The sequence below is a fragment of the Variovorax paradoxus genome (genome assembly GCF_902712855.1).
Classification (GTDB): Bacteria; Pseudomonadota; Gammaproteobacteria; order Burkholderiales; family Burkholderiaceae_C; genus Variovorax; species Variovorax paradoxus_Q.
In genome coordinates this window covers 2,984,304-3,442,772 of record NZ_LR743507.1, presented here as the reverse complement: position 1 = coordinate 3,442,772, position 458,469 = coordinate 2,984,304, and the positions used below count along the sequence as shown (strand labels likewise).

Annotated in this window: 397 protein-coding genes, 6 tRNA genes, 2 pseudogenes and 1 riboswitch (2 of these 406 running past the window's edge); of the genes and pseudogenes, 164 read left to right on the top strand and 241 right to left on the bottom strand. The window is 68.0% G+C overall.

Going from position 1 to position 458,469, the window contains the following annotated elements; genetic code table 11:
- Together mgrA and AACL56_RS15670 are read left to right on the top strand one after the other, a co-directional pair.
- On the top strand, positions 1-877 hold the 3' portion of the coding sequence (gene mgrA / locus AACL56_RS15675) for an L-glyceraldehyde 3-phosphate reductase (protein ID WP_339090730.1). The gene continues 164 nt to the left of window position 1, outside the view; only the last 877 of its 1,041 coding nucleotides appear in the window; the start codon falls outside the window, past its left edge; its stop codon occupies positions 875-877.
- 115 nt (positions 878-992) lie between these two features.
- Positions 993-1,190 carry a hypothetical protein gene (locus AACL56_RS15670; RefSeq protein ID WP_339090729.1) on the top strand — a complete coding sequence of 66 codons (198 nt, stop codon included), beginning with the start codon at positions 993-995 and terminating at the stop codon, positions 1,188-1,190.
- Between the two features lie 206 nt (positions 1,191-1,396).
- Here the strand turns inward: AACL56_RS15670 and AACL56_RS15665 are convergent, their stop codons facing one another.
- Positions 1,397-3,034 (bottom strand): hypothetical protein, encoded by a 1,638-nt coding sequence (locus AACL56_RS15665; protein ID WP_339090728.1) that lies wholly within the window; start codon positions 3,032-3,034, stop codon positions 1,397-1,399.
- A gap of 537 nt (positions 3,035-3,571) precedes the next feature.
- Between AACL56_RS15665 and AACL56_RS15660 the strand changes: the two genes are divergently transcribed.
- Positions 3,572-4,708, top strand: a complete 1,137-nt coding sequence (locus AACL56_RS15660) for a GGDEF domain-containing protein (protein WP_339090727.1) — start codon at positions 3,572-3,574, stop codon at positions 4,706-4,708.
- A 7-nt stretch (positions 4,709-4,715) separates the two neighbouring features.
- On the opposite strand, the gene AACL56_RS15655 is transcribed toward AACL56_RS15660, so the two are convergent.
- Genes AACL56_RS15655 through AACL56_RS15645 form a run of 3 tightly spaced genes read right to left on the bottom strand, consistent with a single transcriptional unit; the run spans position 4,716 to position 10,493 of the window.
- A complete protein-coding gene (locus AACL56_RS15655; protein WP_339090726.1) occupies positions 4,716-6,695 on the bottom strand; it encodes an esterase/lipase family protein in 1,980 nt (659 codons plus the stop codon).
- Entirely contained in the window at positions 6,692-7,729 is a 1,038-nt protein-coding gene (locus tag AACL56_RS15650; protein ID WP_339090725.1) for a DUF4105 domain-containing protein, read from the bottom strand. Before AACL56_RS15650 ends, AACL56_RS15655 begins: the two co-directional genes overlap by 4 nt.
- A gap of 55 nt (positions 7,730-7,784) precedes the next feature.
- The gene (locus AACL56_RS15645; protein ID WP_339092884.1) at positions 7,785-10,493 is read right to left on the bottom strand and encodes a bifunctional acetate--CoA ligase family protein/GNAT family N-acetyltransferase; all 2,709 of its coding nucleotides are present in this window, start codon (positions 10,491-10,493) and stop codon (positions 7,785-7,787) included.
- Between the two features lie 90 nt (positions 10,494-10,583).
- Between AACL56_RS15645 and AACL56_RS15640 the strand changes: the two genes are divergently transcribed.
- The gene (locus AACL56_RS15640) at positions 10,584-11,078 is read left to right on the top strand and encodes a low molecular weight phosphatase family protein (protein WP_339090724.1); all 495 of its coding nucleotides are present in this window, start codon (positions 10,584-10,586) and stop codon (positions 11,076-11,078) included.
- A gap of 6 nt (positions 11,079-11,084) precedes the next feature.
- On the opposite strand, the gene AACL56_RS15635 is transcribed toward AACL56_RS15640, so the two are convergent.
- Genes AACL56_RS15635 through AACL56_RS15620 form a run of 4 tightly spaced genes read right to left on the bottom strand, consistent with a single transcriptional unit; the run spans position 11,085 to position 14,973 of the window.
- Positions 11,085-12,197 (bottom strand): alginate O-acetyltransferase AlgX-related protein, encoded by a 1,113-nt coding sequence (locus tag AACL56_RS15635; RefSeq protein ID WP_339090723.1) that lies wholly within the window; start codon positions 12,195-12,197, stop codon positions 11,085-11,087.
- A gap of 2 nt (positions 12,198-12,199) precedes the next feature.
- Positions 12,200-13,597 (bottom strand): MBOAT family O-acyltransferase, encoded by a 1,398-nt coding sequence (locus tag AACL56_RS15630; protein WP_339090722.1) that lies wholly within the window; start codon positions 13,595-13,597, stop codon positions 12,200-12,202.
- A 6-nt stretch (positions 13,598-13,603) separates the two neighbouring features.
- Entirely contained in the window at positions 13,604-14,293 is a 690-nt protein-coding gene (locus tag AACL56_RS15625) for a cell division protein FtsQ (RefSeq protein WP_339090721.1), read from the bottom strand.
- The gene (locus AACL56_RS15620; RefSeq protein ID WP_339090720.1) at positions 14,290-14,973 is read right to left on the bottom strand and encodes an SGNH/GDSL hydrolase family protein; all 684 of its coding nucleotides are present in this window, start codon (positions 14,971-14,973) and stop codon (positions 14,290-14,292) included. Before AACL56_RS15620 ends, AACL56_RS15625 begins: the two co-directional genes overlap by 4 nt.
- A gap of 248 nt (positions 14,974-15,221) precedes the next feature.
- Between AACL56_RS15620 and AACL56_RS15615 the strand changes: the two genes are divergently transcribed.
- The 8 genes from AACL56_RS15615 to AACL56_RS15580 are packed head-to-tail and all read left to right on the top strand — an operon-like array spanning position 15,222 to position 24,968.
- The gene (locus AACL56_RS15615) at positions 15,222-16,457 is read left to right on the top strand and encodes an acyl-CoA dehydrogenase family protein (protein WP_339090719.1); all 1,236 of its coding nucleotides are present in this window, start codon (positions 15,222-15,224) and stop codon (positions 16,455-16,457) included.
- 43 nt (positions 16,458-16,500) lie between these two features.
- Positions 16,501-17,532: an ABC transporter substrate-binding protein gene (locus AACL56_RS15610; protein ID WP_339090718.1), complete on the top strand. Its 1,032-nt coding sequence runs from the start codon at positions 16,501-16,503 to the stop codon at positions 17,530-17,532.
- A 2-nt stretch (positions 17,533-17,534) separates the two neighbouring features.
- Entirely contained in the window at positions 17,535-18,323 is a 789-nt protein-coding gene (locus tag AACL56_RS15605) for an ABC transporter ATP-binding protein (RefSeq protein WP_339090717.1), read from the top strand.
- On the top strand, positions 18,320-19,213 hold the full coding sequence (locus AACL56_RS15600; protein ID WP_339090716.1) for an ABC transporter permease: 894 nt from the start codon (positions 18,320-18,322) through the stop codon (positions 19,211-19,213). Before AACL56_RS15605 ends, AACL56_RS15600 begins: the two co-directional genes overlap by 4 nt.
- The gene (locus tag AACL56_RS15595) at positions 19,200-20,897 is read left to right on the top strand and encodes an amidohydrolase (protein WP_339090715.1); all 1,698 of its coding nucleotides are present in this window, start codon (positions 19,200-19,202) and stop codon (positions 20,895-20,897) included. Before AACL56_RS15600 ends, AACL56_RS15595 begins: the two co-directional genes overlap by 14 nt.
- Entirely contained in the window at positions 20,894-22,048 is a 1,155-nt protein-coding gene (locus tag AACL56_RS15590; RefSeq protein ID WP_339090714.1) for an ABC transporter ATP-binding protein, read from the top strand. The genes AACL56_RS15595 and AACL56_RS15590 overlap by 4 nt, the downstream gene beginning before the upstream one ends.
- A complete protein-coding gene (locus AACL56_RS15585) occupies positions 22,045-23,814 on the top strand; it encodes an ABC transporter permease subunit (RefSeq protein ID WP_339090712.1) in 1,770 nt (589 codons plus the stop codon). Before AACL56_RS15590 ends, AACL56_RS15585 begins: the two co-directional genes overlap by 4 nt.
- A 56-nt stretch (positions 23,815-23,870) precedes the next feature.
- Positions 23,871-24,968: an extracellular solute-binding protein gene (locus tag AACL56_RS15580; RefSeq protein ID WP_339090711.1), complete on the top strand. Its 1,098-nt coding sequence runs from the start codon at positions 23,871-23,873 to the stop codon at positions 24,966-24,968.
- Between the two features lie 39 nt (positions 24,969-25,007).
- Here AACL56_RS15580 and AACL56_RS15575 read toward each other — a convergent pair whose 3' ends face one another.
- Both AACL56_RS15575 and AACL56_RS15570 read right to left on the bottom strand, forming a co-directional pair.
- Positions 25,008-25,643, bottom strand: coding sequence for a flavodoxin family protein (locus AACL56_RS15575; protein ID WP_339090710.1), 636 nt, complete (start codon positions 25,641-25,643; stop codon positions 25,008-25,010).
- The gene (locus tag AACL56_RS15570) at positions 25,640-26,116 is read right to left on the bottom strand and encodes an ester cyclase (protein ID WP_339090709.1); all 477 of its coding nucleotides are present in this window, start codon (positions 26,114-26,116) and stop codon (positions 25,640-25,642) included. The genes AACL56_RS15575 and AACL56_RS15570 overlap by 4 nt, the downstream gene beginning before the upstream one ends.
- A gap of 67 nt (positions 26,117-26,183) precedes the next feature.
- Here AACL56_RS15570 and AACL56_RS15565 point away from each other — a divergent pair, with 67 nt between their 5' ends.
- Positions 26,184-27,134 (top strand): LysR family transcriptional regulator, encoded by a 951-nt coding sequence (locus AACL56_RS15565; RefSeq protein WP_339090708.1) that lies wholly within the window; start codon positions 26,184-26,186, stop codon positions 27,132-27,134.
- On the opposite strand, the gene AACL56_RS15560 is transcribed toward AACL56_RS15565, so the two are convergent.
- The 6 genes from AACL56_RS15560 to AACL56_RS15535 form a co-directional block, all read right to left on the bottom strand.
- The gene (locus tag AACL56_RS15560) at positions 27,121-27,327 is read right to left on the bottom strand and encodes a dodecin (protein WP_339090707.1); all 207 of its coding nucleotides are present in this window, start codon (positions 27,325-27,327) and stop codon (positions 27,121-27,123) included. The two genes, AACL56_RS15565 and AACL56_RS15560, sit on opposite strands and share 14 nt — an antisense overlap.
- Positions 27,328-27,391: 64 nt before the next feature.
- Complete coding sequence (locus AACL56_RS15555; RefSeq protein ID WP_339090706.1) at positions 27,392-28,573, bottom strand: c-type cytochrome; 1,182 nt, start codon at positions 28,571-28,573, stop codon at positions 27,392-27,394.
- Between the two features lies 1 nt (position 28,574).
- Entirely contained in the window at positions 28,575-29,375 is an 801-nt protein-coding gene (locus tag AACL56_RS15550; RefSeq protein WP_339090705.1) for an ABC transporter ATP-binding protein, read from the bottom strand.
- A complete protein-coding gene (locus AACL56_RS15545; RefSeq protein WP_339090704.1) occupies positions 29,369-30,466 on the bottom strand; it encodes an ABC transporter permease in 1,098 nt (365 codons plus the stop codon). The genes AACL56_RS15550 and AACL56_RS15545 overlap by 7 nt, the downstream gene beginning before the upstream one ends.
- Positions 30,463-31,479, bottom strand: a complete 1,017-nt coding sequence (locus AACL56_RS15540) for an ABC transporter substrate-binding protein (protein ID WP_339090703.1) — start codon at positions 31,477-31,479, stop codon at positions 30,463-30,465. The genes AACL56_RS15545 and AACL56_RS15540 overlap by 4 nt, the downstream gene beginning before the upstream one ends.
- 75 nt (positions 31,480-31,554) lie before the next feature.
- The gene (locus AACL56_RS15535; protein WP_339090702.1) at positions 31,555-32,505 is read right to left on the bottom strand and encodes a LysR family transcriptional regulator; all 951 of its coding nucleotides are present in this window, start codon (positions 32,503-32,505) and stop codon (positions 31,555-31,557) included.
- Positions 32,506-32,628: 123 nt separating this feature from the next.
- On the opposite strand from AACL56_RS15535, the gene AACL56_RS15530 reads away from it, so the two are divergent.
- From AACL56_RS15530 to AACL56_RS15520, 3 genes are all read left to right on the top strand, one after another.
- Positions 32,629-33,771 carry a DSD1 family PLP-dependent enzyme gene (locus tag AACL56_RS15530; protein ID WP_339090701.1) on the top strand — a complete coding sequence of 381 codons (1,143 nt, stop codon included), beginning with the start codon at positions 32,629-32,631 and terminating at the stop codon, positions 33,769-33,771.
- Between the two features lie 408 nt (positions 33,772-34,179).
- Complete coding sequence (locus AACL56_RS15525; RefSeq protein WP_339090700.1) at positions 34,180-35,097, top strand: MBL fold metallo-hydrolase; 918 nt, start codon at positions 34,180-34,182, stop codon at positions 35,095-35,097.
- 146 nt (positions 35,098-35,243) lie between these two features.
- Positions 35,244-36,239, top strand: coding sequence for an acyltransferase family protein (locus AACL56_RS15520; protein ID WP_339090699.1), 996 nt, complete (start codon positions 35,244-35,246; stop codon positions 36,237-36,239).
- Positions 36,240-36,280: 41 nt separating this feature from the next.
- On the opposite strand, the gene AACL56_RS15515 is transcribed toward AACL56_RS15520, so the two are convergent.
- The 19 genes from AACL56_RS15515 to AACL56_RS15425 form a co-directional block, all read right to left on the bottom strand.
- A complete protein-coding gene (locus tag AACL56_RS15515; protein ID WP_339090698.1) occupies positions 36,281-39,115 on the bottom strand; it encodes an ATP-binding protein in 2,835 nt (944 codons plus the stop codon).
- A gap of 207 nt (positions 39,116-39,322) precedes the next feature.
- Positions 39,323-40,828, bottom strand: a complete 1,506-nt coding sequence (locus tag AACL56_RS15510) for a mannose-1-phosphate guanylyltransferase/mannose-6-phosphate isomerase (RefSeq protein ID WP_339090697.1) — start codon at positions 40,826-40,828, stop codon at positions 39,323-39,325.
- A 64-nt stretch (positions 40,829-40,892) separates the two neighbouring features.
- Entirely contained in the window at positions 40,893-41,669 is a 777-nt protein-coding gene (locus tag AACL56_RS15505) for a LuxR C-terminal-related transcriptional regulator (protein WP_339090696.1), read from the bottom strand.
- Positions 41,662-42,828, bottom strand: a complete 1,167-nt coding sequence (gene galE / locus AACL56_RS15500; protein WP_339090695.1) for a UDP-glucose 4-epimerase GalE — start codon at positions 42,826-42,828, stop codon at positions 41,662-41,664. The genes AACL56_RS15505 and galE overlap by 8 nt, the downstream gene beginning before the upstream one ends.
- Positions 42,829-42,852: 24 nt before the next feature.
- Complete coding sequence (locus AACL56_RS15495; protein WP_339090694.1) at positions 42,853-44,100, bottom strand: glycosyltransferase WbuB; 1,248 nt, start codon at positions 44,098-44,100, stop codon at positions 42,853-42,855.
- Positions 44,097-45,368 (bottom strand): lipopolysaccharide biosynthesis protein, encoded by a 1,272-nt coding sequence (locus AACL56_RS15490; RefSeq protein WP_339090693.1) that lies wholly within the window; start codon positions 45,366-45,368, stop codon positions 44,097-44,099. Before AACL56_RS15490 ends, AACL56_RS15495 begins: the two co-directional genes overlap by 4 nt.
- A gap of 47 nt (positions 45,369-45,415) precedes the next feature.
- Positions 45,416-46,351: a hypothetical protein gene (locus AACL56_RS15485; protein ID WP_339090692.1), complete on the bottom strand. Its 936-nt coding sequence runs from the start codon at positions 46,349-46,351 to the stop codon at positions 45,416-45,418.
- Positions 46,352-46,399: 48 nt separating this feature from the next.
- Complete coding sequence (locus AACL56_RS15480; protein ID WP_339090691.1) at positions 46,400-47,368, bottom strand: hypothetical protein; 969 nt, start codon at positions 47,366-47,368, stop codon at positions 46,400-46,402.
- Positions 47,365-48,450: a glycosyltransferase gene (locus AACL56_RS15475; protein WP_339090690.1), complete on the bottom strand. Its 1,086-nt coding sequence runs from the start codon at positions 48,448-48,450 to the stop codon at positions 47,365-47,367. Before AACL56_RS15475 ends, AACL56_RS15480 begins: the two co-directional genes overlap by 4 nt.
- Before the next feature lie 13 nt (positions 48,451-48,463).
- Positions 48,464-49,780 carry a hypothetical protein gene (locus AACL56_RS15470; RefSeq protein WP_339090689.1) on the bottom strand — a complete coding sequence of 439 codons (1,317 nt, stop codon included), beginning with the start codon at positions 49,778-49,780 and terminating at the stop codon, positions 48,464-48,466.
- A gap of 36 nt (positions 49,781-49,816) precedes the next feature.
- A complete protein-coding gene (locus tag AACL56_RS15465) occupies positions 49,817-50,812 on the bottom strand; it encodes a GDP-L-fucose synthase (protein ID WP_339090688.1) in 996 nt (331 codons plus the stop codon).
- A gap of 76 nt (positions 50,813-50,888) precedes the next feature.
- On the bottom strand, positions 50,889-51,605 hold the full coding sequence (locus AACL56_RS15460) for a sugar transferase (RefSeq protein ID WP_339090687.1): 717 nt from the start codon (positions 51,603-51,605) through the stop codon (positions 50,889-50,891).
- The gene (locus tag AACL56_RS15455) at positions 51,602-53,938 is read right to left on the bottom strand and encodes a polysaccharide biosynthesis tyrosine autokinase (protein ID WP_339090686.1); all 2,337 of its coding nucleotides are present in this window, start codon (positions 53,936-53,938) and stop codon (positions 51,602-51,604) included. Before AACL56_RS15455 ends, AACL56_RS15460 begins: the two co-directional genes overlap by 4 nt.
- 34 nt (positions 53,939-53,972) lie before the next feature.
- The gene (locus AACL56_RS15450) at positions 53,973-55,190 is read right to left on the bottom strand and encodes a polysaccharide biosynthesis/export family protein (RefSeq protein ID WP_339090685.1); all 1,218 of its coding nucleotides are present in this window, start codon (positions 55,188-55,190) and stop codon (positions 53,973-53,975) included.
- 89 nt (positions 55,191-55,279) lie between these two features.
- Positions 55,280-56,206: a hypothetical protein gene (locus AACL56_RS15445; RefSeq protein ID WP_339090684.1), complete on the bottom strand. Its 927-nt coding sequence runs from the start codon at positions 56,204-56,206 to the stop codon at positions 55,280-55,282.
- Positions 56,199-57,017 carry a serine aminopeptidase domain-containing protein gene (locus AACL56_RS15440; RefSeq protein ID WP_339090683.1) on the bottom strand — a complete coding sequence of 273 codons (819 nt, stop codon included), beginning with the start codon at positions 57,015-57,017 and terminating at the stop codon, positions 56,199-56,201. The genes AACL56_RS15445 and AACL56_RS15440 overlap by 8 nt, the downstream gene beginning before the upstream one ends.
- A complete protein-coding gene (locus AACL56_RS15435) occupies positions 57,014-57,727 on the bottom strand; it encodes a 4'-phosphopantetheinyl transferase family protein (protein ID WP_339090682.1) in 714 nt (237 codons plus the stop codon). Before AACL56_RS15435 ends, AACL56_RS15440 begins: the two co-directional genes overlap by 4 nt.
- A 2-nt stretch (positions 57,728-57,729) precedes the next feature.
- A complete protein-coding gene (locus tag AACL56_RS15430) occupies positions 57,730-62,724 on the bottom strand; it encodes an amino acid adenylation domain-containing protein (protein WP_339090681.1) in 4,995 nt (1,664 codons plus the stop codon).
- Positions 62,721-70,133 carry an amino acid adenylation domain-containing protein gene (locus AACL56_RS15425; protein ID WP_425337019.1) on the bottom strand — a complete coding sequence of 2,471 codons (7,413 nt, stop codon included), beginning with the start codon at positions 70,131-70,133 and terminating at the stop codon, positions 62,721-62,723. The genes AACL56_RS15430 and AACL56_RS15425 overlap by 4 nt, the downstream gene beginning before the upstream one ends.
- Positions 70,134-70,689: 556 nt before the next feature.
- Here AACL56_RS15425 and AACL56_RS15420 point away from each other — a divergent pair.
- The 5 genes from AACL56_RS15420 to AACL56_RS15400 all read left to right on the top strand — a co-directional run bounded on the left by AACL56_RS15420 (position 70,690) and on the right by AACL56_RS15400 (position 76,643).
- Entirely contained in the window at positions 70,690-71,577 is an 888-nt protein-coding gene (locus AACL56_RS15420; protein WP_339090679.1) for a class I SAM-dependent methyltransferase, read from the top strand.
- 118 nt (positions 71,578-71,695) lie between these two features.
- Entirely contained in the window at positions 71,696-72,454 is a 759-nt protein-coding gene (locus AACL56_RS15415) for a peptidoglycan DD-metalloendopeptidase family protein (protein ID WP_339090678.1), read from the top strand.
- Between the two features lie 111 nt (positions 72,455-72,565).
- The gene (locus AACL56_RS15410; RefSeq protein ID WP_339090677.1) at positions 72,566-72,763 is read left to right on the top strand and encodes a hypothetical protein; all 198 of its coding nucleotides are present in this window, start codon (positions 72,566-72,568) and stop codon (positions 72,761-72,763) included.
- 119 nt (positions 72,764-72,882) lie between these two features.
- Positions 72,883-74,016, top strand: a complete 1,134-nt coding sequence (locus tag AACL56_RS15405) for a metallophosphoesterase family protein (protein ID WP_339090676.1) — start codon at positions 72,883-72,885, stop codon at positions 74,014-74,016.
- The gene (locus AACL56_RS15400) at positions 74,013-76,643 is read left to right on the top strand and encodes an AAA family ATPase (protein ID WP_339092883.1); all 2,631 of its coding nucleotides are present in this window, start codon (positions 74,013-74,015) and stop codon (positions 76,641-76,643) included. Before AACL56_RS15405 ends, AACL56_RS15400 begins: the two co-directional genes overlap by 4 nt.
- Before the next feature lie 122 nt (positions 76,644-76,765).
- Here AACL56_RS15400 and AACL56_RS15395 read toward each other — a convergent pair whose 3' ends face one another.
- The 6 genes from AACL56_RS15395 to mltG form a co-directional block, all read right to left on the bottom strand.
- Positions 76,766-77,446 (bottom strand): ankyrin repeat domain-containing protein, encoded by a 681-nt coding sequence (locus tag AACL56_RS15395; protein ID WP_339090675.1) that lies wholly within the window; start codon positions 77,444-77,446, stop codon positions 76,766-76,768.
- A complete protein-coding gene (locus AACL56_RS15390; protein ID WP_339090674.1) occupies positions 77,443-78,249 on the bottom strand; it encodes a TatD family hydrolase in 807 nt (268 codons plus the stop codon). Before AACL56_RS15390 ends, AACL56_RS15395 begins: the two co-directional genes overlap by 4 nt.
- An 82-nt stretch (positions 78,250-78,331) precedes the next feature.
- Positions 78,332-78,724 (bottom strand): PilZ domain-containing protein, encoded by a 393-nt coding sequence (locus AACL56_RS15385; RefSeq protein ID WP_339090673.1) that lies wholly within the window; start codon positions 78,722-78,724, stop codon positions 78,332-78,334.
- Positions 78,721-79,734: a DNA polymerase III subunit delta' gene (locus AACL56_RS15380; protein WP_339090672.1), complete on the bottom strand. Its 1,014-nt coding sequence runs from the start codon at positions 79,732-79,734 to the stop codon at positions 78,721-78,723. Before AACL56_RS15380 ends, AACL56_RS15385 begins: the two co-directional genes overlap by 4 nt.
- Positions 79,731-80,393: a dTMP kinase gene (gene tmk / locus AACL56_RS15375; protein ID WP_339090671.1), complete on the bottom strand. Its 663-nt coding sequence runs from the start codon at positions 80,391-80,393 to the stop codon at positions 79,731-79,733. The genes AACL56_RS15380 and tmk overlap by 4 nt, the downstream gene beginning before the upstream one ends.
- Positions 80,390-81,412, bottom strand: coding sequence for an endolytic transglycosylase MltG (gene mltG / locus AACL56_RS15370; RefSeq protein WP_339090670.1), 1,023 nt, complete (start codon positions 81,410-81,412; stop codon positions 80,390-80,392). Before mltG ends, tmk begins: the two co-directional genes overlap by 4 nt.
- A gap of 99 nt (positions 81,413-81,511) precedes the next feature.
- On the opposite strand from mltG, the gene AACL56_RS15365 reads away from it, so the two are divergent.
- Positions 81,512-82,456 carry a YgfZ/GcvT domain-containing protein gene (locus AACL56_RS15365; RefSeq protein ID WP_339090669.1) on the top strand — a complete coding sequence of 315 codons (945 nt, stop codon included), beginning with the start codon at positions 81,512-81,514 and terminating at the stop codon, positions 82,454-82,456.
- A 148-nt stretch (positions 82,457-82,604) separates the two neighbouring features.
- The gene (locus AACL56_RS15360; protein ID WP_339090668.1) at positions 82,605-83,516 is read left to right on the top strand and encodes a hypothetical protein; all 912 of its coding nucleotides are present in this window, start codon (positions 82,605-82,607) and stop codon (positions 83,514-83,516) included.
- Positions 83,517-83,526: 10 nt separating this feature from the next.
- Here AACL56_RS15360 and AACL56_RS15355 read toward each other — a convergent pair whose 3' ends face one another.
- Both AACL56_RS15355 and AACL56_RS15350 read right to left on the bottom strand, forming a co-directional pair.
- The gene (locus tag AACL56_RS15355; protein ID WP_339090667.1) at positions 83,527-84,390 is read right to left on the bottom strand and encodes a YbgC/FadM family acyl-CoA thioesterase; all 864 of its coding nucleotides are present in this window, start codon (positions 84,388-84,390) and stop codon (positions 83,527-83,529) included.
- Positions 84,391-84,472: 82 nt separating this feature from the next.
- Entirely contained in the window at positions 84,473-85,387 is a 915-nt protein-coding gene (locus tag AACL56_RS15350) for an alpha/beta hydrolase (protein WP_339090666.1), read from the bottom strand.
- A gap of 132 nt (positions 85,388-85,519) precedes the next feature.
- Here AACL56_RS15350 and AACL56_RS15345 point away from each other — a divergent pair, with 132 nt between their 5' ends.
- The 7 genes from AACL56_RS15345 (at position 85,520) to AACL56_RS15315 (ending at position 94,547) form a co-directional block, all read left to right on the top strand.
- Complete coding sequence (locus tag AACL56_RS15345; RefSeq protein WP_339090665.1) at positions 85,520-86,656, top strand: iron-containing alcohol dehydrogenase; 1,137 nt, start codon at positions 85,520-85,522, stop codon at positions 86,654-86,656.
- Between the two features lie 141 nt (positions 86,657-86,797).
- Positions 86,798-89,143, top strand: coding sequence for a type VI secretion system Vgr family protein (locus tag AACL56_RS15340; RefSeq protein ID WP_339090664.1), 2,346 nt, complete (start codon positions 86,798-86,800; stop codon positions 89,141-89,143).
- 12 nt (positions 89,144-89,155) lie between these two features.
- Positions 89,156-89,587 (top strand): hypothetical protein, encoded by a 432-nt coding sequence (locus AACL56_RS15335; RefSeq protein WP_339090663.1) that lies wholly within the window; start codon positions 89,156-89,158, stop codon positions 89,585-89,587.
- A gap of 13 nt (positions 89,588-89,600) precedes the next feature.
- Entirely contained in the window at positions 89,601-92,279 is a 2,679-nt protein-coding gene (locus AACL56_RS15330; RefSeq protein ID WP_339090662.1) for a DUF2169 domain-containing protein, read from the top strand.
- Complete coding sequence (locus AACL56_RS15325; RefSeq protein ID WP_339090661.1) at positions 92,276-93,409, top strand: pentapeptide repeat-containing protein; 1,134 nt, start codon at positions 92,276-92,278, stop codon at positions 93,407-93,409. Before AACL56_RS15330 ends, AACL56_RS15325 begins: the two co-directional genes overlap by 4 nt.
- Positions 93,406-94,125, top strand: a complete 720-nt coding sequence (locus AACL56_RS15320; protein WP_339090660.1) for a DUF3540 domain-containing protein — start codon at positions 93,406-93,408, stop codon at positions 94,123-94,125. Before AACL56_RS15325 ends, AACL56_RS15320 begins: the two co-directional genes overlap by 4 nt.
- Before the next feature lie 35 nt (positions 94,126-94,160).
- Positions 94,161-94,547, top strand: a complete 387-nt coding sequence (locus AACL56_RS15315; protein ID WP_339090658.1) for a DUF4150 domain-containing protein — start codon at positions 94,161-94,163, stop codon at positions 94,545-94,547.
- A gap of 30 nt (positions 94,548-94,577) precedes the next feature.
- On the opposite strand, the gene AACL56_RS15310 is transcribed toward AACL56_RS15315, so the two are convergent.
- The 8 genes from AACL56_RS15310 to AACL56_RS15275 form a co-directional block, all read right to left on the bottom strand.
- Complete coding sequence (locus AACL56_RS15310; protein WP_339090657.1) at positions 94,578-96,098, bottom strand: methyl-accepting chemotaxis protein; 1,521 nt, start codon at positions 96,096-96,098, stop codon at positions 94,578-94,580.
- 83 nt (positions 96,099-96,181) lie between these two features.
- On the bottom strand, positions 96,182-96,481 hold the full coding sequence (locus AACL56_RS15305; protein ID WP_339090656.1) for a YciI family protein: 300 nt from the start codon (positions 96,479-96,481) through the stop codon (positions 96,182-96,184).
- Between the two features lie 109 nt (positions 96,482-96,590).
- Positions 96,591-98,069, bottom strand: coding sequence for a tannase/feruloyl esterase family alpha/beta hydrolase (locus AACL56_RS15300; RefSeq protein WP_339090655.1), 1,479 nt, complete (start codon positions 98,067-98,069; stop codon positions 96,591-96,593).
- Between the two features lie 266 nt (positions 98,070-98,335).
- Entirely contained in the window at positions 98,336-99,409 is a 1,074-nt protein-coding gene (locus AACL56_RS15295; RefSeq protein ID WP_339090653.1) for a phospholipase, read from the bottom strand.
- Positions 99,410-99,443: 34 nt separating this feature from the next.
- Positions 99,444-101,819: a Tex family protein gene (locus tag AACL56_RS15290; RefSeq protein WP_339090652.1), complete on the bottom strand. Its 2,376-nt coding sequence runs from the start codon at positions 101,817-101,819 to the stop codon at positions 99,444-99,446.
- 78 nt (positions 101,820-101,897) lie between these two features.
- Positions 101,898-102,893, bottom strand: a complete 996-nt coding sequence (locus tag AACL56_RS15285; protein WP_339090651.1) for a sensor histidine kinase — start codon at positions 102,891-102,893, stop codon at positions 101,898-101,900.
- Between the two features lie 8 nt (positions 102,894-102,901).
- On the bottom strand, positions 102,902-103,696 hold the full coding sequence (locus AACL56_RS15280) for a LuxR C-terminal-related transcriptional regulator (RefSeq protein WP_339090650.1): 795 nt from the start codon (positions 103,694-103,696) through the stop codon (positions 102,902-102,904).
- Positions 103,669-104,079 (bottom strand): hypothetical protein, encoded by a 411-nt coding sequence (locus AACL56_RS15275; protein ID WP_339090649.1) that lies wholly within the window; start codon positions 104,077-104,079, stop codon positions 103,669-103,671. Before AACL56_RS15275 ends, AACL56_RS15280 begins: the two co-directional genes overlap by 28 nt.
- Here AACL56_RS15275 and AACL56_RS15270 point away from each other — a divergent pair.
- The 8 genes from AACL56_RS15270 to AACL56_RS15235 all read left to right on the top strand — a co-directional run bounded on the left by AACL56_RS15270 (position 104,078) and on the right by AACL56_RS15235 (position 109,760).
- A complete protein-coding gene (locus AACL56_RS15270) occupies positions 104,078-104,767 on the top strand; it encodes a hypothetical protein (RefSeq protein ID WP_339090648.1) in 690 nt (229 codons plus the stop codon). The two genes, AACL56_RS15275 and AACL56_RS15270, sit on opposite strands and share 2 nt — an antisense overlap.
- Before the next feature lie 74 nt (positions 104,768-104,841).
- Positions 104,842-105,885 carry a hypothetical protein gene (locus tag AACL56_RS15265; RefSeq protein ID WP_339090647.1) on the top strand — a complete coding sequence of 348 codons (1,044 nt, stop codon included), beginning with the start codon at positions 104,842-104,844 and terminating at the stop codon, positions 105,883-105,885.
- A 16-nt stretch (positions 105,886-105,901) separates the two neighbouring features.
- Positions 105,902-106,234: a hypothetical protein gene (locus AACL56_RS15260; RefSeq protein WP_339090646.1), complete on the top strand. Its 333-nt coding sequence runs from the start codon at positions 105,902-105,904 to the stop codon at positions 106,232-106,234.
- Between the two features lie 63 nt (positions 106,235-106,297).
- Entirely contained in the window at positions 106,298-106,804 is a 507-nt protein-coding gene (locus AACL56_RS15255; protein WP_339090645.1) for a hypothetical protein, read from the top strand.
- 57 nt (positions 106,805-106,861) lie between these two features.
- Positions 106,862-107,227: a GIY-YIG nuclease family protein gene (locus AACL56_RS15250; RefSeq protein ID WP_339090644.1), complete on the top strand. Its 366-nt coding sequence runs from the start codon at positions 106,862-106,864 to the stop codon at positions 107,225-107,227.
- The gene (locus tag AACL56_RS15245; protein ID WP_339090643.1) at positions 107,224-107,706 is read left to right on the top strand and encodes a MarR family winged helix-turn-helix transcriptional regulator; all 483 of its coding nucleotides are present in this window, start codon (positions 107,224-107,226) and stop codon (positions 107,704-107,706) included. The genes AACL56_RS15250 and AACL56_RS15245 overlap by 4 nt, the downstream gene beginning before the upstream one ends.
- A 45-nt stretch (positions 107,707-107,751) precedes the next feature.
- A complete protein-coding gene (locus AACL56_RS15240) occupies positions 107,752-108,345 on the top strand; it encodes a DUF2239 family protein (protein ID WP_339090642.1) in 594 nt (197 codons plus the stop codon).
- Entirely contained in the window at positions 108,342-109,760 is a 1,419-nt protein-coding gene (locus AACL56_RS15235) for an MATE family efflux transporter (RefSeq protein ID WP_339090641.1), read from the top strand. Before AACL56_RS15240 ends, AACL56_RS15235 begins: the two co-directional genes overlap by 4 nt.
- A gap of 19 nt (positions 109,761-109,779) precedes the next feature.
- Here AACL56_RS15235 and AACL56_RS15230 read toward each other — a convergent pair whose 3' ends face one another.
- The 7 genes from AACL56_RS15230 to AACL56_RS15200 all read right to left on the bottom strand — a co-directional run bounded on the left by AACL56_RS15230 (position 109,780) and on the right by AACL56_RS15200 (position 117,783).
- Positions 109,780-110,256, bottom strand: a complete 477-nt coding sequence (locus AACL56_RS15230) for a VOC family protein (RefSeq protein WP_339090640.1) — start codon at positions 110,254-110,256, stop codon at positions 109,780-109,782.
- A gap of 239 nt (positions 110,257-110,495) precedes the next feature.
- Entirely contained in the window at positions 110,496-111,521 is a 1,026-nt protein-coding gene (locus AACL56_RS15225) for a FecR family protein (protein ID WP_339090639.1), read from the bottom strand.
- A gap of 304 nt (positions 111,522-111,825) precedes the next feature.
- Positions 111,826-112,647 carry an amidohydrolase family protein gene (locus AACL56_RS15220; protein WP_339090638.1) on the bottom strand — a complete coding sequence of 274 codons (822 nt, stop codon included), beginning with the start codon at positions 112,645-112,647 and terminating at the stop codon, positions 111,826-111,828.
- A gap of 26 nt (positions 112,648-112,673) precedes the next feature.
- Positions 112,674-113,675, bottom strand: a complete 1,002-nt coding sequence (locus AACL56_RS15215; RefSeq protein ID WP_339090637.1) for an NAD(P)-dependent oxidoreductase — start codon at positions 113,673-113,675, stop codon at positions 112,674-112,676.
- Positions 113,672-114,751, bottom strand: a complete 1,080-nt coding sequence (locus tag AACL56_RS15210) for a LacI family DNA-binding transcriptional regulator (RefSeq protein WP_339090636.1) — start codon at positions 114,749-114,751, stop codon at positions 113,672-113,674. The genes AACL56_RS15215 and AACL56_RS15210 overlap by 4 nt, the downstream gene beginning before the upstream one ends.
- Before the next feature lie 42 nt (positions 114,752-114,793).
- Positions 114,794-116,698, bottom strand: a complete 1,905-nt coding sequence (locus AACL56_RS15205; RefSeq protein ID WP_425337061.1) for a TRAP transporter large permease subunit — start codon at positions 116,696-116,698, stop codon at positions 114,794-114,796.
- A gap of 38 nt (positions 116,699-116,736) precedes the next feature.
- Positions 116,737-117,783 carry a TRAP transporter substrate-binding protein gene (locus AACL56_RS15200; RefSeq protein ID WP_339090635.1) on the bottom strand — a complete coding sequence of 349 codons (1,047 nt, stop codon included), beginning with the start codon at positions 117,781-117,783 and terminating at the stop codon, positions 116,737-116,739.
- Between the two features lie 179 nt (positions 117,784-117,962).
- On the opposite strand from AACL56_RS15200, the gene AACL56_RS15195 reads away from it, so the two are divergent.
- A complete protein-coding gene (locus AACL56_RS15195; RefSeq protein ID WP_339090634.1) occupies positions 117,963-118,478 on the top strand; it encodes an HD domain-containing protein in 516 nt (171 codons plus the stop codon).
- Between the two features lie 13 nt (positions 118,479-118,491).
- Here AACL56_RS15195 and AACL56_RS15190 read toward each other — a convergent pair whose 3' ends face one another.
- The 10 genes from AACL56_RS15190 to AACL56_RS15145 form a co-directional block, all read right to left on the bottom strand.
- A complete protein-coding gene (locus AACL56_RS15190; protein WP_425337018.1) occupies positions 118,492-119,979 on the bottom strand; it encodes a flavin-containing monooxygenase in 1,488 nt (495 codons plus the stop codon).
- Between the two features lie 9 nt (positions 119,980-119,988).
- On the bottom strand, positions 119,989-121,590 hold the full coding sequence (locus tag AACL56_RS15185) for an MFS transporter (protein WP_339090633.1): 1,602 nt from the start codon (positions 121,588-121,590) through the stop codon (positions 119,989-119,991).
- A gap of 158 nt (positions 121,591-121,748) precedes the next feature.
- Positions 121,749-122,384 carry a PqiC family protein gene (locus tag AACL56_RS15180; protein WP_339090632.1) on the bottom strand — a complete coding sequence of 212 codons (636 nt, stop codon included), beginning with the start codon at positions 122,382-122,384 and terminating at the stop codon, positions 121,749-121,751.
- Positions 122,381-124,054 carry an intermembrane transport protein PqiB gene (locus tag AACL56_RS15175; protein WP_339090631.1) on the bottom strand — a complete coding sequence of 558 codons (1,674 nt, stop codon included), beginning with the start codon at positions 124,052-124,054 and terminating at the stop codon, positions 122,381-122,383. The genes AACL56_RS15180 and AACL56_RS15175 overlap by 4 nt, the downstream gene beginning before the upstream one ends.
- Positions 124,051-124,779: a paraquat-inducible protein A gene (locus tag AACL56_RS15170; RefSeq protein ID WP_339090630.1), complete on the bottom strand. Its 729-nt coding sequence runs from the start codon at positions 124,777-124,779 to the stop codon at positions 124,051-124,053. Before AACL56_RS15170 ends, AACL56_RS15175 begins: the two co-directional genes overlap by 4 nt.
- Positions 124,776-125,450, bottom strand: coding sequence for a paraquat-inducible protein A (locus AACL56_RS15165; RefSeq protein ID WP_339090629.1), 675 nt, complete (start codon positions 125,448-125,450; stop codon positions 124,776-124,778). Before AACL56_RS15165 ends, AACL56_RS15170 begins: the two co-directional genes overlap by 4 nt.
- Before the next feature lie 20 nt (positions 125,451-125,470).
- Entirely contained in the window at positions 125,471-126,937 is a 1,467-nt protein-coding gene (locus AACL56_RS15160; RefSeq protein WP_339090628.1) for an MFS transporter, read from the bottom strand.
- Entirely contained in the window at positions 126,937-128,160 is a 1,224-nt protein-coding gene (locus tag AACL56_RS15155; RefSeq protein ID WP_339090627.1) for a multidrug effflux MFS transporter, read from the bottom strand. The genes AACL56_RS15160 and AACL56_RS15155 overlap by 1 nt, the downstream gene beginning before the upstream one ends.
- A 146-nt stretch (positions 128,161-128,306) precedes the next feature.
- Positions 128,307-129,140, bottom strand: coding sequence for a CmcJ/NvfI family oxidoreductase (locus AACL56_RS15150; RefSeq protein ID WP_339092880.1), 834 nt, complete (start codon positions 129,138-129,140; stop codon positions 128,307-128,309).
- Between the two features lie 17 nt (positions 129,141-129,157).
- Positions 129,158-129,961 (bottom strand): SDR family NAD(P)-dependent oxidoreductase, encoded by an 804-nt coding sequence (locus AACL56_RS15145; protein WP_339090626.1) that lies wholly within the window; start codon positions 129,959-129,961, stop codon positions 129,158-129,160.
- A gap of 199 nt (positions 129,962-130,160) precedes the next feature.
- Here AACL56_RS15145 and AACL56_RS15140 point away from each other — a divergent pair, with 199 nt between their 5' ends.
- The 4 genes from AACL56_RS15140 to AACL56_RS15125 all read left to right on the top strand — a co-directional run bounded on the left by AACL56_RS15140 (position 130,161) and on the right by AACL56_RS15125 (position 134,155).
- Complete coding sequence (locus tag AACL56_RS15140; protein ID WP_339090625.1) at positions 130,161-132,020, top strand: M48 family metallopeptidase; 1,860 nt, start codon at positions 130,161-130,163, stop codon at positions 132,018-132,020.
- Positions 132,021-132,114: 94 nt separating this feature from the next.
- Positions 132,115-133,413, top strand: a complete 1,299-nt coding sequence (locus tag AACL56_RS15135; RefSeq protein WP_339090624.1) for an MFS transporter — start codon at positions 132,115-132,117, stop codon at positions 133,411-133,413.
- Between the two features lie 22 nt (positions 133,414-133,435).
- Entirely contained in the window at positions 133,436-133,801 is a 366-nt protein-coding gene (locus tag AACL56_RS15130) for a VOC family protein (protein ID WP_339090623.1), read from the top strand.
- A gap of 192 nt (positions 133,802-133,993) precedes the next feature.
- Positions 133,994-134,155 carry an HHHH-motif protein gene (locus tag AACL56_RS15125; protein WP_339090622.1) on the top strand — a complete coding sequence of 54 codons (162 nt, stop codon included), beginning with the start codon at positions 133,994-133,996 and terminating at the stop codon, positions 134,153-134,155.
- Positions 134,156-134,196: 41 nt separating this feature from the next.
- Here AACL56_RS15125 and AACL56_RS15120 read toward each other — a convergent pair.
- From AACL56_RS15120 to AACL56_RS15110, 3 genes are all read right to left on the bottom strand, one after another.
- Positions 134,197-135,467 (bottom strand): IS3 family transposase gene (locus AACL56_RS15120; RefSeq protein WP_339088234.1). Its coding sequence is split into 2 segments (ribosomal slippage): positions 134,197-135,105 and positions 135,108-135,467, totalling 1,269 coding nucleotides; the frame shifts between segments, so codons are not numbered across the junction.
- Between the two features lie 87 nt (positions 135,468-135,554).
- On the bottom strand, positions 135,555-136,175 hold the full coding sequence (locus AACL56_RS15115; protein ID WP_339090621.1) for a pyridoxamine 5'-phosphate oxidase family protein: 621 nt from the start codon (positions 136,173-136,175) through the stop codon (positions 135,555-135,557).
- A gap of 38 nt (positions 136,176-136,213) precedes the next feature.
- Positions 136,214-137,386: an MFS transporter gene (locus AACL56_RS15110; RefSeq protein WP_339090620.1), complete on the bottom strand. Its 1,173-nt coding sequence runs from the start codon at positions 137,384-137,386 to the stop codon at positions 136,214-136,216.
- 80 nt (positions 137,387-137,466) lie between these two features.
- Between AACL56_RS15110 and AACL56_RS15105 the strand changes: the two genes are divergently transcribed.
- Entirely contained in the window at positions 137,467-138,354 is an 888-nt protein-coding gene (locus tag AACL56_RS15105) for a LysR substrate-binding domain-containing protein (protein WP_339090619.1), read from the top strand.
- A gap of 19 nt (positions 138,355-138,373) precedes the next feature.
- Here AACL56_RS15105 and AACL56_RS15100 read toward each other — a convergent pair whose 3' ends face one another.
- Positions 138,374-139,231: an NmrA family NAD(P)-binding protein gene (locus tag AACL56_RS15100; RefSeq protein ID WP_339090618.1), complete on the bottom strand. Its 858-nt coding sequence runs from the start codon at positions 139,229-139,231 to the stop codon at positions 138,374-138,376.
- A gap of 128 nt (positions 139,232-139,359) precedes the next feature.
- On the opposite strand from AACL56_RS15100, the gene AACL56_RS15095 reads away from it, so the two are divergent.
- Positions 139,360-140,298 carry a LysR family transcriptional regulator gene (locus AACL56_RS15095; protein WP_339090617.1) on the top strand — a complete coding sequence of 313 codons (939 nt, stop codon included), beginning with the start codon at positions 139,360-139,362 and terminating at the stop codon, positions 140,296-140,298.
- 103 nt (positions 140,299-140,401) lie between these two features.
- Positions 140,402-141,622: an MFS transporter gene (locus AACL56_RS15090; protein ID WP_339090616.1), complete on the top strand. Its 1,221-nt coding sequence runs from the start codon at positions 140,402-140,404 to the stop codon at positions 141,620-141,622.
- A gap of 33 nt (positions 141,623-141,655) precedes the next feature.
- On the opposite strand, the gene AACL56_RS15085 is transcribed toward AACL56_RS15090, so the two are convergent.
- The 4 genes from AACL56_RS15085 to AACL56_RS15070 all read right to left on the bottom strand — a co-directional run bounded on the left by AACL56_RS15085 (position 141,656) and on the right by AACL56_RS15070 (position 147,278).
- A complete protein-coding gene (locus AACL56_RS15085) occupies positions 141,656-142,192 on the bottom strand; it encodes a methylated-DNA--[protein]-cysteine S-methyltransferase (RefSeq protein WP_339090615.1) in 537 nt (178 codons plus the stop codon).
- Entirely contained in the window at positions 142,189-143,409 is a 1,221-nt protein-coding gene (locus tag AACL56_RS15080; RefSeq protein ID WP_339090614.1) for a YbfB/YjiJ family MFS transporter, read from the bottom strand. Before AACL56_RS15080 ends, AACL56_RS15085 begins: the two co-directional genes overlap by 4 nt.
- A gap of 75 nt (positions 143,410-143,484) precedes the next feature.
- The gene (locus AACL56_RS15075) at positions 143,485-146,559 is read right to left on the bottom strand and encodes an FAD-binding and (Fe-S)-binding domain-containing protein (RefSeq protein ID WP_339090613.1); all 3,075 of its coding nucleotides are present in this window, start codon (positions 146,557-146,559) and stop codon (positions 143,485-143,487) included.
- Positions 146,560-146,585: 26 nt separating this feature from the next.
- Complete coding sequence (locus tag AACL56_RS15070) at positions 146,586-147,278, bottom strand: GntR family transcriptional regulator (protein ID WP_339090612.1); 693 nt, start codon at positions 147,276-147,278, stop codon at positions 146,586-146,588.
- Between the two features lie 121 nt (positions 147,279-147,399).
- Between AACL56_RS15070 and AACL56_RS15065 the strand changes: the two genes are divergently transcribed.
- From AACL56_RS15065 to AACL56_RS15055, 3 genes are all read left to right on the top strand, one after another.
- The gene (locus AACL56_RS15065) at positions 147,400-148,641 is read left to right on the top strand and encodes a pyridoxal-phosphate-dependent aminotransferase family protein (RefSeq protein WP_339090611.1); all 1,242 of its coding nucleotides are present in this window, start codon (positions 147,400-147,402) and stop codon (positions 148,639-148,641) included.
- A gap of 123 nt (positions 148,642-148,764) precedes the next feature.
- Positions 148,765-149,742 carry a tripartite tricarboxylate transporter substrate binding protein gene (locus tag AACL56_RS15060; RefSeq protein WP_339090610.1) on the top strand — a complete coding sequence of 326 codons (978 nt, stop codon included), beginning with the start codon at positions 148,765-148,767 and terminating at the stop codon, positions 149,740-149,742.
- A gap of 31 nt (positions 149,743-149,773) precedes the next feature.
- Entirely contained in the window at positions 149,774-150,544 is a 771-nt protein-coding gene (locus AACL56_RS15055) for a fumarylacetoacetate hydrolase family protein (protein ID WP_339090609.1), read from the top strand.
- On the opposite strand, the gene AACL56_RS15050 is transcribed toward AACL56_RS15055, so the two are convergent.
- On the bottom strand, positions 150,493-151,455 hold the full coding sequence (locus AACL56_RS15050; protein ID WP_339090608.1) for a LysR substrate-binding domain-containing protein: 963 nt from the start codon (positions 151,453-151,455) through the stop codon (positions 150,493-150,495). The genes AACL56_RS15055 and AACL56_RS15050 overlap by 52 nt on opposite strands.
- 96 nt (positions 151,456-151,551) lie before the next feature.
- On the opposite strand from AACL56_RS15050, the gene AACL56_RS15045 reads away from it, so the two are divergent.
- The gene (locus tag AACL56_RS15045) at positions 151,552-152,742 is read left to right on the top strand and encodes an MFS transporter (RefSeq protein WP_339090607.1); all 1,191 of its coding nucleotides are present in this window, start codon (positions 151,552-151,554) and stop codon (positions 152,740-152,742) included.
- A 79-nt stretch (positions 152,743-152,821) separates the two neighbouring features.
- Here the strand turns inward: AACL56_RS15045 and AACL56_RS15040 are convergent, their stop codons facing one another.
- Positions 152,822-155,638 (bottom strand): diguanylate cyclase domain-containing protein, encoded by a 2,817-nt coding sequence (locus AACL56_RS15040; RefSeq protein WP_339090606.1) that lies wholly within the window; start codon positions 155,636-155,638, stop codon positions 152,822-152,824.
- A gap of 164 nt (positions 155,639-155,802) precedes the next feature.
- The gene (locus tag AACL56_RS15035; RefSeq protein ID WP_339090605.1) at positions 155,803-157,236 is read right to left on the bottom strand and encodes a PLP-dependent aminotransferase family protein; all 1,434 of its coding nucleotides are present in this window, start codon (positions 157,234-157,236) and stop codon (positions 155,803-155,805) included.
- A gap of 105 nt (positions 157,237-157,341) precedes the next feature.
- Here AACL56_RS15035 and AACL56_RS15030 point away from each other — a divergent pair, with 105 nt between their 5' ends.
- Positions 157,342-157,782, top strand: a complete 441-nt coding sequence (locus tag AACL56_RS15030; protein WP_339090604.1) for a carboxymuconolactone decarboxylase family protein — start codon at positions 157,342-157,344, stop codon at positions 157,780-157,782.
- On the opposite strand, the gene AACL56_RS15025 is transcribed toward AACL56_RS15030, so the two are convergent.
- Complete coding sequence (locus AACL56_RS15025) at positions 157,730-158,488, bottom strand: FMN-dependent NADH-azoreductase (RefSeq protein WP_339090603.1); 759 nt, start codon at positions 158,486-158,488, stop codon at positions 157,730-157,732. The two genes, AACL56_RS15030 and AACL56_RS15025, sit on opposite strands and share 53 nt — an antisense overlap.
- Before the next feature lie 117 nt (positions 158,489-158,605).
- Here AACL56_RS15025 and AACL56_RS15020 point away from each other — a divergent pair, with 117 nt between their 5' ends.
- Together AACL56_RS15020 and AACL56_RS15015 are read left to right on the top strand one after the other, a co-directional pair.
- Positions 158,606-159,556, top strand: coding sequence for a LysR substrate-binding domain-containing protein (locus AACL56_RS15020; RefSeq protein ID WP_339090602.1), 951 nt, complete (start codon positions 158,606-158,608; stop codon positions 159,554-159,556).
- 184 nt (positions 159,557-159,740) lie between these two features.
- Complete coding sequence (locus AACL56_RS15015) at positions 159,741-161,213, top strand: serine hydrolase (protein WP_339090601.1); 1,473 nt, start codon at positions 159,741-159,743, stop codon at positions 161,211-161,213.
- 169 nt (positions 161,214-161,382) lie between these two features.
- Here AACL56_RS15015 and AACL56_RS15010 read toward each other — a convergent pair whose 3' ends face one another.
- Together AACL56_RS15010 and AACL56_RS15005 are read right to left on the bottom strand one after the other, a co-directional pair.
- Positions 161,383-161,583, bottom strand: a complete 201-nt coding sequence (locus AACL56_RS15010) for a hypothetical protein (protein ID WP_339090600.1) — start codon at positions 161,581-161,583, stop codon at positions 161,383-161,385.
- A 184-nt stretch (positions 161,584-161,767) separates the two neighbouring features.
- Entirely contained in the window at positions 161,768-162,676 is a 909-nt protein-coding gene (locus tag AACL56_RS15005; RefSeq protein WP_339090599.1) for a LysR substrate-binding domain-containing protein, read from the bottom strand.
- Positions 162,677-162,813: 137 nt separating this feature from the next.
- Here AACL56_RS15005 and AACL56_RS15000 point away from each other — a divergent pair, with 137 nt between their 5' ends.
- Positions 162,814-163,482, top strand: coding sequence for an FMN-dependent NADH-azoreductase (locus AACL56_RS15000; protein ID WP_339090598.1), 669 nt, complete (start codon positions 162,814-162,816; stop codon positions 163,480-163,482).
- Positions 163,483-163,506: 24 nt separating this feature from the next.
- Here AACL56_RS15000 and AACL56_RS14995 read toward each other — a convergent pair whose 3' ends face one another.
- From AACL56_RS14995 to AACL56_RS14905, 19 genes are all read right to left on the bottom strand, one after another.
- Positions 163,507-164,412: an SDR family oxidoreductase gene (locus AACL56_RS14995; protein ID WP_339090597.1), complete on the bottom strand. Its 906-nt coding sequence runs from the start codon at positions 164,410-164,412 to the stop codon at positions 163,507-163,509.
- A 108-nt stretch (positions 164,413-164,520) separates the two neighbouring features.
- Positions 164,521-165,459 carry a glutathione S-transferase family protein gene (locus tag AACL56_RS14990; RefSeq protein ID WP_339090596.1) on the bottom strand — a complete coding sequence of 313 codons (939 nt, stop codon included), beginning with the start codon at positions 165,457-165,459 and terminating at the stop codon, positions 164,521-164,523.
- A 44-nt stretch (positions 165,460-165,503) separates the two neighbouring features.
- Positions 165,504-166,520 (bottom strand): NADP-dependent oxidoreductase, encoded by a 1,017-nt coding sequence (locus AACL56_RS14985; protein ID WP_339090595.1) that lies wholly within the window; start codon positions 166,518-166,520, stop codon positions 165,504-165,506.
- Between the two features lie 32 nt (positions 166,521-166,552).
- Positions 166,553-167,032 carry a PaaI family thioesterase gene (locus tag AACL56_RS14980; RefSeq protein WP_339090594.1) on the bottom strand — a complete coding sequence of 160 codons (480 nt, stop codon included), beginning with the start codon at positions 167,030-167,032 and terminating at the stop codon, positions 166,553-166,555.
- A 112-nt stretch (positions 167,033-167,144) separates the two neighbouring features.
- Complete coding sequence (locus AACL56_RS14975) at positions 167,145-167,942, bottom strand: SDR family oxidoreductase (protein WP_339090593.1); 798 nt, start codon at positions 167,940-167,942, stop codon at positions 167,145-167,147.
- 135 nt (positions 167,943-168,077) lie between these two features.
- Positions 168,078-168,380: a Dabb family protein gene (locus AACL56_RS14970; RefSeq protein ID WP_339090592.1), complete on the bottom strand. Its 303-nt coding sequence runs from the start codon at positions 168,378-168,380 to the stop codon at positions 168,078-168,080.
- Between the two features lie 14 nt (positions 168,381-168,394).
- Entirely contained in the window at positions 168,395-168,661 is a 267-nt protein-coding gene (locus AACL56_RS14965) for a hypothetical protein (RefSeq protein ID WP_339090591.1), read from the bottom strand.
- Positions 168,661-170,514 (bottom strand): acyl-CoA dehydrogenase, encoded by a 1,854-nt coding sequence (locus AACL56_RS14960; RefSeq protein ID WP_339090590.1) that lies wholly within the window; start codon positions 170,512-170,514, stop codon positions 168,661-168,663. The genes AACL56_RS14965 and AACL56_RS14960 overlap by 1 nt, the downstream gene beginning before the upstream one ends.
- 171 nt (positions 170,515-170,685) lie before the next feature.
- Complete coding sequence (locus AACL56_RS14955; RefSeq protein WP_339090589.1) at positions 170,686-171,861, bottom strand: acetyl-CoA C-acyltransferase; 1,176 nt, start codon at positions 171,859-171,861, stop codon at positions 170,686-170,688.
- A gap of 40 nt (positions 171,862-171,901) precedes the next feature.
- Complete coding sequence (locus AACL56_RS14950; protein ID WP_339090588.1) at positions 171,902-173,377, bottom strand: M20 family peptidase; 1,476 nt, start codon at positions 173,375-173,377, stop codon at positions 171,902-171,904.
- A gap of 27 nt (positions 173,378-173,404) precedes the next feature.
- Complete coding sequence (locus AACL56_RS14945; protein ID WP_339090587.1) at positions 173,405-175,510, bottom strand: 3-hydroxyacyl-CoA dehydrogenase NAD-binding domain-containing protein; 2,106 nt, start codon at positions 175,508-175,510, stop codon at positions 173,405-173,407.
- 235 nt (positions 175,511-175,745) lie between these two features.
- Positions 175,746-176,441: an ABC transporter ATP-binding protein gene (locus tag AACL56_RS14940; RefSeq protein ID WP_339090586.1), complete on the bottom strand. Its 696-nt coding sequence runs from the start codon at positions 176,439-176,441 to the stop codon at positions 175,746-175,748.
- 85 nt (positions 176,442-176,526) lie between these two features.
- On the bottom strand, positions 176,527-177,297 hold the full coding sequence (locus tag AACL56_RS14935) for an ABC transporter ATP-binding protein (RefSeq protein ID WP_339090585.1): 771 nt from the start codon (positions 177,295-177,297) through the stop codon (positions 176,527-176,529).
- Positions 177,294-178,631, bottom strand: a complete 1,338-nt coding sequence (locus tag AACL56_RS14930) for a branched-chain amino acid ABC transporter permease (RefSeq protein WP_339090584.1) — start codon at positions 178,629-178,631, stop codon at positions 177,294-177,296. The genes AACL56_RS14935 and AACL56_RS14930 overlap by 4 nt, the downstream gene beginning before the upstream one ends.
- A 4-nt stretch (positions 178,632-178,635) precedes the next feature.
- Positions 178,636-179,589, bottom strand: a complete 954-nt coding sequence (locus AACL56_RS14925; RefSeq protein ID WP_339090583.1) for a branched-chain amino acid ABC transporter permease — start codon at positions 179,587-179,589, stop codon at positions 178,636-178,638.
- 192 nt (positions 179,590-179,781) lie between these two features.
- The gene (locus AACL56_RS14920; protein WP_339090582.1) at positions 179,782-181,014 is read right to left on the bottom strand and encodes a branched-chain amino acid ABC transporter substrate-binding protein; all 1,233 of its coding nucleotides are present in this window, start codon (positions 181,012-181,014) and stop codon (positions 179,782-179,784) included.
- A 218-nt stretch (positions 181,015-181,232) separates the two neighbouring features.
- Positions 181,233-182,462 carry a branched-chain amino acid ABC transporter substrate-binding protein gene (locus AACL56_RS14915; protein ID WP_339090581.1) on the bottom strand — a complete coding sequence of 410 codons (1,230 nt, stop codon included), beginning with the start codon at positions 182,460-182,462 and terminating at the stop codon, positions 181,233-181,235.
- Between the two features lie 247 nt (positions 182,463-182,709).
- On the bottom strand, positions 182,710-184,353 hold the full coding sequence (locus tag AACL56_RS14910; RefSeq protein WP_339090580.1) for a 3-(methylthio)propionyl-CoA ligase: 1,644 nt from the start codon (positions 184,351-184,353) through the stop codon (positions 182,710-182,712).
- Between the two features lie 113 nt (positions 184,354-184,466).
- Positions 184,467-186,305, bottom strand: coding sequence for a carboxylesterase/lipase family protein (locus AACL56_RS14905; protein WP_339090579.1), 1,839 nt, complete (start codon positions 186,303-186,305; stop codon positions 184,467-184,469).
- Positions 186,306-186,441: 136 nt separating this feature from the next.
- Here AACL56_RS14905 and AACL56_RS14900 point away from each other — a divergent pair, with 136 nt between their 5' ends.
- The 6 genes from AACL56_RS14900 to AACL56_RS14875 all read left to right on the top strand — a co-directional run bounded on the left by AACL56_RS14900 (position 186,442) and on the right by AACL56_RS14875 (position 191,268).
- Positions 186,442-187,542 (top strand): AraC family transcriptional regulator, encoded by a 1,101-nt coding sequence (locus AACL56_RS14900; RefSeq protein ID WP_425337017.1) that lies wholly within the window; start codon positions 186,442-186,444, stop codon positions 187,540-187,542.
- Positions 187,543-187,628: 86 nt separating this feature from the next.
- Positions 187,629-189,122 (top strand): protein adenylyltransferase SelO, encoded by a 1,494-nt coding sequence (locus AACL56_RS14895; protein ID WP_339090578.1) that lies wholly within the window; start codon positions 187,629-187,631, stop codon positions 189,120-189,122.
- Entirely contained in the window at positions 189,119-189,529 is a 411-nt protein-coding gene (gene msrB / locus AACL56_RS14890) for a peptide-methionine (R)-S-oxide reductase MsrB (protein ID WP_339090577.1), read from the top strand. The genes AACL56_RS14895 and msrB overlap by 4 nt, the downstream gene beginning before the upstream one ends.
- Positions 189,526-190,068, top strand: coding sequence for a septation protein A (locus AACL56_RS14885; protein ID WP_339090576.1), 543 nt, complete (start codon positions 189,526-189,528; stop codon positions 190,066-190,068). Before msrB ends, AACL56_RS14885 begins: the two co-directional genes overlap by 4 nt.
- 11 nt (positions 190,069-190,079) lie before the next feature.
- Positions 190,080-190,355, top strand: coding sequence for a BolA family protein (locus AACL56_RS14880; RefSeq protein WP_339090575.1), 276 nt, complete (start codon positions 190,080-190,082; stop codon positions 190,353-190,355).
- 127 nt (positions 190,356-190,482) lie between these two features.
- Positions 190,483-191,268 (top strand): peptidylprolyl isomerase, encoded by a 786-nt coding sequence (locus AACL56_RS14875; RefSeq protein ID WP_339090574.1) that lies wholly within the window; start codon positions 190,483-190,485, stop codon positions 191,266-191,268.
- Between the two features lie 87 nt (positions 191,269-191,355).
- Here AACL56_RS14875 and AACL56_RS14870 read toward each other — a convergent pair whose 3' ends face one another.
- Complete coding sequence (locus tag AACL56_RS14870) at positions 191,356-191,667, bottom strand: hypothetical protein (protein ID WP_339090573.1); 312 nt, start codon at positions 191,665-191,667, stop codon at positions 191,356-191,358.
- Positions 191,668-191,674: 7 nt separating this feature from the next.
- Complete coding sequence (gene purL / locus AACL56_RS14865) at positions 191,675-195,652, bottom strand: phosphoribosylformylglycinamidine synthase (protein ID WP_339090572.1); 3,978 nt, start codon at positions 195,650-195,652, stop codon at positions 191,675-191,677.
- A gap of 236 nt (positions 195,653-195,888) precedes the next feature.
- On the opposite strand from purL, the gene map reads away from it, so the two are divergent.
- From map to AACL56_RS14810, 11 genes are all read left to right on the top strand, one after another.
- Complete coding sequence (gene map, locus AACL56_RS14860) at positions 195,889-196,713, top strand: type I methionyl aminopeptidase (RefSeq protein ID WP_339090571.1); 825 nt, start codon at positions 195,889-195,891, stop codon at positions 196,711-196,713.
- A 22-nt stretch (positions 196,714-196,735) separates the two neighbouring features.
- Complete coding sequence (locus AACL56_RS14855) at positions 196,736-199,342, top strand: [protein-PII] uridylyltransferase (RefSeq protein WP_339090570.1); 2,607 nt, start codon at positions 196,736-196,738, stop codon at positions 199,340-199,342.
- Positions 199,343-199,445: 103 nt separating this feature from the next.
- Positions 199,446-200,480 carry a sensor domain-containing diguanylate cyclase gene (locus tag AACL56_RS14850; RefSeq protein WP_339090569.1) on the top strand — a complete coding sequence of 345 codons (1,035 nt, stop codon included), beginning with the start codon at positions 199,446-199,448 and terminating at the stop codon, positions 200,478-200,480.
- On the top strand, positions 200,481-202,568 hold the full coding sequence (locus tag AACL56_RS14845) for a sensor domain-containing diguanylate cyclase (protein WP_339090568.1): 2,088 nt from the start codon (positions 200,481-200,483) through the stop codon (positions 202,566-202,568). It abuts the gene before it with no gap.
- A 204-nt stretch (positions 202,569-202,772) separates the two neighbouring features.
- Positions 202,773-203,246 (top strand): cellulose biosynthesis protein BcsD, encoded by a 474-nt coding sequence (gene bcsD, locus AACL56_RS14840; RefSeq protein ID WP_339090567.1) that lies wholly within the window; start codon positions 202,773-202,775, stop codon positions 203,244-203,246.
- Complete coding sequence (locus AACL56_RS14835; protein ID WP_339090566.1) at positions 203,243-203,776, top strand: hypothetical protein; 534 nt, start codon at positions 203,243-203,245, stop codon at positions 203,774-203,776. Before bcsD ends, AACL56_RS14835 begins: the two co-directional genes overlap by 4 nt.
- A gap of 2 nt (positions 203,777-203,778) precedes the next feature.
- On the top strand, positions 203,779-204,591 hold the full coding sequence (gene bcsQ / locus AACL56_RS14830) for a cellulose biosynthesis protein BcsQ (protein WP_339090565.1): 813 nt from the start codon (positions 203,779-203,781) through the stop codon (positions 204,589-204,591).
- Positions 204,588-206,756 carry a UDP-forming cellulose synthase catalytic subunit gene (gene bcsA / locus AACL56_RS14825; RefSeq protein ID WP_339090564.1) on the top strand — a complete coding sequence of 723 codons (2,169 nt, stop codon included), beginning with the start codon at positions 204,588-204,590 and terminating at the stop codon, positions 206,754-206,756. Before bcsQ ends, bcsA begins: the two co-directional genes overlap by 4 nt.
- Entirely contained in the window at positions 206,753-209,200 is a 2,448-nt protein-coding gene (gene bcsB, locus AACL56_RS14820) for a cellulose biosynthesis cyclic di-GMP-binding regulatory protein BcsB (protein WP_339090563.1), read from the top strand. The genes bcsA and bcsB overlap by 4 nt, the downstream gene beginning before the upstream one ends.
- Positions 209,201-209,225: 25 nt before the next feature.
- The gene (bcsZ, locus tag AACL56_RS14815) at positions 209,226-210,551 is read left to right on the top strand and encodes a cellulose synthase complex periplasmic endoglucanase BcsZ (RefSeq protein WP_339090562.1); all 1,326 of its coding nucleotides are present in this window, start codon (positions 209,226-209,228) and stop codon (positions 210,549-210,551) included.
- Positions 210,527-214,945 carry a cellulose biosynthesis protein BcsC gene (locus AACL56_RS14810; protein ID WP_339090561.1) on the top strand — a complete coding sequence of 1,473 codons (4,419 nt, stop codon included), beginning with the start codon at positions 210,527-210,529 and terminating at the stop codon, positions 214,943-214,945. Before bcsZ ends, AACL56_RS14810 begins: the two co-directional genes overlap by 25 nt.
- Positions 214,946-214,999: 54 nt before the next feature.
- Here AACL56_RS14810 and AACL56_RS14805 read toward each other — a convergent pair whose 3' ends face one another.
- Positions 215,000-216,370, bottom strand: coding sequence for a putative bifunctional diguanylate cyclase/phosphodiesterase (locus tag AACL56_RS14805; protein ID WP_339090560.1), 1,371 nt, complete (start codon positions 216,368-216,370; stop codon positions 215,000-215,002).
- Between the two features lie 246 nt (positions 216,371-216,616).
- A complete protein-coding gene (locus AACL56_RS14800) occupies positions 216,617-216,859 on the bottom strand; it encodes a hypothetical protein (RefSeq protein ID WP_339090559.1) in 243 nt (80 codons plus the stop codon).
- 179 nt (positions 216,860-217,038) lie between these two features.
- Between AACL56_RS14800 and AACL56_RS14795 the strand changes: the two genes are divergently transcribed.
- Genes AACL56_RS14795 through AACL56_RS14785 form a run of 3 tightly spaced genes read left to right on the top strand, consistent with a single transcriptional unit; the run spans position 217,039 to position 219,802 of the window.
- Positions 217,039-217,722, top strand: a complete 684-nt coding sequence (locus tag AACL56_RS14795) for an HAD family hydrolase (RefSeq protein ID WP_339090558.1) — start codon at positions 217,039-217,041, stop codon at positions 217,720-217,722.
- A complete protein-coding gene (gene pgm, locus AACL56_RS14790) occupies positions 217,719-219,383 on the top strand; it encodes a phosphoglucomutase (alpha-D-glucose-1,6-bisphosphate-dependent) (RefSeq protein ID WP_339090557.1) in 1,665 nt (554 codons plus the stop codon). The genes AACL56_RS14795 and pgm overlap by 4 nt, the downstream gene beginning before the upstream one ends.
- Positions 219,384-219,394: 11 nt before the next feature.
- Entirely contained in the window at positions 219,395-219,802 is a 408-nt protein-coding gene (locus AACL56_RS14785) for a PPC domain-containing DNA-binding protein (RefSeq protein WP_339090556.1), read from the top strand.
- 3 nt (positions 219,803-219,805) lie between these two features.
- Here the strand turns inward: AACL56_RS14785 and AACL56_RS14780 are convergent, their stop codons facing one another.
- From AACL56_RS14780 to AACL56_RS14765, 4 genes are all read right to left on the bottom strand, one after another.
- Complete coding sequence (locus AACL56_RS14780) at positions 219,806-221,167, bottom strand: homoserine dehydrogenase (RefSeq protein ID WP_339090555.1); 1,362 nt, start codon at positions 221,165-221,167, stop codon at positions 219,806-219,808.
- A 273-nt stretch (positions 221,168-221,440) separates the two neighbouring features.
- Positions 221,441-222,496, bottom strand: a complete 1,056-nt coding sequence (locus AACL56_RS14775) for an amino acid ABC transporter permease (RefSeq protein ID WP_339090554.1) — start codon at positions 222,494-222,496, stop codon at positions 221,441-221,443.
- The gene (locus AACL56_RS14770) at positions 222,493-223,500 is read right to left on the bottom strand and encodes an amino acid ABC transporter permease (protein ID WP_339090553.1); all 1,008 of its coding nucleotides are present in this window, start codon (positions 223,498-223,500) and stop codon (positions 222,493-222,495) included. Before AACL56_RS14770 ends, AACL56_RS14775 begins: the two co-directional genes overlap by 4 nt.
- Before the next feature lie 132 nt (positions 223,501-223,632).
- Positions 223,633-224,676 (bottom strand): amino acid ABC transporter substrate-binding protein, encoded by a 1,044-nt coding sequence (locus AACL56_RS14765; RefSeq protein ID WP_339092878.1) that lies wholly within the window; start codon positions 224,674-224,676, stop codon positions 223,633-223,635.
- A 177-nt stretch (positions 224,677-224,853) separates the two neighbouring features.
- On the opposite strand from AACL56_RS14765, the gene AACL56_RS14760 reads away from it, so the two are divergent.
- Complete coding sequence (locus AACL56_RS14760; protein ID WP_339090552.1) at positions 224,854-225,249, top strand: DoxX family protein; 396 nt, start codon at positions 224,854-224,856, stop codon at positions 225,247-225,249.
- 9 nt (positions 225,250-225,258) lie between these two features.
- Here the strand turns inward: AACL56_RS14760 and def are convergent, their stop codons facing one another.
- From def to smc, 5 genes are all read right to left on the bottom strand, one after another.
- On the bottom strand, positions 225,259-225,798 hold the full coding sequence (gene def / locus AACL56_RS14755) for a peptide deformylase (RefSeq protein WP_339090551.1): 540 nt from the start codon (positions 225,796-225,798) through the stop codon (positions 225,259-225,261).
- Positions 225,799-225,842: 44 nt separating this feature from the next.
- Entirely contained in the window at positions 225,843-226,268 is a 426-nt protein-coding gene (locus AACL56_RS14750; protein WP_339090550.1) for a hypothetical protein, read from the bottom strand.
- A 111-nt stretch (positions 226,269-226,379) separates the two neighbouring features.
- Complete coding sequence (gene ligA, locus AACL56_RS14745; protein ID WP_339090549.1) at positions 226,380-228,476, bottom strand: NAD-dependent DNA ligase LigA; 2,097 nt, start codon at positions 228,474-228,476, stop codon at positions 226,380-226,382.
- A gap of 22 nt (positions 228,477-228,498) precedes the next feature.
- On the bottom strand, positions 228,499-229,602 hold the full coding sequence (locus AACL56_RS14740; RefSeq protein WP_339090548.1) for a cell division protein ZipA C-terminal FtsZ-binding domain-containing protein: 1,104 nt from the start codon (positions 229,600-229,602) through the stop codon (positions 228,499-228,501).
- Between the two features lie 13 nt (positions 229,603-229,615).
- On the bottom strand, positions 229,616-233,131 hold the full coding sequence (smc, locus tag AACL56_RS14735) for a chromosome segregation protein SMC (protein WP_339090547.1): 3,516 nt from the start codon (positions 233,129-233,131) through the stop codon (positions 229,616-229,618).
- Positions 233,132-233,245: 114 nt separating this feature from the next.
- Between smc and AACL56_RS14730 the strand changes: the two genes are divergently transcribed.
- From AACL56_RS14730 to AACL56_RS14715, 4 genes are all read left to right on the top strand, one after another.
- Positions 233,246-234,004 (top strand): hypothetical protein, encoded by a 759-nt coding sequence (locus tag AACL56_RS14730; RefSeq protein ID WP_339090546.1) that lies wholly within the window; start codon positions 233,246-233,248, stop codon positions 234,002-234,004.
- Between the two features lie 69 nt (positions 234,005-234,073).
- Positions 234,074-234,397: a helix-turn-helix domain-containing protein gene (locus AACL56_RS14725; protein WP_339090545.1), complete on the top strand. Its 324-nt coding sequence runs from the start codon at positions 234,074-234,076 to the stop codon at positions 234,395-234,397.
- Entirely contained in the window at positions 234,394-235,686 is a 1,293-nt protein-coding gene (locus AACL56_RS14720; RefSeq protein ID WP_339090544.1) for a type II toxin-antitoxin system HipA family toxin, read from the top strand. Before AACL56_RS14725 ends, AACL56_RS14720 begins: the two co-directional genes overlap by 4 nt.
- A 72-nt stretch (positions 235,687-235,758) precedes the next feature.
- Positions 235,759-236,451 carry a mobilization protein gene (locus AACL56_RS14715; protein ID WP_339090543.1) on the top strand — a complete coding sequence of 231 codons (693 nt, stop codon included), beginning with the start codon at positions 235,759-235,761 and terminating at the stop codon, positions 236,449-236,451.
- Positions 236,452-236,521: 70 nt separating this feature from the next.
- Here the strand turns inward: AACL56_RS14715 and fabG are convergent, their stop codons facing one another.
- The 10 genes from fabG to AACL56_RS14665 form a co-directional block, all read right to left on the bottom strand.
- Positions 236,522-237,253, bottom strand: coding sequence for a 3-oxoacyl-ACP reductase FabG (gene fabG / locus AACL56_RS14710; RefSeq protein WP_339090542.1), 732 nt, complete (start codon positions 237,251-237,253; stop codon positions 236,522-236,524).
- The gene (locus AACL56_RS14705; RefSeq protein WP_339090541.1) at positions 237,250-237,723 is read right to left on the bottom strand and encodes a hydroxymyristoyl-ACP dehydratase; all 474 of its coding nucleotides are present in this window, start codon (positions 237,721-237,723) and stop codon (positions 237,250-237,252) included. The genes fabG and AACL56_RS14705 overlap by 4 nt, the downstream gene beginning before the upstream one ends.
- Before the next feature lie 49 nt (positions 237,724-237,772).
- Positions 237,773-238,549, bottom strand: a complete 777-nt coding sequence (locus tag AACL56_RS14700; protein WP_339090540.1) for a class I SAM-dependent methyltransferase — start codon at positions 238,547-238,549, stop codon at positions 237,773-237,775.
- Entirely contained in the window at positions 238,546-239,391 is an 846-nt protein-coding gene (locus AACL56_RS14695) for a polysaccharide deacetylase family protein (protein ID WP_339090539.1), read from the bottom strand. The genes AACL56_RS14700 and AACL56_RS14695 overlap by 4 nt, the downstream gene beginning before the upstream one ends.
- Positions 239,391-241,802 (bottom strand): MMPL family transporter, encoded by a 2,412-nt coding sequence (locus AACL56_RS14690; RefSeq protein ID WP_339090538.1) that lies wholly within the window; start codon positions 241,800-241,802, stop codon positions 239,391-239,393. Before AACL56_RS14690 ends, AACL56_RS14695 begins: the two co-directional genes overlap by 1 nt.
- Positions 241,799-242,455, bottom strand: a complete 657-nt coding sequence (locus AACL56_RS14685) for a LolA-related protein (RefSeq protein WP_339090537.1) — start codon at positions 242,453-242,455, stop codon at positions 241,799-241,801. Before AACL56_RS14685 ends, AACL56_RS14690 begins: the two co-directional genes overlap by 4 nt.
- On the bottom strand, positions 242,427-243,437 hold the full coding sequence (locus tag AACL56_RS14680; protein ID WP_339090536.1) for an acyl-CoA synthetase: 1,011 nt from the start codon (positions 243,435-243,437) through the stop codon (positions 242,427-242,429). The genes AACL56_RS14685 and AACL56_RS14680 overlap by 29 nt, the downstream gene beginning before the upstream one ends.
- Entirely contained in the window at positions 243,437-245,164 is a 1,728-nt protein-coding gene (locus AACL56_RS14675) for an AMP-binding protein (RefSeq protein WP_339090535.1), read from the bottom strand. The genes AACL56_RS14680 and AACL56_RS14675 overlap by 1 nt, the downstream gene beginning before the upstream one ends.
- A 16-nt stretch (positions 245,165-245,180) precedes the next feature.
- A complete protein-coding gene (locus AACL56_RS14670) occupies positions 245,181-245,759 on the bottom strand; it encodes a hypothetical protein (protein WP_339090534.1) in 579 nt (192 codons plus the stop codon).
- 71 nt (positions 245,760-245,830) lie between these two features.
- The gene (locus AACL56_RS14665; RefSeq protein WP_108134658.1) at positions 245,831-246,142 is read right to left on the bottom strand and encodes a phosphopantetheine-binding protein; all 312 of its coding nucleotides are present in this window, start codon (positions 246,140-246,142) and stop codon (positions 245,831-245,833) included.
- Positions 246,143-246,242: 100 nt separating this feature from the next.
- On the opposite strand from AACL56_RS14665, the gene AACL56_RS14660 reads away from it, so the two are divergent.
- Positions 246,243-247,760 carry a helicase HerA-like domain-containing protein gene (locus AACL56_RS14660; protein ID WP_339090533.1) on the top strand — a complete coding sequence of 506 codons (1,518 nt, stop codon included), beginning with the start codon at positions 246,243-246,245 and terminating at the stop codon, positions 247,758-247,760.
- Positions 247,761-247,791: 31 nt separating this feature from the next.
- Here the strand turns inward: AACL56_RS14660 and AACL56_RS14655 are convergent, their stop codons facing one another.
- Positions 247,792-248,433: a DUF1109 domain-containing protein gene (locus AACL56_RS14655; RefSeq protein ID WP_339090532.1), complete on the bottom strand. Its 642-nt coding sequence runs from the start codon at positions 248,431-248,433 to the stop codon at positions 247,792-247,794.
- Positions 248,430-249,020 (bottom strand): sigma-70 family RNA polymerase sigma factor, encoded by a 591-nt coding sequence (locus AACL56_RS14650; RefSeq protein ID WP_339090531.1) that lies wholly within the window; start codon positions 249,018-249,020, stop codon positions 248,430-248,432. Before AACL56_RS14650 ends, AACL56_RS14655 begins: the two co-directional genes overlap by 4 nt.
- 463 nt (positions 249,021-249,483) lie before the next feature.
- Here AACL56_RS14650 and AACL56_RS14645 point away from each other — a divergent pair, with 463 nt between their 5' ends.
- From AACL56_RS14645 to AACL56_RS14585, 13 genes are all read left to right on the top strand, one after another.
- On the top strand, positions 249,484-250,845 hold the full coding sequence (locus AACL56_RS14645) for a GTP cyclohydrolase II (protein WP_339090530.1): 1,362 nt from the start codon (positions 249,484-249,486) through the stop codon (positions 250,843-250,845).
- Complete coding sequence (locus tag AACL56_RS14640; protein WP_339090529.1) at positions 250,842-252,251, top strand: URC4/urg3 family protein; 1,410 nt, start codon at positions 250,842-250,844, stop codon at positions 252,249-252,251. The genes AACL56_RS14645 and AACL56_RS14640 overlap by 4 nt, the downstream gene beginning before the upstream one ends.
- A 38-nt stretch (positions 252,252-252,289) precedes the next feature.
- Positions 252,290-252,919: a uracil phosphoribosyltransferase gene (gene upp, locus AACL56_RS14635; protein WP_093240978.1), complete on the top strand. Its 630-nt coding sequence runs from the start codon at positions 252,290-252,292 to the stop codon at positions 252,917-252,919.
- 206 nt (positions 252,920-253,125) lie between these two features.
- The gene (locus AACL56_RS14630) at positions 253,126-254,127 is read left to right on the top strand and encodes a BMP family protein (RefSeq protein WP_339090528.1); all 1,002 of its coding nucleotides are present in this window, start codon (positions 253,126-253,128) and stop codon (positions 254,125-254,127) included.
- 153 nt (positions 254,128-254,280) lie between these two features.
- Positions 254,281-256,989 (top strand): polysaccharide deacetylase family protein, encoded by a 2,709-nt coding sequence (locus AACL56_RS14625; protein WP_339090527.1) that lies wholly within the window; start codon positions 254,281-254,283, stop codon positions 256,987-256,989.
- Between the two features lie 2 nt (positions 256,990-256,991).
- Positions 256,992-257,954, top strand: coding sequence for a 5'-methylthioadenosine/S-adenosylhomocysteine nucleosidase (locus AACL56_RS14620; protein ID WP_425337016.1), 963 nt, complete (start codon positions 256,992-256,994; stop codon positions 257,952-257,954).
- Entirely contained in the window at positions 257,951-258,700 is a 750-nt protein-coding gene (locus AACL56_RS14615) for an alpha/beta hydrolase (protein WP_339090526.1), read from the top strand. Before AACL56_RS14620 ends, AACL56_RS14615 begins: the two co-directional genes overlap by 4 nt.
- A complete protein-coding gene (locus AACL56_RS14610) occupies positions 258,697-260,292 on the top strand; it encodes an ABC transporter ATP-binding protein (protein WP_339090525.1) in 1,596 nt (531 codons plus the stop codon). Before AACL56_RS14615 ends, AACL56_RS14610 begins: the two co-directional genes overlap by 4 nt.
- Positions 260,292-261,356 carry an ABC transporter permease gene (locus tag AACL56_RS14605; protein WP_339092876.1) on the top strand — a complete coding sequence of 355 codons (1,065 nt, stop codon included), beginning with the start codon at positions 260,292-260,294 and terminating at the stop codon, positions 261,354-261,356. The genes AACL56_RS14610 and AACL56_RS14605 overlap by 1 nt, the downstream gene beginning before the upstream one ends.
- Before the next feature lie 133 nt (positions 261,357-261,489).
- Positions 261,490-262,413 (top strand): ABC transporter permease, encoded by a 924-nt coding sequence (locus AACL56_RS14600; RefSeq protein WP_339090524.1) that lies wholly within the window; start codon positions 261,490-261,492, stop codon positions 262,411-262,413.
- A gap of 1 nt (position 262,414) precedes the next feature.
- Positions 262,415-262,867 carry a hypothetical protein gene (locus AACL56_RS14595; RefSeq protein ID WP_339090523.1) on the top strand — a complete coding sequence of 151 codons (453 nt, stop codon included), beginning with the start codon at positions 262,415-262,417 and terminating at the stop codon, positions 262,865-262,867.
- A gap of 47 nt (positions 262,868-262,914) precedes the next feature.
- Positions 262,915-263,370: a hypothetical protein gene (locus AACL56_RS14590; protein WP_339090522.1), complete on the top strand. Its 456-nt coding sequence runs from the start codon at positions 262,915-262,917 to the stop codon at positions 263,368-263,370.
- 60 nt (positions 263,371-263,430) lie between these two features.
- Complete coding sequence (locus AACL56_RS14585) at positions 263,431-264,717, top strand: amidohydrolase family protein (RefSeq protein ID WP_339090521.1); 1,287 nt, start codon at positions 263,431-263,433, stop codon at positions 264,715-264,717.
- Between the two features lies 1 nt (position 264,718).
- Here the strand turns inward: AACL56_RS14585 and AACL56_RS14580 are convergent, their stop codons facing one another.
- Positions 264,719-265,534: an IclR family transcriptional regulator gene (locus AACL56_RS14580; protein WP_339090520.1), complete on the bottom strand. Its 816-nt coding sequence runs from the start codon at positions 265,532-265,534 to the stop codon at positions 264,719-264,721.
- A gap of 172 nt (positions 265,535-265,706) precedes the next feature.
- Here AACL56_RS14580 and AACL56_RS14575 point away from each other — a divergent pair, with 172 nt between their 5' ends.
- From AACL56_RS14575 to AACL56_RS14530, 10 genes are all read left to right on the top strand, one after another.
- A complete protein-coding gene (locus AACL56_RS14575) occupies positions 265,707-266,993 on the top strand; it encodes a 3-isopropylmalate dehydratase large subunit (protein WP_339090519.1) in 1,287 nt (428 codons plus the stop codon).
- Positions 266,990-267,526 carry a 3-isopropylmalate dehydratase gene (locus tag AACL56_RS14570; protein ID WP_339090518.1) on the top strand — a complete coding sequence of 179 codons (537 nt, stop codon included), beginning with the start codon at positions 266,990-266,992 and terminating at the stop codon, positions 267,524-267,526. The genes AACL56_RS14575 and AACL56_RS14570 overlap by 4 nt, the downstream gene beginning before the upstream one ends.
- A 16-nt stretch (positions 267,527-267,542) precedes the next feature.
- The gene (locus AACL56_RS14565; protein WP_339090517.1) at positions 267,543-268,406 is read left to right on the top strand and encodes a branched-chain amino acid ABC transporter permease; all 864 of its coding nucleotides are present in this window, start codon (positions 267,543-267,545) and stop codon (positions 268,404-268,406) included.
- Between the two features lie 13 nt (positions 268,407-268,419).
- The gene (locus AACL56_RS14560; protein ID WP_339090516.1) at positions 268,420-269,394 is read left to right on the top strand and encodes a branched-chain amino acid ABC transporter permease; all 975 of its coding nucleotides are present in this window, start codon (positions 268,420-268,422) and stop codon (positions 269,392-269,394) included.
- The gene (locus AACL56_RS14555; protein WP_339090515.1) at positions 269,391-270,236 is read left to right on the top strand and encodes an ABC transporter ATP-binding protein; all 846 of its coding nucleotides are present in this window, start codon (positions 269,391-269,393) and stop codon (positions 270,234-270,236) included. Before AACL56_RS14560 ends, AACL56_RS14555 begins: the two co-directional genes overlap by 4 nt.
- Positions 270,220-270,963, top strand: coding sequence for an ABC transporter ATP-binding protein (locus AACL56_RS14550; protein WP_339090514.1), 744 nt, complete (start codon positions 270,220-270,222; stop codon positions 270,961-270,963). Before AACL56_RS14555 ends, AACL56_RS14550 begins: the two co-directional genes overlap by 17 nt.
- Positions 270,964-271,008: 45 nt before the next feature.
- The gene (locus AACL56_RS14545) at positions 271,009-272,223 is read left to right on the top strand and encodes an ABC transporter substrate-binding protein (RefSeq protein ID WP_339090513.1); all 1,215 of its coding nucleotides are present in this window, start codon (positions 271,009-271,011) and stop codon (positions 272,221-272,223) included.
- Between the two features lie 30 nt (positions 272,224-272,253).
- Positions 272,254-273,150, top strand: a complete 897-nt coding sequence (locus AACL56_RS14540; protein ID WP_339090512.1) for an isocitrate lyase/PEP mutase family protein — start codon at positions 272,254-272,256, stop codon at positions 273,148-273,150.
- 128 nt (positions 273,151-273,278) lie between these two features.
- Positions 273,279-274,166: an alpha/beta hydrolase gene (locus AACL56_RS14535; protein ID WP_339090511.1), complete on the top strand. Its 888-nt coding sequence runs from the start codon at positions 273,279-273,281 to the stop codon at positions 274,164-274,166.
- An 18-nt stretch (positions 274,167-274,184) separates the two neighbouring features.
- A complete protein-coding gene (locus tag AACL56_RS14530) occupies positions 274,185-275,405 on the top strand; it encodes an immunity 26/phosphotriesterase HocA family protein (RefSeq protein ID WP_339090510.1) in 1,221 nt (406 codons plus the stop codon).
- On the opposite strand, the gene AACL56_RS14525 is transcribed toward AACL56_RS14530, so the two are convergent.
- A complete protein-coding gene (locus AACL56_RS14525; protein ID WP_339090509.1) occupies positions 275,402-276,244 on the bottom strand; it encodes an NAD-dependent protein deacetylase in 843 nt (280 codons plus the stop codon). The genes AACL56_RS14530 and AACL56_RS14525 overlap by 4 nt on opposite strands.
- A gap of 69 nt (positions 276,245-276,313) precedes the next feature.
- On the opposite strand from AACL56_RS14525, the gene AACL56_RS14520 reads away from it, so the two are divergent.
- Entirely contained in the window at positions 276,314-277,300 is a 987-nt protein-coding gene (locus tag AACL56_RS14520) for a Bug family tripartite tricarboxylate transporter substrate binding protein (RefSeq protein WP_339090508.1), read from the top strand.
- A 26-nt stretch (positions 277,301-277,326) separates the two neighbouring features.
- On the opposite strand, the gene AACL56_RS14515 is transcribed toward AACL56_RS14520, so the two are convergent.
- The 21 genes from AACL56_RS14515 to icd all read right to left on the bottom strand — a co-directional run bounded on the left by AACL56_RS14515 (position 277,327) and on the right by icd (position 305,008).
- Positions 277,327-277,758: a DUF3574 domain-containing protein gene (locus AACL56_RS14515; RefSeq protein WP_339090507.1), complete on the bottom strand. Its 432-nt coding sequence runs from the start codon at positions 277,756-277,758 to the stop codon at positions 277,327-277,329.
- 14 nt (positions 277,759-277,772) lie between these two features.
- Positions 277,773-279,212, bottom strand: coding sequence for an exodeoxyribonuclease I (sbcB, locus tag AACL56_RS14510; RefSeq protein WP_339090506.1), 1,440 nt, complete (start codon positions 279,210-279,212; stop codon positions 277,773-277,775).
- Positions 279,213-280,658 (bottom strand): cardiolipin synthase, encoded by a 1,446-nt coding sequence (gene cls, locus AACL56_RS14505; protein ID WP_339090505.1) that lies wholly within the window; start codon positions 280,656-280,658, stop codon positions 279,213-279,215.
- 185 nt (positions 280,659-280,843) lie between these two features.
- Positions 280,844-283,165 carry an ATP-dependent Clp protease ATP-binding subunit ClpA gene (gene clpA, locus AACL56_RS14500; RefSeq protein WP_339090504.1) on the bottom strand — a complete coding sequence of 774 codons (2,322 nt, stop codon included), beginning with the start codon at positions 283,163-283,165 and terminating at the stop codon, positions 280,844-280,846.
- A 67-nt stretch (positions 283,166-283,232) separates the two neighbouring features.
- Positions 283,233-283,592 carry an ATP-dependent Clp protease adapter ClpS gene (gene clpS / locus AACL56_RS14495; protein ID WP_042674481.1) on the bottom strand — a complete coding sequence of 120 codons (360 nt, stop codon included), beginning with the start codon at positions 283,590-283,592 and terminating at the stop codon, positions 283,233-283,235.
- A 137-nt stretch (positions 283,593-283,729) separates the two neighbouring features.
- Positions 283,730-284,320, bottom strand: a complete 591-nt coding sequence (locus AACL56_RS14490; protein ID WP_339090503.1) for a hypothetical protein — start codon at positions 284,318-284,320, stop codon at positions 283,730-283,732.
- The gene (locus tag AACL56_RS14485) at positions 284,320-285,396 is read right to left on the bottom strand and encodes an ImpA family type VI secretion system protein (protein ID WP_339090502.1); all 1,077 of its coding nucleotides are present in this window, start codon (positions 285,394-285,396) and stop codon (positions 284,320-284,322) included. The genes AACL56_RS14490 and AACL56_RS14485 overlap by 1 nt, the downstream gene beginning before the upstream one ends.
- On the bottom strand, positions 285,381-286,535 hold the full coding sequence (tssG, locus tag AACL56_RS14480) for a type VI secretion system baseplate subunit TssG (RefSeq protein WP_339090501.1): 1,155 nt from the start codon (positions 286,533-286,535) through the stop codon (positions 285,381-285,383). Before tssG ends, AACL56_RS14485 begins: the two co-directional genes overlap by 16 nt.
- A 29-nt stretch (positions 286,536-286,564) precedes the next feature.
- The gene (locus AACL56_RS14475; RefSeq protein ID WP_339090500.1) at positions 286,565-287,650 is read right to left on the bottom strand and encodes a TagK domain-containing protein; all 1,086 of its coding nucleotides are present in this window, start codon (positions 287,648-287,650) and stop codon (positions 286,565-286,567) included.
- A complete protein-coding gene (gene tagF / locus AACL56_RS14470) occupies positions 287,647-288,384 on the bottom strand; it encodes a type VI secretion system-associated protein TagF (protein WP_339090499.1) in 738 nt (245 codons plus the stop codon). The genes AACL56_RS14475 and tagF overlap by 4 nt, the downstream gene beginning before the upstream one ends.
- A complete protein-coding gene (gene tssM / locus AACL56_RS14465; RefSeq protein WP_339090498.1) occupies positions 288,381-292,403 on the bottom strand; it encodes a type VI secretion system membrane subunit TssM in 4,023 nt (1,340 codons plus the stop codon). The genes tagF and tssM overlap by 4 nt, the downstream gene beginning before the upstream one ends.
- Before the next feature lie 19 nt (positions 292,404-292,422).
- Positions 292,423-293,763 carry a type VI secretion system protein TssL, long form gene (gene tssL / locus AACL56_RS14460; RefSeq protein WP_339090497.1) on the bottom strand — a complete coding sequence of 447 codons (1,341 nt, stop codon included), beginning with the start codon at positions 293,761-293,763 and terminating at the stop codon, positions 292,423-292,425.
- A 50-nt stretch (positions 293,764-293,813) separates the two neighbouring features.
- A complete protein-coding gene (locus AACL56_RS14455) occupies positions 293,814-294,470 on the bottom strand; it encodes a hypothetical protein (protein ID WP_339090496.1) in 657 nt (218 codons plus the stop codon).
- Between the two features lie 16 nt (positions 294,471-294,486).
- On the bottom strand, positions 294,487-295,842 hold the full coding sequence (tssK, locus tag AACL56_RS14450; RefSeq protein ID WP_339090495.1) for a type VI secretion system baseplate subunit TssK: 1,356 nt from the start codon (positions 295,840-295,842) through the stop codon (positions 294,487-294,489).
- A 33-nt stretch (positions 295,843-295,875) separates the two neighbouring features.
- Positions 295,876-296,472 carry a type VI secretion system lipoprotein TssJ gene (gene tssJ, locus AACL56_RS14445; RefSeq protein WP_339090494.1) on the bottom strand — a complete coding sequence of 199 codons (597 nt, stop codon included), beginning with the start codon at positions 296,470-296,472 and terminating at the stop codon, positions 295,876-295,878.
- Between the two features lie 81 nt (positions 296,473-296,553).
- On the bottom strand, positions 296,554-297,039 hold the full coding sequence (locus AACL56_RS14440; RefSeq protein WP_339090493.1) for an Hcp family type VI secretion system effector: 486 nt from the start codon (positions 297,037-297,039) through the stop codon (positions 296,554-296,556).
- A 126-nt stretch (positions 297,040-297,165) separates the two neighbouring features.
- Positions 297,166-298,668, bottom strand: coding sequence for a type VI secretion system contractile sheath large subunit (tssC, locus tag AACL56_RS14435; protein WP_339090492.1), 1,503 nt, complete (start codon positions 298,666-298,668; stop codon positions 297,166-297,168).
- Positions 298,669-298,689: 21 nt separating this feature from the next.
- Entirely contained in the window at positions 298,690-299,229 is a 540-nt protein-coding gene (gene tssB / locus AACL56_RS14430) for a type VI secretion system contractile sheath small subunit (RefSeq protein WP_339090491.1), read from the bottom strand.
- 75 nt (positions 299,230-299,304) lie between these two features.
- Positions 299,305-302,019, bottom strand: coding sequence for a type VI secretion system ATPase TssH (gene tssH / locus AACL56_RS14425; protein WP_339090490.1), 2,715 nt, complete (start codon positions 302,017-302,019; stop codon positions 299,305-299,307).
- Positions 302,020-302,339: 320 nt separating this feature from the next.
- Positions 302,340-303,610, bottom strand: a protein-coding gene (locus tag AACL56_RS14420; RefSeq protein WP_339090489.1) for an IS3 family transposase whose coding sequence is annotated in 2 segments (ribosomal slippage) — positions 302,340-303,248 and positions 303,251-303,610 — 1,269 coding nt in all. Because the reading frame shifts where the segments join, the coding sequence is not laid out codon by codon here.
- 138 nt (positions 303,611-303,748) lie between these two features.
- Complete coding sequence (icd, locus tag AACL56_RS14415; protein ID WP_339090488.1) at positions 303,749-305,008, bottom strand: NADP-dependent isocitrate dehydrogenase; 1,260 nt, start codon at positions 305,006-305,008, stop codon at positions 303,749-303,751.
- Positions 305,009-305,227: 219 nt separating this feature from the next.
- Between icd and AACL56_RS14410 the strand changes: the two genes are divergently transcribed.
- The 3 genes from AACL56_RS14410 (at position 305,228) to AACL56_RS14400 (ending at position 306,468) form a co-directional block, all read left to right on the top strand.
- Positions 305,228-305,551, top strand: coding sequence for a cell envelope biogenesis protein TolA (locus AACL56_RS14410; protein WP_339090487.1), 324 nt, complete (start codon positions 305,228-305,230; stop codon positions 305,549-305,551).
- 155 nt (positions 305,552-305,706) lie between these two features.
- The gene (locus AACL56_RS14405) at positions 305,707-305,904 is read left to right on the top strand and encodes a hypothetical protein (RefSeq protein WP_339090486.1); all 198 of its coding nucleotides are present in this window, start codon (positions 305,707-305,709) and stop codon (positions 305,902-305,904) included.
- A gap of 99 nt (positions 305,905-306,003) precedes the next feature.
- On the top strand, positions 306,004-306,468 hold the full coding sequence (locus tag AACL56_RS14400; protein ID WP_339090485.1) for a DUF192 domain-containing protein: 465 nt from the start codon (positions 306,004-306,006) through the stop codon (positions 306,466-306,468).
- Between the two features lie 79 nt (positions 306,469-306,547).
- Here the strand turns inward: AACL56_RS14400 and AACL56_RS14395 are convergent, their stop codons facing one another.
- Entirely contained in the window at positions 306,548-307,129 is a 582-nt protein-coding gene (locus tag AACL56_RS14395) for a superoxide dismutase (RefSeq protein ID WP_339090484.1), read from the bottom strand.
- A gap of 49 nt (positions 307,130-307,178) precedes the next feature.
- Entirely contained in the window at positions 307,179-308,489 is a 1,311-nt protein-coding gene (gene xseA / locus AACL56_RS14390; protein WP_339090483.1) for an exodeoxyribonuclease VII large subunit, read from the bottom strand.
- Positions 308,490-308,808: 319 nt separating this feature from the next.
- Between xseA and AACL56_RS14385 the strand changes: the two genes are divergently transcribed.
- From AACL56_RS14385 to adk, 6 genes are all read left to right on the top strand, one after another.
- The gene (locus tag AACL56_RS14385) at positions 308,809-309,441 is read left to right on the top strand and encodes a MotA/TolQ/ExbB proton channel family protein (protein ID WP_056518718.1); all 633 of its coding nucleotides are present in this window, start codon (positions 308,809-308,811) and stop codon (positions 309,439-309,441) included.
- A 100-nt stretch (positions 309,442-309,541) separates the two neighbouring features.
- Positions 309,542-309,967 carry an ExbD/TolR family protein gene (locus AACL56_RS14380; RefSeq protein ID WP_371270115.1) on the top strand — a complete coding sequence of 142 codons (426 nt, stop codon included), beginning with the start codon at positions 309,542-309,544 and terminating at the stop codon, positions 309,965-309,967.
- On the top strand, positions 309,968-310,993 hold the full coding sequence (gene lpxK, locus AACL56_RS14375) for a tetraacyldisaccharide 4'-kinase (RefSeq protein WP_339090481.1): 1,026 nt from the start codon (positions 309,968-309,970) through the stop codon (positions 310,991-310,993).
- Positions 310,974-311,156 (top strand): Trm112 family protein, encoded by a 183-nt coding sequence (locus tag AACL56_RS14370; protein ID WP_007836935.1) that lies wholly within the window; start codon positions 310,974-310,976, stop codon positions 311,154-311,156. The genes lpxK and AACL56_RS14370 overlap by 20 nt, the downstream gene beginning before the upstream one ends.
- On the top strand, positions 311,153-311,926 hold the full coding sequence (gene kdsB / locus AACL56_RS14365; protein ID WP_339090480.1) for a 3-deoxy-manno-octulosonate cytidylyltransferase: 774 nt from the start codon (positions 311,153-311,155) through the stop codon (positions 311,924-311,926). The genes AACL56_RS14370 and kdsB overlap by 4 nt, the downstream gene beginning before the upstream one ends.
- Before the next feature lie 136 nt (positions 311,927-312,062).
- Complete coding sequence (gene adk, locus AACL56_RS14360) at positions 312,063-312,719, top strand: adenylate kinase (protein WP_339090479.1); 657 nt, start codon at positions 312,063-312,065, stop codon at positions 312,717-312,719.
- A gap of 45 nt (positions 312,720-312,764) precedes the next feature.
- Here the strand turns inward: adk and AACL56_RS14355 are convergent, their stop codons facing one another.
- The gene (locus AACL56_RS14355) at positions 312,765-313,736 is read right to left on the bottom strand and encodes an asparaginase (protein ID WP_339090478.1); all 972 of its coding nucleotides are present in this window, start codon (positions 313,734-313,736) and stop codon (positions 312,765-312,767) included.
- A 73-nt stretch (positions 313,737-313,809) separates the two neighbouring features.
- On the opposite strand from AACL56_RS14355, the gene lexA reads away from it, so the two are divergent.
- The 9 genes from lexA to AACL56_RS14310 all read left to right on the top strand — a co-directional run bounded on the left by lexA (position 313,810) and on the right by AACL56_RS14310 (position 322,964).
- Positions 313,810-314,493: a transcriptional repressor LexA gene (gene lexA, locus AACL56_RS14350; protein ID WP_339090477.1), complete on the top strand. Its 684-nt coding sequence runs from the start codon at positions 313,810-313,812 to the stop codon at positions 314,491-314,493.
- A gap of 136 nt (positions 314,494-314,629) precedes the next feature.
- Positions 314,630-315,010 carry a hypothetical protein gene (locus tag AACL56_RS14345; protein ID WP_339090476.1) on the top strand — a complete coding sequence of 127 codons (381 nt, stop codon included), beginning with the start codon at positions 314,630-314,632 and terminating at the stop codon, positions 315,008-315,010.
- A gap of 100 nt (positions 315,011-315,110) precedes the next feature.
- Positions 315,111-316,118 (top strand): D-2-hydroxyacid dehydrogenase family protein, encoded by a 1,008-nt coding sequence (locus AACL56_RS14340; RefSeq protein WP_339090475.1) that lies wholly within the window; start codon positions 315,111-315,113, stop codon positions 316,116-316,118.
- A complete protein-coding gene (locus tag AACL56_RS14335) occupies positions 316,115-317,284 on the top strand; it encodes an MFS transporter (RefSeq protein WP_339090474.1) in 1,170 nt (389 codons plus the stop codon). Before AACL56_RS14340 ends, AACL56_RS14335 begins: the two co-directional genes overlap by 4 nt.
- A 159-nt stretch (positions 317,285-317,443) precedes the next feature.
- Positions 317,444-318,964 carry a 3-hydroxyacyl-CoA dehydrogenase gene (locus AACL56_RS14330; protein ID WP_339090473.1) on the top strand — a complete coding sequence of 507 codons (1,521 nt, stop codon included), beginning with the start codon at positions 317,444-317,446 and terminating at the stop codon, positions 318,962-318,964.
- 7 nt (positions 318,965-318,971) lie between these two features.
- A complete protein-coding gene (locus tag AACL56_RS14325) occupies positions 318,972-319,751 on the top strand; it encodes an oxepin-CoA hydrolase, alternative type (RefSeq protein WP_339090472.1) in 780 nt (259 codons plus the stop codon).
- Positions 319,752-319,812: 61 nt separating this feature from the next.
- Positions 319,813-320,532, top strand: coding sequence for a Crp/Fnr family transcriptional regulator (locus tag AACL56_RS14320; protein WP_339090471.1), 720 nt, complete (start codon positions 319,813-319,815; stop codon positions 320,530-320,532).
- Between the two features lie 25 nt (positions 320,533-320,557).
- Positions 320,558-321,664: a phosphotransferase gene (locus tag AACL56_RS14315; RefSeq protein ID WP_339090470.1), complete on the top strand. Its 1,107-nt coding sequence runs from the start codon at positions 320,558-320,560 to the stop codon at positions 321,662-321,664.
- Between the two features lie 28 nt (positions 321,665-321,692).
- The gene (locus AACL56_RS14310) at positions 321,693-322,964 is read left to right on the top strand and encodes an acyl-CoA dehydrogenase family protein (protein ID WP_339090469.1); all 1,272 of its coding nucleotides are present in this window, start codon (positions 321,693-321,695) and stop codon (positions 322,962-322,964) included.
- Positions 322,965-323,051: 87 nt separating this feature from the next.
- On the opposite strand, the gene AACL56_RS14305 is transcribed toward AACL56_RS14310, so the two are convergent.
- From AACL56_RS14305 to AACL56_RS14285, 5 genes are all read right to left on the bottom strand, one after another.
- Entirely contained in the window at positions 323,052-323,537 is a 486-nt protein-coding gene (locus AACL56_RS14305; RefSeq protein ID WP_339090468.1) for a GNAT family N-acetyltransferase, read from the bottom strand.
- Positions 323,534-324,871, bottom strand: coding sequence for a phosphoglucosamine mutase (gene glmM, locus AACL56_RS14300; RefSeq protein WP_339090467.1), 1,338 nt, complete (start codon positions 324,869-324,871; stop codon positions 323,534-323,536). The genes AACL56_RS14305 and glmM overlap by 4 nt, the downstream gene beginning before the upstream one ends.
- Positions 324,868-325,683 (bottom strand): dihydropteroate synthase, encoded by an 816-nt coding sequence (folP, locus tag AACL56_RS14295; RefSeq protein WP_339092875.1) that lies wholly within the window; start codon positions 325,681-325,683, stop codon positions 324,868-324,870. The genes glmM and folP overlap by 4 nt, the downstream gene beginning before the upstream one ends.
- Before the next feature lie 125 nt (positions 325,684-325,808).
- A complete protein-coding gene (gene ftsH, locus AACL56_RS14290; protein ID WP_339090466.1) occupies positions 325,809-327,728 on the bottom strand; it encodes an ATP-dependent zinc metalloprotease FtsH in 1,920 nt (639 codons plus the stop codon).
- Between the two features lie 176 nt (positions 327,729-327,904).
- The gene (locus tag AACL56_RS14285) at positions 327,905-328,573 is read right to left on the bottom strand and encodes an RlmE family RNA methyltransferase (RefSeq protein ID WP_339090465.1); all 669 of its coding nucleotides are present in this window, start codon (positions 328,571-328,573) and stop codon (positions 327,905-327,907) included.
- Positions 328,574-328,606: 33 nt separating this feature from the next.
- Between AACL56_RS14285 and AACL56_RS14280 the strand changes: the two genes are divergently transcribed.
- Together AACL56_RS14280 and AACL56_RS14275 are read left to right on the top strand one after the other, a co-directional pair.
- Positions 328,607-329,086 carry a YhbY family RNA-binding protein gene (locus AACL56_RS14280; protein WP_339090464.1) on the top strand — a complete coding sequence of 160 codons (480 nt, stop codon included), beginning with the start codon at positions 328,607-328,609 and terminating at the stop codon, positions 329,084-329,086.
- Between the two features lie 2 nt (positions 329,087-329,088).
- Positions 329,089-329,847 carry a glycosyltransferase gene (locus AACL56_RS14275; RefSeq protein WP_425337015.1) on the top strand — a complete coding sequence of 253 codons (759 nt, stop codon included), beginning with the start codon at positions 329,089-329,091 and terminating at the stop codon, positions 329,845-329,847.
- 41 nt (positions 329,848-329,888) lie between these two features.
- On the opposite strand, the gene AACL56_RS14270 is transcribed toward AACL56_RS14275, so the two are convergent.
- The 5 genes from AACL56_RS14270 to carA all read right to left on the bottom strand — a co-directional run bounded on the left by AACL56_RS14270 (position 329,889) and on the right by carA (position 336,170).
- Positions 329,889-330,305, bottom strand: coding sequence for a DUF4149 domain-containing protein (locus AACL56_RS14270; RefSeq protein WP_339090462.1), 417 nt, complete (start codon positions 330,303-330,305; stop codon positions 329,889-329,891).
- Between the two features lie 10 nt (positions 330,306-330,315).
- The gene (gene greA, locus AACL56_RS14265; protein ID WP_007836973.1) at positions 330,316-330,792 is read right to left on the bottom strand and encodes a transcription elongation factor GreA; all 477 of its coding nucleotides are present in this window, start codon (positions 330,790-330,792) and stop codon (positions 330,316-330,318) included.
- Positions 330,793-330,857: 65 nt separating this feature from the next.
- The gene (locus tag AACL56_RS14260) at positions 330,858-331,727 is read right to left on the bottom strand and encodes a Kdo hydroxylase family protein (protein ID WP_339090461.1); all 870 of its coding nucleotides are present in this window, start codon (positions 331,725-331,727) and stop codon (positions 330,858-330,860) included.
- An 8-nt stretch (positions 331,728-331,735) separates the two neighbouring features.
- Positions 331,736-334,984 (bottom strand): carbamoyl-phosphate synthase large subunit, encoded by a 3,249-nt coding sequence (carB, locus tag AACL56_RS14255; RefSeq protein WP_339090460.1) that lies wholly within the window; start codon positions 334,982-334,984, stop codon positions 331,736-331,738.
- Positions 334,977-336,170: a glutamine-hydrolyzing carbamoyl-phosphate synthase small subunit gene (gene carA, locus AACL56_RS14250; RefSeq protein WP_339090459.1), complete on the bottom strand. Its 1,194-nt coding sequence runs from the start codon at positions 336,168-336,170 to the stop codon at positions 334,977-334,979. Before carA ends, carB begins: the two co-directional genes overlap by 8 nt.
- Positions 336,171-336,360: 190 nt before the next feature.
- Here carA and AACL56_RS14245 point away from each other — a divergent pair, with 190 nt between their 5' ends.
- Positions 336,361-336,807, top strand: coding sequence for a hypothetical protein (locus tag AACL56_RS14245; RefSeq protein WP_339090458.1), 447 nt, complete (start codon positions 336,361-336,363; stop codon positions 336,805-336,807).
- Here AACL56_RS14245 and AACL56_RS14240 read toward each other — a convergent pair.
- The 16 genes from AACL56_RS14240 to rpsB form a co-directional block, all read right to left on the bottom strand.
- Positions 336,795-337,577, bottom strand: a complete 783-nt coding sequence (locus tag AACL56_RS14240; RefSeq protein WP_339090457.1) for a TrmH family RNA methyltransferase — start codon at positions 337,575-337,577, stop codon at positions 336,795-336,797. The two genes, AACL56_RS14245 and AACL56_RS14240, sit on opposite strands and share 13 nt — an antisense overlap.
- Before the next feature lie 6 nt (positions 337,578-337,583).
- Positions 337,584-338,306 (bottom strand): ribonuclease HII, encoded by a 723-nt coding sequence (gene rnhB, locus AACL56_RS14235; RefSeq protein ID WP_339090456.1) that lies wholly within the window; start codon positions 338,304-338,306, stop codon positions 337,584-337,586.
- A complete protein-coding gene (gene lpxB, locus AACL56_RS14230) occupies positions 338,278-339,426 on the bottom strand; it encodes a lipid-A-disaccharide synthase (RefSeq protein ID WP_339092874.1) in 1,149 nt (382 codons plus the stop codon). The genes rnhB and lpxB overlap by 29 nt, the downstream gene beginning before the upstream one ends.
- A 10-nt stretch (positions 339,427-339,436) precedes the next feature.
- Positions 339,437-340,225, bottom strand: a complete 789-nt coding sequence (lpxA, locus tag AACL56_RS14225; protein WP_339090455.1) for an acyl-ACP--UDP-N-acetylglucosamine O-acyltransferase — start codon at positions 340,223-340,225, stop codon at positions 339,437-339,439.
- Positions 340,226-340,248: 23 nt separating this feature from the next.
- Positions 340,249-340,707 (bottom strand): 3-hydroxyacyl-ACP dehydratase FabZ, encoded by a 459-nt coding sequence (gene fabZ / locus AACL56_RS14220; protein WP_007836981.1) that lies wholly within the window; start codon positions 340,705-340,707, stop codon positions 340,249-340,251.
- Between the two features lie 23 nt (positions 340,708-340,730).
- Positions 340,731-341,708 carry a UDP-3-O-(3-hydroxymyristoyl)glucosamine N-acyltransferase gene (gene lpxD, locus AACL56_RS14215; RefSeq protein ID WP_339090454.1) on the bottom strand — a complete coding sequence of 326 codons (978 nt, stop codon included), beginning with the start codon at positions 341,706-341,708 and terminating at the stop codon, positions 340,731-340,733.
- Between the two features lie 14 nt (positions 341,709-341,722).
- A complete protein-coding gene (locus AACL56_RS14210; protein ID WP_339090453.1) occupies positions 341,723-342,274 on the bottom strand; it encodes an OmpH family outer membrane protein in 552 nt (183 codons plus the stop codon).
- The gene (gene bamA / locus AACL56_RS14205; RefSeq protein WP_339090452.1) at positions 342,275-344,710 is read right to left on the bottom strand and encodes an outer membrane protein assembly factor BamA; all 2,436 of its coding nucleotides are present in this window, start codon (positions 344,708-344,710) and stop codon (positions 342,275-342,277) included.
- 38 nt (positions 344,711-344,748) lie between these two features.
- On the bottom strand, positions 344,749-346,122 hold the full coding sequence (gene rseP / locus AACL56_RS14200; protein ID WP_339090451.1) for an RIP metalloprotease RseP: 1,374 nt from the start codon (positions 346,120-346,122) through the stop codon (positions 344,749-344,751).
- Positions 346,123-346,154: 32 nt separating this feature from the next.
- Positions 346,155-347,342 carry a 1-deoxy-D-xylulose-5-phosphate reductoisomerase gene (gene ispC, locus AACL56_RS14195; protein ID WP_339090450.1) on the bottom strand — a complete coding sequence of 396 codons (1,188 nt, stop codon included), beginning with the start codon at positions 347,340-347,342 and terminating at the stop codon, positions 346,155-346,157.
- Positions 347,339-348,184, bottom strand: a complete 846-nt coding sequence (locus AACL56_RS14190) for a phosphatidate cytidylyltransferase (protein ID WP_339090449.1) — start codon at positions 348,182-348,184, stop codon at positions 347,339-347,341. The genes ispC and AACL56_RS14190 overlap by 4 nt, the downstream gene beginning before the upstream one ends.
- A gap of 19 nt (positions 348,185-348,203) precedes the next feature.
- Positions 348,204-348,932, bottom strand: coding sequence for a polyprenyl diphosphate synthase (gene uppS, locus AACL56_RS14185; RefSeq protein ID WP_339090448.1), 729 nt, complete (start codon positions 348,930-348,932; stop codon positions 348,204-348,206).
- Positions 348,933-348,940: 8 nt separating this feature from the next.
- Complete coding sequence (gene frr / locus AACL56_RS14180; protein ID WP_339090447.1) at positions 348,941-349,501, bottom strand: ribosome recycling factor; 561 nt, start codon at positions 349,499-349,501, stop codon at positions 348,941-348,943.
- Between the two features lie 12 nt (positions 349,502-349,513).
- Entirely contained in the window at positions 349,514-350,236 is a 723-nt protein-coding gene (gene pyrH / locus AACL56_RS14175) for a UMP kinase (RefSeq protein WP_339090446.1), read from the bottom strand.
- 96 nt (positions 350,237-350,332) lie between these two features.
- Complete coding sequence (tsf, locus tag AACL56_RS14170) at positions 350,333-351,256, bottom strand: translation elongation factor Ts (RefSeq protein ID WP_339090445.1); 924 nt, start codon at positions 351,254-351,256, stop codon at positions 350,333-350,335.
- A gap of 81 nt (positions 351,257-351,337) precedes the next feature.
- A complete protein-coding gene (rpsB, locus tag AACL56_RS14165; protein ID WP_339090444.1) occupies positions 351,338-352,090 on the bottom strand; it encodes a 30S ribosomal protein S2 in 753 nt (250 codons plus the stop codon).
- 207 nt (positions 352,091-352,297) lie between these two features.
- Between rpsB and AACL56_RS14160 the strand changes: the two genes are divergently transcribed.
- Together AACL56_RS14160 and AACL56_RS14155 are read left to right on the top strand one after the other, a co-directional pair.
- A complete protein-coding gene (locus AACL56_RS14160; protein WP_339090443.1) occupies positions 352,298-353,623 on the top strand; it encodes an amidase in 1,326 nt (441 codons plus the stop codon).
- A 54-nt stretch (positions 353,624-353,677) separates the two neighbouring features.
- Positions 353,678-354,931: a D-amino acid dehydrogenase gene (locus tag AACL56_RS14155; RefSeq protein WP_339090442.1), complete on the top strand. Its 1,254-nt coding sequence runs from the start codon at positions 353,678-353,680 to the stop codon at positions 354,929-354,931.
- Here the strand turns inward: AACL56_RS14155 and AACL56_RS14150 are convergent.
- Positions 354,921-355,343, bottom strand: a complete 423-nt coding sequence (locus AACL56_RS14150; RefSeq protein WP_339090441.1) for a hypothetical protein — start codon at positions 355,341-355,343, stop codon at positions 354,921-354,923. The genes AACL56_RS14155 and AACL56_RS14150 overlap by 11 nt on opposite strands.
- A gap of 46 nt (positions 355,344-355,389) precedes the next feature.
- Between AACL56_RS14150 and AACL56_RS14145 the strand changes: the two genes are divergently transcribed.
- Positions 355,390-356,859, top strand: coding sequence for an NAD(P)H-hydrate dehydratase (locus AACL56_RS14145; RefSeq protein WP_339090440.1), 1,470 nt, complete (start codon positions 355,390-355,392; stop codon positions 356,857-356,859).
- An 8-nt stretch (positions 356,860-356,867) separates the two neighbouring features.
- On the opposite strand, the gene AACL56_RS14140 is transcribed toward AACL56_RS14145, so the two are convergent.
- Both AACL56_RS14140 and rnr read right to left on the bottom strand, forming a co-directional pair.
- Complete coding sequence (locus tag AACL56_RS14140) at positions 356,868-357,632, bottom strand: SDR family oxidoreductase (protein WP_339090439.1); 765 nt, start codon at positions 357,630-357,632, stop codon at positions 356,868-356,870.
- A gap of 59 nt (positions 357,633-357,691) precedes the next feature.
- Complete coding sequence (rnr, locus tag AACL56_RS14135; protein ID WP_339090438.1) at positions 357,692-360,007, bottom strand: ribonuclease R; 2,316 nt, start codon at positions 360,005-360,007, stop codon at positions 357,692-357,694.
- A 27-nt stretch (positions 360,008-360,034) separates the two neighbouring features.
- Between rnr and AACL56_RS14130 the strand changes: the two genes are divergently transcribed.
- Together AACL56_RS14130 and AACL56_RS14125 are read left to right on the top strand one after the other, a co-directional pair.
- Positions 360,035-360,119 (top strand) — tRNA-Leu (locus tag AACL56_RS14130).
- Positions 360,120-360,349: 230 nt separating this feature from the next.
- Positions 360,350-360,434 (top strand) — tRNA-Leu (locus tag AACL56_RS14125).
- A gap of 81 nt (positions 360,435-360,515) precedes the next feature.
- Here the strand turns inward: AACL56_RS14125 and rimO are convergent.
- Together rimO and phaR are read right to left on the bottom strand one after the other, a co-directional pair.
- Entirely contained in the window at positions 360,516-361,922 is a 1,407-nt protein-coding gene (gene rimO, locus AACL56_RS14120) for a 30S ribosomal protein S12 methylthiotransferase RimO (RefSeq protein ID WP_339090437.1), read from the bottom strand.
- A gap of 99 nt (positions 361,923-362,021) precedes the next feature.
- On the bottom strand, positions 362,022-362,582 hold the full coding sequence (gene phaR, locus AACL56_RS14115; protein WP_339090436.1) for a polyhydroxyalkanoate synthesis repressor PhaR: 561 nt from the start codon (positions 362,580-362,582) through the stop codon (positions 362,022-362,024).
- Positions 362,583-362,821: 239 nt separating this feature from the next.
- Here phaR and AACL56_RS14110 point away from each other — a divergent pair, with 239 nt between their 5' ends.
- Positions 362,822-363,013 carry a hypothetical protein gene (locus AACL56_RS14110; protein WP_339090435.1) on the top strand — a complete coding sequence of 64 codons (192 nt, stop codon included), beginning with the start codon at positions 362,822-362,824 and terminating at the stop codon, positions 363,011-363,013.
- 180 nt (positions 363,014-363,193) lie between these two features.
- Here AACL56_RS14110 and AACL56_RS14105 read toward each other — a convergent pair.
- The 3 genes from AACL56_RS14105 to AACL56_RS14095 form a co-directional block, all read right to left on the bottom strand.
- Positions 363,194-363,270 (bottom strand) — tRNA-Val (locus AACL56_RS14105).
- A 48-nt stretch (positions 363,271-363,318) separates the two neighbouring features.
- A complete protein-coding gene (locus AACL56_RS14100; protein ID WP_425337060.1) occupies positions 363,319-365,508 on the bottom strand; it encodes a RelA/SpoT family protein in 2,190 nt (729 codons plus the stop codon).
- Positions 365,509-365,573: 65 nt separating this feature from the next.
- A complete protein-coding gene (locus AACL56_RS14095; protein ID WP_339090434.1) occupies positions 365,574-366,524 on the bottom strand; it encodes an alpha/beta hydrolase in 951 nt (316 codons plus the stop codon).
- A gap of 68 nt (positions 366,525-366,592) precedes the next feature.
- On the opposite strand from AACL56_RS14095, the gene AACL56_RS14090 reads away from it, so the two are divergent.
- Positions 366,593-367,363 (top strand): 3-hydroxybutyrate dehydrogenase, encoded by a 771-nt coding sequence (locus AACL56_RS14090; RefSeq protein WP_339090433.1) that lies wholly within the window; start codon positions 366,593-366,595, stop codon positions 367,361-367,363.
- A 93-nt stretch (positions 367,364-367,456) separates the two neighbouring features.
- On the opposite strand, the gene AACL56_RS14085 is transcribed toward AACL56_RS14090, so the two are convergent.
- Positions 367,457-368,161 (bottom strand): SIMPL domain-containing protein, encoded by a 705-nt coding sequence (locus AACL56_RS14085; RefSeq protein ID WP_339090432.1) that lies wholly within the window; start codon positions 368,159-368,161, stop codon positions 367,457-367,459.
- 199 nt (positions 368,162-368,360) lie between these two features.
- Here AACL56_RS14085 and AACL56_RS14080 point away from each other — a divergent pair, with 199 nt between their 5' ends.
- The 3 genes from AACL56_RS14080 to AACL56_RS14070 all read left to right on the top strand — a co-directional run bounded on the left by AACL56_RS14080 (position 368,361) and on the right by AACL56_RS14070 (position 370,990).
- The gene (locus AACL56_RS14080) at positions 368,361-368,579 is read left to right on the top strand and encodes a hypothetical protein (RefSeq protein WP_339090431.1); all 219 of its coding nucleotides are present in this window, start codon (positions 368,361-368,363) and stop codon (positions 368,577-368,579) included.
- A 189-nt stretch (positions 368,580-368,768) separates the two neighbouring features.
- Positions 368,769-369,500: a two-component system response regulator OmpR gene (gene ompR, locus AACL56_RS14075; RefSeq protein WP_007837017.1), complete on the top strand. Its 732-nt coding sequence runs from the start codon at positions 368,769-368,771 to the stop codon at positions 369,498-369,500.
- A 74-nt stretch (positions 369,501-369,574) separates the two neighbouring features.
- A complete protein-coding gene (locus tag AACL56_RS14070; protein ID WP_339090430.1) occupies positions 369,575-370,990 on the top strand; it encodes a sensor histidine kinase in 1,416 nt (471 codons plus the stop codon).
- Positions 370,991-371,008: 18 nt separating this feature from the next.
- On the opposite strand, the gene ispF is transcribed toward AACL56_RS14070, so the two are convergent.
- Both ispF and ispD read right to left on the bottom strand, forming a co-directional pair.
- Positions 371,009-371,500: a 2-C-methyl-D-erythritol 2,4-cyclodiphosphate synthase gene (gene ispF / locus AACL56_RS14065; RefSeq protein WP_339090429.1), complete on the bottom strand. Its 492-nt coding sequence runs from the start codon at positions 371,498-371,500 to the stop codon at positions 371,009-371,011.
- Entirely contained in the window at positions 371,497-372,219 is a 723-nt protein-coding gene (ispD, locus tag AACL56_RS14060; protein ID WP_339090428.1) for a 2-C-methyl-D-erythritol 4-phosphate cytidylyltransferase, read from the bottom strand. Before ispD ends, ispF begins: the two co-directional genes overlap by 4 nt.
- Positions 372,220-372,336: 117 nt before the next feature.
- Between ispD and mfd the strand changes: the two genes are divergently transcribed.
- The 3 genes from mfd to AACL56_RS14045 are packed head-to-tail and all read left to right on the top strand — an operon-like array spanning position 372,337 to position 377,602.
- A complete protein-coding gene (mfd, locus tag AACL56_RS14055) occupies positions 372,337-375,819 on the top strand; it encodes a transcription-repair coupling factor (RefSeq protein ID WP_339090427.1) in 3,483 nt (1,160 codons plus the stop codon).
- Complete coding sequence (gene serB / locus AACL56_RS14050; protein WP_339090426.1) at positions 375,816-376,526, top strand: phosphoserine phosphatase SerB; 711 nt, start codon at positions 375,816-375,818, stop codon at positions 376,524-376,526. Before mfd ends, serB begins: the two co-directional genes overlap by 4 nt.
- Positions 376,523-377,602 (top strand): Ldh family oxidoreductase, encoded by a 1,080-nt coding sequence (locus AACL56_RS14045; protein ID WP_339090425.1) that lies wholly within the window; start codon positions 376,523-376,525, stop codon positions 377,600-377,602. The genes serB and AACL56_RS14045 overlap by 4 nt, the downstream gene beginning before the upstream one ends.
- A gap of 6 nt (positions 377,603-377,608) precedes the next feature.
- Here AACL56_RS14045 and AACL56_RS14040 read toward each other — a convergent pair whose 3' ends face one another.
- Positions 377,609-377,944, bottom strand: a complete 336-nt coding sequence (locus AACL56_RS14040) for a DUF6172 family protein (RefSeq protein WP_339090424.1) — start codon at positions 377,942-377,944, stop codon at positions 377,609-377,611.
- Positions 377,945-378,013: 69 nt separating this feature from the next.
- On the opposite strand from AACL56_RS14040, the gene AACL56_RS14035 reads away from it, so the two are divergent.
- The gene (locus AACL56_RS14035; protein WP_339090423.1) at positions 378,014-378,241 is read left to right on the top strand and encodes a hypothetical protein; all 228 of its coding nucleotides are present in this window, start codon (positions 378,014-378,016) and stop codon (positions 378,239-378,241) included.
- Between the two features lie 9 nt (positions 378,242-378,250).
- Here the strand turns inward: AACL56_RS14035 and AACL56_RS14030 are convergent, their stop codons facing one another.
- The gene (locus tag AACL56_RS14030) at positions 378,251-379,438 is read right to left on the bottom strand and encodes a PLP-dependent aminotransferase family protein (protein ID WP_339090422.1); all 1,188 of its coding nucleotides are present in this window, start codon (positions 379,436-379,438) and stop codon (positions 378,251-378,253) included.
- Between the two features lie 140 nt (positions 379,439-379,578).
- On the opposite strand from AACL56_RS14030, the gene AACL56_RS14025 reads away from it, so the two are divergent.
- The 3 genes from AACL56_RS14025 to AACL56_RS14015 all read left to right on the top strand — a co-directional run bounded on the left by AACL56_RS14025 (position 379,579) and on the right by AACL56_RS14015 (position 381,382).
- Positions 379,579-379,875: a helix-turn-helix domain-containing protein gene (locus AACL56_RS14025; RefSeq protein ID WP_339090421.1), complete on the top strand. Its 297-nt coding sequence runs from the start codon at positions 379,579-379,581 to the stop codon at positions 379,873-379,875.
- Positions 379,872-380,519: an endonuclease III gene (gene nth / locus AACL56_RS14020; protein ID WP_339090420.1), complete on the top strand. Its 648-nt coding sequence runs from the start codon at positions 379,872-379,874 to the stop codon at positions 380,517-380,519. Before AACL56_RS14025 ends, nth begins: the two co-directional genes overlap by 4 nt.
- A 557-nt stretch (positions 380,520-381,076) precedes the next feature.
- Positions 381,077-381,382 carry an Ivy family c-type lysozyme inhibitor gene (locus tag AACL56_RS14015; RefSeq protein ID WP_339090419.1) on the top strand — a complete coding sequence of 102 codons (306 nt, stop codon included), beginning with the start codon at positions 381,077-381,079 and terminating at the stop codon, positions 381,380-381,382.
- Between the two features lie 49 nt (positions 381,383-381,431).
- Here AACL56_RS14015 and AACL56_RS14010 read toward each other — a convergent pair whose 3' ends face one another.
- Entirely contained in the window at positions 381,432-382,994 is a 1,563-nt protein-coding gene (locus tag AACL56_RS14010; RefSeq protein ID WP_339090418.1) for a methyl-accepting chemotaxis protein, read from the bottom strand.
- Positions 382,995-383,127: 133 nt separating this feature from the next.
- Between AACL56_RS14010 and AACL56_RS14005 the strand changes: the two genes are divergently transcribed.
- A complete protein-coding gene (locus AACL56_RS14005; RefSeq protein WP_339090417.1) occupies positions 383,128-385,869 on the top strand; it encodes a LuxR C-terminal-related transcriptional regulator in 2,742 nt (913 codons plus the stop codon).
- A gap of 9 nt (positions 385,870-385,878) precedes the next feature.
- Here the strand turns inward: AACL56_RS14005 and AACL56_RS14000 are convergent, their stop codons facing one another.
- From AACL56_RS14000 to AACL56_RS13985, 4 genes are read right to left on the bottom strand one after another with little or no spacing between them, the layout of a single operon-like run.
- A complete protein-coding gene (locus AACL56_RS14000) occupies positions 385,879-386,442 on the bottom strand; it encodes a histidine phosphatase family protein (RefSeq protein WP_339090416.1) in 564 nt (187 codons plus the stop codon).
- Positions 386,439-387,233 (bottom strand): adenosylcobinamide-GDP ribazoletransferase, encoded by a 795-nt coding sequence (locus tag AACL56_RS13995; RefSeq protein WP_339090415.1) that lies wholly within the window; start codon positions 387,231-387,233, stop codon positions 386,439-386,441. The genes AACL56_RS14000 and AACL56_RS13995 overlap by 4 nt, the downstream gene beginning before the upstream one ends.
- A gap of 6 nt (positions 387,234-387,239) precedes the next feature.
- Entirely contained in the window at positions 387,240-388,289 is a 1,050-nt protein-coding gene (cobT, locus tag AACL56_RS13990) for a nicotinate-nucleotide--dimethylbenzimidazole phosphoribosyltransferase (protein ID WP_339090414.1), read from the bottom strand.
- Positions 388,286-389,764 (bottom strand): cobyric acid synthase, encoded by a 1,479-nt coding sequence (locus AACL56_RS13985; protein WP_425337014.1) that lies wholly within the window; start codon positions 389,762-389,764, stop codon positions 388,286-388,288. Before AACL56_RS13985 ends, cobT begins: the two co-directional genes overlap by 4 nt.
- 69 nt (positions 389,765-389,833) lie before the next feature.
- On the opposite strand from AACL56_RS13985, the gene AACL56_RS13980 reads away from it, so the two are divergent.
- Positions 389,834-390,136 carry a hypothetical protein gene (locus AACL56_RS13980; RefSeq protein WP_339090412.1) on the top strand — a complete coding sequence of 101 codons (303 nt, stop codon included), beginning with the start codon at positions 389,834-389,836 and terminating at the stop codon, positions 390,134-390,136.
- Between the two features lie 86 nt (positions 390,137-390,222).
- On the opposite strand, the gene AACL56_RS13975 is transcribed toward AACL56_RS13980, so the two are convergent.
- The 4 genes and pseudogenes from AACL56_RS13975 to AACL56_RS13960 form a co-directional block, all read right to left on the bottom strand.
- Positions 390,223-391,716, bottom strand: coding sequence for an efflux transporter outer membrane subunit (locus AACL56_RS13975; protein WP_339090411.1), 1,494 nt, complete (start codon positions 391,714-391,716; stop codon positions 390,223-390,225).
- 18 nt (positions 391,717-391,734) lie between these two features.
- A pseudogene (locus AACL56_RS13970) lies at positions 391,735-395,006 on the bottom strand (efflux RND transporter permease subunit).
- A gap of 167 nt (positions 395,007-395,173) precedes the next feature.
- A complete protein-coding gene (locus AACL56_RS13965; RefSeq protein ID WP_339090410.1) occupies positions 395,174-396,421 on the bottom strand; it encodes an efflux RND transporter periplasmic adaptor subunit in 1,248 nt (415 codons plus the stop codon).
- Between the two features lie 142 nt (positions 396,422-396,563).
- On the bottom strand, positions 396,564-397,448 hold the full coding sequence (locus AACL56_RS13960; RefSeq protein ID WP_339090409.1) for an alpha/beta hydrolase: 885 nt from the start codon (positions 397,446-397,448) through the stop codon (positions 396,564-396,566).
- A 184-nt stretch (positions 397,449-397,632) separates the two neighbouring features.
- Between AACL56_RS13960 and AACL56_RS13955 the strand changes: the two genes are divergently transcribed.
- Entirely contained in the window at positions 397,633-398,547 is a 915-nt protein-coding gene (locus tag AACL56_RS13955; RefSeq protein ID WP_339090408.1) for a LysR family transcriptional regulator, read from the top strand.
- A 208-nt stretch (positions 398,548-398,755) separates the two neighbouring features.
- The gene (locus AACL56_RS13950) at positions 398,756-399,529 is read left to right on the top strand and encodes a flagellar brake protein (protein WP_339090407.1); all 774 of its coding nucleotides are present in this window, start codon (positions 398,756-398,758) and stop codon (positions 399,527-399,529) included.
- Positions 399,530-399,547: 18 nt separating this feature from the next.
- Here AACL56_RS13950 and AACL56_RS13945 read toward each other — a convergent pair whose 3' ends face one another.
- The 18 genes from AACL56_RS13945 to AACL56_RS13860 form a co-directional block, all read right to left on the bottom strand.
- Positions 399,548-400,012 carry an OsmC family protein gene (locus tag AACL56_RS13945; protein ID WP_339090406.1) on the bottom strand — a complete coding sequence of 155 codons (465 nt, stop codon included), beginning with the start codon at positions 400,010-400,012 and terminating at the stop codon, positions 399,548-399,550.
- A gap of 42 nt (positions 400,013-400,054) precedes the next feature.
- Positions 400,055-400,405: a hypothetical protein gene (locus AACL56_RS13940; RefSeq protein WP_339090405.1), complete on the bottom strand. Its 351-nt coding sequence runs from the start codon at positions 400,403-400,405 to the stop codon at positions 400,055-400,057.
- A 101-nt stretch (positions 400,406-400,506) separates the two neighbouring features.
- Positions 400,507-401,058, bottom strand: coding sequence for a GNAT family N-acetyltransferase (locus AACL56_RS13935; RefSeq protein ID WP_339090404.1), 552 nt, complete (start codon positions 401,056-401,058; stop codon positions 400,507-400,509).
- A gap of 35 nt (positions 401,059-401,093) precedes the next feature.
- A complete protein-coding gene (locus AACL56_RS13930) occupies positions 401,094-401,822 on the bottom strand; it encodes an LrgB family protein (protein WP_339090403.1) in 729 nt (242 codons plus the stop codon).
- Complete coding sequence (locus AACL56_RS13925; RefSeq protein WP_339090402.1) at positions 401,819-402,172, bottom strand: CidA/LrgA family protein; 354 nt, start codon at positions 402,170-402,172, stop codon at positions 401,819-401,821. The genes AACL56_RS13930 and AACL56_RS13925 overlap by 4 nt, the downstream gene beginning before the upstream one ends.
- A gap of 19 nt (positions 402,173-402,191) precedes the next feature.
- Positions 402,192-403,196, bottom strand: coding sequence for an aminotransferase class I/II-fold pyridoxal phosphate-dependent enzyme (locus AACL56_RS13920; RefSeq protein ID WP_339090401.1), 1,005 nt, complete (start codon positions 403,194-403,196; stop codon positions 402,192-402,194).
- On the bottom strand, positions 403,193-404,167 hold the full coding sequence (cbiB, locus tag AACL56_RS13915; protein ID WP_339090400.1) for an adenosylcobinamide-phosphate synthase CbiB: 975 nt from the start codon (positions 404,165-404,167) through the stop codon (positions 403,193-403,195). The genes AACL56_RS13920 and cbiB overlap by 4 nt, the downstream gene beginning before the upstream one ends.
- A gap of 34 nt (positions 404,168-404,201) precedes the next feature.
- Complete coding sequence (gene cobN, locus AACL56_RS13910; RefSeq protein ID WP_339090399.1) at positions 404,202-408,215, bottom strand: cobaltochelatase subunit CobN; 4,014 nt, start codon at positions 408,213-408,215, stop codon at positions 404,202-404,204.
- The gene (locus AACL56_RS13905; protein ID WP_339090398.1) at positions 408,212-408,580 is read right to left on the bottom strand and encodes a DUF2149 domain-containing protein; all 369 of its coding nucleotides are present in this window, start codon (positions 408,578-408,580) and stop codon (positions 408,212-408,214) included. Before AACL56_RS13905 ends, cobN begins: the two co-directional genes overlap by 4 nt.
- Positions 408,581-408,653: 73 nt before the next feature.
- The gene (locus AACL56_RS13900) at positions 408,654-409,127 is read right to left on the bottom strand and encodes a MotA/TolQ/ExbB proton channel family protein (protein WP_339090397.1); all 474 of its coding nucleotides are present in this window, start codon (positions 409,125-409,127) and stop codon (positions 408,654-408,656) included.
- A complete protein-coding gene (bluB, locus tag AACL56_RS13895) occupies positions 409,127-409,807 on the bottom strand; it encodes a 5,6-dimethylbenzimidazole synthase (protein WP_339090396.1) in 681 nt (226 codons plus the stop codon). Before bluB ends, AACL56_RS13900 begins: the two co-directional genes overlap by 1 nt.
- 5 nt (positions 409,808-409,812) lie before the next feature.
- Positions 409,813-410,382, bottom strand: coding sequence for a cob(I)yrinic acid a,c-diamide adenosyltransferase (gene cobO / locus AACL56_RS13890; RefSeq protein ID WP_339090395.1), 570 nt, complete (start codon positions 410,380-410,382; stop codon positions 409,813-409,815).
- A 21-nt stretch (positions 410,383-410,403) separates the two neighbouring features.
- Positions 410,404-411,186, bottom strand: a complete 783-nt coding sequence (locus AACL56_RS13885; protein ID WP_339090394.1) for an ABC transporter ATP-binding protein — start codon at positions 411,184-411,186, stop codon at positions 410,404-410,406.
- The gene (locus AACL56_RS13880; protein WP_339090393.1) at positions 411,183-412,208 is read right to left on the bottom strand and encodes a FecCD family ABC transporter permease; all 1,026 of its coding nucleotides are present in this window, start codon (positions 412,206-412,208) and stop codon (positions 411,183-411,185) included. The genes AACL56_RS13885 and AACL56_RS13880 overlap by 4 nt, the downstream gene beginning before the upstream one ends.
- Entirely contained in the window at positions 412,205-413,071 is an 867-nt protein-coding gene (locus AACL56_RS13875) for a helical backbone metal receptor (protein WP_339092872.1), read from the bottom strand. Before AACL56_RS13875 ends, AACL56_RS13880 begins: the two co-directional genes overlap by 4 nt.
- A gap of 26 nt (positions 413,072-413,097) precedes the next feature.
- Positions 413,098-413,694, bottom strand: coding sequence for a bifunctional adenosylcobinamide kinase/adenosylcobinamide-phosphate guanylyltransferase (locus AACL56_RS13870; protein WP_339090392.1), 597 nt, complete (start codon positions 413,692-413,694; stop codon positions 413,098-413,100).
- On the bottom strand, positions 413,678-415,099 hold the full coding sequence (locus tag AACL56_RS13865; RefSeq protein WP_339090391.1) for a cobyrinate a,c-diamide synthase: 1,422 nt from the start codon (positions 415,097-415,099) through the stop codon (positions 413,678-413,680). Before AACL56_RS13865 ends, AACL56_RS13870 begins: the two co-directional genes overlap by 17 nt.
- The gene (locus AACL56_RS13860) at positions 415,084-417,000 is read right to left on the bottom strand and encodes a TonB-dependent receptor domain-containing protein (RefSeq protein WP_339090390.1); all 1,917 of its coding nucleotides are present in this window, start codon (positions 416,998-417,000) and stop codon (positions 415,084-415,086) included. The genes AACL56_RS13865 and AACL56_RS13860 overlap by 16 nt, the downstream gene beginning before the upstream one ends.
- A 98-nt stretch (positions 417,001-417,098) precedes the next feature.
- A riboswitch (cobalamin riboswitch) is annotated at positions 417,099-417,355 on the bottom strand.
- A 171-nt stretch (positions 417,356-417,526) separates the two neighbouring features.
- Here AACL56_RS13860 and AACL56_RS13855 point away from each other — a divergent pair.
- The 5 genes from AACL56_RS13855 to AACL56_RS13835 all read left to right on the top strand — a co-directional run bounded on the left by AACL56_RS13855 (position 417,527) and on the right by AACL56_RS13835 (position 421,512).
- Positions 417,527-419,248, top strand: a complete 1,722-nt coding sequence (locus tag AACL56_RS13855; RefSeq protein WP_339090389.1) for a ClcB-like voltage-gated chloride channel protein — start codon at positions 417,527-417,529, stop codon at positions 419,246-419,248.
- Positions 419,249-419,324: 76 nt separating this feature from the next.
- Entirely contained in the window at positions 419,325-419,549 is a 225-nt protein-coding gene (locus tag AACL56_RS13850) for a DUF904 domain-containing protein (RefSeq protein WP_339090388.1), read from the top strand.
- Positions 419,546-419,881 (top strand): cell division protein ZapA, encoded by a 336-nt coding sequence (locus tag AACL56_RS13845; RefSeq protein WP_339090387.1) that lies wholly within the window; start codon positions 419,546-419,548, stop codon positions 419,879-419,881. The genes AACL56_RS13850 and AACL56_RS13845 overlap by 4 nt, the downstream gene beginning before the upstream one ends.
- Positions 419,882-420,178: 297 nt before the next feature.
- Complete coding sequence (locus AACL56_RS13840; protein ID WP_339092871.1) at positions 420,179-421,000, top strand: sulfite exporter TauE/SafE family protein; 822 nt, start codon at positions 420,179-420,181, stop codon at positions 420,998-421,000.
- Positions 421,001-421,086: 86 nt separating this feature from the next.
- Complete coding sequence (locus AACL56_RS13835) at positions 421,087-421,512, top strand: universal stress protein (protein WP_339090386.1); 426 nt, start codon at positions 421,087-421,089, stop codon at positions 421,510-421,512.
- A gap of 6 nt (positions 421,513-421,518) precedes the next feature.
- Here the strand turns inward: AACL56_RS13835 and AACL56_RS13830 are convergent, their stop codons facing one another.
- Positions 421,519-422,487: a helix-turn-helix domain-containing protein gene (locus AACL56_RS13830; protein WP_339090385.1), complete on the bottom strand. Its 969-nt coding sequence runs from the start codon at positions 422,485-422,487 to the stop codon at positions 421,519-421,521.
- A gap of 183 nt (positions 422,488-422,670) precedes the next feature.
- Here AACL56_RS13830 and AACL56_RS13825 point away from each other — a divergent pair, with 183 nt between their 5' ends.
- Together AACL56_RS13825 and AACL56_RS13820 are read left to right on the top strand one after the other, a co-directional pair.
- Positions 422,671-423,678: a carbon-nitrogen hydrolase family protein gene (locus AACL56_RS13825; protein WP_339090384.1), complete on the top strand. Its 1,008-nt coding sequence runs from the start codon at positions 422,671-422,673 to the stop codon at positions 423,676-423,678.
- A 28-nt stretch (positions 423,679-423,706) separates the two neighbouring features.
- A complete protein-coding gene (locus AACL56_RS13820) occupies positions 423,707-424,762 on the top strand; it encodes a phenylacetaldoxime dehydratase family protein (protein ID WP_339090383.1) in 1,056 nt (351 codons plus the stop codon).
- An 88-nt stretch (positions 424,763-424,850) separates the two neighbouring features.
- Here AACL56_RS13820 and AACL56_RS13815 read toward each other — a convergent pair whose 3' ends face one another.
- The 8 genes from AACL56_RS13815 to AACL56_RS13780 form a co-directional block, all read right to left on the bottom strand.
- On the bottom strand, positions 424,851-426,389 hold the full coding sequence (locus tag AACL56_RS13815; RefSeq protein WP_339090382.1) for a malonate--CoA ligase: 1,539 nt from the start codon (positions 426,387-426,389) through the stop codon (positions 424,851-424,853).
- A gap of 30 nt (positions 426,390-426,419) precedes the next feature.
- Positions 426,420-427,220 carry an enoyl-CoA hydratase/isomerase family protein gene (locus tag AACL56_RS13810; RefSeq protein ID WP_339090381.1) on the bottom strand — a complete coding sequence of 267 codons (801 nt, stop codon included), beginning with the start codon at positions 427,218-427,220 and terminating at the stop codon, positions 426,420-426,422.
- Complete coding sequence (locus tag AACL56_RS13805; RefSeq protein WP_339090380.1) at positions 427,217-428,203, bottom strand: Bug family tripartite tricarboxylate transporter substrate binding protein; 987 nt, start codon at positions 428,201-428,203, stop codon at positions 427,217-427,219. The genes AACL56_RS13810 and AACL56_RS13805 overlap by 4 nt, the downstream gene beginning before the upstream one ends.
- A 94-nt stretch (positions 428,204-428,297) precedes the next feature.
- On the bottom strand, positions 428,298-429,764 hold the full coding sequence (locus AACL56_RS13800; RefSeq protein WP_339090379.1) for a malonyl-CoA decarboxylase: 1,467 nt from the start codon (positions 429,762-429,764) through the stop codon (positions 428,298-428,300).
- A 49-nt stretch (positions 429,765-429,813) separates the two neighbouring features.
- Complete coding sequence (locus AACL56_RS13795; protein ID WP_339090378.1) at positions 429,814-430,482, bottom strand: GntR family transcriptional regulator; 669 nt, start codon at positions 430,480-430,482, stop codon at positions 429,814-429,816.
- A 115-nt stretch (positions 430,483-430,597) separates the two neighbouring features.
- A complete protein-coding gene (lgt, locus tag AACL56_RS13790) occupies positions 430,598-431,428 on the bottom strand; it encodes a prolipoprotein diacylglyceryl transferase (RefSeq protein WP_339090377.1) in 831 nt (276 codons plus the stop codon).
- 273 nt (positions 431,429-431,701) lie between these two features.
- Complete coding sequence (locus AACL56_RS13785) at positions 431,702-432,247, bottom strand: hypothetical protein (protein WP_339090376.1); 546 nt, start codon at positions 432,245-432,247, stop codon at positions 431,702-431,704.
- Positions 432,244-433,218, bottom strand: a complete 975-nt coding sequence (locus tag AACL56_RS13780) for a LysR family transcriptional regulator (RefSeq protein ID WP_339090375.1) — start codon at positions 433,216-433,218, stop codon at positions 432,244-432,246. Before AACL56_RS13780 ends, AACL56_RS13785 begins: the two co-directional genes overlap by 4 nt.
- Positions 433,219-433,337: 119 nt before the next feature.
- Between AACL56_RS13780 and ilvD the strand changes: the two genes are divergently transcribed.
- Positions 433,338-435,032 (top strand): dihydroxy-acid dehydratase, encoded by a 1,695-nt coding sequence (ilvD, locus tag AACL56_RS13775; protein ID WP_339090374.1) that lies wholly within the window; start codon positions 433,338-433,340, stop codon positions 435,030-435,032.
- 31 nt (positions 435,033-435,063) lie between these two features.
- Here ilvD and AACL56_RS13770 read toward each other — a convergent pair whose 3' ends face one another.
- Positions 435,064-436,830: an SMI1/KNR4 family protein gene (locus tag AACL56_RS13770; RefSeq protein WP_339090373.1), complete on the bottom strand. Its 1,767-nt coding sequence runs from the start codon at positions 436,828-436,830 to the stop codon at positions 435,064-435,066.
- Positions 436,831-436,972: 142 nt separating this feature from the next.
- Positions 436,973-437,227: a TIGR04438 family Trp-rich protein gene (locus tag AACL56_RS13765; protein WP_339090372.1), complete on the bottom strand. Its 255-nt coding sequence runs from the start codon at positions 437,225-437,227 to the stop codon at positions 436,973-436,975.
- 106 nt (positions 437,228-437,333) lie between these two features.
- Between AACL56_RS13765 and AACL56_RS13760 the strand changes: the two genes are divergently transcribed.
- Entirely contained in the window at positions 437,334-437,648 is a 315-nt protein-coding gene (locus AACL56_RS13760) for a c-type cytochrome (RefSeq protein ID WP_339090371.1), read from the top strand.
- Positions 437,649-437,675: 27 nt separating this feature from the next.
- On the opposite strand, the gene AACL56_RS13755 is transcribed toward AACL56_RS13760, so the two are convergent.
- Both AACL56_RS13755 and acs read right to left on the bottom strand, forming a co-directional pair.
- A complete protein-coding gene (locus AACL56_RS13755; protein ID WP_339090370.1) occupies positions 437,676-438,176 on the bottom strand; it encodes a LapA family protein in 501 nt (166 codons plus the stop codon).
- A gap of 149 nt (positions 438,177-438,325) precedes the next feature.
- Positions 438,326-440,323, bottom strand: coding sequence for an acetate--CoA ligase (gene acs / locus AACL56_RS13750; RefSeq protein WP_339090369.1), 1,998 nt, complete (start codon positions 440,321-440,323; stop codon positions 438,326-438,328).
- 146 nt (positions 440,324-440,469) lie between these two features.
- Here acs and AACL56_RS13745 point away from each other — a divergent pair, with 146 nt between their 5' ends.
- Positions 440,470-441,105, top strand: a complete 636-nt coding sequence (locus AACL56_RS13745) for a YqhA family protein (protein ID WP_339090368.1) — start codon at positions 440,470-440,472, stop codon at positions 441,103-441,105.
- A 22-nt stretch (positions 441,106-441,127) separates the two neighbouring features.
- Here AACL56_RS13745 and AACL56_RS13740 read toward each other — a convergent pair whose 3' ends face one another.
- Positions 441,128-442,048: a LysR family transcriptional regulator gene (locus AACL56_RS13740; protein ID WP_339090367.1), complete on the bottom strand. Its 921-nt coding sequence runs from the start codon at positions 442,046-442,048 to the stop codon at positions 441,128-441,130.
- A 123-nt stretch (positions 442,049-442,171) separates the two neighbouring features.
- Between AACL56_RS13740 and AACL56_RS13735 the strand changes: the two genes are divergently transcribed.
- The gene (locus AACL56_RS13735; RefSeq protein ID WP_339090366.1) at positions 442,172-442,789 is read left to right on the top strand and encodes an NAD(P)-dependent oxidoreductase; all 618 of its coding nucleotides are present in this window, start codon (positions 442,172-442,174) and stop codon (positions 442,787-442,789) included.
- Between the two features lie 68 nt (positions 442,790-442,857).
- On the opposite strand, the gene fumC is transcribed toward AACL56_RS13735, so the two are convergent.
- Positions 442,858-444,255: a class II fumarate hydratase gene (gene fumC, locus AACL56_RS13730; protein ID WP_339090365.1), complete on the bottom strand. Its 1,398-nt coding sequence runs from the start codon at positions 444,253-444,255 to the stop codon at positions 442,858-442,860.
- Between the two features lie 551 nt (positions 444,256-444,806).
- On the opposite strand from fumC, the gene proV reads away from it, so the two are divergent.
- From proV to AACL56_RS13695, 7 genes are all read left to right on the top strand, one after another.
- Positions 444,807-446,087, top strand: coding sequence for a glycine betaine/L-proline ABC transporter ATP-binding protein ProV (proV, locus tag AACL56_RS13725; protein ID WP_339090364.1), 1,281 nt, complete (start codon positions 444,807-444,809; stop codon positions 446,085-446,087).
- Between the two features lie 23 nt (positions 446,088-446,110).
- Positions 446,111-447,298, top strand: coding sequence for a glycine betaine/L-proline ABC transporter permease ProW (proW, locus tag AACL56_RS13720; RefSeq protein WP_339090363.1), 1,188 nt, complete (start codon positions 446,111-446,113; stop codon positions 447,296-447,298).
- 17 nt (positions 447,299-447,315) lie between these two features.
- Positions 447,316-448,338 carry a glycine betaine ABC transporter substrate-binding protein gene (gene proX / locus AACL56_RS13715; RefSeq protein ID WP_425337013.1) on the top strand — a complete coding sequence of 341 codons (1,023 nt, stop codon included), beginning with the start codon at positions 447,316-447,318 and terminating at the stop codon, positions 448,336-448,338.
- Positions 448,339-448,429: 91 nt separating this feature from the next.
- Positions 448,430-449,983 carry a fumarate hydratase gene (locus AACL56_RS13710; RefSeq protein WP_339090362.1) on the top strand — a complete coding sequence of 518 codons (1,554 nt, stop codon included), beginning with the start codon at positions 448,430-448,432 and terminating at the stop codon, positions 449,981-449,983.
- Complete coding sequence (murI, locus tag AACL56_RS13705; RefSeq protein WP_339090361.1) at positions 449,980-450,768, top strand: glutamate racemase; 789 nt, start codon at positions 449,980-449,982, stop codon at positions 450,766-450,768. Before AACL56_RS13710 ends, murI begins: the two co-directional genes overlap by 4 nt.
- A gap of 9 nt (positions 450,769-450,777) precedes the next feature.
- Positions 450,778-451,587, top strand: a complete 810-nt coding sequence (locus AACL56_RS13700) for a hypothetical protein (RefSeq protein WP_339090360.1) — start codon at positions 450,778-450,780, stop codon at positions 451,585-451,587.
- 88 nt (positions 451,588-451,675) lie between these two features.
- Entirely contained in the window at positions 451,676-452,656 is a 981-nt protein-coding gene (locus AACL56_RS13695) for a hypothetical protein (protein WP_339090359.1), read from the top strand.
- Here the strand turns inward: AACL56_RS13695 and AACL56_RS13690 are convergent.
- The 8 genes and pseudogenes from AACL56_RS13690 to clpP all read right to left on the bottom strand — a co-directional run.
- A pseudogene (locus AACL56_RS13690) lies at positions 452,616-452,987 on the bottom strand (MFS transporter); the annotation flags it as partial. The gene AACL56_RS13695 and the pseudogene AACL56_RS13690 overlap by 41 nt on opposite strands.
- A gap of 29 nt (positions 452,988-453,016) precedes the next feature.
- On the bottom strand, positions 453,017-453,652 hold the full coding sequence (locus AACL56_RS13685; protein WP_339090358.1) for a DUF6806 family protein: 636 nt from the start codon (positions 453,650-453,652) through the stop codon (positions 453,017-453,019).
- 20 nt (positions 453,653-453,672) lie between these two features.
- Positions 453,673-453,764 (bottom strand) — tRNA-Leu (locus tag AACL56_RS13680).
- A gap of 100 nt (positions 453,765-453,864) precedes the next feature.
- Positions 453,865-453,938: transfer RNA gene (locus AACL56_RS13675), tRNA-Cys, on the bottom strand.
- 61 nt (positions 453,939-453,999) lie between these two features.
- Positions 454,000-454,075 (bottom strand) — tRNA-Gly (locus tag AACL56_RS13670).
- A 63-nt stretch (positions 454,076-454,138) separates the two neighbouring features.
- Positions 454,139-456,580, bottom strand: coding sequence for an endopeptidase La (gene lon, locus AACL56_RS13665; protein ID WP_339090357.1), 2,442 nt, complete (start codon positions 456,578-456,580; stop codon positions 454,139-454,141).
- A gap of 23 nt (positions 456,581-456,603) precedes the next feature.
- Complete coding sequence (gene clpX / locus AACL56_RS13660) at positions 456,604-457,869, bottom strand: ATP-dependent Clp protease ATP-binding subunit ClpX (RefSeq protein WP_339090356.1); 1,266 nt, start codon at positions 457,867-457,869, stop codon at positions 456,604-456,606.
- Between the two features lie 128 nt (positions 457,870-457,997).
- Positions 457,998-458,469, bottom strand: the 3' portion of a protein-coding gene (gene clpP / locus AACL56_RS13655) for an ATP-dependent Clp endopeptidase proteolytic subunit ClpP (protein WP_339090355.1). The gene runs 137 nt beyond the window's last position; 472 of the gene's 609 nt are visible here — the last part of the coding sequence; its start codon lies beyond the right edge, outside the window; its stop codon occupies positions 457,998-458,000.

Genomic DNA, 458,469 nt, shown 5'->3' with positions numbered 1-458,469 from the left:
GGGCATCAACCACTTCGACCTGGCCAACAACTACGGCCCGCCGTACGGCAGCGCCGAGACCAACTTCGGACGCCTGCTGCGCGAGGACTTCAAGGCCTACCGCGACGAGCTCATCATCTCGAGCAAGGCGGGATGGGACATGTGGCCCGGCCCGTACGGCAAGGGCGGCGGCTCGCGCAAGTACGTGCTGGCGAGCCTCGACCAGAGCCTGCAGCGCCTGGGCCTGGACTACGTCGACATCTTCTACTCGCACCGCTTCGATCCCGACACGCCGCTCGAGGAGACCGCCTCCGCGCTGGCGCAGGCCGTGCAGCAGGGCAAGGCACTGTACATCGGCATCTCGTCGTACTCCGCCGGCAAGACGCGCGAGATGGCCGCGCTGCTGCGCGAGTGGAAGGTGCCTCTGCTGATCCACCAGCCGGCGTACAACCTGTTCAACCGCTGGGTCGAGAAGGACCTGCTGAACGCCACCGACGAACTCGGCGCGGGGGTCATCGCCTTCACGCCGCTCGCGCAGGGCCTGCTGACCAACAAGTACCTGAAGGGCATTCCGGACGACGCGCGCATCAACCGGCCCGGCGGCGGTTCGCTCAAGCAGGAGCATCTGTCCGAAGCCAACATCGAACGCGCCCGCGCGCTCGACAAGATAGCGCAGCGCCGGGGCCAGTCGCTGGCGCAGCTCGCGCTGACCTGGACCTTGCGCGACCCCCGCGTGAGCTCCGCGCTCATCGGCGCCAGCCGTCCCGAGCAGATCGTCGACAACGTCGCGGCGCTCGCCCATGCACCGCTGAGCGCCGAGGAACTGGCGGAGATCGACAGGTACGCTGTGGAAGGCGGCGTCAACCTCTGGGAGAAGCCGTCGACCGACTTCGCCTGACCGGCGGCGCGCGATGCCCGCTGCATCGCGAACCGCATCAGGTAACTTGGAATGCGTCTTTGGGAAAGCGGCGGCGCTGCGCAGAATCGGGCGAAGCGTTCAAACGATTCCTGCCATGCCACTGCGTACCCATCCCGTCTCTCCCGCCGCCCAGGTGCGTCAAGTTCTCGATCTGACGGCCAAGGCCTGGCGCATTCCGCCGGCCTCGCCGCGCGCCGTGGCACGGCGCGCGCCGTACGGCCATGTGCCGATGCGCGCCATGCGCAGGCTGCACGCGGCGGCCGTGCTGGCCTTGCTTCCGCATTCGTGGTGAGCCGCCGACAAAACCGGGAAGAGGCAGGGCGAACAGCAGCAGGTTGACACCGATTCGAGGTGGGTCGGCATCGGGTCGCTTTTGCGGCGACCCGATGGTTGGCCTTTCAGGCGGGCTTTCGGGCCCGCTTTTTTTGCGTATCGCGAAAGCCTTCCCGATTGCTTCGCGGATGAGCCGATGAAGGACCTGGCCCCGACCCGGACCGTCTAACGCTGAGCGAACGCGCCGAGCAGGTAGTCCGTCACCTCGTCCGAGAACCTGCCGTGGTGCGTGCCGACGAGCACGCCGTCGGGGTTCTCCGGGTCGGGGCGCACGGTGGGCATGCCGTGGGCGAACAGGGCCTGCGCGCAACCGACCCAGTCGCCGCCCGCGGCCGGCTCGTTGAGCGATGCCCACGACAGCGTACCGATGACGTTGTCGCCGAAGCCATGCATCGCGCGCCAGTCGGCACCGTGTGCCAGCAAGAAGCCGGCGAGCGCGGCGTTTCCGTTGAACACGGCATGGTTCAGCGCCGAGCCGTCCCAGTCGCCGCCGCGCACTTCGATGGGCCAGCCGAGCGAGGCCATGACCTGCACCGCGTCGTTGCAGCCCTGGGCGGCGAGCTCGGGCAGCAGCCGCAGCTGCGTTTCGCCGAGCGTGCTGATCAGGCCGGGGTGGTTGGCCAGAACCTGCCGCGCCGCGGCCTCGTCGCCGCGTGCACAGGCTGCAATGAAGGCTTCGTCGGCCGCAAGCGGTGCATCGCCGCCGCCTGCGGCTTCCAGCAGCCGCGCCACGTCGGTCAGTCCGAAGCGCAGGGCCACGGTGTGCGCGCGCGTGCCGTCGCGCGTGGTGGCCTTGGGATCGGCGCCCGCGGCCAGCAGCGCCTCGATGTGTGCAGGCGAGCGGCGGCGGCGAATTGCCCACAGCAGCGGCGAACCCCATTCGGCCGAGGGCTCGCCCAGCGGCTTTTCGCTGGCGTCGCCGCCGTGCGCGAGCAGCAACCGCAGCGTGTCGACGGCGTCGAGGTCGAGCACGCGGTACATCGCGTTCGAGCCGGTGACGCGCGCGCCGGCTTCCAGCAGCAGCCGCGTGCATGGCAGGCTGTCCAGCGCGTGATAGAGCGACTCGCCGTCGTCGGGGTTCGCGCCCGCATCGAGCAACAGGCGGGTGAGCGCCGCATCGTGGTTGCGTCCGGCGGCGCCGTAGAGTGCGGAGAGGCGCTCGGTTTCGGAAGGCTGCTCGAGCGAGGCCGGCGGCCATCGGTTGCCGGCCGATTGATCGGGGGAGGCCCCGGCGTCGAGCAGCAGCTTCGCGCAGGCGCGCAGGCCGTCGCGGAAGGCCGGCAACTGCATCAGGCCGGAGTGCGTGACGGCCACCAGAGGCGGCAACGCCAGCGGGCCGCCGGCGCGGTGCACCCAGGCCGGGTCTTGCGCGATGGCTTGGCGCACCGCGGCCTCGTTGCCGACCGCGCAGGCCAGCCACGCGTCGTCGCCGGGCAGGGCGGGGTTTTCCTCGAGCAGGCGGGCGGCCACCGAGGGCCGCGCGCCGTTCGGCCCGCCGGCGATGTCGCCCGCGTACACGAGCCGCAGCCAGTGGAGCAGGGCCTTGGCCGGGTCTTCCGCCTGCGCCCTGCGCGCGAGCACAAAACCCTGCAGGTCGGCCCAGGATGCGAAGCCGTACTCGCGCGCGATGCACGACTGCGCGTCGTGCAGGCGCAGGCCCAGGGCGGCGATGGCGGTGTCGGACTTGCCCGCCGCCACAGGCAGGGCCTCGCGGAAACGGGTGATGGCTTCGGGATCGTCGTGCCGGTAGAGAGCGAGCAGCTCCTTGGCTTGCTTCTTCAGGTGGTCAGGGGGCGTGTTCACACTATTTCTGGCGTCGCGAAGGCTTGTCACGGCGGGCCAATCAAGGCGCGCGACGCCGCATGTGCGTATGCCCATGCAAGGAGCGCAACGCCGAGTGGCCCGCCGTGACAGGCCTTCCCTTCGGGTTGGCCGGCAAAGGGGCCGTCTGCGGCGTTGCCCGCGCTTGCAAGGCATCAGCCTTGCTGCGCACGCGCGCCTTGCAGCCAGCCCCTTTGCCGGCCAACGCGACGCCAGAAATAGTGTGAACACGCCCTGGATCGGGCCGGGCGGGAATGCGCTTCATGAAACCTCCGTGCATCGGACGCCGACGACCCGCAACTCCGGCTGCACAAAAGGCTGTTCGACCAGCGAAGGATGAACGCAAGTGGGTTCAACCCTTCCCGCGGGCCCGGGCGCGGCTTGCAACCGCGGCGCGCATCTTAGCGCAGCCCGTCGGGCGCGGCCCGGTTCTGCGGCGTGCGATGGACCGGCATCGGGCTGTCGCAAAATCACGCGCAGAAACGCGTGCCTGCGTTCAGCGACCACCCCATCGAACGCATGCCCTTTCTCGATCCCCCGACATTGCTGCTCGCCAACCTGCTTGTCGGCTTGACCCTCGTGCTGGTCTTCATGAGCACGCGCGTGGGCCTGGGCAGCGGGGCGCGCGGCATGCGCTCGTGGCTGGCGGGCGACGTGGTGCTGCTCACGGGGCAGGCCGTGATCGCGATCGACGCGGTCGACTTCGGCCGGCTGCTCGACATTCCGCCGCTGACGCTGTCGAGCGGACTGGTCACGGCCGGCATCGCGCTGCACCTGGTGGGTATCCACCGGCACGCGCGGCCCGCACAGAAGGGCGCAGCGCCACATGCCGTCGCCCTCGGGCTCGGCGTGTTCGTGGCCGCGGCCAGCGTGCTCATGAGCGAGCCGGCCCATCGCGTGATGCTGCTGCATGTGGTGCTGGTCGCGATGCTGGCGGCGACGATCGCTCGGGAGCTGGTCGCGGTGCGCCGGTTCTTCGGCGTGCGCATCCTGATCACGGCGATGGGTTTCGCGATCGTCGCCAACGTGCTGCTGCTGCTCGGTGCGGCGGCGCGGCCCGAGGACGTGCTGAAGGGCGCCATGCCGGGCCTGCTGATCAACATGGTGATGACCATGGTGACCACCTCGGCCTTCGTGCTGTGGCTGCAGGAGGAGCTGCGCGAGACCTTGCGCCGCGCCGCCCACACCGACCTTCTGACGGGCGTGCTCAACCGCTACGGCGTGCTGCCGCAGCTGCGGCGCGAGCTGGCGCGCTCGGCGCGGCACGGCACGCCGCTGTCGGTGGCGCTGTGCGACATCGATCACTTCAAGAACATCAACGACACGCGCGGGCACGCGGCCGGCGACGGCGTGCTGCAGGCCTTTTCGGGCGCGCTGCTGCGCCATGCGCGCGCAACCGACCTGGTGGCGCGCTGGGGCGGCGAGGAATTCCTGCTGGTGCTGCCCGACACCGACGCGGCACACGCGCTGGCGGCGCTCCAGCGCATGCAGGGCCGCATGGCGCAGGAGGCCGAGGCCGCGGGCGGCGTGACCTTCAGCGCGGGCATCGCCAGCACGACGGACGGCGCAGCGGCGGACGTCGACGCTCTGCTGGCGCGCGCCGACCGCAGGCTGTATGCCGCGAAGGCGACGCGCAACACGGTGGTCGCGCACTGAGGGCGAACTAGCGTGCCTGCGCCGCAGGCGCGCCCAGTTGCTCCTTGAGGATGCGCCGGATCTCCAGTATGGCCAGCGGGTTCTCCTGCACGCTGTGCTGAGACGGAATCACCAGCTCCGACGCCGCGCCGTCCAGGTGCGCGCTGGCGTAGGGCACGATGCCGTCGCTCGACAACGCCTGCGCCAGGCCCGGCGTGTCGTTGCCGATGATGGAGTGGAAGCGCACGCGCGGATTCATCGGCAGGCCGGACGACAGCCGCACGAACGGGTCGCGGTCGCTCAGGTTGTCGATGCTGTTGGGGATGCGGAAGGCGCCCCGGTCCTGGCGGGCTGGCGCGATGCGGATCAGCTCGCGCGAGATGTCGTTGAGCTGCCCGAGCATGGTCACCGGCAGCGTGATCAGGTTGGACACCCAGCGGGAGACTCGGTTGTTGGCGAACGACGTGCCGCGGTGCGGCGCGGCGATGAAGATGGCGTCGCTCACCTGCGGCAACGGTTCGAAGCGCAGGTACGGCGAGAGCTTCGCTTCCATGCGCTGCTGCTGGGCGCCCTGCATGGGGTAGCTGTCGAGCAGGGCGTCCCAGAGCTTGTCTTCCGAAGAGGACACCATCAGCCGCGACAGCACGCCGCCCATGCTGTGGCCGATCAACGTGATGTCATTCGAGGCCGTGGCCTTGCCCGTCGGGTCGAAGTGCGCCAGCGTCTGCAGCAGCGCCTGGCGGATGGCCTGGTTGTTCAGCGGCAGCGGCGCATTGGTCGGATAGTAGACCTGCCAGATCTGGTAGCGCCGGCGCAGCGTCTCGTCGCCCAGCACTTCGTTGGCCACGTTGATCCAGGCTTCCGGGCTGCTGGCCAGGCCATGCAGCATGACGATGGTGCGGCGGTCCGGGTCGTAGGGCTGCATCAGGTAGATGCGCGGCTGCGTGAGGCCGTCGGCGCTGCCGAACAGGCTGCGCAGCGCCTGCAGCGCGAAGTCGGAGCGCGCCAGCCACAGGCCGTAGCCCGAGGTGAAGTTGGCGGCCAGCGGCACATCCTGCCCGGCCAACTGCACGGTGGCGGTGCGGTACGGGTCGTAGGCGGCGATGCGCACCGACCGCGTCCCGAGGATCTCGCCGAGGTTCTTTCCGTCGAACAGCAGCAGCGCGGTGATGGCCGGGAACGGCGTTTCGCGGTAGGGCAGTGCCGGGTCCTGCGCCTGGTCGTAGGCGCGCTTGCTCGCCGAGGCCACCAGTTCGGCACCGAAGCCGTCGCGCCGGTAGGTGTTGCGCAGGCCCGAGAAAGTCAGAGAGGCGGCGGGAATCAGCTCGTCGGGCAGCGCGGCGTTGGCAGGCAGGCGCAGCGCGGTCACGTCGCTGCCAATGTGCCAGTCGCCGACCTGCGGTACCTCGGGCGGCTGCGGCGGCCGCTGCACCCGGGTGCCGGGCTGCGGCGCGTCCGTGGATTCCGGTGCGCCGCTGCGCCGGTAGGTGCGGAACAAGCCCGTGATGGCCTGCTGCACCGCGTAGTTGTAGTAGTCGCGCACCTGCGTCTGGCGGTCCTCGAAGGCGCGGTCGCGCGGCTTGCGGGCCGTGAAGAACAGGTAGGCGTAGGCATGGCGCGCGGTTTCGAGCCAGGCGTCGATGGCGGTGGCCGCGGATGCGGCCTCGTCGCCCGGCGACGCCGCCACGCCCTTGTCGGCCGCCAGCGCCACCTGCAGCCAGACCTCGGAAAGCGCCGACAGGCGCTGCTCGTCGGTGATGCCCGGCGAATCGGCCAGTGCGTTGCGGCAGGCGGGGCCGGTCTTGCGGCACAGGTCGGGGCCGGAGCCGATCACGCGCAGCACTTCCTGTGCGGATGTGCTGAGCCTGCCGGTGGTGAGCACGTCGCCGCGGCGCTGCGCGAGGTACTCGGCCGGCGAGATGGAGCCGACCTTCACGCCCGCGCAGCCCGCGAGCAGCGCCGCGGCGCACAGTCCTGCCGCAAGCGCGGCGAGGCGAGTGCGCGTCATGGCGTGGCCTTCACAGCTTTCACGACCGCGACGCCCGGCATGCCGCTGCGGATGGCCTGCGAGAAATCCGCGCCCGACGCCTTGTCGGTGGCGATGGCCCGGTCGGTGATGCGGCCCGCGGCGCGAAGCGCTTCCATGCTGTAGCCCGGCGCGAGGCCGCCCACGTCGAACAGGTATTCGGGCAGGTAGCCCGAGGCGAGCAGCCGCCAGTCCATCGGCAGGCCCGGCACGATGCGCCTGGCCAGCGCGTACACGATGGTGGTGCAGTTGGCGGTCAGCGTGTTGTAGAAGCTCGGCGCCTGCGCCAGCGAGGCGCCTTCGCCGAGGTAGGCCATGAACAGAGAGCGCATTTCGGCCTGCGGCAGTTGCACGCGGTACATGTAGACGTCCTCGCCGCGCACATTGGTGCGCACGCGCAGGATGTCGTGTTCGTCGGCCGCGATGAGGCTGGTCTCGAACTGCTTGAAGAAGCCGCCGATGGACGAGAAGCTCTCGCCGCGTTCCTTGCGGATCTCGATCGAGAAAGTGACGAACCGGCCGTCGTCGAAGCCGAAGGACACCAGCGTGTGCGCGATGGCCGGGCCGGTCCAGTACGACAGCGCCACGTCCACGCTGCGCAGGCGGTCGAGGTCGTAGCGGCGCGTTTCCCAGCGCTGCATGTAGTCGGTGTCGGTGCGCCAGTCGAAATTGCGCACGTTGTCCATGGTGACGACGCTGCCTTCGACGCGGCCCGTGACCTGCCTGGCCACGTCGTCGGCCCACACGCGGTCCTGCGACGGAAGAATGGTGCCCCACCAGCCCAGCAGCAGCGCGAAGCTCACCGCGTACGAGAGCAGGGCGCGCGCCGCCCGTCCGCGCCACGCCAGCGCGATCGCCACGAGGCCGAAGCCCGCCCACAGCACGCCGGCGCCGATCTTCACGGCAGGCGGGCCGGGCAGCTGGTACCAGAGTGCGAGGCAGGCCCATGCCGAGGTCAGGAGCACGGCGAGCGACAGCAGGAAGCGGCCGATGTGACGCAGGAGCGTTCGGATCATGGAAGCGGAAAACGGAAGCTGGAACCCGGCTAGCTTACGACGGGCATGTCTTCGGCTAAAGCATGTAGCTCACGAGCTTGAAATCGGGGTCCTCCGGGAACGACTTCACCGTGAACCCCAGCCGGCGCACCAGCTTCAGCATGTCGGGGTTGTTGGCCAGCACCAGCCCGTCCATCTCGGCGAGGCCCTTGTCGCGCGCCACGTCGATGATGCTTTCCATCAGGCGCGAGCCGATGCCCTTGCCACTGAACTCGTCGGCCACCACCAGCGAGAACTCGCAGCTGGTCTGGTCGGGGTTGGTGATGTAGCGCGACACGCCCACGATGCGCTCGCTTTCCAGGATCGTCCCGTCGGGCGACGCGCTCCGGTCGAGCACCACGGCCACCAGCGCCATTTCGCGGTCGTAGTCGATCAGCGTGAAGCGCGAGAGCATCGAAGGCGGCAACTCGTGGAAGCGCGAGACGAAGCGGAACCAGCGGCTTTCGGGCGACAGGCCCTGAACGAGCGACTGCAGCATCTGCGCATCGTTCGGATGCACCGGCCGCACGATGTACGTGCCGCCGCCCGTGCCCGGCAGCGGCCACTCGCGCCGGTAGCGCGCGGGGTACGGCATGATGGCGAGGTGCTGGTAGCCGTTGCCTGCATGGCCCGTGTTGCCCGCGACACCCTGCGAGCTGCTCTCGATCACGATGCGCGCATCGACCGAGATCGCACCCGACTCGTCCACGATGATGGGGTTGATGTCCATCTCGCGCAGCTCGGGCAGCTCGCACACCATCTCCGATACGCGCAGCAGCACGTCCTCGAGCGCTTCCATGTCCACCGCGCTGGCGCCGCGCCACTCGCCCAGCGTCTCGGCGACGCGCGAACGCTCGATGAGCCGGCGCGCCAGGAACTGGTTGAGCGGCGGCAGCTCCATGGCCCGGTCGTTCAGCAGCTCGATCATGGTGCCGCCGGCGCCGAACACGATGACCGGCCCGAAAGGCTCGTCGGTCACCATGCCCACGTAGATCTCGCGGCCGCGCCGCGCGCGCACCATCTTCTGCACAGTGATGCCGTTGATGCGCGCCTCGGGCGCGAGCCGGGACACGCGCTCCATCATCTCGAGGTAGGTGTCGCGCGCGGCGGTGCCATTGAGCACGTTGAGGGCCACGCCCTCGACGTCGGACTTGTGCGGGATGTCGGGCGAGTCGATCTTGAGCGCCACCGGAAAGCCGAGCTGCGTGGCGATCATCATGGCCTCGTTCGCACTGCGTGCGAGCAGCGTGCGCGTGATCGGAATGTGGAACGACGACAGCAGCGACTTCGACTCCATCTCCGTCAGCACCTTGCGGCGTTCGGCCAGCACGCTCTCGATCAGCAGGCGCGCGCCGTCGATGTCGGGCTTGGCCAGCGCCGACAGCGGCGGCGGCGTCTGCTGCAGCAGCTGCTGGTTCTGGTAGAAGGCCGCGATGTTGCCGAAGGCGCCCACGGCGGCTTCGGGCGTGCGAAAGCTCGGGATGGTCGCGTCGGCCAGCACGGAGCGCGCCTTGCCCACCGACGAGTCGCCCATCCAGCAGGCCAGCAGCGGCTTGTTCATCGGGCGCGGAATGTCGGCCAGCGCCTTGGCGGTGGCGGCCGCGTCGGCGCCGGGCTTGGGCGAGAAGATGGCGAGCACGCCGTCGACCTCGCTGTCGGCCGAGGCGGCATCGATGGCCGCGCGGTAGTGCGCGGGCTGGGCGTCTTCCGACAGGTCGATCAGGTCGGCGAGCGACGCCAGCGGCGGCAGCCCGGGCAACAGCACCTTCTGCGACGGCGCGGACAGTTTGCCGAGGTCGAGCCCGATCTCGTTGATCCAGTCGGCCGCCAGCACGCCGGGCCCGCCGCCGTTCGTGACCACGGCCAGTCGCCTGCCCACCGGCCGGTAGCGCGAGGCCAGGCACTTGGCCGCCGAGAACAGCTCGACGAAGGAGCGCACGCGCACTGCGCCCGCGCGGCGCAAGGCGGAGTCGAAGACGTCGTCGCTGCCGACGATGGCGGCACTGTGCGTCTGCGCGGCCTCGTTGCCCGCCGGCTTGCGGCCGGCCTTGAGCACCACCACCGGCTTGGCATGCGAAGCCGAGCGCAGCGCGCTCATGAAGCGGCGCGCATCGGCGATGCCTTCGAGGTACACGATGATGCTGTGGGTGGCCTGGTCGTTGGCCAGGAAGTCGAGCACCTGCGGAATGTCGACCGAGGTGTGAGGGCCGAGCGAGACGACGCTCGAGAAGCCCACGCCGTTCTGCCGCGCCCAGTCGAGCATCGACGCCGTGAGCGCGCCGGACTGCGACACCAGCGCGAGCGGCCCGGACCTGGCGAGCGGACCCGCCACGCCGGCGTTCAGGTGCAGCAGTGGGCGCTGGAAGCCCAGCGAATTCGGGCCGAGCAGATGAACGCCTTCGCGCCTGGCGATCTTGCGCCACTGCGCGGCCTGTTCGGCGCCGATGCCGCTCGAGATGACCACCGCCGCGGTGCAGCCGATGCGGCCCGCGATCTCCAGCGCCGCTGCCACGTCGCGCGGCGCGAGCGCGATCAGCGCCAGGTCGGCATGGGTCTGCGAGAGCTCCTCGAGCGTGCCCTTGGTGCGCACGTCGAGAAAGCGCAGCGTGCCGTCGAAACGGTCGGCACGGAAGGCTTCGCGCAGCGTGCGTCCCGCCGGCGGCTGGCCGCCGGGGTCGTCCGCATGGCCCACGAAGGCCACGACGGAGGAGGGCGCGAAGAGCGGATTGAGGAAGTGCTTGTCCATCATCCCCCGAGTCTGCCCTGATCGAGGGCCGCCGTGCAAAGGGCCGGGTGTCATGACGGATGCGCAAGCCTTGGCTATAGTGAAGACTCCATGCAAAAACGTATCGGCGTGATCTTCGTCTCCCGACGAAATTCATTGCGCAGCATCCTGGCCGAAGCGTGCCTCACGCACCTGGACCCCAAGCGGTTCTCGGCATCTTCCTGCGGTCAGCCCGGCAAGGTCGGCCGCGAATTCCATCCCGCCGCCATCGGTGCTTTGGTGAGCGCGAGCATGCCCGTTCCGACGCACGCGCCCCGCAGCTGGGACGACGTGGCGCGATCGGTCGGCACGCCGGCCGAGTTCGTCATCACGCTCGACAAGGACACCGAGGGGCGCCAGCCGCGCTGGCCCGGCCAGCCCGACGGCGCCTTGTGGGACTACCCCGACGTGGCCGGCGGCGACGACCCCGAGAAGGTCGCGCACGACGCGATCCAGATGCTGTTCTCGCTGCGGCGCCGGCTGGAGCTTCTGATCAGCCTGCCGCTGCACGGCGGCGACCGTGCAGCGGTGCGTTCCGACGTGCGAGACCTCGGCTACATGCGCTGAAGCGCGTCAGCGGCCCGGCAGCGGTGCGCGCAGCCAGGCTTTCTCGGCATCGCCGATGGGCTGCGTCAGCGCGCGTTCAGGCACTTCCCACACGATGGTGCGCGGCGGGTTCTTCGCGAACGATTCACTCGCGAAGTAGCCGCGCGCGGCGCCCGCGAAATCGCCGCCGTCCATGGCGAAGTCCGCCACCAGCGACTGGCTTTCCAATTGCAGGAACGGCCGGAAATTGCTGCGCCGCGAAAACGATGTGCCCAGCAACACGGTCGACGGCAATGCCGCGCTGCCGAACAGGTCGGTGCTGTCGCTGCGCGTTTCCACGACCGATTGCGTGTCCGTGTCCGGCGCGGGCTTGAGCGCAGGCGGCAGGCCGTCGATGCCGGCAAGGCGCACGAGGTCGCCCCATGACGAATGCGACTGGCGCGAGACGATCACCGAGGGAACCGGGTCGCCCTCGAGCGCGTGCATGTCCTTCAGGCGGCGTGCCACGGCCTGCGCGGCGAGCATGCTGCCGTGCTCGCTCCAGTGCGTGTCGGTGCGCAGGAAGGGCGACGGCCCGCCTGCCGGCACGGACAGCGCCGTCGTGAGGTCGAGCGCAGGCACGCCCCCGGCTTCGAGCCGTGCGGTCCAGTCGCGCGCCCGGGTCGCGAGTTCGCCGGGGCGTCGCAGCGACGCGAGGTGCGCGGCTTCGATGCGGCTCTTGTCGGGCACGACGACCACCAGCAGCGCGATGTGCCGCTCGGCCAGTCCGCGCGCGACCTGCCGGACCGCATCCGCACGGGCGTTCGCGTGGGCGTTGCCTTGGGGGTGCACCTGCAGCTCTTCGTCGAGAAAGAGCCAGTTGGCCTCGCCGCGCTTCACTTCGGGGCCGAGGTCGCGCAGCGCCAGCCAGCCGGCATCGCGCTGCCAGCGCGCGAGTGTCTCGGTGACCGGCGTCGTGACCAGCGATTTCGTGAGGTCGCGCCGCGCCGCCGCGTCGTGCAGCAAGGAGATGTTCGCGCGGTCCAGCACGCCGCCGACGTTCGGAAGCGTCGCGATGAAGGCGCTGCCGATGGCCGCCAGGAACGCGGCCGAGGTGGCCCGGCGCAGGCGTGCTCTGAGGCGTCGGGTGGAGCGGGCCATCTTCAGAACTGGAAGTAGAGGAAAGGCACCGTGCCGCGACTGGCGACCAGCGCCATCGACAGCAGGAACCCCGCAATGGGCGCGATGCCGGCCGCCAGCGCGAAAGCGGTGCCTGCATGGCGGCGGTGCGCCATCGCCGCCGGCGCGATCGCCCACGCAATGCCGAGCAGGTACGCCAGCACCACCGGTGCACGCAGCGTGTTCGACAGCGCGTCACCGAGCGCAAGGCCGTGCAGGCCGAACTGGCCGCCCAGCATGGCGCCGGCCGTTGCGAGATCGGGCGAGCGGAAGAGGGTCCAGCCCAGCATCACGAACAGCAGCGTGGCCGCATGGGCGAGCGGCGCGGGCAGGCGAGGGCCGCGCTGGCGCCACAGGTGCACCACGCTCAGCGCCGCACCGTGCGCCAGCCCCCAGTAGAGGAAGTTCCAGCTGTCCGCGCCATGCCAGAGTCCGCCGATGCCCATGGTCAGCATCAGGTTGGCCACCGTGCGGCCGTTGCCGCGCCTGCTGCCGCCGAGCGGCACGTAGAGGTAATCGCGCAGCCACGAAGACAGCGAGATGTGCCAGCGCCGCCAGAACTCCGCGACGTTGCGCGCCAGGTAGGGCGCGTTGAAGTTCTCGGGAAAGCGGAATCCCAGCATCGCCCCGATGCCGATCGCCATCGCGCTGTAGCCCGCGAAGTCGAAGAACAGTTGCAGCGAGTAGGCCAGGCAGCCGAGCCAGGCGTCGGCGAAGCTGGGGTCGGCCGATGCGAAGACCTGGTCGGCCACCGGTGCGAGCGTGTCGGCCACCAGCACCTTCATGGCCATGCCGATCATGAAGCGGCGGGCGCCGCGGGAGAAGCCCGACCATCGCATCGACCGGTGCGCGAGGCGCTGCCGGATCCAGTCGTACCGGATGATCGGCCCCGCCACCAGGTGGCCGAACATCGCGAGGTAGGTGGCGAAGTCGACCGGGCGGCGCTCGGCCCGGAACCTGCCGCGATGGATGTCGACGAAGTACGAGATCGCCTGCAGCACGGTGAACGACAGCCCGATGGGCAGCGCGATGCGCTGCCAGGCGAGCGGCATCGCGCCCGCGTGGACGATGGCCGCGCTGAAGGTCTCCACCACGATGTTGGCGTACTTGAACCATGCGAGCACGCCGAGGTTGGCGGCGATCAGCACCACCAGCACCGCCTTGCGCCGCCGCGGCGGCGCATGCTCGACCATCAGTCCGCCAGCCCATGCCAGTGCCGTGAGCGCGATGAAGAGCAGCAGGAAGAGCGGGCTCCACCAGCCGTAGAACAGCCAGCTGGCCGCCAGCAGCAGCGCGTTCTTCGCCCGCGCCGGCGTTGCCGCGTACAGCAGCAGGAACAACGGCAGGAAGACCGCGAGGAATTCGAGCGAAGCGAAGACCACGGGCCGTCAGCGTGCGATGCGGTCCTGCAGGCCGATCAGCCGGCTGGCGTTCCTGCCGGCGGGAACGAGGAACACGCTGTAGCGCTGGCCCGCCTGCAGCGAGCCGAGGTCGACCGTGCCTTCCACCGGCTGGCCGTTGCACGACGCCTCGACCACCAGCCTGACCGGGTTGATCGCGCGGCGGGCGCTGGCCGCGGCGGCCTGCTTCTCGAAGATGGCGACCTTGGCCGGGCTGGAAGCCAGCGATGCGGCCGTGCAGCGCGCATCGGCGTTGTAGAACGCGAGCGAGGCGCGCAGCGGGTCGAAGGCCGGCGGCTCCTCGGTGAAGCTGGTGCCCGCAAGGTTGCCGCTCCCGTCGGTCCATACCACGGCCGAAGCCGAGCCGCCGGCCTTCACGCGCAGCGAGATCGGCAGCGTGCGGCTGCCCGACTGCCACTGGCCGGTGACGGGCGCGTCGGAACGCGCGGGCTGGTAGTCGGTGACGGGGGCGGCAGGCGCGACCACGATGCTGGCCTTGGCGCCACCGCTGTTGCTGCCGCTTTGCACCGTCAGCGGCTGCGCGCTGGCGTTGACGAAGCGCACCAGCGCCAGGTCCTGCGCCGGCCCGGTGTCGTACAGCTTGGGCGCGGCAACGGTGGCCACCGGCACGAGCGTATACAGCGCCGCAAGCAGCGGCAGGCGGATCGCGCGGTTCATTGGCGTGCGGCGCCGGCGGCGTTCGGGTTGGTGGCGGCCGGCAGCGGCAGCTTCGCCACCGCCTTGGCGATCCCGTCGCCCCAGGCGCGGTAGCCGTTCGAGCTGAAATGCTGCCCGTCGATGGTCGGCCACTGGCCGCGGCGGGACATCTCGAGGGAATCGATGTAGGTGCAGGGTTCGACGTTGGTCGCCAGGAAGCGGCTGACCAGCTCCACGCGGGCGTAGGTCTTGCCGTACTTGCCGCCTTCCTGGCCCCAGGCCGGGCCGACCCAGGCGCAGCGGGTGCCGGTTGCCGCGATCGCGCCGGTGAGCGAGCCCACCTGCTGCCACACCCAGTTCATCGGGAAATCGGGCTGCTTGTAGGCGGCCATGGTGTCGCCGAGCACCACCAGCACCAGGTCGGGGCGCTCCTGCCGGATGAGCTGCGCCACGGCCGTGGTCTTGCCGGTGCTGCTTTCCACCGGCGGACGGTTGCCGATGCGCTCGGCGCCGCCGCAGGTGCCGACCTTGGACACCGTCCAGTCGTAGGGCAACACGCCGCAGACCCCGATCGAATGCACCGTCGCGCCCTGGCGCAGCAGGTTGTCGTGCAGCGACGAGATCAGGTAGTTGGATTGTGCGAGGTGGCTGTCCCCGATGACGAGGATGGAAAGTCCGGCCATGGCCGCTGCGAGTGACACCGATATCCCTTTGGTTTGCGAGGCCGGGGAAATGTACCAGCCCCGGAGGTCCGATGCAGTCGCGGCAGCGCTTGCGCCCCGCCGTGCACCCGGGTTGCGGCTGCCCGAAAGCGGCCGTGCGCTCCGAACGATCTCCGCATGTACTCATGCGCTTTTCTTCGTTCCGGACGAGGACTTCCGTTTCTAGACTCCGTCGCTTCTCCTTCGAGCGGTGTTCCTCGCTCCCTTGGCGGCTCGCCGGAATTCCCGTGGTTTCTTCTCCCTCATCCCCGTCTTTCTCCCTGTCCACCGCTTCGTTCGCGGACCCGTTCGCCGAGGAATTCGGCGAATTCACCTCCGCCGTGAACACGCTTGCCGATGCGCTTGCGGCCACCGCGGCGCAGCGCGACCGTGCCGGCGGCACCGCCCTGGCCGAGCGCCGGTTGCTGCGCGAAAGCGGGCTGCTGGCGCTGGCCATTCCGCGCGCCTTCGGCGGGCTGGAGGCCGGCTGGCCGCTGATCTTCCGCGCCATCCGCCGTCTCGCGCAGGCCGACAGCTCGCTGGCGCACCTGTTCGGCTTCCAGCACCTGCAGGTGGCGAGCGTGCTGCTCTTCGGCTCGGCGGCGCAACAGGCGCGCTACCTCGGCAGCGCGGTCGAGCACCGCTGGTTCTGGGGCAACGCGGTGAACGCGCGCGACACCCGGCTTGCCGCCGTGCGCACCGCCGACGGCCTGGAGATCGACGGCACGAAGGCGTTCTGCTCGGGCGCCACCGATTCCGACGTGCTCAATATCTCGGTCGTGCTCGGCCGGGACCCCACCGACCGGGTGTTCGCCGTGGTGCCGACTTCGCGCGCCGGCATCCGCGTGCACGACGACTGGGACAACATGGGTCAGCGCCAGACCGACAGCGGCAGCGTGTCGTTCGAGCGCGTGCGCATCGCGCACGACGAGGTGCTCGGTCCGCCCGGCGTGGCCTCGAGCCCGCGCGCCACGCTGCGCAACCTCATCGGCCAGGTCGTGCTGACCGAGATCTACCTGGGCAACGCCCTCGGCGCCTTGCGCGCAGCCATCGACTACCTGCGCACGCAGACCCAGCCCTGGCCGATGGCCGGCGTGGAGCGCTCGCAGGACGACCGGCTGCTGCAGTTGCGCGCCGGCGAGATGTGGTCGGCGCTGCAGGCCGCCACGGCGCTGTCGAACCATGCCAACGCCCGGTTCCAGCAGGCCTGGGACCGCGGCGCGGCGCTCACGGCGGAAGAACGTGCCGCGCTGGCCATCGACGTGGCCTCGGCCCGGACGCAGGCCGCGCGCACCGCGCTGCACGTGACCTCGCAGATCTTCGAGCTGGTCGGCGCACGCGCGACCGCCTCGCGCCACGGCTTCGACCGCTACTGGCGCAACGTGCGCGTGCACACGCTGCACGACCCGCTCGACTACCGGCACCAGGGCATCGGCGCCTGGCTGCTGGCGGGCGACGTGCCCAACCCCCATGGCTACGGCTGACCCGTCTTCCTTCGTTTCTCTCCTTGCCTTTCCGGATGCCCGCATGACCACTTCGCAATTTCCCCGCCACCTCGATCGCCGCCAGTTCGGCCTCGGCCTCGCCGGCCTGGCGCTGTCCGCCTCCGCCGCGCCGTCCTGGGCCCAGCAGCCGGGCGTCGAGAAGATCGTGGTTGCCGAGAGCCAGGGCTTCAGCTGGGCGATCCCGTACCTCGTCACCGGCAAGAACTACTGGAAGAACCACGGCATCGAGGCCACGACGCTCCAGTTCACCTCGGGCCGGCTGGCCTTCGATGCGGCGGTGGCCGGCAAGGCGCAGTTCGCCACCTCCACCGACAGCGTGGTGGGACTGGCGGGCGCCAACGGGGTGCCCGCCGTGATCGTCGCAGAGTTCTCGCGGCTGTCGAGCGGCATGGTGGTGGCGGCGCGCACCGACCGCGGCATCCGCAGCGGCGCGCAGCTCAAGGGCAAGCGCGTGGCCACGACCATCGGCACCAGCGGCCACTACTTCCTGAGCCGTTTCCTCTCGCTGCACGGCCTGGCGTTGAAGGACGTCACGCTCGTCAACCTGCGCGGGCCGGACGCCGTCACCGCTGCCGTCAAGGGCGACATCGACGCCTTCGCCTGGGGATGGGACGCGGGGCAGAAAGCAGTGGCCGACAGCGGCGGCAAGGTGCAGGTACTCGACGACACCGGCCTGGAGAAGGTCTTCCTGAGCCACTACGTGCTCACCGCCAGCGAGTCGCTGGTGCAGGGCAAGCCCAGGCTGGTCGAGGCGGCCGTTCGCAGCCTGCTGGACGCCGAGAAGTTCTATCGCGCACAGGCGGCCGACGCCGTTGCGCTGGTCGCCGAGCGCACCAAGGCCACGGTGGAAACCACCAAGGCCGGGCTCGACACCGTCTCCATCGGCGTGCGGCTGGACAACCGCCTGCTCGACGACCTCGTGCTCAACGCGCAATGGGCGGTCGAGGCCGGGCTGGCCACGCCGCCGAAGGAAGACCTGCGCGCGCTGTACCGCAAGCTCATCTACGCCGACGCACTGAAGGCGGCCGCGCCCGACCGCGTCACGCTGGCCTGACGATGAACGCGCCAGCGACTGCCGCGCCGCCCGCCGTGCGGGTGCGCGATGCCTCGAAGCTCTATGCGTCCTCGGGCGGCGAGCTCAACTGGGCCATGACCGGCGTCGACCTCGACATCGGCGATGGCGAGTTCGTCTGCGCCATCGGCCCCAGCGGCTGCGGCAAGACCACGCTGCTGAACACCATCGCGGGCTTCATCCAGCCCACCACCGGCACGGTGACGGCCGGTGGCCGGCGCGTGAGCGGGCCGGGCGCCGACCGGGGCGTGGTGTTCCAGGAGTACGCGCTGTTCCCGTGGCTCACGGCGCGCAGCAACATCGAGTTCGGGCTGAAGATGCAGGGACTCGACGCGAAGGCACGCCGCCGGCGCGCCGACGAGCTGCTTGCGCTCACGGGGCTGTCGCATGCGGCCACGCGCTATCCGGTCGAGCTCTCGGGCGGCATGCGCCAGCGCATTGCGGTGGCCCGCGCGCTGGCCACGCAGCCGAAGGTGCTGCTGATGGACGAGCCCTTCGCCGCCATCGACGCACTGACCCGCACCAGCCTGCAGCGCGAGCTGCTGCGCATCTGGCAGGAGCTGAAGCTGTCGGTGTTCTTCATCACCCACAACATCGAGGAGGCCGTGTTCCTCGCACAGCGCGTGGTGGTGATGAGCGCGCATCCGGGCCGCATCCGCGAGATCGTCGACATCGACCTGCCGTACCCGCGCGACCGCGCCGACCCGGCGTTCGGCGAGCTGTATGCGCGCATCGGTGCGGCATTCGCGCAGACCGACGAGGCTTCCGCATGAGCGCCGCCCTGGACGACCTTCGCCGGCTCGACGCCGCACCGCGGCCGGACGCTGCCCTCGACCGCCGCCAGGCCATCGAGCAGGACTTTCGCCGCGAGCAGCAGGCGCAGCGCCGGCGCGGCCGGCAGCGCCAGCTGCTGCTGGGCGTGGCCGGCGTCATCGCCTTCCTGCTGGCCTGGGAGATCGCGCCGCGCGTGGTGCCCGGCGTCAACCCCAAGATGTTCCCGCCGCCGTCCCAGGTGGCCGGCGTGCTGGTGGACATGACATTCCGCACCGGCGAGATCTGGCCGCACGTGGGCGCGAGCCTGCTGCGCGCGCTCTGGGGTTTCCTGCTGGGAGCGACCTTCGGCGTGGCGGCGGGCGTGCTGACCGGTCGCAACGCCACGCTGCGGCAGATCACCGACCCGGTGCTGCACGGCCTGCGCGCCATTCCGGCCATCGCCATCGTGCCGCTGGCCATCGTGTGGTTCGGGCTCGGCGACCTGTCGAAGGTGATGCTGATCGCCTGGGGGGCGTTCTTTCCGGTCTGGGTCAACACCTTCATCGGCGTGCGCGACATTCCGGTGGTCTACCTGCGCTCGGCCGCGGCGCTGGGTGCGAGCCCGTTCGCGACCATGGTGCAGGTGGCGCTGCCCGCCGCGCTGCCCTTCGTGTTCGCGGGCCTGAGGCAGGCCACGGCGGTGTCCTTCGTGGTGCTGGTGGCCGCCGAACTGGTGGGTGCGGAGCAGGGCCTGGGCTTCCTGATCTCGTTCGCGCACCTGGTGTTCCGCGTCGACATCATGTTCGTCGGCCTGCTGTACCTCGGCGCCATCGGCTTCCTGGCCGACCAGCTGTTCGCATGGCTGCTGCACCGCTTCTTCCCATGGTATGGCGCCGATGCAAGACGCTGAGCTGATCTTCGAGAACGGCCAGGTGCTGACCATGGTGCCGGGCGCGCCGCCCGCGCAGGCCGTGGCGCTCGCGCAGGGCCGTGTGCTGGCCACCGGCAGCAATGCCGGGGTGGCGCGCACGCGCGGACCCGGCACGCAGGTGGTCGACCTGGCGGGCCGCACGCTGGTGCCGGGCCTCATCGACGCGCACGCGCACATGGAGCGCGAAGGCCTGAAGACGCTGCGCCCCAGCCTGGCGCATGCAAGGAACATCGCCGACGTGCTCGCCGTCGTCGCGGCCGAGGCGGCGCGCCTGCCGCGTGGCGCGTGGATCGTCACCATGCCCGTGGGCCAGCCGCCGTTCTATTTCGGCGGGCCGTCGAACCTCGCCGAGGGCCGCATGCCCGACCGCCACGAGCTCGACGCGGTCGCGCCCGACCACCTCGTGTACATCCCGGGCCTGTTCGGCAACTGGGGCGTGCCGCCGGGGCACAGCGCGCTCAACAGCCGCGCGCTGGCGCTGCACCGCATCGACGACACCACCTGCCCGGACTGCAGCGGCCTGCAGATCGAGCTGGGTCCGGACGGGCAACCCAACGGCGTGATCGTCGAGACCAACAAGCGCCCGCTGGTGGAGTTCTCGGTGCTCACACAGGTGCCGGCCTTCGGCTTCGACGACCGGCTCGAGGGCCTGCGCCGCTCGCTGCCGCTGTACCACGCCTGCGGCACCACCAGCATCTACGAAGGCCATGGCTCGTCGCCAGAGACCATCGCCGTGTACCGCCGTCTGTGGGAAGAGGGCGGCCTCACCATGCGCACGCGCCTGTGCGTGAGCCCGACCTGGTCGAACGTGACCGAAGCGCGGCTGGCCATGCGCGACTGGCTTTCCCATGCGCGCGGGCGCGGCACCGGCGACACGATGCTCTCGGTCAGCGGCGTCTACATCGGCCTGGGCGGCGACAAGGCCGCGGCCAGCGCGGTGCGCCGGGCGCTGCCCAACACCGGCTGGATGGGCTTCGTCGAGTGGGCCAACCGCATCGAGGACTTCAGCGACTACGCCTGGCTCGCCGCCGAGCACGACCTGCGCGTGCACAGCGTGGTGGTCGACCGGCTGGCCGAAGTGCTCGACGTGTTCGAGGCCATCGACGCGCGCTTTCCGCTGGCAGGACGGCGCTGGGTGGTGGAGCACGTGGGCCACGTCACCGCGCAGGACATCGCGCGCGTGAAGCGGCTGGGCCTGATGGTCACGAGCATCCCGTTCTACATGCTGTGGAAGAACGGTGCCGCACGGCTGGCCGACGAAGCGCGGCACGGCAGCTTCCTGCCGCAGCGGGACCTGCTCGAGGCCGGCCTGCCGCTGGCCGCCGGCAGCGACAATATTCCCGTGAGCCTGTTCACGGCCGTGTGGGCCTCCGTGGCTCGGCAGGAGCGCACCACCGGCCGCGTCATCGGCCCTGCGCAGTCGCTCGACCGGCTGCAGGCGTTGCAGACCGTCACCCGCAACGGCGCGTTCCTGAGCTTCGAGGAAGACCGCAAGGGCACGCTGGCGCCGGGCCACTGGGCCGACATTGCGGTGCTGAACGCCGACCCGCTCGGCGTGCCGGTCGACGAACTCGCGCACATCCGCGCCGAGCTGACGCTGGTCGGCGGGCGCGTGGTGCACGGCCAACCCCCGACAGACCGCATTTCCCTACCTTCTTCATGAGTTCCATCGGCACCGACATTCCCCTGGCCGGGCTCGCACTGCGCGCTCCGGCGTCCGTGCGCGCGGCATCGTCCTCGTCCATCGGCAGCCGCATCGACATCCGCGGCCTGAGCCGCCGCTTCGGCCGCTTCACCGCGGTGGACAACGTCGACCTGCAGATCGAGCCGGGCGAGTTCGTGACCCTGCTGGGCCCGAGCGGCAGCGGCAAGACCACGCTGCTGGGCGCCATCGCGGGCTTCGCGGCGGTGGACGAGGGCGACATCCTGGTCGACGGCCGTTCGGTGCGCCGCGTGCCGCCGCACAAGCGCGGCTTCGGCATGGTGTTCCAGCACTACGCGCTGTTCCCGCACATGACGGTCGAGCAGAACGTCGGCTTTCCGCTGCGCATGGCCGGGCTGGGCCGCGCCGAGAGTGCGCGCCGCATCGGCGAGACGCTGGAGCTGCTGCACCTGGGCGAGTTCGCGCAGCGGCTGCCCGCGCAACTGAGCGGCGGCCAGCAGCAGCGCGTGGCCATCGCGCGCGCCATCGTGCGCCGGCCGCCCGTGGTGCTGATGGACGAACCGCTGAGCGCGCTCGACCGCCGGCTGCGCGAGGCCATCCAGATCGAGATCCGCGAGCTGCACCGCACGCTGGGCACCACCATCGTCTTCGTCACGCACGACCAGGGCGAAGCGCTGGCACTGAGCGACCGCATCGCGGTGCTCGACAAGGGGCGCATCGTGCAGGTGGGCTCGCCGGGCGCGCTCTACCGCCAGCCCGGCAACGAGTTCGTGGCGCGTTTCGTGGGCGAGTCGAACCTGCTCGACGCGCGCGTGCTGCGCTCGCACGGCGACACGGTCGTCCTGCAGGCCGACGGCACGCACAGCTTCGAGGCCCGCCATGTCGGTGCCTCGCTGGCCGCGGGCCGGCAGGTCAAGGTGCTGGTGCGTCCGGAGCGCATCGCACGCGTGGCGCCCGGCACCGCGGGCGCGCTCGCGGCGACCGTCGAGTCGACCGTGTTTCTCGGCGAAATCCTGCGCGTCGATGCCGTGCTGCCCGGTGGCGCCAGGGTGCAGATGCGCTGCCTCGACCCGCGCGACGGGCGGCTGCCGGCCATCGGCGAGACCGTGCACCTCGCCTGGCAGGCGGGCGACGCCTGGGTGCTGGCGTGAGGGCAGCAGCCACCGTTGAAGCGCCGCGCCGGGCACGCATCGACCTGCGCGATCCGGCGTGGCTGCTGGCGCCGGTGCTGGCGTTCTTCGCCTTCTTCTACGTGGTGCCGCTGGCCGACCTGCTGCACCTGAGCGTGGCGGGCGATGCCGGGCTGTCGTATTACGCGCGGGTGTTCGAAGTGCCGCTGTACCGGGAGTCGCTGGTGCGCACCTTCGGCATCGCGGCGGCGGTGGCTGCGCTGTGCGCGCTGTTCGGCTATCCGACCGCGCTGCTCATCCATCGCGCGCGCGGCACATGGAAATTGGTGCTGACGGCGGCGGTGGTGCTGCCGTACTTCATCTCGGTGCTGATCCGCACCTATTCGTGGATGGTGCTGCTCGGGCGCAACGGCCCCATCAACAAGCTGCTGCTGTCGCTCGGCGTCGTCGATGCGCCGCTGCCGCTCATCTTCAACCGCGCCTCGGTGCTCATTTCCATCGGCGCGGTGCTGCTGCCGCTGATGGTGCTCACCGTGGGCGGCAGCCTGGCGCGCATCGATCCGCTGGTGCAGCGCGCCGCCACGGCCAGCGGGGCAGGGCCGCTGGCCGTCTTCTGGCGCGTGCTGTTCCCGAAGACGCTGCCGGGCCTGCTGGCAGGCCTGCTGCTGGTGTTCATCTCGGCGCTGGGCTTCTTCATCACGCCGTCGCTGCTGGGCGGTCCGGCCGACCAGATGTTCGCGATGCACATCACGCAGCAGGCGGACTTCCTGGCCAGCGGCGGTTTCCTGCAGTCGCTGGCCGCCGTGCTGCTGGCGGTGACATTGCTGGTGGTGGCGGTGGCGGCGCGCTTCCTGGGGCTGGAGTTCATCTGGGGCGGGCAGCGGGCAGGCAGGCCGCTGCGCGACGCGGCGCCGGGCCGGCTCGCCCCGTGGCGCCGCGCGGTGCTCGGCCGGGCTGCGGACTTTGTCGGCTGGCCGCTGCTGCGCGCGCTCGGCGCGGTGCCGGCATGGCTGGGTGCGCTGGTGTCGGGTGCGCTCGCCGCGGTTGCGTTCCTGGCCTTGCTGCTGCCCATCGCCATCGCGGCGCTCATCTCGTTCAGCGATTCGGCCTACATGCGCTTTCCACCGCCGGCGTATTCGCTGCGCTGGTACGAGAAGTTCCTGGCCGACCCGGCCTGGATGGCTTCGCTCGGCACCTCGGTGGCGGTCGGGCTGCTGGCCGCGGCCCTCTCGGTGGTGCTCGGCACGGCCGCCGCCTTCGGCCTCGTGCGGTCTTCGCTGCGCGGCAAGTCGGCATGGATGACCTTCCTCGTGAGCCCGCTGATCGTGCCCGGCGTGGTGCTGGGCTTGTCGCTCTACAGCCTGTTCCTGCGTGCCGATCTCGCGGGCAGCATCTTCGGGCTGGCGGCGGCGCATGCGGTCGGCGGCATTCCGCTGGTGCTGGTGATCGTCGCGGCCAGCCTGCAGGCGGTGGACACGCGGCAGGAGCAGGCCGCCGCGGTGCACGGCGCATCGCCGCTGCGCGTGTTCCGGTTCGTCACGCTGCCGGCCATCCGGCCGGGCGTGCTGGCGGCGTCGTTCTTCGCCTTCCTGCATTCCTTCGACGACCTCGTGCTGTCGATGTTCCTGAGCGGTGCCCGCATGACCACGCTGCCGCTGCGGCTGTGGGGCAACGTCAACTACAAGCTCGACCCCGTGCCCGCCGTAGTCGCCACCTTCGAGGTCGGGCTGATCGTGGCCGGCCTGTTCCTCGCGCGCTCGGCGTGGGCCGCGCGCCAGCCGCACTGACCCGTTGGCGGTCACGTTTCCTGTTTCCCTTGTCATCGAAGAAAGAAAGCATCCGAATGAAGCAACACACTTCCTCCCGCCCGCTGCAGACGCTGGTTGCGCTGGCGATCGCGCTCGGCAGCGCCTGCGGCGCGGGCGCGGCCTGGAGCCAGTCGAAGGAGGTCGTCACGCAGGACCCGGGCGGCACCTATGGCGAGAACCTGCGCCGGCTCGTGTACGACCCCTTCACCAAGGAAACCGGCATCAAGGTGCTCACCGTGCAGGAGGCGCGCGGCGGCCCGCGCGTCAAGGCGCAGGTGGAGGCGAAGCGCACCGAGTGGGACCTGAGCTTCATCTTCGACCAGGAGGTACGCCAGCTCGACCCCTACCTGGCCGAGATCGACTACCGGAAGCTCTCGCCCGAGGCGCAGAAGACCGTCGCCTCGCTGCCCAAGGAGGCGGTGCGCCCCAAGGGCGTGGCGCTGCAGGTGATCGGCGTGGCACTGGTCTACAACAAGGAGGCGTTCCCGTCGAAGAAATACCCGAAGACCTGGGCCGACTTCTGGAACGTGAAGGACTTTCCGGGCAAGCGCTGCCTGCCGCAGTGGTCGCGCTTCGTGTTCGAGTCGGCGCTGCTGGCCGACGGCGTGCCGGCCGACAAGCTCTATCCGATCGACTTCGACCGCGCGCTGCGCAAGATCGCGGAGATCAAGCCGCACGTGGTCAAGTGGTGGCTGACCAACTCGCAGGCGCCGCAGCTGCTGCTCGACGGCGAGGCTTCTGCCTGCCTGTCGTACACCGGCCCGGTTGCGCGGCTGAAGAAGGAAGACGCCAACGCGCCGCTCGAGCTGACCTGGGACCAGGCCTTCACCTACTACGACTTCTTCTCCATCCCGAAGGACGCACCGCACCACGACGCCGCGCTCAAGCTGCTGTCGTACCGCCTCGATGCGGCGCGCGCCGCCCGCGTGGCCGAGGCCACCAGCGTGGCGCTGCCGTCGCCGCGCGTCTACGAGGCGGCCGACCCGAAGCTGCGCGACTACTGGACCAACGCGCCCGAAGTCGAGAAGAAGGCCATCAAGTGGAACGCCGACTTCTGGGGCGCCAAGGCACCGGACGGCACCACGAACGAGGAGTATGCGCAGCAGAAGCTCAACCAGCTGCTGGCCCGCTGAGCTCGCGCTCAGCGCGTTCCGCTCGGGCAGGCAGGCAGATCAGGCGGGCGCCGCCACGGCTTCCGGCTGACTGACTGCCGCGTACCGGCGCACCTGCTGCGCCAGGTAGCGCCCGTACTTGCCGGCCGACAGCGCATCGGCCGGGTCCAGCGCCGGCGGGCTGCCCGGTGGACCGCCGTTTTGCGCCATCAGGCCCATGAAGGAGGCCAGGCGGTTGGTGCCGTCGGTCTGGTGCGGCAGCTCGTTCCAGTTGAGCCACGTCATGCCGTGCTGCGCCGCCAGCAGGTTGAAGTAGGCGAGCGTGTGCAGTTTGTCGCCGCTCGGGCTGCCGCTGATGGTGAACCCGCCCGCGAACTTGCCGACCCAGCCGCGGCCGTACCAGATGCCCGCCGTGGCATCGGCAAAGGCTTTGAACGGTGCGGCCGCGCCGCCCATGAAGGTGGGCGAGCCGAACACGATGGCGTCGGATGCGCTCAATGCCTCGAGCACCGCGTCATCCTGCCAGCGGCCCTTGTCGATCTGCTCGCCGGTGATGCGCAGCAGCTTCACCTGCACGTCGGTTACCGAGGCCGCGCCTTCGCCGATGGCCTGTGCCAGCAGGTCGGTGGTGCCGGTGCCCGAAAAGAAGACGACAGAGAGCGTCGACACGGTGGATGCGGCAGTGGTGCGGCTCATGCTGCGGCTCCGCGGGCCGGGCTGGCGCCCACCTGGTTGAACCAGCCGAACCAGTCTTCCAGGTGCCAGGTGTGCGTGAGGCGTCCGTCGGCGATGCGGTGGAATTCGTGGATGGCGATTTCGAACGGCTTGCCGCTGGGCGCCACCCCGAACCATTCGCCGGTGTGCACGCCCGTGATGGTGGCGCGCACCGCCGCACGGCCCGGCACGCCGATCAATTCGTGCACGGTGATGCGCAGGTCCGAAAAGGCGGCCCGGAAGGCCACCACCATCGGCTTGATGCCTTCGCGGCCGGGCCCCTGGCCGGGCGCGAGCGGCACGTCGTCCCAATCTTCGGCGAGCACCTCGTCGAGCAGGTCGGTGTCGCCTTCGCTGAAGGCGCGGTACAGGGTTTCGACGGCGTGCCGTTCTACGGCGGAAAGGCCGGCGACGAGCGCCGGCACGGCGTTGGTTTCAGTGGTGTGTGAGTTCATGCCGCCAGCGTAAGAATTCGGCGGCCATAAGTAAAATCGATTGACGGTATGTGAGAGCATTCGTCCCATGGATTTACATGGCATCGACCTCAACCTGCTCGTCGCCTTCGACGCGTTGCTCGCCGAGCGCAGCGTGACCCGCGCGGGCGCCCGCATCTACCGTTCGCAACCGGCGGTGAGCGCCGCGCTGGCCAGGCTGCGCCTGCTGCTGAAAGACGAGCTGTTCGTACGCGGCCCCAACGGGCTGCAGCCCACGCCGCGCGCGCTCGACATCGGCGAGCCGCTGAGCCAGGCGCTGGCCGAGATCCAGCGCATCCTGCAGTTCACCCAAGCCTTCGATCCGGGTTCGTCGCCGGCCACCTTCACCATCGCGCTGTCGGAGCATCCGGCGTTCGTGCTGCTGCCGCGGCTCATCGCCTTCCTGGCCGAGGCCGCGCCGCAGGTGGACCTGCGCGTGCGCAGCTTCACCGCGCGCGACGACGCGGTGGCGCTGCTCGATGCGGGGGAGGTCGACCTGGCGGTCGGCGTGCCGCCCACGTCGCCGTCGGGGCGCATCCTGACGCAGCCGCTGTTCGAGGAACGCTTCGTGTGCGTGATGCGCAAGGGCCATCCGGCCGCCAAGGTGCCGCTGACGCTCGATGCCTTCGTCGAGCTCACGCACCTGCTGGTGTCGCCCGAGAACGAGCGCTTCGGGCTGGTCGATGCGCAGCTTGCGCAGCAGGGGCTTCAGCGACGGCTCGGGCTCACGTTGCCGCACATGTACGCGGCGCCCATGCTGGTCGCGCACTCCGACATGGTCGCGACGCTGATGCACGGCGCGGTGCTGGCATCGGGCTACGGGGGCGAGCTGTGCGTGCAGCCGCCGCCGCTGGCGCTGGCCCCGGTGCCCTTCGTGATGGCCTGGCACCGGCGCAACGACGCACACCCGGCGCAGCGCTGGCTGCGCGACAGCGTGGCCGGCTTGCCGGGGTTGGGCCTGGGGCACCTTGCCCCACCCGTTCCACTCACTCCAGCGTGAACCCGATCTTCAGCGACACCTGCCAGTGCGCCACCTTGCCCTCGACCACATGGCCGCGCGTTTCCGTCACGGTGAACCACTGGATGTTGCGCACCGTTTCGTGCGCCTTGGCGATGGCGGTCTGCACGGCGTCTTCGATGCCGGTGGGCGACGAGCCGGTGAGTTCGAGGGTCTTGTAGACGTGGTTGGACATGGGAGCGTCTCCTTCAGGGGGGTGAAAAAAAGGCGGCAGGCAAAAACATCGTAGTCCTGTTGCGCTAATGGACGAAGCCGCCCTTGACGAAGCGCACCGGCTCGGCGTCCATGCGGGCGATGAGGGCACCGAGTCCGTCGGGCTGCAGGGGCAGGGGTTTTGAATCCACGCGCGCGGGCGCGTCGGTACGGCACAGCAGGTCGTCGTCGCTCCATTCGTTCTTGCCGGGCTCGCCGCGCGCGCGCAGCCAGCCATCGCGGTCGACGATGAGCTGCGTGCCCGCGAGCTGGTCGGTCGCGGCGATGAGCGAGAAGGCCGACCATGCGGCGGGCGCGTCGGCCACGCAATCACCGGTTTGAGCATTGCCGGCGTGGGCATCGCCAGCCTGCGCGTTCGGCTTCAGAAACACCGTGACCATGCGCGGGTCTTCGAGCAGGGGTTGCCCGCCACCGGCCGCCACGATGCGCAGGCGCTGACCGCGCCAGCTGCTCAGCATGCGCCGCGGCTTGCCCTTGCATTGCACGGCCACGTCGGGCGGCGCGATGGGCTGCGTCCACAGGCCGGCCGCGCGCAGGCTTTCTCCGGCGCCCTGGGCCTTCATGAAATCGATGAGCGCCCAGGCGTCTTCGTCGCGCAGCGCGGGACCGAAGCCGGGCATGGTGACGGCGCCGCGCCGGTCGCGCACGCCGTTCAGCACGTGCCACAGCACGTCGCCATCGGCGCGCCGCCACAGCAGCGGACCGGCAAGGTTGGGCGGCCACACGGGCTGCGCGGCGGCCAGCGGGCCCTGGCCCTTGCCGTCGGTGCCGTGGCAGGCCACGCACTGGGCGGCATACAGCACGCGGCCCCGGTCGATGCTGGCGGCGGTGAAGCCCGTGGGCGATTGCTGGAAGCTGGTCGGGTAGGCCGGCGCCAGCACCACGTTGGCCTCGGGCCAGGGCGCCAGCACCACCAGCAGCATGGTCAGCGCCACCAGCCACAGCCGGCGGCGGCGCCACAGCAGGGCCAGCAGCAGCACCACGAATGCCACGGCAAGCACCACCACCGTCAGCCCGAGGCGCCTCGCCTGGCCCAGGTCGATCAGCAGGTTCTCGCCCGACAGCCGGTGGTCCCACGGCCACGCCGGCTGGCCATGCACCTGCACCACCAGCCCCAGCGCATCGAGCACGCGCAGCAGTTGCAGTTGCGCCCCCTGCAGCAGGCCGATCAGCAGGTTGAGCCAGTCGGCCTCGGGAACGCCGCCCATGTCACCAGGTGGCGTCGAGCCCGAGGTGCTTGAGCGCTTCGTGCCGCAGCGCGGCCAGCCGTGCGTCGCCGCGGTGGCGCGGGTAGGGCAGGTCGACCGCGATCTCCGCCGCGATGCGCGCCGGCCGGTCGCTCAGCACTATCACGCGATTGGCGAGGAACAGCGCCTCCTCCACGTCGTGCGTCACCAGCAGCGCCGAGAAGCCCGCGCGCTGCCAGAGGTTGACCAGCTCGCTCTGCATGGCGATGCGCGTGAGCGAGTCGAGCTTGCCCAGCGGCTCGTCGAGCACCAGCAGTTGCGGGTCGTTCACCAACGCGCGCGCCAGCGCCACGCGCTGCGCCATGCCGCCCGAGAGATGGTGCGGAAAGGCCTTGGCGAACTCGGTGAGGCCCACGATCCTGAGCGCTTCGTCGACGCGCGCACGCTGCTCCCGGAGCACGCCGCGCGCCTGCAGGCCGAGCGCCACGTTGTCCCACACGCTGCGCCACGGATAGAGCGTCGGGTCCTGGAACACGACGATGCGCGACGGGTCGGGCCTCGTGATGGGTTCGCCGTTCTGCACGATCGTGCCGGTGGTGGCGGGCTCGAGGCCGGCCACGAGGCGCAGCAGCGTCGACTTGCCGCAGCCGCTCGGCCCCAGCAGCGCCACGAACTCGCCGGGGCGCACCTGCAGGTCGACGCCGTCGAGCACCTGCAGCACGCCGCCGGACACCTCGAACCAGTGGCTCACGCCGCGGATGTCGATCTGCGCGCCCGCGGTGGCCTTCGGCGGCGAGCCGGAAGAGAGAGCGGCGTTCACCATTTGACGGTTCCCTTCTGCCACGACAGCACGCGGTCGCGGACCTTGAACAGCAGCGTGATGAGTCCCGAGCACAGCGCAGCCATGACGAACAGCGCCGCATACATGTTGGCGTAAGCAGCCCAGCCCTGTGCCCACTGCAGGTACCAGCCCAGGCCGGCCTTCACGCCCATCATCTCCGCGGTGATCAGCACCGAGAACGACGCGCCCAGGCCCATGAACAGGCCGACGAACACCTGCGGCAGGGCGGCGGGAATGGCCACGCGCAGCACCAGGAAGCGCTCCGACGCGCCGAGCGTGCGCGCCACGTCGTAGTAGCTCTTGTGCACCGAAGCCACGCCCGACCAGGTCAGCACCGCCACCGGGAAGAAGGTGGCCAGCCCGACGAGAAACACCGCCGCCACATAGCTCGACGGCGCGAAGAAGAAGGCCAGCGGCAGCAGCGCAGACGCGGGCACCGGCCCCAGGAAGCGCAGCAGCGGATGCACCCAGTACCCCGCGATGCGCGACCAGCCGATCGATACGCCCGTGAGGAAGCCCGCGAGCGCGCCGAGCACGAAACCGTTGGCCAGCAGGCGCAGCGAATACGCGGTCGAGAGGCCCAGCCGCTGCCAGTCTTCGTGCACCACGTCGATCAGGCTCTGCGGCGGCGCGAAGAAGGGCGAGGGCAGCACGCCGAGCTTGGCGGTGGCGGCCTCCCACACCGCGAACACCACGGCGAGCGCCACCAGCCACTGTCCTGCGGGCCGCAGCGCATGCGACAGCCTGCCGGCGCGGGTGCCGAGCAGCCCGAGCGCGAACAACAGTGCGGCAACCGCCAGCGTGGCGATGCCGAACTCTTCAGTGAAGGCCCAGTCGCTGAAGCCGGCCGACTTGTTGGGCCACAGCAGCGTGAGCAGGCCCAGCCCGAGCCAGGCGGCGGATGCGAGCAGGCCCGCGGGCCAGACGCCCGAGGGAACGGCAGCGTGCAGCGCGGGCGCGACCGGGGCGGCAGTCTGCGGCGCCGGCGCGCGCGGCCTGGGCGCGGGTGCGGGCAGGGGTGCTTCGGCATGACGCGCTCCCAGGGCGTCTAGTACCTGTCCGGCGGTCGTCATGCCAGCACGTCCAGCGACACGTGGTTGGCGAACCGGGCCACGTCTGTGCTCTTCTTCAGGATGCCCGCATTGCGGAAGTCGGAGGCGAAGACCTCGACCTCGTTGCGCAGCGCCCTGCCGGCGGGGTGGTGCTTGTAGGTGAGTTCGCCCAGCAAGCGCTGGAGGTCCTCGAGCGGCACCTTGGGTGCGTATTTCGAATAGATCTTCGCGGCCTCGTTCGGGTTTTCCGACACGTAGTCCGACGCCTGTGCCAGCGCGCGCACGACCGCAGCGGCGCGCGGCTTGTCGTTGCGCGCCAGCTCGCCGCGCGCACCGACGATGCAGCACAGCCGCTCGGCGTATTCGCCCTTGGCGCTGTTCGCGAGTTCGGTGAACACGCCGGGGTTGCGCTTCTCGATCAGGAACACGTTCGGGTCGCCGTCGGCAATCACCTGGATCTCGCCTTTCTTCACCGCCACGTCGAGCAGGTCGGCGGGGTACACGCGCCAGTCGACATCCTTGTCGATGTCGATGCCCTTCTTCGCGAGGTGGATCGCATAGAACTGCCTGGCCGGGCTGTTCTGGTCGGACACGCCGATGGTCTTGCCCTTCAGGCTGGCCACGTCGGACGTGACGCCCGACGCCTTCGCGCCGATCAGCCGGAGGCAGCCGCCATGCACGCTGCCGACCACCTTCACGTCGAAGCCCGCTTCCAGCGGCTTCACCCAGCGATGGATGAGCCCCACGCCCACGTCGGCCTTGGCGGTCGCCAGCGCCTCGAGCATCTGGTCGGACGAGCCTGCCCAGTTGAGCAGTTCGACGTCGAGGCCGTTCTTCTCGAAGAAGCCGCGTTCCAGCGCCACCGGCACGGGCGCCAGGCAGAAGCCCGCCTGGCTCCAGGCGAAGGTGAGCTTGCGGGGTTGCGACCATGCCGACGCGCCAAGGAGCGCGGCAGAGCCGACCACCGCGGCAGCGGCGCCGGCCTGCAGCACGCTGCGGCGCGACGGCGGCAAATGATCGAGCGGAACGTTCATCGGGCTTCTCCACCGGAGTATTGGAAGCACCGAGTGTTGGCGCGCGGTGCGTGCGCGGCCAACGAATGAATGCGGCTATGGATATGCGCGCGGCTGCTTTTCCGTGAACGGTCCGAAGCTCTCGACGAGGAACTCGACGATGGCCTGCACGCGTGCGGTGCGGCCCTTGCGGCTGGGCACCAGCAGCGTGACAGGTGCGCTGTCGAACAGCCAGCCGGGCAAGACGCGCACCAGCGTTCCGCGTGCCACCGCCTCGGCCGCGTCCCATTCGGAGCGCAGCACCAGGCCCATGCCGTTCTCGGCCCATTGCCGCGCGACGGCGCCATCGTTGGTCACGTAGGCGGGCGAGATGCGCAGGGTCTCGCGTGCGGCCGCGCGCGCGCCGGGGCCGGCGCTGGCCTTTGCCCTCGCCGGGCGAAGGTGCCACAGCGTCACGTCTTCGTCGTTCTCCCGGATGCAGATGCAGTCGTGCGCCATCACGTCGCGCGGCACGCGGGGGGTGCCGCGCAGCCGCAGGTAGTCAGGGCTGGCGCACAGCCAGCGCTCGTTGGCGCTGAGCGTGCGCGCGACCCAGGACGAGTCGCGCACCGTGCCGATGTGGATCACCGCGTCGGCGTCGTGCCTGTCGGGCCAGGGCGTTTCGCGCAGGTCGAGCTGCATGTGCAGGCCCGGATGCAGCCGCGCGAAGCGCGCCAGCATCGGCGCGATGTACTGCCGGCCGTAGCCGAAGGGCGCCGCGATGCGCAGCGTGCCGGTCAGCCGCCGGTCGTCGCGCTGCATCGACTCGCGCAGCCCTTCGATCTGTCCGAGCAGCGCGGCCGCCTCGCGCGCGAAACGTTCACCCTCGGGCGTGAGGCTGAGCCGGCGCGCGGTGCGCGTGGCCAGCGAAAGCCCGAGCGCGGTCTCGAGCTTGCGCAGCCGCATCGAGAGCGCTGGCGGCGTCACGTCGAGCGCACGCGCCGCGGCGCTCAGCGAAGGCTCGCGCAGCAGGGCGGCCGCGAGCCGCATGTCCTCGATCTGGATCATTAATCTCTGCTTAACGATTGATGTGCCTGCATTGAAGCACAGGCAGGGTCATGAGACGTACAGTCCGCTGCCATGCACGCTCCCGATACCAAGGGCGAAACCCCTCCTGGAAGAGACCACGACATGAACGACGCCGACACCCTTGCCACCCTCGACACCCCCGCCGCGCTCGTGGAACGAGCGCGCATGCAACGCAACATCGCACGCATGCAGCAGCGCATGGACGCGCTCGGCGTACGCTTCCGCCCGCACGTGAAGACGAGCAAGTGCATCGAGGTGGCCCGTGCGCAACGCGACGCCGGCGCGCAGGGCATCACGGTGTCCACGCTGAAGGAGGCCGAGCAGTTCTTCGCGCAGGGCTTCACCGACATCCTCTATGCGGTCGGCATGGCGCCGCACCGGCTGCAGCATGCGATGGAACTGCGCCGGCGCGGCTGCGCGCTGGGCATCGTCACCGACGGGGTCGAGGCGGCGCGCGCGATCGCCGGGTTCGGCAAGCTCCACGGCGAAGCCTTCGAGGTGCTGATCGAGATCGACACTGACGGCCACCGCTCCGGCATTCGCCCGGAAGAGGACGCGCTGCTCGACGTGGCGCGCGTGCTGCATGAAGGCGGCATGCGCCTGCGCGGCGTGATGACGCACGCGGGCTCCAGCTACGAACTCGACACGCCCGACGCCTTGCGCGCCATGGCCGAGCAGGAGCGCGCCGGCTGCGTGCGCGCGGCGCAGCGCCTGCGCGACGCAGGCCTGCCGTGCGACGTGGTCAGCGTCGGCTCCACGCCCACGGCGCTGATGGCCCAGGCGCTCGACGGCGTGACCGAGGTGCGCGCCGGCGTGTACGTGTTCTTCGACCTGGTGATGCGCAACGTCGGCGTTTGCAGCGAGGACGAGATCGCGCTGAGCGTGCTCACCACGGTCATCGGCCACCAGGCCGAGAAGGGCTGGGCGATCGTCGACGCGGGCTGGATGGCGATGAGCCGCGACCGCGGCACGCAGAAGCAGAAGCGCGACTTCGGCTACGGCCAGGCCTGCACCGCAGACGGCACCGTGCTCGAGGGCTACGTGCTCGGTGGAGCGAACCAGGAGCACGGCATCCTGTCACGCGAGGGTGCGGCGGAGACGGACATCGTTGCGCGCTTTCCCATCGGCACGCGGCTGCGGATCCTGCCCAACCATGCCTGCGCCACCGGCGCGCAGTTTCCGCAGTACCACGCGGTGTCGGAACAAGGCCGGCTGGAAACCTGGGACCGCTTTCACGGCTGGTGACGCAGGCCCCGCGCCGTGCGTGCGCGGGCATCAAACGGCGACGGCCGGGATGCGCGAGCACCCCGGCCGTCTGACCATGTGGCGAGCCGAACCTTGGAGAAGAAGCACGCCCCGTGGCTGACGGGACTATAGACCTCGGCCGCGCGCCTGGGCAGGTCCCCGATGCCGCCTCGCGTGCCGGCAAGCCTTTCGTGCGCCGGTGACCGGACGCACGTTTGGTGCGTATAGGGCACCACGGTGATCCCGTTCGCGTGCCTACCGCTTCACGGACCCCGTCCCTACGATGAACGGCATGCGGCTTTCCGCCGCGATCCGGGCCCGACAACCGCGCGTGTTGAACGGCCTCCGCTGCCAGCCGCATGGCTGGCTTCGCCCGGGCAATCGGGCCGTTTTTCTGGAGATTCCACGATGTTTTCCGTCAACAACAACAACCTTCCGCCCGGCTGCCAGCCCAGCGAGATCGTTCCGTCCCGCTATGCGGTGGAGGTCGGCGATATCGACGCGCTGGTGGTCAGCGACGGGGTGCTGCCGCTGCCCACGAAGACATTGGCCACCAATGCCGATCCCGTCGACCTGGCGAACTGGCTGGACCACATGTTCATGCCGCCGGATGCCTTCGACTGGCCGCTGAACGTGATGGTCGCCCGCAGCGGCGAGCAGACCATCCTGATCGACGCCGGGCTGGGCGGCCAGTTCTCGGGCTTTCCGCGCGCCGGCCAGTTCCCGCAGCGGCTCGCGTCGGCGGGCATCGAGATCGAGTCGGTGACCGACGTGATCATCACGCACATGCACATGGACCACGTGGGCGGGTTGCTCGTCGAAGGGGTGAAGCAACGCCTGCGTCCGGACGTGCGCATCCACGTGTCGGCCGCCGAAGTCGCGTTCTGGACGGCGCCCGACTTCACCCAGACGGTGATGCCGAATCCGGTGCCGGAGGTGCTCCGCTCGACGGCCAGGAGCTTCTACGAGGTGTACCGCGACAAGCTGCGCATCTTCGAGGACAAATGCGAGGTCGCGCCCGGCGTGCACGTGCGCCTGACGGGCGGCCACACGCCGGGCCACAGCGTGGTCGACCTGGTGTCGCGCGGCGAGCGCCTCACCTTCGCCGGCGACGCCATCTTCCCCGTCGGCTTCGACCATCCCGACTGGCACAACGGCTTCGAACACGACCCCGAAGAGGCGGCCCGGGTTCGCATGGACCTCTTCCGCGAACTCGCGGAGAACGGCGGGCTCCTCGTGGCCGCCCATCTGCCGTTCCCGTCCGTCGGCCACGTGGCGGCCGATGGCGATGTCTTTCGCTGGGTTCCGGTGATCTGGGACTTCTGACGGCCCGGCCGCGCGCACGGCACCGCGAAGGGGACCGGCTGTACCGCCAAGGGTGCGGACCGGGATGTGCCGGCGTGCGGCAGGCCCTAAGATGTCGCCCCTTTCGTTACGGGGCGACGCAGCCTCACTCTCCGCCTCGCCTGCCCATGAAAAACAACCCGGCGCTCGATGGAATCCGGGCGCTGTCCATCCTTGCCGTCCTCTTCTTCCATTGCCAGGTGCCCGGGGCAGGGGGAGGATTCATCGGCCTGGACATGTTCTTCGTGCTGTCCGGCTACCTCATCACCGCGCTGCTCGCGGCGGAGCATCGTGCAGGCGGCATCGCAACCGGCCGCTTCTATGCGCGGCGGGCATTGAGGCTCTACCCGAGCCTGCTGCTGCTGATCGCGGCCTACGCGGTGCTGGCGCCGGTGTTCTGGCCGGCCGACGACCGGTGGCTCTCCGTCGGGCTCGCCGCCTTCTACATGTACGACTACGGGCTGGCCTTCGGCAAGCTGTCGTACACCATCGGCCATACCTGGTCGCTCGGCGTGGAGGAGAAGTTCTATCTGCTGTGGCCGCTGCTGCTTCCGCTGGTGCTGCGCACCCGGCGGCCGGCTGCGTGGCTGCTGGCCGCGTTCATCGTGGCGACGGCCTGGCGCTACTTCGTGGCCTTCAGGTGGGACTGGGCGCAGGCCTATTTCCGCTTCGACACGCGCATGAGCGGCATCCTGCTGGGAGCGATTGCCGCATTGACGCGGTTCACGCCGGGCAGGCTCGCGATCCTGGTGGCGTGCATCGCGCTGGCCGTCGGCCTCGCGTTGCCTTCGCTGCCGACCAGCAACCAGATCGACGCCGTCACGCTGCGCATGACCCTGGCGGAACTCGCGGCCTTCGTGCTCGTGTGCCATGCGGCGGCAAACCACAGGAGCGTCTTTCTCTCATGGCGGCCGGTCGCCTACATCGGCAGGCTGTCGTACGGCATCTATCTCTGGCACTTTCCCTTCGCGCTGCTGGTGCGCGATTCGCAGCCGACTTGGATCACGCTGGGCTCGACGATCCTGTTCTCGTTCACCATGGCGGCGATCTGCCTGCATCTGGTGGACGTGCCGATCAGGCGGTGGCGCGAAAGGTCGTGGCTGCGGCCCGCGAAGGCTGCCTGAGCTGGCCGGATCCGTGCGGCCCCCGATGGTCCGCACGCGGCTCAACGCCGCATCAGGCGTTCGTGCAGGCTTCGCGCTTCGGTCAGAGCCGTGTTCGCGACGTCCGCCGGTGCATGGCCGATGCTGTCGCCGAGCAATTCGGCGGCCTTCGCGGCGTGCTGCTCGCGGCCCGAGCCCGCCCAGAGCCTGGCCTGGCTGAGTGCCGCGCGCAGTTCCCATGCGACGGCCCCGCGCTGCCTCGCGACGTCGATGGCGCGCTGGTAGGCCTTGGAGGCCTCGGTCGCATTCCCGTGACGCTCGTGGCGCAGGCCGGCCGCACGCCAGACCTCGGGTTCGCACCACAGTCCTTCGCCGCGCTCGATGCGCATGAACAGCGCATCGTCGAGCCACTCGGGACAGAAGGTCACGAGCATTTCCTTGCGCGGCGCGTCGTATCCGGGAAGCTGCGCGGCGACAGCGAGAACGTGCTGCGCAGGTTCGCGCTCCGTATGCGCCTGAAGGCCCTGAACGAACCACTCGGCATAGCGATGCCAGCCGATCAGCCCCCTGCGCTGCGCCTCGTTCAGCATGAGCTGGGTCCACCGCCCGGCGAGTTCGAATTCGCCCGACCACAGAGCGACCGGGCAGGCGCCGTACAACGCGGAGCAGAGCGAGACGGCATTGCCGAGCTCCTCGGCGCGCGTCACGGCGTCGGTGGCCATGCGAAGGGCGGCCGTGGTCTCGCCCTGGATCCAGAGCGTGCGGCAGAGCAGCGCCTTGGCGGCAACGGTGGAGTCCGAGCCGATGTTGGCATGCGTGCGGCCCGCGGCCCGAGAGACTGCGATGGCTGCTTCGCTGTGCTGTCGCGAGGCTTCGAAGCGGCCGCAGAAGTGGTTCGCCATCGCGCTCACGCGGTGCGCAAGGATCTCCGCGGCGGGGTTCGACCACGACGCGACGACGTCCTGCAGCGTCTGCGAATGGTGCAGGGCGGCCAGGTATTCGCCGCGGAACATGTCGTGCGTGCAGCGCCCCCATCGTGCCTGCAGCTCGAGTGCCGGCACGCCGACCGCCAGTGCGCCGGCGAGCGCGCGGTCGCAGGCGACGCCGAGTTCCTCGACGTTGCCGCCCGTGTGCAGGAGCGCGCCGACCAGCACCGTGTGCAGCTGCGCCACCGCTTCCAGGTCGGGCGCCTGCTGCTGCTCGACCAGCGCGATCGCGGCGACGATGCCGTCGCGGTATTCCTCCACCTCCGACACCTGGTACCACAGGGAAGCCGATGCGGCGATGAGCGCCGCCGCGGCGCTGGCATCTGCCAGCTCCGTCAGGCAGGCCTGCAGCGCGAAGCGGACGTCGTTCAGCCGATAGGCATAGCGGGCGGCCCAGGCCTGCTCGGTCAGCGTGGGCAGCTCGCCGGTTGCCGTCTTCATGAGATCGAGCATCAGCCGCACGTGGTGCCGAAGGGCGGATGCGCGCTCGCCAGCCTGCTCAAGCAACAAGGCGGCGTAGCTTCTCGTGGTGTCGAGCATGCGGTACGGCGCCACCGGGTCGGTGCTGTCGAAGAACACGAGCGACTTGTTGGCCAGCGAGATCAGCGCGTTGAACGCGAGTTCGCCGTCCATGTCCGAGCTGACGCCGAGCGCGGAATCGACGTCGAAGCGCCCGCGGAACACCGACAGCCGCCGGAACATGCGCAGCTCGTCCTCGTCCAGCAGCGCGACGCTCCAGTCCAGCGCCGCGGCCAGCGTGCGATGGCGCAGGTGCAGCGAGCGCTTGCCGATCGCATACAGGCGCATGTGGTCGTTGAGCAGCAGCGCGAGGTCGTTCACCGACTGCACGCCCAGACGCGCCGCGACCAGCTCGATGGCCAGCGGAATGCCGTCGACCTGCTGCGCGATCCTGGCCAGCAGCGGGCCGTGAGATTCCGTGAACATGCCTGCGCCGGCGTCGCGGGCGCGCGCCACCAGCAGCTTCACGGCGGGCCAGTCCATCGCTTCTTCGAGCGTGAGTTGCTCCGCGTCGGGGAACGCGAGCGCAGGCAGCCGCAGGACGAATTCGCCCGTCACCCGAAGCACCTCGCGGCTGGTCGCGAGCACGCGCAGCCGCGGCAGTGCCGTCAGCAGGCTGGCGATCGGCTGGGGCAGCACGTCCAGCATGTGCTCGCAGTTGTCGACGAGCAGCAGCACGTCCTGCCCGAGCAGGCATCGGGTGATCGCATGCAGCGTGTCGGGCATGTCGGCGGCCACGCCCACGGCGCGCGCGAGCGTGCCGACCACGTGGTCCTGCGAGATCAGCGGCGCGAGGTCGACGAACGCGACCTGCACGCCCTGTGCGCGATGAAGGCACTCCGCCGCGCGGATCGCCACGCTGGTCTTGCCGATACCACCGGGGCCGGCGATGGTCACCAGCCGATGGTCCTCGAGCAGCGAGAGGACGCGGTCGACCTCGGCGTCGCGCCCGACCAGCTGTGTCAGGCGCGCGGGCGGCCTGATGAACTGCGGGACCCGGGCGTCGGCAGCCGGCGTCGCCGGCATCGATGCGTCGACCGCCTCATGCCGCACGCGCGCGTTGAAGCGGTAGCCCCGCAGCGGGATGTTGGAGATCCATTCCTTGCAGCCTTCCTCGGGCGCCGGCTCGCCCAGCGCCTTGCGCAGCAGCGACATGTGCACCCGCACGCTGGCTTCCTCGACCAGGACCCCGGCCCATACGGATGCGAGGAGTTCGTCCTTGCCGAGGCATTCGCCGGCGCGCTTGACCAGCTGCAGCAGCAGGTCGAAGGAACGCCCTCCCAGCTTCACGACCTGACCGGCGCGTTCGAGCCTGCGCTGCGTTTCCCACAGCTTGAAGGAGCCGAAGTACCAGTGCACTTCGGCGGGCGCGGGAGGCTCGTGTTCCTGCATGGTCTGTGCGGCTCGGGCTGCCGTCAGCCCGCGCGCGCGAAGCTGCGCGGCGGATGCAGGACGAAGGCGAGTGGGTGCATGAGGGGGCAAAGGGAAACCCCCGAGTATCCGGGCAACGGCTGCCGCTGGCCACGGCGGGCGGCCATTTCCCCCCGGGGGCGCGCTGTCAACGGGCCTGGCGCGGACCGCGGCGCCTCGTGGGTTTCGCTAGTGCTTTACGCGCGCATGCAGCACCGCGGTCGAGCCCGATCCCGCGGAGGTCGCCACCGGCGGCGCCACGCCGTCGGCCGAGGCGGGCGCCACCGGCGCGCACCGGCCGTAGGTGTCGTCGAAGCGGACGATGTCGTCCTCGCCCAGGTAGCTGCCGGTCTGCACCTCGATCACCTCGAGGTCGGTCTTGCCCGGATTCTCCAGACGGTGGATGGCGCCCGAGGGGAGATAGATGGACTCGTTCTCGCGCACGAGAGTGTCCACACCGTCGCAGGTCGCCTTGGCGATGCCCTTGACCACGATCCAGTGCTCGGCGCGATGGTGGTGCATCTGCAGCGATAGCTTGGCGCCGGGCTTGACGGTAAGGCGCTTGACCTGGAAGCGCTCGCCGTTGTCCACGCTGTCGTAGGCGCCCCAGGGCCGCACCACGCGCCGGTGTTCGGTGGCCTCGGCGCAGCCCTGCAGCGAGAGCTTGCGCACCACGTCGGCCACCTGCTCTGCGTAGCCGGCGCCGGCCACCAGCACGGCGTCGGGCGTGTCCACGATGATCAGGCCCTCGGTGCCCAGCGCCACCACCTGCCGGTGCGGCGCATGGATGAAGGTGTTGCGTGCGTTGAGCGCGCTCGCCTTGCCGCTCAGGCGGTTGCCGGCGTCGTCCGCGGGATGCAGGGTGGCCACGGCGTTCCAGCTGCCGACGTCGCTCCATATGCCCTCGAACTTCACCACCGCGATGTCCTTGTGCTTCTCGAGCACGGCGTAGTCGACGCTGTCGCTGCGGCAGGCCTCGAAGGCCTTGCGGTCCAGCCGCAGGAAGCTGCCGTCGGTCGAGGCCGCGGCGGTGGCGCGCTCGCAGGCCAGCAGAATGTCCGGCGCATGTCCGCGCAGTGCCGCGATGAGCGTGCGCGCGCGCACCAGGAAGATGCCGGCGTTCCAGCTGTAGCCGCCATGCAGAAGCAGCGTGCGGGCCACCTCGGCATTGGGCTTCTCGACGAAGCGCACCACGGCCTGGCTGTGGCCGTCGTCCGACGCCTCTCCGGCCTCGATGTAGCCGTAAGCCGTGCTCGGAAAGCTCGGCACCACGCCGAAGGTGACAATCTTGCCGGCCTGTGCGGCGGCCACGCCGGCGCGCACCGTGCGTTCGAACAGCGCCGCATCGGGAATGTGGTGGTCCGACGGCGCGAACAACAGCAGGTCGTCGGGCGCGGCCAGCAGGGCTGCGCAGGCCATGGCCGCGGCGGTGTTGCGCGCGACCGGCTCGAGCACCTGGCGACCGCCGGTGCGAGCGGCGTCCGCCGTTTCCTTCACCAGGAAGCGGTGCTCTTCCGACGCGATGCAGGTGATGTCGCGGTTCAGCACCGACAGCCGCTCGAGCGTGAGATGCAGCAGGCTCTTGCCACCGATCAGCGGCGCAAACTGCTTGGGAAGCGCCTTGCGCGAAAGCGGCCACAGGCGGGTGCCGCTGCCGCCGCAGAGAACCACGGGATGGATGGGAGTGGTGTTCATGATGGTCTGATGGGTGTTCGGAGGGAGCGCTGGGCGCTGTCTTGCGGTCGGGTCGCGGGGCGGCTCAGATGAGGCCCGAATACGCCGCGTAGCTCACGGCCTGCGCGCGCGAGTGCACGTGCAATTTCTTGTAGATGTTCTTGATGTGGGCATTGACGGTCTGCCCCGAGATGCCCAGCTTCACGCCGATCTCCTCGGTGACATGGCCGCGCGCCACGCAGCGCAGGATTTCGCATTCGCGCGCCGTCAGCGTGGCCTCGCGCTGCGGCGGCTCCGCCGAGGGCGGTGCGCCGGCGGGGCGGTGGCTCAGGCGCGCCAGCAGCCGCCGCGCAAGACGCGGCGTGATGGCCGCACCGCCGTTGACCACCTGCAGCACCGCCTGCGCGAAGCTCTGCAGCCAGGCGTCCTTCAGCAGGTAGCCGGTGGCGCCGAGCTCGAAGGCCTGCAGCACGTGGGCCTCGTCCTCCAGCGCGGTGATGACCACGATCTCGCCGGCGGGATGCAGCTTGCGCGCCTCGCGGATCAGGTCGAAGCCGTTGCCGTCGCCCAGGCGCAGGTCGACCATGAGCACGTCGAAGGGCTGCGTGGCGATCAGCCGTCGCCCGTCGCGCAGGCTGCCGGCCTGGCCTTCGAGCTGGATGCGCAGGTCCGACAGCAGCTCCTGCGCGATCACGCGGCGCATGAACTCGTCGTCGTCCACCAGCAGCACGCGAACGGGTGCGTCTTCCTGCCCGGTCAGGAAGCCCGGCCACAGGGGCGCGGTCGGCGGCAGGATGCCCGGCGGATAGCCGGAGCGGCTGTCGGCCTGCTCGCCGAAGGAACGGGTAGCGTTGTCAGCCATTGGTGTGTCCCAGGTTGGAGGTATGAAAACGCGGCTTGTCCGCGGCGAAGACCGGAAGCACCCCCGCCTCGGGCGACCATGCGGGGTCGAGGTGCGGCGGCACCGGGTCGTCGAAGCCGTGCGGGTTCGTCGATTGCCAGCGCCAGCTGTCGGCGCACATCTGGTCGAGGTCGCGACGCGCGCGCCAGCCGAGCACGTCGCATGCTCCCCGGGCATCGGCCCAATAGGCGGGCACATCGCCGGGGCGGCGCGGACCCGTGCGCACCGCGATGCGGCGGCCGCTCGCACGCTCGAAGGCGGCGATCACCTCCAGTACCGACGCGCCGCGCCCGGTGCCCAGGTTGCTCATCAGGATGCCGGGGCTGTGCGCGGCATGGCGCAGCGCGGCGACGTGGCCTTCGGCCACGTCCATCACATGCACGTAGTCGCGCACGCCGGTGCCGTCGACGGTGTCGTAGTCGGTGCCGTGCACCACGAGGTAGGCGCGTTCGCCCACGGCCACCTGCGAGATGTACGGCATCAGGTTGTTGGGCGGGCCGTGCGGGCGCTCGCCGAGCAGGCCGCTCTCGTGCGCGCCCACCGGATTGAAGTAGCGCAGGCAGGCGATGCCCCAGCGCGGGTCGGCGTGGGCCAGGTCGCACAGGACGGTCTCGACCATCGACTTGGTGCGGCCGTACGGATTGACGGCAGCGCAAGGCGCGGTCTCTGGAATGGGGGAAAGCTGCGCGTCGCCATAGACCGTGGCCGACGACGAGAACACCAGCGTGCGCACGCCGGCGCGTGCCATCGCCTTGACCAGTGCCAGCGTGCCGGCAAGGTTGACGTCGTAGTAGCTCACCGGGTCGGCCACCGATTCGCCGACCGCCTTCAGGCCCGCCAGGTGCACGACGGCGCCGATCGCGTGCTCGGCGAAGACGCGGTCGAGCACCGCCGCGTCGCGCACGTCGCCGCGCACCAGGACCGGCTCCACGCCCGTGATGCACGCCACCCGGTGCAGCGAGCGCGCATCGCTGTTGACGAGCGAGTCGAGCACGACCGGCAGGTAGCCCGCCTCGATGAGCGCCACGCAGGTGTGGCTGCCGATGAATCCCGCGCCGCCCGTCACGAGCACGCGGGGCCGGAGTGGGGGCGGGGCGGTCGTTCTGGCGTTCGGCTTCATGTGCGGCTCCGTGAACTGCCCCGGTCAGCGGGCGATGCAGCGCTGCAGTTCCTCTTCGAGGCGCTGCAGGATGACGTTGCGGTCCAGCTCGGCCTCGGCGAAGCGCCGGCCGGCCGCACCCAGCAGCTCGCGTGTCGACGGCGACATCGAGAGCTGCTCGATGGCGTCTGCCAATGCGGCCGCGTCGCCGGGCTCGACCACCACGCCGCGTCCCTGCACGGCCTCGCCGAGGGCGGTGGCGGCATGCGCGGTGACGATCACCGAGCGGCCGCTGGCGAACATGCCGCCGAGCTTCGACGGCATGACGAGGTCGGCGGCATCGGCGCGCTGGGGCAGCACGTGGATGTCGGCCATGCCCAGCAGCTCGCTGAGCCTCTCGGCCGGCTGCAGGTCGAGGAAGTGGGCGTTGGGCAGCCCTGCACAGGCGTCCATCAGCGATGCGCGGCTCGGTCCGTTGCCGCAGAACACGAAGTGGATGTCGTGCGAGCACACCAGCAGGCCTGCCGCCTCGGCCAGCAGCTCGATGCCCTGCTTGCTGCCGAGGCTGCCGGCGTAGAGCACCACCACCGCCTTGGCGGGGATGTTCAGCTCGGCACGGTAGCCTTGCGTCGGCACCGCTTCGCCCATGTGCGGGCGCACGACCGGCTGGATCGCCTGGATGTCGACCCAGTTCGGGAACATCACCAGCCGCTGCTCGTCCACGCCTTTTTCGCGGGCCCTGGCGCACATGGTCGAGGAGATGCTCGAGACGCGGTCGAAGCGGCGCATCAGCCAGCGCTCGGCGACCTGCGCGAAGCGGCGCACGCGCTCGCCGCGCAGCCAGCCTAGGTCGAAGGCGGCATCGACCTCGTAGTCCTGGATGTGCAGCCAGGAGCGGATGCCCAGCAGCTTCGAGAAGCACAGCGCGGCCGGCGCGCAGGACACCGGCGGCTCGACCACGAACACCACGTCCGGCTTCCAGCGCACCTGCGCCAGCAGCACCGGGATGCTCGACAGCGTGAACGACAGCAGGTGCGCGATGCGTCCCAGGGCGCGCGGCCTGGCGGGGATCCAGGTCGGGCAGCGGAAGATCCTGATGCCGTTCCAGTTGCTCGTGCGCCAGGCCCGGGCCGAATGGCCTTCGAACACCGACCACTGCGGAAAGAAGGGCGGCGACGCGATCACACGCACCTCGTGCCCGCGTGCATGCAGCCACTCGGCCATCTCGCCCGAGTACTTGCCGATGCCTGCGAGCTCGGGCATGAAGTTCATCGAGTACACGAGGATCTTCATGGCGCGCTCCGGCGCGCGAGCAGGCGCACGATGGGGAAGAAACCGAACTGCAGCCGCATGCGCGTCTCGTACAGCGCGAGGTCGGACACGCAGGCAATGAAGAAGACGTAGTGCGGCTTGTCCGGAAAGACGGCCACCACCGCCGCGTAGGACGCGAGGCGCAGCGCCACCTCCAGCAGGGCCCAGCGGCCGAGCGACCCCATCGACGTCTTCAGCGACAGCACCATCTCGTGGTGGATCGTGTAGGTGCGCAGCAGGAAGTAGGGCGCAATGCACAGGAAGATGGCGCGAGCCTCGTTGCCGAGCTTGAGCAGCGGCGCGGCCACCGAGATGACGACCGCCAGCCCCACGAAGAGCCCGCACCCCAGCAGGAACGAATGCCGCGCGAGCCGCAGCTTTGCTGCGGTGAAGTTCTCCGGGCTGGTCTCCAGCATGGCGGGCGTCTTGGTGACGAGGTAGGCCTGCACGAACTGCGATGGCGCCTCCGCCAGGAGGAAGGCCAGCTTGAAGGCGCCCACATAGCTCAGCGGCATGAAGTACGCGACGATCAGCAGGTCGGACTTGCGCAGCAGGAAGGTGAGCAGCGAATACACGGTCGCGCTGGCCTGCGAGACGAGGCTGAGCGCATGCCGTCCGGGCGGCGGTGCCGCGCCGTTGCCCGGCAGGCCGATGGCGGCGCAGACCACCACCACCGCGAACAGGTTGATGAGCAGCAGGTGCGCCACGCCCAGGTCGAAGTGCAGCGCGGCGCAGATGCCCACGCCGGCGACCAGGATGGTCGAGCGCACGCCGGCCTCGAGGTTGAGCAGCCCCGCATGGCCAAGGCCGCGGCTGAACGACAGGCGCAGGCTGTTGAAGGCGAACACCGCGAGCGTGGCAACCAGCAGCACGAAGGGCGCGTCGCCCACCGGCATGCGCTGGATCGCAAGGATCACGGTGACCAGCACCGTGGCCAGCGGCAGCCCGATGGCCAGCGTGCGCACCACGTCGCCGCGCGTCACGCGCGGTGCCGTGCCCGGTTGCGCGGGCGCGGCGTTGCGCGAGAACAGCAGCGAGCTGCCCAGCGTGCCGAGCACCAGCGCCACCTCCAGCACCGACTGGTAGATGGAGTACTCGCCGAAGCGGGCCGGCGAAATGGCCGCCGCCATCAGGAAGATGGCCAGGAAACCCGACAGGTACACGTACAGCCGCGACGCGAGCGCACCCAGGCCCGAGAGCCAGGCGATGCGCGCGCCGGGCAGCGTGAGGGATGGGCTGGAGGGTTTCATGGCATCGGCCGCTGTGGTGTGGTTGCGTGTTGCGCTTGCCGGGCTGCCTACTTGCTTGCCGACGCGTGCGGAACGCGGCGCGCATCGAACAGGCGGCGCAGCAGGTTGCCGGCGCGGAACGCCCGGTTCTTGGCCGTGCGCGCCATCTGCATGGCATAGGTCACGGCCGCCACGGTGCGCATGTGGCCGTGCAGCGCGTAGGGCATGGCCATCTTGGCGCTGCCCTGGAAGTGCAGCGCCACCACGCGGGTCAGGCCGCTGTCGGCGGTGTTGCTGAGCCAGGCCTTGCCTTCGCCGAAGGTGACGCGCTTGGCGCCGCCGAGCACCTTGAACTCGCGCAGCTGGTGGTTGTGCGTGCCGTTGATGTTGTGGTCGATGACCATGCCCTCGTGCACGCGGTTGATCGGGGCGTCGTTGCCGGTGGCGCGCGCCCAGAGATAGAGCAGCGTCATGTCCGAAACGCCGCCGCGCACCCCGCGCGCGGCGAAGCGCGCCGCGATCTCGCGCAGCTTGCGGCGGCCCGAGGGCGTGGCGTAGCTGTCGAGCACGTAGGCCACGAAGCGCCGCAGACCGTTGGCGGTCCAGTAGCTCACGTGCGGCGAGATCTGGCAGGGGTTCCAGCCGTCCGCGCTCTGCATGCTGGAGCCCGAGAAATCGGACTTGCCCACGAGCCGGGCGACATGCCCGCCGACACCGTCGAACAGCAGCACGTCGCTGTCGATCAGCACGAAAGCGCCGACATCCGGGTTGGATTCCAGAAACTGCGCGAGGAGAAAGTAACGCCGGAAGCAGATCTTCTCGAACTCCGGCGTGTTGCTCGACAGGTGCACGTACGAGCGGCAGAAGCGCTCGTAAGCCGGGCCGGCGTCGGTCTCGGCGAGCACGAGGAGCGGCTCGCCCGCCCGCGCTGCCGATTCGCGGCACGCGGCGAGCGTCTTGTTCTGGCGGTCTTCCACGACGATGAAGGGCAGGGTGGGGTTCATGACGTTGGGTTGAGGTTGGGAAAACATGACGGCGCGGGGCGGGGCCGGTCAGGGCTTGCGCGAGGTGACGCTCTTCACCAGCGCGACGTGCGCGGGAACGAAGCGGCCTGCGGCATCGATGGGCATGTCCAGCGTGAAGAGGCCACGGGCGCTGGCCGTGTCGGAGATCCAGGTGCGCAGCTGCGAGGCCGACCAGCGCGCCGGTGTCGGGCTGCCCCATGAGGCGGCGAGCGGGGTCAGCACATGCAGCACCAGTTCCGACTGCCCCTTCGACAGGTGCTCCGGCGGTTCCATGTATTCGCCGGCCATCAGGTTCTGGCAGGGGGCCGACTTGAGGGCGAAGCGCTGCGCGCCTTCGCCGGCGTTGAACGCCAGCCAGCGGTTGCCGCCGCCGGCGCGCGAGGCGCTGCACAGCATGTCCCAGCCCGCCGGCGTGATGCCATGGGTGTTGTAGGTGCCGTCGAACCACCAGCCGCTGACGAGCGCGCCGTAGCGTTCGGACCAGTCGCGGATCACGCTCGACCACGCCGCGATGAAGCGCGCGGGCGGCGGCTGCTGTTCGTTCACGTCGCCCAGGCAGCTCATGAGCGCACGGTCTTCCTGCGGCGCTCGGAACGGCAGGTAGAGGATCAGCGCGATGCCGCGGCTGCGCAGCGCCTGGCCGATCTCCAGCGGCAGGTCGCGCGGCGGGCGGTTCTTTGCGCTGCCGGGGCACAAAACCTCGAGCGCGGAGTTGGGCGCGATGTATTGCCCGCTGTTCTGCCCGACCGTCAGGATCAGGTGCGACGCGCGCATGTCCGCCAGCGCCGACGCGAAGGCCTCGACGTCGAAGCGCTTGATCTCGTTGACGTTCTGCTTGTCGGGCAGGTAGTGCACCATCACGCCGAAGCCCGGCATCGGCGGTGCGTCTGCCACGGTGGCCGGTTGTGCATGACCGGCCAGCGGTGCGGCCGCGAGCAGCAGTGCAGCAATGAAGCGCCGGATGACGCAGCGGGGGGCGGTGGCGAAGGACATCATGGCGTCACCCGTTCGAAAGACAGCGTGCCGCGCTTGAGCATCAGGTAGCGCCCCGCGATCGCCGAAGGCGCGCAGGCGGCGGCATGCGTCCATGACGGCTGTGTGCGTTCGTGCAGCGCCAGGTACTTGGCGAGCCGGTACGGATCGCTGCCAGCGCTGCCCACGAAGAAGCCGTAGCCGGCGAACAGTTCGCGGTGCACCGGGATGTCCGACAGCAGCAGCGGAACGCCCAGCGTGGCAGCCTCTGCCGCCGAGAGGTTGAAGCCCTCGAAGGTCGACAGAGAGATGAACGCCGTGGCGCCCGTGTACAGCCGCAGCAGCTCCTCGCGCGACACCAGGCCGCGGTGCCGCACGAAGCCGCGCACCTCGGGCGCCAGCGCCGAGACCATGCGCTCCACCTCGGCCGCGCCGTTGCCGGTGATGTCGAGGAAGTCGACCAGCCCGGCGCGCTTCATGCGCTCGAACAGCGCCAGGATGCCGCCGAAGTTCTTGTGCGGGTAGTAGTGGTAGGCCGCGATCAGGTAGCGCTCGGGCGGCGCGCCGTTCGAAGACGGTTCTGCCGCGGCGACCCGCGGCGCGTCCACCGGGTTGAAGATGACCGCCGAGTGCTCGCAACGGCCGAAATGGCGCTCGAAGTCCTGCTGGCTGCTGCGGCTGATGAAGACCACGTCCGCTTCGCTGCGCGCCGCGCGCCACAGGTTCCAGTCGAGGAACAGCCGCTTCGTGCGCTTGAAGTACTGCGGGTATGCCTTGTACTGCAGGTCGTGCACCACCACGATCGCGTCGCGGTGCCGCCCGAGCAGCGTGAACGGCAGGAAGTAGTTGGGGAACACCGAGAACAGCTGCTCGCCGGTCAGCAGCATGCGCAGGCGATGGAAGTTGTAGAGCAGCGTGTCGAGCACGAAGCGGCTGATCTTCAGCCGCTCGGCCAGCGCATACAGGCGCGGATGCCGTTCGCTGACGGATTCCACCCGGTCGTCGCGCGACAGGCGCATGTGGCGCAGCAGCACGTCCGACATGTTGAGCACGCCGCCGGCGCCCTTGTTGAGGCGGATGGTGTCGTAGTAGAGGTAGGTGGCCATGGCGCTCTGTTCCTTACGCACTCGGAAGGCCCTGGCGCACGATCCGCCGCTGGGGACGGCGGGCGCGGGCACTCAGGGCACCGGCGATCACGGCGGCGATCACGCCGGAGGCGGCGAACGGCCCCCAGCCCAGGATCGGGCCGCGCATGAAAGGCACGTAGGCGGCCAGCAGCACCAGCGCCGACAGGTAGCCGCTCGACAGCGCGCGGTTCGGATCGACGGCGCGGTCGACGATGCGAAAGCCCGCCGAAATCGCGATGCCCAGCAGGGCCGGCCCGGCGAAGCCGAAGTCGAAGTACGCCGTGGTGAAGGGCGGCAGCGACAGGTTGCTCTGCGAGAAGTTGCCCAGGATGGCCGACCAGCCGAGCGGGTCGAAGTCAGGGAACATCTTCAGGTCGCGCGGCAGGAAGAACGAGAACGCCGAGAGCAGGTAGCGGCCCCAGCCCAGGTCCGGGATCGGCGCGCGCTCGAGAATGCCGGCGACCACGAACATCGCGTCGAAGTCCGGGCTGAAGGGAAAGGTCGTGAGCTCCTCGCCCCACATGCTGCCGCGCGAGATGAGGTTGAACACCGGACCCAGCCCCGCGATGGCGCCGAAGATCACGGCGCCCAGCAGCCAGCGGCGGTGGCGGCCCAGCGCATGGATGAGCAGCGGCAGGAGCCCGATCAGCAGCACCTGGCGGGCCGTGTTGACCGGGTTGGCCGCGATCATCGCCAGCGCGAACGCCAGCGCCGCCGCGCACCAGGACCACGCCGTGCGCCGGCGCACCGCGTGGATGGCGAGCGCCACGAAGCACATCAGCACCACCAGCTTGGGCAGCGTCGAATAGACGATGAAGTCCAGCGGCATGTTTTCCTCATCGCCCGAGAGGCCGCGTGCCATGAAGTTGAGGTCGGGCCGGATGAACAGCGCGGCGAAGGCGGCCAGCGAGCAGCTCAGCAGAAGCAACAGCGGATGGGCGACGCCGGCCAGCTGCCGGTCGTGGCGTCCGGGCTGGTGCGCCGGCCCGTCGGGCACGCCCAGCCGCGCGGCCTCCACGCCGGCCATGTACAGGACGAGCAGCACCAGCGCCTGCGTATGCGCCGAGGTGCTCATGAGTCCGGCTTCCCAGAAATCGACGTCGTGCGAGATCTGCATCGCCGGCGCCAGCGAGAAGTACGTCAGGATCGTCGCGTAGTGAATCAGCAGGAACACGCTGCCGCCGGACGAGCCCAGCAGCGCGAGCTGGACCAGCGACAGCGCGAACACCGCCACATAGCCCCACACCGGGTCGACCAGGCCGCACAGCAGCGCGCAGACGATGCCGGACCAGAAGGAGAGGGTTCGCATGGTGGGCCCTGGAGGGTGTGGGGTGGGTCGTTGCGCTCAGGCGTGTGCGTGGGCGTGCATCGGGTCGGATTCCTCGACCGGACGGATCGCCGTCTGGTAGTCGGCGTAGGTGCGGCGCAGTCCCTCGGCCAGCGGCACCGTGGCGTGCCAGCCGAGGTTGTCGGCGCGCGATACGTCGAGCAGCTTGCGCGGCGCGCCGTCGGGCTGCGCGAGGTCGTAGCGGATGCTGCCGGTGTAGCCGACCACGTCGCGGATCAGTTCGGTGAGTTCGGCGATCGACACATCCTCGCCGGTGCCGAGGTTGATGTGGCCGCGCATCGCATCGGTCTGCTGGTCGTAGTCGGCGCGCGACAGCTTCATGACCTCGAGGCAGCCTTCGACCATGTCGTCGACGTAGAGGAACTCACGCCGTGCCCGACCACTGCCCCAGATCAGAACGCTGGGCGCGTTGCTGATCTTGGCCAGGTGAAAGCGCTGGATCAGCGCCGGCACCACGTGGCTGTTCTCGAGGTGGTAGTTGTCACCAGGGCCGTACAGGTTGGTCGGCATGACGCTGCGGTAGTCGATGCCGTGGGTCGCGCCGTACTGGCGGTTGTAGCTCTCGCACAGCTTGAGGCCCGCGATCTTGGCGATCGCATAGGGCTCGTTGGTGGGTTCGAGCTTGCCGTTGAGCAGGTATTCCTCGCGGATCGGCTGCTCGGCCAGCCGCGGATAGATGCAACTGGAGCCCAGGAACAGCAGCCGCTTCACGCCCGCCAGGAAGGCCTGGTGCGTGACGTTGGTGGCGATCATCAGGTTCTCGTAGATGAATTGCGCCGGATACGTCATGTTGGCGTGGATGCCGCCGACCTTGGCTGCGGCGAGGTAGACCTGGTCGATCTGCTCTGCCGCGAAGAAGCGGGCCACGGCCGCCTGGTCGAGGAGGTCGAGTTCGGAGCGGGTTCGTGTCACGACCTCATGGCCCATTTCGCGCAGGCGCCTTGCGGTCGCCTGACCCACCATTCCGCGATGACCAGCAACAAAGACTCGCATATGTGCTTTCGGTGAAGAAGTTGAAGTTCCAGGGAGACGAAATCGAAATCGGAGCCACGTGCGGCTGGCGGTGCGCCTAGCGCGACCCGCGCGCCCCGGTCACCACGCCGAAGGTCTTCAGCAGGATCACGAGGTCGCGCCACAGCGACAGGTGCGCCACGTACTCGGCGTCCATCGCCGCGCGGCGGCGGTAGCTGATCTCGTTGCGGCCGCTGATCTGCCACAGGCCGGTGATGCCGGGGCGCACCGCGCAGTAGTGGTCCCAGTAGTCGCCGTACAGGTGCTTCTGCGTGAACATGCAGGGGCGCGGGCCGACCATGCTCATGTCGCCCTTGAGCACGTTCCAGAACTGGGGGAACTCGTCGATGCTGTACTTGCGCAGGATGGCGCCGAAGCGGGTGATGCGCGGGTCGTGCACCAGCTTCTGGTACATGGCCCACTCGCGGCGCGCGGCCTCGTTCTCGCGCAGGTGTCGCGCCAGCACCGCCTCGGAGTCGGCCACCATCGAGCGGAACTTGTAGAACTTGAAGACCTTGCCGTCCTTGCCGAAACGCGGCTGCATGTAGATGGCCGGCCCGCCGGAGGTGTAGAGCACGCCGAGCCAGATGAGCGCGTAGGCCCAGCCGAAGAACAGGAAGAACGAACCGGCCATCAGGATGTCGGCTGCGCGCTTGGCGCAGCGCAGCCAGAGCGCGCCGCCGATCGGCCCGTAGACGGGCGTGTTGGCCGCCGCGCCGGCGCCCGTGCCGTCGGCGGCGCGCCGGGTGGTGGAGGTGGACTGCAGCGTGTTCATGATCCTGCGTGCTCCGGTTCGATGCGCTTCGGCATCACGGTGTCGGCGGTGGAGGTGTCCAGTGCGTAGGCGGGCTCGCGCCGCGCGGCCGGCGCGCCGGCGCCGTAGTAGCCATAGCCGTAGTTGCGGTTCTGGCGCTGCGTGGTGTCGACCGCGTTGAACACGACGCCGTGGAAGGCCGCGCCCACGTGGGCCAGGCGCTTGCCGCTTTCCACCAGCTCGCCCATCTCGCTCATGTCGGCACGCGCGACGAGCAGCAGCGTGCCCATGCTCGGCGCCATCGCGGCGGTCTCGGAGGCCAGCAGGGCGGGCGGCGCGTCGACCACCACCACGTCGTATCGCGAGGACAGCGTGGCCAGCGTGTGGGCGAACGAGTCGCTGGTCATGAGACCGGCGGGGTCGGGATGCAGCGTGCCCGCGCTCATCACGTCGAGGTTCAGCAGAACGTGGTGATGGATGCCCTGCTCCAGCGGCACGTCGCCGGTGATGACGTCCGACAGGCCGTCCTTGCGCTGCAGGCCGAACTCCTCGCTCAGGGTGCCGCGGCGCAGGTCGCCGTCGATCAGCAGCACGCGCTTGCCGGAGGTGGCCAGCAGCGTGGCGAAGTTCGACGACACGAAGGTCTTGCCCGCGCCGGCGGTGGCGCTGGAGATCATGATCCGGTTGTTGGGTGCGCCCAGCATCACGAACTTCAGCGCGGTGCGCAGGCGGCGCAGGCCTTCCAGCGCCGGGTCTTCCACGTGCAGCGCGGCCAGCACCTTCACGCCGGGCTTGCCCGCGCGCACCGCGCGGTCGAGCACGCGCTGCTGGGTGCTCAGCGGAATCGAGCTGTACACGCTCAGGCCGGTGACGGCCTCGATGTCCTGGGGGTTTTCGATGGAGCGCTTGAGGTTCTTGCGTGCCAGCGCCGCGGCGCCACCGAGGAACAGCCCGCCGGCCAGCGCCAGCGCCACCACGATCAGCGGCTTCGGACGCACCGGCTTCTCGGCCACCAGCGCCTGGTCGAGCACGCGCACGTTGGCGACCTTGCCCTCCTTGGCCAGGCGCATCTGCAGCGAGCTGTTCAGCAGCGATGCGTACAGGTCGGTGTTGACCTTGATGTCGCGCTGCATGCGCAGCGAGTTCTGCTGCAGCATGGGCATGCGGCGGATGCGCCCGTCGACCGAGCCCAGTTCCTTCTTGAGCGAGGCGATCTGCGTGTCGAGCGTCTGCACCATCGGGTGCGCGGAGGTGAAGCGGCCCACCAGGTCCAGCCGCTTCTGCTTCGCGTCGAGCAGCTTGGCCTGCAGGTCCACGTTCTGCGCGAGGGCATTGCGGGCCTCGTCGTCCAGGCTGATGGTGCCGTTCTGGTTGCGGTACTGGTTGTAGCTGTCTTCCGACTGCTCCAGCTGCGCCTTGAACCTGGGCAGCTCGGTGCCCAGGAACGCCAGTGCGCGCTCGGCCTGCACCGTCTTCTGGTCGATGTTCTGCCGCACGTAAAGGCGCGAGATCTCGTTGAGCATGTCGGCCAGCTGGCCGCGGTCCTCGGCCTGCAGGCTGACGTCGATCACGCCCGACTGCTTGCCTTTCTCGACCACGCGCAGGTCCTTCTGCAGGTTCAGCAGGGTGAGCTGCTTGGACTTGCGCTCCAGCTCGAAGGCGGCGCCGGGCTCGGCGTCGAAGGAGCCCACCAGCAGGTGCACGGTGCCGCCGGGCACGGCGGCGTCCAGCGGCACGCCGACGGTGCCCTTCAGCGGTGTCTCGAGGTCGGGGTTGGTCAGCGTGTAGTTGCCGCCGTCCCCCGCGACCAGCGTGAACTTCTTGCCCTCGAAGGCGGCCGGCACGTCCATCTGGGCGACGGCGATGCGCTCGGTGCCCGAGACATAGTTGCCCATGCCGAAGATGCCGGGGGTCGACAGGCGGTTCGAATGGCGCGCGAGGAACTCGCCCACCACCGGGATGTAGCGCGGCTTCGCGCTGATGTAGAGGCGGGTGTTCTCCATCGCCTGGCCGAGCACCATGCGCGAGCGCAGGATCTCGGTCTCGCCGGTGGTCGGCGTCTTCACGTTGATGCCGCCGCCGCCGTTCGCGTCGCCAGGGAAGTTGCCGCTGGAGCGTTCCGAGTCTTCCACCTGGATCAGGATGTTGGCCTCGTACACGCGCGGGCCGAAGAGGGCATAGCCCACCCCGATCAGCAGCGCCAGCACGGTGATGGTGGCGATCAGCCAGCGGCTGTCGATCAGGATGTCGATGCATTCCCGCAGCCGCGATTCCCGGGGCCAGGCGGTCGTCTCGAGCACCGTGACGGGTGTGGCCGCGGGGCCCGGGAGCGAGGGTTGCCAACGCGCGTTCATGGGGTTCACCTTTTCGTGTGGAGGGGTGGAGAACTCACCGGCGCGCGGTGTCGCGGGAGAGGTTGACGACCTGTGCCGACGGCAGGATCAGGCTGATCACGCGGTTCCACGTGGCCAGCGGCACGCGGTCCACGTAGACCACGTCGCGCGGCATCAGCTCGAAGCGGTCGGCCAGCGCGAGCGCTGCAGGGTTCTTCGCGTTGAGGTTGAAGATCTGCTGCACGTCGAGGTTGTCGGGCGAGTTGCGCACCACGTAGATCTGCGCCGGATCGGCCGCAAGCAGGTCGGGTCCGCCGACGTCGCCGAGCGCCTCGTTCAGGCTCAGGCGGCCGTTCATGCGCATCTGCAGCGGCGAGGGCGAACGCACCTCGCCCATCACGTACACCCGGCTGTCCTCGCGGGTGCCGACGTTCACCACGTCGCCGTTGCGCAGCGGGATGCTGTTGCCGTCCATGCCCGCGGCCTGGAGCGCCGTCATGTCCACCACGGTGGAGACGCCGCCGCGCGTGAGCGTGATGCGGGCGCGGTCACCCGCCGTGGTGAAGCTGCCGGCGCGGCTGATGGCCTCCGACAGCGTCATCGGCACGTCGGTGAAGATCTGCAGGCCGGGCGTGCGGACCTCGCCCTGCACGTAGGCGCGCTGGCTGCGGAACGACTGGATGCGCACCGTGACCTGCGGCTCCTTGATGAACTTCTGGATGCGGCTGGCGATCAGCTCCGACGCTCCGGCTTCGGTCAGGCCCTGCACCTTGGTGCGGCCGATGTACGGGAAGCTGATCTCGCCGTTGGCGCCGACGATGAAGCCCGGCGCCACGCTCACGCCCGTCGGGTCGGACTGCTGCGCGATGACCGCGCCGGCGTTCGGCAGCAGCTCGGGATGGTCGTACACGATGATGCCGACCACGTCCCCCGGCCCGATGGTGTAGACCGGCGATTTGGCGAACAGCCGCTTCACGTTCTCGGGCACGGTCGTCGGCCTGGCGGCCATCTGCGAGCGGATCAGGTCGGGCGTGATCGGGATGATCCTGTTGCTCTCGGCCGAGGCCGTGCTGTCGCCGGTGGTGCTGGTGAAGCCCAGCGGGCCCACGCTGCCGAATCCCGGTGCGCAGCCTGACAGCGCGATCATCCCGAGCGACAGCAGCAGGGCCAGGCCCAGCCATCGCAGCCGGCTGTCGATCCGGGCCTTGGCCCTGGCGCTGACTGTGAGGGGGCGCTTGGCGCATGTCTGCGTCGCTGGATCGGGGCGTTGCATGGTGATCTCCTTGACGGCCGGTTGACGGTGGGGTGAGCGGGAAGAAAAAAAAGGCTGAAGACGGAAGGGCTTCAAATGGATGCCGCGTTTCAGGGCGCGGCCCAGGTGGTGGGCATGGCGTGTTCGGTGCCGGCGTGCGGACGGCTCTGGCTGCGCCGCTCGGTGCTGGCACCGAAACAGCGGTCGGTGACCCAGTCGCCGACCGACTTCAGGAAGAGCTGCTGGCCGCGCTCGGTGCACACGGTGTGGTCGACCTCGGCCATGAACTCGTACTGCAGGCCCTGCGTGTAGGACTCGCGGCCGAGGGCGCCGAGCTGGTCGCGGCCGCGGTCGCACACGTGCAGCGAGCCCGAATACAGCAGCTGCACCGCCACCTTGCGCTCGACCAGCCCGCGCAGGGTGGTGCTGAACCATGCGGCGTTGTCGTCGGGCGTGCGCTTCTCTGCGAAGAAGCCCGGCAGCGGCGTGGTCGAGTGGCTGCGCAGGAAGTGGCGCTGCAGCCAGCGCTTGGCCTTGCCCGGAAACGACGGGTGCGCGGGTGCCGCCAGCGCGCGGCGCAGGTTGCGTTCCCAGCGGGCGCGCCGCTCGGGAAAGGCGAAGCCGTCGAACAGCGACACCGCCACCACGCGCGGGTCGGCCGCGGCCGCCGCCATGCTGTGCTCGACACCCGAGCACATGCCGACGATGGCGAACTGGCGCACGCCCAGCATGCGCTCGGCGACGTCCATGGCGGCCTGCAGGCTGTGCACCGCGCGGGTCAGCAGTTCGGGCGAGGTGTCGAGCGCGTCGCTGTCGCCGACGCCGCCGAGATCGAAGCGCAGGCTGCTCACGCCACGCGCGGCGAGCATGTGCGCCAGCTTGACGTTGATGCGGCGCGGCCCCACGCGATGGTTGGCACCCATGTTGAACATGAGGCAGGCCACGCCGGCCGGTGCCTGCTGCACCGGCGCGGTGAGCATGCCCATCAGCGCGTCGGCGGGGCCGAAGCGCACCGGTGTCTGTGTCGTTTCATTCATGAATGGCTCCCTGCAGTCGGTTGAGCGCATCGGCCGGAACCATCGCGCTGTTCGGGTAGGGGTCGGAGGTCCAGTCGAGCTGGTGCTTGAAGTAGCCCAGGCGCACCGGCATGTGGCGCGACTGCTGGTCGGCCGCCCATTGCGCGGTGCGCTCCTCGTCGGGACTGGCCAGCACCAGCGTGTCGTGCAGCGCGGTCAGAGGCAGCGACTCGGGTACCAGCGCCGACAGTTGCGCGCGCAGCGCGGGCGACAGCGAGGTGCCCAGCGCCTCGGTGGGCAGCGCGTCGGGTTCCTGCGCCAGGCTGCGGCGCCAGGCCACGTCCGGGATGCAGAAGGTGGTGTCGATCGCGGTCACGTGGTCCTCGCGCAGCAGCCGCGCATAGCGCCGCCCGTCGATCACCGGCTCCCACAGCACCAGGCGCACCGGGTCGCAGCGCCCGCTGCGCGCCGCCAGCACGGCCAGGGTGGCGCCGAGCCGCGCGCCGATCCACACGATCGAGGCGCCCGGCGCGCGCCGGCGCAGTTCCTCGTGCGCGCAGCACAGGTCGCGGCGCCAGCCGTCGAACTCGCCCTCGCTCTCGTCGCCGGGCGAGTCGCCCGAGCCGTAGAAGTCGAAGCGCAGCGTGGCGATGCCCGTTCGCGACAGGCGCTCGGCCAGCACCTTGAAGAAGCGGTGCGTGCGCAGGCCTTCCTGCCCGAAGGGCGGGCAGATCAGCACGGCGGTGTTCTCGGCGCGGTCCGCCTCGGCGGGATGGAACACACCGAAGACCCGGCGCGACGCGGGGCCGAACATGAGCGGAAGGGACGTCATGCGTGAACCTCCGCCAGCCGGCTCGAATTCCCGGTGCGAGCCTCGGTCTGGCGCCACTCGGCGAGCGAGCCGACGCAGTCCATGCGCGCGGGTGCCGGGCCGAGCACCAGCCACAGGATGCGGCCGGCCACCGACAGCTCGACGCTGCGGCTGTCCGGCACCAGGCCCACCTCGAAGCTCTGCGGCGAGAGCAGCAGGCCCACGCCGATGGCCTTCAGGCAGGCTTCCTTGCGGGTCCAGCAGGTCAGGAAGGCCTTGTCGCGTTCCTGCGCGGGCAGGGCGGCCAGCGCCTCCTGTTCGCGCCGCGTGAAGTGCTCGGCGGCGAGCACCGCCGCGTCGGGCACGGGGCGCAGCAGTTCGACATCGGCGCCCAGCGGGCCGCGCCCGCCGACGGCGATCAGCGCCAGGCCCTGGCTGTGGCTCAGCGAGAACTGGGTGCGCGTATGGCCCGACAGCGATGGCTTGCCGAACGAGCCCGTGGCCAGCTGCAGGGCCGCGTGGTGCAGGCCGGTGTATTCGGCCAGCGCCTGCCGCAGCGCGATGTGCGAAGCCACGTAGCGCTGCCGGTCGGCCGGAAACCGGAATTTCGCGGCGCGCGTGCACTCTTCGTCCGACAGCAACTGCGCGGGAAGCAGTTCGGTGAAGCTGTCCAGGTCGACGTACCGGCACAGCGGCGCGTCGATGGACAGGGCGTAGGCGGAGCTGTTCATGTTCACCCCTTGCGCAGCCAGCTGCCGAAGGCGCGGCTGAGCAGCCCGCCGCGCTGCGCGTTGGCGGCGGTGCCGGCGGCCAGCTCGGCGAGGTCGGAGGGCACGCCTTCCGGCGCGGTGCGCGGCGACGACGCGATCTGCCCGAGGTTCTCGAACAGGTAACGGCGCGGTTCCACGCGGTGGCCCAGCATCTGGGCCGCCTGCTGCACCGCACGCAGCACCAGCAGCGAGTCGCCGCCGAGGTCGAAGAAGTTGTCGCTGGCGCGGATGTCGTCGACGTCGATGCCGATCACGCCGGCCCAGATCTGCGCGAGCTGCGCGTGCTCGGGGTTGAGCAGCGGCTGCTTCGCCCGGGTCTCGTCGCCGGCAGCGGCCGCCGGCGTGCCCTTGCCCGGCTCTTCCGCTGCGAGCTTGCGCAGGTAGGCGGCGCTGGTGGAGCCTTCGGTGTCCGCGATGTCGGCCAGCGTGGCGTTCGGTTCGTCGGCCACGCGGCGCAGCACCTCGAGGTAGCGCTCGCGCAGCTGCGCACCGGTCTCGCGCAGGTACACGTCGGCGTTGTAGATCAGCGCGCCTTCCAGGCCGTGCGGCTTGTCCATCAGCCAGACGCCGATGTCGTCGGTGGCGCCGTGCTGCATCACGTGCATCTGGCGGGTCTGCAGGCTGCCCACCGAGCGCGCGCGCTCGCGGGCGTCCTGGAACGAGAACATCGACTGGTACGGGCCCGAGGTCTTGATCTGGCTCGCATAGCCGGGCTCGGCCATCAGGCGCTCGAAGGGCACCTGCTGGTTGTTCATCATCGACAGCAGCTCCTGCTTCACGTAGCGCATGAACTCGGGCAGCGGCAGCGAGAGGTCGACCGCCAGCGACACCGGCAGCACGTTGTTGAAGAAGCCCATGACGTCTTCGGTCTCGGCCTGCTGGCGCCCGCGCACCGGGTTTGCGATGACGATGAAGTCGCTGCCGATCACGCGCGCCATGGTCAGCGCGTAGACGCCGAAGGTCAGCATGCTGAGCGTCACGTCCATGTCTCGGGCGATCTCGCGCAGGCGCTGCGTGCTCTGCAGGTCGATGTTGATCCAGTGCGCGCCGCCCTGGCCGCTCTTGCCGGCGCGGCGCGGCATGTCGGTGCGGGGCGGGCGTGCCGCTCTGGCGCCTTCGAGGCGCCGGCGCCAGAACTCCAGCTGCTCCTCGCAGGCGGGCTCGGTCATCCACTTCTGCAGCCACTCGGCGTAGTCGCCGTGTGTGGTCGTGAGTGCCGGCAGGTTGTGCGGACGGCCGCGCTCCGCGGCGTCGTAGAGTGCGCCGAGCTCGTTCTGCAGCAGGTCGAACGACCAGCCGTCCCAGATCAGGTGGTGCGGCACGAACAGGAAGACATGCTCGTTGTCGTCGATCTGGAACAGCGTGGCGTTGGCCATCGGCGCCTTGTGGATGTCGATCGGCCGGTCCGCCATCTCCTGCATGCGCTCGGCAAGCTCGGCGTCGCGCTGGTCGGCCGGCAGTGCGCGCAGGTCGACCATCGGCAGTGCGAATTCCACAGACTCCGCGATCAGTTGCACGGGTTGCCCGGTCTGCGGGTCGGTGCCGATGCGGGTGCGCAGCGAGGGCTGCCGGCGGATCATCTCGCGCAGCACGCCCTCGAAGCGCTGTGCGTCGAGAGGGCCCAGCAGCCGCTGGGCGGAGGGCGCGTTGTAGACCGAGCGGCCGGGGTGCAGCTCTTCCATGAAGCGGATGCGCTCCTGCGCCATGGTCAGCGGTGCGCTGCGGCGTTCGGCGCGCAGCGCGATCGGCGCCTGCAGGCCGACGCCCGCACCCTGCAACGCCTGGATGGCCGCGGCCAGCTTCTCGGCGTTGGGTGCCTCGAACAGGGTGCGCAAGGGCAGCGTCACCTGGAACTCGCGGCTGAGCAGCGTGGTGAGCCGCGCGGCCAGCAACGAATGGCCGCCCATGGTGAAGAAGTCGTCGTGCATGTCGAGGCCGGGCAGGCTGAGCACCTTCTCCATCGCCGCCAGCACCTTGCGCTCATGCTCGTTGCGCGGACCGGCGCCGCGGCGCACCTCGTCGCGCGCCGCTGCCTGCGGCGGCGGCAGCGAGACGCGGTCCACCTTGCCGTTCTGCAGCGTGGGCAGCGCGTCGAGCGTCACCACGTGCTGCGGCAGCATGAAGGCCGGCAGGTGCTTGCGCAGGTGCACCATCAGCGCGTCGAGGTCGAATGCCGCGCCCGGGGTCAGGCCAAGGTAGGCCACGAGGCGCACGTCGCCGGGGTTGTCCTCGCGGGCCACCACCACGCTGCGCGACACGCCGGGCACTTCGCAGCAGCGCACCTCGATCTCGCCGGGCTCGATGCGGTAGCCGCGCACCTTCACCTGGAAGTCGAGCCGGCCCATGTGGTCGAGCAGCCCGTCGTTGCGCCAGCGGCCGCGGTCGCCGGAGCGGTACATCGTCTTCGGCACGCCGAAGACGCGCACGGTGACGAAGCGCTCGGCGGTCAGCTCGTCGCGGTCGAGGTAGCCGAGCGACACGCCTTCGCCGGCGATGCAGATCTCGCCGGGCACGCCGATGGGGCAGGGCTGCAGGTCGGCGTCGAGGATCCAGATCTCGGTGTTGTCCACCGGCTTGCCGATCGACACGCCGCGCGCGGCGATCTCCTCGGGGCGAACATGCCACGCGGTGGAATACACGGTGGTCTCGGTCGGGCCGTAGCCGTTCCACAGGCCTTCCATGCGCTCGCACAGCGCCAGGGCCAGGCTGGGGCGCAGTGCCTCGCCGCCGGTCCAGCCGCGGAAGCCCGGTGCGCCCTTCCATTGCGCGTCGAGCAGCACCTGCCACATGCCGGGCGTGGCCTGCAGCAGCGTGATCTGTTCCTCGTCGAGCAGGCGCGACAGGCGGTTGCCGTCCATGGCCACGTCGCGTTGCACCATCACCAGCTCGGCGCCGGCGGCCAGCGGCAGCAGCAGGTCGGGCACGGCCATGTCGAACGACAGGGTGGTCACCGCGGCGATGCGGTCGGCCGGGCTGATGCCCGATTCGCGCTGCATCCACTGCAGCAGGTGGGCCACGCCGCGGTGGTGCGCGATGACACCCTTCGGCAGGCCGGTCGAGCCCGAGGTGTAGATGACGTAGGAGGCGTCCTCCGGGCCCGGGTCGTCGGCGCTCGGCGGCAGCGGCTCGCCCGGCAGTTGCCGCCAGGCGGTGTCGCGGTCGATCTCGAAGATGCGCTGGCCCGCGTCGGCCCGCCAGTCGCGCGGTGTCGCGGCGATGTCCGACGTGGTCACCATCAGGCTGAGCTTGGCGTCGCTGGCGTAGTGGTCGAGCCGTGCCTGCGGAAAAGCCGGGTCGAGCGGCACGTACGAAGCGCCGGCCTTCAGGATGCCCAGCATCGAGACCACCATTTCCAGGCTGCGCTGCAGGCTCAGCCCGACGCGCTGGCCGCGGCCCACGCCCCGCTCGCGCAGCGCGCGCGCCATGCGGTTCGACAGCGCGTCGAGCTCTCTGTAGCTGCAGGTGCGGGCGCCGTCGCGCACCGCCGGGTGGTCGGGTTGCTGCGGCACGCGGGCCAGGAAGCCGGCATGCGCCAGCGGCGCGCCGACCAGCGGCACGCGTGCCGGCTGCAACGCGATCAGCGCATGTGCGGCTTCGCTGGAAAGCACCTCGAGGCGCCCGACGGTTTCGTCGGGCTTGTGCGCTGCCGATTGCAGCACGCACTCGAACATGTCGAGCCAGCGCTGCACGCTGACGTCGTCGAACAGGTCGGTGTTGTATTGCGCCTCGATCATCAGGCCGCCGTCGAGCGGGCGCAGGTTCAGGAAGAGCTCGAAGTTCTCGTACTGGCGCGCGATCGTGTCCTGCAGCACCTCGATGCCGGTGAAGGCCTGTGCGCTGCCGGCCACGTCGGGGTCGACGTTGAAGGCCACGCTCACCAGCGGCAGCCGGCTCGGATCGCGCTCCAGCGACAACTGGCCGAGCAGCGCGCCGTAGGTCAGGGCCTGGTGGTCGAAGGCGTCGAGCACCGCGGTGCTGCATTCGTCCATCAGCGCGTCGAAGCGCATGCCGGTGCTGGCCGACAGGCGCAGCGGCAGCAGGTTGACGCAGTGGCCGACCAGGCCGGGCATGTCGTGCGCGAGCTGGCCCGATGCCGGGATGCCGACCACGATGTCCTCGTGTCCGGTGAGCCGGTGCAGCGTGGCGACGAAGCCGCTGAGCAGGCCGGTGAACAGACTCACGCCGGCCTTGGTGCTGGTGGTGCGCACCGCGCTCACCAGGCGCTTGTCGAGCAGGCGTTCGGCGCGGCGCGAGTTGAAGGTGCGCGCGGCCGGGCGCGGGCGGTCCAGCGGCAGGTCGAGCACCGGCAGCGTGCCGCCCGAGAAGCGGCCCAGCCAGTAGTCGATGTGCGCCTGCATGTCGGGATGGGCGGCATCGGCGGCTTCCTGCGCGGCGAAGTCGGCGAACGAGGGCGCCGGCTTGAGCTTCAGGCCCACGCCGGTCTGCTCGGCGTACAGGTGGCCCAGTTGCTCGGTAATGACCGCCCACGACCAGCCGTCGCACACGACGTGGTGCGCCGACATCACGAGTTCGTGCTCCTCCTCGCCGAGGCGGTAGAGCACCGCGCGGAAGAGCGGGCCGTGCTCGAGCGAGAAGGGCGTGCAGACCGCGTCCTTGTGCGCGGCGCGCAGTGCATGCGCGCGGGCATCGGGATCGAGGCCGCCCAGGTCTTCCTGCAGCAGATGGTTGTCGCCGGGCTGGCTCACCAGCATGCAGGTGCCGTCCGGCGAGATGGTGGCGCGCAGCGCCTGGTGACGCTCCAGCAGCAGGGCCATGGCGCCGGCCAGGGCCTGGCGGTCCAGCGGGCCGTGCATGCGCAGCACCACCGATTCGTTGTAGGCCAGGGAAGCCTCGGTGCTCAGCGTGGCGCCGAGCCAGACTTCACGTTGCGATTCCGTCGTCGGAATGATGCACTCGATGGCGCCACCGCTGGCGGTGGGCTTGAGAACGGCGTTCATGCTGCGGCCTTTCCATTGATGAGGTGATGTGGGGTGCTGGCCGTGTCGGGCACGTACCAGAAGGGCTGTCCGTCGACGTCGCGTGCCAGCACCGAGCCTTCCTCGGCCGGCTTGCGCAGGTCGAAGCCGGTGACGACCGCGGCGCGGCGCGGCAGGAAGCCGGATTCCTGCATCTCGGCGACGGACTCCTTGAAGGCGCGCTGGATGAAGGCGATGTCCTCGGCGCTGTGCGCGCTGGTGAGGAAGCAGGGGAAGTTGTCCAGGATGTGGACCCCGCGGCTGCGCATCATGGCGAACAGCAGGTCCTGCAGCGGGTGGTCCTCGAGCCAGCTCACGCGCCACAGCGACGCGAAGTGCCGGATCTCGATGGGCGCGCCCACCTCCTTGCACCAGCCCGAGAGTTCCGCGGCCATCGCGGCCGTGTTGCCGGTGAGCCCGGCCTGCAGCGCGGGGCCGGCTTCCTTCAGGTGAAGCAGCGAGGCCCTGGCCGCGGCCAGCGCGAGCGGGTGGCGCACGAAAGTGCCGGCGAAGTAGGTCACGCCCACGCCCGGGATCGAGTCGTCGCCGTACTGCCAGGGGCCGCCGTCGAGCGCGTCCATGAACTCGCGCTTGCCTGCGATCACGCCCACCGGAAAGCCGCCGCCGATGACCTTGCCGTAGGTGGCCAGGTCGGCGCGCACGCCGAACAGCTCCTGCGCGCCGCCGAGGCCGACGCGGAAGCCGGTGATGACCTCGTCGAAGATCATCGCGCAGCCGTTCTGCTCGGTGATGGCGCGAACCTCGTGCAGGAATTCGCGCGGCTGGAAGTCGGGCCGGCGGCTCTGCACCGGCTCGGCCAGCACCGCGGCCAGGTCCTGCGCGTTGTCGCGGATGAAGGCCAGCGCCTCCGGCGTGCCGTAGTCGAGCACGCGGATGTCGCCGAACATGCCGCTCATGACGCCGGGCGCCGCCGACAGGCCCTTGCCGCCCTTGCCGGCGCGCACCAGCACTTCGTCGAAGGTGCCGTGGTAGGAGCCGGTGAACACCACCACCGTGCTGCGCCCGGTCACGGTGCGCGCGATGCGCAGCGCGGCCATCACCGCTTCGGAGCCGGTGTTGCACAGGCCCGCGCGGTCGTGGCCGGTGAGCTCGCAGATCAGCGACGTGACCTCGGCCGCCAGCGGATGCTGCGGGCCGATCTCGTAGCCCTCGTCGAGCTGCTTGCGCACCGCGTCCTGCACGAAGTCGGGCTGCCAGCCGAACATGTTCATGCCGAAGCCGTTGAGCGCGTCGACGTATTCGTTGCCGTCGAGGTCCCACATCTTCGAACCCTTGGAGCGCTCGATGACGATCTGGTAGGTGATCTCCTTGGTGATCGGGCGGAAGCCGTTGACCACGCGCGGGTCGGCCATGTGGGCGCGGTTGGCCTCGGTGAACTGCTTGCTCTTCTGCGTGCGCTCGACATAGCGGCGCATGAAAGCCGCTAGGCGCGCCTTCTGCCGGCCGCTGGGCTCGGCCGTGCGCTGCGTGTGGATGCGCGCGATGGCGCCGAAGGCCTTGGCGACGTCGTAGCGCACCGGCTGGTTGGCAGCGCCGGGTTCGTCGCCGGCCGGCGTTGCAGAAACCGCGGTTGCGGCTGGTGCCGCAGGTTCGGGCGCGGGCTGGGCCGACGTCGCGGCAGCCACGGGCGCCACGGCTGGCACGGCCTGCAGCGTCATGACCGGCGTGGCCTGCGCGGCGCCCGACAGCAGCGCCAGCTGCTGGCGCATCAATTCCATCTGCTGCGAAATCAGTTGTGGAAGCTGGTCGCCGCCGGCAATGAGACCTTGCATCGGCACATAGGGGGGCGTGGCCACGGGCTGGTAGGCAACGACGGATTGCACCGACGGTGCGGCAACTGACGCGGCAATGGGCGCGGCGACGGCCACCGGTGCGGCATCCACAGCCGCTGCAGGTGCGGGCGCCGCAGCCTCGGGCGGCAGGCTCGCCTGCAGGAAGGCCGACAGCGCATCGAAGTTGCGGTAGTTCTCCATCAGCTGGCGGAAGCTGAGGTTGACCTTGAAGTGCTTCTTGATCTGCGTGGCGGCCTGCGTCAGCGTGAGCGAGTCGAGGCCCAGCTCGCCGAAGGGCGCGTGGCCTTCGGCCTGTGCCATGTCGAGGCCGGAGATGTCCTCGAACAGGGTGCGCAGGCGCGCATCCACGTTCGAGGCGGGACGAGGAAGAGGCGAGGGCGTTGCTGCGGTCACGGTCGGCTCCAGGACGATGGTGGTAACAAGAAGGGAGGCCGGGGCCGCTGCGTGCGCAGCCTCGGTGGCGATGGGCGGGGCGGCGGCGATGTCGACCCAGAAGCGCTTGCGCTCGAATGGCGTGGTGGGCAGGGGCAGGCGCTGCGCGCCGGTGCGCGAGACGAGCCGCGAGAGTTCGACGTCGGCGCCGCAGGTCCAGAGGCGGCCCAGCGCCAGGTGCAGGGTGCGCGCCTCGTCCGCCGGATCGCCCTGCAGCAGCGACACCACGTTGCCCGCGCCATGCTGGCGCACCAGGGTCGCGAGCATGTTGCGGGGCCCCGCTTCGACGAACAGCGGATGCGCCACCTGGTCCATCGCGCAGCGCACGGCCGGCGAGAAATGCACCGTGCCGCGCAGGTGCTGCGCCCAGTAGGTCGCGCTGGTGGCCTCGGCCGCCTCGAGCAGGCGGCCGGTCATGGTCGAGAAGATGGGCGTCTGCGGCGCGTGCAGTTCGACCTGCCGCACCAGCTGCGCGAAGGGCTCGACGGCGCCGTCCATCATGGCCGAGTGGAAGGCGTGGGAGGTCTGCAGCGCGCGGGCCGCAATGCCATCGGCCTCGAGCGAGGCCTGCAGCGCGGCGATGGCATCGAAGGGGCCGGCGGCCACGCAGGCGGTGGGGCCGTTTTCCGCGGCCAGCGAAAGGTCCGGGCCGAGCCGGTCGAGCAGTTCGGCCGCGCCCAGGCGTACCGAGAGCATGGCACCGGCCGGTTGGGCCTGCATGAGCGCGCCCCGGCGGGCTACGAGCCTGGCAGCGTCCTCGAGGCGCATCACGCCGGCCAGCACCGCGGCAACGAACTCCCCGACGCTGTGGCCGATGAGCGCATGCGGGCGCGCACCGAGCGACAGCACCCGGCGCGCCAGCGCGTACTCGAGCGCGAAGATGGCCGGCTGCGTGGCGGCGGTGGGGGACAGCGACTGCGGATCGTCCGAGAACATGCGTGCGCGAAGGTCGAAGTCGAGCGTGTCTTCGAAGGCATTCATGCAGTCGTCGAAGGCCGCCGCGAATACCGGGTCGGCAGCGTGCAGGTGCTTGCCCATGCCCGCGTACTGCGCGCCCTGGCCGGGAAACATCAGCACCATCTGCGGTGCGCGCGCGGCGGTGCGGCCGCTGGCGCGCCACGGCGAATCGGCATTGCGCAGGGCGGAAGCCGCGTCGGCCGCGCCGCCCGCGACCACCACGCGGCGAAAGGCATGCGCCTTGCGGCCGACGGCCAGCGTATGGGCCACGTCGGCCAGCGGCAGGCCGGGTTGGGCTTGGAGGTGTGCCGCGAGCTGCTCACAGGCGACGGCGAGTGCGGCCTCGGAGCGGGCCGACAGCGACAGCACCTGTTCGCCGGCCGCGATGGGCGAGGCCGGCCGAGGCGGTGCTTCCTCGACGATGACATGCGCGTTGGTGCCGCCCACGCCGAAGGAGCTGACCCCCGCGCGGCGCGGCAGGTGGGCGCGCGGCCAGGGTTGCAGTTCGCTGTTGACGTGGAAAGGCGTGCGCGCGAAGTCGATCGACGGGTTCGGCGCGCTGAAGTGCACGGTCGGCGGAATCACCTCGTGGTGCAGCGCCAGCGCCGTCTTGATGAGCCCGGCCGCGCCCGCGGCGGTGACCATGTGGCCCACGTTGCTCTTGAGCGAGCCGAGCGTGCAGTAGTCGAGCGCGTCGGTGTGCTCCGCGTAGGCCACGGCCAGGGCCTCGACCTCGATCGGGTCGCCCATCGGCGTGGCCGTGCCGTGCGCTTCGACGTAGGAGATGCTGCGCGCATCGACATCGGCCGCGGCCAGCGCGGCGCGGATCACCGCGGCCTGGCCGTCGACGCTGGGCGCGGTGAAGCTGGCCTTGCTGCCGCCGTCGTTGTTCACGCGGGCGCTGCGCAGCACGGCGTAGATGGTGTCGCCGTCGGCCTGTGCATCGGCCAGGCGCTTGAGCAGCACCACGGCGGCACCGTCGCTGAACACCGTGCCCTGCGCCTTCGCGTCGAAGCTGCGCGTGCGGCCGTCGGGCGAGAGCATCGAGCCCTCGTTGTAGAGATAGCCGCTGCGCGGCGGGCAGGTGACCGAGGCGCCACCAGCCAGGGCCATGTAGCACTGGCCGGTGCGCAGCGCATGGAAGGCGTGGGCCACGGCCACCAGCGAGGTCGAGCAGGCGGTGTGCACGCTGACGGCCGGCCCGGTCAGGTTGAGCCGGTTGGCCACGCGCGTGGTGATGTAGTCCTTCTCGTTGGCCAGCATGACCTGGAACTCGCCGACCGGCTCCACCAGGTCGGGCCGGGTGCTGACGTGGCGCTGGAAGTAGGTGGCGTTGTACATGCCGGCGTACACGCCGACCGGACCCGGCGCGGCGTCGGGCACGTAGCCGCCGCGCTCGAGGCACTCCCAGCAGATCTCGAGGAACACCCGCTGCTGCGGGTCCATCAGCTGCGCTTCCTTCGGGCCGATGCCGAAGAAGGCGGCGTCGAAGTCCTCGATGCCGTCGATCACGCCCCGTGCACGCACGTACGACGGGTCGCTGCGCAAGGCCTGGCTGATGCCCGCGTCGAGCGTTGCGTCGTCGAAGAAGGTGATGGTGTCGCGGCCGGCGACGAGGTTGTTCCAGAACTGCTCGACGTCGGCGGCACCCGGAAAGCGGCCGGCGGTGGCGACGAGTGCGATGGCGTCGTCGTCGGTGCCGGCGCCCCTGGCGAAGGCCGATGAAGGGGCCGCCGCGGCCGTTCGTGCTTGGAGCCCGGTCGCGGCGGCCGTGGCGGACTTGTCACCCGCCGGCTGCATCCGCGCACCCATTGCTTTTGGCGTGGGGTTGCGGAAAAAAAGATTGGTCGACAGCGGCAGCCCGGTGCCGCGCTGCAGCTCGGCGAGCACCTGCAGCACCAGAAGAGAATCGCCGCCGAGGTCGAAGAAGTTGTCGTTGCGTCCGACCTTGTCGATGCGCAGCGCACGCGCGAAGGCGTCGCACACCTGCTGCTCGATGGCGTCGTGTGCTTCCTCGAAGGGCTGCGCCAGGTCGGGCCGCTCGCCGGCAGGTTCGGGCAGCGCCTTGCGGTCGAGCTTGCCGTTGGACGTGACCGGCAGCGCGGCAAGCCACACCTGCGCGGTCGGCACCAGGGCGGCGGGCAGGCGCGCCGCGAGGTGCGCGCGCAGTTCGTCCCAGGCGACCTGCTGCGTGCGCGCGACGAGGTAGGCCACCAGGCGCAGCTGGCCGCCGGCGTCGGGCCGCGCGACCACGGCGCATGACTGCACCGCCGGGTGCGCCAGGACAGCCGCCTCAACCTCTCCGGTCTCGATGCGATGGCCGTGGATCTTGACCTGCCCGTCGCGGCGGCCGATGAACTCGAGCGTGCCGTCGGGCAGCCAGCGTACGAGGTCGCCGGTGCGGTAGAGCCGGTCGTCCGGACCGCCGAAAGGGTCGGCCACGAAGCGTTCGGCACTGAGCGCGGGCTGGCGCAGATAGCCGCGCGCCAGGCCGTGGCCGCCGATGCAGAGTTCGCCGACGAAGCCGGCCGGCAGCAGCGCCATCGACGGGCTCAGCACGCGCAGCACGGTGTCCTTGATGGGCCGGCCTAGCGGCACCGACCGCAGGTCGTCCGGCAGGGCAGAAGGGATGCGGTGCGTGGCCGCGAAGGTGGTGCACTCGGTCGGGCCGTAGCCGTTGCTCAGCACGAGCTGCGGCAGCGCGGCCTGCGCACGGCGAACGTGCGGCACCGACAGCGCCTCGCCGCCGGTGAAAAGGTGGCGCAGGCCCGCGAGGTGGGCCGGATCGTCGTCGATCACCGCGTTGAAGAGCGCAGCCGTGAGCCAGGCGGTGTGCACGTCGTGCCGCGCGATGGTGCGTGCCAGGCCGGCGCCGGTGGGCACGCGCTCGTCGTGGATCACGCAGCAGCCGCCGTTGAGCAGAGGGCCCCAGATCTCGAGCGTGGCGGCATCGAAGGCCAGCGGTGCCGCGTGCAGCACGGCGCGGCCCGCGGCGAGATCGACATAGTCGACGCCGACCACCAGCCGCAGTATCGAGCGGTGGCAGATCTCGATGCCCTTGGGCGTGCCCGTGGAGCCCGAGGTGTACATCACGTAGGCCACCGATTCGCCGTCGATGGCCGGACGATTCCAAGAACCGCGATCTGGCTTGTCGGCGTACTCGTCGAGGAGCACAACCGCGTGTGCGGCGGGCACGAGATGGTGGTGCGCCTGGGTCGTCAGCACATGGTGCGCGGCCGTTTCGCCGAGCATGTGGGCGATGCGATCGACCGGGAAGTCGGTCGGCACCGGCACGTAGGCCGCGCCGGCCTTGAGGATTCCGAGCAGCGCGACGATGGCGCCCATCGAGCGGTCGAGCAGCATGCCCACGCTGTCGCCGCCGCGCACGCCCAGGCGCTGCAGCCGGTGCGCGAGTTCGTCGGAGCGCCGGTCGAGCTCCGCGTAGCTCATGCGCAGGTCGCCTTCGGCGAGCGCGATCGCCTCGGGCGCGCTTTGCGCTTGCTGGCCGAACACGCCCGTGACCGTGAGCGAGCGGTCGAGCGGCGACATGGCCGTGTTCCATTGAGCAAGCTGGATTTTGCTGTCGGCAAGCGGCAGGGTACGGATGTCTCCCAGCGCGGCGCCGGGGCGAGCGAGCAGGTCGGCCGCGGTGTCGGCAATGGCGGCAAGGAGCGACTGCGAGGCGGCGGCATCGAGCAGGCCGACTGCACTATCTATATGCAGGCGTGCGCTGGCAGCGTCGAAACGGAGGCGAAGCGAGGCGTCGGCGGCTTCGGCCTCGGCGGCGGCGATGTCGTCGCGCAGCCAGAGGGCGTCGGTCCGTTGGGCGATCCGTGTCGTGCCGGGCGCCGCGCGGCGAGCCTGATCGAGTTCGGCGAGCCAGTCGCCGGCGGGGCGGGTGGCGTCGTAGGCGGCGGTGGTCGAGCAGCGTTGCGTGCGGCCGCCCTCGGCGGCAGCGACTTCCTCCAGCACTGGCCAGAGGGTGCCCAGCCAGCGCGACTGCAGCAGCAGCCACGCGCCTGCGTAGGGAGTGTCGGGCAGCAGGGCGGCACTGGAACCGCCAGTCGTCCAAACCGAGCTCGCGTGCCTGGCATGGGGTGCATCCGGGTTGGTGCGGGGCACGAACAGGTCCCCGAGGAGCAGATTCGGAGCTGTTTCGTGCAACGGCAAAACAGTTTGAATTTCCATGTAAATACCCGGAAACGAAATACGATGGAATTAATTGAATGGGCGAAAAGATCGCTCAATTAATTGGCGTCAGTTAAAGGTGTTCGTCGTTTTTCTTGGCTCGATCCTAGGAGGTTTGAAGCGGTCGGAGTGAGGACTTAAGGCCTAGGTTACATTCAGACAAGGTTATTTCGAAAACGTACTACCCGAATTGTCCAGTTCAAGGTAACTGATGCGCGATCGGGCGGGTCGAGGCGGACGAACGGACCGGTGCAAGGCATCGGATTGCCGTCTCGAACCGGGGTACTCATGGGGATGCGCGCAGGGGAGATCGCAGAAATCCGCAGGCGCCGGATGGTTTGCATGCATAACCGAATCGGCGTACGCGTTTCGCTCGGAGCGATGCGGAAAACGCACCGGCGCGACTCGCGCATCAGGAAACATCGGACAGTTTTAGGCTGTTATTAAATTGCCGACTATGTAACCGGATAAAAAATAGCTGTACAAAACCTGAAAATCGCAAAAACTTCGGAAATCTCTGGTTTACCCGAAATAGATCTTCAAGAGGGGCAAAAGAATGTTCAGCGACATCCTATTACCAGGTGTAGTTCTTACTCCCCGCAGTCTCTACTTCGAGTCGGAAATACCGAATATTTCCGCGGGACTGGAAGCCAATGCGACCTATTTCGGCAATGCCGGCTGGGCCCAGGAGTACCTGGACTTCTGCCACCGCGACGAGCACTTCCGCAGCCGCTGGCTGGCGGCCGGTGGCGACTGGACCGGCAAGGTTGTCATCGACCTGGGATGCGGCCCCGGCAACGTGTTCGCCACGCTGGGCGGCAAGCCCGAGTTGCTGGTGGGTGTCGATGTGGCCGCGGGTTCGCTGGAACTGGCTTCGCGGCTGGGCTACACGGCGGTACTGGCCGATGCCGCGCACACGCCGTTCCGCTCGGGCGTGGCGGACATCGTGGTGATCAATGCCTCGCTGCACCATTGCGACGACATGGACGCCGTGCTGCGCGAGGGCGCGCGGCTGGTGAAGGCCGACGGCGTGCTCATCACCGACCACGATCCGCAGCTCACGGCCTGGGACTACAAAGGGCTCGCCAGATTCCTGTGGGACGCGCGGCTGTGGGTCTACCGCATGACGCGCCACGGCTTTCACAAGTCGGGCAGCCAGCAGTCGTGGGGGCTGCGGACCGAGGTGCATCACCGGCCCGGCGACGGCGTCACGAAGGAGTTCTTCGAGCGCACGCTGGAGCCGCTGGGCTTCGAGGTTGCCGTGTACCCGCACAACCACCAGGTCGGGGCCGACGCGCTGAGAGGCGACCTCGGGCCCGCGCAGTGGAAGTACCGCATGGGCAACGTACTGTCGGGCCGGGACCCGGCGGCACCCGCGAGTGCGTTGTCGCTGATGTGCATCGCGCGGCGCGTGCACGAGGAAAGGACCACCCTGATCATGTGAGCCGTCCGGCAATACCGAAACAGGGAGACAAGGCGACTGCTGGTAGCCTCTGCGGATTCTTCGAACGCGCCCCCGCAGGCGGGCGCGCTATCCAGGCAATCCAGGAAGGACTCCCGTAGTGGTCGTGACAGTCAGGACATCAGGCAGGACAGGCTTTGGTTGGTGCGCGGGCATCGCGCTCGCAGCGACATTGATGGTGGCGGGGTGCTCGACCTCGCCGAAGGCGCCGGTGGCGGGCCCCGGCGAGTACGTCGTGCAGCCTGGCGACACGCTGTATCGCATCGCATCGAAGAGCGGGCGCTCCACCGCCGACATCGCGCGCTGGAACAACCTGCAGGACCCGGACAAGCTCGAGGCGGGGCAGGTGCTTCGCGTGGTGCCTCTAGGCGGCGCGCCGGTGGCGTCGTCCGGCAGTGCGGGCGAGCCATCTCCGCCTGCGCGAAGCGCCGGTGCCGAGCGCTCGAGGCCACCGAAGACGCGCGAACCCGAACCGCCCATGCCGCCGGCATCGCGCCGCAGCGACTGGGGCTGGCCAGCGCCGGGCCAGGTGATCGCGGGCTTCAACGGCGGCAGCAACAAGGGGCTGGACATCGCCGCCAGGCCGGGCGACGCGGTGCTCTCCATCGGCGCCGGCAAGGTCGCGGTGACCGAGATGCTGCGCGGCTACGGCAGCGTGGTCATGATCGATCACGGCGGCTCGTACATGTCGGTCTACACCAACCTGCGCACGGTGCAGGTCAAGCAGGGCCAGCGCGTGGAGCGCGGCCAGAAGATCGCCGACATCGGCGGCGACGAGGACGGCCGCAGCAAGCTGCACTTCGAGATCCGCTACCGCGGGAATGCGGTCGATCCGCGCCAGTACCTGACCGCGCGCTGACTTTTTCGCTTCGGCGTTGCCATATCTGGCGAAAGGCATCCCCCAAATTGGTGATATCGGAACAAGCCCGAAATGCGCAGACTCGCGCCTCACTCTTCGAAGGGGGCGTTCATGGAACTCGTGCATTGGGTGTTTGTTGTGGTCGGCATCGTGCTTGCGCTGCTGACGCAATGGTTTCTGCTGGCGCAGATCAGCCGTGACAGGCAGCCGATGCGCGACCAGATCGCCGAGCAGGTCACGCAATCGGCCGCACTGGTCCAGGAGTGCGCCTCGGGCTTCAGCCACACGGTGCAGACGCCTCGCACCTGAACGGGCCTGCGCGGCCCGGCATCGAAGGCCCGGATGCCTTCGATGCCCTCCCTGCCTCTATAAGATGCTCGCTCTTTTGGAATACGTGAAGACGCGAGAGGCAAAGGGGAGGGCCGCGCATGATTTCTTTGCTCCACACCGCGGACTGGCAGATCGGCCGCGTGTTCTCGCAGTTCGAGCCTGACGACGCCGCGGCGTTGTTCGAGGCGCGCTTCAAGGCCGTCGAACGGCTGGCGGGCATTGCGGACGAACGCAATGTCGACGCCGTGCTGGTGGCAGGCGACGTGTTCGACCTGCAGACCGTGTCGGACAAGACCATCCGGCGCATGTTCAATGCGATGCAGCGCTTTTCGGGCCCCTGGTTGCTGATTCCGGGAAACCACGACTCGGCGCTGAGCGAGTCCGTCTGGAGCCGTGCGCAGCGGCTGGGCGCGATCCCGCCGAATGTCGTCTGCTGCCTCGAGCCGAAACCGCATCTCGTCGATGGAAAGTTCGTGCTGCTGCCGGCGCCGCTGACACAGCGCCACACCTACGGCGATCTCACCGAGTGGTTTTCGGGCGCGGCCGACGACAGCGGCCTGCCGCGCATCGGGCTGGCGCACGGCTGCGTGCAGGGCATCCTGTCGGAGGACATCGACTCGGCCAATCCGATCGCGGCAGGGCGGGCAGGGGAGGCCGGGCTGAGCTATCTCGCGCTCGGCGACTGGCACGGCACCCGGCAGATCGACGAGCGTACCTGGTATGCCGGCACGCCCGAGACCGACAGGTTCAGGGCCAACGAATCGGGGCAGGCGCTGCTGGTATCGATTGCGGGCGCCGGCGCGCAGCCGGACGTCGAGCCGGTGCGTACCGGGCAGTTCAGGTGGCAGCAGCTCGAGCCTCGGCTTTCGGTGCCGTCGGACGTCGACCGGCTCGTGGAAAGCCTGGCGCTCATCGACGGCAACGACGTGCTGCAACTGCGCGCCCACGGCAGCTGCGATCTTGGCGCGCATCGCCGGCTCGGCGTGGCGCTCGATGCTGCGCGTGCACGCGCCCGCGCGCTGGTGTGGGACGGCGAGGCGTTGCGGCTCGAGCCGACCGAGGACGACATCCAGGCGCTGCATGCCGATGGTTTCGTCGGCGAAGCGCTGCAGGAACTGCGCGCACAACAAGGCGAGGCCGATGCGGAACTGGCCCGCGATGCACTGCTGACCCTGGCCCGTGTGCTCGATGCGCAAGGCCCGAACGGTGCGCGCACGGGGGGCGCCGCATGAAGCTGCAGCGTCTTCGCATCGAGAACTTCAAGCTGTTCCGTGCGCCTTTGGAAATCGACGGCTTCACCGACGGCCTGAACCTGTTCACGGCCCCCAACGAGTCCGGCAAATCGACCGTCGCCGAAGCCATTCGCGCGGCATTCTTCGAACGGCATCGCTCGAGCGCGGTCGAGCACCTGCGGCCGTGGGGCGAAAGCTCGGCCACGCCGACCGTCGAACTCGAATTCGAACTCGACGGCAAGTCCTGCCGGCTCACCAAGGCCTTCCTGGGCAAGAAGCGCTGCGAGCTCGTGATCGACGGCAGGCCGATGGACGGTGCCGTGGCGGAAGACCATCTCGCAAGCCTGCTGGGATTCCGCTTTCCAGGCAAGGGCGCGAGCACGCCGGAACACATGGGCATCCCAGGCCTGCTGTGGATCAGGCAGGGCACGTCGCACGACATTTCGCATGCTGTCGGCTTTGCCAGCGACCACCTGCGCAATGCGCTCGGGGAGTCGCTCGGCGAACTGGCGTCGAGCCAGGGCGACGCGGTGCTGAAGGCCGTGGAAAGCGAACGCAACGAACTGCTCACGCCGGCAAGCGGTGCGCCGCGCGGTGCCTATGCGGATGCACTCAAGCTGCGCTCGGAACTCGAATCCGAACTGGCGCGCCTGCTGGCCGACATCGAGGCCTATCGGTCGGGCGTCGACCGGCTTTCGGGACTGCGGCGCGAGCATCAACGCGACGACGCGGCGCGGCCATGGGTGGCGCTGCGCGAACAGCTCGCCGCGGCGCAGCAACGGCTGAACGATGGCAAGGGGCTGGCCGAACGCAAGGCCGCGCAGGACGTGGCGCTCAAGCAGATCGTTGCGCAGGTTGTCTCGTGGCGCACGCAGCTTCAGTCCATGGAGCGCGAGGAGGCGACCGTCGTTCAGCGCGAGAAGAACCTGCAGGCAGTCAGGGAAGGCCTGGACAAGGCGCTCGGCGAGCTGCAGGCCTGGGAACCGCGCCATGCGGCTGCGGCGCAGGCCGATGCACGTGCGCGAGAAACCTTGCGCCTGGCGCGCCAGGCGGCCTCGCGGTCTGCACAGGAGAAGGCCGTCGACAGCCTTGCAGAGCAGCTCGCCGGGCTTGTGCAGAACCTCGGCAAGGCAAGGAGCGAACAGGAAAAGGTTGCTCGTCTGCAGGCCGATGCGCGCTCGCTGACGGTGTCCGAGAGCGAGCTCAAGCGCCTCCATCGCAGCGCCGACGCGCTGCGGGCAGCGCAGGCGCGGCTCGACGCGGTCTCGACCGCATTGGCCTTCGATCTGCAGCCCGGTGCGCGTGTGCGTGTCGGCGGTGCCGAGATTGCCGGGACGACGCGGCAGACCGTCATTGCGCGCACCGAGATCGACATCGAGGGCGTTGGCCGCATCACGGTGTTGCCGGGCGGCACCGACCTTGAAAGTCTCGGCGTCGAACACGACCGGGCGCACCAAGAACTGGTCTCGCTGTTGCAGGCCTTGCGCGCCGACAGCGTCGCGGCTGTCGAGGAGCGCGTTCGCCTGCATGCCTTGCGCAACGGGGAGGTCCGTGCGGCGGAAGCCGTTCTGTCGGCGCTCGCGCCCAAGGGGCTGGACACGCTCGCCGCCGACGTCGGGCTGCGCGAAGCCCGTCTGGCAGAGGCGAAGCAGATGCTGCTCGCGATGGCGTCGACATCGGATGCGCATGTGCCGTCGGTCCTGCAGGCCGAGTCGGAGGAGGGCGCTGCCCGCACGGCGCTGGAGGCGGCCTCTTCGGCGCTCAACGAGGCGAAGCTGCAGACCGGCCATGCGCGAGAACAGGTCAAGGCCGCAGAAGACGAACTGGCGGCGGTCAAGTCCACGCTCGCGGATCCGCTGCGGGCCGGCCGCAAGCGCGAGGCCGGCGAGGCATTGACCGATGCGCTGGCACAGCAATCGGCCATCGAGCAAAGGGCCGCCGGGTTGGCGGAACAGTTGCGCACGGTCAACCTGCCGGTCCTGGCGCAGGACGTGGAGCGGCTCGAGCGCAGCGCCCGGCAGGCCGAGGCATCTCACAGCCAGCGGGCCGGCGAGATCACGCGGCTCGAAGTCGAACTCGAGACCAAGGGTGCGCTGGGCCAGGAAGAAATTGCGTCGGAGAAGCGGCGTGAACTCGAGCACGCCGCGCGGCGCAGCGCCGAACTCGACCGCCGTGCCAAGGCACTCGACCACCTGCTGAAGCTGTTGCGCGAGAAACGCTCGGCATTGGCGCGCCGTCTGCGCGCGCCCTTGCAGAAGCACCTCGATCACTATCTGCAGATTCTTTTTCCGGGCGCGCAGGTCGAGGTGGGTGAAGACCTGTCACCGAGCCGAATCACCCGGCAAGGCGTGCGCGGCGTCCAGAGCGGGACGTTCGAGGAGCTCAGCGTCGGCGCGCGGGAACAGATGGGGGTCGTTGCGCGACTGGCATATGCCGATCTGCTGAAGGAAGCGAGGAAGCCCACGCTGCTCATCCTCGACGACGCCCTGGTGCACACCGACGAGGAACGGCTCGGTCAGATGAAGCGCGTGCTGTACGACGCGGCGACGCGGCACCAGATCCTGATCTTCAGTTGCCATCCGGAAGCCTGGCGAGACCTGGGCGTGGTGGCGCGGAGCATTTCGTAGCAATGGGCCTTGCCGTCACGGAGGGCCTGTTCCGGGATCGCGATCGCTATTGCAGCAGCAATCTTCTATTTGACATAACACTCATTGTGAGCCTTGCCGGGTTCATTCGAATCAGATGATGTTCACCATTTGCCATCCTTCGGAACGGCCTTTGGCGCATTGGCCCGTGCCGCCACTGCGGTCGTGATCAGAGACGCTGCTTCCGGGCGGTTCGCCTTGTTCGCGAAGTCGACAGCCGTCATGCCCAACTGGTTCTTCATCGTCGTATCCGCGCCTTCGGCCAGCAGCAGCTTCACGGCTTCGCTCGAGCTGTACATCGCGGCCATCATCAGCGGCGTGGTGCCATTAGGCGACTGCGCATCGATGAACGCGTACTTGTCGAGCAGCACCTTCATGATGGTCAGTTGACCGCTGGTGGCGGCGTAGTGCAGCGGCGTCCAGCCTGTCTTGTTCACGGCTGCATCGCGCTTGAGCAACTGATTGACCAGGTCCTGCTGTCCCTTGATGGCCGCAAGCATCAGCGGTGTTTCGTCCTTGGCATTGGCGATGTCCACGTCCGTCTGCGGCGACTCGATCAACACCTGGATGACCTTCGGCGATGGCTCGCGCAAGGCAATCAGCAAGCCCGTCTGGCCATGTTCGTCGCGGGTATTCGGGTCGAAACCACGCTGAAGCAGCGTGCGCACGCCACTGGCGTTGTCGCCGCGCACGGCCCGGAAAAAGTCCTCGAACGAACCGGCGTGTGCCGCAAAAGATGCAGCAATGACAATGAGATATATCGACTTCTTGAAGTAGTTTTTCATGATTTGACTTCCCTGAACAGCGTTTCGAAGTTGTCGCTCGTGGCCTTGGCCACGGCATCCACGGGCATCTTGCGCAGTTCGGCGATCTGTTGCGCCACGAAGGGCACGTACGAGGGGTTGTTGGTCTTGCCGCGGTACGGCACCGGAGCGAGGTACGGGCTGTCGGTCTCGATCAGCATGCGGTCCAACGGCACGAAGGCGGCCACGTCGCGCAGCTCCTGCGCCTTCTTGAACGTCAGGATGCCCGAGAACGAAATGTAGAAGCCCAGGTCGAGCGCCGCACGCGCCACTTCGGCGGTTTCGGTGAAGCAGTGGAACACGCCGCCGGCCGCGCCGGGGGAGGCGTCCTCGCCCTCCTCCTTCAGGATCGCCAGCGTGTCCGCCGACGCTTCGCGCGTGTGGATGATCAGCGGCTTGCGCGTCTGTTGCGCCGCACGGATGTGCACCCGGAACCGGTCGCGTTGCCATTCCATGTCCGCAATGCTGCGACCGCCCTTGCGTTCTTCCATCTGGTAGTAGTCGAGGCCGGTTTCGCCGATCGCCACGACACGCGGCCGTGCGGCGAGCCGGACCAGCTCGTCGACGCTGGGTTCGGCGATGTCCTCGTTGTCGGGGTGCACGCCCACGCTGGCCCAGAAGTTGTCGTAGCTGGCGGCAAGCGCCTGCACGTCGTCGAATTCCTCGAGCTTGGTGCAGATGCAAAGGGCCCGATCGACCTGCGCGGCGGCCATGGCGGCGCGGATCTGCGGCATCTGGTCCGCGAATTCGGGAAACGTGAGGTGGCAGTGGGAGTCTGTGAACATCGGAAATGGCGAGCTTCGACGCTCGCTCCTTTGGGAGATGGCGCCGTGTGCAGAGTTCCGCGTCACCAGGACGGCGGAAGACTCAGATGGTCTGGGTGGGCCTGTCGGAGGCCATCGAGCCGCCCAGTGCAGCCTCGATGCGAGCCTTCAGCTGGCGCGATTTCTCATCCGACGGAAAGCGGATGCCCACGCCGGGCGCCCGGTTGCCGGCGGCGCGCGGCGGGGTGATCCAGGCGACCTTGCCGGCCACCGGGTAGCGCTGAGGGTCTTCGGGCAGCGTCAGCAGGACGTAGACGTCATCGCCGAGCCGGTATTCCCGCGTGGTCGGAATGAAGATGCCGCCTTCCGCGAACAGCGGGATGTACGCTGCGTACAAGGCCCCTTTTTCCTTGATGGCGAGCTGTATGACGCTCGGGCGTGCAGGCGTGGCCGGGGCGGCGGGAGCAGCGGATGCGGGGGCGGCGGGTTGGTTCATGGGCGACGAGCGGCAGAGTTTAGGGTGGTTCGCGCTTCGCTCACAAGCGCTTCCAGCATCAGGCCCGCGTTGAACGGATGTTCGGCGGTTCTCGCGGCACTCGCGAGCGACTTCGACCAGCGCGCCAGCGCCAGCCGCGACGGTGCGGAAGGCAGATCGGCGGGCTCGAAAAACCGGGGTTCGGCACCGTTGCCGACAGCCATCAAGTCGTGGCAGAGCTTCTGCAGCACGCTCACGGCCTGCGCGGGTGCGTGGTCGGCCAGGGCACCCACCTCGCCGCGCGTCATGGCCTTGGGCAGCAAGGCCCACGCCTTGGGCGACTGTCCGGACCGCGCGAGGCGCAAGGCATCGCTGGGCCGGCCGCCCGCAGCGCGCAACAGTGCGGCAGCATCGGCGGCTGGCACGTCCTGCGCAACCAGCCAGGCTTCGGCCTCTGCAGTCTCCGGCCACGGCAGCGTGAAACCCAGGCAGCGGCTTCGGATGGTCGGCAACAGTTGCCACGCCGCCTCGCTGGCCAGCACGAAGCGCACATCGCCGACCGGCTCCTCGAGCGTCTTCAGCAGCGCGTTGGCGGTGATCGTGTTCATGCGCTCGGCCGGGTACACCAGCACCACCTTGCCGCGGCCGCGCGCGCTGGTGCGCTGGGCGAAGCCGACTGCGTCGCGCATCGCCTCGACCCGGATCTCCCGGCTGGGCTTGCGCTTCTTGTCGTCGATATCGGACTGGGCTTTTTCGTCGAGTGGCCAGCCGAGTTCCTGCATGGCGACTTCGGGCATCAGCACGCACAGGTCGGCATGGGTGCGGACTTCGATCGCATGGCAGCTCGCGCAATGGCCGCAGGCCGCGCCTTCAGGCGTTGGCTGTTCGCACAACCAGGCGGACGCCAGCGCCAATGCCAGCTCGTACTGTCCGATGCCCGACGGCCCCTGGAGCAGCCATGCGTGGCCGCGCTGGCGCAACAGTTCTGTCAACGGCCGGCGCAGCCAGGGCGAAAGCTGGGGCGCGCTCATCGGGCACCTCCGGCAGCGATCCCGCGCGCCACAAGGGCTGCCTCGACCTGTTGCCAGACCTGGTCGCGCGCCTGGCTGGCGTCGATGCGCACGAAACGCCGGGCATCCGCCTCCGCACGGGCCGCATAGCCCTGGGCGACGCGCTTGAAGAACTCGACCGGCTGGGCCTCGAACTTGTCGGGCACGCGTGCGCCGGCCAGCCGCTGGGCGGCAATCTCGGGCGCCAGGTCGAACCACAGCGTCACGTCGGGCTGCAGCAGCGTCGAAGCAGGGCGCCCCGCCCTGCCCGCCTGAACCCATTGCTCGAGCGTCGACAGCACGGCACCGTCGAAGCCGCGGCCCGCGCCCTGGTAGGCGAAGGTGGCGTCGGTGAAGCGATCGCACAGCACCACGTCGCCACGTGCCAGCGCCGGCTCGATGACCTGCACCACATGGTCGCGCCGGGCCGCGAACACCAGCAGCGATTCGGTCAGCGGGTCCATCGGCTGTTCGAGGATCAACCCGCGCAGCGTCTCGGCCAGCGCCGTGCCGCCGGGTTCGCGCGTGCGCACCACGGCGCGGCCGCGGGCCTTGAACAGCGCCTCCAGCGCGTCGAGATGGCTCGACTTGCCGGCACCGTCGATGCCTTCCAGCGTCAGGAACAGGCCGTTGTCACTCATTGGGTCGCCTTGGTTCTGGTGTCTCCACCGCCGCGCTGATAACGGTTGACCGCGCGGTTGTGGTCGTCGAGCGAGTTGCTGAACTGGCTGGTGCCGTCGCCGCGCGAGACGAAGTACAGCGATTTGCTCTGCGCCGGCTGCACCGCGGCCAGCAGTGCGGCCTTGCCGGGCATGGCGATCGGCGTGGGCGGCAGGCCGCCGCGGGTGTAGGTGTTCCAGGGCGTGTCGGTTTGGAGGTCCTTCTTGCGCAGGTTGCCGTCGAAGGCCGTGCCCATGCCGTAGATCACCGTCGGATCGGTCTGCAGCGGCATTCCGATGCGCAAGCGGTTGGTGAACACCGCTGCGATTTCCGCGCGGTCGTTGGCCTTTCCTGTCTCCTTTTCGACAATGCTCGCCAGGATGAGCGCCTCGTCGGCCGACTTCAGCGGCAGGTCGGACGCGCGGGCGGCCCAGGCGGCCTCGAGCTTCTTGTCCATGGCCCGCATCGCCCGCTGCAGCAGCGCGACGTCGGTCGAGCCTTTCGAATAGGTGTAGGTGTCCGGGAAGAAGCGTCCTTCCGGGTGCAGGCCCGGCTTGCCCAGCTTGGCCATGAGCGCATCGTCGGTCATGCCGACGCTGTCGGGCTTGAGCTGGTCGGCCTTGGCAAGGGCCGCGCGCACCTGGCGGATGTTCCAGCCCTCGACCAGCACCAGGCTGCGCGTGGCTTCCTCGCCACGCACCAGGATGTTCAGCAGCAACTTCGGCGTGACGCCGCGCTCCAGCTCGTAGCTGCCGGCACGCATCTGGCGGTCCTGGCCCGAGACGCGGAACCACAGGTAGAGCAGCTGCGGCGGCACGTCGACACCGGTGTCGGCCACGGCCTGCGCAATGCCTCTCGGGGTGGTGCCCGGCTCGACGGACAGGTCGACGCTCGGCGCGGGCAGCTTGAGCGGCTGGTGCACCCACCAGAGACCGCCGGCGCCGAGCGCGAGCGCAACCAGGGCGGCGAGCAGGAAGAGCGTGAGGAAGAAGCTGCGCACGAGTCCGAAGAGGGAGATGAAAAAACAGCGGCCCTGCGGGCTGCAAGGGAGGAGTCCCTGCCGCCCCGAAGGGACAGGCCCGGCCATGATAATTCAGCGATGACCACTGTCGTTCTCAATGGCGTGACCGCCGCCTCCCTGACGGGCCCGTCGGGCCACCTCGGCGTGATCCGCGCCGAAGGCCCCGACGCCGCGAGCTTCCTGCACGGCCAGCTCACCCAGGACTTTTCGCTGCTCGGCAGCGCCGACGCGCGGCTGGCCGCGCTGTGCACCGCCAAGGGCCGTGTGATCGCGAGTTTCATCGGCATCAAGCCGCAACCCGAGCTGATTCTCCTGGTCTGCAGCCGCGACATCCTGGCAGCGACGCTCAAGCGCCTGCAGATGTACGTGCTGCGCGCCAAGGTCGAGCTGTCGGACGCCACCGAACAGTTCGCGGTGTACGGCCTGGCCGGTACCGCCCTCACCGCCAACGGCCTCGATGCGGACACCCCGCCGGGCAAGCGCACCGGTGTGGGCGACGGCGTGAGCGTGGTGTCGCTCTATCCGGCCGATGGCATCCCGCGCGCGCTGTGGATCGCCCCGGCCGACCAGCCGGCTCCCACGGGCACGGCGCTCGACGACAGCCTCTGGCAGTGGAGCGAGGTGCGCAGCGGCATCGTCACGCTGACCACGCCCGTCATCGACGCCTTCGTGCCGCAGATGATCAACTACGAATCGGTGGGCGGCGTCAACTTCAAGAAGGGCTGCTACCCCGGGCAGGAAGTGGTGGCGCGCAGCCAGTTCCGCGGTACGCTGAAGCGCCGCACCTACCTCGTGAAGGCCGATGCCCCCGTTGCCGTCGGGCAGGAGGTCTTCGCCTCAGGCGACGCCGAGCAACCCGTGGGCACCGTGGCGCAGGCCGCTTCCGCGCCCGATGGCGGCTGGGCCGCGCTCATCTCGATGCAGATCTCCGCACTGGAAGGCGGCGGCCTGCATGCCGGCGCGGTCGACGGGCCTGCGCTCAAGCTCGAACCGCTGCCCTACCCGCTGCTCGAAGACATCTGAGCTGAACCCCATCCCCGAAGACGCCCGGCAGCCGGGCGTTCGGCGCTATCGAACAGATAGCGCCGTTTTTTTTGCGCGTCGTTTAACCCTGCCGCCGTTGCTGCGCCGTAGAAGCCTGCACCGATCAACTCCCGGCAAGGAAGACACCATGAAGCGCAGACTCATTTCAACCGCCCTGGCTCTGGGCGCCGTGGCCTCCTCGCTGGCCCTGCCCGCCCAGGCCCAGAGCCAGCCGCCCGCACGCGTCGGCTCCCTGATGCAGATCAGCGTGGTCGACCGGGGGACCGGCGCCGAACTGCCGGTCTACCGCCATCGCGGCGAATACTGGGTGGCCGGCCGTCCCGGCGCGCGCTATGCCATTCGTGCGCGCAACGCGATGGGCGAACGCATCATGGCCGTGATGTCGGTGGACGGCGTGAACGTCGTCACCGGCGAAACCGCCGGGGTCGGGCAGAACGGCTACGTGTTCGGCGCGCGCGAACGCAGCGACATCACGGGCTGGCGCAAGAGCGATTCGCAGATCGCAGCCTTCGAGTTCGCCGCTGCCGGCAATTCGTACGCGAGCCGCACCGGCCGCCCGGACGATGTGGGCGTGATCGGCGTCGCGATGTTCCGCGAACGCATGCCCGAGCCGCCACCGCCGCCGGTCACCCCCTATCCGCGACGCGACGAATTCGGCGATCGGGAACGTCGCAGCGAGTCCTCGTCGCTCGGCGATGCGCGGGCCAAGGCAGCGCCTGGCGCTGCGGCCGACAAGAGCGTGGCGGCCGAATCCGCTGCGTCCCCTTCGGGCAGCATGGCTCGCCAGTCCGCGCCCAGCCCGAGCCTTGGCACGGCCCATGGCCGCCGAGAAACTTCCTATGTGGGCAAGACCACCTTCGAGCGCGCGCAGTCGTCGCCCGACGAGGTGATCCGCATCCGCTACGACAGCCGAGAGAACCTCGTGGCGGCGGGCGTGATCCCGGTTCCGCCGCCGCCGCGCTGGCCGCGTCCCGCCGGTCCGTCGCCGTTCCCGGGATCGGAACCGGGCTATGTGCCCGACCCGCCGCCGCGCTACTGAATCGGGCGCGTCAGGGCTTCAGGGTCCGCCGCATCTCGATGTGCGGGATGCCGGCTTCCTCGAAGCCTTCACCGTGCGCGGCATAGCCGAGCCGCGCATAGAAGCGCTCGGCGCTGCGCTGCGCGTTGAGCGCCACTTCGCGGTCGCCGCGCGCCTTGGCGGCGTCCTCGAGCACACGGACGACCGCGGCGCCATGTCCGCCGCTGCGCAGGTTGCGATGCACCGCCATGCGGCCGATGTGCGACATGCCGTCCTCGGCATGCAGCAGGCGCCCGGTCGCGATGACCTGGCCCAGCCGGTTGCGCGCCACGGCGTGCAGCACGACGGCGTCGTGCGCGTCCCACTCCAGCGATTCGGGAATGTTCTGCTCTTCGATGAACACCGCCCGGCGCAGCGCTCCGGCGCCTTCGCCCAGCGTGGCCCAGTCGCCGGTCTCGACGCTGCGCATCGGCTCGCCGGCCTCGTAGCCCTCGAGCACCTCGCGCAGCACCTGCGGCACCGGCTTCGATGTCTGCGTGGCCGGATCGGCAAACACGTACACCAGCTCGCAACCCACCAGGAACTGGTCCTGCCGGAACAGGCCGCCTTCGAACACCATCGACGACGTGCCGATGCGCGCGCAGCGCATGCCCACGTCGAGCATGTCGTCCATGCGCGCCGAAGCGCGGAAATCGATCGTCGCCTTGCGCACGTACAGGTCGCCGCCCAGCGCGTGCATCGCCTCTTCATAGGGCAGTGCCAGCGCGCGCCAGTAGTCCGCAATCGCCGTGTCGAAATACATCAGGTAGTGCGCGTTGAACACGATCTTCTGCATGTCGACCTCGGCCCAGCGCACGCGCAGCCGATGAAAAAAGCGGAAGTCACTGCGTTGCATTCTTGTCTCCGTAAAGGTTGGAAGTTCTGAGGATCGGAAATCGCTCGGCGGCCGGCATGTGCGGCCACGCGAAGGGGTCAGGTCACGGCTGCAAGGCTTCGCGCAGCGCCTTCGCCGCATCGTCCTGCGCCTGCAGCGCCTCGGGAATGGCGCGGCCCATCTTGATGAACTCGTGGATCACGCCGCGATAGATCTCCAGGTCGACCGGCACGCCCGCGGCACGCAGCTTGTCGGCGTAGGCAATGCCTTCGTCGACCACCGGATCGCACTCGGCCAGGCAGATCCATGCGGGCGCCACGCCGTCGACATCGTCGGCCAGCAGCGGCGCGAAGCGCCAGTCGTCGCGGTCGGCCGGCGTGCGGACGTACTGCGCGAAGAAGAAGTCGATCATCGCCTTCGTCAACAGCGGCCCATCGACGTGGCGCAGGTGCGAGGCCGTGTCCTGGTGTGCAGTCGTGCCGGGGTAGATCAGCATCTGCAACGCCAGCGGCAGGCCTGCGTCGCGCGCGAGGACGGCGCAGACGGCGGCGAGCGTGCCGCCGGCGCTGTCGCCGCCCACGGCCATGCGCGACGGGTCGAAGCCCAGGCTTGCGCCCTGCCTCGCGATGAATTCGAACGCGTCCCATGCGTCGTTCGACGCGGTCGGGAACTTGTGCGCCGGCGCGAGCCGGTAGTCGACCGACACCACCGCACAGCCGCTCCTGCTGCTCAGCACGCGGCACAGCGTGTCGTGCGTGCGGATGTTGCCCACCGTGAAGCCGCCGCCGTGAAAGTACACGAGCACCGGCAGCACTTCGGCCGACGGTGCGTACAGCCGCGCGGGCATCGCGAAGCCGTCGCGCGCGGCAATGCTGAAGTCCTCGATGCGGGCCAACTCGGGCTTGGGCACTTCGAGCACGCCTGCGCCTTTCTCGTAGGAGGCCTTGGCCTCGTCGGGCGTCATCCGGTCCAGCGGCGGATGGCCGGCACGCGCCATGCGTTCGACGACGCTTGCCATCTTCGGGGTCAGCCGCGAGGCGTGAGGTGTTCCGGGCGCGACACCGGCAAGGGTTTCTTTCGTGTGCAAGACTGGTCGCTCTTGTTAGATTTGGCTGGTCGGCAATCGTACTGCCCCGAGCACCCCACACCCATGGCCCTCATCCAATACCTCACCCAGATCCAGTTCGAATTCGGCGCGATCAAGCTGCTGTCCAGCGAGTGCGCGCGCATCGGCATCCATCGTCCGCTGATCGTCACCGATGCCGGCGTGCGCGCGGCCGGTGTGCTGCAGAAGGCGCTCGATGCCATCGCCGATCTCGAGGTGTCGGTGTTCGACCAGACGCCCTCCAACCCCACCGAAGCCTCGGTGCGCGCGGCCGTCGAGCTGTATCGCTCCGGACGCTGCGACGGCCTCATCGCCGTGGGCGGTGGCTCGGCCATCGACTGCGCCAAGGGCGTGGCCATCGCGGCCACGCACGAGGGGCCGCTCAAGACCTACGCCACCATCGAAGGCGGCTCGCCGAAGATCACCGAACGCGTGGTGCCGCTCATTGCGGTGCCCACCACCAGCGGCACCGGCAGCGAGGTCGCGCGCGGTGCGATCGTCATCGTGGACGACCATCGCAAGCTGGGCTTCCACAGCTGGTTCCTGATGCCCAAGGCCGCGATCTGCGACCCCGAGCTCACGCTCGGCCTGCCGCCCAGGCTCACGGCCGCCACCGGCATGGACGCCATCGCGCATTGCATGGAAACCTTCATGTCGGCCGCGTTCAATCCGCCGGCCGACGGCATCGGCCTCGACGGACTCGAGCGCGCGTGGGGCCACATCGAGCGAGCCACCAAGGACGGCAGCGACCGCGAGGCGCGCCTCAATCTCATGAGCGCATCGATGCAGGGCGCCATGGCCTTCCAGAAGGGCTTGGGCTGCGTGCACTCGCTGAGCCACAGCCTGGGCGGTGTCGATCCGCGGCTGCACCACGGCACGCTCAACGCCCTCTTCCTGCCTGCCGTCATTCACTTCAATGCGGGTGCCGAATCGGTGCAGAAGGAGCAGCGGCTGCAGCGCATGGCGCAGGCGATGCATCTCGATTCGGCCGGCGACCTGGGCGATGCCATCCGCGACATGAACGCGCGCCTCGGCTTGCCCAAGGGCCTGGGCGAAGTGGGCGTCACGCCCGAGATGTTCGACAGGATCATCGACGGCGCCATGGCCGACCACTGCCACAAGACCAACCCGCGTCTGGCCTCGCGCGACGACTACAAGGCGATGCTCGAAGCCTCGATGTGAGGCACTGTCGACGTGCATTCGGCGCTCTTGTAAGCGCTTTTTCTACAGACTTCGCGTCATTCGTATGACATGAGGAATTTCTAGACTGGCCTCAGAAGGCTTCGCAACCGCGAAAGCACAGAGAGGTCAGGGAAGTTCCGCATGCCACGTACCGTCCAAGTCCACACCGTCCTGAGCGCCGAGCAGCTCAAGTTCCGCGCGATGCGGGGACGCGAAGGGCTCTCGCAGCTCTTCGAGTTCGAGGTGGACATGGTCAGCACGAGCTTCAGCCTCGACCTGAAGCAGCTGCTCGGCACTTCGCTCACGCTCGAACTGGCCGACGAAGGCGCGCCGCGATTTCTCAACGGCACCGTGGTGCGCTTCGAGCTGGTCGGCCGCGCCAACGAAACCGGCCGCCACTACATCTACCGCGCGCTGGTGCAGCCGTGGCTCTGGTATCTCACGCGCACCACCGATTGCCGCATCTTCCAGAACAAGAGCGTGCCCGAGGTGCTCGACGAGGTGCTGGGCAAGTACGGCTTCCAGTTCGAGAAGCGCCTCACCGGCAGCTACCCCACGTGGGAGTACTGCGTGCAGTACCAGGAGAGCGACTTCGCCTTCGTGAGCCGCCTCATGGAACACGAGGGCATCGCCTATCACTTCGAGCACGCCAACGGCACGCACCTGCTGGTGCTGGCTGACGACAGTGGCAGCTACACCCCCCTGCCCGGCCATGCCAGCATTCCCTACCGTCCGCGCGACCGCGTGCTGAACGCGCTCGAGCCCTGCATCGACCAGTGGCGCGTGACCGAGCAGATCACCTCGGGCCGCGTGATGCTCGACGACTTCGACTTCAAGAAGTCGCGCGCCTCGTTGCAGAGCGTGCAGCAGGACCCCAAGCCGCACGACCATTCGACCTACGAGGTGTACGAGTGGCTCGGCGGCTACACCGAGCACCAGCAGGGCGACAGCTATGCGCGCATCCGTCTGCAGGAGCTGCAGAGCGCGCACGAGCTGGCGGCGGGCCACACCAACGTGGTCGGCATGGCGCCGGGCTACCTGTTCCAGATGACGCACTGCCCGCGCGAATCGGACAACCGCGAGTACCTGGTCACCGAGACCCGCTACGACCTCCAGGAGCCCGAGTACTCCACCGGTGGCAGCAGCGAATCGGTGTGCGAGTTCGATTTCAGCGTGCTGCCGTCGAGCGTGCCCTACCGGCCCGCGCGCAGGACGCCGCGCCCGCGCACCAATGGCCCGCAGACCGCCACGGTGGTCGGCCCCGAAGAGATCTGGACCGACCGCTTCGGCCGCGTGAAGCTGCAGTTCCGCTGGGACCGCTACGGCCAGTCGGACGAGAACAGCTCGTGCTGGGTGCGCGTGTCGAGCAACTGGGCCGGCGCCAACTACGGCACGATGCACATGCCCCGCGTGGGCCAGGAGGTCATCGTCGACTTCATCGGCGGCGAACCCGACCGGCCCATCATCACCGGCCGCGTCTACAACAGCGACCAGATGCCGCCATGGGAGCTGCCGGCCAACGCCACGGCCAGCGGCATCCTCACGCGCTCCAGCACGGGCGGCGCGGCCAACCAGGCGAACATGCTGCGCTTCGAGGACCGCACCGGCGCCGAGCAGATCCTGCTGCACGCCGAGCGCAACCTCGACGTCGAAGTGGAAGCCGACGAAACCCACACCACCGACGGCACCCGCACCACGCTCATCAAGGACCACGAGTCGGCCACCTACCAGAACGGCGAGACGCGCGACATCACCGCCGGTGCCAAGGAAACCATCACCGGCGGCGACACCCGCGACGTGACCGGCGGCTTCACCGAGACGGTGACGGGCGGCGTGAACCAGACCATCTCGGGCGGCAAGACGCGCATGCTCAGCGGCGGGCTGCACGACACCATCACCGGCGGCGTGAGGCTGGCGATCACGGGCGGATTCAACGGCACCATCGACGGCCAGGAGATCCGCTTCGTCAGCGGCGGGCGCAACGACACCATCAACACCTCGAACGACGTGCTGGTGAACGGCCCCTCGACCACCACGGTGACGGGCCCGACGGTGCACACCTCGCCCGACGTCACCTTCAACACCACCAACCACATCCACAACACGACGCAGCACGTCATCAACACCACCATCTACAACACCACGTCGAACACGTACAACAACATCACGAACGACTACACCAACAACTCCGTCACCTACAACAACAACTACGCCAAGAGCGGCGACTGGCGGTTGTTCCGCGCGGGTGGCGTGGGTTTCCGCATCAGCCTGGTGGGCACTTCGCTGGACGTGTGGGGCGCGCGGCTGCAGTACTACGCGGCGCTCAATGCGCAGATCGCCACGGTCAAGATCGACACGGCCTTGTTCTCCATGAAGAACAAGCCGCTCGAAGTCAGCACCAAGGGCCTGGCCATCGCGAACAAGGGCATGCTCATCGCTACTGGCGGGCTGGCGGCCAAGTTCAAGGCGCTGACACTGGTGGCCTGAGAAACGAGATCGATGGAAATACTGTTGTGGATCGTGTTCGCGGTGCTGATGGGCTCGATGCTCGTGGTGGCCCTGTCGGTGGTGATCGTGGCCTCGCGCGAGAACCGCATCTATTCGGCCGAGGCGAAGACATGGCAACGCCTGGCGCAGACCGGCATCCCGGCCGAGGCCGAAGTCCAGTCGCTCAAACGCTCCGAGCATGAGTTGTCGCGCGGTGGTACGCAGGGCCAGACGGTGTATGCCTGCGAGCTCGCGCTGAACGTGTTCGACGGCGACGGCGGCTCGCGTCCCGCCGTGCTGCGCACGCTGATCGACGAAGGACTGGTGCCGCAGTTCGCCCTGGTGGGCAAGCGGGTGCACCTGCTGCGCGACCCGGGCGACGCGTCGGTGCTCGCGATCGATCGGGCGCGCACGCCGCTCGAGATTCCTCGCGCCGGCAGCTGAGCGCCCTTTCCTCGTGAAAACAGTCAAACCCCTTCGGCTGAGCGTGATCACGCGGCCGTTCCTGCGCTCCGGCCACCAGCGGCTGGGCCTCACGGTGATGGGCATGCTGTCGATGGACGACGGCGAAGGCCTCGGCGCCGGCGTGCTGCTGCCCGAAACCGAATTCTGGAACACCGTGTCGGAAGAACTCGGCACCACCGGTGTGCTCGACCTGGGCATGCCCAAGCCCTGCGCGGAGTTCCTGGCCACCGGCCACGCATACACCCGCCACCAGCAGGAAAAGACGGCCTGTGCCGTCGAGGTGCGCGTGGGCGCGCTGGCCAAGCAGCTCATCGTGTTCGGCGACCGCCACTGGATCGACGGCCGGGCCACCGCGCCGCAGCCCTTCGAGTCGATGCGGCTCGACTGGAGCCGTGCCTACGGTGGTCCCGGCTTCGCCGACAACCCGCTGGGCATCGGCCACGCGCCCGAGCTGGTTGCCGACGGCTCACTCGTGCAGCGCCTGCCCAACGTCGAGCATCCGCACCGGCGCATCGATCATCCCTCGCGGCAGCCCGCGCCCGCCTGCTTGGGCGCGATGGACGTGAGCTGGCCCGCGCGCATGCAGCTGATCGGACGGCACTACGACGGCCACTGGCGCGAGAACCTGTATCCGGGCTTCTCGCAGGACATGGACTGGCGCCTCTTCAACGCCGCCCTGCCCGATCAGCGCTGGAGCGACAGCGACCGCATCCCGGGCGGCACGCCTTACGAGATCTGGAACATGCACCCGTCGCAGCCCGTGCAGCGCGGCCTGTTGCCGGACTGGCGCGCGCGGGGCTTCATCGCGCGCAAGACCGCATCGGGCCTCGCCGAGCCGGAGCGTTTCGAGGAAGTCGACCTGCGGCTGACCACAGCATGGTTCTTCCCGCACCTGTCGCAGGTGGCGCTGATCTTCCACGGCGAAACCGCCATCGCCGAGGACGACGCCGCAGACGTCACGCACGTGATGCCGGCGATCGAGGCTGCGTCCGAAGCGCCGCGGCCGCTCGAACACTATTTCGCCATCCTGCAACGCCGCAGCAACCCCGAGACCGGCGGGCTCCACATGTTTCGCGACGACGAGCTGTTGCCGTCCGCCGCCGTCGGCCCCTGGATCGACCAGACCGGCGGCGACGAGGAATCCCCTCTGCTGCGCAACATGCGCGAGCGTGGCCGCACCGTGCGCGAAGACCTGACCCGGCAGGCGCTGGACATCGGCCACAAGCCGCGCCACTTCAAGGAACAGGCCATGCCCGCGCCGTTCACGAAGATGCCGAGCCTGGCAGAGCTGCCCGAGTTCATCGAGCAGACCAAGGTCTACGAGCTCGAGCAGCAGCGCAGGCTGGACCAGGGGCGCCGCGAGCTGGCGCAACTGGGCGAGGCCAACGCCGCCGAGTCGCGCAAGGTGGGCTTCGACACCGGCGAGCTCGTCCGGACCGCCACGCAGAGCCAGGCCAAGGGCCCGCCCGCCTTCGACGCACGCACCGTGGTGCAGGGCATGCTCGGCATCGCCGGTGCCACCGGCACCGCGCCGATGTCGGCGGCGCAGCAGGCGGAACTTGCACAGACCGCCGAAAAAGGCCGCCGCGGCCTGATCGACATGTACCGGCTTGCGGCCCAGCACCAATCGGCCGCCGACACGATGAACACCGAGCAGACGAACGAAGCGCGCCACCGCGTGCGGCAGGCCATGGAAAGCTCGCGCGACCTGTCGGGCCTGGACCTGACGGGCGCCGACCTGTCGGCCATGGACCTGCGCGGTGCCCGCCTGCACCGCACGCTGCTCGAGAGCGCGAACCTGGCCGGTGCCCTGCTCGACGGCGCCGACGCCACCGAGGCGGTGCTGGTGCGCGCGAACCTGCAGGGCGCATCGCTGGCGGGCTGCGTGCTCGATCGCGCCAACCTGAGCCTGGCGCAATGCACGCGCACATCGTTCGCGGGAGCGAAGTTCCACGAGACCGTGGCCGAGAAGACGCGCTTCGACGACTGCGATTTCACTCAGGCCCGGCTCGAGCACCTGAACCTGATGGGCATGCATTTCGAACGCTGCCGCTTCGACGGGGCACGCCTCGACTACGTCACCGTGCTCGAGCAGAGCCGCCTGCACGATTGCAGCTTCCATGCAGCCCGGCTGCACAAGTTCGGCCTGATCTCGTGCGTGGTCTCGCAGCTGGACTTTTCGCACGCCAGCCTCGAAGCCTGCGCCTGGGTGCACACCGGCGGGGACGACGGCATCGTGTTCAGCGGCGCCACGCTGCGGACCACCTGCTTCGTCGGCACCAGCACGCTGCGCACGGCCGGCTTCGAGGATGCAACCCTGGTGCAGTGCAGCCTGCGCGAGATGCCGCTGGAGCACGCGCGCTTCGCGCGGGCCACGCTCGACACCTGCGACCTGTCCTCCTGCTGCCTTGCCGGCGCCAACCTGAGCGCCATCGACGCGCCCGAGAGCCTGTTCATCCGCGCGGATTTCACCCACGCGTCGCTGCGCGGCGCCAACCTCATGCATGCCAGTCTCCAGAAGGCGACGCTGGTCGGAACCGACCTGCGCGACGCCAACCTGTTCCGCGCCGACGTCTCGCAGGCGCTGATCGACACCGTCACCGAAACCCGCGGCGCCTACCTCGAGCAGGCCAAGACCGTCCCGCGCCGCGCGGCGGACCCGGTCCGATGACGCCGGGCGAGCTGGTACGGAAGATCCGCGGCGGCGAGCACATCCAGGGCCAGGACTTCAGGGGCATGGTCATGGACGGCCTCGACCTGAGCGGCGGCGCATTCGGCGAATGCGACTTCTCGGGCGCCAGCCTGGGCGGCGCGCGGCTGACCGAGTCGATGTTCGACACCTGCCGATTCGACGAAGCCACGCTCGACGGTGCCGAACTGCAGCGCGCGGCCTTCCACAAGTGCACGCTGTCCGGCGCCAACCTTCGGCAGGCAGCGATGACGCGCACCGTCTTCAGCGAATCGCAGCTGCAGGGCGCGCAGCTGAGCGGCGCCAGGCTCGACCTGGCGGCCTTTCATCAAAGCGCGCTGGACCGGGCCTACTTCGGCGGTGCCGATCTCACGAAGGCGGTGTTCGGCGAATCCTGCCTCGCCGAGGCGCGCTTCGACGAAGTGGCGCTGCACACCACCGTGTTCTATCGCGCTGCCCTGCGCGGCACCGGCTTCAGGGGCGCCAGCTTTCACAACGTGATCTTCAGCGAGGCCGAACTGGCGGGCCAGGACTTCTCCGCGCAGGACTTCCACCTGTGCCAGTTCATCGACGCCGACCTCACGGGCTGCAGTTTCGAGCGCGCGCGGCTGAGCCAGTGCAACTTCAAGGGCGCCAGGCTCCAGCGCGCGGTGCTGGCCAACGTGCATGCGCCGCAGTGCCTGTTCCCCGAAGCCGACTTGCGCCAAGCCGACGCCCGCGCTGGGCATTTTGCGCAGAGCCTGTGGGTCGATGCACAGCTGGCCGATGCCGACCTGTCCGGCGCGCAGCTCACGCAGTGCGTCTTTCATCGCGCGCGCTGCAACCGCACCTCGTTCGCGCGCAGCGAACTGGTGTACGCCGATTTTTCCTACGCGGACCTCGGCGGCGCCGACATGCGCGGCGCCACCTTCCAGCGCACGCAGCTGCACCGCGCCATGCAGGACGGAACGCGCTGGAGCGACCGCATCGGCGTGCTCGAGAACGACCCCGCGCTGTTCGAGGCCGAGCGCCGCGCGGTGGCGCGCGGCTCCCGGCCGCAACGCGCGGGGCGGGATGCCTTCGGCCGCCCGCTTCGCACCCCCGCCCTACCTTCGGAGGACACCGGTCCATGACCCGCCATGCCATCCGCGAGCAGCGTCCGCTGCCGCCCGTCGACGACCACGAAGGCGAGATGCAGGCCTTGCTGCGAAAGCCGCTGCCCGCCTCGATCGCCAGCCCGCCGCCCTGGACCGGCAGCGCCCTCGGCAGCATCGTGCGCGTGCTGGAAGACGGCCGCTGCATCGTCGAGCCTCAGGATGGCGGCGAGCGCTGGCAATGCCCGCGCGCGGCGAGCTGTCTGCTGTCGCCAGGCGTGGGCGACACCGTGCTCGTGGCCGGACCGCAGCGCGACCACGTGTACCTGATCGCGGTCATCACGCAGGCCGACACGGGCAGCGCGGAGCTGGTCGTGGACGGCGACGTCACGCTGCGCTCGCGCCATGGCAGCGTCGCGCTGCAGGCGCAGACCCGGCTCGCCATGGCAGCACCGGCGCTGTCCCTGCACGCGCAGAAGGCGCTACTCGACGTCGGCGACATGGACTACCGGGGCGCCGAAGTCCGCGTCACCACGCTGGTCGCACGCTTCGTCGGTCGCACCTGCGAGGCGGTGCTCGACCGCCTCAGCGTGCTCACGCGCTCCAGCTTCCGGCTGACCGAGGAGGTCGAGCAGGTGCGCGCCGGGCAGATCGACTACCAGGCCACCGAGACGATGCGCCTGCACGCGAAGAACACGCTCGTGACCAGCAAGGCGCTGGTCAAGGTCGATGCCGACCAGATCCACATGGGCTGAAGCCGGCCCGACGCAACCAGGAAGGAACCAGCCGCATGTTCGCCAACAGCCAGATGATGGGCGTCGACCTCGCGTTTCCCGACGTCTGCAAGACCCCGCCCGCCATTCCCATTCCCTACCCCAATTTCGCGCTCGGCCCCACGGCGATTCCCAACGCCTGGAACATCCTCTACGGCGGCACGCCGGCGCACAACATGGCCACCACCACGCCCATCACCAACGGCGACAACGCGGGGGTGCTCATGGGTGTGGTGTCGCAGACCGTGATGGGTCCGTCGCGCCACATCACCGGCGCCTTCACCGTGCTGCTCAAGGGCACGCCCTGCACGCGCATGACCAGCCTGTCGCTGCAGAACCGCTGCAACATCGTCGGCATGCGGATCGTGCCGAGCCAGTTCAAGGTGCTGGTGCTGGCGGCGTGAAGCCAGGAGGGCTTCGGCCCAGGACCTCGGTCAGACCTTGAACACGCTCACGGCCTGAACCAGGCTGCCCGCCTGCTCCTGCAGCGAGCCGGCGGCCGCTGCGGCCTGCTCCACCAGGGCAGCGTTCTGCTGCGTGGCCTGGTCCATCTGCGAGATGGCCTGGTTGATCTGCTCGATGCCCGAGGTCTGCTCCTGGCTTGCCGCCATGATCTCGCCCATGATGTCCGTCACACGGCGCACGCTGGCGACGATCTCCTCCATCGTGCGGCCCGCCTCGGCCACCTGGTCGCTGCCCGCGCCCACCTTGTCCACCGAGTCGTCGATCAGCAGCTTGATTTCCTTGGCCGCGCCCGCCGAGCGTTGCGCGAGGTTGCGCACTTCCGAGGCCACCACCGCGAAACCACGGCCCTGCTCGCCGGCGCGCGCGGCTTCCACCGCCGCATTCAGCGCCAGGATGTTGGTCTGGAACGCGATGCCGTCGATCACCCCGATGATGTCCACGATCTTCCTGGACGACGCATTGATCGAGCCCATGGTGTCCACCACCTGCCCGACGACGCTGCCGCCGCGCACTGCCACTTCGGAGGCCGACACGGCCAGCTGGTTGGCCTGGCGCGCGTTGTCGGCGTTCTGCTTCACGGTGCTGGTGAGTTCTTCCATCGACGCGGCGGTCTGCTCGAGCGAGCTGGCCTGCTCCTCGGTGCGCGAAGAGAGATCGAGGTTGCCCGAGGCGATCTGGCCACTCGCGGTGGCGATGGTGTCGGTGGAGCCGCGAATCTCGCTCACCGTGCCGGCCAGGCTCTGCTGCATCTGCTGCATGGCGTGAAGCAGGCTGGCGCTGTCGCCCGGCTGCAGTTGCACCTGCACGCCGAGGTCGCCCGCGCCGATGCGGCGCACCACCTCGGCGGCGTAGTCGGGCTCGCCGCCCAGCTGGCGGTACAGGTTGCGCGCCATGGCCCAGGCCATGCCGCCCACCACCACCATCAGCGCGCCGCCGATCGCCAGCAGGATGACGGTGTTGCGCCAGAAGGCCGTGTCGATGTCGTCGATGTAGTCGCCGAAGCCGACGATCCAGTCCCAGGGCTCGAACTTGACGATGGCGTAGAGCTTTTCCACTTCCTGCTTGGCGCCGGGACGGGTGCCGTAGGCCGTGAGCGTGGCCACGGTGTGGCCCGCCAGCGCGGCGCGGTAGCGCTCGCCGGCTTCCTTGCCGCCCTTGGCGTCCACGATGCCCACGCGCTTGGGGTTCGGATGCACGTAGTTCACGTCGTTCGTGTAGCCGCGAACGAAGAAGTAGAGCTCGTCCTTGCGCAGGCTGCCGATGAGCTTCTTCGCCTCCTTCTGCGCCTGGTCTCGGGTGAGCTCGCCGGCCTTTTCCTGCTCGTGCAGGCGTTCGAGCGAGGCATTTGCGAGCACCACCAGCGTGGAGAGCTGCGCGGTGCGTTCCTTCATCATCGCCTGGCGCAGGGTCGACAGCGAAACGGAGGCGAGCACGACCATCCCGATCAGGGCGGCGGTACACAGGAGAAGGATGCGGGTTCGTAGCTTCATGGACAGCGGTGACAGCAAGAGTTGGGGACTTCTGTCTTATCGGCAGCACCGCGGGAATCTTGAGCCCTGAGGGCCTTCCCGACTCAGCGCTCGCTGAACCAGTGCTCGGCGAAGCCCTGGCGCTTCACCGGGTCGAACTCGCTGAACCTGAAGCTGGCGAGTGCTTCGGTGCTGAACGGGTCTTCGGCGAAGAATGCCTGCAACGCCTCCAGCGAGGCCGCGCGCGCCAGCATGAAACCGCCGGTCGCCGGCACCTTCGGTCCGGAACACAGCAGCAGGCCGGCTTCGTAGCCCAGCTGAAGGTAGGCGCGATGGGCGGGCACCGACGACTGGATGCGTTCCAGCGGCACGAGGTAGTTGATCTCGACGATGAAGTGCTTCAAGGACGCGTGGCCTGCAAGGCTTCCGGATGGGCGACGCGTACGTCAAGCAACCGTCATGCCAACGCGCCGCTGCGGTCGCGGTCGTTCGACTGCAGCAGCACCGAAGCGATCAAGGCGTGGCGACGCACTGCCAGGCGCTCAGGGCCTGGGTGGCGGGAATCTCGCCCGAAGCGTTGCGCGCGAGCAAAGGCGCGCCGCCCCGCGCCTGGTCGTCGTGCACCCAGCGGTCGAGGTCGGACAGCGCATTCCAGTTCAGCTGCAGGGGCGTGAGGCCCAGCCTCTTGAGCAGCGAATCGGTGTTGTAGAAGCCGTGGCTGTAGTTCTCGACGAAATAGGCGCGCACGGCGTTGCGGACATCGGCCTGCGTGACCTTCCCGCCAGCCGGCAGCTCGTTCAGCTTCCTGACGAACTCGCCGGCCTGCGTGCAGGGCACCATGAAGTCGGAGGTGCCCTGGTAGATGATGATCTTCTTGCCCTTCCCGCCTTCCTTGCGCTGCCGCGCTGCCGCGTCGAAGAACCTGGCGAGGTCGCCGGGCGTGACGTTCCAGACCGGCGCCAGCTCGTCGAGCAGCCGGGCGTAGCCGTCATGGTCCGCGCCCGATTCGACCGCGACATCCGCCAGGTGCCTCGAGGTCGCGCCCAGGCCGTCGCTCAGGGTCTGCGGCGAGACGTCCTGGCCCAGGAGGCTGGTCAGCATGGCCGCTGCGCCGCTCCAGTTGACCACCCAGTCGTTGACCACCGCCGGAACCTGCAGCGTCTTGAGCAGGTTGGTCTCGTCGACGGGCGGCGCGCCCGCGACGATGCCATCGTAGGCGTCGGGCCAGTTGGCCATGGCCTTCAGCGCCTGCCTGCCGCCGGTGGAAATGCCGACGAAATAGGTGTCGGTGGGCGTCGTCCCGGTCAGCTTCTTCAGCAGGTACATCCCGACGTCGAGCGACTTCTTGATCGAGTCCTGCCCGAAGTTCCTCACCATTTCCTGCCTGGCGACGTCGGCAAGCTGCCTGCCGGGCCGCACGAAGTCGGGATCGAAGGCCCCGTTCGAGCCGTCGGCCCCGGCGTCGCTCAGGACCACGGCGTAGTTCGACAGGGCCGGCCCCTGCAGCGACGGTGAGTACTGGAGATTGGTCTGCATGCCCGTCTGCACCACGTCGGCCTTCCAGGCGAAGCCGCCGCCGCCGAGCTGCACGAACTTCCCGTTCCACAGGGCGGGAATGTAGATCTGGTAGTTGATGTCGCGGACACGGAAGCTCGGGTCCTTCACCGCCGGATCGATGCCCCCGGGCGAAGTCGGCTGGATCGTTCCCTTGACCAGGCAGTAAGCCGGCAGCGCAAGCCAGACCTGCTCGACCGAGGTGATCCTGAAGCCGCCGGTTCTCGGGGAGGGAAACCGGGCGCTGCGGAAATCGTTCAGGACGGCGTCGCCGTACTGCGAGCCGTCGAGCTGGTTGGAACAGGTCCGCACGAGGGTGTTGGAGATGTCGGTGGCCGCATGGGCCCACGACATGATTCCTCCGAGAGCGAGAGCTGCAAGGACCGGGCGGATCGGCCGCCGTCCGTTCAGGAAGCCGGGATGGTTGGTCTTGTTCAAGATTTGTCTCCAGCGTTGTCGATCGGAATTCCACGAGATCCACCCCCTTTTTTCCCCGGGGTGGAACCATGCCTTCTTCGGGAGGCCTTGAAATTCTGGATCGCGCCGGAGCGCGCCGCGCTATCCGTGCAGCGCCATCCGGATGACCTTCGGGGCAGCCGGTGAAGCGGTCGCCACCCCACCGTCACCTCCCGCCGTGCGGGTGAGCCTGCCCCACCTGGCCGCGTGCTTCACGGTTTGCCGCCGCGCCCACGCATGCCTGCGATTCACAGCGGCAACACGTCCGCAGTGCGGCCGGCGCCGAGCCAGGCCTCGAATTCGTCCGACAGGCGCTGCGCCTCGCGCGTGGCCTTGCCCCAGGCCGCGATGCGCGCCTGCGCGTCGTTGGCGAAATGGATGAAATCCTTGCGGTCGGGCAGCTTGCCGTTGGGCAGCGAACGCACCCAACCGGGATCGGGCGCGACCACCACCATGCGGTCGAGGAAGCCGCTGGCCTTGTGACGCCAGCGCAGGCCCTTGTCGAGCCAGCCCGGCACCACGGCCTGCTGGAAATGCGGGTAGAGCACGATGCCCTGGTCGGCGGGCTGGTAGTCCAGGTGCAGGTGGTAGTCGGTGATGCCGCCGTCCCAGTAGGCGCCGCGCGGCGCGCCGGGAATGTCGTGCACCGCCGCCAGCAGGAACGGGATGGAGCACGACGCCTGCAGCACCATGTTGAAGTTGGCCTCGCTCAGCGCGTGCTGGCGCGTGCGGAAGTCGCGCGTGCCGAAAGGCAAGGCCGCCCCGGGCGTGGAGAACACGCAGCGCTCCAGCCAGGCGCCCAGGCTCTTGCGGTGCAGGCTGTTGGTCGCGAAGGCGCCGAGGTAACCCACCGGCGTGCGCGCCCTGCCCTCGCGCCCGAGGATGTGGCGCCCGCGCGAGGTCACCACGTGCAGGCGGTAGCGCGGATGCGCCAGCACCTCGCCGATGCGCCCGCCGTAGAACGCATCGAGGCTTTCGGCGAAGCGCTCGCTGAGCTGGCGCGGGCTGAGCCGCTTCTGGCCGGGCGGCACCTCGAACTGCTGGTGCACGTAGTCGTGCTCGAAGCGCGCGAAGGCCGCGTCAGGGTTCGACAGGCAGGCCGTCGACAGCCGCCAGGCGCCGATCGACGCGCCCACCAGGTGGACCTGCTGGCTCGACTGCGGCAGCCAGCGGCCGAAGATGAAGCGGTCGAGCGGTCCGAGGATCAGCCCCTTGGGACCGCCGGCCGCGCCGGGCACTGTGCGCACGTCCTGCGGGCGCAGGCCGTGCTGTTCGATGTGCTTGCGGGCCGCGGGGCCGGCATAGATGCGCAGGGCTTTCATGCCGCGAGCCTCAAGCAGGAAATGTGCGTGCAGCCTACTTGCGCAGGCCCTGCAGCTTGGCGAAGGCATTGGCCATCTGGCCGGCCGGCTGCGGTGTGCTGTCGCGGCGGCCGTGCTGCTGCTGGCCGCGGCCTGCGCCTTCGAAGCGGTTGTCGCGCGGGCCGTCGCGCCGCGCGGGTGCGGCATCGAGCTTCATCGACAGGCCAATGCGCTTGCGTGCCACGTCCACTTCCATCACCTTGACCTTGACGATGTCGCCGGTCTTGACGACTTCGCGCGCGTCGTTCACGAACTTGTGGCTCAACTGGCTCACGTGGACCAGCCCGTCCTGGTGCACGCCAAGGTCGACGAAGGCGCCGAACTGCGCCACGTTGCTCACCGTGCCCTCGAGGATCATGCCCTCGACCAGATCGGCGATGTCGTCCACGCCGTCGTTGAAGCGAGCCACCTTGAAGTCGGGGCGCGGGTCGCGGCCGGGCTTTTCCAGTTCGCCCAGGATGTCCTTGACCGTGATGACGCCGAACTTCTCGTTGGCGAACAGCTCGGGCTTGAGGGTCTTGAGCATCTCGGCGCGGCCCATCAGCTCGGCGATGGGCTTGCCGGTCTTCACGATGATCTGCTCGACCAGCGGATAGGTTTCGGGGTGCACGCCGGTGACGTCGAGCGGGTCGGCACCGCCGCGGATGCGCAGGAAACCCGCGCTCTGCTCGAACGCCTTGGGGCCGAAGCCGGTCACGTCGAGCAGCTGCTTGCGGGTCGAGAACGCGCCGTTGGCTTCGCGCCAGCGCACCACGGCCTTGGCCACGCTGCCGGACAGGCCCGACACGCGCGACAGCAGCGGCACGCTCGCCGTGTTGAGGTCGACGCCCACCGAGTTCACGCAGTCTTCGACCACGGCCTGCAGCGTGCGCGCGAGCTCGCTCTGGTTGACGTCGTGCTGGTACTGGCCCACGCCGATGCTCTTCGGGTCGATCTTGACGAGCTCGGCCAGCGGGTCCTGCAGGCGGCGCGCAATGGACGCAGCGCCGCGCAGGCTCACGTCGACGTCGGGCATTTCCTGCGAGGCGAACTCGCTGGCGGAGTACACCGAGGCGCCGGCCTCGCTCACCACCACCTTGTCGACCTTGATTTCCGGTGCGCCGGCCTGCGCGGCCATCTTGGCCAGCAGCTTGATGAGGTCGGCGGCCAGCTTGTCGGTCTCGCGGCTGGCAGTGCCGTTGCCGATGGCGATCAGGTTCACGCCGTGCTTGGCGCACAGCTTGCCCAGGGTGTGCAGCGAGCCTTCCCAGTCCTTGCGCGGCTCGTGCGGGAAAACGGTCGCAGTCTCGACCAGCTTGCCGGTCGAATCGACCACCGCCACCTTGACGCCGGTGCGGATGCCCGGGTCAAGGCCCATCACGACGCGCGGGCCGGCCGGCGCGGCCAGCAGCAGGTCGCGCAGGTTGTCCGCGAACACCTTGATGGCGACCTTCTCGGCTTCTTCGCGCAGGCGGGTGAACAGGTCGCGCTCGGTCGACAGCGCCAGCTTCACGCGCCAGGTCCATGCCACGCACTTGCGCAGCAGGTCGTCCGAGGGGCGTGCCGCGTGGCTCCAGCCCAGGTGCAGCGCGATGCGGCCTTCGGCAACGCTGGGTTTGCCCGGCTCGGGCTCGACCGGCAGCACCAGCTTGGCGTCGAGGATGTCGAGCGCGCGGCCGCGGAACACGGCCAGCGCGCGGTGCGACGGTACCCGTCCGATCGGCTCGTCGTATTCGAAATAGTCGCGGAACTTGGCCACGTCGGCGTTGTTCTCGTCCTTGCCTGCCATCAGGCTGGACTTGAGCAGGCCTTCGTTCCAGAGCCATTCGCGCAGGCCCTGCACCAATGCGGCGTCCTCGGCCCAGCGCTCCGAGAGGATGTCGCGCACGCCGTCGAGCACGAGCGGCACGGTGGAGAAATCGGGACCCGGCTTGCCGTCGTCCAGCGTGGTGGCAGGCTGCAGGAAGGCCTTGGCTTCCACGGCGGGGTCGAGCGTGGGGTCGGCCAGCAGCTTGTCGGCCAGCGGCTCGATGCCGAATTCGCGGGCGATCTGGCCCTTGGTGCGGCGCTTCTGCTTGAAAGGCAGGTACAGGTCTTCGAGCTCCTGCTTGGTGGGCGCGAATTCGATCGCGGCGCGCAGTTCGGGAGTGAGCTTGCCCTGCTCGTCGATGGCCTTGAGCACCGCGCCGCGGCGGTCCTCGAGTTCGCGCAGGTAGGAAAGGCGGGCTTCCAGTTCGCGCAGCTGCACGTCGTCGAGGCCGTCGGTGACTTCCTTGCGGTAGCGGGCGATGAATGGAACCGTGGCGCCTCCGTCGAGCAGTTCGACGGCGGCCTTCACCTGGTTCTCGCCGACCTTGATCTCGGCGGCGAGCTGGCGAATGATTTTCTGCATGCTTGAGCGCGTCCCTGGCAAAGCGCGGGAGTTTGCCATAGGCGCAGACGGTGCCGCCCGGGCGCCCGGCGCGCGGTGTTACAGCATGCTTTCGGCCTGTGGCCGGGTGCTTTGCGGCTCGTCGGCCGCGGCCTTGCACGGCACCACGAGACGCACGCAGAGACCGTACGGCGCGATGCCCATGATGTCCAGCTCGCCGCCGATGGCCTCGGCGCGCGAGTGCATGCTTCGCAAGCCCTTTCCGAGGTTCGTGGGCGCCGGCAGCTCGGGCGAGCCTGCAGCCTGCGGCTGCAGGCCGCGGCCGTTGTCGCGCACCTCGATCGACAGCGCCCTGCCCCTGTCCTGCGCCGCGACGCGCAGTTCGACGCGGCTGGCGCGCGAGTGGCGCAGCGCATTCGACAGCGCCTCCTGCGCCACCCGGCAGACCTGCGTGGCCGTCTCGGGCGGCAGGTCGAGCGCCTGGGCCTCGGCGGAGATGTTCCATTCGAGGGCGATGCCCATGCGCTCGAAAGCCGGGCGCAGTCGATAGCGCAGGTGGCCCAGCCGCTCCAGCACGGTGGCATGGGTCTGGTCGTCCAGGCCGTCGACCGTGAGCTGCAGTTCGAGCAGGCAGGCCTGCAGCGCCATCGCGAGGCTGTCGGGGCCGCTCGCCTTGGGGTCCTGGCTTGCCAGCAGCGCCACCAGCCGGGACCCCACGCCGTCGTGCAGGTCGTTGGCGATGCGCCGGCGTTCGTTCATCACGGCCTGCACCTGCCGCAGCCGCGCCGCGCGGCGCTGTGCGACGTACCAGATGCCGAGGATCGTGCCGAGCACCAGCACGTTGAACACCTGGAGGGCCCAGAAAGTGAACGGCATGTCATCCGCCATGAAGGAGATGGCCGAGGTGGCGCGAAGCACCTGCGCCGCCACCGGCGTCAGGTGCAGCGCCCCCGCGAGCACGGCCCACATGAGCACGCGCCGGCGCGAGATGCGCGCGCGCAGCCACATCAGCAGCATGCCCCAGGTTCCGATCGACAACCACACGAACTGGTCTTCCAGGAAGTGCGGAATCTGAAGGACCTGCGGCGCGAGCATGAGACGGCCTATAGAAGACCCCGGTGCGAGGCGAAGCTCACCGCCTGCGCACGTGTATGGGCGTGCAGTTTCCTGTAAATGTTCTTGACGTGGGCATTGACCGTCTGGGCGCTGATGGTGAGCTGCAGAGCGATCTCCTCTGTAACGTACCCTGTCGCTACAAGTCGCAACACTTCACGCTCCCGCGCCGACAAGGTCGCCTTGCTCTCGGGCGGCCGCACCGGGTTGACGTTGGTGCGCTTGTGGTCGAGGTGCACGAGCAGGCGTCGCGCCAGCCGCGGCGTGATGGCCGCTCCGCCGTTGACCACCTGCAGAACGGCCTGCGCATAGCTCTGGAACCACGCATTCTTGACCAGGTAGCCGGAGGCGCCGAGCTCGAAGGCATGCAGGACCTGGGGTTCGTCCTCGAGCGCGGAGATGACGATGATCTCGGCGGCGCTGCGGTGGCGCTTCGCTTCCTCGATCAGCTCGAACCCGCTGCCGTCGCCGAGGCGGATGTCGACCATCAACACGTCGAACTCGTGCTGCATCAGCAGCCGCCGGCCTTCGCGCAGGGTGCCGGCCTGCCCTTCGAGCTGGATGCGCAGGTCGCCGAGGAGCTCCTGGGCGATGACGCGGCGCACAAACGGGTCGTCGTCTACCAAGAGAACGCGTACTGGTTTGGTTTGCTGTCCGGTGAGGAAATCCGGCCAGGGCAGCGTGTCGGCGGAGGGTGACAACAGCCCCCCGAATTGACCAGGGTTCGAGTACTTCCTAGCCCCAGTACCAACTTCTGTCAACGAAATGTCGAGTTCGCTTTCCATTCCAACCCCTTTGTGACAATTAAAACCCCGTGTTCGTGTCCAAAAGTTAATTCATTTCTACTCAGATTTTGAGTTTCAGCTTTTTTGATTACTTCGGTTGCATTTTGTTGCTGATGGGCTTTACTGTCCAACAAAAGTGCTAGTTTCTGCATATTTCCTCGGATGGTGAAGCGGTTTCTTGTGAGCACACGCAACCTGCCCCGGCATGCCTTTCGCCATAGCCTCGCACTACCTAGAGCAGGGCATTTTTCATTGCCGGCCCGACGCAGAAACTGCACCCCGGTCGTCGCAGAAACATCCGATTCGGCGTCACAGACCGCGAACTGATGGCCGGAGGGGCCGGCGATCAGATGTGTTCCACAAATCCATAGAGGCAGCATCATGAAGAAGACTCTCATCGCGATCGCAGTGGTTCTGGTTGGCGGCGTTGCTTCGGCAACGGGCAGCTCCGCCATCGCAGCCACCTCCACCACGACCGGCTCTTCGAGCTCGGCGGGCTCTTCGGCCGCCAGTTCCGGAACGGGCAGTGCACTGAGCTACAACGCCGCGAACTCCGGTTCGTCGGCCAACGCCAGTGCCTCAGGCAGCGCATTCGCCGTTCCGGGCTTCGCCATCGGCGGCGCCTCGGCGAACGGTTCCGCCACCTCCACGGGACGCGTGACCAGCATGGCCCTGACCACCGGCAACGGTGCCGCAACAGGCGGTGCCAATGCCCAGGCCAATGCGACCTCGTCCGGCAATGCCAACTACTCCGCGGGTGGAATGACCCACGTGAGCGGCAGCGCAGGCGGCGCCGCATCCTCGAGCACCAACAACACGGCCGCCACGGCGGCAGGTCCTGGCGGCGGTCTCGCCGTGGTGACCCGCACGTCGACCACGACCTCGGGCTACAACGCCTCGTCGGGCGCCGTCAACGGCCCGATCAACGGCACCTCGACCTCTGCAACCGCAGGTTCGAACGGCGGCTCGTTCGGCGTGAGCAACTTCGCCTTCGGCAATGCAGGCGGCTTCACCAACGGTGGCGGCACCGGTGGCTCCGCCGCTTCCAGCGCGACCGCATCGGCTCCCTGAGCCTCGCACGCATCGGTTGCTGCATTCATGGGGAGGGGCACCCGCCCCTCCCCGGTCATCAAAGGAGACGAAAAATGAAGAAGCTGCTTTTTTGCGTAGTGCTGACCGCCTCCGTGGCGGCAATGGCCCAGACAACCAACAACGGCGGTGCGAACAACGGCTCCAGCAGTTCGGCGACCACGTCGGCCCAGGGCAACACCCAGGCCGTGACCTTCTCGAGCCCGGCCAACGTGACCACCACGATGACCAGCAACCAGAACGTCAACAACACGGGCGCTACCACCAACACGGTGGATTACGCGGGCAGCTACACGATCAAGAACGTGCCGTCCGTCAACGGACCGAACCTGACGACCAGCAACGACACCTGCATGGGCAGCACGAGCGCTAGCGCGAACGGCCCCGGTGTCGGCCTCAGCTTCGGCACCACCTGGACGGACGAGCACTGCAAGCGGCTCAAGATGAGCCGCGAACTCTGGAACAAGGGCATGAAGGCCGCCTCGCTGGCCATGGACTGCATGGACCCCGCAGCGCAGGCCGCGCTCGAGATGACCGGCACCAAGTGCCCGCAGTCGATGAACGCCGACGAACGCGTGAATGCCTACGGCCCGCAGGCTTCGTCGATCGGTGCTGCACCGCGCCCGGTGGCGGTTGCAGCGCCCGTGGCACCGCCACCCGCACCGGCACCTGCGCCGGTCCAGCCCGTGGCGGCCATCGCACCGCCGGTGCCCAGCCCCGTTCCGACGCCGCAGCCGGCGGCAGCGGCGCCCCTGCCACCGGCGGCTCCTTTGCCGGCGCCGGCAGCGCCGATGGTCAAGGCGGAACCTGCACCGCAACCCGCGCCGCAAGTTGCGGCACAACAGCCCGCGCCTGAACCCGTTGCCGCGGTGCCCGGGCTACCGGCAGCACGCGCCTCCGCAGCAGTGCCGGCGGCGACGACGCAGCCGGTTGCCGCCGTGGCGGTGCAGCAGCCGGCCACGGTCGAGGTGACGCCTGTCGCGAGTGCCACGGTGACGCCGATCGACCCGGCCGACGTTTCCGCCATCCGCGCGGCACGTCTGATGGGCGAACCCGGCGACGTCGCGGTGGCGCGCCGTTCGACGGAATTCCCGCAGTGAGCACCGGGAGTCCGAAATGACCAGGACCCTGCTCCTCTGGACGGCAGCCTGCGGCCTCGCAGCGGCAATGGCTGCCGCCGCCGCGCCGCCGCCGAACAACCTGCTGCGCATCGAGCGCGTGAACATGGGCAGCGGCGTGCAGAACGCCAGGGGCACGGACAACGCCGAACCCGTCGGCGATCTGGGCGTCTGGCACGTGCCGCAGTACATGCCGGGTTTCCCGACGGCAGCCACCATCTGGCCCCGCGTGGTGATCGTGCCGTGCAGCACCGACCTGTGCGCCGGCTACGAGGTCACGCCGGAACTCGGCCGCGGCGAATACCTGTTCTTTGCACCGGCAAGGAAATAACGGCTTCGCGCTTTCTCCAACGCAACGCGCGCCAAAGGGCGCGCGTTGCCGTACCCTTCGCGCATGACATCGATCGCGCGCTTCCTGCGCGCCCTCCTCCGCGCTCTCGGCATCGCACTGGTCGTTCCACTGCTGCTGTTCGAGGAATGGGGGTGGGAGCCGCTGGCGGCACTGGTGGCACGACTGGCCCGCCTGCCGTTCTGGGCCGCGCTCGAAGACAGGCTGCGCCGCCTGCCGCCCTGGGGCGCGCTGCTGGCCTTCTTCATTCCGGTCGTCCTTCTGCTGCCGGTGAAGGTGCTGGCGCTCTTTCTTTTCAGCCGCGGCCACGCCGCCACCGCGATCACCGTGCTGGTACTGGCCAAGCTGGCGGGCACTGCCATCGTGGCGCGGATCTTCCAGCTGGTCGAAGGGCCGCTGATGCGCATTCCGTGGTTTGCCCGCTGGTATCCGCGATGGAAGGCCTGGAAAGACCACGTGTTCCATCTCGTGCGGCAGACGCGGCCTTGGCGGATGGCCCGTGCGATCAATCGCCTCGTGTCCCGGGGCTGGCGCCGGCTGCGGGAAAGCTGATCTCTTTTTACCCGGGTCTTATTGCCAATCATATTTCACCCGGGTAATATCTGGGCGATGAACCTGTCACCTGAAACCAAGCGTGCCCTGAGCCGGCAATACAAGGACAGCGTACGCCCCGCCGGCGTGTTCGCCATCCGCAACCGATCGAACGCGCGCGTCTACGTCGCCGGCAGCCTCGACGTGGAAGGCGCCATAAACCGCGCACGCTTCGAGCTCAACCTGCGCTCGCACCGCAACAAGGCCCTGCTGCAGGACTGGCTGGCGCTTGGGCCCGAGCAATTTGGCTTCGAGGTGGTCGACCGCGTCAAGGAACGCGAGAACGACCCGGGCTTCGACCGTGCGGCAGAGCTCGAGAAGCTGCTGGCGCTGTGGCAGGAAGAGCTGCAGTGCTTCGGCGAGCACGGCTACAACACGCCATGAGCGCCGCGGTTCCGGGGGCGCTCGACTTCTGCCTGGCGCTGACCCACGCCCAAGCCGGCCTCGCACGGCGGCTCGATGACGACCTCGGCGCATTCCACGGGTTGAACTTCGGCGACTTCACCCTCCTCTACCTTCTCATGCGCTCGGACCACGGCCGCCTGCCCATGCCGGGCCTTGCGCACAGCCTCGGCTTGCCCGTGTCCGCGCTCATCCGCAAGATGGTCCTGCTCGAAAAGACCGGCCTCGCCGAACGCGTCGCCGGCCCCGACACCGATGCGCGGCGCCATGCGGCGCTGCGTCCCGGCGGAAGACGGCTCGTGCAGGATGCCGTCGCGACCGTCGAAGCCCATTGCAAGGAAGCCCTGCGACCCGTCGAACCCGAGTGCCTGCGTGCAGCGCACACCGCGCTTGTTGCAATGAGTGCAATGAGCGGTGACAACCCTCCGCACGGCCGAGCGCCCGCGTGCGCCAGCGGGTAGATTACGCACCTCGTTTGCCCCGGTCTCCGGGAGACACATAACCGAATGTCACCAGACAACCCATCAACCACCCTGACCGTCTTCTTTGGTTTCCAGCGCGTTGCGCACGGCACGAAGGCCGAAGTGATCGACCAACTGCGCCGCCGCGACGACCCTGGCCCGTACCTGGTGTTCGACGACCAGACCGGAGCCCAATTCGACCTCGATCCGCGCGACCTGCATGCGCTGCCGCCGTCGGCGAGCGGCGCACGCGACAGCCATGATCCGCGCGAGCACCGCGACGAAGCGCCTCGCGGCGTCGGCCGGCCCAAGCTCGGCGTGGTCGCGCGCGAAGTCACGCTGCTGCCGCGCCACTGGGACTGGCTCGGCCGCCAGCCCGGCGGCGCCTCGGTTGCGCTGCGCAAGCTGGTCGACGACGCACGCCATGTGCACGCCGACCGCGACACCGCACGTGCCGCGCGCGAAGCCACCTACCGCTTCATGACCGCCATCGCCGGCAATCTGCCTGGCTTCGAGGAAGCCACGCGCGCCTTGTTCGCCGGCGAGGAACAGCGCTTCGGCCACCTGATCGAACCCTGGCCCGCGGACCTGCGCACCCACCTGAAGACACTCTCCGCCGCCAGCTGGAACCCCCAATGAGAACAACGACAGAGACATCCGCCGGCAGTGGCCAGAGCGGCCTGCATGGCGTGCCCGTGGCGCCCGTCAACACGCCGCGGCCGCTGTGGAAGGTGTTCCTTTTCTTCCTCGCGCCGATGCTGCTGAGCAACATCCTGCAGTCGCTGTCGGGCACGCTGAACAACATCTACGTCGGGCAGATGCTCGGCGTGAGCGCGCTGGCCGCGGTGTCGAGCTTCTTTCCGGTGATGTTCTTCTTCATCGCCTTCATCATCGGACTGGGCGCTGGCGCGTCGGTGCTCATCGGCCAAGCCTGGGGCGCGCGCGACGTCGCCAAGGTCAAGGCGGTGGCCGGCACCACGCTCACCGTGGGCATCCTCATGGGGCTGCTGATCGCGGTGTTCGGCGGCATCTTCACGACGCCCATGCTGGCCTCGCTGGGCACGCCGCCCGACGTGCTGGCCGACTCCACGCGCTACGCCCGCATCATGCTGATCGCGATGCCGGGGTTGTTCGTGTTCCTGATGTCGACCGCCATGCTGCGCGGCGTGGGCGACACCATCACGCCGCTGTTCACGCTGGTCATCTCCACGCTGGTGGGGCTGGTGGTGACGCCCGCACTCATCCGCGGCTGGGCCGGCCTGCCGCAGCTCGGGGTGGCCAGTGGTGCATGGGCCACCGTGCTTGCGTTCGTGATCGCCACCTTGTGGCTGGGCTTCAGGCTGCGCCAGCGCAAGAGCCCGCTGGCGCCCGACGCGGAGTTCCTGCGCAACCTGCGCATCCAGCCGCAGCTCTTGAAGGCCGTGCTGAAGATCGGCGTGCCCACGGGCGTGCAGATGATCGTGGTGGCGCTGGCCGAAGTGGTGCTGCTGTCGCTGGTCAACCGCTACGGCTCCAACGCCACCGCGGCCTACGGCGCAGTGAACCAGGTGGTGGCCTACGTGCAGTTCCCGGCCATCTCGATCGCCATCACCACGTCGATCCTGGGCGCGCAGGCCATCGGCGCGGGCCGCTCCGACCGGCTGGGCGCCATCGCGAAGACCGCGCTGCTGATGAATCTCGTGCTGACCGGCGGCCTGGTGCTGCTGGGCTACCTGTTCTCACGGCATCTCATGGGCTTCTTCATCACCAGCGCGCCGGTCATCGAGATCGCGCAGACGCTGCTGCACATCATGCTGTGGAGCCTGGTGATGTTCGGCATGGCTTCGGCGCTGTCGGGGATCATGCGCGCCAGCGGCTCGGTGCTGGTGCCCACCCTGATCTCCATCGTGTGCATCCTGGGCGTGGAAGTACCGGTGGCGTATCTGATGAGCCACCGCATGGGCCTCGACGGCATCTGGATCGCCTACCCGGCCACCTTCGGCGCGATGCTGCTGCTGCAGACCGCGTACTACCAGCTGGTGTGGCGCAAGAAGTCGATCCACCGGCTGGTGTAGCCGCCTTGCCTTCGGCGGCTCAGCCGCCGTCGAAGGCCTTCTTCACCTCGGCGATGTCGATCTTGACCATCTTCATCATCGCCTGCATTGCGCGGGCGGCCTTGGCGGCGTCCTTGTCCTGGAACATGCGGATGACCGGCGTGGGCGCAACCTGCCACGACACGCCGAAGCGATCGGTGAGCCAGCCGCACTGCACCGGCTGGCCGCCGCCTTCGAGCAGCTTCTCCCAGTAGTTGTCGACCTCGGCCTGCGTCTCGCATTTGACGTACATCGAGATGGCCGGGGTGAACTTGTACTCCGGCCCCCCGTTGAGCACCATGAACTCCTGGCCCTCGAGCTCGAAGGTCGCGGTGAGCAACTTGCCTTTCTTATCGTGGTTGACGTCGCCCCAGAGCAGCGTGCCGATGACGCGGGAGTTCGCGAAGATGGCGCTGTAGAACTTCAGCGCATCTTCGCCGTTGCCGTCGAACCAGAGGCAGGGAACGATCTTCTGCATGGGAGTCTCCTTTTGCTTTGACGATGAACCTGAGAGTTCAGTATCGAAGCGTCCCGCGGCACTTGTCAACCGTGCCCTGTGCCGACAGGCATCGTGCGCAGCCGCCAGTGTCACCAGCGCCAGGTGGCCGTGGCCACTGCGTTGCGAGGGTCGCCGTGGCCGCAGCTCGCGATGGAGCCGGGCGCGAACCTCGTATGCCGCCCGAGATTTCTTGCTCCGCTGCGCTCGGGGCAGCCTGCTCAGGGCGCGGACACCACCTCGGCCACCGGTCCCGCATGCCTGAGCCGGACCGGCAAGGCGCTGGACAAGGCGCGCCGCAATGTGCGCGCATCGCGTGGGTCGAAGGTGCCGGTCAGGCGCAGCGCGGCCACGGCCGGGTCGTGCACCACGAGTCCGGTGCTGCCGTAGCGTTCGAGCTCGGCCAGCGCGTGCGACAGCGGCGTGTCGACGAAGCTCAGCCGGTGCGACTGCCACGGGGCGATGCCCTCGCCCGGCACGCCGGACACAGCAGCCAGCACGCCCAGCGCGTCGCTCTCCACCTGCTGGCCGGCCGCGAGGAACACGGCGTGCTCACCGCCGCCGCTGCGCATCACACGCACCTTGCCCTCCTCCACCGACACCCGCGCCCCTTCGGCACCCCAGATGTCCGGCGTGTGCCGCACCGCGAAGCGCGCGCCGGACACGCGCACCTGCAGCGGTCCGGCCAGCACGTCGAAAGGCCGTGCCGCATCGGCGCGCACGAGGAAAACAGCCTGTCCGTCGATCAGCGTCACCTCGCGACGGTCTCGGAACAGGCGCACCTCCATGCGGGTGGCGGTGTCGAGCCGCAGCCGCGTGCCATCGGGCAGCGGCACATCGAGCTGCTGACCGCGCCGGGTGGCGAAGGCCTGCTCGAACACGGGCTGCGCCTGCAACTGCCGCCAGCCGAGATAGCCCGCACCCACCGTCATGCCGGCGGCGGCGAAGGCCATCGCCGGCTTCAGGAGGCTCCGGCGCGTGGGCATGGCCGCGGCCTTCTGGTCTGCCAGGCCGCGGCGCCAGCCGGCCACGGTCTCCGGCGAGATCGCGTCGAGCGCCTCCCAGCGCGCCTCCCATTGCCCATAGGCCACGCCGTGCCGCGGGTCGGCGTCGAGCCAGGCCTGAAAGTCGTGCTCGTCCGGTGCGCGCCAGTCCTCGCGGTGGCGGCGCACGAACCATTCGAGCACGTCCTGGCGAAGGCGCGATGCGTCCGGGTCCGGTGTCTGTGGCGGCGACGGTGGTGGCATGGGGGAACGCGGGTTCTTGCTGGCTGTTCATCGGGGTCCGGCTCCGCGGTCGGTCCGCTCCAGTCAGGTCCCGCAGGCGTCGATCGCGACGCGCAGTTGCACCTCGAGCGTTCGCACCGGGATGCCCATGCGCCGGGCCGCCTCTGCCTACGACAGCACGTTGAGCTTGAAGCGCACGAACGCAGCGCGGTGGCAGCCTGTCGATGGCGGCTGACCTGAATCGATTCCGACAACAGGAAGCGGCGATTATCGGCGCATGCCGCCCTGCGGGCACCGCCGCCGTGCCCGATGCACAGCGTGGGCGCTAGAAGCCGTAGAGCGCAGCCGGGTTGTCGACCAGGATGCGGCGCCGCGTGTCGTCGCTGCCGGCCCATGAAAACAGCAGGTCGTACAGCGGTGCGCTCTCGGGCCGCGGGCTGCGGCCCGGGTGCGGCCAGTTGCTGGCCCACAGGCATCGTTCGGGGAAGGTTTCTGCCAGGGTGCGCGCCAGCAGGCTTACGTCGTCGTAGCCGGGGGCACCGGTCTTCGAGGTCTCGTAGGGCGCCGAAAGCTTGATCCACACGCGCCCCGAATCGATCACGCGCAGCAGCGACTGGAACGACGGATGGCTCGGAGCCACCGGCTCGAGGAACTTGCCGTTGTGATCGAGCACCAGGCGGCACGGCAGGCGCTTGAGCACATCTTCGTGTTCGGGCATGGTGCGGCCGTCGAGCTGCAGGTTGACCATCCAGTCGGCGTTGGCCATGCGTGCGGCCATGCCCGGCAGCGAGGCCCAGCTCAGCACGCCGCCGATCATCATGTAGCGCACGCCGCGCATGCCGCCTGCGTGCAGGCGCGCGATCTCGGCGTCGGGGGCATCGGGCGCCAGCAGCGCGATGCCGCGCGCCGAATCGCCGAACTGGGCCAGCGCGTCGAGCGTGCAGCTGTTGTCGAAGCCGTAGCCGGTCGGCTGCACCACCACCGCGCGGTCGATGCCCAGCGGCAGCTGCACCTGCTCGCGATAGGCCGACACCGGCGAATGCGGCGGCACCCAGGCCACGCCCGGAATCAGCGGAAAGCGGTCTTCGTAGATGTGGACGTGGCAGTCGCAGGCGCCGGCGTAGCGCGTGTTGCGGGTGGGTTCCATGGGTGCTTCGAGGAGAGTGGAAAGGATCAGGCCTGCACGCGGAACGCCTGCTGCCATCGGTAGGCCTCGGCCGCATTCACCGCACCCCTGGGCGCCCTGCCCTGGAAGATCTCGGCCAGTTGTGCGACGGTTTCCATCGCCTGGTGCTCGACGGCCGGCGGCGTCAGCCCGCCGATGTGCGGCGTGGCGATCACGCGCGGATGCGCGGCCACGTGCGGCGACGGCATCTGGTCGGGCGCGCGCCCCACGTCGAGCGCACAGCCCGCGATGAGGCCGGCGTCGAGCGCGGCGAGCAGCGCCTGTTCGTCGACCAGGTTGCCGCGCGCGGCGTTGATGAAGAAGGCATGCCGATGCATCGCCGCGAACGCGCGGGCATCCATGAGGTTCTCGGTAGCCTCGGTGGCGGCAGCGAGGCACACCACGAAGTCGGAGCGCTCCAGCAGTGCGTCGAAGCTCACCTGCTCCATCCCGGCACCTTCGATACGGGCGAACGGGTCGTGCACCACGACGCGCATGCCCAGCGCCTGCGCCACCTCGCAGAGGTAGCGGCCGATCTGGCCATAGCCGATCACGCCCAGCGTGCTGCCGCGCAGTTCGCGTCCCATGGCGGGCACCACCGGCCGGCCCGCGTGGTAGTCCTCGGCGGATGCGCTGATGTGCCGGCCCAGGCCGATCATCGCGCCCACGATCCATTCCGACACCGAGGCGATGAAGCCGGCGCTGGCCTGCGTCACCAGCACGCCGTGCCGGCTGGCAGATGGCACGTCGATGTTGCGGATGTCGATGGCGCAGCGCACGAAGGCCTTGAGCCGCGGCAACGCCGCGAAAAGCGCCTCGTCGCCCACGGTCTGTCGGTACGAAATGATGGCATCGCAGTCGTGCGCCAGCGCGGCCAGTTCACGCGACGACAGGTCCGTATCGCCCGGGTTGAAGCGCACCTGCGCGATGGCCCGCAGCGCGGCCGTGGCGCGGTCGCCGAAGTAGTGGCCCAGCTTGCTCTGCGGGTGACTGACGAAAACCGTGGTCATGAAGAAAGGCTCTTGCTTGCTTGCTCTGATGAAGACCGGCCGCGCGGCGGCGCGACGGAATCGCGCGCCACCAGCGTGGGCGCGAAGACGAATTCCCCGGTCGGCAGCGACGGGTCGGACAGCCGGCTCATCACCCGCTCGACCATCACCTGCGCCATCTCTGGCACCGGCACCCGCACCGAGGTCATGGCCGGGTGCATCAGCGTGGAGAGGAACACGTTGTCGATGCCGACGACCGACACGTCCTGCGGTACTGCCAGCCCCGCATCGCGAAAGCCCGCCATCAGGCCGAAGGCCAGCAGGTCGTTCACGCCGATGACGCCGGTCGGACGATCCGCGGCGCGGGCCAGCTCGCCTGCCTGCATGCGGCCGAGCTCGCTCATCATCGAGTCGCCGTACTCGTCCACCGGCAGGCCCTCGATGACCTGCGCGCTGCCTTCGAGGCCCGCGCTCTTCGCGGCGGCGAGGAAGCCGGCGATCTTCTCGCTGCGGCTCATGGTCCGGCCCGACGGTGTGACGAACGCCAGCCGGCGATGGCCGCTGTCGATCAGGTGCTGCGTGGCGATGCGCGACGACTCGAAGCTGTCGACCGTCACGTGGTCGATCACCGAAGCCGCGGCCGGCGTGGCGCGCCGGTCGTAGCTCACCACCACCAGACCGCGCTCGGCGGCGGTCTCCACGTGCTGCTCGTCGACCAGCGACGAGATGATGATCACGCCGCGAACGCCGTGGGCCATCAGGTCCTCGAAGAAGTGCGCTTCCTTGGCGGCGTCGCGGTAGGTGTTTCCGATCATGATGCGGAAGCCATAGCGCTCCTGCGCCAGCGTCTCGACTTCGCGGGCGATGAAGCCGTACATGGGGTTGGCCATGGAGGGCACCAGCAGCCCGATGAGCGGCGTGTGCCCCGTCTTCAACTGCCGCGCCGAGGTGTTGGGCCGGTACTTGAGCTCGCGGATGGCCGTCTCGACGCGCGCCAGCGTCTCCTTGGCCATGCGGTCGCTGCGCCCGTTCAACACGTTCGACACGGTGCTGGTCGACACCCCCGCCCGCTGGGCGACATCGCTGATTCTGCTCACGGCATCCTTCCTGTGATCTATGTTCCTGGCTAGGTGCAGCCGCTACATCCCCATGCGCGTCGGCAGCCACGTGGAGAAGGCCGGCACCAGGACCAGCACCACGAGGGTAACGAACAGCACGGCGAGGTATTTCAACATCGGCCGTGCCACGTCCTTCACCTGGGTGCCGGTGATCGCGCAGGTGGCGAACAGGCCCAGCCCCACCGGCGGCGCAAACAGCCCGAAGCCCATGGCAATGACCATCACCGTGCCGAAGTGCAACGGATTGACGCCCAGCTGCGACGCGATCGGTGTCAGCAGCGGGCCGAAGATGATGAGCGCCGGCGCGCCTTCCAGGATGGCGCCGAACACGATCATGATGAGCACCGACAGCATCACGAACATCATGCTGCCGTACGAATGCGCGAAGCCGATCATGAACTCCGACAGGTACTGCGGGATCTGCTGGATCGTGAGCGCGAACGACAGGCTCGACGCCGCCGCCACGATGAACAGGATGCCGCCGGCCATCGACGCCGATCGCACGAAAAGGCGTGCCACCGACTTCACCGTGAGCTCCCGGAACGCCAGCCAGCCCACCACCAGTGCATAGACCACCGCGAACGACGACACCTCGGTGGACGTGGCAACCCCCGACGTCACGCCCTTGCCGATCATGGCCACCATCACCAGCGCCACCAGCGCGCCGCCGAGCAGCCGGAACATGGGCGTGCGCACGTCGAAGGCCTCGTCCGGGTTGATGCGCGTGCCGACATAGATCGTCACCGCCGCCAGCGACACGGCCAGCACCACTGCCGGCACCAGGCCCGCCATGAACAGCCCGGCGATCGAGATGTTGGCCACGAAGCCCATGATGATCATGTTGATGCACGGCGGAATGGTCTCGGCCATCACCGCGGTGCAGGCCAGCAGGCCGGCGGTCTCGTTCGGGTCCTGCTTCGTCTTGCGCACCGCCGGCATGATGATGCCGCCCACTGCCGCGATGTCCGCCAGCTTGGAGCCCGACACGCCCGAGAAGAACGCGGTGGCCGTGATGGTGATGAGGCCGAGCCCGCCGCGCAGCCGGCCGAACATGCGCAGCAGCAGTTCGATGAGGCGCGACGACATGCCGTTGGCTTCCATCAGCAGGCCCGCCAGCACGAAGAACGGGATCGCCAGCAGCACGTAGTGGTCGGTGCCCGCCATCACCTGCTGCGAGTACACCAGCATCGGCAGCGACGGATCGGCCATGAAGAACACCAGCGACGACAGCGCGAGCACGAAGGCGATCGGCATGCCCAGCGCCATGCCGCCGAGGAAGCCCCCGGTGAGCAGCGCCCAGGGCGGGATGGCGTGGTCGCTCATGAGCATGTTCCAGCCCACCACGGCCGCGGTCAGCGCGAGCACCGCGGCCAGCGTGCCCCACACCATGCGCCGCGGTCCGTTCACGGCGTTGGCCAGGCCGAAGAGCGTCATGAACAGGCTGCCGATGGCCACCGGGTACACGTAGATCCACTGCGGCAGGCCGATGGACGTGGTCATGTTGTAAGAGTCGGCCAGCAGTTCGCACGACGACGCGAACAGGCTCGCCGACACGCCCACGATGATCCAGCTGCCGAGCTGGATCAGCGCCGGCTGCCAGCTCGCCGGCAGCATGCCCCGGAACAGGTCCACGCCCACGTGCTGGCTGCGTGCCAGCACCGTGGCCGCACCGAAGAACACCTGGATCACCATGAGCGCGCGCGCCACCTCCTCCGCCCAGTCGAAGGGGTCGTGCAGGAAGTAGCGGAACACCACCGAGATGAACACCACCACCACGTCGATGGCCAGCACCACGCCGGCGACGTACTCGGTCGTGCGCATCAGCCAGGCGAGCCAGCGGCCCGCGGCGTGGGTCGAATCGAAACCCGTGGCGGCACCGGCGGCATGCCCTGCCGGCGCATGCGGAACGGTCTGGACGGGTTGCATCGGCAGCGCAATGCCCGGAATGCTCGACATGGCCGCTCTCAGGCCCGCGCGGCGTTGATGGCGGCGAACAGCGGCCCGGTCTCCGGATACTGCTTCGCAAAGCCGGCCCAGAGCTTGGCCTCCATCTCCTTGCGGACCTGGTCGCGCTCGTTCTTCGCCATCGGCGTGAAGGTGATGCCGAGCTTCTTCAGCTCTTCCATCACCTGCTGCGTGCGCTCGTTGCCGATCTGGCGCTGCTGCAGCGTGGAATCGGCGGCGGCCTGCAGGAACGCCGGGCGCAGCGCGGCGGGCACGCGGTCCATCGCGCGCTTGCCGGCCACGCAGACCATGGGGCTGAACAGGTGCTCGGTCATCCAGCAGTGCTTGACCACCTCGTTGAGCTTGTTGGCCAGCACCGTGCCCGCGTCGTGCTCGAAGCCGTCGACCACGCCGGTCTGCGCCGCCATGTAGAGCTCGCCGAACGAGATGGGCGTGGGGATCGCGCCCATGATCTTGAAGGTCTCGATGAAGGCCGGCGTGGGCAGCACGCGCAGCTTGACGTTCTTCACGTCGGCCAGGCCCTTCACCGGCTGCTTGGTGTAGACGTTGCGCGCGCCGTAGTGCGCGCCCCAGGTGATGATCTGGCAGCCGGTGCTCTTCACCAGCATGTCGTTGAGCTTCTGGCCCACGCCCGCTTCCACCGCGCGCGACACGTGCTCGTAGCTGTCGAACAGGTAGCCCAGGTCGAGCATGCCGAGCTGCGGCGTGACCGTGGCCCAGATCGACGAGCCGGTGAGCATCATGTCGATCGAGCCCACCTTCACCTGCTGCACCACGTCGCTTTCCTTGCCGAGCTGGTTGTTCGGGAAGTAGTCGATGCGGATCTGGTCGCCCACCGCCTTCTTCAGGTTGGCCTGCATCAGCTGCGCCCACGCGAAGTGCGACGAGTTCAGGTCGGCCACATGGGAAGACGACAGCCGCAGCGCCACCGTCTTCTGCTGCGCGAAGGCATGGCGCGAGAAGCCCGCCGTGGCCGCGGCGAGCGACAGGGCGGACGATGACTGGACGAACCGGCGGCGCGAAAACGAAATCGAAGGCGAGGTCATTTCTTGTCTCCTGGAAGTGGTCGGGTCATGGCCCGTTCTTGTGGATGCGACTTGGTGGAACGATTTACTGTATCGATACACAAGACCACCGGCAATGCAGTTCCGATAGGTGTTTTCCTTCGTAAACAGGCTGAAGCCCCCTGGCTGCAAGGGCAGAATGGAAAAAACACAGGACCCGCATGACTCCACCGACACTCGGCGACGCGCGCAGCTACGCCATCGAGATGCATGGCGACCAGAAATACGGCCCGCACCCCTACGTCCATCACCTGGACGCGGTGGTCGCCCTGCTCCAGCCCTACGGCCCGACGGCGCAGGTCATCGGCTACCTGCACGATGTGGTCGAGGATACCGACGCCACCGTGTCGGACGTCCAGGAGCGTTTCGGCGACCTCGTGGCGCGCTGCGTGGCCCTGCTCACCGATGCGCCCGGCGCCAGCCGCAAGGAGCGCAAGGCCAAAACCTATGCGGCGCTCGCACAGGTCACGGGGGACGAGGAACTGGCGCTGGTGGTGAAGGCCGCCGACCGCCTGGCCAACGTGCGCGCCTGCGTGGCCGACGGCCACCGTGCGCTGTGGGACACCTACTTCGGCGAGCAGCCGACCTTCCGCGCGGCCGCCTTCCGGGCAGGCCAATGCGATCCGCTCTGGACGGAACTGGACACCCTGCTCTCGCCTTCGCACGCGCCGGCCTGAGCCGCGGGCGGCATCAGGCGGTGTGCGTGTTCAGCGGATTGCGCGAGAACTTCATCACCCCATCGTCCACCGACCCGAAACGCAGGCTCAGCAGGTCGCGCATGTAGTTCTGGTGCGCGCGCCACGGCGAGCGCGTCCCCTGCTTCGGGAACCGCGCGATCGCGCGCTGCACGTAGCCCGAACTGAAGTCGAGCCACGGCTGCGGCTTCAGGGCGGGGTCGTTGTTGCGCGGTGTGCACTGGGTCCAGCCGCCGCGCTCCATGTGGTTGAGCAGGCGGCAGACGTACGCCGCGGTCAGGTCGCTCCGGAGCGTCCATGAGGCGTTGGTGTAGCCGAAGGTCGAGGCCAGGTTGGGCACGTCGCTGAACATCATCCCCTTGTAGTTGAAGATGCCGGCCGGGTCCACGGGAACGCCGTCCACGTCGAGCTGCACCCCGCCGAGCACCTGCAGCTCGAGCCCGGTGGCCGTCACGACCAGGTCGGCCTCAAGCTCGCGGCCCGACTTCAGCCGGATGCCGCGCGGCGTGAAGGTGTCGACAAGGTCGGTGGCCATCGAGGCGCGGCCCGCCTTCAGCGCGGCGAACAGGTCGCCGTCGGGCACCAGGCACACCCGCTGGTCCCAGGGGTTATAGCGCGGCGTGAAATGCGTGGCCACGTCGTAGTCCGCGCCCAGCGCCTGCCGCACCCCGCCCACGATCAGCCGCTTCACGCGGTCCGGCCGGCTGCGCGCGAGCTTGAAGAAGAAGATGCCCAGCAGCACGTTCTTCCAGCGCGTGAGCCCGTAGGCGAGCTTCGCAGGCAGCAGGCGCCGCAATCCGCTGGCGATCGGGTCTTCGGCCGGGCGCGCCACCACGTAGGTCGGCGAGCGCTGCAGCAGCGTGACGTGCGCGGCGGTTCGGGCCAGCGCCGGCACCAGCGTCATCGCGGTGGCGCCGCTGCCGATCACCACCACGCGCTGGCCGCTCACGTCGAGCTCTTCGGGCCAGTGCTGCGGATGCACGATGCGGCCGGTGTAGCTGGCGATGCCCGCGAACTCGGGCGTGTAGCCCGCGTCGTAGCGGAAGTAGCCGCTGCACAGGAAAAGGAAGTTGCAGCGCAGCCGCACCGGCTGGCGGTCGCGGCCGTGCTCGGCTTCGACGGTCCAGCAGGCGTCGGGCGTCGACCACGAGGCGCGCAGCACGCGGTGGCCATAGCGGATCTTGGAATCGATGCCGTGCTGCGCGGCGGTCTCGCGCAGGTAGTGGAGGATGGTGGGCCCGTCGGCGATCGACACGGGTTGCGTCCACGGGCGGAACGCGTAGCCCAGCGTGTACATGTCGGAATCCGAGCGCACGCCCGGGTAGCGGAACAGGTCCCACGTGCCGCCGCTCCGGTCGCGGCCCTCGAAGATGACGAAGCTGCGGCGAGGACAGCTCGCCTTCAGGCGACAGGCGGCGCCGATGCCGGAGAGGCCGGCGCCCACGATCAGCACATCGACGTGTTGTTCTTGCTGCATCGACATATCGTCTCCTTATGTCTTGCCCGGCCCTCCCGCCGCAGGGCGGCCACGGATCATCCACCACGCGCTGGCCGCGCTCAGCAAGGCCAGCCCAGAGCCCAGCAGCATCACCCAGCGGAAGCCGGCCACGAACGACTCGGCCACCGCGCGCTTCACCGCCGCCGCGGTGGCGGCGTCCACGCCCGGCGGCACCGCGGCGCCTGCCAGCTTGCTGCGCTCGCCTTCCAGGAAGGCCGTCAGCTCCGGAGAAGCACCCATGCCGCGCAGGTGTTCCGCCAGCGCAGCGTCGAAGGCCCAGGCCATGATCGCGCCGAACACCGCAATCGCCAAGACCGCTGCCGCGCGCGACACCGCGTTGTTCACGCCCGAGGCCACGCCTGCCAGGTCGGGGCCCACCGCATTCATGACCGTGGTGGTGAGCGGCGCGATGGTCACTGCCATGCCGAAACCCAGCACGGCCACGGCGGGCAGGAAGCCGCTCCAGTAGCTGGCCCCGACGCCCGGCACCGCGAACAGCGCGAAGCCCACCGCAGCGATCGACGGCCCCACCACCAGCGGAATGCGCGGCCCGAAGCGGTCGACCAGCTGGCCCGCCCAGCCCGACAGCGCGAACAGGATCAGTACGAACGGCAGCAGCGCCGCGCCCGCCACCATGGCCGAGTAGCCCTGCACCTGGATCAGGTTGAGCGGAAAGAAGTACAGGCTGCCGCCGAGCGCGGCATAAAGGAGCAGCGTCAGCAGGTTGGCGCCGCTGAAGTTGCCGATGCGCAGCAGCGCCAGCGGCAGCATCGGCGCGCGCACCTTGCGCTCGGCCGCGACGAAGCCCAGGCAGCCGGCCACGCCGATGGCCAGCGCCGCGATCACGGCTGGCGAACTCCACCTCTGCGTGGGCGCCTCGATGAAGGCGTAGACGATGCCGCCGAGCCCGGCGGTCGCCAGCAGCGCGCCCCACAGGTCGAGCCCGCCGCTGGCCGAGGCGCCGCGGCTCTCGGGCACGTGGCGCCAGACGATCCACAGCACGCCGAGCGCCATCGGGATGTTGATGAGGAAGGCCCAGGTCCAGGAGAAGTGATCCACCAGGAAGCCGCCGAGCACCGGCCCCACCGCCGCCGTGATCCCGCTGAAGCCCGACCAGGTGCCGATGGCCCTGCCGCGCTCCTTCTCGGGAAACGAGGCACTGATGAGCGCCAGGCTGCCCGGCACCAGCAACGCGCCGCCGACGCCCTGCACCGCGCGCGCCGCGATCAGCTGCTCCACCGTGCCTGCGAGCGCGCAGCCGATCGAGGACAGCGCGAAGAGACCGACACCGATCGCGAAGATGCGCCGCCGTCCGAAATGATCGCCCAGCGCGCCACCCACCAGCAGCAGCGCGGCCAGCAGCAAGGCATACGACTCGACCACCCATTGCGCCTGGAACGCCGTCGCCCTGAGCTCGGCCTGGATGGCCGGCAGCGCCACGTTGACCACCGTGCCGTCGATGAAGGCCATGCTCGAACCCACGATGGCGGCGGCCAGCACCCATGGCTTGGAGACCTCGGGGCAGGCACCCTCCTGCGGCCCGGCACTGTGCAGGATCAGCGTGTCGTCGCAGGGCGCCTTGCCGATCTGTGCCATGGGGTCTCCGTTGTGTGCGCTCTATCGGATGCCGGCCTCGCGCCCTGCTTCCGTGAAGCGCGCTCGGGACGGGGACTGCTGGCGCACGATACGCCACATATCGCCCGGCGCCACCTGCGCGCCGCCCTGCCCTGTCCCGAAGGGAGAGGGCCAGCTCGTCAGGCCGGACATGCGGTTGCCTGCGGGTTCGCGCGGGCCGCGTCCACACTGCGTGCCATGGCCGCCGCCGCATTGGCCGTGACGCGCTGCGCACCGCGCGCCAGCGCATCCATGCCGCTGCCGACGGCCTCGCCCAGGCTCAGCTGGCACGCCATCGTGCGGGCTTCGTCGGAGCGCCGCAGCGTCCAGCTGAAGTTGGCATCGACACGCCCGCCGTCCACTGCATCGAATTGCCGCAACTGCACCGCGATGCGCCACACCGGCTGCGAGTTCTGCCGCCCGCCCTTGGTCACGTCGAGCGCGCCGAGCCGGCCGGCGATGCCGGCGGAAAGCGCGTCGCGCAGTTCGTTCTCGAACGACGAGGCCCACCGGTGCTGCTCGAGCACTTGGACCTGCACGCTGCCGTTGGGCTGGCGCACCACCATCTGCGGACGCGCGAAGCGCTCCGGCACGGCAACCGGCGCCAGTTCGATGTACAGCGGTAGCGCGCTGCCGCCGGGCGTGGCGGGCGCGGCATCGGCGGCCACCGGGCTGGCGAGCGTGTAGTAGTTGTCGGGCTTGCTGGCACAGCCGGCAAGCAGGGCCAGCGCCCCGGAAAGCACGGCCACGGCGATTGCAGATTGCTTCTTCTTCATTTCTTGTCGTCCGGTTTGCCGCGCAGCAGCGACTCGGGATGCCGCTCCAGGTAGTCGCTCAGCACGCGCACCGAGCCCGCGGCGCGCGTGAGCTCCTGCAGCGTCTGGCGCATGTCCTGCTGCAGCGGGGAGTCGTCGGCCAGCGTGCGCTCGGCGGTGTTCACGGTCTTGCGCACATCCTTCATGGCCGCTGCCAGTTCGGGCGTGACGTCGCTGTTGATGCGGTTGACCGTCTGCTCGGCGGCCGTCAGCGTCTTGTTCAGCGTGGCCAGTGTGGTGCGCAGGTCGGCCGCGATCTGCTCGTAGGGCACCTTGTTGAGCTTGGTCGCGATTTCCTGCACCTGCGACTGGATCTCGTCGAGGCTGTTGGGCACGGTCGGCAGCTCGATCGGATTCTTCGTCACGTCGATCTTCGCGCCCGGCGCCTTCGGGAAGAAGTCGAGCGCCACGTAGACCTGGCCCGTCAGCAGGTTGCCGTTGCGCAGCTGGGCGCGCAGCCCCTTTTCGGTGAGGAAGCGCAGCCGCTCCTGCTGGGTCGCGCGCGATTCGGTGGTCTCGGCGTTGCCGTTGCTCTCGCGGCGGCGCAGCCGGTCGGGGTACACCTGCACCAGCACCGGCATGCGGAACTCGCGCTCGGCGCGGTCGAACTCCACGCCGATGGACTTGACCTCGCCGATCACCACGCCGCGGAAGTCGACCGGCGCGCCCGGCGTCAGTCCGCGCAGCGACTGGTTGAAGTACATCAGCAGCGTCTGCGAAGGCCCGTCGGGCTCCTTCATGGCGGTCGCCTCGTCCTGCGCCAGGGTGAACGAGGCGTTCTCCTTGGCGACCGGCCCCATGGTGTCGTCGGGCGCCTTGAACGCGATGCCGCCCAGCAGGATGGTGGCCAGCGATTGCGTGCGCAGCGTGAAGCCGCTGGCGCTGAGCTGTGCGTCGATGCCGCTGGCCTGCCAGAAGCGCGTGTTCATGCCCACGAACTTGTCGTAGGGCGCGTTGACGAAGACGCGCATCGTCACGCCGCGGCCGTCGCCGTCGAGCTCGTAGGCCGCGACCTGGCCGACCTTGACGCGGCGGAAGTACACGGGCGAACCCACGTCGAGCGAGCCGACATCGGTGGCGCGCAGCAGGAACTGCTTGCCCGAGTCGTCGCGCGTGACCGTGGGCGGGGTCTCGAGGCCGGTGAACTCGCCCGAGGTTTCCTTCGAGACGCCAGGGTCGGCGCCGATGTAGGCGCCCGACAACAGCGTGTTGAGACCCGAGATGCCGGAGGTGTCCAGCCGCGGGCGCACGACCCAGAAACGCGAGTCGGAAGCCGTGAAGCTCTCGGCATCCTTGTTGAACTGCACCAGCACGCGCACGTGCGAGCGGTCGCGCGCCAGACGGAGGTGGGTCACGAGGCCGATCTGCACGTCCTTGTACTTCACGGCGGTCTTGCCGGCCTCCAGCCCTTCCGCGGTCTTGAAGGTCAGCACGACCTCCGGCCCGCGCTCCAGGATGATGCGCGCCACCAGCGTGATGCCGACCAGCGCGGCCACGATGGGAATGAGCCAGATCAGCGAGGGCAGCCACTCGCGCCGGCGCACCACGCTCGGCCGGGGCAACGCGGCGTGCTGCTGCGGCGGCGGCGCGGGTGCCGGCGTCGGGTCCTGGGGATGCTCTTCGTCACTCATGCTGGTTTCTCGTCCCTGTTTTCATGTCCGTGCTGATTTTCCTGTTCCTGCGCAAGCGCCTGCGCCTCCTTGCTGTCCCAGGAGAGCTTCGGGTCGAAGCTCAACGAGGCCAGCATGGTCAGTACCACCACCGCGCCGAAGGCCGCGATGCCGACGCCCGCCGTGATCACCGCGAAGCCCTGGATCTGCACCAGCCCGGTCAGCAGCGACACCACGAACACGTCGAGCATCGACCAGCGGCCGATGATCTCGATGATGTGATAGAGGCTCGCGCGCTCCCGCTGCCGCCAGGTGCTGCCGCGCTGCGCCAGCACCACGAGCAGGAACAGCACCGCGAGCTTGAACAGCGGCACCAGGAAGCTCGCGATGAAGACGATGGCCGCCAGGCCCCACGCGCCCGACACCCAGAAATAAATCACCCCGCTCAGGATGGTGTCGTACTGCGCGCCGAACAGCGTGCGCGTGATCATCACCGGCAGCATGTTGGCCGGGATGTACATCATGCAGGCCGCGATCAGGAAGGCCCAGGTGCGCTTCAGGCTCTGCGGCTTGCGCACATGCAGCCGCGTGCCGCAGCGGGCGCAGGCGTCGCCGTCCTGCGCGCCCTTCCAGACGGCCGCGCAATGCCTGCAGGCCATCAGGCCGAGCGAAGCCGAGGTGGGAACCGGCGGGGCGTCGTCGTCCTCGTGACGGGCGTGCGGGCGCACGTAGTCGAGCAGTTTCATGCAGAGGCCCTGTCGGCACTGCCGTCGCCGCCGCTGCCGCTGCTGTCGCCGTCGTCGGCTTGCCCGGCCGGGCGAAACTTCATCTCCCAGAACGCGCCCGGGTTGAACGACAGCACCGCCGTCAGCAGCACCGTGAGCGCCACGAAGGCCCACAGCGCCGGCCCCGGCACCACGGTGGCCATGCTGCTGAGCTTCACGATGGCCACCAGCACGCCCAGCAGGAACACCTCGATCATTCCCCAGGGCCGCAGCGACTGCATGGCGCGCACCAGCAGCGCGAAACCCACCGGGCGGTGCTCGCGGCTCAGCGGCACCAGCAGGTAGGCCAGGATGCACAGCTGCAGCAACGGAAAAAGGATGGTCGTGGCGAGCACCAGCAAGGCCACCGCCGACATGCCTTCGGCGCTCAGCGCCATCACCGCGCCGACGAGCGTGGTCTGGCTAGTGAGGCCGCGCAGTTCGATCTCGACGATGGGAAACAGGTTCGCGATGGCGAACATGATCAGGCTGGCCACCGTCAGCGGAAGGATGCGGCGCTCCTGCTCGCCCGGGTGCCGGCCGAGTTCCGTGCCGCAGCGCGGGCAGCGCGCCACATCGCGCGGGTGCAACGGCGCGCGGGCATAGACCGCGTCGCATCCCGGGCAGACCACGGTGTCAGGTACTTCCTTCATAGGTGAGCACCCTAACCGATTCAGCCCGCGTGATTTGTCGTCTTAAGGCGCAGCGTGCTGAAAACCGCCGCCACCGCGGCGAAGCTGGCAGCCAGCACCAGCGCGACCACCGGCCCGTGCCCGCCGTGCGGACTCCACAGGCTGAAGACACCCGCCAGCACCACGGCGCCGAGCGTCTGGCCGGTGAGCCGGGCGGTGCCCAGCATGCCGCTGGCCGCACCACTGCGGTGCGCGGGCGGCGATGTCACGATGGTGTGGTTGTTGGGCGACTGGAACAGTCCGAAGCCCAGCCCGCACAGCGCCATGCGCCAGGCGATGTCGGCATTGCCCGGATGCGCCGGCAGCGCCGCCAGCAGCGCCAGGCCGGCGGCCAGCAGGCCCAGGCCGATGCCGCCCAGCAGCCCGTCGGGGTAGCGGCCGATGAGCTTGCCGGCAATGGGCGCCATCACCACGATCGCCAGCGGCCAGGCCGTGATGAGCAGCCCAGCCTCGATGTGGCTGCGGCCGTACACCTCGAGCAGCAGGAAAGGCAGCGCGATGTAGGCCAGCATCTGCGCGCAGAACGCGGCCACCGAGGTGCCCATCGACAGCGCGAACACCGGGATGCGCAGCAGGTCGATCGGGAACAGCGGCACCGCCTGCCTGCGCTGGCGGCGCAGGTAGACGAAGCCCACCGCCACGCCGGCCAGCAGGATGCCCCAGGCCGAGGCCTGCGAGCCGCCCGCGCCCTGCACTGCCCCTTCGCGCACGCCGAGCCGGTCGACGCCCAGGAACACCAGCGAAAACATCAGCACGTTCAGCGCCACGTCGACCGGCGAGAAGCGCAGGCCCGCCGCCGGCGCCACCCGGTTGAACGGCAGCGCCTTCATCCCCAGCGCGAAGGTGACGATGCCCAGCGGCACGTTGATGGCGAACAGCCACGGCCACGACGCCACCGAAAGAATGGCCGCGGCCACCGACGGCCCCGCCACGGACGACGTGGCCACCACCAGCGAGTTGATCGCCATCCCCTTGCCCAGTTGCGAGGACGGATAGGTGAGCCGCACCAGCGCCGCGTTGACACTCATGATGCCGGCCGCGCCCAGGCCCTGGAATGCGCGCGCCGCGATCAGCGTGCCGAGCGAATTCGCGAAGGTGGCGGCCAGCGACGACAGCGTGAACACGGCCATTCCCACCAGGTACACGCGCCGGTAGCCCACCAGGTCGCCCAGCGAGGCGAGCGGCAGCAGCATCACGAGCGTGGCGATCTGGTAGGCGTTGACCACCCAGATCGACTGCGACGGGCTGGCCTGCAGCTCGCGCGCGATGCCCGGCAGCGCCAGGTTGACGATGGTGCCGTCGAGCACGGCCACGATCAGCCCGAGGATGATGACCAGCATTGCCCAGGCCCGCTCCGGCTGGGCCAGTCCGTCGATGTGCCGGGGAGCGTCCTTGTGCTTGTTTTCTTCGGCGGCCTCGAGCGTGGCGCCTGCGCGTGCGGTGTTCATCAGGCTTGCTGCGCCCTTCCTGCATTCCGTGTGGGTTCGGAGCGCACGCCGCCCAGCGTGAGCCAGGTCAGCACGAGCGCAATGAGTGCGCCGGCGGCCATGCCGGCCACCATGGGCAGCGGCCGGCCATCGGTAAAGAAGCCCACCACCGCCATGGCCAGCGCGCCGGTGAGCATCTGCAGCGTGCCCAGCAGCGCCGAGGCGGTGCCCGCGATGGCGCCGTGCATCTCGAGCGCCAGCACGCCGGTGGTCGGAATCACCAGGCCCATGAAGCCCGAGGCGATGAAGTACAGGACGATCAGCACCCAGATGCTGTCGCCGCCCATGGCGAAGTAGACGAACATCGCGACCATCGCCACGCCGCAGCACACCACGCCGAACTTGACCAGGTTGACCAGCCCGTAGCGTTCGCCCAGCGTGCCGGTGAGCTGCGAGGCCACGATGAACGCGGCCGCGTTCACGCCGAAGGCCACGCTGTACATGGCGGGCGACAGGCCGTAGTGGTCGATCATCACGAACGACGAGTTCGCCAGGTAGGTGAAGAACCCCGCCATCGCGAAGCTGCCGATGAACACCAGCCCGAGGTAGTGCGAGTCGCGCAGCAGCAGCCAGTAGGCCGCCAGCGCGCTGCCCAGGCTGCTCTCGACACGCTCGGAGGCCGGGCGCGTCTCGTCGAGCAGCTTGAGCATCATGGCCAGGCCCGCCACCGCGGCGATGGTCACGGCCCAGAACACGCCGCGCCATCCGGCGAAGGCGATGACCGCGCTGCCCGCCAGCGGCGCGAGGATCGGCGACACGCTGAACACGAGGATCAGCAGCGACATCAATCGTGCGGCGTCGGTGCCGGTGTGCAGGTCGCGCACCACCGCTCGCGGAATCGCCATGCCGGCCGCGGCGCCCAGCCCCTGGACGAAGCGCAGCACGATCAGGGTCTGGATGTCCGTCGCCATCGCGCAGCCCACGCTGGCGAGCGCGAACAGCACGAGACCCGCATACAGCGGCGGCTTGCGCCCGACCATGTCCGACACCGGACCGTAGAGCAGCTGCCCTGCGCCCAGCGACAGGAAGAACGCCGTGAGGCTCAGCTGCACGGCGCCGATGTCCGCGCGCAGGCTCTGCCCGATGGCCGGCAGCGCCGGCAGGTACATGTCGATGGCGAAAGGCCCGATGGCCGAGAGCAGGCCCAGCAGCAGGGCCATCTTGAAGAAGGGGGAAGAGCGCATTGCCCCGATTGTCGCCAAGGGCGGCGATCGGTGCCGGCGTGGGGTCGGGCCGCGGCGCGGCGGCCCGCTCGCTAATTCTGTCGAAAGAATCGCGCCGTTCGATGCGTCAGCATGTCGTCGCCATGGACGACATCCATCTCACCCGTCTACCTGCCGGCCGGCCAGAAGACCAGCGCGCGCAGTTCGATGCTGCGGCGCGCCGGCGCCTCGCGCGAACCGGTCGGGTCCTCGAAGGCGGTGTGTGCGGTGAACTGCGCCACGTCCTCGCGGGAGTCGTGGATCTTCAGCAGCAGCGCCTCGTCGGGCCGCAGCCGCGGAAACCAGTACCAGCGATGGTTCGGGTTGTAGAGAAACGAATAGATCTCGCCCACCTTGTCCGGGTAGACCAGGTCGCTCGGCACCAGGTCCTGCGGCGCGATGGAGCGTGCGTCGCACAGCGCGAGCGGCAGGCGTTCTACCGTGGCGAGCGGCCGCCACAGGTTGACGATGGCGAACCGGTGCTTCAGCCGCTGCTCGGCCTCGTCGGGCGGCAGGTGGGCGCGCACGCGGCGCGGCGCCGACACCGCGGTCTGGTCGTTGTGCACGCGGCGCACCGGTTCGCGCAGCTCGGCGGTACGGCGCGAGCCCTGCGCGCTGTCGCGCAGCGTGTGGTCGAACACCACGATCTTCTCGGCCCCGGTCACGTCGCGCAGCAAGGCTTCCGATTCGCGGTAGTAGATGTCGCGGATGGTGCCCTCGTGCGAGAAGTCGGCGACGGCACTGCGGTGCGATACCTGCGTGAAGCCGCTGCGGTCGAGCGAGAGCTCGTTGAGCGCCACCAGCGGGCGGCCGTCGCGGATGGCCACGCGGCGCGCCTCGAGTTCGCCCGTCACCCACGGCGTGCCGGGCGGCGGCTCGAAGGTGTAGCTCACGGGCCTGCCCTGCCCTGCCTTCAGGTAATTGAGCTCTGCCTCCACCGAAGGCAGCGTCGCGGCCAGCATCTGGCCATTCGATCCGGTCAAAACGGCTCCTTGAAAGGCCGCAGGTCGAGCTCTTGCGTCCACGCGCTGCGGTGTTGTACATGCAGTTGCCAATAACTCTCGGCGATCGCGTCGAGCTGCAGCAGCCCGTCGTCGCCCGCCTGTTCCACGCGTTGCGGCGCGCCGGTGCGAAGCCGCTCGCCGTCGATGCCGCCGTCGATCACCACGTGCGCCACGTGCACGCCCTGCGGGCCGAACTCGCGCGCCAGGCTCTGGCTCAGCGAGCGCAAGGCGGCCTTGGCCGCGGCAAAGGCCGCGAACGGCGGCTTGCCCCGCAGTGCCGCGGTGGCGCCCGTGAACAGCAAGGTGCCGCGTGCGTGCGCGCCGTCGGCCGCGAAGGGATTGGCCAGCAGGCCGCGCAACGCCTCGTGGCCGAAGATGAAGCCGCCGAGCGCGCTGGTGCGCCAGGCCTGCGTGAACTGCTCGACCGACAATTCGAGCGTGGGCGCGCGCACGGCGCTCGCGGCGTTGAAGATGGCCACGGTGAGCGGGCCCAGCGCACGCACCTTCTGCGCGATGCCATGGATCTCGGCCTCGCTGGCCACGTCGCCCGCGAAGGCATGCGCGCGACCGCCCGCGGCCTCGATCTCCGCTGCGACGGCGGCCAGTTGCGCCGGCGTGCGCCCGGTGAGCGCGACGGCGAAGCCCTCGGACGCGAAACGCCGGGCGAGTGCCGCGCCGAGTCCGGCACTGGCGCCGACGCCGGCGATCCACGCGACCGGCGAAGGCGAGGAAGTGGAAGGGGCGGCTTCAGCGGCGGCGGTGTTGGAGGTGACGGCCATAGGTGTTCACGAAGGCTATACCTGCGCCCCGCCGCGTGGAACGATGCGAAAGCGATAACCTTATTCGGCGGCAGGTCGGTGCCCCGCTTCGCTTGACGGCATGGCGTGCTTCACTCCAGGTGCCGCGCCCGCTACGCTATCGGCTTCCCGGACCGCCCGACAACAACTCATAGCAGCCGCTATCCTGGAGAAGCAACACATGGCCATCGCACGCACCACGGTCCATCGCGACCTCTTGCGCGTCTTCGTTCTCACGCTCGTCTCGCTGTTCGCGATTCCGGCCGCGACCCTCGCCTTCACCGAATACGCATTGCGCTCTCAGGACGCGGCCTTCATGCAGTCCGTGGAAAAACGCATCGCGTCCAGCACGCGCATGTCCGCCGAGGACAAGGCCGGCGCCACCGAGTTCTACCGCAGCCATCCGCTCTCGACCGCCTGCGACGCCACCGCGCCGGAAGACAAGGATTTTCACGACAAGGTGTGCAGCCCTTACTCGATGCAGTGGCAGTTCCACTGGGCCGACCGCGCGGCGTTCTACACCATCGGCCTGGGCGCGGCGCTGCTCGCTGCAGCCTTGGTGCTGGGCGCGCTGGCCTTCGCCAACCGTGGCCTGCGATACGCCAGCTTCGTCGCGGGCTGGCGGCTCATGACGGTGTCGAGCGCGGTCGAGGTGGTGCTGCAGAGCGCGATGCTGGTGTGGCTGTCGTTCTGGCTCACCGCGTATTTCTGGCAGAGCTACTACGTCAAGCTCATTGCGCTGGCCGGCATCGCGGCCGCAGCAGCGGTGTTCTACGCTGTCTACACGCTGTTCAAGAAGCTGCCCTCGGGCAGCGAGATCGAGGGCGAACTCATCGCGCAGGCCGACGCGCCGCGCCTGTGGGAGCGCGTGCGCCAGCTGGCCGGCCGCGTGAAGACCGCGCCGCCCGACCAGATCGTGGCCGGCATCGACACCAACTTCTTCGTGACCGAAGCGCCCTGCGAGGTGCGCGGCCAGTCGCTGCGCGGCCGCACGCTGTTCGTGAGCATCCCGCTGCTGCGCGTGCTCGACCAGACCGAGGCCGATGCGGTGCTCGCGCACGAACTGGCCCACCTGGGCGGCGGCGACACGCGCAGCAGCGCGGCGCTCGGGCCGAAACTGCTTCAGTTCGACCAGTACACCTGGAAGATGCGCAGCGCCGGCCTCACAATCGTCGCGCACTACCTGCTGCGGCTGTACCGCATGATCTTCGCCTTCGCGCTGGCACGCGACAGCCGCGAGCGCGAATACAAGGCCGACCGCGTGGCCGCCGGGCTCACCGCGCCGCATGCCATCGTGCAGTCGCTGATCAAGATCTCGGCTTACGCGAGCTACCGCAACGACGTCGAGCGCCAGCTGTTCGCGCAGAACCGCGAGCACGACGGTGCGCTCGGCATCGCCGGCTTCGTGGCGGACGGCCTGCCGCCCTATGCGCGCTCCGACGCCTTCATCGAGGCAATGAAGACCGCCGACGTGCCGCATCCCTACGACACGCATCCGCCGCTGCTGGAGCGCATGCGCAACGTGGGCCACCACGTGGACGAGTCCGCCTACGGCGCCATCGTGGCCACCGCGCCGCAGGCTTCGTGGGCCGACGAGATCGAGACTGCCGGCGCCATCGAGGCGCGCCTGTGGAGCGACTACGAGCAGCGCTTCGTGCAGAACCACGAGCTGAGCCTGGCCTATCGCTACGAACCCGCGACAGAGGAAGAGCGCGCCGTGGTGCTGCGGCACTTCCCGCCGGTCGGCTTCGCACTGAAGAACGGCAACCGCATCGACGTGAGCTACGAAGGCCTGCACCCGAGCGCGGACGGCGGCTCCACCATCGCGTGGGACGAGGTCAAGGGCCTCACCTACAAGGACAGCAGCTTCGGCGACACGCTCGTGGTGACGCACCACGACAAGGGCATGCTCGGCGCGCGCACCACCAAGGTGAAGCTGGCCGGCCTCGGCAAGCAGAAGGAAAACTTCAAGGCCGCGGCCGGGCACTACTGGCAACGCCACCAGATCATGAGGGCGCAGCAACAGCAAGCACAGAACTGACGACCACGGCGGCCAGGGCCCGCCGGCGTACCTTGCGTACCCAACGCCCTGCTCCCGACGCTCCATAAAACCATCCAACACCGGAGACAAAACGATGAATCCCGTCGAACAGAGAACCATCTCGAAGATCAGCTGGCGGCTGCTGCCGCTGCTGATGGTCAGCTACTTCATCGCCTACCTCGACCGCGTGAACCTCGGCTTTGCCGGTTCCGCGATGTCCAAGGACCTGGGCTTCTCCGCCGCGGTGTTCGGCAGCGCGGCCGGCATCTTCTTCCTCGCGTACTTCCTGTTCGAGGTGCCGAGCAACATGGCGCTCGAGCGCTTCGGCGCGCGCCGCTGGATCGCACGCATCATGTTCAGCTGGGGCATCCTGTCCGCCGCGCAGGCGTGGGTGGGCGGCTCGACCAGCTTCAACATGGTGCGCTTCCTGCTCGGCATCGCCGAGGCGGGCTTCTTCCCGGGCGTCATCTTCTACATCACGCTGTGGTTTCCGGCGGCCTACCGCGCACGCATCGTGGGCTGGTTCATGTTCGCGATCCCCATCTCGACCGTGATCGGCTCGCCGATCTCGGGCTACATCCTCAACATGAACGGCATGGGCGGCATGCACGGCTGGCAGTGGCTGTTCATCCTCGAGGCGATTCCCTCGCTGATCCTGACCTTCTTCGTGCTGATGTACCTGCCCGACGGCCCCAAGGACGCCAGGTGGCTCACGACCGAGGAACGCGACTGGCTGCAGGCCACGCTCGACTCGGAGCGCCGCAACCGCGAGTCGATCAACAGCATCTCGTGGAAGCAGTCGCTGCTGAACCCGCGCGTGATCGGGCTGGGCTTCGTCTACATGGGCATCACCGTGCCGCTGTACGGCCTGAGCTTCTTCCTGCCGCAGATCATCAAGGGCTTCGGCGGCCTGAGCAATGTGGAGATCGGCTTCATCAACGCCTTCCCGTACCTGGTGGGCGCCATCGCCATGCTGTTCTGGACGCGGGCCTCGGACGCGCGCAAGGAGCGCAAGTGGTTCCTGCTGATTCCGCTGGCCTGCATCTTCCTCGGCCTGGTGCTCGCGGCCGAAACCAGCGCGCCCGTTCCCAAGATGGCCGCCGTGACGCTCGCCGCCTTCGGCATCTTCAGCGCCCTGCCCACCTTCTGGACGCTGCCCACCGCCATCCTGAGCGGCACGGCGGCGGCGGCCGGCATCGCGTGGATCAACTCCATCGGCAATCTGGGCGGCTACATCGGCCCGACGATCTTCGGCGCGCTGAAGGACCGCATGGGCAACGACATCTATGCCGTGATCTTCCTGGCGCTGCTGTCGGCCGTGGCGTTCGCGCTGGTGCTCATCATCGGGCACGATGCCCGCACCGAACAGGCAGCCGCACCCGGCCGCGCCTGACCCGCACGAACCCCGCTTGCCCATGACCAGTCCGCGCCTCCAGACCCTCATCCTCTACGCCCGGAACATGCGAGCCACGGCCGAGTTCTATTGCATGCACTTCGGATTCGCGTCGAGCCTGGAGGTCGTCGAGGGGTTGATCGAACTGCGCGCGACGAAAGGCGGCGCTGGCCTGCTGATCCACCAGGCCGCGAAGAGCGTGAAGCTCGGCCAGGCGGGCGTGAAGCTGATGTTCGACGTGGAGGACATCGAAGGCTTCAAGCAGAAGGCGGCAGCGAAGGGGCTGGCGTTCGGGGCGACGCACCAGGCGAACGGCTATGCGTTCGCCAATGCGAAGGACCCGGACGGCAACCCGGTGGCCATATCGAGCCGCGGCTTCCGGGCGTGACGCGGCTTTCCTTTCCTTGCCGCCGGAGTCGCCCGGCCTGCCGAGGAAATTTCGTCACCGCCGCAAGCCCGCGAACTTTTTCTTGCATTTGACACAACCGCCGTCATCGGAACGCGTCCCTGGGCCGTTGGACGGGGGCGCCATTGAACGACGCATTCCTCTTCTTCGATGCCATTGCTTAGAAAGAACCACATGAAGACCAAGCAGCTCATCCTCTCCAGCGTTCTCGCTTTCGCCGGCCTCGCAATGCTCGCCCCCAGCATTGCTTCCGCCGCTCCGCGCCACCCGCAGAAGCACAAGGTGTGCAAGTGGGACGCGCGTCACCACCACCGCGTGTGCCACTGGGTGCGTTGATCGCCCCATCGGCAGTGACCCGTCCTGCCATAGGTTGACACCTATGAAGGACACACAGCCGGCTTGATCCAGCCGGCAACGGACGCCCGATGAACCTCATCGGGCGTTTTCAATTTTAGGGACAGGTGCGGTCTCTCTTGGTTGTAGATCTGCACGGCCTGCTGGACCATCCGGCTGGCCTGGGTCAGATCGGCAGGCCGGTGCAGCAGGAACTCCATCTTCAAGATCCCGTTGACGCGCTCGGCCAGCGCGTTCTGATAGCAGTCGTAGCCGTCCGTCATCGAGCAGGCGATGCCGTGGCGGCGGTGGATTTCCTGATAGTCGTTCGAGCAGTACTGGATGCCCCTGTCCGAGTGATGCACCAGCATTTGCCCAGTCTTGCGGCCCTTGAGCGCCACCTTCAGCGCCCGGCTGACCTGCTCGGTGTGCAGGCTGTCGTGCACGTGATGGCCCACGATCTTGCGCGACCACGCATCCGTCACCAGGCTGAGATAGACGAATCCTTGATCGGTCGGCAGGTAGGTGATGTCAGCCACCCAGACCTGCTCGCTGCCGGTGGGGCGCACCTGATCCGGCCCCTGCTTGAGCAGGTTGGGATGACGGCGCAACCGGTGATGGCTGTCGGTGGTCTTGTGATACGCCCGCCTGGGCTGAACCAGCATGTGGGCCTCGCGCAGCACGTCCAGCAACGCATCGCGCCCCAGGCTCGCGTTGGCCTGGTGCAGCGGCTGCTTGAGAAGATGGTGCAGCTTGCGCGCGCCCAGCCGCGGCTGGCGCAGGCGCACGGAACGCACAAGCTCGATCACTGTGTCAGAACGGGCACGGCATTGCTGCTGGTGCTGCAGTTGTTGGTAGTAAGCCTGGCGGCTGACGCCCCAATGGCGGCAAGCCCTCAACACGCTCAGCCCCGGGACGAGCTTTTGCGAGAGGACTTGCCCGAAGGCTTTTTTACGACACGCACCCCATAGTCCTTCTTCAGGACATCGAGCACGGCCTCGAACAACTGAGCCTTCTCATTGGCCTCGCGAAGCTGGACTTCGAGAGCCTTGATCCTCTGCTCAGGAGTCAGCGGCGCAGCGGATGGCGATGCGGAATTCTTGATCGGTACTGGCATGGGAAGCCGACATGATGCCGAACCCCAGCTCTGGCGGCCATGCTTGCGCAGCCACACCAACACCGTCGAGCGACCCTGGATGCCGTAGCGCTCCTGGGCCTGCTTGTACGTGAGCTCGCCTTTTTCTACCTGATCGACCACCGACAGCTTAAAAGCCAGCGTGTAGTCGCTCTGCGTGCGTTTGATACCTGATTCCATTGACTCGCCTTTTCTGAGAGGAAAAGGTGTCAACCCAGGTCAGGACGGGTCACAGTCCATTGAAAAAGCCCGCGCCAGCGGGCTTTTTCAATACAGCGTCGCACGCTGCCTGGCCGGCAGTTCCCTGTCGTATGTCGCCCCGTCGAACGCCGATCCGGTCAGCGCCGACAGGATGGCGCCCGGCGTGGGCACCGCGCGCACCGCGTCCGGCGGCAGCGGCGCCCACAGCCTGGAGCGCTGGATCGCGCGGGCGCACTGGAAGAACACCTTTTCCACACGGATGCGGATCACGCACTGCGGCGGCTTGCCGTCCATCGCGAAACGCGCCAGCAGCGCGGGATCGACCGTGATGCCGGCCTTGCCGTTCACGCGCAGCGTCTCGCCCACGCCGGGAATCAGGAACAGCAGCGCCACGCGCGGGTCGGCCACGATATTGCGCAGGCTGTCGATGCGGTTGTTGCCGCGGCGTTCAGGCATCAGCAGGGTCTTGTCGTCCTGCACCGCGACGAAGCCCGGCGGATCGCCGCGCGGGGACACGTCGAGCCCGCCGGGCCCCAGGGTGGCGAGCGCCGCGAAAGGCGATGCGGCAATCAGCGCCTGGTAGGACGGGTGCAGGTACGACACCTCCTTCTTCAGCGCGGCCTCGCCGGGCTGGCCGAACAGGGCCTCGAGCTGCTCGATGTTCTCGATGGCATGTGCCGTGGTCATTCGATGGGTCCTTTGAAACAGGAAATGCAGCGGGCAGTTCAACGGGCCGCGCGCGCGGCTTCGGTGGCAGGCGCCGAATTCCAGCCGCAGGCCAGCGCCATCGCGGCCAGCAGCAGCGCGGCCGTGCCGTAGATCCACGGCGGCGACGCCACGGGCAGCAGCAGCCCGGCGATGAGCGGCCCGGTGCCGGCGCCGATGTCGCGCCACACCGAGCGCGCCGCCAGCGCCTGCACCCGCTCGGGGCCGGGCGTGCGACGCACCACGATGGGTGGCAGCAGCGGCAGCTGCAGGGCCCGCAGCACCACGATCAGCGCCGCGCAGCTCCACAGCCACCCCAGGCCGAAACCCACGAGCGCGATGGCCGTGACCAGCGACAGGCTCACCAGCAGGCGCTCGGCACCGAAGCGCTCCGCCATGTGGCCGCCGACCGGGCTCAGGAGGATCTCCGCAAGGTAGCGCAGCGCCATCAGCACGCCGGCCACGATCACCGCGCCGCCGGGCATCAGGTCCTTGCCGAGATAGGACAGGCCCACGATGAAGAGCCCGTCGAGCGCCAGCCCCTCCATGAACGACCAGCCGTCCAGGCTGTTGGGCCACTTGAACCGGCGCGCGGGCTTGCCTGCCGGATGCGGTGCGGCAGGCAGCCGCCGTGTGACGAACCACGCTGACAGAGAGACCACCGCCAGGATGCCGAAGATGGCGCGCGGCCCGCTCCAGTGCGCCAGCAGCGCGCCCAGCGGCAGCGCCAGCACCGGCCCCAGGGCGATGAAGGCGCGCGAGCGGCCGTTGCGCCGCGCGGCGCCGATCGGGTCGGCCGTGGCCAGCGCCTGCGTCGACAGGTTCAGTGCCGCGAAGCACAGGCCCCACACGAGGCGCAGCGGCAGCAAGGCCCAGAAACCGGAGAGCGTTGCGTAGCCCAGCCCGCAGGCGGCCGCCGCCAGCACGGCCATCGTGCAGGTCGGCCGGTCGCCATGGCGCGCATAGAAGCGCGCGACGTAGCCGTAGCCCGCGATGCGCACCAGCCGGTTGGCCGCCAGCAGCATGCCCGCCTCGGCCAGCGTCACGCCGAACTGGCTCGCATACATCGGCAGCAGCAGGTAGAGCACCACGTCGGCCGGCAGCGAGAGGCCGAGGGCCATCGCCGCATGGCGCGAGTTCAGGTCGGTGGCCGTGAGGCCGGGTGCGGATGCGGCGGGTGCGTTGAAGGACATCGAGCCCTGATGGTGCGCCGCGCCCTGCCCCGCCGACAAACGACATTAACGTGCGTCATGCGTGAGAAAATCGCACGCATATGTCGTTCCGCGAGCCTCCCCTGAACGCCGTGCGCGCCTTTGCCGCTGCGGCCCGCCACCTGAGCTTCACGCGCGCGGCGCTCGAACTGCACGTGACCCACAGCGCGGTGAGCCGGCAGATCAAGAGCCTCGAGGAATTCCTCGGCGTGGTGCTGTTCGAGCGGCGCGTGAGGCAGGTGGCACTCACCGCCGAGGGACAGCAGTTCCATGCCGAAGTCGAACCCGCCCTCGCGCAGATCAACGCCGCCGCGCGCGCACTGCAGGCCCATGGCCCGGCCCGCGCGGTGCGGATCAACGTCCGACCGTCGTTCGCGGTGCGCTGGCTCATTCCGCGGCTGCCCTCCTTCGTCGAGCGCTTTCCGGACATCGAGCCGCAGGTCGTCACCAGCACCGTGATGCCCGAGCAGGCGGTCGACAGCTTCGACATCGCCGTGCGCCGGGGCCTCGAAGGCTGGCCGCCGTCCATCAAGGTGCGGCCGTTCCTGAAGGACGAGGTGCTGGTGGTCGGTGCACCGGCGCTCTTCAAGGCGCACCCGCTGCCCGACCTGCGCGCGCTCGCTGCGCACGTGCTGCTGTCGGCCAGGACGCGCAAGGACGACTGGGATGCCTGGAAGAAGCAGTTCGGCGCACCACGCACCCGCCCGGCCGGCCGGCTGCAGTTCGACCACCTGCATTTCGTCCTGCAGGCCGCGATCGACGGCCTGGGCATCGCGCTCGCGCCGACGTCGCTGGTGGCGCACGACCTGGCCTCCGGGCGGCTGCAGTCGCCGATGCCGGAGATGCGCATGACGCTCCAGCGCTACTACTATGGCCTCGCGCCGGACGCCGCCCCGGAGGCGGCGTACGTGGCCGAGTGGTTCGAGCAGATGCGGTCCGAGGCGGTCTAGCACCGGCTCGTCCGGCGGGTCAGCCGAGCAGCGAGCGGATCACCGCAGCCACGCCTACCGAGCCCTTGCGCACGCTATCGTCCGCGCCTTCGAAGCGGATCCATCCTTCGTTGAAACCGTCGAGCATCTGGATGCGCGGCACCGGGTCGCGCATGCCCTGCGCGCGGAAGACCGCGCCCCAGGTCTCGCGCGGCACCGCCTCGGCGCGCACCGGCCGGCCCAGCACCTGCGCGAGTGCATCGGCCACCGCGTGCTGTGTCAACCGCTGCGGTCCTTCGAGCTCGACGATGCGCGGCACATCGCCCGGCTGCATCAGCAACTCGGCCGCGACGCGCCCCACGTCGGCCGTCGCCACCATCGGAATGGCGCGATCGAGCGGCTGAAGGTAGCTCGACAGCACACCCTGCTCGCGCGCCTGCGCGATGTCCCAGCGCAGGTTCTCGAGGAACCACGCCGGCCGCAGGAAGGTGACCGGGATCGGCAGCGTGCGAAGCGCTTCTTCCATCAGCGTGCGCTGGCTCAGCAGGTTGGGCTGCGCGGCCTGCGCGCCGACCGTCGACAGGCACACCACGCGCGGCGGACGGGTCGCGTCGAGTGCCTCGCGCACCGCGGCGTTCTCCGCCCTGGCTTCCGGGAAGCCCGGTTCGGGATCGAAGTTGGACGGTGGCAGCACGAAGACGCCCTTCGTGCCTGCGAAGGCACGCGACAGCGCCTGCGCGTCGTTCATGCCGGCAACGGCAACGTCGCAGCCGAGCCCGGCCCAGGCGTGGCCCTTGCCGGCGTCGCGCACGACCGCGCGAACCGGTTGGCCTGCCGACAGCAAGGCGCGCGCGGCGGCGCCCCCGACCTGTCCCGTGATTCCTGTGATGGCGTACATGAGGTTTTCCTTTTTCCTATCGATGCGGGATGCAACGCAGCGAATCGTAGGAACCGGTCATCTTTGAGTAAAGCGACCTCGAGGCATATCATTCATGACGGCAGATCACGAATTCAAACGAACGAAAAATGACACTCGACGGGCGCCTTCTCTCCAACGTCAGCGTGATGGCCGCCGTGGTCGAAGGCGGCAGCTTTGCGAGCGCGGCCAACGCACTCGGCCTGACGCCTTCCGGCGTGAGCCGCGCCATCGCCCGGCTCGAGGGCCGCATCGGCGTGCGGCTCTTCGACCGCACCACGCGCTCGCTCAGCCTCACCGACGAGGGACGGCTGCTCTACGCCAACATCAACCCGCTGGTGCTCGGCATCGAGGACGCGGTGACCCTCGCCGCGGGCTCGTCCGGCGCGGTGCGCGGACGGCTGCGCGTGAACACCGACGCCTTCAGCTCGCGCCTGCTGCTGGCGCCGCACCTGCCGCGCTTCCTGGCGCAGCATCCCGACCTCACCCTGGAACTGATCGCACGCGAACAACTCGGCGACCTCGTGGCCGAGGGCTTCGACATCGCGGTGCGCTTCGGCGAGCCACCATCGTCGTCCCTGGTGGCGCGCAAGCTGACCGACTCGCGCGTGGTCACCGTGGCCTCTCCGGCGTACATCGCACGGCACGGGCGGCCCGCGAAGCCGGCAGACCTTGCCGGCCACGCCTGCCTGCAGGTGCGCAACGCCGCCACGGGCCAGCCCTTCGCCTGGGAATTCCAGCGCGGGCGCAAGCTGGTGAAGGTTCCGACCGCCGGCCGCCTACTGCTGAGCGATCCCGGCACCATCCTCGAGACCACGCTGGCGGGCATCTGCGTGGCGCAGATCAAGGCGGTCGGCATCCAGCCGCAGCTCGACAGCGGCGCGCTGGTCGACCTGTTTCCCGACTGGCCCGACGAGCGGCTGCCGCTCTACGCGCTGTATCCGTCGCGGCACCTGCCGGCCGCGAAGGTGCGCGCGTTCATCGACTTCGTGATGGGCGTGGTCGCGCCGGCCGCCATGCCTGCAGCGAAGCCGGGGACGCGCCGCTGAGGGGTTGCGCACCGCGGATGCTTGCGGGTCCGGAAACGGCCGGCGCGCCCCGGCACTCGCTCGCAAGATCGGGCTTTCGCCAGACGTCCGCAGGCACCACCGCATGTCCGAAGTGCTTCCCCGCCCTTTCCTGTACCTCGCCGGGTCCAACCTCGCGGCGCAGTCCGCCGAACAGCTGAGCCTCGCGGCCGTGCCGCTGGTCGCGGTGCTCGCGCTCGGCGCCGGTCCCGGCGAGATCGGCTTTCTCGCGGCGGTGCAGACACTGCCCTTCCTGCTCGTCTCGATACCGATGGGCCTGCTGGCAGACCGCATGTCGCGCCGGCGCCTGATGGTGTGGGCCGAGTGGCTGCGTGCCGTCTCGTTGCTGGTGCTGCTCGGCCTGGTGATGGCCTCGAGACTCGGCATCGGTTGGCTCGCGGTGCTGGGGTTTCTCGGTGCGGTCGGGACCGTGGGCTTCAGCGTGGCGGCGCCGGCGCTGGTGCCGTCGCTCGTGCCGCGCGAGGCATTGGGCCGGGCCAACGGCCTGCTCGAACTTGCACGCAGCGCCGCGTTCACCGCCGGCCCCGCGCTGGCGGGCGCGCTGGTCGCATGGGCGGGTGCAGCGGCGGCGTTCGTGCTGGCCGCTGTGCTCTCGACCGCGGCGGTGGGCCTGTTGCTGAGATTGGCCGAGGCGCCGCGCGCGCCCGCCTCGCGCCGGCATCCGCTGCTCGAGGTGCGAGACGGCGCACGCTTCGTCTGGCACAGCGAACTGCTGCGGCCGATGCTGATGACCGGCGCAGTCTTCAACATCGCGTGGTTCGTGCTGCAGGCCGGCTATGTGCCGTATGCGGTGCGCGTGCTCGGCCTCGGCGCGCAGGCGGTCGGCTTCACGCTCGCGACCTACGGCGCGGGCATGGTCGCCGGCGCGCTGCTGACCTCGCGCGTGGTGGCGCGCCTGCCGTTCGGCCGCGCGATCCAGGTCGGCCCAGCGGTGGCCGTGCTTGCCGCGGCCGTGATGGCCGCCACGCTCGCGGTGCCGGCCGCCTGGCTGGCCGCGCTGTCGTTCTTCCTGTTCGGTGCGGGGCCGATGGTCTGGGTCATCACCTCGACCACGCTGCGCCAGAGCGTCACGGAAGCGGCCATGCTCGGGCGCGTGTCGGCGGTGTTCCTCACGATCAACGCGGGTGCGCGGCCCATCGGCGCAGCGCTCGGCGGCGCGGTGGGTGCGGCCTGGGGCGAGCCGGCCTGCCTGCTGCTCGCGCTGGCAGGCTTCGCGCTGCAGACCGCGCTCATCTTCGCCTCGCGCATCGCCACGCTGCACCGGCTGCCCGCGGTGCCGGGCTGAGAGGCCGCATCGGGCGCCGATGCCGCCGACACGCTAGAACAACGAGGCCATGCCGTTCGGCCGCGCGTCCTCGATGGCGAGCATGCGCAGCTTGGTGAGTGCGCCGCCGCCTGCCGAGAAGCCGCCGGGCTTGTTGCCGGCCGCAAGCACGCGGTGGCATGGCACCACCGGCGCGAAAGGGTTGTGGCCCATCGCCTGACCCACGGCGCGCGCGAGGCCCTTGTCGCCGAGTTCTTGCGCGATCTCGCCGTAGGTGCGGGTCTGCCCCGGGGGAATGCGCCGTGCGATGGCGTAGACGCGCTGGTGGAATTCCGACACGCCCCGCATGTCGAGCACGATGTGCGCCAGATCGTCGTGCCCGCCCTGCAGCAGCCCCTGGATGGCCGCGATCGCATGCTGCGCCATCTCGTCGGGCAGGCTTTCGCGCAGCGCCGGAAAGCGCCGCGCCATGCGAGCGCGCGTGGCGGCTTCGCCGTCGTCGGTGGGCAACTGCACGCCGGCCAGCCCTTGCGGACCCCACGCCAGCGCACACATGCCGATGGCCGTGTCGAACAACGCGAAGCCGCTCATGCCGACGCCTGCAGGGGCCGCTGCCGCCAGGCAAGCGCAGCACCGAGCCACAGTGCGATCGCCGAGGCCACCAGGCCGCGCGCCAGGCCGCCCGCGCCGTCCGAGATCCAGCCCGTGACGGTCGGCCCGACGATCTGCCCGAGCGCGAAGACGATGGTGAACATGCTGATGCCCTGCGCCCAGCGCGCCGGCGGCAGGTTGTGGCGCACCAGCGCGGTGGTCGAGGCCACCACCGACAGGAACACGCCGCCGAACAGCACGCCCGACACCAGCGCCACGGGTGCCGAAGGGCTCAGCACCGGCAGCAGCGTGGCCACGCCCAGCAGCCCGTCGAGCAGCGCCTGCGGCTGGCCGCCGCGGTAGCGGTCGAGCAGGCCGGCCCACAGCCGCGACGAAGCCACGCACGCGATGCCCAGCAGGGCGTAGAACAGCGTGACGAAACCGGCGCTGGCGTCCTGCTCTCGCAGCAGCGCGATCACGAAAGTCATGTAGCCGATATAGCCCATGCCGAACAACGCATAGCCCGCGAGCGCCCAGCCGAATCGGCGCAACGCGACCGGCGGCGTGCCGGCGGCTGCCGCCGGTTGCGCGGCCTGGGCCGGCCGCTCGGGCATGGCACGGCCGGCCCAGGCCAGCAGCAGCGTGGCCGCCGCGCTCGCGACCGCCAGCGCCCACCAGGCCCAGGCCCAGCCGTGTGGCACGTCGGCCGCCAGGCGCAGCACCTGCGGCACGAGCAGCGCCGACAACGTGATGCCGAAGCCCGTGCCGCCGTAGTAGATGCCAAGCAGCAGCCCGCTGCGCGAAGCGCCGCCCTCGCCGAGCCGCGCGGCCAGCAGCCCGCCCGCCACGAACACCCACGCGCTGGCCACGCCGGCGAGCAGACGCTGCAGCAGCAGTGCAGGCGCCGCCGTCACGAAGCCGCTGCCCGCCATGAAGACGCTCGCCAGCACGGCGCCCCACACCAGCAGCCGCGTGACGCCGAAGCGCCGCATCAGTGCGGGCGTGATCAAGGCGCCGATGAGGTAGCCGACTGCGTTCGCGGTGTTCATGCCGCCGGCCAGCGCATAGCTCCAGCCCAGGTCCTCGCGCATCGGCGGCAGCAGCAGCCCATAGGCGAATCGCGTGATGCCGAGCGACACGGCCGCGCCCATCGAGAGCGCGAAGGCAAGGCGCAGCACGGGCTGCGAGGGAGCGGCGGAAGTGAGCGTGGTCGACATGGGATCGGTCGGCCTATTCTGCGGCAGCCCGGCCGATCCTGCAGGTCACGGCGACGGCCCGCGCCGTCGCGCGCATCAGGCCGCGCCGACCGGGTCCGTGTGCAGCAGGTGGCGCTCCAGCAGCACCGCCACGTGCACCGCCTCGCGCTGCGCGCCGTCTTCGATCTGGTGCCGGCAGCTGGTGCCGTCGGCCACCACGACGGCGTTCGGCTGCTTGCGGATGGCCGGCAGCAGGCTGGCCTCGGCCATCTGCATCGACACCGCATGGTGGCTCGCCTCGTAGCCGAAGCTGCCGGCCATGCCGCAGCACGAGCTTTCGATGAGCTCGGGCTGTGCGCCCGGGATGAGCCTGAGCACCTCCATCACCGGGCTCACCGCGCCGAAGGCCTTCTGGTGGCAGTGGCCGTGCAGCAGGATCGGCACCCCAGCCGGCCTCAGCGCGATCTCGAAGCGCCCCTGCTTCGCTTCGCGTGCAATGAACTCCTCGAACAGCAACGCGTGCTTCGCCACCATCTCGGCCTTCTCGCCGAAGCCCATCACCAGCGCCTCGTCGCGCAGCGTGAGCAGGCACGAGGGCTCCAGGCCAACGATGGGCACGCCGGCACGCGCCAGCGGCACCAGCGCGTCGATCAGCGCCTCGGCCTTCTTCTTCGCCTCGTCGACCATGCCGCTCGCCAGGAAGGTGCGGCCGCAGCAGTGGTGCCCGCCGCGCTTCTCGACCGTGTGCAGCACGTAGCCCGCGGCCTGAAGCACGCGCGCCGCGGCAAAGGCGTTCTCGCTTTCGAAGGTGCCGTTGAAGGTGTCGACGAACAGCACTGCCGCCTTGCCGCCGCGACGTGCGATGGCCAGCGCCACGTCGCGCTCGACGAACAGGCCCGGTTCGTTGGCCTTGCCGCGCCAGAAGGTGTCGCGGCGCCATGCCGGCAGCGATCGCTTCGCGGAAAATCCCAGCAGCTTCTCGCCGAGCCATGCCGCACCCGGCACGCTGTTGCGCAGGTTCAGCAGCCACGGCATGCGGCTGGCCTTGTGCGCGTAGTCGGGCAGGTTGGCCACCAGCCGGTCTTTCAGCGTGTGGCCGTGGCGCTTCTTGTAGTGGTCGAGAAACTCGACCTTCATCTTCGCCATGTCCACGCCCGTGGGGCAGTCGCGCTTGCAGCCCTTGCAGCCGACGCACAGGTCCATGGTGTCGTGCATGGCCTCGCTGGTGAAAGCGTCGGGTCCGAGCTGGCCGGACAGCGCCAGCCGCAGCGTGTTGGCGCGGCCGCGCGTGAGGTGCTCTTCGTCGCGCGTCACGCGGTAGCTCGGGCACATCGTGCCGGCGTCGAACTTGCGGCAATGGCCGTTGTTGTTGCACATCTCCACCGCCTTGGCCAGGCCGCCGGTGCTGTCGCCGCCGGTGCCCGGCGCGGTGGTCACCTCGGTCACGGGGTCGGCGTCGACGTTCCAGGCCGACCAGTCGAGCACCGGCTTGAGTTCGATGCGGCGGTACGGCCGGGGCGCGGTGGGCGGCGCGAAGCGGAACAGCGCGCCGTCGTCCATGCGCGGCGGATCGATGATCTTGCCGGGGTTGAACAGGCCGATCGGGTCGAGCTTGCGCTTGATCGAGCGGAAGGCCTCGTTGAGTGCCGGGCCGAACTGCCATTCGATCCACTCGCCGCGGCACAGGCCGTCGCCGTGCTCGCCGCTGAAGGCGCCCTTGTACTTGCGCACCAGCGCGCCGGCCTCTTCCGCGATGGCGCGCATCTTCGAGGCGCCGTCCACGCGCATGTCCAGGATCGGCCGCACATGCAGCGTGCCGACCGACGCGTGCGCGTACCAGGTGCCGCGGCTGCCGTGCCGGGCGAACACCTCGGTCAGCGCATCGGTGTACTCGGCCAGGTGCTCGAGCGGCACGGCGCAGTCCTCGATGAAGCTCACCGGCTTGCCGTCGCCCTTCAGGCTCATCATGATGTTGAGGCCCGCCTTGCGCACCTCCCACAGGTTCTTCTGGCGCGCGTCGTCGGGCATCTCGACCACGCTGCCCGGCAGGCCGAGGTCGCCCATCAGCTCGACGAGCCGCTTGAGCTGCGGCAGCAGCGAAGCCTTGTCCGCGCCCGAGAACTCCACCAGCAGGATGGCGGCCGGCTTGCCGATGAGCGCGGTTTCCACCGTCGGCCTGAAGGCGGGGTTGGCCAGGCTCAGCTCGATCATGGTGCGGTCGACCAGCTCCACCGCCGTGGGCCCGAGCTTCACGATGTGCTGGGCCGAATCCATGGCCGCATGGAAGGTCGGGAAGTTCACGATGCCCAGCACCTTGGCGCGCGGCAGCGGCGCCAGCTTGAGCTTGAGGCTGCGCGTGTAGGCCAGCGTGCCTTCCGACCCGATGAGCAGGTGAGCGAGGTTCACGCTGCCGTCCGCGGTGTAGGGCCGCTCGCTCTGGTTGTCGAAGATGTCGAGGTTGTAGCCCGCCACGCGGCGCATCACCTTGGGCCAGTGCTCGGCGATCTGCTCGCGGTGCTGCCGCGCGAGGCTGCGCACGAACTGCGCGATGCCGGCCGCGCGCACGCCCAGCGTGCCGACGGGGCCGAAGTCGACCAGTTCGCCGTTCGACAGCCATGCGCTCGCGCCAAGCACGTTGTGCACCATGTTGCCGTAGGCAATGGAGCGCGAGCCGCAGGAGTTGTTGCCCGCCATGCCGCCGAGCGTGGCCTGCGCGCTGGTCGACACGTCCACCGGATACCAGAGCCCGTGCGGCTTGAGCTGCGCGTTGAGGTGGTCGAGCACCAGGCCGGGCTCGACGGTGGCGGTGCCCTCCTCCACGTCCACGTCGAGCACGCGCCGGAAATGCTTGCTGTTGTCGATCACCAGCGCCGCGCCCGTGGTCTGGCCGCACTGGCTGGTGCCGCCGCCGCGCGCGAGCACCGGCACCTTCAGGTCGCGGGCGATGTCGATGGCGGTGGCGATGTCGCGCTCGTTCGTGGGCACGAAGGCGCCCACCGGCGTGATCTGGTAGATCGACGCGTCGGTGGCGTAGCGACCGCGCGAGCCGTCGTCGAACAGCACCTCGCCCTGCGTGTCGGCGCGCAGCCGCCGCGCGAGCAGCTCGCAGGTGTCGTTGGGCGGAAGAACTGTTCCGGCTGGCTGCATGTGGCTGGCGGGATCGATGCGCATGGTGGGGCTCTGTTTTTCCTGAAGGATCAGTTCGACCGGGCCGAGGGGTAGATCTCGCCGGCGCGCAGCAGCTCGAGCACCGTGTCGCGCTTGCGCAGCACATGCGCCACCAGCACGCGGCGCATGGCGGCGGCGTCACGCGTGGCCAGCGCTTCGATCATCTGCTCGTGCTCTTCCACCGCGTGCTTCCACTTCGCCTCGTTCTGGTTGGTGCGAAAGCGCAGCGACTGCACGCGGGCATTGATGGAGCGGTATGTGTTCGACAGCACCGGGTTGGCGGCGGCATCGTTGATGGCAGTGTGGATGCGCGCGTTCAACCGGTAGTAGCCCGAGAGATCGCGCCGCGAGAAGCAGGCCATCATTTCGTAGTGCAGCGCGCGGACCTCGGCCAGTTCCTCGTCGGTGATGCGCCTGGCCGCCAGCTCGCCCGACATGCCCTCGAGCATGGCCAGCACCTCGAAGGTGTCGACCACGTCGGCCTCGGTGAGCTTCACCGCCACCGCCCCGCGGTTGGGCAGCAGGTCGACCAGCCCTTCGGCGGCCAGCAGCTTGATGGCCTCGCGCAGCGGTGTGCGCGACACCCGCAGCTGCAGGCACAGCTCGCGCTCGTTGAGCTTGGCGCCGGGCGCGATGTGGCCCTCCACCAGCATGGTGCGAAGGCGCGCGGCGACCTGGTCGTGCAACGCGAGCCTGGAAATTTCGATGATGTCAGCGGTCATGGTTTGTCCCTTGAATGCATTTTGAATGCAAAAAATGATGCTCACAACGTCAGAGAATCAGGGTTAACCATCAAACAAAAATGCATTTTGAATGCAAAACTGAACAGCGAAAGGACAGTCCATGCTGCAACTCGACATCCATCCCACCGGCCGCCACTTTCTCCAGATTCCCGGCCCGAGCCCGGTGCCTGACCGCATCCTGCGGGCCATGAGCCTGCCCACCATCGACCACCGCGGCCCCGAGTTCGGCACGCTCGGCCTGAAGGTGCTCGGCGGCATCAGGCAGGTGTTCAAGACGAAGCACCCCGTCGCGATCTACCCCGCGTCCGGCACCGGCGCCTGGGAAGCCGCACTCGCCAACACGCTGAGCCCGGGCGACCACGTGCTGATGTACGAGACCGGCCACTTCGCCTCGCTGTGGCAGAAGATGGCCACGCGGCTGGGCGTGTCCACCGAATTCCTGGCATGGTCGGGCAGCGACGCGCAACTGCCCAACGCGCCGAGCTGGCGACGCGGCGTGCAGGCCGACCTCATCGAGGCCCGCCTGCGCAAGGACACCGAGAAGAAGATCAAGGCCGTGTGCGTGGTGCACAACGAGACCTCCACCGGCGTCACCTCCGACATCGCCTCCGTGCGCAAGGCCATCGATGCGGCCGGCCACCCCGCCCTGCTGATGGTCGACAGCATCTCGGGGCTGGCGAGCGCCGATTTCCGCCACGACGAATGGGGCGTGGACGTGACCGTCAGCGGCTCGCAGAAGGGGCTGATGCTGCCCCCGGGCATGAGTTTCAACGCACTCTCGCCGCGCGCGCTCGAGGCCTCGAAGAGCGCGAAGCTGCCCAAGGCTTTCTGGGCCTGGGACGAGATCGTCGAGATGAACAAGGACGGCTACTGGCCCTACACGCCCAACACCAACCTGCTGTACGGGCTGTCCGAGGCGCTCGACATGCTGCTCGGCGAAGGACTCGACAACGTGTTCGCGCGCCACCAGCGCTGGGCCGCGGGCGTGCGCGCGGCAGTCAACGCGTGGGGCCTTCCCATTCAATGCGCGGACCCCGCCGTGTACTCGCCGGCGCTCACCGGCGTGATCACGCCCGAGGGCGTCGATGCCGACGCGCTGCGCCGGCTCATCCACCAGCGCTTCGACCTTTCGCTGGGCACCGGCCTGGGCAAGCTCAAGGGCCGCATGTTCCGCATGGGCCACCTGGGCGACAGCAACGACCTCACGCTGGTGGCCATGGTCGCGGGTGTCGAGATGGGCATGAAGCTCGCGGGCATCAAGCTGGCCGGCAGCGGCGTGCACGCGGCCATGGACCACTTCGCGAGCCACCCGGCACAGGGCGCGCTGCAGCAGGCCGCATAGGCACGCAGCACGGCCGGCATTGCGCCGGCCCCAGCGCCTGCCGGCGTCGCTCCTGCAAACAGCGCCCGCAAGCAACGCCCGCCGGCGCGCATCGGATTCCTACTCACGACGGAGACAAAGAAGATGCAAAGACGTTCCCTGATCCAGGCCGCGGGCGCCGCGGCCGCCACGCTGGGCGTGCCCCGGCTCTTCGCGCAGGAGTGGCCTTCGGGGCCGGTGCGCATCGTGGTCGGATTTCCGCCGGGTGGTGGCACCGATGCGCTGGCGCGCGTGGTCGCGCAGAAGCTGACGATCATGTGGGGCCAGCAGGTCATCGTCGAGAACAAGGGCGGCGTGGCCGGCGTGCTGGCGGCCGACTACGTGGCGCAGCAGCCCGCCGACGGCAGCACGCTGCTGATGGCCCACATCAACAGCCATGCGCTCGCGCCCAGCCTGCAGCCCAAGCTGCGCTACAACGTGGAGCGCGACTTCGTGCCGATCGTGCTGGTGGGCGTCACGCCCAACCTGCTGATCGCCAACCCCGGCCAGAAGGCGCTCACGGTGAAGGAGATCGTGGCCGCCTGCAAGGCCGCGCCAGGCACGCTGAGCTTCGGCTCGGCCGGCGCCGGTTCGGCGCAGCACCTGGCGCTCGAGATGTTCAAGCTGCAGGGCGGTGTCGATGCGCTGCACGTGCCGTACAAGGGCAGCGGCCCGCTGCTGGCCGACCTGATGGGCGGGCAGATCCAGTACAGCTTCGAGACCATGACGGCCGCCACGCCGCACGTGAAGAACGGCCGGGTGATCGCCGTTGCGCAGACCCGCACCCAGCGCGCCAAGGGCCATCCGAACGTGCCGACGATGCAGGAGCAAGGCTTCCAGGGCTTCGAGGCGACCACCTGGTACGGCCTCGCCGGTCCGGGCAAGCTGCCGGCATCGATCGCGCAGAAGGTCAATCGCGACGTGAACACCGTGCTTGCCATGCCCGACGTCCAGGAGCGCCTTGACACCTACGGCGCCGAAGACGGCGGCGGTTCGCAGGACAAGTTCAAGCAGTTCATCAGCACCGAGATCGCGAAGTGGGCGAAGGTCGTGAAGGACGGCAAGGTGCACGTCGACACCTGAAGGGCCGGTGCAACCTGAGAAGATCGAGGACATGAACCCATCCCAGACCGCCCTCACAGACGCACTCGTGGCCGCGCGCCGCGGCAACCGCACCCTCGACGCCTCGCCCTGGACCGACGCGCTCGCCAGCGCCACCGAAGCCTACGAAGTGCAGGACGCCGTGGCGGCCGCGCTCGACTGGTTCGACGGCCGGCCGGTGCCCGGCATTTGGAAGTCGGGCGGCGGCTCGCGCAGCGCCACCCTCACCCATGCACCGCTGCCGCCCGCCGGCGTGCGGCAGGGCCCGGCCGACTTCTCCGATCTCGTGTTCCATTCGCCCGGCATCGAGGCCGAGATCGCCCTGCGGCTCGGACGGGATGTGACGCCCGAGCAGGCTGCAACGCTCGACCACGACAGCGCCGCATCGCTCATCGACGCCATGACGGTGTCGGTGGAAGTCGTCGACTCGCGCTGGCAGGACCTCGCCGCCACGCCCGCCCTGCTGCGCCTGGCCGATTCGCAGGTGCACGGCGCGCTGGTGCTCGGCGAGTGGAAGCCCTACGTGGCGGTCGACTGGGCCTCGCAGCGCTGCGAGACCCGGGTGGGCGATGCCGCGCCCGTGGTACGCGAAGGCACGCATCCGCTGGCTGACCCGGCGTGGCTGCTGCCCATCTGGCTGCGCCACCTCACGCGGCACGGTCAGACCGTGCCCGCGCGCACGGTGGTCACCACCGGCTCGTGGGTCGGCATCGTGCCGTGCCGGCGCGGCGATCAGGTGACGGCGGAGTTTCCCGGCATCGGCTCCGTTCGCCTGAGCGTGTAGCGTCCGCCGCCCACGCCCGAACAGGCCACCAGGAAGTCGAGCACCGCCCGCACCCGCGCGGGCAGCGTGCCGGCCTTGCCGATGTACACCGCGTGGATCGGCTCCACCTCGCACGGATTGAACTCCTCGAGCAGCGGCACCAGCCGGCCTGCGTCGATGTCGTGCTGCACGTGGTACAGCGACAGCCGCGCCACGCCCGCGCCTGCCATGGCCAGGTGGCGCAGCGTCTCGCCGTCGCCTGCGCGCACCGGGCCGGCCACCGGCATCCACACCGTGCGGCCGTCCAAGCGCAGCGGCCAGTCTGGCGAGTTGCGCCGGAAGCTCCAGCCCAGCCTGTTGTGCGCCTCCAGTTCCTGCGGCGTGTGCGGCGTGCCGTACTTCGCGAGGTACGAAGGCGCGGCCACGATGGCCTGGCTCGTTTCGCCGAGCCGCCGCGCGACCAGGTCTGAGGACGGCAGCTGGCCCCAGCGGATCGCGATGTCGGCGCGCTCGTCCATCAGGTCGACGATGCGGTCGGTGAGCGCGATGTCGAGCGTGATCTGCGGATGCTGCTCCAGCAGGCGCGGCACCAGCGGCACCAGCCTGTGCTGGCCGAAGGACACGCTGGCATTGATGCTCACCCGCCCGCGCGGCGCCGCGCCGGCGGCGGCACAGCGCTCGGCCTCGTCCATGTCGGCCAGCACGCGCGTGCTGCGCTCGTAGAACGCGCTGCCTTCGGGCGTGAGCTGCAGCTTGCGCGTTGAGCGATGCACCAGCTGGATGCCCAGGCGCAGCTCGAGTCGGGCCACGAGCTTGCTCACCGCCGAGGGCGTCATGCCGAGCAGTCGCGCCGCCGACGAGAAGCCGCCCGACTCGACCACCTGCACGAAGGCTTCCATCTCGCCGGAACGGTTGACGTCGATGCGCGGCATGGCTTTTTTCCGTCGTTCTGTGAGTTCAAGTCACAAGTCTGTGTATCGGCGGCATTCTAGTCATCGACATGGAATGTCTCCACAGTACAGGGCATCATGCCAATCGCTCTCCTTGCCCTCACCGCCGGTGCCTTCGGAATAGGCACCACCGAGTTCGTCATCATGGGCCTGCTGATGCAGGTCTCGACGGACCTCCACGTTTCCATCACGGCCGCCGGCCTGCTGATCTCGGGCTACGCGCTCGGGGTGGCGGTGGGCGCGCCCGTGCTCACCATCGCGACCCGAAAGCTGCCGCGCAAGACCGTGCTGCTCGCGCTGATGGCGATCTTCACGCTCGGCAATCTCGCCTGCGCGCTGGCGCCCAGCTACGAGATGCTGATGGCCGCGCGCGTCATCACCTCGCTGGCGCACGGCACCTTCTTCGGCGTCGGCTCGGTGGTGGCGACCGGCCTGGTGGCGCCCGAAAAGCGCGCCTCTGCCATAGCGATCATGTTCACCGGCCTGACCGCCGCCACGCTGCTCGGCGTGCCGGCAGGCGCGTGGCTCGGCCTGCAGTTCGGCTGGCGCTCGGCCTTCTGGGCGGTCACCGCGATCGGCCTCCTGGCGCTCGTGGTGCTCGCCGCGTTCGTGCCGCGCGTCAGGGGCGAGGTCAAGCCCGCACCGCTGCGCGAAGAGCTGGCCGTGCTGGCGCGTCCGCAGGTGCTGCTCGGCCTGGCCATGACGGTGCTCGGCTTTGCCGGCGTGTTCGTGGTGTACACGTACATCCAGCCGCTGCTCACGCGGCTCACCGGGTTGTCCGAGTCGGCGGTGTCGCCCGTGCTGCTGGTGTTCGGCGGAGGAATGGCACTCGGCAACATCCTTGGCGGCAAGCTGGCCGACCGGGCGCCGATGGCGGCCGTGCTTGCCACGCTGGTGGCGCTGGCCGCGGTGCTGGGTGCGATGCAGTTCACCATCGGCACGCCGTTCGCCGCCGTGGTGTTCGTCGGCCTTCTCGGCGTGGCCTCTTTCGCCACCGTGGCGCCGATGCAGCTGCGCGTGCTCGAAAAGGCCTCGGGCGCCGGCCAGAACCTGGCGTCGAGCCTCAACATCGCGGCCTTCAACCTCGGCAACGCCCTCGGCGCGTGGGTCGGCGGCGTGGTGATCGACCACGGCCCGGGCCTGCGTTCGCTGGGCTGGGTGGCGGCGCTGCTCACGCTGGCCGGCCTGACGATCGCGCTGTGGAGCCGTTCGCTCGACCGGCGCGAGCCGCGCGGCGAACTGGCCGATTGCGCCTCGGCGCAGGCCTGACCGGGCCGGTGCGACAACGGGCGCTGCAAGCAAGGCGAGCCATCGGAAACCGATGCTCGCCGCGTCCGCCCCGTGAGGCTCAGCCGTCGATGTCCGACCGGTCCGCCGAACTCGGGCTCGGGCTCCCGTCGAGCATCAGCGGATCGCGCGGACCGCCTGCGGGCAGGAAGAACTCGAAGCGGTTGCGCCCGGCCGCCTTGGCGTTGTAGAGGGCGGCGTCGGCGCGCGCCAGCAGCTCTTCGGCCGACGCCGAGGAATCGGCCGCGCGATGGAACGCGATGCCGATGCTCGTGGTCACGGCGATGGTCTGGCCTTCGATCACGAACGGCGCCTTGCCGACACGTTCCACGATCTTCTCGGCCACCGTGGCCGCTGCCTGCGTACCGCTCAGGTTCTCGAGCACCAGCACGAATTCGTCGCCGGCCAGCCGCGCCACCTTGTCGGTGCCGCGCACGCTGGCCGTCAGGCGCCGCGCGTACTCGACCAGCACCGCGTCGCCCACCGCGTGGCCGAAGGTGTCGTTGATGGTCTTGAAATGGTCGATGTCCAGGAACATCAGCGCCATCGCATTGCCAGTGAGCCGGCCGCGCAGCACTGCGTCCGGCAGGTACTCGTTGAACGCCAGCCGGTTCGGCAGGCCGGTGAGCGTGTCGAGCCGCGCCAGTTCGATGAGCTTGTGCTCCACCAGCTTCAGCGCGGTGATGTCGAGCGCCAGCGAGAAGATGCCGTGCGTGAGACCGTCGGCGCGCACGTCGGGCACGTAGATGACCTGGGTGATGCGCTCGAAGCCCTTGCGCTGCGTGCGCGCCTCGAACTCGACCCGCTCCCCGGCCAGCGCGCGCGCCAGCATCGGACGGCGCGACAGGTAGACCTCGCGGCCGGCCACGTCCTGCAGGTGGCGGCCCAGAAGCTGCAGGGGATCGAGGCCCAGCCATTCGCGGCTGGTGGCGTTGGCGAAGGTGATCTTCTCGTCGCGGTCGATGTAGGTGATGAGCGCCGGCATGTTGTCGGTGATGGTGCGCAGGCGCAGCTCGCTCTCGGCCTGGCGCAGTTCCGCTTCCTTCAGCGCCGTGATGTTGAAGCTCATCAGGTAGAAGCCCACCACTTCGCCGCGCGGATTGGTGTCGGGAATCAGGTTGACCTGAAAGAAGCCTTCCTTGCCGCGCAGCGGCGTGCGCACCTGGAAGCGCACCTTCTTGCCGGACAGCATCACCGGCAGGTACGGCTGGCACTGCGCGTACACCGGGTCGCCCAGCGCCGAACGCATGGTCGTGCCCTCCACCGGCCGGTCGCCCAGGCCCGCCATCTCGCGTGCGCGCACGTTGCCGAACAGGCAGTTCTGGTTGCGGTCGAAATAGCCCACCAGCGCCGGAATGTTGTCGGTGACGTCGCGCAGGCGCTTTTCCTGCTCGGCCACGGCCTTGCGGATGTTCACTTCCTCCGTGATGTCGAAGGTCATCGCGAACACGCCGCGCACCGCGCCATCGGCATCGAGGTCGGGAATGTAGTGGGCCTGGAAGGTGCGGTGGCCGATGCCCAGCGCCGGGTCGCCGGTCTTCTCGAGGATGACTGTCTCGCCGGCCAGCGCGCGCTCGAAATACGGCTTGACCACGGCGTAGTCGTCGCCGCGCGACTCGGGCATCGAGCGGCCGACCAGCGGCGCATTGTCGTGCAGCGCGCTGATGCGCGCGTTGACGAAGGTGTAGCGCAGCGAGGCGTCCACGCGGGACACCATCGCCGGGATGTTGTCGGCGATGGTGCGCAGCTGCGCCTCGCTGTGCGCGAGGCTGAGCTCGGTGGCCAGCCGCTGCGTCATCAGCGCGTCGAAGGTGCGCGCGAGGTCGCCGATCTCATCGCGCGCATAGCTTGCCGGGATCGGCGAGGCCTGGCCCGGGGACTGCTGGGCCGACTGCATGTGCCGGTGGAGCTCGGCCAGCGGTTTCAGGCGCCGCCGCACCACGCCCAGGGCAAGCGCCCCGGCCAGCAGCGACAGCGTCAGCGCGCCCAGCCAGGCGCCGCGCTCGATCGACTCGATACCGGCAAAGGCCTCGGCCTTCGGATACATGGCGCCGACGATCCAGTTGGTGCGCTCGGTGCGGTCGAAGGCATAGAGGCTGGGCACGCCGGCCTCGTCGGCGCCCTCCCCGGTGCCTTCGAAGCCGCCCATGGCGCGCAGGATGTCGGGATTGCCGCCGCCACTGGCGGCCCTGACGTCGGTCAGGATGCGCGCGGTGTCCGGGTGGTCGACCACCACGCCGTCGGCAGTGACGATGAACAGGTAGCCGCTCTTGCCGAATCGCACGTCGCCGAACGCGCCCAGGATGTTGCGGTCCTTCAGGTTGATGGCGCCCGAGATCACGTACTGGACCCGACCATCGCCGTCGAACACAGGCTGGGTGATGGCGACCTGCGCCAGCCCGTTCAGCCGGTTGCGGTAGGGCTCCGACACCACCCCGGCCTTCGTGGCGACGGTCTGCACGAAATACGGGCGATCCTTGACGTTGACGCTGCCGTTCTTCTGCGCGCCGTTCAGGTTCGCAACGAGGTTGCCGTTGAGGTCGAGCAGGGCCACGTTGTCGAAGGCCTGGTGAAGCGATCCGTGCTTTTCAAGGAAGACCTGCAAGGCTTCGGCGTCCGCGAAGCCCTGCGTCTGGATGCTCTCGGCGAAGGTCTGCAGCAGGATGCGACGGCTGCCCAGCTTCTGGTCGATGGCGTCCGAAATGGCGCTCACGCGTCCCATCTCCTCCGCAGCGATCGAGGCCCGCATGCTGCCCCTGACGAGGTGCAGCGCATACGTGGCGATGGCAAAGGTCGCCGCCAGCACCACCGCGGCCACCCCGAGGCTCAGGCGCGTGTGCAGGCCGAAGCGAAATGTCGGAAGGCCGGGTTCGTTCATTGATCTGGTGAGGGCCGGTGCGTTGCCGGCGGAAGTTGCCGGTGAGGAGTATCCGCGTGTTCTACGCGGTGCGAAAGGTTTTGGATGCACCGGGGGTCTTCCGGCGCCGGTACGGTGCGGTTCCCTGTTTCCGGATGCAGCAAAAAAAAGACACCGGGCCCGATTCAGGCCAGCTGCTGCAGCACATCGCGGACCCGGTCGAGCGCCGGGTCGATGTCCGCTTCGGCGATGGCGCCGTAGCCCAGCATCAGCCCCTGGCGCGGCGCCGAGAAGTGAAAGAACGGCGCCAGCGGATACAGCCCCACGTCGACCCGCCGCGCCAGCGCGATCAGTTGCGCCACGTCGACCTCGCGCCGGCACAGCGCTGCCAGGTGGATGCCGGCCGTGGCCGGCACCAGCTCGAACCACGGCGACAGGTCGTCCGCGAAGCGCCGCACGATGCGCTCGCGTCGCGCCGCGTACGCCAGGTGGCAGCGCCGGATGTGCCGCTGCAGGTCGCCATCGGCGATGAACTTGGCCAGCGCCCATTGCGAGGGGGTGGAGGTGTGCCAGTCGGTCAGGTGCTTGGCCGTGCCCACGGCGTCCAGCAGGGCCGGCGGTGCGATCAGGTAGCCCAGGCGAAGGTCGGGCGACAGCGTCTTCGAGAAGGTGCCGACGAAGGCCACGCAGCCGTGTGCATCCATGCTCTGCAGCGAGTCGGTGGGGCGGCCTTCGTAGCGGAACTCGCTGTCGTAGTCGTCCTCGATCACCAGCGCGCCGAGCTCCGCCGCGCGCGCCAGCAGCGCCTTGCGGCGGCGCTCGCTCATCGGCATGCCCAGCGGGAACTGGTGTGCCGGCGTCACGTACACCAGCCGTGTGCCATCGGGAATGCGCCCGACCACCATGCCTTCGTCGTCGACCGGCACGCCGACCACATTGGCGCCCTGCGCACTCAGCAACAGGCGCGCCGGCGGGTAGCCGGGCTCTTCCATCGCCACCGTGCTGCCCGGTTCCACCAGCACCCGCGCCACCAGGTCGAGCGCTTGCTGCGCGCCGTTGGTCACCAGGATGTCGGCGGCGGCACAGCGAACGCCGCGCGAGAAGCTCGCATGCCGCGCGATGCCGTCGCGCAGCTCGTGCAGGCCCTCGGCGTCGCCGTAGAGCCCGCGCGATCGCGCGCCCTGGCGCAGCGCGTGCAGCACGCAGCGGCGCCAGTCGGCATGCGGGAACAGGTCGCGCGCCGGCGCGCCGCCGATGAATTCGTAGCGCGAACTGCCGGCCGGCGCCGGATGACGAAGCGGCGTGCTCATGCCACGCCAGTGCCCGGCCATGGCAGCACCCGCGAGCGGTCTCGCGGCCGTCGCGGGCAAGCGACGTACAGCACCTTCGGCCACAAAGGTGCCGCTGCCGACGCGGCCTGCCAGCAGCTTGTCGAAGGTCAGGCGCGCATAGGCTTCCGACACCGTCTTGCGCGACAGCCCGAGCTGCGCGGAGAGCAGGCGCGAGGGCGGCAGCTTCTCGCCCGTGGCGAGCCTGCCGCTGCGAATGGCCTCCTTCAGCTGCCGGTAGAGCTGGCCGGCCAGGTCCTTGTCGCCTTCGATGACGACGTGCAATTCCATCGGATTGGTCTCCTGCGAATGCCGCGGATTGGCCGCCTGCGGCGGCGCCCTGCGCTCCTAGCATCGAACCTGCATTCAACCACTGCCGACAAAGGAACCCGCACCATGCAAGCCCGTCTCGATTTCTACAAGGCCTCCCCCGAAGCACTCAAGGCGCTGATCGCGCTCGAGGTGGCCGTCGGCAAGCTCGGTCTCGACCCTAAACTGGTCGACCTGGTGAAGCTGCGCGCCTCGCAGATCAACGGCTGCGCCTACTGCATCGACCTGCACACCGCCGACTTGCGCAAGGCCGGCGAAACGGACCGCCGGCTGGCCACGCTCGGCGTGTGGCACGAAACACCGTTCTTCACCGAGCGCGAACAGGCCGCACTGGCCTGGACCGAAGCCCTGACCGAGGTGGCGCAGACGCGCGCGCCCGATGCCGCGTACGCAGCCCTGGCCGCGCAGTTCACCGAGGCCGAACAGGTCAACCTGACCATGGCCATCAACACCATCAACAGCTGGAACCGGTTGTCGATCGGCTTCCGAAAGACGCTGACTGCGTGAGCCGGCCGTTTGGAGCCGGCCGGACCCGCGGCACCTCGGCGAGCAGCCGGTCGACCAGGCTGTCGACGCCCTCTTCGGCTCGGCGCAGCGACTGCGCAAGCTGCACGCCACCGAACTCGTCGGACTCCACCGCCGCTTCGTGCACCTCGGTGATGCCGATGTAGCCGAGCGCCGAGCGCACGCTGTCCTCCGTGTGGTTCAGGTGCGCGATGCGCCCGCCCTTGCCGTAGCCGTGGTCGCCGCGCGCACCCAGCAGCACCGCCCGCTTGCCCGCATCGGCGAGCAGCGGCCAGTACGGCAGCGCACCGCGCGAACGGTCGAAACCGAAAGTGCGTCCGACACGCACGATGTTGTCGATCCAGGCCTTGAACTGCGCCGGCACGCTGAAGTTGTACATGGGCAGGCCGACCACGATGAGGTCGGCCGCGATGAGCTGGTCGACAAGCCGGTCGCTCTCGGCGAGCGCGTCGGCCATCCATGGCTCGCGCGCCGCGGGCGGCGTGAAGGCTGCGTGGATCCAGCGGCCATCGACGTGCGCGGGGGGCTGCTGGCCCACATCGAGGTAGCCGACGCCGTCGTCTGGACGCGCGCGGCGCCAGCGTTCGACGAAGCGCGCCGAGAGGCGGCGCGTGTGCGAACCGTGGGCGTCGATGTCGGAGCGGCCCGGACGGGCGCTGGCGTCGATGTGAAGGATGTTGAGAGTCATGGTCTTGCTCGATGGACAGGTGAGTTGATCTGGTTTGTTCGCCGCAGCCACAATGGCAGCGCAGGCCTTGAATCTATGGATAAGACGCCTGCCCCACAAACGATCATTTCTCCGCCCATGAACGAAATTGGCTCACCTGTCCAATCGCTTCCGCGCCCGGGGCGGCGGCTGCCCCCGCTGCTGTCGCTGCGTGCCTTCGAAGCCGCCGCCGCACACCTGAGCTTCCAGCGCGCCGCGCTCGAACTTTCGGTGACGCCATCGGCCATCAGCCATCAGGTGCGCTCGCTCGAAGACACGCTCGGCCAGCCGCTGTTCCGGCGGCTCACGCGGCAGCTTGCGCTGACGCCTGCGGGGCAGCGGCTTTTCGACGACCTGCGCACCGGCTTCGACGTGCTCGAGGCCGGCATCGACAGGCTGCGCCGTCCGCCCGCTTCGCAGACAGTGACGCTGACCACCAACGCCGCTTTCGCGGCGCGCTGGGTGCTACCGCGGATGGAGGCTTTCCGCAAGGCCTGCCCCGGGGTCGAACTGCGCCTGCATGCGAGCGACACGCTGGTCGACCTGGCGCGCGGCGACGCCGACATCGCCATCCGCTCGGGCCGTGGCCAATGGCCGGGATTGCTATCGCGCGAGCTGATGCCCGAAAGGTACGCACCGCTGTGCAGCCCGATGCTCGGCCTGAAGCGCGTGGCCGACCTGTCGAAGCACCAGCTCATTCACTGCGACTGGCAGCCGCACGCGCTGGCGCCTGCCCTGTGGCCGCGCTGGTTTCGCGAAGCGGGGATCGCGCAGCCGAAATCGCCGGGCGGCGGCGCGATGCGAGCGCCCGCGCTGTCGTTCTCCGACGAATCGCACGCGATGCTCGCGGCGCTCGGCGGGCACGGGGTGGCGCTGCTGAGCCTCACGCTGTCCGCGCCCGAGATCCGCAGCGGCGCGCTGGTGCAGCCCTTCGGGCCTGCGCTCGACACCGGCAGCTACTTCGTGGCGGTGGCCAATGGGCGGGAGAACGAAGCGCCGCTTCGTGCGGTGTGGAACTGGATCGTTTCGCAAACGACGACCGGAAGCTGAGTACAAGCAGAAAGCAGTACTTGCACTTCGTCACACTCTTGAGGAGACTCACGCTACAAAAAAGCGAGGAGAGCTGATGACGAGGTTTGCCCGAGTCCCTCTTGCGGCGATTGCGACAAGTGCGCTTCTTGTCATGGCCCTGACCTCGTGCGGAGGTGGCGGCGGCGGCGGTGGCGGGGGCGGAGTGGCCGTCGTGCTCCCCGGCACCGTCGCACCGCCTGCGACCGGAGGGTTGACGCCCGAGCTGCCGGCACGCGAGGCACTCATTGCCCGCGCGAGAACCTACGAACTCGACACCCCTTACGTTCCGCCGCCGGGCGATCCGCTGGAGCACAACACGTCCGGCTACGCCAAGGCCATGTGCTCCGCCGCCTTCATCACCGGCCTCGACCCCGAGGTTGCCGCCGAGAGCGTGGGCTACTTCGTCGGACCCTACGCGCAGCGCAGCAAGGTCGGCAAGCCGGTGATCGATCGCGACAGGAAGGAAGTCCGCATCGGCATGTTGAACGGCACGACGCTGGTGGCGCGCTACTACGGCTCGCAGGGCTGTATCACGCTGCCGCCCGGCAAGGACGACGTGTTCTTCACGCCGGTGACCGTCACCAGCACCCTCCCCGACCCTGCGACGCAGGACTGGCCGATGGGCAACGTGATGCCCGCGGGCGCTGCGCCCGGCGTGAACGCCAACAGGGTGAGCCAGGCCATCGATGCCGCCTTCGACGTGCCCCAGGCGTACACCGCGGCCTTCGTGGTCACGCACAAGGGCCGTATCGTCGGCGAGCGCTACATGAGCGGCATCGGCCCGACGACGCCGCTGGAGTCGTGGTCGATGGGCAAGAGCGTGACCGCCACGCTGCTGGGCACGCTCATCAGGCAGGGCGACTACCAGATCGACCAGCCCGCACCCATTCCCGAATGGCAGGCGGACGGCGACAAGCGCAAGGAGATCCGCATCTCGGACATCCTGCACATGTCGAGCGGATTGCGCATCAAGGCGCCGGACGACCCCGATTTCGACCCCAACGGCACCTACCCCGATCACGTCTACTTCTACACCGGCCGCATCAACGCGTTCAACTACGCGGCCACCCGCCCGCAGCAATGGCCGCCGAACACGGTCGGGCGCTACCGCAACACCGACCCTGTGCTGGCGAACTACCTGGTCCGTCTGGCCGTCGAGAAGCGCGGCGAAGAGTACCTGTCGTTCCCGCAGCGAGCCCTGTTCGACAAGATCGGCATCCGCACCATGACGCTGGAGACCGACCCCCACGGCAACTTCCTGGCGCAGGGCTACGACTTCATGTCGGCACGCGACTGGGCGCGGCTTGCCAACCTCTACCTGCAGGACGGCGTGTGGAATGGCGAGCGGCTGCTGCCCGAAGGTTTCGTCAAGTTCGTGAGCACGGTCGCACCGGCCTGGGCCGCGGACAAGCGGCCGATCTACGGCGGCTTCTTCTGGCTCAACGGCACGGGCACGTGGCCTGTGCCAACCAGCGCCTACTACATGCTCGGTGCCGGCGGGCAGGTGGTGCTGATCGTGCCGTCGCACGATCTCGTGGTGGTGCGCATGGGCTTCGACAAGGGCGAGCCGGCCGCGGCACCGAGCCTGCGCAGGGCGCTCGCGGTGCTGATGGACGGCATACCCAGCTCCCGTTGAGGCAAGCGCCGCGCAACACAGGAATCACGCCCGCCGCCGGTCCGACTGCTCCATGGCGACCCCAGGCCGTCGCCCTGCCCTCCAGCCGGCATGGCGCGGGCAACTGCGGCGCCCAGCAAAAAGCCTCCCGAAGGAGGCTTTGCAGGACGGGTCGAGGCGCCGACGCGCGTCAGCTTTTCTTGGTGAGCAGCGTCTGCACGACATAGCCGTCGCGGTACACGCCTTCGATCGTGCCCTCGACGCGGTCGGTCGAATGCGCCGCAACGTATTTCTCGTCGGCGAGGCGGTAGACCACCATGGTGCACGACGAGTGCTTGCTGAGGGTGCGCGCCACGCCAGTGGCCTGGCGAAGGGTGGGGTATGTCTCCATGGATGTCCTTGTCTGATGCTCTGGATAGTAGCCCTTAGCTTTTCAAAGGTGTCTCGAAGCGTTTCCAAAGCACGTCGTTCGATTCGAGCGATTTCGTCAATTTTGTGACTTTGTTAGCGGCTATTGGCAAATCCTTCGCGCCCGTTGTCGCCACGCAACTTGTATCGCGACATTGGATGCAGCTTCATTCCATACGAGGCTCCGCGAGTGGTTGCAAGCTTTTCACCCACTCGAACACTGCGGCCGTCGCCGGCTCCGAGCGGCGCGCCTCGGGGCAGACCAGATGGAACGGCATGCCCGGCAACACCGGCCCGAACGGCTGTACCAGATTGCCTGCGCGCAGTTCGTCCGCGATGAGCGCGAGGCTCATCAGCGCCACGCCCTGGCCCTGCAGCGCAGCCGACACGGTGTGCGTCTCGTCCGAGAACACGGGCCCGGCGGACACATCGAGACCCGGCACCTGGGCCTGCTCCTGCCACTCGGACCACGTGCCCGGTTGCCTCCTGCTGCTGGGCACCGCGAAATGCAGCAGCGTCTGGCGCGTCAGGTCAGTACGGCGGCGCAGCTTGAGCGCGGGACTGCAGGCCGGCGCGAAGACGTTGTCGAACAGCTTCTCGGCCACCATGCCCGGCCACCGGCCCTTGCCGTAGCGGATGGCGATGTCGGCGGTGACGCCGTCGAGGGCCACGGCCTCGTGCGATGCATGGATGCGCAGGTCGAGCCGAGGATGCAGCGCGCGCAGCGTGCTGACGCGCGGCAGCAGCCAGCGCGCGGCCACGGCCGGCGTTGCCGACAACGTGATGGCCTGCCGCTGCGGCGGCGCGCGCAACCGCGCGACTGCATCGGCCATCGCGCCGAACGATTCGCCGAGCACCGCCTGCAGTTCCCTGCCCTGCGGCGTGAGCACCAGCTGGCGCGGCTGGCGGATGAACAGCGCGACGCCGAGCGAGTCCTCGAGTTGCCGCACCTGATGGCTGATGGCCGTGGGCGTGACCGAGAGCTCGTTCGCGGCGAGCTTGGCGCTGCAATGGCGCGCCGCGGCCTCGAAGGCCCGCAGCGCAGCCAGCGGAGGAAGTTGACGCGGATGGGCCATGGATGAATCAGATTTTCAGCAGCGCAAAGAAATCGTCGTTTGTTGCTCGATGCATGCTTGGATAGATTGCAACGCATGTCAAGCAGACAGCTGAATTCGATTCATCCAACCCATCGCAACCACAGAGGACTCCGCCCATGACCACCCTGCTCCACATCGATGCCAGCGCCCGTCCCGGCCGTTCGGGGACGCACGAACACGGCTCGCACTCGCGCCGGCTCACCCATCACTTCGTGACGGCATGGCGCGCCGCGCGTCCGCAGGACGACGTGATCTACCGCGACATCGGCGCCACGCCGCCAGGCCACGTCACCGGTGAATGGATCGCGGCGGGCTACACGCCGGCCGCAGAACGCGAACCATGGATGCACGACGTGCTCGCCGAAAGCGATGCACTGATTGACGAGATCCGCCGCTCGGACGTCCTCGTGATCGGGGTGCCGATGTACAACTTCGGCATGCCGGCGCCGCTGAAGTCCTGGATCGACAACATCGTGCGCATCGGCGCCACCTTCGATTTCGACCGCAGCCGCGAGAACCCCTACGTGCCGCTGCTGGCCGATCGCAACCGGCGCACGGTGCTGCTCAGCTCATGCGGCAGCAGCGGCTACGGACCCGGCGGTTTCCAGGCCCACATGGACCTGCTCACGCCCGGCATCACCAGCCCGCTGGCGCTTCTCGGCCTCGGCGAAGTCCACAGCGTGGCCATCGAGCATGCCGAAGACCACGGCGACCTGCTGGACCGTTCGATCGCGGCCGCGCTGGCCCGCATCGAGGCGCTGGTGAGCGAGCTGCAGGCCGCGTGAAAGAGGCCTGCGAGAGGCTTGCGCTCAGTTCGAGCGCAGCTGCTCGCGCAGCTTCTGGCCGATCTCGGGCCGTTCGAGGAACGGGTCGGCCGGGTTGACGCCCGCCACGATGTTCTCCATGCGGCTGCGCACGTTGCCGAGCGCCTTCGGATGGCTGTACACGTAAAACTGGTTGTCGCTGATGGCGTCGAACACCTTCGATGCCACTTCGGCGGCGGTGATCTTGCCGCTGCTCACGGCCTTGTTGCTCATGGCCTGGCCGATGAGCTGGCTCTTGGTGAGCTCGCTCTCCTTGGGCGCGTTGGGCCGGTTGCGCTCGCTGCTGGTGATGCCGGTGGGCACGAAGTACGGGCACAGCAGGCTCGCGCCGATCTGGTCGGTGACGAGGTTCAGGTCTTGGTACATGGTCTCGGTGAGGCTCACCACGGCGGCCTTGGCCGCGTTGTAGATGCCCATGTTGGGCGGCGTGAGCAGGCCGGCCATGCTGGCGGTGTTGGTGATGTGGCCGCGGTACGCCGGGTCTTTCGCAGCGGCCTCGAGCATCATCGGCACGAACAGGCGCACACCGTGCACCACGCCCCACAGGTCCACGCCCAGCACCCACTCCCAGTCGGCCACGGTGTTCTCCCACACCAGGCCACCGGCGCCCACGCCGGCGTTGTTGAACACGAAGTGCGGCGCGCCGAAGCGCTCGTTCACGGCGGCGGCCAGGGCTTCCATCTGCCCGGCGTCGGACACGTCGACCTTGCGCGCCAGCACCTGCGCGCCGGCCGCTTCCATCTCGGCCGCGGCCTTGTCGAGTGCGTCCTGCTGCACGTCGACCAGCACGAGGTTCATGCCGCGGGCGGCGCCGATGCGCGCGCACTCCAGGCCGAAGCCCGAACCCGCGCCGGTGAGAACGGCGGTCTTGCCCTTGAAGTCCTGAATCATTTGCCGGTGTCCTTCTGTTGAATGTCTCTGACGTTGGAGCTTCGATTGAAATACGGAATGCGCGCGGGCGCAGTCACGAAGGTGCCCCGGCAGGCGTTGCGGCGAAGGTCAGGCCTCGGCCGCCTTCAGAACGTAGCCGATGCGCGGGAAGTGCACGTGCACGGTGCCCGTGCGCTCGTGGCTGCGCTCCAGCGTGTAGTGCGTGCGTGTGGCCGCGACCAGCGTGCCCGGCGTTTCCTCGAGGCCGAAGCTCTCGGCGCGGATGGTGACGGCGCTGCCCAGCGCGATGCCGTGATCGTCCTGGAAAGTGCTGTCTGTCAGCAGCGTGTGCGGCGTGGCGGCCTTGGCCACGGCAATGGCTTCGTCGCTGCCGAACTTCTCGGGCGCCCCATGACCGATGGCGGCCATGCGGTCCATCCAGTCGACCACCGCGGGCGTCAGGTCGAGGATGGTTCGAACCGACTCGATGCGGCGGGTGTACCAGAGCGAGTGGTAAGCCGAGAAGTCGGCGATGCTCGGCACTTCGCCGAGCAGGAAGGGCTTGTCGTCGAGCATGTCGGACAGCCGGCGCAGGTACGACTTGTAGGCGCTCGTGGCGTCGGCCGGGCGCAACCGCGTCATGTTGCCGGCGCTCATCTTGCCGCGGTCTTCGCCGAAGGCCTTCAGCGCTTCGGGCGGCGCCTTGGCGAACACTTCGGCTGCGCCGCGCGGCTGAAGGTTCCAGGCCATCGAGGCCCAGAACAGCGTGGTGTCGGCCCATTGCGCGAGGATGCGCGACAGCCCTTTCTCGGGCTCCGGATAGAGCGTGGGTTTGGGCTGCAGGTGCTCCAGCACGTCGGCGATGAGTGCACTGTCGCAGTACATGTCGGCGCCGATCTGCAGGAACGGCGTCTTGCGGTAGCCGCCGGTGAGGATCTCCACGTCGGGCTTGGGCATGATCGGCGGGATGAACACCGACTTCCACGGCAGCTTCTTGGCGCCGAGGATCAGGCGCACCTTCTCCGAGAACGGCGAGGTCAGGTAGTGGTGGAGGATGAGGTCTGCCATGGTCGTTCCCGTGAGGTGGTTGGTTGGAAAAGGACACCGCCGGCTCAGATGAGCTTGACCAGCTGCTTGCCGAAGTTCTTGCCCTTCAGCAGGCCGAGGAAAGCTTCGGGCGCGGCCTCGAGGCCCTGCGCGACCGACTCGCGCGGCTTGAGCTTGCCGGTGCCCACCAGCGTGCCGAGCTCGGTCAGCGCCTCGGGCCACACTTCCATGTGTTCGCTGACGATGAAGCCTTCGATCTTCATGCGGTTGATGAGGATCAGCGCGGGGTTGGCCAGCGGCAGCGGCGCGCCGTCGTAGCCGGCGATCATCCCGCACAGCGCCACGCGCGCGAAGGCGTTGGCGCGCAGCAGCACCGCGTCGAAGATGTAGCCGCCGACGTTCTCGAAGTAGCCGTCGATGCCGTTCGGGCAGGCTTCCTTGAGCGCCGCGCTCATGCTTTTCACGTCAGGGTGCTCGCGGTAGTCGATGCATGCGTCGAAGCCGAGTTCTTCCGTCACGTACCTGCACTTGTCGGCACCGCCGGCAATGCCCACCACGCGGCAGCCGCGCGCCTTGGCGAGCGCACCGAAGGCGCTGCCCACCGCGCCGCTGGCGGCGGTGACGACCAGCGTTTCGCCGGCCTTGGGCGCAATGATCTTCACCAGCCCGTACCAGGCCGTCACGCCGGGCATGCCGACCGCGCCGAGGTAGTGCGACAGCGGCACGTGCGTGGTGTCGACCTTCTTCAGCGCGCCGGGCTGCGAGGCGTCGACCACGCTGTATTCCTGCCAGCCGCCGAAGCCGACCACCTTGTCGCCCACGGCGTACTTGGGGTGCTTGCTCTCGACCACCTCGCCCGCGGTGCCGCCCTGCATGGTCTGGCCCAGCGGCTGCGGCTGCGCGTAGCTCTTCGAGTCGTTCATGCGCCCGCGCATGTACGGGTCGAGGCTCATGTAGTGATGGCGCACCAGCACCTGGTTGTCCTTCAGCGCCGGGGTCTCGGCGGTCACGAGCTTGAAGTTGGTCGCGACGGCTTCGCCTTCGGGGCGGTTGTCGAGATGGATCTGCTTGTTGGCGGGCATGGAAGTCTCCTTGGGGGAATTCGGTGGATCGATCAGTCGGTGGACGGCGGACGCATCTCGTTCACGCTCGTCGGTCCGGTGGGAAGCCGGCGCTTCACGTATTTGAAAGTGCCTGTGGCATGGGCGCACACGCGGTCCTGCGCGTCGAAGATCTTCGCCTCGGTGAATGCCAGCGTAGCGGTGCGGTGGATCAGCGTGCCGCGCGCATGCAGCGGACCGACCGACGGTTGCATGAAGCTGGTCTTCATCTCGATGGTGACCACGCCGCTTTCGGGCGACACGCTGCGCGCGGCGGCCGCCATGGTGATGTCGAGCAGCGTCATGCAGGCGCCGCCGTGCGTCACGTCGAAGGTGTTCAGGTGCTCCGGCTTGGCCGTGTAGACGATCTCGGATTCTCCGCCTTCGAACTTCGTGAGTTCGAAGCCGAGGTGGCGCGCAAACGGAATCTGGCTCGTGTACGAGCGGATATTGATATCGGACGAAGAAGAAGGAGAAGAAGCGTCGTTGGTCATTGGATCTTTTCGTGAGACACCGCGGAACCGGCTTCGCCGGGCCGCAGGTGTCGTCCCCGGCGAGGGGGAAGGCGAAGCGACACGAAGAAGTGCGCGCAGCCTGGGGGAGAGCCTACGCCGCGCCCAGCACCACGCTCACGCCGCCGTCCACCGCCAGCCACTGGCCGGTGATGTGCTTGCCGGCGTCGCTCGCGTACAGCAGCGTCAGGCCCTTGAGGTCTTCGTCGTCGCCCAGGCGGCCGAGCGGCGCCTGCGCGGCCATCTTTTCTTCGCCGAGCGACTTGATCAGGCCGGCGGCCATCTTCGTCATGAAGAAGCCCGGGCAGATCGCGTTCACGTTGATGTTGTACTTGCCCCATTCGGCGGCCAGCGTGCGCGTGAAGCCGATGACCGCGGTCTTGGATGTGTTGTAGGCCAGCGTCTGCATCTCCGGCGGATTGCCGTTCAGGCCGGCGATCGACGCGATGTTGATGATGCGCCCTGCCTTCTTCGGGATCATGTACGCGTTGGCGATGTGCTGCGACAGGATGAAGTAGCCCCGCACGTTGAGGTTCATCACCTTGTCCCAGGCCTCGACCGGGTGGCTCTCGGCGGGCGAACCCCAGCTCGCGCCGGCGTTGTTCACGAGGATGTCGACCGCACCCATGCGCTCGAGCGTCTCGTCGGCGAGGCGGCGGGTGTCTTCCTCGCGTGCGCAGTCGGCGGCGATCCAGCGCGCGTCGATGCCGGCGGCCTGCAGCTCGGCGGCGGCCTGCTCCAGGTCGTCGGCCTTGCGCGAGCTCAGCATGATCTTCGCGCCGGCTTCGCCGAGCGCGTGGGCCATCTGCAGGCCGAGACCGCGCGAGCCACCGGTGATGAGGGCGGTCTTGCCGGTGAGGTCGAAGAGTTTCTGGACGGTGCGCGCAGTCATGAGGGATGTCTCCAGTGAGGGTCTTGGTTCTTCAGGTTGGGGAATACCGCGAAGCCGGCTTTGCCGGGCCGCGGGCGTTGCCCCTGGCGAAGGGCTTGGCGAAGGGCCACGACGCGCGCGCAGGCTGCGGCCGGGTCATGTCAGGTAGTCCATGCACTGACGGGCTTCGCGGACCGCGCCGATGAAGGGCTTCAGCGCCACGTGCTGGGGATGGTCCACATAGGCGGCCAGCGCGGCGGCATCGGTGAATTCCGAGTAGAGGATCAGGTCGTAGGTGGCCTCCAGCCCGGGCTGGGCGATGGTCACCTCGAAGCGCTGCGTGCCGGGCGACAGCCTGGCGCAGGCATCGAGCAACGCCTTGGCCTTGCGCAGGTTCGTCGCCTTGTCGGCGCCCTCGGCATGTTCCTTGAACTTCCACATCACGATGTGCTTGAGCATGTCGGCCCCCTCGCTCACTTGCCCGGAACGCCGCCGGACAGGCGCGAGCGAACGTAGATCAGCACGAAGCCGACCAGCGCGACGAGCGCGCCGGGCACGGCGATGGACCAGCCGAGCGCGGCGTCGGTGCGGCCGGTGGCGATGCCGATGATCACCAGGAACAGGCCGCCGTAGATCAGGATCCAGATCCACTTCTCGAGGCGGGCGTACGGTTTCGGCGGCTTGGTACCGGGATTTCCGGCGTTGTCGGGGTTGGCGTTCGGGGGATTGGTCGTGGCCATCAAAAGGCGTCCTCGGGCAAAGCGGTACAGGTCGGGTCGCGGGTTTCGACCACGTTGAGCCAGGCACCGATTTTCGGCAGCTCGTAGTGGAAGAAATAGTCCGTGGCGCCGATCTTGCCAGCTGTTACTGCCCGGGTCTTTTCCGCGTCGCCCTGCAGCGCGCGCTGTGCCACGTCCAGCCAGATCCAGGCCAGCACCGTGTGGCCGAAGGCCTGCATGTAGGGCACCGCGTTGGCCAGCGCATCCGCTGGATCGCCGGTGGACCACGCAGCCTCGGTGGCGCTGCCGATGCGCTGCAGCGCGGCGCCCAGCGCCCTGGCGTGCGCGGCCAGCGCCGGCACGCTGGCCGCGCGGCCGATGGTGTCGGTCATGCGACCGGCCAGCAACTGCAGGCCGCGGCCCTTTTCCATCAGCACCTTGCGGCCCAGCAGGTCGGCCGCCTGGATGCCGTGGGTGCCTTCGTGGATCATGTTCAGGCGGTTGTCGCGCCAGTACTGCTCCACCGGAAAGTCGCGCGTGTAGCCATAGCCGCCGTGCACCTGGATCGCCAGCGAATTGGCCTCCAGGCACCACTCGCTGGGCCAGCTCTTGGCGATGGGCGTGAGCACTTCGAGCAGCAGCCGCGCGTCGTCGGCGGCCTGCGCGTCGCCGGTCTTCTGCTCGTCGACCAGGCGCGCGCAGTACAGCTCGAGCGCCAGCGCGCCCTCGCAGTACGCCTTCTGCGCCAGCAGCATGCGGCGCACGTCGGCGTGCTCGATGATGCGCACCTGCGGCGCGGCCGAGTCCTTGGCCACGGCGGCGCCGGCGGCTTCGGGCTTCTTCACGAGGCGGCCCTGCGGTCTGCTCTTCGCGTACTCGAGCGACGCGTGGTAGCCCGCCATGCCCAGCATGGTGGCCGCCGTGCCGACGCCGATGCGCGCCTCGTTCATCATGTGGAACATGCAGTGCAGGCCCTTGCCCGGCGCGCCGACCAGGTAGCCGATGGCCCCGGCCTTGCCGTCGACCGGATAGCGGCCTTCACCGAAGTTCAGCAGCGTGTTGGTGGTGCCGCGCCAGCCCAGCTTGTGGTTCAGGCCCGCCAGCGCCACGTCGTTGCGCTGGCCGGTGAGTTCGCCCTGGGTGTCGACCATGCGCTTGGGCACGATGAACAGCGAGATGCCGCGCGTTCCCGGCACCAGCCTGCCGTTCTCGTCGGGAATCTTGGCCAGCACGATGTGCACGATGTTCTCGGTCAGTTCGTGGTCGCCCGACGAGATCCACATCTTGTTGCCCGTGAGGCGGTAGCGCGGGCCGAGCGGATCGGACTGGAAGTCGTCGCCGTCCGGCACGGCGCGCGTGGACACGTCGCTCAGTGACGAACCGGCCTGCGGCTCGGACAGGCACATGGTGCCGGCCCAGCGGCCCGAGAACTCGTTCCTGGCGAACACGTCCTTCTGCATCTCGGTGCCGTGCACCATCAGCAGGTTGGCGTTGCCGCTGGTGAGCATGTTGGAGCCGATGCTCACCGACGCCATGGCGAAGAAGCTGTTGGCCGCGGCCTGCAGGGTGTACGGCAACTGCATGCCGCCGATGTCGTAGTCCTGCGCGGCACTCATCATTCCCGACTCGACGAAGGCCTTGTGCGCGTCGTGCGTGGCCTGCGGCAGCACGACCTTCTCGCCGTCGAAATGCGGCTCCTGCGTGTCCACCGTGCGGTTGAACGGCGCGTACTTCTCGCGCGCGATGCGCTCGCAGGTGTCGAGCACCGCGTCGAAGGTCTCGCGCGAATGATCGGAGAAGCGCTCGCGCTGGTTGAGCGACTCGGCGTCGAGCCAGTCGTAGAGCAGGAAGTCGAGGGTGGAACGCAGGCTCATGGTCGGGTCTTGATGTTGAGACTACCGACTTCCACCGGCAGCGCTCGTCGGCCGGCGAAGCCAGGCCCATTCGTGGAACACCGCGGAACCGGCTCAGCCGGGCCGCAGGTGTTGCCCCCCGGAAGGGGGTTGGCAAAGGCGACACGCAGTGCGCCGCAGACTGGGGGAGAGTCAGATCACTTCGAAGACGCCGGCGGCGCCCATGCCACCGCCGATGCACATCGTGACCACGACCTTTTTCGCGCCGCGGCGCTTGCCTTCGATGAGCGCGTGGCCCGTGAGGCGCTGGCCGCTCACGCCGTAGGGGTGGCCCACGGCGATGGCGCCGCCGTTCACGTTCAGGCGGTCGCCCGGAATGCCCAGCTTGTCGCGGCAGTAGATCACCTGCACGGCGAAGGCTTCGTTGAGCTCCCACAGGTCGATGTCGTTGACCGTCAGGCCCAGGCGCTTGAGCACCTTCGGAATCGCGAAGACGGGGCCGATGCCCATTTCGTCGGGCTCGCAGCCGGCCACGGCGAAGCCGAGGAAACGGCCCAGCGGCTTCAGGCCCTTCTGCTCCGCGTACTTCTCGTCGACCACCACGCAGGCGCCGCCGCCGTCGGAGAACTGGCTGGCATTGCCGGCCGAGATCACGCCGCCGGGAATGGCCGGACGGATGCCGCTGATGCCTTCCTTGGTGGTGCCGGGACGGATGCCTTCGTCGTTCTCGACGGTGACTTCCTTGGTGCGCAGGCCCATCACGGGATCAGCCACGCCGGCCAGCACGGTGATGGGGGCGATCTCGGCCTTGAAGAGGCCGGCCTCCAGCGCAGCGGTGGCGCGTTGCTGGCTCTGCGCGCCGTATTCGTCCATGGCCTCGCGGCCGATGTTGTATCGCTTGGCGACCTGCTCGGCCGTCTGCAGCATGTTCCAGTAGATCTCGGGCTTGTGCTTCACCAGCCACGGGTCGGCCAGCATGTGCTTGTTGGCTTCGTTCTGCACGCACGAGATGCTCTCGACGCCGCCGGCCACGTACACCTCGCCCTCGCCCGCGATGATGCGTTGCGCGGCGGTGGCGATGGTCTGCAGGCCCGAGGAGCAGAAGCGGTTGATGGTCATGCCCGATGTGGTGATCGGCAGGCCGGCGCGCAGCGCGATCTGGCGCGCGATGTTGGAGCCGGTCGCGCCTTCGGGCGTGGCGCAACCCATGATCACGTCGTCGACCGAGGCGGGGTCGATGCCGGCGCGCTGCACCGCGTGCTGCACGGCATGGCCGCCCAGCGTGGCGCCGTGCGTCATGTTGAAGGCACCCTTCCAGCTCTTCGCGAGTGGCGTGCGGGCGGTGGAAACGATGACGGCGCTGGTCATGGTGAGGTCCTTTGAAGATGGAAGGGAAAAGAGGTGGTCGTCATTGCGCCGGAGCAGCGTTGGCGTTGCTCAGGAGCTGGTGATAGAAGCCGATCATCTCGCCGTAGTTCGAGATGGCCAGGCGTTCGTTGTTGCCGTGGAAGCGCACCAGGTCCTCCCCTTTCGCGCGGAACGGCGAGAAGCGGAAGACGGCGTCGCTCACGATGCTGAAGTGGCGCGAGTCGGTGGCCGCTGTCATGAGGCCGGGCGCCACCACCGCATCGGGAAAGGTCTGGCGCACGGCCTGCTGGATCGCGCGGTAGCCCGTGCTCTCGGTCGGCGAAACGGGCGACGGCTCGGAGTTGCCGGGGTACGCCTTGATCTTGATGTCGTCGTTGCCCAGCGCCTTTCGCAGATGCGCCTCGGTGCTGGCGAGCGTGTCGCCCGGCAGGATGCGGAAGTTGACGGCAGCCTCCGCGCGGCCGGGCAGCACGTTGTCCTTGTTGCCGGCGCGCACGATGGTCAGCGCGGTGGTCGTGCGCAGCATGGCGTTGCTGCTCGGGCTCTTCTCGAGAATGCCGCGCACCACGGGCTCGGTGAGCCACAGGTTGGACAGCATCACGCGGTTGACGCCGCTCATCTCCGGAGCGAGCGTGCCGAACATCTGGCCCGCAATGCCCTTGATGCCGCCGGGCATCGGGTTGGCCTCGAGCCGCGCCAGCGCCGCGCTCATGCTGCCGATGGCGCTGCGCTGCGGCGGCATCGACGAATGGCCGGGCGCCGTGTCGAGCGACAGGAAGAAGGTGCCGTAGCCCTTCTCAGCCAGGCCGATCAGCGCTGCCGGCTTGCCCAGGCCGGGCAGCACGCCATCGAGTACCAGCAGGCCTTCGTCGAGCACCCAGTCGAGGCGCACGTTGCGCGACTTGAGCAGTTCGGCGATGGGCAGCGCGCCGCGCAGGCCGCTCACCTCTTCGTCGTCGCCCATCACGAGGTAGACGGTCTGCTTCGGCTTGAAGCCGGCGCCGATGAGCAGCTCGATGGCTTCCATCTGCGCGAAAAGATTGCTCTTGTTGTCGAGCGTGCCGCGGCCCCAGACGAAGCCGTCCTTGATCTCGCCCGCGAAGGGGTCGACCGTCCAGGCCTTCTCGGTGCCCGGCGCGATGGGCACCATGTCCTGGTGTGCCATCAGGGCGACAGGCTTGGCCTGAGGGTCGGTGCCGGTCCATGTGTAGAGCAGCGCCTTGTCGCCGACCACTTCCTTCTTGAGGGTGGCATGCACCTTGGGAAACTGCTGCTCGAGGAAGGCGTGCAGCTTGTCGAACTCGGCCGCGTTGGCGGCCGGGTCGTCCAGGCCCGACACCGTGCGGAACGTAATCGCCGTGGACAGCCGCTTCGCGGCGGCGTCCAGGTCGATGTCCAGCTTGGGAGCGGGCGCCACCGCCAGCTGTCGCGATGGCGTGGTCCAGGTCTTGACCGCCACGGCAGCCACCAGCAAGAGGATTGCCAGCAGCAGCCCCAGGAAGATGCGTTTGAACATGCGCGGTCTTGACCCTTCTGCCCAGCCTCAGCTGAAGGACTTGCCTTCGGCCACCAGCTTCTGGATCAGCGGTGCGGGCTGCCAGAACTCGGCGTCGTCGCGCGGGTTCTTGGCGAAGCGCTTCATCGTCTCTGCCACGTTGTACAGGCCGACCTGCGATGCGTAGTGCATCGGGCCGCCGCGCCAGATCGGGAAGCCGTAGCCGGTGAGGTACACCATGTCGATGTCGCCGGACTTCGAGGCGATGCCGTCTTCCAGGATGTGCGCGCCTTCGTTGACCAGCGCGTACACCAGGCGTTGCACGATTTCCTCGTCGGAGATCTTGCGTGGCGTGATGCCCAGTTCCTTGCGGTGGTCCTCGATCATCTTGTTCACGAGGTCCGATGGAATCGCGTCGCGCTTGCCGGCCTGGTAGTCGTACCACCCTGCCCCGGTCTTCTGGCCGAAGCGGCCCAGTTCGCAGAGCTTGTCGGCGGTGCGGCTGTACTTCATGTCGGCCCGTTCGACGGCGCGGCGCTTGCGGATGGCCCAGCCGATGTCGTTGCCCGCCAGGTCGCCCATGCGGAACGGACCCATGGCGAAGCCGAACTTCTCGATGGCCTTGTCGACCTGCTGAGGCGTCGCGCCTTCGTCGAGCAGGAAGCCGGCCTGGCGGCTGTACTGCTCGATCATGCGGTTGCCGATGAAGCCGTCGCACACGCCCGAGACCACGGCCGTCTTCTTGATCTTCTTGCCAATGGCCATGACGGTGGCGAGCACGTCCTTGGCGGTTTCCTTGCCGCGCACCACTTCGAGCAGCTTCATCACGTTGGCGGGGCTGAAGAAGTGCATGCCGACCACGTCCTGCGGACGCTCGGTGAACGAGGCGATCTTGTCGACGTCCAGCGTGGAGGTGTTCGATGCCAGGATCGCGCCCTTCTTGGCGACGCGGTCGAGCTCCTTGAACACCTTCTCCTTCACGCCGAGTTCCTCGAACACCGCCTCGATGATGAGGTCGGCGTCCTTCAGGTCGTCGTAGCTCAGCGTGGTGCTCAGCAGCGCCATGCGCTGCTCGTACTTGTCCTGCTTGAGCTTGCCCTTCTTGACCTGGGCTTCGTAGTTCTTCCTGATGGTGGCGATGCCGCGGTCGAGCGCTTCCTGCTTCATCTCGAGGATCTTCACGGGGATGCCCGCGTTCAGGAAGTTCATCGAGATGCCGCCACCCATGGTGCCGGCACCGATGACGCCCACGGCCTTGATCTCGCGCTTGGGCGTGTCGTCTGCCACGTCGGGGATCTTGCTCGCGGCGCGCTCTGCCATGAACAGGTGGCGCAGCGCCAGCGATTCGGGCGTGAACATCAGCGAGGTGAAGATGCGGCGCTCTTCGGCCATGCCCGCGTCGAACTTCAGCCTGGTGGCGGCCTGCACGGCTTCCACGCATTGCAGCGGCGCGGGATAGTTCTTCGACATGCCGCCGACCATGTTCTTGGCGAACTGGAAGTAGGCGTCGCCCTGCGGGTGCTTGCACGGAAGGTTGCGCACCAGCGGCAGTGCATCGCCGGTCTTGCCGGCCACGCTCTTGGCGAAGGCCACGGCCTCGTCGAACACCGACTCGGGCGATGCGGCCAGCACGTCGAACAGCTTCTGGCCCGGCAGGCTCGCGAGCAGTTCGCTCTTCACGGGCTCGCCGCTCACGATCATGTTCAGTGCGGTTTCCACGCCGAGCACGCGCGGCAGGCGCTGCGTGCCGCCGGCGCCGGGGATCAGGCCCAGCTTGACTTCGGGCAGTGCCACGCTGGTGCCGGGAGCGGCCACGCGGTAGTGGCAACCCAGGGCCAGTTCAAGCCCACCGCCCATGCACACCGAATGGATGGCCGCCACGATCGGCTTGGCCGAGTTCTCGAGCGCGAGGATCACGCTCAGCAGGTTGGGCTCCTGCAGCGCCTTGGGCGTGCCGAACTCCTTGATGTCCGCGCCGCCCGAGAACGCCTTGCCGGCGCCCGTGATGACGATGGCCTTGACGGCGTCGTCGGCATTGGCCTTCGCCAGGCCATCGGTGATGCCGATGCGCGTCGAGAAGCCGAGACCGTTGACCGGAGGGTTGGTCATGGTGATCACGGCGACATCGCCGAGCACTTTGTATTCAGCCGTCATGCTGCGTTCCTTGGTGTGTGAAGAAAAAGAAGAAAAAGCACGAGTGTTCTTTTTCGGGGGATTCTAGGCCTTTGTCGCGACGCAACAATGGCATGCAGTCGCTGTCGAGACAAGGCCCAAGGCTGGACAAGACCTTCCAGGGAACACCGCGGAACCGGCTTCGCCGGGCCGCAGGTGTTGCCCCCTGCAAGGGGGTTGGCGAAGCGACACGCAGTGCGCGAAGCCTGGGGTTTACTTAAACCTCCAGCCACTCCTTGCGCGTGGTCGCATCGGCGCGCAGGCTGTCGGGCGTGCCGTCGAACACGATGCTGCCGTGGCCCATGACCAGCGCGCGGTCCGAGATCTCCATGGCGATCGTCAGCTTCTGCTCGATCAGCAGCACCGAGATGCCCTTGTCCTTCAGCGTGCGCAGGTACTGCCCCACCAGCTCCACGATCTTGGGCGCGAGGCCTTCGGTCGGCTCGTCGATGATGATGAGGTCGGGGTCGCCCATGAGCGTGCGGCACAGCGTGAGCATCTGCTGCTCGCCGCCCGAGAGCACGCCGGCCTCGGTGTGCTGGCGTTCCTTCAGGCGCGGGAACATGCCGTACATGTCCTCGAACGACCAGCGGCTGCCCTTGCCCGAGCCCTTCTGCCCCAGCAGCAGGTTCTGGTGCACCGTGAGCTTCGGGAAGATGTCGCGGTTCTCGGGCACGTAGCCGATGCCGCAGTGCGCGATCTCGTAGGCCTTGCGCCGCAGGATGTCCTGCCCCTTCCAGTGCAGGCCGCCCTCTGCATGCACCAGGCCCATGATGGCCTTGGCGGTGGTCGAGCGGCCCGAGCCGTTGCGGCCCAGCAGCGCGACGATCTCGCCGGGGTTCACGTCGAACGAAACGCCGTGCAGCACGTGGCTCTTGCCGTAGTAAGCGTGGATGTCTTGAAGCTTCAGCATGTTCAGGTCTCCCGTCGGGCCGCCCCAAGGGAGACCTCGCCCCCTCGGGGGGCAGCGAATACACGAAGTGATGAGAGTGGGGGCATCAATGTCCCGCCCCTTGTGCATCCGCGACCGACGAGCCCAGATACGCTTCCTGCACGCGCGCATTGGCGCGCACCGCCGCGGGCGTGTCGAAGGCGATGACCTCGCCGTATACCACCACTGCGATCTTGTCGGCCAGTCCGAACACCACGCCCATGTCGTGCTCCACCGTGAGCAGCGTCTTGCCCACCGTCACGTGCTTGATGAGCGAGATGAAATGCGAGGTCTCGGTCTTGCTCATTCCGGCCGTGGGTTCGTCCAGCAGGATCACGCTGGCGCCGCCGGCAATGGTCACGCCGATTTCCAGCGCGCGCTGCTCGGCGTAGGTAAGGTTCACCGCGTGCACGTCGCGCTTCTTCTCCAGGCCGATCTGCTTGATGAGCTCCTCGGTGCGCTCGTTGGCGTCGTCGAGGTTCGACAGGAAACGCAGGAAGGTGTACTTGTAGCCCAGGCTCCACAGCACGCCGCAGCGCAGGTTCTCGAACACGCTCAGCTTGGGGAAGATGTTCGTGATCTGGAAGCTGCGCGACAGGCCCATGCGGTTGATCTCGTACGGCTTCTTGCCGTCGATGCGCTGGCCATTGAGCAGCACCTCGCCGCTGGTTGGCGTCAGCCGCCCGCTGATCAGGTTGAACAGCGTGCTCTTTCCCGCGCCGTTCGGCCCGATGATGGCGATGCGTTCGCCTGCGTTCACCGCCAGGTCGACGCCGCGGATGATGTCGGTCTTGCCGAAGCTCTTTCGCAGACCCTTGAGTTCGAGTGAATAGGTCATGCCGTCTCCCGCCGCTTGATCTCGGCTTCGATTTCTTCCTGCGCCTGACCCCACACCTTCGCGAAGCGCCTGCGCACCACCTCGAAGATGCCCAGGCCCACCGCCAGCAGCGCCACCGCAACGATCCACGCCGTGGCCGCCGAGGTGTCGAGCTGCAGGCCCGCGAACGGCACCATCGGGCCGAGCGCCGCATTGAGCTGCATGTGATAGATCATCTCGACGATGGCTGCCGCGCCGGCCAGCATGATTGCCGCACCGATGAACAGGCCCACGTACAGCAGGTAGAAGCGCTTGATCTTGCCGAACAGCGCCACGCGCACATTCATCATGATCAGGCTGGCCACACCGCCGGGCGCGAACATCACCATCAGCAGGAACACCAGGCCCACGTACAGCAGCCATGCCTTGCTGAGCTCGGACAGCAGCACCAGCGCGAACACCAGCAGCGCCGCACCGATGATCGGCCCGAAGAAGAACGTGGCGCCGCCCAGGAAGGTGAACAGCAGGTAGCTGCCCGAGCGAAGGCCGTTCAGGCTGTCGGCCGCATTCACGATCTCGAAGTTGATCGCAGCCAGCCCGCCGCCGATGCCGGCGAAGAAGCCGGCGATGATGAAGGCGTAGTAGCGCACGCGCTGTGTGTTGTAGCCGATGAACTCCACGCGCTCCGGGTTGTCGCGCACCGCGTTCAGCATGCGGCCCAGCGGCGTGCCGGTGAAGGCGAACATCAGCCCGGTGCAGATGAAGCAGTACACAGCGATCAGGTAGTACACCTGTTTCTGCGGACCGAAGGTGATGCCCAGCAGCGACGTGCCGTAGACGCGGTTGGTGGTGATGCCGCCCTCGCCGCCGAAGAAGCTCGGAAACATCAGCGCCATGGCCGCGACCAGCTCGCCCAGGCCGAGCGTGATCATCGCGAAGGTGGTGCCCGACTTCTTGGTCGACACGTAGCCGAAGATCACGGCGAAGAACAGGCCGCCCAGCCCGCCCACGAGCGGAATGAGCACCAGCGGCACCGGCAGCTGGCCGGCACTGGCCATGTTCATCGCATGGATCGCGATGAACGAGCCCAGGCCCACGTACACGGCGTGCCCGAAACTGAGCATGCCACCCTGCCCCAGCAGGATGTTGTAGCTCAGGCAGATGATGATCAGGTAGCCGATCTGCGACAGCATCGTGAGCGCCAGGCTGCTGGTGAACAGCATCGGCGCCACGATCAGCAGCAGCGCGAACATCGACCAGATCAGGATGCGCCCGATGTTCAGCGGCTTGAACCGGTAGTACTGGGTCGGCGCCTTGGCCGATGCGTTGGATGTCGTTGTGGTTGCGGTGTTCATGGCATCAGTCCTCCCGCGTACCGAGAAGACCCTTGGGCCTGAAGATGAGGATCAGCACCAGGAACAGGTACGGAAGGATCGGCGCCACCTGCGAGATGGTGAGCTTGAGCAGCTCGTAGCCGAAGGTCTGGTCGGTCACGGCCATGCCCAGCGCCTGCAGGCCGGTGGCCAGCGACTGGTCCATGGCCACCGCGAAGGTCTGCACGACGCCGATGATCAGCGACGCCAGGAAGGCGCCCGCCAGCGAGCCCATGCCGCCGACCACCACCACCACGAAGATGATGGAGCCGACCGAACCGGCCATCGCAGGCTCGGTGACGTAGGTGTTGCCGCCGACCACGCCGGCCAGCCCCGCCAGCGCGGCGCCGCCGCCGAACACCAGCATGAACACGCGCGGCACGTTGTGGCCCAGTGCCTCGACCATGTCGGGGTGCTTCAGCGCCGCCTGGATCACCAGGCCGATGCGCGTGCGCGTGAGCAGCAGCCACACCGACACCAGCATCAGCACCGCCACCAGCATGATGAACGAGCGCGACTTGGGGAACTGCGTCCCGTAGAGCGTGAAGAGCGGGCCCTGCAGCGCCGAAGGCAGGCCGTACGGCACGGTGGAGCGGCCCCACACCAGCTGCACGATCTCGAGGATGAGGTACGACAGCCCGAAGGTCACCAGCAGCTCGGGCACGTGGCCGAACTTGTGGACGCGCCGCAGGCAATAGCGCTCGAAGGCCGCGCCGAGCGCGAACACGAGCAAGGGAGCGATGAAGAGCGCCGGCCAGAAGCCGACGATGTTCGACAGCGTGTAGGCGAAGTAGGCGCCCAGCATGTAGAAGCTGGCGTGCGCGAAGTTGAGCACGCCCATCATGCTGAAGATCAGCGTGAGGCCGGAGCTCAGCATGAACAACAGCAAGCCGTAGCTCACGCCGTTGAGCAGCGAGATGACGAAGAATTCGACGTTCATCGGTCTTTCGTGTCAGTTGAAAAAGAAAAAGGCCCGAGTGTTGAAGTCGGGCCTCGACCAACAAGCGGCGCCGGGCTCAGTCGCGCGCCGTGTCTTGCACAGCACGGACCGACGACACGGCGAGTGCGTCCTCGCGGAACACCTGCGTGCCGGCGATGCCGGCTCGCAGTGTGCGCAGCCTGGGGGCCTGCATCATCCCGGGCGCTTCATCTGGCAACTGGTGGGCGTGCTCGCCACGTAGGCGTCGTAGAACTTCACGGGGGCCAGCGTGTAGCCGGTGTTCTCCGGGCTGTACGGATACTTGGCGCTGGCCTTCTCCCACTTGGTGATGTAGAGGCCCTGCTGCGCCTGGTGGTCGGTCTTGCGCAGCTCGATGTCGCCGTTGAAGCTCTTGAACTTGAGGCCTTCCATCGCGGCGGCCACCTTGACCGGATCGGTCGACTTGGTCTTCACGAAGGCTTCGGTCAGGGCCTGGAACACGGTGTAGACGTCGGTGGTGTAGAGGTCGTCGTTGAACTTCTTCTTGAAGTCTTCCGCGTACTTCTGCATGTCGCCGCCCATGTTGTAGTGGGCGTAGCCGACCTGGTAGACCTTGCCGTCGGACGCTGAGCCCATCGCGGTCGGCGTGCCGGTGGTCACGGCGTAGTAGGTGTAGAACTTGACGTTCAGGCCCGAGTCGTTGGCCGACTTGATGAGCAGCGCGAGGTCGGAACCCCAGTTGCCGGTGATGACCGTGTCGGCGCCCGAGGCCTTGATCTTGGCGATGTAGGGCGCGAAGTCGCGCACCTGGGCCAGCGGATGCAGGTCGTCGCCGACGATCTGCACGTCGGGGCGCTTGGACTTCAGGTTCTCCTTGGCGAACTTGGAGACCTGCTGGCCGTGCGCGTAGTTCTGGTTGAGCAGGTAGACCTTCTTGATGTCCTGCTGGTCCTTCATGTAGGTGGTCAGCGCTTCCATCTTCATCGACGTGTCGGCATCGAAGCGGTACTGCCAGTAGCTGCACTTGCTGTTGGTCAGGTCGGGGTCGACCGCCGCGTAGTTCAGGTACAGCGCTTCCTTGCCAGGGTTGCGCGCGTTGTTCTTCTCGAGCGCATCGATGATGGCGAGCGCCGGGCCGGAGCCGTTGCCCTGCACGATATAGCGCGCGCCCTGGTCGAGGGCCGAGCGCAGCGCGCTGGTGGTTTCCTGCGGGCTGAGCTTGTTGTCGATGCCGATGATCTCGAACTTCACGCCCGCGGCGTTCTTCTTGTTGAACTCCTCGGCGAAGAACTGGAAGGTCTTGAGCTGGTTCGTGCCGACCGCGGCCATCAGGCCCGAGAGCGGATCGAGCCAGGCGATCTTGACGGTTTCACCCTTCTGGGCGAGGGCACCTGTTGCGGTGGCCGCGATGACGGCTGCGGCAGCGATTTTCAGAGCGAACTTCAATCTATATCTCCTGGTCAAACCGAATCAGAACCGAATCAAAACGCTGTACGAGCGTACAAGTGTTTAACTGGCCTCCCCTCAGGGAATGCCCGTAAGCGCGGGCCGCGAGAGGCCGTTTCTATCGCGCAGGCGACACGCCACCGGGCCCGGCTTCTACCCGTCGGTAGGCTGGTGCTACCGGCGGGTAGGAAACCCGGAGGCACCGGCGACGGAATGCGTCAGGGCCGCTTCATCTGGCAGGACGTGGGCGTGCTCGCCACGTACGACTCGTAGTACTTCACAGGCACGTTGGTGTAGCCGGTGTTCTCCGCGTCGTAGGGGTACTTGGCACTGGCCTTTTCCCAGCGGGAGATATAGAGGCCCTGCTGCAGCTGGTGGTCGGTCTTGCGCATCTCGACCTCTCCGTTGAAGCTCTTGATCTTCATGCCTTCCAGCGCCGCAGCCACCTTCACCGGGTCGGTCGACTTGGTCTTGGCGAAGGCCGCGTCCAGCAGCGCGAACACGTGGTAGATGGACGCCTGCGTCAGGTCGTCGTTCATGCGCTTCTTGTAGCCGTTGAGCAGCTGCTGGATCTCGCCGCCCATGTTGTAGTGCGCGTAGGCGACGGTGTAGACCTTGCCGTCGGAGGTGGCACCCATGGCGGTGGGCGTGCCGGCGCCCGGCGCGTAGTAGGTCAGGAACTTGACGTTCAGGCCCGAGTCGTTCGCGGCCTTGATGAGCAGCGACAGGTCGGAGCCCCAGTTGCCGGTGATGACGGTGTCGGCGCCAGAGGCCTTGATCTTGGCGATGTACGGCGAGAAGTCGCGCACCTGCGCGAGCGGGTGCAGGTCTTCGCCGACGACCTGGATGTCGGGGCGCTTGGCCTTCAGGTCTTCCTTGGCGTACTTGGCCACCTGCACGCCGTGGGCGTAGTTCTGGCCGAGCAGGTACACCTTCTTGATGTCGGGCTGATCCTTCATCCAGGTGGTCAGCGCCTCCATCTTCATGGAGGTGTCGGCGTCCACGCGGAAGTGCCAGTAGCTGCACTTGCTGTTGGTCAGGTCGGGGTCGACCGCCGCGTAGTTCATGAACAGCAGTTCCTTGCCGGGGTTGCGCGAGTTGTTCTTCTCGATGGCGTCGATGATCGCCAGCGCCGGGCCCGAGCCGTTGCCCTGCATGATGTAGCGCGCGCCCTGGTCCTGCGCGGAGCGCAGCGCGGCGGTGGTTTCCTGCGGGCTGAGCTTGTTGTCGATGCCGATGATCTCGAACTTCACGCCCGACTGGTTCTTCTTGTTGAACTCTTCAGCGAGGAATTGCGTGGTCTTGAGCTGGTTGGTGCCGACCGCGGCCATGAGGCCCGAAAGCGGGTCGAGCCACGCGACCTTGACGGTCTCGCCCTTCTGGGCGAATGCGGCGGCGGCGCTCACCAACATCGCGCAGGCAGCTACTGACTTGAAGGCAAATTGCATGAAGAGTCTCCAGTTTTTGAATGGCGGAATCGCAGCGTACAAGCGCCCTTTTCTTCACCGCACAGGGATTGCCCGGAAGGACGGCCGCCGGGGCGGCTTTCCTATCGCGTGCGCGACAGTGCGGTGAGCCCGCGGCTTCCGCGCCATCCGCCCGGCACCGCGGTACCGGCCTTGCCGGCCCGCAGGCGTCGTCCCCTGGAAGGGGCGGCGGAGCGACACGAAGTACGCAAAGCCCGAGGGCGCGTTTTCAAGACGTCGGCAGCTTGTAGTCCTTGAGCTGGTCGCGCAGCCGGGTCTTGAGGATCTTTCCTGTTGCACCGAGCGGAATGGCCTCGACGAACACCACGTCGTCGGGGATCTGCCACTTGGCCGTCTTGCCCTCGTAGAACTTCAGAAGCTCCTCGCGCGTGACCTCGGCGCCGGGCTTCTTCGCCACGGCGATGATCGGGCGCTCGTCCCACTTGGGGTGGAACACGCCGATGCATGCGGCCATGGCCACGGCCGGATGCGCGACGGCGATGTTCTCGATGTCGATCGAGCTGATCCATTCGCCGCCGGACTTGATCACGTCCTTGCTGCGGTCGGTGATCTGCAGGTAGCCCTCGGCATCGATGGTGGCCACGTCGCCGGTGGGGAACCAGCCGCGGTTGCGCTCGTCGGGAATGAGCGGATCGCCGCCCTCGCCCTTGAAGTACTCCTTGACGATCCACGGCCCCTTGACCAGCAGGTCGCCGTAGGCCTTGCCGTCCCACGGCAGTTCCTGGCCGTCGCCGTCGACGATCTTCATGTCGACGCCGAAGATCGCGCGGCCCTGCTTCATGCGGATCTGCAGCTGCGCATCGGCCGGCAGCGACAGGTGCTTGTTCTTCAGCGTGCACAGCGTGCCCAGCGGGCTCATCTCGGTCATGCCCCAGGCGTGCAGCACCTCGACGCCGTAGTTGTCCTGGAACGCCTTGATCATGGCCGGCGGGCAGGCCGAGCCGCCGATCACGGTGCGGTTGAGCTTGCTGAACTTCAGCCCGCTGGCCTGCATGTGACCGAGCAGCATCTGCCACACGGTCGGCACGCCGGCCGCGAAAGTCACGCCCTCGGCCTCGATCAGTTCGTACACCGACTTGCCGTCGAGCGCCGGGCCGGGGAACACCACCTTGCAGCCCACCAGCGCCGCCGAATAGGGAATGCCCCAGGCGTTGACGTGGAACATCGGCACCACCGGCAGCACCGAGTCCTGTGCCGACAGGCGCATGACGTCGGGCAGCGCCGCGGCGTACGCGTGCAGCAGCGTGGAGCGGTGGCTGTACAGCGCGGCCTTCGGGTTGCCCGTGGTGCCGCTCGTGTAGCACATGCTCGAGGCCGAGTTCTCGTCGAAGGTGGGCCATTCGTAGTCGGCGGACTGCGAGCCCATCCAGCTTTCATAGCTCACCAGGTTCGGCACGCCGCTGTCCGCGGGCAGCTTGTCGGCATCGCAAAGCGCCACCCACTTGCGGATCGTGGGGCACTTGGCATGCACCGCCTGCACCAGCGGAAGGAACGTGAGGTCGAAGCACAGGATCTGGTCTTCGGCGTGGTTGGCGATCCACGCGATCTGGTCGGGATGCAGGCGCGGGTTGATGGTGTGCAGCACGCGGCCGCTGCCGCTCACGCCGTAGTAGAGCTCGAGGTGCCGATAGCCGTTCCAGGCCAGGGTGGCGATGCGGTCGCTGAACAGCAGCTGCTCGCCGTCCAGCGCGTTGGCCACCTGGCGGGAGCGCGATGCGATGTCGCTCCATGTGCAGCGGTGGATATCGCCTTCGACCCGGCGCGAGACGATCTCGCCGTCGCCGTTGTGGCGCTCGGCGAACTCGATCAGCGACGAGATCAAAAGCGGTTGGTCTTGCATCAAACCCAGCATCTACGGACTCCTAAAAGAAATGACTCATGAAAACTTGCGGACAACGGATTCACGCAAGCTTCGGTCACTTCCACAATGACACAAACCCGCACTGCACGATTGAACGAAGCGGCTCACTCCACGCCGTTTTTCAGCGTGGTGAGGGTGGCGTCGAACAGCAGCTTCGACGGCCAAGGCGCCCAGCTTGCACCAAGTTCGGGCGTATTCGGGTCGCCTTTGCGCAGGAACGCCCCGATGCTTGCCTGGACCGAGGCCGACAGCGCCAGGCGCCCCTTCTCGTTGGCCTTGCCGCCGATGGCGTTCGAGAGCACCGACGGCCCGAAATTGCCGAATACGAACGGCAGGTCGAAGGCGTGCGCGGCGCCGTACACCTCGTTCCACGGATAGGCCTCCTGCGCCCAGTCGAGGCGATAACTCCACAGGTTGGACTGCCGCGTCTTCATGGTGTCGAGCAGGTTGTCCCGATTGGCCTCGAACAGCAACTGGGTGACCAGATGGGTCCTGGCGTCGAATCCCGTGACCGGCGTACCTACCGGCAGGTAGGACGGGTCGATGATGTCGGCCGAAGTCAGCGTCTGGGTCGCCGCGTCGGGGTCGAAGCTCATCATCAGCGTGAGGCGCCGGGCGTCGTCGATCTTCCAGCCGTTCGCTCCGCCGAATGCCGGCAGCAGCGACGCGAAGAGCTTGCCCTCTTCGCGCGTGTTGCCGGCGATCATGGGCACCTTCACGTACTTGTCGGCGGCGATGGCGTCGATCGGGTTCGTGGGAATCACCGTGCCGTCGGGGATCGGGCCGACCGCGGCCAGCTTGGCCGCCAGCACCGTGCTGAGCAGCGCGCCGCCTTCCTTGGAGCGCATGTAGTCGGCGATCTGCGCCGGCGTGCGCCCGGCGATGTAGGTGGCGGCAGCGGCGGCGTCGGCCGCGGTGCCGTCGGCGACGAGCAGCGCCTTCAGGATGCCGTCGCCCTGCGCGAGCGACACCGAGGCCGGGCTGAGCGCGGGTTGCGCGCCGGGCTTTCCGACCAGGTTGCTCGCCATCGAGATGCCGCCGCTCATCTCGATGGCCTTGTGGAACAGGCCCTTGGCCATCGGCGAGGTCATGATCGCCAGCAGGTTGGTGGCGCCGGCCGACTCGCCCGACAGCGTGACGTTGCCAGGGTCGCCACCGAAGGCTTGCGCATTCTTCTGGATGTAGCGCAGCGCCGCCATGTTGTCGAGCAGCGCGAAATTGCCCGAGTCGTCACCGGCCGTGCCGCCCGGACGCAGCTGCGGCACGTTCAGGAAGCCCAGCACGCCGAGCCGGTAGCTGGCGGTGATGACCACCGCATTGGCGGCCTTGGCCAGCTTGGCGCCGTCGTATAGCGGGTCCGCGGTGTAGCCCGACACGTTGCTGCCGCCGTGGATGAAAAGCAGCACCGGCAGGTTCTGCTCGGTGGTCGCAGGACGCCAGACGTTCACGAACAGGCAGTCCTCGCTGCCCAGCGGCTGCTCCAGCGTGGAGACGATGGTGGCGTCGTAGGTGTTGTTGGCGCCCGGTCCGAAGATCCGGCCGATCTGCAGGCAGGCGGCACCGAAGGCCTTGGCTTCGCGGATGCCGCTCCAGGCCTCGGGCTCCTCGGGCGCCCGCCAGCGCAGCGCGCCCACCGGCGGCTTGGCGAAGGGAACGCCCTTCCAGAACCAGGTGCCCGAGTTGGCGCTGTCGTCCACGCCCTCGATCTTGCCGGCGGTGGTCTGCCGCACCATCGGGCCATCGCCCGCGGGCACGGGCGGCGCGGCAGGCGGCGCGGGGGCCGGCGCAGGCGCTCCCGGCAGGAACGAGAAGCCGGACGAGCCGGAAGATCCTCCGCCGCAGGCCGCGAGGGCCGCGAGACCCGCGGCTGCCACAGCGGCCGCGATGGCCCTCGAAACAGCGGTCTTTCTCGCTTCGCGCTGGCCCTGTCGTGTCTCCGTCATCTTCATGTCTTGTCTCCACACCGGGTTAATCGGAATTCCTGGTTCGGCGTGCGACGCCCATACTGCGGGGCGCTCGGCACGAAAAAATTCTAGGAACGGGTGCCGTTTTCACCGCTATCGCAAGCGAGCCAAATCAATGACTTCAGAAGCCTCCATGTCGCGTCATCCGCGCCGGCCGCCGCAGCGCCGCTCGGGCTGCACGCAGAAGCCGGAGCTGCGCACGAGCTCTGCCGCGTGGCTGGAGGGCGTGCTGTCGATGTTCGAGGCCGAGGGGCTGGACGTGCCCACGCTGCTGCGCGATGCCGGCTTCGACCCCGACTCGCTGCACCGGCAGAACACGCGCATCCCGGTCGACGAGATATCTGTGATGTGGCAGCTGGCCGTGGCACGGGCCGGCCGGCCCACGCTCGGACTGCACCGCGACTTCGCCTCCGCCCACAGCAAGCTGGGGACGGTGGGCCACGCCATGGCCTGCAGCCCCGACCTGGGTTCCGCGCTGGCGCGGCTGGCGCGCTACATGGCCGTGATCTCCGACGCCACCGCGTTCTCGCTCGCGCACGACGCGCGCGGCTGCTGGCTGGTGATGGAACACACCGGCGGCAGCCTGCCGATTCCGCGCCAGCGCGTGGAATACGCACTGCTCACCACGCTCGTGCAGTGCCAATGGCTCACGCGGCGCGAGCTGCAGCCCATCGCCATGGAGTTCGTCTACCCCGCGCCGGCCGACGACCGGGCGCACCGCGAGGCCTTCGGCTGCGAGATCCGCTACGACGCGCCGGCCAACCGCATGCTCATCTCGGCCGCCGACCTGACTCTGCCGCTGCCCACGCACCACCCGGTGCTCGGCGAAATGCAGGAGCACCTGCTGGACGACCAGCTCGACCTGCTGGGCCAGACCACGACGAGCACCCTGGTGTGCGCCGAGATCGCGCGGCGCCTTCCGCACGGCGAGCCGCGCCGGCAGGACGTGGCTTCGGGCCTCGGGCTGGCCGAACGCACCTTGCAGCGGCGGCTGCAGGAAGAGTCGGTGTCGTTCCAGGCGCTGCTCGACCGCACCCGTCGCGAGCTGGCGCAGCAGTACCTGGCGGAAGACCGCCACACGCTGACCGACGTCGCGGACATGCTGGGCTTCGTCGACACGAGCAATTTCTTCCGTGCCTGCAAGCGCTGGTTCGGCGTGCCACCGGCGCAATACCGAGCGCGCATCTGGGACGGCGCGGCGCCACTGGCCGCCTGAGCGCCCTTTTCGCTGCGATTCTGCGATTCCGCGGGCCCGATGGCCCGCCAGGCAAGGGGTTACGCGCCCTGCAGGACAATCCGGCCATGACCCTGCTTGCTGAAGACACCGAGGCCGCGGACCTGGGATTGCGCTGGAAACCCGGATTCGCCACCCTCGGACCGGCGTTCCTGACCGAACTGCGGCCGACGCCCCTGCCCGATCCGTACTGGGTGGGCCGCAGCGAAGCCGTGGCGCGGCAGCTCGGCTTGCCGCCCGACTGGCACGCATCGCAAGCCACGCTGGCCGCGCTGACCGGCAGCCTCCGCATCGCGGGCACCCGCCCGTTCTCCACGGTCTACAGCGGCCATCAGTTCGGCGTGTGGGCGGGCCAGCTCGGCGACGGGCGGGCCATCATGATCGGCGAAGCCGACGTCGGCAACGACGCCGGGCTCGAGATGCAACTGAAGGGCGCGGGCCGCACCCCCTATTCGCGCGGCGGCGACGGCCGTGCGGTGCTGCGCTCGAGCATCCGCGAATTTCTTTGCAGCGAGGCGATGCACGGCCTCGGCATCCCGACCACCCGCGCGTTGTGCGTGACCGGCTCCGATGCTCGCGTGCGGCGCGAGGAGCTCGAAAGCGCCGCAGTTGTCACCCGCGTGGCGCCGAGCTTCATCCGATTCGGCCACTTCGAGCATTTCGCGGCCAACCAGCGGGACGACGAACTGCGCGCGCTCGCCGACTACGTCATCGACCGCTATTACCCCGCATGCCGCACCGACGGGCGCTTCGGCGGCAATGCCTACGCCGCGTTCCTCGAGGCCGTGAGCGAGCGCACCGCTACCCTGCTCGCCCAATGGCAGGCCGTGGGCTTCTGCCACGGGGTGATGAACACCGACAACATGAGCATCCTCGGGCTCACCATCGACTACGGGCCGTTCCAGTTCCTCGACGGCTTCGATCCGCGCCACATCTGCAACCACAGCGACACCAGCGGGCGCTACGCCTTCAACCAGCAGCCCAACGTGGCTTACTGGAACCTGTTCTGCCTCGCGCAGGCGCTGCTGCCGCTCATCGGCGACCAGGACCTTGCCGTGTCCGCGCTCGAGTCGTACAAGACCGTGTTTCCGCAGGAGTTCGAAGGCCGCATGCGCGACAAGCTGGGCCTGGCGGATGCGGCCGAAGGCGACCGGCCGCTGGTCGAGGGCGTGCTCAAGTTGCTGGCCGCAGGCAAGGTCGACTACACGATCTTCTGGCGCCGGCTCTCGCACTACATGGCCGACGGCAACGCCGAACCGGTGCGCGACCTGTTCCCGGATCGCGAAGGCTTCGACGCATGGATGCTATCGTTTTCGGAGCGCCATGCGACCGTGGACCTTGGGCAAGCGGCCGATCTGATGCTCAGGTCCAACCCCAAGTTCGTGTTGCGCAACCACCTGGGCCAACAAGCCATCGAGGCAAGTCAGGAAAAGGACCACTCGGGTGTGGCAACCTTGCTGGCCCTGCTCGAAACCCCCTTCGACGAACACCCCGGACACGACGCCTACGCCGGCTTTCCGCCCGACTGGGCCTCCACGATCGAAATCAGCTGTTCCTCATGACCCTGCCCGTACAGAAGACCGACGCCGAATGGAAAGCCCTTCTGGCTGAAAAAGGCGCCGAACCTGCCGCCTTCGAGGTGACGCGCCATGCCGCCACCGAACGCCCTTTCACGGGCAAGTACGAGGCGCACTGGGACGACGGCACCTACCACTGCGTCTGCTGCGGCGCCAAGCTGTTCGACTCCGCGACCAAGTTCGATGCCGGCTGCGGCTGGCCGAGCTTCTCGCAGGAGGCGGTGCCCGGCGCCATCCGGAACATCGTCGACCGCTCGTACGGCATGGTGCGCACCGAGAATGTCTGCGCCGGCTGCGGCGCCCACCTGGGCCACGTGTTCCCCGACGGCCCCACCGAAACCGGCCTGCGCTATTGCATGAACTCGGCTTCGCTCGACTTCCAGAAAAAATGAAACTGATCCTCGACTTCTTTCCGATCCTGCTGTTCTTCGTCGCGTACAAGCTCGGCGACATCTACACCGCCACCGGCGTGCTGATGGCCGCCACCGTGGTGCAGATGGCCATCATCTACGCCACCGAGCGCAAGCTGCAGGCCATGCAGAAGGCCACGCTGGTGCTGATCCTGCTGTTCGGCACGCTCACGCTCGTGCTGCATGACGACCGCTTCATCAAGTGGAAGCCGACCGTGCTGTACGGCGCCATGGCCATCGCGCTGGCAGTGGCGCTCTGGGCGCTGAAGAAGAACTTTCTCAAGATGCTGCTGGGCTCGCAGCTCGAGCTGCCCGATCGCATCTGGGGCCGGCTGAACGTGGCGTGGATCGGCTACTGCCTGTTCATGGCCCTCATCAACGGCTATGTGGCGGCGTACTTCACGACCGAGGCCTGGGTCAACTTCAAGCTCTGGGGCTACGTATTCCCGATCGTCTTCCTGGTGGCGCAGGGCCTGTACATCGCCCCGCACCTTAAGAACGACGACAAGCCCACGGCATGACGGGAGGCACCATGAGCACCACCGCAGAGTTGCCGACCACCGCAGCCCTCGAGGCCGTATTGCGCGAGAAGCTCGCCCCGACCGAGCTCGAAGTGATCGACGAAAGCGCTGCCCATGCGGGCCATTCGGGCGCCAATGCGGCGGGCTACGGCACCCATTTCCGCGTGCGCATCGCCTCCCCCATGTTCGACGGGAATCCCCGCGTGGCGCGGCATCGGCTTGTGTATGATGCCCTCCAGGTTTTTATCGCACAGGGTCTGCACGCCATCGCCATCGAGGTGCTCTGAGTCGTCCAACGCAAGCTCGCACCGCTTTCGACGCGGTTGCAGCGCTCCCCTTTTCCTCCCCTTCCCTGCTTTCTTTCCCGCGCGTTTTCCTACAAGCGCATTTCCTTCCCAGCTCGATATTCATTCCATGAAAAAACAAATCTTGCAGGCCGTCGCGGCCGCAGTGCTGCTCGGTGCCACTTCCACGGCGGCGCTGGCGCAGAACGCAGCCATCGTGAACGGCAAGCCGGTGCCCAAGGCCCGCATGGACGTTCTGGCCCAGCAACTGGCAGCCGCAGGCCGTCCGGTGACGCCTGAAATGCAAAGCCAGCTGCGCGAGGAAATCGTGGCGCGCGAAGTGTTCATGCAGGAAGCGCAGAAGCAGGGTCTCGACGTCAGCGAGGACTACAAGAACCAGCTCGAACTCGCCCGCCAGGCCATCCTGATCCGCGCGCTGTTCGAGAACTACCGCAAGACCAACCCGGTGTCGGACGCCGACGTGAAGGCCGAGTACGACAAGTTCGTGGCGGCCAACGGCGGCAAGGAATACAAGGCCCGCCACATCCTGGTGGAGACCGAAGACCAGGCCAAGAAGATCATGGCCGACCTAAAGAAGGGCGCCAAGTTCGAAGACATCGCCAAGAAGCAGAGCAAGGATCCGGGTTCGGGTGCCAACGGCGGCGACCTCGACTGGGCCAATCCCGCGAGCTTCGTGCCCGAGTTCTCGGAAGCGATGATCAAGCTCAAGAAGGGCGAGACCACCCCCGCGCCCATCAAGACCCAATTCGGCTACCACATCATCCGCGTGGACGACATCCGCCAGGCGCAGCTGCCGAAGATCGAGGAAGTGAAGCCGCAGATCACGCAGCAGCTGCAGCAGCAACGCCTGCAGAAGTACCAGGAAGAACTGCGCGCGAAGGCGAAGGTGGAGTAACTCGTACACCCCCAGGGTTCGCGGTGTTCCGCGAATAGAAAAAGCGACCTTCGGGTCGCTTTTTTCATGGCCGGCCGGTCGCCTGCTTCAGATGGCCCAGGTACCGAAGTTGTCTCCTGGCCCGTCGAAGGCTCCGAAGACCTGCCACGCCTTGTCGGCATCGATGCCCTGCACGGCTTTGCCCAATGCGTCGAGCGTGCCGTGGATCCTGCGCGATGCTCCGAAGTGCGCCGCGTTGAGCGCTTCGAGCTGCGGCAGCAGCACCTGCAGGATCTCAATGCGCGCCGACGAGGCCAGTGCCTCGTCGGCGCGCCACGTGAGCAGCTGCTTGCGGATCAGGTCCTCGATCCGCGCCGCTTCCAGCACATGCCGGCTTTGCGGGTGATCGAGATCGAGCATCGGCCGGTCAGCCCACCCACTTGCGCGCGTTGCGCCAGATCTGCATCCAGGGGCTGAGTTCGCTGCGGTCGCCCGAGGTCCAGCTCATCTGGATGTTGCGGAACACGCGCTCCGGGTGCGGCATGACCGCGGTGAAGCGACCGTCCGGCGTGGTCACCGAGGTCAGGCCGCCGGCGCTGCCGTTCGGGTTGAACGGGTACTGCTCGGTCGGCTGGCCGTGGTTGTCGACGAAGCGCATCGCGCCGATGGCCTTGGCCGCGTCGCCACGATGCTTGAAGTTGGCGTAGCCCTCGCCGTGCGCCACGGCGATCGGCAGGCGGCTGCCGGCCATGCCCGCGAAGAAGATGCTGGGCGACTCCAGCACCTCGACCATCGACAGCCGCGCCTCGAAGCGCTCGCTCTGGTTGGTGGTGAATCGCGGCCAGGCTTCGGCGCCCGGAATGATGTCGGCCAGTTCGGCGAACATCTGGCAGCCGTTGCACACGCCCAGCCCGAAGGTGTCGGCGCGGCCGAAGAAGGTCTTGAACTGCTCGGCCAGCTTCGGGTTGAAGGTGATGCTGCGCGCCCAGCCGATGCCGGCGCCCAGCGTATCGCCATAGCTGAAGCCACCGCAGGCCACCACGCCCTTGAAATCGGCGAGGTCCGCCCTGCCCGACTGCAGGTCGGTCATGTGCACGTCGAAGGCCTCGAAGCCCGCTTCGGTGAAGGCGTAGGCCATCTCGACGTGCGAGTTGACGCCCTGCTCGCGCAGGATCGCGACCTTGGGGCGCGACTGCAGGATGGCCGGTGCCAGAGCCACGGACTGTTGCGCGTTCGGCAGGAACACGTGCATGCCCGGGTCGTTCGGCACGCCCGCTGCGGCGTGCTCGGCGTCGGCGCAGGCCGGGTTGTCGCGCTCGCGGGCGATCTTCCAGCTGACCGAATCCCACACCTGGTGCAGGTCGTGCAGGCTGGCGCTGAACACCGACTTGGCATCGCGCCAGATTTCGACCTTGCCCTTGCCCGCATCCATGGCGGAGCTGGCGGGGCGCGTCTTGCCGACGAAGTGGCTGTGCGTGCTGAGGCCGTGGGCACGCAGCACCTGCATGACGTCGTTGCGCTCGGCGGTGCGCACCTGCAGCACCATGCCGAGTTCTTCGTTGAACAGCGCCTTGAGCGTGAGTTCTTCGCGACGCGCGCTGACCTGCTGCGCCCAGTTCTTGGCGTCGCCGGTCTCCATGCGGCTGTCGGAAATGCCGTCGCCTTCCGTCACGAGCATGTCGACGTTCAGCGCCACGCCCACGTGGCCGGCAAACGCCATTTCGCACGCGGTGGCGAACAGCCCGCCGTCGCTGCGGTCGTGCATGGCCAGGATCTTGCCGTCGGCGCGCAGCGCGTTCACGGCATTGACCAGGGCCACGAGCTGCGCCGGGTCGTCCAGGTCGGGGACCGTGTCGCCGCTCTGGTTGAGCGTCTGCGACAGGATGCTGCCTGCCATGCGGTGCTTGCCCTGGCCCAGGTCGACGAGCACCAGCGTGGTGTCGGCTTCTTCGGCGTCGAGTTGCGGCGTGAGCGTGCCGCGCACGTCGGCCAGCGAGGCGAAGGCGGTCACGATCAGGCTCACGGGCGAGGTGACCCGCTTGGCTTCAGCGCCGTCTTTCCATTGGGTGCGCATGGACAGCGAATCCTTGCCGACCGGAATCGATACGCCCAGTGCCGGGCACAGCTCCAGGCCCACGGCCTTCACCGTCTCGTACAGCGCAGCGTCCTCGCCGGGCTCGCCGCAGGCGGCCATCCAGTTGGCCGACAGCTTCACGCGTGAAAGCTCGATCGGCGCGGCCAGCAGGTTCGTGATCGCCTCGGCCACGGCCATGCGGCCCGAGGCCGGCGCGTCGAGCGCGGCCAGCGGCGTGCGCTCGCCCATGCTCATGGCTTCGCCGGCAAAGCCCTTGTAGTCGGCGAGCGTCACGGCGCAATCGGCCACGGGCACCTGCCACGGGCCGACCATCTGGTCGCGGTGGCTCATGCCCCCCACGGTGCGGTCGCCGATGGTGATGAGGAAGCGCTTGGAGGCCACGGTCGGGTGCGACAGCACGTCGATGGCGGCCTTCTGCAGGTCGACGCCCGTGAGGTCGAGCGGCTTGAAGACGCGTGTCAAGCTCTTCACGTCGCGGTGCATCTTGGGCGGCTTGCCGAGCAGCACGTCCATCGGCATGTCGACGGGCTGCACGTTGGCGCCTTCGTCTGCCACCAGCAGCTGGCGCTCCTCGGTCGCGACGCCCACCACCGAGAACGGGCAGCGCTCGCGCTCGCAGAAGGCCTTGAACTGCTCGAGCGACTCCGGCGCAATGGCCAGCACATAGCGCTCCTGGCTCTCGTTGCACCAGATCTCCTTGGGCGCCATGCCCGACTCTTCGAGCGGCACGGCGCGCAGGTCGAAGCGCGCGCCGCGTCCGGCGTCGTTGGTCAGCTCCGGAAACGCGTTGCTCAGGCCGCCGGCGCCCACGTCGTGGATCGCCAGGATCGGGTTGGCCGCGCCCTGCTGCCAGCAGTGGTTGATGACCTCCTGCGCCCGGCGCTCGATCTCGGGGTTGCCGCGCTGCACCGAGTCGAAGTCGAGTTCGGCCGCGTTGGCGCCGGTCGCCATCGAGCTGGCGGCGCTGCCGCCCATGCCGATGCGCATGCCGGGGCCGCCGAGCTGGATCAGCAGCGAGCCGGCCGGGAACTGGATCTTCTTGGTCTGCGTGGCGTCGATGCTGCCAAGGCCGCCCGCGATCATGATCGGCTTGTGGTAGCCGCGCTGCACGGTGTCGAGGTCGCTCGCCACCGCCTGCTCGTACTCTCGGAAGTAGCCCAGCAGGTTGGGCCGGCCGAATTCGTTGTTGAACGCTGCGCCGCCCAGCGGACCCTCGGTCATGATCTGCAGCGGGCTGGCGATGTGCTCGGGCTTGCCGTAGTGACCATCTTCAGGCCACAGCTTCGACACTGTGAAGCCGGTCAGGCCGGCCTTGGGCCTGGAGCCGCGGCCGGTGGCGCCCTCGTCGCGGATCTCGCCGCCCGCGCCGGTGGAGGCGCCCGGGAACGGGGAAATCGCGGTCGGATGGTTGTGCGTCTCGACCTTCATCAGCACGTGGCTCAGCGCGCTGTCTTTCTGATAGCTCTGAGAACCCGCGGCCGGAATGAACCGTTCGATGGTCGCGCCCTCCATCACCGAGGCGTTGTCCGCATAGGCGATGACGGTGTGCTGCGGGTTCTGCTTCTCGGTGTGCCGGATCATCGAGAAGAGGCTCTGGGGCTGGGCCTTGCCGTCGATGGTGAACTGGGCGTTGAAGATCTTGTGGCGGCAGTGCTCGCTGTTGGCCTGCGCGAACATCATCAGTTCGACGTCGCTGGGATTGCGGCCCAGGCGGGTGAAGGCATCGACGAGGTAGTCGATCTCGTCCTCGGCCAGCGCCAGGCCGAAGCCGGTGTTGGCCGCGACCAGCGCGGCGCGGCCGCCGGCCTGCACATCGACCTGCGCCATGGGCTGGGCCGGCAGTTCGCTGAACAGGCTGGCCGCCTGCTCGACGGTGGCCAGCACCGATTCGGTCATGCGGTCATGCAGCGGGCCGGCCGCGGCGGCCAACTGGTCGCCCTCGAGCACGGGCGCCTTGCCGATCAGCGGGGCCTTGAGTTTCAGGTGGTACTGGGTGACGCGTTCGACCCGGCGCAGCGCCAGGCCGCAGTTGTGGGCGATGTCGGTGGCCTTGGAGGCCCAGGGCGACACGGTGCCCAGGCGGGGTGTCACGACCACCGAGGTGGTCGATCTGGCCGGCGACTCGAAGGGCTCGCCATAGGTCAGCAGTGCCGCGAAGCGCTCGCGCTCGGCGGTGCCGAGGGCGGCCTCGGTCACCACGAGGTGGACGAAGCGGGCCGAAATGCCCTCGATGCGCGGCTCGATGGCCTGCAGCTTCGGCAGAAGCTGGCGTGCGCGGAAATCGCTGAGTGCGCTGCCGCCCTCGAACATGGTTACGACAGGAAGGGCTTGAGGTGCGGGCTGCGTCACGGTCGGTGGGGCCTCGGGGGCGCGTTGGAAATCAAGGAATCGAGGCGGATGGCCGCTGACTGGGGCCATCCGCGTTAACCCGCAATTTTAGGCCAACCCCGGGCCGCCCTGCGCTGGCCACCTCATTGGAGGGCAGCGGGGACACGAAGTGGCCCGCGTCGGGGGCAGGTTCACCTGCTGGATGGGATAATTCCGGCATGAGCATTAACTACAAAGACGCTGCGGGCATCGAAGCCATGCGGGTCGCCTGCCGCCTTGCCTCCGAGGTGCTGGATTACCTCACGCCCCTCATCAAGCCCGGCATCACGACCAACGACGTCGACCGGCTCGCCGCCGAATACATGGTCAAGCAGGGCACCACCTCCGCCACGTTGGGCTACATGGGCGCGAGCAGCGTCCCCTTCCCCAAATCGCTCTGCACCTCGGTCAACCACGTGGTCTGCCACGGCATTCCCAATGACAAGCCCCTGAAGAAGGGCGACATCATGAACGTCGACGTGACCGTCATCAAGGACGGCTGGTTCGGCGACAACAGCCGCATGTACGTGATCGGCGACGCCTCCATCGCCGCCAAGCGCCTGTGCAACCTCACCTTCGAGGCCATGTGGCACGGCATCATGCAGGTGCGCCCCGGCGGCCACCTGGGCGACGTGGGCCATGCGATCCAGAAGTTCGCCGAAGGCCAGGGCTTCTCGGTGGTGCGCGAGTTCTGCGGCCACGGCGTGGGCCAGCGCTTCCACGAGGAACCCCAGGTCCTGCACTACGGCCGCCCGGGCACGATGGAAGAGCTCAAGCCCGGCATGATCTTCACCATCGAGCCGATGATCAATGCCGGCAAGCGCGACGTGAAGGAAGACTTCAAGGGCGGCCAGTACGACGGCTGGACCATCGTCACGCGCGACCATTCGCTGTCGGCCCAGTGGGAACACACCGTGCTGGTCACCGAGACCGGCTACGAAGTGCTGACCCTGTCCGAAGGCAGCCCGCCGCTGCCCTCCTTCGTCACCTCCACCAAGACCTGACGCGCCCGCGCGTTCCCCGCACGTGATCGAAGCAGCCAAGATCGACGTGGCGACGCTGCGCGAAGCCTATCGCGCCAGGAAGCTCGCCCTTTTCGACACCCTGCGCTTTGCACGCGCACCGACGCGCAGCGTGCACACCGTGCTGCGTCAGCTCTCGGCACTGGCCGACGAGACGCTTGCCTCCCTGTGGCAGGACGCCGGCTTCGGCGACGCGCTTTCGCTGGTCGCCGTGGGCGGCTACGGGCGCGGGGAACTGTTTCCGTATTCGGACGTCGACGTGCTGCTGCTGCTGCCGCCCGAAGGCCATGAGAACGCCATCGAGCCAGCCCGCATCGAGGCCTTCATCGGCCACTGCTGGGATGCGGGCCTCGAAATCGGCTCCAGTGTCCGTACGCTCGAGGAGTGCCTGGCCGAAGCCGAAAAGGACGTCACCGTCCAGACCTCGCTGCTCGAGGCGCGGCTGATCACCGGCGACAAGAAGCTTTTCACCGCCTTTCGCCGCCGCTTCGCCCGTGCCATCGATCCGCAGGCGTTCTTCGTGGCCAAGTCACAGGAGATGCGGCATCGCCACCAGAAGTTCGACAACACCCCCTACGCGCTGGAACCCAACTGCAAGGAATCGCCGGGCGGCCTGCGCGACCTGCAGACCATCCTCTGGATGACCAAGGCCGCCGGCTTCGGCAGCCGCTGGGACGACCTCGCCAAGAATGGCCTGGCAACCTCCTTCGAGGCCCAGCAGATCAAGCGCAACGAGGCCCTGCTCTCGCTCATCCGCGCCCGTCTGCACGTGATCGCCAACCGCCGCGAAGACCGGCTGGTGTTCGACCTGCAGACCGCGGTAGCCGCGAGCTTCGGCTACGAGGGCGAATCGCAGCGCAAGTCGAGCGAGGCGCTCATGCGCCGCTACTACTGGGCCGCCAAGGCGGTGTCGCAGCTCAACCAGATCCTGCTGCTGAACATTTCCGAGCGGCTGCAGCCCAGCGACGAGCAGCACACGCCGATCAACGAGCGCTTCTACGAGCGCGCCGGCCTGATCGAGATCGCCAGCGACGACCTCTACGAGCGCGAGCCGCATGCGGTGCTCGAGACCTTCCTGCTGTACCAGAAGACCATCGGCGTGAAGGGCCTGTCGGCGCGCACCCTGCGGGCGCTCTACAACGCGCGCCACGTCATGGACAGCAAGTTCCGCAACGATCCGGCCAACCATGAGACCTTCATGCGGATCCTGCTGCAGCCCTACGGCATCACGCACGCTTTCCGGCTGATGAACCAGACCTCGGTGCTCGGACGCTACCTGCGCGTGTTCCGCAGCATCGTGGGGCAGATGCAGCACGACCTGTTCCATGTCTACACGGTCGACCAGCACATCCTGATGGTGCTGCGCAACGTGCGGCGCTTCTTCATCGCCGAGCATGCGCACGAGTACCCGTTCTGCTCGCAGCTCGCCGCCGGCTGGGACAAGCCCTGGATCCTGTATGTGGCCGCGCTCTTCCACGACATCGCCAAGGGCCGCGGCGGCGACCATTCCACGCTGGGCGCGCGCGATGTGCAGCGCTTCTGCAAGCAGCACGGCATCGCCCGCGAGGACGCCAGGCTCATCGAATTCCTTGTGGCCGAGCACCTCGTGATGAGCCAGGTCGCCCAGAAGCAGGACCTGAGCGACCCCGAGGTCATCGGCGCGTTCGCCAAGCGCGTGGGCAACGAGCGCTACCTGACGGCGCTGTACCTGCTGACGATCGCCGACATCCGGGGCACCTCGCCGCGCGTGTGGAACGCCTGGAAAGGCAAGCTGCTCGAAGACCTCTACCGCTACACGCTGCGCGCGCTGGGCGGCCGCATGCCCGACCCGGATGCCGAAGTCGAGGCACGCAAGCGCGAGGCGCTGGTGCAGCTCGCGCTGCACGCCCAGCGCTTCGAGGCGCACAAGGCGCTGTGGGACACGCTCGACGTGGGCTACTTCATGCGCCACGACGCCACCGAGATCGCCTGGCACGCCAAGCAGCTCTCGCGGTTCGTGCCGCCGAAGAACGTGCAGGTCGATCCGAAGGCGCCACCCATCGTGCGTGCGCACCTGTCGCCAGTGGGCGAAGGCCTGCAGGTGGTGGTGTACACGCCCGACCAGCCCGACCTGTTCGCGCGCATCTGCGGATATTTCGACCAGGCGTCCTTCAGCATCCTGGACGCCAAGGTGCACACCACGAGCAACGGCTACGCGCTCGACACCTTCCAGGTGGTGACGACTTTCCTGCCGGACCACTACCGCGACCTGATCAGCATGGTCGAGCAGGGCCTGGCGCAGACACTCACCGAGGCCGGCGCCCTGCCCTCGCCCAGCATGGGCCGGGTCTCGCGCCGGGTGCGCAGCTTTCCGATCAAGCCGCGCATCAGCCTGCTTCCAGACGACAAGGCACAGCGCTGGCTGCTCAATATCTCGGCGAGCGACCGCGCCGGCCTGCTGTATTCGGTGGCCCGGGTGCTGGCACGCCATCACTTGAACCTGCAGCTCGCCAAGGTCACGACGCTGGGCGAGCGGGTCGAAGACACCTTCCTGATCAGCGGCCCCGAGCTACAGGGCCAGAAGACGCAGCTCGCGATCGAGACCGAACTGATGGAAGCGCTTGCGTCCTGACCGTCCGGTCAACCCGCAGATTCCCGAGCAGCACAACAGGTCATGCGGACTCCGGCGAAGCGAAAGCCGGTGCGAACGGTCCATCACCGTCAAAATGTCGGTCATGGAATCTTTGATCGAACAACTTTCCGACTCGGTGTCTTCCGCCAAGACACTCGAAGACCTCGCACGGCCGATGCTCGAAATGCTCGAGACCGTGACCGGGCTGGAGTCGACCTACCTCACCACCATCGACCTCGACAAGGGGGAGCAGCACATTCTCTTCGCCCGCAACGTGCGGCAGCTGACCATTCCCGAGGGCCTCTCGGTGCCGTGGGCCGACACCCTGTGCAAGCGCGCCATGGAAGAAGGCCGCACCTACACCGCCGACGTGGCCGGTTGCTGGGGCGACTCCGATGCCGCCCGCCAGCTCGGCATCCAGACTTATGTGAGCACCCCGGTCAGGACCGAGGGCAGCGGCCTGTTCGGCACCCTGTGTGCCGCCAGTGCGACGCAGCAGCCGCTTGCCCCTCATGCGGAGCCGGTGCTCCAGCTGTTCGCGCGGCTGATCGGCCAGCAGGTCGAGCGCGAACTGCTTTTCATGAAGCTCGAAAAGGCCCACGCCGAGCTGGCCGCCGTTGCCGCGACCGACGCGCTCACCGGCCTGCCGAACCGCCGCACGCTCATCGAGAACCTGCGCCGCCTGCTGGCCCAGGGCGAGCGCGACGGCCGCAGCGTGCTGGTCGGCTTCATCGACATGGACGGCTTCAAGAAGATCAACGACACCCATGGCCACGACATCGGCGACGAGTTCCTGTCGGCCATGGCCGGTCGGCTCTCTGCATCACTGCGCTCCGCCGACATGCTGGCGCGCTTCGGCGGCGACGAATTCGTGGTGGTCGGCGCAGGTCCGGCATTCGACGAATCGCCGCGCACCGCGGCACGGGCCCTGGCCGACCGCCTGGGCGAAAGCACCATCGGGGAGCTGCGGCTCAACCGCACGGCCTTCGAATACGGCGGCGCCAGCGTGGGCGTGGTGGCGGTCGATCCACGCACCACTTCGGCCGAGGAGGCGCTGCGGCTTGCCGACGATGCGATGTATGTCGTCAAGCGCAGCCGCCGCGCCGTCGCCAATGACAGGGAAACGTCGTCCACCTGAATGAACAACCGGCTGGCACGCCTCGAGAACGCCCTGGGCTCGCTCAAGGCGCGCATCACGATGGGAGGGATCATGGCGCTGGTGCTCGGCATCGGCGTGATCACCACCATCCTCGTGGGACGCACCGAGCACGACCTGCTGCAGGGCCAGCGCCAGCGCGAGATGAGCGAGGCGGTGCGCACCGCAAGCCTGCTGGGCCACAACGTGGTGCAGTTGCAGCGCGTGCTGCAGTCGGTGGCCGAGATCCTCGACGAGCCGACCCTGCACGACGACGCGCAGCTGAAGGAATTCATGCGCACCAAGCCGGTCCTGCGCAATTTCTTCGCCAATGTCTACGTGGCCACGCCGGACGGCGACGTCCATGTGATGGTCGACGAGAACGGGGTGTACCGCCCTTCGCTGAACATCCGCGAGCGCGGCTACTTCGGCCGGATGTTGACCGAGGGCCGGCCGCTGGTCTCGGAACCATTGCGCGGCTCGCTCACCGGCGACCCGATCATTGCCTTCGCGCAGCCGGCGCGCAACGCCGGGGGCGTCTTCGCACTGGTCGCCGGCACGCTGCGCCTGTCCAGCCGCGACCTGCTCGACGGCCTGGCCGATGCGCAGGAAACCGACGCGGGCGCGCTCGTCGTCGTCACGGACAGCCAGGGCCGGGTGCTGGCGCATCCCGATCGCAAGCGGCTGATGCAGTCGATCACGGACGAGCCGCGGCTGGCGCAGGCTTTCAAGTCGTGGCAGGCCGCTGGCAGCCCGATCGAGCCTCTGGGGCTGCCCCTGGCGCAGCCACGCGAGATCACCAGCGTGGCCGGCGTGCCCGGACCCGACTGGCTGGTGTGGCGCGCGCGCTCCGAGACCGAGGTGCTGGCCCCCGTGAAGGCGGCCCGCGAACAGGCGATGGCCTGGGCCGCGAGCCTGGTCGCGCTGGTGTCTGCCGGCATGTTCCTCACCCTGTGGTGGCTGCTGCAGCCGCTGATGCTGCTGGAGCGCCGCGCGCACCACATGTTCGACGGTGCCATGCGCCCGGAGGACGGCTGGCCCAAGGCCGACGGCGAGATCGGCCACCTCGGCAAGGTGCTGCGCGACGTGGGCATCCAGCGCGCCGAACTCGAGCGGCTGAACAGCGAGATCATCAGCAAGCTGCGCTCGGTGATGCGCGCCGCGCCGATCGGCATCGCCTTCATCCGCAACGGCCGCTTCGAGCTGGTGAGCGACGAGCTGTGCCGCCTGCTCTCCTACGAGGACAAGGAGCTGCTGGGCCAGCCGGTCGACCTGATCGTCGTGCCCCCCGAAGACGACCAGCCGGCGCTGGCCGCGCTCGAGAAGGAGGCCTTTGCCCGCAGCAACTCGTACGTCGGCGAAGCCCGCATGCAGCGTGGCGACGGCAGCCGGTTCTGGGCCCGGCTGCGCAGCCGGCCGGTCGATCCGGAGCACACCGATTTCGGCTCGATCTGGACGATTCTCAACATCGAGGAACAGCGCAACGCGCGCAAGGCGCTCGAATGGTCGGCAGCGCACGACGGCCTGACCGGACTGGCCAATCGCCTGCGCTTTGACCAGCAGGCGCAGCGTCTGATCGACGCCCGGCCGGCGTCGCTGCCGGCGGCCATGGTGTTCATCGACCTGGATCACTTCAAGGAAGTGAACGACACCGGCGGCCATCTCTCGGGCGACGCGATGCTGCGCGCCGCAGCGGCGGCCATCATGTCGCGGGTGCGGTCGGGCGACCTCGCCGCGCGCATCGGCGGCGACGAATTCGCGCTGCTGCTCGAGCAGTGCTCGCACGAGGCGGCCGTGCGCGTGGCCGAGGACATCGTGGCGTCGATCTCGGCCATCGCGCTGCCATGGCTGTCCGGCAGCCTGCATGTCGGCGCCAGCATCGGCGTAGCCAGCCTGACGCCCGAGATCGGCACGGTCGACGACTGGATCTCGGCCGCCGACGCGGCCTGCTATGCCGCCAAGGCGGCAGGCCGCGGCACGGTACGCGCCGGCCTTGCGCCGAGGGAGCCCCGGGCGCCGTCGGTCGTGCGTCCGGGCAGCACCTCGCCGACATCCGGCGTGGCCGCTGCGCCGGACCTCACCGAAGACTGAGTCGCTTCAAGAAAACGAATCCGGCGGCAAATCGACGCCGTATGGAGGGGTAATCCGGATGAGAATCCGGTTGTGTAATTCGTCACAAAAAGCGCGGGAATAAGGTCGTTCCGTCCCCGAATTCAGACAGTCGGTAATCCAAAAGTGCGCCATTTAGTTCACATTTGTTGTCAATAGGTAATCCATCCAAGAGAATCGTTCGACATGGACACAGGCGCGACGTTTATTCAGTACTACGAGAGAAATTCCTGCAGTGCGCAATGGCTGGAATTCAACCGCGGCATGGCTGCAGAGTTGAGTGCCGGATTGCCGCCTGAGGACCTGAAGCAGCTGTTCTTCCGCATCGGCCAGCGTGTCGCGCATGCCCTTCCGATCCCGCCCTGCCAGACGCTCGGCGACCTGCAGGACCAGTTCAATGCCCGCTGGGACGGCATCGACTGGGGCTTCACCGTTCTGAACGAAGACGCCGACGGCGTCGCCATCACCCACGCCTGCAGCCCGATCGCCGTGGCCTTCGGGCCTGAAACCACGAACTGGAGCATCGGCTTCTTCGAAGGTGTCTACCAAGCCTGGTTCGACGCGCAGCGCATGCCGCCCAGGCTGCGCGTGCAGGCACTGCAACCCGATGTCCAAGCCGGTCCGCGCATCGACCTGCGGCTGGCGAGGGTCGACGCATGAGTGCCGACGAACACACGCCCGAGGACATCGCCGGCCTGTTCGGCAAGTTCGGCGGCGACGCCCATGGCTACAGGGAATTCGCACCGCCCGAGGCCGATGCCGAGGTGCCGCGCGTGTGGCCGCTGCTGTCGGGCGAAAAGATCGCTCATCCGCCGGTGGCCCCGGTGCAGGCGCCGCCGCCTGCGCCCGCGCCGGCCCCCGTCTTTGCGCCTGCCCCGCCGCCCGCGCCTGTTTACGCTCCGGCACCGGCTCCGGCTCCTGCGCCGTTCTTCACGCCCGCTGCCGCGCCGCAAGCGCGCATCGACCCGGTGTTGCGTGCTCCGGCCCCCGCCGCGTTCGCGCCGGCGCCCGTATTCGCACCGCCCCCCGCACCGGTGCTCGCGCCGGCGGTGCCCCTCGGTGCACCGGCGTCCTCCGACAGCGCCGCCGTCCCGCCGACCCCGCTCGAGCAGTTGTTCGAGCGCCTGGCTTCGCCGCACAAGCCGGCCGCGGCACCGGGGCCGATGTCGCGCTGGCGAAGGCCGACGTGACGATGGTCGTCATCCCCGTCATTTCCGCCAAGGGCGGTGTAGGCAAGACAACGATCGCCGCCAATCTCTGCACCGCGCTGGCCCAGCGCGGCCGGCAGGTGCTGGCGATCGACCTCGATCCGCAGAATGCGCTGCGCTTTCACATCGCCAACGAGCCGCAGGCCTGCGACAGCGGCCTGGTCGAGGCCGCGACCGGGCTGATGCCGTGGGCGCGCGCGATCCGCCAGGCGCACGGCGGCGTGATGCTGCTGCCCTTCGGCGACGTCGACGACGAGCGCCAGATCGTGTTCGAGCAGCAGCTGGCCCGCCACCCCGGCTGGCTGGCCGAGACGCTGGCGCGCTTCGGGCTGCCGGACGGCACGCTGGTGGTGCTCGACACACCGCCCGGCCCCACCGTCTACCTGCAGCAGGCGCTGCGCGCCGCCAATTTCAGCGTGGTCACGGTGCTGGCCGATGCCGGCTCCTTCGCCACGCTGCCGATCGTCGAGCGCATGCTCGACAAGTACGCCCGCGTGCGCCCCGACTACCTCGGCACCGGCTACGTGGTGAACCAGGTCGATCCGGGCAAGCGGCTCAACCACGACGTCTTCGAGATGCTGCGCCAGAAGCTGCGCCCCGAACTGCTCGGCGTGCTGCACCTGGACCAGTCGGTGCCCGAGGCGCTCGCCTCGGCCGTGCCGGTGCACCGCTACGCACCGATGAGCCAGGCCACGCAGGACGTCGCGTCCTGCTCCGAACGCCTGCTCGAACGCATCGACGCCGCCCGCCAGGCGGCCACCTTCCCCTCCCTGCGGACCATGGAACCGAACCGATGAAAAGCGCCCAGTCCGCCCCGTTGCAGCAGCCCGCACCCAAACCCGCTCCGGCGATCCTGCGGCTGCTGCCGGTGCGCATCCTGGGCTGGGTCGTGGCGCTCACGATGCTGCCCGCGCTGATCATCGCGCCCATGACCTTCGAGCAGCAGATCGTGCTGTCGGTGGGCATCTTCCTGGCCGCGCTGGTCACCAACCGCTTTCGCGGGCGCTTCGCCAGCCTGGTGCTGATCTTCCTGTCGGTCGTCGTGTCGTCGCGCTATACGTACTGGCGTGTGACCGAGACCATGTTCATGGACAACCCGGTCGACCTGGTGCTGGGCATCGGCCTGCTGATGGCCGAGCTGTATGCCTTCGTGGTGCTGCTGCTGGGCTATATCCAGACCGCCTGGCCGCTGGAGCGCAAGCCGGTGCCGCTGCCGGAAGACCCGGCCGAGTGGCCGACCATCGACCTGTTCATCCCGACCTACAACGAAGCGCTGTCGGTGGTGCGCTCCACCGTGCTGGCCGCGCAGTCGATCGACTGGCCGCGCGACAAGATCAAGATCTTCGTGCTCGACGACGGCCGCCGCGAAGAGTTCCGCGTGTTCTGCGAAGAGGTCGGCGTGACGCACGTCACCCGCGACAACAACCGCCACGCCAAGGCCGGCAACATCAACGCGGCGCTCAAGAACACCACCGGCGAATTCGTCGCGATCTTCGATTGCGACCACATCCCGACGCGCTCGTTCATGCAGATCGCCATGGGCTGGTTCGGGCGCGACCCCAAGCTGGGCATGGTCCAGCTGCCTCACTATTTCTTCTCGGCCGACCCGTTCGAGCGCAACCTCGACACCTTCGGCACGGTGCCCAACGAAGGCGAACTGTTTTACGGGCTGATCCAGGACGGCAACGACCTCTGGAACGCCACATTCTTCTGCGGCTCCTGCGCGGTGCTGCGCCGGACCATCGTGGAAGAAGTGGGCGGCATCGCGGTCGAAACCGTGACCGAGGACGCCCACACCGCACTCAAGATGCACCGCCTCGGCTACAGCACCGCCTACCTGGCGCTGCCGCAGGCCGCCGGCCTGGCCACCGAAAGTCTCTCCGGCCACGTGGGCCAGCGGATTCGCTGGGCGCGCGGCATGGCGCAGATCTTCCGCATCGACAACCCGCTGTTCGGGCGCGGGCTGCACTGGGCCCAGCGCCTGTGCTACGTGAACGCGATGCTTCACTTCCTGTATGGGTTGCCGCGACTCATCTACCTGACGGCGCCGCTGGCCTACCTGTATTTCGGCGCGAGCGTGATCCACGCGTCGGCGTCGATGATCTTCGCGTTCGCGCTGCCGCACATCCTGCACGCCAACCTGACCAACAGCCGCATCCAGGGCCGCTTCAGGTACCTGCTGTGGAACGAGGTCTACGAGGCGGTGCTGGCCTGGTACATCTTCCGCCCGACGCTGGTGGCGCTCATCAACCCCAAGCTCGGCAGCTTCAACGTGACGGCCAAGGGCGGCCTGATCCAGCAGGAGTACTTCGACAGCACCATCGCCAAGGCAAGCTTGGTGCTGCTGGCGCTCAATTTCCTGGGCGTGTGCCTGGGCGTGTGGCGCCTGACCTGGGTCGACCCGCAGAACATCGCGACCGTCTGGCTGAACCTGGCCTGGACCATCTACAACCTGATGATCCTGGGCGCCTGCGTGGCGGCGGCCAACGAATCGCGCCAGCTGCGCGGCTCGCACCGCGTCGAACTGAGCCTGCCGGCCACGCTGTATTTCGCCGACGGCCGCTCGCTGCGCTGCAACACCTTCGACTTCTCCAGCGGCGGCCTGGGCGTGGAACTGCCACAGGACATGAAGCTCGACCTCGAGACGCCGGTCGAGGTGGCCCTGTACCGCAACGACCAGGAATCGCGCTTCGCCTCCACCGTGCGCTTCAGCAGCGGCAAGCGCATGGGCCTGCGCTTCGCGCCGATGAGCTTCGCGCAGGAGCGCGCACTGGTGCAATGCACGACCGCGCGCGCCGACATCTGGGCGGCGCGCTGGGGCAACCATCCGCGCGTGCCGATCCACCGCGTGCTCGGCCACATCATCAGCATCAGCGGCACCGGCTTCCGAGACATGTTCAGCCATTACTACCGTGCGGCCGCCTCGCGGCTGCGTCCCGTCAAAGCGAAGGAATCCACGTGACGACCACCCTGCGCACGCACCGCCGCGTCGTGCCCCCTGCCCGCGTGGCGTCGCCCTCGCTCCTGCCTTGCGCCGCCACCGGCGCCGTGATGCTTGCGGTGGCGATGGCCGCCATGTCCGCCGGTAGTGCGTCGGCCCAGCCGCGTCCGCTGGCACCGCCGCCTTCGACCAGCGCCCAGCCGGCGGTCGGCCCCGTGGCCGCGCCCGCCGCAGCGCCCGCCACGCCTGCCGTACCCACCGCCCCGATGATCGCCCTGACGCCGGCCGCAGCCGCGGCGGCATCGGCTGCCGCAGGCGGTGCCGGCGGCGCGGTGCGCGAGCTCAACCTCACGCAACTGGGCATCGACTACGCGGTGCAGCTGCGCGGCATCAGCGGCACCGTCGGCATTCCGTTCAACGTGCGTGCCGACGAGCTGGTCACGGCCGCTTCGTTCAAGCTGAACTACGCCTACTCGCCCTCGCTGATTCCCGAGCTGTCGCACCTGAAGGTCACGGTCAACGACGTGCTGGTGGCCACGCTGCCGGTGAACCGTGCCGAAGCGGGCCGCCCGCAGACGGCCGACATCCCGATCGACCGGCGCCTGATCACCGAGTTCAACCGCATCAACGTCGAGCTCATCGGCCACTACACGCGCGAGTGCGAAGACCCTGCGCACACCAGCCTGTGGGCGCGCATCGATGCCTCCAGCTCACTGAAGCTGACGGTGGCGCCGCTGAAGCTCGCGAACGACCTGGCGGCGTTGCCGCAGCCGTTCTTCGACCGCCGCGACGTGCGGCGCGCGCGCATTCCCTTCGTCTTCGGTGCCGCCGCATCGGGCCCCGTGCTCGAGGCGGCAGGCGTGGTGTCGTCGTGGTTCGGCGCCATGGCCGACTACCGCGGCGCGACCTTCCCGGTGTCCAGCGGCGACCTGCCCTCGGGCCATGCGGTGGTGTTCGTCACGCCCGAGTCGGTCGTTCCGGGCCTCACGCTGCCGGCCATCCAGGGCCCTGCCCTCGCCGTGGTCGACAACCCGCGCGACCCGACCGGCAAGCTGCTGCTGGTGATGGGCCGCACGCCGGCCGACCTGCGCACCGCAGCCGGCGCGCTCGCGCTCAACAGCAAGGCTTTCTCCGGCGCCTCGGCGGCGGTCACCGCGTTCCAGGAACCGCCGGCCCGCAAGCCGTACGACGCCCCGCGCTGGGTGCCGAGCGACCGCGCGCTCCAGCTCGGCGAGCTGACCTCGGCCGCCGACCTGTCCGTGACGGGCTACAACCCCGACGTGGTGCGCGTCAACCTGCAACTGCCGCCCGACCTCTTCACCTGGCGCAGCCGCGGCATTCCGCTGGACCTGCAATACCGCTACACGCCGCGCGTGCGGCCCGACCAGTCGACGCTGAATGTCAACGTCAACGACAACTTCGTGGGCGGCCTGCCCCTGCGCTCGGCCAACCCGGCCGGCGACAAGTGGTGGAACCCGCTGGCCGTCAAGCTGATGCCCGACGGCACGCTGGCCGAGCACAAGGAAGTGATCCTGCCGCCGCTGGCCATGGGCCCGCGCAGCCAGCTGCGCCTGCACTACTACTTCGAGCCGGTGGGCGGACGCTGCGTGCCGCAGCTGGACAACGTGCGCGGCTCGATCGACCCGACCTCCAAGATCGACGTGTCGGGTTTCCCGCACTACATCGCGATGCCCGAGCTCGCGGCCTACGCCAACGGCGGCTTCCCGTTCTCGCGCATGGCCGACCTGTCGGACACTGCCGTGATCCTGCCGGAGCAGCCCAGCAACGCCGACACCGAGACCTTCCTGGGCCTGCTCGGCCAGATCGGCCGCTCCACCGGCTACCCCGCGCTGCGCGTGAAGGTGGGCCGCTCGGGCGAGGCCACGCAGTTCGCCGACAAGGACCTGCTGGTCATCGGCAACCTGCAGAGCCAGCCGCTGTTCACGCAGTGGGCGGACAAGATGCCGCTCAAGCGCAACGGCAACGCGCCCGAGCTCAAGCTCAACAGCTGGATCGACAACGCGATCGACTTCGTGATCGGCGCGCGCACGCGCCAGGACCTTCCGGGCTCGATGCAGATCGCGGTGAGCGACGACGGCCGGGACGCGGTGCTCGCCGGCTTCGAGTCGCCGCTGCGCAGCGGCCGCAGCGTGGTCGCCGCCATCACCAACCCCGACACGAAAGACGCGCTGCTCAACGCGCTCATGACGCCCGACCTGCTCAAGAGCGTGCAGGGCAGCATGACGATCGTGCGTGACACACAAGTCAACAGCGTGCTGGGCGGCGACACGTACTATGTCGGACGCCTGCCCCCTATCGCCTGGGTGCAGTGGAACCTCTCGCGCAGCCCGCTGATGCTGGCCGGACTGGTGATCGTGCTGGCGCTGCTGGGTGCGGCCGTTTCGTATGCCGGACTGCAGCTGCGTGCACGCCGCCGCCTGTCGGTGAAGGCCAAGGGCAAGTAAAGGACCCATGCGACGTCTGCCCAACTTGACCGCTGAACCGTTCGATGGCCGGCTCGCAGGCCGCCGCGCCCTGCTGGGCGCCGCCGGCCTCGCGCTTGCCCTGCCGAAGCTGGTCGCGGCCGCTCCGGCGGCCGCACAGCCGGCCGCGCCTTCCAGTCCGCCGGCCGCCGCCAGGCCGCCGGCGGCCGCGGCCTCCGCAGCGACGGCGCCTGCTCCGGCGCCTGCTGCCGCGGCGCCCGCCCCCGCCTGCCATCCGGCCACCGACTGGGCCGCCTTCGCCGCTCGCCACATCCAGCCCGATGGCCGGGTGATCGACTTCAACACGCCGCAACAGCAATCGACGTCCGAAGGCCAGTCCTACGGCATGTTCTTCGCGCTGGTGCACAACGATCGCGCCACCTTCGCACGCGTGCTGGCCTGGACCGAGGCCAACCTCTCTGGCGGCAGCCTGGCCAAGCAGCTGCCGGCGTGGCAGTGGGGCCGCAAGCCCGAAGGCGGATGGGGCGTGCTCGACCCCAATGCGGCGTCGGATGCCGACCTGTGGATCGCCTATGCGCTGATGGAAGGCGGCCGGCTCTGGAACGATGCCAACTACCGTGCGCTCGGCCGCAGCCTGCTCGCGCTGGTGGTGAAGGACGAAGTCATTTCGGTGCCAGGCCTCGGCCGCATGCTGCTGCCATGGCCGAAGTCGGCTGCCAGCGGGCCGCTGTGGCGTCTCAACCCGAGCTACATGCCGCTGCAGCTGCTGCGCTATTTCCAGCAGAACGACGCAGCGGGCCCGTGGCACGAGGTCACGGAAAACACGCTGCGCATGTTCGGCGGCGTGACGCCCAAGGGCTTCGCGCCCGACTGGTGCGCCTGGTCGCAGGATTCGCGCGCTTTCGTCGCCGATCCGGTGAAGGGTGCCACCGGCAGCTACGACGCCATCCGGACCTACCTCTGGGCGGGCATGCTGTCCGACAAGGACCCGGCCCGCAAGATGCTGCTGCTGAACCTGCGCGGCCCGCGCCAGCTGCTGGCCGACAACCATCCCGTGCCCGAGTACGTCGACACCGTCACCGGCGCCGTGCGCGGCATGGCCCCGCTCGGTTTCTCGGGCGCGATGCTGCCGTATCTCAAGTCGCTGGACGCCACCGACGCGCTCGCGTCGCTGGTCGCCCATGTGCCCGGCGGCCGCACCCCGCCCCCGGTCCCCAACGCAACGACGCCGCCCGTGGCGCCCTTGCCCTATTACGAACAGTGCTTGTTGCTTTTCGGTCAGGCATGGCTCGACGGCCGGTACGAATTCGGCCGTAACGGCCAGCTGCAACCCTCATGGAGAACGCTATGCCGTCCCAATCGACCGGCTTGAAGCCTCAGCGTCGCTCTTTCCGCGCCTTCCGTGCACCGGGCCCCTTTCTGCTGTCGGCGCAGTCGCAGCAATGGATGGCCTGCCTCGGCATGCTCGCAGCGCTGTGCACCGCCAATCCCGCGCATGCGCAGGCCGATGCCAGCGCGGCGCTGATCGAGCAAGGCAACTACTGGCAGGCCCAGGGCCGCGCCGACCTTGCCGAGGAAAGCTGGAAGAAGCTGCTGAGCGTGCAGCCGCAGTCGGCCGATGCGATGTACGGCATGGCGCAGGTCGAACTCTCGCGCAGCAATGCCGAGGCCGCGCGCAGCTGGATCGCCCGGCTGCGCACCGCGAGCCCGAACGATCCGCGACTGGCGCGCCTGCAGCAACAGTCGCAGCAGCCGGCCGGCCAGCAGAGCACGCTGCAGCGCGCCCGCGCCGCTGCGCGTGCCGGACGCGCCGCGGAGGCCGTCGAGCTGTACCGCAGCCAGTTCGACAATCGCCCGCCGCCGGAAGCGCTCGCGCTGGAGTACTACCAGGCGCTGGCCAGCACGCCGCAGGGCGCCGACGAAGGCCGCCGCGGCCTCGAGCAGCTGGTGAAGGACCACCCGGAAAACGCCAACTACAAGCTGGCCCTGGCCCAGCAGAAGACCTACAGCGAGCCGACGCGCCGCGCGGGCATCCGCGAACTGGTCGAGCTGACGAAGCAGCCCACCGTGGCCGGTGCCGCAAAGGCCGCCTGGCGCCAGGCGCTGATCTGGCTCGATGCGCGGCAGCCCGACATTCCGCTGTACCAGGACTATCTGAGCAACAACCAGACCGACGCCGCCGTGGCGGCCCGCCTGGAAACGCTGACCACCGCCAAGACCGCTGCCGCCAACGCACCCGACGTGCCCGTGGGCGAAGGCTTCAAGGCACTGGACCGCGGCGACGCGGGCACTGCCGAGCAGCGCTTCCAGCAGGCGCTGCGCAACAAGTCCGACGACACCGAGGCCCTGGGCGGCCTGGGTCTGGTGCGGATGCGCCAGGAGCGCTTTGCCGAGGCGCAGGAACTGCTGGAACGCGCAGTGCGCGGCGGCGGCAGCAAGTGGAATTCGGCGCTCCAGAGCGCCAGCTACTGGGTGCTGGTCGGCCAGGCCCGCGCCGCGCAAGGCAAGAACGACCTGCGCGGTGCGCAATCGCTCTACGAGCGTGCCGTGCGCATCGACGCGCGCGAGCCCGTGGGCCAGAACGCTCTGGCCGACCTGCGCGCCGCCGCCGGCGACTTCGCGCAGGCCGAGCAGGGCTACAAGCGCGTGCTCGAAAGCCGTCCGCAGAACACGCAGGCGCTGCGCGGGCTGATCTCGGTGTACGGCCAGACCGGCCGTGCCGACGAAGCACTGGCGCTGTCGCGCCGCCTTACGCCGGAACAGGCCACGCAACTGGGCGGCCTGCGCAACCTGCAGGTCGACCAGGCCCGCAACCGCGCCCGCCAGCAGGCTGACGCAGGCGACGCCGCCGGTGCGCAACGCACGCTCGAAGACGCGATGCTGGCTGCGCCCGACAGCCCCTGGGTGCGGCTGGACCTCGCCAACATCTACCGCAAGCAGGGCATGGTGGCCGAAGCGCGCGGCGTGATGGAAGGGCTGCTGATGTCGCAGCCCGACATGCCCGACGCGCTGTACGCCAGCGCCCTGCTCGCCTCGGAAACGGGCGACTCGGCCGCGGGCATCCAATACCTCGAACGCATTCCCGCCGGCTCGCGCACGCGCGACATGGCGGCACTCCAGCGCCGCCTCTGGGCGCAGTCGCAGGCGGCACGCGCGCAGGCGCTGGCACGCCAGGGCCAGGTCGATGCGGCCCGCGGCGTGCTGGCGCAGACCGAGTCGGCACTGAGCACCGACATGCCGGCCGAACTCTGGGGCCAGCTCGCGGGCGCCTATGCCGAGATCGGCGACGCGCCGCGCGCCCTGGCCATGAGCCGCCAGTTGCTCGCCCGCTCGCCCACGCCGAGCACAGGCGACCGGCTGCTGTATGCGTCGGTGCTGCTGAAGACCAAGCAGGACATCGAGCTGTCGGCGGTGCTGCGCCAACTGGCCAGCGTCAACATGACCGCAAGCCAGCGCAGCGATTTCGACAACCTGCGCGTGTCCTTCGCACTGCGCCAGACCGATGCCCTGCGCGAGGCGGGCAACCTGGAGGCGGCCTACAACGCGATGGCGCCGGTGTTGGCCGAGCGGCCGAACGACCCGCAGGCCATGGCCGCGCTGGCGCGCCTGTATTCGGCGGCGCGCGACGAAGGCCAGGCGCTGGCGCTGTACCAGCGCATCCTGCAGCGCAACCCGACCGATCTCGACACCCTGCTTGCCGCCGCGGCCAGCGCCAGCGCGCAGCGCGAGCACAGCGAGGCCGAGAACTACGTGATGGCCGCGCTCAAGCAGGCGCCCGACCAGTCGCGCGTGCTCGCGGCGGCCGGCCGCGTCTACCGCAACGCCGGCGAAAGCCGCAAGGCCGAGCAGTACCTGCGCGCCGCGGTGGAAGCCGACCGTCAGGTCGCCTCCGGCAGCGGCTTCGCGCAGGGCGGCATGCCCACGCAGATGCCTGCGGCGAACCCCTTCGCCGGCATGACGGGCGGCGCGCCGAGCGCAGCCGTTCCCGCAGGCTACCCACCGGCCAACGGCAATCCGTTCGCGCAGGCGCGCATGCAGCCGGTGTCGTATCCGGCGGCTGCGAACCCGGCCTACGCACAGCAGGCCTACCCTGCGGCGGCCTACCCCGCAGCGTATCCGGCGGCCTACCCGGCCAACCAGGTGGCACAGGCCTATCCGGCCTACCCTGCGGCCGGTACGCCGAATGCCTACCCGCCCGGCGCCCTGCCCTGGGGAGCCGCCGCGCCGGCACCGACCGCCAAGGGCCGCACGACGACGACCAACAAGTCGTCGAGCCGCACCGCGCGCAACAACGCGAACACCAACAACGTGCCGCAGGCCTCGGCCTACGTCGCACCGTCGATGCAGGGCCTGCCCCAGTACCCGGTGCCCGGCACGCAGCAGGGCGCGCCGGTCTACATTCCGCAAGCGCAGCCCGGCGGCTATCCGCCTGCGGCCTACCCCCAGGCCAATGCCGCGTACGCTCAGGCCAACACGCCGCGCCAGGAACCGAGCTGGAACGCACCGCTGCGCACCGCGCCTGCGAACCCGCTGCTGTCGGAGCTGCAGGACCTCGAGTCGCAGCGTGCGGTCAGCCTCACCGCGGGCACGGTCTACCGCAACCGCGCCGGCGAGGCCGGCCTGAGCCGGCTGTCCGACTTCCAGTTGCCGGTGCAGGCGCGATTCCCGGTCGGCGAAGGCAAGATCGTCGTCGGCGTGACGCCGACTGTGCTGGACGCCGGCACGCCCTCCAACACCTACTCGACGCTCAGCCGCTTCGGCGGCGGCCCGACGGCCACCTACAACTCGCTGTTCAACAACACCGAGCCGGGCCAGCAGAACGCATCTGGCGTCGGCCTGAACGTGGGCTACGAAGGCAAGAACTTCGATGCCGGCATCGGCACGACGCCCCTGGGCTTTCCCACCACCAACGTGGTCGGCAACGTGACCTTCAAGGGCAGCTTCGGCGACTCGTGGAACTACAAGGCCGACATCTCCCGGCGTGCGGTGACCGACAGCGTGCTGTCGTTCGCCGGCGCGAAGGACGAGCGCAACGGCGACCGCTGGGGCGGCGTGGTCGCGACCGGCGTGCGCGGCGACCTCGGCTACGACGACGGCACCTACGGCGTCTACAGCTACCTGGCGGCGCATGGCCTCACGGGCAAGAACGTGACCAGCAACTCGCGCGTGGAAACCGGCGGCGGCGCCTACCTGCACCTGATGAACACCGCGAGCTCCAAGCTCACGCTGGGCATGAACATCGGGCTGATGGGCTACGAGAAGAACCTGAGCTACTACACCTTCGGCCAAGGCGGCTACTTCAGCCCCCAAAGCTTCGTGAGCGTGGCGTTCCCGGTCGACTGGACCGGCCGCAGCGACCGGCTGTCGTGGCGCGTGAACGCGTCGCTCGGCGTGCAGTCGTTCACCCAGAAGTCGACGCCCTACTTCCCGACGGCGCCCTCGCGCAACAGCGACGCGGCGGCCGTGTCGAACCTGGCGCTGGCGCTGGGCCTGAACAGCACGCTGTACAACGGCATGTACCCGAGCAGTTCCAAGACTGGCCTGGCCTACAACCTGGCCGCGGTGCTCGAGTACCAGCTGGCACCGAAGATGTTCCTGGGCGGCGCGCTGGGCTTCAACAACGCGCAGAACTACCGGCAGTTCACGGGCAGTGTCTACCTGCGCTATGTGTTCGGCGGCTCGAGCAGCATCGGCGTGCCCGGCTACGGCAGCGGGAGCGGCACCTCGCTGAACCCGATGACGTCGCCCTACACCCCGCTGCTCTGACGTTCGGCCGACCGGCCGCCAAGGCGGCCGGGTTGGCTGCAAGCGCCGGACGGGTCAGGCCGTGTCGGAAGAAGGCAGCGCCGCCACGCCGGGCCACTCGTCGCGGCCCCACAGCGGCGCGCTTTCGTACTGCGCCACCCACTTGACCATGTCCTTGGCGGCCATCGGCATCGCAATGCCGTAGCCCTGGGCCAGCGTGCAGCCCATGGTGAGCAGCGCCTCGCCCTGCTTCACCGTCTCGACGCCCTCGGCTACCGCGGTCAGCCCCAGCGCGTGCAGCAGCGCGAGGATGCCCTGCACGATGGCACGGTCCTGGTCGTTGTCGAGCATGCCGCGCACGAAGGACTGGTCGATCTTCACCGCGGACACCGGCAACTGGCGCAGGTACGTCAGCGAGGAATAGCCGGTGCCGAAGTCGTCGATGGTGACTGCCACGCCCAGCGTCTTGCAGGCCTCCACGAACAGCGCCACGTTCGCGAACTGGCTGATGGCCGTGGTCTCGAGGATCTCGAGCTCGAGCATGCCGGCGCCGAGCTTCGGAAACTGCGACAGGTGGCGCGCCAGGCGATCGACGAAGTCCCAGCGCATCATGTGGCGCGGTGCCACGTTCACGCTCACCGAGATCTGCAGGCCCGCCTGGCGCCACTGGTGCGCCTGCCAGAGCGCGGTTGCGATGGCCCAGTCGCCGACCTGCTCGACCAGCGCGTCGTCCTCGATCAGCGGCACGAACTGAATTGGAGGCAGCAGCCCGCGCTCGGGATGCTGCCAGCGGATGAGCGCCTCGGCGCCCACCACCACGCCGCGCTGCATGTCGACCTTGGGCTGGTAGACCAGGAAGAACTCCCCCTGGAGCAGGCCTTCCTGGATGCGCTGGCGCTCGCGCACCACCTGCTCGTCGGCACGCGCCTGCGGCGCATCGAAGAAATGCACCTTGCCGTCGGCCGCCCGCTTGGCGAAGAAGGCCGCGTGCTGCGCCTGGCGCAGTGCGGTTTCGGGCGGAGGACCATTGCTGTCGAGCATCATGGCGCCGATGCTGGCGTCCAGGCTGCCAGGCTGGCTCTGCCAGGTCCACGGCTCGGCGAGCGCGGTCTGGATGCGCTCGAGCACCTGCGCGCACTGCGAGGTGCCCAGGCCCGCGAACACGGCCGCGAACTCGTCTCCGCCCACGCGCGCCATGACACTCTCGCGCGGCAGTTGGGACTTGATGCGGCGGGCCACTTCCTCGAGCGCGGCATTGCCGGCCACCATGCCCAGCCGATCGTTGAGTTCGGCGAAGCGGTCGACGTCGATGTAGCAGACGGCGGCCAGACGTTTGCCCGCGCGGGCCCAATCCGCCATGAGCGGGCGCAGCACCTCATCCGGGGGAAGGCGTGCCGAGCCGTCGTAGTACGACGGCAGAGAGACTGGGATTTGCTTGTTCGACAAGGGACTGTGGCTCCGGAAACTCGCGGACTATTGTTCTCTCAATTCAGCGCGTTCTGCGTTTTAGGGCCATGAATTGTTACAGGCGCGGTGTGCGAACAACACTCGTGCATGCACCGAGACGCCCGCGGCAGTTGCCCGGCTAGCCACAGTACGCACCGACGATGCGGCCCGAGGGGTCGACCTGGACGTTGAGCCGGGTGGTGTCCTGCACCGGACCGGCCACCTCGGCGGCCGGCACGCTGCGCATCACGCGGGCCGCGCGCGCTGTCGCATTTCGTCCATCAGCTGGGGACTGGCCCGCAATCCGACGCCGAAGCGCACGGCGGCAGCCTGGCAGCTTTCCGGCGGTGCGGCAAAGCCCGGCGGCTCGGGCACCTCGGAAGTCAGCGGCCGATCCGTCGGCGGCGACTGGCAGGCCGCCAGGGCCAGGGTCAGCGCCAGGGCCGCAGCGGGCAGGCCGGGCCGGTGTCGGCCATTCGTCATGTGCATCGTTCTTGCTCCTTGAAACCGGGGGCCGGCTCATTCAATTCCGAAGGCACCCCTGGCGCGCAGGGTAAGGCAGCGCGCCGCAACACATCAACAAATTCACGCGCCGGGAGCCGTTGCCGTATTCGAGGCGTATGCTGAAAGCGACGCGCCGCGGGCGCGCGACAGGCCACACCATCTTCATGACACCACAGCCACCCGCTTCCACCGTTTTCCTGATCGACGTCGACAACACGTTGCTGGACAACGACGCGGTCATCGCCGACCTCCGCACCCATCTCGAGGAAAACTTCGGCGCCGACAGTGCCGCCCGCTATTGGAGCGCCTTCGAGCAGTTGCGCAACGAGCTCGGCTACGTCGACTACCTCGGCGCCCTTCAGCGCTACCGCGCCGCGGAGAGCCACAGCGGCATGAGCGATTCGCGCCTGCTGCTGATGTCCGGCTTCCTCATCGACTACCCCTTCGCCGACCGGCTCTACCCGGGCGCGCTGGAGGCGCTGAAGCACCTGCGTCGCCATGGACCCACGGTGATCCTGTCGGACGGCGACGTGGTGTTCCAGCCGCGCAAGGTGCAGCGCTCGGGCCTGTGGGACGCCACCGAAGGACGCGTGCTGATCTACGTGCACAAGGAGCAGATGCTCGACACCATCGCGCAATGCCACCCTGCCGCGCACTACGTGATGATCGACGACAAGCTGCGCATACTCTCGGCCATGAAGGCCATCTGGGGACCGCGCCTGACCACGGTCTTCGTGCGGCAGGGGCATTACGCGCTGGACGCGCAGGCCATTGCCGCCTACGCCCCGGCCGACATCACCATCGAACGCATCGGCGACCTGATCAACCTCGACTTTCCACCGACATGAGCCAAGCCACTTCCTCCCTCGCGGCCAAGCCCGGCCAACCTGCACCGATCGACCTGCTGGTCGACGTGCCCAGGCTGATCTCGGCCTACTACACAGGACGGCCCGACCCGGCCGTGGCGAGCCAGCGCGTGGCCTTCGGCACCTCGGGACACCGCGGCTCGTCGTTCGACGACGCGTTCAACGAATGGCATGTGCTGGCGATCAGTCAGGCCATTTGCGACCACCGCCGGCAGAAAGGCATCGACGGTCCGCTGTTCCTGGGCATCGACACGCACGCGCTGTCGACGCCGGCCTTCGCCAGCGCCGTGGAAGTGCTCGCGGCCAATGGCGTCGAGCTGATGATTTCGAAGGACGACGAGTACACGCCCACGCCGGCCGTGTCGCACGCGATCCTGGTCTACAACCGCGGCCGCACGACCGGGCTGGCCGACGGCATCGTCATCACCCCCTCGCACAACCCGCCCGAGAGCGGCGGCTTCAAGTACAACCCGCCCAACGGCGGACCGGCGGGCACAGACATCACTTCGGCCGTCGAGGCCGCGGCCAACCGGATGCTGGCGAACGGTCTCGAGGGCGTGAAGCGCATGCCGCTCGCGCAGGCCCTGCGTGCCTCGACCACGCACCGGCACGACTACCTGAACACCTACGTCGAAGACCTGGCACAGGTGCTCGACATGGACGCCATCCGGGGCGTGGACATCGACCTGGGTGTCGATCCGCTGGGCGGCGCGGGCGTGCGCTACTGGCCGGCAATTGCCGAGCGATACAAGCTCTCGCGGCTGAACGTGCTGAGCCGCGAGGTCGACCCGACCTTCCGCTTCATGTCGCTCGACTGGGACGGCCGCATCCGCATGGACCCGTCCTCGCCCGACGCGATGCACAAGCTGATCGAGCTCAAGGACCGCTTCAGCATCGCCTTTGCCTGCGACACCGACCACGACCGCCACGGCATCGTCGCGGGCAGCAGCGGCCTGATGCAGCCCAACAGCTACCTCGCCGTGATGATCGACTACCTCTACACGCACCGCCCGCAGTGGCCCGCGCAGGCGGCGGTCGGCAAGACGGTGGTGAGCAGCCAGATGATCGACCGCGTCACTGCGCGGCTCGGACGCAGGCTGTACGAAGTGCCGGTCGGCTTCAAGTGGTTCGTCGACGGCCTGGTCGATGCGTCGCTGGCCTTCGGCGGCGAGGAAAGTGCGGGCGCGACCTTCCTGCGCAAGGACGGCGCGGTATGGACCACCGACAAGGACGGCATCGTGCCGGCGCTGCTGTCGGCAGAAATCGCGGCTCGCACCGGCCGCGACCCGGGCGAGCGCTACGCCGCGCTGACCCAGGCGCTGGGCCAGCCGGTGTCCGACCGGGTCGACGCGGCGGCCACGGTCGAGCAGAAGAAGCGGCTGGCCAGCCTGTCGCCGGAGCAGATCCGATCGACCGAACTGGCGGGCGACAGGATCGTCCAGGTGCTGAGCCATGCACCGGGCAACGGCGCGGCCATCGGTGGCGTGAAGGTCGTGACCGAGCACGGCTGGTTCGCGGCGCGCCCCTCGGGCACGGAGAACATCTACAAGGTCTACGGCGAGAGCTTCAAGGGCAAGGAGCACCTGGCGCGCATCCTCGAAGAAGCCCAGCACGTGGTCGACGGAGCGCTCTCCGGCTCCTGATCCGGCACGCCATGCAGACCCTGGTGCTGCGGCTGAACCCGGGCGACGACCTGCGCGCGTCGCTCGACCTCGCCATGGAGCAAGACGGCACCGGGGCCGCCTTCGTGCTGTCGGGCATCGGCAGCCTGCGCGGCGCGAGCATCCGGTTCGCGGGTGCGGAAAGCCCGTCGCGCATCGAAGGCGACCTGGAGATCCTCACACTGGCCGGCAGCCTGTCGCCCGACGGCTCGCACATCCACATCGGCGTATCGGACGCGCAAGGCAAGGTCTGCGGCGGACACGCAGCACCGGGCTGCACGGTTCGCACCACGGCGGAGATCCTGGTCGCGGTGCTGCCCGACTGGCAGTTCGCGCGCGCGCACGATCCGCTCACAGGCTATGCCGAACTCGCGCCGCACGACTTGCGGCGCAAGACCTGACGCTCAGCCTTCCAGCGGCTCCACGCGCAGCGTGACCACCGCGCCGGCGACCTCGGCGCGCGACTGCAGTGCGTGCACCGCCAGGTCGAGCGTGCCCTGCGCCACCGGCCCGGTCAGCACGAGCACCTGTGCGCCCACGCCGGGTTTTTCTTCCGCGAGCGCGACCTGCAGCACCGGCACGCGCTGCTCCGCAAGGCACGCGGTCACCGCCTGAATGTGGCTGGCGGCAGCGACCGGCACGCGCAGGTAGTGCGATGTGTGCACCGCCGCGCGTGGAAGCACCGGCAGCGCATTCGTCGCATGCGCATGGACGCCCAGGTGCGGCACATGGCGTGCGGCATCGACGCCGTCCAGGCGCGCCACGTCGACCAGGTCGGCGATCACGGCGGACGCGGTCTGTTCCGAGCCGGCGCCAGCGCCGTAGTACATCGTCAGACCCGCGGCGTCGCTCTTGACCATGACGGCATTCATCGAGCCGTTCACGTGTGCGAGCAGGTGGCCGGCCGGCACCAGCGCGGGCTGCACGCGCAGTTCCACGCCCGTTGCTTGCCGGCGCGCCACGCCCAGCAGCTTGATGCGGTAGCCGAGTTGCTCGGCGCAGGCCACGTCGAGGCCCGCCAGTGCGGTGATGCCTTCGACCTGCGCGTCGGCGAAGCGCAGCGGCATGCCGAAGGCGTTGGCTGCGAGCAGGCTGAGCTTGTGCGCGGCGTCGATGCCTTCGATATCGAAGCTCGGGTCGGCCTCGGCGTAGCCCAGCGCCTGGGCCTGGGCCAGCGCGGCGGCGAAGTCGAGGCCCTCGTCGCGCATCTTGCTGAGGATGAAATTGGTGGTGCCGTTGATGATGCCGGCCACCCACTCGATGCGGTTGGCCGCCAGCCCTTCGCGCAGCGCCTTGATGATCGGGATGCTCACGGCCACGGCGCCTTCGTAGGCCACCGCCACGCCTTTTTCCCGCGCGGCGGCAAAGATTTCGGTGCCATGCACCGCCAGCAGCGCCTTGTTGGCCGTGACCACATGCTTGCCGTGCGCGATGGCCGCCAGCACCCAGTCGCGCGCAGCCCCGGTGCCGCCGGCCACTTCGACCACCACATCGACATCGGGATGCGTGGCCACCTGCATGGCGTCGGCGGTCAGCACGACGCTGTCTCCCACGACGCCTGCAGCACGCGCCAGGTTGCGCGCCGCCACGATCACCAGTTCGATCGGACGCCCCGCGCGGGCCGCGATCTCGGCACGGTTGCGCGCCAGCACCTTGAAGGTGCCGGAGCCGACGGTGCCGATACCGATCATTCCCACGCGCAGGGTACGGTTCACCGCAGGGCGGCTGTGCAGGGGCTCGAGGGATTCAACGGGATCACGGTACATGGACTCTTCTCCGGACAAAAAAACAAAACCCAGCTGCCAGAGCTGGGTTCGATTCGTTCGGGGAGAGAGCGATACACCAGGTGGCTGCCGGAACGGCCACCTGCGCGTGTCAGGTGACCGCGGTGGTAATGGTGGTAATCATTCGAGCAACAACCATCGCCTGCGCGGAGGCAGGCGGCATCATGCGACCCATGAGGGCGGCGTTGGATGCGGGGTGGAAGCGTGGGCTCGACATGAAGGCCCGGAGTGTACAGGAGCCGTGCGGCCCGCGGCTCAGGGCGCGGCCGACAGCCGCTTCTCGAGCCACACGCTGTAGCGGGAGAGACCGAAGCACAGCACCCAGTACACCGCTGCGATGAACAGGTAGCCCTCGAGATAGAACGGCCGCCACGTCGGGTCGCCGCCGAGCGCCAATCCCAATGCACCGGTCAGTTCGAACAGGCCGACCACGGTGACCAGCGAGGTGTCCTTCAGCGTGCCGACCACGCTGTTGGTGAGGGCGGGCACAACGAGACGCAGCGCCTGCGGCAGCACGATGTCGCGCTGCACAGGCCAGCGGCCGAAGCCCAGCGCCATGGCCACCTCGGTCTGCCCGCGCGGCACGGCCTGCAAGCCGCCGCGGATGATCTCCGCCAGATATGCCGCCACGAACAGCGTCAGCCCGGCCAGCACGCGCACCAGCACGTCGGGTTGCCAGCCCGCGGGCCACAGCAGCGGCAGCAGGAACGACGCCATGAAGAGCACCGAGATCAGCGGCACGCCTCGCACCAGTTCGATGTAGCTCGCGCTCAGCGTGCGCACCACCGGCCAGCCCGAACGGCGGCCCAGCGCCAGCAGCAACGCGAGCGGAAATGCCAGTGCCAGGCCGACCACGGTCAGTCCGATGGTCAGCGGCAGGCCGCCCCATCGGCTGGTCGGCACGTGTTCGAGGCCCGCTACGCCACCGCGCATCAGCGCCACGAAGAGCAGCAGCGCGATGGCCCACAACGGCGCCAGCCACCACCGCCAGCTGCGGGGCCAGGCACTGAGCACCGTGACGGCCGACAGCACCACCACCGCGATGGCCGGCCGCCATTGCGCCTCGTAGGGGAAGCGCCCGAACAGCATCGGCCGCCACTTCTCCGCCACCACACCCCAGCAGGCGCCGTGCTGCACGGCGCGGCAGGCCTCGGCGTCGGGCCGGAACACCGCATGCACGACACCCCATTCGACAAGATGGAAGCCGCCCCACGCGAGCAGCGCCAGCAGCAGCACCGTGGCCAGCGCGCGCAGCGGCGAACCGATGAGTTCCTTGCGCCATGCGATCGGACCTTGCACCACGCTCCTCATCGCCAGCCTCGCAGCGCGACGCGCGCGTTGTAGCGGTTCATGCCGAAGGAAATCAGCAGCGACAGCAGCAGGTACACGGCCATGATGATCGCGATGCACTCGAACGCGCGGCCGTTCGAGCCGATGGTGGTGTTGGCCACGGACACCAGTTCCGGATAGCCCACCGCCACCGCCAGCGACGAATTCTTGGTGAGGCTCAGCAACTGGTTGGTGAGCGACGGCACGATCACCCGAAGCGCCTGCGGCAGGACCACGATGCGCAGCTGCTGCACCGGCGACAACCCCAGTGCCTGCGCCGCGAGCACCTGCCCCTGCAACACCGACAGGATGCCGGCGCGCACGATCTCCGCGACAAAGGCGGCCGAGTAGAAGCTCAGCCCCGCCACGATCGTCACGTATTCCGGGCTCAGCGCGGCGCCGCCGCTCACGCCGAAGTCACCACGCTCGGGAAATTCGAAATGAGTGGGCCACCAGCCGCCCTCGCCCGACACCGGCCACGGCACGCTCAGCCCGCCCTTGCTCAGCCACACGCCCGGCAGCAGGCGCACCGGCTCGGTCGGATCGGGCAGAAGGTTGGCCATGGCAAAGGCCAGCATCAGCAGTTGCACCAGCAGCGGCACGTTGCGCAGCAACTCGACATACGCGGTGCAGATGCCGCGCAGCAGCACGTGCGGAGCCAGCCGGCCGATGCCGATCAGCGTGCCGAGCACCACCGAGAAGATGGCAGCCGGCACCGCCGCGCGCACCGTGTTGATCAGGCCCGCGAGAAACGCGCGCCAGGAGGGCTGGCTTGCATCGAAGTCGAGCCAGCCTTCGCTGATCGAGAAGCCCGCAGGCTCGGTGAGAAAGTCGAAGCCCGAGCGGACCCCGCGCGCGCGCAGCACCTCGAGCGCGTGATGCACCACCCAGACGGCGCCGGCCACGACGGCCAGCACCAGCACCGCCTGGACGACCCAGGCCAGCCAGGCACCGCGGCGAGACGACTCGGACGCGGCGCTACGCATCGCCGCGACCTCCGGTGCCACCCACAGTCCGGGCCGGGACCACCGCGGAACCGGCGTTGCCAAGCAACAGGTGTGGCCCCCGGCGAGGGGGAAGACGCAGCGATGCGAAGTGCGCGAAGCCTGCGGGAGCCACTACCTGACCGGCGGTGCGTAGATGAGGCCGCCCTTGCTCCAGAGGTTGTTCGAGCCGCGTGGCAGCTTCAGCACCGATTTCGGCCCGACGTTGCGCTCGAACATCTCGCCGTAGTTGCCCACGGCCTTGATCGCGCGGAACGACCAGTCCTTGTCGAGGCCCAGAAGCTTGCCGAGGTCTTCGCCGGTGCCCAGCAGGCGCTGCTGCGCCGGGTCCTTGCTGCTGGCCTTGAGCTGGTCGGCATTGGCCTGCGTCACGCCGAACTCCTCGGCCTCGATGAGCGCGTTGGGCACCCACTTGGTGATGGCGAACCACTCGTCGTCGCCGCGGCGCACCAGCGGCGCCAGCGGCTCCTTCGAAATGAGCTCGGGCAGGATGAGGTAGTCGTCGGGGTTCGGCGCTTCCTTGTTGCGCAGGCCCGCCAGCGCCGAGGCATCGGTCGTGAAGGCCTGGCAGCGGCCCGAGAAGAAGGCCTTGAACGAGGCTTCGAAGCTCTCGAAAACCACGGTCTTGACCGGGATGCCCTGTGCGCGGAAATAGTCCGACACGTTCTTCTCGTTGGTGGTGCCCGACTGCGTGCAGATGGTCGCGTTCTTCAGCTGCTTCGCGCTCGTCACCTTGAGCTTCTTCGGCACCAGGAAACCTTGGCCGTCGTAGTAGGTGATGGTGGTGAAGTTGAATCCCAGCGAAGCGTCGCGCGTGAGCGTCCAGGTGGTGTTGCGCGCGAGGATGTCGATCTCGCCGGCCTGCAGGGCCGAGAAGCGCTGCTGCGAATTGAGCGGGACGAAGTCGACCTTCTTGCCGTCGCCCAGCACGGCTGCAGCAATGGCACGGCAGGTGTCGACGTCGAGGCCCGACCAGTTGCCCTGCGTGTCCGGCGCCGAAAAGCCCGCCACGCCGTTGGTCACGCCGCACTTGACGGTGCCGCGCTGCTTGACCGCATCGAGCGTCTTGCCGGCGAAGGCCGGTGCCGCGCAGGCCAGCGCGGCCACGCACGCGGCGGCCATCAGTGCCGGACGCAGGCCGGCAAATCGGTTCTTCATCATTGGAGTTCTCCTCAACAGAAAGCAAAAGGCAGTGTACGGGCCGGTGCCCGACTCTGCCAAAGAACGCCCGGTTGGATGCATATGCGCCGACATGGCCTCGCAAATCACTGGCTGAAAACGCCGCAGGTTCACTACCATACGGCCCTCTCATCACTTCCACTGGAACCTACACAAATGGTCAAATCCGACGACACCGGCAAGTTCATCCTGCGCGTTTCGCTTGGCGTCCTCATCCTGCTGCACGGCATCGCCAAGCTGCAAGGCGGCGTCGGCTTCATCTCCGGCATGCTGGCCCAACACGGGCTGCCGGGCGCGCTGGCCTACCTGGTCTACATCGGTGAGATCGTGGCGCCCGTGCTGCTGATCATCGGCCTCTACACGCGGCCGGCCGCCTGGATCGTGGTCATCAACATGCTGGTGGCGTTCGCACTGGTTCACATGAAGGACCTGACCTCGCTCGGCAAGCAAGGCGGCTGGGCACTGGAACTGCAAGGCATGTTCCTGTTCGCGGCGCTCGCGCTGGCCTTCATGGGCGGCGGCCGCTTCGCCCTGAGCAGCAAATACAACTGACCTGGCAGGTCAGTCGTCGTCCGCTGCATCGAGGCCCGGGAACAGGACCTCGGTGTAGCCGAAGCGCGAGAAGTCGCGCACCCGCATCGGGTACAGCTTGCCGAGAAGGTGATCGACTTCGTGCTGCACCACGCGCGCATGGAAGCCGGTGGCGACTCGGTCGATCGGGTCGCCGTAAGGGTCGAACCCGGTGTAGCGGATATTGGAGAAGCGCGGTACCACGCCGCGCAGGCCCGGCACCGAAAGACATCCCTCCCAGCCCTCTTCTTCCTCGTCATCCAGCGGCGTGATGACGGGGTTCAACAGCACGGTGCGCGGCACCGGCGGTGCGTCGGGATAGCGGGGATTGACGACGTCCGTGCCGAAGATCACAAGCTGCTGGTCCACGCCGATCTGGGGCGCCGCAAGACCGGCGCCGTTGACGGCATGCATGGTCTCGAACATGTCCCGCACCAGCAGGTGCAGTTCGTCGGTGTCGAAGGCGGGAACCGGCTGCGCAATGCGCAGCAGCCGGGGGTCGCCCATCTTGAGGATTTCGCGGATGGCCATGGCGGGATTATCGCGACAGCCTCGCGCCTGCGCCTTCGGCAGGATCAGGGAGGCGTCTGGCCCTTGGAGTCGGGTGACGTCCACAGTCGCGCGTTGCCGCGCGGCTGGCCCGGTTGCTGCCCCGGCACGCCCACTGGCGGACGTCCCGGCGCAACGACCGGGGGCCGGCCACCGCCATTCCAGTTCGGCGGACGGCCTGCCGGATAGCCCGGTCGCACCGCCGGATAGCCCGGGCGGCCGTAGTAAGGGCGGTCGCCATAGTACGGGCGACGCTCGTAGTAGCCGCCACCGTTGATGTACACGGGTGCCGGCACCACGACCGGTGCCGGTTCGCTGTAGTAAGGCCCCGAAGAATAGCCCCCGCTGTAGCCACCCGCGTAGTACGGGTCGCCGGGAACGCCCACGCAACCCGTCAGCAGCGCAACGCCGCCGAGTGCAACGCAGGCACCAAGAACTCGAATTTTTTGCATGAGGGACTCTCCTTATGGCCTTCAGTTATCGTTCAACGCCAGGTTGTAGACCCTGTTGACTGCGCTCCGATGAAGTCGCGTAACGCCCGGTAAAGAGAGCCGGCCTTCAGCTCATGATTCCCGGGGCTGCGGCGCACCGTTGGCGATGATCTCCAGCATACGTGCCTCGTCGATCACCTCGACACCGTTTTCGCGCGCCTTGTCGAGCTTGCTCCCGGCCTCTTCGCCGGCAACGAGGTAGTGGGTCTTCTTGCTGACGGAGCCGGACACCTTCGCGCCGGCTGCCTCCAATTTATCCTTCGCCTCGTCGCGGCCCAGCGTAGGAAGGGTACCGGTGATCACGAAGGTCAGGCCCGCCAGCGGCTTCGGCGCGCGCGCGGCGGGCTCGCCCTCTTCCCAGCTCAAGCCGCAGGCGCGCAGCTGCTCGACCACCTCACGGTTGTGCGGCTGGTCGAAGAACGTGCGAAGGCTTTGCGCCACCACCGGACCGACATCGTTCACCTCGAGCAGTTGCTCTTCGGTCGCGTCCATGATCGCGTCGAGCTTGCCGAAATGCTTGGCCAGATCCTTCGCGGTGCTCTCACCCACGTGGCGAATGCCCAGTCCGAAAAGGAAGCGCGGCAGCGTGGTCTTCTTCGACGCTTCGAGCGCATCGACCAGATTCTTGGCCGACTTTTCCGCCATGCGCTCCAGCCCGGCGAGCGTGGTAAAGCCCAGCTTGTAGAGATCGGGCAAGGTGCGGATCAGGTTGGCGTCCACCAGCTGCTCGACCAGCTTGTCGCCCAGGCCGTCGACGTCGACCGCGCGGCGCGCCGCGAAGTGCAGGATGGCCTCCTTGCGCTGCGCCGCGCAGAACAGGCCGCCGGTGCAGCGGTAGTCGACCTCGCCCTCTTCTCGCACGGCCTCCGAGTCGCACACAGGGCACTTGTGCGGCATGGTGAATTGCGCGCCGCGCTCGCCTTCGGGCTTGGCGAGGCTTTCGGGCACCACACCCACCACTTCGGGAATCACGTCGCCGGCGCGGCGCACGATCACCGTGTCGCCCACGCGCACGTCCTTGCGTCGCGCCTCGTCCTCGTTGTGCAGCGTGGCGTTGGTGACGGTCACGCCGCCGACGAACACCGGCGCGAGCTTGGCCACCGGCGTGAGCTTGCCGGTGCGGCCGACCTGGATCTCGATACCGAGCACCTCGGTCAGTTGCTCCTGCGCCGGGTATTTGTGGGCCACGGCCCAGCGCGGCTCGCGCGAGACGAAACCCAGTTGCCGCTGCAGTTCGATGCTGTCGACCTTGTAGACCACGCCGTCGATGTCGTAGGGCAAGGCGTCGCGCTGGCGGCCGATGTTTTCATGGAACGCTATCAGTTCGATAGCACCTGTCGCCCGCGCAGTCTGCGTGGCAACCGGAAACCCCCAGGCATGGAACTGCTGCAGCCAGTCGAACTGCGTCGGGCAGTCGGGGCCGCCTTCGGCTGCGGGCGTGACCTCGCCCAGCCCGTAGGCGAAGAAGCTCAGCGGACGCGCCGCCGCGATCGCCGGATCGAGCTGGCGCACCGCACCGGCCGCGGCATTGCGCGGATTGACGAACACCTTCTCGTTCTTCAGCCCCTCTGCGATCTTCAGGCGCTGGCGCTCGTTGAGCGAGTCGAAATCGGCGCGCTTCATGTAGACCTCACCGCGCACCTCGACCACCGGCGGCGCATTGCCGGCCAGGCGCAGCGGAATCTCGCGCACCGTGCGGATGTTCTGCGTGACGTCCTCGCCCACCTCGCCGTCGCCGCGCGTGGCGGCCTGCACCAGCACGCCGTTCTCGTAGCGCAGGTTCATCGCCAGGCCGTCGAACTTGAGCTCGCAGACGTACGAGACCTGCGGCCCGTCCTCGGCCAGCCCGAGTTCGCGGCGCACGCGCGCATCGAAGGCGCTCGCGCCGCCGGGCGTGATGTCGGTTTCCGTGCGGATGGACAGCATCGGCACCTTGTGGCGCACCTTGGTGAAGCCGTCGAGCACCTTGCCGCCCACGCGCTGCGTCGGCGAGTCGGGTGTCCGCAGGTCGGGAAACTCGCCCTCGATCGCCTGCAGGCGCTGGAACAGCTTGTCGTACTCCGCGTCCGGCAATTCGGGCGCATCGAGCACGTAATAGAGATGGGCGTGCCGGTGCAGCTGTTCGCTCAGTGCAGCGGCTTCGCGTGCGGCTTCGTCGCGCGTCGTCATGGGTGTCTCCCGGAAATCGGAATTAGCTGAAGAGGCGCCGCGCCAGCGGCGAGCCCGCCGCCAGGTCGCGCGCATCGAGCGTGTCGTAGAGCTGCTCGAGATCGGTGCCGATGACGTCCATGGTCTCTTCGCGCAGCAACTGGCCGTCGCTGTCGGTGACCACGCCGTCCATCTCGCGCGCCAGCGTGGAGGCGATCTCGCGCATGCGGTCGAACGGCTGTTCGCCGCGGTCGACCTGCGGCACGTCGAGGCTCAGGCTCAGTTCGCGAATGGCCGACTGGGCGGGATCGTCGGCCAGCGCGGCCTGCGTGTCAAAGGCCAGCCCGAGGATCGGCGGCAGACCGGCTTCGCTGGTCGGCAGCACCATGCGCCCAGGAATGATGCCCGCCACGAAGCCCAGTCGCGCGGCGTTCTGCTGCACGTAGCCGGGACTCCACGCCGCGTGCAGCGCGCGCAGCACGAAGCCCAGCTGGGCATCGTGCGCGCTCGCGAACTGGTCGAGCTCGCGGGCGCGCGCCACCTCGTCGAGCATCTCCGGAAACTCGGGCGCGCCATTGACGGCGTCGGCGAAGGCCTGGGCCTTCACCACGAATTCGGAATACTCGATCTCGTTGAGCGCGCCGGTGCGGTTGGCCAGTTGCACACCGACCTGGAAGGCGCTGTAGCGCTGTCCGGCCACTGGCGGCTCCCATTGCCCGGTGTGTTCGTTGAGCCCTTCGATCGCCACCGGCTTGCTGCCCGCACGCCGCGTCGGCGGCATGGCGGCAATGGCGGCGTCGCCCGAAGCCAGGCCGTCGAGCGAGATCGGGGCGATCACGTCGATCAGCGGGTCGAGGCCGCCGCGGCGCTCGCCTGTCGGCACGGGCACGCCACTGGGGGCCGGCAGGTCGGGGTCGAACAGGGGTTCGTGGCGGTCGTTGGACGGCACCTGGTTCGGATCGACATGCAGCACGGGCTCCGGACCGTCGGGCGGGGCCGACATGGCGCGCTCGGCTTCGTCGAGCGCGATGTCGACCGCGTCGGGCTGGCGCGGCGCATTGCGGCGCGACATCAGCGTGTTGTAGGCAACGACGGCCGCGAGAACGAGGCCGCCGAGGATGGCCAGGGCGAGAGTGAGATTGCTCATGGGGCCGCTCGGCTCAAGCGGCTTCGACCATCGAGACCGCCGACTCCATGTCGACCGCCACGATGCGCGACACGCCCTGCTCCTGCATCGTCACGCCGATCAGCTGTTCGGCCATTTCCATGGCGATCTTGTTGTGGCTGATGAAGAGGAACTGGGTTTCGCGGCTCATGGCGGAGACGAGTTTGGCATAGCGCTCGGTGTTGGCGTCGTCCAGCGGCGCGTCCACTTCGTCGAGCAGGCAGAACGGGGCGGGGTTGAGCTGGAAGATCGCGAACACCAGCGCGATGGCGGTAAGCGCTTTCTCGCCGCCCGAGAGCAGGTGGATGGTCTGGTTCTTCTTGCCGGGCGGCTGCGCCATGACCTGCACGCCCGAGTCGAGGATCTCGTCGCCGGTCATCATCAGCTTGGCGTTGCCGCCGCCGAAGAGCTCGGGGAACATGCGGCTGAAGTGGTCGTTGACGATCTTGAAGGTGCCGCCGAGCAGGTCGCGCGTCTCGGCGTCGATCTTGCGGATGGCGTCCTCGAGGGTGCCGATGGCTTCGTTCAGGTCGGCCGACTGCGCGTCGAGGAATGTCTTGCGCTCGCTGGCAATGGCCAGTTCGTCGAGAGCGGCCAGGTTGACCGCGCCGAGCGCGACCACTTCGCGATTGAGGCGGTCGATCTCGCCCTGCAGGCCGGTGAGCCTGACCTTCTCGGTTTCGATCGACTGCGCGATGGCCTCGAGATCGGCGCCGGCATCGTCGAGCAGCTGCTGGTATTGCTCGACACCCAGGCGCGCGGCCTGTTCCTTCAGCTGGAATTCGGTGATGCGCTGGCGCAGCGGATCGAGCTCGCGCTCCAGCTGCAGCCGGCGCTCGTCGCTGGCGCGAAGCTTCAGCGTGAGGTCGTCGTACTGGCTGCGCGCCGCACCCAGCGCGCCTTCGCGCTCGAGCTTGAGTGCCAGTGCGTCCTGCAGGCCTGCCTGCGCTGCGGCGTCCGAAAGACGACCCAGTTCGGCGCGGGCGCGCTCGTCTTCGTCGGTGAGCGACACCACCTGCTGCGCGGCGGTCTCGATGGAGCGGTTGAGCTCGCCCCGGCGGGCTTCGAGCGTGCGCTGCGAGAAAGTGGCTTCCTGCGCCTGGCGCTCGAGACTGCGGTGCTGCTCGCGGCTCGCGTTCAGCGCGCGCCCGGCCTCGATGACGCGCTCGTCGAGCTGGGCGTGGCGCTCCTGGCTGTCGGCCAGCTGCATGTCAAGCTCTTCGAAGCGGCCTTCTGCGGCGATGCGGCGCTCCTGCAGTTCCTCGAGCTGGGCGTCGACCTCGCCGAGGTCGTTGGCCAGCTGCTCGCTGCGCGCACGGGTCTGTTCGGCAAGCTGCGTCATGCGCAACGTCTCGACCTGCAGCTCGTGCGCACGACCCTGGGTCTCTGCGGCTTCGCGGCGCGCGGTGACAAGGCGCTGCGCTGCATCGGCGTAGGCCGCTTCGGCACGAACCAGCGCAGTGCGCGATTCGTCGGTGATGAGCGTCTGGGCGCGCAGCTGGCGCTCCAGGTTTTCCATTTCCTGCTGGCGGGCCAGCAGGCCGGCCTGTTCGGAGTCGGGGGCGTAGAAATTGACGCTGTGCGCGGACACGGCATGGCCGCTCTGCACATAGATCATTTCTCCAGGCTGCAGCGTGGCGCGCTGGGCCAGCGCCTCCTCGAAGCTCGCGGCGGTGTAGCAGCCGTGCAGCCAGTCGGTCAACAGGGCTTGCTGGCCGGCGTCGTTCAGCCTCAGCAGGCTCGACAGGCGCGGCAGTGCCGCGGCCCCCTCGGGCACACCGGCGGCTGGCGGGCTATAGAAAGCGAGCTTGGCGGGCGGCGCGTCGTTGCCGAACGCACGCACCATTTCAAGCCGGCTGACCTCGAGCGCGCCCAAGCGTTCTCGCAGTGCCGATTCGAGCGCGTTTTCCCAGCCCTGCTCGATGTGGATGCGGCTCCAGAGGCCCTGCAGCCCGTCGAGGCCATGCTTGGCGAGCCAGGGCGCGAGCTTGCCGTCGGTCTTGACCTTTTCCTGCAGCGCGCGCAATGCCTCGAGGCGGGCCGAGAACTCGGCGTGGCGCGCGCCTTCGGTGTTGACGGCCTGCTGCTTCGCACGGCGATCGTCGTCGAGCTGCGGCACGGTCTCCTGCAGCTCCTGCAAGCGCGCATCTGCTTCGCTGGCGGCTTCCTGCGCAGCGGCGTGCTGCTCCTGCATGTCGACCAGGCGGGCTTCGTCGGGCGCAGCCAGCGCATTCTGGTCGGCACGCAGGCGCTCGCTGCGCTGCGTGAGCTGGCGGCTCTGCTCTTCGATGTTGCGCTGGTCGGCGGCCAGCACCTGAATCTGCTGCTGCACCTGCGACACGGTCGTTCGCTGCGCATTGGCTTCGTCCTGGGCACGCTGCACCGCCTCTTCGAGATCGGGCATGCGCGCGTCGTGTTCCTCGAGCTGTGCAGCCAGCAGGATGGCCTGCTCCTCGGCATCGACACCGGCACCCGCCAGCGTCTCGATCTCGGCTTCGGCCTCTTCGCGGCGGCGGCCCCACTGGCCCATCTGCTCGCGCAACTGCACCAGCCGCTGCTCGACGCGCTGGCGGCCTTCGACCACGAAGCGGATCTCGCCCTCGAGGCGGCCGACTTCCGCACTGGCCTCGTAGAGCTTGCCCTGCGCCTGGTTCACTTGGTCACCGGCGCTGTAGTGGGCCTGGCGCACGGTTTCGAGTTCGTTCTCGATGTGGCGCAGGTCGGCAGTGCGCGACTCGAGGTCGTTGATGGCCTTCTCGGAGTCGGTCTTGATCCTGGCCTGGTCGGCGTGGCTTTCGCTGCGCTTCAGGAACCACAGCTGGTGCTGCTTTCTGGTGGCGTCGCCCTGAAGCAGGTTGTAGCGTGCCGCCACCTCGGCCTGCTTCTCGAGCTTCTCGAGATTGGCATTGAGTTCGCGAAGGATGTCCTCGACCCGCGTGAGGTTCTCGCGCGTGTCGCCCAGCCGGTTCTCAGTCTCGCGGCGGCGTTCCTTGTACTTGGAGACGCCCGCGGCCTCTTCCAGGAACAGGCGCAATTCCTCGGGCTTGGATTCGATGATCCGGCTGATCGTGCCCTGCCCGATGATGGCGTAGGCGCGAGGGCCGAGGCCGGTGCCGAGGAACACGTCCTGCACGTCGCGGCGGCGCACCGGCTGGTTGTTGATGTAGTAGCTGCTGGTGCCGTCGCGCGTGAGCACGCGGCGCACCGCGATCTCGCTGAACTGGTTCCACTGGCCGCCGGCGCGATGGTCTGCGTTGTCGAACACCAGTTCGACGCTCGAGCGGCTGGCCTGCTTGCGCGTGGTCGTGCCATTGAAGATCACGTCCTGCATCGACTCGCCGCGCAGTTCCGACGCGCGCGACTCGCCGAGCACCCAGCGAACCGCATCCATGATGTTCGACTTGCCGCAACCGTTGGGCCCGACCACACCGACCAATTGGCCCGGCAACAGGAAGTTGGTGGGTTCGGCGAACGACTTGAAGCCCGAGAGCTTGATGGAATTAAGACGCACGACTTGTCGGCCTGGCTTGGCTGTAGCGCCAAGGTATTGATTTGTAAGGAAAATTGCACGGGCCTGCAGCTTGCAGCAGGCCGCCGCCCAAGCCGTGGATGATAACGTCAGGGCATGAGCGATTCCCTGGTTTCCCCCCTCGCCATCCGACGAACCTGCCTGCTGGCGGGCATGGCCGCCCTGCTCGGCGCCGCGGGCTGTTCGTCGATGCGCGACACGCAGCGCGCGGAGCCCTACAGCAACCAGGAATGGCTGCAATCGGGCGCCAACCGCATCGCCAACCTGTCGCTGCGCGACAACCTGCAGTCGGTCCGGCGCGTCCAGAGCACGCTCTACAAGCGCAACCCGCGCGAATGGCGCAAGTCCGCGGCCAGCATGGACGACGCCACCCAGCGCGCCTGGGACGCGGTGCTCAAGGGCCCCCCATTGCCCGAACTGAAGGGCGCCACCGGCATCGACGCGATCCGCATGGCCTTCGACACCGCGCCGCAGGGCTTCCAGGGCGACCGCGTGGCAGCGCTGGTGGTCGGCTGGGCCACGATGCTCAAGCAGGCCAACGGCGACACCTGGGACCAGACCATGATCGACGGCGTGAACGCCGAGAACAGCTTCCGGGCCGCACGCAATTTCGAGATCTCGCTGTGGCTGATTTCCTCCAAGGCCGGCTCCGACGGCCAGCCGCTGCTGCTGGCCACCGAGATCAGCGATCGCGGGCGCAACCTCGTGGCCGACCGCGAGTTGTCGAAGGTGGTGGCCCGGCTCGACCTGATGGCCGCGCAGGCCGACGAGAAGTACCGCCGCGCGGCACTCGATTTCGGGCAGAACTGGGTAATGGGTGTGGTCATGCCCTTCTTCACGCTGGTGCCCAAGTAGCCCGTGCCGATTCGATCGAATGGCGCGGAAACATATTTCTTAAATTTGGGTTTGCGGTAATATATTTCCATGAACAAGCAAGGCCTCATCACCGCGCTGGCCGCCCGCCGCGAAGTTGCCGGCATTTCGAATGCCGAGATCGCCCTGCGCTCCGGACTCACAGAGCGCTCGGTGCGCAACGCGTTGAGCCTGCGCGGCAATCCGCAGCTGTCGTCGCTGCTGGCACTGGTCGACGCGCTGGGACTCGAACTGCAGCTTGCGCCCAAGGGCTTCGGAGAACCTGCTGCCACCGAACCCGGCTATCGCCCTGTCACCACGCGCATCGGGCAGGCGGTGGCCCAGGCGCCGTCGCCGCCCCCAGGCCAGCGGCGCGCACCGCCATCGTCGTCATGAACGTCAAGATCCTCGAGATCGCGCTCGGCACTCGCCGCTTCGGCAAGCTGTTCCAGTACGCCGACCTGTGCCGCTTCGTCGCTGAGCCCGAACTGGTCGCCAATCCGCCGGCCGAGGTGCTGTCGCTCTCGATGGTGGCGAGCGATACGGCAGCCCAATCGGCGCTGTGGAGCGACGTGAAGAACCCGCTCTTCAACGCCCAGGGCGGCCAGCTGCCCAGCTTCTTCCAGAACCTGCTGCCCGAAGGCGTGCTGCGCAGCCACATCGCGCAGCTGCGCGGGTGCCGCGAAAACGACCATTTCGAACTGCTCGCGGCCTGCGGCGGCGACCTGCCCGGTGCCGTGAGCGCCCGGCCGGTCTCCGTCGATCGCGGCACGCTGCAGCGGCTCATCACACAGGACCAGGACGCGCTCGAAATGTCGGTGGTCGAGTTGCCGCTGCCGCAGGGCATCTCGGTCTCGGGCGTGCAACCCAAGCTGGGCCTGCGCCGCCAGGGCGGACGCTACGTGGCTCGCACGCGCGCCGGCGCCAGCACGCGCGTCATCGCCAAGCTGCCGGTCGCGGGACGGCCTCACATGCCGCAGCTCGAGATGCTGTCCCTGCAGATGGCCGGCGCGGCAGGCGTCGAGGTGTGCCATGCCGAACTGGCGCCGCTGTCGGCCATTGCGGCCGAGCACAGCTACGCCCTGCCCGACGAGCCTGAATTCCTGGCCGTGACGCGCTTCGACCGAGACGGCGCGCGCCGCATCCATTTCGAGGACTTCGCGCAAGTGCTGGCGATCGACCCGATGCACAAGTACACCGCGAGCTATCTCGACATGGCGCTGGCGATGCGCGCGTTTCCATCGCTGGGCGACGACGCGGTGTTCGAGCTGTTGCGGCGGCTCGTGGTGAACGACCTGCTCGGCAACCCCGACGCCCACCTGAAGAACTTCGGCGTGCTCTACCCCGACGGCCTCGCGCCGCGGCTGGCACCGGCCTACGACATCGTGGCCTATGCCGCAATGCAGGGCGTGGACGGCCATGCCTTGCCCCTGCTGCCGGCCGCATCCGCCACGGCAAGGCGGTCGGCGCTGTTCAGCCCGGCCAACGTTCGCGCCTTCTGCTTCTCGACCGGTCTGCACGAGCCGATGGTGCGCCGCGTGGTCGCGGACACTGCGCGGCTGGCGCGCGAACAATGGCCCGACATGATCGACGCATCCACGTTGCCAGCGCCCTGGAAGAAGAAACTCCAGCAGCGCTTGCAGGCACACCCCTTGCTGCAGTCGATGCGCAAGCGAGGCAGGTAGCGCCCCGCAAAAACGCGCCCCTAGAATGAATCGGCCCTCCACCCCTCAACCCATTCGAGGCAGCAGCAACTCATGAGCTCCATCAATTTCATCGGCGGCGAAAAAGGCGGTGTCGGCAAGTCGGTCACGGCGCGTGTGCTGGCCCAGTACTTCATCGACCACAGCCGGCCGTTCACCGGCTTCGACACCGACCGCTCGCACAGCTCGTTCACGCGCTTCTACGAAGGCTTCGCTTCGCCCGTGGTGGTCGACAGCTTCGAGGGCCTCGACACGGTCGTCAACGGCTTCGAGACCAACCCGCAGCAAAGCGTGATCGTCGACCTCGCCGCGCAGACGTTGGCGCCGCTCTCGCGCTGGATCAAGGAATCGGACCTGTTCGATGTCTTCGCCGAGATCGGCGTCACGGTCAACTTCTGGCATGTGCTGGACGACGGCAAGGACTCGACCGACCTGCTCGGCACGTTGATCGACACCTTCGGCAACCGGCCCAACTACATCGTGGTGCAGAACTACGGGCGCGGCAGCGACTTCGGCATGCTGCTGGGCTCGCAGTCGCTCTCGAAGGCCACGGCCAACGGCGCGCGCGTGATCGCCCTGCCACGCCTGCACGACGCGAGCATGCGCAAGATCGATGCGCAAAACGCCAGTTTCTGGAAGGCAGTGAACGATCGCGAAGGGCCGCATGCGCTGGGCCTGCTGGAGCGCCAGCGGGTGAAATCGTGGCTGGCGACGGCCTACGCGGCATTCGACACCTTGCCGCTGTAGGCCCCGGGCCGGCGCGGCACGACGGCGCCTGCCCCACCGCCATCCTCTCCCATCCGGAGAGGAAAGAAACTCAGATCATCCCGCCGTTGATCGAGATCACCTGGCCGGTGATGTAAGCGGCTTCGTCGCTCGCCAGGAACGCGGCCAGCGCGGCCACTTCCTGCGGCGTGCCCGCCCGCTTCACAGGCACCATCTGGTTGATGACTGCCTGATCGAACACGGCGTCCGCCATCGGCGACGCGATGATCCCGGGCGCGATCGCGTTCACCGTGACACCGCGCGACGCCACTTCGAGCGACAGCGCCTTGGTCGCGCTGTTCAATGCGCCCTTGGCGGCGGCATAGTTCACCTGGCCCTTGTTGCCGGCGATCGCAGCCACCGAGGAGATGTTCAGGATGCGGCCCCAGCGCGTGCGCATCATCGGCAAGAGCAACGGCTGCGTGACGCGGAAGAAGCCGTTCAGCGACACGTCGATCACCTTGTGCCACTGTTCGGCACGCATGCCGGGCAGCACGGCGTCGTCGTGCACGCCTGCGTTGTTGACCAGGATCTGCACCGGACCGGCTTCGAGGACGCGCGCCACGCCCGCCGCACAGGCGTCGTCGCTGCGCAGGTCGAACACATGGCATTCCGCCTTGCCGCCCGACGCCGCAATCGATGCGGCCAGTTGCTCGACCGCCTCGGGCCGAGAGTTCGCATGCAGCAGCACCGTGGCGCCATCGCGCGCCAGCCGCTCGGCCATGGCTGCGCCGAGTGCGCCGCTGGCACCGGTGATCAGTGCGCGTTTTCCTTCGAGACTCATGGCGATCGGGTGCTTTCTGTGGCCAGGGGCGTATTGAGGACGACCACGGCGCGGCCCTCGGCCAGCATGCGGCCGTCGTCGGCTGCCACCGTGAATGCATAAAGAATCTGGCGGTCGTCGCCCGACAGGCGCTGGGCGCGCACCTGCAGCGCGCCGGCCACGTCATCGAGCCGAGCCACCGCCAGCCTGACGTTGCGCGCGCTTGCCAGGAACCCGGCCGACGGCGTGCTGCCCTCGGCCGCCAGCAGGCCGCCGTGCAGCGCCATGGCCTGCGCCGCGTACTCGATGGCATTGGGAGCGAGCAGCCCGCCTTCGGTGCGCAGCGGGTTGTCCGGCCGGGCATGCGTGCGGGTGCTGCAGTGGATGGCCATCTCGTCCCAGCTCTCGAGCCGTTCCAGAAGGCACATGCTGCCGCTGTGCGGAATGCGCAGGGCGATGCCGGCGCGGTCGAGCGTCTGCGGGGCGGTCATCGAATCGACTCCGCGGCGCGGACGTGCCTGAGGCTCCAGGACATGACGCTCATGCAGAACTGCCCTGCTGCAGATCTGCCACCAGCAGCACATTGGCGAAGGGCGTGCCTTCGCTCATCGGGATGCTGCGCACGCGGAAGCCAAGGCGCTCGAGCAGCGCGGTCCATTCCGACAGCGGGCGCCCCCAGGTCGGCGAGACCTTGTGCCCGCGGATGCGGGTGACCGTGCGGTCGACCCATTGGCTGATCGCAAACCCGCGGCGGCTAGACGCATCACCCACGCGCAGCAGCAGCCGCGCCTGCGGGTTGCCGCCACGGCGCAGCGCGTCGCGCACGCGAACCAGCACGCCCTCCTGGGCCTCGAGGTTCACGTAGTGCAGCACGTCGAGGATCACAACGAGGTCGCAATCGGGCAGTTCGGCCGAGCACATGTCGGCGCACACCAGCCTGGGCGCCGGCTGCAGGTGCCCGATGGAAGCCTGCGCGCGCGCGATGTCCTTGGGCATCAGCTCGATGCCGGTGTAGTCGGCGCGCTCGGGCGTGGCGAACCATGTCGACGGCCAGCGGCCCTGCTTCTGCATGGCGCTCATAGAGGCCAGCAGGCTCGCGAACAGGCCCTGTCCGCAGCCGATGTCCACCACCCGCCGGTGTGCCGCCTCGACCAGACCGCGTTCGAGCAGCCCGCGGAACACCGGGTCGCGCCCCAGCTTGCCGCGCGCGAAATGCCAGGCGAAGCTGCCGCCCTTCTTGTAGGGAGCGGTCGCGGCCTCGTGCAGTTCGCGCCAGGCCTTGTCGGTCGATGGCGACGGCGACATCACCGCGCTCATGGCTTCAGCCCTTCGGGCAGGGTCACGGCGCGCAGTCCTTCGGCACGCAGGCGTTCGAGAAGCAAGGGCAATACCTCCAGCAAAACAGGTTGTCCGTCGGCCGTGCGCGCCGCGTTGCCGTCGTGCAGCAACAGGATGTCGCGGGCCTGCAGGTTGCGGCTCAGGCGCGCCATCACCTTGGCGGCGTCGCCTTCGCGCGTGTCGAAGCCGCGGCGCGTCCAGCTCACGAGCGACAGGCCCAGGCGGTGCAGGACGGGTTCGAGGAACGGGTTGCGCAGCCCGGCGGGTGCGCGGAAGCAAGTCGGTCGCTGGTCGGTCACGTCGCTGAGGATGTCCTGCGCGCGAGCGATCTCGGCGGCGAAACCGCGCGGCCCCAGAAAGGAGAAGTTGTGCCGGTGCTGCGCCGTGTGGTTCTGGATGCTGTGGCCGCGCGCGACGATCTCGCGTGCCAGCCCGGGGTGTGCCAATACGCGCTCGGCGATGCAGAAGAAGGTGGCGCGCTGCCCGTGCGCATCGAGCAGGTCGAGCACCCGTGGCGTGACTTCGGGTTCGGGGCCGTCGTCGATGGTGATCGCCACCTCGCGCCGCGATGCCGCGGCCTCGGGCAGCCGGGTGACGTTGGGACCCAGCAGGGAACTGCGCGGCGTGAGGCCCGCACCGGTGATCAGTGCGTGGTTCAGCACGATCGCGCCGACGGCCCAGGGCAACGCGCCGGGCACCAGCACCCCGGCGCCGATGGCCGCCACGTGCCACGCCGCACTGGCACGGATGGCCAGGGGCCAGGGCCAGGATTCGGCGGTGCGCGGGGCGGATGCGGAAGACATGGCTGCGGATTTTCCCATCAGGCACGCGGGGCCGGCGCGCCCTGCCGCGACGTCTCGCGCCGCGCAAAGGCGGCGGACAGCAGCAGCGCCAGCAGCGCACCCGGCGCCACCACGCGGCCGATGGACGACAGCGCCGGAATGTCCGAAATGGCGATCAGCCCGAAGGACACCACGGTCGTGAGGTTGGCGAGCATCAGCGACGCCAGCGTGTCCTCGTCGGCGCGGCCTGTGGTGCGCAACTGGTCGAAGAACAGCGCGTAATTCGAGCCGACCGCCACGATCAGCAGCAGCCCCACCAGGTGAAGGATGCCGAGCGCCGCCTGCAGAACGGCCATGCCGCCGAGCGTGAGCATCACCGCGAACAGCAGCGGCTGGCACACCGCCACCAGCCGGCGCCAGGAACGCAGGTAGATGCCCAGCAGCACCACGACCGCCAGCGCACCGAGCAGCACCTGCACGAAGGCCTCGTGCAGATAGCGCTGGTAGAGGCTCGCGAGCTCGCGCCCGACGTCGACCACCTGCACCTCGGGCAGGCCGGCAAGCGCGGCTTCGAGGCGACCCTGGTCGAACTTGGCCGACGGATGCAGCACCAGCAGCGTGCCCCAGCCGCCACCCGGGCGTTCGTACATGAGCGTGTTGACCACCGACGCGAGCGGACCGTCGGCCAGGTCGGCGCGCTGCACCGGCGAGAGCTTGCGCGCCGCCTCCACGTCGTCGACGAAGGGACCGAGGCGCGACGCCGGCAGCGGCAGGCCCCGGGTCGCGTCGGCGAGGTTCGTGCGCAGCGTGTCGGCATTTGGCAGGCTGGCGATGCGCGCCGCCTGCGTCTCCACGCTCGGCAGCACACGGGTGACGGTCTCGTAGCCGACGAGTTCGCCCTTGTCCACGAGCGTGTCGAGCCGCGCCGCGGCGGCTTCGGTATGGCGCAACGCAGCCTGCTCGTCGTCGCCGTAGGCCACCACCAGCACGCCGCCGTCGCTGGCGCCGATGTCGTTGCGCAGCATCTCGTCGAGCTGTTGCGCGGCCTTGGGCACCGGGCTCATGGCGCCGAGGTCGGCGCGCCACAGATGGCCGCCCTGCCACAGCACCAGCCCGAGCGCGGCCACGCCGAGCGCCGCCAGCGGCCAGCGCAGGCTGGGCAGGCCGCGCACCAGCGCGCCGGCCAGCTGCGCCATGTACCGGCGCATGCCCATGCCGGTGGCGCCATCGGGCGCAAGCACCGGCAGCACGTAGCGGGTGGCGAGCGCCGCAGCCACGAGGCCGGCGATCGAGAACACGCCGAGCTGCGCCAGTCCCGGGAAACCCGAGAACACCAGTGCAGCGAAGCCGCACACCGAGGTCAGCAGGCCCAGCCGCACGGTGGGCCAGTTCAGGTCGAGCCAGCGCCGCCAGCCGGTGCCGGGCACGGCGCCCGCCCCGACCTGCCGCGCCTGGATCAGGTAGTAGATGGCGTAGTCCACCGTCTCGCCGATCAGCGTGCTGCCGAAACCCAGCGTGAGCCCGTGCACCGAGCCGAACACCACGCTCACGCTCGCGGTGCCGATCACCACGCCCGTGGCCACCGGCAGGAAGGCGATGACCAGCGCGCGCGGCGAGGCGAACGCCAGCAGCAGCAAGCCGCCCATCACGATGCCGCCCACCACGGCGAGATGGATCGCCTCGGTCTTGATCTTGTCTCGGCTCATCACCGAGAAGACCGGCGGGCCGCTCAGCAGCAGCTTGGGCGCGTCTGCCCCCATGTCCCGCGAAGCCGCCTCGTAGGCGGCATGCACGCGCGCGATGGCCACGGCCTGCGCATCGAGATCGCTGCCGGCGGCGCGGGTGGTCGCGATCATCAGTGCGCGCGGCGCGCTGCGCGACATCCACACGCCGTCCTCGCTGCGCGGAGAACTGGCGGGCACGAGCTCCATGGCGATGCGCTGGGTTTCGCCCGTCGGATCGCGGTCGAGCAAAGGCTTGATGACGTTGCCGGCCGGTGTTCCCAGCATCGACAGGGTTTCGTTGATCGCGTCGCGCAGGCCCTCCGCCGTGAACTGGCCGGGCGTGACGCCGGTCGACAGCTGGTAGCGGTGCTGGAACACCCAGGTGCCGGCGTCGCTCCAGTCGCTGGTGTCGCCGTTCTGCACCAGGTCGAACAGCTTGCTCTGGCGCATGTCCTTGGCGACCGCGCGCGACACAGCGGCGCGCTGCTCGGCACTGCCGCCTTCGATGCCGAGCATCAGGGTGCGCGAGGCGACACCGCTTTGCAGCTGCTCGATCAGCACGCGCTGCCGGACGTCCGGGCTCTTCGGCAGGAAGGCGGACAGGTCGGCACCGATCTGCGTGCGGGCGATGACCACCACGCCGCACAGCAGCACCAGCAGCCATGCCAGCAGCACGGCCGCCCGGCGCGCCTTGCCCGGGGCGCCGCCGGCCTGCGGCGCGGTCACGGCGCGGTGCGCCCGGACGTACCGGACGGGGCCGCGGTGGCAGGCACGGCGGGCGCCGCTGCCACGGCACCCGGCGTGATGTTCATCGAGGAGCGGTCGCCACCGACGAACTCCATCTCGAGCCCGAGCACTTCGCTCGAACGGCCGCTGATGCGCATGCTTCGCACTTGTGCGGCAAGGCGGCTGTCGAGCGGCACGAGGTCGAGCGTCCATTTGGCGGTCGAGCCGGTCACCGTGGTCTTGAAGTAGCGCTGCAGCGTGGCGCCGTCGCCGGTGAGCGTGCCGCGCATGGCTTCGACCAGGCCCAGCAGCTCGGGCATGCTGTCGAGCGCGAGCGTGCGGTTGCGGCCGCCGCGCGACAGCGTGAGCGTGTTGCCCTCCACCGCCATGGTCTCGATGCGCGGCGACAGCGTGCGTCGCACCAGCTTGTCGGGTGCGTCGAAGCTGAGCGTGCCGCTGGCGTCGAGCGGGCCCTCGAGGCCGTGCACGAAGCGCTGTTCGGTGAAGCGGGCCTCGCCGCTCTTCTGCTTGGCCAGCAGGCCCATCAGTTCGGGCAGGTCGAATGCCGCCCAGGCCGGCACGGCACACAGTGCCAGCGCCAGCACGAGTGCCTTGCAAAGCCAGTCAAGGCGCGTCTTCGAGCCAGAAATCATGAAAGTTGAACCAGTTGTAGGGGTACGCACGGCAGAGTGCCTCCAGGCGCGACACATAGGCCTGGACCGCGGCACGGATGCGCTCCTCGCGCTCCGCCGGGCTGGAGGCCCGCTCGCCGAAATCGGCCAGCGGATCGAACCGGACATGGTATCGCCCGCCTCCGTCGTAAAGCCCTGCCATGAAGAACACCTTCCGGCGCAGCAGCGCCGCAAGACGGAAAGGCCCGTCGTTGAAGACGGCAGGCTGCCCGAGGAACGGCAGCACGATGTTGTTGCCGCGCTGTTGTTCGGGCTGGTCTTCGCTACCCGGCAGCGTCCGGTCGGCCAGCATGCCGCCCATGCCGCCGCCGTCGAGCCAGTCGCGCAACGCGAGCATCGAGTGCGGGCGGCCCAGCGCGATCACGTGAGGCCGCAGTTCGGGCACGGCGATGGCGTTGAGGATGCCGGTGATGCGCTGTGCGTTGTCCGGATACATGAGCATCGCCAGGCGCATGTCGCGCTGGTGCGTCTGCTGCTTGCACGCGCCCAGGGCCTCGAAGCTGCCGACGTGCGCACCGAGCAGGAACGCGCCCCGCCCGCCCGCCAGCTCGGCGTCGAGCGGGCCGTTGCCCTCGATCTCGACCTTGAAAAGGTCCATGCGCCCGCGCAGGAAGTAGACGCGGTCGAGCACGGTCGACGAGAAGGCATGCAGCAGCCGGAAGCCGTCCAGCCAGCCCGCGTTCGGCCCGATGGCGCGGAACAGGTAGCGCTTGATGTGGCGACGCTGTGCCGGTGCGAACAGCAGGAAGTACAACGCGATCGGCGGCAACAGCAGCCGCGTGATGTGGCGCCCGAAGAACAGCGCCATGAACACGATGAAGCGCAGCGCGAGCATGTTGCTGCGCTCGGGCGCGTGGGCCCAGTCGCCCTCGCCCTTGTGCGGCAAGGGGCCGGTGCGGGCCGCCTCGTCCACGGCGCGTGCCTCGGCGTCTGTGTGTTTCATCACGCGGAGTCTTGCACGGCAGTCCATCGGCCGGTGACAGCCACGACGCCGTCGCAGCGAACGTCGAAACGAACACCGCGGGCGGCACCCGGCTCGGGATGCAGTTCGATCGACAGGCTGCTGCCCGGGCGCACCGGCGCGAGGAACTTCGCGGCGGCGAGCGTGGGGTTGGCGCCCAGGCGCGCCGTGAGCGCCGGCACCCGGTGAATGGCTTCCATCACCTCGGCCAGCACCAGCGCACCCGGCAGCAACGGCTGCCCAGGGAAGTGGCCGGCGAACACCGGGTGGTCGGCCGGCACGGCATGGACCATCTGCACCGGCGTGTCGTCTTCGGCGAGCTGGGCCAGCGCGAATTCGCGCAGCGCCCGCACCGTGAGCTTGCCCGTGCCCTCGCGCGGGAAAGCCTTCACCTGCACCACGCGGCGCGGCACAAAGACGGCCTCGAGCCGCTGGCGCAGCGCCGCGATGATCTCGCCCGCGCCCAGCGTGGGCGCCACCACGAACGCCACCGGCCGCACCACGCCATCGGCCACCTCGTCGGGCAGCCAGAAGGCGCCGTCGTCCACGCCGGGAATGCTGTTCAGGTGGAAGTTCAGGTGCGCCAGCGAACTGCGCCGGCCGGCGACGTGGATCAGGTCGTTGGCGCGGCCGAACAGGCGGAAGCGGCGCTCGTCGAGCAGCTCGAGCACGTCGGCCATGGGTGTCGGCTCGGGCATGAAGTCGCCCTGGAAGATGAAGCGCTCGGGCCCGCCGTCGGCCGAGGGCTCGGCGTGCACGCGGATCTCGCCGAAGGTTTCCCAGATCTCGCTGTCGGTGGTGCGGCGCGTGGCCACCTGGCCCGACTCGGTGCTGCCGTAGATCTCGAGCAGCACCGCGCCCATGGCCTGTTCGGCCTGCTGCGCGAGCTGCGGCGACAGCGGCGCGGTGGCCGACAGGATCAGGTCGACCGGCGGCAGTGCGATGCCCGACAGCAGCAGTGTCTTCAGGTGGAACGGTGTGGTCACCAGCGCACGCGGGCGTGGCACCGAAGCCAGCGTCTGCGCGACGTCGGCCGGAAAGAAGGGACGGCTGCTTTCGAACGCCGCGCCGCCGAGCATGGCCAGCAGTGCCGACGATTCGAGTCCGTAGCTGTGCTGCACCGGCACGGTCGCGACCAGCGTCAGGCCTTCGAGCGTGGGCCGGCCGAGCACACGGCACAGGCGCTCGACGGCCACGGCCACGTCGCCCACCAGAGTGCGCCAGGTCTTGGCATGCGGCTGCGGCACGCCGGTCGATCCCGAGGTCAGCAGGCTCACCGCGTGCATGGCGCCGTCAACCTGCGGCACCACGGCGCCCGTGTCGCCTTCGAGGCTCGATCGGTCCTCGATCAGCACCCGATGCATGCCGGGGGTCTGGAGCTTCGGATCGTCGGTGAGCGCGAAGAGGTTCGGCCCGCCCGTCTCGACCAGTCGCGCCAGCGTGTCGGGCCGCGCGTCGGGCGGCAGCAGGCTGGCATGGCCGCGCACCATGGCGGCGCCAAGACTCACCGCGAAGGCGTAGCGGTCGACGCAGAGGTTCACGGCCGGTCCTTGAGCCGGCAGCGTGGGCGCGAAGCGGGCCACGTCGGCCAGGTACTGCCGTGTGCTCACCGGCGAGCCCGCGCGCCAGGCCAGCGGCGCATCGGGATCGCGGTCTGCGAGCAGCGGCAGGAGGCCGCCGGTTTCGGTGGTCGAGGAGTCTGTCGTCACGCGGGCAACGCCTGTGTCATCGGCCGCCGGCGTTGGAATCCACCGACGATGTGCCGTAGAACGCGCGCACGGCATCGACCAGCCGGGTGCGTTCGAATTCGGGATGCAGCCGGTACCGCACCAGGTGCTCGCCCACGAACAGCAGCGCGACCATCACGGGACACAGCACGTTCGAGAACAGCGACCAGTCGGAGAACGGCCGGGTGAAATAGATCGCGAGCGACGCCACCACCACGAGTGCGAAAAACGCGGTCCAGATGCGCGTCAGCTGCGTCGTGTAGGAAAGCATGTGCCCCCTGAGCGGGTGCACGCGCTGCGCGAACTGGGTGATCAGCGGCAGGCCGCGGCCGCGCAGCGTGGAACCGAACCATCCGCACAGCGCGGTATTGATCGCCACGTGCTGCAGCACGTACAGCCGGTTGGGATCGCCGGCCTCACCGAGGAAGACGAGTGCCACGCCGCCCAGGCCCAGCACGGCCGTGACGGCAAAGCCCCAGCGGCCGAACCAGCTTGCGGAAAAGCCCATGACGGCGAGCCACAGCGGACCGAGCAGCACCACCACCGCCCAAGGCGCCGTGGGGTGGAACACAGTCATCCAGTGAGAGAGGCCGGCATAAGCCACCCCTACCACCAGAAGGAGTGCTATTCGCCATCGCGACATGGGGCTCAGGTGGCGACGCGGTGCTCGGCGACGTGGGTCGCAAGCGTGCGCAGCGACTGGAAGATCTGCTGGTTGCGCTCGTCGTCCGAGCGCAGCTGGAAGCCGTAGCGGCGGGAGACTTCGAGCGCCACTTCGAGGATGTCGATCGAATCGAGGCCCAGGCCTTCGCCGTAGAGCGGATCGGTGGGCACGATGTCCTCGGGCGCGACCTCGAGGTTCAGCGCGTTCACGAGCAGCACGGCCAGCTCTTTTTCGATTGGCGACTGTTCGGATGCGTCACCAGAGGCGGGAATGGGGGGCTGAGCAGTCGATGACAAAAAAACCTCCTAAAACTTTTTCCTGAACTACCGTGCGGCCGTGGATTATAGGAGTGCCGCTTGATTAGACTGCCCCTTTCGATACGACCCGGAGCACCCCATGGCCGACCCTCTTCTGATCGCACGGCATGACACCATCGAGTGTGCACTTCTTCCCGGCCTGGCGAATCGCCACGGCCTCATCACCGGGGCCACCGGCACAGGCAAGACGGTCACGCTCCAGACCATCGCAGAGAAGCTCTCCGGCATCGGCGTTCCGGTGTTCATGGCCGACGTCAAGGGCGACCTGACCGGCATCAGCCAGAAGGGCGCCATCGGCGGCAAGCTGGCCGCGACGCTGAAGGAACGTGGCATCGAAGTGCCCGAGCCCTCGGCCTGCCCCGTCACCTTGTGGGACGTGTTCGGCGAACAGGGCCACCCGGTGCGCGCCACCATTTCCGACATGGGCCCGCTGCTGCTGGGGCGCATGCTCGACGTGAACGACACGCAGGCCGGCGTCCTGAACCTCGTGTTCAAGATCGCCGACGACAACGGTCTGCTGCTGCTCGACCTGAAGGATCTGCGCGCCATGCTGCAGTACGTGGGCGAGAACTCCAGCCAGTTCACCACGCAGTACGGCAACATCAGCGCCGCCAGCGTGGGCGCCATCCAGCGCGGCCTGCTGCAGATCGAGACGCAGGGCGGCGGCAAGTTCTTCGGCGAGCCGATGCTCAACATCGCCGACTTCATGCAGACCGAGGGCGGCAAGGGTGTCGTCAACATCCTGGCGGCCGACAAGCTCATGAACTCGCCGCGGCTGTACGCCACCTTTCTGCTGTGGATGCTCTCGGAGCTGTTCGAACAGTTGCCCGAAGTGGGCGACCCCGAGCAGCCCAAGCTGGCCTTCTTCTTCGACGAAGCCCACCTGCTCTTCAACGAAGCGCCCAAGGCGCTGGTCGAGCGCATCGAGCTCGTGGTGCGCCTTGTGCGTTCCAAGGGCGTGGGCGTGTATTTCGTCACCCAGAACCCGCTGGACATCCCCGATTCGGTGCTCGCCCAGCTCGGCAACCGCGTGCAGCATGCGCTGCGCGCCTTCACGCCGCGCGACCAGAAGGCGGTGAAGGCCGCCGCCAGCACCATGCGCCAGAAGCCGGGGCTGGACATCGAGACGGCCATCACCGAACTGGCGGTCGGCGAGGCACTGGTGAGCTTCCTCGACGACAAGGGCCGCCCGAGCGTGACCGAGCGCGTGTTCGTGCTGCCGCCGGCCAGCCAGCTCGGGCCGATCACGCCGGACCAGCGCCAGGCATTGATTGCCGGCTCGCTGGTGGCGGGCGTGTACGAGAAGGCGGTCGACCGCGAATCGGCCTACGAAAAACTCAAGGGCCGCGCCGACAGCGCGCCCGCGGCACCGGCCGGAACGCCGGCAGGCGGCAAGCCCGGCGCGGAAGCATCGGGCTCCGGCATGGGCGGCATGCTCAACGACATGCTGTTCGGCACCACCGGCCCGCGCGGCGCCAAGCACGACGGCCTGGTGCAGACCATGGCCAAGTCGGCCGTGCGCACCATGGGCACGTCGGTGGGAAAGGAAATCCTGCGCGGCGTGCTGGGCGGGATCTTCGGCAGCAAAAAGCGCTGACGAAGCACGGGCGACGCGAAACGAGCGCCGCCTACCAGCGCAGCAGGCGCGGCCCCAGCACGACGCCGACCAGCACCGGCACCGCGATGCCGCTCACGTACCACACGGCCAGGAACGGCGCGGTGAGCTCCATGCAGTGCAACGCATACACCGAGGCCCCCACGCCGCCCGCAAGCGCCCCGGCCGCGGCGCCGGCCAGCGCGGGCCGCGTGGGCGCCATGCCCTTCAGCGCCACCAGCGTGGCCGCGAACACGGGCAGCGCCATCAGCCCGATGCTGGCCGCGCAGATGCGCCACGACTGCCCCATCAGCGACGGCATGCGGTCGTCGGTCTGCATGGTGAACCAGGCAATGGCCGCCAGCGCCCAGATGCCCAGCACCGGCAGCGCCGCACCGAGCCAGGCCCGACGCACCGCCACGCCGGGCCGCGCAAGCCGATGCACCGCCACATAGCCGGCCGCGGCAATGCACAGCGGAAACAGCACCTTGACCCAGAACATCGGCCAGAACATGGCCTGCACGATGTCGCGCCGCATGCCGTACTCGGCGAACAGGATCAGCAGCGACACCGGCACGCCCGCCAGCAAGGCCCAGCGAAGGCGCCGGCTGGCGGCTCGGCGCGGCACGGCGACGTCGCCGGTGGCGAGCATCGCGACGAGGTCGTCGGTCTTCATGCGGCCTCCCCCCAGCGGTTTCCGAAGCGGGCGGCCAGCGCCTTCAGGCCTCGGTGGATGCCGACCTTGACGGCCGACTCCGACATGCCCGTGAGGTTCGCGGTCTCGGCCACCGAAAGCCCCTCGATCTTCACGTGCACGATCGGCAGGCGCTGCCGTTCGGGCAGCGTCTCGAGCAGGCCGCCGAGGTCGCGCCTGGCGTCGCTCGCTTCCTCGGCTGACTCGGCGAACACGGCGAGGTCGTCGTCCAGCGGGTCATGCAGGTCGTCGCGCACCGACTTGGCGCGCAGCAGGTCGATCATCTTGTAGCGCGCGATGGCGTGCACCCAGGCCGTCAGCGGCTGGTCGCTCTGGTAGGTATGGCGCTGGTTGTGCATGGCGAGCAGGCATTCCTGGACGAGGTCTTCCACTTCATCGGGCCAGCCGAAAAGCCGCTTGCCCAGAAAGGCGCGCAGGTGCGCGCTCAGCTGCTGCAGGAAGTCCCGGTATGCCTTCGCGTCGCCATCGAGGCCGCGAAGGAACAGGCTGCGCAGCGCCACTTCAGCGTCGCTCGGATTCGTCCTGCTGCCTAGGTTGTTTCGTGCCATCCGGTCGGCCGGTTACAGCCTTGTCAAAAAAAGTCCTGCCGGATTGTGCCGTGAGCGGCGGCAAGCGCTGGGCTAAGCTCGCCCTGACCCCACGCCCCCGAAACAGGAAGGAACGAGCGCGCGTGTCCAGCGAACGGGTTTCGCCCCGGATCTGCCCGGCACTGGAAGCGGTGCACATCGTCCGCATGGCGATCCCTCCTGGCGGCCTGCGGGTGTTCGAGCAGTGCACGCCCGGCCCGGGGCGCGAGCCGCCGCCCGCTCGCCTGCACGGCAGCGGCGTCGAAAAGCCGGACCTGTGCTGCACGCCGGGTACCTCGGCGGCAATGCCTGCGGGCTGCGCCTGTTGCGGCCTGAGCCCTGCGCGTCGCGGCGCGGGCCGTGCACCGGACGCGGTGTTGTCCGTCCCCGCGCGGCTTGCAAGGCGCGCGGGCGGTCGGTACATTGCATTTTTTGAGGGCCACCAATGTCTGCAGACAGCACAACGATCGCTTCCTCTTCTTCCGCGGTGCCTGCCGGCCCCGCCTCCTCCCTCCCCCTGCAGCCGCTGGGCGCGCCACCGCCAATAGGCACGTCGCCGCACACGGCCTCATCGACCGGCCACATCCGCCTTACTTCGCACGCCGGCGGCTTCGGTGCACTGCCGATCCGTTGGGGCGCGGCCACCGCCACCGAGCGCGGGCCGGTCGTCGGCACCACCACCAAGCGGGCGCACCGCAACGTGATCGGCACCCACAGCGGCTCCTACAGCGTTTACCGCGCACTCGCCGTGGCAGCCGGCGCACTCAAGCGCGAGCACAAGGCCGACCTCACCAACACAGCGCCCACCGACGTGATCGGGCCTTACCCGCAATGGAGCGAGCCCGGCCGCATCGTGTCGCTCGACCCATGGGGCGCGCTCGTGGCCGACGTGTTCGCCACCGAGCTGGCCGCGGGCTACGACATCCGCCCGACCATCGCGATCACCAAGGCCCACGTGATCCTGCCCGAGGTGATCGAGGCGCTGCAGAAAGGCCGCCTCAAGGCCGACGGCAAGTTCCTCACCGCCGGCGGCGCCGCCATGGTCACCAAGGCGGCGATCGAGCCCGTGTGGTACCTGCCCGAGGTGGCGCGCCGCTTCGGCTGCTCCGAGACCGACCTGCGCCGCGTGCTGTTCGAGGAAACCGGCGGCATGTACCCCGAGCTGGTCACGCGCTCCGACCTCGAGGTGTTCCTGCCGCCGATCGGCGGACAGACGCTCTACATCTTCGGCAATCCGCGCGACCTGGCCAATCCCGAGGTGGAGCTCACCGCGCGGATCCACGACGAATGCAATGGGTCCGACGTGTTCGGCTCCGACATCTGCACCTGCCGGCCCTACCTCACGCACGCGATCGAGGAATGCATCCAGGGCGCGCAGCGCGGTGGCGTCGGCCTTATCGCGTACTCGCGCAAGGAAGGCCGCGCGCTCGGCGAGGTCACCAAGTTCCTGGTCTACAACGCGCGCAAGCGCCAGGTGGGCGGCGACACGGCCGACCAGTATTTCGCGCGCACCGAGTGCGTGGCCGGCGTTCAGGACATGCGTTTCCAGGAGCTGATGCCCGACGTCTTCCACTGGCTCGGCATCCGCAAGATCCATCGGCTCGTGTCGATGAGCAACATGAAGTTCGACGCCATCACCGGCTCGGGCATCGAGATCGGCGAGCGGGTGAACATTCCCGACGAACTGATCCCGGCGGACGCCCGCGTCGAAATGGACGCGAAGATGGCCGCCGGTTATTTCACGCCCGGCCCGGTGCCGGACGCCGAAGAACTCAAGAAGGCCAAGGGCCGCGGACTCACCGAATGACCACCAGCCACAACAACACCGACTCCCACCTGCCCGTCGACGGATCGGGCAGCTTGCCGCCTGGCGGCGAAGGCAAGGTCGATCCGTCGATCGAATTCACAGTGGACGCCGGCCATGCCGCCGGCGCGGCCAGCCTGCTGCGCACCACCACCGCCATCCGCCAGCGCGCCGCAGCCTTGCTGGCCCGCGCGCGCAGCGGCGAATCGCAGTGGTTCAGCATCGGCGACGACAGCGCACTGGAGGACGCCGCGCGCAACGTCGCCGAGGTCACGCGCGAACGCTATCCCTGGGACACCATTCCGTACCACAGCCGCTGGCGCCACTTCGAGGCCGGCGGCATCAACCGGCTCGAGGAACTCAACACCCTGCTCGGCGACGCGGACGCGCGGCAGCGCGCCCGCGCCCACATCGATCTTGTGCTGGTCAGCGTGCTGCTCGACGCGGGTGCCGGTCCCGACTGGCACTACACGGAGTCGTCGACCGGCGAGCGCTTCACCCGCTCCGAAGGCCTGGGCGTGGCCAGCTACCACGCGTTCATGGGCGGCCTGTTTTCCTCTGACCCTGACCATCCGTACCAGGTGGACGCGGCCGGCCTTCGCGGCCTGGTGACCGACCGGCTCGGCGATGCCTTCCAGGTCAGCGAGGTGAATCCGCTGGTCGGCCTGGCGGGCCGTGCCACGCTGCTTCGCCGGCTCGGCGAGGCCATGAGCGAGCAACCCGAGACCTTCGGCGACGACGGCCGCCCCGGCAAGCTGTTCGACGCCCTGGTCGGCCCCTACGGCCCGGCCGCGCCGCCGACCGCCGAGGTCACGGCGCATCAGATCCTGTCGCTGCTGCTGGAGTCGCTCTCGCGCATCTGGCCGGCGCCCAATGCGGTGGACAGCATTGCGGCGGACGGCAGCGACAGCCCCGGCGGCATCGGCTCGGGCGACCCGGCGCTGGCGCTGGGCGACTGCTGGCGCCACAGCGCGGTGCGGGGGCCCGGCCTCACCAACGGCTGGATGCCGTTCCACAAGCTGTCGCAATGGCTCACGTACTCGCTGCTCGAGCCTTTCGAATGGGCCGGCGTGAAGGTGCGCCACCTCGACGCGCTCACCGCCCTGCCCGAGTACCGCAACGGCGGCCTGCTGATCGACAGCGGCGTGATCGTGCCGAAGGACCCGTCCTTCCTCACCCGCCGCTGGAAGGTGGGCGACGAGTTCATCGTCGAGTGGCGCGCGCTCACGGTGGCGCTGCTCGACGAGGTGGCCCCGCGCGTGCGCAAGGTGCTCGACCGCTCCGAGGAAGAGCTGCCGCTGGCCTGCGTGCTCGAAGGCGGTACCTGGGCGGCAGGCCGGGCACTGGCACAACGCCTGCGCGACGGTGCGCCGCCGCTGCTGATCGAGAGCGACGGCACGGTCTTTTAGACTCTCGGGTTCTCTTCGCAACGCCACACACAATTCCAATGAGCAACGTCCACCTCGTCAATCACCCCCTCGTCCAGCACAAGCTCACGCTGATGCGCCGCAAGGACGCGTCGACCAACAGCTTCCGCCGGCTCCTCAACGAAATCAGCATGCTGATGGCCTACGAGGTCACGCGCGACATGCCGATGCAGGACATCGAGGTCGAGACACCCCTCGAAACCATGCAGGCCAAGGTCATCGACGGCAAGAAGCTGGTGCTGGTGTCGATTCTTCGCGCGGGCACGGGCATCCTGGACGGCATGCTCACCGTGGTGCCCGGTGCGCGCGTCGGCCACATCGGCCTGTACCGCGACCCGAAGACGCTGACCGCGGTCGAGTACTACTTCAAGATGCCCGGCGAGATGGACAGCCGCGACGTGATCGTGGTCGACCCGATGCTGGCCACCGGCAACTCGGCCGTGGCGGCGGTCGAGCGCCTGAAGGAACTCAACCCCAAGTCGATCAAGTTCGTCTGCCTGCTGACCTGCCCCGAAGGCGTGAAGACCATGCAGACCGCGCACCCCGACGTGCCGATCTACACCGCCGCCATCGACCGCGAGCTGGACAGCCACGGCTACATCCTGCCGGGCCTGGGCGACGCGGGCGACCGCATTTTCGGGACGAAATAAGGCTCGCCCCCAGGCTGCGCGGCACTTCGTGTCCGCTTCGCCAACCCCCTACCGGGGGCGACACCTGAGGCCCGGCGAAGCCGGTTCCTCGGTGTCTCTGGAAGGGCCGCGCGCGAAGCGCGCGAGCCCCGGGGTGTTCGAGCCCCGGGGATTTTGGGCGGGCATGGGGATTGCTGCGCTGATGTTTTTAAATCGAGGAGAAGACAGTGAACGCACGTCGTCAATTGATCATTCGTTCCGCCGCGATCGCGGCGGCATTTGCGGCCGGCGCGCCGGGCGTCGCGCTGGCGCAGGCCAAGCTGAAGGTGGCGGCGGTTTACACCGTGCCCTTCGAGCAGCAATGGGTGGGGCGCATCCACAAGGCGCTGAAGGCGGCCGAGGCGCGCGGCGAGATCGAATACAAGGCCACGGAGAACGTGAGCAACGCGGACTACGAACGCGTGATGCGCGAGTACGCGACCGCCGGCAACCAACTGATCCTGGGCGAGGTGTTCGGTGTGGAGGCGGCGGCGCGCAAGGTGGCCAAGGACTTTCCGAAAGTCGCGTTCCTGATGGGCTCGTCGCTGAAGCCGCAGGCGCCCAACTTCAGCGTGTTCGACAACTACATCCAGGAACCGGCGTACCTGAGCGGGATGGTGGCCGGCGGCATGACGAAGAGCAACCGCATCGGCATGGTCGGCGGCTTCCCGATTCCGGAGGTCAACCGGCTGATGAACGCGTTCATGGCGGGCGCGAAGGAAACCAATCCGAAGGTAGAGTTCAGTGTGAGCTTCATCAACAGCTGGTTCGACCCGCCGAAGGCCAAGGAAGCGGCCTTCGCGATGATCGACAAGGGTGCGGACGTGATGTATGCCGAGCGCTTCGGTGTGTCCGACGCGGCCAAGGAAAAGGGCAAGCTCGCCATCGGCAACGTGATCGATACCCAGAGCCAGTACCCCGACACGGTGGTCGCCTCAGCGCTGTGGAACTTCGAACCCGCGGCCGACCATGCGATCAAGCTGGTGAAGGAAGGCAAGTTCGCGGCCGAGGACTACGGCGTGTACGCGCAGATGAAGCACAAGGGCTCCGAGCTGGCGCCGCTGGGCACCTTCGAGAAGAAGGTGCCGGCGGACATCATCGCCAAGGTGAAGGCCAAGCAGGCCGACATCCTCGCCGGCAAGTTCACCGTGAAGGTGGACGACGGCCAGCCCAAGTCCACAGCCAAGTAAGAAACAAACCCCGATGTCGATGAAACGTGCGCGATGGCAGATCGCGGGCCATGCCGTGGCCGTTGCGGCGTTGACGATGGGGCTGGCCGCATGCCAGCGCGAGCCTGAGGGCGCGGCACCACCGGCCCCGGCCGCGGCTGCGGCGACCCGCCGGTGGCCGCGGCTTCGGCGGCTGCGCCTGCCGCGGCCGCCGCCCCGGCCGGCATTCCCGCCGCGCTGCAGGAACGCGCGGACGCCCTGCTCGCCGCGCATCGGCAGATGATCGTGCTCATGACCGGCGAACGCACGCTCGATGCGGCCGACAAGCGCGCCGTCGGCGCGGTCGGGCAGATGCTCTTCCACGACATGCAAGAACGCCAGCGCGCGTTGATCGCCCAGGCCGGCGAGATGACCGACCCGGCCACCGTGCCGGCGCTGAACGCGCTGCTCGACCGCATCGAGAGCGAGCCGAGCTGGTTCGATGCCGACCGGCTGGCGTTCAAGGAATTCCTGTCCGAGCTGAGCACGCGCTACAGCCAGGCGCAGTCGCTGCCTGGCCTCAAGCTCGGCCGGCGTGCGAGCGAAGACCTGGCGGTGCTCGCCGAGATCGAGCAGGCCTACGACCGCGAACTGAAGGACGTGTTCGGCCGCTTCGCGCAGCGCGGCATCGAGCCGAAGCGCGAGAAATGGGCCGACTACGTGGCCAAGCTCCAGGGCATCTACTCGCGCGAGCAGATCCTGAAGGACTTCGGGACCATCGTTCCCTACACGCAGCCGACGAGCGGCACCAAGGAGAAGGAAGGCGCCGACGCCCGCGAGATCTTCGGCAATTCGCTGCCGCCCAAGACCGTGGTACTGACCTTCGACGATGGCCCGCACGCCAAGCACACCGACGAGATCCTCGAGATCCTGAAGCGCTACGACGCGCCGGCCATCTTCTTCCAGCTCGGCCAGAACCTCGGCAAGCTCGACGCGCAGGGCAAGGCCCAGCTCGGTACCAACGGCGCGGTCGCCAAGCGCGTGCTGGCCGCGGGCCACACGCTGGCGAACCACAGTTTCAGCCACGGCATGATGGCCAAGATGAGCGACGACGCGGTGCGCAACGAGGCGACCGAGACCGAAACGCTGCTCGATGCCACCGGCCGGCCGCAGTCCACGCTGTTCCGCTTTCCGTACGGCGCGCGCAACGAAGCCAAACTGACCACGGTCGAGGCGCTCAAGCTGCGCTCCATGCTCTGGACGGTCGACTCCATGGACTGGGCCGACCCGGTGCCCAAGTCGATCGCCGACCGCGTGCTGGCCGAGGTCGACAAGGCCAAGCGCGGCGTGATCCTGTTCCACGACATCCAGGGCCGCACCGTGCAGGCCCTGCCTACTGTGCTCGACCAGCTGGTGGCCGACGGCTACCGCTTCGCCACCTGGCGCGACGGCAAGTTCGTCGTCAACGCCGCCAGGCGCCCGGCGCCCGACGACGGCGTGGCAGCAGCGGCCGCCGCCGGCGACACGCTCTACCGCGAGAGCCATGCGCTCGTGATCGGCATCGACAGGTACGCCCAGTGGCCCGGCCTGCACCATGCGGTGACCGATGCCAAGGCGATGGAGCAGCAGCTCGTCACGCGCCTGGGCTTCACGCCCGAGAACGTCACCGCGCTGTACGACGGCCAGGCCACGCGCGCCAACATCCTGCGCGCCCTCAACGACAAGCTCACCGACAAGCAGCGCGTGAAGCGCGACGACCGCGTGCTGGTGTTCTTCGCCGGCCACGGCAGCACCCGCAAGCTCGCCAGCGGACGCGACGTCGGCTACATCGTGCCAGTCGACGCCGCGCTCGACGACCTGCCGGCCGACGCCATCTCGATGCCGCAACTGCAGGAAGTGGCCGAGGCGCTTTCGGCCAAGCATGTGCTCTTCATGGTCGACGCCTGCTATTCGGGCCTGGGCCTCACGCGCGGCGGCGGGCCGCGCAGCAGCAAGAACTTCCTGAGCGACAACGCGCGGCGCATCGGCCGCCAGATGATCACCGCCGGCGGTGCCGACCAGCAGGTGGCCGACGACGGCCCCGGCGGCCACTCGGTCTTCACCTGGACGATGCTGCAGGCACTGTCGGGCAAGGCCGACCTGAACGGCGACGGCGTCATCACCGGCACCGAACTGGCGGCGTACGTGTCGCCGGCGGTCTCGGCCATCGCGCGGCAGACGCCGGCCTTCGGCAGCCTGCCGGGCTCCGAAGGCGGCGAATTCGTGTTCGAGCTGCCCGCCGAGCGCGAAGGCCTCAGCGGCGACAGCCTGCAGCTCGACGCCGCCGCCAGCCAGGTGAACAAGCGCATCGACGAGGCGAACGAGCAGGCGGTGCACGCCGCTGCCGCACCCAAGGCCGGGGCCGCGGGCGCCGCCGGCGCGGCAGCGCCCGCCATCGAGGTGGTCGTGAAGAATCTCGACGGTGCCGACGCCAGGCTCACCATGCCGGCCGCGGCGCCGGTGTCGCCGCGCGTGGCCGCCCAGCGCGCCAACGACCGCGGCCTGCAGCTGTACCGCGAGCGCCGCTACGACGAGGCGGAAGCCGCTTTCACCGAAGCGCTGAAGCTGCAGCCCCGGTTCGCGCTGGCCGCCAACAACCTAGGATTCGTCTACTTCAAGCGCGGCAAGCCGACAGAGGCCGCGCGCTGGTTCGAGCAGGCGATCGAAATGGACGGCAGCCGCGCGCTGGCGTACCTCAACCTCGGCGACGCGCACCTGCAGGCCGGCAACGACGCCAAGGCGCTCGCCGCGTACACGACCTTCGTCGGCCTCGCACCGAAGCACTCGCGCACCGCGGCGCTGCAGGCCTGGATCGCCACCCCCGACGCCGCGCACCGCCCTCAACTTCCGCCCACCAACTCATGACGATGACGACCCCGCCCGCGCTGCCGCGCCTTCGCCGCCCGCTCCTGGCCGCCGTGCTCGGCGCCGCGCTCCTGCTCTCCGGCTGCGCCGGCATGCACACGGCGGGCAGCGCAGGCAACGGCGCGCGCCTGGACGGCACGCCGCGCATCGCGGTGATGTCGGCCTTCGAGCCCGAACTCAAGCTGCTGCTCACCCGCGTCCAGGGCCCGGTGAAGCACAGCGTGAACGGCGTGGAGTTCACCACCGGCACGCTCGAAGGCAAGCCCGTGGTGCTGTTCCTGTCGGGCATCAGCATGACGAACGCGACGATGAACACGCAGCTCGTGCTCGACCGCTTCCGCGTCACGAACATCGTGTTCAGCGGCATCGCGGGCGGCGTGAATCCGCAGCTGCACGTGGGCGACGTCACGGTGCCGGCGCAATGGGGCCAGTACCTCGAAGTGCTGATGGCGCGCGAGACCGCGCCCGGCAGGTTCAGCGCCCCGCCCTTCATCACCGATGCCACGCTGCCCAACTTCGGGATGATGTTCCCGCGGCCGGTCGAAGTGCGTTCGGCTGCGAAGCCGCAGATCGAGCGCAAGTTCTGGTTCGAGGCCGACCCGAAGATGCTCGAGGTGGCGCGCGGCATCCGCAACGTCGATCTCGCCAGCTGCGGCGCCGGCAAGTGCCTGCCGCGCAAGCCGCAACTGGTGGTGGGCGGCAACGGCGTCTCGGGCCAGGCCTTCATGGACAACAAGGCCTACCGCGAGTACACGTACAAGACCTTCCAGGCCAACGTGCTCGACATGGAAACCGCCGCCGTGGGCATGGTCGCCTACAGCAACGGCGTGCCCTACCTCGCCTTCCGCTCGCTCAGCGACCTCGCGGGCGGCGGCGACGGCGCCAACGAAATGGGCACCTTCATGAGCATCGCTGCGGACAATTCCGCCAAGGTCATGCTGGCTTTCCTCGCCGCCTGGAAGTGAGGCCGGCCGTTCGTCTCGTGCTGCTGCCGGGCATGGACGGCACGGGCGACCTCTTCGATCCTTTTCGCGAAGCCATGGGCGCGCGCATGCCGCACGTGCCGATCGACGTGGTGCGCTATTCCGGCACCGAGCTGCTGGGCTACGGCGAACTCGAGCGGCAGGTGCGCGCGCAACTGGCGCGGCTGCCGCAGGGCGAGCCGTTCGTGCTGCTGGGCGAATCCTTCTCGGGCCCGCTGGCCATCTCCATCGCGGCTTCGCCGCCAGCGGGCCTGCGCGGCCTGGTGCTGTGCTGCAGCTTCGCCCGGCGCCCCAGCCCCGGCCTGGCGTTGATGCGCGGCGGGGTGATCGAGCTGACCATGAAGCTGCTCCTCGTGCCGCAGATGGCCGGCCCGGTGCGCCGCATGCTGCTGGGCCGCTTCGCCACGCCGCGGCTGGCGGCGATGCTGCGGGACGCGATGCGCAAGGTCTCCGGCGCCGTCATGACCCACCGCATGAAGGAAGTGCAACGCGTGAACGTGATCGACAAGCTCGCCCGGGTGCGCGTACCCTCGATGTACCTGCAGGCCCTGCAGGATCGCGTGGTGCCCGCGCAGGCAGCCCGTACCATCCAGGGCGCGCTGGCGGGCCTTCGCATCGTGCGCCTGGAAGGCCCGCATGGCCTGCTGCAGGCCGCGCCCGACGCCACCGCGCGGGCCATCGAAACCTTTTGCCGCGAGCTCGGAGAACCCGGGCCCGCCCTGCCATGAATTCCACCGTGCTCCGGCTCGAGGGCATCACCAAGCGCTTCGGCAGCCTGGTGGCCAACGACGCCATTTCCCTCGACCTGCAGTCCGGCGAGGTGCTCGCGCTGCTCGGCGAGAACGGCGCCGGCAAGTCGACGCTGATGTCGATCCTGTTCGGCCACTACGTCGCCGACGAAGGCCGCATCGAGGTGTTCGGCGCTCCGCTGCCCGCGGGCAATCCCAAGGCCGCGCTGGCCGCCGGCGTGGGCATGGTGCACCAGCACTTCACGCTCGCCGACAACCTCAGCGTGCTCGACAACGTGATGATGGGCACCGAGCCGCTGTGGCGCCCGGTGTCGCGCCGGGCCGCCGCGCGCGAGCGGCTGCTCGAGGTCGCGCAGCGCTTCGGCCTGCCGGTGCAGCCCGACGCGAAGATCGGCAGCTTGTCTGTCGGCGAACGCCAGCGCGTGGAAATCCTAAAGGCGCTGTACCGCGGCGCACGCATCCTGATCCTCGACGAGCCCACGGCCGTGCTCACCCCGCAGGAGAGCGAGGCCCTGTTCGCCACGCTCGCGCAGATGGTGGCGCAGGGCCTGTCGGTGATCTTCATCAGCCACAAGCTCGGCGAGGTGTTGCGCGTATCGCACCGCGTGGCCGTGCTGCGCGGCGGCAAGCTGGTGGCCGAAGCGCGCACCGCCGACACCACGCAGGCCCAGCTGGCGCTGTGGATGGTCGGTCATGCGGTCGAGGCGCCGCAGCGGCGGCCGGCCGGATCGGTGGGCGACGCGGTCTGCGTGCTCGACCACGTGAGCACCGCGCCAGGCAAGGACGGCGGGCAGGACCGGCTGCGCGAGGTGTCGCTGACCTTGCGCGCCGGCGAGATCACGGCCATTGCCGGCGTGTCCGGCAACGGGCAGGTGGCGCTGGCCGAGCTGCTCTGCGGCACGCGCCGCGCCAGCGCCGGCTCGGCGCAGCTCATGGGCCGGCCGCTGCCGCCCTCGCCCGCCCGGCTGGTGCAGCGCGGCGTGGCGCGCATTCCGGAAGACCGCCATGCGGTCGGCGTGGTCGGCGACCTGCCGGTGTGGGAGAACGCGGTGTCGGAGCGGCTACGCAGCCCGGTGTTCTCGCGCTGGTCCTTCGTCGTGAAGCGCGCCGCCGCCCGCCTGCACGCACGGCGCATCGAGAAGGCCTTCGACGTGCGCGGCGCGGGCCTGATGGCGCCGGCCCGCTCGCTCTCCGGCGGCAACATGCAGAAGCTGATCCTGGGACGCGCCCTGCTGTCGCCCGAGCAGCCCGAACACGCCAGGGGCGACGACAACAAAAAGTACCCGAACCGCGCGCCGCGCCTCATCGTCGCGCACCAGCCGACCTGGGGCCTCGACATCGGCGCGGTCGCCTACGTGCAGCAGCAGCTCATTGCCGCGCGCGACGCCGGCGCCGCGGTGCTGGTGATTTCGGACGACCTCGACGAGGTGCTCACGCTCGGCGATCGCGTGGCGGTGATGCACGGCGGCCACCTGGGCGAAGCGCGCCCCGCAGCCGCATGGACGCGCGAGGCCATCGGCCTCGCCATGGCTGGTGCAACCGCACCGCACACCAAGGGAGGCGCAGCATGATGCGGCTCGAACGACGCCACGAAACCTCGCGCGCCGCGCTGGTGCTGGCGCCCATCGGCGCGGTGCTCTTCACGATGCTGATCAGCGCGCTGCTGGTGCTGTGGGCCGGCGCACCGGTCGGCCGCACCTATGCGCTGCTGCTGCAGGGCGGCTTCGGCTCGGTGTTCGCATGGAGCGAGACGCTGACGCGCGCCATTCCTCTGATCCTCACCGGGCTGGCGGCCACGGTCGCCTTCAAGGCGCGGTTGTTCAACATCGGGGCCGAGGGTCAGCTCTACGCGGGCGCCCTGGCCGCGGTCGCGGTGGGCGGCATGCATGGCGGCACGGGCTTCGAGCTGTCGCCCTGGCTGCTGTTTCCGCTGATGATGCTGGCGGCGGCGGTGGCGGGTGCACTGATGTTGCTCGGCCCGGCGCTCATGAAGAACAAGCTGGGCGTGGACGAGGTCGTGACCACGCTGCTGATCAACTTCATCGTGCTGCTCGGCGTGTCGGCCCTGCTCGACGGACCGATGAAGGACCCGACCGCCATGGGCTGGCCGCAGAGCGTGTCGCTGCAATCCGACCTCGAACTGGGCAAGCTCGTTGCGCAGACGCGCGTGCATACCGGACTGCTCTGGGCCGTATCGCTTGCGGTGATGGTGTGGGCGATCTTCAAGTACACGGTGCTGGGTTTCGACATCCGCGCGGTCGGTGCCAACGCGCGCGCCGCGGCCTTCTCGGGCGTGCCGGTGACGCGCACCGTCCTGATGGTGGCGCTGCTGTCGGGCGCGCTCGCCGGACTGGCGGGCGCCATCGAGGTGGCGGGCCGCACCAGCTATGTCACGCTCGACATCTCGCCGGGCTACGGCTACACCGGCATCGTCATCGCGATGCTGGCCGGGCTGCATCCGCTGGGCGTGATCGCGGCCGGCGTGTTCGTCGCAGGCGTGCTGGTCGGTGCGGACACCATGAGCCGCGCGGTCGGTGTGCCGACGTACATCGCGGACGTCATCGTCGCGGCCTCGCTGATCGCGGTGCTGGTGGCGACGCTGCTGACGCAGTACCGAGTGAGGATGAAGAAATGACCCCGATCCTTGTTTCGTGTGTCTTGCTCCTTTCCCTTCCGGGGGAAGGCCGGGATGGGAGCCACGGCTTCCACCCTGAGCGCCGCGTGCCCCCACTTCGACCCTCCCCCGGAAGCGGAGGGAGAAACTCCAGATGACCGACTTCCTCGACATCCTCGCCAACCCCGCCTTCTGGGTCGCGGTGCTGCGCATCGCCACGCCGCTGATCCTCGGCACGCTCGGCGTGCTGCTGTGCGAGCGCGCGGGCGTGCTCAACCTCGGCATCGAGGGGATCATGGTCGCGGGCGCCTTCACCGGCTGGCTCGCGGTGTACGCCGGCGCGCCGCTGTGGGCGGGCGTGGGCGTGGCCGCGCTCACGGGCATGGTGTTCGGCCTGTTGCATGCCTTTCTTACCGTCGGGCTCGCGCTCTCGCAGCACGTCTCGGGCCTCGGCATCACGCTGCTTGCGACGGCGCTCAGCTACTTCGGCTACCGCGTGAGCTTTCCGAAGGTCAACACCCCGCCCACCATCACGCCCTTCGCGCCGATGGACTGGCTGCCCATTCCCATCCTCAACGCCCAGACCGCGCTCACGCTGTTCGCGCTGCTGCTGGTGCCGGCGGTCGGCTGGGTGCTGTACCGCACGCCGCTCGGACTGGCGCTGCGCATGGCCGGCGAGAACCCGCAGGCCGCCGAAAGCCAGGGCGTGTCCGTCGCGGCCACGCGCACCGGTGCCATCGTCGCGGGCTCGGCGCTGATGGGCATGGCGGGCTCGTTCCTCACGCTGTCGGCCTTCAACGCCTTCTTCTTCAACATGGTGAACGGCCGTGGCTGGATCTGTGTGGCGCTGGTGGTGTTCGCCTCGTGGCGGCCGGGCAAGGCCTTGCTGGGCGCGCTGTTGTTCGCCTTCTTCGACGCGCTGCAACTGCGGCTGCAACAATCGGGCGACGCCGTGCTGCCCTACCAGCTGTACCTGATGCTGCCCTACCTGCTGTCGATCCTGGCGCTGGTGCTGGTGGCGCGCAAGGCCAGCTATCCGCAGGCACTGATGAAGCCGTACCGCAAAGGGGAACGTTGAGATGACGAAAACGACCGCTGCAACCCTGCTCGCCGCGCTGCTCGCATTCGGAAGCAACGGGGCGCAGGCGCTGGGCGCCGACTACAGCTACGAGACCTTCAAGACCCCCGACGCGGTCAGCTGGGTGCAGCTGTGCGGCACCTGGGGCAAGGACCACCAGGGCACCTACCGCGTGGTGCATGCCGACCAGTACGCACAGTCGTTCCTTTACGTGCAGTGGATGACCCGCGACGCGAACGGCAGCCTGCACGCCGAGCACACGGTCGCCATCGCGGAGCTCGACAACGATCACGCCGAGATCGCGCTGTCCGACATCACCTGCCGCTCGACCCCGCGCGGCATCGTCGTGACCGCCAAGGCCGATTCGGGCCATGACGACAAGTTGCGCCGCGTCACGATCGAAGTCGGTCCGGCGCCGGGCCAGTACCGCTTCCGGCCGCAGCGCACGCGATAGGCCCGGTCGATGCAGAAGCCGCGATGCCTGCGTCTGCCCGCACAAGCATGAACGACTCGCTCCATCTCGACACGACGAACGGCCGGCTTTCCGCGGCCGGAATCGTGGCCGATGCCGGCACCCGGGCCGATGCGCTGCCACCCGCCTTCGCGAAAACCGCGCAGGCCGTGCAGGTCGAGGGCCGGCGCGTCGATTGCGTGTTTGCCCGCACGACCGCGAGCTCGGGCGACATGTCGGTGCAGCTCGAGCTGCGCTTCGAGGAAGGCCTGCTGGTCAGCAGCTTCCTGACCTTCTGGACACCCGCACTGCGCAAGCTGGCCGACCACGACTTCCACGGCAGCACCGGTCAGCGCGAGCGACTTCACCTGCGATGGCTGTCGTCGATGGGCATCGACAATGCCCCGGCCGCTTTCTCCTGGGGCAGCGCCGGCGTGATGCGCGACCGCAGCGACAACGTCTGCATCTACGTGCACAACAGCAACAACCGCTGGGCGCACGGCTAGAACGCCTGCCGCGCCAAGGCAAGAAACCATACCGACCTCACGATCCCGGAAGCCACCACGATGCTCGACCTCCTCATCACCAACGCCACCCTCCCCGACGGCCGCACCGGCATGTCGATCGCCGTGCAGGACGGTTGCATCGCCGAAGTCACCGAAGGCCTGGCCGCGCCCGCGCACGAGAACCTCGACGCGCAGGGCCTGCTGCTTTCGCCGCATTTCGTCGATCCGCACTTCCACATGGACGCCACGCTCAGCTATGGCCTGCCGCGCGTGAACCAGAGCGGCACGCTGCTCGAAGGCATCGCGCTGTGGGGCGAGCTGAAGCCATTGCTCACGGCCGAGGCGCTCATCGAGCGCGCGCTGGCCTACTGCGACTGGGCCGTGGCCAAGGGCCTGCTGGCGGTGCGCACGCACGTCGACACCAGCGACCCGAGCCTGCTCGCGGTCGATGCGCTGCTCGAGGTCAAGCGCCGCGTGGCGCCCTACCTCGACCTGCAGCTGGTCGCTTTCCCGCAGGACGGCGTGCTGCGCTCGCCGGGCGGCGTGGCCAACATCGAGCGCGCGCTCGACAAGGGCGTGGACGTGGTCGGCGGCATTCCGCATTTCGAGCGCACCATGGCCGACGGCGCCGCCAGCGTGAAGCTGCTGTGCGAGATGGCGGCCGAGCGCGGCAAGCTGGTCGACATGCACTGCGACGAGTCGGACGACCCGCTGTCGCGCCACATCGAGACCCTCGCCTTCGAGGCGCAGCGCCTCGGCCTGCAGGGCCGCGTGACCGGCTCGCACTGCACGTCGATGCACTCGATGGACAACTACTACGTGAGCAAGCTGCTGCCGCTGATCGCGCAGAGCGGCGTGGCCGTCATCGCGAACCCGCTCATCAACATCACGCTGCAGGGCCGCCACGACACCTACCCCAAGCGCCGCGGCATGACGCGCGTGCCCGAGCTGATGGCCGCGGGCGTGAACGTGGCGTTCGGCCACGACTGCGTGATGGACCCGTGGTATGGCATGGGCTCGGGAGACATGCTCGAAGTGGCGCACATGGGCCTGCACGTGGCGCAGATGACGAGCCAGGCCGGCATCCGCCAGTGCTTCGAGGCCGTGACCACCAACGCCGCGCGCGTGATGCACCTGGAGGGCTACGGCCTCGCGGCCGGCTGCGAGGCGAGCTTCGTGCTGCTGCAGGCGCGCGACCCGGTCGAGGCGATCCGCCTGCGCGCCACGCGGCTCAAGGTGTTCCGCAAGGGGCAGTTGCTGGCGGAAACGCCTGCGGCCACCGCCAGCCTGCACATGGCGGGACGCAGCGCCGCGACGAGCTGGATGACGCCGCAGCGCCAGGGCTGATTCACTCGTCCTCGGTGGCGGCGGGCGCGGCGTTGCCGAGCATCGCGGCCTCGATCTTGCGCACCTCGCGGCGCAGCTCGCGCGCCATGTCGTCGCAGCGCTCCGCGCCGAGCCGCCCCGAGATGGCCGCGATGCTGATCGCGCCCACCGGGTTGTTCCTGGGAAACGCGATGCCGATCGCGCCGGTGCCCGGCGTCACCACGCTGTCGATGAAGGCGTAGCCCCGCGCCCTGCCCTGTGCCACGGCCTCGCGCAGGAAGTCGGCCGTGAACGAGGCGAACTTCTCGTAGCGGTGGCCGTTGGCCTGGATGATGGCCTCGGCTTCCGACTCGGGCATGGCGCACAGCATCGCCAGGCCGCCCGCGCCCACACCCAGCGGACGCCGGATGCCGATGTCCAGCGGCATCGCCTTGATCGGGAAATCGCCCAGCGCGCGGTTGGTGCACACCGCCTCCATGCCGCTGCGCTCGCTGAGGTAGAGCGTGTCCTGCGTGAGGTCGGCCAACCGGTGCAGTGCACCGTCGCACAGCTCGCTGAGCCGGTAGCGCGGCCGCGCGAGCAGCCCCAGCTCGTGCAGCAGCGGCCCGAGGAAGTACTTGCGCGTGGCCACGTCGCGGTCCACCAGCCCCTCGATTTCCAGCCGCGTGAGCATGCGCGCGCAGGTCGACTGCGGCAGCCCGCTGGTGGCCGCGATCTCGCCGATGCGCATGCCCCGCCGCCCGCGGGACGCCACAACGCGGAGCATGCCGACCACCCGCTCGATGCTCTGCGTTCCGGTGCGCGAGTTCTCACCTTGTGGCGATTCTTTGCCTGCCATGTTTGCCCTTCTGCTTTTGTCTCCTAGGTGTCGCTTTATATTGCATCCACATTGTGGATATTTAAGGGTTATCCTCATCCGGCGCAAAAGGCTGGCTCATCTGTAATTCATTGGAGGCGACAACACATGTCGCCACATTGTGGATATCCAAGGAATGCAGATGCCCCAAACGATGACCGAGAAAATCCTGGCCCGCGTGGCTGGACGGCCGAGCGTTCGCGCCGGCGAGGAAGTGCTGGCCCGCCCCGACTTCGTGATCGCCTACGACTTCCCCGGCTACACGGACGTGTTCTTCAAGGAAGCCAAGGAAGAGTTCGGCGTGGACAAGGTGCCCAGCCCCGAGCGCTTCGTGCTCTTCATCGACCACATGGTCCCGGCCACCGCGCCAAAGGAAGAAGAGCTGCACAAGGTCACGCGCCAGTGGGGCAAGGAACAGGGCGTGCCGGTGCACGAGCGCGAAGGCATCGGCCACCAGGTGTCGGCCGAGCTGGGCTACGCCACGCCGGGCGCGTTCGCCGTGCACTTCGACGGCCACGTGAGCCAGCTCGGCGCCTTCGGCACGCTGGCCATGGGCGCGCGCAAGAGCGTGCTCGAGACCTTCGTGAGCGAGAACATGGCGCTCACCGTGCCCGGCACGGTGAAGATCGAGATCACCGGCACGCTGCAGCCCGGCGTGATGGCGCGCGACGTGTTCCACCACATGGTGCGCGTGCTCGGCCCGTCGTCGTGCCGCTTCAAGGTGGTCGAGCTGTGCGGCCCGGTGATCGACGCCATGAGCATCGAAGGCCGCCAGACCATCTGCGGCCAGGCGATGTTCCTGGGTGCGACCACGATGCTGATCGCACCGGACGCGAAGACGCTGGCCTATGCCGAAGGCCGCTCGAAGATCGCGCTGGACCCGGTCTACCCCGACGCCGATGCCGTGTACGACCGCGAGGTGACCATCGACGTGAGCGCGCTCGCGCCCATCGTGGTGGCACCGCCGAGCCCCGCCAACACGCGCGACCTGTCCGAGTACGCGGGACTGGAGGTGCACACCGGCTACCTCGGCTCCTGCGCCAGCGGCCGGCTCGAAGACCTTCGCGCCGCGGCCGACGTGCTGCGCGGACGCAGGATCAAGCCGGGCTTCCAGCTGCACGTGGTGCCGACCTCGCAGGCCATCATGTCGCAGGCCGCCAGGGAGGGCCTGATTTCCACGCTGGTGGATGCCGGCGCGTTCATCAGCTCGTCGAGCTGCGACTACTGCTACGGCCGCATCGCGACCATGACCGACGGCCAGCGCGCCGTGTCGACCGGCACGCTGAACACGCCCGGGCGCATGGGCAGTGCCGATTCGGAAATCTTCATCTGCAACGCGGCGGTGGTGGCGGCTTCGGCGCTGGAAGGCTGCATTGCCGACCCCCGCCCCTACCTGGCGCAGGCCGCAGAGGCCCGCGCCCTCGAAGGGAGCGCCGCATGAGCATGCCCAACCTGCAAGGCCGCGCGGCCTGGATCTTCAAGGAAGACGACTTCGACATCGACCTGATCGTCGGCATCAAGAACATCAAGATCACCGACATCCACGAGCTCGCCGCCGTCACCATGACGGGCTACGACCCCGACTTCGCCAAGTCCGTGAAGAAGGGCGACCTGCTGGTGGGCGGCCACAACTTCGGCTACGGCCATCCGCACTACCCCGCGATGCGCGCCATGCGCCACCTGGGCGTGGCGGGCGTGATTGCGGAGTCGTTCTCGCCGGGCTTTTTCCGCGGCGAGATCAGCATGGGTTTTCCGCTCATCACCTGCCCGGGCATCCGCGAACTCACCGCGCGCTGGGACGAGCTGAAGGTCGACTGGGAAGCCAGCACCGTGACCCACGTGGCCAGCGGCAGGCAGCTGCCGTTCGAGCGGCTGTCGTCGGTGGAACGCGGCACGCTGGAGGCCGGCGGCTTCATTCCGTACCTCAAGGCACGGCTGGCGAAGCAAGGCGAAACACCGCCGCTGGCCGCCTGAGCCCGGAGCGCACCGAATGCTCCAGATGATCGTGAGCGGCGTCGCCCTCGGCGCCATCTACGGGCTGATCGCCCTGGGCATCGTGATGGTGTTCAAGGCGACCGGCATTCTCAACTTCGCGCACGGCGAGGCGGCCATGCTCTCGGCCTTCATCGCCTACACGCTGGTGCGCCTGGGCCTGCCGATGTGGGCCGTGGTGCCCATCGTGCTGCTGTTCGGCGCGGCGCTCGGCATGCTGATCGAGCGCTTCATCATCCGCCGCTTCATCGGCAAGGCGCTGCTGTCGTCGGCCATCTGCACGCTCGGCCTGTTCCTGATCTTCGGCGACCTCGCCATCTGGATCTGGGGCAAGGACACGCAGGAGCTGCCCAGCGTGTTCCCCGCCGCGCCCATCGACGTGGGCGGCGTGATCGTCTCGGGCATCGACCTGGGCATCGTGGGCGTGTGCGCGGCGCTGGCCGCCGCGCTGTTCGCGTTCTTCCGCTTCACGCGGCTGGGCATCGCGATGCAGGCCACCATGGAGAACCCCACGGCCGCGCGGCTGATGGGGATTCCGATCAAGCGCATCTACGCGCTGGCCTGGGCGCTGTCGCACGTCATCGCGGCGGCCGCGGGCCTGCTGATCGCGCCGCTGACCTTCGTGCACTTCTCGATGATGCAGAGCGCCCTGCACTTCGCCTTCGCGGCGGCGGTGCTCGGCGGCATCGGCAGCATGCCGGGCGCGCTGCTGGGCGGCGTGATCATCGGCGTGACCTCCAACCTCACCGGCGCCTACCTGTCCTCCGAATGGAAGGACGCGGTGCCCTTCATCGTGATGCTGGCCATCCTGATCCTGCGCCCGCACGGGCTGCTGGCACGGCGCCAGGTCAAAAAAGTCTGAGGAGCACCATCCCATGACACGCCTCTTCGACTCACGGCCCTGGCTCGCGCCGCTCGTCTTCATCCTGCTGTTCGTGCTCGCACCGCTCATCCCGGGCGGCTACGTGCTCTACATCTTCACGCTGGTGCTGATCTACACGCTCGCGTCCTTCGGCACCAACATCCTGACGGGCTACACCAACCTGATCTCGATGGCCGGCGCGGTGTTCTTCGGCATCGGCGCCTATGGCAGCGCCATCCTCACGACGCACTTCGGCGTGCCGCTGGTGCTGTCGATGCTCATCGCCGCGGCCGTGGCCACGGTGGTGGGCGTGCTGCTGGCGCTGCCGGTGCTGCGGCTGGAAGAAGTCTTCCTGGCCATCGCCACGCTGGGCTTCGTGATGATCTCGGTGGAAATCGCCAAGTCCGGCGGCGAGCTCACGGGCGGCGAGAACGGCATGGGCGCGCCCGGCCCGACGCTGTTCGGCTGGCCGCTGGACGAACGGGCCTACCACCTGTTCGTGGCGGTGGTGCTGGGCGCGGCGCTGTGGATCGCTCGCAACCTCTCGCAGAGCCACTTCGGCCGCGGCTTCCTGGCGCTCAAGGGCAGCGAGACGGCCTCGCGCGCGCTCGGCCTGAACGCCACGAAGCTCAAGCTCGTCGCCTTCGGCGTGTGCGCGTTCTACACGGGCCTGTCAGGGGCGCTCTATGCGCCGGTGGTGCGCTTCATCGATCCGTCGCTGTTCAACATCATGGTGTCGATCAGCTTCGTGTCGATGGTGATCGTGGGCGGGCTGGGCTCGATCATGGGCTCTGTGCTGGGAGCGGTGTTCGTCATCGGCGCGCCGCAGCTGCTCACCTACTTCGGCTTCGACCAGTTCCAGCGCGCGCTCTACGGCGTGGCGATGATCCTGGCGCTGATGTTCCTGCCCGACGGGCTGGCCAGCCTGCTCAAGCGCCGCAAGCTGCCGGGCGCCGATGACGCCACCGGTACGGAGGTGCCGCGATGAGGGCCCTGATCGACGGCGCGCCCGTCGCCACCCGGGCACCCGCCGGCGCCCAGCCGCTGCTGTCGCTGTCGGCGGTGCGCATGAGCTTCGGCGGCATCGTCGCGGTGCAGGACGTCGGCTTCGACGTGATGCCCGGCACGGTGCATGCGCTGATCGGCCCGAACGGCGCAGGCAAGACCACGATGCTCAACTGCATCAGCCGCTTCTACACGCCGCAGCAAGGCAGCATGCGCCTGCGCACGGCCAGCGGCGAGCACGACCTGCTCAAGTGCAAGGCGCACCAGATCTCGCGCCTGGGCATCGCGCGCACCTTCCAGAACCTGGAGCTGTTCTCCGAGCTCACGGTGTTCGACAACGTGCTCATCGCGCGTTCGGGCGCCATGCGCTGCACGCTGGCCGAAGCCCTGCTGCGGCTGCCGCGCCAGCGCCGCGAGGAACGCGAACAGCGCGAACGCACGCAGCAGATCATCGACAGCCTCAAGCTGGGCGCGCACGCCCACACGCTGGTGCGCGACCTGCCCTACGGCACGCAGAAGCTCGTCGAACTGGCCCGCGCCATGGCGCTGGAGCCGGTGCTGATGCTGCTGGACGAGCCGGCCGCCGGCATGAACAACCGCGAGATCGACGCGCTCGGCGACACGCTGCGCAGGCTGCAGCAGGCCACGGGCGCGACGCTGCTGCTCATCGAGCACAGCATGCCGCTGGTGATGTCGATCTCCGACACCATCACCGTGATGCACAACGGCGCCTTCCTGGCGCAGGGCTCGCCGCGCGAGATCGAACAGAACCCGGCCGTGGTCGAGGCCTATCTCGGAGGAGGCAAGAGTGGCAAACGCCGTTGAGGACATCAAGCGCGGCGAACCGCTGCTGCGCGTGGACAACCTGAGCGCCGCCTACGGCAAGATCCGCGCGCTGCACGGGGTGTCGATCGAGGTGCCGGCCGCCGGCATCGTGTGCGTGCTGGGCGCCAACGGCGCGGGCAAGACCACGCTGATGCGCGCGCTCTCGGGGCTGCTGCCGGTGGCAGGCGGCACGGCCGTGTTCGACGGCCGCAGCATCGCCAACGTGCCGGCCGAGCAGCTGGTTCGCCGCGGCGTGGTGCACGTGCCGCAGGGCCGCATGGTGTTCGCGCAGCTGTCGGTGAAGGAGAACCTGGTGCTCGGCGGCTACACCCGCCCGGCCGGCGAGGTGCGCGAGGACATCGACCGCGTGCTGGGCTACTTCCCGCGTCTGAAGGAGCGCATCACTTCGCGCGCCGGCACGCTGTCGGGCGGCGAGCAGCAGATGCTGGCCATTGCGCGCGGCCTGCTCGCCAAGCCCCGGCTGCTGATGCTCGACGAGCCCTCGATGGGCGTGGCGCCCATCATGAAGGACGCCATCTTCTCGACGCTGCGCGACATCCGCGACCGAGAGCGGCTCACGCTGCTGATCGTGGAGCAGGACGCCGACATCGCGCTCGACATTTCCGACGAGGGCTACGTCATCGAGACCGGCCGCGTCGTCATGCACGGGCCGGCCGCCGAGCTGGCCGGCAACGAGGACATCCGCCGCGCCTACCTGGGCGGCTGAGGCCACGCAGATTTCTTTCCCACATCAATGACAGGAGACAGACCCATGACCCACCCCGCTTCGCGCCGCACCGTGCTGGCCGCCGGTGCCGCCCTGCTGTGCAGCGCCGCACTGCCGAACCTGGCCTTCGCCTTCGAGAACAAGGCCGAAGGCGTGCTCGACAAGGAGATCGTGCTCGGTTCGTCGCAACCGATGTCGGGCACGCTGGCCTACATGGGCAAGGCGGTGGACGAAGGCATCCGCACCTACTTCGACATGGTGAACGAACAGGGTGGCGTGAACGGCCGCAAGATCAAGCTCATCACCTACGACGACGAGCTCAAGCCCGCGAAGTCGGTGGCCAACGCCAAGCTGCTGGTGGAGCGCGACAACGTGCTCGCGATGATCGGCAACATCGGCCACGCCACCAACATCAGCGCCTACGAGTACAGCTCCACGCGCAAGGTGCCGACCATCGGCGCGCTGAGCATCTCCGACCTGACCTCCACGCCGCCGCGCGAGCTGCTGTACGTGCTGCCGTCGCCGCAGTCGACCGAGACGGCCGCCTACATCGACTACGCGGTGGAGAAGCTCAAGGCGAAAAAGATCGCGATGCTCTACCAGAACGACGGCTGGGGCAAGCCGGCCTACGACATCGCCGTCAAGCAGCTGGACAAGCACGGCCTGAAGCTGGTGGAGGCGCAGAGCTTCGAGCGCTTCGCCACCGACATCACCTCGCAGGTGTTCAAGCTCAAGCAGGCCGAGCCCGACGTGGTGATCGTCTATGCGCTGGGGCAGGAAGCCGTGCTGTTCTTCCGCGGCGCGGAAAAGCTGGGCTGGAAGCCGACCGTGTTCGGTGCCGGCGGCCTGAACGACCCGAAGTTCGTCGAGCTGCTGGGCAAGAGCCCGGCCAAGCTCTACGTGGCCTCGTACTACGACGCGGTCGAAGGCGACAACCCGGCCATCAAGGAGTTCTTTGCGCGCTACACCAGGCTGTACCCGAAGTCGGCGCCCTCCTCCACGGCGCTGATGGGCTACTCGGCCGCGGCGGTGGCGGTCGAGGCGCTCAAGCGCGCCGGCAACGAGCCCAGCCGCGCCAAGGTGGTGGCCGCGCTCGACGGCATGACCGGCTTCGACCAGAAGATCGGCCCGAAGATCTCGTTCCAGCCGCTGAGCGCCGGCGGCTATGCGCGCCGCGGCCAGACCGGCGTGGCGCTGATGGAACTCAAGGACCAGAAGTTCGTGTCGCTCGGCGGGTACATCGACCCGGTGAAGCGTTGATTTCTCCCACTTCCTGAAAGAGCACTTTCCATGACTTCCATTCGCAAGACGATGCGCGCGCGCATCACCTCCGGCCCCACCTTCTGGATGGCCGGCGCGCAGGACGCGCTCTCGGCGCTGCTCGTCGACCAGTCGGGCTTCGACGGCATCTTCACCACCGGCTTCGGCATCTCGGCCTCGCTGCTGGGCCAGCCCGACGTGGAGCTCTACACGCTGACCGAGAACGTCGGCGTGGTGAACCGCATCGCCAACATCGTGAAGAAGCCGATCTTCGCCGACGCCGACACCGGCTACGGCAACGTGATCAACGTGGCGCGCACGGTGCGCGAGTTCGAGAAGACCGGCGTGGTCGCGATCTCCATCGAGGACCAGTTCAGCCCCAAGCGCTGCCCGGCCGCGGCCAGCACGATGCCGCTGGTGCCGGTGCGCGATGCGGTGGCCAAGATCCGCGCCGCGGTGGACGCGCGGCAGGACCCCGATTTCCTGATCGTGGCGCGCACCGACGCCATCGATCCGTCGGAAGCGATCGATCGCGCCTGTCAGTACGCCGAGGCCGGCGCGGACCTGATCCAGCCGATCTCGCGCACCTTCAAGGGCTTCGAGGACCTGGAGAAGCTCAAGGAGGCCACGGGCCGCCGCCTCTCGCTGCAGCTCATGCAGGGCCTCTGGATGGCCAGGCTGAGTCGCGCGCAGATCGAGTCGGTGGCGGCTTTTGCGACCTACCCCATCGTCACGCTGATGAGCACGGTGCATGCGCTGCAGGCCAACCTGCAGGTGCTGTCGGAACGCCGCACCGGCGACGTCGACGGACTGCCGGGCGGCCAGACGACGATGCCGGCGTTCAAGGACATCATCGGCTGGAATGCCGTCGAGGAACGCCAGGCGTACTACGAGGTGGACGCGCCGGCGCTGAAGCGCGCCGCCTGAAGCGGCGGGCGCAACCGCGAGGCGTCCTGGCTTAGAGGCGCCGCCTGCGAGGGGCTCTGCGGGCAGAGACATCTGCAAGGCGAAGGCGCGCGAGAATCGCGGCCTTGTTCTGCACCGGGAGCACCTTCATGACTTCTTTCCTGCGGTTCTTTGCCGCTTGGCTGGCGCTGCTGCTCGCCCTGCCCGCCCAGGCGCAGACGGCAGCCGCACCCGACACGCCCTCGGGCATCCGCCGCATCGCAGACCTGCCCTACGGCTCGGACCCGCGCCAGCGCATGGACGTCTACCTGCCCGCGAACGCGCACGGCGCGCCGGTGCTGGTGATGGTGCACGGCGGCGCCTGGATGTTCGGCGACAAGGCCACCGCCGCGGTGATCGACCTGAAGGTCGACCATTGGGTGCGCGACCAGGGCTTCATCCTGGTGTCGGTGGGCTACCGCTTCGTGCCGCAGGTCGACGTGCTGCAGCAGGCGCGGGACGTGGCCCGCGCCGTGGCCACGGCACAGTCCAGTGCGCCAGCGTGGGGCGGCGATGCCAGCCGCTTCGTGCTGATGGGCCACTCGGCCGGCGCCCACCTGGTGGCGCTGCTCGGCGCCTCCCCCGACATCGCGCGCCAGCAGGGCGCGCGGCCCTGGCTCGGCACCATCGCCCTCGACAGCGCCGCGCTGGACACCGCCGGGCTCATGCGGCGGCCGCACATGAACTTCTACGACCGCGTGTTCGGCAGTGATCCCGCGCTGTGGCGCGCGGTGTCGCCGACCGACACGCTCGCGCCCGACGCGGCGCCGATGCTGCTGGTCTGCTCGGCGCAGCGGCGCGACGGATCGTGCACGCAGTCGCAGCAGTTCGCGGCGCGGGTCGCGGCCGCCGGCGGACGCGCCGAAGTGCGGCAAGAAGACCTTTCGCACGCGCAGATCAACGCGCAGCTGGGACTGCCTGGCGCCTACACCGCGGCAGTGGATGCGTTCGTGCGATCGGTGGGCGCCCAGGGCGCGCCCGGCAAACCGCAAAGCTAGCCCACTAGGATGGAAGGCATGCCGAAGCAATCCCCCTCCGATGCCTCCCAGCCGGTCTTCGAGCTCGACAACGCGGAGCGCGACAGCGTCGGCCTCGACCCGGTGCCGCCGCAGTGGGTGCGCGTGATGTTCAAGGACACCGCGGCCTTCTTCGAAGGCGACACGCTGCGCAAGTTCTTGCGCGCCGGCCCCGACGGGTATCTCGAAGTCGACACGGCGCTCGAAACCCGCGAGCGCGCCTTCCTGCTGCCCAGGACGGCGCGCGGCAAGGAGCGCAAGCTCACCGCGGCCGTGCTGCTCGTGACGGAGCGCGCCAACGGGCGCTGGTTCCAGGCCTCGTTCATCGGCGAGCGGCTGGAGGAATCGAGCGTGGCCGCGCTCAACACGCGCAACATGCGCGCCATCGATTTTCAGGACGACGGCAAGCTGCACGACCATGCCGGACTGCGCGACTACCTGCGTGCGCGGATGCAGCGCGTCTCCGATGGCCTGCGCAGCGAGATCGCCGAGATGAAGTCGGCCCCCCGCCAGCAGCTGAAATACGGCCCCGGGGATGTCTTTCGCTTTCGTATCGACGACGCCCGCTACGGATTCGGCCTGCTGCTGGGCAGCCTGAAGGAAATTCGTGCGGCCGGCCTGCTGCCGCAGGACCATCCATGGCACTACGTGATGACGGTGCCGCTCATCGTGCGGCTGTTCGACGGCGCATCGGCCGACCCGGGCCCGGGGATCGAGGTGCTGTCGACCTGGCCGCTGTTGCCGGCCCAGACCATGATGGACAACCAGCTCTTCTGGGGACAGTTTCCGATCGTCGGACGCAAGGCACTGGTGCCTGCCGACATCGACTTTCCCTGCGGTGTCGGCACGGCCCCGACGCAGGAAGGGCACGCCTTCTTCTACTGGGGGTTCGGCTGGCACCGGCTGGCGGACGCGTCGGTCGGCGACGGAACCGACAGCGGCATGGGCATCGGCAAGCTGGACCGCACACCCCTGCAGGAAGCCCTGGCAGGTCGCGTGCCGATGCGGCCCTGGGAATTGCGGCACCCCGACCATGCCGCCACGTTCAAGCGGGTGCTGGCCGAAATCGGGTGCGACGGCGCGGTGGACTATGCCGCGTATGCGAAGTGCTCGGGCAGCCTGTCGCCAGAGGCGTTCATTGCACGGATGCAACCGGAATGGCCTGCGTCCAAGGCCAGATCGAAGCCGAGCCCGAAGCCGAACGCGAAGGCGCGCACCTAGGCCAGCTGGCCCGCCAGTTCCTCGAGCGCCGCGCCCACGGGCCTTTCGACCTTCAGCGTGAGCAGTTCGTCGGCCCGCGTCCGCCCGATGTTCACCGCCGCCACGGGCTTGCCCGCCGCAGCCGCAGCCTGCACGAAGCGGAAGCCCGAATACACCATGAGCGATGAGCCGGCCACGAGCACCGCGTCGGCTTCTTCCAGTGCCGCAAAGGCGGCGGTAACGCGCTCCTTCGGCACGCTCTCGCCGAAGAACACGACATCAGGCTTGAGCAGGCCGCCGCAGTGCGCGCAGGCAGGCACATCGAACGCGCTGAAGTCGTGGCCCTCGAGGTCGGCGTCGCCGTCGGGTGCGGCACGGGCTTCGAGCGCGGCCCAGAGCGGGTTGCGTTCGCGCAGTTCGACCTGCAGCGCCGCGCGCGTCGTGCGGCGTTCGCAGGCCATGCAGCGCACGGTGTCGATGCGCCCGTGCAGGTCGATGGTGCCGCGGCTGCCGGCGGCCTCGTGCAGTCCGTCGACGTTCTGCGTGAGCAGCATGCCGACGCGGCCCGCCGTCTCCATCCGTGCCAGCGCCCGGTGCGCCGCACCCGGACGCGCACCGGCCATGGTCGGCCAGCCGATCAGGCTGCGCGCCCAATAGCGCCGCCGCGTGCTGTCCTCGCCCATGAAGGCCTGATAGGTCACCGGCGACGGGCGCTTCCACTCGCCCCTGGCATCGCGGTAATCGGGGATGCCCGACTCGGTGCTGCACCCCGCGCCGGTGAGCACGAAAAGCCTGGGGTGGCGGGTGGCGAAGTCGGCGAGCGCATCGAGCGCGGCAGGCGCGGTGAGGTTGGCGGACATCCGGCCAGCATAAGCCGGCGGCCCGGATCCTGCTAAAGGCCTCGTCCTTACCCGCTTGCGGAGAACGCCATGAGCCACTTGCCCCAACTTCGTTCCACGCGCCGTGCTGCGCTGCACATCCTGGCCGCCGGCGTTGCCTCGGCCGCCCTTCCCGCTTTCGCCCAATGGCCCGACCGGCCGATCAGGATCGTCGTGACCTTCCCGCCGGGCGGCTCCAGCGACGTGCTGGCGCGCGTGATGGCCGAGCAGCTCGCGAAGAAGCTCGGGCAGGCCGTGGTGGTCGACAACAAACCCGGTGCGGGCGGCACCATCGGCGGCGCGCAGGTGGCGTCGTCGGCCGCCGACGGCTACACGCTGATGCTGTCGAACACCACGCCGATCGCGCTCGGCCCGTTCACGCTCGACAAGCAGCCCTACGACCCGGTGACGGGCTTCACGCACGTCGCCTACCTGGGCGCGGCGCCGCTGGTGGTCATGGCGAGCAAGCCGTCGGGCCTGAAGACCTATGCCGAGTTCGAGGCCATGGCGCGCAAGGAGGGCCGCATCGACTTCGGTTCGGGCGGGCCGGGGTCGGTCGGGCATATCCACGGCGAACTGCTGAAGAAGACCACCGGGATCAACATGGTGCATGTGCCCTACCGGGGCGGTGCACCGATGACCACCGACCTGATCGCCAACACCATTCCGGTGGGCATCGACGTGATCACCTCGTACGTGCCCTTCTTCAAGAGCGGCCAGCTGGTGCCGCTGGCGGTGACGGGCACGCAGCGCTCGCCGCTCATGCCCGATGTGCCCACGATGGTCGAGCTGCATCAGCCGAAGCTGGTGCTCGAGAACTTCTTCGGCCTCTCGGGTCCGGCCAGGCTGCCGCCGGAGATGGTGGCAAGGCTGAACGCCGCGTGCAACGAAGTGCTGGTGATGCCCGAGATCCAGAAGAAGCTGACCGAGCTGGGCATCGTGGCGAAGCCGGAAACGGTGGCGATGTTCAACGGCTTCGTGAAGGAACAGGTCGACGTGCTGGGGCCGACGGTGAAGGGCGCCGGCATCAAGCTCTGAACAGAACCGGGCGCCAGCCGGCGCTCTCAGAGCCGCACGCAGACCGCCTGCCGCTCCTGCAGCACCGCCTCCTGCGCGAAACGCACGCGGTAGGCGGCAACGATGCGTCCGATGGCCGCGTCGTCCTTCTCGCTGTGCGGATGCACCAGCACGATGAGCTTGGAGCGCTCGCGCACCACGTCGCCCTGCATGCCGCGCCACTGGCCGGCGGCGTCGATGACAGTCAGGCCCAGCGGGAAGGCCGGGGTCACCGTCTCGTCGAGGAAGGCCGTCCATTCGGCGTCGGTCACCTGGCCTCCGGAGGGAATGGCGCGGCCGAAGTAGAGCGTGTCGCGCTCGAAGGTCTCGAAGCCGGCGCCACATCGGCCTGCGGCAACGTTCGCCGACGGCACGGCGCCGCAGCCGGCGAGAACCACCGCCACTGCAGCGGCCATCACAGAGAACGAGGTGCGTGCCATGGCGGGGTGACGGGTCAGGCCTCGGGCGCGATCGCTTCGGCGTACTCGTAGAGCGCGCCCAGGATTTCCTCGGCGCGCTCGTCCGCGTCTTCGGAGAGCGCATCGACCTCGCTGAACAGCATCTCGATGGTGCGCGCCCCGCCCTCGCCCTTGAACAGCCGCGCGACGCGCAGCGCCTCCCAGCGTTCGTTCTCTTCCTCGCTCAGCAGGCCGGGCCAGTTGCGTGCGCGGTAGCGGAACAGGATCTCGTCGAGCCGGCCGTCGTCGAAGCCGGTGCGGTCCTTGGCGAGTTCCTCGGGCGACAGCGCGCGCAGCTGGTTGAGGCGCCGGCGGTCGGCGTTGCCGACGAAGCCGCCGTAGAGGTCCTCGTCGACGTCGGGTGTCGCATCCTTGGGGCGGGCATACACCTGCGACCAGATGGCGCTCATGTCGGGCAGGTCGCGGGCGATGGCGGCGTGGTGCATGGCGGCGTCGAGGTCGATGCCCCAGCGCTCGGCCATGGCCGGTGCCAGCGTGCGCAAATTGCCGACCACCATCGGCGATTTGTTGAGGTGCACGCCCTTCACCGGCAGGCGCACCATGCCTTCGGGCAGGTCCGCGGTGCGGGTGAACAGGCGCAGGCGCAGCGTGTCGGCATCGAGGTCGCGCAGCTCGCTCGGGTCGTGTGCGAGATCCCAGGCCAGCAGCTCGTTCTTGTTGGTCGGATGGCTGGCCAGCGGCCACATCACCGCGATGCAGCCGCGCTCGACCGGGAACATGCCCGACACATGCAGGAAAGGCCTCGCGGTCTCGCGCATCGCGGGCAGGCCGAGCTCGGTCGCCACCCGGTCCTTTCTGTGGAGGCCGAAGGCGAAGTCGAACAGCTTGGGCTGCTTGCTGCGGATGAGCCGGGCCAGCGCGATGGTGGCGCGTACGTCCGACAGCGCATCGTGCGCCGACTCGTGCAGCAGGCCGTTGGCACGCGCGAGGTCTTCGAGCTTGAAGCTGGGCTTGCCGTCTTCCTTCGTCGGCCACTGGATGCCGTCGGGGCGCAGCGCATAGGTGAGGCGCACCACGTCGAGCAGGTCCCACCGGCCGCAGTCGTTCTGCCACTCGCGCGCGTACGGATCGATCAGGTTGCGCCAGAACAGGAAGCGCGTGACCTCGTCGTCGAAGCGGATGGTGTTGTAGCCCACGCCGATGGTGCCCGGTTGCGAGAAGGCTTTCTCGATGTGGCCGGCGAACTCGTGCTCGGGGATGCCGCGCTCCAGGCACAGCTGCGGCGTGATGCCGGTGATGAGGCAGGCCTCGGGGCTGGGCAGGTAGTCGGGGGCGGGCTTGCAATAGATCATCAACGGCTCGCCGACCTCGTTCAGTTCGGCATCGGTCCGGATGGCGGCGAACTGCGAGGGACGGTCGCGACGCGGCACGGCGCCGAAGGTTTCGTAGTCGTGCCAGAGAAAGGTGTGGTTCATTCAGAGCAAGGGTGAAGACAAGCGCGCAATCGCATCGCCAAGGCGGCGCCAGAATCGCTGAGGCCGGTTGGCGCGCACCGCGCCGGAGCTGTGCAGGTCGGTCTCGAACTGCGCAGCCAGCGGCCTCGACAGTTCGGGACCATAGACCACCGCGCAGACCTCGAAATTGAGGCGGAAGCTGCGGTTGTCGAAATTGGCGGTGCCGATCATCGCGCAATGGTCGTCGACCACCAAGGTCTTGGAGTGCAGCATGCGCGCCTTGTACTCCCAGACCTTCACACCGGCGGCAATGAGTTCGTCGAAGTACGAACGCGCGGCGGCGCTCACGATGGCCGAATCGCTGCGACGCGGCACCAGCAGGCGCACGTCCACGCCGCGCAGCGCGGCACTGGTGAGCGCCATCAGCGCCGGCTCGCCGGGCACGAAGTAAGGCGTGGTGAGCCACGCTCGATGCGTGGCCGAATGGATGGCTTCCACGTGCATCCGGTGGATGGCTTCCATCATGTTGTCGGGGCCGCTGGTGACGATCTGCACCGGAATGTCGCCCGCCTCCAGTTGCGGCAGCATGGCATTCAATGCCTCGTCCATGCCGCGCGGGTCTTCGCTGGTGGCGTAGGTCCAGTCTTCGAGGAAGGTGGTCTGCAACCAGCGCACGGCGCTGCCCTCGATGCGCAGGTGCACGTCGTGGTAGGCGTCGGGGTTGGTTCGCTTGTCTTCCTCGTCGGTGATGTTCACGCCGCCCGTGAAGCCCACGCGGCCGTCGCACACCACGATCTTGCGGTGGGTGCGGTAGTTGGTCACCGGACGCAGCCGGCGGCCGATCTTGGTGTCATGGAACAGTGCCACCTTGACGCCCGCCTCGAGCATCGGCGCCATGAACTTGCGCCCGATGCGCTTGGAACCCAGTGCATCGATCAGCAGGCGCACCGTCACGCCCTGCCTTGCGCGCTCGACCAGCAGGTCGCGCAGCGCGGTGCCGATCCTGTCGGGCTCGAAGATGTAGTACTCGAGGTGGATGTGGTCCTGCGCGGCGCGCACTGCGTCGAAGATCGCGTCGAAGGTGCGCGCGCCCCCCGAAAGCAACTCGACATCGACCGCGCTCGACACCGGCAACCCGCAAGTGGCGGTCCCCAGCTTGGCCATCTGCTGCAGCGCCGGCGGCGCGTTCTGCGCCGCGTCGCGCAGCCGCACAAGATCGGCCTGGACGAAGGCGCTCGCCCGGCTTCGCAGCCGCTTGAGCCGCTGCTTGCGCAGCCGCTGCGGCCCGAGAAAGTAATAGATGACGAAGCCCGCGAACGGCAGCAGCGCCAGCGACAGGATCCAGCTCATCGTGGACACCGGCGCGCGCTTCTGCATCACGATCCAGATCGACAGCACCGCGATGTAGCCGCTCCATGCGAGGGAGAGGCCGGTCTTCCATTCGGGGCTGAGGACAGGGAGGATCAAGGCGAAAAGACGGTTGAGGCGGCGGAGCCATGTCGCCGCCCAAAGAAAAAGGCCGGCAGCGAATGCTACCGGCCTTTGACTTCATTCCAGAGATACCGCGGAACCGGCTTTGCCGGGCCGCTGGTATCACCCGCAAGCGGGTTGGCGAAGCGGCACGAAGTGCGCGCAGCCTGGGGGGAGCCAGGTCAGCCCGTGGCGGCTTCTTCAGCCTCAGGCTTCGACTTGCCTTCCTTCTTCGGCAGCGGCTGGATGTCGAGCAGCACTTCATCCTTGTCGTCCAGATCGACTTCGAGGCGGCCACCGTCGGTCAGGCGACCGAACAGCAGTTCGTCTGCCAGCGCACGACGGATCGTGTCCTGGATCAGGCGCTGCATCGGCCGTGCGCCCATCAACGGATCGAAGCCCTTCTTCGCCAGGTGCTTGCGCAACTTGTCGCTGAAGGTGACTTCCACCTTCTTCTCGCTGAGCTGGGTTTCCAGTTGCAGCAGGAACTTGTCGACCACGCGCAGGATGACCTGTTCGTCGAGCGCCTTGAAGTTGACGATGGCGTCCAGCCGGTTGCGGAATTCGGGCGAGAACAGGCGCTTGATGTCGCCCATTTCGTCGCCCGCCTGCCGCGGGTTGGTGAAGCCGATGGTCGCCTTGTTCATGGTCTCGGCACCCGCGTTCGTCGTCATGATGATGATGACGTTGCGGAAGTCGGCCTTGCGTCCGTTGTTGTCGGTCAGCGTGCCATGGTCCATGACCTGCAGCAGCACGTTGAAGATGTCCGGATGCGCCTTCTCGATTTCGTCGAGCAGCAGCACCGCGTGCGGCTTCTTCGTGACAGCCTCGGTCAGCAGGCCGCCCTGGTCGAAACCGACGTAGCCCGGAGGCGCACCGATGAGTCGGCTCACCGCGTGACGCTCCATGTACTCCGACATGTCGAAGCGGATCAGCTCGATGCCCATGATGTAGGCCAGCTGCTTCGCCGCTTCGGTCTTGCCGACGCCCGTGGGACCGGAGAACAGGAACGAGCCGATCGGCTTGTCGCCCTTGCCCAGGCCCGAACGTGCCATCTTGACCGCGGAGGCCAGCACCTCGAGTGCCTTGTCCTGGCCGAACACCACGCTCTTCAGATCGCGCTCGATCGTCTGCAGCTTGCTGCGGTCGTCGTTGCTGACGTTGGCCGGGGGAATGCGTGCGATCTTCGCCACGATTTCCTCGACTTCCGTCTTGCTGATGGTCTTCTTGCGCTTGCTCGGCGGCAGGATGCGCTGGGCGGCACCGGCCTCGTCGATGACGTCGATCGCCTTGTCGGGCAGATGCCGGTCATTGATGTACTTGGCGCTGAGCTCGGCAGCAGCTTGCAGGGCCGCCACGGCGTATTTCACGCCATGGTGTTCCTCGAAGCGCGACTTCAGGCCCTTCAGGATGTCGACGGTTTCCTGCACCGACGGCTCGACCACGTCGACCTTCTGGAAACGACGCGACAGGGCCGCGTCCTTCTCGAAGATGCCACGGTATTCCGTGAAGGTGGTGGCGCCGATGCACTTCAGTTGGCCGCTCGAGAGCGCCGGCTTCAGCAGGTTCGACGCATCGAGCGTGCCGCCCGAAGCTGCACCCGCACCGATCAGGGTGTGGATCTCGTCGATGAACAGGATGGCGTTCGGCTTGTCCTTGAGCGACTTGAGCACGCCCTTCAGGCGCTGCTCGAAATCGCCACGGTACTTGGTGCCGGCCAGCAGCGCGCCCATATCGAGCGAGAACACGTTGGATTCGGCCAGGATTTCCGGCACGTCGCCTTGCGTGATGCGCCATGCGAGGCCTTCAGCGATCGCCGTCTTGCCCACACCGGCTTCGCCCACCAGCAGCGGGTTGTTCTTGCGCCGGCGGCACAGGATCTGGATCACGCGCTCGACCTCGTACTCGCGGCCGATCAGCGGATCGATCTTGCCGTCCTTGGCCATTTGGTTGAGGTTCTGCGTGAACTGCTCGAGCGGCGATGCCTTCTCGTTGCGTTCGCCGCCGCCCTCTTCGCCCTCTCCCGAAGGTGCCTCGCCTGCGCCCTTCACGGCTTCAGGCGGATCGCTCTTCTTGATGCCGTGGGCAATGAAATTGACCACGTCGAGGCGCGTGACGCCCTGCTGGTGCAGGTAGTACACGGCGTGCGAGTCCTTCTCGCCGAAGATCGCGACCAGCACGTTGGCGCCGGTGACTTCCTTCTTGCCGTTGCCGGTGGACTGCACATGCATGATGGCGCGCTGGATCACGCGCTGGAAACCCAGGGTGGGCTGGGTGTCGACATCGTCGGTACCCGCCACCTGGGGCGTGTTGTCCTTGATGAAGTTGGTGAGCGACGCCCGAAGGTCGTCGACGTTGGCCGAGCAGGCGCGCAGAACCTCCGCGGCGCTCGGGTTGTCCAGCAAAGCGAGCAGCAGATGTTCCACGGTGATGAACTCGTGGCGTTGCTGCCGGGCCTCGACGAAGGCCATGTGCAAGCTGACTTCCAGTTCCTGGGCAATCATGTGATTTCCTTTTGCCTTGCTGTAAATAAGTTCTCAGATGGGTTGGAGCTTGCGCAATTCAACTGGTTCATGCAACCGGTTCGCTGACGCATTGCAGCGGATGCCCGGCTTGCTGGGCCGCTTCCATCACCTGGTTGACCTTGGTGGCCGCCATGTCGCGGGAATAAACCCCACAGACGCCGCGGCCATCGAGGTGGATCTTGAGCATGATCTGGGTCGCGGTTTCGCGATCCTTGCTGAAATATTCCTGCAGCACGACGATCACAAACTCCATCGGCGTGTAGTCGTCGTTCAGCATGACCACCTGGTACATCTGGGGCGGCGCGGTTTTCTGCGGCCGGCGCTCCAGGACGACCGAATCTCCGTCGTCGCCCGCCGGTTTCTGCGCCGGTGGGGTGCTGGGAGTCTTGGGAATTCTCGTTGCCATGAAAAAGATTCTATAGAGCGTGCCAGCGGTGTGCCGACGCTCGAAGACTTGGTGGCGCGTATTCGACAAAACAAGGGCCTTGCGCCGATCGGGACATCGCAATTTGCAAATAAAAAAACCGGCACGGGGCCGGTGTTTCATATATTGCGTAGTACGCGGCCCCTGGGCGCCGGTAACTTTTTTCCGGAAAGACGTGCCGGCGCCGGTAAATCGGGCGGCAAGGCGTCGATTTCCGCGTCGCTGAGTTGCTGCCCCGACAGTTCCGGGGAAACAGCCGGCATGCGTGAAAGCGCTTTGAATGGTTCGGGGCCAATCGTCTGCGCAGGCTGTTTCGGCACTGGCGGCCGGTTACCGGGTACTGGCGACGGCTTTTGCGGCAGCCGCCCCTCCATCCTGGCGCCGCCCAGAGCCACCCACTCCCGGCGACGCAACGCATCCTGTTCGGCCTGCCAGCGCAACTGCTCCCGGAACAGTTCGCTCCAGCGCTGTGACTGCTGATTGTCCAGGCGCTCGAATTCGAGCCGGACAGCCTGCTGCACCCACTGGGGCACGCACAGCGAGGCCAGTTGCATCTCGCGCTGCGCCTTTTCGCGATCCTGCTCAAGGGCCTGCCACGACGCGTCCAGCCTGGCGGCGGACTTCCGTGTCGAGAACCAGGCGCCGAACAGGCTCCCGAGCATGCCTATGCCGAAGCACAAGACCGTCAGTCCGAGGGGAAATCCTTGCATCACGTCCGCTCGCCTTCGGCATCCCATTTGCGAAGCAGATCCAGAGGAACCATGTCCGCCACGTCGCAGAACCTTTCCCCGATCATGCGTTCGGCCTGTTTGAGCAGCACCGCGACCGGACTGCTCGGCTCGTGGAGTTCCAGCCATTCGCGTGCGCTACGGATACTGCCGCGGACAGACTCTCGCCAAGAGATGTCGGCCGCGGCCGGACTGGACACCGCGGGAGTAGCGGCTGCTGCTCGCGATGAAAAACCTGGGGCCTGAGCAATGACCTCCTCGGTTTTCACGCGCTTCGGCGGTTCAGCCGGCTCGAACAATTGCAACAGGCACAGCAGCGGCTGCAGCGCTGGTGCGTCGGAACCCATGTTGGAAGCTCCCCAGGCGGCAATGCGGCGTACGGCCCGGGAAGCCGCGGCCAGTTGCCGAACAGGGGCCGACGCGTCGCCCACGGACGACCGATGCAATTCGCTCAGCTGCTGCGCTGCTGCATCAGGGCTGAGGACGTCGGGCGCCCGAGGCACTTGCCAGGCACGCTCCACCTCTCGCACCGTCAGGTGCCGGGCGGCATTCGCCGCGACCACGATGTCGCGTACATCGCCCAGCAAACCTTCAGGATCGGCCAGTGCCGAAAGGGCGTTGGCACGAACGCCCGGATCGTGCTCGCCCTCCACCACCAACTGGGGATGGATCGCCTCGGGCCAGGTCTGCAAGGCCTCTGCGAGCGCAACCAGCGATTGCGCAAGCCCCGCAGCCTGTGCAAGCCGGGTCCGGGCCCGGCAAAGCCAGACCAGCAGGTTGACGTCCCAGGTCCGCAACAGCAGCCGACGGCAGTCGCGCTCGACCTCTGCCCAGTTGGGCGCCTCCGGCATCCCGACGAAGTCGCCGTACTGCGCCGCACCACGCGGCAGCATGCGCGCCTGCAGCACAGCGTACTCGGCGTCGTATTCGAGGCTCGGCCCGCAGGGAAAGTCGGCGCTGACCGGGTGCAGCCAGTCGGGTACCCGGTCAAGGGGCATGCGCGGGAGCGACTCCGGGGAGACATCGGGTGAAGCAAGGTGAGTCATGTCGGTGCGCACGGAGATGCGCCGTCGGTTGTGAATACGGCATTGCCATGGCAAACGCCGATGTACTGCTCGGGTTCGAAGACCATCCCGACCGTGTATGCGTGACCAGGGGTATCGACGCCGGCGGAGGCCAGGCAAGCACCGGCGCCCGATGCGCCCTCCGCTCCGCCGAGCCAGGTCGACCAGCCGAGCCTTTCGGCGTCGTCCAGGCGCGCGGGAGGCGTGCTGTCGTTGCGCACGCGCAGTTCGACCTCCCAGACGAATTCGTGCCCCACGAAGCCGCGCACCCACTCGACGAGCAGAGGCAGATCCTGCCCCTGTGGCGTGAATCGCAGGTATTGCCCCAGGCTGAGCGGTCCGAGTACCAGCCGGAACTTGTTCTGCCGATCGGGCACGAGTTCGCCTGCGATCGCCCCCCTGCCCATCACGCTCGAGTCCCTGGCAAGGCCAAGATGGCTCCAGTCATCGGTGTCGATACGGATCCAGTGCAGAACGAACTCCTGCAACTGCACCGGCACGGCGAAGAAGCGCGCCAACGTCGCGGCCAGGCCGTCGGGGTTGCGGGCCTCGCGGCCCAGGTGCGTCGAAGCGGCGAGCCGGGCGTGGGCTGGAAGCACCGAATTGCGAATCTCCGAAGGTTCGTGTCCGGTCAGGCGCGCGACATAGCGGCTGAAGACCTCGTCGCCTGCGCGGTCGAGCCCCGCTGCAGCCTGGCTCTGCGCCCACGCGCGGTACATGTGCGTCAGGTAGCGGTGATGGAACAGATCCAGAAAGTCCGCGAGCGTCGTGTCGTTCTGGTTCTCGGTGCGTTCGCGCACCATCTCGGTGTAATGCAGCGGCAAGGGACCGTGGGGGCCGAGCATGCCGAGGCCATAAACCCTGACCATCGGGAGCCCGCGGTTGTTTCCCAGGCGGCGCCGCGGATCGCCAGGCGTATGGAGGTCTTGCTCACCCTCTTCGTCCGGCAGCACGGCTTCCGCGATCTCGCGTGGTGCGAAGGTCAACGCTGCCGTCTGGCCCAGCCTGAAAGGCTCTTGCTGGGGACGGCTTGCGCATCCGATGGCTGGCGACTCGACATCGCGCGCATCCAGCCGGCGCAGCAACGCGAGAAAGCCGAACTTCCATGGCGTCCGGCGCAGCTGTGCAAGCATCGGCCGAAGAGTTGGCATTGCGTCTTGCTTCAACCCGGCTCGCTCTCATTGCGGAGTTCGGCACGCGCTGCACCGATGCGCAGATGGCTGTCCGGCGACACCGCGTGGTGCTCCCGCCGCGTGAGGTCCGGCAGTGCCTTCTTCGCGTCGCGCGCCAGTTCCGGAGCGAACAGGCCCAGCACGTCGTCAGGCTGGACGGTGTCCAGCAGGCCGGAGGGCGCCAACGGCTCGAATTCCTCGATCAACCGGTCGATGCCTTTTCGCGGCAACAAAACGTCGCGCAGCAACGCATAGGGCTCGGCCTGCTTCCGAAGATCGTCCAGCGAAGGTGCGGGCTCGAGTTCCGTGGTCAGCAGGCCTTCCCAGTCGGCGCGGCCCGCGAGTTCGCCGGGGTCGCGAACCACACGCACGAACTCGTCGTGAAGTTCTTCCAGCAAGGTCCGTGGGCCATCCGCGCGGGGGGAAGCGGGTGGAGCAATAACGCCGGACTGGGGCTGCTCCAAGGACCGCGCAGGGTCGCAGAGCAAGGCCGACAGCACGTCCGGCGTCGAACTCGCTGGCCTGTCGCCGGTCAAGCTAAACATGCCGAAAGGAGCGGCAAACGAGCCGTCGAGACCTGCGGCGGCAACCGAGCCCCCGTCCGCATCTCCGGCCAGGTCACGCAGGTCGAACGACGAGAGTTCATCCTGCTCGACAGGGCTGCTGCGATGGAACGCCCTGGGTATGGACTCGATGCCTGCCGCTTCGCCGTCGCTCTGCTCCACCACGAAGCGCAAGAGCCCCAGCTCCAAGCAGTCTCCCTCTGCAATGCGAACCGAACATCCGCCGGACACGCGCTCACCGTTGAGAACGCACGTCAACGTATAGCTGCCGTTGAGCAGTTGCCAATGCCCGCGATCTGCACGCCACGCAATGCGGCACATGTTGGCGAGACGCCAATGGGCGCCGCCATGTCGTTCGCCGCTCAGCTCAAGGGCGTCGGCCATGCCGGTGCCGGACGCCGGGATTTGCAATGTGACGCGGCGGGCTTCGCCGTGGTTGTGGGTCAGTCGCAGGCACAGCGAAGCGCTTTCGCCCTGTTCCTCGGATGGTTGCCGAGCACTTGCTTCACTCATGGAAGGTCTCCCCACAGTCGTTGCAACCGGCTGGCCGCGCCCACGAAGCGCCCCTGCAAATCCTGCTGCCAGAATGCACTTTCGGCTTGCACGCCCTCCAGCCGGGCCGGCCAATCGGCCCATGGCAGATACCGAACGCCATGAAGCCCCGCCCGAAGATCCCTGTCGGGCAGTGGACCGGTCCACCGATCGATCAGCCCGATCGCCTGGCGCGTCACCGCGGCCCGGCCATCGGCGTCACAGGCACCGGGTGACGTGGTCTGCGCGCGCCATAGCGCATTCAACGTACCTTGCAACGCCGAGAGATTCGCAGGACCAGGCCCATCGATGTGATGCACCAGCGCGCGAGCCATCCAGAACTGCCAGTCGCAAGGCTGCCGCAGCTGCGCCTCGAAATGACTTCGCGCCCAACGCGGTCGGGCCTTCTGGTACACCAGAAGCGGATGATGGCGCCCCACCCTGTCGACCGACGGTGCGATCACACCCAGCACGAAGCGACGCGGCGCAAACGCGAGTGTCCCGGGCGGCAGCACGAATGCAACCGGGAACGCGGCAGTCCGCACCCTCACATCCATGCGCGATCCACGGCTCTGCTCATCGAGCCAGCTCACCCATGCATCCACTTCGCCATGGCGCACGGCGCTACGCACGAAGTCGGCATGCGCCGGCAGCTTTCCCCAGATGGCAGGCGGCGTGATATGCCATCGGCCGATCGAGCGGCTCCAGATGCTCATGCTGCCCTGCCAGGACAACGAAAGCCCTTGAGTACATCGCTGCTCAGCGGGTTGGGTTGGCTGCCGGAACTGATGTCGATGAGAGCTTTGCGACCGTCGAAGGCATATTCGACGCTGAGCCGGCCCGGTGTCGCAGTATTCACGATGCGCCCCTTCTCGATCAGCCGGAACAGCGCCCAGGGCCCGTTTGCCAGGATGGTCGACGTCGTACTGGAAATGCGCGGATTCGCCGTGATCTCGGCTGTCGCACCACCTCGCGACCCGGGCCAGGAAACGGGAAATGGCTGAACCGGGCCATGGACGTAGCGCTGCCCCTGTCCGTCAATGTCGAGCACCAGGTCCGTGATGCCCGGTTCGAGCTCCAGCACCCGCATTTCCATCTTCCATGCAAACTTCTTGCCGCCCGCGTCGCGAAAGAAAAGGTCGCGAATCTGCTGTGCGCGGTAGAAGGCGTCGAGATTCGGGCCGCTTTGTGCCAGCAGCTTGAGAAGCTCGCCCAACAGCGTCGGACCCGCCGCATCGGATGTGGACGCCGGGTGGGGTGCGGCACGTTCTGCTCCAGCCATGGCACTCGCAGCGATCGCATCCTTGTAACGCCATGGACGCACGCTGGTGTCGACGTACGACGCGAGGTATTTGGTAAAAAACTCGTCTGCGGCACCGCCGACAGCGAACACCTGCGTGAAGTCCTCGATGGAGGCATCCTGCGCCACCTCCGCCAACGGATAGCGGCCCTCCACGCCGCGCTTGCAAGGCTCGCCGACCTGCATTGCCATGAGGCCCATGATGCGGTCGAGCTGCAACTGCGCCTGGCTGCGCAGGATTCCCGCAGACCCCTGCACGACCTTGTCGTTGCCGCTGACTGCGAGTGCGGTCAGCACTTCGCGAAAAGGCGCCGGCAGCTTGCCAGCCTCCAGCTTCATCCGCGCGCCGACTTCGGTTCCACCGGGTGGCAGGCTTCCTGCCGCGAGCGCCGTATCGGCAACGACCAACAGGGTGTAGTACTCGTTGATCAGCCCGGAGATCAGTTCGAGGCCCGGCCGGGCGTTTGCGATGGTGCCACCGGTGCCGATGTCCGGCTGTCCGGTCACGACCTCGCGCAAGGCTGCAAAGCGGTGGTCGACGATTTGCTTCTCCAGTCGCTCTTCGGCCCGGATGCCCAGGCTTCGCCCCAAAGCGCTGGTCTGCTTGTCCAGCGCGTCCGTCGCCTTGTCGAGAAGACCTTTATCGTCCTGAGCGCGAACGGTCAACGGCCGCGACAACGTGGTCTCCCTTGCCGCTGCGCGTGCCAGCCGCGCGAGCGGCGAATCCGGCGCAGCGAACTGCCGCAGCACGCTCAGATCGAAACCCAGGCTGGTGCCGGTGGTGTCGCTGCCGCTGACCGTGCGGACCGAGTCGAGAAAGGTCTCCCAGTGTCCCGCGTACTCGGCAAGGTACTGCCGGCGAATGTCTTCGAGCAGAGGGTCGTTCTGCAACTTTCGGGCTGCCTCGTCCACCCACGTCGGCGATGCGGCATCGCCCCGGGCCGAACCCGCTGCTGCTGCACCGCGCCCCATCACCCAGGCATCGTCGTCCAGCGCTCTTCCCACGAACTCGGGCAGGCGCTTGTTGAAGACTTCGTGGTACCCGTCATAGGTGAACAGCCCGTGCACGCCCTTTTCGAGCGGCAGGCCACCAGCCCTGGAGAACACCGTGCCGGCCTGCGGCCCCACCGCCCGGACCAGCGTGAATTCCTGGGGTGCCTCGGCAAGCATCGCCGCCTTGGCCCTTTCGTAGACACGCTGCGTCGCTGTGTTGCCGTTCAGGAAGTCCTGCGCCGAACGCACCAGGGCCTCATTGGGCAAGGAATTCGACTGCACCAGCCGCTCGCCCGAGAACAGCGCCGTCACGTGGTCGATCATCGAGGCCCGACCACCGAAGACGGCTGCGCTGTCTGCGTTTTCCCAGTCCTTGAGGACCCAGTTGCGCACGTCGCGCGCTCCGCCCTTCATGAAGCGCTCCCGATCGTGAAGCAACTTGTAGACACGCAGCGTCTCGTAGGCGCCTTTGGCATCGCCGTCCTTCACGCTTTGCGCCAACGCAGCCTCCATGCGCTGCAGGATCGTTGGCAGCAGCATGTGATCCTGCAGCCGGGCGTAGGTCTCCACGGTCGCGGCGAGAATCGGCGGCGGCGTGTACAAGCCATACAGGAACGCGCCCGAAGGGGCGTAGAGGTCGAGGCCGCTGTAGGCCGGCAGTTCGCGCGCCCCATTCAGTACATCGGGAACACCTGTCGGCTTGAAGTCGGCGAACAGCGCACGGACCTGGCCCGTCAGTGCCTCCGAACGCAGGCCGACGCTGCCGAGGTATTCGCGGTTGTTGCCGAAGCTCATCGCCAGCGCGCCGGCCAGCCATAGAAAGACCACGACGGACAGTGCATGCCCTGCGAGCCGAAGAACGCGGAAGCGAAGCTCCCAGCGCAGGTTCGGACGCACCAGGTGAGCTTCGGGAAAGATCACCTTCGTCAACACGTCCTGCAGAAAGAAGCCCTGCTTTCCGCGCGCAGGGGCCGACCTTTCTGTCCGGCGCGGCAGCATGCCAACACTGCGCCGCAGCCGCTGGAGCACGGTGTCCGGGTCTGCAGGTACATCCTCGTCGGACTGCTCGCCGCTCGTGAAGTACACGCCGCGCAGCGTGTCATGCAACTGCGTCCGATCGAAGCGTGATGACAGGAAGATGTCGTCGAGCACCGGGATCAGCGGCATGGTCAAGCCACCGAGCTCCTGAGGCAGCGCGAAAAGCCGCTTGCGGCGCTCGACGTCGAACTCTTCATTCAGGCGTGTGCGCAGGCCGGCAGCGAGCCGCTGCTGGAGCAGTGTCAGCTCTGCCGCAACCTGCGACCGCAGGGCATCGCGTCCTTGACCCGCCCCGTGCGAATTCTTCATGCCATGGAACGGCAGCGTGAAACCCCAGGCCTGACTGCGTCCCTCGCTGGTCAGCGATTGGAAGTATTCGCTGAAGCCGCGCAGCAGATCCACCTTGGTGACAACGACGTACACGGGGAAGCGGATCCCCAGTTCCTCGCGCATTTCGGCCAGCCGGTCCCGCACCATGCCGGCATGTTCGGCGCGTTGCGTGGCCGTCATTGTCAACAACTCGGCCGCGTCGAGTGCGACGATCACACCGTTCAGCGGCGCGCGCGTACGGTGCTTGCGCAAGAGGCCGAGGAAACTGCGCCACTCGACGGCGTCAGTGACGGGACTGCTCTCCTGGGTGGTGTAGCGGCCGGCGGTGTCGATCAGCACGGCTTCGTTGGTGAACCACCAGTCGGTATTCAGCGTGCCGCCTGCCGACTGAAGCCCCATGCGCTTCGGGCTTCGTGCCATTTGGCGCTTCATCGGAAACTGCAGCCCGGCGTTGAGCAATGCGGTGGTCTTTCCGACCCCGGGGCTGCCGAGGATCATGTACCACGGCAGCTCATACAGATAGCGCCTTCCTTCCAGTACGCGGCGCAGCCCGCCGACACCGCGCAAACCCTTGAGTTGCGCCAGGGCGCGGTTGACGGCAGCGGTCACGCTCTTGATCTCTTCCCTTGCCGCATCGGTATTTTCAGTGCCGCGCCCGATATTCAGAAATCTGGAGAGCAAGTCTTCGTTGTTGCGAAGTGCCTGCCAAAGCCTGTAGATCCAGTACAGCGCGCATGCCAGCAGGACGACACTGACGATGACCAGGCGGACCCAAGCCGATGCCAAGGGCTTGGCAGCGCCCACTGACAGCAAAGGCCCGGCGTGCCATACCAGAAGGCACAAGGCGGCGACGCCTACCAGGCTGTACGGCCCCGAGGCCAGCCAGAGCATGCCGAGCAGCAACAGCAGCACGATGAACGTGACTCGCACCCCCGTCTCAGCCAGTGGACGCAGCCCGTCGATGGCCAGCAAGGGGCCGACGAACCAGATCGCAAGCGCCAGCGTCACTATGGCGACAAAGGCCAGCATCTGGCGCGAAAAAAAGAATGCCAAGAATTTCTTGAGTTGTTGCATGAAAGCGTCCTTGGTGGCCTCAGCGCCTTGCGGAAGGTTGTTGCGCCTGCTGCGCGCCCTGGGCAACGACGATGTCGACCCTGCGGTTCTTCGCGCGACCACTGACCGTTGCGTTGTCGGCAAGCGGAACGGCGTCGCCCCGGCCTTCGGTGCGGATGCGCGCCGCTGCTACGCCCCTTCCCCGAAGCACGTCGGCGACGGCCGCAGCACGCTTCTCGCTCAATACTTGGTTGTCGGGAAAATCGCGGGTCCTGATGGGCTGGTTGTCCGAATGGCCAGTGACCTGCACAGCGCCGGGAACCTGCTTGATTTCATCGGCCACCTTGGCCAGGACCGGCAGGATCCTGTCGTTCAAGCGCGCCCTGCCCGCCACGAACATGTCGTCGCCCTTGAAGGTGACTGCGCTGCGCCGTTCGTCTTCTTCCACGCTGACGGTCCCGCGAGCGATCTCGGGCGCCAGAAGCTCCTTGAGGCGCAACGACCTGGCGGGCGGAGGCGGCGGAGGCCGCATGCGACCGATGGCTGCGATGCGCCCCTCCACCTCAGCGCTGAGAAGAAGCAGTTGGTACTTGTACCAAGCAAAAAAACCGAACAGCACCAGCGAAAGCACCGAGCCGGTCACCCAGACAGGTACGCTGCGCAGCAGGCGGAACCTGCCGGTACCGACCCCTTTCCAGTTCGGTGAAAGTTCACGCGGGACGTCGCCACGTGCGACGCCCAGCAGCGTGAACAGCCGATGGCGGACCGTCTCGAGTTGCCGTCGCCCGTTGGCCGCGGTGCTGAAACGCCCTTCGAACCCGAGGCCAAGGATCTGATACATCAGCTCGAGCAGGTCGATATGCTCCTGAGGACTCGCGGCAAGGCGCCCCACAAGCAGGAAGAACTTGTCGCCGCCTTTCGTATCGCCGTGAAACTTGGCTGCCAGCTGCTGGCTGGCCCAGACGCCGGCTTCGCCGTCCTTTCCGCCTCCCCACTCCGTGCTGTTGGCCGCTTCATCCAGCGCCGTGCACAGCGAATAGCTCGCAGCCACGACATGCTCGTGCCTGATCTGCGCGCTGCTGCAGATCGACTGAAAACTCGCCACCTCGCGCTCCAGCAATCGATGGATCACTGCGGGTCCGTCTTCACCGAGCGTTGCGGGCATGTCGGCCAACGCTCGCAACAGCGGCTGTGCCGCCTCGAGCAATGGGTTCTGGGCAGCAGTCACCGCCAGCAGGCGGTTCTGAGCCGCTGCTTCCGGGGCCAGCGGCGGATCCTCGCTCAACCCGTGGGCTGGGAGTGCGCCGTCCAGCGGATCGCCGTGGGGTTCGAGCCGGTTTGTGCCTTCGAGCGTATCGTCGAATTCTTCTTTGTAGAGCATGGCGCGTGAAAAGATGGATGGGCCGAAGGAAATGGGGAACGCGCGCGTACTCAGGCCTCGCACTCGGAACCGTCGTTGACGATTCGTTCGAAGCTGCTGTTCTCGATACGGCTGGTCTTCATGCGCCCGTCAACCAGTCGCCAGACGCCGGTGCCTTGCGAATGCTCGATCACGACGGTGGCGGCCAGCTGCGCGCCCCGACTGCGCTGGCGTCCGATGACAAAGGTCATGTTGTCGAACTGGCAGTGTTCGATGGTCAGTCGTGTGCCGGCCACGAGCACGTCGCCATGGCCGGTGCAACGCCGGAACACGACCTCTCCCGTGCAGCCGATGCCTTCGAACTCCGCCGGCGCAGAGCTGCCTCCCGAGAAAGTGCAGCCCTCGAACACCACGCCACGGCTGCCGTCCCGACCGCTGAAGATGGAACGCCCTTGCGAGCGGCACTGGCTGAAGCTCACTCGCTCCATCACGCCGAAATCGTGGCTCGGCGCGAGGAACCGGCAGTTGATGAAATGACAGTCGCTCATCGAACTGAGCTTGACGTTGCCATCGCCGGCAAAGTCGCAACCCGAGAAGGTCAGGTTGCGCCACGAGACACCGACGAACGCTCCAGGCGCCATGTCGGCGCCCGCGATGGTCATCGCCGCCGTGCTGCTGTCGAGCAGGCGGATGTACTCCTTCTGGAGGCTGGTGATGGGCGTGGTCATGGATTGCTCCGGTGAGTCATTTCTCTCGCACGCCCCACAGTTCGAGGCGCAGGCCGGGAAACTCGCCTGCCACGTGCAGCGCGAGGCCCCCGTGCCTGGCCATGTGTTCCCACAAAGGGCCTCGGGGGTCGATCTGGAAATAGACGAAGCCCGCATTGAACGGAATCTGTCGCGGAGGCACCGGCAACGCCTGCAACGGAATGCCTGGCAGGTGCGAGCGGATGAGGTCGGCGAGCCGGTCGCTGGGACCGACCTTGCTGCGCGCGGGGAACTGGCTGGCCAGCTGGTCGGGGGGCACGTGCGCAGCCACTGCGAACACGAGGCTCGAGAAACCCTGCAACTCGGACGGTTCGACGCTCGCAACGCGCACGCCGTTGACCCGATCGGCCAAAGGAATGTTCTGGGCGCTGCGCACCAGCACGTCATTGAGCAGCGCCTGCACATCGCCCACCAGTTCCCTGAAGGACAGATACGGGTCGACATGCTGGTATGCGGGGTGGGACTCGGGTCGCCGAGTGCTCGCGCGCACGAAGGTTGCCAGTTCCCCGCTCAGGGTCCGCAGTGCGGTGTAGAGCGACTCGGGCGAGGTTTCGCGCACTCTCAGCCAGTGCTCCAGCAAGGGTTCGTAGCGATTGAGGATCTGCAACAGCAGAAAATCGGACACCTCTGCCGCCTCGCTCGACTTGCCGTCGTTGCCGCTGAGCCGCGCCGCCAGCGACTGCGCCCGCAGCCGGCACAGGCCATGGAGGTTCGTCAGCCAGTCCGTCAGCAGCGGACTTGCGCCGTAGCCTGACACCGGCGGAATGAGGTTCGAATCGATCGCAATGCTGCCGTCGGAACGCAGGACCGTGACTTTGGTAAGCGGAAGACCGATCCAGGCATCGGTCAGTTCGCGCTGCGGGAGCAACCGCAGGCGCAGTCTGGAGAGCTGCACCGTTTTCGGTCCCTGACCGACGGAATTGGCGTCGCGCAGTTCGGTGTCGAACACCGAAAAACGCGCCAAAGAGGCCGTTGAAGCAGCCGGATCGTCAAAGGTGGTTTCCTCGCCATTCGGTGTGCGGATGGGCACGGCGAGACAGATGACTTGCTCGATGTGCTCGGGCAGCACGGTAAGTGGCGCGGGCGGCGGTGTCTGGCCAGGCGCATCGAACGGTGTGCCATCTGCAAAGATGCCGGCGGCGCTACCGAGCACCAGCTTGCCGAGCGACAGCGATTCGGCATCGATGCTGTAGTGGCTGAATCCCCAATAGAACGGACTGAGCGACGCGGCTCGCTTGTGCGCCAGATGCTCGAGGTATCGCTCCTGTTGTTGAAACAGCTGCGGGCGCAGAAAGAGCCCTTCGCTCCACGCGACTTTGTTGTACCAGCTCATGAGATCGATCGTTGTGAGTGCGAGCCGCCGGGCTCACTTGATGGGCGTGAGCCGTATGCCCTTCGACTGCAGATTGATCTGCAGCCTGAGCTTGTTGGCAGGCACGACCGAGCGGTACCACGCCGCCTCGGGTGCCGGGTCGACCTTCTGCACCGCACGCCAGTCGGCTTGGGCCAGCTCTCTGTAGCCTGCAATGACGCCGACGGCACCGATGTCCGGATGCGACTTGCGCTTGATGGTCTTCACGTCGCCCGGGCGCAAGATGAACTCGTCACGCATCAGCAGGTCGCCGGCCATGACGGTCTTGTCGTTCGTGCTGAGGGAGAAGTAGTCGGCCAATTCGAAAGTGGCCTCGGACTTCAGTTCGTAGATGCGCACGAGGATCGGTGCCGCCCTGCCCTTGTCGTCCGGGTTGACGCCCGCATCCGCCGCAATGGTGATGTTCAGGCTGGTCTGCTCCCGGGGAAAGGAGAACTGCGCATGGGCAGGCAAAGCACTGCCCAGTGCAAGCGCTACGGAAACAAGCAGCAAGGTCACCTTTGCGACGAGAAATCCGCGGAATCCGGACACATTGGAGGCCATGTTGTGCAGACGAAAAAAGAAGAGGCTGAGCGTCGAAAAGCCCGGCACCGGGCCATGCAGCGCGCAAAGGCGCGGCGCACGGCCCAGTGCCGGAAACCCTGGACGAATCCAGGGGCCGAGCGGAATGACTCAGGACTCCTTGTTGCCCTTGATGTCGTAGCCTGCGGTCACGGCGCCGCCGCTGCCGCCCTGTGCGTTCTGCACCGCATATTCCTGTTTGATCTTGGAGAACGACAAGCGCACACGCTCCTTGACGCGCATTTCGTCGGAGTTCGAGCCGAAAGGCTGGATGGCCGTGATGATCACGTCGCTGAACGTGAACTTGAGGTACTCGAGCGGGTTGCCGCCTGCCTTGCGCACGGTCAGCCTGGCTTCCTGTACGTGTTTGCCGGTCAGGCAGTACTTCATGAGGTTCGGGCTCGACCGGTCCACGTAGTGGTCGAATTCCAGGTCGTCCACCGTCGCCTTGCCGGCGCCGCCGCCCGAGCCTGCGTGCATGGTGGATTCCTGGAAAGCCTTCCAGTTGAAAGCCAGGACCTCGATCTCGTTCTTGTGGTCGGCATCCTGCGACTCGCCTTCGATGCCATTGATTTTCAGAAAAATGTCTTGAGCCATGAATACTCCCTGAGCTTGTGATGTTTGTGATGTGACAGTGACGAGGTCCTGGCGCTCTTGGCGACGCCCTGAACCAGGAACGTGGCATCTGCGCGCCACTTCATCGAACGATTCGCCGCGATGGAATCAGGCGGCTTCCTTGAGAGACGGCAGCTTCGCGACCAGCCGCAGCGAGACGGTCAGCCCTTCGAGCTGGAAGTGCGGCCGCAAGAAGAACTTGGCGCTGTAGTAGCCCGGGTTTCCTTCGATGTCCTCGACCACGACTTCGGCTGCGGCGAGCGGCCGGCGGGCCTTGGTCTCCTGCGAGGAGTTGGCGGGGTCGGCATCGACGTAATGCATGATCCATTCGTTGAGCCAGCGCTGCATGTCCTCGCGCTCCTTGAACGAGCCGATCTTGTCGCGCACGATGCACTTCAAGTAATGAGCGAAGCGCGTGCTGGCGAACAGGTAGGGCAGCCGTGCCGACAGGTTCGCGTTGGCCGTCGCGTCAGGGTCCATGTACTCCTGCGGCTTCTGCACCGACTGCGCACCGATGAAGGCGGCATGGTCGGTGTTCTTGCGATGCACCAGCGGAATGAGGCCGGCCTTGGCAAGCTCGGCTTCGCGGCGGTCCGAGATGGCGATCTCCGTCGGGCACTTCATGTCGAAGCCGCCATCGTCCGTGGGGAACGTATGGCAAGGCAGGTTCTCGACCGTGCCGCCGGATTCCACGCCGCGGATCATGGTGCACCAGCCGTAGAGCTTGAAGCTTCGATTGATGTTGACCGCCATGGCGTAGGCCGCATTGCTCCACACGTAGTTGCGATGGTCGGCCCCTTCGGTTTCCTCTTCGAAATCGAATTCGTCCACCGGATTGGTCTTCGCCCCATAAGGCAGGCGCGAGAGAAAGCGCGGCATCGCGAGGCCGACGTAGCGCGAATCCTCGGTACTGCGCAACGAGTTCCAGGGCGCATGCTCGAGGTTCGAGGTGATCTTGGCGAGGTCGCGAGGATTCGCGAGTTCCTGCCACGACTCCATGCCCAGCAATGACGGCGCCGAACCCGCGATGAAAGGAGCATGGGACGCCGCGGATATCCGTGCGATGGCGGCGAGCAGTTCGACGTCGGGCGGCGTGTGGTCGAAGTAATAGTCGGCCACGAGACAACCATAGGGCTCGCCGCCGAGCTGGCCATATTCCTCCTCGTAGATGCGCTTGAAGATCGGGCTCTGGTCCCACGCGATGCCCTTGTGGCGGCGCAGCGTGCGGCGAACCTCGTCCTTGGACACATCCATGAAGCGGATCTTGAGTTTCTCGTCGGTCTCGGTGTTGTAGACGAGGTGGTGCATGCCGCGCCAGGCCGACTCGACCTTCTGGAAGTCCTCGGTGTGAAGCACGAGGTTGATCTGCTCGGACAGCTTGCGGTCAATCTCGGCGATGATGGCTTCGATGCTGCTGTATGCGTCGTCTGTCATGGTCGCCGCATTGACGAGCGCCTGCTCGGCCAGCGTGCGTACGGCGGCTTCGACGGCGTCACGTGCCTCTTCGGTCTTGGGTCTGAACTCACGATCCAGCAAGGATGCGAAGTCGGAAGGGCTGGCATGCTGTGCCACCTCTGGCACATGGCGGACTGGGTCGCTGGTGGTGATCATCTGGTTTTCCGTGCGATGGGGTCAGGACGCCGATGTGGCGGCGGACTCGTCGTTGCTGGCCGGCCGGCTGGGCCTGGGAGCCTGTGCCAGTGACTTCATGAGCGCCGGGTCTTGCAGCAGCTTGTTGACCAGGCTTTCGGCGCCAGCCTTGCCGTCCATGTAGGTCTGCAGATTGGCTAGCTGCGTGCGTGCCTCAAGGAGGCGGCTCAGCGGTTCGACCTTGCGGGCCACTGCGGCGGGCGAGAAGTCATCGATGCTCTCGAAGGTGATGTCGACCATGAGCTGGCCCTCACCCGTCAACGTGTTCGGCACTGCAAACGCCACGCGCGGCTGGATGGCCTTCATGCGCTCGTCGAAGCTGTCGATGTCGATTTCGAGGAACTTGCGCTCCACGACCGGCGGCAGCGCCTCGACGGGCTTGCCGGAAAGATCGGCCAGCACACCCATCACGAAGGGCAGCTCGATCTTCTTTTCGGAACCATAGATCTCCACGTCGTATTCGATCTGTACGCGCGGCGCCCGGTTTCGGGCGATGAACTTCTGACTGCTGTTGTTGGTCATAAAAACTCCCTGCTGAAAAAAGACGGAACAAGGACCGGACGCAATCGGTGGACGGAAGGCGGCGGGCCGAAAAAATCAGGCGTACTCGGTGTGGCAGACGATGGCCTCCCCTCCTTGGAATTCGTGGCCGATGGCACTGTTGGGCGGGTTCGCGTCGATGGACATCCGGACGATGGTCCTGCGTTCGAGCAATGCGCCGAGCCACTGGCGTGAAAGAACCGGAAACAGCTTCTGTTCGATGAAGCCGGTCAGTCGCCGGGCACCGCTCTCGTGGGCATCACAGCGCGCAATGACCTCTGCAACGACCGCTGGCGTATAGGCAAGCTCGACGCCGTGTTGCGTCTTCATGCGATCGACCAGCCGATCAAGTTGCAGCACAACGATGCTGCGCAGGGCCTCCGCGTCAAGCGGCAGATAGGGCACCACCGACAGCCGTCCCAGGAAGGCAGCAGGAAAGACCTCGCGCAGGATGGGATGCAGCGCTTCGCGAAGCAACTCAACGCCGGGCGTCGCCGTGGCGCCATCGCAAAGGCCTGCAATCTGCCCGGCGCCAGCGTTGCTCGTCAGCAGGATCGTGGTGTTCCTGAAGTCGATGTGCCTGCCCTCGCCGTCCTCCATCCACCCTCTGTCGAACACCTGGTAAAAGAGCTCATGCACGTCAGGATGTGCCTTCTCGATCTCGTCGAGCAGGATCACGCTGTACGGTCTGCGCCGCACGGCTTCGGTCAGCACGCCTCCCTCGCCGAACCCTACATATCCCGGTGGTGCCCCCTTCAGCGTCGACACCGTATGCGGCTCCTGGAATTCGCTCATGTTGATGGTGATGAGGTTCTGCTCGCCGCCATACATCGACTCCGCCAGCGCCAATGCAGTCTCCGTCTTGCCGACGCCGGAGGGGCCTGCAAGAAGGAACACTCCCACAGGCTTGCCCGGATCGCAAAGACGAGACCGCGCAACCTGAACGCGCTCGGCGATGGCGGCAAGCGCCTCGTCCTGGCCGATCACTCGCTCTCCGAGCCTGGACTGCAGGCTCAACACTGCTGCCACTTCGTCATTGACCATTCGGCCGACGGGTATGCCGGTCCAGTCGGCCACGATCGCCGCAACCACGGACTCATCGACCTGCGGAAAGATCAACGGCGCGTCCTGCATGTCTTGCCGCCGCGAGCGCAGGTCCTCTTCGAGGGCGATCAGCCGCGCCGAGAGCGGATCGCCCTCGGCGCGGCCCGCCTCGTGTCTGCGGCCTCCCTCACTCTTTCTCAATGCATGAAGTTCCTCGACCGCCGCGAGTTCGTCATGCCACCTTGCCTCCTGCACAACGAGGGCGTTGACGGTGGCGGAGAGCTTCGCCCTTGCGGCCTGTACTGCCTTGGCGCGGTTATCCCTGTCGTGCGCCACAAGATGCTCCTGCGACAGCAGGTGGAGCTCGACCTGCAAGGCCTCGGCTTGCTCACGCAACCGTTCGACTCCTGCCGGCGGCGTATGCAAGGACATGGCGACTCGCGCGCACGCGGTGTCGAGCAGGCTGATCGCCTTGTCGGGCAGTTGCCGCGCCGGGATATAGCGATGGGACAACGTGACCGCCGCACGCACCGCCTCGTCGAGCAAGGTGACGCCGTGATGGGCGGCAAAAGTGGAAGCCAGTCCTCGCACCATCTCGATGGCATTGGCTTCCTCGGGTTCTGCTACCTGCAGCGTCTGGAAGCGACGAGTCAGGGCGGGATCCTTCTCGATGTGGCGCTTGTACTCGCTCCACGTCGTCGCTCCGATGGTCCGCAACGTGCCGCGCGCCAATGCAGGCTTGAGCAGGTTGGCTGCATCGCCAGTGCCGGCCTGTCCACCTGCACCTATCAGGGTGTGCATCTCGTCGATGAACAGGATCACCGGTTGCGCCGATCCTGCCGCCTCCTCGAGCAGTGACTTCAGTCGGGATTCGAACTCGCCCCGCATGCTTGCACCGGCTAGCAGCGCGCCGACATCGAGGCTGTAGAGGCGCGCACTGCGCAGCGTTGGCGGGACTTCACCACCGACGATGGCGAGAGCCAGGCCTTCGACCACCGCGGTCTTGCCGACACCGGCCTCTCCGGTCAGCAGAGGGTTGTTCTGGCGGCGCCGCAGGAGGATGTCGACCATCGTGCGAATTTCATGCCTCCGGCCAACGACCGGATCGATTTGCCCCTCGCGTGCGCGCTCGGTCAAGTCGGTGCAATACCGGGCCAACGCGGATTTGCCGTCAGCGCTTTTGGCGATGGCCCCGCTGGACTCGCCCGGCATGGCATGCGGCAGGCCGGAGCCGTCGTGCGGTCCCTCGTTGTCTTCTGGGGAGCCGACGAAGATGGCAGCCGCCGCATCGGCCCACCCGTCGACAGGAATGCGTTGAAATGCCGACGACATGCCGAGCAGCGTGCGGCGCAACTCGGGGGTCTGCAGCAAGGCGGCGAGCAGCCACGCACCGCGGACGCGCCGATCCCCGAACTCGAGGCTGGCCAGCACCCATGCGCGCTCGATGGCCAGTTCGATGTGGTGCGAGAAATCGGTCAGCGACGTCGCGCCGGATGGAAGCGTAGACAAGGCGGAAGCCAGATCCCTGCCGACGGTCGGCATGTCGACATCGTGGTGACGGCAAATGCGATGCAGATCGCTGTCGTTGAGTTGCCAGAGTTGGTGGAGCCAATGCACCAGCTCGACATGGGGATTGCCGCGAAGCCGCGCGAAAGCGGTCGCGGACTCGATGCCACGAAACAACGTGAGATCGAGCTTGCCGAACAAGGCCCTGCGCGCGATGGTCATGGCGCGACTTCAGGCATGCAGCGTGCGGCTGCAGGTCCTGCCGATCTGCTGGCCGAACCCAGGGTTCTCGGAACCTTCCTCGCCTTCTTTTCGTCCACTTTGCGCTCCCTATGCTTTCTGGAATGAGCGCGATTCTGGAGGCCTTGCCGAGGGGCACGACAAGCACAGTTTCAATCAATCGTTACCTCGCAAGAGGCTTGCAATTGATCCGTGAAGTTTGCCTATTCGAGTCAGTTCAACCTATTTCCAAAGTAGTAGCGGCAATAAAAACGCGAGTTGATCTGCAGACCACCCTGACCCGTCCTGCCATAGGTTGACACCTATGAAGGACACACAGCCGGCTTGATCCAGCCGGCAACAGACGCCCGATGAACCTCATCGGGCGTTTTCAATTTTAGGGACAGGTGCGGTCTCTCTTGGTTGTAGATCTGCACGGCCTGCTGGACCATCCGGCTGGCCTGGGTCAGATCGGCAGGCCGGTGCAGCAGGAACTCCATCTTCAAGATCCCGTTGACGCGCTCGGCCAGCGCGTTCTGATAGCAGTCGTAGCCGTCCGTCATCGAGCAGGCGATGCCGTGGCGGCGGTGGATTTCCTGATAGTCGTTCGAGCAGTACTGGATGCCCCTGTCCGGGTGATGCACCAGCATTTGCCCAGTCTTGCGGCCCTTGAGCGCCACCTTCAGCGCCCGGCTGACCTGCTCGGTGTGCAGGCTGTCGTGCACGTGATGGCCCACGATCTTGCGCGACCACGCATCCGTCACCAGGCTGAGATAGACGAATCCTTGATCGGTCGGCAGGTAGGTGATGTCAGCCACCCAGACCTGCTCGCTGCCGGTGGGGCGCACCTGATCCGGCCCCTGCTTGAGCAGGTTGGGATGACGGCGCAACCGGTGATGGCTGTCGGTGGTCTTGTGATACGCCCGCCTGGGCTGAACCAGCATGTGGGCCTCGCGCAGCACGTCCAGCAACGCATCGCGCCCCAGGCTCGCGTTGGCCTGGTGCAGCGGCTGCTTGAGAAGATGGTGCAGCTTGCGCGCGCCCAGCCGCGGCTGGCGCAGGCGCACGGAACGCACAAGCTCGATCACTGTGTCAGAACGGGCACGGCATTGCTGCTGGTGCTGCAGTTGTTGGTAGTAAGCCTGGCGGCTGACGCCCCAATGGCGGCAAGCCCTCAACACGCTCAGCCCCGGGACGAGCTTTTGCGAGAGGACTTGCCCGAAGGCTTTTTTACGACACGCACCCCATAGTCCTTCTTCAGGACATCGAGCACGGCCTCGAACAACTGAGCCTTCTCATTGGCCTCGCGAAGCTGGACTTCGAGAGCCTTGATCCTCTGCTCAGGAGTCAGCGGCGCAGCGGATGGCGATGCGGAATTCTTGATCGGTACTGGCATGGGAAGCCGACATGATGCCGAACCCCAGCTCTGGCGGCCATGCTTGCGCAGCCACACCAACACCGTCGAGCGACCCTGGATGCCGTAGCGCTCCTGGGCCTGCTTGTACGTGAGCTCGCCTTTTTCTACCTGATCGACCACCGACAGCTTAAAAGCCAGCGTGTAGTCGCTCTGCGTGCGTTTGATGCCTGATTCCATTGACTTGCCTTTTCTGAGAGGAAAAGGTGTCAACCCAGGTCAGGACGGGTCACCCGAAACAAAAAAGCCCTTGAATTCCTTTGCGGAAATTCAAGGGCCTTGGCGCGGTGTTCCAGACACCGGAAAGATGGGAAGCAACTACATGTTGTCGATCATGACCTGCCCGAAACCCGAACAGCTCACCTGCGTGGCGCCATCCATCAGCCGCGCAAAGTCATAGGTCACCGTCTTGCTGACGATCGACTTTTCCATCGAACGGATGATGAGATCGGCGGCTTCTTTCCAGCCCATGTGGCGCAGCATCATTTCGGCCGAGAGGATCTCGGAGCCAGGATTGACGTAGTCCTTGCCGGCGTACTTGGGAGCGGTGCCATGCGTGGCTTCGAACATGGCGACGGTGTCGCTGATGTTCGCGCCGGGGGCAATGCCGATGCCACCGACCTGCGCGGCCAGCGCGTCGGACACGTAGTCACCGTTGAGGTTGAGCGTAGCAATCACGCTGTACTCGGCGGGACGCAGAAGAATCTGCTGCAGGAACGCATCGGCGATGCTGTCTTTGACGGTGATTTCCTTGCCAGACTTCGGATTCTTGAACTTCATCCAAGGCCCGCCATCGATGAGCTCGGCGCCGAACTCCTTGGCCGCCAGGTTGTAGCCCCAGTCACGGAAGCCACCTTCGGTGAACTTCATGATGTTGCCCTTGTGCACCAAGGTGACGCTGGGCTTGTCGTTGTCGATGGCGTACTGCAACGCCTTGCGCACCAGGCGCTCGGTGCCCTCGATCGACACGGGCTTGACGCCGATGCCCGACGTCTCGGGAAAGCGGATCTTCTTGACGCCCATTTCGTCCTGCAGGAACTTGATGAGCTTCTTGGCCTTGTCGCTTTCGGCTTCGAACTCGATCCCCGCATAGATGTCTTCCGAGTTCTCGCGGAAGATGACCATGTTGGTCTTGTGCGGCTCGCGCACCGGGCTGGGCACGCCCTTGAAATACTGGATGGGCCGCAAGCAGACGTACAGGTCGAGTTCCTGGCGCAACGCGACGTTCAGCGAGCGGATGCCGCCACCGACGGGTGTGGTGAGAGGGCCTTTGATGGAAATGACGTAGTCGCGCACCGCCTGCAGCGTTTCCTCGGGAAGCCAAACGTCGGGGCCGTAGACCTTGGTCGACTTCTCTCCGGCATAGACCTCCATCCAGTGGATCTTCTTCCTGCCGCCGTAGGCCTTGGCGACTGCGGCATCGACCACCTTCAGCATGACGGGCGTGATGTCCAGGCCGGTGCCGTCGCCTTCAATGAAAGGAATGATCGGTTCGTCAGGCACATTGAGCGAGTTGTCGGCATTGACCGTGATCTTCTGACCTTCGGTCGGGACTTTGATGTGCTGATAACTGGTCATGAGGGGGTTCGGCTCTGGGGATCGACTTAATTTTGACGAGTGTCAGCGAATTCAGACACGGGGTGGATTCGCTGTACAGACTGTGAACAAATCGCTGTACATTTTAGACGCAACCCATCAGCGGGCGTTTGTCAACCGGCGAGCCAATGGGCTCGTTAGTGGCTGACCTTCTGCTCGCCGGGAGGCGTTTCCAACCAATTCTCGATAGAGGAATCATCAATGAGCAAAGTTCTCGCAGTCATGATCGCCGGCCTGTTTGCCGCCGGTGCATATGCCCAAAACCCCACCGGCACCACGCCCGAGCAAGGTAACGCCAGCAACAGCAAGTCGCAACAACGCGCTGAAACGAAGAAGGCTGGCAAGCCCGCTGGTCAAGTCAAGGCTGCTGCCGGCGACGAAGCCAAGACGCCCGAAGGCGGCGCCATCGGTGCCGACAAGGCCGCTGCCTCTGGCGAGAAGCGCGCCGAAACCCGCGACCAACGTCGTCGCAACAAGGACGGCAGCATCAAGCGCAAGTCGACCCAAGGCGGCACCCCGAACTGATTCGGCCGGCCTCCCGAAAAAAGCGCTCCATCGGAGCGTTTTTTTTTCGCCCATCGTCGTGGAATGACTGTCAACCGCTTCGTGCAGGGTCCGTTGAATGTCTACCTTCCGAGGGGAAGGGCTATCCAGATCAACGAATTTCAAAGGATTTCTCCATGAACAAGCTGCTCGCAGCCCTGGTCGCCGGCCTCTTCGCTGCTGGTGCTTTCGCTCAACAAGCCGAACCCGCCAAGGCCGCTCCCGCAGCGCCGAAGGCCGCCAAGCACGCCACTGCCAAGAAGCACGTTGCCGCCAAGAAGCACAAGGTCCGTCACGTGGCCAAGGCTCACACCGCCGCTACCAAGAAGGTGTAAGCTTTCCAGCCCACCGGCAATGCCCGCATCAGCGGGCATTTTTTATTGGCATTTTTTGAGTTAGGCGGGGCCTCGATCCCGTCCTGAAAGAGTCGTCCGATGTTCAAGCGTCTCGCCGCCCTGCTCCTCGTGTCCGCGTCCTTCATGACGTCTTCGCACGCCCAGCAGCAACAGCTTCCCCAGACCGACCTGCAACGCACGCAGCTGTCGATCGGCCTCTACAAGATCGACACGCAGATCGCGCAAACCCCTCGGCAACGCGAAATCGGCCTGATGTTCCGCAAGGAGATGCCGCAGGCAGAAGGCATGATCTTCGTCTTCGAGCAACCTGCCACGCAGTGCTTCTGGATGCGCAACACCATTCTTCCGCTGACCGCCGCGTTCGTGGCCGACGATGGCCGCATCGTCAACCTGGTCGACATGCAGCCGATGACCGAGAACTCGCACTGCTCGCTGGAACCGGTGCGATACGTGCTCGAGATGAACCAGGGTTGGTTCGCCAAGAAGAACATCAAGAAGGGTGCGAAGATCGGCGGCGAGCTGTTCGCGGCCACCAAACGCTGAGTTCCTGCCGCCTCCAGGCGGGAAGAGCGCAAAAAAAGCCGACCCGGAGGTCGGCTTTTTCGTTGGGCGAAGCTCGGTATCAGCCGAAGTTCTTCGCCGCGAAGTCCCAGTTGGCCAGCTTGGCCAGGAAGGTCTCGACGAACTTCGGGCGCAGGTTGCGGTAGTCGATGTAGTAGGCGTGTTCCCAGACGTCCACCGTCAGCAGCGCGGTGTCGGCGGTGGTCAGCGGCGTGCCGGCGGCGCCGGTGTTCACGATGTCCACCGAACCGTCGGCCTTCTTCACCAGCCACGTCCAGCCCGAGCCGAAGTTGCCCACGGCCGACTTCACGAAGGCTTCCTTGAACGCGTCGTAGCTGCCCCACTTGGCATCGATGGCCTTGGCCAGCGCGCCGGTCGGAGCGCCGCCGCCTTGCGGCTTCATGCAGTTCCAGAAGAAGGTGTGGTTCCAGATCTGCGCAGCGTTGTTGTAGATGCCGCCGCTGGACTTCTTGACGATCTCCTCGAGCGTCATCGACTCGAATTCGGTGCCCTTCTGCAGGTTGTTGAGGTTCACCACGTAGGCGTTGTGGTGCTTGCCGTAGTGGTACTCGAGGGTTTCCTTCGAATATTCGGGGGCCAATGCGTCGAGTGCGTACGGCAGGGGTGGGAGCACATGTTCCATGGTTTTTTCTCGTGGGTTGGTTGTGGGAATCAAGGATTCTAGGAATTAATCATCGCGGTCGCGTCGGACGCGTTCCCGTCGCATCGCTCCAAGTGACGGTCATGTCGACCTCGCCATCGGCCAGCCGTGCCGTGACCGCGTCGCCGGCCTTGAGTTGCCTGGCGCTGACGATGGCATGACCATCCGTGTCGGTCAGCCACGCATAGCCACGCTGCAACACCAACGCGGGGTCGAGCAACCGCAGGCGCAGCGCCACGCGCTCGAGGCGCTCGCGTCGCTGGGCCAGCGCACGCTCGAATTTCAAAGGGAAGTCGGAGGCGATGACACGCGGCACCTGCGCCAGCCGCTGACGTCGCGACAGCACGGCGTACTGCAAGCGCTGCGCATGGTGTGCAAGCCGAAGCTGCTGCCGCGCGACAAGGTTCGAGGGACGGCCCAGGCGCCCCGCCGCCTGGTCAAGCCGCTGTCCGAGCGCGTCCAGACGACTTCCCAGCGCATCGTTCAATCGTTCATCCAGCAGATCGATGGCTCCGAGCCACAGGTCGCGCGGCGCGCTGACGAGCTCGGCCGCGGCCGTCGGCGTGGGCGCACGCAGGTCGGCGCAGAAGTCGGCGATGGTGAAGTCGGTCTCGTGCCCGACCCCGCTGATGAGCGGCACCGGGCTCTGCACGATGGTGCGCGCCAGCGTCTCGTCGTTGAACGCCCAGAGATCCTCGATGGAACCTCCACCCCTCACGAGCAGGATGACATCGACCCTGGGTTCGTCGAGTGCGTAGAGCGACTGCAGCGCACGCACCAACTCGCCGGGCGCGTTGGCGCCCTGCACTGCCGCCGGAGCGAGCACGACCGGAATGTGTGGAACACGCCGCCGCAATGCCGTGACGACATCATGCAAGGCCGCGGCGCCCAGCGACGTGACGACACCGACCGCGCGCGGCATCGCAGGCAGCGCCCGCTTGCGCGCCGGATCGAAGAGCCCTTCCGCCTCGAGCCGCGCCTTGCGCTGCATGAATTGCTCGAACAACGCACCTTGCCCGGCACGCCGGAGGCTTTCGACCACCAATTGCAGATCGCCGCGCGGCTCGTAGACGGCAAGGCGTCCACGCACCTCGACCTGGTCGCCGTCACGGGGAGAAAAATCGAGCAGCCCGGCTGCGCGGCGGAACATCGCACAACGCAGTTGGCCAGACTCGTCCTTGAGCGCGAAGTAACAATGTCCACTCGACGCGCGAGAAAAGCCCGAAATCTCGCCACGAACTGTGACAGGGTTGAAGCGCGCATCGAGGGCGTCCGCGACCGCTCGGCAGAGGGCGCCGACCGCCCAGATGCGCGGCCCCGGGGCGGAATTCGTATCACGCATGCTCACCGCTCGCACGCATGGCGCGATGCCACTCTTCCACAACGAGCAACACGCCCCGCGCTCACCACTCGAACGCTAGTACAGGCGCACGGTTCCTCGTGCAAGCCATTGATTTCATTGAATAAAGTGCTGCTCAAAATTCAGTCGTTCCAGCGAAACGGCCATCCCATGCGGGTTCGGGCCGGTTGCGCGGCAGGTTAATCACAAAGTTATCCACAGAATCTGTGCGTCCCCGCCGACACCGAAAGTAGGTGCGTGCCGATGGTTGGCTCAGTGGATAATCGCCGCGCATTTGCAGTCTACGGACCGGAGGATTTTCTTGTTTTCCATCATAGTTGCCGCGGGTTGGCCGATCTGGCCCTTGCTCGCTTGTTCGGTCATTGCGCTCGCGCTGGTTATAGAACGTTTCACGAGCCTGAAGACCGTGAGGGTGCTGCCGCCGAAGCTGCTCGACGAAACCATCACCGTGTCGCACGGCGCCATTCCCGGACCTGACGTGGTGACCAAGCTGGAACGCAACTCGATGCTGGGCCAGGTTCTGGCCGCCGGACTCCGGGCGCTCAACGCCAACCCGCGTTGCACCGAAGACGACCTTCGCGCAGCCATGGAAGCCTCTGGCCGCACGGTGGCGCACAAGCTGGAACGCTACCTTCCGGCACTCGCCACCATCGCCTCGGCCGCTCCGTTGCTGGGCCTGCTGGGTACGGTGATCGGCATGATCGAGATCTTCGGCTCGCAGTCGCCCGGCAGCGGAGCCGTCGGCTCGGGCAACCCGGCGCAGCTGGCGCACGGCATCTCGATCGCGCTGTACAATACCGCCTTCGGCCTGATCGTGGCCATTCCGACGCTGATCTTCTGGCGCTACTTCCGCAGCCGCGTCGACGAATACCTGCTGAACCTCGAGTTGTCCGGCGAGCGCTTCGCCCGCCACCTGAACGCGCTGCGCAAATGACGGCCCTCACGCTTGCGAGAGCGCATGCGGCGCAGTCAGACGGGGGCGCGTCCGCTTCCTCGAGGCGGCTTGGCGGAGGCCGGTCATGACCCGAGGGCGCATGCAGTTCCGCCACGGTGCGCGCGACGAGCCTGAGATCAACCTGATCCCGTTCATCGACGTGCTGCTGGTCATCCTGATCTTCCTGATGCTGTCGACCACGTACAGCAAGTTCACGGAGATGCAACTGCGGCTGCCGACGGCGGACGTCGACGCGCAGCGCGACTATCCTAAGGAAGTGATCGTGGCCGTGTCGGCCGATGGCCGCTACTCGATCAACAAGACCCCGGTGGCCGATCGCAGCGTCGAGACCGTGACCGCGGCGCTGGCGGCCGCAGCCACCGGCGGCAAGGACAGCGTGGTGATCATCAGCGCCGACGCCACCAGCCCGCACCAGGCCGTCATCACGGTCATGGAAGCCGCGCGCCGCGCCGGCCTGATGCAGATCACCTTCGCAGCGCAGTCGACGGCGCAAGCCGGACACTGAGTGCCTGCCGACGGCCGAAGCAGCACCGGCGCGGCCTCGGCCTCACGGCTGCAGGCCGCCTGGCTGCGACGTGGTCCGCTGGCCTGCGCGCTGTGGCCGCTGTCGCTGCTTTACGCAGCGCTCTTCGCCTTGCGGGGCCTGCCCTATCGCCTCGGATGGTCGCAGTCTGAGCGCGTGCCTGTGCCAGTCATCGTGGTCGGCAACGTGATCGCCGGCGGTGCCGGAAAGACGCCGGTGGTGATGGCCGTGGTGCGACACCTTCAGGCGCGCGGGTTGCGGGTGGGCGTGGTGTCGCGCGGCTATGGCCGGCGCACCGACGACTGCCGCGAGGTGCTCGACGGGAGCGAACCACGCGATGTCGGCGATGAACCTGCGCTGATCCACCACGCCACGAAGGCGCCGGTGTTCGTGGCCCGCAAGCGGATCGAGGCGGCGCGCGCGCTGCTGCAGCAGCATCCGGCCACGCAGGTCATCGTCAGCGACGACGGGCTGCAGCATCTGGCGCTGGGCCGCGACATCGAGATCTGCGTGTTCGACGACCGGGGCATCGGCAATGGCTGGCGACTGCCCGCCGGGCCGTTGCGCGAGGCGTGGCCACGGCATTGCGACCTCGTGCTGCACAGCGGCTCGAAGCCGGCGTTCGCCGGCGGGTACACCGCAACCCGGAGCCTCGCGCAGGATGCGCTGGCCAGCGACGGCCGGCGCGTGCCGTTGCGCACCCTGGCCGGCAAGCCAGTGACGGCGCTGGCAGCCATCGCCCGGCCGGAAGCGTTTTTCGGCATGCTGCGCGCGCGCGGCCTGACGCTCGCGGAAACCTGTGCCCTGCCCGACCACAGCGATTTCGAAGGCTGGCTGAGGCCCGGCGATGCGTCCCTGCCGTTGCTGTGTACCGAGAAGGATGCCGTCAAGCTGTGGCGCAAGGTGCCAGATGCACTGGCCGTGCCACTGGAGTTCACGCCTTCCGCGGAGTTCTTCAGCGCGCTCGACGCAAAGCTATCATCGCTCGATGGATACCAAGCTGCTTGAACTGCTCGTCTGCCCCGTCACCAAGGGTCCGCTGACCTGGAACCCCGAGAAGCAGGAGCTCTGTTCGCGCAGCGCGCGCCTCGCCTACCCGGTGCGCGACGGCATTCCGGTGCTGCTCGAAAACGAGGCACGCACGCTGTCCGACGAAGAGCTCGGGCTGTGAGCTTCACAGTTCTGGTGCCGGCGCGCCTCGCGTCGACACGGCTTCCCAACAAACCCCTGGCCGACATCGCCGGCGTGCCCATGGTGGTGCGCGTCGCCCGGCGCGCCAGCGAATCCGGCGCCGCACGCGTGGTGGTGGCCGGTGACGATCCTTCCATCATTTCCGCATGCAAGGCACATGGCGTCGAGGCCATCCTGACACGCCAGGACCACCCCAGCGGCACCGACCGGCTGGCCGAGGCCTGCGAGCAACTGGGCCTGGACGGCGACGACATCGTGGTCAATGTGCAAGGGGACGAACCGCTGATCGACCCGGCACTGATCGACGCCGTGGCATCCACGCTGGCCACGCACGCCGAAGCGGCGATGAGCACCGCAGCGCACGAGATCGATTCGGTCGGCGACTTCATGAATCCGAACGTGGTGAAGGCCGTGCTCGATGCACAAGGCAATGCCATGTACTTCAGCCGGGCACCCATCCCGTGGTGGCGCGACGGCTCGGCCGGCGGTGCCGCACCCGCCGCGCTGCCCAGCCCGGCGCCGCTGCGCCACATCGGCATCTACGGCTACCGCGCGGGCTTCGTGCGCAAATTCCCCTCGTTGCCCCCGGCGCCCGTCGAGGCGACCGAAGCGCTGGAGCAACTGCGCGCGCTGTGGCACGGGCATCGCATCGCGGTGCATGTGAGCCACGTCGCACCCGGACCGGGCATCGACACTCCCGACGATCTGGCGCGCGTGCGCGCGGTCTTCGCGGCCGCTCCAAAGCCCTGAGATGGCCGCCATGCCTGCTGAAACTGCGGAGATTCCGCTGCGGGCACGCGTGCTATCCTCGAAGCAACTCCGCCTAGCCCTGCCCTCAGGCCGCCGCTCGGTGCGACACAAAATCTAAGAACCGTCCGAGGACACCATGAGACTAATTTTGCTGGGCGCGCCCGGGGCGGGCAAAGGCACGCAAGCGGCCTTCATTTGCCAGAAATACAGCATCCCGCAGATCTCGACCGGCGACATGTTGCGCGCCGCCGTCAAGGCCGGTACACCACTGGGACTGCAAGCCAAGGCCGTCATGGACGCGGGCGCGCTGGTCAGCGACGACCTGATCATCAATCTCGTGAAGGAACGCATCGCGCAAGACGACTGCGCCAGCGGCTTCCTGTTCGACGGCTTTCCCCGCACCATTCCCCAGGCTGACGCCATGAAGGCGGCCGGCGTCAAGCTCGACTACGTGCTCGAGATCGATGTGCCCTTCGGCGACATCATCGAGCGCATGAGCGGCCGTCGCTCGCACCCGGCTTCGGGCCGCACCTACCACGTCAAGTTCAACCCGCCCAAGGCGGAAGGCAAGGATGACGTGACGGGCGAGGACCTGATCCAGCGCGAAGACGACAAGGAAGAAACCGTGCGCAAGCGCCTGGACGTGTACAGCCAGCAGACGCGCCCGCTGGTGGACTACTACTCCGCCTGGGCCAAAGCCGATCCGGCCGCTGCGCCGAAGTACCGCGCCATCAAGGGCGTGGGCACGGTCGACGAAATCACTCAACGTGCGTTGGCCGCACTGAGCAGCTGATTTCGCAGCCGCCCTTTCGCGCATGGCGCAGGGCGGCTTCCGGCTTCACTTTCCCAGCAACTCGAGCATCAGCGCGATCCGCGCCTTCACTGGCGTCAGCGCGCCTGCGTCGCGCAGCGCATCGCCTTCTTTCGGCAGGATGCGTCCGTTGGCGCATCGGGTCGCACGGCGCACCGCGATGCCGCCATCTTGCGCTTTCAGCGCTGCCGCCTCGAGCAGGTAGTGCACCGTGCCGTTGCCCGTCGTGGCAAGCACAAGCCCTCGCAACGGATCGGAGCCGCCTGTGCCCGATTGCACGAGCGCATCGACCACCGCCCCGCTCGCGCCCGCATGGCTCATGACGATCTCCACGCGCGGCCATTGCACGTCGCCAGGTTCGAAGACCGGTGCTACTCGCCGAGTGGCCGCGCTGGGCCAGGCGCGCACCAGCCGCACTTCGCCCTCTTCCACGTAGCCGATGGGCCCCGCATCGCCCGAGGCGAACGCATCGAGCCGGTAGGTGTGGACCTTCTGGACATCGACGCCACTGTGCACGGTTCCGGCGCACACCGCCGTCACGCCGCGCGCGCCCTCGGTCGCGGCCACACTGATCGCATCCCGCACGTTCTGCGGCCCGTCAGGCGCCAGTGCAGTCGCCGGCCGCATCGCGCAGGTCAGTACGACAGGCTTCATCGCGTCCAGCACGGAGTGCAGGAAGAAAGCTGTTTCCTCGAGGGTGTCGGTGCCATGCGTGATCACCACACCTGCGACGTCGGGCTGGCCCAGCCAGTGCGCGCACCGCTGCGCCAGCGTGCGCCAGATATCGAAGTCCATGTCCTTGCTGTCGACCTGGGCGACCTGCTCCGCCACCAGCGTCACGCCCGGCGGTGCGTCGATACCACCTAGCAGATCCGCCACATCCACCTCGCCGGCCTTGTACCCGATGTTGTCGGCGCTGCTGGCGGCCCTGCCTGCGATGGTGCCGCCGGTGCCCAGGACCACCACGCGACGCGCGTTCGGCGAAAAGGAATTGACCATCACTTGTCAACTTTTAAAAACTGGTTAAAAATACAGGTACTGGATATCTAGCCAGTGCCGCAAGGAACCACACATGCAGTTCGCCGTGAAGCTTACAGCCCGCCAGCAGCAGATCCTGGACCTGATCCAGAGCGCCATCGCACGTACCGGTGCGCCACCCACGCGCGCAGAAATCGCCAATGAGCTGGGGTTCAAGTCCGCCAACGCCGCAGAAGAGCACTTGCAGGCGCTTGCGCGCAAGGGTGTCATCGAGCTGGTCAGCGGCACCTCGCGCGGCATCCGCCTCAAGGGCGACGCGCTGCGTTCGCTCAACGAAACGCGCCATCGTGAAGGCAACCAGTTCTCGCTTTCGCTCCCGGGCATGGCCCAGTTGGCGCTTCCGCTCATCGGTCGCGTCGCAGCCGGTTCCCCGATCCTGGCGCAGGAGCATGTCGACCAGACCTACTACGTCGAGAACACGCTGTTCCAGCGCCAGCCCGACTACCTGCTCAAGGTGCGCGGCATGTCGATGCGCGACGCCGGCATCATGGACGGCGACCTGCTCGCAGTGCAGGCCACCAAGGAAGCGCGCAACGGCCAGATCGTGGTTGCCCGGCTGGGCGACGAAGTGACGGTCAAGCGTCTCAAGCGCAACAAGCAGATCATCGAGCTGCACGCCGAGAACCCCGACTACCCGACCATCATCGTGCAGCCCGGAGAGCCGTTCGAAATCGAAGGCCTCGCGGTCGGCCTCATCCGCAACACGATGCTGATGTAGGCCTCGCGGCCTGCTGCATCAGCAACCATCCGGCTCCGACAGGTGGCGGGCGTATGGCGCGAAGTCGTCATCACCCTGTCTCGGCCGATTCAAGAAATCCTGCCTGTGTTCAACCTCATACTTTTTTGGAGTTCACATGGGAATCGCCCTCCTCGCCATCGCTGATTTCTGGATGCCGCTGCAGTCGCTTGCCAATCGATTGATCCCGGCGCGCCGCCCCCACGCCCGGGACCGTCTCGACCACGCCGACAATTCGGCCGGCCTGCGCTACGTGGCAGTGCGGCCGGGCTGCAGTGCCCGCTCCGGCGGGGCCACGGCACCGACCACCGCTGCAGCCATCGCCCCCACCCGCCCTCTTCGCGTGGTGCGCGTGGTCGACGGCAAGGGGCAGCAGCGCAGCGACCGTGTCCTCATCTCCGGCCGCATGGCCGACGTGTGCGCAGAGCTCGACCGCCTTGCGGCGCTCGAAGCTGCCGAAACCTTGGCCACGGCCCACCGCTCGACGCGCCTCCACTGAGGCAGAACACTCCCCGAAGCCGGCTGAACAGGGCCTCGGGGTGGGTATCCAAACGTTCGCTGGCACGACATTCCAATGCTGCGAGGCACAATGGCACGCCATGAACATTGTGATCCTCGACGATTACCAGGACGCGGTGCGCAAGCTGCGCTGCGCCGCCAAGCTGGACGCGTACGCGGCCAAGGTCTATACCAATACGGTCAAGGGAATTGGACAACTGTCGGTCCGCCTCAAGGATGCCGACGTGATCGTGCTGATTCGCGAGCGCACCCAGATCTCGCGCCAGCTCATCGAGAAGCTGCCCAAGCTCAAGCTCATCTCGCAGACCGGCCGCGTTGCCGGCCACATCGACGTCGCGGCCTGCACCGAGCGGGGCGTGGCGGTGGCAGAGGGCTCGGGTTCGCCGCAGGCACCCGCCGAGCTGACGTGGGCGCTCATCATGGCCGCCATGCGTCGGCTGCCGCAGTACATCAGCAACCTCAAGCACGGTGCCTGGCAGCAGTCGGGCCTCAAGTCGGCATCGATGCCGCCGAACTTCGGCGTCGGCTCCGTGCTCAAGGGCAAGACGCTGTGCATCTGGGGCTACGGCCGCATCGGCCAGCTCGTTGCGCGCTACGGCCAGGCCTTCGGCATGCAGGTCGTGATATGGGGCCGCGAAGCCAGTTGCGCCAAGGCACGTTCCGACGGCTTCCAGGTAGCGCAGAACCGCCATGAATTCTTTGCCGCAGCCGACGTGCTGTCGGTGCATCTGCGGCTCAACGACGAGACCAACGGCCTCATCACGCTGGAAGACCTTTCGCGCATGAAGCCGACGGCGCTGTTCGTGAACACCTCGCGCGCCGAGCTGGTCGAGGCCGATGCACTGCTCGCCGCCCTCAACCGCGGACGTCCTGGTCTGGCGGCCATCGACGTGTTCGAGAGCGAGCCGCCGCTGCAGGGCCACGCGTTGCTGCGCCTGGAGAACTGCATCTGCACGCCGCACATCGGCTACGTCGAGCAGGAAAGCTACGAGAGCTACTTCGGGCAAGCCTTCGACAACGTCGTCAGCTACATCAATGGCAATCCCACGAACATCGTGAACCCCGGCGCGCTGCAGGTCCGCCGGTGAACCTGCCTGCGCCACGGCGCGCGTCGCAGCACGCGCTCTGGGCGCTGCTAGCCGGCAACTTCGTGATCGGCACGGGCGTGATGGTCGTGCCCGGCACGCTCAACGAGATCAGCGTTTCCCTCTCGGTCGGCGTAGCCACCGCGGGCCAGTTGATCACCGCCGCCGCTGCGGTGATGTGCATCGGAGCACCGCTGCTGGCGGCCGCCGTTGCGCGCTGGGATCGCCGGCAACTGCTGGCCCTCACCATGGTCTGGTACGCAGCCGGACATGCGCTCGCGGCACTCATGCCGAGCTTCGGCACGCTGCTGCCGGTGCGCATGCTCACGGTGATTGCACCCGCGATCTTCACGCCCCAGGCGGCCGCTTGCGTCGGCCTGCTGGTGCCGCCCGAACAGCGCGGGCGTGCCGTCACCTTCGTTTTCCTGGGCTGGTCGATGGCATCGGTGCTGGGCCTGCCGATCGGCGCCCTGATCGGCGGACACCTGGGCTGGCGGATGGCGTTCGTCGCCATCGCGATCCTCAGTGTCGCCAGCGCGACAGCCGTCTGGTTCACCTTGCCCGGCGGCATCCGCCCTGCCGCGCTCACCGCCGCTGCGTGGTCGCGCGTGCTTCGCAGCCCGGTGCTGATGGGCATCGTGTCGGTCACCGCGCTGCAGGGTGCGGGCCAGTTCGTGCTGTTCAGCTATTTCGGCCCGATTCTCAAGCAGGACTTCGGTGCCGACGCCACCACGCTGAGCGTGATGTGGGCACTGTTCGGCGCCTTCGGACTGGCCGGCAACATGCTGGTCAGCCGCTTCATCGACCGCATCGGCGCAGGGCGCATGGTGCTCGTCACGACTGCGCTGATCGCCTCGAGCCTGCTGGTCTGGCCGCTGGCCTCCACGCTGGCATGGCTGGCCGTCCTGCTCGTGCCTTGGGGCCTGGGCTGCTTCGCGGCCAATTCGGCCCAGCAGGCACGGCTGGTGGGCCTGGCACCTGCGCTGGCGCCGGGCTCGGTGGCGCTGAACAGCTCGGGCATCTACGTCGGACAGGCCGTTGGCGCGGCCTTGGGAGGCTGGCTGCTGGCGCACGACGCGCAGGCCTGGATGAACTGGGTCGGCCTGGCGCTGATGCTGATCGCCATCTCGCTGAGCGTGGCCATCGACCGCAGCAGCCGGCCGGCCTGAGCGCTGAAAAGCAGCTTCGCGTAAAACCCGTCACGCGCCCTGCGCGCGGCACTGCAAAATCGGAGCCTTCGACTGCCCCGCCCGGCACCCGGCCGAATTGCTGCAGTCGCCTGCACGGCAGGCCCCGGATACCACTCAACCATTGAAACCTTCCAGCAAATGACAGTGAACTACCCCCGAATCGGCGTCGTCGGCGCCGGCGCCATGGGTCGCGGCATCGCGCAGATCGCAGCCCAGGCAGGCAGCGAAGTGCTGCTGCTCGACAGCTTCGCCGGCGCTGCTGAGCGCGGACGCGAAACCCTTGCCGCCCAATGGAGCAAGCTGCTCGAAAAGAACAAGATCGACACCGCCGCACGCGATGCGTACGTGGCCCGCGTGAAGGCCGTCGATTCGATGCAGGCGCTTGCCGGCTGCGATCTGGTGGTCGAGGCGGTGCTGGAAGACCTCGAGGTCAAGCGCAAGCTCTTCCGCGAACTCGAAGACGTGGTCGGAGAGAAAGCCACGCTGGTCACCAACACGTCGTCGCTCTCGGTCACGGCCATCGCGGCGGGCCTGAAGCACCCGGAGCGCTTCGCCGGCTTCCACTTCTTCAACCCGGTGCCACTGATGAAGGTGGTCGAGGTGGTCGCGGGCTTCAAGACCGCGCCCGAAGTCTGCAAGCAGCTCGCCGGCTATGCCGTGCAGATGGGCCACAGCGCAGTGCAGGCGCAGGACACGCCCGGCTTCATCGTCAATCACGCGGGCCGCGGCTACGGCACCGAGGCGCTGCGCATCGTCGGCGAAGGCGTGGCCGATTTCGCCACCATCGACCGCATCCTGAAGGACCAGGCCGGCTTCCGCCTCGGCCCGTTCGAACTGCTGGACCTGACCGCCCTCGACGTGTCGCACCCGGTGATGGAATCGATCTATCACCAGTACTTCGAGGAGCCGCGCTTCCGTCCGAGCGTGATCACCGCGCAGCGGCTGGCCGCCGGCGCGCTGGGCCGCAAGACCGGCGAAGGCTTCTACCGTTACACCGACGGCGTGATGCAGCAGGCGCCGGAGGCTGCGCCTCCTGTGGTCGACGGCACGCCTTCGGTGTGGGTGTCGCCGCGCGCTGCGCGCCGTGCTGAACTGCTACGTCTCGTGAATACGCTGGGCGCGCAGATCGACAGCGGCGCGGCACCGGCTGCGCATTCGCTGATCCTGGTAGCGCCGCTGGGCTTCGATGTGACGACGGTGGCTGCGGTCGAGCGCCTGGACGCCACGCGCACCGTGGGCATCGACATGCTGATCGACGACGCCGCCACCAAGCGCCGCGTGCTCGCCACCAACCCGGCCACGCGCCGCGACATCCGCGACGCGGCGCACGCCCTCTTCGCACGCGACGGCAAGGCGGTGAGCGTGATCCGCGACAGCGGCGGCTTCGTCACGCAGCGCGTGATCGGCACCATCGTGAACATCGCCGCCGACATGTGCCAGCAACGCGTGTGCACGCCGGCCGACCTCGAGACCGCGGTGCAGCTGGGCCTGGGCTATCCGCGTGGCCCGCTGGCCATGGGCAACCTCTACGGTCCGACCAACATGCTCGAGGTGCTGTTCAACCTGCAGACGGTGTACGGCGACCCGCGCTATCGCCCGAGCCCGTGGCTGCGCCGCCGCGGCGCGTTGGGCCTGAGCCTGCTGCACGAAGAAGAATGAGCACGCCATGACAGCCGAACTCAAGAGCACGAGCGAAGGCAGCACCATGGTGCTGACGATTTCCAACCCGACCCAGCGCAACGCCCTGGGTCCCGAGATCTACGCCGCCGGCATCGAGGCGCTCAACGGCGCCGAGGGCAGCGCGGAGATCCGCAGCGTCGTCATCGTGGGCGAAGGCGCATGGTTCTGCGCCGGCGGTTCGCTGCAGCGGCTGCTGGCCAACCGCCAGCTCGACCGTTCGGTGCAGGCCGAGAGCATCGAGGGCCTGCACAACTGGATCGATTCGATCCGCACCTTTCCCAAGCCGATCATCGCGGCGGTCGAAGGTGCGGCCGCGGGCGCGGGCTTTTCGCTCGCGCTGGCCTGCGACTTCGTGGTGGCGGCGCGCGACGCGGTGTTCGCAGCCTCCTACAGCAACGTGGCGCTGTCGCCCGACGGTGGGCTGAGCTGGCACCTGGGCCAGCAGCTGCCGCGCCAGCTGGCCAGCGAATGGCTCATGAACGGCGAGCGCATCGGTGCGCAGCGCCTGCATGCGCTGGGCATGGTCAACGAGCTCACCGAAAACGGCCAGGCGCTCGCCGGCGCGCTGGCGCTGGCCGCCAAGCTCAATGCCCGCGCGCCCAACTCGCTGGCCAGCATCAAGGAGCTGCTGAGCGATGCACGGGGTGCCACGCTGGCCTCGCAGCTCACGCAGGAGCGCGACCACTTCGTGCGCAACCTCCACCACGCGAACGCGGGCATCGGCATCGCGGCCTTCCTCGAGAAGAAGCCGCCGCAGTACGAGTAGCGCCTCGCGGCGTCGCTCCCGTGACACCCACCAGCTTTCCAGTCGCCGAGAGGACAGACCAATGGACGACCCCATTCTTACCATCGAAGAACGTGAAGCGATCAACAGTGGTCGCTGGTTTTCTTCCCTTTCTCCATCGCTGCGGCACGACATCCTCCGATGCGCATTCGTCAAACGCTTCAAGGACGGCGACCTGATCGCCGCCCGCGGCGACCCGCCCGAACACTGGATCGCCTGCGCCAGGGGCGCGGTGCGCGTCAGTTCGACGGCGGTGTCGGGCAAGCAGGTGACGCTGACCTACGTGGAGCCGGGCATCTGGTTCGGCGACGTGGCGATGTTCGACGGGGACCGACGCACGCACGATGCGTATGCGCATGGCGACAGCACGATCCTGTGCGTGGCGAGGGCCGATTTCCAGAAGATCCTGACGGCGCACGTGGAGCTCTACGAAGCGCTGATGCGCCTGCAGGCGCGGCGCATCCGCACGCTGTTCGGGCTGGTGGAAGACCTCAACACCCTGCCGCTGCGCGCGCGGCTGGCCAAGCAGCTCATCCACCTCGTGCGCAGCTACGGTGTGCCCAACCTGGACGACGGCAGCCAGATGCGCATCGGGCTGCAACTGGCGCAGGAAGAACTGGCGCAGCTGCTCGGTGCATCGCGCCAGCGGGTCAACCAGGAACTGAAGACGATGGAGCGCGAGGGCACGATCCGCATCGAGCCGGGCGGCCTCGTGGTGCTGGACCGCGCGGCGTTGATGCGCGTCTCGGAAGCCGAAGACTAGAACACGTACAGACAAGACAATCGACATGAGCCAGGACTTCTCCAACTTCATCGGCACCCGTGCCGTCTCGCAACAGCACGCTTTCGACGTCGATGCGCTTGCAGCCTGGCTCGAGAAGAACCTCGAGGGCTTCAAGGGTCCGCTGACGGTCGAGATGTTCAAGGGCGGCCAGTCGAACCCGACCTACAAGCTGGTCACGCCGTCGCAAAGCTACGTGATGCGCGCCAAGCCGGGCCCGGTCGCCAAGCTGCTGCCTTCTGCCCATGCGGTGGAGCGCGAGTTCAAGGTGATGAGCGGCCTGGCCGGCACTGACGTGCCGGTGCCGCGCATGCATTGCCTGTGCGAGGACGAAGCCATCATCGGCCGTGCCTTCTACGTCATGGAATTCATGCAGGGCCGCGTGCTCTGGGACCAGTCGCTGCCCGGCTTCAGCAACGCCGAGCGCGCGGCCTACTACGACGAGATGAACCGCGTGATCGCCGCGCTGCACACGGTCGACTTCGCCGCTCGCGGCCTGGCCGACTACGGCAAGCCCGGCAACTACTTCGAGCGCCAGATCGGCCGCTGGAGCAAGCAGTACAAGGCCTCGGCCGACGGCGCCGGCGAACTGTCGCAGCCCATCGAGGCCATGGAACGGCTGATCGACTGGCTGCCGGCGCACATGCCTGCGAGCGCACGCGACGAAAGCAAGGTGTCGATCGTCCATGGCGACTACCGGCTCGACAACGTGATGTTCCACCCGAGCGAGCCGCGCATCATCGCGGTGCTCGACTGGGAGCTCTCCACGCTGGGCCACCCGCTGGCCGACTTCAGCTACCACTGCATGTCGTGGCACATGCCGCCCACCACCGGGCGCGGCATCGGCGGCGTCGACCTCGTCTCTCTGGGCATTCCCACCGAGAGCGAATACATCCGTCGCTATTGCGAACGCACGCGCATCAGCACGCCCGAGGCGCTCGCGCCCGACTGGAACTTCTACCAGGCCTACAACCTGTTCCGCATGGCCGCGATCCTGCAAGGCATTGCCAAGCGGGTCGAGGCCGGCACCGCGTCGAGCGAGCAAGCCGTGGCTTCGGCCCGCGGCGCCCGCCCCATGGCCGACATGGCCTGGCAATTTGCCCAAAAGGCATAAGCCGCCCCACACCCACCAGGAGACGAAGATGGATTTCGAATACTCGGCCAAGACCAAAGACCTGCAGAAGCGCGTCCAGGCGTTCATGGACGACCACATCTATCCGGCCGAGGCCGAGTACCACGCCGAGCTGGCGGCCAACACGGTCGCGGGCAAGCGCTGGACGGCATTGAAGACCGTCGAGAAGCTCAAGGAAAAAGCCAAGGCCCAAGGCCTGTGGAACCTGTTCCTGCCGGTCGACAGCGCCGCCGCCTCGGGCTACGAGGGCGCGGGCCTCACCAACCAGGAATACGCGCCGCTGGCCGAGATCATGGGCGCGGTGCCGTGGGCCAGCGAAGCCTTCAATTGCTCGGCGCCCGACACCGGCAACATGGAGACCATCGCGCGTTACGGCTCCGACGAAATCAAGGCACGCTGGCTCAAGCCGCTGCTCGAAGGCCAGATCCGCTCCGCCTTCGCCATGACCGAACCCGAAGTGGCATCGAGCGACGCCACCAACATCTCGACGCGCATCGAACGCCAGGGCGACGAGTACGTGATCAACGGCCACAAGTGGTGGATCTCGGGCGCAGCAGATCCGCGCTGCGCGGTCTTCATCACCATGGGCAAGAGCGACCCCGAGGCGCCCCGCCATTCTCAGCAGAGCATGATCGTGGTGCCGGCAGACGCCAAGGGCATCCGCATCGTTCGCCCGCTCAACGTCATGGGCTATGACGACGCGCCGCACGGCCACGTCGAGATGTACTTCGAGAACGTGCGCGTGCCCGCCGGCAACATGCTGTTGGGCGAAGGACGCGGCTTCGAGATCGCCCAGGGCCGCCTCGGCCCGGGACGCATCCACCACTGCATGCGCCTCATCGGCCTGGCCGAGCGCGCACTCGAACTGATGTGCAAGCGCGCCTCGTCGCGCGTGGCCTTCGGCAAGACCGTTGCGTCCCAGACCGTGACGCAGGAACGCATTGCCGAAGCCCGCTGCAAGATCGACATGGCCCGCCTGCTCACGCTGAAGGCCGCATGGCTGATGGACGTGGCCGGCAACAAGGTCGCCAAGAACGAGATCGCCATGATCAAGGTCGTCGCCCCGTCGATGGCGTGCCAGGTGATCGACTGGGCCATGCAGGTCCACGGCGGCGGCGGCATGTGCGACGACTTCCCGCTGGCGGCCGCCTACGCCGGAGCACGCACGCTGCGCTTTGCGGACGGTCCGGACGAAGTCCACCGCAATGCGATCGCCAAGTGGGAGCTTGGCAAGTACGCGCCCGGCAAGATCGACGCGGAAATGCCCGTGACGCGCTTCTGACGTGGTTTCCTTCCTCTCCCTCCCCCGGACGGAGAGTGTCGAGAAAAGAAGGCCGACGGCGTACACCGCGCGTCGGCCTTTTTCTTTTCAGAGTTTCTTCTGCAGAAACACGGCGTGGCCGAAAGCCGGGTCGAGCTGGTAGCCCTCGAACCCCTCTCGCTCGTAGGCACGCAGCGCAGGCGCATTGCCCGAAAGCACCTCGAGCGTGAGCTTGCAGGCACCGCGCCTTCGTGCCTCCTGCTCGACCATCGCAAACATCTGCTGCGCCACGCGATGTCCGCGATGGCCGGACAGCACGACCACGTCGTGCACGTTCACCAGCGGCCTGCATGCAAAGGTCGAGAAACCCTCGATGCAGTTGACGAGGCCCACGGCGTTCTCGCCGTCGTACGCGAGCACGCTGAAAGCCTGCGGCCGCGCCGCCAGCGCAGCAGGAAGGCCACGGCGCACCGCGGGGTCCAACGGCGTGCCGCCTCCCGCCGGATCGCTGGCATACGCGTCCAGCAGCTCGACCAATGCCGCGGCCTGCGCCGCGTCGCGATAGTCCACCAGGCGAACGTCGATGAGAGTCACTGCGCCGGCTGCAGCGTGTCCGCGAGACGCCTGGCGCAGGACTCGGCCTGTGCGGCATCGCGCGCCTCGACCATCACGCGCACCAGCGGCTCGGTGCCGCTCGCACGGATCAGCACGCGGCCCGCGTCGCCGAGCTCGGCCTCGATGCGTGCGGTTTGGCTGGCCAGCGCCGTGTTGTCCTTCCAGTCCTGCTCGGGCGAAATGCGGACGTTGATCAGCGTCTGCGGAAACAGCGTGACCCCTTCGAGCAGTTGCGCCACGGTCTTGCCGCTGCGCACGCAGGCCTGCAGCACCTGCAGCGCACTCACGATGCCGTCGCCGGTGGTGTGGCGGTCGAGCGCCAGCAGGTGGCCCGAGCCTTCGCCGCCCAGCACCCAACCGCGCTTTTCGAGCTCCTCGAGCACATAGCGGTCGCCGACCTTGGCCCGCACGAACTCGATGCCCTGCTGGCGCAGCGCCATCTCCACGGCCTTGTTGGTCATGAGCGTACCGACCACGCCGAAGGGCTTCTCGCCGCGTGCGATGCGCTCGGCAACCATAAGGTAGAGCAGTTCGTCGCCGTTGAACAGGCGGCCGGTGGCGTCGACCAGTTGCAGGCGGTCGGCGTCGCCGTCGAGTGCGATGCCGTAGTCGGCCTTCTGCGCCGTCACCGCGGCCACGAGCGCTTGCGGATGCGTGGCGCCGACGCCCTTGTTGATGTTCAGGCCGTCAGGCGACACGCCGATGCTCGTCACCTCGGCGCCCAGTTCATGGAACACGTTGGGCGCCACCTGGTAGGCGGCGCCGTGTGCGGCATCGACCACCAGCTTCATGTCGCGCAGCGTCAGGTCGTTGGCGAAGGTGCTCTTGCAGAACTCGATGTAGCGGCCGGGCGCGTCGTTGAGGCGCCGGGCCTTGCCCAGGTTGGCGGAATCGACCCACACTGGCGCTTCCTCGAGCACGGCTTCGACTGCCAGCTCCCACGCGTCGTCGAGCTTGGTGCCCTGCGCGCTGAAGAACTTGATGCCGTTGTCGGGGTATGCGTTGTGGCTGGCGCTGATCACCACCCCGAGGCTGGCGCGCTGGGCGCGTGTGAGGTAGGCCACGCCCGGGGTGGGCAGCGGCCCGAGCAGCACCACGTCGACGCCCGCGGAGTTGAAGCCCGACTCGAGCGCCGACTCGAGCATGTAGCCGGAGATGCGGGTGTCCTTGCCGATCAGCACGGTCGGGCGTGCCTGCGTCTTCTTGAGCACCCGGCCCACGGCATGCGCCAGACGCAGCACGAAGTCGGGGGTGATGGGGGCTTGGCCGACGGTGCCTCGGATGCCGTCGGTGCCGAAATACTGGCGTGTCATGTCTGTGAAGTTCTCTCTTGTGTTTGTTGTGGTTCCTGCGCCTTCATGGCGCGCCATACGGCCAGGGCAGCGAGGGTGTCGCGCACGTCGTGCACCCGCACCACGGCCGCGCCACGGTCCACGGCAAGTACCGCAGCAGCAACGCTGGGCACGATGCGCTCGCCCGCCAGCTCGATGCCGGTCGCCGCACCGATCGACGACTTGCGCGACCAGCCGAGCAGCAGCGGCAAGCCGCCCGCCATCAGTTCGCGCTGGCGCGCCAGCAATGCAAAGTTCTGTGCCACTGTCTTGCCGAAGCCCACGCCGGGGTCCAGCGCGATGCGCGAAGCATCGACGCCAAGTGCGCGCAGCGCCTGCACCTGTGCGCTGAGGAAATCCAGCACCTGCGGAATCACGTCGCCCGCCATCGGCACGGCCTGCATGGTCTGCGGATCGCGGTGCATGTGCATCAGGCAGACGCCGCAAGACGGATGCGCACCGACCGCTTCGCGTGCACCCGGCTGGCGCAGCGCCCAGATGTCGTTGACGATGTCGGCGCCCAGATCGAGCACTGCGCGCATCACTTCGGGCTTGTAGGTGTCGACGGAGATCGGCACGCCGAGCCTGACCGCTTCGCGCACCACCGGCTCGACGCGCGCCAGTTCCGCGTCCAGCGGCACCGCAGGGCTGCCGGGGCGGGTCGATTCACCGCCGATGTCGAGAATGTCGGCGCCCTCGTTCAGCAACTGCTCGCAATGCCGCAGCGCGGCTTGCGTCGAGGCATGTGCGCCGCCGTCGGAAAAGGAATCGGGCGTAACGTTGACGATGCCCATCACGCGCGGCTGGGCGAGGTCGATGCGAAAACGCGAGGTCTGCCACCAGCTCGCCGCCGCCGATGCAGGCCCACCATCGAAAACGGGGCCCGAGGCCCCGTTGTGGTTGGACACCAGGCTCACGCTCACGCTGCGTTGGGAGCCGGGTCGGTCGACACCGCCGGTGTGCCGCCGCTGCCGCCACCGTTGCCCGAAGGCGGAATGCGCGGCGTCCAGTCCTTCGGAGGACGGGGGGCGCGACCGGCCATGATGTCGTCGAGCTGCTCGCTGTCGATGGTTTCCCATTCGAGCAGCGCCTTGGCCATGGCGTGCATCTTGTCGCTGTTCTCTTCGATCAGGTTGCGCGCCAGGGCGTACTGCTCGTCGATGATGCGGCGCACTTCGGAGTCGACCTTCTCCATGGTCTGCTCGCTCATGTTGGTCGTCTTGGTGACCGAGCGGCCCAGGAACACTTCGCCCTCGTTCTCCGCGTAGACCATCGGGCCCAGCGCATCCGTCATGCCGTAGCGGGTGACCATGTCGCGCGCGATGGAGGTCGCACGCTCGAAGTCGTTGCTGGCGCCGGTGGTCATCTGGTGCATGAACACCTCCTCGGCGATACGGCCACCGAACAGCATGCTGATCTGGTTCAGCATGTACTCGCGGTCGTAGCTGTAGCGGTCCTGCGACGGCAGGCTCATCGTCACGCCGAGGGCGCGGCCACGGGGAATGATCGTGACCTTGTGGACGGGATCGCACTTGGGCAGCAGCTTGCCGATGAGGGCGTGGCCGGACTCGTGGTAGGCCGTGTTGCGGCGCTCTTCCTCGGGCATGACCATGCTCTTGCGCTCGGGGCCCATGAAGATCTTGTCCTTGGCCTTCTCGAAGTCCTGCATCTCGACGACACGCGCATTGCGGCGGGCGGCCATGAGGGCAGCTTCATTGCAGAGGTTGGCCAGGTCGGCGCCCGACATGCCAGGCGTGCCGCGGGCGATGACGCCCGGATTGACGTCCTGGCCCAGGGGAACCTTGCGCATGTGCACGCCGAGGATCTGCTCGCGGCCGCGGATGTCCGGCAGCGTCACGTACACCTGGCGGTCGAAACGTCCGGGGCGCAACAGTGCGGCGTCCAGGATGTCCGGGCGGTTGGTCGCTGCCACCACGATCACGCCGAGGTTGGTTTCGAAACCGTCCATCTCGACCAGCATCTGGTTGAGGGTTTGTTCGCGCTCGTCGTTGCCGCCGCCGAGACCGGCACCGCGCTGACGGCCCACCGCGTCGATTTCGTCAATGAAGATGATGCAGGGTGCATTCTTCTTCGCGTTCTCGAACATGTCGCGCACACGTGCCGCGCCCACGCCAACAAACATTTCGACGAAGTCCGAACCGGAGATCGAGAAGAAAGGAACCTTGGCTTCGCCGGCGATCGACTTGGCCAGCAGCGTCTTGCCGGTCCCGGGAGGGCCGACCAGCAGCAGGCCGCGAGGAATCCGGCCGCCTAGCTTCTGGAAGCGCTGGGGATCCTTCAGGAAGTCGACCACCTCACGGACTTCTTCCTTGGCTTCGTCGCAGCCCGCAACGTCGGCGAAGGTCACCGTGTTGTTGTTCTCGTCCATCATGCGGGCCTTGCTCTTGCCGAAGCTGAACGCCCCGCCCTTGCCGCCGCCCTGCATCTGGCGCATGAAGTAGATCCACACGCCGATCAGCAGCAGCATAGGACCCCAGCTGACCAGCAAGGTCATGAGCAACGAGCCTTCTTCGCGCGGCTTGACGTCGAACTTGACGTTGTGGTCGATCAGGTCGCCCACGAGGCCGCGGTCGAGGACCGTGGCGGTCGTGCGGATTTTTCGATCATCGTTGGTGACGGCGATGATCTCGCCCCCGCCAGCGCCTTCAGGAATGACGGCGCTCTTGATTTGGTTGTTCCGGACCTGGTCCAGAAACTCGGAGTAGCTGACTGCTCCCGAGCCGACGCCACCGCGGGTGTCGAACTGCTTGAACACAGTGAACAACACCATGGCAATGACGAGCCATACGGCAACTTTGGAAAACCACTGATTGTTCAAACGAAGCTCCAGTCGAAAGCGCGTGACGAGGATATGAAAAACGCGCTATGGGTACGCAATTGCGCCCTATTTTAGGCTTTTCAAGCTGCGAAAAGCGGGCATTTCCCTAATGCGGCCATAGGCTGACAGGGGTTTGCGCCGTGCTCGGGCGCCTGCAGCCGCTATTTGGCAAGGTATCAAGGCGTATCCAGGGCCTTGAGGCCCAATCCCACGAGGAAGGTCTCTGCCGATTTGTCACGTGATGCCTTGGGCTTGAAGGGCTTCACCGTGCGGAAACTGGCCTTGAAAAGCTTCACCAGTTCGTCGTAGCCGCTGCCGTGGAAAAGCTTGGCCACCAGCGCGCCTTCCGGCTTCAGGTGGTGCTGCGCGAAGTCGATCGCAAGCTCGATCAGGTGCGCGACCCTGGCTGCATCGGCCGAATGGATGCCCGACAGGTTCGGCGCCATGTCCGACACCACCAGGTCGGCCTTGCGGCCAGCCAGTACGCCGAGCAACTGTTGCAGCAACGCATCTTCACGGAAATCGCCCTGCAGGAACGTGACGCCCTCGATGGGCTCCATCGCGAGGATATCCAGCGAGATGATCGTGCCGTTCAGTTCGCCGGACGCTGCTCCGCCCGGTGACATGCGTCGGCGCAGGTACTGGCTCCAGGCGCCTGGTGTCGAACCGAGGTCCACCACAAGTTGCCCAGGCTTGACAAGCCCCAGCGACTCGTCGATTTCCTTGAGTTTGTAAGCCGCGCGGGCGCGGTACCCCTCCTTCGTGGCGAGCTTCACGTAGGGGTCGTTGATATGGTCGTGCAGCCACGCCTTGTTGACTTTTTTGCTTTTGGCTTTGGTGCTCATGGAGGTCTTCGTGTACGCGTCGATAATACGGGGATGCCCGCCATTCAACTTACCCCTGCCGAGCGCAAGGTGCACCGCGCCGAAGCTCACCACCTGGATCCGATCGTCATGGTCGGTGGAGACGGGCTTACCCCTGCCGTGAAAAAGGAAGCCGACGCGGCACTCAAGGCCCATGGCCTGATCAAGATCCGCGTTTTCTCCGACGACCGGCCCGCCCGCGACGCCATGCTGCGCGAACTGGCTGAGGAGCTCGATGCCGCGCCGATCCAGCACATCGGCAAGTTGCTGGTGCTGTGGCGTCCGAAGCCCGAGAAGGAGCGCGTGATCGACGAGGATCGCATGCCTGGCCCGCGCGACGTGAAGATCGTCAAGTACAGCAAGCGCGGCGGCCAGCGCCCCGAGATCAAGACGCTGCGCGTGCTGGGTAATCAGCGCCTCACGCCCGGCGGCACCATCAAGCGCGCCAAGGCCAAGCGGCCGCTGTCGGCCAAGAAGCGCAACCAGGCGGACTGAGCTTGGCGGCAGCGCAAGGCGCCCAGCGCCATATCCTCTGCATGAAGTGGGGCACGAAATATGGCCCCGAGTACGTCAACCGGCTCTACGCGATGGTGCGCCGCAACCTCAGCGGCGACTTCAAGTTCGTATGCCTGACCGACGACGGCAATGGCATCCACCCCGAAGTGACCTGCCTGCCGATCCCGCCGCTCAACCTGCAGCTGGCCCCGGGCCAACGCGACGGCGCCTGGAAGAAGCTCACAACCTTCGAGCAGGACCTGCACGGCCTGCGCGGCACGGCTCTCTTCCTCGACCTGGACGTGGTGGTGGTGGGCAGCCTGGACGACTTCTTCGAACGGCCCGGCGAGTTCCTGATCATTCACGACTACGCGCGTCCCTGGCGACGCGAGCGGATCACAGGAAATTCGTCGGTCTACCGCTTCGAATTGGGCGCCCACGCCGACGTGCTGGCGTATTTCCGCGCCAACATGGACAAGGTTCAGGCGGAGTACCGCAACGAACAGGCCTACCTGTCGGACATCCTCCACAAGCAAGGCAAGCTGGCCTACTGGCCCGAGGCTTGGTGTCCCAGCTTCAAGTACCACGGCATCCCGACCTGGCCGACCAATTACTGGGAAGAGCCTTTCGTGCCCGAGGATGCCCGCATCATGGTGTTCCATGGCGAATGCAACCCGCCGGACGCGCTGGCAGGCCGACGCAACCGAGCCTTCCGTTACATCCGCCCCGCTCGGTGGGTCGCCAAATACTGGAAAGAGTGAGAACCGAGGAGGCGGCGGCAGCCGCCTCTTGCCTGCGACGTTCAGCCCGGCTTGCGGGCGCCCATGCGCCAGAGCAGCACGCCGGCACACACCCACTGCACCAGGTACATGCCGCTGCCCATGGCATGCCACAACTTGAGGTTCTCGCGCGCCAGGATGCGCGGTGCCACGGCGTACTGCTGAAGCAACGCCAGCAGCAGCGCGGCCAGGATCAGGAACATGGCCGTCATCGTCGCCCCGTCCATGCGGTCGTCGGCCTTGGTCCTGAAATGGATCAGCAGAATCAGCCCGCAGGCGATTGCGATCCAGCTCTGCGCCTCGAACAACTGGCCTGCAAAGTTGCCTGCCACCGATGGGTTGCCGAGCCGGGCAAAGAGCATCGGCACAACCAGAAAGCCGATCGTGGTGAGGCTGCCCCACCAGAAGGCGGCCAGCATCAGCGCAACGCGGTCTTTCATTTCTCGACGATCACAGGTAGCGAACGGCCACGATCTCGTAGCGCTTCAGGCCACCCGGGGCCTGCACTTCGGCCGTATCGCCCTCTTCCTTGCCGATCAGCGCCCGCGCGATCGGGCTGGAGATGTTGATCAGGCCGAGCTTCAGGTCGGCTTCGTCCTCGCCGACGATCTGATACTTCACGGCGTCGCCGGTTTCCTCTTCCTCGAGCTCGACGGTCGAGCCGAACACCACCTTGCCGCCGGCGTCAAGTTCGCTCGGATCGATGATCTGCGCCGCCGACAGCTTGCCCTCGACCTCCTGGATGCGGCCTTCGATGAAGCCCTGGCGGTCCTTGGCCACTTCGTACTCGGCGTTCTCGCTCAGGTCGCCCTGCGCTCGTGCTTCGGAGATGGCGTTGATGACCCAAGGGCGGTCGACCGTCTTGAGCTGGTGCAGTTCGGCGCGCAGTTTTTCGGCGCCGCGCTTGGTGATCGGAATGGTGGCCATGTTCTTGGTTCTCCATAAAGCGAAACCGCCGAACGCTGCCGTTCGGCGGTCGATGGGGGAATTGATCAGACGAGTGTGCGTCCGGTCAGCCGGCTCAGGATCGCGAGCGGGCTCGAGTCGGGATTGTATTGCTTCGAAGCGGCCAGATGAAGGGTCTGCTCGAGCATGTACTGCCCCGCCATCACGGCGTGCGAGGTCTGGTCCGAGAAGCAGACCCACACCGAACCCGGCGGAAACCTGGCAGTTTCCTGCGGCGAGTTTTCCTGGTACGCCATGTCCGACTTCATGCCGTCGTGCAGTTGAAGCATCAGGTGGTCGTACTCGCTGCGGAACGACTTGGTCACATGCAGCGCCTGCAGCAGCTTCGCCTGCCAGCGCGCATAAGACTTGGCGCGCGGCAGGAACCGCCGGGCGATGTCCTCGAACGGCTCGCCGACGCGCCACACACGCGGCGCGCCGTCGGGATTGACGTTGGTGAACACGCGCAGGATGCGTTCGCCGTAGTTCGGCCGTGACGGAAACGCGTCGACGTGCAGCCTGCGGTCGTCAGCGCGCCACGACTGCACGCGCGTTTCGACCTGCGCGGGCCGGTAGCTGGTCGGCGCCAGCCGCAAGGCCGGCGTGTAGTGCGGCAGCAGCCCATGGATCAGCTGCTGCGCCTGTGACCTGAACCGCCCTACCATCGCGGCCGTGGCACGCTGCACTGCCTCGTCGCCGACAGCGCCCTTGAGCTTGCCGTTGGCGTCGAGGCTGATGTTGCGCACGTCGGGCGACAGCAGGCTGGGCGTGAGCAGGACGCGCTCCTCAGGCTGCAGCTCGAAGCCCAGGCGCGGAAAGTACAGCACCTTGCCCGCTTCGAGTTCCGCGATCCACGCCTTGTTGGGCGTGGCCGCGTTCCAGTCCGCCAGGTCGAGTTCGACGAGCTGCGTTTCCATGGCAGAGCTCAGGCTGCTGCTAGCTGCGCGTGCATTTCCTGCACCGAGATCACGCCCAGCTCGTCCATGAACCCCATGCCCTCGACCGCCGCTTCGGCGCCGAAGATCGTGGTGAAGGTGGTCACGCGTGCCAGCAGTGCCGAGGTGCGAATCTGCCGCGAGTCGTTGATCGCGTTGCGGCGCTCTTCCACCGTGTTGATGACCAGCGCAATCTCGTTGTTCTTGATCATGTCCACGATGTGCGGGCGGCCTTCGGTCACCTTGTTGACCGTCGCGCACTCGATGCCCGCGGCGCTGATGGCGGCCGCAGTGCCCTTGGTCGCGACGATCTCGAAGCCCAGCTTGACCAGGCCGCGCGCGACTTCCACTGCACGGGCCTTGTCGTTGTTCTTCACCGAGATGAAGACCTTGCCCGACTTCGGCAGCAACGTGCCGGCGCCGAGCTGCGACTTCACGAAGGCTTCGCCGAAGGTCTTGCCCACGCCCATCACCTCCCCGGTCGACTTCATCTCGGGGCCGAGAATGGTGTCGACGCCCGGGAACTTGACGAACGGGAACACGGCTTCCTTCACGCTGAAGTACGGCGGCGTGATTTCCTTCGTGACGCCTTGCGACGCCAGCGACTGGCCGGCCATGCAACGTGCCGCCACCTTGGCCAGCTGGATGCCTGTGGCCTTGCTCACGTACGGCACGGTGCGCGAGGCACGCGGGTTCACTTCGAGCACATAGATGACATCCTTGCCATCCTTCTGCTGGATGGCGAACTGCACGTTCATCAGGCCGACCACGTTCAGCGCCTTCGCCATCGCGGCGCTCTGGCGCTTGAGTTCGGCGACAGTGTCCGCATTCAGGCTGTAGGGCGGCAGCGAGCACGCAGAGTCGCCCGAGTGCACGCCGGCCTGCTCGATGTGCTCCATCACGCCGCCGATGAGCGTCGCACCTTCGGCGTCGCGGATGCAGTCGACGTCGCATTCGACGGCGTCGTTCAGGAAGCGGTCGAGCAGCACCGGCGAATCGTTGCTGACCTTGACCGCTTCGCGCATGTAGCGTTCGAGGTCGCGCTGCTCGTGCACGATTTCCATCGCGCGGCCGCCGAGCACATAGCTCGGGCGCACCACCAGCGGATAACCCAGTGCCGCAGCCTTTTCGAGGGCTTCGGATTCGGTGCGCGCAGTGGCGTTCGGCGGTTGGCGCAGACCCAGTTCGTGCAGCAGCTTCTGGAACCGCTCGCGGTCCTCGGCGGCGTCGATCATGTCGGGCGTCGTGCCGATGATCGGCACGCCATTCGCTTCGAGATCGAGCGCGAGCTTCAGGGGCGTCTGGCCGCCGTACTGCACGATCACGCCGACCGGCTTTTCCTTGTCGACGATCTCGAGCACGTCCTCGAGCGTCAGCGGCTCGAAGTACAGGCGATCCGAGGTGTCGTAGTCGGTCGACACGGTCTCGGGGTTGCAGTTGACCATGATGGTCTCGTAGCCGTCCTCGCGCATGGCGAGCGCGGCATGCACGCAGCAGTAGTCGAACTCGATGCCCTGGCCGATGCGGTTGGGACCGCCGCCGAGCACCATGATCTTCTTCTTGTCCGTCGGGTCGGCCTCGCACTCGTCCTCGTAGGTCGAGTACATGTAGGCCGTGTTGGTGGCGAACTCGGCCGCGCAGGTGTCCACGCGCTTGTAGACCGGACGCACGCCCAGTGCGCGGCGCTTCTCGCGGATGGCCGTGTCGGTGGTCTTCAACTGGCGCGCGAGGCGGCGATCGGAAAAGCCCTTCTTCTTCAGCGCCAGCAGCGTGTCGCGGTCGATGTCGTCGAGCGACTTGGTTTCCAGCTCGAGCTCGATCTTCACGATCTCCTCGATCTGCACCAGGAACCACGGGTCGATCTTGGTCAGCGCGAACACTTCGTCCACGCTCAGGCCCATGGCGAAGGCATCGCCCACGTACCAGATGCGCTCAGGGCCGGGCTCGCCCAGTTCCTTCTCGAGCACTTCGCGGTCCTGCGTCTTCTCGTTCAGGCCGTCGACGCCCACCTCGAGGCCGCGCAGCGCCTTCTGGAACGATTCCTGGAAGGTGCGGCCCATGGCCATTACCTCGCCCACCGACTTCATCTGCGTGGTGAGGCGCGAGTCGGCCTGCGGGAATTTCTCGAAGGCGAAACGCGGGATCTTGGTGACCACGTAGTCGATCGATGGCTCGAACGAGGCGGGCGTGGTGCCGCCGGTGATCTCGTTGCGCAGCTCGTCGAGCGTGTAGCCCACGGCCAGCTTGGCCGCGACCTTGGCGATCGGGAAGCCGGTGGCCTTGGAAGCCAGCGCCGACGAGCGCGACACGCGCGGGTTCATCTCGATGACGACCATGCGGCCGTCCTTCGGGTTGATGGAGAACTGCACGTTCGAGCCGCCGGTGTCCACGCCGATTTCGCGCAGCACGGCCAGCGAGGCATTGCGCAGGATCTGGTATTCCTTGTCGGAGAGCGTCTGCGCGGGTGCCACAGTGATCGAGTCACCGGTGTGCACGCCCATAGGGTCGAGGTTTTCGATCGAGCAGACGATGATGCAGTTGTCGGCCTTGTCGCGCACGACTTCCATCTCGTACTCTTTCCAGCCGAGCAGCGACTCTTCGATCAGCAGCTCGTTGGTCGGCGAGGCTTCGATGCCGCGCTTGCAGATGGTCTCGAATTCTTCCGGGTTGTAGGCGATGCCGCCGCCCGTGCCGCCGAGGGTGAAGCTGGGGCGAATCACGGTCGGGAAGCCGACCGACTTCTGCACGGCCCATGCTTCGTCCATGGAATGCGCGATGCCGGAGCGGGCCGAGCCCAGTCCGATCTTGGTCATCGCGTCCTTGAACTTCAGGCGGTCCTCGGCCTTGTCGATGGCTTCGGGCGTCGCGCCGATCAGCTCGACCGGCTTGTTGGTGGAGGCACCCGTGTACTTGTCGAGCACGCCGTTGCGCCACAGGTCGAGTGCGCAGTTCAGCGCGGTCTGGCCGCCCATGGTCGGCAGGATCGCGTCGGGGCGCTCCTTGGCAATGATCTTCTCGACCGTCTGCCAGGTGATGGGTTCGATGTAGGTGACGTCGGCCGTGGCCGGGTCGGTCATGATCGTCGCGGGGTTGCTGTTGATCAGGATGACCTTGTAGCCCTCTTCGCGCAGCGCCTTGCAGGCCTGCACGCCGGAATAGTCGAACTCGCAGGCCTGGCCGATGATGATCGGGCCGGCGCCGATGATGAGGATCGATTTGAGGTCTGTACGCTTAGGCATTCTGGTTCTCCGTCTTTTCCGCCTTGTTCTTTTCCATGAGTGCCGTGAAGCGATCGAACAGGTAGCCGATGTCGTGCGGGCCGGGCGATGCTTCGGGGTGGCCCTGGAAGCAGAACGCGGGCTTGTCGGTGCGCGCCAGGCCCTGCAGCGTGTTGTCGAACAGGCTGATGTGGGTGGGGCGCAGGTGGGCCGGCAGCGATTTCTCGTCGACCGCAAAGCCGTGGTTCTGGCTGGTGATGCTCACGCGACCGTTGTCGAGGTCCTTCACCGGATGGTTCGCGCCGTGGTGGCCGAACTTCATCTTGAAGGTCTTCGCACCCGAGGCCAGCGCCATGATCTGATGGCCCAGACAGATGCCGAAAGTCGGAATGCCGGTCTCGATCAGTTCCCTGACGGCGCGGATCGCGTAGTCGCAAGGTTCCGGGTCGCCGGGGCCGTTGGCCAGGAAGATGCCATCAGGCTTGAGCTTGAGCACATCGGCCGCAGGCGTCTGCGCCGGCACCACGGTGATGCGCGCGCCGCGCTGCGCGATCATGCGCAGGATGTTCTTCTTGACGCCGTAGTCGAAAGCCACGACATGGAACTGCGGCGTGATCTGCACGCCGTAGCCCGCGCCGAGCTTCCACTCGGTTTCGGTCCATTCATAGGTCTGCTTGACCGACACGACCTTGGCCAGATCGAGGCCGGCCATGCTCGGCGCGGCCTTGGCAGCAGCCACGGCCTTGTCGATCAGCGCCTGCGTCACCGGCTCGCCCGCGGCCAGGCCCAGGATGCAGCCGTTCTGCGCGCCGTGCGTGCGCAGGTGTCGCGTGAGCTTGCGGGTGTCGATGTTGGCGATGGCCACCGTGTTGCCGGACACGAGGTATTCCGTCAGCGTGGCGGTCTTGCGGAAGTTGGAGGCGACGAGGGGCAGGTCCTTGATGATCAGGCCCGCGGCATGGATCTTGTCGGCTTCGATGTCCTCCCCGTTGACGCCGTAGTTGCCGATGTGCGGATACGTGAGCGTCACGATCTGCTGGCAATAGCTCGGGTCGGTGAGGATTTCCTGGTAACCGGTCATGGCGGTGTTGAACACCACTTCACCGGTCGTGGAGCCGGCGGCCCCGATCGAATTGCCTTGAAAGACCGTGCCGTCTGCGAGCGCCAGGATGGCGGGCGGGAAACTTCCCTTGAGAGACAAAAGCACTGGGTTCTCCGGATGGTTACGGTCGCCCGGAGCCCCAGGCGCGTTGCCTGCGGACTGCTGCTTAAGGGGAAGATGGCGTTGTAGGCGGCCGGGCGACGCTGATTTGCGAGTAAGCCCCCGATTGTAGCCCGGCCGCGTCACCCTCCTGCCGCAATGGACCTGAACAATTCCGCGCGCGTGCGCCGAATGCATGCACATCCTGCATCGCAAGCATCATTTGAGAATACTTCTTATCTTCAAAATCTTCGCCACGCACGGAATCCGCGTCGTTTCGACCCCTGCCATCTTCGCGGGCCTTCGCCTGAGCTACGCCGAGATGGCGAGATTTCTTACCCGGCGCACTGACAAAGTTGACGAAGCCCGCCATGTCTTCGACGCTTGGCTCCACCTGGCCAAGCGTGAGCGCCGCGGCGAAGCTCCGCCTCAGCCCGGCAGTGAAATAACCCACCAGAGGATCCCCAAGGCCTATCTATTCACAGTCGCGCGTCACCAGGCAATGGGCCAACTGAGCCGCGGCAACTGGCTGCAGAGCTACATGCGCGAAAGCGAAGCGCAGGCCAGGCTGCGACAGCGCGATGAACTGCCACTACGGCAACCGGCCGCGCGGCGATCTGCTCCCCCGACCTACCGCTGGTAGGCCGCGCCGCTCGCGTGCAGGCATATGGCCGCGGCGGCGGCCACGTTGAGCGACTCCTCGCCGCCCGGCTGCGCGATGCGGATGTGGTGCGTGGCGCGCGCTTCGAGCGCAGCCGACACGCCCTGCCCCTCATGCCCCATGAGCCAGGCGCAGGGATACGGCAACTCGGCCTTGTGGAGCCAGTCGCCGCGGTGCGAGCTGGTGGCAATCAGTGGAACCTGCAGCGCGTCGAGCACCTCGGCGTCCACACCCTCGATGAGACGCAGGCCGAAATGTGCGCCCATGCCGGCGCGCAGTACTTTAGGCGCCCAGAGCGCCGCCGTGCCCTTGAGCGCGACCACCTGGGTGAAGCCGAAGGCCGCGGCACTGCGAAGAATCGAGCCAGCATTGCCGGCATCCTGCAGGCGGTCGAGCACGACGCTGGGCGCATCCAGAATGAGTTCAGGGCGTGACGGCAGTTCGAGCACGAAACCCATCGGGGCCGGTGATTCGAGTCCGCTGGCACCGCGCAGCAGGTCGTCGCTCACCACGACGGTCTTGACAGCGTCACGCGACCATTCCGGGGGCGCGCCGGGCCAGAAGGATTCCGCAAACACGGCCATCGCCGGCTTCACGCCGCGTGCAAGTGCAGCGCGGCACAGGTGGTCGCCTTCGAGCCAGATCCGGCCCAGCTTGCGGTAGGCGCCAGGGTCTTGCGCGAGCTTGCGCAGGTCCTTGATCAGAGGGTTGTCGCGCGAGCTGATGTGGCTCGCGCCGGTGTCGGAGGTCATCGAGGATCAGCGCGCCGCGCGCAGGTCGAGGCGCACCGGCTCGGCGACGCCGACCATCATGGCCGGCTGCGCCGAATCTGCCGGCAGCATCACGCTGAGAGTGCCGCCCGTGCGCGCGAGTGCCGCAGCCACCGGGCTGAAGGACTTGCGATGGTGCACGCAGGCGCCGTGGCGCTGCAACGCATCCAGGTGCTCGGGCGTCCCGTAGCCTTTATGGCCGGCAAAACCATAGTGCGGGAACTCGATGTGAAGCTGCTCGCACAGCCGGTCGCGATGCACCTTGGCCAGGATCGACGCGGCGGAAATCGCCTTCACGCGCGCATCGCCCTTGACGATAGCCTCGGCCAGGACGTCGAGCGTGGGCAGGCGGTTGCCGTCGACCAGCACCTTCACTGGCTTCAGGCGCAGTCCTTCCACCGCACGCCGCATGGCGATCATGGTCGCCTGAAGGATGTTGTGGGTGTCGATTTCCTCGACGGTCGCCTGCGCGATGGAGCAGCATAACGCCTTGGCCAGGATCTGGTCATGCAGGCGTTCGCGTTGCAGGGCGGTGAGGGTCTTGGAGTCGGCCAGGCCGCGGATCGGCCGAAGGTCGTCGAGGATCACCGCCGCGGCCACCACCGGCCCGGCCAGGGGTCCGCGGCCGGCCTCGTCGACGCCCGCCATCAGGCCGGGTGCGTCCCACACCAGCGGGGCCTGCTCAGCCTTCAAGAACTTTCTGGATCGCATCGGCGCAAAGTGTCGGCGTATCGCGCTGCAATTGCACATGCAGCTCTGAAAATCTTTGTTGCAGTGCCTGCGAATTTTCCGGCGCGTCGAGCCAGCCCAGCGTGGCCTGGGCCAGCGCCTCGGGGGTTGCGGCTTCCTGGAGCAGTTCGGGCACCACGAAGTCACGGCACAGGATATTGGGCAATCCAACCCAGGGCTGCAGTTGCTTGCGCTGCATGAGGCGCCATGACAACGCGTTCATGTTGTAGGCAATGACCATCGGCCGCTTGAACAGCGCCGCCTCGAGCGTGGCGGTGCCGCTGGCGATCAGCGTGACGTCGCAGGCGGCCAGCGCAGCGTGCGACTGGCCATCAAGCAGCTTCACATGGCCGGTCATGCCGCTGGCCTGGAGCAAGGCTTCGACCTCGGCGCGCAGGCCCGGGAGGATGGGCGCCACGAACTGTAGACTCGGGCGGTCCTTGTGCATGAGCGCTGCAGCGGCAAAGAAGCGCGCGGCCAGGTAGCGCACCTCGGAGCGCCGGCTGCCGGGCAACAGCGCCACGACCTGCGCATCGGGCGACAGGCCCATCGCGGCGCGCGCGCCTGCCCGATCGGGCGTCATCGGGATCACGTTGGCCAGCGGATGGCCCACGTAGCTCCCCGCCACGCCGTGCTCGGCCAGCAAGGCCGGCTCGAATGGAAAGATGCACAGCACGTGGTCGGCCGCGGCTCGAACCTTCTCGATACGCTCCGGGCGCCAGGCCCAGATCGACGGGCAGATGAAATGCACGGTCTTCATGCCACGACTGCGCAGGCCAGCTTCGAGATCGAGATTGAAGTCGGGGGCATCGACGCCGATGAACAGTGCAGCCCATTCGCGCAGTAGCCGCGCCTTGAGCTGGCGGCGGATGCCGGCAATTTCGGCATAGTGCCGCAGCACCTCGACATAGCCGCGCACCGCGAGCTTTTCCTGAGGCCACCAGCTTTGGAAACCGTGGGCCAGCATGCGAGGACCGCCGATGCCAACCGTTTCGAGACCAGGCCATCGGGCTTGCAGCCCATCGAGCAGCAGCCCGGCGAGCAAGTCACCGGACGCTTCGCCCGCGACCAGCGCGAAACGTCGCTGCCCGTCCTTCTGCATCGCCGTCACGTCAGCGCGCGATGCCGCGCGTCGAATTGGCGAGGAAGGCTTCCATCAGCGCGACGTCGCCGGCAGCCTCCGGCATCTCGGTCGCGAGCGCGGTGATGCCGGTTCGCGCCTCGTCGAGCGTCTTGCCCTGGCGATACAGCAGTCGGTGCATCTGCTTCACCGCCGCGAGGCGCTGTGCGGAGAAATCACGACGGCGCAGGCCGACGATGTTGAAGCCGCGCACCGCCAGCGGGTTGCCGTCGACCAACATGAAAGGCGGCACGTCCTGCGTGACCGCGCTGGCGAAGCCGACCATGGCATGCGCGCCGACCGACACGAACTGGTGGATGCCCGTGAGCCCGCCTACCGTGACCCAGTCGGCCAAGTGCACGTGCCCTGCCAACGTGGTGTTGTTGGCCAGCGTGGTGTGGTTGTCGACATGGCAGTCGTGCGCGATGTGCGTATACGCCATGATCCAGTTGTCGTTGCCCACGCGCGTGATGCCGCCCGCGCCCGGCACGCCGAGGTTGAAGGTGCAGAACTCGCGGATCACGTTGCGGTCGCCGATGACGAGCTCGGTCGGCTCGCCGGCATATTTCTTGTCTTGCGGCACGGCGCCGAGCGACGAAAACTGGAAGATGCGGTTGTCGCGCCCGATGGTGGTGCGCCCCTCGATCACGCAGTGCGCGCCGATGGTGGTGCCTGCGCCCACCCGCACGTGCGGGCCGATCACGGTATAGGGGCCGACCGACACCGAGGCGTCGAGTTCGGCCTGGGGATCGATGACGGCTGTGGAATGAACCTGGGTCATGCCTTGTGGTGACTGCAGCCGGATCAGTTGATCTGGCGCATGGCGCACATCAGCGTCGCTTCGCAGGCGAGCTCGCTGCCGACCAGGGCCCTGCCCTTGAATTTGGAGATGCCCGCCTTCATGCGCTCGATCTCGACTTCGAGCGTCAACTGATCGCCCGGTTCCACCGGCCGCTTGAAGCGTGCGCCGTCGATGGCCGCGAAGTAATACACGGTGTTGTCGTCCGGCACGATGTCCAGCGAGTGGAACGACAGCAGCGCCGCGGCCTGCGCCATGGCCTCGAGCATCAGCACGCCCGGCATCACCGGACGGTGCGGAAAATGGCCGTTGAAGAACGGCTCGTTCATCGTCACGTTCTTCAGCGCCGTGATGCGCTTGCCCTTCTCCATGTCGAGCACGCGGTCCACCAGCAGGAACGGATAGCGGTGGGGCAGCAGCTTGAGGATTTGATGGATATCGAGCGCAATCGCTGGCTTGGTCATGATTTTCTGTTCCTGCATCGTCGTCATTTTTTCGAGGGAGCCTTCTCCAGCGCCTTCAGTCGTTCGCGCAGGCTGTGCAACTGCTTGAGCGTTGCCGCATTTTTTTCCCAGCTCGCATTGTCATCGATGGGAAACATGCCGGTGTATTGGCCGGCCTTGTGGATCGAACGGGTAACCACCGTGGCGGCCGACACGTGCACGCCATCGGCCACCGTCAGATGCCCCAGCACGATGGCGCCTCCGCCGAAGGTGCAGTTCTCACCGATGACGGCGCTGCCGGCCACGCCGACACAGCCCGCCATCGCGGTGTTCTTGCCGACGCGCACGTTGTGGCCGATCTGGATCAGGTTGTCGAGCTTCACACCGTCTTCGATCACGGTGTCGTCGAGCGCGCCGCGGTCGACGCAGGTGTTGGCGCCGATCTCGACGTCGTTGCCGATGCGCACTGCGCCCAGTTGCTCGATCTTGACCCACTGGCCCTGGTGCAGCGCCAGGCCGAAACCGTCCGCGCCGATGACCACGCCGGGATGCAGCAGGCAGCGCTCGCCGATGACGCAGTCTTCGCTGACCGTCACACGCGACTTGAGCACCGTGCCCGCACCGATCCGCGCGCCCCGCTCCACCACGCACAACGCGCCGATGCGCGCTGTCGGATCGACCTGCGCTTCGGCGTGGATCACCGCGCTGGGATGCACGAGGTCGGCGTCCGGACGCGCATGGTGCGCCTTCCAAAGCTGCGTCAGGCGAGCGAAGTAGTAATAGGGATCGGGCGTGACGATATAGGCACCACGCGCCGCCGCCGCCTCGCTCATGGCAGGCGAGACAATGACACAGGCGGCCTTCGAGGCCGCCAGTTCCTGTTGGTACTTGGGATGGCTCAGGAAACTGAGCGCATCGGGCTGTGCATTCTGCAGCGGCGCAAGCCGCTCGATGGATAACGCCGAATCGCCATGAAGCTCGCCCCCGAGGGCGTCAACGATGGCTCCGAGCTGCAATGACACGCCGACTCCCGGCGTTACTTGCCGGCCGCAGGCGCAGGAGAGCTGACTGACGCGTTCAACGCCTTGATCACCTTGTCGGTGATGTCGTGCTTCGGATTGATGTAGATCGCTTCCTGCAGGATGGCGTCGTACTTCTCGGCTTCTGCGACCTGCTTGACCACGCGGTTGGCGCGTTCGTAGACCTGTTGCAGCTCTTCGTTCTTGCGCGCGTTCAGGTCTTCCTGGAATTCGCGGCGCTTGCGCTGGAAGTCGCGGTCCTGGTCGACCAGGGCGCGCTGGCGGCTGGTCCGCTGGCTTTCTGACAGGGTCGGCGCTTCGCGCTCGAACTTCTCGGAAGCCTGCTTGAGTGCATCGCCCTGTGCGGTCAGGTCGCGCTCGCGCTTCAGAAACTCGGCTTCAAGCTTCGCCTGGGCGGTCTTGGCCGGTTGCGCCTCGCGCAGCACGCGGTCCGGATTCACGAAACCGATGCGAAAGGCTTCCTGCGTTTGCGCCTGGGCAGGCGCAGCAGCGAGCACAAAAGCGGGGACCAACAACGCGCCGGCCGCGGCGCGAATCAAATGCTTCATTTAGAAAGACGTTCCGATCTGGAATTGGAGGCGCTGGATTCTATCCTTCGGGATCGTGATGAACCCGGTGCTGGGATCCACCACTTCCTTCTGGGACTTGATGGGGAATGCATAGGCCAGGCGCAGCGGGCCGAGCGGCGAGATCCAGCTGACGCCAAGGCCGACGGAAGCGCGCAGCTTCTTCTCGGCTTTCCACTGTGCGTCGGTGAGGCCTGCAGCACGCGAACCGAACACATTGCCGACGTCGAAGAAGCCGTACAGGCGCAGCGTGCGGTCATTGCCGGCACCGGGGAACGGCGTGCTCAACTCGGCGTTGAAGATCGCCTTCTTGGTGCCACCAATGGCAGCGCCTTCGGTCTGGCCGAACAGCGGCAGGTCGCGCGGACCGAGCGAGTTCTGCTCAAAACCGCGGATCGAGCCCAGGCCACCGGCGTAGAAGTTCTTGAAGATCGGGTAGACCTTGCCGCCCAGCGCCTTCGCGTAGCCCACTTCGCCGTTGATCGAGAAGGTGTACTGCTTGTTGATCGCGAAGAACTGCTGGTACTGGTAGTTCGTCTTGACGTACTTCATGTCGCCGGCCGCACCGACTTCGAGGTTGGCGCGTTGCAAGCGACCCGTGGTCGGGATCAGCGCGCTGTCGCGGCTGTCGCGGCCCCAGCCTACGCTCAGCGGCACGCCCCACACGCTCTTCTGGTCGCAACCGATCACCAGGATACCCGTCGGGTCCTTCTGGCACTGGAAGTAGTTGAGGTACGAAGGCGGCGTGGTCAAACCCGAGAACGCCGTCGAACTGTTGGCGTCGAAAGCGTAGCGCTCGAGGCCGATGCCGAAGAAGACAGTGTCGACTTCGCTGAATGGCACGCCGAAGCGGATCGACGCGCCCTGATTCACCAGCTTGTAGTCGCCGTCGATCGACGACGAATACGGACGCGTGGTGGTGTGGTACACGCTGATCGTGCGAGAGATGCCGTCCTGCGTGAAATACGGATCGGTGGTGGTCAGCGACAGCGTGCGGTTGTACTTGCTGGTATTGACCTGCACGCCCAGGAAGTTGCCCGAGCCGAACACGTTTTCCTGCGAGATGCCAAAGGTCAGCGCGACCTTCTCGGCACTCGAATAGCCGGCGCCGAGCTGCAGGCTGCCGGTGGGCTTTTCAGCCACGTTGACGGTCAGGTCGACCTGGTCGGGCGAACCGGGGACCTCCTGCGTCTCGACGTTGACTTCGGTGAAGAAGCCAAGGCGGTCCACGCGGTCGCGCGACAGCTTGATCTTGTCGCCGTCGTACCAGGAAGCTTCGAACTGGCGGAACTCGCGGCGAATGACTTCGTCGCGGGTCTTGTTGTTGCCGCCGACGGACACCTTGCGCACGTACACGCGACGCGCCGGCTCGGCCTGCAGCGTGAGTGCCACGCGGTTGTTGGTGCGGTCGATTTCGGGCCGCGCTTGCACGCGGGCAAACGCGTAGCCGAAGGTGCCGAAATAGTCGTTGAAGGCCTTGGTGGTCTCGGTGACCTGCTCGCCGTTGTAGGGCTCGCCCGGCTTGATGGTGATGAGCGACTTGAACTCGTCGTCACGGCCGAGGTAGTTGCCGTCGAGCTTCACGCTCGAGACCACGAACTTCTCGCCTTCGGTGATGTTGACCGTCACCGTCAGGTCCTTGCGGTCCGGCGAAATGGCGACCTGCGTCGAGTCGATGCGGAACTCGAGGTAGCCGCGGGTGATGTAGTACGAGCGCAGGGTCTCGAGGTCGGCATTGAGCTTGGCGCGTGAATACTGGTTCGACTTCGTGTACCAGCTCATGAAACCACCGCTGTCCTGGTCGAACAGGCTGAGCAGCGTCGATTCGCTGAACGCCTTGTTGCCGACCACGTGCACTTCGCGGATACGGGCCGACTCGCCTTCTGTCACGGTGAAGGTCAGGTTGACGCGGTTGCGTTCGATGGGCGTGACGGTGGTCACGACCTGCGCGTTGTAGAGGCTGCGGCTCACGTACTGGCGCTTGAGTTCCTGCTCTGCCCGGTCAGCCAGCGCCTTGTCGTAGGGGCGGCCGTCGGTCAGGCCGACCTCGCGCAACGCCTTCTGCAGGGCAGCCTTGTCGAACTCCTTGGTGCCGACGAAATCTACATCGGCGATGGTGGGACGCTCCTCGACGATCACCACCAGCACATTACCGTTGACGTCGATGCGAACATCCTTGAACAAACCCAGATCGAACAGCGCGCGAATCGCGGCAGAACCGCGCTCGTCGCTGTAGGTATCGCCAACGCGCAGCGGCAACGACGCGAAGATCGTGCCGGCTTCGACGCGTTGCAGGCCTTCGACGCGAATGTCGCGCACCGTGAAAGGCTCTACGGCCCAGGCTGCAGTGGCCGCAAGCGCACTGACAACCACCGCGGCAACGCTACGCAGGCGAAAGCGATTGAAGTTTTTGTTCATCTGTGAATTGAGCCGGCACGGAAAGGGCCGGCAGAAAGTTAACCAAAGAGCCGCGTGATGTCGTTGAAGAGTGCGACCGACATCATGACCAGCAGCAGGGCGACACCCCCACGCTGAAGCCGTCCCATCCAAGCATCAGAGACACTCTTGCCGGTCAGGCCCTCCCAAAGATAATACATCAGGTGCCCACCATCGAGGACCGGCAGCGGCATGAGATTCAGCACCCCGAGACTCACGCTGATGAGCGCCAGAAAGACCAGATATTGGGTGAATCCGAGGCTTGCGGACTTGCCCGCATAGTCGGCAATCGTGAGCGGACCACTGAGGTTCTTCAGCGATGCCTCGCCCACGACCATCTTGACCATCATGCGCACGGTGAGCGCCGAAACCTCCCAGGTGCGCACCATGCCGTGCCAGATGCCGCCGACCACGCCCTGGCGCACCGTCACCATTTCCGGCGCAGAACCCACGAAGGCGCCGATGCGACCGACCTTCGCGGCGCCGTCTGCCCGCACCTCAGGCTTGACGTCGATGGTGAGCGGCTGGCCGCCGCGCTCGATGTGCCATGGCTGAACGCGGGGCTGGTCGCCGTCGACCGACGCGCGGATCACTTCGCGCAGCTGCTGCCCGTCGACGATGGCCGTGCCGCCGATGCTCCTGACCACGTCGCCACTGCGCAGGCCGGAACGCTCGGCCGCGCTGTCCGCCATCACCTCGCCGATCTCGGGCCGCGTCAGTGGCGCCAGCACGCCGATCTTGCGGAACATCTGCGGATCGGCGTCCCTGGTCTCCATGCGGCTGAGCGGAAGCACGACGGTGCGGGCCTGCTTGCCGCCCTCTCCTGCAATCTCCAGCGTCAGGTCGTGCCCGTCGAGCGCGCCGCGCGTCATGCGCCAGCGCAGGTCTTCGAACGAATCCACGGGGGAAAGATCTCCGCCGAAGCCGGCGCGGGTGATGTGCTCGCCGCCGCGCAATCCCGCCGCCTCGGCCAGCGAAGCCGCCACCGGCCGACCCAGCTTGGCAACTGGCTCCTGGACCCCGATCCAGTTGACTGCGGTATAGAGCGCCACGGCGAGCAGCAGATTGGCGATAGGCCCTGCCGCCACGATGGCTGCGCGCGAGCGCAGCGGCTGGGTGTTGAAGGCGCGATGGCGCTCTTCCGGTGCGACAGGGCCTTCGCGCTCGTCGAGCATCTTGACGTAGCCGCCCAGCGGGAACAGGCCGATCACGAACTCGGTCTGCTGCCCCGGATGCTGGCGCTTGGGCTGCCAGCGGAACAGCGCCTTGCCGAAGCCGACCGAAAAGCGCTCGACCTTCACGCCGCAAGCCACCGCCACACGGTAGTGGCCATATTCGTGCACCGCGATAAGGACACCGAGCGCGACCACAAAGGCTATGACAGTAAGCAACATCGGGTTCCTCGGTATTCAGGAAACAGGAAGGATCAGGCCGCGAGACGCTGCGCCGCAGCATTCGCCGCCGCACGGGCGCTGGCATCGAGCGCCAGCAGGTCGGCGAGCGATGCAGGCTTCGAGGGCAAGACAGCTTCCAAAGTTTCCATGTTTACCGCGTGAATGCGATCGAAGCGCAAGCGCCGCCCGAGGAAGGCCTCGACCGCCACCTCGTTGGCCGCGTTCAGCACGGCGGTGGTGCCGGGCGATGCGCGCAACGCTTGCCAGGCCAGGCCGAGCCCCGGAAAGAGGGACGCATCCGGCGTCTCGAAACTCAGTGCCGACATCTGGCGGAAATCGAGCCGTGCCGCCCCGCTCTCGATGCGCTCCGGCCAAGCCAGACCGACCGCGATGGGGACACGCATGTCGGGCGTACCGAGTTGGGCGATGACCGATGCGTCCGTGAACTGCACCATCGAATGCACCACGCTCTGCGGGTGGATCACCACCTCGATCTGCTCGGGCGTCACACCGAACAGGTGACGCGCCTCGATCACCTCGAGCGCCTTGTTCATCATCGTGGCCGAGTCGACCGAGATCTTGCGGCCCATGACCCAGTTCGGGTGCGCGCAGGCCTGCTCGGGAGTGACTGTGGCCAGCGTGTCCGGCGCTCGCGTGCGGAAAGGGCCGCCCGAGGCCGTCAGGATGATCTTGTCGATGCGCCGCGGCCAGGTCGAAGGGTCTTCGGGCAGCGATTGGAAAATCGCCGAGTGCTCGCTGTCGATCGGCAGCAGCACGGCGCCGCCCTCGCGGACCGTGCGCATGAAGAGCTCGCCGCCGACCACCAGCGCTTCCTTGTTGGCCAGCAGCAGCCGCTTGCCGGCGCGAGCTGCGGCCAGACACGGCGCGAGCCCGGCGGCACCTACGATGGCGGCCATGACCGCATCGACCTCTTCATGCGACGCTATTGTTTCGAGAGCATCAGAATCAGTCAGGACGACCGTGTCGAGCCCGTTCTGCTTGACCTTCTCGGCCAGTTGCGCAGCATGCGGCGCGCTGGCCATGACCGCGAAATGTGGCGAGAACCGGACACACTGCGCCAGCAATTCGTCGACCTTGGTGGCCGCGGAAAGCGCGAACACCTCGAAGCGCTCAGGATGGCGCGAGATGACGTCGAGGGTGCTGACGCCGACCGAACCGGTCGAACCGAGCACCGTCACGCGTTGTCTGGAAGTGTTCACAGGAAAGCCAGCATCATGGCAATGGGAAGCGCCGGCAAGAGGGCATCCACGCGGTCGAGAACGCCGCCATGTCCGGGCAGCAGCCTGCTGCTGTCTTTGGCGCCGGCGCTTCGCTTGATGAGAGATTCGACGAGGTCGCCCACGACACTCATCGCAGAGAGAAACAGCGCGCCCAGCAGCAACAGCCACCAGCCGCGCTCATGGAGCCGCGTGTAGAGGCTGGCCACCGTGGCACCCGTTGCCTTGTCGGCCCAGACCCACGCAAACGCGAGCACGACGACGCCGATCATTCCACCCCACACGCCCTCCCAGCTCTTGCCAGGGCTGATCGCGGGTGCGAGCTTGTTGCGGGTGAATTTCAGGCCGAAGGCACGGCCGGCGAAATAGGCGAAAACGTCGGCCACCCACACGAGGACGAGGATCGAGAGCAGGAAATTGATGCCGACCATGCGCGCCTGCACTGCCGCGAGCCAAGCCACCCAGAGTGCCAGCAGGCCGCCGACCAGCCGCAGGCCGCGCGGAATGCGAGGCCAGCCAGGCACTGCAACACGCAGCAACACCGCGCCCCCGAGCACCCAGGCAGCACTGGCCAAGGTCCACATCAGCGCCAGCGATTGATCGAGCAGACCGAGCCACCAGGAGAGCGCGCACAACAGCACCGTCTCGGCGCCAAGGAACAGCGACATCCGCGGCCCATAGCCGTTCAGGCGGCCCCATTCCCACGCGGCGGCGCCGATCAGCACCAACATGACGCAGGCGAAGGCAATATGGTTGCGATAGAACAGCGCCGGCAGCAGGATCGCGAGCAGCACGATCGCCGTGAGGATGCGTTGTTTGAGCATGCGTGGGGTGTCGTCGCCTTCAGGCTGCCTGCCCTTGGGGGGCTGCGACCTGGGCAGAGGTTTGACCGAAGCGGCGCTCACGGCCCTGGAAAGCGGCGATGGCTTCGTCCAGTGCTGCCTCGTCGAATTCGGGCCACAGCTTGTCGCTGAAGAAAAGCTCGGCGTAGGCACTCTGCCAGAGCAGGAAGTTCGACAACCGCTGCTCGCCGCCCGTTCGGATGAACAGGTCCGGGTCAGCCACGTGGGCCAGCGCCATCGCGCGATCCAGGCTGAGTTCGGTAATGGGCTCGCCTTGCGCAGCCAGCCTGGCGGCTGCCTGCGCGATGTCCCAGCGTCCACCATAGTTGAAGCAGACGTTCAGCACCATGCGAGAGTTGTGCGCTGTGGCGGCTTCGGCCTCGACCAGGCCCGTCACCATCTTCGGCGACAGGCCGGCGCGTTCGCCGACGAAATGCAACCGCACGCCGTCCTGGCTGAGCCTGGGCACTTCGCGCGCGAGCGCACCGACCATCAACTCCATGAGACCGGAGACTTCCTCGACGGGACGGCTCCAGTTCTCCGAGGAGAAAGCGAACACCGTCAGCACGCCCACGCCACGGTCGGCGCAGGCCTTGACGCAGCGGCGCAGCGACTCAACGCCTTGCTTGTGCCCTGCCACGCGGGGCAGGAACCGCCGCGTCGCCCAACGGCCGTTGCCGTCCATGACGATGGCAACGTGATGGGGAATGCGCGGCGATGACGAGGCCATGGCAGGCCTCAAACGGCCATGATCTCCGCTTCCTTGGCCGTGACCAGACGGTCGATTTCCGCGATATGGCGGTCTGTGACCTTCTGGATCTCGGCTTCGGCACGCTTCTGGTCGTCTTCCGAAGCCGCCTTTTCCTTGACGAGCTTCTTGACCGCTTCGTTCGCATCACGGCGCAGGTTGCGCGTGGCGATCTTGGCGCTCTCGCCTTCGTTGCGGACCAGCTTGGTCATTTCCTTGCGCCGCTCTTCGCTCATGGCGGGCAGCGGCACGCGAATCAGGTCGCCCATCGACGCGGGGTTCAGGCCCAGGTCGCTTTCACGAATGGCCTTTTCGATCTTGGCGCCCATGCCCTTTTCCCAAGGCTGGACGCTGATGGTGCGCGAGTCGAGCACCGACACGTTGGCCACCTGGCTCAGCGGCACCTGCGAACCGTAGTACTCGACATGGATCGAGTCGAGCAGCGCCGAATTGGCGCGACCGGTACGGATCTTGGTGAGGTTGTTCTGGAACGCCGCGAGCGATTGGTTCATCTTCGCGTCGGTCGTGCGCTGAATGTCTGCAATGGTCATCTTGTATGGCTCCTAGGCATGCACCAGCGTGCCCTCGTCCTCGCCCATGACGACACGCTTGAGCGCGCCGTTCTTGAAGATCGAGAACACCTTGATCGGCAGCTTCTGGTCGCGGCACAGCGCGAAGGCGGTGGCGTCCATGATGCCGAGATTCTGCGCGATCGCCTCGTCGAAGGTCAGCGTGGCATAGCGAGTTGCATTGGGGTTGGTCTTGGGATCGGCGGTGTAGACGCCATCGACCTTGGTCGCCTTGAGCACCAGTTCGGCGCCGATCTCGGCGCCGCGCAGCGCCGCGGCGGTGTCTGTCGTGAAGAACGGGTTGCCGGTGCCGGCCGCGAACACCACGACCTTTCCCTCTTCGAGGTACTGCAGGGCCTTGGGACGAACGTAGGGTTCGACCACCTGCTCGATGGCAATGGCGGACATCACTCGGGCCACGAGGCCCTGCTTGTCCATGGCGTCGGCCAGGGCGAGCGAATTCATGACCGTGGCGAGCATGCCCATGTAGTCAGCCGTGGCGCGGTCCATGCCGACCGAGCCGCCAGCAACGCCGCGGAAGATATTGCCGCCGCCGATCACGACCGCCACCTCGACGCCCATGTTCACGACCTCGGCCACTTCCTGCACCATGCGCACGATGGTGGCGCGATTGATGCCGAACGCGTCGTCGCCCATCAGTGCCTCTCCCGACAGCTTCAACAAGATTCGCTTGTGGGCTGGACGGGCATCAGACATGGGCAATTTCCTTTGGTTGGCGGGGGCGAGTGTAAAACGTGGCGGTGAAAAAGCGGCGGCACACGCGAGCGCACCGCCGCTTGAGTGGCTGCAGGATCAGGCTGCAGCCTTGGCGGCGGCGACCTGCGCGGCCACTTCGGCAGCGAAGTCGTCGACCTTCTTTTCGATGCCTTCACCGACCACGTACAGGGTGAAACCCTTGATCGAGGTGTTGGCAGCCTTGAGCATGGCTTCGACGGTCTGCTTGTCGTTCTTCACGAACGGCTGGTTGTGCAGCGAGACTTCCTTGAGGAACTTCTGCACGCCGCCTTCGATGCGCTTGGCGACGATGTCGTCCGGCTGGGGCTTCTTGCCTTCGGCTTCGGCAGTCTTGCGGTCTTCGTCTGCCTTGCCCTTGGCAACGGCGCGCTCCTTCTCGATGAGGTCGGCAGGCACGTCCGATGCCTGGATGGCGACCGGCTTCATGGCCGCGATGTGCATGGCGACATCCTTGGCCGACGTGTCGTCGCCCTCGAACTCGACCATCACGCCGATGCGCGTGCCATGCAAGTACGAAGCCAGCTTGCCGTTGCCCGCGAAGTGCTTGAAGCGGCGGAAGCTCATGTTCTCGCCGATCTTGCCGATCAGACCCTTGCGCACGTCCTCGAGCGTGGGGCCGAAGCCGTCCTGCTCGTACGCCAGCGCGCCGAGCGCAGCGATGTCCGCGGGGTTGTGCTTGGCAACCAGCATGGCGGCAGCATTGGCCATGGCCAGGAAGCTGTCGTTCTTGGTGACGAAGTCGGTTTCGCAGTTGATTTCGATCATGCCGCCGGCCGCGCCGTCGACGAAAGCCGTGACCACGCCTTCGGCAGTGATGCGGCCCGATGCCTTGCCAGCCTTGTTGCCGAGCTTGATGCGCAGCAGCTCTTCGGCCTTTTCCATGTTGCCGTCAGCCTCCGTCAGGGCCTTCTTGCATTCCATCATGGGCGCGTCGGTCTTCGCGCGCAGTTCGCCGACCATGCTTGCGGTGATTGCAGCCATTTGTATATCTCCGTAAATCCAAAAATCAGGTTAAAAAAAAGGGGCACCAAAGCCCCTTCTTCAGGCTCGCGAGCGCGCCAATCAGGCCGAAGCGCCTTCTTCGACTTCGACGAATTCGTCGTTGCCTTCGGCGATGGCCTTGACCACGTCACCGGTGGCGCTGTTGCGGCCTTCGATGATGGCGTCGGCGATGCCGCGGGCGTACAGAGTCACAGCCTTCGACGAGTCGTCGTTGCCGGGGATCACGTAGTCGATGCCCTCGGGCGAGTGATTGGAGTCCACCACGCCGATCAGCGGAATGCCGAGCTTCTTGGCTTCGGCCACGGCAATCTTGTGGAAGCCCACGTCGATCACGAAGATGGCATCGGGCAGCGCGGTCATGTCCTGGATGCCACCGATGTCCTTCTCGAGCTTCTCGATCTCACGCGTGAACGTGAGCTGCTCTTTCTTGCTCAGGCTGTCGAGGCCGGCTTCCTGCTGGGCCTTCATGTCCTTGAGGCGCTTGATCGAAGTCTTGACGGTCTTGAAGTTGGTCAGCATGCCGCCGAGCCAGCGAGTGTCGACGAAAGGCACGCCGGCACGGCGGGCTTCGGTCGCCACGATTTCGCGAGCCTGGCGCTTGGTGCCGACCATCAGAATGGTGCCGCGGTTGGCAGTGAGCTGCTTGGCGTACTTCATCGCGTCCTGGAACATCGGAAGCGACTTTTCCAGGTTGATGATGTGAATCTTGTTGCGGTGACCGAAGATGAACGGAGCCATCTTGGGGTTCCAGAAGCGGGTTTGGTGGCCGAAGTGGACACCGGCTTCCAGCATTTCGCGCATGGTGGTGGACATTGAAATTACTCCAAAGGTTGGGTCTAAAATCCAGCCCGTTTTGTGCTCTCTTGAACTGAGTCACAACACCTTGATTGGGCCGGTTTGCGGATGTGTTTGGCTGGATGCAACGGAAGCCGTCGCTCGGCCAGCGAAACCCAAAGAGTATAGCACGGCCGCACCCCTCTTCCTGAACCCCGAACCGCTCCCGCGGCACCTGCAGCCCTCATGAACGACCTTCACGCCACCCGTCTCACCCTTCTGGCAGGTGGCTCCGATGCAAGCACCGAAATGGAGCACTCCATCGGCATCGCCCAGTCGCCCGCCTGCGCCCAGGTCTTCATTCGCACCATGTTCGACGAGGCTCGCCAGGCTGCTGCACGCTCGCATGCAGACAGCCGTCTGTCCGGCCTCGCATTCACGGCTAAGGACTTGTTCGACATCGAAGGCCAGCCGACGCCCGCCGGTTCGGCGGTCTTGGCCCACGCGCCTGCCGCCAAGGCGGATGCCACGGCCGTCGCCCGGCTTCGAGCTGCAGGCGGCGTGCTGACCGGTCGCACCAACATGACCGAATTTGCCTTCTCCGGCGTGGGCGTCAATCCGCACCACGGCACGCCGGCGAACGCGAGCGATACCGCCACGCCGCGCATCCCTGGCGGCTCGTCGTCCGGCGCGGCCATTTCGGTCGCCACGGGCGCCGCGTTCATCGGCCTGGGCTCAGACACCGGCGGTTCGATCCGCATTCCCGCTGCCCTGAACGGCATCGTCGGCTTCAAGAGCACCGCGCGGCTCGTGCCCGCTGATGGCGCCCTGCCGCTGTCGACCACGCTGGACACCGTCTGCGCCATGACCCGCTCGGTACGAGACGCCATCACCGCGCACGAGATCCTTGCCGCACGCCGCGTCACAGCTGGCAACGCGCCGCTGGCCGCCTACCGGCTCGCGGTGGTCGGCAACGTGTTCCTCGACGGGATCGAGCCCGCGGTTTCCACGGCCTTCGAGCGGACGCTGAAGACCTTGCGGGCTGCCGGAGCCGTCATCGAGGAGATCGAGCTTCCCCAACTGGCCGAACTCGCAACCATCAACGCCACCGGCGGCTTCTCGGCAGCCGAGTCCCACGCCTGGCACCGGCTGCTGCTCGAACGCAGCGGCGCCGGCTACGACCCGCGTGTGGCCCAGCGCATCATTCGCGGCGCCACGATGAAGTCGCATGAATACATCGACCTGATCAACGCCCGCCGCGACTGGATCGTCCGGGTCGAGGAAGCGATCTCGCGTTTCGATGCCCTGCTCTCGCCGACCGTGCCGATCACCGCCCCGTCGATCGCCAGCGTTGCGCCGGGCGCCGAGCGCGACGACGAGTTCTTCCGTGTCAACGGACTCCTGCTTCGCAACCCGTCGATCGTCAACATGCTCGACGGCTGCGCCATCTCCCTTCCCTGCCACGCCGACGGCGAGCTGCCGGTCGGCCTTATGCTGTGGCATGCGGCCATGCACGACGACGCCGTGCTGGCGGTGGCGCTCCAGACCGAGCGCTCGCTGCAAAAACAATAGCATTCATCGTCCATCTCACGGGCGCATGCCGCTTCTTCCATCTAGATACTTTCAATGAAAATTGCGATCGTGGGCGCCGGCATCATCGGCGTCACCACCGCCTGGGAACTCGTTTCCGACGGCCATGAAGTGACCGTGTTCGAGCGCCGAGGCGCTGCCGCAGAAGAAGCCAGCTTCGCCAACGCGGGCGTGGTCGCTCCCGGATACGTGACGCCCTGGGCCGCGCCCGGCATGCGCGGCAAGGTGCTGCGCTCGCTGCTGTCGTCGCATGGCGCGATCAAGCTGCGCTGGCCGCTGAACGCGCGCGACATCGGCTGGATGTCGCGCTGGCAGAAGGCCTGCAAGCTCGAGACCTACCTCGCCAACCGCGCCCGCATGCAGCGGCTGGCTTTCTACAGCCGCACCCGGCTGCACGAGGTTTCCGAGGCGCGCGAACTCAGCTATGAGCGCAGCGACGGCTACCTGGTGCTGCTTCGCTCCAAGCGCGAGAAAAAGCTGGTTCAGCCCGGACTCGAGGTGCTGCGCCAGGCCGGGAGCGTCTTCCGCGAAGTCGACGCCGACGAGGCCCGCCTGCTCGAGCCGGCGCTCAACCCCGACACGCCGCTGGCGGGCGCCATCCACCTGCCCGAAGACGAGGTGGCCAACTGCCGCCAGTTCGCGCTGCTGCTCAAGTGGGAAGCCGAAGCGTTCGGCGCCCAGTTTCATTTCAACTGCGACATCGCGCCCCTTAGCCGCGCGGCCCCGACGTCGCTGACGCTGGCCAGTGGCTCGGAGGCGGTGCGCTACGACGCCGTCGTGGTCTGCGCCGGCCTGGCTTCTGCCTCACTGCTGCGGCCGCTGGGCCTTCGCATCCCGATGGCGCCCGTCTACGGGCATTCGGTCAGCGCGCCGATCCGCGAACCACTCAATGCGCCGCGCAGTGCGGTGATGGACGAGCGCTACAAGGTCGCCATCTCTCGCCTGGGGCAGCGCGTGCGCGTGGCCGGCAGCGCCGAGATCGGCGGGTCGCCCGACACGATGAGCCCTGCCGCGATCCAGACGCTCTACAAGGTGCTGCACGACTGGTTTCCGGGAGCTGCAACGTTGCAGTCCGGCATCCAGCAGTGGAAAGGCGCACGGCCGATGCTGCCGGACGGCCCTCCGGTGCTGGGCCCCAGCGGCATCCCCGGTGTCTGGCTCAACCTCGGCCACGGCTCGAGCGGATGGGCGCTGTCATGCGGCAGCGCGCGCGTGCTGGGCGATCTGATCGCCGGGCAGGACCCCGGCATCGACCTCGAAGGCCTCGGCGTCGAGCGCCTCAGTCTCTAGGAGCCCAACGGCGCAGCTGGTCGGGGCTCGCGGGGCGCTCCACCGGCAGCTCTGACTCGGGCAGCGGCGCCCAGCGGCCGGCAATCAAGGCCAGCAAGGCCGGCGCGATCAGCGCGAAGAACAGCAGGCATAGCAGGTCTGCGCCCAGCAACAGCCAGCTTGCCAGACCGGGGGCCACCGGCACGTCGAGCCAACGCACCACGCCGAAGCCGTAGCCCACGCCCAGTGCCCACGCAATGTCGCGCAGCGGCACGCGCCGGAGCGCCACGGACAGCAGGAACAGTCCCCACACCACGGCCAGCAAGCCGATGGCCCAGGCCGCGCCGGCAACCAGCGCGAGGGCGGTGCCGACGAAGCCGGCGAGCCACGCGAAAAACAGCACCAGCAACCAGCCGAGGGTCTTGAACGTCATCGGCCGATGATAGATACGCGCGCAGACACGACGGCACAATGGATCGATGCACCGCATCACGTCCGCCACCGCCGCAGATCTGTTCGACATCGCAGCCACCCGCCGCATCGAGCAGGCCGCTGCAGCCGCCCTGCCCCCTCACACGCTCATGCAGCGCGCCGGCCTCGGGGTGGCGCGGCTGGCCATGGCGATCGCGCCCCACGCGCGGACCATCTGGGTCGCCTGCGGGCCCGGCAACAACGGTGGCGACGGCTTCGAGGCGGCCGCCCGGTTGCGACATCGCGGCTTCCATCCGGTCGTCACGTTCGCAGGCGACGAAGCCCGCCTGCCGCCGGATGCCCAGGCCTCGCTGCAGAGGGCGCGCGATGCGGGGGTCACCTTTGCCTCGGCGCCGCCCTCCAGCTACGAACTGGCCATCGACGCACTGCTGGGCATCGGGTCGTCCCGGCCGCCGGGAGGCACGATGGCCGAGTGGCTCGCGCAGATGAATGGAACCGCCCTGCCGGTGCTCAGCGTCGACGTGCCTTCCGGACTGAACGCGGACACCGGCGCCCTCTTTCACGACGCGCATCACACACCGGCAGCGAGCCGCGCATGCATCACCTTTCTCAGCCTGAAGCCCGGCCTGTTCACGGCGCAAGGCCGGGATGCGGCGGGCACGGTGTGGTTCGACGACCTCGGCTGTGACGCGTTCGCCAACGCGCAGCAACCGACGGCACGAATCGCCGGCGCGCCCACGCAGCGGCCCCGAACGCACGCGTCGCACAAGGGCAGCTACGGCGACGTCGCGGTGATCGGCGGGGCATCCGGCATGGCCGGTGCCGCGCTGCTTGCCGGCTCGGCCGCGCTGCATGCAGGAGCGGGGCGCGTATTCGTCGGCCTGCTGGACCCGGGCGTGGCGCCGGTCGACGTCTCGCAACCCGAACTGATGCTGCGGGACGCCCGTTCACTGGACCTCTCGGGCATGACCGCCGTGTGCGGTTGCGGCGGCGGCGATGCGGTGCGTGACCTGCTGCCGCGCGTGCTTTCGACCGCAGCGGCACTGGTGCTCGACGCCGATGCGCTCAACGCCATCGCCGCGGATGCGGCGCTCCAAGTCCAATTGGCGGCACGAGGGAAGAGCGGTGCGCCGACGGTACTGACGCCGCACCCGCTGGAAGCTGCACGCCTGCTGGGCCGGACGGCCGGTGAAGTGCAGGCCGACCGGCTGTCGGCAGCCCGCCAACTCGCATCGCGCTTCGTCGCCGCAGTGGTGCTCAAGGGATCAGGCACGGTGATCGCCAGCGCTGAAGCCGATCGGCCTCCGGTCGTCAACCTGACCGGCAACGCCCGCCTCGCCACCGCGGGCACCGGCGACGTGCTGGCCGGCATGGTCGGCGCGGCACTGGCCATGCGTCGACCGGCATTCGATGCCGCATGCGAAGCGGTCTGGCTCCATGGCCACATCGCCGACACCTGGCCGGCCGATGCGGCCCCGCTCACGGCCGGCACGCTGGCCCGCCGCGCACCGGTCTGACCGAGCGGCTAGCCGCGGCCGACGAAGGGCATCTTCGTGGCCATGATGGTGTGGAACAGCACGTTGGCTTCCAGCGGCAGGTTGGCCATGTAGAGCACCGACTGGCCCACGATCTTCACATCGATGAGCGGCTCGATCGCCAGTTCGCCATTGGCCTGCGGCACGCCCTTGGCCATGCGCGCAGCCAGTTCGGTCATGGCGTTGCCCACGTCCACCTGCCCCACCGCGATGTCGTACTTGCGCCCGTCGAGCGACGCCGTCTTGGTCAGCCCTTCGACCGCGTGCTTGGTGGACGTGTAGGCGGCCGAATTGGGACGCGGCGCCGTGGCCGAGATCGAACCGTTGTTGATGATGCGCCCGCCCATCGGCGTCTGCGCCTTCATTGTCCGGAATGCCTGCTGGATGCAGAAGAACATGCCGGTCAGGTTGATGTCGACCACGCCCTGCCACTGCTCGGGCGTCCAGTCCTCGAACGGTCCGGGCGGGTTGCCCACGCCGGCGTTGTTGAACAGCAGGTCGACGCGGCCGAAGCGCTCGACGGCGGCAGCGAACAGGGCTTGCACCGAGTCGGCCTTCGACACGTCGGTCGGCACGGACAAGGCACGGTCGCCAGCGCCCGATTCTTCAGCGACCTGCGCCAGCGGTTCCAGTCGGCGGCCGGCGAGAACCACGCTCCAGCCGTCGCCCAGCAGCGCCAGCGCCGCGGCGCGGCCGATGCCGGAGCCTGCTCCGGTGACGATGGCGATACGGCCCTTGTTGTCTTCAGCACTCATGCTCTGTGTCTCTTTCTTTCTCTGTTGTCATGTTGTCGATGGCGCTTGCAGCTGCAGGCTCAGCGGCGCGGCTTGCGCCCCTTCATCTTGTTGGCCGCCTTCTTGACCGCCGACTTGAAGGCCTGCATCGCCGACTGCGGCCCTGCCGAGGTCGATGTGCCACGTTCGTGCGGTTGCTCGGCAACGGCATCGGACTTATGGCGCGAACTGCGTTTGGTCGATGCCTTGACCGGCACGCCCGAGGATGCTGCGCCCTTGTCCTTCATGGCGCGCGCAGTCAGCTCCTCGCCTTCGCGCACGAGGCGGAAGTCGATCTTGCGGCCATCGAGGTCGACGCGGCTCACCTGCACCCGCACGCGGGTGCCGATGGCGTAGCGGATGCCGGTGCGCTCGCCGCGCAACTCCTGACGCATCTCGTCGAACTTGAAGTACTCGCCGCCGAGTTCGGTGATGTGCACCAGCCCTTCGACGTACATCGCATCGAGCGTGACGAAGATGCCGAAGGTGGTGGCCGCGGTGACCACGCCGCCATATTCCTCGCCGAGATGCTCGCGCATGTACTTGCACTTGAGCCAGGCTTCGACGTCGCGGCTGGCCTCGTCGGCACGGCGCTCGTTGGCGCTGCAATGCAGGCCCGCGGCCTCCCAGGCGAGCACTTCCTTGCTCGGCGCCACCGTGGCCTTCTGCGGCTTGTTGGTCGGCGCCTTCACGCGCGACGCGAGCCGCTTGGCCAGCTTGGCATGCGCCTCGCCCGGGGTCGGCAACATGGGCAGCTGGTAGCGCGTCTTCGACAGGATCGCCTTGATCACGCGGTGCACCAGCAGATCGGGGTAGCGCCGGATCGGGCTTGTGAAATGCGTGTAGGCCTCGTAGGCCAGCCCGAAGTGGCCGCTGTTGATCGGCGTGTAGATCGCCTGCTGCATCGAGCGAAGCAGCATGGTGTGGATCTGCTGCGCGTCGGGGCGCTCCTTGGTGGCCTCGGCGATCGCCTGGAACTCGCCCGGCCGGGGATCGTCCGTGATGCTGAGGCCCACGCCCATGGCCTTCAGGTAACCGCGCAGGATTTCCTTCTTCTCGGGCGTCGGGCCCTCGTGCACGCGGTACAGACCGGGATGCTTGCCTTCGGCGATGAAGTCGGCGCTGCACACGTTGGCCGCGAGCATCGCTTCCTCGATGAGACGGTGCGCTTCGTTGCGCGTGCGCGGCACGATCTTTTCGATGCGTCCCGCGTCGTCGCAGATGATCTGCGTCTCGGTGGTCTCGAAGTCGACCGCGCCACGCTTGCCGCGCTGCTTCAGCAGCGCCTTGTAGACGTCCGCAAGGTTCAGCAGGTCCTTCACGCGATCCTTGCGCTTGGCTGCTTCGGGACCACGCGTGTTGCCGAGGATCGCGGCCACCTCGGTGTACGTGAAGCGTGCATGGCTGAACATCACCGCCGGATAGAACTGGTACGCGTAGATCTCGCCATCGGCCGCGACCAGCATGTCGCACACCATGCACAGGCGCTCGACCTCCGGGTTCAGCGAGCACAGGCCATTCGACAGTTTCTCGGGCAGCATCGGAATGACGCGCCGCGGGAAATACACGCTGGTGGCGCGGTCGTAGGCGTCGATGTCGATCGGCGAGCCCGTGCGCACATAGGCGCTGACGTCGGCAATGGCGACCAGCAGCCGCCAGCCCTTGCCACGGCCTACCTTAGCGGGTTCGCAGTAGACAGCGTCGTCGAAGTCGCGTGCATCCTCGCCGTCGATAGTGACGAGCGGAACATCGGTCAGGTCGACGCGACCCTTCTTGTCGGCGGGCCGCACTTTCTCGGGCAAGGCCTTGGCCTCGGCGAGGCATTCCGCGGAGAACTGGTGCGGCACGCCGTACTTGCGCACGGCGATCTCGATCTCCATGCCGGGGTCGTCGATCTCCCCCAGCACTTCTTTCACACGGCCCACGGGCTGGCCGAACAACGCCGGCGGCTCGGTGAGTTGCACGACGACAACCTGCCCGACTTTTGCAGGGCCAGTCGCTCCCTTGGGAATCAGGACGTCCTGGCCGTAACGCTTGTCCTCGGGTGCAACGAGCCAGATGCCGCCTTCATGCAGCAGGCGACCGATGATCGGTTGCTCGGGACGCTCGACGATTTCCACGACGCGCCCTTCAGGGCGACCGCGGCGGTCCTGCCGCACGACACGCGCCTTGACACGGTCCTTGTGGAGCACGGCGCGCATCTCGTTCGGTGGCAGGTAGATGTCTGCTTCGCCATCGTCGCGCTGCACGAAACCGTGTCCGTCGCGATGTCCTTGAACAGTTCCTTCGAATTCGTCCAACAAGCTGCTGGAACTGACATTATTTTTGATATGATCTCCTTCTTTCCTGAAATTCAAAACATAGCTGCTTCGGCAGCTCTGTGGGCCCAGATGGCGGAATTGGTAGACGCACTAGTTTCAGGTACTAGCGAGTAACATCGTGGAGGTTCGAGTCCTCTTCTGGGCACCAAGTTTAAATAGACCTTTACCAGGTCATCCGATTCAAGCCACCGGTCTCCGGTGGCTTTTTTCATGGTCGCTTGAATCCACGTCGAACGGGCGATGCAAGCAACGGGGCCAACTTGAAAAACAAAAGCGCGTGCGCATGCGATTCGGCCAGCCAGAAAGTTGCTGAGAATTGTGTATACTCGCAGTCTTTGCTGAAAAGCAAAGACACATAGATGCTTCGACAGATATGAAGCCCAGATGGCGGAATTGGTAGACGCACTAGTTTCAGGTACTAGCGAGTAACATCGTGGAGGTTCGAGTCCTCTTCTGGGCACCAGATACAAACTGACCCCCGCCAGGTCAGTCGAAACAAGCCACCGGTCTCCGGTGGCTTTTTTCTTGTCTGTACGAATCCGCATCAAACAGGCAGCGCAATCAGGTCGTGACCTTCCGCGCCCACGATTCGCGCGCGCGTGAACTCACCGACCTTGAGCGTCTTGCTGATCTTCTCGGGCGGCAGCAGACGAACCGTGCCGTCGATCTCCGGCGCATCGGCATACGTACGCCCCACTCCGCCCTTTCGGCCCATGGCGGGCGCCGAATCAACCAGCACCTGCATCGTCGAACCGATGCGCTTTTGCAGCTTGGCAATCGACACGGCTTCTGCCACCTCCATGAAGCGCGCCCTGCGCGCCTCACGCTCAGGCTCCGGCAGCATGCCAGGAATGTCGTTGGCAGTTGCACCTTCGACGGGACTGTAGGCAAAGCAACCGGCGCGATCGATTTCGGCCTCACGGATGAAATCGAGCAGATGCTCGAATTCCTGCTCCGTCTCACCAGGAAAGCCGGCAATGAAGGTGCTACGAATCACAAGCTCGGGGCACACCTCGCGCCAACGTGCCAGACGCTCGAGGTTCTTCTCGCCACTTGCCGGGCGCTTCATACGCTTTAGCACGTCGGGATGACTGTGTTGCAACGGCACGTCGAGGTAAGGCAGCACCAAACCGCTCGCCATGAGCGGAATGACTTCGTCGACGCTTGGATAGGGATACACATAGTGCAGGCGGACCCATGCTCCGTAGGGCTCGGCGATCTCACCCAGCGTCCGAACCAGTTCGAGCATGCGGGTCTTGACGGGCTTGCCATCCCAGAACCCGGTTCGGTACTTCACGTCGACACCGTAGGCCGAGGTGTCCTGACTGATCACGAGCAGCTCTTTCACCCCACCTTCGAACAGTGCCTTCGCCTCGCTCAGCACGTCGCCGACGGGCCGCGACACGAGGTCGCCGCGCATCGACGGAATGATGCAGAACGTACAACGGTGGTTGCAGCCTTCACTGATCTTCAGGTACGCATAGTGGCGCGGCGTCAGCTTGAGGCCGGCAACGCCAAAGGTGTTCGGCACCAGGTCGACAAACGGATCGTGCGGCTTGGGCAGATTGGCATGCACAGCATCCATGACCTCCTGCGTGGCATGCGGACCGGTCACGGCCAGCACACTCGGATGCATTTGACGCACCAGGTTGCCGCCCTGGTCGCCCGTCTTGGCACCCAGGCAGCCGGTGACGATCACACGACCGTTCTCTGCCAGCGCTTCGCCGATGGTGTCCAGGCTTTCCCTCACGGCATCGTCGATGAAGCCACAGGTGTTGACGATCACCAGGTCGGCGCCTTCGAAGGTCTTGGCAGTTTGATAACCCTCTGCGCTTAGCTGGGTCAGGATCAACTCGGAATCTGTCAGGGCCTTGGGGCAGCCCAGGCTCACGAATCCGACCTTCGGGGCGGTCGGCGTGGCCGTACGTTCGGGGGAGGCAACTTCGCTCATATGCCTCTATTGTCCCAGCTATCAGTGACGGCCGGGCAATGATTGGAAAACCTTCGGCTACGGATGAGGTTCAGGCCTTTTCGTCCAGCGCGGTGCAGCTCAGGGACGCTTGATGCCAAAGGCCCCCAGCACCTGCTCGGTGTTCTTCTGCATCTGCTCCTGCATCTGAAGGAAAACGTTTTTCGATTGTTCGACGTAGTTGCCCATCAGCCCCTGCAGCATGGGCGACTGCATGCTCATGAAGCGAGACCACATCTCCGGTGTCAGGCCTTCGGCCTTTTCAGCCAGTTGGGCTTGCACCTCGGTCATGGCCTGGATGTTCTTTTCCAGGTACGGTCCCATGTAGCCCTGCATCGCCTGTCCGTAGAAACGGATGATGTTGGCCAGAACCGGCTCGGTGAACATCGGTGCGCCACCCGCCTCTTCTTCGAGAATGATCTGCAGCAGGATGCTGCGCGTCAGATCGTCACCGGTCTTGGCGTCACGAACTACGAACTGAGCGTTCTGGATGACCAGTTGCTTCACCTCGGAGAGGGTGATGTATGTGGACGTCTCGGTGTCGTAGAGCCTTCGGTTGGGGTACTTCTTGATCACACGCTGCACCGGCTTGACCCCGGACTTCTTGCTCTGCACTGCGGACTCCTTCACATGGACGCCCATGTCATCGGATGATTCTAGGGAGCGGTTTTGCTGCGTCGCGACAAGGTTTACCCTGACCGCAACCCGCTCCGGGTTCAGTCCGATGAGGTCGTGTACTCAGCACCGCACGAATGACATGACGCACTCTCCGGACACTCGCCGGAGGCTGCACGAAAACGCAGCGGACTCTTCTGACCGTAGACCACCCAGCAACGCGGACAGTGCTCCTGGCCCTGGGTCGGAAGATAAGCACGGGCACGTTGCTCGGCGCGCTCCTCCGTCAAAGGCATGCCCTGTCGCTGCGCACGAGCCACCTCGCGCGCCGCCATGGTTTCGGTGCGACCACCTGCATGGTCATTGATGCCGTAGACCGCACGAGCAAACTCGAGGGGAGCCTGCTCCAGCAGCAAGGTCAGACGCTCATCGGCATCAGCCCGATCAACCGGCGTTGACCGCGTATTCATCTGATCGCTTATCAAGAATTTTGGAGGTGGTTGCAGAGCGCCCAAAGTAGCACAACAAGATGGCCTTGTTCTTTACTGCATCACCAAGATGGGACGAATGACGCACCGGGGAACCCGGTGCATGAACTGTTCAGTTGATCCGGTGGTTGGCCGGGACGGAACAGAAATTGGTAGGCGCGATTGGACTCGAACCAACGACCCCCACCATGTCAAGGTGGTGCTCTAACCAGCTGAGCTACGCGCCTAAGGATGTGTCCGAGAAGCAGCTATTGTAGCAGGAGAAATCGCACTTTTTAGCGGCGACGTGCAGATCGCACACCAATAACTGCAGTGACCAGTCCAAGAACCTGCGTGAGCCTCGCAGCGTCGGCGATTTCCACAGTGAACGTCATCCATGCCGTACCCTTGATCGATTGCGTCTGCACACCGATCACGTTCATCTTTTCGCGTGCGAACACATCGGAGATATCGCGCAGCAGTCCTTGACGGTCCGCTGCTTCGACAGACACGTCCACCGCATACACCGGCGCGTCCGTGCCCTTCTTCGCAACACCCCACTCCACGTCGATGACGCGCTCGCCGTCCTTAGCAGCCATCGTGCGGAAGTTGCTGCAATCGCTGCGATGCACGCTGACGCCATGGCCACGCGTGACGAAGCCGCGAATCACATCGGGCGGCGCAGGTTTGCAGCACTTGGCGAGCTGGGTCATCAGCGAAGACACTCCCACCACCAGTACACCGCCCTTGCCCGACTTCTCGCTTCCACGTGCCTTCTTGATGAGCACGCCGTCGTCCGGTCCGGGCGCAGGTTCGGGCGGACGCAGCAGCGTCTCGATGTTGCGCAGCGAGAACTCGTCCTTGCCGACGACTTCGAACAGGTTGTCCGCAGACTTGAAGCCAAGCTGCGATGCCAGATCCTCGAGCCTCACGGCCGTCTTGCCTTCGCGCTGCAGCAGTTTCTCGACCGCTTCGCGTCCACGCGCCACTGTCTCGTGAGTGATCTGCGCGTTGAACCATGCGCGAACCTTCGCGCGCGCACGATGGCTTGCCAGATAGCCGAGTTCCGCGTTGAGCCAGTCGCGCGAGGGCCCGCCTTCCTTGGCGGCGATGATCTCCACCGTCTGTCCATTGGACAGCGGCGTGTTCAGCGGCACCATCGCGCCGTCGACGCGCGCGCCGCGGCAGCGATGTCCCAGCGTGGTGTGCACGGTATAGGCGAAGTCGACCGGCGTCGCGCCCTGCGGCAGTTCGACGATGGCGGCGTCCGGCGTCAGCACATAGATGCGGTCGTCGAACAGGCCCTGCCCCTGCAGACCACCCGACAGATCACGTTCCCACGCGAGCAGCTGGCGCAGCACCGCGATCTTCGCGTCGTACTCGCCGCTGGCCCACACGCCCGCATAACCCTTGTGCCCCGCTTCCTTGTAGGCCCAGTGCGCCGCCACGCCATGCTCGGCGTGGTCGTGCATCTCTTCCGTACGGATCTGGATCTCGATCGGCTTGCCAGGCTTGCCGTCGACCAGTTCACGGACCACCGTATGCAAAGACTGGTACCCGTTGGGCTTCGGCCGTGCGATGTAGTCGTCGAACTCCTCGTCGATGGGCTGGAAGTGCGAGTGCACCCATGCCAGCGCCGCGTAGCAGTCCTTGACGTCGGGGACCACCACGCGCAGCGCGAGGATGTCGAAGACCTGAGCGAAGTCGAGCGACTTGCCGCGCATCTTCTTCACGATGCTGTAGATGTTCTTGGGGCGTCCCTGCACCGTGGCCTTCACGCCCTCGGCCTGGAGCTCATGCTCGAGCTGCGAACGCAGCTGCTCGACATGCCCTTCGCGCTCGATGCGCTTCTCGTCGAGCAGGCGGGCAATAAGCTTGTAGGTCTCGGGCTCGAGGAAGCGGAACGAGAGATCTTCGATCTCCCACTTCACCTGCCAGATGCCCAGCCGGTTGGCCAGCGGCGCGAACACCTGCAGCGATTCGCGCGCGACGCTCTCGGGCGCCGGCTGCTTGCTCGCGGCCGCATGGCGCAAGGTCTGGAGGCGCGATGCCAGGCGCAGCATCACCACGCGCAGGTCGCGCGAGAACGCCAGCAGCATCTTGCGCACGTTCTCGGTCTGCGCTCCCGCTCCCTCGGCGTGGTGCCCCTGCGATGCCGAGCGTGCCTGCTCCTGCACGCGAACCAGCTTGGTCGTCTCGACCGCGAGCGCAGCGAAGTTGTCGCCGAACACCTTGGCGATCACTTCCTGCGGGCGGTTCAGGTGCTGGCAGGCATACACGAGGTAGCTCGCGGCCTGCATGGCTTCGGAGCCGCCCATCTTCGCGACGATCGCGGCCACTGCGTCCGCGTGCGCGAGCGTGTTCTCGCCCGTGTCGAGCGTTTCGTCCGCGATCAGCGGCTCGGCGAACGCGCGAGCGCGTCCGAGCATGTTCTCCATCACCGGCGTGCGATCGGCCGTGGCCGCTGACAACGGATAGTCGACCATCACGCCGTCGGACGCCGGTGCCGTCTGGAGGCTCGAGGAATCGCGCTTCACGATGCACCCGCCGTTCAGTCAAAGAGGAAGTCGGTGACGGCAGCGATCTGTCCGGGCGCGACAAAGGTCGGCGCGTGGCCCACGCCGTCGAACTCGACCAGCGTGGCCCGCGGGCCGCGCTGCGTCATGGCGAGAGCCGTCTCGCGCGAAAGCAGATCGGAGACAGCGCCACGCGTGAGCAGCGTGCGCGCCTCGATGGCGTTGTACAGGCCCCACATGATCGTGCCGCCTTGCGCCGCCGCCTCGGGTGTCATGGCGCGCAGCGCCACGCCGATGGCGGGGTCGTAGTGAAGCACCCACGGGCCATCATCGGCAGCATCAGTCTCGACCTTGGCCGCGCCGTCGGCCGTGCGCTGCGAAGCCGGCACCACCATGTGCTGCGACAGTGCCAGCCACTGCTGCGGCGTGTGCGGACCGAAGGTGGTCGACAGCGACCACATCGCATCGGAAGCCGCCTGCACGCTCGGAAATTGGCCCGCCTGCCCCACGTAAGCGCCGATGCGCTGCAATGCTGCCGGCTCGATGGTCGGGCCGACATCGTTGACCACGAAACGGCGAATGGGCCGGGCCAGAGGCAGGTCCTTGTGGCCCGCCAGCACGAAACCGATGAGCCCCCCCATGCTGGTGCCGATGTAGTCGAGCACGTCGATGGCTTGCTCGCGGTGCAACTGGGCCACCAGCGCCATCATGTCGGCCGCATACACGGGCACCTGATAAAAAGCCGGATCGCGCAGCCAGTCGCTGCGCCCGCGTCCGACGACATCGGGGCAGACCACGCGCACCTGGCCGCCGGCGCGTGCCACGATGGCCTGCGCGAGCGCATCGAAATCACGTCCTTGCCGGGTCAGGCCGTGCACACAGACCACGACATGCGCGCTGCGTTCGTCGCCCCATTGCCAATAGGCCATGCGATGGCCGCCCTGGGCGTCGTCGCACGCCACGTAATGAAGCGTCGGTTCGGTCATGAAAACGAAGTCGTTCTGGTGCGGATAATTGTCTCGTCGCATCCTAATTCATCCGGAGATTGATCTACATGCTCAAAGGCAAAACCGCGCTTGTCACGGGGTCCACCAGCGGCATTGGCTTCGCCATTGCCAAGGCACTCGCCCAACAGGGCGCACACATCGTGCTCAACGGCTTCGGCGACGCCGAAACGCCCAAGGCCCAGATCGAGGCGCTCGGCGTGCGCGCCGAGTACCACGGCGCCGACATGAGCAAGCCCGACCAGATCGAGGACATGATGAAGTTCGCCGCGTCGAAATTCGGCCGCGTCGACATCCTCGTGAACAACGCCGGCATCCAGCATGTCGCGAAGGTCGAAGACTTCCCCGCGGAACGCTGGGACGCCATCATCGCGATCAACCTCACCAGCGCATTCCACACCACGCGCCTCGCGATTCCCGCGATGCGCGAAGCCAACTGGGGCCGCGTCATCAACATCGCATCGGCTCATGGCCTGGTGGCGTCGGCGCAGAAGTCGGCCTATGTCGCAGCCAAGCACGGCATCGTCGGGCTGACCAAGTCGGTCGCGCTCGAAACCGCGACCACCGGCGTCACCGCCAATGCGATCTGCCCCGGCTGGGTGCTGACCGCCCTGGTGCAGAAGCAGATCGACGACCGTGCCGCGCGCGAAGGCATCACGGTCACGCAGGCCCAGAACGACCTGCTCGGCGAAAAGCAGCCTTCGCTGCAGTTCACCACCGTCGAGCAACTCGGCGGGCTCGCCGTGTTCCTGTGCTCGCCCGCAGCCGACCAGGTGCGGGGCGTGGCCTGGGCCATGGACGGCGGTTGGACGGCGCAGTAGCACCCGGCCGGAATGCCTACTAGGAGTTAGCCCGAAGGTAGGGCTACTCGACCTCTTCCAGATATATATAGAGAGAAGAGAAGCGGCAGCGGCCTACTTGAGCTGCACCGAGCCGGAGACGTTCACGACCACGCTCGTCTTGCCGGCTTCGACCGGCACGGCCGAATCGGACGAGAACGACTTCGCCTGCATCGCCATCATCCGCGGACGGATCGGGCCGGCGTCGTTCGCGTTCACCGACACCTCACGCAGCGTGTATCCGCTGAAGCCGAAGCCCTTGGCCAGCTCGCCGGCCTTCTGCTTGAAGTTGTCGATCGCGATGTTCTGCGCCTCGGCCTCGGTCTTGGCACGCTGCTCGCGGCTCAGGCCGAAGCCGACGGTGCCCACGGTGAGCGTGGTGACGCGGCCAGCCGCCTGGGTGATGCGTGGAAAGTCGCGCCCTTCCAGCACCAGTTCGGTCGACCCCTGCCAGCCGTTGATCTTGCCGTCCTTGGTGTAGCGCGGCGACAGGCTGAAGTTACCCGTGCGCACGTCGAGCTGGCCCGGCTGCGCGCTCTTTTTGGCCTCGGCCAGCGCGGCGTCCAGCGCGGTCTTGAGCTGCGCCTGCACCGTCGCTGCATCGGCGGCATCGCGCGTGGTCGTCAGCGTCATGCTCAACAGGTCCTGCTGGACCTCGACCGCGCCTGCGGCCATGAGTTGAAGCACGTTCTGCGGTGCGGGCACGACGGCGGTCTGCGCCAGCACGCTGCCGGCCGCGGCCAAGGCTGCACCTGCCGCAAGCAGTCTGATCTTTTTCATGTCGAAGTACTCCCCTGGTTTGGTATTGGAATCGGGATGACGCAGGCCTGCCCCGCAAGGCAGGCCGGCGGGCACCTCAGCGGCGCTGGCTGCGCGGCGCGGTCAGCGCACTGGGCGCGGACATCGGTGCCGGCACGATGCGCTCGGCCGGCTGCGATTCTGCCGAGTCCAGCAGAGTCCCCGCGCCAGGCGGGGTCCATTGGCCACGGACCTGCTGGCGCAGTTCGAACAATTCGGCGGCCGTCAACCGGCGCCCTGCGGCGGCCTCTTCGCGACGAACTTCCTCGCGTTGCGCCGCCCGATGGGCAGCGACTGCATCCCTGACCTCGTTGCGGCGAACCTCGCCAACCCTCAGGAAATCACCGGACACCGCCAGCGCTGGGCCGCAGGCGAAAACGAGCAGGCATGGGAGGGCTGATAAACGTAGTCTCATCGAGGCGGAAGTGGTGGGCCAGAGGGCACTTTGCCACCTGATCGCTAACGTCGGATGACCAGACCGCGAGCGTCCGCAAGTTTTGTAACTTAGTGTCAAACCATAAGTAAATCCAGCTCAACGAACCGTTATCGCCTTCAGAATCGGCCCTGTTACAAATTCATCGTTGTAGAAATGACTCAAGTTCCCGCTCGCACCGACAAGATCGTGATCGTCGACGACGACGCCCGCATCCGCGACCTGCTGCGCCGCTACCTGACGCAGGAAGGATTCGAAGTGATCGTGGCCGAGGACGGCAAGGCGCTCAATCGCATCCTGTTGCGCGACACGGTCGACCTGATCGTGCTCGACCTGATGATGCCCGGCGAGGACGGCCTGTCCGTCTGCCGCCGCCTTCGCGCAGCCAACGACCGCACCCCGATCATCATGCTCACCGCCAAGGGCGAGGACGTCGACCGCATCGTCGGCCTCGAGGTCGGCGCCGACGACTACCTGGGCAAGCCCTTCAACCCGCGCGAGCTGCTGGCCCGCGTGCACGCGGTGCTGCGCCGCCGCCCGCCGCTCGAAGCACCGGGCGCGCCTTCCACCGAGAACGAGACCGTCACCTTCGGTCCGTTCGCGTTCGATCTCGGCTCGCGCACCTTGAAGAAGGATGGCGAAGAACTCTCGCTGACCACCGGCGAGTTCGCGATGCTGAAGGCGCTGGTGCGCCATCCGCGTCAACCGCTGTCGCGCGAAAAGCTGGCCCAGCTGGCGCGCGGGCGCGAGTTCGAGCCCTTCGACCGCAGCCTGGACGTGCAGATCTCGCGCCTGCGCAAGCTGGTCGAGTCCGACGCCGCGGCGCCGCGCTACATCCAGACGGTCTGGGGCGTGGGCTACGTGTTCGTGCCGGACGGCACGGCCTGACGCGCCGCTGAAAGGTGGCCATCGGCCAATCCGCCAGACCAGGCCCCGCTCAGGAGGACGGCGCACAGGTCACGATGCCGAGCCCGCTCGAAGCGAGCGCGCATCGTGACCGTCGCCCCGGCCTCAAGCTGGGCTTCAGCCTTTTCTGGCGCACCTTCTTTCTGCTGGCATTGCTGCTCATCGGCTGCACGGTCGCCTGGCTGCAGACCTTCCGTTCGCTCGAGTACGAGCCGCGCGCCATCCAGACCGCCCACCAGATCGCCTCGCTCGTGAACCTCACGCGCGCGGCGCTGGTGTATTCGGACGCCATCACGCGCGTGTCGCTGATCAAGACGCTGGCCGATCAGGAGGGCGTGCGCATCCTGCCGCGCGAGCCCAACGACCGCTTCCAGCCCTACACCAGCGGTGCGCTCGACCAGCGCGTCACCGAGGAACTCATCGACCAGCTCGGCGAAGGCACCACCGTGGCCAGCCGCGTGAACGACGAGGCGGGCCTGTGGATCGGCTTCACCATCGAGAGCGACACCTACTGGCTGCTGCTCGATCCGACGCGCTTCAGCCGCGTGGGCGGGCGCACATGGCTGGTGTGGCTCAGCACGGCCATGGCGCTGTCGCTGGCCGGCGCGGCGCTGATCACGCGGCTCATCAACCTGCCGCTCAAGCAGCTGTCGCGCGCCACCATGCAGGTGCGCGAGGGCGAGTACGAGGCGCACCGGCTCGACGAGCGCGCGCGCACCAACGAGATCCGCGCGGTCAACATCGGCTTCAACCGCATGGCCGACCAGCTCGCCAAGATCGAGCAGGACCGCGCCATCATGCTGGCCGGCATCTCGCACGACCTGCGCACGCCGCTGGCACGGCTGCGCCTGGAAACCGAGATGAGCGTGGCCGACGAAGACGCGCGCGACCACATGGCCGCCGACATCGCCCAGCTCGACGCGATCATCGACAAGTTCCTCGACTACGCGCGGCCCGACCATGTCGATCCGCGTCCGGTGCTGCTGCGCGACGTGGTCGACGCGTGCACCTACGCCGTGCAGGACTACGAGGAGATGAGCATCAAGGTCGAGGTCCCGCCCGACCTGCGCGTGATGGGCGACGAAGTCGAACTCACGCGCGTGATCTCCAACCTGGTCGAGAACGCGCGGCGCTATGGCAAGACGCCCGCCACCGGCGTGGCCGACGTCACGATCCAGGCGCAGGCCAACAACGATGCGGTGCTGATCAAGGTGCGCGACCACGGCGCGGGTGTCGAGCCCGCCCTGCTCTCGCAGCTGACCAAGCCCTTCTTCCGCGGCGACACCGCGCGCACCTCGGCGGCCGGCGCCGGGCTGGGCCTGTCGATCGTGGCGAAGAACATCGAGCGCATGGGCGGCACCTTCGCGCTGACGAGCACGCCGGGCCGCGGCCTGGCGGCGCACATCCGCATGCCGCGCGCCATGCCTGCGCCCAAGCCGGGCGAGCTGCAGCCCGTGCGGAAGCAGGCTTGAACGGGCTCCGGTGCCCGGCTAGCGGTGCAGCAGGACGGCCGCGCGAGCTTCCATCGCGCGGCCCTCTCCCACCGGCCCCAGCTTCTCGGCCGTCTTGGCCTTCACGTTGACCTGTTCGAGCGACACGCCCAGCGTGTCGGCGATGCGCTGGCACATCAGCGGAATGTGCGGCGCCAGCTTCGGCGCCTGCGCAATCACGGTGCTGTCGACGTTGCCGATCTCCCAGCCGGCCGCACGCACGCGGCGCGCCGCCTCGGCCAGCAGCACCGCCGAATCGGCACCGCGGAACTGCGGCTCGGTGTCCGGAAAGTGCCGGCCGATGTCGCCCAGCCCCGCACCGCCCAGCAGCGCGTCGGTGATGGCGTGCAGCAGCACGTCGGCATCCGAATGCCCCAGCAGGCCCGTGGTGTGCGGCACCTCGATGCCGCCGAGGATGAGCTTTCGCCCGGCCACCAGCTGGTGAACGTCCCAGCCCTCGCCCACGCGGATGTTGAACGACGCGGCGGTCATGCGATTTCCTTCTTGCGAGCCTGGAGCACCGCCTCGGCCAGCGCGAAGTCCTCGGGGAAGGTCACCTTGAAGTTCTGCGCACTGCCGGGAACCAGCAGCGGCGACAGCCCGATCGCCTCGATGGCGCTGGCCTCGTCGGTCACCGCGTCGCCGGCGCGCTCCAGCGCATCGAGCAGCATGCCGATGCGGAACATCTGCGGCGTCTGTGCCAGCCACTTGTCGGCGCGCGACAGCGTCTGCGCCACGCGGCTCTCCGCCGTCGAGGCCTTGAGCGTGTCGGCCAGGCGGTGCGCCAGCAGCCCGCCCACGGCGTCGTGCTCGCAGGCGGAGATCAGCGCCTCGATCTGGCTCGAGGTGACAAGGCAGCGCGCGGCGTCGTGCACCAGCACCCAGTCGTGCGCGCCGGCGCCCTTCTGGCGCAGCGCGACCAGCCCGTTGCGCACCGTGGCGGCGCGGGTCACGCCGCCCACGCGCAGCAGATGCTCGTCTTGGGCGGGAAAGCGCGGCAGCGCGGCGTCCACGTCGCGATCGTCGGGCGACACCACCAGCGCCAGCCCGGCGAAGCGGCCCGACAGCGCACGAAAGGCTTCCAGCGTGTGGGCCACCATCGGCGCGCCGGCCAACCGCCGGTACTGCTTGGGAAGGACGGACTGCGCGTGCCCCGCGCGATGGCCGGAGCCGGCACAGGGAATCAGCACGAAGAGACGGGAACTGGACATGAGGGCGGCCCGGCGTCGGCAATGGCCGACAAGCGAATAAGGGGCCGCCATTCTAGAATTGGCCGCTTCGCACACCCCTCGCCAGCCGGCGCGGGGTGTTGTGCATTTTCAAAGCCCATGGACCTCCCCCACCTCACGGCGGGCAAGCGCTTCACGCTGCCGCGCCCTCCCTTGTCGGCCGATGCACTGCTGCTGGCGCAGCTGGCCATGCGCGAGAAAGCCGCGGGGCGCGCCACGGCGATGTTCACGGCCGACGCCACCGACGCGCAGCGGCTGATCGACGAGATCGCCTTCTTCGCGCCCGAACTGCGCTGCGCCCTGTTCCCCGACTGGGAAACGCTGCCCTACGACAGCTTCTCGCCGCACCAGGACCTGATCAGCGAGCGCCTGGCCACGCTCTGGCGCATCAGCCAGAAAGAGGCGGACGTGGTGGTGGTGCCCGCCACCACCGCGCTCTACCGGCTCGCGCCGCCGGCCTTCCTGGCCGGCTACACCTTCCACTTCAAGGCCAAGCAGAAGCTGGAGGAATCGAAGCTCAAGGCGCAGCTCACGCTGGCCGGCTACAGCCACGTGACGCAGGTGGTGAGCCCCGGCGAGTACGCGGTGCGCGGCGGCCTGATCGACCTGTTCCCGATGGGTTCGCTGGTGCCGTTCCGGGTCGACCTGTTCGACGACGAGATCGACTCGATCCGCACCTTCGACCCCGACACCCAGCGCAGCCTCTACCCCGTGCCCGAGGTGCGCCTGCTGCCGGGCCGCGAGTTCCCGATGGACGACGATGCGCGCGGGCGCTTCCGCAGCCGCTGGCGCGAACTGCTCGAGGGCGATCCGACCAAGAGCCGCATCTACAAGGACATGGGCAACGGCGTGGCCACGGCCGGCATCGAGTACTACCTGCCGCTGTTCTTCGACGAGACGGCCACCGTGTTCGACTACCTGGGCCCCGATGCCACGGTGGTGCTGCACGGCGACCTCGAGCCCGCGTTCCAGCATTTCTGGCAGGACACCAACGAACGCTACCGGCTGGTGCGCGGCGACCCCGAGCGCCCCGCCCTGCCGCCCGAAGCGCTGTTCCTGAGCGCCGAGCAGTTCTACCAGCGCGCCAAGCCGCATTCGCAACTGGCGATCCGGGGCGACATCGCCACCGACGCGCCCTACGCCGAATTCGACAGGCTGCCGCCCTTCGCCGTCGTGCGCGGCGCCGAAGATCCGCTGGTCGGCCTGAAGGCGCACATCGCGTCCACGCCGCACCGGGTGCTGCTGATTGCCGAAAGCGACGGCCGCCGCGAGAGCCTGCTCGACTTCCTGCGCGCCAGCGGCGTGAGCCCGCCGGCCTTCGATTCGCTGGCCGAGTTCGAAGCTGCCGCCGACGAGAAGATCGGCATTGCCACCGCCGCGCTGGCCTCGGGCTTCGCCTGGCGCGAACAGGCCATCGACCTCGTCACCGAGACCGAGCTGTTCGCCACCGCGCCCACCACGCGCCGGCGCAACAAGAAGCAGGAGCAGGTCAGCGACGTCGAGGCGCTCATCAAGGACCTGTCGGAGCTCAACGTGGGCGATCCGGTGGTTCACACGGCGCACGGCATCGGCCGCTACCGCGGGCTGATCCACATGGACCTCGGCCAGGGCACCGACGCCGAGGGCAAGCCGCTGCTGCAGGAAATGTTGCACCTGGAGTACGCCGACAAGGCCACGCTCTACGTGCCGGTGTCGCAGTTGCACCAGATCAGCCGCTATACCGGCGTCAGCGCCGACGAGGCGCCGCTGCACAAGCTGGGCTCCGGCCAGTGGGAAAAGGCCAAGCGCAAGGCCGCCGAGCAGGTGCGCGACTCGGCCGCCGAGCTGCTCAACATCTACGCCCGCCGCGCAGCGCGCGAGGGCCATGCCTTCCGCTATTCGCCGGCCGACTACGAGGTGTTCGCCAACGACTTCGGCTTCCAGGAAACCGCCGACCAGAAGGCGGCCATCCATGCCGTGGTGCAGGACATGATCTCGCCGCAGCCCATGGACCGCCTCGTGTGCGGCGACGTGGGCTTCGGCAAGACCGAGGTCGCGTTGCGCGCCGCGTTCATCGCCGTCACCGGCGGCAAGCAGGTCGCGTTTCTCGCGCCCACCACGCTGCTGGCCGAGCAGCACTACCAGACGCTGGTCGACCGCTTCGCCAAGTGGCCGGTCAAGGTTGCGGAAATGAGCCGCTTCCGTTCGGCCAAGGAAATCACCGCCGCCGCCAAGGGGCTGGCCGAGGGCCAGGTCGACATCGTGGTCGGCACGCACAAGCTGCTGTCGCAATCGGTCAAGTTCAAGAACCTGGGCCTGCTCATCATCGACGAGGAGCACCGTTTCGGCGTGCGCCACAAGGAGGCGATGAAGGCGATGCGCGCCGAGGTCGACGTGCTCACACTCACCGCCACGCCCATTCCGCGCACGCTGGGCATGGCGCTCGAAGGCCTGCGCGATCTGAGCGTGATCGCCACCGCGCCGCAGCGGCGCCTGGCCATCAAGACCTTCGTGCGCAACGAAGGCACCGGCGTGATCCGCGAGGCCGTGCTGCGCGAGTTGAAGCGCGGCGGGCAGGTGTACTTCCTGCACAACGAGGTCGAGACCATCGAGAACCGCCGCCAGAAGCTCGAGGAGATATTGCCCGAGGCGCGCATCGCCGTGGCCCACGGCCAGATGCCCGAGCGCGAGCTGGAGCGCGTCATGCGCGACTTCGTGGCGCAGCGCTACAACATGCTGCTGTGCTCGACCATCATCGAGACCGGCATCGACGTGCCGACGGCCAACACCATCGTGATGAGCCGCGCCGACAAGTTCGGCCTCGCGCAGCTGCACCAGCTGCGCGGCCGCGTCGGACGCTCCCACCACCAGGCCTATGCCTACCTCATGGTGCCGGACACCGAAGGCCTCACCAAGCAGGCGGCCCAGCGCCTGGATGCCATCCAGCAGATGGAAGAGCTGGGCTCGGGCTTCTACCTCGCGATGCACGACCTGGAAATCCGCGGCACCGGCGAGGTGCTCGGCGAGAACCAGAGCGGCAACATGATGGAGATCGGCTTCCAGCTCTACAACGAGATGCTCAGCGAGGCTGTGCGTTCGCTCAAGGCCGGGCAGGAGCCCGACCTGCTGGCGCCGCTGTCGGTCACCACCGAGATCAACCTGCACGCCCCCGCCCTGCTGCCCGACGACTACTGCGGCGACGTGCACCTGCGCCTGTCGTTCTACAAGAAACTGGCCACCGCGAAGACGCCCGACCAGATCGACACGCTGCTCGAGGAAATCGTCGACCGCTTCGGCAAGCTGCCGCCGCAGGCGCAGACGCTGATCGACACGCACCGCCTGCGCGTGCTGGCGCGGCCCTACGGCGTGATCAAGGTCGATGCCGCGCCCGGCATCATCAACATCACCTTCAGGAAGGACGCGCCGGTCGACGGCATGGCCATCATCCAGCTGGTGCAGAAGAACAAGCACATCAAGCTCGCTGGCAACGAGAAGCTCCGCATCGAGCGCGAACTCAAGGAGCCGAAGGAGCGTGCCCAGATGGTGCGCGACGTGTTGCGCAGCCTCGGACAACCCCTCGTCAAGGAAACCTCCCCCGCATGAGCGCCACAGAAATTTCGCCCGGTCTCGTCCTGCAGCGCGTGAAGCCGCCGCTGAAGCTCGCCGATTTCAAGCTGATCGCGTTCGACATGGACTCGACGCTCATCAACATCGAGTGCATCGACGAGATCGCCGACGCCGTCGGCAAGAAGGCCGAGGTGGCGGCCATCACCGAGGCCACGATGCGCGGCGAGATCAAGGACTTCAAGGAAAGCCTGCGCCGCCGCGTGGCGCTGCTCCAGGGCGTTCCGGTCGAGGCCCTGCAGCAGGTGTACGACGAACGGCTCAAGCTCAACCCCGGTGCGGCCGAACTGGTCGCTGCCTGCAAGGCGGCGGGCCTCAAGGTGCTGCTGGTGTCGGGCGGATTCACCTTCTTCGCGAACCGCGTGAAGGAGCGCCTGGGCATCGACTTCGCGCGCTCCAACCTGCTCGACGAGGCCGGCGGCAAGCTCACCGGCGAGGTCGTCACCCAGACCTGGGGCGACATCTGCGACGGCGCCGAGAAGCGCCGCACGCTGCTCGAGGTGGCCTCGCTCATGGGCATCTCGCCGCAGGAGACCATCGCCGTCGGCGACGGCGCCAACGACCTGCCGATGATGGGCGAAGCAGGCCTCTCGGTGGCCTATCACGCCAAACCGAAGGTGCGCGAACAGGCCATGGTGGCCATCAACGAAGGCGGGCTCGACCGCGTGCTGGAGATCCTGAAATGACCGATGCCGCAGGCGATGCCCCTTCCCTTCTTTACCGCGCCGATGCGCTCGTCGCCTATGCCGATGCGCTGCTGCAGAAGGCCGGGCTCGCTGCGCCGAAGGCCGCGGCGGTCGCCCGCACGCTGGTCGAGGGCGATCTGCTGGGCCACGACACCCACGGCCTCGCGCTGCTGGCCGGGTACGTGAAGGAACTGGAGTCGGGCGGCATGGCGCATGACGGCGCCCCCGAGGTGCTGTCCGACCGCCCTGCAGCGGTGCTGTGGGACGGCAGGCGCCTGCCCGGCCCGTGGCTCATGGAACAGGGCATGGACCTGCTGGTGCCGCGCGCGCGCGAACTGGGCACTGCGTCGCTCGTGATTCGCCGCAGCCACCACATCGCCTGCCTCGCGGTCTACATGCTGCGCGCGCTGCAGGAAGACATGCTCATGCTGCTGGCCTGCTCCGATCCGAACACCGCGAGCGTCGCGCCCTTCGGCGGCACGCAGGCGGTGTTCACGCCCAATCCGCTGGCCATGGGGTTCCCGCTCTCGCAGGGTGGCGTGATGGTCGACATCTCGGCCTCCATCACCACCAACGGCATGAGCAACCGCAAGCGCGCCGCCGGCGAGACCTTCGCCGAAGAGTGGCTGATCGACGCCACCGGCAAGCCCTCGAACAATCCGCAGGTGCTGTTCGACCAGCCGCCCGGCACGCTGCTGCCGGTGGGCGGCCTGAGCCACGGCCACAAGGGCTACGGCATGGCACTGCTGGTCGAAACCCTCACCGCCGGCCTGGCGGGCCACGGCCGGGCCGATGCGCCAGAAGGCTGGGGCGCCACCGTGCACGTCACGCTGCACGACCTGAACGCCTTCGGCGGCAAGGACGCCTTCCTGCGCCAGATGGACCACGTGGCGGCGCAGTGCCGTGGCAACGTGCCCATCGACCCGGGCAAGCCTGTGCGGCTGCCGGGCGAAGGCGGATTGAAGCGTCGGGAAGCGCAGTCGAGTAACGGGGTGCGGCTGCACCCGTCGATCGCGCGTTCGCTGCAGGACGCAGAGCAGCGGCATGGCCTGCGGCTGGCGCAGGCGCTGGCCTGACGAAGGTCAGTTTTCTTCGGCGTCGCCCGACGCGCCGCGGGGAGCGGCTTCACCTGCCGGGCGCGGCTGGCGCTTGGCGGGCCTGGCAAGGATCTCGATGTAGAACTGCTTGCCGCCCTCTTTCACGACGCCGTCGATGAGGCCGGTGATGGCCGAGAGGTGAATGACTTCCGCGCTGTCTTCGGCGGCGCCGAACCTGCAGTCGAAGTCCCAGAAGTCCGCGCCTTCGGGCAGTTCGCGGCGGCGTTCGCGCTTGATGTACTTGCGGATCTCGTGCTTGATGGCTTCGAGGAGACGGTCGGGGTGCTTGCCCTCGACCTGAAGCTGAAAGGTTTTTCTCATGGGTGATCGTAACGCCCTCATTGCGCCGCTGTGTACAGTCGGCGCATTCAACGGACAACAGGTGAAGACATGGCGCGCGCGAACGACTGGGCAAGCAAGGTGATGGCATTGGTCAACGGAGGCAACGCGGCGGCCGCCATCGCGCAGATCAAGGTCGCGCCCTCGGTCAAGGACCTGAAGGCGCTGCAGACCATCATGACGCTCTCGAAGATGAAAGGCCGCTATCCCAACGTGGATGCGGCCATTTCCGACAACCTCGACCTGCTCGCAGCCCCGCGGCTGCACCGCTCGCCCTGACCTGAAGCGTCAGAGCGCCTGGCCCAGGCGCTTCACGCCCTCTTCGATCTTCGCCACGTCGGCGGTGGCGAAGCTCAGGCGCAGCGTGGCCACGTCGGGGTTCTCCGCATAGAACGGCGCGCCGGGCACGAAGGCCACGAGCTTCTCGATGGCGCGCTTCGCCAGTTCGTTGGCGTCGGCCAGCTTGCCGTTGGCACCCGTCAGGCGCGCCCAGAAGAACAGGCCGCCGTTGGGCTGGGTGAAGCTCACCGCGTCGCCCAGTTCGCGCTTGAGCGCGTCGCCCATGGCCCGGGCGCGCTGGCCGTACACCTCGCGCACGTGCGCCAGCGTGGCCGGCATGCGGCCGCTCTTGAGGTATTGCGCGGCGGTGGCCTGCGAGAAGGTGCTGGTGTGCGCGTCGCTGAACTGCTTGCACATGGTGGCCTTGGCCAGCAGTTCGGGCGGGGCGATCATCCAGCCGATGCGCAGGCCGGGGCTGAGCACCTTGCTCAGGCTGCCGCAGTGCGCGATGAGTTCGCGGCTGCCGGGCACGTCCTTGCTCAGGGACATGATCGACGGCGGCGGCGCTTCGCCGAAGTACAGGTCGCCGTACGGGTCGTCCTCCACGATCAGCGTCTGGTACTTCACAGCCAGTTCCAGCACCTTCTTGCGACGCTCAAGGCTCAGCATGGCGCCGCTGGGATTGCCGAAGGTGGGAATCAGGTAGACGAACTTGGGCTTGTGCTCGGCGATGAGCTTCTCGAGCTCGTCGGTCTTCACGCCGTTGGCGTCGATGGGCGCGCTGATGAGCTGCGCGCCGTACAGGCGGAAGCACTGGATGGTTGCCAGGAAGGTCGGGCCCTCGACGATCACCTTGTCGCCGGGCGAGATCATGGTCTTGCCGAGCAGGTCGAGCGCCTGCTGGCTGCCGGTGGTGACGATCAGGCCGCTGGGGTCGACCTCGACGCCCTTGGTCTTCATGAAGGCCGAGAGCTGCGTGCGCAGCGGCTCGTAGCCTTCGGTGGCGCCGTACTGCAGCGCACCGCCTGCCTCTTCGCCCAGCGCCTTCTGGCTCGCTTCCTTGAGGCCCTCGACGTCGAACATCGCGCTGTCGGGAAAGCCGCCAGCAAAGCTGATGATGCCGGGCTTGCCCAGCAGCTTGAAGAGTTCGCGGATGGCGGAGGTTTCGACGTTGTCGAGGCGGGAGGCGAATTGCATGATGTGGCTCTCTCTTTCTGGGCCGCCATTGTCGCGAAAGCGGCGGGCAGGAAAGCTGCGTGGGCTTATTGTCTTTCGACGATATATTGCGCATACCGTTGCAAGGCGGTTTTTGTGGTCGACGCGAGGAGGTTCATGCGATGAACATCGATATCGATTCGGCGGCAGAGCTCTCGGCCCACCTCAAGGCCCTGCGCAAGACGCATCACCTGACGCAGGCCCAACTGGGGCTGCGACTGGGCGTCAAGCAGACCCGGATGGCGGACATCGAGAAGAACCCGGGCGTGGTGAGCGTGGCGCAGTTGCTCGAGGTGCTGCATGCCCTCGATGCCAGGCTGCTGCTCGCGACACCCACGGAACCGCGCCTGGCGCCCTCTGCGCCGGCGGACACCAGACCACACCGACGAGAACCCGGAGGCTCCGGCCCCGCCCCATGAAAAAAGAAAACATCCCCCTCTTCTTCGCCACGCTGCAGGCGGCCAACCCGGAGCCGAAGACCGAGCTCGAATACGGCACGCCCTTCGAACTGCTGGCCGCGGTGCTGCTCTCGGCACAGGCCACCGACGTGGGCGTGAACAAGGCCACGCGCAGGCTGTTTCCGGTGGCGAACACGCCGCAGGCCATCCTCGACCTGGGCGTGGAGGGGCTGGAGGAATACATCAAGACGATCGGCCTGTACCGCAGCAAGGCAAAGCACCTGATCGAGGCCTGCCGCATGCTGGTGGAGCTGCACGGCGGCGAGGTGCCGCGCAGCCGCGCCGAGCTCGAGGCGCTGCCCGGCGTCGGTCGAAAGACGGCGAACGTGGTGCTGAACGTGGCGTTCGGCGAGGCGACGATCGCGGTCGACACGCACATCTTCCGCGTGGGCAACCGCACCGGCCTGGCGCCGGGCAAGACGCCGCTCGAGGTGGAACTGAAGCTCGAGAAGCGTGTTCCGAAGGAATACCGCCTGCACGCGCACCACTGGCTGATCCTGCACGGGCGCTACATCTGCGTGGCCCGCAAGCCGCGATGCTGGGAATGCGCGGTGCACACTTTCTGCAGCTACAAGCCCAAGACGCCCGCACCCAAGGCCGCATGACATCCGAAGAATGACGACACAGACGAAGCACAGCCTCTCCACCGCCGCAGCCCTGCTGTTCGCGGCCACGTTCGCGGCGACCCCCGCTGCGGCATGGGCGCAGCCCGCCGGCGGCCTCGCGCCCGACGCCATGGCGCTCTATGGCGGGCGCTGGTCGACCGCGTGCGGCGACGCCGGCGCACCCACGCTGCAGGTGCGCCAGGACGCCCTGATCGCCGAGAGCGGCAAGCGCCGCGTGGTCGGCCGCGCGCCGCAGACCGCCTACAGCTTCTTCGGCAACAGCCCGCCGCCCGCCGGATTCGACGTGGCGCTGATGAGCGAGGTCGGCAAGGCCGGCGCCATGACCTTCCTCGTCTACCGCGACGCGCGCGGCCAGTCGGTCACGCTCGACGCCGACAAGCCGGTCGCCGGCCAGCTCGGTCCCGACATGATGAAACTGCGCTACTGGCGCTGCGACGGTGCCGCGCGTGCGGCGCCGCCGTCCGGCGAAGTCCAGCCCGCCGCCAGGGCGCCGGCGCCGCCCACCGGCAGCCGCCGCGCTCGCGCAGGGCCCGGCCATGCAGAAGGCGTGGCTCAAGGCGCTGGGCCCGCGCGAGACCGACCGCTGGCTGGTGCGCCGCGAGGGCCCGGCGCCCGAGCCGCAATGGGTCACGGTGGACGGCACCCGCTACCTGCTGCACGCCTTCTGCAAGCCGCACGACTGCCACGACAACAACGCCATCGCGCTCTACGACCAGGGCTCCGGCGGCATCTACGGGCTGGTGCAGCGCGACGGGCGCAACAAGCTGGTCGGCGCGCCGCCGCCCGCGCTGGCGCCGCAGCTCGAAAGGCTCTGGCGCGAGCAGTGGCGCCAGAAGAACTGAGCCGGGCCGGACCCGGTTGAATCGGCACCGGCCGGGCCGCGCGCCCCGATCAGCGCAGCTTGAACATGCTGACCGCATGCACCAGGCCCGCGGCCTGGTCGTTCATCGACTGCGCCGCAGCCGAGGCCTCCTCCACCAGCGCCGCGTTCTGCTGCGTGGTGCGGTCCATCTGCTTGATGGCGTCGTTCACCTGCTCGATGCCGGCCGACTGCTCCTGGCTCGCCGCGGTGATCTCGGCCATGATGTCCGTCACGCGCCGCACGCTGCCCACGATCTCCTCCATGGTCTTGCCGGCCTCGTTGACCAGTGCGCTGCCCGCATCCACCTCGCCCACGGAGTCGCCGATCAGCGTCTTGATCTCCTTGGCGGCCGCCGCCGAGCGCTGCGCCAGGCTGCGCACCTCCGAGGCGACCACGGCAAAGCCGCGCCCCTGCTCGCCGGCGCGCGCAGCCTCCACCGCCGCGTTCAGCGCCAGGATGTTGGTCTGGAACGAGATACCGTCGATCACGCTGATGATCTCCACCACTTTCTTCGACGACGCGTTGATCGACGCCATCTTCTCCACCACCTGCTCGACCACCTCGCCGCCGCGCGACGCCACGAGCGAGGCCGAGCCGGCCAGCTGGTTGGCCAGCCGCGCGTTGTCGGCGTTCTGCTTCACGGTCGATGTCAGCTCCTGCATCGACGCGGCGGTCTGCTCGAGCGAGCTGGCCTGCTCCTCGGTGCGCGACGACAGGTCGCGGTTGCCCGAAGCGATCTGCCCCGATGCGGTGGCGATCGAGTCGGTGCCGGCGCGCACCTGCCCGACCACCTTGGCGAGCTCGTCGTTCATGGAGCGCAGCGCGCCCATCAGCATGCCCGCTTCCGACGTGTCGGTCACCTCGATGCGCGCCGTCAGGTCGCCCGAGGCCACCTGCTGGGCCACGCTCACCGCCTGGCCGAGCGGCCGGGTGATCGAGCGCGTCATGCGGAAGGCCAGCAGCAGCCCGCCGACCAGCGAGGCGCCGCTGATCGCCAGCATCAGCCAGCGGGCGCTCTGGTAGGTCGCCTGCGCCGAGGCGGCGCTTTCGTCGGCGCTCTTCTTCAGCAGCTCCTGGAAGCCGGAGACATGCGCCAGCACCTGGTTGAGCAGCGGCATGCATTCCTGCGTCAGCATCTTGATGGCGGCGTCGGTCTGCTGGCCGGTGGCCAGCGTCAGCACCTTCTGGGCGATGGGCAGGTACTGCGCCTCGAGCGTGCGCAGCTTCTCGAACATGCGGCGCTCCTCGTCGCTGGCGAACACGGGGTTGGCGATGATCGTTCCCAGGCTCGCCATGCCGGTGTCGATCTCCTGCTGCGAGCGCGTCACCAGGTCGACGTCGCCCTTCTGCGCCGCCCGGTCCGCCACCAGCGCCAGGTTGCGCGCCGCGATCGCCCGCTTGCCGATGGCCGACTGCACGTTGTTCAGCAGGTCGAGCTTGCGCGCGCCGACCTCGGTCGCAAAGGCGATGCGGTCCGACAGATTCGTCATCTGGTGCAGCCCGATGCCGGTAATGACCAGTTGCAACAGCAGCAACAAGGCAAAACCCAATCCCAGGCGTGCACCGATTTTGAGATTCGACAGATCGAACATGTGGGGAGCTCCATGATGGTTTCATCCGTCATCGGCGCGGGTTCCTTGCGCCACCCCACCCTCGAAGGGCGGGGTAGGCAAACCCTGAGAATTGCAATTTTTGGCCACCTGTATGAATGAGAATTCAGGACAGATGCAACCCGACTTTCTCCCTGGTGCGCCCGCGTTGCGCACACGCAGCCGGCGCCTGCTGGTCCGCCAAGCCCTTCTCGACCGGCTTGCCGGCCCGGAGCCGGGTCAGCGCCGGTGCATCGTCCTGCGTGCGCCCCCGGGCTTCGGCAAGACTTCGCTGCTGCTGACCTGGCAGCGCCAGCTGGTGGCGGCGGAAATCGACATCGCCTGGGTACGGCTGGCCGACATCGAGGGGGGCGACCTGCAGTTCATGGCCGCCCTCATGGCCGCGCTGGCCGGCATCGACTCCGCCATCCCCCGCGCCGCGGTGGTGCATGCGCGGCCCGACGCCGACGCCATTGAGCGCCTGGTCATTGCGCTGGTGCGCGGCGTCGCCGCCCACGGCCGCCGGATCGTGCTGATCGTGGACGACGCCCACCGCGCCGAGAGCGGCAACGTGCTGAACGCGCTGCAGCTGCTCGTCGAATACGCGCCTTCCAACCTCCTGTGCGTATTCGCCGGGCGCGACCACCTGCCGGTGACCATGGCGCACGCGCCGGTGTCGAAGTCGGTGCTCGAGCTGCGCAACGAAGACCTGCGCTTCACCCTGGCGGAGTCGCTCGACTACTTGCGCATGCGGCTGCCCTGCATCGACGAGCGCGCGGCCGCCGCGATCCACCTGCTCACCGAGGGCTGGCCCGCCCTGCTGCGGCTGGCCGGCGCAGAGGTGCGACGCCGGCGCGGCACGCCGTCGCCGCTTCTCCACGGGCGGCCCGACCCCGAGCCCTTTGCCGCGTACTTCCGCGCCCATGTGTTTCCGCGGCTGTCGGTGACGCAGCGGCGCCTGCTCACCCTGTGCGCGGCCACCGCCCGGTTCAGCGCCGCCCTGTGCGCCGACCTCGCCGGCGAGGGCTACACCGCGCCGCTGTGCGCCGAGCTGCTGGAACCGATGGTGCGCGAAGGCCTGCTGACCGCGTTGCCGCACCGGATGGCCGGCGAGCGCTGGTGGCAGCTGCACCCGCTGGCGCGCGCCGTGCTGCTGCTCGACTTCGGCGCCTGGCCCGAGGCGGAGCAGCGCAAGGTCCATGTGTCGGCCTGGCAGTCGCTCACGCTGCGCGGCATGCACCACGAGGACGTGCGGCACGCGCTGGCGGCCGGCGACACCGACGCGGCCGGCCGGCTGGCCGAGCGCGGCGCCCTGACGCTGTTCCTGCAGGGCCGCATGAGCGAAGTGATCTCGCTGGTGCGCCAGCTCGACCCCGCCACGCTGTGCACCAACCCGAACCTCCGTCTCTGGATGGGCTGGGTCGAGCTGGCCGAATACCGGCTCGACGACTGCGCCGGCACGGTGGCGCGTCTGCGTGCGGAGGCCTCCCGCCTCGAGCCGGCCATGCGCTACCGGCTCACCCTGCTCGACTGCCTGCTCGCCATCCGCAGCGACGACAACGACGCCGTCTCGCGGCTGCTGCCCGAATTGCTCGAGGCACCGCCGGAGGCCGACGACTTCGCGCTGGCCGGACGCCGCAACGTGCTCAGCTGGCTCTACCTGCACCGCGGCGAGTTCGACGAGGCGCGCCGCATCCAGCGCGACGAGCCGCCGCCCATGATCGGCGGCGAGCCGATCGTCGGCACCCTCTTCGGTGCGCTGGTGGGCCAGTGCCTGATCGGGCTGTCGTATGCGGTCGAGGGCCACATGCAACGGGCCGAGCGCATCTACCGCAACGTGCTGCGCGAGGCGCACGAGCGCGGCGCACGCTGCGCCGAGGCGGCCCGTCTCACCGCGCAGCTGCTGGTCGAGGTGCTGTACGAGCAGCACGGCCCGATCGTCGCGGCGCGCTTCATCCAGGACCAGCTGGGCACGCACGACGGGCTCATTCCCGACACCACGCTGCGCATGATCATCGTGTCGAACCGCGCGCAGCAGGCCGCCGGCAGGCTGCGCGAGGCGCTGGCCCATCTCGGGCAGGCGGCCGGATTCCTGCAGCGCTACCGGATGGACCGGGCGCTGGCCTGCGTGCTGTTCGAGCGCCTGCGCGTCGAGCTCGCCTGCAACGACGTCGACGCGGCGCGTGCGTCGTTCCAGGAACTGGACGCCCTGCACGCCCGCCACCCGGACGAAGACCCGCGCACCCTGCGCCAGATCGGCGACGTTCTGGCGCGCGCGCGCATCGTGCTGGCAGTGCACGACGGCGAGCTGCCGTTTGCGCTGGCGAAGATCGAAGCCCTGCGCGAGCGCTACGAACAGCGCGGCCAGGTCAACCTCGTCGTCTCGCTGCTGCTGCACGCGGCCGAGGTGGAGCGCCGGCTCGGCCGTGGCGGCGCGTCGGCGGCGCGGGTGCGCGCGGCCCTGCGCCTGGGCCACCGGCTGGGCCTGATGCAGACCCTGCTGAGCGCGCACGACAACGCGCTGGCGCTCATCCGCACGGTGGCCACCGAGCCGCAGCTCGACCCGGTGCTGGTGTTCTACGCCGAACGCATCGAGGCGCTGGCCAGGTCGCTGCGCGACGAAACCGCCGCACCGCCCCCGACCACGCGCTTTCCGGAAGACCGCAGCGTGACCCGCCTGCTGACGCTGCGCGAGGCGGAGATCGCCGAGCTGCTGCTGCAGTCGCTGCCGAACAAGAAGATCGCGCTGACGCTCGGTCTCTCGCTCGACACCGTCAAGTGGCACCTGAAGAACATCTACCTGAAGCTCGACGCGCACGGCCGCGACGCCGTGGCCGAGCGCATGCGGCACGAGCTCGCACGCGACGGCCGCAAGTAGCGGCGCGGCTCAGCGCTCGAAGCTCAGCCAGCCGCCGAAAGCCAGCTCGCCGGCCGGCCAGTCGGCCGCCGCCTCGGCGCAGCGCACACCGCGCTGCAGCAGCGTCACCGCGCGCAGCACGCCGGCATGGGTGACCCAGAGCGCATCGCCCTCGCCCGCCAGCCATTCGTCGTGCGCGCCGGCGACGCGCTGCATGAAGGCGCGCACGCTCTCGCCGTGCACGCCGGCGGGCGCATCGGCGAAATCGGCGGTCCAGGCGTCGAAATCGGCGCGCGCGATGGACGACCAGGGCCGGCCCTCCCAGGCGCCGAAATCCATCTCGGCCAGGCGGGCATCGTGCTGCACCGTCAGGTCCGGACGCAGCGCCGCGATGGCATCGGCCAGCCCGGCGCAGCGCCGCAGCGGCGAGCTGCGCAGCACGATGCCGGCCGGCAGCAGCGGCGCGATGCCCCGGGCCGCCGCCAGCGTGGCGTCCGCATGCGCCGGCAGGTCGGTCGCGCCATAGCAAAGGCCCGGCTCGGCGATCACCGGCGCATGGCGCTGCAGCCAGAGCGTGCGGCGAGCGGGCTTCATGCACCCCACGCCAGCGCGAGGTAGATCGCGAGTTCGCAGACCTGCTGCGTCGCGCCGAGCCCGTCGCCGGTGAAGCCCTGCAGCCGGCGCAGGAAGAGCCGCGCCATCCAGCCCGCTGCGATCAGCGCCGCCAGCACGGCCGCCCCGACGTGCACCGCGTCGTGCGCGGCGAGCAGCAACGCGACGGCCGGCAGCGTCCACACCAGCGCGACGAGCAGCGCACCGCCGGTGATCGCATCCGCCAGCGGCTTCGCCTTGCTGGCGCCGCTGTCGCCCACGTAGGGCAGCCAGCGGATCAGGAACAGCGGCATCAGCCGCGACAGCACGTGCGCGCCGACGATGGCAACCGCCGCGCCCTGCAGCCCGCGCGCCGCGAGCGCGGCCAGCAGCGCGAACTTCAGGCCCAGCGCCAGCACCAGCGCCACCGCACCGAAGGCGCCGATGCGCGAGTCCTTCATGATCTCCAGCGCGCGGTCGCGCTGCGCCGAGCCCCCCAGCCCGTCGGCCACGTCGGCCAGTCCGTCTTCGTGGAAGGCACCGGTCATCATCACGGTGACCACGGTGCTGAGCACCGCGGCCACCAGCGCGCCCGCGACGCCGGGCAGGCCCATGCCGATGCCCGTGAACACCAGCGCCGCCACCGCGCCCACCAGCCAGCCGATGCCGGGCAGGTGCGCCGCGCTCGCGCGCAGCATCTGCGGGCTGAAGCCGACCCACGCCGCGAGCGGGCCGGTGACCGGCACCCGCGTGAAGAACTGCAGCGCGATCAGGAAATGGCGCACGCCGTTCATCCGGGTTCAGGCGTCCTTGCGCGACACGCCCGCGGCCTCGAAGCTGGCCATCTCGCGCAGGATGCGGCAGGCCGACTCGAGCAGCGGCCACGCCAGCGCGCCGCCCGAGCCCTCGCCCAGGCGCAGGTCGAGATTCAGCAGCGGGTCGAGCCCCAGCCGCTCCAGCAGCAGCTGGTGGCCCGGCTCGGCCGAGCAGTGCGCCGCCACGCAGCGCTGCGTCACGTGCGGCTGCAGCGCCTGCGCCACCAGCACCGCCGAGCTGGCGATGAAGCCGTCGGCCACGATCACGCGGCGCTCCTCGGCCGCCTGCAGCACCGCGCCGACCAGCGTGGCGATCTCGAAGCCCCCGAAGGCCGCGAGCGCGTCCAGCGGCGCGCTGGCCGAGGCGTGCAGCGCGAGCACCTGGCGCAGCACCTCGCGCTTGCGCGCGAGCCCGGCGGCATCGAGCCCCGTGCCCACGCCGGTGCAGTCGTCGATGCGCAGCCCGGCCAGGCGCGACAGCAGCAGCGCGGCCGACGAGCTGTTGCCGATGCCCATTTCGCCCAGCAGCAGCGCGTTGCCCGGCAGCGCGCGCACCACGTCGCGGCCGTTGGCGATGGCCTGCGCGCACTGCGCGGGCGTCATGGCCGGGCCTTGCGATGCGTCGGCCGTGCCTTCGGCAATGCGGCGGGACACCAGCCCCGGGCGCGCCTGGAAGTCGCGCCGCACGCCGCAGTCGACCACGGTGAGCGACAGGCCGTGCTGGCGCGCCAGCACGCTCACCGCCGCGCCGCCGGACAGGAAGTTGTCGACCATCTGCCAGGTCACGTCGCTCGGATACGCCGAGACGCCGCGCGCCGCCAGCCCATGGTCGCCCGCACACACCAGCATTTGCGGCGCTTCGAGCACCGGGTTCTCCGTGCCCAGGATGGCGCCGATGCGCAATGCCAGCGCCTCGAGCCGGCCGAGCGCGCCGAGCGGCTTGGTCTTGTTGTCGAGCTTGTCCTGCAGGCGCGCGGCCAGCGCGGCGTCGGTGATGTCGATCAGCTCGGAAATGTTCGGGTTCGGATCGGTCATGCAATCAGTCCGGCGAGCACGCCGGCGTCGAAGTGGGTGTCGATGAAGTCGGCCAGGCCGTCGAAGGTGGCGTCGAGCGTGGGCGCCGAGGCGCCGAACAGCGCGTGCAGCGCGCCCGCGTCCTCGAACAGGCCATGCATGTAGATGCCGAGCACGTTGCCGCGCGCGTTCTGCCAGGCCAGTCCTTCGGGCATGACGGCCTGGCCGTCCTGCGCCATCTGCGGATGGGCTGCCGTCTGGCCGTGGTGGATCTCGTAGCCGGCCACGGGCACATGCGAAAGCGCTCCCCAGGCACCGGCGAGTTCGCCGAAGGTCGCGGCGCGATGGCGCACGGTCTTCTCGCGCGCGAACACCGTCACCAGCGGCAGCAGGCCCAGGCCGGGCGCGTTGCCGTCGATGCCGTGCGGATCGACCAGCGCCTCGCCCAGCATCTGCAATCCGCCGCAGATGCCCAGCACCGCACCGCCGCGCCCGGCGTGCGCGGCCACCGCGCGATCCAGCCCCTGCGCGCGCAGCCAGGCCAGGTCTCCGCTGGTGTGCTTGGAGCCGGGCAGCACGATCCAGTCGGCCGCCGCCACGTCGGCCGGCGTGCGCGCCCAGACCAGCCGCACGCCCGGCACGTTCTTCAGCGCCTGGAATTCGTCGAGGTTGCTGATGCGCGGGTAGGCCACCACGGCCACGGTGCGGGTCACGGTGCCGCTGGAACGGCTGCGGTCGTCGAACACGCCGTCTTCCTCGGGCAGGCCGTGCTGCCACCACATCGGGAGCGTGGCCACGGTAGGCACGCCGGTCAGTTCCTGCAGCTGTTGCGGTGCGGGGGCGAGCAAGGTCGCGTCGCCGCGGAACTTGTTGAGCACGAAACCGCGCAGCAGCGCGCGGTCGGCCTCGGGCAACAGCGCCCAGGTGCCGTACAGGTGGGCGAAGGCGCCGCCGCGGTCGATGTCGGTGGCCAGCAGGCAGCGTGCCTGGGCATGGCGCGCGATCCGCATGTTGACGATGTCGCTGGCCATCAGGTTGATCTCGGCCGGCGAGCCGGCGCCCTCGATGACGACCACGTCGTTCTCGGCGATCAGTTCGTCCAACGCCTGGGCGATCTGCGGCCACACGCGTTCGCTGCGCCCGCGCCACGGCAGGGCCGAGAGTGCCTCGCTCACCTGCCCCATCAGCACCACCTGGCTGTGGGTGTCGCGCTCGGGCTTGAGCAGCAACGGGTTCATGCGCACCTCGGGCACAGCATGGGCGGCCAGCGCCTGGAAATACTGGGCGCTGCCGATTTCGCCGCCGTCCACCACGCGCGCGTTGTTGCTCATGTTCTGCGCCTTGAAAGGCGCCACCTTCAGGCCGCGCCGCGCATACCAGCGGCACAGCGCCGTGGCGAGCCAGCTCTTGCCAGCCCCGCTGGTGGTGCCCAGGACCATGACGGCCCGCGCCGGTCCGCTGTTCGCCCTTGCTCTTGCCTTCGCCGTTGAACTCATCGGCGGATTGTCGTTGAGGCCCGCCGGCACCCCACGAAATGCGACATCTTTCACACCTTGAGCCTTGCAATGCTCTCCGACGAAACCAAAAGTACCTTTTTTTGCGTACATACGGCTTCAACAACGCATAGCAACCAGGGACCCATGCCAGCCTTGAACGATTTGGCACTCGCCATCGAAGAACGTGAACCCGGACAGTTCTACTGGACGCTGCTCGAAGCCCACCACGGCGGCGAGTCGTCCGAAACGCTCGATTACCGCGTCTACCGCGTGGCCGACCGCCCGCAGACCAGCTATTCCAACGCGCTCGCCATGGGCGTGGCCGAACTGCAAAAAATAAGCGCCGCCACAGGCCCAGCCAGTCAAGGCTGAATCCGTGGCGGCGCAAAGGCCGCCTCTGCGGCTTTCAGGGGTTCAATCTTTCCTGCGGTCCTCCGCGTGACCGGTGGGCGGTGCGCTCAGCGCGCCGCCACCGTCTGCGCTCCAGCCGCCGCCACCGGCGCCGGGACGTCCCAGCCCCCGCCGATCGCGCGGATCAGGCCCACCGCCGCCTGGTACTGCGCGGACTTCACCTGCAGCGCCTGGCGCCGGTTGCGCAGCTCGCTGCGGCGGGCGTCCAGCAGGTCGAGCTGGCTGATGTAGCCGTTGCGATAGCGCGTGTCCGACAGGCTGGTGGCGCGCTGGGCGGAGGTGACGGCCTGCGCCTGCACCACCGATTGCTCCTGCAGGATGCGGATCGCGGCCAGCTGGTCCTCGACCTCCTGGAACGCGGTCAGCACCTGCGTGCGGTAGCTCGCCAGCGCACCGTCGAGCTGCGCATTGGCGCCCTGCACGCCCGCCTCGCGGCGGCCGCCGTCGAAGATCGGCAGCGAAAGCAGCGCGCCCACGCCCCATGAGCGGGCCGACCACTTGAAGAGGTCGCCGATCTCGGGCGAGGCATAGCCGGCTGCGCCGGTCAGCGAGATGTCCGGGAACCACGCGGCCTGCGCCACGCCCACGCGGGCCTGCGCGGCCAGCACCGCGCTCTGCGCGGCCGACACGTCGGGCCGGCGCGTCAGCACCGTGGCGGGCACGCCGGGCGGAATGGAGGGCAGCGCGGTCGACCACTCTGCCGTGCCCAGCGCGAAGCTGGAGGCCGAATCGCCCACCAGCACGGCCAGCGCGTGTTCCACCTGGGCGCGCTGGCGGTCGAGCGCGAGCGCGTCCGACTCGGTCGACGACACCTCGGTCTGCACGCGCGCCACGTCGAGCTCTGCGATGTCGCCGGCCTGCTCGCGGCGCTGCGACAGGCGCAGCGTGTCGCGGTAGGCCTCGACCTGCTCGCGCACCAGGGCGCGTTCGGCGTCGAGCGCGCGCAGCTGCAGGTAGGTCTGCGCCACCTCGGCCTGCACCGCCAGGCGCGTGCTCTGCAGCAACGCCTCGCGGCCGGCCGCGTCCAGCCTGGCCGCGTTGCTCGCACCCGAAAGCCGGCCGAACAGGTCGACTTCGTACGAGAAGGTGGCGCCGATGTTGGTCATCGTGGCCGGGCGGGTGCTGGCCGTGGCCTTGTCCAGCCCGGCGCCGCGGTTGGCGCCTGCACCCAGGCCGATCTGCGGCAGGCGGTCGGCATTGGCGCTGCGCGCCAGCGCGCGGGCCTCCGCCAGTCGCGCCGCGGCGGCCTGGATGTTGTTGTTGTTCACGTCGGCCTTCTCGACCAGCACGTTGAGCGCCGGGTCGTTGAACGCCAGCCACCAGGCGCCGCGCGCCTGCGCCTCGGAAGGCGCGGCCCGCGTGAAGCCGGCCGGCGGCGTGGCGCCCTGCGCGTCCTTGCCCTGCTCCTTGAACTGCGCGGTGGTCGTGATCTCGGGCAGGCCCGACGGCACGGTGGCACAGCCGGCCAGCACCAGGGCGGCCATCAGCGGCAGCAATGCGTTGCGAACGGGCTTCACCAGGGGTTGTACTGAGAATTTCATGATCAGCTTTCTTCTCGATCAGTCATGCGAACCGTGCGAAGGACGCGGCGAGGCAGGCACCGGATGCAGGCCACCGCCCGAACCGCCGCTCGACGGTGCGGCGGGATGCCCGGCCGACACGAAGTCCTCGCCGTGCGGCACTTCGCCATGCAGCTTGAGCGGCTTGTTGCCCGCGAGGCGGCGCATCAGCACGTAGAACACCGGCGTCAGGAACAGGCCGAAGGCCGTCACGCCGATCATCCCGGCGAACACCGCCACGCCCATGGCCTTGCGCATCTCCGAGCCCGCGCCGGTCGACAGCACCAGGGGCAGCACGCCCATGACGAAGGCCAGCGAGGTCATGAGAATCGGGCGCAGGCGCAGCCGGCTGGCTTCGATGGCGGCCTGGATCGGCGTTCGTCCGGCGAACTCGAGCTCCCGTGCGAACTCCACGATCAGGATCGCGTTCTTCGCACTCAACCCCACCAGCACGATCAGCCCGATCTGCGTGAAGACGTTGTTGTCGCCCCCGAGATCCACACGCCGGTCATGGCGGCCAGGATGCCCATGGGCACGATCAAAATGATCGCGATCGGCAGCGTCAGGCTCTCGTACTGCGCGGCCAGCACCAGGAACACCAGCAGGATGGCCAGCGGGAACACCAGGAAGGCGGAGTTGCCGGCCAGGATTTCCTGGTAGGTCAGCTCGGTCCACTCGAAGCTCACGCCCTTGGGCAGCGTCTCGGCCGCGATCTTGACGATCGCGTCCTGCGCCTGGCCCGAGGAATAGCCCGGCGCCGGACCGCCGTTGATGTCGGCGGCCAGGTAGCCGTTGTAGCGCATGGCGCGTTCGGGGCCGAAGGTCGAGTTCACCTTCATCAGCGCGGCCAGCGGCACCATCTCGCCCGAGGTCGAGCGCACCTTCAGCAGGCCCACGTCCTCGGCACGGGCGCGGTAAGGCGCATCGGCCTGGACGCGCACGGAGTACGTGCGGCCGAACTTGTTGAAGTCGTTCGCATACAGGCTACCGAGGTAGATCTGCATGGTGTCGAAGATGTCCGTCACCGGCACGCCGAGCTGGCGGGCCTTGGTGCGGTCGATGTCGGCGTACAGCTGCGGCACGTTGACCTGCCAGCTCGTGAACATGCCGGCCAGCTCTGGCGCCTGCTGTGCCTTGGCCATGAAGGCCTTCACCGCCGCGTCCATCTGGTCGTAGCCGACCGAGGCGCGGTCTTCCAGCTGCAGCTTGAAGCCGCCCGTGGTGCCCAGGCCCGCCACCGGCGGCGGCGGGAACATCACGATGAAGGCGTCCTGGATGCTCGAGAACGCGCCGTTCAGCTGGCCCGCCACCGCACCACCGCTCTGGTCGGCGCGCTTGCGCTGGTCGAAGGGCTTGAGCGTGGCGAACACGATGCCCGAGTTGGAGCTGTTGGTGAAGCCGTTGATCGACAGGCCCGGGAACGCGATGGCGTCTTCCACGTTCGGGTTCTTCTTCATGATCTCGCCCATGCGCTGGATCACTTCGTCGGTGCGGTCGAGCGTGGCGCCGTCGGGCAGCTGGGCAAAGCCGATGAGGTATTGCTTGTCCTGCGCCGGCACGAAGCCGCCGGGCACCGCCTTGAACAGGCCGAAGGTCACGGCGATGAGCGCCACGTAGATCGCCAGCATCAGCGTCTTGCGCGAGATCACGCTCTTCACGCCGCCGCTGTAGGCCTCCGAGCCGCGATGGAACATCTTGTTGAAGCCGCGGAACAGCCAGCCGAACGCACGGTCCATGCCGCGCGTCAGCGCGTCCTTGGGCTGGTCGTGGCCGCGCAGCAGCAAGGCGGCGAGCGCGGGCGACAGCGTCAGCGAGTTGATGGCCGAGATCACGGTCGAGATCGCGATGGTCACTGCGAACTGGCGGTAGAACTGGCCCGTGAGGCCGCTGATGAAGGCCAGCGGCACGAACACGGCCACCAGCACCAGCGCGATCGCGATGATGGGGCCCGACACTTCGCGCATCGCGCGGTACGTGGCCTCGCGCGGCGTGAGCCCCGCCTCGATGTTGCGCTCGACGTTCTCCACCACCACGATGGCGTCGTCCACCACGATGCCGATGGCCAGCACCAGCCCGAACAGGCTCAGCGCATTGATCGAGAAGCCGAGGATGTGCAGCACCGCGAAGGTGCCGATCACCGACACCGGCACGGCCAGCAGCGGAATGATGGAGGCGCGCCACGTCTGCAGGAACAGGATCACGACCAGCACCACCAGCATGATGGCTTCGAGCAGCGTGTGGATCACCGATTCGATCGATGCGCGCACGAACTGCGTCGGGTCGTAGGCGATGCGGTATTCCAGGCCCTCGGGCATGTTCTTGTTGAGCTCTTCCATCGTCTTGCGGACGTTGGCCGAGATGTCGAGCGCGTTGGAGCCCGGCGCCTGGAACACGCCCATGCCGACGGCCGGGTCGTTGTTGAGCAGCGAGCGCAGCGAGTAGTCGGCGGCACCCATCTCCAGGCGGCCGATGTCGCGAAGACGCGTGACGGCGCCGTCGGTTCCGCTCTTGACGATGATGTCGCCGAACTCTTCCTCGCTCTGCAGGCGCCCTTGCGCATTGATCGAGAGCTGCATGTCCACGCCCGACAGGCCCGGCGATGCGCCGACCACGCCGGCCGCGGCCTGCACGTTCTGGCCGCGGATGGCAGCCACCACGTCGCTCGCCGACAGGCCGCGCTGCGCGACCTTCTGCGGGTCGAGCCAGACGCGCATCGAGTAGTCGCCGCCGCCGAAGATCTGCACCTGGCCCACGCCTTCGATGCGCGCGAGCGGGTCCTTCACGTTCAGCACCGCGTAGTTGCGCAGGTAGTTGATGTCGTAGCGGTTGTTCGGCGAGACGAGGTGGACCACCATCGTCAGGTCGGGTGCGCTCTTGACGGTCGTGATGCCCAGGCGCCGCACTTCCTCAGGCAGGCGCGGCTCGGCTTGCGAGACGCGGTTCTGCACCAGCTGCTGCGCCTTGTCGGGATCGGTGCCCAGGCGGAAGGTGACGGTGAGCGTGAGCACGCCGTCGGTGGTGGCCTGGCTGCCCATGTAGAGCATGCCTTCGACGCCGTTGATCTGCTCTTCCAGCGGCGTGGCCACGGTTTCGGCAATCACCTTGGGGTTGGCGCCGGGGTACTGGGCGCGCACCACCACCGAGGGCGGCGCGACTTCCGGGTACTCCGAGATCGGCAGACCGCGCAAGGCGATCAGGCCCGCTATCAGCATCAGTAGCGACAGCACGCCGGCAAAGATCGGCCGGTCGATGAAGAATTTTGAGAGATTCATGTTCGTTTACTCCACCGCGTCGTGCGCGGTCCACGCCGCATGCAAGCAAGCGGCATCAAAGTGGCTCCCATTTCAAGGAACACCGCGGAACCGGCTTTGCCGGACCGCTGGTGTTGCCCCCGTGAGGGGGTTGGCGGCTACACGAAGTGAGCTCAGCCTGGGGGTGGTCAGGATTTGGTGGCTTCGGCCACGCGTTCCGGTTGCGGCTTGATGTCGGCCTTGGCGTCCATCGTCACTTGCTGCGGCGCCACCAGCGCACCCGGGCGGATGTGCTGCAGGCCGTTGACCACCACGCGGTCGCCCGCCTTCAGGCCCTTGCTCACGACACGCAGGCCGTTGATGGAGGCGCCCAGCGCCACTTCGCGGTAGACGGCCTTGTTGTCCTCGCCCACGACCATCACGAACTTCTTGTTCTGGTCGGTGCCGATGGCGCGTTCGCTCACGAGCAGTGCGCTGTCGCTGCGGGCCTGGCCCATGCGGATGCGGGCGAACTGGCCCGGAATGAGCGCGCCGTCCTTGTTGTCGAACGAGGCGCGCACGCGCACGGTGCCGCTCCTGGCGTCGACCTGGTTGTCGATCAGCTGCAGCTTGCCGGTGAAGGGCGTGCCGTCCAGGCCGGCGGTGCCCATCTGCACGGGAATCGACTCGATCTGGCCGCGGGCGCTGGAGCCGCTGGGCAGGTCCTTCAGGGCGCGGGTGATGACCTGCTCGTCGGCATCGAAGCTCGCGTAGATCGGGCTCACCGACACCAGCGTGGTCAGCACCGGCGCGCCGGGGCCGGCCGCCACCAGGTTGCCCACCGTGACCTCGATCTTGCCGATGCGGCCCGACACGGGCGCCCGCACCTGCGTGTAGCCGAGGCTCAGGCGCGCTGTCTGCAGCTGGGCCTGCGCCGCGCGCAGGTTGGCGTTGGCCTCGCTGCCGGCGTTCACGCGCTCGTCGTATTCACGCTGGGCGATGGCCTTGTCGTCCCACAGGCGCTTGGCGCGCTCCTGCTCGCTGCGGCTGAACGACTGGCGGGCCTGGGCCGAGGCGACCTGCGCTTCGGCGCGCTCGACTTCGGCCGCGTACGGCGCGGGGTCGATGGTGACCAGCAGGTCGCCCTGCTTCACCAGCGCGCCCTCGCGGAAGTGCACCGCCTGCACGGCGCCCGCCACCCTGGACCGCACGTCGACGCGCTCGACCGCTTCGAGCCGGCCGGAGAACTCGTCCCAGGCGTTGATCTCGCTCGAGGCAACGGTGGCGACCGACACCGGCGTGGCCTGGGGTGCGGCGGGGCCGTTGTTGGCCTCGGCCTTGAAGCTGTGCATGCCCAGCACGGCGGCTGCGACGGCCAGCACCGCGGTCAGGCCGGTGACGGCGGGCCAGAGGCCCTTGCGGGCGGCGGAAGACAGATTTTTCTCGTTGTTCGACATGATGTTCAGTCCTTCTCGATGACTTTGGGATGCAACAGGCCACCCCGGTGCCTTGAAGCACCAGGAGGCGGATTTCGGAAAAAAAGGGGCCCCGCGTGCCGCACCGGCAGCGTGTCAGTCAGGGGCCGGGGTCGGCCGGGAACTAGCTGGGGTGGTTCGTCCCCGCGGGCGGCGGGGTGGTGGCGCTGAAGAACTCGCGGAAGTGCCGCTGCACCGTGGCCTCGCAGGCCACACAGCCCGTGTTCTCGGTGTCGTACAGCGCCTTCGGCCAGTTGGCGGCGCTGGGCAGCACGCTGCTCGTCACCTCGATGCCGGCGCCGCGCAGGCGGTTGGCGAAGGCCATGGCCTCGTCGTGCATCGCGTCGTCCGCGCCCACCAGCACCAGGGCCGGTGCCAGCGCGGCGAGCCGCAGCGAACCGCTCGGCACCGCGTAGGGGTGCGTGGCGTTCGACGGGCAGCTCAGGTATTTCTCCCAGCCGCTGGCCCAGCGGCACTCGGGGGCGTCGTTGGTGGCCTTGCGCAGCGACGCGGTGCCGGCGCACGGATCGAGCATGGGCGACAGCAGGATCTGGCCCGCGATCGGCGGATGCGCCCGGTCACGGGCAATGAGCGCCACTGCGGCGGCCAGGTTGCCGCCGGCTTCCTCGCCGGCCAGATACACCTGCGCCCCCTTGCCGCCGAGCCTGGTTCGCTGCTTGTAGAGCCATTCGAGGGCGGCGTAGCCCACCTCGATGGGTTCGGGAAACGGCGATTCGGGCGCCAGCGGATAGGCCAGCGAGATCACCACCGCACCCGCGCCGGACAGCAGCCGGGCCACGTTGCGGCCGTTGTCCAGGCCGCCGCACACGAAGGTGCCGCCATGGAAATGCAGCACCAGCGGCACCACTTCGCCCTTGGCGCGCTGCCCGTACACACGGGCGCCGACCGGCGCGCGGCCGGGCAGCTCGATCGACAGATCGGCTTCCACGCCTTGCGTGGCGGCACGGACGGCAGCTTCGGCAGAAAGGGACGATGGAGCGGGTGACATGGGCGACCTCGGGGAATTGGGCGATGGATGAAATATAAGGTGCGGGATCAGACGTTGAAACAGGGTTGCCGGCCCTACTCTGTTTCCAATCCGCTAACAATCGGATGGTCACCAGGGAATTGCGCTGCCTGTGTAAGAATCCGCCTCCCCCGGTGTGGGCCGGGTACCCCAGAACAGGCATTCGATGGATCAAATCCAGGCCATGCGCATCTTCGTCCGCGTCGTGGAGGCGGGCACTTTCACCCGGGCCGCGGACTCGCTCGCCCTGCCCAAGGGCACCGTCACCAAGCAGATCCAGGCGCTGGAATCGCGCCTGCGCGTGAAGCTGCTCAACCGCACCACGCGCCGCGTCACGGTCACGCCCGACGGCGCGGCGTACTTCGAGCGCGCCGCGCGGCTGCTGAACGACTTCGACGACATGGAAGCCAGCATGACCAACGCGCAGGCCAATCCCACGGGGCGGCTGCGCATCGACGTCGGCACCTCGGTGGCGCGGCTGGTGATCCTGCCGCATCTGGCCAGCTTCTGCGACCGCTACCCCGACATCCAGGTCGACCTGGGCGTGAGCGACCGCACCGTCGACCTGATCAGCGACAACGTCGACTGCGTGATCCGCGCCGGCGAGCTCAGCGACCAGTCGCTGGTGGCGCGGCGCATCGGCACCCTGCATTTCGTCACCGTGGCGTCGCCGGCCTACGTCAAGCGCTACGGCATGCCGCAGCATCCGAACGACATCGAGAAGCGCCACGTGGTGGTGAGCTATTTCTCGGGCACCACGCGGCGCGTGTACCCGCACGAGTTCAAGAAGGGGGACGAGCACATCGAGCTCAACGGCCACTACCGCGTGTCGGTCAACGAGAGCAACGCGCACATCACGGCGGTGCTGGGCGGCTTCGGCATCTCGCAGTGCATCACCTTCATGGCGCAGCCGCTGCTCGACAGCGGCGAGCTGGTCGAGGTGCTGCCCGACTGGGAGCGCGACCCGCTGCCGATCCACGTGGTGTACCCGCCCAACCGGCACCTGAGCGCGAAGGTGCGGGCGTTCGTGGACTGGGCCGCCGAACTGTTCGCCAAGAACCCGCGGCTGCAGCGGCGTTGAACGGCACCCGTCGGCGTGCACATGCGGCAGGAACGGGCCTGCCGCACATAAATATTTCATCGCCCGCCCCTAAACTTTGGCCGCCCGCTGCCGCTAATCAATGAGAACCCCTGCCGGAGGGCCATGCCCTCTCCGGCCGAACCACGGGCCGCGGCTTCGATGACGAAGTCCGCGCCCGCCAGAACACGTACACCGGCAAGCCAAGCCCATGGATATGAACCTGTCGACCGGCCAGTCCGAAGAGTCCGGCCATCCGGCCACCGAGCCAGACGAAAGCACCAGCGAATTCGGTCGCCGCAACCCGCTGGAGATCGGCGCGCGGCTGCGCAATCTCGTCAACGGCAGCGATTTCCTGACCGTGCAGTACGCGGGCGGACAGCTCGTGACCCAGCTGCTCGACGTGGACGTGCAAGGACGCACCTTCACCTTCGACTGGGGCTCGTCCGCCGAGCAGAACCAAGGACTGCTGGCGGCGTCGCGCTGCCATTTCAGCGCCCAGCCCGATGGCGTGCGCATCGAATTCGCCTCGACCTCGCCGCGCGAGACCCGCTATGAAGGGCTGCCCGCGTTCGAGGCCGACTTCCCCGAAGTGCTCGTCTACCTGCAGCGCCGCGAATATTTCCGGGTCGACACGCCGGTGGTCGATGCATTCACCTGCACGGGCCGCTGGCCCAAGGGCGACGCGTTCCGCTTCGAGGTGCACGACCTTTCGCTCGGCGGCGTCGGCATGCGCACCACGGACGAGCGCGTGGCCAACCTGTCGATCGGCATGTTCTTCCGCAACTGCGAACTGTCGCTCGGCACGCTGGGACGCATCTCGCTCGACCTCGAACTCGTGTCGCAGCGCCCGACCATGCAGCCGAACGGCAAGCCGCGCTACCAGCTGGGCTTCCGTTTCCTCGCGCTGCCGGGCAACGTCGAGGGCCGGCTGCAGCGGCTGATCACGCAGCTCGAGATGAAACGCAACGCGCTGGTGCGCTGACGCTCCAGCGCCCACCGGTCAGTACACCGGCTCGCAGCGCACCTCGGTCTTCACCGAGTTCGCGATGAAGCACTCGTCGTGCGCGCGATGGTGCATCTGCTCGACCTGCTCGCGCGTCGGCAGGTTGTCGCCCGAGAAACTCACCTCGGGACGCAGCGTGACCACGGTCATCGCCATCCGGCCTTCCGCGTTCTTCTCCATCACGCCGATGGCCGCGTCGACATAGCGGTCCACCACGAACCTGCGCTTCACCGCCATGGTGAGGAACCACAGCATGTGGCAGCTCGACAGCGACGCCACGAACATCTCCTCGGGGTCGACCGCCGAAGCATCGGACATCGGCAGCGGCACCACGTGCGGCGACGACGAGCCCGGCACCTGCGCGCCGCCGTCGAAGCCCAGCGTGTGCCTGCGGCTGTAGCCGTTGGCCAAGAAGTCCTGGTCGCCGCGCTCCCACAGGATTCGTGCGGTGTATTCGGACATGTCGGTGGTTCTCCGTGATGGGGGGTGACGATCGGAAGACATTCAGCCTCGCGGCTGCGCAGACGCGCGGATCTGCGCGGCCGTTGCCGCCCAGGCCCGGCCGAGCATGCGAGAGAGGTACGAGCCCGACGCCCACCCCACCTGCTTCCGCGAGAGTCGATGCCGTGCGGCAAAGGCGTCGAGCGACAGCGGGCGGGCTACATTCGCGACCATCGCCGCCTTGTGGGCGAGCCTGTCGGTGAACGGCGAAATCCGAAGCCCGGGGCGGGCGTCCTTCGGTGGCATGGCGGCATTCTCGCCAAAGTCGCCCGGATGCCGCATGTCGCATTCGTGCGCGCAGGTGTCGCGATCCGTCGCACGCCTGCGGCAGCGCTCGGCAAAACTGGACCGCATCGACGCCGCCCAGCGTTTTCCGCAATGACCACCCGACGCTTCCGGCGCTCCGGACTGAAACTGGCGGCCGCCAGCGCCTGCGCGCCGGCGCAATGGCGGCTTCAGAGATCGATGAAGTAGCGGTACTTGATGAGGCTGCCCTGGCTCGGCAGCGTGGTGAAGCTCCCGGCCAGCACGCCGCCGTTGGCCGCGATCACCTTCTGCGATGCGAGGTTGTCGGGGCTGGTCGTGATCTCGACGCGGCCGAGGCCCTCGCCCGCGGCCAGCATCAGCATCGCGCCGAGCGCGCGCGTGGCGTAGCCCTTGCGCTGCTTCCAGGGCACCACGCTGTAGCCGATGTGGCCCAGGCAGTAGGCCGGCAGCTCGACCGTGCCGGGTTGCCAGCGCAGGTCGATGCTGCCGCAGAACTCGCCGTCCCACATCCAGCACTTGTAGCCCGGCAGGCGCGGCACCTGCGTGCCGTCCGGCATGGTGACCGGGTCGCCCTTGCCCTCGCGATCGACCAGGCCCGCGAGAAAGCGCCGGGTGTCCGCCTCGATGGCGGCACGCTCCTCGGCGCCGGACTCGGGGCGCGACTCGTCGCGCGACCAGCCCCGGTTCAGGGCCGACACGTAGCTGGCCAGGTAGGCCTTCCCTGGCCAGACGAGTTCCATCGGGCGCGATGACGCGACGGGTGCCGGCATCTGGCCTAGGCCCCGATCAGCCTGACGAGCAAGGGCACGAGCAGCGCCGTCGCGATGCCGTTCAGGCCCATCGCCAGCGCCGAAAAGGCACCGGCCGTTTCGTTCACCTGGATCGCGCGCGCCGTGCCGATGCCGTGCGCCGCCATGCCGACCGCGAAGCCGCGCACCGCGGGCTCCCTGATGCGCAGCAGGTTCAGCAGGCCCGTCGCCATGATCGCGCCCGAAATGCCTGCGATGGCCGCGGCCACCGCCGCGAGCGAGGGCAGCCCGCCGATCTTCTCGGCCACGCCCATCGCGATGGGCATGGTGGCTGACTTCGGCGCGAGCGACATCGTCAGTTCGTGCGAGCCGCCGAGCGCCCACGCGATGGCAATGGCCGACACGATGGCCGCGACCGAGCCCACGATCAGCGCCACGCCGATGGGCAGCCACAGCCGCCGCAGCCGCCCCACCTGGCTGTACAGCGGCACGGCCAGCGCCACGGTGGCGGGCCCGATCAGGAAGTGGACGAACTTCGCACCCTCGAAATAGGTGTCGTAGGGCGTGCGCGTGAGCAGCAGCACGGTGACGATGACGATCACCGACACCAGCACCGGATTGACGATCGGATTGCGCCCGCTTCGCGTGTGCAGCCAGAGCGCGCCCAGGTAGGCCAGCAGCGTGAGCGACAGCCACAGCAGCGGCGACTGCGCAAGGAACACCCAGATCTCGGAGAGCCTGGCGGGCGCGGTCATTCGGCGTCCTTGCCGGTGAGGCGGATCATCCAGCGGAAGGTCAGCGCCGTCACCGTCATGGTGACGGCCGCGCCGACGATGCCGGCCGCCAGGAACGGCAGCCATTCGCGCCCGACGCGCTCGAAATGCAGCATCACGCCGGTCACTGCCGGAATGAACAGCAGCATCAGGTTGCGCAACAGGTGGCCGGAGGTGTCGGTCAGTGCCTGCGGCACGCCGCCGCGCACGAGCAGGCCGATGAACAGCAGCACCATGCCGATCAGCGGACCGGGAATGGGCAGGCCGAGCCATTGGACGAGGAGTTCGCCCGCGAGCTGGCAGAGAAAGAGCGTGGTGATCGCGTAGAGCATGGTCGTTGCGGGGTGGCCTTCAATGTTCGGCGCAAGCGGCGGCGCGTGTCCAGCCCTCTTTCAGGGCCTGCTGGCTGGCCGGCGGCAGCACGCCCAGACGCACATGGCCCGGCAGCCCGAAGGAGGCGCAGTCGCGCAGCTTGATGCCTTGCGCGCGCAGCGCGGCGGCCAATGCGGGGTAAGGCCGCTCAGGCCGCGCGCAGAAGAAGTTGGCGTTGCCGGGCAGGCATTGCCACCCGAGGGAAGTGCAGAGGGCCTGCTGGCGGGCCTTCCAGTCCTTCAGTGTCTCGAGGCTGCCGGCGAGCCAGCGCTGTGCGGCGTCGCCGGTCCATGTCTCGAGCAGCGCGACGCCATGCGCACCGACGGGCCACGAGGGCGCCAGGCTTTCGATGCGCCGCAGCAGGCCGGCGTTGGCGCCCGCCGGTGCGATCGCATAGGCCGCGCGTACACCGGTCAGGCCCATCGCCTTGTTCGGTGTCCACATCTGCCAGACGCGGTCGAGTTGCGCGGATTCCAGCGACGGCCGGCCTTCCAGGCGCAGCGGCGCATAGGCGAGGTCGAGCACGCAGGCGCCCTCTTCCATGGCCGCCTGCTGCGGCAGGCCGGCCTGCGGCTGGCCCAGCGGACTCGACGGCTCACAGCACCAGCGCAGCGCGGCGTCGGCGTGCGGCTGCGGTTCGCGCGCGACCTGCAGGCCCCACGCCTGCGCGGCGCGTTCGTAGTCGCCGTAGCTGTGCGCGGGCAGCCATACCTTGCGGCCGCCCTGCAACATCACGGCGGCGCTGATGCGGTGGATGAACTCGCTCGTGCTGGCAGCCACCACGATGCGATCCGACGCCACGCCGTGAAAAGCCGCCAGCCGCTCGCGCAACGCGGTGTAGTGCGGATCGGGGTAGTGCGCCGCATCGACCTCGCGCAACGCGTCGCGCACCGCCGGGCATGGACCGACCGCGTTGCCGTTGGTCGAGAAATCGTGCGGTGCGGCGCCGCAGGCGTCCGGGCCGCCGTGCAGCGCGATGCTCATGCCCACCTCCAGCCGGCGGTCGGCACGATGGCCAGCGACGCGAACAGGCCCAGCGCCAGCGCGGCGCGTTCGCCCAGCCGCGCGGTGCGCTGCATGTCGGCGGCGGACGGGGCGCGCCCTTCGGCGTTCAGCGCATACACGCCAGGCTTCGCCAGCCGCACGCCCAGCAGCAGCGCCATCGTCGCCATCGGCCAGCCGCTGTTGGGCGACGGCGTGCGGCGCGCCTCGAGCGCGAGGCCCTGCGGCCAACGCCATGCGGCCAGCGCCAGCAGCAGCACGGTGATGCGCGCCGGAATCCACGACAGCAAATCGTCCGCGCGCGCGGCCCATTTGCCAAACCAGGTCCAGTCTCGGCCGTTGCGCTCGCCGCGATAGCCCCACATCGCATCCGCGGTGTTGGCGAAACGGTAGAGCGCTGCGCCCGGCAGGCCGAGCAGCACGAACCAGAACACGGGCGCCACGAGCGAGTCGTTGAGGTTCTCGGCGAGCGACTCGATGGCGCTTTCGCGCACCTCGCGCTCACCGAGTCGCGCGACATCACGGCTCACCAGCCGCGCCAGTTGCTGGCGTCCGGCATCGAGCGAAACGCCCAGTGCCGCCTCGACCGCGAGCACCTCGTCGCGCAGCATGCGCCAGGCGAAGAGCGGCTTGAGCAGCAGCCCGAGCGCCAGCGCCACGCCCCAGAGCGCGAGCCACTGCGCCACGAGCGTCTGCAAGGCCATGGCCACGCCCCACACACAGGCCGCGCCCAGGCACCACGTCAACGCGCCGATGAAGAACATCGGCAGGTCCGTGCGCGGCGCCCGGCCGGGCAAGGGCGCGACCCGCGAGCCGATCCAGCCGAGGTAGTGGCCCATCCAAACGACGGGGTGCAGCGGCGCGGGCGGTTCGCCGAGCCAGCGGTCGACGGCCAGTGCGAGCCACAGCGCCGCGGCGACCGCGATGCCGTATTCGGGATTCAGGTGAGGCATGAGACCCGCCATTCTCGCCACTTGCCGGGCTCGATCAGGCAGCGGCCCGGCCCCGGCGCCACTGCACCAGCGCGCCAAAGGCCACGAGCAGCGCGGCACCGAACGCGACCCAGAGCCGCAGGACGACGCTCCGCGTCTCGGGCTGTGCCTCGGCGGGCGTGGGCTCGAGCTTGAGGCCGGTGACCGGCTGTAGGCCGTCCGGCGACGGTTCGGCCGCGGGCGCCGCCTCTGCCGCAGGTGCGGGCGCAGATGCCGGGACCACCACGGGCACGACCGCCGGACGCGCCCTGCTCGCGGGTGCGGCCGGTGCCAGCTCCGCCCGGACTAAGCGCTCCACGCCCGCGCTCCGTTCGCGCAGCCCGGTCGCGCCCGCCGCCTGCGCATAGGCCTTCGCCAGTTCGCGCCGCGTGGCGGCATCGGGCTTCCAGTAGTTCAGGCGCACCGCGTCGAGCATGCGCTCCAGCGTCTGCGCGAAGGCCGCGCGGTTGTCGCCTTCGAGCCATTCGCGCGTGCCCAGCCTGTACCTGTCGCGCACGTAAACATCGTGCAGCGACTGCCACTGGTCCTGCCGCACCGCCTGCGGCGCGGTGACCTGCCAGCCCCACAGGAACTGCGCGGTCTTCAGCACCTGCAGCGTGCCGCTGTACCCCTCGGCCTTCTGCGCCTCGATCCACTGCGGATGCAGGTAGCGGGTCTGCATCTCGCGCGCAATGGCGCCGGCCGCGGTGTCGGTGCGCACGTCGGTGCCGTCGCGCAGGTTCTGCACATACAGCGCGGGGTCCTTGCCCGTGAGCTGGCGCACCGCCTGCGCGATGCCGCCGAGGTACTGGAACGGGTCGTCGTTGGTCAGCACGCCGTACAGGTTGGAGCTGCGCGCCATCAGCGCCGCATCGACCTGCACGAGGTTGCCCGCAAAGGCGCCGGGCCGCGCCGCGCCGTCGAGGCCCTTGCCGTAGGCGTGGCCCATGCGATCCATGTACAGCTGCGCCATCTGCGCGTCGCCGCCGCCGCGCTGCTGCGTCTTCCACGCGTCGCTGGCCAGCGCGGCTTCCTCGAGCCCGGCGCCGTAGCTGCCCTGCTCGTTGGAGAACACGCGCGCCGTGGACCAGCGCTGCGCCTCCTGTGGCGACGCGCCTTCCGCACGCAACCTGTTCGCCAGTGCCTCGCTGTGCTGCGCAACGGCGTTGCCCGGTTCGCGCAGCGCGGCCACCTGCTGCGCCGCCTCGTCGAGCCAGCGCATCGCGTTGGGAAACTGGTCGCGGTAGGAGCCGGTGACGCTGAGCAGCACGTCGATGCGCGGACGCTTCAGCACCGCGGCAGGAATGATCTCGATGCCTGCGATGCGCCCGCCCTCGTCCCAGCGCGGCTTCACGCCCATCGCGTAGAACGCCTGGCTTTCCAGCACGCCCTGGTGGCGCGAGGCTTCGCCGGCCCAGAGCGTGAAGGCAATCTTCCCGGGCGGCCTGCCGGCATGGGCCTTCGCATGGTCGGCGATCCATGTGTCCATGGCGGCCACCCCCGCATCCCATGCCGCGCGCGTCGGCACGCGGCTCGGGTCGAAGCCGTACAGGTTGCGCCCGGTCGGCAGGCTGTCGGGGTTGCGCACCGGATCGCCGCCGTAGCTCGCCTTCAGGTAGCGGCCGTCGAGCGCGGTCAGCAGGCCTTCGATTTCCTCGTTGTGCGCGAGCACGGCATCGAGCCTTCGCGCACGCTCCGCCAGGGCCTGAAGCGCCTGCCTGTCGGCGGCTGTCTTGCCCATGGCGATGGCGGCCGGCGCATCGTTGAGCGCCAGTTCGACCCAGCGCGCAGGGCGCGAGTCGGCAATGCCGTTCGCATCGACCAGGAAGGCCTCGTCGATGTCCTCGCCGAGTGCCTCGACCAGCGGCTTGCCGAGCATCTGCAGCACTGTCATACGCCGCCGCTGTGCATCGGGCGCCTGCCCGAAGGTCGCGAGGCCCAGCGGCTGCGCGGTATGCGCCAGTTCGTCGAGGTACGGATGCAGCACGGCGATGAAGCCCGCGAAATCGGCGCGGATGCGCGCGGGCGTCCATTTCAGGTCACGGTCGTAGTGATGCTCTGCGAACTCCGCCGCGAGGCGCCGCTCCAGCGCCGTCTTCACCGGGCCGGGCGACAGCGTCTCCCAGTCGTGCATGCGCTCGTGCATCGCCTGCACGCCGGGACGAAAGCCGGCCGGCGTGAACATCGGCGTCGAATGGCTCACCATCGTGGCGCGGCCGCGGCGCTTGGCGGTGGTGGCTTCGCCGAGGTTGTCCATGATGTACGGGTACACGTTGGGCAGGTCGCCGAGCGCGAGCAGCGGATCGTCCTGCACCGACAACCCGCGCTCCTTGCCGGCCGACCATTCGACGGTCCCGTGCGTGCCCACGTGCACCAGCGCGCTGGCGCCGAACTGCGTGCGCAGCCACAGGTAGGTGGCCAGGTAGCCGTGGCTCAGCGGCACGGCCGAGCGGTGGTAGACCTGCGCGGCCTTGTCCGCCACCTGCGTGCCGGGCTCGAAGCGCGGCGGCTGGCGCAGCACGACCACGTTGCCGAACTGCACGCGTGGGATCACGAAGGCCAGCTCGCCGGCCACCGGGCGAAGCATGGTCGACCTGTCGGGCGTTCCCCAGTAGCCTTCGATGCGGCGCTGCGTTTCGGCCGGCAGGGTGCGAAACCACGCGACGTAGCGCGACAGCGGCATCGCGTCGGCCAGGTTCCTGTCGAGCAGCGGCTGCAGTTCATCACCCTGCCCGCCCGGGTAGTACGCCTTCATCGTCGCCTGCACCTGCGCGATCAGCGCGTCGGTGCCGGGACGGCCGGTGCGGTAGCCGGCCGACTGCATGGCACCGAGCATGTTGTCCACGCTGCGCGGCACGTTGAGGAACGACGCGCCGAAGTTGGCCTCGCCCGGCGGGTAGTTGTAGACCAGCATCGCGACGCGGCGCTGTGCCGGCGGCGTGCGCTGCAGCCGCAGCAGCGCCGCGGCCTTGGCGGCCACGGCGTCGATCTGCGCGGGCAGCGGCTGCAGCGTGCCCGATACCGCGTCGCGCGCGCTCACCAGCATCGGATCGGTCATGCCCGCCAGCTCGCTTGGGCTGTAGTACGAGGCGATGTCGGTCTGCGCGAGGCCGTCCCTGCTCTGCGCCCATTGCGCGGCGTCCATGGCCAGGGAAGGCAGCGTCTGCAGCACCGGCACGCCGATGCGCTCCAGCTCGGCCTTGCGTTCGTTGGGACTGAACACCAGCGAGGCGTTGACGATCGCGTCGGCCACGCGCCGGTCACCATCGTGCGTCATGCGGAAGAACAGGTCCTTCTGCTGCCGCGGGCCATAGAAGGCGTAGGCACGCAGGCCGCGCTGTTCGAGCGAGGCGATGAGCGTGTCGAGCCAGCCGGTGTCGTCGCCGGTGACGGTGGCGCCGTTGATCGCGATCGCGACGGTGCCCATGGCCGTGCCGGCCAGGCTGTCGATGGCGGCGATATCGGTTGCCACGCGCGGCCATCCCGGGTGGTAGATGCCGGCCAGCGGCAGCGGCACCGGGTCCGGCAGGCAGTCGAGCCTGCCGGGTTGCGCCAGCGCCTTCATCGCCGCGCCGAGGTTGGCCGCGCCGGCGAAGCGCCAGTATTCGCGCAGGCGCTGCGCCCACCAGGCATCGACACCGCGTTCGGCCGCCAGGGGCGCGGCCACGGAGACCTGGCCCTTCGCCACCAGCGCGAACTCGCCGACCAGCACATAGGGCGTGGCCGCGCGCGAGATCGCATCGCCGAAGCGTGCAGCCGCGGCCTGCGCGACGCTGATGTGCGGCGCGTCGATCACGAGCAGCGCAGCGCCGTCCAGCGCCGCGGCCAGCGTTTCAGGCGAGTCCGTGGAGGCCGAGACCATCTGCAGCGGCACGCCCGCTTCGTGCGCCGCGGCCTGCAGCCTCACCACCCGCGCCGGAGAAACCAGCGGCGTGCTCAGCATGACGATTCGCGGCACGGGCGGCTGCGCGTGCGCCGGCGCCGCGAACCCCAGCACGGCCAGCAGGAGCCAGAAGAAGACCCGTGTCACTTCCCGCCCTGCGCAGGCGCCGCACCCGCAGGCACGGCGTCCGCCGGCACGTAGACCATCGTGCCGTCCTTCAGCCGCCACGCCGTGCCGGCCTTCTCGCCATCGCCCTGCCCGGTGGCGCCGCTGGCCTTGAAGCGCGTGACCTTGCGGCCCTCGCGGGTCACGATCTCCATGTTCGGCTGGCCCTCGTTGCGGATGATCGTCACCTTGTCCTGCGCGAAGGGGTTCATCGGGTTGTTGATGACCGCGATCATCAGCATGCCGATCACCACCATGAACACGTCGATCAGGTTGATGGTCGAGAGCACCGGATCGTCGTCGTCGCTGTCCAGGCTGCTCAGTATCGAGAACTGGCGTCGGGTCATTGGTGCACCCTTGGCGCTGCGCGCTTTCCCGCCAGGCGGGAGCGAGCTTGCTTGGGGCGGCCCGGCGCAGCGCTCATGACAGCCGGTCCCGCGCGTCGAGCACCGTCACCAGTTCGCGCATGAGCCAGCGGCGGCGCACGGTGTAGACCACGAAGGTGATCGAGGCCGACGCCAGCGCCACGATCACGCTGGCGAACGCGGGCGCGAGGCTCTGCGCCACGCCCTGCGATTCACCCGAGGCCACCGCCACCAGGGCGGGCCCCATCGGGATCATGGTGGCGATCAGCCCGAGCATCGGGGCCACCCGGCTGCACAGGCGCACGCCTTCGAGCTGCTTGAGCACCACCAGCTCCATCTGCTCCTGGCTGGCCTGCGCATGGCGCTGCAGCACCAGCGCGCGCGCCGGGTCGCGGCGGCGCTGCAGGTACTCGATGCCGAAGGCGCCGAGGCAATAGACCGCATACACGAAGGACAGCAGCACGCCCAGCGTCACCGGCCAGAGGAAGAGGCGCGCAAGCTCGAAGAGAACGGTGTCGAAAGCCAGCATCAGGAAGCTCCAGCGGAAGAACGGTCGAACAGGTCCGAAGGCCGGCCCCAGCCTTCGTCGAACACCAGCGAGGCGAGCGGTTCGCGCTTCGCCCAGCGCTCGCGCTGCAGCATGGGCTCCTCGTAGAACCCGTGCACCGGGCCCAGGCACAGCAGCGCGATGGGCTCGGCGCCTTCGGGCAGGCCGAGCAGCACCGCCACCTCGGCAGGGTCGAACAGCGACACCCAACCCATGCCCAGCCCTTCCGCGCGCGCCGCGAGCCACAGGTTCTGGATGGCGCACGAAGCCGAGGCCAGGTCCATCTGCGGCAGGGTGCGGCGGCCGAACACGTGCTTCTCGCGGCCGTCGGCCAGCGTCACCGCCAGCAGCTCGGCGGCGTCGAGCAGGCCTTGCACCTTGAGCCGCATGAACTCGTCCTCGCGCTCGCCCAGGGCGCGCGCGGTGTGCACGCGCTCCTGCTCGACCACGCGATGGAGCTGCCCGCGCAGCGCCTCGCCCCGGATGCGGATGAAGCGCCAGGGCTGCATGAAGCCGACGCTGGGCGCGTGGTGCGCCGCATCGAGCAGCCGGCGCAGCACCTCGGGCTCCACCCGCCCGCCCGCGAAGTGGCGCATGTCGCGCCGCTCGTGGATGGCGCGGTAGACGCCTTTGGCCTCGCCGGCCTCGAACGCATGCGCCATCGGGTTCAGTCCTCGATGCCGCGCTGCGCGGGAATGCCGGCCTTGAAGGCATGCTTGACCAGCGTCATCTCGGTCACCGTGTCGGCCAGCTCGATGATCTCGGGCGGGCAGCGGCGGCCGGTGATGGCCACGTGCACGTGCTTCGGCCGGGCGCGCAGCGTCTCGAGCACGCCTTCGAGCGGCAGCCAGCCGTAGATGAGCGGATAGGTGATCTCGTCGAGCACCACCAGGAAGAATTCTCCCGACAGGATGGCGGCACGAGCCTTCTCCCAGCCGTCGCGCGCGAGCTGGCCCGAACGCTCGAGGTCCTGGCTCTTCCAGCTGAAGCCGTCGCCGAGCCCTTCAATCGGGATGCCGATCTGCTCGAACATGCGGTGCTCGCCGAAGCGCGCGGTCGGCACCTTCATGAACTGGTAGACCTTCACGGCCTTGCCGCGGCCGTGCGCGCGCAGCGCGAGGCCGAAGGCGGCCGTGCTCTTGCCCTTGCCGTCGCCGGTGTTGACGATGACGATGCCGCGGCGCTCGCCCTCGGGCTTCTCGTAGGGTTTCTCGCTGGGGGGTGTTTCGATCTGCATGGGATTGGTTCCTGTGTTCTCTTATCTGGGCAGCGCGATCCACTGGTCCGCCACGCGGTGCACGCGGATGCGGTGGTCGAACACCTGCTCCAGCGCGGCATGGGTGGCGGCGTCGCTGCAGCCGCCGTGGTGCACGACGCGGCCGTGGTCCATCACCACCAGTTCGTCGGCGGCCAGCGCCATGGGCAGCTCGTGCAGCACGCTGACCACGGTCCTGCCGCCGGCCACGAGCGCGCGGACGGTCTGCATCCAGTCGGCCTGGTGCGGCGGGTCGAGGTTGGCGAGCGGCTCGTCCATCAGCAGCAGCTCGGCCTCGACCGCGAGCGCGCGCGCCAGCAGCACGCGCTGGCGCTCGCCGCCCGAGAGCTGGCCCAGCGGGCGGTCGCGCCAGTCCCAGGCCTGGGTGCTGCGCAGTGCGCACTCCACGGCCTCGCGGTCGGCCGCGCCGGGTGCGGCCAGCCAGCGCTGGTGCGGCAGGCGGCCGAGCATCGCGACGTCGTAGACCATCAGGTCGTCGGCGCTGGCCTCGCCCGTGCCGCTCTGGCCGAGCCACGACAGGCGCTGCGCACGGACGCGCGCCGGCACCTTCGCCTGCGGCTCGCCGAACAGTCGCACCTCGCCGCGGTGCGCGAGCAGCCCGGCCATCGCCTTGAGCAGCGTCGACTTGCCTGCGCCGTTGGGCCCGACGATGCTGGTCCAGCGGGCGGCCGACAGCGCCAGGTCGATGTCGTGCAGCACCGCTGTGGCGCCCAGCGTGGCGCCGAGGCGGCGCGCCTCGAGCGCCGGCACCTTGCCGCCGCTCATGCCACGCCTCCGCGGGCGCTGCGCCGGTGCATCAGCCACAGCAGGTAGCTGCCGCCGAGCACGGCCGTGAGCACGCCCACCGGCAGTTCCTGCGGTGCGATCAGCCAGCGCGCCATCAGGTCGGCGGCCATCAACAGCAGCCCGCCCATGAGCGCCGACAGCACGATCAGCCGCGCGTGCGTGGTCTTGACGATCGAGCGCACCAGGTGCGGCGCCGCGAGGCCGACGAAGGCGATCAGCCCGGTCTGCGCCACGGCCGCGCCGGTGGCCAGCGCGAGCACCACCACCAGCGCGGCGCGCATCGCACCCAACGGCAGTCCCAGGCTGCGTGCGGTGGCCTCGCCGAGCGCGAGCCCGTCGAGCACCGGCGCGAGCGCCCAGCCCAGCAGCAGGCACAGCGCGCAGACCAGCGCCATCACCGCGCAGGCGCTCCAGCCGACCAGGCCGGTGCTGCCGAGGATGAAGCCCTGGAGGGCCTGCAGGATGTCTGCCGAGGCGATGGTGATGAGGTCCTTGGCCGCGCCGAGTACCACGCCGACGATCACGCCCGCGAGCAGCAGCCGCAAGGTCTGCTGCACGCCGCGCGCGAGCATGAGCGTGAGCATCACCGCGAGCACCGCGCCGACGAAGGCCGCGCCGGTGAGCCCGAGGCGCATCACCCATTGCGCGCTGGCGACCGAGCCGCCGAACAGCATCAGCGCCACCGCCACGCCGAGCGACGCGCCCGAGGCGCTGCCCAGCAGGTACGGGTCGGCCAGCGGATTGCGGAACAGGCCCTGCGCCACCGCGCCGGCCAGCCCGAGCAGCGCCCCGGCCAGCCAGGCGCCGAGCGTGCGCGGCAGCCGGATGTCCCACACGATCTGCAGCGCCACCGGGTCGTGCCGCGCCGCCCACAGGCTTTCGAAACCCGTGCTGCCGATGCCCAGCCCCAGCAGCACCGCCGCGGCGCCCAGCACCAGCAGGCCAGCGCCAAGCAGCAGGATGCGGCGCAGGTGGGCGGTGTGGCGGACCGCGGCGTTCAACGCTTGCCCTTGTCGCCGAGGCACTGCGCCATCAGGCGCGCGGCCTCGTCCATGCGTGGACCAGGACGAACCAGCACGTCGGATTCCTCGGCGCTGAAACGGCAGATGCGGCCCTCGCGCACCGCGCGGATGCCACCCCATCCCGGGCGCTGCTCCAGTCCCTGCGCGCTTCGCACGCTGACCATGATCAGGTCGGGATTGGCGCGCACCACGTACTCGGGGTTGAGCTTGGGAAACGGGCCGAGCGACGCCGGCACGATGTTCTTCACGCCGAGCCGCGCCAGCGTCTCGCCGATGAACGACGACTCGCCCGCCGCATACGGCGTGCTGTTGACCTCGAAGTACACGCGCAGCCCCTTCGCGCTGGCCGGCAGCGACTGCGCGGCGGCCGACACGCCGGCGTCGATCACGCGCCAGACCTTCGGCGCCTCGTGCGTGCCCAGCACCTGGTCGAGCTTGTCGAGCACGCGCCGCACGTCGGCGTGGCTCTTGGGTTCGAGCACCAGCACCTTCAGGCCGAGCGCCTCGAGCCGCTGCGTGACGCGCGACGACTTGGCCAGCAGCACCGCGTCGGGCTTGAGCGCGACGATGGCCTCCACGTTGGGATCGATGCCGCCGCCGAGCTGCGGCAGCGCCTTCAGCTGCGCGGGCGAGTTGGAATAGCGGTCGACGCCGACCAGCCGGTCGCACGCGCCCAGCGCGCAGACCGATTCGCTGAGCGACGGCAGCAGCGTGACGATGCGTTGCGGCGGCTGCGGCAGGTTGACAGCGACGCCGCGCTCGTCGACCACGTCGAAGGCATGCGCGCCGAAGGCGCACAGCGCCAGGCCCAGCGCGGCAAGAGAACTGCGGAAGGCGTGCATGTGAAAAGCGATCGTGGGAAAGAGGTTCATGCGGCAGGCGCCTTCAGCGTCAAGGGCAGGCCGGCGGCCATCAGCGTGACGCGGTCGCAGGCGGCGGCCACGTCCTGGTTCAGCCGGCCGAGGGCGTCGACGAACGCGCGCGTCTCGCGGCCCATCGGGATCACGCCCAGTCCGATCTCGTTGCCCACCAGCACCACCGGCCCGGGCGCCTCGCGCAGGGCCACCATCAGCAGGCCGCTGTGCGCGGACGGCGTGCGCGTGGCGGGGCGCGCGTCCTCGCAGGGCATCGGCATCATCAGGTTGGTGAGCCAGAGCGTGAGGCAGTCGACCACCACCAGCGTCTCGGGCGTGCTCTGCGTGACGATGGCGCGCGCCAGCTCGATCGGCTCCTCGATGGTGCGCATGCCGGGCACGCGCTCGGCGCGGTCGGCCTGGTGGCGCACGATGCGCTCGAGCATCTCGTCGTCGTAGGCCTGCGCGGTGGCGATCATCACGGCGCGATGGCGCGGCGAGCCGGCGAGCCAGTCGATGGCGCGCTGCTCGCCGCGGCGCGATTTGCCGCTCTTCTGGCCGCCGAGGATGAACTCGTGCACGGCGATCTTCGGCTTACTCGGCAGGGGCATGGCTTTCCAGTTCGATGGGCGTGGCGCCGAAAAGGCGCGCGGTGGCTTCCAGGCTGGACGCGAACCACGCATGGAAATAGCTCGCGCGCACCGGGCCGTGCACGTACAACGCCTCGCCGCCGCGCGCGCCCACGGGCTGCGTCGCACCCGGCCGCGCGGTGCGGCCGGCCGGCACCAGCGGCGTGTCGCAGAGCGAATAGTGGAAGGTGTGGCCGCGCAACACGTGATTGCCGAGCGCGAGCTGCTGCGGGCCGAGGCCGGCCAGGCGCTTCTGCATCGTCACGCGGCCCGGCAGCAGGCCCCAGAGGCGATGGACCTGCGCGGCGTCGTGCGTGGCGAGCTCGTCGAACAGCGCCATCATGCCGCCGCACTCGGCCCATACCGGCCTGCCCGCCGCGACGTGCGCGGCCAAGGCGTCGCGCAGCACCACGCAGCCGGCGAGCGTCCCGGCATGCAGTTCGGGATAACCGCCGGGCAGCCAGACCGCATCGCAGGCCGGCAGGCCGTCGCCCGCGAGCGGCGAGAAAAAGGAAAGCCGCGCGCCCAGCGACGTGAGCACATCGAGATTCGCGGGGTAGATGAACGAGAACGCCGCGTCGCGCGCGATGGCGATGGTGCGGCCTGCGAGGAGGCGTGGCGTGGCGCCAGCGGTTCCGGCTTCCGACCCGGCTTCGGTTCCGGCAGCTTCGAAGCAGACCTGCGGCAGCTGCGCGGGCTGCATCCGTCCCAGCGGCGTGGCCGCCAGCACGTCGGCCACGGCATCGAGCCGCGCCATCGCATCGCCGAGTTCGTTCGCACCCACGAGCCCCAGATGCCGCTCGGGCAGCGTGAAGCCGGCGTCGCGCGGCAAGGCGCCGAGCCACTGCGACGGATCGCGAAGTGCCTCCTGCAGCATGCCCGCATGCCGCTCGCTGCCGACGCGGTTGGCCAGCACGCCCGCCCACGGCAGGCCGGGGCGGAAGTTCTGCAGTCCGAAGGCCAGCGCGCCGAAGGTGCCGGCCATGGCATGCGCGTCGATCACGGCGAGCACCGGCAGGCCGAAGCGCCCGGCCAGGTCGGCCGCGCTTGGCGTGCCGTCGAACAGGCCCATCACGCCCTCGACGATCAGCAGGTCGCAGCAGGCCGCCGCTTCGCGCAGGCGCGCGCGGCAGTCGGCCTCGCCGGTCATCCACAGGTCGAGCGAGTGCACCGGCGCGCCGGTGGCCTGCGCGAGCCAGTGCGGATCGAGGAAGTCGGGGCCGCACTTGAAGGCGCGCACGCGCCGGCCCTGGCGCGCGTGAAGCCGCGCGAGCGCGGCGGCGACGGTGGTCTTGCCCTGCCCGGAAGCGGGCGCGGCCACCAGCACCGCGGCGCAGGTGGCGCCGGTGCCGTTCGTTTGCGGGGATGGGGTCAGTGAGGCGTCCACTTGAGGCCGACGTACGCGGTGCGGCCTGCATTGGCGTACAGCCGCGCGAACTGGTAGTCCTTGTTGCCCACATTGTCGACGCGCGCCACCAGGTTCAGGTCGCGCGTGAGCCTGGTGCTGGCCGACAGGTTCAGCAAGGTGTAGCCGCCAAGCTTGACGGTGTTGGCCGCATCGTCGTAGCGCTTGCTCGACGACTGCACCTCGGCGCCCAGCGTCCAGCCCGCCACGCGCCAGTCGGCACCGAGCACGCCGTGGCGCTGCGCACGGCGTGCCAGCAGGTGGTCGGTGGCGAGGTCGCGCGGGTCCTGGTAGTCGAGCGAGGCGCGCAGCGTGACGTCGCCGAAGCGCTGGCTGCCGGACAGCGTGACGCCCTGGTAGCGCGCGCGCGCAGTGCTCGAATAGCAGCCGAACGACGAGGCGCAGCCTTTGGCGGTGCCGTCGAACACGATCAGGTTCTGCACGCGGTTGTTGTAGACCACGATGCCCGCCTGCGTGCCGCCGTCGGTGTACTGCAGGCCGAGCTCGGCATTGCGGCTCGACTCCGGCTTGAGCGTGGCCAGGCCGTATTCGCTGAAGCGCTGGTACAGCGTCGGCACGCGGAAGGCGGTACCGGCCGAGGCCGTGACCCGCAGCGACGGCGTGATGGCGTAGCCGTAGGCCGCGCTGCCGGTGGTCTTACCGCCAAACTCGCTGTCGTCGTCGTGGCGCACATGCAGCTGCAGCGAGTGCGGGCCCTGGACGAAGCCGTAGCCCAGCGAGATGGCGTCCTGCGCGCGGTCGCGCGACAGCAGCTTCGACGACGTGGTGGGCGCGTTCTCGAGCGCGTCCTCCCGGCGCTCGAAGGTGGCGGTGACCAGGTGGGGGCCGAAGCGGAACTCGTTCTGGAACAGGTAGCCGCGCAGGTTCGTCTCGGTGCGGTAGAACGAAGGCTGCGTCTTGTAGACCGACTGCGAATCGGTCACCTGCACGCGCGTGCTGTACACGTCGTTCCACTTGGCCGACCAGGTCAGGCCGGCGGTGCGCAGCGTGTTGTTCGAGATGTCGTTGGCGAACAGGATCGGCAGCCTGGTGCGGTACGACACCGTGGCGTCGTAGCCTGCGTTGATGTCGCTGCTCAGCAGCGTGGCCTCGATGCGCTGGTTGGGCGTGATCTGGAAGCCGAGCCTGGCGTTGCCGGAGGTGCTGCGGTAGCCGTCGCGGTCGGGGCTGGTGAAGCCGTCCTTGCTCGGGGTGCGCTTGTCGACGGGCTGGACGTTGAAGCCCTTGCTTTCCTCGTGCGAGACGCCGAACGAGTAGTCGAACAGGCCCGACTTGCCGCTCACGCCGCCTTCGATCTTGCGCAGGCCCTTGCTGCCGATGCCGACGCCGGCGTAAGGAGAGACGCCCTCCTCGCCCCGCCGGGTGAACAGCTGGATCACGCCACCCACGGCGTCCGAGCCGTACACCGCGGCAGCCGGGCCGCGCAGCACTTCGATGCGGTCGATCTGTGCGAGCGGAATGCCTTCCCAGCCGGCGCCACCGGTGGACTGCGAGTCGATGCGCACGCCGTCGAGATAGACCGCGGTGAAGCGCGTCTCGGCGCCACGGATGAACAGGCTGGTGGTGTTGCCCACGCCGCCGTTGCGCGTGATCTCGATGCCCGGCAGGCGCGAGAGCACATCGGCCACGCCGGTCGCGCCGCTGCGCTCGATGGCCTGGCGGTCGACGATGGACACGTCGCCCACCAGCTCCGACAGCGCCTGCGGCGTGCGGTTGGCGGTGACCACCGTTTCGCCGAGTTTGGGCGCTTCCTGGGCGTGCGCCAGGCCGCCGAAGGCAGAGGCCAGCGCCAGCGGCAGGCAGGCGAAACGGAGACGGCGCGCAGGAGCGCGGCCGCGTGAGATGCAAACGTGGGAAATCATGAATGAAGCGAGCGAACGTCAATGCCCCTCGCCGGCCTCCCCGCCGGCGCTGCGGGGCGCCATGGCTGCCTCGTGCCCGACAGGATGCGTCGATGCATGCGGCAGCCGCCTTGTTGGCCGGTATCCGGGCTGGCAGAACGGCCCCTCGCCGCCTTCCCAGGTGCCTGTTTCAGGGCACCCAGTGGCTTCGATGGAAAGGGGTTGGCGCCTTTCGGCGCCGTCTGCTTGACCGTTGCGGGGGCAGCGCAGGCGGCTTCGGCCGGGTCCCGATGCGAATCGGGGGCGTCCACTCCTGCTTCCCGTTGAACTGCGCCGTGCGAACCACGGCGCGAGCACCAACGGCCGGGATTTTATGCGCTGGACCTGGCTCGCCCCCAGGCTTCGCGCACTTCGTGTCGCTTCTGCTTCCCCCTGCCGGGGACAACACCGGAGGCCCGGCGAAGCCGGTTCCCCGGTGTTCCTGGCCTTTTCCTTCTTCTCTGGAGGAGAGGCGAGGAAGGCACGCCCGCCGCTAACATCGCTGCCCATGATGCGGCCCGCCACGGTTTTCCTGAATCTTCGTTCGGCGCTGCAACGCGTCCTTGGTGTTTCCGGCTGGCAATCGATGCTGCTGTGGTCGATCGTCGCGGGGCTGCTGGGCACGCTGGCCACCGAGCTGTTCCGCGCGGCGCTCTATCACTTCGAACACCTGGTGCTCGGCCCGGGCGACGGCCTGGTGGCCATGGCCAGGAACCTGCCGTGGTGGGCACGCATTGCCTGCCCTGCGCTGGGCGGGCTGGTGGCGGGTGGACTGCTGGTGCTGGCGAAGCGCGTGGCGGTGCGCAGCGCCACGTCCGACTACATGGAAGCCATCGTGCTCGGCGACGGGCGCATCCCGGTCGCGCAGACGCTGGTGCGCAGCGCGTCGTCGCTGGTCAGCATCGGCAGCGGCGGCTCGATCGGGCGCGAAGGCTCGATGGTGCAGCTCGCCGCGCTGGCGGCGTCGCTCCTGGGGCGGGTGTTCCGCTTTCCGGCGGAGCGGCTGCGGCTGCTGGTGGCCTGCGGCGCGGCGGCGGGCCTGACCGCGGCCTACAACGCACCGATCGCCGGCGCCTTCTTCGTGGCGGAGATCGTGCTGGGCTCGATCGCGATGGAAAGCGTGGGCCCGATCATCATCGCCTCGGTGGTCGCCAACGTCGCGATGCGGGCGCTGCCGGGCTACCAGCCACCCTACAGGATGCCGGCGTTCCCGGAAATCCACGGCACCGAGGTCGCGTTGTTCTGCGTGCTGGGCGTGCTGCTGGGCTTTGCGGCGGTCGGCTTCCTGCGTGCGCTGCAGGGCAGCCGCGCGGCGTTCTCGCGGCTGCCGCTGGCGCTGCCGTGGCGGCTGGCGCTGGGCGGGCTGGTGATGGGCGCGATCTCGGTGCCGATGCCCGAGGTGTGGGGCAACGGCTACAGCATCGTCAACGGCGTGCTGCACACGCCATGGCCGTGGGCGCTCATCGCGATGGTGCTGGTCGCCAAGGTCGCGGCCACGCTAGCCACGGCCGGATCGGGCGCTGTGGGCGGGGTGTTCACGCCGGCGCTGTTCTTCGGATGCATGGTCGGCGCGCTGTTCGGCCAGGGCGTGCAGGCGCTGTGGCCCGCGGCCACTTCGGCGCCGTTCGCCTACGCCATCGTCGGCATGGGCGCCTTCCTGGCAGGCGCCACACAGGCACCGCTGATGGCGATCCTGATGATCTTCGAGATGACGCTGAGCTACCAGGTCATGCTGCCGCTGATGGCGGCCAGCGTCATCGCCTACTTCGTGGCGCGCTCGGCCAATGCCGGCTCGATGTACGAGATCACGCTGCGGCGCAACAAGCAGCGTGACACGCAGCTGCGCCTGCGCGGCCTGCACATGCGCGACCTGGTGCAGCCGGCCGGCACTGTGGTCGGACCCGACGCCGATCGCGAGGCGATGAGCAAGCTGTTCCTGCAGCAGCCGGTGAAGTACCTGTACGTGGTCGACGAGGGCAACCGCTACCTCGGCGTGGTGCCGCTGTCGGCGCTCGGCACGGCGCCGGCAGGGGCCACGGCCGGGGCGCTGCTGTCGCAGGCCATCCAGCCGATCGCTGCGGACACCGGGCTCGCGGAAGCGCTGCAGCGTTTCCTCGACCATCTCGGCGAACGGCTGCCGGTGATCGAGAGCGCACAAGACCCCGTGCTGCTCGGTGTCGTCGCCAAGAGCGCGCTGCTCGCCACCTACGTGCGGCTGAGCGAAGCCTGAAAGGTTTGATCGGCGCGCTGCGAAGCCGCAGAATCCCCGCCGGGAGTGTTTTCCCGGGAAACTACAATCGCCAACCATGCCCGCCTCCAGCCCCATCGACCAGATCGCCGAGCGTGTCGAACGCCTGCTCGTGCGTCACGAAGAGGTGCAGCGCACCAACGCGCTGCTGCAGGAACAGGTCGATGCGCTCATGCGCGAACGCGACGCCCTGAAGTCGCGCCTCGCCGCCGCCCGCACGCGACTGGATGCACTGCTCGAGCGGCTGCCGGCTGAACCACCTTCCGAAGACTCCCCCGCATGAAGCAGATTGAAGTACAGATCATGGGCCAGAGCTATTTGCTTGGCTGTCCCGATGGCGGCGAGGCGCAGCTGCGCGAAGCCGTCGAACGCGTGGACGCAGCCATGTGCAAGATCCGCGATGCAGGAAAAGTCAAGGCCCGCGATCGCATCGCGGTGCTGGCCTCGCTGAACCTGGCATTCGATCTCGCCGCGCAGCAGGCCGCCACGGCCGCCGCCGCAGCGGCTCCCGCGCCTGCAGCCGCTGCCACCGACACCGCCGAGCCCGACCCGAAGGCCGCGCAGCTCATTCAGAGACTCGATCAGGCCCTGGCAGGCGATGGACATTTGCTCTGAATGAGCACCGCGGGTGCATACGGGGCGTAAAATCCACCCTGTCTGCAGACGTGTCGGGCTTAATATTTCCTTGTTCCAATGCTCTCCGGAGCCGGGCTTGGTACATCGCTAGACGGGCGTGATCATCTCGCGTCAGATGAACCCGAAGTCTTGCTGCCCTCGCCCACCTGAACCCTGGTTCAGGATGCGGGTCCGGCACACCATCTGCAGACACCTATTCCGGCCACGGCCCCTTGCACCAGTTGCACGGGGCCGTTGCTTTTTCCAGCAGCATCCTTTTCCGACGCCACCGTGAACATCGCCGCCCTGCTCGACCCGCTCCTGATCGCCGAACTCGCCGCCCTCGGGCTGGGCACCGGCTTCCTCGCCGGCCTTCTGGGGATCGGCGGCGGCATGGTCATGGTGCCGTTCATCACGATCATCATGGGCCACCGCGGCGTGCCGGCCGACCTCGCGGTGAAAATGGCGATCGCGACCTCGATGGCCACCATCATCTTCACCTCGGTATCGAGCGTGCGCGCGCACCACAAGCGGGGCGCGGTGCGCTGGGATATCGTGCAGCGGCTCTCGCCCGGCATCGTCATCGGCAGCCTCGTGGGCAGCCTCGGCGTGTTCGCGCTGCTCAAGGGCACGGCGCTGGCGATCTTCTTCGCGCTGTTCGTGGGCTTCTCGGCCACGCAGATGTTCCTCGACAAGAAGCCCAAGCCCACGCGGCAGATGCCCGGCACCGGCGGGCAGCTTGCAGCGGGCGGCGCGATCGGCTTCATCTCGGGTCTCGTGGGCGCGGGCGGCGGCTTCATCAGCGTGCCGTTCATAACGTGGTGCAACGTGGCGATCCACAACGCGGTGGCGACCAGCGCGGCGCTGGGCTTCCCGATCGCAGTGGCCAACGTGCTCGGCTACGTCATCAGCGGGCATTCGGTCGAAGGCCTGCCGGCCGGCTCGTTCGGCTACATCTGGCTGCCCGCGCTGGTGGTGATCGCCGCGTGCAGCGTGTTCACTGCACCGCTGGGCGCGAAGGCCGCGCACAGCCTGCCGGTGAAGAAGCTCAAGCGCGTGTTCGCGAGCATCCTGTACCTGCTGGCGGCCTACATGCTCTGGAAGGGCCTGCACGGCTGATGCTGCCGGGTTGACGCAGCGCAAAGCCCTTCCGCGGAAGGTGCGACTCGTTGCCGCTGCCGGCGAGGCAGCCGTATAACGAGGCCATGAAAATCCTCATCGCCGTCGACGGCAGCGCCTACACGCAGAAGGCCCTGGCCTATCTCATCGCCAACCGCGCCATGTTCGTGGATGGCCACGAGCTCGTGATCGTGCATGTGTGCACCGGCATCTCGGGCCACGTCACGCGTCACCTGAGCAAGGAGGTGGTCGCCGACTATTACGCCGAGGAGAGCACCAAGGTGCTCGACCCGGTGAAGACGCTGCTGGCCCAACAGGGCGTCGCCAACTACACGATCGACTCGCGCCACGGCCATGTGGCGGAGGAGATCCTCAAGGCGGCCACCGCCGCGCAGGCCGGGCTGATCGTGCTCGGCACGCACGGCCATGGCCTTCTCGGCCGCGCGCTCATGGGCTCGGTCGCCACCAAGGTGATCGCCGAGACGAACACCACGGTGCTGCTGGTCCAGTAGAAGCGGCTATTGAACGCGCTGCTGCCGCCATTCGCGCGGCGAGCAGCCGAAGCGTTCGCGGAACGCGCGGCTGAAATGCGCCGCATCGTTGAAGCCGCGCCCATACGCAATGTCCGCCACCGGACGCCCCGCGAGGCGCGGCTCCAGCAGGTCGCGGCTGCACGCCTCCAGCCTGCGCTCCCAGATGTATTGCGCAGGCGTCAGCGGCTCGCTCTTGAAGACGCGGTGGATGTGGCTCACCGACACGCCCAGTTCGGCCGCCAGCGTGCCCACCGAAAGCGACGGGTCGGCCAGCTGCTCGTCGATGCGGCGCTTCACGCGTGCGAGGTGGTACGCCGTGAGGTTGCTCAGCGCCGGCGCGCGCGCAGCAGGCAGCGTCTGCAGTCCGGCCACCAGGATGTTCTGCACGCCATGCGCCACCGCCAGAGCGGAGGCCGGCTGCAGCGTGTCGATGTCCTCGCGCAAAGTGCGGATCATGCCCAGCAGCAGGTGCCCGGCGCCTTCGCGCCCCGACACCGTGGTGGCCGTCAGCGCCTCCGTGTCGCGCAACTCGCCGCGCAGGCGCTCGCCGGGCAGCTTCAGCACGATCTGCTCGAAAGACTCCTCGAACAGCAGTTCGTAGGGCCGCGTGCTGCCGTACAGCGCGAAGTCGCCGGCCGACAGCACCGCGTCGCGGCCATCCTGGCGCACCACGCCGTGGCCGCGCGCCTGGATGCTCACCAGGAAATAGTCGTCGCTCGACTTCGCGATATGGCCCGGCGTGCGCATCACCTTCTGCGGCCCGGAGGTGACCACCGACATGTCGAGGCTGGGCAGCGTGTGCTGGCGGATGCTGCCTTCGAAATCGCCCGCGTCCGCACCGGCGTCCTGCACGGCGTCGCACTCGAGCTGCACGTAGACGTTGCAGATCATGTCGGTCCAGTAGGCGAGCCGCTGGTCGCGCGAGACGGCATCGGTGCTTAGCAGCTGGGTCATCGGGGTTCCTCGGTCGAAATGCGGCATGCAACGCTGGAACAAGAACGCCGCCAATCCGGGTCAAGGCGTTCCGGCGGCGCGAATTTACGCTTCAAGCAACCCGCATGCCACAGCGCAAACCCGGTGCGCCACGCACGCGGCCCGTTACGTCCCTTGCCCTTTTCTTGCACCTGGAGAACCGACATGCCCACCACCGTTCACCCCAAGCTTCGCGTTGCCGCCGTGCAGGCCGCACCGGTCTTTCTCGACCTCGACGGCACCATCGACAAGACCATCGACCTGATGGCGCAGGCCGCGAAACAGGGCGTCCAGCTCATCGCGTTTCCCGAGACGTGGATTCCCGGCTACCCCTGGTGGATCTGGCTCGACTCGCCGGCCTGGGGCATGCAGTTCGTGCAGCGCTACCACGACAACTCGCTGGTCATCGGCTCAGCCGAGTTCGACCGGCTGAAGGCCGCGGCACGCAAGCACAAGCTGTGGTTGTCGTTCGGTTTCAGCGAGAAGGCCGCGGGCAGCCTCTACATCGCGCAGGCGCTCATCGACGACCAGGGCAACACGGTGCAGACGCGCCGCAAGCTCAAGCCCACGCACGTCGAACGCACCGTGTTCGGCGAAGGCGACGGCGCCGACCTGCACGTGGTCGAGACGCCCATCGGCAACATCGGTTCGCTGTGCTGCTGGGAGCACCTGCAGCCGCTCAGCAAGTACGCGATGTACGCACAGAACGAGCAGATCCACTGCGCCGCATGGCCGAGCTTCTCGCTTTACCGCGGCGCGGCCTATGCGCTGGGCCACGAGGTGAACAACGCCGCGAGCCAGGTCTATGCGGTCGAGGGCGGCTGCTTCGTGCTCGCGCCCTGCGCCACGGTGTCGAAGGCCATGAGCGACCTGATGTGCACCGACGCAGGCAAGCAGCAGATGCTGGGCATCGGCGGCGGCCATGCGCGCATCTTCGCGCCCGACGGTTCGCCGCTGGGCGTGCCGCTGGCCGAGCACGAAGAAGGCCTGGTGGTCGCCGACATCGACCTCGGCATGATCTCGCTGGCCAAGGCGGCGGCCGATCCGAGCGGGCACTACTCGCGACCCGATGTCACGCAGCTGCTGCTGAACAAGACGCGCCGCGAGCCGATGGTGGTGCAGCTCACGCCCGAGCCCGAGGCCAGCGCGCCGGAGCCGGTGGCCGTGGCCTGACCCGCACCCACGCCGAAGGAGCCGCCCCATGGAATCCGCCATCGCAGAGCACCTCAGGTGCCCCCGCACGCGCCATCGCCGCGTGGAAGACGACTACACGCCGCCCTACCCCGTCTGGTCGGCCCGCGCGCCGGAGGCCGTGAAGCAGGTGGTGATGGGCTGTTTCGGCGTGCAGTCGCGCGGTGCGCAGATGCAGGGCCGCGCCTGCGCCGCGCTCATGAAGATCAGCCGCGACTTCGCGCTGCCCGACGGTCCGGGCCACCACGACCTCACGCACCACGTCGATGCCGACGGCTACGACAACATGATCGCCATCGCCTACTGGCGCGATGCCGCGGCCTACACACGCTGGTGCGCCACGCCGGAGGTCGATGCGTGGTGGCGCTCCGACGAGCGGCTGTCGGAAGGCCTCGGCTACTTCCGCGAGGTGGCCTCGCCGCGCGTGGAGCACTTCGAGACCATGTTCAACACGCCCGACCGCTTCGAGGGCGTCGGCGTGGTGATGGGCGAAGTCAGCGGCGAACTTCAGGAGCACGGCTACTGGGGGTCGATGCGCGACCGCATCCCGCTGTCGCAGACCGATGCGATGTCGCCCTCCGGCGCGCGCGCGGTGATCGCCGGCACGCCGCGGCCGGGCCAGCGCGTGCGCGTGGCGGGCCACGAGAACATCGCGATGATCCGCTCGGGCCAGGCGTGGACCGACACCACCGGCCAGGAGCGCACGCTCTACCTCGACGACATGGAACCGGTGCTGCGCGAAGGCATGGACTTCCTGCGCGACGAGGGCCTGGGCATCGGCTGCTACAGCAACCGCTACATGCATCACCTCGACGCGCAGGGCGCGCCGATGCAGAAGTCCTTCGGGCTCAGCTACTGGCGCTCGCTGGCCGACATGGAGCGCTGGGCCGAATCGCACCCCACGCACGTGGCCATCTTCGGCAGCTTCATGCGCTACGTGCAGGCGCTGAACTTCCAGCTCCAGCTGCGCGTGTACCACGAGGTGTCGGTGCTCAAGGCCGACGAACAGAGCTACGAATACATCAACTGCCACGCCCGCAGCGGGCTGATGAACGGCATGGCCTGAGCGTTTCGTTGTCGCCCTTCTGGAACGGCAACGTAACCGCTTTGCGTCGGGCCCTTGCGCGGGGCCCACGCTGGCCTCCGGCGGACGCCTATGCGGCGAACAGCCCCTTGTGCTCCGCGCGCAGCAGCGCCTTCTGCACCTTGCCCATGGTGTTGCGCGGCAACTCGGGCACCACGAAGCAGCGCTTCGGAATCTTGAAGTTGGCGAGCCGGGACTTCAGGTCCGCCACGATGGCGTCCGCGTCGAGCGTGACACCGGCCTTCGGGATGACGATGGCCACGCCGACCTCGCCGAAGTCGGGGTGCGGCACGCCGACCACCGCGCTTTCGGCCACGCCGCTCATCTCGTTGATGTAGCCCTCGATCTCGGCCGGGTAGACGTTGTAGCCGCCGCTGATGATCAGGTCCTTGCTGCGCCCGACGATGGTGATGTAGCCCATGCCGTCGATCCTGCCGACGTCGCCGGTCTTGAAGAAACCGTCGGCCGTGAATTCTTCCTTGGTCTTCTCGGGCATGCGCCAGTAGCCCGAGAAAACGTTGGGGCCGCTGACCTCGATGTTGCCGATCTCGTCGGTGGTGCAGTCGCGCCCGCTGTCGTCGCGCACGCGAAGCTGCACGCCCGGGAGCGCGAAGCCGACGGTTCCGCCGCGACGCTCGCCCTGCTCCGGCCTGTAGGGGTTGGACGTGAGCATCGCCGTCTCGCTCATGCCGTAGCGTTCCAGGATGGTGTGGCCGGTGCGCTCTCGCCATTCGTCGAAGGTCTCGATGAGCAGCGGCGCCGAGCCCGCGATGAACAGGCGCATGTTGCGCACCGCCTTGCGCGTGAGGCCGGCCTCGGCCAGCAGGCGCACGTAGAGCGTGGGAACGCCCATGAACACGGTGGCCTCGGGCAGCTTCTGCACGATGCGCTTCGGGTCGAACTTGCCGAACCACAGCATCTTGCTGCCGTTGAGCAGCGCGCCGTGCAGCGCCACGAAGAGGCCGTGCACATGGAAGATGGGCAGTGCGTGGATGAGCACGTCGCCTTCGGTCCAGCCCCAGTAGTCCTTCAGCACCTCGGCGTTCGACAGCAGGTTGCCGTGCGAGAGCATCGCGCCCTTGCTGCGGCCGGTGGTGCCGCTGGTGTACAGGATGGCCGCCATGTCGCTCGCCTTGCGCTGCGCCACCTTGTGCTGGTCGCTGCACAGCGCGGCCACTTCGAGCAGCGTGCCGGTGCGGTCGTCGTCCAGCGTGAAGACGTGCTTCGTGCCCGCGGCCGTGGCAATAGGTGCGACCCACGATGCATTGCGGCTGGTGCACACGACCACGGCCGGTTCGGCGTTGCCGATGAAGTACTCGATCTCGGCGCTCTGGTAGGCCGTGTTCAGTGGCAGGAACACATAGCCCGCGCGCAGCGTGGCGAGGTACAGCAGCATGGCCTCGACCGACTTCTCGACCTGCACCGCGATGCGCGCGCCCTTCTCCAGCTTCAGCGCATCGAGCAGGTTGGCGATCATGGCGCTGGCGCGCTCGATGTCGCGCCAGGAATAGAACAGGCCGTTGTCGGTCTCGACCGCGATGCTGTCGAGGTCGGCGGGGAATGCCGCGCGCAAGGCGGCGAACAGGTTGGAGTTGGCGGTCTTCGTCATCGCTTGTCTTCGGACGGTGTCTTCGGTCGTTCAGAAATTCGGGGTGCGCTTGGCCAGGAAGGCATCGATGCCTTCGCGGTGTTCCGCGGAATCGGCATAGTCGTAGGCGGTGGGCAGCAGGCCGTGGGCCGACGGTGCACCGGAGCGCAGCGCGGCAAAGGTCTGCTTGTGCAGCCGCGCGGCCTGCGGCGAGAGCGCCGAGATGCGCGTGGCATGGGCCTGCGCGGCGGCGGCCACCTCGTCGTCGGGCAGCACCGACAGCAAAAAGCCCGCGTCGTACAGGCGCTGCGCGCCGTGCACGCCGGCGGCCAGCAGCATGTCGCGCGCGAGCACGTCGCCGACGGCGCCATGCACCAGCGCCGCTTCGCGCGGCGCCATCGGAAAGCCCAGCCTGGCGATCGGCGCGCCGAACTTCGCGGACGCGCCGGCCAGGCGGATGTCGCAGCAGCTCGCGATCTCGACGCCCGCGCCCATGCACGCGCCCTCGATCTGCGCGACCAGCGGCAGCGGGCAGTCGAGCATCGCCTGCAGCGCAGCCCACACTTCGTTCTCGTGGAATTCGCGCAGGCTCGGTTCTTCGAACCGGAACGACGGGTACTCCGAGATGTCGCCACCTGCGCAGAAGGCGCCGCCCTCGCCGCGCACCACGACGCAGCGCGGCCCGCCATCGCCGGTCCCGTTGCGCAGGCCGTCGAACACCGCGCGCAGTTCGCGCCACATGGCGCGCGTCATCGCGTTCAGGCGCCCCGCATTCGACAGCGTGACGAACGCGACCGCCGTGCGGCCCTCGCCCTTGCAGCGCAGCGAAACCTGGCTCTGGCCGGCCGTCATTCGAGCTTGGCGCCCGACGCCTTCACGACCGTGGCCCAGCGCTTGATCTCCGAACTGACGAAGTTGCCGTAGGCGGTGGTGGTGAGGTTCGGGATCTCGGAGCCGTTCTGCGCCCAGATGGTCTTCAGGTCGTCGGTGGCCAGCGCCTTCTTCATGTCGTCGATGGCGCGTGCCTGCACGTCCGCCGGCGTGGCCTTGGGAGCCCAAAGGCCGTACCAGGTGGTGACGGTGTATTCGGGCAGGCCGACTTCGGCGGCGCAGGGCACGTCGGGGAACGCCGGGTTGCGCTTGCTGCCGGCCACCATCAGCGCCTTGATGCGGCCGCTCTTGATGTGCTGCGCCGACGAGCCCAGGCCGTCGAACATCAGGTCGACGTTGCCCGAGATCAGGTCCGACAAGGCCGGGCCCGCGCCGCGGTACGGGATGTGGGTGATGAAGGTGCCGGTCTGGATCTTGAACAGTTCGCCCGCCAGGTGGTGCGATGTGCCCGCGCCGGCCGAGCCGTAGTTGAACTTGCCGGGACTGCGCTTCACCAGCGCGATGAACTCCTGGATCGTGGTGGCCGGGACGCGCTTGGGATTGACCACCACCACCTGCGGCACGTTGGCCAGCAGCATCAGCGGCGCGAAGTCCTTCTCGATGTCGTAGTCGAGCCTCGGATAGATGGACGGCGCGATGGCATGGTGCACCGCACCCATGAAGAGCGTGTAGCCGTCGGCCGGCGCCTTGGCGGCAATGCCGGCGCCCAGCGTGCCGCCGGCGCCGCCGCGGTTGTCGATGACGAGCGTCTGGCCGGCGATGCGCGAGAACTGCCCCGAGATCGGCCGCGCGAACGCATCGGTGCCGCCGCCTGCCGGGAATGGCACGATCATGGTCACCGGCTTGGTCGGCCAGCCCTGCTGGGCGCGCGCGCCGCCGCACAGCACGGCGGCGCCGGCAGCGGCCGCGCGCAGGACATCGCGGCGTTGAAAACCTGGGTTCATTTGTCTCATCTCCTGTGTCGTTGTGGATTTTGCCGCCCGATGCGGCCGCCGGCTGATTTCGCGTTGTCGCGTCGTCGCCGGCCTGCGAACGCCATCAGCCTTTTTTGAAGTACAGGCTTTCGATGTCTCCCGATACAGCGACCTTGCCGTCGGCCAGCCAGGTGCGGTGTTTGTCCAGGCGCTTCAGGTCGTAGAGGTAGTTGACCATGAGCCCGTAAGACTGCTTCTGCCCCTTGGGCGACGGATCGCCGGCCCAGTTCAGCCGCTCCACGCGGGCACCGTTGCCCAGGTGGAAACGTGCGACAGGGTCTGCCGGCGTGCCGTCGACCAGTGCCCGGCCGAGGTATTCGGCGGCGGCCTGCATGAGCCATTGGCGCAGCGGCGACTTCGCATCGAAGGTGGTGGCCGCATCCACGGCCGCGAGCAGGCGCTCGGCCGTGGGCGGCAGCGAGCCGACGAGCCGGCCGAGTTCGGCCTCGCGCTTCTCGTCCAGGCGCGGCAGCAGGTCGGCCGCGTTCTTCGCGAGCCAGGTGCGAAAACCCGGGATCGGCGACAGCGTGGCGAAGGTCTTCAGGCGCGGCAGCTCGTCCTGCAGGGTCTCGACCACGCGCTTGATGAGCGAGTCGCCGAAGCTCACGCCGCGCAGGCCGTTCTGGGTGTTGCTGATCGAATAGAAGATGGCCGTGGTGGCCTTGGCGGGCAGCACGGGCACGGCCGCCTCGTCGAGCAGCGGCGTGATGCCGTCGCTGATGCGGTCGACCAGCGCCACTTCCACGAAGATGAGCGGCTCGTTGGGCAGGCGCGGATGGAAGAAGCCATAGCAGCGGCGGTCACTGTCGTCGAGCCGGTTCTTCACGTCGGACCAGCTCTTGATGTCGTGCACCGCCTCGTAGCGGATGAGCTTCTCGATCAGCGAGGCCGGCGAGTCCCAGTCGATGCGGCGCAGCTCGAGGAAGGCCACGTCGAACCAGGTCGAGAAGAGGTGCTCGAGCTCGGCGTCGAGCGCGAGCAGTCGCTTGTCGGCCTTCAGGTTGGGCAGCAGGTCGGCGCGCAGGTCGACGAGAAAGCGCATGCCCTCGGGCTCGACCGCGAAGCGCTGCAGCAGCCGCATGCGCGGCGACACCAGCGCGCGGCGCAGGCGCAGCTCGGCCTGCCCTTCGTCGGGCGTGCCGACGGCGTTCTGGTGCTGGTCGCGCGCAGTCTTGAGCTTTTGAGCGTCGGCGGCGAAATGCTCGCTCATGAGCGCCCAGTAGTCGCGCCGCTCCTCGGCCGTGGCGGCGCGGTAGGCATCGGCAATGGCATGGGCACGGCGTCCGCCCTCGACTTCGCTCACGCGCGGGTCGATCACCGCCTGCAGGTCGGCCAGCACGCGGCGCAACGCGCGCGGCGACAAGGCCTCGTCGGCCTTGCGCAAGGTGACCAGCAGCCGCTCGGCCGTCGAACGGGCGCTGGGCTTGGGCGCGTTCTTCGGCGCGCCCTTGGCGGCCGCCTCGGGCGCCACCGGCACCTTGGACTTCTCGCCAGGACGCAGCCGCGCCTGGAACCATTCGGTCGCACTCATCGGGGCACTCCAATGCTTGTTGAAAAGGGCCGGTCGCGACGCGCGGTCGTCACGACATCACCCTGGATTTCTGCTGGCGCATGACCTCGCGCAGCGCCTCGCGCTGGCGCGTCATGTGCGTGCGCATGGCCGCGTCGGCGCCCTCGCTGTCGCGCGCCTTGAGCGCGGCGAACACGGCCAGGTGCTCCGACAGGCTCTGGTCGAGCCGCCCCGGCGCATGCAGCTGCTGCAGCCGCGCGAGCTTGAGGATCTTGCGCAGGTCGCCGATCACCTGGGCCAGCCACCTGTTGTCGGCGAGCTTGATGATCGCCTCGTGAATGATGTGGTTGGTGGCGTAGTAGTCGTTGATGCGCCTGGCCTTGGCGTGGCGCACCAGCCGCTCGTGCAGTTCGTCGAGCTCGTGCAGTTCGGCGTCGCTGGCGTTGCGCGCGGCCTCGTAGGCGCAGCGGCCCTCGAGCAGCGCGATGACGGGAAAGATCTCGTCGAGGTCGCGCTCGGTGACCTCGTTGACGAAGCAGCCGCGCCGCGGTTCGTGGCGCAGCAGGCCTTCTGCCGTGAGCACCTTGAGCGCTTCGCGCAATGGCGTGCGGGAGATGGACAGGCGCTCGCACAGCGACACCTCGTCCACGAAGCTGCCGGGCGCCAGCGTGCCGTCGAAGATCTGCTCGCGCAGCGTGGCGGCGACCTCGTCGTGCAGGGAGTTGGGAACCAGTCGCATGGGATCAGGACCGCATAATTTCCTGTAATTACGCGTAATTCTGAGCCTGCCCGCGAAGAGGCGCAAGGGCCGCGCACCCCGTGCGCGGCTGGGATTTACCCTGCGTACCGACGTATCAAGCGCGTGCGGCGGTCGCCCTCGTGCCGGCCCGGCCGAACCAGAACCACAGCGCGATGCCGGCGATGACCATCGGCACGCTGAGCCACTGGCCCTGGCTCAGATTGAGCGCACGCAGGCCGAGGAAATCGTCAGGCTCGCGGAAGTACTCCGCGACGAAACGCAGCACGCCGTAGCCGATCAGGAACACCGCGGCCACCTGTCCCTGCTTGCGTTCCTTGCGCGCGTAGAGCCACATCACCGCGAACAGCAGCAGGCCCTCGAGCAGGAACTGGTACACCTGCGACGGATGGCGCGGCAGCATCGATCCGCTCTGCGGAAAGACCATGCCCCACGGCAGGTCGGGATTGCTGAAGCGGCCCCAGAGTTCGCCGTTGATGAAGTTGCCCACCCGGCCTGCCGCCAGGCCGGTCGGCACGCAGGGCGAGACGAAGTCCATCACCTGCCAGAACGGGCGCGCGCGCGAATGAGAGAACCACACCATCGCGCCGATCACGCCGAGCAGCCCGCCATGGAAGCTCATGCCGCCCTGCCATACGTAGAGGATCTCGAGCGGATGCGTCAGGTAGAACTCGGGCTTGTAGAACAGGCAGTAGCCCAGGCGCCCACCGACGATGACGCCCATGACGCCGAGGAAAAGTATGTCCTCGATATCCTTGCGCTGCCATGCGCCCGCGCCGACGAGCGAGCGGTACGGCTCGTGCCGCAGGCGTCGCGTGCCGAGGAAATAGAACAGCGCAAACGCGGCCAGGTAGGTCAGGCCGTACCAGTGGATGGCCACCGGCCCGATTTGCAGGGCGATGGGGTCGATATGCGGATACATGAGCATCCGCGGATTGTGCCCGCGCCGGATGTCGGGTCCGGGTCGGGGATATTCGCTGTCCGGCTACCGCCCGAGCCGCCATCAGAGCAGCCCCGCGATCGCTGCCGGCACCGCGAGGATCAGCAGGAGGATCGGCAGTTCCTCCGCCACAAACTACCCGGACCTGTCGCGCCGCATGCAGGCCTTCGCGGCCTGGCTCGAAACGGTGCTGGCCGACGCCCTCGACGGGCCGCAGCCGGCACAACCCGCCCATGCCGGCGCACGCCGCCGCGAGCCCCGTCAGGGCCGCGACTTGCCCTCGCGCCCGTAGGGCAGCCTCTTGATGAGGTTGAACTTTCCACGGCTGAATTCGTGGAACTCGACCACGTCCTTGCCGTCGCCGTTCACACCCTCGATGTCGCCCGCCTGCACCAGCAACCGGCTCGACAGCTTGTAGATGAGCTCCTGCCCGTCTTCCTTCTCGAATTCGGGCTTCAGCGGGTAGACGCTCGTCAGCGCGCCGGGCATCGGCGTCGCGTGGCCGGTGACGGCATCGATCACCGCGCCGGTGTTGCAGCCACCGGTGCCGCAGCCCCAGCGCACGACGATGTAGCGGCCCGCAAACTCGGGCTTGCCGCTGGCGACGGCCTCGCGCAGCCGGGTGCGGTACGCGCGGGCGAAGTCGCTGTCGAGCACCAGCGAATGGTTCGCTCCGGTGTGGGGCGCATCGGCCGGGTAGTCCTTGAATTGCGGCACGGCGGCCGGTGCCTGCGCCATGGCGGCAACCGTACAGAGCATGGCGGCGCCGGCGGCAAGCCGGGCCGGCAAAGCAAAGCCCATATTCATTCGGTGCCCTCCTCGGGGCTAGCAGGGTTGTTCGTGTTCATCCCGCGCTCGCGCACGAACGAGACGAAACGGGCAAGCGCCGGATTCGAAGCCTCTTCGGGCCACACCAGGCTGGTTTCGCATGCGGGCAGCACCGGCGCGCTGCGGCGCCGCGCAAGGGGCGCGAACTCCTCGGCGCGGCGGTACACCACGCCCGCGCGGCGGAACTGCGTGACGCTCTCGGGCACCCAGGCAACGCCGATGCCGCCCGAGACGAGGTTGACGATGGTCTGCATCTGTATCGCCTCCTGGCCGAGCAGCGGCGTGCGACCGGCCGCGTGGTACAGGTCGAAGATGGCGTCGTGCAACGACGGCACGATGCGGCGCGGAAAGATGACCAGCGGCTCGGCCAGCACGTCCGCCATCAACAGCCTGTGGGCGCCGGCAAGGGCGTGGCGCTCGGGCAGCGCGAGCACGAGCGGCTCCTGCGACACCGCCAGCCGCGCGAGGCCCGGCGGCGCGGCGCCGGGCGAATGCAGCATCAGCCCGGCGTCGATCTCGCCGCGCGCGAAGGCCTCGAGCTGCACGTCGCCCGTGGCCTCGACCAGTTCGAGCGCCACCTCGGGGCACAGCACGCGGAACTCGCGCACCCAGGCCGGCAACTGTTCGAACCCGACCGTCGAGACGAAGGCGATGCGCACCCGCCCCACCTGCCCTGCCGCGGCGGCGCGCGCACGGGCAGGCAGCGCCTGGGCACGGGCCAGCAGTTCGCGCACGTCGGGCAGCAGCGCCTCCCCGGCCGGGGTGAGCGCCACGCGCCGCCGCGTGCGGTCGAACAGCGCCACGCCCAGCGTCTTCTCGAGCTGTGCGATGGCCTGCGTGACAGGCGGCTGGGTCATGTGCAGGCGCAGCGCGGCGCGGCCGAAATGCAGCTCCTCGGCCACGGCCAGGAACTGGCGCCAGGCACGCAGGTCGATCAGGCTTTCCTTCATATGCCGAGCATATCAATCGACAACGCAAATCGGATTGGAACCAATCAATCAGAAGTCCGATACTTGAGCCCGTCGCGCCCCGCTCGCGATTCCCCACACCCCACGACAGAAGAGACACCATGGACACCAAACCGATCCAGATCAATCGCCGCAGCGCCAACATCGTCGAAGGCAAGAGCCGCGCGCCCAACCGCTCCATGTTCTACGCCATGGGCTACGAGGAATCCGACTTCAAGAAGCCCATGGTCGGCGTCGCCAACGGCCACAGCACCATCACGCCCTGCAACTCGGGCCTGCAGAAGCTGGCCGACGCGGCCATTGCCGGCATCGAGGAAGCGGGCGGCAACGCCCAGGTGTTCGGCACCCCCACCATCTCCGACGGCATGGCCATGGGCACCGAAGGCATGAAGTACTCGCTGGTGAGCCGCGAGGTCATCTCGGACTGCATCGAGACCTGCGTGGGCGGCCAGTGGATGGACGGCGTGCTGGTGGTCGGCGGCTGCGACAAGAACATGCCCGGCGGCATGATGGGCATGCTGCGCGCCAACGTGCCCGCCATCTACGTCTACGGCGGCACCATCCTCCCTGGCAAGTACAAGGGCCAGGACCTGAACATCGTCAGCGTGTTCGAGGCCGTGGGCCAGAACGCCGCAGGCAACATGAGCGACGAGGACCTGAAGGAAATCGAGAAGCGCGCCATTCCCGGCACCGGCTCCTGCGGCGGCATGTACACCGCCAACACCATGTCGAGCGCGTTCGAGGCGCTGGGCATGTCGCTGCCCTACTCGTCGACCATGGCCAACCCGCACGACGAGAAGCAGAACTCGGCCAAGGAATCGGCCAAGGTGCTGATCGAGGCCATCAAGAAGGACCTGAAGCCGCGCGACATCGTGACCAAGAAGGCCATCGAGAACGCCGTGGCCGTCATCATGGCCACCGGCGGCTCGACCAACGCGGTGCTGCATTTCCTGGCCATCGCGCACGCGGCCGAGGTCGACTGGACCATCGACGACTTCGAGCGCATGCGCAAGAAGGTGCCGGTGATCTGCGACCTGAAGCCCTCGGGCAAGTACCTCGCGGTCGACCTGCACCAGGCCGGCGGCATCCCGCAGGTCATGAAGGTGCTGCTGAAGGCCGGCCTGCTGCACGGCGACTGCGTCACCATCAGCGGCCAGACCATCGCCGAAGTGCTGGCCGACGTGCCCGACGTGCCGCGCGCCGACCAGGACGTGATCCGCCCGATCGACAAGCCCATGTACGACGAAGGCCACCTGGCCATCCTGAAGGGCAACCTGTCGCCCGAAGGCGCGGTCGCCAAGATCACGGGCCTCAAGAACCCGGTCATCACCGGCCCGGCGCGCGTGTTCGACGACGAGCAATCGGCACTCAAGGCCATCCTCGACGGCAAGATCAAGGCAGGCGACGTGATGGTGCTGCGCTACCTCGGCCCCAAGGGTGGGCCCGGCATGCCGGAAATGCTGGCCCCCACGGGTGCGCTGATCGGCGCCGGCCTGGGCGAGAGCGTGGGCCTGATCACCGACGGCCGCTTCTCGGGCGGCACCTGGGGCATGGTGGTCGGCCACGTCGCGCCCGAAGCGGCTGCCGGCGGCACCATCGCATTCGTGAACGAAGGCGACTCGATCACCATCGACGCGCACGAACTCAAGCTCGAGCTGAACGTGCCCGAAGCCGAGATCGCCAAGCGCCGCGAAGGCTGGAAGGCACCGGCACCGCGCTACACGCGCGGCGTGCAGGCCAAGTTCGCGTTCAACGCCTCGAGCGCCAGTTCGGGCGCCGTGCTCGACAAGTTCTGAAGCCCGGCGCGCGCAAGGCGCACCGCATGGCTCAGACCGTGGAGGCCGCCGCCGGCTTCCACGGCTTGGCGACATCCTCGTAGTCGACCCGCTTGGCGCGCAGCCGCGCCAGCAGGTCGTCGAAGCGCTCGAAGCGCAGCACTTCCCGCGGCGGCCCCCGGTCGAGGTCTTCCACGACCAGCACGGCCGCGTCGCCCGCACTCCCCGGCAGCCCCTCTCCCCGATGGTCGAGCAGCACGAGCCGGCCGTGGTCCGCGTCCAGCACGACGAGCCGGTGCGGCTCGGCGAACTGCGCCTTCCATGGCGTTTCTTCCGGCGCGAAGACGATGCGGTCCGACAGTTCGGCGAGGGTCGTGAAATGCTCCATCGGCACGAGGTAGCGCACCGCCTCGACATAGGTGCGCGGCAGCCCTTCGCCGCTTTCCAGGTCGACGAAGCGGCATGACACACCGCCGCCATTCTTGGCTCGCCACAAGTCCGTGAGCGACGGCGGCAGCCGAACGCCCAGCCGCGCCTCGGTTCGCGCAACGAGCGCGTCGTCGGCCGCCAGCGCCGGCTCCGAACCGTCCTTGCGCTGCACCGCATTGAGGTAGAAGGCGTGCGGGCGTGCCTCGCCCCAGAACATCGGCGCGCGCAGGGCCTCGGGCGCCTCGCCGAGCGGTCGTTCGAGATCGCTGTCGGCTGAAGGCGCAACACCGGGCGAGCGCCGCTCGCGGCGCAGCGTCGAGAAGAATTCATCGAAGCTGTCGAACGCGGCGTCGACCGGATCGGCGCCAGGCTGCTTGCCATAGTCCACGATCAGCACGCCCGCCTCCGGTCCGCGCCTGTAGTCGAGCAGCGTCATGTCGCCGTAGCGAGCCTGCAGCACGACGAGCTTGTCGGCATCGGCGGGCACGTCCTCGGGCTCGTGCGTGAAGTCGTCGTAGTGCTCAGCCACGGTGCGCAGATCGCCCACCGGGACGAGGCTCGAGTAGTCGATGGAGAAGGCGCCGCGCCAGTCTTCGTCGACGGGCTTCGCGTCGGCCTTGAGCGGCACGTACTGCCAACCCACGTAGCCGCCGTTCATCACGCCGTAGAGCTGCCGCAGCGTGACGGGCAACCGGAAGCCCAGCCGCGCCTCGGCTTCGGCGAGCATGGCCTCGCTCGCCGCGAACGGCGGCTTCGCCACGGCCTCGCCATGCAGTTGCGACAGCGCCTGCCGCGCAGCGTTGATGCGGAAGTAGCCGGGCGAGACGAAGAAGCTGTCGATGCGCAGCGGCATCGGGTCCAGGTCGAGTTCGACCTCTTCGACGCTGGCTGCTGCCGCAGCCCTGTCCGCATCCGCATCCGCATCCGCATCCGCTTCCGCTTCCGGCACCGGCGGTTCCGCGTCCGGCGAAGCATGCGGCGTCACCGCTTCGAGCCGGATGATCGCCGCGCTTGCCGCGACAGCCACGGCGAACAGCGCCAGCGCCCATCGGACATCTGTGCCGGACAGCTCGGCGATCGGTGCGGCCGGCGCCAGCAGCGCGGCCAGGCCAAGGCCGATCAGGTAGAACAAGCCCGCAACCACGGCTTGGATCGGCAGCGTCACGAGCGCCGAGAGCACGATCCGCTTCGCGCCGCCGAGCCGCCACGCCAGCACCCATGAATTCCATTTACCCAGCGCATAGAGCACGATGAACAGCGGTGCGGCCAGCACAACGGTCCATGCCGAACGATGCAGCCCGCCGGCAGCGGCCATCGACAGCACGAGCAGCAGCCCCATGGCGATGCGCAGGACAGGCGCGAGCGCGCCCGATGGATTGTGTGTGGACACCGGTCGATCCTCCCTGTTGAGCGCCTCCTGGCGGCGCTGCGGGAGTTTCACACAGGCGCTCTCAAGTTGTCGTCACGCGCGGCACGGAAAGGCCCGGCACGCCGTGAAAGAGGACGAGGCAACCAGGCCTTGCTGGCGTGCCTCAGCGCCGCGGGCGCTGCCCAGGGGTGGGCTTGATGCCCATATTGGTCTTCTGGCGGTCGATGCGCGCCTGGCGGCGGCGGTCTTCGCGCTCCATGACCTTGCGCTTGGTGTAACCCGACGAATCGGCCCATGCCCACCACGCCACGGCCATCGCGAACGGAGACAGCACGATCCACCAGCTCCAGCCGGCGACCGTGCCGATCTCGAAATACTTCAGGGCCAATCCAAGCAGGCCCAACACCAGAAACCACATCGCGAATCCCTCCGGGTTGTATTGGCACGCATCCGTACGCCGTGCACGGCGCTACCTACAATCGCGTCGAGTCGAATGTAACTCAGCCCTTACGAAATACATCCCCATGAAAAGAGTCTTGTTGACGGCAGCCTTGGGCCTCGGCCTGGGTGCTCTCGCCGTACCCGCCTTCGCGGACCTGGCATTGGCGACGTCGAAGAACTGCATGAGCTGTCACGCGGTCGAGCGCAAGGTGCTCGGGCCTTCGTTCAAGGACGTGGCCGCGAAGTACAAGGACGACAAGGGTGCCGCCGACCGGCTCGCCAGCAAGATCATGAAGGGCGGCTCGGGCGTATGGGGTCCGGTGCCGATGCCGGCGAACAACCAGGTCAGCGAAGCCGACGCGAAGAAGCTCGCGGCCTGGGTGCTCTCGACGAAGTAGCCGGCCCCTAGCCGCCCTGCCCGGGCATCATGCCTGCGGGTTGATGTCCACCGGCAGCGGCCGCCGCTCGATGCGATCCTCGAGCTGGCCGATGTGCGCGGCCACCGTGTTGTCGGTCTGGTCGGAGCGCAGGCGGATCGCGGTCTCGAGCTGTTCCAGGCGCGCCAGCATCGCCGATTGGCGCTCGGCGTTCTGTGCCATGTGCTTGTTCTCCTGGGCTTCGAGGAAATTGCGCAGTTCGGTGAAGCGCGAGGCCTCGGCCTTGTCGGCCAGGTCGCGCTGGATCTGCATTTCCTTCGTGTGGCGCTTGGTATCGAGCAGCACCGAGCTGTGCAGGTACAGCACGTACACCAGGAAGAAGACGGCGAGCACCACCGTCAGGCCGAGCATGACCAGCCCCAGCGGCGCCGAGACCGACATGAAGCCCAGCGACATCTCGGTGGGCGTCGACAGCGCGCCCCAGTTCAGCGCGGCGAGTGCCGCGATGAGCAGCACGATGACGAAGAGAAAAGCGGATCTCGCGCCCATGGAGGCCTCCTTCTGAAAGAGCGAACACATCGCAAACGCGCGCACACGTCGGCGCGCGGCGGTTGCGATGGTTTTACCTCAGCCAGACGGCCGGTTCGGCGCAGATGGCCGCATTGACGGCCACGTCCTACATCGGCTGCAGGCCCAGATCAGAGCTTCTCGGAAAGCTGCTCCAGGATCGCCGGGTTCTCCAGCGTGGAGGTGTCCTGCGTGATCGCCTCGCCCTTGGCGATGCTGCGCAGCAGGCGCCGCATGATCTTGCCGCTGCGCGTCTTGGGCAGGTTGTCGCCGAAGCGGATGTCCTTGGGCTTGGCGATCGGGCCGATCTCCTTGGCGACCCAGTTGCGCAGTTCGTTGGCGATCTGTTTGGCTTCCTCGCCGGTGGGACGCGCGCGCTTGAGCACGACGAAGGCGCACACCGCCTCGCCTGTCACGTCGTCGGGGCGGCCCACCACCGCGGCTTCGGCCACGAGATCGGTCTTGGAGACGAGCGCCGATTCGATTTCCATCGTGCCTAGGCGGTGTCCCGAGACGTTCAACACGTCGTCGATGCGGCCGGTGATGCGGAAGTAGCCGCGGTCTTCGCTGCGCACCGCGCCGTCGCCGGCCAGGTAGATCGTGCCGCCCATCTCCTCGGGGAAATAGCTCTTCTTGAAGCGCTCGGGATCGTTCCAGATCGTGCGGATCATCGAGGGCCACGGCCGCTTGATGACCAGCATGCCGCCCGCGCCGTTGGGCAGGTCCTTGCCGGTCTCGTCGACGATCGCGGCCATGATGCCCGGCAGCGGCAGCGTGCACGAGCCCGGCACCAGCGGCGTGGCGCCCGGCAGCGGCGTGATGACGTGGCCGCCCGTCTCGGTCTGCCAGAAGGTGTCGACGATCGGGCAGCGCTCGCCGCCGATATTGCGGTGGTACCACATCCAAGCCTCCGGGTTGATCGGCTCGCCGACCGAACCGAGGATGCGCAGGCTGGTGAGGTCCCAGTTCTTCGGATGCACCTTCTCGTCGCCCTCGGCCGCCTTGATGAGCGAACGGATGGCGGTGGGCGCGGTATAGAACACGCTGACCTTGTGCTTCTCGATCATCTGCCAGAAGCGGCCTGCATGCGGGAAGGTGGGGATGCCCTCGAACACGACCTGCGTGGCGCCGGCCGCAAGCGGGCCGTAGGCGACGTAGGTGTGGCCGGTGATCCAGCCGATGTCGGCGGTGCACCAGAACACGTCTTCGGGCTTGATGTCGAAGGTCCAGTCCATGGTGAGCTTGGCCCACAGCAGGTAGCCGCCGGTGGCGTGCTGCACGCCCTTGGGCTTGCCGGTGGAGCCCGAGGTGTAGAGGATGAACAGCGGATGCTCGGCGTTCACCGGCACGGGCGCGCATTCGGTGCTCTGGCCCTTCAGCACCTCGGCGAAGGTCTTGTCGCGGCCTTCGACGCGGTTCCACGCGGTGGGCGTGCGCTCGTAGACGAACACCGTCCTGATCGACTCGCAGCCGCCCAGCGCGATGCCGTCGTCCACGATGGCCTTCAGCGGCAGTTCCTTGCCGCCGCGCAACTGGAAGTTGGCGGTGATGACCGCCACCGCGCCGGCGTCGATGATGCGTTCCTGCAGCGCCTTGGCAGAGAAGCCGCCGAACACCACGCTGTGCGTGGCGCCGATGCGCGCGCAGGCCTGCATCGCGATCACGCCCTCGACCGTCATCGGCATGTAGATGATGACCCGGTCGCCCTTGCCGATGCCCTCGGCCTTGAGCGCGTTGGCGAACTGGCTCACGCGGGCGAGCAGTTCCTTGTAGGTGACGTTGGTGACGGTGCCGTCGTCCGCCTCGAACACGATGGCGGTCTTGTTCTCGACCGGGGTGCCGATGTGCCTGTCGAGGCAGTTGGCGCTGGCGTTGAGCTCGCCGTCGCCGAACCATTGGTAGAACGGCGCGTTCGATTCGTCGAGCGTCTTCGTGAAGGGCTTGGTCCACTGGAGATTGCCCTTCGCCAGGCGGGACCAGAACCCGTCGAAGTCCTGCTCGGCTTCCTTGCACAGCGCCTCGTAGGCCGCCATGCCGGAGATGCGGGCGCCTTCGGTGGCGCGGGCGTCGGGCGGGAACACGCGGTTCTCGACCAGGACGGATTCAATGTTCTTCGATGCGCTGCTCATGCTCTTTGTCTCCTGGATGGATGCGGGCGTACTGTCGGCGGCCGCACTTACGGGTCACTGACGATCCGATGTTAGTTCGCAGGGTTATCACGAGTGCGACACGGGGCCACCCCTAGAATCGCCGGTCCGCAACAACCTGCCTCGCGATGTCCGCTCCCGATCCTTTCGACACCCGGAACCCGCCCGTACCACGCCGCGGCTCGCCGCTGCGCCCGCTGCCCAAGCTGATCTTCGCCAGCCGCTGGCTGCAACTGCCGCTGTACCTGGGACTGATCGTCGCGCAGGCCGTGTACGTGGTGCATTTCCTGGTCGAGCTGCTGCATCTGGTGGAGGCCGCTTTCGGCAGCAAGGAAGCGCTGCAGGCGCTGATCACCAGCATCGGCTACAAGACCACCGTGCCGGTGGGCTCGCTCAACGAGACGGTCATCATGCTGGTGGTGCTCGCGCTCATCGACGTGGTGATGATCTCCAACCTGCTGATCATGGTGATCGTGGGTGGCTACGAGACCTTCGTGAGCCGCATGGACCTCGAAGGCCACCGCGACCAGCCCGAGTGGCTGAGCCACGTGAACGCCTCGGTGCTCAAGGTGAAGCTGGCCACCGCCATCATCGGCATCAGCTCGATCCACCTGCTGAAGACCTTCATCAACGCGGACAACTACACCGACCGCGTGCTGATCGCGCAGACCGTGATCCACATCACCTTCCTGTTCTCCGCCATCGCCATCGCCTACACCGACCGTCTCATGGCACCGGCGGCGCCTCACGGCGACGGGCACTGAGCGCCCGCGGCGGCCTGCCCCTCTAGCCTGCGTGTGGCACCGCGTCCCACGCAGGCACCTCGGTGAAGCGCTCGGCAAGGAAGTCGAGCATCGTGCGAAGCGCGGCCGGCATGTGCTTGCGCGAGGCGTACACCGCGTACATGCCCACTACCTGCGGTTCGAAATCGGTAAAGAGCCGCACCAGTTCGCCCGACTGCAGCAACGGCGCCGACAGGTAGGTCGGCAGCATTGCGATGCCGGCGCCCGAGCGCGCCAGGTACATCAGGCTGGCGGCATCGTTCGCCGAGACGTTGCCACCCACGGCCACCGAGGCCGGCTCCCCCGTGTCCTTGCGCGTGAAGTTCCACAGGCTTCGCCCGAAGTACGAATGCGTGAGGCAGTTGCGCTGCGCCAGCTCCTCGACGCCCGAAGGCTTGCCGTGCTCCTTCAGGTAGGCCGGCGATGCGCACACCACCGAGCGGCAGTCGGTGAGCCGCCGGGCGATCAGGTTCGGGTCGATCTCCAGCGCCACGCGAATGGCAAGGTCGATGCGCTCGTCCACCAGGTTCACCGCACGGTCGAGCAGCACCAGGTCGACCGCCACGCCCGGGTAGAGCCGCACGTAGTCGGCCACGGCGTCGGCCAGTTGCGCCTGGGCGAACGAGGTGCTGGCCGTGATGCGAAGCTGGCCGCGCGGCGCCTCGGCGGGATGCCGCACCGCGGCCTGCATGTCGCCCGTGAGCTCGAGCACCTGGCGACAGCGCGGCAGCAGCTCTTCGCCCGCCGCCGTGAGGCTCAGCCGGCGTGTGGTCCGGTGCAACAGGCGTGCGCCGGTCCACTGCTCCAGTTCGGCAACGTATCGCGTGACCACGGGCCGGGACATGTCCAGCTTGTCCGCCGCAGCCGAGAGGCTTCCCGCGTCAACCACGTTCACGAACACCCGCATTGCGTTCAATCGGTCCATTCGAACGATTTTAGAAATAAACAAACGCGCAAATCGAGGTATTTCTTTCGAAAGCCGAAACCTAAGATGCGGCTCATCGCTTCCCTTCCCATCAGATCCTTCGATCTTTCACAGGAGTCATTCATGAGCCACATCGTCATCATCGGCGCCACCGGACGTGCCGGCAGCCAGCTTCTCGAAGAAGCCCTGCGTCGCGGCCACACGGTCACGGCCATCGCCCGCAAGGCCAGCGCCAAGCTCGCCGGCCGCGCCAACGTGAAAGCCATCGACCTCGACGTGCTCGACGGCGCAGCCCTCGAGAAGGCCCTGGCCGGCCACGACGCCGTGTTCAGCGCCGCGCATTTCGCCACCGTGCCGCCCGCGGCCATCATCGAGCCGGCCAAGCGCGCCGGCGTCAAGCGCCTGCTGGTGGTCGGCGGCGCGGGCAGCCTCTTCGCGGCGCCCGGCCTGAAAGTGATCGACACGCCCAACTTCCCCGACGCCTACCGCGCCGAAGCCTCGGCCGGCGGCGTGTTCCTGGACGCGCTGCGCAACGAGAAGGACCTCGACTGGACCTTCCTGTCGCCCTCGGCCGAGTTCGTCGAAGGCGAGCGCACGGGCAAGTTCCGGCTCGGCAAGGACGACCTGCTGGTGAGCGCCGAAGGCCGCAGCTGGATCACCTTCGAGGACTACGCGATCGCGTTCATCGACGAACTCGAGAAGCCCGCGCACCGTCGCGAGCGCTACACCATCGGCTACTGACCCGGCGCCCGTCGGCCCCAACGAAAAAGGACCCTCGCGGGTCCTTTTTTCTGTCGGGCTGGCCGGGCTCAGCGACCGGTCATGTTCTCCGGCACCACCCACTGGTCGAACTGCTCGGCCGTGAGGTGCCCAGAAGCGATGGCCGCCTCGCGCAGGCTCGTGCCTTCCTTGTGCGCCTTCTTGGCGATGTAGGCCGACTTGTCGTAGCCGATGTGCGTGTTCAGCGCCGTCACCAGCATCAGCGAGCGCTGCACCAGCTCCGTGATGCGTTCGCGGTTCGGCTCGATGCCCACGGCGCAGTGGTCGTTGAAGCTCACCATGCCGTCGGCCAAGAGGCGCACGCTCTGCAGGAAGTTGTGGGCCACCATCGGGCGGAACACGTTCAGCTCGAAGTTGCCCGAGGCGCCGCCGATGTTGATGGCGACGTCGTTGCCGAACACCTGCGCGGCCAGCATCGTGACCGCCTCGCTCTGCGTCGGGTTGACCTTGCCCGGCATGATCGACGAGCCCGGTTCGTTCTCGGGAATGCTCAGCTCGCCGATGCCGCTGCGCGGGCCGCTCGCGAGCCAGCGCACGTCGTTGGCGATCTTGTTCATGCTGGCGGCGAGCGTCTTCAGCGCGCCGTGCGCGTGCACCAGCGCATCGACGCTGGCCATGGCTTCGAACTTGCTCGGTGCCGTCACGAAGGGCAAGCCCGTGAGCTTCGCCAGTTCGGCGGCCACCTGCTCTGCATAGCCCTTGGGCGCGTTCAGGCCCGTGCCGACGGCCGTGCCGCCCAGTGCCAGTTCGCTCAGGTGCGGCAGCGCGGCGCGCACGTGCGTCTCGCCGTGCGCCAGTTGCGCGACGTAGCCCGAGAACTCCTGCCCCAGCGTGAGCGGCGTGGCGTCCTGCAGGTGGGTGCGGCCGATCTTCACGATGTCGGCAAAGTCCTTCGATTTCTGCTCCAGCGTGCCGCGCAGCTTGGCAATGGCGGGCAGCAGCTTGTGCGTGATGGCCTCGACGGCGGCCACGTGCATGGCGGTCGGGAACACGTCGTTGCTCGACTGGCTGCGGTTCACGTCGTCGTTCGGGTGGACCAGGCGGCCTTCGCCGCGCTCGCCGCCGAGGATTTCGCTCGCGCGATTCGCCAGCACCTCGTTGACGTTCATGTTGGTCTGCGTGCCCGAGCCGGTCTGCCAGACCACCAGCGGGAACTCGCCCGGATGCTTGCCGGCGATGACTTCGTCGGCCGCCGCCACGATGGCGTTGGTCTTCTTCTCGTCCTGCAGGCCCAGCGCGTGGTTCACCACGGCCGATGCACGCTTGACCTGGGCCAGTGCCTTGATGATCTCGCGCGGCTGCTGCTCGCCGGAGATATCGAAGTTCTGCAGCGAGCGCTGCGTCTGCGCGCCCCACAGCTTGTCGGCCGGCACGTCGATCGGGCCGAAGGTGTCGCGCTCGGCACGGGTCTTGGGAGAAGTCGTCATGGAAAAATGCTCCGGGATCATGGAAGGTTGCGCCCGTCCGGGCGCGGTGCCGAGTATCGGCCAATACGAGTAGCTCGCATCTGACGAGGCCATTGCCTGTTCGCTGACATGGCGATACAGCGCTCGCCTTGACTTTCATCATGCCCAAAAGTTATGATCGAAGGCTTCCGACGACCAACAAGTCATGATGATGACGGCGGTCGGTCACCCCTTCACTACTCGCGGATCTCCGAATCCCGTCGCGGTGCAAGGTTCTCGCGCCGGGCCAAGCCCGGCAAACCGGGCGGATTTTTTCCGCCTCCATTGCCACGTCACGCTCATCCAGGCGGCGCCCCTCGACCAGGCCCGCCGCCCTGCGAATGAAGCATCCGGCGGGCACTGGTTTCGTCGCCAAGTCGTCTTCAGTGCCTGCCGGCAGTCCTCGAGGCTGCCGGGCCACCGCGCGCGCCGCTGCATGCGCCCTCCCCGGCAACCCATCGGCTGATGGCGCGGTCGCCGTCGCCTCCCCCGAGGCGATGTTCAGCCACCCTTCAACAAGGAGCCCCCCGCAAATGGCCAAAGGAATTCTCATCGACCACGTCTTCAAGGTCTTCGGCGACGAGCCGGAGCAAGCCCTGGAACTGGTCCGCCAAGGTCTTTCCAAGAAAGAAATCCTCGCACGCACCGGTCAGTCGATCGGCGTGTTCGACGCCACCTTCGAGATCCAGGCTGGAGAAATCTTCGTCATCATGGGGCTCTCTGGTTCGGGCAAGTCGACGTTGGTGCGGCTGCTGAACCGGCTGATCGAGCCGACCGCGGGCCGCATCGTGATCGACGGCGCCGACATCAACGGCCACTCCGACGTGCGGCTGCGGGCGCTGCGCCGCAAGGACATCAGCATGGTGTTCCAGTCTTTTGCGCTGATGCCGCACATGACGGTGCGCGAGAACACCGCCTTCGGCCTCGAACTTTCCGGCACGGGCAAGAAGGACCGCCTGGCACAGGCCGAGCTCGCGCTCGCGCAAGTCGGGCTGGCAGGCTGGGGCGACAGCTACCCCGACGAGCTTTCCGGCGGCATGCAGCAGCGCGTGGGCCTGGCGCGCGCGCTGGCGTCCGACCCGTCGATCCTGCTGATGGACGAGGCCTTCTCGGCGCTCGACCCGATCATCCGCACCGAGATGCAGTCGGAGCTGCTGCGCCTGCAGCAGGAGCAGCGCCGCACCATCGTCTTCATCTCGCACGATCTCGATGAGGCCATGCGAATCGGCGACCGCATCGCGATCATGAAGGACGGCCAGGTGATCCAGGTCGGCACGCCCGACGAGATCCTGCGCAGTCCCGCCAACGACTACGTGCGCAGCTTCGTGCGCGGCGTGGACGCTGCGGCCGTGTTCAAGGCGGGCGACATCGCGCGCAAGTCGATCACCGTGGTCAGCGAGCATCCGGAGCGAGGTGCGCGCGCGGCACTCAAGCTGCTCGAAGACCAGGACCGCGATTTCGCCTACGTCACGAGCCCGAACAAGCGCTACCTGGGCACCGTGTCGGCCGACACGCTGCGCGCCGCGCTCGACGGCCATTCCGGCCCGCTGGGCCTGCGGCACGCGTTCCTGAACGACCTCGGCGTGATCGAGGCCGACGCGCCCGTGGCCGGCCTGTTCGGCCAGGTGGGGCAGGCGCCCTGCGCGGTGCCGGTGGTGGCCGCCGACGGCCGCTTCTGCGGAGCGATCAGCAAGACGACGCTGCTGAAGTTCCTCGATCGCGACACCCCGCCGATCGACCCCGCACACCAGCCGCAGCACCAGCCCGCGGCGCCGGCCGAAGCCGCCACCGCAACCGCCGCTGCTGCCGCCTGAACGACGTCGAGAAAGAGCCATTGATGAACGACACCGCACTGCCCTCCGAACTCTCCAACCTGAACGACGCCGCGGGCGCGCTGGCCACCCAGGCCCCGGCGCCCGCGCCGATGCCTGTCGACCCGTGGGAAGCCATGTCGGCCGCGCCCGACACTTCCGCCACCAGCGCCTGGCTCGACGCCCCGGCGCCGGCCGATGCCGCTCATCAGCTGGCCGGCCAGGCCGATGCCGCCACCGGCGGCCTGCAGCTGCACCGCCTGTGGGACGGCTCGCTGCCGGTCGAATCCTGGATCAACCACGGCCTGGGCTGGGTGGTCACCCATTTCCGCCCCTTCTTCCAGACGGTGCGCCTGCCGATCGACAGCACGCTGAACTGGGTGCAGAGCCTGCTCACCGGCCTGCCGACGCTGGCGATGATCGCCCTCGTCGGCCTGTTCGCCTGGCAGTTCGCCGGCCGCGCGCTGGCCATCGGCACCACGGTGGCGCTCCTGCTCGTGGCCATGCTGGGCATCTGGCCCGAAGCCATGGTGACGCTGTCGCTGGTGCTGACCTCTCTGGTGTTCTGCATGGTCATCGGCCTGCCGCTGGGTGTGCTGCTGGCCAGCAGCGACCGCGCGCAACGCATCATGCGGCCGGTGCTCGACGCGATGCAGACCACGCCGGCCTTCGTGTACCTCGTGCCGGTGGTGATGCTGTTCGGCATCGGCAACGTGCCGGGCGTGATCGTGACCATCATCTTCGCGCTGGCCCCGCTGGTGCGGCTGACCAACCTCGGGCTGCGCCAGGTGCGCCCCGACCTGATCGAGGCCGCGCGCGCCTACGGCGCCTCGCCCTGGCAGATGCTGGTGAAGGTGCAGCTGCCGCTGGCCATGCCGTCGATCATGGCCGGCATCAACCAGGCGCTGATGCTGTCGCTGTCGATGGTGGTCATCGCCTCGATGATCGCCGTGGGCGGCCTCGGCCAGATGGTGCTGCGCGGCATCGGCCGGCTCGACATGGGCCTGGCGACCGTGGGCGGCCTTGGCATCGTGCTGCTGGCCATCTCGCTGGACCGCCTCACGCAGGCCATGGGCAAGTCGCGCCGCAGCGCCGGCCGCCGCTGGTGGCACACCGGCCCCATCGGCCTCGCGCTGCGCACGCTGCAGCGCGCCGTAGCGCCGGGCCGCACCCACGCCGAGCCGGCGCCCGCCCTGTCGACGCAAGCGCATTGAACGGAGGACACGGAAGCATGAAACGCATGAACAAGACAACGCCTGCCCGCTTCCTCGCAAGCAGCCTGCTGGCGCTGGCCTTCGCCGTCTCGGGCGTGGCCGCCCACGCCGCCAACGACCTGCCCGGCAAGGGCGTGACGGTGCGCCCGCTGAAGAGCTCGCTGGCCGAAGAGGCGTTCCAGACGCTGCTGGTGATGCGCGCGCTCGAGAAGCTCGGCTACACCGTCGAGCCCATGAAGGACCTCGAGCCCGCCACCGAGCACCTGGCCATCGCCAACGGCGACGCCACCTTCATGGCCAACCACTGGAGCCTGCTGCACGCCGACTTCTACAAGAACAGCGGCGGCGACGCCAAGCTGTGGCGCAAGGGCGTGTATTCCGACGGCGCGGTGCAGGGCTACCTGATCGACCGCAAGACGGCCGAGCAATACAACATCACGAACATCGCGCAGCTGAAGGACCCGGCGATCGCGAAGCTGTTCGACGCGGACGGCGACGGCCGCGCCGACCTCACCGGCTGCAACCCCGGCTGGGGCTGCGAGCTGGCCATCGAGAACCACCTCACGGCCTACCAGCTGCGCGACACCGTCAGCCACAAGCAGGGCAGCTACGCCGCGCTGATGGCCGACACCATCGCCCGCTTCAAGCAGGACAAGCCGGTGCTGTACTACACCTGGACACCCTACTGGGTGAGCGCCGTGCTGCGTCCCGGCACGGACGTGGTATGGCTGCAGGTGCCCTTCTCTTCCTCGCAGGAAGGCCAGGCCGACACGCAACTGCCCAATGGCAAGAACTACGGGTTCCAGGCCAACCAGGAACAGATCGTCGCCAACCGCGAGTTCGCCGAGAAGAATCCTGCCGCGGCCCGGCTGTTCGAGGTGATGAAGCTGCCGATCAGCGACATCAACGCCCAGAACCTGCGCATGAGCCAGGGCGCCAACACGCAGAAGGACGTCGAGCGCCACACCGATGGCTGGATCAAGGTGCACCAGCAGGTGTTCGACGGCTGGATCGCGCAGGCGCGGGCCGCGGCGCGCTAGCCTTCGCCGGCGCCGCACGCCGGGCGTGGGCCTGCGGCGGCTGAGATAATCGGGGGGCGTTTTTCACACTCCAACAAAGACTCCCCCCACCATGACGACCACGATCCAGCAGGCCGACCTGATCGAATCGATCAGCGCCGCGCTGCAGTACATCAGCTACTACCATCCCGCCGACTACATCGCCCACCTCGCCAAGGCCTACGAGCGCGAGCAGAGCCCGGCGGCGAAGGACGCCATCGCGCAGATCCTGACCAACAGCAAAATGAGCGCCACCGGCCACCGGCCGATCTGCCAGGACACCGGCATCGTCAACGTGTTCCTCAAGGTGGGCATGGACGTGCGCTGGGGCGGCTTCACCGGCAGCCTCGACGACGCCATCAACGAAGGCGTGCGCCGCGGCTACAACCACCCCGACAACACGCTGCGCGCCTCGGTCGTGGCCGACCCGCAGTTCGACCGCAAGAACACCAAGGACAACACGCCCGCGGTGATCTTCACCGAGATCGTGCCGGGCAACACCGTCGAGGTGACGGTCGCGGCCAAGGGCGGCGGCAGCGAGAACAAGAGCAAGCTGGTCATGCTCAACCCCGGCGACAGCGTGGTCGACTGGGTGCTCAAGACCGTGCCGACGATGGGCGCCGGCTGGTGCCCGCCGGGCATGCTGGGCATCGGCATCGGCGGCACCGCCGAGAAGGCCGCGCTGATGGCCAAGGAAAGCCTGATGGACGATCTCGACATGCACGAGTTGCAGGCCAAGAAGGCCTCGGGCGCCGAGCTGAGCAAGGTCGAGGCGCTGCGCATCGAGCTCTACGAGAAGGTCAACGCGCTGGGCATCGGCGCGCAGGGCCTGGGCGGCCTGGCGACCGTGCTCGACATCAAGATCAAGATGTACCCGACGCATGCCGCCAGCAAGCCGGTGGCGATGATCCCGAACTGCGCGGCGACCCGCCATGCGCATTTCGTGATGGACGGCAGCGGCGCGGTGTACCTCGACCCGCCGTCGCTCGACCTGTGGCCCGACGTGAACTGGGCGCCCGACGAGAAGAAGAGCAAGCGCGTGGACCTCGACAAGCTCACGCCCGCCGAAGTTGCAAGCTGGAAGCCCGGCGACACGCTGCTGCTCAACGGCAAGATGCTCACCGGCCGCGATGCCGCGCACAAGCGCATCCAGGGCATGCTGGCCAAGGGCGAGAAGCTGCCGGTCGACTTCACCAACCGCGTCATCTACTACGTCGGCCCGGTCGACCCGGTGGGCGACGAGGCCGTGGGCCCGGCCGGCCCGACCACCGCGACGCGCATGGACGGCTTCACCGAGATGATGCTGGCCCAGACCGGCCTGATCGCCATGATCGGCAAGGCCGAGCGCGGCCCGGTCGCCATCGAGGCCATCAAGAAGCACAAGAGCGCCTACCTCATGGCCGTGGGCGGCGCCGCCTACCTCGTGAGCAAGGCCATCAAGACCGCGAAGGTGGTGGGCTTCGAGGACCTGGGCATGGAGGCCATCTACGAATTCGACGTGGTCGACATGCCGGTGACGGTGGCGGTCGACGCAGGCGGCACCAGCGCGCACATCACCGGCCCGGCCGAGTGGCAGAAGCGCATCGCCAGCGGCGAGTTCAAGACCGTGATGATGGAAGCCGCTTGAACACCGTAGGCGTCTTCGACAGCGGGGTCGGCGGACTCAGCGTGCTGGCCGCGCTCAGGGCCGAGCTGCCGCACGAGAACTTCGTGTACTTCGCGGACACGGCCTATGCGCCGTACGGCGAACGCGGAGACGCCTACGTGATCGAGCGCACGCGCGCGGTGGTCGACCACCTGCTGCGCGAGCACGGCATCAAGGCGCTGGTGGTCGCCTGCAACACCGCGACCACCGCCGCCATCCACCTGCTGCGCGCGGAGCATCCGGCGCTGCCGATCGTCGGGCTCGAACCCGGCCTGAAGCCTGCGGTGGCGGCGAGCCGTACCGGGCATGTGTCGGTGATGGCCACGCGCGGCACGCTGGCCAGCGCCAAGTACGCGAACCTGCGCGCCTCTTTCGCCGGCTCGGCCGACGTGCGCTCCGTGCCATGCGATGGCCTCGTGAAGGCCATCGAAGGCTTCGACACCGCCGGCATCGCCGAGCTGTGCGAGCGCTACATGAAGGAGGCCGGGCCTTTCGGCGACGGCCCCGACGACGTCGACACGGTGGTGCTTGGCTGCACGCACTACCCGCTCGTCAAGGATCAACTCGGCCGGCACGCGCCGGCCACGCTGCGCTTCATCGACACCGGCGTGCCAGTTGCGCAGCAGACGCGGCGCCTGCTGACGTCGGCAGGCCGGCTCGCAGACAGCGGCGACGGCAGCCTGCTGCTGCAAGGCAGCGGCGACGTGGCGTGGCTCGAGGCCGCGGCGTCGCGCTGGCTCGGGCTTTCCACGACCACTGCGGACTGACCCGGCTTCATGCAACTCCCGTATCGGCCGTCTCCCATGCGCCTGCTGCGCCACACCGCAATTTTCGTCCTGTGGCTGTCGGCTGCCGGGCTGAGCCAAGCGGCCTGCGAAAGCGGGCTGGCCGAGCGCATGCATGCCAAGCTGCATCCGAACCGTCCGCTCGACGAGCGGCTTGCGGCCTGCAAGATCTGGCCCGCGTTCCCGGGCCGAAGCATCGTGGTGCTGCCGCTGCCGCGCGAGACCACCGACCGCGGCGCCAAGGTCTTCGATCTCGAGATCTTGCTGATCCAGCGGCCCGACAACGGCAACACCGAACGCGACACCGTCATCGGCCGGCTGCTGCAACCCGAGGCGCTCGACGAGGACGCCACCACCTCGATCCAGGACATCCGCATCGACACATCGCGCTATGTGCTGTCGCCCGAGGCCCGCGCCTTCGGCCTGCGCGTGCGCTACCGCGGCACCAATGCACCCGGCAGCCCGCTCGCGAGCGAGACGGTGCGCCTTTACGTGCACCACGCCAAGCAACTGCGCCAGGTGCTGCCGGAGGTCGAGCTCGACCACGACAACGGCGGCTGGGACTCCACGTGCACCGGGCATTTCGACAAGCTGCGCACCATGCTGTCGGTCGGCAAGGGCAGCAGCAACGGACTGGCCGACCTGCAGCTGTCGCGCACCCTGCGGCAGAGCCGCGCGCAGGAGCAGGAAGACCAGGGCTGCATCGAGAAGACGCTGCCCCCGAAGTTCAACACCGTGACGCTGCGCTACGACGGCGAGCGCTACCGGGTGCCGAAGTCGTTGCGGCAGCAGATTCCCTGACGAGCGCCTGAACGGCGCCGGTCTTTCACGGGGCTGTCATACCAAAGCAACAGGATGCGCGGTTTCTTACAAAGGACAACCGCGCACAATGAACTCGCATCTTTCGGCACGCATTCCATTCAAGCCCATGTTGCTCGCCAGCGCACTTTCGCTTCTGTTGGCAGCCTGCGGCGGCGGGGGTGGTGGCGCCGGCTTCAGCTTCTTCCCGCCGGCCGGCAGCACGCCGCCCGCTGTGCAGCCGCCCGCGACGCAGCCCGAAGCCCAGCCTGAAGCGAGCCTGTTCGTTTCGCAGGCGCGATTCACGCCCAACGCAGGAACCACCGAAGGCTCTTCGGACGCATCGACGGCCCTCGCCCTGCCCGGTGACTTCATGCTGGTGGCGGACGACGAATCGAATGTGCTGCGCGTGTACCCGCGCGCCGGCGGCGCCGCCGTGAAGGAATGGAGCTACGAGCTCGAGGGCCCCAAGCTCACCAAGGAGCTCGACCTCGAAGCCGGCACGCGCATCGGCGACACGCTGTATTTCACCGGCTCCAACAGCAACAAGAAGGACGGCGCGGACGCCGCCGCCGACCGCTCGCACCTGTTCGCGGTCAAGGTCAGCGGCACGGGCGCGGACACCGCCTTCAGCTACGTCGGCCAGTTCGCGCTGCTCGAAGCGCAGCTCATCGCCTGGGACAAAACCAACGCGCACGGCCTCGGCGCCGACCATTTCGGCTTCGCCGTGTCGGCAGGGGCCGGGATCGTGCCCGAGCGCGTCGACGGCTTCTCCATCGAAGGCATGACCAGCTCGCCGGGCGACACCGCCCTGTGGCTGGGCTTCCGCGCACCGCAGACCGGTAACACGGTGCGCGCAAAGGCGCTGATCGTGCCGGTGCAGAACTACGCCGCGCTCATCGCCGGCACGGCCACGCAGGCCACGTTCGGCGCGCCCATCGAGCTGGAACTCGGCGGCCGGGGCATCCGCTCCATCGACAAGGGCACCGACGGCAACTACCTGATCGTCGCCGGCCCGGCCGGCGCCGCCAGATCAGCGCCATCGCCAGCGCAACGCCCGGGAGGCCCGTGAAGCGGGGCGTAACAGCCAGCGCGATGGTGGCCAGCACGCAGCCCGCGGTGGCGAACATCAGCACGCGCTTCTTCGCCGCATGCTGGTCGGCCCAAGCGCCGATCGCGGGCATCGTGAGCATCACGATGGCGTAGGAGGTGCTGAGGGCGGCTGTCCATGCGAAGGCCGCCCAGGGTGCGCCCTTGGCAATGCCACCGACGAAGTAGGCGGCGAACACCGCGGTGATGACGACCGTGGTGTAGCCCGAGTTGGCGAAGTCGTACATCGCCCAGCCGAACACTTCGCGCTTGCGCACTCCCGAGCGCAGCGCAGAGGCGGGAAACAGGGCCATGCGGCCTCTTTCTCGCGGGGGTGGAAGGATCAGTGCAGGTGACGCGGGCGGCGACCGCCGCCGTGGCCGCCGCCGCTGCCACCGGTTCCACCTGTACCGCGTGGGCGCTTGCCGATCTCGAGCGAGTTCACCAGCGCGTCGAAGCGGTCGCTGAAGAGGCGATCGATCTCGGCCACCACGCCACCCAGTTCGGCGCCGTCGAAGTGGCGTTCCATCAGGTTCACGACGTCTTCCACCAGCAGGTCGCGCTGCACCTGCATGATGGCTGCCGGGTTGGGGCCGACGAAGAGCATCAGGAAGTCGTCGCGCGACTCTTCCTCGGGGTCGCCCTCTTCCTCGTCGAAGTCGGTGTCGTAGAACGTGACCTCGATGGCCGCGCCACGGTCGGACAGTTCGTTCAGGCCCATGCACATCTCGTCGAGCGCCTGACGGAAGTCTTCATCGCCAGGCACGGTCCAGCACATCTGCAGCGTGTGGTCCTTCTGCTCGAAGCGGATGCCAGGTTCTTCCTCATAGGTGCTCGTGGCGCCCTCGGCCAGCGACTTCGCGCCGGCGTACTTCCACAGGGGTTTGAGTGCCTCCTGGATCTGCTCGAAGGTCACGTCGGAACGCAGCGGCACATCGCCGTGCACATGGATTTCAAATGGAGCGTTGTAGCGAGGCATCGAATGCTCCCTTGTAAGTTTGGTACCCGGAACGGGGGTCGAACCCGTATGCCCCGATTAAGGAAGCGGCGGATTTTAAGTCCGATGTGTCTACCAATTTCACCATCCGGGCGTCAGGTTGGACATCGACGATAACCCAAACGAAACAAGCCCCGACAACATCGGTTGGCGGGGCCTAGAGGTCGGAGTCGAATCTGATTGAACCGAGAGAGTGGAGGCGCGACCCGGAGTCGAACCGGGCTAGACGGATTTGCAATCCGTTGCATAACCGCTTTGCTATCGCGCCACGCAAATACGAAATCGAACTAGCGAAAAAAAGGGAAGCTGGAGCTTCCCTTTTTCAAAACTGGAGCGGGAAAAGAGTCTCGAACTCTCGACCTCAACCTTGGCAAGGTTGCGCTCTACCAACTGAGCTATTCCCGCGTTTCGAGCCTCGAATTATATACCAATATTTCGGGGCCTCACAAGTTTTGCGACCTGATTCGATCAGTGCTTGACCGAACCTCCGGAAGCCGGCGCCGCAGCGCGCTGCTTGGCCAACTCGGCCACGGCAGCAGCCGATGCAGCAACCTCTTCGTCGGACAGCGGCTCGGGCATCTTCTCGAGAGCGATCTCGAGCACCTTGTCGATCCACTTCACAGGCACGATCTCGAGGCCGTTCTTCACGTTCTCGGGAATGTCCTGAAGGTCCTTCGCATTTTCTTCCGGGATCAGCACCGTCTTGATGCCGCCGCGCAATGCAGCAAGCAGCTTTTCCTTCAGGCCACCGATGGCGGTCACCTCGCCTCGCAGCGTGATCTCGCCGGTCATCGCAACGTCGCTGCGCACGGGGATGCCCGTCAGCGCAGACACAAAGGCCGTTGTCATCGCAGCACCGGCGCTCGGGCCATCTTTCGGAGTGGCGCCGTCGGGCACGTGGATGTGGATGTCGCGCTTCTCGAACACCTCGTCCTTGATGCCCAAACGACGCGAGCGGCTGCGCACCACCGTGCGCGCTGCCTCGACCGATTCCTTCATCACGTCGCCCAGCGAACCGGTGCGGCTGATCACGCCCTTCCCGGGCATCGTCACGGCTTCAATCGTCAGCAGGTCGCCGCCGACTTCCGTCCACGCCAGGCCGACCACCTGGCCCACCTGGTTCTGCTTCTCGGCAAGGCCGAAGCTGTACTTGCGCACGCCGAGGAACTCGTTGAGGTTCGAACCATCGACCGTGACCTTCGGCGTGAGTTGCTTGAGCAACAAGCCCTTCACCACCTTGCGGCAGATCTTGGACAACTCGCGCTCGAGCGAACGCACACCCGCTTCACGCGTGTAGTAGCGCACGATGTCGCGCACGGCCGCTTCAGTAACGGCAAGCTCGTCGTCCTTCACGCCGTTGTTCTTCATCTGCTTGGGCAGCAGGTACTTGATCGCGATGTTGGTCTTTTCGTCCTCGGTGTAGCCGGAGAGGCGAATGACTTCCATCCGGTCCAGCAGCGCCGGGGGGATGTTCATCGAATTCGAGGTGGCGACGAACATCACATCGCTCAGGTCGAAGTCGACTTCCACGTAGTGGTCGCCGAAGGTGTGGTTCTGCTCGGGGTCGAGCACTTCGAGCAACGCACTCGACGGGTCACCGCGGAAATCCGTGCCCAGCTTGTCGATTTCGTCGAGCAGGAACAGCGGATTGCGCGTACCGATCTTGCTGAGCCCCTGCAGCACCTTGCCCGGCAGCGCCCCGATGTAGGTACGACGGTGGCCGCGGATCTCGGCTTCGTCACGCATGCCACCCAACGCCATGCGCGTGTACTTGCGGCCAGTCGCCTTGGCGATCGACTGCCCCAGCGAGGTCTTGCCGACACCCGGAGGGCCCACAAGGCACAGGATGGGCGCCTTCACCTTGTCGACGCGCTGTTGCACCGCGAGATATTCGAGGATGCGGTCCTTGACCTTCTCAAGGCCATAGTGGTCGGCATTGAGCACGGCTTCGGCGTTGGCCAGGTCGTGCTTGATCTTGGTCTTCTTGCTCCAAGGCAGGCCGATGAGCACGTCGATGTAGTTGCGCACCACCGTGGCCTCGGCCGACATGGGCGACATGAGCTTGAGCTTCTTGAGCTCGCCCTCGGCCTTCTTCAGGCCTTCCTTGGACATCTTGGCGAGCTTGATCTTCTTCTCGATCTCCTCGATGTCCGCACCCTCTTCGCCTTCGCCGAGCTCCTTCTGGATGGCCTTGACCTGCTCGTTGAGATAGAAGTCGCGCTGGTTCTTCTCCATCTGGCGCTTCACGCGCCCGCGGATCTTCTTGTCGACGTTCAGGATGTCGACTTCGCGCTCGAGCTGGCCGAACAGGTTTTCCAGGCGCGCCTTGACGTCGTCGAGGTCGAGCACGGCCTGCTTGTTGTCGAGCTTCAGCGGCAGGTGCGCAGCAATGGTGTCTGCCAGGCGGCCCGGGTCGTCGATGCTGGAGATCGAGGTGAGGATCTCGGGCGGGATTTTCTTGTTCAGCTTGACGTACTGGTCGAACTGCTGCATCACGGCGCGGCGCAGCGCTTCGACCTCGGTGCCCTTCTCGCCGCCTTCGGCCACCGACACGGGCGTCACGTTGGCCGAGAAGTGGGTCTCGCCGTCGTCGATGCGGTTCACGCGCGCGCGCTGCTGGCCCTCGACCAGCACCTTCACCGTGCCGTCGGGCAGCTTGAGCATCTGCAGGATGGTCGAGACGCAACCGACTTCGAACATGTCCTCGACGGAGGGCTCATCCTTGGCAGCGGCCTTCTGAGCCACCAGCATGATGCGGCGCTCCGCTTCCATGGCCAGTTCGAGCGCTTTGATGCTCTTGGGGCGACCCACGAACAGCGGGATCACCATGTGGGGAAACACCACGACGTCGCGCAGCGGCAGCAGCGGCAGGTCGAGTGCTTCGGGAGGCAATGGGGTGTGGCCAGACATGCAGATCCTTCGCGTCTTTGGCTTTAGGCCTTTTTCGCCGCTTCGCGGTACACGAGCAGCGGCGGCTTGTTTTCGTCGATGGTCGATTCCTCGACCACCACCTTGTCGACATTGGTCGCGTTCGGTAGTTCGAACATGGTGTCGATCAGCGACTGTTCAAGGATCGACCGCAGGCCGCGTGCGCCGGTCTTGCGTGCCAGCGCCTTGCGAGCAATTGCCTTGAGCGCCGCGGGACGGATCTCGAGGTCTACGCCTTCCATCTGCAGCAGCTTGGTGAACTGCTTGACCACGGCGTTCTTCGGCTCGGTCAGGATCTGCACCAGCGCATCCTCACTGAGCTCCGCAAGCGAGGCGACCACGGGCATACGGCCCACGAGTTCGGGAATCAGGCCGAACTTGATCAGGTCTTCCGGCTCCACTTCGCGGAACACCTCAGTGATGCTACGTTGCTGCTTGCTCTTGACCGAAGCGCCGAAGCCGATGCCCGAGGCCTCGGTGCGGTTTTCGATGACCTTCTCGAGGCCGGCGAAAGCGCCGCCGCAGATGAACAGGATATTGGTCGTGTCGATCTGCAGGAAGTCCTGGTTCGGATGCTTGCGCCCGCCCTGCGGCGGCACGCTGGCCATGGTGCCTTCGATGAGCTTGAGCAGCGCCTGCTGCACGCCCTCGCCCGACACGTCGCGCGTGATCGAGGGGTTGTCGGATTTGCGCGAGATCTTGTCGATTTCGTCGATGTAGACGATGCCGCGCTGGGCACGCTCAACCTCGTAGTTGCAGCTCTGCAGCAGCTTCTGGATGATGTTCTCGACGTCTTCACCGACGTAGCCGGCCTCGGTCAGCGTGGTGGCGTCGGCCATCACGAACGGCACGTCGAGCATGCGCGCCAGCGTCTGGGCGAGCAGCGTCTTGCCCGAGCCCGTGGGGCCGATCAGCAGGATGTTGCTCTTGCTGAGTTCGACGTCCTCGCCCTTGGCCTTTTCCTTGTGGCGAAGGCGCTTGTAGTGGTTGTAGACCGCCACCGACAGCATGCGCTTGGCCGGCTCCTGGCCGATCACGTAATTGTCGAGATTGGTCTTGATCTCCAGCGGCGTCGGAAGGTCGCTGCGTGCCTCGCGCGCTTCTTCGCCGGCGGGGAGTTCGTCGCGGATGATCTCGTTGCAGAGGTCGATGCACTCGTCGCAGATGAAGACCGAAGGGCCCGCGATCAGCTTCTTGACCTCATGCTGGCTCTTGCCGCAGAACGAGCAATAAAGCGTTTTTTCGCTGGAGGAGCCTTTTTTTTCGGCCATGGACTTTTGCCTCGTTACAGGGTAGGGACAATGATAACTAAACAAAAACGGCGTTTCCCGTGTGGAAAACGCCGTTTTTTGCCATTTGGCGACACTGGCGCCCCGCGGCCTTGACCGCGCCGGCTGCGTTATCCGCGCTTGGAAACGACCTGGTCGACCAGACCGTAGTCCTTGGCCTCGTCGGCCGTCAGGAAATAGTCGCGTTCGGTGTCGGTCTTGACTTTTTCAAGCGGCTGGCCCGTGCGCTCGGCCAGGATGCGGTTCATCTGGTCCTTGGTGCGCAGGATGTCGCGCGCATGGATCTCGATGTCCGTGGCCTGGCCGCGTGCGCCGCCGAGCACCTGGTGGATCATGATCTTCGAGTTGGGCAGCGAGAAGCGCTTGCCCTTTTCGCCAGCCGCGAGCAGGAACGCGCCCATGCTGGCCGCAAAGCCGAGGCACATGGTCGACACGTCGGGCTTGATGAACTGCATGGTGTCGTAGATGGCCATGCCGGCGCTCACGCTGCCGCCCGGGGAGTTGATGTAGAACGAGATGTCCTTGTCCGGGTTCTCGCTCTCGAGGAACAACAGCTGCGCCACCACGAGATTGGCCGTCTGG

Coding starts and splice junctions, on each gene's coding strand:
- AACL56_RS15535 (WP_339090702.1), bottom strand. CDS start 32,505: ATGATCCAGATCGAGGACATGCGGCTCGCGGCCGCCCTGCTGCGCGAG.
- AACL56_RS15025 (WP_339090603.1), bottom strand. CDS start 158,488: ATGACTCTCAACATCCTTCACATCGACGCCAGCGCCCGTCCGGGCCGC.
- AACL56_RS13710 (WP_339090362.1), top strand. CDS start 448,430: ATGACGACCACGATCCAGCAGGCCGACCTGATCGAATCGATCAGCGCC.
- AACL56_RS14325 (WP_339090472.1), top strand. CDS start 318,972: ATGACAGCCGAACTCAAGAGCACGAGCGAAGGCAGCACCATGGTGCTG.
- bluB (WP_339090396.1), bottom strand. CDS start 409,807: ATGGCGCATGCGTTCGAGGCCGGCGAGGCCAAAGGCGTCTACCGCGCC.
- AACL56_RS15505 (WP_339090696.1), bottom strand. CDS start 41,669: ATGGCTGACAACGCTACCCGTTCCTTCGGCGAGCAGGCCGACAGCCGC.
- AACL56_RS15410 (WP_339090677.1), top strand. CDS start 72,566: ATGGAACTCGTGCATTGGGTGTTTGTTGTGGTCGGCATCGTGCTTGCG.
- AACL56_RS14310 (WP_339090469.1), top strand. CDS start 321,693: ATGGATTTCGAATACTCGGCCAAGACCAAAGACCTGCAGAAGCGCGTC.
- tmk (WP_339090671.1), bottom strand. CDS start 80,393: ATGAGTGACAACGGCCTGTTCCTGACGCTGGAAGGCATCGACGGTGCC.
- lexA (WP_339090477.1), top strand. CDS start 313,810: ATGCAGTTCGCCGTGAAGCTTACAGCCCGCCAGCAGCAGATCCTGGAC.
- AACL56_RS14315 (WP_339090470.1), top strand. CDS start 320,558: ATGAGCCAGGACTTCTCCAACTTCATCGGCACCCGTGCCGTCTCGCAA.
- AACL56_RS14095 (WP_339090434.1), bottom strand. CDS start 366,524: ATGACCGAACCGACGCTTCATTACGTGGCGTGCGACGACGCCCAGGGC.
- AACL56_RS14155 (WP_339090442.1), top strand. CDS start 353,678: ATGAAAATTGCGATCGTGGGCGCCGGCATCATCGGCGTCACCACCGCC.
- AACL56_RS15205 (WP_425337061.1), bottom strand. CDS start 116,698: ATGCAACCCGTCCAGACCGTTCCGCATGCGCCGGCAGGGCATGCCGCC.
- AACL56_RS14160 (WP_339090443.1), top strand. CDS start 352,298: ATGAACGACCTTCACGCCACCCGTCTCACCCTTCTGGCAGGTGGCTCC.
- AACL56_RS15365 (WP_339090669.1), top strand. CDS start 81,512: ATGACCACTGTCGTTCTCAATGGCGTGACCGCCGCCTCCCTGACGGGC.
- AACL56_RS14405 (WP_339090486.1), top strand. CDS start 305,707: ATGAACAAGCTGCTCGCAGCCCTGGTCGCCGGCCTCTTCGCTGCTGGT.
- AACL56_RS13695 (WP_339090359.1), top strand. CDS start 451,676: ATGAACTCGCATCTTTCGGCACGCATTCCATTCAAGCCCATGTTGCTC.
- rnhB (WP_339090456.1), bottom strand. CDS start 338,306: ATGCGATCCAGAAAGTTCTTGAAGGCTGAGCAGGCCCCGCTGGTGTGG.
- AACL56_RS15495 (WP_339090694.1), bottom strand. CDS start 44,100: ATGAAGATCCTCGTGTACTCGATGAACTTCATGCCCGAGCTCGCAGGC.
- AACL56_RS14955 (WP_339090589.1), bottom strand. CDS start 171,861: ATGACCAGCGCCGTCATCGTTTCCACCGCCCGCACGCCACTCGCGAAG.
- AACL56_RS15060 (WP_339090610.1), top strand. CDS start 148,765: ATGCAAAGACGTTCCCTGATCCAGGCCGCGGGCGCCGCGGCCGCCACG.
- AACL56_RS15215 (WP_339090637.1), bottom strand. CDS start 113,675: ATGACCACGGTTTTCGTCAGTCACCCGCAGAGCAAGCTGGGCCACTAC.
- AACL56_RS14455 (WP_339090496.1), bottom strand. CDS start 294,470: ATGACCACGCCCATCACCAGCCTCCAGAAGGAGTACATCCGCCTGCTC.
- AACL56_RS15160 (WP_339090628.1), bottom strand. CDS start 126,937: ATGAACACCGCACGCGCAGGCGCCACGCTCGAGGCCGCCGAAGAAAAC.
- AACL56_RS15595 (WP_339090715.1), top strand. CDS start 19,200: ATGCAAGACGCTGAGCTGATCTTCGAGAACGGCCAGGTGCTGACCATG.
- AACL56_RS15180 (WP_339090632.1), bottom strand. CDS start 122,384: ATGAAGAAGAAGCAATCTGCAATCGCCGTGGCCGTGCTTTCCGGGGCG.
- AACL56_RS14330 (WP_339090473.1), top strand. CDS start 317,444: ATGACAGTGAACTACCCCCGAATCGGCGTCGTCGGCGCCGGCGCCATG.
- AACL56_RS13820 (WP_339090383.1), top strand. CDS start 423,707: ATGGAATCCGCCATCGCAGAGCACCTCAGGTGCCCCCGCACGCGCCAT.
- AACL56_RS14680 (WP_339090536.1), bottom strand. CDS start 243,437: ATGAAACACACAGACGCCGAGGCACGCGCCGTGGACGAGGCGGCCCGC.
- AACL56_RS14515 (WP_339090507.1), bottom strand. CDS start 277,758: ATGGCACGCACCTCGTTCTCTGTGATGGCCGCTGCAGTGGCGGTGGTT.
- AACL56_RS14780 (WP_339090555.1), bottom strand. CDS start 221,167: ATGTACCGTGATCCCGTTGAATCCCTCGAGCCCCTGCACAGCCGCCCT.
- AACL56_RS15095 (WP_339090617.1), top strand. CDS start 139,360: ATGACACTCGACGGGCGCCTTCTCTCCAACGTCAGCGTGATGGCCGCC.
- bcsA (WP_339090564.1), top strand. CDS start 204,588: ATGAAAAGCGCCCAGTCCGCCCCGTTGCAGCAGCCCGCACCCAAACCC.
- AACL56_RS15545 (WP_339090704.1), bottom strand. CDS start 30,466: ATGACGACCGCCGGACAGGTACTAGACGCCCTGGGAGCGCGTCATGCC.
- AACL56_RS13795 (WP_339090378.1), bottom strand. CDS start 430,482: ATGCGACTGGTTCCCAACTCCCTGCACGACGAGGTCGCCGCCACGCTG.
- AACL56_RS15140 (WP_339090625.1), top strand. CDS start 130,161: ATGGCCATCGCACGCACCACGGTCCATCGCGACCTCTTGCGCGTCTTC.
- AACL56_RS15550 (WP_339090705.1), bottom strand. CDS start 29,375: ATGGTGAACGCCGCTCTCTCTTCCGGCTCGCCGCCGAAGGCCACCGCG.
- AACL56_RS13810 (WP_339090381.1), bottom strand. CDS start 427,220: ATGACGGCCGGCCAGAGCCAGGTTTCGCTGCGCTGCAAGGGCGAGGGC.
- AACL56_RS15660 (WP_339090727.1), top strand. CDS start 3,572: ATGCCCTTTCTCGATCCCCCGACATTGCTGCTCGCCAACCTGCTTGTC.
- AACL56_RS15240 (WP_339090642.1), top strand. CDS start 107,752: ATGTCACCAGACAACCCATCAACCACCCTGACCGTCTTCTTTGGTTTC.
- AACL56_RS14440 (WP_339090493.1), bottom strand. CDS start 297,039: ATGGCTCAAGACATTTTTCTGAAAATCAATGGCATCGAAGGCGAGTCG.
- AACL56_RS14285 (WP_339090465.1), bottom strand. CDS start 328,573: ATGAGCACCAAAGCCAAAAGCAAAAAAGTCAACAAGGCGTGGCTGCAC.
- rimO (WP_339090437.1), bottom strand. CDS start 361,922: ATGAGCGAAGTTGCCTCCCCCGAACGTACGGCCACGCCGACCGCCCCG.
- bcsD (WP_339090567.1), top strand. CDS start 202,773: ATGGACACAGGCGCGACGTTTATTCAGTACTACGAGAGAAATTCCTGC.
- fumC (WP_339090365.1), bottom strand. CDS start 444,255: ATGACGACTTCTCCCAAGACCCGTGCCGAGCGCGACACCTTCGGCCCG.
- AACL56_RS14475 (WP_339090500.1), bottom strand. CDS start 287,650: ATGAGTGAAGCAAGTGCTCGGCAACCATCCGAGGAACAGGGCGAAAGC.
- AACL56_RS15490 (WP_339090693.1), bottom strand. CDS start 45,368: ATGAAACCCTCCAGCCCATCCCTCACGCTGCCCGGCGCGCGCATCGCC.
- bcsQ (WP_339090565.1), top strand. CDS start 203,779: ATGGTCGTCATCCCCGTCATTTCCGCCAAGGGCGGTGTAGGCAAGACA.
- AACL56_RS14525 (WP_339090509.1), bottom strand. CDS start 276,244: ATGTCCGCCAACCTCACCGCGCCTGCCGCGCTCGATGCGCTCGCCGAC.
- AACL56_RS15520 (WP_339090699.1), top strand. CDS start 35,244: ATGAAAAACAACCCGGCGCTCGATGGAATCCGGGCGCTGTCCATCCTT.
- AACL56_RS14070 (WP_339090430.1), top strand. CDS start 369,575: ATGCCGAGCCCGCTCGAAGCGAGCGCGCATCGTGACCGTCGCCCCGGC.
- AACL56_RS15230 (WP_339090640.1), bottom strand. CDS start 110,256: ATGCAGAAGATCGTTCCCTGCCTCTGGTTCGACGGCAACGGCGAAGAT.
- AACL56_RS15435 (WP_339090682.1), bottom strand. CDS start 57,727: ATGAACAGCTCCGCCTACGCCCTGTCCATCGACGCGCCGCTGTGCCGG.
- rpsB (WP_339090444.1), bottom strand. CDS start 352,090: ATGTCCACCACCATGCGCGAAATGCTGGAAGCCGGTGTCCACTTCGGC.
- AACL56_RS14490 (WP_339090503.1), bottom strand. CDS start 284,320: ATGCAAGGATTTCCCCTCGGACTGACGGTCTTGTGCTTCGGCATAGGC.
- AACL56_RS14040 (WP_339090424.1), bottom strand. CDS start 377,944: ATGAGAAAAACCTTTCAGCTTCAGGTCGAGGGCAAGCACCCCGACCGT.
- AACL56_RS13845 (WP_339090387.1), top strand. CDS start 419,546: ATGAAGCAGATTGAAGTACAGATCATGGGCCAGAGCTATTTGCTTGGC.
- AACL56_RS14720 (WP_339090544.1), top strand. CDS start 234,394: ATGAACGTCAAGATCCTCGAGATCGCGCTCGGCACTCGCCGCTTCGGC.
- AACL56_RS13745 (WP_339090368.1), top strand. CDS start 440,470: ATGTCCGCTCCCGATCCTTTCGACACCCGGAACCCGCCCGTACCACGC.
- AACL56_RS13760 (WP_339090371.1), top strand. CDS start 437,334: ATGAAAAGAGTCTTGTTGACGGCAGCCTTGGGCCTCGGCCTGGGTGCT.
- AACL56_RS14610 (WP_339090525.1), top strand. CDS start 258,697: ATGAATTCCACCGTGCTCCGGCTCGAGGGCATCACCAAGCGCTTCGGC.
- AACL56_RS15315 (WP_339090658.1), top strand. CDS start 94,161: ATGTTCGCCAACAGCCAGATGATGGGCGTCGACCTCGCGTTTCCCGAC.
- AACL56_RS15470 (WP_339090689.1), bottom strand. CDS start 49,780: ATGCGAACCCTCTCCTTCTGGTCCGGCATCGTCTGCGCGCTGCTGTGC.
- AACL56_RS14565 (WP_339090517.1), top strand. CDS start 267,543: ATGCTCCAGATGATCGTGAGCGGCGTCGCCCTCGGCGCCATCTACGGG.
- purL (WP_339090572.1), bottom strand. CDS start 195,652: ATGTTCGAGGGCGGCAGCGCACTCAGCGATTTCCGCGCACGCCAGCTT.
- tssL (WP_339090497.1), bottom strand. CDS start 293,763: ATGCTCTACAAAGAAGAATTCGACGATACGCTCGAAGGCACAAACCGG.
- AACL56_RS15035 (WP_339090605.1), bottom strand. CDS start 157,236: ATGGAATTGCACGTCGTCATCGAAGGCGACAAGGACCTGGCCGGCCAG.
- AACL56_RS13805 (WP_339090380.1), bottom strand. CDS start 428,203: ATGAACCCAGGTTTTCAACGCCGCGATGTCCTGCGCGCGGCCGCTGCC.
- greA (WP_007836973.1), bottom strand. CDS start 330,792: ATGGCCACCATTCCGATCACCAAGCGCGGCGCCGAAAAACTGCGCGCC.
- AACL56_RS13925 (WP_339090402.1), bottom strand. CDS start 402,172: ATGCTCTACGCGATCACCACGCTCTTTCTCTGCCAGCTCGCGGGCGAA.
- AACL56_RS14595 (WP_339090523.1), top strand. CDS start 262,415: ATGACGAAAACGACCGCTGCAACCCTGCTCGCCGCGCTGCTCGCATTC.
- AACL56_RS14210 (WP_339090453.1), bottom strand. CDS start 342,274: ATGAAGCATTTGATTCGCGCCGCGGCCGGCGCGTTGTTGGTCCCCGCT.
- AACL56_RS13825 (WP_339090384.1), top strand. CDS start 422,671: ATGCCCACCACCGTTCACCCCAAGCTTCGCGTTGCCGCCGTGCAGGCC.
- AACL56_RS13945 (WP_339090406.1), bottom strand. CDS start 400,012: ATGTCCGAATACACCGCACGAATCCTGTGGGAGCGCGGCGACCAGGAC.
- tssH (WP_339090490.1), bottom strand. CDS start 302,019: ATGACCATCGCGCGCAGGGCCTTGTTCGGCAAGCTCGATCTCACGTTG.
- AACL56_RS15640 (WP_339090724.1), top strand. CDS start 10,584: ATGCAAAAACGTATCGGCGTGATCTTCGTCTCCCGACGAAATTCATTG.
- AACL56_RS14990 (WP_339090596.1), bottom strand. CDS start 165,459: ATGGCAGACCTCATCCTCCACCACTACCTGACCTCGCCGTTCTCGGAG.
- AACL56_RS15040 (WP_339090606.1), bottom strand. CDS start 155,638: ATGAACGAACCCGGCCTTCCGACATTTCGCTTCGGCCTGCACACGCGC.
- AACL56_RS14400 (WP_339090485.1), top strand. CDS start 306,004: ATGTTCAAGCGTCTCGCCGCCCTGCTCCTCGTGTCCGCGTCCTTCATG.
- AACL56_RS14520 (WP_339090508.1), top strand. CDS start 276,314: ATGAGCCACTTGCCCCAACTTCGTTCCACGCGCCGTGCTGCGCTGCAC.
- fabZ (WP_007836981.1), bottom strand. CDS start 340,707: ATGACCAAGCCAGCGATTGCGCTCGATATCCATCAAATCCTCAAGCTG.
- AACL56_RS15605 (WP_339090717.1), top strand. CDS start 17,535: ATGAACGCGCCAGCGACTGCCGCGCCGCCCGCCGTGCGGGTGCGCGAT.
- clpX (WP_339090356.1), bottom strand. CDS start 457,869: ATGGCCGAAAAAAAAGGCTCCTCCAGCGAAAAAACGCTTTATTGCTCG.
- AACL56_RS13980 (WP_339090412.1), top strand. CDS start 389,834: ATGCTCTCCGACGAAACCAAAAGTACCTTTTTTTGCGTACATACGGCT.
- AACL56_RS14345 (WP_339090476.1), top strand. CDS start 314,630: ATGGGAATCGCCCTCCTCGCCATCGCTGATTTCTGGATGCCGCTGCAG.
- AACL56_RS14905 (WP_339090579.1), bottom strand. CDS start 186,305: ATGACGGAGACACGACAGGGCCAGCGCGAAGCGAGAAAGACCGCTGTT.
- AACL56_RS15380 (WP_339090672.1), bottom strand. CDS start 79,734: ATGAGCGCGCCCCAGCTTTCGCCCTGGCTGCGCCGGCCGTTGACAGAA.
- AACL56_RS14850 (WP_339090569.1), top strand. CDS start 199,446: ATGGAATCTTTGATCGAACAACTTTCCGACTCGGTGTCTTCCGCCAAG.
- AACL56_RS13850 (WP_339090388.1), top strand. CDS start 419,325: ATGCCCGCCTCCAGCCCCATCGACCAGATCGCCGAGCGTGTCGAACGC.
- galE (WP_339090695.1), bottom strand. CDS start 42,828: ATGAAGCCGAACGCCAGAACGACCGCCCCGCCCCCACTCCGGCCCCGC.
- icd (WP_339090488.1), bottom strand. CDS start 305,008: ATGACCAGTTATCAGCACATCAAAGTCCCGACCGAAGGTCAGAAGATC.
- adk (WP_339090479.1), top strand. CDS start 312,063: ATGAGACTAATTTTGCTGGGCGCGCCCGGGGCGGGCAAAGGCACGCAA.
- AACL56_RS14585 (WP_339090521.1), top strand. CDS start 263,431: ATGCTCGACCTCCTCATCACCAACGCCACCCTCCCCGACGGCCGCACC.
- AACL56_RS15395 (WP_339090675.1), bottom strand. CDS start 77,446: ATGAAAAACTACTTCAAGAAGTCGATATATCTCATTGTCATTGCTGCA.
- AACL56_RS15320 (WP_339090660.1), top strand. CDS start 93,406: ATGACCCGCCATGCCATCCGCGAGCAGCGTCCGCTGCCGCCCGTCGAC.
- ompR (WP_007837017.1), top strand. CDS start 368,769: ATGACTCAAGTTCCCGCTCGCACCGACAAGATCGTGATCGTCGACGAC.
- rseP (WP_339090451.1), bottom strand. CDS start 346,122: ATGTTGCTTACTGTCATAGCCTTTGTGGTCGCGCTCGGTGTCCTTATC.
- AACL56_RS14245 (WP_339090458.1), top strand. CDS start 336,361: ATGCACATCCTGCATCGCAAGCATCATTTGAGAATACTTCTTATCTTC.
- AACL56_RS14895 (WP_339090578.1), top strand. CDS start 187,629: ATGACCCTGCTTGCTGAAGACACCGAGGCCGCGGACCTGGGATTGCGC.
- upp (WP_093240978.1), top strand. CDS start 252,290: ATGAGCAACGTCCACCTCGTCAATCACCCCCTCGTCCAGCACAAGCTC.
- AACL56_RS15445 (WP_339090684.1), bottom strand. CDS start 56,206: ATGAATGAAACGACACAGACACCGGTGCGCTTCGGCCCCGCCGACGCG.
- AACL56_RS15145 (WP_339090626.1), bottom strand. CDS start 129,961: ATGGCCGTCACCTCCAACACCGCCGCCGCTGAAGCCGCCCCTTCCACT.
- AACL56_RS14570 (WP_339090518.1), top strand. CDS start 266,990: ATGAGCATGCCCAACCTGCAAGGCCGCGCGGCCTGGATCTTCAAGGAA.
- AACL56_RS14940 (WP_339090586.1), bottom strand. CDS start 176,441: ATGCTGAAGCTTCAAGACATCCACGCTTACTACGGCAAGAGCCACGTG.
- AACL56_RS13835 (WP_339090386.1), top strand. CDS start 421,087: ATGAAAATCCTCATCGCCGTCGACGGCAGCGCCTACACGCAGAAGGCC.
- AACL56_RS15405 (WP_339090676.1), top strand. CDS start 72,883: ATGATTTCTTTGCTCCACACCGCGGACTGGCAGATCGGCCGCGTGTTC.
- AACL56_RS14775 (WP_339090554.1), bottom strand. CDS start 222,496: ATGAGGAGCGTGGTGCAAGGTCCGATCGCATGGCGCAAGGAACTCATC.
- uppS (WP_339090448.1), bottom strand. CDS start 348,932: ATGGCCTCGTCATCGCCGCGCATTCCCCATCACGTTGCCATCGTCATG.
- AACL56_RS14900 (WP_425337017.1), top strand. CDS start 186,442: ATGACTTCAGAAGCCTCCATGTCGCGTCATCCGCGCCGGCCGCCGCAG.
- AACL56_RS13735 (WP_339090366.1), top strand. CDS start 442,172: ATGAGCCACATCGTCATCATCGGCGCCACCGGACGTGCCGGCAGCCAG.
- AACL56_RS15530 (WP_339090701.1), top strand. CDS start 32,629: ATGAACGACGCCGACACCCTTGCCACCCTCGACACCCCCGCCGCGCTC.
- carB (WP_339090460.1), bottom strand. CDS start 334,984: ATGCCTAAGCGTACAGACCTCAAATCGATCCTCATCATCGGCGCCGGC.
- ispD (WP_339090428.1), bottom strand. CDS start 372,219: ATGTCCAGTTCCCGTCTCTTCGTGCTGATTCCCTGTGCCGGCTCCGGC.
- AACL56_RS15635 (WP_339090723.1), bottom strand. CDS start 12,197: ATGGCCCGCTCCACCCGACGCCTCAGAGCACGCCTGCGCCGGGCCACC.
- AACL56_RS14910 (WP_339090580.1), bottom strand. CDS start 184,353: ATGCTGGGTTTGATGCAAGACCAACCGCTTTTGATCTCGTCGCTGATC.
- AACL56_RS15600 (WP_339090716.1), top strand. CDS start 18,320: ATGAGCGCCGCCCTGGACGACCTTCGCCGGCTCGACGCCGCACCGCGG.
- AACL56_RS15260 (WP_339090646.1), top strand. CDS start 105,902: ATGACCAGGACCCTGCTCCTCTGGACGGCAGCCTGCGGCCTCGCAGCG.
- AACL56_RS14320 (WP_339090471.1), top strand. CDS start 319,813: ATGGACGACCCCATTCTTACCATCGAAGAACGTGAAGCGATCAACAGT.
- AACL56_RS14705 (WP_339090541.1), bottom strand. CDS start 237,723: ATGACCGCCCCGCAGACGCTCGACCGCGCCGGCATCGCCCTGCGCATT.
- AACL56_RS13995 (WP_339090415.1), bottom strand. CDS start 387,233: ATGAACGGCGTGCGCCATTTCCTGATCGCGCTGCAGTTCTTCACGCGG.
- AACL56_RS15150 (WP_339092880.1), bottom strand. CDS start 129,140: ATGCTGGCCGCGACGCTGCCTTCGGTGGAGGCAGAGCTCAATTACCTG.
- AACL56_RS15110 (WP_339090620.1), bottom strand. CDS start 137,386: ATGTCCTTCAACGCACCCGCCGCATCCGCACCCGGCCTCACGGCCACC.
- tsf (WP_339090445.1), bottom strand. CDS start 351,256: ATGGCTGCAATCACCGCAAGCATGGTCGGCGAACTGCGCGCGAAGACC.
- AACL56_RS13960 (WP_339090409.1), bottom strand. CDS start 397,448: ATGTCACCCGCTCCATCGTCCCTTTCTGCCGAAGCTGCCGTCCGTGCC.
- AACL56_RS14145 (WP_339090440.1), top strand. CDS start 355,390: ATGCACCGCATCACGTCCGCCACCGCCGCAGATCTGTTCGACATCGCA.
- AACL56_RS15000 (WP_339090598.1), top strand. CDS start 162,814: ATGACCACCCTGCTCCACATCGATGCCAGCGCCCGTCCCGGCCGTTCG.
- AACL56_RS15400 (WP_339092883.1), top strand. CDS start 74,013: ATGAAGCTGCAGCGTCTTCGCATCGAGAACTTCAAGCTGTTCCGTGCG.
- AACL56_RS14835 (WP_339090566.1), top strand. CDS start 203,243: ATGAGTGCCGACGAACACACGCCCGAGGACATCGCCGGCCTGTTCGGC.
- AACL56_RS14030 (WP_339090422.1), bottom strand. CDS start 379,438: ATGCAATTCGCCTCCCGCCTCGACAACGTCGAAACCTCCGCCATCCGC.
- AACL56_RS14950 (WP_339090588.1), bottom strand. CDS start 173,377: ATGTTCAAACGCATCTTCCTGGGGCTGCTGCTGGCAATCCTCTTGCTG.
- tssB (WP_339090491.1), bottom strand. CDS start 299,229: ATGACCAACAACAGCAGTCAGAAGTTCATCGCCCGAAACCGGGCGCCG.
- AACL56_RS15020 (WP_339090602.1), top strand. CDS start 158,606: ATGAACGAAATTGGCTCACCTGTCCAATCGCTTCCGCGCCCGGGGCGG.
- AACL56_RS13815 (WP_339090382.1), bottom strand. CDS start 426,389: ATGACGAAGACCGCCAACTCCAACCTGTTCGCCGCCTTGCGCGCGGCA.
- AACL56_RS13830 (WP_339090385.1), bottom strand. CDS start 422,487: ATGACCCAGCTGCTAAGCACCGATGCCGTCTCGCGCGACCAGCGGCTC.
- AACL56_RS15420 (WP_339090679.1), top strand. CDS start 70,690: ATGTTCAGCGACATCCTATTACCAGGTGTAGTTCTTACTCCCCGCAGT.
- AACL56_RS15440 (WP_339090683.1), bottom strand. CDS start 57,017: ATGACGTCCCTTCCGCTCATGTTCGGCCCCGCGTCGCGCCGGGTCTTC.
- AACL56_RS14795 (WP_339090558.1), top strand. CDS start 217,039: ATGACACCACAGCCACCCGCTTCCACCGTTTTCCTGATCGACGTCGAC.
- AACL56_RS15005 (WP_339090599.1), bottom strand. CDS start 162,676: ATGGCCCATCCGCGTCAACTTCCTCCGCTGGCTGCGCTGCGGGCCTTC.
- AACL56_RS14605 (WP_339092876.1), top strand. CDS start 260,292: ATGCGGCTCGAACGACGCCACGAAACCTCGCGCGCCGCGCTGGTGCTG.
- AACL56_RS15625 (WP_339090721.1), bottom strand. CDS start 14,293: ATGAACCGCGCGATCCGCCTGCCGCTGCTTGCGGCGCTGTATACGCTC.
- AACL56_RS14640 (WP_339090529.1), top strand. CDS start 250,842: ATGACCACCAGCCACAACAACACCGACTCCCACCTGCCCGTCGACGGA.
- proW (WP_339090363.1), top strand. CDS start 446,111: ATGAACGACACCGCACTGCCCTCCGAACTCTCCAACCTGAACGACGCC.
- AACL56_RS14380 (WP_371270115.1), top strand. CDS start 309,542: ATGCAGTTCCGCCACGGTGCGCGCGACGAGCCTGAGATCAACCTGATC.
- AACL56_RS15105 (WP_339090619.1), top strand. CDS start 137,467: ATGTCGTTCCGCGAGCCTCCCCTGAACGCCGTGCGCGCCTTTGCCGCT.
- AACL56_RS14650 (WP_339090531.1), bottom strand. CDS start 249,020: ATGGCACGAAACAACCTAGGCAGCAGGACGAATCCGAGCGACGCTGAA.
- AACL56_RS14530 (WP_339090510.1), top strand. CDS start 274,185: ATGCCGAAGCAATCCCCCTCCGATGCCTCCCAGCCGGTCTTCGAGCTC.
- AACL56_RS14100 (WP_425337060.1), bottom strand. CDS start 365,508: ATGGTCGACTATCCGTTGTCAGCGGCCACGGCCGATCGCACGCCGGTG.
- AACL56_RS15010 (WP_339090600.1), bottom strand. CDS start 161,583: ATGGAGACATACCCCACCCTTCGCCAGGCCACTGGCGTGGCGCGCACC.
- AACL56_RS14875 (WP_339090574.1), top strand. CDS start 190,483: ATGAAAAAACAAATCTTGCAGGCCGTCGCGGCCGCAGTGCTGCTCGGT.
- AACL56_RS15275 (WP_339090649.1), bottom strand. CDS start 104,079: ATGATGCTGCCTCTATGGATTTGTGGAACACATCTGATCGCCGGCCCC.
- AACL56_RS14760 (WP_339090552.1), top strand. CDS start 224,854: ATGGTCAAATCCGACGACACCGGCAAGTTCATCCTGCGCGTTTCGCTT.
- AACL56_RS13955 (WP_339090408.1), top strand. CDS start 397,633: ATGGATCAAATCCAGGCCATGCGCATCTTCGTCCGCGTCGTGGAGGCG.
- proV (WP_339090364.1), top strand. CDS start 444,807: ATGGCCAAAGGAATTCTCATCGACCACGTCTTCAAGGTCTTCGGCGAC.
- AACL56_RS14140 (WP_339090439.1), bottom strand. CDS start 357,632: ATGAGTGCTGAAGACAACAAGGGCCGTATCGCCATCGTCACCGGAGCA.
- AACL56_RS15310 (WP_339090657.1), bottom strand. CDS start 96,098: ATGAAGCTACGAACCCGCATCCTTCTCCTGTGTACCGCCGCCCTGATC.
- AACL56_RS15085 (WP_339090615.1), bottom strand. CDS start 142,192: ATGAGCGGCTTCGCGTTGTTCGACACGGCCATCGGCATGTGTGCGCTG.
- AACL56_RS14340 (WP_339090475.1), top strand. CDS start 315,111: ATGAACATTGTGATCCTCGACGATTACCAGGACGCGGTGCGCAAGCTG.
- AACL56_RS14845 (WP_339090568.1), top strand. CDS start 200,481: ATGAACAACCGGCTGGCACGCCTCGAGAACGCCCTGGGCTCGCTCAAG.
- AACL56_RS13930 (WP_339090403.1), bottom strand. CDS start 401,822: ATGACCGCGCCCGCCAGGCTCTCCGAGATCTGGGTGTTCCTTGCGCAG.
- AACL56_RS15135 (WP_339090624.1), top strand. CDS start 132,115: ATGAATCCCGTCGAACAGAGAACCATCTCGAAGATCAGCTGGCGGCTG.
- AACL56_RS15220 (WP_339090638.1), bottom strand. CDS start 112,647: ATGGAACCCACCCGCAACACGCGCTACGCCGGCGCCTGCGACTGCCAC.
- bamA (WP_339090452.1), bottom strand. CDS start 344,710: ATGAACAAAAACTTCAATCGCTTTCGCCTGCGTAGCGTTGCCGCGGTG.
- cbiB (WP_339090400.1), bottom strand. CDS start 404,167: ATGCCTCACCTGAATCCCGAATACGGCATCGCGGTCGCCGCGGCGCTG.
- AACL56_RS14045 (WP_339090425.1), top strand. CDS start 376,523: ATGACCGATGCCGCAGGCGATGCCCCTTCCCTTCTTTACCGCGCCGAT.
- AACL56_RS13800 (WP_339090379.1), bottom strand. CDS start 429,764: ATGAGTGCGACCGAATGGTTCCAGGCGCGGCTGCGTCCTGGCGAGAAG.
- AACL56_RS14980 (WP_339090594.1), bottom strand. CDS start 167,032: ATGACCAACGACGCTTCTTCTCCTTCTTCTTCGTCCGATATCAATATC.
- AACL56_RS15235 (WP_339090641.1), top strand. CDS start 108,342: ATGAGAACAACGACAGAGACATCCGCCGGCAGTGGCCAGAGCGGCCTG.
- AACL56_RS15510 (WP_339090697.1), bottom strand. CDS start 40,828: ATGAACACCACTCCCATCCATCCCGTGGTTCTCTGCGGCGGCAGCGGC.
- AACL56_RS15290 (WP_339090652.1), bottom strand. CDS start 101,819: ATGCAGAAAATCATTCGCCAGCTCGCCGCCGAGATCAAGGTCGGCGAG.
- proX (WP_425337013.1), top strand. CDS start 447,316: ATGAAACGCATGAACAAGACAACGCCTGCCCGCTTCCTCGCAAGCAGC.
- AACL56_RS15355 (WP_339090667.1), bottom strand. CDS start 84,390: ATGCAACGCAGTGACTTCCGCTTTTTTCATCGGCTGCGCGTGCGCTGG.
- AACL56_RS15465 (WP_339090688.1), bottom strand. CDS start 50,812: ATGCGAGTCTTTGTTGCTGGTCATCGCGGAATGGTGGGTCAGGCGACC.
- AACL56_RS14985 (WP_339090595.1), bottom strand. CDS start 166,520: ATGCCCGCCAACAAGCAGATCCATCTCGACAACCGCCCCGAAGGCGAA.
- AACL56_RS14695 (WP_339090539.1), bottom strand. CDS start 239,391: ATGGGAAAATCCGCAGCCATGTCTTCCGCATCCGCCCCGCGCACCGCC.
- AACL56_RS14000 (WP_339090416.1), bottom strand. CDS start 386,442: ATGAAGCCCGCTCGCCGCACGCTCTGGCTGCAGCGCCATGCGCCGGTG.
- AACL56_RS14800 (WP_339090559.1), bottom strand. CDS start 216,859: ATGCACATGACGAATGGCCGACACCGGCCCGGCCTGCCCGCTGCGGCC.
- AACL56_RS14575 (WP_339090519.1), top strand. CDS start 265,707: ATGACCGAGAAAATCCTGGCCCGCGTGGCTGGACGGCCGAGCGTTCGC.
- AACL56_RS15175 (WP_339090631.1), bottom strand. CDS start 124,054: ATGAGTGACGAAGAGCATCCCCAGGACCCGACGCCGGCACCCGCGCCG.
- AACL56_RS13855 (WP_339090389.1), top strand. CDS start 417,527: ATGATGCGGCCCGCCACGGTTTTCCTGAATCTTCGTTCGGCGCTGCAA.
- AACL56_RS14370 (WP_007836935.1), top strand. CDS start 310,974: ATGGATACCAAGCTGCTTGAACTGCTCGTCTGCCCCGTCACCAAGGGT.
- ispF (WP_339090429.1), bottom strand. CDS start 371,500: ATGACCGCCGCGTCGTTCAACATCCGCGTGGGCGAGGGCTGGGACGTT.
- phaR (WP_339090436.1), bottom strand. CDS start 362,582: ATGGGCGTCCATGTGAAGGAGTCCGCAGTGCAGAGCAAGAAGTCCGGG.
- AACL56_RS15645 (WP_339092884.1), bottom strand. CDS start 10,493: ATGGACAAGCACTTCCTCAATCCGCTCTTCGCGCCCTCCTCCGTCGTG.
- AACL56_RS14725 (WP_339090545.1), top strand. CDS start 234,074: ATGAACAAGCAAGGCCTCATCACCGCGCTGGCCGCCCGCCGCGAAGTT.
- AACL56_RS14810 (WP_339090561.1), top strand. CDS start 210,527: ATGCCGTCCCAATCGACCGGCTTGAAGCCTCAGCGTCGCTCTTTCCGC.
- AACL56_RS15125 (WP_339090622.1), top strand. CDS start 133,994: ATGAAGACCAAGCAGCTCATCCTCTCCAGCGTTCTCGCTTTCGCCGGC.
- AACL56_RS15335 (WP_339090663.1), top strand. CDS start 89,156: ATGGAAATACTGTTGTGGATCGTGTTCGCGGTGCTGATGGGCTCGATG.
- AACL56_RS14010 (WP_339090418.1), bottom strand. CDS start 382,994: ATGTTCGATCTGTCGAATCTCAAAATCGGTGCACGCCTGGGATTGGGT.
- tssM (WP_339090498.1), bottom strand. CDS start 292,403: ATGCAACAACTCAAGAAATTCTTGGCATTCTTTTTTTCGCGCCAGATG.
- AACL56_RS15080 (WP_339090614.1), bottom strand. CDS start 143,409: ATGTCGACCACGCTCACTTCCGCCGCTCCCTCGCAGCCCGTGCTGCGC.
- AACL56_RS15130 (WP_339090623.1), top strand. CDS start 133,436: ATGACCAGTCCGCGCCTCCAGACCCTCATCCTCTACGCCCGGAACATG.
- AACL56_RS14785 (WP_339090556.1), top strand. CDS start 219,395: ATGCAGACCCTGGTGCTGCGGCTGAACCCGGGCGACGACCTGCGCGCG.
- AACL56_RS13870 (WP_339090392.1), bottom strand. CDS start 413,694: ATGCCCCTGCCGAGTAAGCCGAAGATCGCCGTGCACGAGTTCATCCTC.
- AACL56_RS15295 (WP_339090653.1), bottom strand. CDS start 99,409: ATGAAAGCCCTGCGCATCTATGCCGGCCCCGCGGCCCGCAAGCACATC.
- mfd (WP_339090427.1), top strand. CDS start 372,337: ATGGACCTCCCCCACCTCACGGCGGGCAAGCGCTTCACGCTGCCGCGC.
- AACL56_RS15385 (WP_339090673.1), bottom strand. CDS start 78,724: ATGAACCAACCCGCCGCCCCCGCATCCGCTGCTCCCGCCGCCCCGGCC.
- AACL56_RS14670 (WP_339090534.1), bottom strand. CDS start 245,759: ATGACTGTGTTCCACCCCACGGCGCCTTGGGCGGTGGTGGTGCTGCTC.
- AACL56_RS14535 (WP_339090511.1), top strand. CDS start 273,279: ATGACTTCTTTCCTGCGGTTCTTTGCCGCTTGGCTGGCGCTGCTGCTC.
- lgt (WP_339090377.1), bottom strand. CDS start 431,428: ATGCTCATGTATCCGCATATCGACCCCATCGCCCTGCAAATCGGGCCG.
- AACL56_RS14970 (WP_339090592.1), bottom strand. CDS start 168,380: ATGCTCAAGCACATCGTGATGTGGAAGTTCAAGGAACATGCCGAGGGC.
- AACL56_RS15045 (WP_339090607.1), top strand. CDS start 151,552: ATGCCAATCGCTCTCCTTGCCCTCACCGCCGGTGCCTTCGGAATAGGC.
- AACL56_RS14935 (WP_339090585.1), bottom strand. CDS start 177,297: ATGACCTATTCACTCGAACTCAAGGGTCTGCGAAAGAGCTTCGGCAAG.
- AACL56_RS14995 (WP_339090597.1), bottom strand. CDS start 164,412: ATGATTCAGGACTTCAAGGGCAAGACCGCCGTTCTCACCGGCGCGGGT.
- AACL56_RS14560 (WP_339090516.1), top strand. CDS start 268,420: ATGACACGCCTCTTCGACTCACGGCCCTGGCTCGCGCCGCTCGTCTTC.
- AACL56_RS13860 (WP_339090390.1), bottom strand. CDS start 417,000: ATGATTTCCCACGTTTGCATCTCACGCGGCCGCGCTCCTGCGCGCCGT.
- AACL56_RS14355 (WP_339090478.1), bottom strand. CDS start 313,736: ATGGTCAATTCCTTTTCGCCGAACGCGCGTCGCGTGGTGGTCCTGGGC.
- lon (WP_339090357.1), bottom strand. CDS start 456,580: ATGTCTGGCCACACCCCATTGCCTCCCGAAGCACTCGACCTGCCGCTG.
- AACL56_RS13965 (WP_339090410.1), bottom strand. CDS start 396,421: ATGTCGAACAACGAGAAAAATCTGTCTTCCGCCGCCCGCAAGGGCCTC.
- AACL56_RS14555 (WP_339090515.1), top strand. CDS start 269,391: ATGAGGGCCCTGATCGACGGCGCGCCCGTCGCCACCCGGGCACCCGCC.
- AACL56_RS14240 (WP_339090457.1), bottom strand. CDS start 337,577: ATGACCTCCGACACCGGCGCGAGCCACATCAGCTCGCGCGACAACCCT.
- AACL56_RS15670 (WP_339090729.1), top strand. CDS start 993: ATGCCACTGCGTACCCATCCCGTCTCTCCCGCCGCCCAGGTGCGTCAA.
- AACL56_RS14015 (WP_339090419.1), top strand. CDS start 381,077: ATGCAGAAGGCGTGGCTCAAGGCGCTGGGCCCGCGCGAGACCGACCGC.
- AACL56_RS13950 (WP_339090407.1), top strand. CDS start 398,756: ATGGATATGAACCTGTCGACCGGCCAGTCCGAAGAGTCCGGCCATCCG.
- AACL56_RS15650 (WP_339090725.1), bottom strand. CDS start 7,729: ATGATCCGAACGCTCCTGCGTCACATCGGCCGCTTCCTGCTGTCGCTC.
- AACL56_RS15350 (WP_339090666.1), bottom strand. CDS start 85,387: ATGGCAAGCGTCGTCGAACGCATGGCGCGTGCCGGCCATCCGCCGCTG.
- AACL56_RS13885 (WP_339090394.1), bottom strand. CDS start 411,186: ATGAGCGGCGGCAAGGTGCCGGCGCTCGAGGCGCGCCGCCTCGGCGCC.
- AACL56_RS15255 (WP_339090645.1), top strand. CDS start 106,298: ATGACATCGATCGCGCGCTTCCTGCGCGCCCTCCTCCGCGCTCTCGGC.
- AACL56_RS14685 (WP_339090537.1), bottom strand. CDS start 242,455: ATGATTTCTGGCTCGAAGACGCGCCTTGACTGGCTTTGCAAGGCACTC.
- AACL56_RS15580 (WP_339090711.1), top strand. CDS start 23,871: ATGAAGCAACACACTTCCTCCCGCCCGCTGCAGACGCTGGTTGCGCTG.
- xseA (WP_339090483.1), bottom strand. CDS start 308,489: ATGCGTGATACGAATTCCGCCCCGGGGCCGCGCATCTGGGCGGTCGGC.
- folP (WP_339092875.1), bottom strand. CDS start 325,683: ATGGGCATCGTCAACGTTACGCCCGATTCCTTTTCCGACGGCGGCGCA.
- AACL56_RS15280 (WP_339090650.1), bottom strand. CDS start 103,696: ATGGAAAGCGAACTCGACATTTCGTTGACAGAAGTTGGTACTGGGGCT.
- AACL56_RS14655 (WP_339090532.1), bottom strand. CDS start 248,433: ATGAAGACCGACGACCTCGTCGCGATGCTCGCCACCGGCGACGTCGCC.
- AACL56_RS14960 (WP_339090590.1), bottom strand. CDS start 170,514: ATGAGCCTGCGTTCCACCCTCGACTTCCTGCTCTACGACTGGCTCGAC.
- AACL56_RS15430 (WP_339090681.1), bottom strand. CDS start 62,724: ATGAACGCCGTTCTCAAGCCCACCGCCAGCGGTGGCGCCATCGAGTGC.
- tagF (WP_339090499.1), bottom strand. CDS start 288,384: ATGAGCATCTGGAGCCGCTCGATCGGCCGATGGCATATCACGCCGCCT.
- AACL56_RS13900 (WP_339090397.1), bottom strand. CDS start 409,127: ATGCTGGCTTTCGACACCGTTCTCTTCGAGCTTGCGCGCCTCTTCCTC.
- AACL56_RS15555 (WP_339090706.1), bottom strand. CDS start 28,573: ATGGGCGGCGTTCCCGAGGCCGACTGGCTCAACCTGCTGATCGGCCTG.
- AACL56_RS15460 (WP_339090687.1), bottom strand. CDS start 51,605: ATGAACACGCTGCAGTCCACCTCCACCACCCGGCGCGCCGCCGACGGC.
- acs (WP_339090369.1), bottom strand. CDS start 440,323: ATGAGCAGCGCATCGAAGAACATTGAATCCGTCCTGGTCGAGAACCGC.
- AACL56_RS15575 (WP_339090710.1), bottom strand. CDS start 25,643: ATGAGCCGCACCACTGCCGCATCCACCGTGTCGACGCTCTCTGTCGTC.
- AACL56_RS13975 (WP_339090411.1), bottom strand. CDS start 391,716: ATGAAATTCTCAGTACAACCCCTGGTGAAGCCCGTTCGCAACGCATTG.
- AACL56_RS13905 (WP_339090398.1), bottom strand. CDS start 408,580: ATGACCCGACGCCAGTTCTCGATACTGAGCAGCCTGGACAGCGACGAC.
- AACL56_RS15185 (WP_339090633.1), bottom strand. CDS start 121,590: ATGGCACAGATCGGCAAGGCGCCCTGCGACGACACGCTGATCCTGCAC.
- ilvD (WP_339090374.1), top strand. CDS start 433,338: ATGGACACCAAACCGATCCAGATCAATCGCCGCAGCGCCAACATCGTC.
- clpA (WP_339090504.1), bottom strand. CDS start 283,165: ATGATTGCCCAGGAACTGGAAGTCAGCTTGCACATGGCCTTCGTCGAG.
- AACL56_RS15225 (WP_339090639.1), bottom strand. CDS start 111,521: ATGCCACCACCGTCGCCGCCACAGACACCGGACCCGGACGCATCGCGC.
- AACL56_RS15590 (WP_339090714.1), top strand. CDS start 20,894: ATGAGTTCCATCGGCACCGACATTCCCCTGGCCGGGCTCGCACTGCGC.
- AACL56_RS15170 (WP_339090630.1), bottom strand. CDS start 124,779: ATGAAACTGCTCGACTACGTGCGCCCGCACGCCCGTCACGAGGACGAC.
- AACL56_RS15270 (WP_339090648.1), top strand. CDS start 104,078: ATGAAGAAGACTCTCATCGCGATCGCAGTGGTTCTGGTTGGCGGCGTT.
- AACL56_RS14880 (WP_339090575.1), top strand. CDS start 190,080: ATGAGCACCACCGCAGAGTTGCCGACCACCGCAGCCCTCGAGGCCGTA.
- AACL56_RS14270 (WP_339090462.1), bottom strand. CDS start 330,305: ATGAAAGACCGCGTTGCGCTGATGCTGGCCGCCTTCTGGTGGGGCAGC.
- AACL56_RS15560 (WP_339090707.1), bottom strand. CDS start 27,327: ATGTCCAACCACGTCTACAAGACCCTCGAACTCACCGGCTCGTCGCCC.
- AACL56_RS14740 (WP_339090548.1), bottom strand. CDS start 229,602: ATGAGCAATCTCACTCTCGCCCTGGCCATCCTCGGCGGCCTCGTTCTC.
- AACL56_RS15360 (WP_339090668.1), top strand. CDS start 82,605: ATGAAGCGCAGACTCATTTCAACCGCCCTGGCTCTGGGCGCCGTGGCC.
- AACL56_RS15190 (WP_425337018.1), bottom strand. CDS start 119,979: ATGTCGATGCAGCAAGAACAACACGTCGATGTGCTGATCGTGGGCGCC.
- AACL56_RS15195 (WP_339090634.1), top strand. CDS start 117,963: ATGACTCCACCGACACTCGGCGACGCGCGCAGCTACGCCATCGAGATG.
- AACL56_RS14945 (WP_339090587.1), bottom strand. CDS start 175,510: ATGACGGCTGAATACAAAGTGCTCGGCGATGTCGCCGTGATCACCATG.
- AACL56_RS15285 (WP_339090651.1), bottom strand. CDS start 102,893: ATGCTCGCGCCGCAGGTCCTTCAGATTCCGCACTTCCTGGAAGACCAG.
- AACL56_RS13780 (WP_339090375.1), bottom strand. CDS start 433,218: ATGAAGGAAAGCCTGATCGACCTGCGTGCCTGGCGCCAGTTCCTGGCC.
- AACL56_RS14925 (WP_339090583.1), bottom strand. CDS start 179,589: ATGAACGTCGAATTCTTCGTCATCTCGCTGCTCAACGGCGTGAGCTAC.
- clpS (WP_042674481.1), bottom strand. CDS start 283,592: ATGGCAACGAGAATTCCCAAGACTCCCAGCACCCCACCGGCGCAGAAA.
- AACL56_RS13985 (WP_425337014.1), bottom strand. CDS start 389,764: ATGAGTTCAACGGCGAAGGCAAGAGCAAGGGCGAACAGCGGACCGGCG.
- AACL56_RS14885 (WP_339090576.1), top strand. CDS start 189,526: ATGAAACTGATCCTCGACTTCTTTCCGATCCTGCTGTTCTTCGTCGCG.
- AACL56_RS15250 (WP_339090644.1), top strand. CDS start 106,862: ATGAACCTGTCACCTGAAACCAAGCGTGCCCTGAGCCGGCAATACAAG.
- AACL56_RS13875 (WP_339092872.1), bottom strand. CDS start 413,071: ATGCACGCCTTCCGCAGTTCTCTTGCCGCGCTGGGCCTGGCGCTGTGC.
- AACL56_RS15090 (WP_339090616.1), top strand. CDS start 140,402: ATGTCCGAAGTGCTTCCCCGCCCTTTCCTGTACCTCGCCGGGTCCAAC.
- sbcB (WP_339090506.1), bottom strand. CDS start 279,212: ATGAACCACACCTTTCTCTGGCACGACTACGAAACCTTCGGCGCCGTG.
- AACL56_RS15100 (WP_339090618.1), bottom strand. CDS start 139,231: ATGTACGCCATCACAGGAATCACGGGACAGGTCGGGGGCGCCGCCGCG.
- AACL56_RS15565 (WP_339090708.1), top strand. CDS start 26,184: ATGGATTTACATGGCATCGACCTCAACCTGCTCGTCGCCTTCGACGCG.
- AACL56_RS14085 (WP_339090432.1), bottom strand. CDS start 368,161: ATGAAAAAGATCAGACTGCTTGCGGCAGGTGCAGCCTTGGCCGCGGCC.
- lpxA (WP_339090455.1), bottom strand. CDS start 340,225: ATGACCCAGGTTCATTCCACAGCCGTCATCGATCCCCAGGCCGAACTC.
- tssK (WP_339090495.1), bottom strand. CDS start 295,842: ATGAGCTGGTACAACAAAGTCGCGTGGAGCGAAGGGCTCTTTCTGCGC.
- AACL56_RS14930 (WP_339090584.1), bottom strand. CDS start 178,631: ATGAACACCGCAACCACAACGACATCCAACGCATCGGCCAAGGCGCCG.
- AACL56_RS15265 (WP_339090647.1), top strand. CDS start 104,842: ATGAAGAAGCTGCTTTTTTGCGTAGTGCTGACCGCCTCCGTGGCGGCA.
- AACL56_RS15155 (WP_339090627.1), bottom strand. CDS start 128,160: ATGCGCTCTTCCCCCTTCTTCAAGATGGCCCTGCTGCTGGGCCTGCTC.
- AACL56_RS15345 (WP_339090665.1), top strand. CDS start 85,520: ATGGCCCTCATCCAATACCTCACCCAGATCCAGTTCGAATTCGGCGCG.
- AACL56_RS14545 (WP_339090513.1), top strand. CDS start 271,009: ATGACCCACCCCGCTTCGCGCCGCACCGTGCTGGCCGCCGGTGCCGCC.
- AACL56_RS14260 (WP_339090461.1), bottom strand. CDS start 331,727: ATGGAAACGCAGCTCGTCGAACTCGACCTGGCGGACTGGAACGCGGCC.
- AACL56_RS15485 (WP_339090692.1), bottom strand. CDS start 46,351: ATGAACCCCACCCTGCCCTTCATCGTCGTGGAAGACCGCCAGAACAAG.
- AACL56_RS14915 (WP_339090581.1), bottom strand. CDS start 182,462: ATGCAATTTGCCTTCAAGTCAGTAGCTGCCTGCGCGATGTTGGTGAGC.
- AACL56_RS15050 (WP_339090608.1), bottom strand. CDS start 151,455: ATGCCGCGCATCGACGTCAACCGTTCCGGCGAGATGGAAGCCTTCGTG.
- AACL56_RS15525 (WP_339090700.1), top strand. CDS start 34,180: ATGTTTTCCGTCAACAACAACAACCTTCCGCCCGGCTGCCAGCCCAGC.
- AACL56_RS15075 (WP_339090613.1), bottom strand. CDS start 146,559: ATGCGCATCGATCCCGCCAGCCACATGCAGCCAGCCGGAACAGTTCTT.
- AACL56_RS15540 (WP_339090703.1), bottom strand. CDS start 31,479: ATGAACGTTCCGCTCGATCATTTGCCGCCGTCGCGCCGCAGCGTGCTG.
- def (WP_339090551.1), bottom strand. CDS start 225,798: ATGGCCATCCGCGAAATCCTCAAGATGGGCGACCCCCGGCTGCTGCGC.
- glmM (WP_339090467.1), bottom strand. CDS start 324,871: ATGACACGCCAGTATTTCGGCACCGACGGCATCCGAGGCACCGTCGGC.
- AACL56_RS14005 (WP_339090417.1), top strand. CDS start 383,128: ATGCAACCCGACTTTCTCCCTGGTGCGCCCGCGTTGCGCACACGCAGC.
- AACL56_RS14580 (WP_339090520.1), bottom strand. CDS start 265,534: ATGGCAGGCAAAGAATCGCCACAAGGTGAGAACTCGCGCACCGGAACG.
- AACL56_RS14410 (WP_339090487.1), top strand. CDS start 305,228: ATGAGCAAAGTTCTCGCAGTCATGATCGCCGGCCTGTTTGCCGCCGGT.
- AACL56_RS15480 (WP_339090691.1), bottom strand. CDS start 47,368: ATGATGTCCTTCGCCACCGCCCCCCGCTGCGTCATCCGGCGCTTCATT.
- AACL56_RS14715 (WP_339090543.1), top strand. CDS start 235,759: ATGAGCTCCATCAATTTCATCGGCGGCGAAAAAGGCGGTGTCGGCAAG.
- AACL56_RS14280 (WP_339090464.1), top strand. CDS start 328,607: ATGCCCGCCATTCAACTTACCCCTGCCGAGCGCAAGGTGCACCGCGCC.
- AACL56_RS14770 (WP_339090553.1), bottom strand. CDS start 223,500: ATGCGTAGCGCCGCGTCCGAGTCGTCTCGCCGCGGTGCCTGGCTGGCC.
- nth (WP_339090420.1), top strand. CDS start 379,872: ATGAAAAAAGAAAACATCCCCCTCTTCTTCGCCACGCTGCAGGCGGCC.
- AACL56_RS13740 (WP_339090367.1), bottom strand. CDS start 442,048: ATGGACCGATTGAACGCAATGCGGGTGTTCGTGAACGTGGTTGACGCG.
- AACL56_RS15570 (WP_339090709.1), bottom strand. CDS start 26,116: ATGAACTCACACACCACTGAAACCAACGCCGTGCCGGCGCTCGTCGCC.
- AACL56_RS14750 (WP_339090550.1), bottom strand. CDS start 226,268: ATGCAAAAAATTCGAGTTCTTGGTGCCTGCGTTGCACTCGGCGGCGTT.
- AACL56_RS14730 (WP_339090546.1), top strand. CDS start 233,246: ATGAGCGATTCCCTGGTTTCCCCCCTCGCCATCCGACGAACCTGCCTG.
- AACL56_RS15030 (WP_339090604.1), top strand. CDS start 157,342: ATGCAAGCCCGTCTCGATTTCTACAAGGCCTCCCCCGAAGCACTCAAG.
- AACL56_RS14035 (WP_339090423.1), top strand. CDS start 378,014: ATGGCGCGCGCGAACGACTGGGCAAGCAAGGTGATGGCATTGGTCAAC.
- AACL56_RS14765 (WP_339092878.1), bottom strand. CDS start 224,676: ATGAAGAACCGATTTGCCGGCCTGCGTCCGGCACTGATGGCCGCCGCG.
- AACL56_RS15610 (WP_339090718.1), top strand. CDS start 16,501: ATGACCACTTCGCAATTTCCCCGCCACCTCGATCGCCGCCAGTTCGGC.
- AACL56_RS14700 (WP_339090540.1), bottom strand. CDS start 238,549: ATGAGCGCGGTGATGTCGCCGTCGCCATCGACCGACAAGGCCTGGCGC.
- AACL56_RS15515 (WP_339090698.1), bottom strand. CDS start 39,115: ATGCAGGAACACGAGCCTCCCGCGCCCGCCGAAGTGCACTGGTACTTC.
- AACL56_RS14645 (WP_339090530.1), top strand. CDS start 249,484: ATGTCTGCAGACAGCACAACGATCGCTTCCTCTTCTTCCGCGGTGCCT.
- AACL56_RS14150 (WP_339090441.1), bottom strand. CDS start 355,343: ATGACGTTCAAGACCCTCGGCTGGTTGCTGGTGCTGTTTTTCGCGTGG.
- AACL56_RS13920 (WP_339090401.1), bottom strand. CDS start 403,196: ATGAGCATCGCGCTGCACGGCGGCCCGGACGCCTGCGGCGCCGCACCG.
- ligA (WP_339090549.1), bottom strand. CDS start 228,476: ATGACGACGCGCGACGAAGCCGCACGCGAAGCCGCTGCACTGAGCGAA.
- AACL56_RS15115 (WP_339090621.1), bottom strand. CDS start 136,175: ATGACCACGGCACATGCCATCGAGAACATCGAGCAGCTCGAGGCCCTG.
- AACL56_RS13755 (WP_339090370.1), bottom strand. CDS start 438,176: ATGGGCGCGAGATCCGCTTTTCTCTTCGTCATCGTGCTGCTCATCGCG.
- tssG (WP_339090501.1), bottom strand. CDS start 286,535: ATGCTTGCACAGCTGCGCCGGACGCCATGGAAGTTCGGCTTTCTCGCG.
- msrB (WP_339090577.1), top strand. CDS start 189,119: ATGACCCTGCCCGTACAGAAGACCGACGCCGAATGGAAAGCCCTTCTG.
- AACL56_RS14540 (WP_339090512.1), top strand. CDS start 272,254: ATGACTTCCATTCGCAAGACGATGCGCGCGCGCATCACCTCCGGCCCC.
- pgm (WP_339090557.1), top strand. CDS start 217,719: ATGAGCCAAGCCACTTCCTCCCTCGCGGCCAAGCCCGGCCAACCTGCA.
- AACL56_RS14975 (WP_339090593.1), bottom strand. CDS start 167,942: ATGACTGCGCGCACCGTCCAGAAACTCTTCGACCTCACCGGCAAGACC.
- tssC (WP_339090492.1), bottom strand. CDS start 298,668: ATGATCACCACCAGCGACCCAGTCCGCCATGTGCCAGAGGTGGCACAG.
- AACL56_RS13935 (WP_339090404.1), bottom strand. CDS start 401,058: ATGGAACTCGTCTGGCCAGGGAAGGCCTACCTGGCCAGCTACGTGTCG.
- AACL56_RS14090 (WP_339090433.1), top strand. CDS start 366,593: ATGCTCAAAGGCAAAACCGCGCTTGTCACGGGGTCCACCAGCGGCATT.
- AACL56_RS15390 (WP_339090674.1), bottom strand. CDS start 78,249: ATGTTCACAGACTCCCACTGCCACCTCACGTTTCCCGAATTCGCGGAC.
- AACL56_RS14600 (WP_339090524.1), top strand. CDS start 261,490: ATGACCGACTTCCTCGACATCCTCGCCAACCCCGCCTTCTGGGTCGCG.
- AACL56_RS14025 (WP_339090421.1), top strand. CDS start 379,579: ATGAACATCGATATCGATTCGGCGGCAGAGCTCTCGGCCCACCTCAAG.
- AACL56_RS13785 (WP_339090376.1), bottom strand. CDS start 432,247: ATGAATATGGGCTTTGCTTTGCCGGCCCGGCTTGCCGCCGGCGCCGCC.
- AACL56_RS13765 (WP_339090372.1), bottom strand. CDS start 437,227: ATGTGGTTTCTGGTGTTGGGCCTGCTTGGATTGGCCCTGAAGTATTTC.
- AACL56_RS14965 (WP_339090591.1), bottom strand. CDS start 168,661: ATGGCCACGACCAATCCCCCGAACGCCAACCCCGACAACGCCGGAAAT.
- AACL56_RS14620 (WP_425337016.1), top strand. CDS start 256,992: ATGACGACCCCGCCCGCGCTGCCGCGCCTTCGCCGCCCGCTCCTGGCC.
- AACL56_RS13700 (WP_339090360.1), top strand. CDS start 450,778: ATGCAACTCCCGTATCGGCCGTCTCCCATGCGCCTGCTGCGCCACACC.
- pyrH (WP_339090446.1), bottom strand. CDS start 350,236: ATGTCTGATGCCCGTCCAGCCCACAAGCGAATCTTGTTGAAGCTGTCG.
- cobT (WP_339090414.1), bottom strand. CDS start 388,289: ATGACCGATCCGAACCCGAACATTTCCGAGCTGATCGACATCACCGAC.
- AACL56_RS14395 (WP_339090484.1), bottom strand. CDS start 307,129: ATGGAACATGTGCTCCCACCCCTGCCGTACGCACTCGACGCATTGGCC.
- AACL56_RS15425 (WP_425337019.1), bottom strand. CDS start 70,133: ATGGAAATTCAAACTGTTTTGCCGTTGCACGAAACAGCTCCGAATCTG.
- AACL56_RS13940 (WP_339090405.1), bottom strand. CDS start 400,405: ATGCGGTCCAGTTTTGCCGAGCGCTGCCGCAGGCGTGCGACGGATCGC.
- AACL56_RS15200 (WP_339090635.1), bottom strand. CDS start 117,783: ATGACCTCGCCTTCGATTTCGTTTTCGCGCCGCCGGTTCGTCCAGTCA.
- AACL56_RS15065 (WP_339090611.1), top strand. CDS start 147,400: ATGCTGCAACTCGACATCCATCCCACCGGCCGCCACTTTCTCCAGATT.
- AACL56_RS15245 (WP_339090643.1), top strand. CDS start 107,224: ATGAGCGCCGCGGTTCCGGGGGCGCTCGACTTCTGCCTGGCGCTGACC.
- AACL56_RS13685 (WP_339090358.1), bottom strand. CDS start 453,652: ATGCCTCGCTACAACGCTCCATTTGAAATCCATGTGCACGGCGATGTG.
- AACL56_RS15450 (WP_339090685.1), bottom strand. CDS start 55,190: ATGCAACGCCCCGATCCAGCGACGCAGACATGCGCCAAGCGCCCCCTC.
- serB (WP_339090426.1), top strand. CDS start 375,816: ATGAGCGCCACAGAAATTTCGCCCGGTCTCGTCCTGCAGCGCGTGAAG.
- AACL56_RS15325 (WP_339090661.1), top strand. CDS start 92,276: ATGACGCCGGGCGAGCTGGTACGGAAGATCCGCGGCGGCGAGCACATC.
- lpxB (WP_339092874.1), bottom strand. CDS start 339,426: ATGCAGAAGGACGGGCAGCGACGTTTCGCGCTGGTCGCGGGCGAAGCG.
- AACL56_RS15655 (WP_339090726.1), bottom strand. CDS start 6,695: ATGACGCGCACTCGCCTCGCCGCGCTTGCGGCAGGACTGTGCGCCGCG.
- AACL56_RS14660 (WP_339090533.1), top strand. CDS start 246,243: ATGGCCGACCCTCTTCTGATCGCACGGCATGACACCATCGAGTGTGCA.
- fabG (WP_339090542.1), bottom strand. CDS start 237,253: ATGAGTCTCGAAGGAAAACGCGCACTGATCACCGGTGCCAGCGGCGCA.
- AACL56_RS14590 (WP_339090522.1), top strand. CDS start 262,915: ATGAACGACTCGCTCCATCTCGACACGACGAACGGCCGGCTTTCCGCG.
- AACL56_RS14190 (WP_339090449.1), bottom strand. CDS start 348,184: ATGCTCAAACAACGCATCCTCACGGCGATCGTGCTGCTCGCGATCCTG.
- AACL56_RS15070 (WP_339090612.1), bottom strand. CDS start 147,278: ATGACCGCTGACATCATCGAAATTTCCAGGCTCGCGTTGCACGACCAG.
- AACL56_RS15055 (WP_339090609.1), top strand. CDS start 149,774: ATGAACCCATCCCAGACCGCCCTCACAGACGCACTCGTGGCCGCGCGC.
- AACL56_RS15165 (WP_339090629.1), bottom strand. CDS start 125,450: ATGAAGGAAGTACCTGACACCGTGGTCTGCCCGGGATGCGACGCGGTC.
- AACL56_RS14870 (WP_339090573.1), bottom strand. CDS start 191,667: ATGCTCGATCTCGATCACCCGCAAAGCCGGCATGTGCTGGAAGCGGCG.
- cobO (WP_339090395.1), bottom strand. CDS start 410,382: ATGCAGATCGAAACACCCCCCAGCGAGAAACCCTACGAGAAGCCCGAG.
- AACL56_RS15340 (WP_339090664.1), top strand. CDS start 86,798: ATGCCACGTACCGTCCAAGTCCACACCGTCCTGAGCGCCGAGCAGCTC.
- AACL56_RS15455 (WP_339090686.1), bottom strand. CDS start 53,938: ATGAACGCGCGTTGGCAACCCTCGCTCCCGGGCCCCGCGGCCACACCC.
- map (WP_339090571.1), top strand. CDS start 195,889: ATGAGCATTAACTACAAAGACGCTGCGGGCATCGAAGCCATGCGGGTC.
- AACL56_RS15475 (WP_339090690.1), bottom strand. CDS start 48,450: ATGGCCACCTACCTCTACTACGACACCATCCGCCTCAACAAGGGCGCC.
- frr (WP_339090447.1), bottom strand. CDS start 349,501: ATGACCATTGCAGACATTCAGCGCACGACCGACGCGAAGATGAACCAA.